The 460,077-nt window shown below is 64.4% G+C and carries 410 protein-coding genes, 5 tRNA genes, 1 pseudogene and 2 riboswitches (2 of these 418 running past the window's edge); of the genes and pseudogenes, 270 read left to right on the plus strand and 146 right to left on the minus strand.

Translation table 11 applies throughout. The features are described 5' to 3' along the window. Positions 1-208, minus strand: the 5' end (the start) of a protein-coding gene (locus LFT47_RS05715; RefSeq protein WP_236816093.1) for an N-acetylglucosamine kinase. It extends 731 nt beyond the left edge of the window; 208 of the gene's 939 nt are visible here — the first part of the coding sequence; the start codon lies at positions 206-208; its stop codon lies beyond the left edge, outside the window. A 120-nt stretch (positions 209-328) separates the two neighbouring features. Here LFT47_RS05715 and purH point away from each other — a divergent pair, with 120 nt between their 5' ends. Next, positions 329-1,999: a bifunctional phosphoribosylaminoimidazolecarboxamide formyltransferase/IMP cyclohydrolase gene (gene purH / locus LFT47_RS05720; RefSeq protein WP_236816094.1), complete on the plus strand. Its 1,671-nt coding sequence runs from the start codon at positions 329-331 to the stop codon at positions 1,997-1,999. 142 nt (positions 2,000-2,141) lie between these two features. On the opposite strand, the gene LFT47_RS05725 is transcribed toward purH, so the two are convergent. Together LFT47_RS05725 and LFT47_RS05730 are read right to left on the minus strand one after the other, a co-directional pair. Beyond that, a complete protein-coding gene (locus LFT47_RS05725; protein ID WP_236816095.1) occupies positions 2,142-3,170 on the minus strand; it encodes a trypsin-like serine peptidase in 1,029 nt (342 codons plus the stop codon). 173 nt (positions 3,171-3,343) lie between these two features. Continuing rightward, entirely contained in the window at positions 3,344-4,336 is a 993-nt protein-coding gene (locus LFT47_RS05730) for a trypsin-like serine peptidase (RefSeq protein ID WP_236816096.1), read from the minus strand. A 210-nt stretch (positions 4,337-4,546) separates the two neighbouring features. Here LFT47_RS05730 and LFT47_RS05735 point away from each other — a divergent pair, with 210 nt between their 5' ends. Then, positions 4,547-6,766 (plus strand): NADP-dependent isocitrate dehydrogenase, encoded by a 2,220-nt coding sequence (locus LFT47_RS05735; RefSeq protein ID WP_236816097.1) that lies wholly within the window; start codon positions 4,547-4,549, stop codon positions 6,764-6,766. An 83-nt stretch (positions 6,767-6,849) separates the two neighbouring features. Here LFT47_RS05735 and LFT47_RS05740 read toward each other — a convergent pair whose 3' ends face one another. Together LFT47_RS05740 and LFT47_RS05745 are read right to left on the minus strand one after the other, a co-directional pair. After that, a complete protein-coding gene (locus LFT47_RS05740; protein ID WP_236816099.1) occupies positions 6,850-7,218 on the minus strand; it encodes a PhnE/PtxC family ABC transporter permease in 369 nt (122 codons plus the stop codon). Positions 7,219-7,255: 37 nt separating this feature from the next. Further along, positions 7,256-8,464 (minus strand): TIGR03364 family FAD-dependent oxidoreductase, encoded by a 1,209-nt coding sequence (locus LFT47_RS05745; RefSeq protein WP_236816101.1) that lies wholly within the window; start codon positions 8,462-8,464, stop codon positions 7,256-7,258. A gap of 163 nt (positions 8,465-8,627) precedes the next feature. Between LFT47_RS05745 and LFT47_RS05750 the strand changes: the two genes are divergently transcribed. The 3 genes from LFT47_RS05750 to LFT47_RS05760 all read left to right on the plus strand — a co-directional run bounded on the left by LFT47_RS05750 (position 8,628) and on the right by LFT47_RS05760 (position 10,603). Continuing rightward, positions 8,628-9,383 (plus strand): GntR family transcriptional regulator, encoded by a 756-nt coding sequence (locus LFT47_RS05750; protein ID WP_236816103.1) that lies wholly within the window; start codon positions 8,628-8,630, stop codon positions 9,381-9,383. 13 nt (positions 9,384-9,396) lie between these two features. Continuing rightward, complete coding sequence (locus tag LFT47_RS05755) at positions 9,397-10,089, plus strand: phosphonatase-like hydrolase (RefSeq protein ID WP_236816105.1); 693 nt, start codon at positions 9,397-9,399, stop codon at positions 10,087-10,089. A 67-nt stretch (positions 10,090-10,156) separates the two neighbouring features. Then, on the plus strand, positions 10,157-10,603 hold the full coding sequence (locus LFT47_RS05760) for a DoxX family protein (protein ID WP_236816107.1): 447 nt from the start codon (positions 10,157-10,159) through the stop codon (positions 10,601-10,603). A 5-nt stretch (positions 10,604-10,608) separates the two neighbouring features. Here LFT47_RS05760 and LFT47_RS05765 read toward each other — a convergent pair whose 3' ends face one another. Next, on the minus strand, positions 10,609-11,106 hold the full coding sequence (locus LFT47_RS05765; protein WP_236818384.1) for a uracil-DNA glycosylase: 498 nt from the start codon (positions 11,104-11,106) through the stop codon (positions 10,609-10,611). Between the two features lie 925 nt (positions 11,107-12,031). Further along, complete coding sequence (locus LFT47_RS05770; protein WP_236816109.1) at positions 12,032-13,441, minus strand: DUF3100 domain-containing protein; 1,410 nt, start codon at positions 13,439-13,441, stop codon at positions 12,032-12,034. A gap of 209 nt (positions 13,442-13,650) precedes the next feature. Between LFT47_RS05770 and LFT47_RS05775 the strand changes: the two genes are divergently transcribed. Next, positions 13,651-15,138, plus strand: coding sequence for a chlorohydrolase family protein (locus tag LFT47_RS05775; protein WP_236816112.1), 1,488 nt, complete (start codon positions 13,651-13,653; stop codon positions 15,136-15,138). A 121-nt stretch (positions 15,139-15,259) separates the two neighbouring features. Here LFT47_RS05775 and LFT47_RS05780 read toward each other — a convergent pair whose 3' ends face one another. From LFT47_RS05780 to LFT47_RS05790, 3 genes are all read right to left on the minus strand, one after another. Further along, positions 15,260-16,717 carry a hypothetical protein gene (locus LFT47_RS05780; protein ID WP_236816113.1) on the minus strand — a complete coding sequence of 486 codons (1,458 nt, stop codon included), beginning with the start codon at positions 16,715-16,717 and terminating at the stop codon, positions 15,260-15,262. A 107-nt stretch (positions 16,718-16,824) separates the two neighbouring features. Further along, the gene (locus tag LFT47_RS05785) at positions 16,825-17,775 is read right to left on the minus strand and encodes a hypothetical protein (RefSeq protein ID WP_236816115.1); all 951 of its coding nucleotides are present in this window, start codon (positions 17,773-17,775) and stop codon (positions 16,825-16,827) included. A 100-nt stretch (positions 17,776-17,875) separates the two neighbouring features. Then, positions 17,876-18,946: a Gfo/Idh/MocA family protein gene (locus LFT47_RS05790; protein ID WP_236816117.1), complete on the minus strand. Its 1,071-nt coding sequence runs from the start codon at positions 18,944-18,946 to the stop codon at positions 17,876-17,878. Positions 18,947-19,322: 376 nt separating this feature from the next. Between LFT47_RS05790 and phnD the strand changes: the two genes are divergently transcribed. The 3 genes from phnD to phnE all read left to right on the plus strand — a co-directional run bounded on the left by phnD (position 19,323) and on the right by phnE (position 22,738). After that, the gene (phnD, locus tag LFT47_RS05795) at positions 19,323-20,276 is read left to right on the plus strand and encodes a phosphate/phosphite/phosphonate ABC transporter substrate-binding protein (protein ID WP_236816118.1); all 954 of its coding nucleotides are present in this window, start codon (positions 19,323-19,325) and stop codon (positions 20,274-20,276) included. A gap of 3 nt (positions 20,277-20,279) precedes the next feature. Beyond that, positions 20,280-21,080, plus strand: coding sequence for a phosphonate ABC transporter ATP-binding protein (phnC, locus tag LFT47_RS05800; RefSeq protein ID WP_236816119.1), 801 nt, complete (start codon positions 20,280-20,282; stop codon positions 21,078-21,080). Positions 21,081-21,214: 134 nt separating this feature from the next. Next, entirely contained in the window at positions 21,215-22,738 is a 1,524-nt protein-coding gene (gene phnE, locus LFT47_RS05805; protein WP_236816120.1) for a phosphonate ABC transporter, permease protein PhnE, read from the plus strand. Between the two features lie 344 nt (positions 22,739-23,082). Here phnE and LFT47_RS05810 read toward each other — a convergent pair whose 3' ends face one another. From LFT47_RS05810 to LFT47_RS05835, 6 genes are all read right to left on the minus strand, one after another. Continuing rightward, a complete protein-coding gene (locus tag LFT47_RS05810; protein ID WP_236816121.1) occupies positions 23,083-23,784 on the minus strand; it encodes an ABC transporter ATP-binding protein in 702 nt (233 codons plus the stop codon). A gap of 2 nt (positions 23,785-23,786) precedes the next feature. Then, positions 23,787-25,223, minus strand: coding sequence for an ABC transporter permease (locus LFT47_RS05815; RefSeq protein WP_236816122.1), 1,437 nt, complete (start codon positions 25,221-25,223; stop codon positions 23,787-23,789). 199 nt (positions 25,224-25,422) lie between these two features. Next, positions 25,423-26,523: a substrate-binding domain-containing protein gene (locus tag LFT47_RS05820; RefSeq protein ID WP_234751227.1), complete on the minus strand. Its 1,101-nt coding sequence runs from the start codon at positions 26,521-26,523 to the stop codon at positions 25,423-25,425. A 51-nt stretch (positions 26,524-26,574) separates the two neighbouring features. After that, positions 26,575-27,843, minus strand: coding sequence for a multiple monosaccharide ABC transporter permease (mmsB, locus tag LFT47_RS05825; RefSeq protein WP_236816123.1), 1,269 nt, complete (start codon positions 27,841-27,843; stop codon positions 26,575-26,577). Positions 27,844-27,887: 44 nt separating this feature from the next. Continuing rightward, on the minus strand, positions 27,888-29,444 hold the full coding sequence (mmsA, locus tag LFT47_RS05830) for a multiple monosaccharide ABC transporter ATP-binding protein (protein ID WP_236816124.1): 1,557 nt from the start codon (positions 29,442-29,444) through the stop codon (positions 27,888-27,890). 138 nt (positions 29,445-29,582) lie between these two features. After that, on the minus strand, positions 29,583-30,773 hold the full coding sequence (locus LFT47_RS05835) for an ROK family transcriptional regulator (RefSeq protein WP_236816125.1): 1,191 nt from the start codon (positions 30,771-30,773) through the stop codon (positions 29,583-29,585). Between the two features lie 240 nt (positions 30,774-31,013). On the opposite strand from LFT47_RS05835, the gene LFT47_RS05840 reads away from it, so the two are divergent. Beyond that, positions 31,014-31,823 (plus strand): carbon-nitrogen hydrolase family protein, encoded by an 810-nt coding sequence (locus LFT47_RS05840; protein ID WP_442863436.1) that lies wholly within the window; start codon positions 31,014-31,016, stop codon positions 31,821-31,823. A gap of 355 nt (positions 31,824-32,178) precedes the next feature. Then, positions 32,179-32,325 (plus strand): hypothetical protein, encoded by a 147-nt coding sequence (locus LFT47_RS05845; RefSeq protein ID WP_236816128.1) that lies wholly within the window; start codon positions 32,179-32,181, stop codon positions 32,323-32,325. A 62-nt stretch (positions 32,326-32,387) separates the two neighbouring features. Here LFT47_RS05845 and LFT47_RS05850 read toward each other — a convergent pair whose 3' ends face one another. The 6 genes from LFT47_RS05850 to alr form a co-directional block, all read right to left on the minus strand. Next, positions 32,388-32,705, minus strand: a complete 318-nt coding sequence (locus LFT47_RS05850) for a hypothetical protein (RefSeq protein ID WP_236816130.1) — start codon at positions 32,703-32,705, stop codon at positions 32,388-32,390. Next, the gene (locus tag LFT47_RS05855) at positions 32,689-34,116 is read right to left on the minus strand and encodes a hypothetical protein (protein ID WP_236816135.1); all 1,428 of its coding nucleotides are present in this window, start codon (positions 34,114-34,116) and stop codon (positions 32,689-32,691) included. The genes LFT47_RS05850 and LFT47_RS05855 overlap by 17 nt, the downstream gene beginning before the upstream one ends. Continuing rightward, positions 34,117-34,833: an ATP-binding cassette domain-containing protein gene (locus LFT47_RS05860; RefSeq protein ID WP_236816136.1), complete on the minus strand. Its 717-nt coding sequence runs from the start codon at positions 34,831-34,833 to the stop codon at positions 34,117-34,119. It lies immediately after the preceding gene. Between the two features lie 72 nt (positions 34,834-34,905). After that, positions 34,906-35,145 carry a hypothetical protein gene (locus tag LFT47_RS05865; protein WP_236816137.1) on the minus strand — a complete coding sequence of 80 codons (240 nt, stop codon included), beginning with the start codon at positions 35,143-35,145 and terminating at the stop codon, positions 34,906-34,908. A gap of 222 nt (positions 35,146-35,367) precedes the next feature. After that, positions 35,368-36,975 (minus strand): PucR family transcriptional regulator, encoded by a 1,608-nt coding sequence (locus LFT47_RS05870; RefSeq protein ID WP_236816138.1) that lies wholly within the window; start codon positions 36,973-36,975, stop codon positions 35,368-35,370. Continuing rightward, the gene (gene alr / locus LFT47_RS05875) at positions 36,965-38,185 is read right to left on the minus strand and encodes an alanine racemase (protein WP_236816139.1); all 1,221 of its coding nucleotides are present in this window, start codon (positions 38,183-38,185) and stop codon (positions 36,965-36,967) included. Before alr ends, LFT47_RS05870 begins: the two co-directional genes overlap by 11 nt. Before the next feature lie 219 nt (positions 38,186-38,404). Here alr and LFT47_RS05880 point away from each other — a divergent pair, with 219 nt between their 5' ends. After that, on the plus strand, positions 38,405-39,835 hold the full coding sequence (locus tag LFT47_RS05880) for an amino acid permease (RefSeq protein WP_236818386.1): 1,431 nt from the start codon (positions 38,405-38,407) through the stop codon (positions 39,833-39,835). Then, positions 39,832-41,556 (plus strand): flavin monoamine oxidase family protein, encoded by a 1,725-nt coding sequence (locus LFT47_RS05885; RefSeq protein ID WP_236816140.1) that lies wholly within the window; start codon positions 39,832-39,834, stop codon positions 41,554-41,556. The genes LFT47_RS05880 and LFT47_RS05885 overlap by 4 nt, the downstream gene beginning before the upstream one ends. Here the strand turns inward: LFT47_RS05885 and LFT47_RS05890 are convergent. The 3 genes from LFT47_RS05890 to purU all read right to left on the minus strand — a co-directional run bounded on the left by LFT47_RS05890 (position 41,553) and on the right by purU (position 43,800). Further along, positions 41,553-42,077: a gamma carbonic anhydrase family protein gene (locus LFT47_RS05890; protein WP_236816142.1), complete on the minus strand. Its 525-nt coding sequence runs from the start codon at positions 42,075-42,077 to the stop codon at positions 41,553-41,555. The two genes, LFT47_RS05885 and LFT47_RS05890, sit on opposite strands and share 4 nt — an antisense overlap. 93 nt (positions 42,078-42,170) lie before the next feature. Further along, a complete protein-coding gene (locus LFT47_RS05895; protein WP_236816144.1) occupies positions 42,171-42,842 on the minus strand; it encodes a class I SAM-dependent methyltransferase in 672 nt (223 codons plus the stop codon). Positions 42,843-42,939: 97 nt separating this feature from the next. Continuing rightward, a complete protein-coding gene (gene purU / locus LFT47_RS05900) occupies positions 42,940-43,800 on the minus strand; it encodes a formyltetrahydrofolate deformylase (protein ID WP_236816146.1) in 861 nt (286 codons plus the stop codon). Positions 43,801-43,836: 36 nt separating this feature from the next. Beyond that, positions 43,837-43,922, plus strand: a riboswitch (ZMP/ZTP riboswitch). A 90-nt stretch (positions 43,923-44,012) separates the two neighbouring features. Here purU and glyA point away from each other — a divergent pair. The 13 genes from glyA (at position 44,013) to LFT47_RS05965 (ending at position 55,693) form a co-directional block, all read left to right on the plus strand. Continuing rightward, a complete protein-coding gene (gene glyA, locus LFT47_RS05905) occupies positions 44,013-45,326 on the plus strand; it encodes a serine hydroxymethyltransferase (protein ID WP_425550536.1) in 1,314 nt (437 codons plus the stop codon). An 8-nt stretch (positions 45,327-45,334) separates the two neighbouring features. Further along, a complete protein-coding gene (locus LFT47_RS05910) occupies positions 45,335-46,246 on the plus strand; it encodes a bifunctional methylenetetrahydrofolate dehydrogenase/methenyltetrahydrofolate cyclohydrolase (RefSeq protein ID WP_236816148.1) in 912 nt (303 codons plus the stop codon). 102 nt (positions 46,247-46,348) lie between these two features. Then, positions 46,349-47,479 carry a sensor histidine kinase gene (locus LFT47_RS05915; RefSeq protein WP_236816150.1) on the plus strand — a complete coding sequence of 377 codons (1,131 nt, stop codon included), beginning with the start codon at positions 46,349-46,351 and terminating at the stop codon, positions 47,477-47,479. After that, positions 47,476-48,141 carry a response regulator transcription factor gene (locus tag LFT47_RS05920; RefSeq protein WP_236816152.1) on the plus strand — a complete coding sequence of 222 codons (666 nt, stop codon included), beginning with the start codon at positions 47,476-47,478 and terminating at the stop codon, positions 48,139-48,141. Before LFT47_RS05915 ends, LFT47_RS05920 begins: the two co-directional genes overlap by 4 nt. A 133-nt stretch (positions 48,142-48,274) precedes the next feature. After that, the gene (locus LFT47_RS05925) at positions 48,275-48,574 is read left to right on the plus strand and encodes an SHOCT domain-containing protein (protein ID WP_236816154.1); all 300 of its coding nucleotides are present in this window, start codon (positions 48,275-48,277) and stop codon (positions 48,572-48,574) included. A gap of 229 nt (positions 48,575-48,803) precedes the next feature. Next, positions 48,804-49,733, plus strand: coding sequence for an ABC transporter ATP-binding protein (locus LFT47_RS05930; RefSeq protein WP_236818394.1), 930 nt, complete (start codon positions 48,804-48,806; stop codon positions 49,731-49,733). Next, positions 49,726-50,547: an ABC transporter permease gene (locus LFT47_RS05935; protein ID WP_236816155.1), complete on the plus strand. Its 822-nt coding sequence runs from the start codon at positions 49,726-49,728 to the stop codon at positions 50,545-50,547. Before LFT47_RS05930 ends, LFT47_RS05935 begins: the two co-directional genes overlap by 8 nt. Beyond that, on the plus strand, positions 50,544-51,377 hold the full coding sequence (locus LFT47_RS05940; RefSeq protein ID WP_234751259.1) for an ABC transporter permease: 834 nt from the start codon (positions 50,544-50,546) through the stop codon (positions 51,375-51,377). Before LFT47_RS05935 ends, LFT47_RS05940 begins: the two co-directional genes overlap by 4 nt. 67 nt (positions 51,378-51,444) lie before the next feature. Further along, positions 51,445-52,017 carry a hypothetical protein gene (locus LFT47_RS05945; RefSeq protein WP_236816156.1) on the plus strand — a complete coding sequence of 191 codons (573 nt, stop codon included), beginning with the start codon at positions 51,445-51,447 and terminating at the stop codon, positions 52,015-52,017. Positions 52,018-52,027: 10 nt separating this feature from the next. Further along, on the plus strand, positions 52,028-52,861 hold the full coding sequence (locus LFT47_RS05950) for an exodeoxyribonuclease III (RefSeq protein ID WP_236816157.1): 834 nt from the start codon (positions 52,028-52,030) through the stop codon (positions 52,859-52,861). A 19-nt stretch (positions 52,862-52,880) separates the two neighbouring features. Next, the gene (gene trpS / locus LFT47_RS05955) at positions 52,881-53,972 is read left to right on the plus strand and encodes a tryptophan--tRNA ligase (RefSeq protein WP_236816158.1); all 1,092 of its coding nucleotides are present in this window, start codon (positions 52,881-52,883) and stop codon (positions 53,970-53,972) included. Positions 53,973-53,976: 4 nt separating this feature from the next. After that, on the plus strand, positions 53,977-54,669 hold the full coding sequence (locus tag LFT47_RS05960) for a 2'-5' RNA ligase family protein (protein WP_236816159.1): 693 nt from the start codon (positions 53,977-53,979) through the stop codon (positions 54,667-54,669). Next, entirely contained in the window at positions 54,557-55,693 is a 1,137-nt protein-coding gene (locus LFT47_RS05965) for a YihY/virulence factor BrkB family protein (RefSeq protein ID WP_442863437.1), read from the plus strand. The genes LFT47_RS05960 and LFT47_RS05965 overlap by 113 nt, the downstream gene beginning before the upstream one ends. Before the next feature lie 91 nt (positions 55,694-55,784). Here LFT47_RS05965 and LFT47_RS05970 read toward each other — a convergent pair whose 3' ends face one another. The 5 genes from LFT47_RS05970 to sdhC form a co-directional block, all read right to left on the minus strand. After that, on the minus strand, positions 55,785-56,549 hold the full coding sequence (locus LFT47_RS05970) for an alpha/beta hydrolase family protein (RefSeq protein ID WP_236816160.1): 765 nt from the start codon (positions 56,547-56,549) through the stop codon (positions 55,785-55,787). Positions 56,550-56,643: 94 nt separating this feature from the next. After that, positions 56,644-57,426: a succinate dehydrogenase iron-sulfur subunit gene (locus LFT47_RS05975; RefSeq protein WP_236816162.1), complete on the minus strand. Its 783-nt coding sequence runs from the start codon at positions 57,424-57,426 to the stop codon at positions 56,644-56,646. A gap of 1 nt (position 57,427) precedes the next feature. Beyond that, positions 57,428-59,227, minus strand: coding sequence for a succinate dehydrogenase flavoprotein subunit (sdhA, locus tag LFT47_RS05980; protein ID WP_236816167.1), 1,800 nt, complete (start codon positions 59,225-59,227; stop codon positions 57,428-57,430). 92 nt (positions 59,228-59,319) lie between these two features. Then, entirely contained in the window at positions 59,320-59,799 is a 480-nt protein-coding gene (locus tag LFT47_RS05985; protein WP_236816169.1) for a succinate dehydrogenase hydrophobic membrane anchor subunit, read from the minus strand. Positions 59,800-59,802: 3 nt separating this feature from the next. Then, on the minus strand, positions 59,803-60,138 hold the full coding sequence (gene sdhC / locus LFT47_RS05990) for a succinate dehydrogenase, cytochrome b556 subunit (RefSeq protein ID WP_319801849.1): 336 nt from the start codon (positions 60,136-60,138) through the stop codon (positions 59,803-59,805). 283 nt (positions 60,139-60,421) lie between these two features. Here sdhC and LFT47_RS05995 point away from each other — a divergent pair, with 283 nt between their 5' ends. The 29 genes from LFT47_RS05995 to LFT47_RS06135 all read left to right on the plus strand — a co-directional run bounded on the left by LFT47_RS05995 (position 60,422) and on the right by LFT47_RS06135 (position 90,733). Continuing rightward, a complete protein-coding gene (locus tag LFT47_RS05995) occupies positions 60,422-61,555 on the plus strand; it encodes a mannose-1-phosphate guanylyltransferase (protein WP_236816171.1) in 1,134 nt (377 codons plus the stop codon). A 76-nt stretch (positions 61,556-61,631) separates the two neighbouring features. Beyond that, the gene (locus tag LFT47_RS06000) at positions 61,632-62,831 is read left to right on the plus strand and encodes an amidohydrolase (protein ID WP_236816172.1); all 1,200 of its coding nucleotides are present in this window, start codon (positions 61,632-61,634) and stop codon (positions 62,829-62,831) included. 291 nt (positions 62,832-63,122) lie between these two features. Beyond that, on the plus strand, positions 63,123-63,557 hold the full coding sequence (locus LFT47_RS06005) for a MarR family winged helix-turn-helix transcriptional regulator (protein ID WP_236816173.1): 435 nt from the start codon (positions 63,123-63,125) through the stop codon (positions 63,555-63,557). 49 nt (positions 63,558-63,606) lie between these two features. Further along, the gene (locus LFT47_RS06010; protein ID WP_236816174.1) at positions 63,607-64,038 is read left to right on the plus strand and encodes an organic hydroperoxide resistance protein; all 432 of its coding nucleotides are present in this window, start codon (positions 63,607-63,609) and stop codon (positions 64,036-64,038) included. After that, on the plus strand, positions 64,035-65,054 hold the full coding sequence (locus LFT47_RS06015) for an NADP-dependent oxidoreductase (protein ID WP_236816175.1): 1,020 nt from the start codon (positions 64,035-64,037) through the stop codon (positions 65,052-65,054). The genes LFT47_RS06010 and LFT47_RS06015 overlap by 4 nt, the downstream gene beginning before the upstream one ends. Before the next feature lie 280 nt (positions 65,055-65,334). After that, the gene (locus LFT47_RS06020) at positions 65,335-66,441 is read left to right on the plus strand and encodes a BMP family lipoprotein (protein ID WP_236816176.1); all 1,107 of its coding nucleotides are present in this window, start codon (positions 65,335-65,337) and stop codon (positions 66,439-66,441) included. 164 nt (positions 66,442-66,605) lie between these two features. Then, positions 66,606-68,156 (plus strand): ABC transporter ATP-binding protein, encoded by a 1,551-nt coding sequence (locus tag LFT47_RS06025; protein ID WP_236816177.1) that lies wholly within the window; start codon positions 66,606-66,608, stop codon positions 68,154-68,156. Next, a complete protein-coding gene (locus LFT47_RS06030) occupies positions 68,149-69,522 on the plus strand; it encodes an ABC transporter permease (protein ID WP_442863438.1) in 1,374 nt (457 codons plus the stop codon). The genes LFT47_RS06025 and LFT47_RS06030 overlap by 8 nt, the downstream gene beginning before the upstream one ends. Beyond that, on the plus strand, positions 69,519-71,048 hold the full coding sequence (locus LFT47_RS06035) for an ABC transporter permease (RefSeq protein WP_236816179.1): 1,530 nt from the start codon (positions 69,519-69,521) through the stop codon (positions 71,046-71,048). The genes LFT47_RS06030 and LFT47_RS06035 overlap by 4 nt, the downstream gene beginning before the upstream one ends. Before the next feature lie 62 nt (positions 71,049-71,110). After that, positions 71,111-71,461: a cytidine deaminase gene (locus tag LFT47_RS06040; protein WP_236818401.1), complete on the plus strand. Its 351-nt coding sequence runs from the start codon at positions 71,111-71,113 to the stop codon at positions 71,459-71,461. After that, positions 71,458-72,768 (plus strand): thymidine phosphorylase, encoded by a 1,311-nt coding sequence (locus tag LFT47_RS06045; protein ID WP_236816181.1) that lies wholly within the window; start codon positions 71,458-71,460, stop codon positions 72,766-72,768. The genes LFT47_RS06040 and LFT47_RS06045 overlap by 4 nt, the downstream gene beginning before the upstream one ends. 66 nt (positions 72,769-72,834) lie before the next feature. Then, entirely contained in the window at positions 72,835-73,485 is a 651-nt protein-coding gene (locus LFT47_RS06050) for a DedA family protein (protein WP_236816182.1), read from the plus strand. 235 nt (positions 73,486-73,720) lie between these two features. Then, complete coding sequence (locus tag LFT47_RS06055) at positions 73,721-74,425, plus strand: DedA family protein (RefSeq protein WP_236818403.1); 705 nt, start codon at positions 73,721-73,723, stop codon at positions 74,423-74,425. 28 nt (positions 74,426-74,453) lie between these two features. Then, positions 74,454-75,608, plus strand: a complete 1,155-nt coding sequence (locus LFT47_RS06060) for an adenosine deaminase (protein WP_236816184.1) — start codon at positions 74,454-74,456, stop codon at positions 75,606-75,608. Next, entirely contained in the window at positions 75,601-76,317 is a 717-nt protein-coding gene (locus LFT47_RS06065) for a MazG nucleotide pyrophosphohydrolase domain-containing protein (protein ID WP_442863439.1), read from the plus strand. The genes LFT47_RS06060 and LFT47_RS06065 overlap by 8 nt, the downstream gene beginning before the upstream one ends. A 93-nt stretch (positions 76,318-76,410) precedes the next feature. Continuing rightward, complete coding sequence (eno, locus tag LFT47_RS06070) at positions 76,411-77,691, plus strand: phosphopyruvate hydratase (RefSeq protein WP_236816186.1); 1,281 nt, start codon at positions 76,411-76,413, stop codon at positions 77,689-77,691. Positions 77,692-77,848: 157 nt separating this feature from the next. Continuing rightward, the gene (locus LFT47_RS06075) at positions 77,849-78,586 is read left to right on the plus strand and encodes an FtsB family cell division protein (RefSeq protein ID WP_236816188.1); all 738 of its coding nucleotides are present in this window, start codon (positions 77,849-77,851) and stop codon (positions 78,584-78,586) included. 56 nt (positions 78,587-78,642) lie between these two features. Further along, entirely contained in the window at positions 78,643-79,359 is a 717-nt protein-coding gene (locus LFT47_RS06080; protein WP_236816190.1) for a DUF501 domain-containing protein, read from the plus strand. Further along, complete coding sequence (locus LFT47_RS06085; RefSeq protein ID WP_236816193.1) at positions 79,356-80,303, plus strand: Ppx/GppA phosphatase family protein; 948 nt, start codon at positions 79,356-79,358, stop codon at positions 80,301-80,303. Before LFT47_RS06080 ends, LFT47_RS06085 begins: the two co-directional genes overlap by 4 nt. Before the next feature lie 16 nt (positions 80,304-80,319). Then, positions 80,320-81,708 (plus strand): S8 family serine peptidase, encoded by a 1,389-nt coding sequence (locus tag LFT47_RS06090; protein WP_236816195.1) that lies wholly within the window; start codon positions 80,320-80,322, stop codon positions 81,706-81,708. A gap of 70 nt (positions 81,709-81,778) precedes the next feature. Then, the gene (locus tag LFT47_RS06095; RefSeq protein WP_236816197.1) at positions 81,779-83,224 is read left to right on the plus strand and encodes an NAD(P)/FAD-dependent oxidoreductase; all 1,446 of its coding nucleotides are present in this window, start codon (positions 81,779-81,781) and stop codon (positions 83,222-83,224) included. Positions 83,225-83,314: 90 nt separating this feature from the next. After that, entirely contained in the window at positions 83,315-84,235 is a 921-nt protein-coding gene (locus tag LFT47_RS06100; RefSeq protein ID WP_236816199.1) for an N-acetyltransferase, read from the plus strand. A 42-nt stretch (positions 84,236-84,277) separates the two neighbouring features. Next, positions 84,278-84,351: transfer RNA gene (locus LFT47_RS06105), tRNA-Leu, on the plus strand. Between the two features lie 241 nt (positions 84,352-84,592). Further along, positions 84,593-85,822 carry a branched-chain amino acid ABC transporter substrate-binding protein gene (locus LFT47_RS06110; RefSeq protein ID WP_236816201.1) on the plus strand — a complete coding sequence of 410 codons (1,230 nt, stop codon included), beginning with the start codon at positions 84,593-84,595 and terminating at the stop codon, positions 85,820-85,822. A gap of 78 nt (positions 85,823-85,900) precedes the next feature. Continuing rightward, on the plus strand, positions 85,901-86,920 hold the full coding sequence (locus LFT47_RS06115; protein WP_236816203.1) for a branched-chain amino acid ABC transporter permease: 1,020 nt from the start codon (positions 85,901-85,903) through the stop codon (positions 86,918-86,920). Further along, entirely contained in the window at positions 86,917-88,119 is a 1,203-nt protein-coding gene (locus LFT47_RS06120; protein ID WP_236816205.1) for a branched-chain amino acid ABC transporter permease, read from the plus strand. Before LFT47_RS06115 ends, LFT47_RS06120 begins: the two co-directional genes overlap by 4 nt. Further along, positions 88,112-88,999: an ABC transporter ATP-binding protein gene (locus LFT47_RS06125; protein ID WP_272909616.1), complete on the plus strand. Its 888-nt coding sequence runs from the start codon at positions 88,112-88,114 to the stop codon at positions 88,997-88,999. The genes LFT47_RS06120 and LFT47_RS06125 overlap by 8 nt, the downstream gene beginning before the upstream one ends. Beyond that, positions 88,986-89,699, plus strand: a complete 714-nt coding sequence (locus LFT47_RS06130) for an ABC transporter ATP-binding protein (RefSeq protein WP_236816206.1) — start codon at positions 88,986-88,988, stop codon at positions 89,697-89,699. The genes LFT47_RS06125 and LFT47_RS06130 overlap by 14 nt, the downstream gene beginning before the upstream one ends. A gap of 131 nt (positions 89,700-89,830) precedes the next feature. Further along, positions 89,831-90,733 carry a Bax inhibitor-1/YccA family protein gene (locus tag LFT47_RS06135; RefSeq protein WP_236816207.1) on the plus strand — a complete coding sequence of 301 codons (903 nt, stop codon included), beginning with the start codon at positions 89,831-89,833 and terminating at the stop codon, positions 90,731-90,733. A gap of 26 nt (positions 90,734-90,759) precedes the next feature. Here LFT47_RS06135 and LFT47_RS06140 read toward each other — a convergent pair whose 3' ends face one another. From LFT47_RS06140 to galT, 3 genes are read right to left on the minus strand one after another with little or no spacing between them, the layout of a single operon-like run. After that, complete coding sequence (locus LFT47_RS06140; RefSeq protein WP_236816209.1) at positions 90,760-91,998, minus strand: acetyl-CoA C-acetyltransferase; 1,239 nt, start codon at positions 91,996-91,998, stop codon at positions 90,760-90,762. Positions 91,999-92,050: 52 nt separating this feature from the next. Beyond that, positions 92,051-93,220 (minus strand): galactokinase, encoded by a 1,170-nt coding sequence (galK, locus tag LFT47_RS06145; protein WP_236816214.1) that lies wholly within the window; start codon positions 93,218-93,220, stop codon positions 92,051-92,053. Continuing rightward, complete coding sequence (galT, locus tag LFT47_RS06150; RefSeq protein ID WP_236816218.1) at positions 93,217-94,350, minus strand: galactose-1-phosphate uridylyltransferase; 1,134 nt, start codon at positions 94,348-94,350, stop codon at positions 93,217-93,219. The genes galK and galT overlap by 4 nt, the downstream gene beginning before the upstream one ends. Positions 94,351-94,434: 84 nt before the next feature. Between galT and LFT47_RS06155 the strand changes: the two genes are divergently transcribed. From LFT47_RS06155 to ilvA, 3 genes are read left to right on the plus strand one after another with little or no spacing between them, the layout of a single operon-like run. Continuing rightward, on the plus strand, positions 94,435-95,403 hold the full coding sequence (locus tag LFT47_RS06155) for an aldose 1-epimerase family protein (protein WP_442863459.1): 969 nt from the start codon (positions 94,435-94,437) through the stop codon (positions 95,401-95,403). Positions 95,404-95,444: 41 nt separating this feature from the next. Then, the gene (locus tag LFT47_RS06160) at positions 95,445-96,770 is read left to right on the plus strand and encodes an AI-2E family transporter (protein WP_236816220.1); all 1,326 of its coding nucleotides are present in this window, start codon (positions 95,445-95,447) and stop codon (positions 96,768-96,770) included. A 3-nt stretch (positions 96,771-96,773) separates the two neighbouring features. Next, positions 96,774-98,012, plus strand: coding sequence for a threonine ammonia-lyase (ilvA, locus tag LFT47_RS06165; protein ID WP_236816223.1), 1,239 nt, complete (start codon positions 96,774-96,776; stop codon positions 98,010-98,012). Positions 98,013-98,157: 145 nt separating this feature from the next. On the opposite strand, the gene greA is transcribed toward ilvA, so the two are convergent. Together greA and LFT47_RS06175 are read right to left on the minus strand one after the other, a co-directional pair. Then, entirely contained in the window at positions 98,158-98,652 is a 495-nt protein-coding gene (greA, locus tag LFT47_RS06170) for a transcription elongation factor GreA (protein WP_236816230.1), read from the minus strand. A 153-nt stretch (positions 98,653-98,805) separates the two neighbouring features. Next, positions 98,806-99,264 (minus strand): DUF4307 domain-containing protein, encoded by a 459-nt coding sequence (locus tag LFT47_RS06175; protein ID WP_236816232.1) that lies wholly within the window; start codon positions 99,262-99,264, stop codon positions 98,806-98,808. A gap of 129 nt (positions 99,265-99,393) precedes the next feature. On the opposite strand from LFT47_RS06175, the gene mca reads away from it, so the two are divergent. From mca to LFT47_RS06190, 3 genes are all read left to right on the plus strand, one after another. Beyond that, positions 99,394-100,299, plus strand: a complete 906-nt coding sequence (mca, locus tag LFT47_RS06180; RefSeq protein ID WP_236816235.1) for a mycothiol conjugate amidase Mca — start codon at positions 99,394-99,396, stop codon at positions 100,297-100,299. A gap of 69 nt (positions 100,300-100,368) precedes the next feature. Beyond that, positions 100,369-100,623 (plus strand): hypothetical protein, encoded by a 255-nt coding sequence (locus tag LFT47_RS06185; protein WP_236816237.1) that lies wholly within the window; start codon positions 100,369-100,371, stop codon positions 100,621-100,623. Next, positions 100,601-102,835 carry a thioredoxin domain-containing protein gene (locus tag LFT47_RS06190; protein WP_236816239.1) on the plus strand — a complete coding sequence of 745 codons (2,235 nt, stop codon included), beginning with the start codon at positions 100,601-100,603 and terminating at the stop codon, positions 102,833-102,835. Before LFT47_RS06185 ends, LFT47_RS06190 begins: the two co-directional genes overlap by 23 nt. On the opposite strand, the gene trhA is transcribed toward LFT47_RS06190, so the two are convergent. Next, a complete protein-coding gene (trhA, locus tag LFT47_RS06195) occupies positions 102,832-103,473 on the minus strand; it encodes a PAQR family membrane homeostasis protein TrhA (protein ID WP_236816241.1) in 642 nt (213 codons plus the stop codon). The genes LFT47_RS06190 and trhA overlap by 4 nt on opposite strands. 242 nt (positions 103,474-103,715) lie before the next feature. On the opposite strand from trhA, the gene LFT47_RS06200 reads away from it, so the two are divergent. Further along, positions 103,716-104,477 (plus strand): isoprenyl transferase, encoded by a 762-nt coding sequence (locus tag LFT47_RS06200; RefSeq protein WP_236818416.1) that lies wholly within the window; start codon positions 103,716-103,718, stop codon positions 104,475-104,477. 250 nt (positions 104,478-104,727) lie between these two features. After that, positions 104,728-106,125 (plus strand): PhoH family protein, encoded by a 1,398-nt coding sequence (locus tag LFT47_RS06205; protein ID WP_236816243.1) that lies wholly within the window; start codon positions 104,728-104,730, stop codon positions 106,123-106,125. Between the two features lie 177 nt (positions 106,126-106,302). Here the strand turns inward: LFT47_RS06205 and LFT47_RS06210 are convergent, their stop codons facing one another. Then, positions 106,303-106,947, minus strand: a complete 645-nt coding sequence (locus tag LFT47_RS06210) for a GNAT family N-acetyltransferase (RefSeq protein WP_236816245.1) — start codon at positions 106,945-106,947, stop codon at positions 106,303-106,305. 157 nt (positions 106,948-107,104) lie between these two features. Next, complete coding sequence (locus tag LFT47_RS06215) at positions 107,105-107,875, minus strand: hypothetical protein (protein WP_236816247.1); 771 nt, start codon at positions 107,873-107,875, stop codon at positions 107,105-107,107. 59 nt (positions 107,876-107,934) lie between these two features. Here LFT47_RS06215 and LFT47_RS06220 point away from each other — a divergent pair, with 59 nt between their 5' ends. Together LFT47_RS06220 and LFT47_RS06225 are read left to right on the plus strand one after the other, a co-directional pair. After that, a complete protein-coding gene (locus LFT47_RS06220; protein WP_236816249.1) occupies positions 107,935-108,516 on the plus strand; it encodes a prepilin peptidase in 582 nt (193 codons plus the stop codon). A 163-nt stretch (positions 108,517-108,679) separates the two neighbouring features. Next, positions 108,680-109,153, plus strand: coding sequence for an NUDIX hydrolase (locus LFT47_RS06225; protein WP_236816251.1), 474 nt, complete (start codon positions 108,680-108,682; stop codon positions 109,151-109,153). Here the strand turns inward: LFT47_RS06225 and LFT47_RS06230 are convergent. The 6 genes from LFT47_RS06230 to LFT47_RS06255 all read right to left on the minus strand — a co-directional run bounded on the left by LFT47_RS06230 (position 109,141) and on the right by LFT47_RS06255 (position 114,972). Continuing rightward, complete coding sequence (locus LFT47_RS06230) at positions 109,141-109,341, minus strand: hypothetical protein (RefSeq protein ID WP_236816254.1); 201 nt, start codon at positions 109,339-109,341, stop codon at positions 109,141-109,143. The genes LFT47_RS06225 and LFT47_RS06230 overlap by 13 nt on opposite strands. A 254-nt stretch (positions 109,342-109,595) precedes the next feature. Beyond that, on the minus strand, positions 109,596-111,296 hold the full coding sequence (locus LFT47_RS06235) for an MDR family MFS transporter (RefSeq protein WP_236816256.1): 1,701 nt from the start codon (positions 111,294-111,296) through the stop codon (positions 109,596-109,598). After that, positions 111,293-111,961 (minus strand): TetR/AcrR family transcriptional regulator, encoded by a 669-nt coding sequence (locus LFT47_RS06240; RefSeq protein ID WP_236816257.1) that lies wholly within the window; start codon positions 111,959-111,961, stop codon positions 111,293-111,295. Before LFT47_RS06240 ends, LFT47_RS06235 begins: the two co-directional genes overlap by 4 nt. 133 nt (positions 111,962-112,094) lie before the next feature. After that, positions 112,095-113,531, minus strand: coding sequence for a class II fumarate hydratase (locus LFT47_RS06245; protein ID WP_236816259.1), 1,437 nt, complete (start codon positions 113,529-113,531; stop codon positions 112,095-112,097). A gap of 97 nt (positions 113,532-113,628) precedes the next feature. Then, positions 113,629-114,243 (minus strand): carbonic anhydrase, encoded by a 615-nt coding sequence (locus LFT47_RS06250; protein ID WP_236816261.1) that lies wholly within the window; start codon positions 114,241-114,243, stop codon positions 113,629-113,631. A gap of 9 nt (positions 114,244-114,252) precedes the next feature. Then, on the minus strand, positions 114,253-114,972 hold the full coding sequence (locus tag LFT47_RS06255; RefSeq protein WP_236816270.1) for a DUF4245 domain-containing protein: 720 nt from the start codon (positions 114,970-114,972) through the stop codon (positions 114,253-114,255). A 204-nt stretch (positions 114,973-115,176) separates the two neighbouring features. On the opposite strand from LFT47_RS06255, the gene glpX reads away from it, so the two are divergent. Together glpX and LFT47_RS06265 are read left to right on the plus strand one after the other, a co-directional pair. Then, positions 115,177-116,196: a class II fructose-bisphosphatase gene (gene glpX, locus LFT47_RS06260; RefSeq protein WP_171983398.1), complete on the plus strand. Its 1,020-nt coding sequence runs from the start codon at positions 115,177-115,179 to the stop codon at positions 116,194-116,196. Between the two features lie 201 nt (positions 116,197-116,397). After that, a complete protein-coding gene (locus LFT47_RS06265) occupies positions 116,398-117,198 on the plus strand; it encodes a hypothetical protein (RefSeq protein WP_236816273.1) in 801 nt (266 codons plus the stop codon). A 35-nt stretch (positions 117,199-117,233) separates the two neighbouring features. Here the strand turns inward: LFT47_RS06265 and LFT47_RS06270 are convergent, their stop codons facing one another. From LFT47_RS06270 to LFT47_RS06285, 4 genes are all read right to left on the minus strand, one after another. Continuing rightward, entirely contained in the window at positions 117,234-118,169 is a 936-nt protein-coding gene (locus LFT47_RS06270; RefSeq protein WP_236816282.1) for a lipid II:glycine glycyltransferase FemX, read from the minus strand. Between the two features lie 3 nt (positions 118,170-118,172). Next, the gene (manA, locus tag LFT47_RS06275) at positions 118,173-119,423 is read right to left on the minus strand and encodes a mannose-6-phosphate isomerase, class I (protein ID WP_236816284.1); all 1,251 of its coding nucleotides are present in this window, start codon (positions 119,421-119,423) and stop codon (positions 118,173-118,175) included. A 75-nt stretch (positions 119,424-119,498) separates the two neighbouring features. Then, positions 119,499-120,092: a 5-(carboxyamino)imidazole ribonucleotide mutase gene (purE, locus tag LFT47_RS06280; RefSeq protein WP_236816286.1), complete on the minus strand. Its 594-nt coding sequence runs from the start codon at positions 120,090-120,092 to the stop codon at positions 119,499-119,501. Further along, complete coding sequence (locus LFT47_RS06285) at positions 120,089-121,228, minus strand: 5-(carboxyamino)imidazole ribonucleotide synthase (protein ID WP_236818424.1); 1,140 nt, start codon at positions 121,226-121,228, stop codon at positions 120,089-120,091. Before LFT47_RS06285 ends, purE begins: the two co-directional genes overlap by 4 nt. Before the next feature lie 219 nt (positions 121,229-121,447). On the opposite strand from LFT47_RS06285, the gene LFT47_RS06290 reads away from it, so the two are divergent. Continuing rightward, the gene (locus LFT47_RS06290) at positions 121,448-122,020 is read left to right on the plus strand and encodes a GtrA family protein (protein ID WP_236816288.1); all 573 of its coding nucleotides are present in this window, start codon (positions 121,448-121,450) and stop codon (positions 122,018-122,020) included. Here LFT47_RS06290 and LFT47_RS06295 read toward each other — a convergent pair. Beyond that, a complete protein-coding gene (locus LFT47_RS06295; RefSeq protein ID WP_236816289.1) occupies positions 122,007-122,705 on the minus strand; it encodes a TIGR03089 family protein in 699 nt (232 codons plus the stop codon). The two genes, LFT47_RS06290 and LFT47_RS06295, sit on opposite strands and share 14 nt — an antisense overlap. Positions 122,706-123,069: 364 nt before the next feature. Between LFT47_RS06295 and LFT47_RS06300 the strand changes: the two genes are divergently transcribed. From LFT47_RS06300 to LFT47_RS06310, 3 genes are read left to right on the plus strand one after another with little or no spacing between them, the layout of a single operon-like run. Then, positions 123,070-123,615 (plus strand): WhiB family transcriptional regulator, encoded by a 546-nt coding sequence (locus LFT47_RS06300; RefSeq protein WP_236818426.1) that lies wholly within the window; start codon positions 123,070-123,072, stop codon positions 123,613-123,615. Continuing rightward, entirely contained in the window at positions 123,615-126,965 is a 3,351-nt protein-coding gene (locus LFT47_RS06305; protein WP_236818428.1) for a glycosyltransferase family 2 protein, read from the plus strand. The genes LFT47_RS06300 and LFT47_RS06305 overlap by 1 nt, the downstream gene beginning before the upstream one ends. Then, positions 126,958-128,601, plus strand: a complete 1,644-nt coding sequence (locus LFT47_RS06310) for a DUF5719 family protein (protein WP_236816290.1) — start codon at positions 126,958-126,960, stop codon at positions 128,599-128,601. Before LFT47_RS06305 ends, LFT47_RS06310 begins: the two co-directional genes overlap by 8 nt. Here LFT47_RS06310 and LFT47_RS06315 read toward each other — a convergent pair. Next, positions 128,595-129,113 (minus strand): metallopeptidase family protein, encoded by a 519-nt coding sequence (locus LFT47_RS06315; RefSeq protein ID WP_236816291.1) that lies wholly within the window; start codon positions 129,111-129,113, stop codon positions 128,595-128,597. The two genes, LFT47_RS06310 and LFT47_RS06315, sit on opposite strands and share 7 nt — an antisense overlap. Positions 129,114-129,210: 97 nt before the next feature. Here LFT47_RS06315 and LFT47_RS06320 point away from each other — a divergent pair, with 97 nt between their 5' ends. From LFT47_RS06320 to LFT47_RS06340, 5 genes are all read left to right on the plus strand, one after another. Beyond that, positions 129,211-129,585 (plus strand): DUF3499 domain-containing protein, encoded by a 375-nt coding sequence (locus tag LFT47_RS06320; protein WP_272909617.1) that lies wholly within the window; start codon positions 129,211-129,213, stop codon positions 129,583-129,585. 174 nt (positions 129,586-129,759) lie between these two features. After that, positions 129,760-129,999, plus strand: coding sequence for a Trm112 family protein (locus tag LFT47_RS06325; RefSeq protein WP_236816295.1), 240 nt, complete (start codon positions 129,760-129,762; stop codon positions 129,997-129,999). A gap of 40 nt (positions 130,000-130,039) precedes the next feature. Then, complete coding sequence (gene ahcY, locus LFT47_RS06330; RefSeq protein WP_236816297.1) at positions 130,040-131,533, plus strand: adenosylhomocysteinase; 1,494 nt, start codon at positions 130,040-130,042, stop codon at positions 131,531-131,533. Positions 131,534-131,649: 116 nt separating this feature from the next. Continuing rightward, the gene (locus LFT47_RS06335; protein ID WP_236816299.1) at positions 131,650-133,011 is read left to right on the plus strand and encodes a L,D-transpeptidase; all 1,362 of its coding nucleotides are present in this window, start codon (positions 131,650-131,652) and stop codon (positions 133,009-133,011) included. Between the two features lie 102 nt (positions 133,012-133,113). Further along, positions 133,114-134,346, plus strand: a complete 1,233-nt coding sequence (locus tag LFT47_RS06340; RefSeq protein ID WP_236816302.1) for a L,D-transpeptidase — start codon at positions 133,114-133,116, stop codon at positions 134,344-134,346. 65 nt (positions 134,347-134,411) lie between these two features. Here the strand turns inward: LFT47_RS06340 and LFT47_RS06345 are convergent, their stop codons facing one another. Beyond that, positions 134,412-135,212 (minus strand): RDD family protein, encoded by an 801-nt coding sequence (locus LFT47_RS06345; RefSeq protein WP_236816304.1) that lies wholly within the window; start codon positions 135,210-135,212, stop codon positions 134,412-134,414. A 140-nt stretch (positions 135,213-135,352) separates the two neighbouring features. On the opposite strand from LFT47_RS06345, the gene LFT47_RS06350 reads away from it, so the two are divergent. Together LFT47_RS06350 and LFT47_RS06355 are read left to right on the plus strand one after the other, a co-directional pair. Continuing rightward, on the plus strand, positions 135,353-136,345 hold the full coding sequence (locus tag LFT47_RS06350) for a stage II sporulation protein M (RefSeq protein ID WP_236816306.1): 993 nt from the start codon (positions 135,353-135,355) through the stop codon (positions 136,343-136,345). 145 nt (positions 136,346-136,490) lie between these two features. After that, positions 136,491-137,660 carry a TIGR01906 family membrane protein gene (locus tag LFT47_RS06355; protein ID WP_236816308.1) on the plus strand — a complete coding sequence of 390 codons (1,170 nt, stop codon included), beginning with the start codon at positions 136,491-136,493 and terminating at the stop codon, positions 137,658-137,660. 99 nt (positions 137,661-137,759) lie between these two features. On the opposite strand, the gene LFT47_RS06360 is transcribed toward LFT47_RS06355, so the two are convergent. Beyond that, entirely contained in the window at positions 137,760-139,421 is a 1,662-nt protein-coding gene (locus LFT47_RS06360; protein WP_236816316.1) for a dolichyl-phosphate-mannose--protein mannosyltransferase, read from the minus strand. Between the two features lie 182 nt (positions 139,422-139,603). Here LFT47_RS06360 and rsmI point away from each other — a divergent pair, with 182 nt between their 5' ends. Further along, positions 139,604-140,434 (plus strand): 16S rRNA (cytidine(1402)-2'-O)-methyltransferase, encoded by an 831-nt coding sequence (gene rsmI / locus LFT47_RS06365; protein WP_442863460.1) that lies wholly within the window; start codon positions 139,604-139,606, stop codon positions 140,432-140,434. Between the two features lie 210 nt (positions 140,435-140,644). Beyond that, positions 140,645-142,126, plus strand: coding sequence for an NAD-dependent succinate-semialdehyde dehydrogenase (locus LFT47_RS06370; RefSeq protein ID WP_236816319.1), 1,482 nt, complete (start codon positions 140,645-140,647; stop codon positions 142,124-142,126). Between the two features lie 166 nt (positions 142,127-142,292). Here the strand turns inward: LFT47_RS06370 and LFT47_RS06375 are convergent, their stop codons facing one another. The 3 genes from LFT47_RS06375 to LFT47_RS06385 form a co-directional block, all read right to left on the minus strand. Continuing rightward, on the minus strand, positions 142,293-144,707 hold the full coding sequence (locus LFT47_RS06375) for a transglutaminase TgpA family protein (protein WP_236816321.1): 2,415 nt from the start codon (positions 144,705-144,707) through the stop codon (positions 142,293-142,295). Positions 144,708-144,880: 173 nt separating this feature from the next. After that, positions 144,881-146,299, minus strand: coding sequence for a DUF58 domain-containing protein (locus LFT47_RS06380; RefSeq protein WP_236816322.1), 1,419 nt, complete (start codon positions 146,297-146,299; stop codon positions 144,881-144,883). Between the two features lie 24 nt (positions 146,300-146,323). Further along, positions 146,324-147,400, minus strand: coding sequence for an AAA family ATPase (locus LFT47_RS06385; protein ID WP_236816323.1), 1,077 nt, complete (start codon positions 147,398-147,400; stop codon positions 146,324-146,326). A gap of 187 nt (positions 147,401-147,587) precedes the next feature. Between LFT47_RS06385 and LFT47_RS06390 the strand changes: the two genes are divergently transcribed. The 5 genes from LFT47_RS06390 (at position 147,588) to LFT47_RS06410 (ending at position 153,727) form a co-directional block, all read left to right on the plus strand. Continuing rightward, positions 147,588-148,472 (plus strand): TatD family hydrolase, encoded by an 885-nt coding sequence (locus LFT47_RS06390; RefSeq protein ID WP_236816324.1) that lies wholly within the window; start codon positions 147,588-147,590, stop codon positions 148,470-148,472. A 266-nt stretch (positions 148,473-148,738) separates the two neighbouring features. Then, positions 148,739-149,890: a resuscitation-promoting factor gene (locus tag LFT47_RS06395; protein ID WP_236816326.1), complete on the plus strand. Its 1,152-nt coding sequence runs from the start codon at positions 148,739-148,741 to the stop codon at positions 149,888-149,890. Positions 149,891-149,996: 106 nt separating this feature from the next. Continuing rightward, positions 149,997-150,878, plus strand: a complete 882-nt coding sequence (gene rsmA / locus LFT47_RS06400) for a 16S rRNA (adenine(1518)-N(6)/adenine(1519)-N(6))-dimethyltransferase RsmA (protein WP_236816331.1) — start codon at positions 149,997-149,999, stop codon at positions 150,876-150,878. Next, on the plus strand, positions 150,875-151,852 hold the full coding sequence (locus LFT47_RS06405) for a 4-(cytidine 5'-diphospho)-2-C-methyl-D-erythritol kinase (protein WP_236816332.1): 978 nt from the start codon (positions 150,875-150,877) through the stop codon (positions 151,850-151,852). The genes rsmA and LFT47_RS06405 overlap by 4 nt, the downstream gene beginning before the upstream one ends. 39 nt (positions 151,853-151,891) lie before the next feature. Next, positions 151,892-153,727, plus strand: a complete 1,836-nt coding sequence (locus tag LFT47_RS06410; protein ID WP_236816333.1) for an ABC-F family ATP-binding cassette domain-containing protein — start codon at positions 151,892-151,894, stop codon at positions 153,725-153,727. Between the two features lie 582 nt (positions 153,728-154,309). On the opposite strand, the gene LFT47_RS06415 is transcribed toward LFT47_RS06410, so the two are convergent. Beyond that, positions 154,310-154,909: a TetR/AcrR family transcriptional regulator gene (locus tag LFT47_RS06415; protein ID WP_236818432.1), complete on the minus strand. Its 600-nt coding sequence runs from the start codon at positions 154,907-154,909 to the stop codon at positions 154,310-154,312. 276 nt (positions 154,910-155,185) lie between these two features. On the opposite strand from LFT47_RS06415, the gene LFT47_RS06420 reads away from it, so the two are divergent. The 7 genes from LFT47_RS06420 (at position 155,186) to LFT47_RS06450 (ending at position 165,180) form a co-directional block, all read left to right on the plus strand. Then, a tRNA-Gln gene (locus tag LFT47_RS06420) sits at positions 155,186-155,257 on the plus strand. A gap of 154 nt (positions 155,258-155,411) precedes the next feature. Further along, positions 155,412-156,920, plus strand: coding sequence for a bifunctional UDP-N-acetylglucosamine diphosphorylase/glucosamine-1-phosphate N-acetyltransferase GlmU (gene glmU / locus LFT47_RS06425; protein WP_236816335.1), 1,509 nt, complete (start codon positions 155,412-155,414; stop codon positions 156,918-156,920). Beyond that, entirely contained in the window at positions 156,917-157,897 is a 981-nt protein-coding gene (locus LFT47_RS06430) for a ribose-phosphate diphosphokinase (RefSeq protein ID WP_028266439.1), read from the plus strand. The genes glmU and LFT47_RS06430 overlap by 4 nt, the downstream gene beginning before the upstream one ends. Positions 157,898-158,270: 373 nt before the next feature. Beyond that, entirely contained in the window at positions 158,271-158,843 is a 573-nt protein-coding gene (locus LFT47_RS06435; RefSeq protein WP_236816336.1) for a 50S ribosomal protein L25/general stress protein Ctc, read from the plus strand. Between the two features lie 104 nt (positions 158,844-158,947). Beyond that, a complete protein-coding gene (gene pth, locus LFT47_RS06440; RefSeq protein WP_236816337.1) occupies positions 158,948-159,532 on the plus strand; it encodes an aminoacyl-tRNA hydrolase in 585 nt (194 codons plus the stop codon). Between the two features lie 277 nt (positions 159,533-159,809). Further along, the gene (locus LFT47_RS06445; protein ID WP_236816338.1) at positions 159,810-162,443 is read left to right on the plus strand and encodes a helix-turn-helix transcriptional regulator; all 2,634 of its coding nucleotides are present in this window, start codon (positions 159,810-159,812) and stop codon (positions 162,441-162,443) included. Next, positions 162,421-165,180: a LuxR C-terminal-related transcriptional regulator gene (locus tag LFT47_RS06450; RefSeq protein WP_236816340.1), complete on the plus strand. Its 2,760-nt coding sequence runs from the start codon at positions 162,421-162,423 to the stop codon at positions 165,178-165,180. The genes LFT47_RS06445 and LFT47_RS06450 overlap by 23 nt, the downstream gene beginning before the upstream one ends. A 250-nt stretch (positions 165,181-165,430) precedes the next feature. Here LFT47_RS06450 and LFT47_RS06455 read toward each other — a convergent pair whose 3' ends face one another. Continuing rightward, positions 165,431-165,589, minus strand: coding sequence for a hypothetical protein (locus tag LFT47_RS06455; RefSeq protein ID WP_236816341.1), 159 nt, complete (start codon positions 165,587-165,589; stop codon positions 165,431-165,433). Positions 165,590-165,635: 46 nt separating this feature from the next. On the opposite strand from LFT47_RS06455, the gene LFT47_RS06460 reads away from it, so the two are divergent. From LFT47_RS06460 to LFT47_RS06480, 5 genes are all read left to right on the plus strand, one after another. Further along, a complete protein-coding gene (locus tag LFT47_RS06460; protein WP_336885431.1) occupies positions 165,636-168,170 on the plus strand; it encodes a helix-turn-helix transcriptional regulator in 2,535 nt (844 codons plus the stop codon). Then, positions 168,167-170,848 carry a helix-turn-helix transcriptional regulator gene (locus LFT47_RS06465; RefSeq protein WP_236816343.1) on the plus strand — a complete coding sequence of 894 codons (2,682 nt, stop codon included), beginning with the start codon at positions 168,167-168,169 and terminating at the stop codon, positions 170,846-170,848. Before LFT47_RS06460 ends, LFT47_RS06465 begins: the two co-directional genes overlap by 4 nt. A 484-nt stretch (positions 170,849-171,332) precedes the next feature. Beyond that, positions 171,333-172,715: a nucleotide sugar dehydrogenase gene (locus LFT47_RS06470; RefSeq protein WP_236816346.1), complete on the plus strand. Its 1,383-nt coding sequence runs from the start codon at positions 171,333-171,335 to the stop codon at positions 172,713-172,715. A gap of 31 nt (positions 172,716-172,746) precedes the next feature. Then, complete coding sequence (locus tag LFT47_RS06475) at positions 172,747-173,751, plus strand: dTDP-glucose 4,6-dehydratase (protein ID WP_236816347.1); 1,005 nt, start codon at positions 172,747-172,749, stop codon at positions 173,749-173,751. 121 nt (positions 173,752-173,872) lie between these two features. Next, a complete protein-coding gene (locus tag LFT47_RS06480) occupies positions 173,873-174,655 on the plus strand; it encodes a hypothetical protein (RefSeq protein WP_236816348.1) in 783 nt (260 codons plus the stop codon). Positions 174,656-174,844: 189 nt separating this feature from the next. On the opposite strand, the gene LFT47_RS06485 is transcribed toward LFT47_RS06480, so the two are convergent. Further along, positions 174,845-176,008, minus strand: a complete 1,164-nt coding sequence (locus LFT47_RS06485) for a chitinase (RefSeq protein WP_236816349.1) — start codon at positions 176,006-176,008, stop codon at positions 174,845-174,847. A 518-nt stretch (positions 176,009-176,526) separates the two neighbouring features. On the opposite strand from LFT47_RS06485, the gene LFT47_RS06490 reads away from it, so the two are divergent. Then, positions 176,527-177,936 (plus strand): polysaccharide deacetylase family protein, encoded by a 1,410-nt coding sequence (locus LFT47_RS06490; RefSeq protein ID WP_236816350.1) that lies wholly within the window; start codon positions 176,527-176,529, stop codon positions 177,934-177,936. Continuing rightward, the gene (locus LFT47_RS06495; RefSeq protein ID WP_236816352.1) at positions 177,933-179,312 is read left to right on the plus strand and encodes a glycosyltransferase family 2 protein; all 1,380 of its coding nucleotides are present in this window, start codon (positions 177,933-177,935) and stop codon (positions 179,310-179,312) included. Before LFT47_RS06490 ends, LFT47_RS06495 begins: the two co-directional genes overlap by 4 nt. Before the next feature lie 128 nt (positions 179,313-179,440). Here the strand turns inward: LFT47_RS06495 and LFT47_RS06500 are convergent, their stop codons facing one another. Then, entirely contained in the window at positions 179,441-180,178 is a 738-nt protein-coding gene (locus tag LFT47_RS06500) for a hypothetical protein (RefSeq protein WP_236816354.1), read from the minus strand. A gap of 28 nt (positions 180,179-180,206) precedes the next feature. Between LFT47_RS06500 and LFT47_RS06505 the strand changes: the two genes are divergently transcribed. The 5 genes from LFT47_RS06505 (at position 180,207) to LFT47_RS06525 (ending at position 185,787) form a co-directional block, all read left to right on the plus strand. Then, entirely contained in the window at positions 180,207-180,422 is a 216-nt protein-coding gene (locus LFT47_RS06505) for a hypothetical protein (RefSeq protein WP_236816355.1), read from the plus strand. A gap of 538 nt (positions 180,423-180,960) precedes the next feature. Then, complete coding sequence (locus LFT47_RS06510) at positions 180,961-183,615, plus strand: helix-turn-helix transcriptional regulator (RefSeq protein WP_236816358.1); 2,655 nt, start codon at positions 180,961-180,963, stop codon at positions 183,613-183,615. A gap of 122 nt (positions 183,616-183,737) precedes the next feature. Beyond that, entirely contained in the window at positions 183,738-185,072 is a 1,335-nt protein-coding gene (locus LFT47_RS06515) for a SufS family cysteine desulfurase (RefSeq protein WP_236816360.1), read from the plus strand. Next, on the plus strand, positions 185,069-185,581 hold the full coding sequence (sufU, locus tag LFT47_RS06520) for a Fe-S cluster assembly sulfur transfer protein SufU (protein ID WP_236816363.1): 513 nt from the start codon (positions 185,069-185,071) through the stop codon (positions 185,579-185,581). Before LFT47_RS06515 ends, sufU begins: the two co-directional genes overlap by 4 nt. Positions 185,582-185,649: 68 nt before the next feature. After that, positions 185,650-185,787: a hypothetical protein gene (locus LFT47_RS06525; RefSeq protein ID WP_236816364.1), complete on the plus strand. Its 138-nt coding sequence runs from the start codon at positions 185,650-185,652 to the stop codon at positions 185,785-185,787. Positions 185,788-186,176: 389 nt separating this feature from the next. Here LFT47_RS06525 and nhaA read toward each other — a convergent pair whose 3' ends face one another. From nhaA to LFT47_RS06540, 3 genes are all read right to left on the minus strand, one after another. Further along, entirely contained in the window at positions 186,177-187,484 is a 1,308-nt protein-coding gene (nhaA, locus tag LFT47_RS06530; protein WP_236816366.1) for a Na+/H+ antiporter NhaA, read from the minus strand. Between the two features lie 184 nt (positions 187,485-187,668). Beyond that, positions 187,669-187,890 (minus strand): SCO4848 family membrane protein, encoded by a 222-nt coding sequence (locus tag LFT47_RS06535; RefSeq protein WP_236816367.1) that lies wholly within the window; start codon positions 187,888-187,890, stop codon positions 187,669-187,671. A gap of 1 nt (position 187,891) precedes the next feature. Next, entirely contained in the window at positions 187,892-188,389 is a 498-nt protein-coding gene (locus LFT47_RS06540; protein ID WP_236816368.1) for a DUF2505 domain-containing protein, read from the minus strand. A gap of 158 nt (positions 188,390-188,547) precedes the next feature. Between LFT47_RS06540 and mfd the strand changes: the two genes are divergently transcribed. Next, on the plus strand, positions 188,548-192,273 hold the full coding sequence (gene mfd, locus LFT47_RS06545; protein WP_236816369.1) for a transcription-repair coupling factor: 3,726 nt from the start codon (positions 188,548-188,550) through the stop codon (positions 192,271-192,273). A 3-nt stretch (positions 192,274-192,276) separates the two neighbouring features. Further along, on the plus strand, positions 192,277-193,083 hold the full coding sequence (locus LFT47_RS06550) for a metal-dependent hydrolase (protein ID WP_236816370.1): 807 nt from the start codon (positions 192,277-192,279) through the stop codon (positions 193,081-193,083). Positions 193,084-193,092: 9 nt separating this feature from the next. Here the strand turns inward: LFT47_RS06550 and LFT47_RS06555 are convergent, their stop codons facing one another. The 8 genes from LFT47_RS06555 to LFT47_RS06590 all read right to left on the minus strand — a co-directional run bounded on the left by LFT47_RS06555 (position 193,093) and on the right by LFT47_RS06590 (position 199,995). After that, complete coding sequence (locus tag LFT47_RS06555; protein ID WP_236816372.1) at positions 193,093-194,592, minus strand: OmpL47-type beta-barrel domain-containing protein; 1,500 nt, start codon at positions 194,590-194,592, stop codon at positions 193,093-193,095. Continuing rightward, entirely contained in the window at positions 194,589-195,098 is a 510-nt protein-coding gene (locus LFT47_RS06560; RefSeq protein ID WP_236816374.1) for a hypothetical protein, read from the minus strand. The genes LFT47_RS06555 and LFT47_RS06560 overlap by 4 nt, the downstream gene beginning before the upstream one ends. A 16-nt stretch (positions 195,099-195,114) precedes the next feature. Continuing rightward, positions 195,115-195,954, minus strand: coding sequence for a COG1470 family protein (locus LFT47_RS06565; protein WP_236816376.1), 840 nt, complete (start codon positions 195,952-195,954; stop codon positions 195,115-195,117). Positions 195,955-196,040: 86 nt separating this feature from the next. Next, the gene (locus tag LFT47_RS06570; protein WP_236816377.1) at positions 196,041-196,520 is read right to left on the minus strand and encodes a hypothetical protein; all 480 of its coding nucleotides are present in this window, start codon (positions 196,518-196,520) and stop codon (positions 196,041-196,043) included. 271 nt (positions 196,521-196,791) lie between these two features. Beyond that, positions 196,792-197,016: a hypothetical protein gene (locus LFT47_RS06575; protein ID WP_236816379.1), complete on the minus strand. Its 225-nt coding sequence runs from the start codon at positions 197,014-197,016 to the stop codon at positions 196,792-196,794. A gap of 53 nt (positions 197,017-197,069) precedes the next feature. Beyond that, positions 197,070-197,774 (minus strand): deoxyribose-phosphate aldolase, encoded by a 705-nt coding sequence (gene deoC / locus LFT47_RS06580; protein WP_236816381.1) that lies wholly within the window; start codon positions 197,772-197,774, stop codon positions 197,070-197,072. A 187-nt stretch (positions 197,775-197,961) separates the two neighbouring features. Continuing rightward, entirely contained in the window at positions 197,962-198,843 is an 882-nt protein-coding gene (locus LFT47_RS06585) for an FAD-dependent oxidoreductase (protein WP_236816384.1), read from the minus strand. A gap of 141 nt (positions 198,844-198,984) precedes the next feature. After that, positions 198,985-199,995, minus strand: a complete 1,011-nt coding sequence (locus LFT47_RS06590) for a LacI family DNA-binding transcriptional regulator (RefSeq protein ID WP_236816386.1) — start codon at positions 199,993-199,995, stop codon at positions 198,985-198,987. A gap of 133 nt (positions 199,996-200,128) precedes the next feature. On the opposite strand from LFT47_RS06590, the gene LFT47_RS06595 reads away from it, so the two are divergent. Beyond that, a complete protein-coding gene (locus tag LFT47_RS06595) occupies positions 200,129-201,586 on the plus strand; it encodes a sugar porter family MFS transporter (protein WP_236816388.1) in 1,458 nt (485 codons plus the stop codon). Here LFT47_RS06595 and LFT47_RS06600 read toward each other — a convergent pair. From LFT47_RS06600 to nirB, 3 genes are read right to left on the minus strand one after another with little or no spacing between them, the layout of a single operon-like run. After that, positions 201,583-202,743 (minus strand): uroporphyrinogen-III synthase, encoded by a 1,161-nt coding sequence (locus tag LFT47_RS06600; protein WP_236816389.1) that lies wholly within the window; start codon positions 202,741-202,743, stop codon positions 201,583-201,585. The two genes, LFT47_RS06595 and LFT47_RS06600, sit on opposite strands and share 4 nt — an antisense overlap. 10 nt (positions 202,744-202,753) lie before the next feature. Then, entirely contained in the window at positions 202,754-203,788 is a 1,035-nt protein-coding gene (gene cobA / locus LFT47_RS06605; RefSeq protein WP_236816390.1) for a uroporphyrinogen-III C-methyltransferase, read from the minus strand. 13 nt (positions 203,789-203,801) lie between these two features. Next, positions 203,802-206,426 carry a nitrite reductase large subunit NirB gene (gene nirB, locus LFT47_RS06610; RefSeq protein ID WP_236816393.1) on the minus strand — a complete coding sequence of 875 codons (2,625 nt, stop codon included), beginning with the start codon at positions 206,424-206,426 and terminating at the stop codon, positions 203,802-203,804. Between the two features lie 280 nt (positions 206,427-206,706). Between nirB and nirD the strand changes: the two genes are divergently transcribed. Continuing rightward, on the plus strand, positions 206,707-207,078 hold the full coding sequence (gene nirD / locus LFT47_RS06615) for a nitrite reductase small subunit NirD (RefSeq protein ID WP_236816395.1): 372 nt from the start codon (positions 206,707-206,709) through the stop codon (positions 207,076-207,078). Here the strand turns inward: nirD and LFT47_RS06620 are convergent, their stop codons facing one another. The 5 genes from LFT47_RS06620 to LFT47_RS06640 form a co-directional block, all read right to left on the minus strand. Next, entirely contained in the window at positions 207,079-208,827 is a 1,749-nt protein-coding gene (locus LFT47_RS06620; RefSeq protein ID WP_236816397.1) for a phospho-sugar mutase, read from the minus strand. A gap of 153 nt (positions 208,828-208,980) precedes the next feature. Further along, positions 208,981-210,645, minus strand: coding sequence for a glycoside hydrolase family 32 protein (locus LFT47_RS06625; RefSeq protein ID WP_236816399.1), 1,665 nt, complete (start codon positions 210,643-210,645; stop codon positions 208,981-208,983). Between the two features lie 106 nt (positions 210,646-210,751). After that, complete coding sequence (locus tag LFT47_RS06630) at positions 210,752-212,356, minus strand: glycoside hydrolase family 68 protein (protein WP_236816402.1); 1,605 nt, start codon at positions 212,354-212,356, stop codon at positions 210,752-210,754. A 506-nt stretch (positions 212,357-212,862) separates the two neighbouring features. After that, a complete protein-coding gene (locus tag LFT47_RS06635) occupies positions 212,863-213,603 on the minus strand; it encodes a YcnI family copper-binding membrane protein (RefSeq protein WP_236816404.1) in 741 nt (246 codons plus the stop codon). A gap of 114 nt (positions 213,604-213,717) precedes the next feature. Next, positions 213,718-214,323: a hypothetical protein gene (locus tag LFT47_RS06640; RefSeq protein WP_236816406.1), complete on the minus strand. Its 606-nt coding sequence runs from the start codon at positions 214,321-214,323 to the stop codon at positions 213,718-213,720. A 176-nt stretch (positions 214,324-214,499) separates the two neighbouring features. On the opposite strand from LFT47_RS06640, the gene LFT47_RS06645 reads away from it, so the two are divergent. The 3 genes from LFT47_RS06645 to LFT47_RS06655 are packed head-to-tail and all read left to right on the plus strand — an operon-like array spanning position 214,500 to position 217,968. Continuing rightward, on the plus strand, positions 214,500-215,027 hold the full coding sequence (locus tag LFT47_RS06645; RefSeq protein ID WP_236816412.1) for a PadR family transcriptional regulator: 528 nt from the start codon (positions 214,500-214,502) through the stop codon (positions 215,025-215,027). After that, positions 215,024-215,740, plus strand: a complete 717-nt coding sequence (locus tag LFT47_RS06650; protein ID WP_236816413.1) for an ABC transporter ATP-binding protein — start codon at positions 215,024-215,026, stop codon at positions 215,738-215,740. The genes LFT47_RS06645 and LFT47_RS06650 overlap by 4 nt, the downstream gene beginning before the upstream one ends. A gap of 56 nt (positions 215,741-215,796) precedes the next feature. Further along, positions 215,797-217,968 carry an FtsX-like permease family protein gene (locus LFT47_RS06655; protein WP_236816415.1) on the plus strand — a complete coding sequence of 724 codons (2,172 nt, stop codon included), beginning with the start codon at positions 215,797-215,799 and terminating at the stop codon, positions 217,966-217,968. 93 nt (positions 217,969-218,061) lie between these two features. Here LFT47_RS06655 and LFT47_RS06660 read toward each other — a convergent pair whose 3' ends face one another. Then, the gene (locus LFT47_RS06660) at positions 218,062-218,862 is read right to left on the minus strand and encodes a purine-nucleoside phosphorylase (protein ID WP_236816417.1); all 801 of its coding nucleotides are present in this window, start codon (positions 218,860-218,862) and stop codon (positions 218,062-218,064) included. A 145-nt stretch (positions 218,863-219,007) separates the two neighbouring features. Between LFT47_RS06660 and LFT47_RS06665 the strand changes: the two genes are divergently transcribed. Beyond that, positions 219,008-220,423, plus strand: a complete 1,416-nt coding sequence (locus tag LFT47_RS06665; protein ID WP_236816419.1) for an NAD(P)H-quinone dehydrogenase — start codon at positions 219,008-219,010, stop codon at positions 220,421-220,423. A 17-nt stretch (positions 220,424-220,440) separates the two neighbouring features. Here LFT47_RS06665 and LFT47_RS06670 read toward each other — a convergent pair whose 3' ends face one another. The 4 genes from LFT47_RS06670 to LFT47_RS06685 form a co-directional block, all read right to left on the minus strand. Further along, positions 220,441-220,650, minus strand: coding sequence for a hypothetical protein (locus tag LFT47_RS06670; protein ID WP_236816421.1), 210 nt, complete (start codon positions 220,648-220,650; stop codon positions 220,441-220,443). A 468-nt stretch (positions 220,651-221,118) separates the two neighbouring features. Beyond that, entirely contained in the window at positions 221,119-221,376 is a 258-nt protein-coding gene (locus LFT47_RS06675; protein ID WP_236816423.1) for a type II toxin-antitoxin system RelE family toxin, read from the minus strand. After that, positions 221,373-221,639: a type II toxin-antitoxin system Phd/YefM family antitoxin gene (locus tag LFT47_RS06680; RefSeq protein WP_236816425.1), complete on the minus strand. Its 267-nt coding sequence runs from the start codon at positions 221,637-221,639 to the stop codon at positions 221,373-221,375. The genes LFT47_RS06675 and LFT47_RS06680 overlap by 4 nt, the downstream gene beginning before the upstream one ends. 93 nt (positions 221,640-221,732) lie before the next feature. Then, positions 221,733-222,941 (minus strand): IS110 family transposase, encoded by a 1,209-nt coding sequence (locus tag LFT47_RS06685; RefSeq protein WP_236810701.1) that lies wholly within the window; start codon positions 222,939-222,941, stop codon positions 221,733-221,735. 268 nt (positions 222,942-223,209) lie between these two features. On the opposite strand from LFT47_RS06685, the gene LFT47_RS06690 reads away from it, so the two are divergent. The 3 genes from LFT47_RS06690 (at position 223,210) to LFT47_RS06700 (ending at position 226,055) form a co-directional block, all read left to right on the plus strand. Beyond that, positions 223,210-224,988, plus strand: a complete 1,779-nt coding sequence (locus tag LFT47_RS06690; RefSeq protein WP_236816427.1) for an HNH endonuclease signature motif containing protein — start codon at positions 223,210-223,212, stop codon at positions 224,986-224,988. Positions 224,989-225,029: 41 nt separating this feature from the next. After that, a complete protein-coding gene (locus LFT47_RS06695; protein WP_236816429.1) occupies positions 225,030-225,422 on the plus strand; it encodes a YybH family protein in 393 nt (130 codons plus the stop codon). Positions 225,423-225,581: 159 nt separating this feature from the next. Beyond that, positions 225,582-226,055, plus strand: coding sequence for a tyrosine-protein phosphatase (locus LFT47_RS06700; RefSeq protein ID WP_236816431.1), 474 nt, complete (start codon positions 225,582-225,584; stop codon positions 226,053-226,055). 711 nt (positions 226,056-226,766) lie between these two features. On the opposite strand, the gene LFT47_RS06705 is transcribed toward LFT47_RS06700, so the two are convergent. From LFT47_RS06705 to LFT47_RS06720, 4 genes are all read right to left on the minus strand, one after another. Next, positions 226,767-227,414 carry a hypothetical protein gene (locus LFT47_RS06705; protein WP_236816433.1) on the minus strand — a complete coding sequence of 216 codons (648 nt, stop codon included), beginning with the start codon at positions 227,412-227,414 and terminating at the stop codon, positions 226,767-226,769. A 143-nt stretch (positions 227,415-227,557) separates the two neighbouring features. Next, positions 227,558-229,120 carry an FAD-dependent oxidoreductase gene (locus tag LFT47_RS06710; RefSeq protein ID WP_236816435.1) on the minus strand — a complete coding sequence of 521 codons (1,563 nt, stop codon included), beginning with the start codon at positions 229,118-229,120 and terminating at the stop codon, positions 227,558-227,560. Then, entirely contained in the window at positions 229,117-231,375 is a 2,259-nt protein-coding gene (locus tag LFT47_RS06715) for a molybdopterin oxidoreductase family protein (protein ID WP_236816436.1), read from the minus strand. The genes LFT47_RS06710 and LFT47_RS06715 overlap by 4 nt, the downstream gene beginning before the upstream one ends. A gap of 1 nt (position 231,376) precedes the next feature. Beyond that, positions 231,377-232,783 carry an MFS transporter gene (locus tag LFT47_RS06720; protein ID WP_442863440.1) on the minus strand — a complete coding sequence of 469 codons (1,407 nt, stop codon included), beginning with the start codon at positions 232,781-232,783 and terminating at the stop codon, positions 231,377-231,379. Positions 232,784-233,074: 291 nt separating this feature from the next. Here LFT47_RS06720 and LFT47_RS06725 point away from each other — a divergent pair, with 291 nt between their 5' ends. Further along, on the plus strand, positions 233,075-234,484 hold the full coding sequence (locus LFT47_RS06725; RefSeq protein WP_236816445.1) for an MFS transporter: 1,410 nt from the start codon (positions 233,075-233,077) through the stop codon (positions 234,482-234,484). A 76-nt stretch (positions 234,485-234,560) separates the two neighbouring features. Here LFT47_RS06725 and LFT47_RS06730 read toward each other — a convergent pair whose 3' ends face one another. From LFT47_RS06730 to LFT47_RS06770, 9 genes are all read right to left on the minus strand, one after another. After that, positions 234,561-236,369: an acetyl/propionyl/methylcrotonyl-CoA carboxylase subunit alpha gene (locus tag LFT47_RS06730; protein WP_236816447.1), complete on the minus strand. Its 1,809-nt coding sequence runs from the start codon at positions 236,367-236,369 to the stop codon at positions 234,561-234,563. A gap of 149 nt (positions 236,370-236,518) precedes the next feature. Beyond that, entirely contained in the window at positions 236,519-237,193 is a 675-nt protein-coding gene (locus tag LFT47_RS06735) for a Maf family protein (RefSeq protein WP_236816449.1), read from the minus strand. Positions 237,194-237,491: 298 nt separating this feature from the next. Beyond that, positions 237,492-240,014, minus strand: a complete 2,523-nt coding sequence (locus LFT47_RS06740; protein WP_236816451.1) for an MMPL family transporter — start codon at positions 240,012-240,014, stop codon at positions 237,492-237,494. Positions 240,015-240,057: 43 nt separating this feature from the next. After that, on the minus strand, positions 240,058-240,726 hold the full coding sequence (locus LFT47_RS06745; protein ID WP_236816453.1) for a TetR/AcrR family transcriptional regulator: 669 nt from the start codon (positions 240,724-240,726) through the stop codon (positions 240,058-240,060). 37 nt (positions 240,727-240,763) lie between these two features. Beyond that, positions 240,764-241,204, minus strand: a complete 441-nt coding sequence (locus tag LFT47_RS06750; RefSeq protein ID WP_236816454.1) for a YbjQ family protein — start codon at positions 241,202-241,204, stop codon at positions 240,764-240,766. 90 nt (positions 241,205-241,294) lie between these two features. Further along, entirely contained in the window at positions 241,295-242,707 is a 1,413-nt protein-coding gene (locus LFT47_RS06755) for a dicarboxylate/amino acid:cation symporter (RefSeq protein WP_236816456.1), read from the minus strand. Between the two features lie 230 nt (positions 242,708-242,937). Beyond that, a complete protein-coding gene (locus tag LFT47_RS06760) occupies positions 242,938-244,623 on the minus strand; it encodes a DUF885 domain-containing protein (RefSeq protein WP_236816458.1) in 1,686 nt (561 codons plus the stop codon). Positions 244,624-244,764: 141 nt separating this feature from the next. Beyond that, a complete protein-coding gene (locus LFT47_RS06765; RefSeq protein ID WP_236816459.1) occupies positions 244,765-245,007 on the minus strand; it encodes an acyl-CoA carboxylase epsilon subunit in 243 nt (80 codons plus the stop codon). After that, on the minus strand, positions 245,004-246,587 hold the full coding sequence (locus LFT47_RS06770) for an acyl-CoA carboxylase subunit beta (RefSeq protein WP_236816460.1): 1,584 nt from the start codon (positions 246,585-246,587) through the stop codon (positions 245,004-245,006). The genes LFT47_RS06765 and LFT47_RS06770 overlap by 4 nt, the downstream gene beginning before the upstream one ends. A 211-nt stretch (positions 246,588-246,798) precedes the next feature. Between LFT47_RS06770 and LFT47_RS06775 the strand changes: the two genes are divergently transcribed. From LFT47_RS06775 to LFT47_RS06810, 8 genes are all read left to right on the plus strand, one after another. After that, positions 246,799-247,695, plus strand: coding sequence for an SDR family oxidoreductase (locus tag LFT47_RS06775; RefSeq protein ID WP_236816461.1), 897 nt, complete (start codon positions 246,799-246,801; stop codon positions 247,693-247,695). 47 nt (positions 247,696-247,742) lie between these two features. Further along, positions 247,743-248,651 (plus strand): biotin--[acetyl-CoA-carboxylase] ligase, encoded by a 909-nt coding sequence (locus LFT47_RS06780; protein ID WP_236816462.1) that lies wholly within the window; start codon positions 247,743-247,745, stop codon positions 248,649-248,651. Next, positions 248,644-249,279, plus strand: coding sequence for a PH domain-containing protein (locus tag LFT47_RS06785; RefSeq protein ID WP_236816463.1), 636 nt, complete (start codon positions 248,644-248,646; stop codon positions 249,277-249,279). The genes LFT47_RS06780 and LFT47_RS06785 overlap by 8 nt, the downstream gene beginning before the upstream one ends. Further along, the gene (locus LFT47_RS06790) at positions 249,269-250,432 is read left to right on the plus strand and encodes an adenylate/guanylate cyclase domain-containing protein (RefSeq protein WP_236816464.1); all 1,164 of its coding nucleotides are present in this window, start codon (positions 249,269-249,271) and stop codon (positions 250,430-250,432) included. The genes LFT47_RS06785 and LFT47_RS06790 overlap by 11 nt, the downstream gene beginning before the upstream one ends. Beyond that, positions 250,432-251,190 (plus strand): PP2C family protein-serine/threonine phosphatase, encoded by a 759-nt coding sequence (locus tag LFT47_RS06795; protein WP_442863441.1) that lies wholly within the window; start codon positions 250,432-250,434, stop codon positions 251,188-251,190. Before LFT47_RS06790 ends, LFT47_RS06795 begins: the two co-directional genes overlap by 1 nt. A 144-nt stretch (positions 251,191-251,334) precedes the next feature. Next, positions 251,335-251,970: a hypothetical protein gene (locus tag LFT47_RS06800; RefSeq protein WP_236816466.1), complete on the plus strand. Its 636-nt coding sequence runs from the start codon at positions 251,335-251,337 to the stop codon at positions 251,968-251,970. Between the two features lie 56 nt (positions 251,971-252,026). After that, positions 252,027-254,285 (plus strand): NAD-dependent DNA ligase LigA, encoded by a 2,259-nt coding sequence (ligA, locus tag LFT47_RS06805; RefSeq protein WP_442863442.1) that lies wholly within the window; start codon positions 252,027-252,029, stop codon positions 254,283-254,285. Beyond that, entirely contained in the window at positions 254,282-255,109 is an 828-nt protein-coding gene (locus LFT47_RS06810) for an inositol monophosphatase family protein (protein ID WP_236816468.1), read from the plus strand. The genes ligA and LFT47_RS06810 overlap by 4 nt, the downstream gene beginning before the upstream one ends. A 91-nt stretch (positions 255,110-255,200) precedes the next feature. On the opposite strand, the gene LFT47_RS06815 is transcribed toward LFT47_RS06810, so the two are convergent. Continuing rightward, a complete protein-coding gene (locus tag LFT47_RS06815) occupies positions 255,201-256,550 on the minus strand; it encodes an LLM class flavin-dependent oxidoreductase (RefSeq protein WP_236816469.1) in 1,350 nt (449 codons plus the stop codon). Positions 256,551-256,847: 297 nt separating this feature from the next. On the opposite strand from LFT47_RS06815, the gene LFT47_RS06820 reads away from it, so the two are divergent. Together LFT47_RS06820 and LFT47_RS06825 are read left to right on the plus strand one after the other, a co-directional pair. Next, positions 256,848-257,360 (plus strand): GNAT family N-acetyltransferase, encoded by a 513-nt coding sequence (locus LFT47_RS06820; RefSeq protein WP_236816470.1) that lies wholly within the window; start codon positions 256,848-256,850, stop codon positions 257,358-257,360. 57 nt (positions 257,361-257,417) lie between these two features. Beyond that, the gene (locus LFT47_RS06825) at positions 257,418-257,798 is read left to right on the plus strand and encodes a RidA family protein (RefSeq protein WP_184736138.1); all 381 of its coding nucleotides are present in this window, start codon (positions 257,418-257,420) and stop codon (positions 257,796-257,798) included. 77 nt (positions 257,799-257,875) lie between these two features. On the opposite strand, the gene LFT47_RS06830 is transcribed toward LFT47_RS06825, so the two are convergent. After that, on the minus strand, positions 257,876-258,550 hold the full coding sequence (locus LFT47_RS06830) for a response regulator (protein WP_236816472.1): 675 nt from the start codon (positions 258,548-258,550) through the stop codon (positions 257,876-257,878). Beyond that, positions 258,550-260,364, minus strand: a complete 1,815-nt coding sequence (locus LFT47_RS06835) for a sensor histidine kinase (RefSeq protein ID WP_236816474.1) — start codon at positions 260,362-260,364, stop codon at positions 258,550-258,552. Before LFT47_RS06835 ends, LFT47_RS06830 begins: the two co-directional genes overlap by 1 nt. A gap of 226 nt (positions 260,365-260,590) precedes the next feature. On the opposite strand from LFT47_RS06835, the gene LFT47_RS06840 reads away from it, so the two are divergent. The 11 genes from LFT47_RS06840 (at position 260,591) to LFT47_RS06890 (ending at position 273,943) form a co-directional block, all read left to right on the plus strand. After that, positions 260,591-262,009 carry a CitMHS family transporter gene (locus tag LFT47_RS06840; RefSeq protein ID WP_236816476.1) on the plus strand — a complete coding sequence of 473 codons (1,419 nt, stop codon included), beginning with the start codon at positions 260,591-260,593 and terminating at the stop codon, positions 262,007-262,009. 137 nt (positions 262,010-262,146) lie between these two features. After that, entirely contained in the window at positions 262,147-262,443 is a 297-nt protein-coding gene (gatC, locus tag LFT47_RS06845) for an Asp-tRNA(Asn)/Glu-tRNA(Gln) amidotransferase subunit GatC (RefSeq protein ID WP_078105822.1), read from the plus strand. A gap of 4 nt (positions 262,444-262,447) precedes the next feature. Continuing rightward, on the plus strand, positions 262,448-264,019 hold the full coding sequence (gatA, locus tag LFT47_RS06850) for an Asp-tRNA(Asn)/Glu-tRNA(Gln) amidotransferase subunit GatA (RefSeq protein ID WP_236816478.1): 1,572 nt from the start codon (positions 262,448-262,450) through the stop codon (positions 264,017-264,019). Continuing rightward, a complete protein-coding gene (gatB, locus tag LFT47_RS06855; protein WP_236816480.1) occupies positions 264,019-265,527 on the plus strand; it encodes an Asp-tRNA(Asn)/Glu-tRNA(Gln) amidotransferase subunit GatB in 1,509 nt (502 codons plus the stop codon). The genes gatA and gatB overlap by 1 nt, the downstream gene beginning before the upstream one ends. Before the next feature lie 246 nt (positions 265,528-265,773). After that, entirely contained in the window at positions 265,774-266,391 is a 618-nt protein-coding gene (locus LFT47_RS06860; protein ID WP_236816482.1) for a hypothetical protein, read from the plus strand. An 82-nt stretch (positions 266,392-266,473) separates the two neighbouring features. Then, on the plus strand, positions 266,474-267,478 hold the full coding sequence (locus LFT47_RS06865) for a LacI family DNA-binding transcriptional regulator (RefSeq protein ID WP_236816484.1): 1,005 nt from the start codon (positions 266,474-266,476) through the stop codon (positions 267,476-267,478). 284 nt (positions 267,479-267,762) lie between these two features. Next, complete coding sequence (locus tag LFT47_RS06870) at positions 267,763-269,085, plus strand: extracellular solute-binding protein (RefSeq protein ID WP_236816486.1); 1,323 nt, start codon at positions 267,763-267,765, stop codon at positions 269,083-269,085. Then, on the plus strand, positions 269,082-270,032 hold the full coding sequence (locus tag LFT47_RS06875; RefSeq protein WP_236816488.1) for a carbohydrate ABC transporter permease: 951 nt from the start codon (positions 269,082-269,084) through the stop codon (positions 270,030-270,032). Before LFT47_RS06870 ends, LFT47_RS06875 begins: the two co-directional genes overlap by 4 nt. Continuing rightward, a complete protein-coding gene (locus LFT47_RS06880) occupies positions 270,025-270,987 on the plus strand; it encodes a carbohydrate ABC transporter permease (protein WP_236816491.1) in 963 nt (320 codons plus the stop codon). Before LFT47_RS06875 ends, LFT47_RS06880 begins: the two co-directional genes overlap by 8 nt. A gap of 39 nt (positions 270,988-271,026) precedes the next feature. Then, positions 271,027-272,748: a DUF4091 domain-containing protein gene (locus LFT47_RS06885; RefSeq protein WP_236816493.1), complete on the plus strand. Its 1,722-nt coding sequence runs from the start codon at positions 271,027-271,029 to the stop codon at positions 272,746-272,748. A 10-nt stretch (positions 272,749-272,758) separates the two neighbouring features. Continuing rightward, complete coding sequence (locus LFT47_RS06890) at positions 272,759-273,943, plus strand: Gfo/Idh/MocA family protein (RefSeq protein ID WP_236816494.1); 1,185 nt, start codon at positions 272,759-272,761, stop codon at positions 273,941-273,943. 65 nt (positions 273,944-274,008) lie between these two features. Here LFT47_RS06890 and LFT47_RS06895 read toward each other — a convergent pair whose 3' ends face one another. After that, positions 274,009-274,965 carry a LysR family transcriptional regulator gene (locus tag LFT47_RS06895; protein ID WP_236816503.1) on the minus strand — a complete coding sequence of 319 codons (957 nt, stop codon included), beginning with the start codon at positions 274,963-274,965 and terminating at the stop codon, positions 274,009-274,011. A gap of 115 nt (positions 274,966-275,080) precedes the next feature. Between LFT47_RS06895 and tdh the strand changes: the two genes are divergently transcribed. The 11 genes from tdh to LFT47_RS06950 all read left to right on the plus strand — a co-directional run bounded on the left by tdh (position 275,081) and on the right by LFT47_RS06950 (position 286,449). Then, positions 275,081-276,127 (plus strand): L-threonine 3-dehydrogenase, encoded by a 1,047-nt coding sequence (gene tdh / locus LFT47_RS06900; protein WP_236816505.1) that lies wholly within the window; start codon positions 275,081-275,083, stop codon positions 276,125-276,127. Between the two features lie 59 nt (positions 276,128-276,186). Beyond that, positions 276,187-277,395, plus strand: coding sequence for a glycine C-acetyltransferase (locus tag LFT47_RS06905; RefSeq protein ID WP_236816507.1), 1,209 nt, complete (start codon positions 276,187-276,189; stop codon positions 277,393-277,395). Between the two features lie 6 nt (positions 277,396-277,401). Continuing rightward, positions 277,402-278,802: a 6-phospho-beta-glucosidase gene (locus tag LFT47_RS06910; protein ID WP_236816509.1), complete on the plus strand. Its 1,401-nt coding sequence runs from the start codon at positions 277,402-277,404 to the stop codon at positions 278,800-278,802. A gap of 55 nt (positions 278,803-278,857) precedes the next feature. Continuing rightward, positions 278,858-279,328, plus strand: coding sequence for a pyridoxamine 5'-phosphate oxidase family protein (locus tag LFT47_RS06915; RefSeq protein WP_236816511.1), 471 nt, complete (start codon positions 278,858-278,860; stop codon positions 279,326-279,328). Between the two features lie 68 nt (positions 279,329-279,396). Beyond that, positions 279,397-280,509 carry an NAD(P)/FAD-dependent oxidoreductase gene (locus tag LFT47_RS06920; protein ID WP_236816513.1) on the plus strand — a complete coding sequence of 371 codons (1,113 nt, stop codon included), beginning with the start codon at positions 279,397-279,399 and terminating at the stop codon, positions 280,507-280,509. A gap of 11 nt (positions 280,510-280,520) precedes the next feature. Continuing rightward, positions 280,521-281,744 (plus strand): imidazolonepropionase, encoded by a 1,224-nt coding sequence (gene hutI / locus LFT47_RS06925; RefSeq protein ID WP_236816515.1) that lies wholly within the window; start codon positions 280,521-280,523, stop codon positions 281,742-281,744. 194 nt (positions 281,745-281,938) lie between these two features. After that, positions 281,939-282,871, plus strand: coding sequence for an SIS domain-containing protein (locus tag LFT47_RS06930; RefSeq protein WP_236816517.1), 933 nt, complete (start codon positions 281,939-281,941; stop codon positions 282,869-282,871). Between the two features lie 8 nt (positions 282,872-282,879). Further along, positions 282,880-283,830: an ROK family protein gene (locus tag LFT47_RS06935; RefSeq protein ID WP_236816519.1), complete on the plus strand. Its 951-nt coding sequence runs from the start codon at positions 282,880-282,882 to the stop codon at positions 283,828-283,830. A gap of 8 nt (positions 283,831-283,838) precedes the next feature. Beyond that, on the plus strand, positions 283,839-284,798 hold the full coding sequence (locus LFT47_RS06940) for a 1-phosphofructokinase family hexose kinase (RefSeq protein WP_442863443.1): 960 nt from the start codon (positions 283,839-283,841) through the stop codon (positions 284,796-284,798). Next, a complete protein-coding gene (locus LFT47_RS06945; RefSeq protein ID WP_236816523.1) occupies positions 284,795-285,634 on the plus strand; it encodes a class II fructose-bisphosphate aldolase in 840 nt (279 codons plus the stop codon). Before LFT47_RS06940 ends, LFT47_RS06945 begins: the two co-directional genes overlap by 4 nt. A 23-nt stretch (positions 285,635-285,657) precedes the next feature. Continuing rightward, positions 285,658-286,449: a DeoR/GlpR family DNA-binding transcription regulator gene (locus LFT47_RS06950; RefSeq protein ID WP_236816525.1), complete on the plus strand. Its 792-nt coding sequence runs from the start codon at positions 285,658-285,660 to the stop codon at positions 286,447-286,449. 12 nt (positions 286,450-286,461) lie between these two features. Here LFT47_RS06950 and LFT47_RS06955 read toward each other — a convergent pair whose 3' ends face one another. Then, entirely contained in the window at positions 286,462-287,142 is a 681-nt protein-coding gene (locus LFT47_RS06955) for a histidine phosphatase family protein (protein WP_236816528.1), read from the minus strand. 101 nt (positions 287,143-287,243) lie between these two features. Between LFT47_RS06955 and LFT47_RS06960 the strand changes: the two genes are divergently transcribed. Continuing rightward, entirely contained in the window at positions 287,244-288,008 is a 765-nt protein-coding gene (locus LFT47_RS06960) for a CPBP family intramembrane glutamic endopeptidase (protein WP_234750766.1), read from the plus strand. Positions 288,009-288,131: 123 nt separating this feature from the next. On the opposite strand, the gene LFT47_RS06965 is transcribed toward LFT47_RS06960, so the two are convergent. After that, on the minus strand, positions 288,132-288,770 hold the full coding sequence (locus LFT47_RS06965) for a VOC family protein (RefSeq protein WP_236816529.1): 639 nt from the start codon (positions 288,768-288,770) through the stop codon (positions 288,132-288,134). Between the two features lie 246 nt (positions 288,771-289,016). Between LFT47_RS06965 and LFT47_RS06970 the strand changes: the two genes are divergently transcribed. Both LFT47_RS06970 and metX read left to right on the plus strand, forming a co-directional pair. Then, complete coding sequence (locus tag LFT47_RS06970; protein WP_236816530.1) at positions 289,017-290,333, plus strand: bifunctional o-acetylhomoserine/o-acetylserine sulfhydrylase; 1,317 nt, start codon at positions 289,017-289,019, stop codon at positions 290,331-290,333. 160 nt (positions 290,334-290,493) lie between these two features. Further along, positions 290,494-290,609, plus strand: a riboswitch (SAM riboswitch). A 13-nt stretch (positions 290,610-290,622) separates the two neighbouring features. Then, complete coding sequence (metX, locus tag LFT47_RS06975; RefSeq protein ID WP_236816531.1) at positions 290,623-291,744, plus strand: homoserine O-acetyltransferase MetX; 1,122 nt, start codon at positions 290,623-290,625, stop codon at positions 291,742-291,744. 21 nt (positions 291,745-291,765) lie between these two features. Here metX and LFT47_RS06980 read toward each other — a convergent pair whose 3' ends face one another. Together LFT47_RS06980 and LFT47_RS06985 are read right to left on the minus strand one after the other, a co-directional pair. Next, complete coding sequence (locus LFT47_RS06980) at positions 291,766-292,128, minus strand: hypothetical protein (protein ID WP_236816532.1); 363 nt, start codon at positions 292,126-292,128, stop codon at positions 291,766-291,768. A gap of 67 nt (positions 292,129-292,195) precedes the next feature. Beyond that, a complete protein-coding gene (locus tag LFT47_RS06985) occupies positions 292,196-293,038 on the minus strand; it encodes an SGNH/GDSL hydrolase family protein (RefSeq protein ID WP_236816535.1) in 843 nt (280 codons plus the stop codon). A gap of 69 nt (positions 293,039-293,107) precedes the next feature. Between LFT47_RS06985 and LFT47_RS06990 the strand changes: the two genes are divergently transcribed. After that, positions 293,108-293,761 (plus strand): alpha/beta hydrolase, encoded by a 654-nt coding sequence (locus LFT47_RS06990; protein WP_236816536.1) that lies wholly within the window; start codon positions 293,108-293,110, stop codon positions 293,759-293,761. Positions 293,762-293,827: 66 nt separating this feature from the next. On the opposite strand, the gene LFT47_RS06995 is transcribed toward LFT47_RS06990, so the two are convergent. Then, a complete protein-coding gene (locus LFT47_RS06995) occupies positions 293,828-294,058 on the minus strand; it encodes an RNA-binding S4 domain-containing protein (RefSeq protein WP_236816537.1) in 231 nt (76 codons plus the stop codon). A 33-nt stretch (positions 294,059-294,091) separates the two neighbouring features. Here LFT47_RS06995 and LFT47_RS07000 point away from each other — a divergent pair, with 33 nt between their 5' ends. The 13 genes from LFT47_RS07000 (at position 294,092) to LFT47_RS07060 (ending at position 309,201) form a co-directional block, all read left to right on the plus strand. Further along, positions 294,092-295,141 carry a DMT family transporter gene (locus LFT47_RS07000; RefSeq protein WP_236816539.1) on the plus strand — a complete coding sequence of 350 codons (1,050 nt, stop codon included), beginning with the start codon at positions 294,092-294,094 and terminating at the stop codon, positions 295,139-295,141. 83 nt (positions 295,142-295,224) lie between these two features. Further along, positions 295,225-296,610 carry a glycine--tRNA ligase gene (locus LFT47_RS07005; RefSeq protein WP_236816540.1) on the plus strand — a complete coding sequence of 462 codons (1,386 nt, stop codon included), beginning with the start codon at positions 295,225-295,227 and terminating at the stop codon, positions 296,608-296,610. Positions 296,611-296,612: 2 nt separating this feature from the next. Then, a complete protein-coding gene (locus LFT47_RS07010) occupies positions 296,613-297,587 on the plus strand; it encodes a GNAT family N-acetyltransferase (protein ID WP_236816541.1) in 975 nt (324 codons plus the stop codon). Between the two features lie 212 nt (positions 297,588-297,799). Continuing rightward, positions 297,800-299,173, plus strand: a complete 1,374-nt coding sequence (locus LFT47_RS07015; RefSeq protein WP_236816542.1) for an FAD-binding oxidoreductase — start codon at positions 297,800-297,802, stop codon at positions 299,171-299,173. Positions 299,174-299,309: 136 nt separating this feature from the next. Next, on the plus strand, positions 299,310-300,758 hold the full coding sequence (locus LFT47_RS07020; protein ID WP_236816543.1) for a YibE/F family protein: 1,449 nt from the start codon (positions 299,310-299,312) through the stop codon (positions 300,756-300,758). Between the two features lie 104 nt (positions 300,759-300,862). After that, positions 300,863-301,801: an ABC transporter ATP-binding protein gene (locus tag LFT47_RS07025; RefSeq protein ID WP_236816544.1), complete on the plus strand. Its 939-nt coding sequence runs from the start codon at positions 300,863-300,865 to the stop codon at positions 301,799-301,801. Beyond that, positions 301,798-302,574, plus strand: a complete 777-nt coding sequence (locus tag LFT47_RS07030; RefSeq protein ID WP_236816545.1) for an ABC transporter permease — start codon at positions 301,798-301,800, stop codon at positions 302,572-302,574. Before LFT47_RS07025 ends, LFT47_RS07030 begins: the two co-directional genes overlap by 4 nt. A gap of 22 nt (positions 302,575-302,596) precedes the next feature. Beyond that, on the plus strand, positions 302,597-303,769 hold the full coding sequence (locus LFT47_RS07035) for a sensor histidine kinase (protein ID WP_236816546.1): 1,173 nt from the start codon (positions 302,597-302,599) through the stop codon (positions 303,767-303,769). Then, a complete protein-coding gene (locus LFT47_RS07040; RefSeq protein WP_236816547.1) occupies positions 303,766-304,377 on the plus strand; it encodes a response regulator transcription factor in 612 nt (203 codons plus the stop codon). The genes LFT47_RS07035 and LFT47_RS07040 overlap by 4 nt, the downstream gene beginning before the upstream one ends. Positions 304,378-304,426: 49 nt before the next feature. Beyond that, positions 304,427-305,608, plus strand: coding sequence for a tRNA dihydrouridine synthase DusB (gene dusB / locus LFT47_RS07045; protein WP_236816550.1), 1,182 nt, complete (start codon positions 304,427-304,429; stop codon positions 305,606-305,608). Between the two features lie 113 nt (positions 305,609-305,721). Next, on the plus strand, positions 305,722-307,032 hold the full coding sequence (locus LFT47_RS07050) for a deoxyguanosinetriphosphate triphosphohydrolase (protein WP_442863444.1): 1,311 nt from the start codon (positions 305,722-305,724) through the stop codon (positions 307,030-307,032). A gap of 69 nt (positions 307,033-307,101) precedes the next feature. Then, positions 307,102-309,066, plus strand: a complete 1,965-nt coding sequence (gene dnaG / locus LFT47_RS07055; protein ID WP_236816552.1) for a DNA primase — start codon at positions 307,102-307,104, stop codon at positions 309,064-309,066. Between the two features lie 62 nt (positions 309,067-309,128). Then, positions 309,129-309,201, plus strand: a tRNA-Asn gene (locus LFT47_RS07060). 58 nt (positions 309,202-309,259) lie between these two features. Here LFT47_RS07060 and LFT47_RS07065 read toward each other — a convergent pair. Further along, positions 309,260-312,235, minus strand: coding sequence for a fibronectin type III domain-containing protein (locus LFT47_RS07065; RefSeq protein ID WP_236816556.1), 2,976 nt, complete (start codon positions 312,233-312,235; stop codon positions 309,260-309,262). Positions 312,236-312,396: 161 nt separating this feature from the next. Further along, entirely contained in the window at positions 312,397-313,167 is a 771-nt protein-coding gene (locus LFT47_RS07070; protein ID WP_236816558.1) for an MBL fold metallo-hydrolase, read from the minus strand. A 219-nt stretch (positions 313,168-313,386) separates the two neighbouring features. On the opposite strand from LFT47_RS07070, the gene LFT47_RS07075 reads away from it, so the two are divergent. Beyond that, positions 313,387-313,459: transfer RNA gene (locus tag LFT47_RS07075), tRNA-Asn, on the plus strand. Between the two features lie 106 nt (positions 313,460-313,565). Here the strand turns inward: LFT47_RS07075 and LFT47_RS07080 are convergent. Genes LFT47_RS07080 through LFT47_RS07090 form a run of 3 tightly spaced genes read right to left on the minus strand, consistent with a single transcriptional unit; the run spans position 313,566 to position 315,501 of the window. Continuing rightward, complete coding sequence (locus LFT47_RS07080) at positions 313,566-313,973, minus strand: hypothetical protein (protein WP_059387862.1); 408 nt, start codon at positions 313,971-313,973, stop codon at positions 313,566-313,568. A 60-nt stretch (positions 313,974-314,033) separates the two neighbouring features. After that, complete coding sequence (locus tag LFT47_RS07085; RefSeq protein ID WP_236816563.1) at positions 314,034-314,213, minus strand: glycine zipper domain-containing protein; 180 nt, start codon at positions 314,211-314,213, stop codon at positions 314,034-314,036. A gap of 58 nt (positions 314,214-314,271) precedes the next feature. Next, complete coding sequence (locus tag LFT47_RS07090; RefSeq protein WP_236818438.1) at positions 314,272-315,501, minus strand: multidrug effflux MFS transporter; 1,230 nt, start codon at positions 315,499-315,501, stop codon at positions 314,272-314,274. A 177-nt stretch (positions 315,502-315,678) separates the two neighbouring features. Here LFT47_RS07090 and LFT47_RS07095 point away from each other — a divergent pair, with 177 nt between their 5' ends. The 5 genes from LFT47_RS07095 (at position 315,679) to LFT47_RS07115 (ending at position 319,584) form a co-directional block, all read left to right on the plus strand. Beyond that, on the plus strand, positions 315,679-316,527 hold the full coding sequence (locus tag LFT47_RS07095; protein WP_236816565.1) for a phage holin family protein: 849 nt from the start codon (positions 315,679-315,681) through the stop codon (positions 316,525-316,527). Positions 316,528-316,575: 48 nt separating this feature from the next. Beyond that, complete coding sequence (locus LFT47_RS07100; RefSeq protein WP_236816566.1) at positions 316,576-317,199, plus strand: CDP-alcohol phosphatidyltransferase family protein; 624 nt, start codon at positions 316,576-316,578, stop codon at positions 317,197-317,199. Continuing rightward, a complete protein-coding gene (locus tag LFT47_RS07105) occupies positions 317,199-318,104 on the plus strand; it encodes a DMT family transporter (RefSeq protein WP_236816568.1) in 906 nt (301 codons plus the stop codon). The genes LFT47_RS07100 and LFT47_RS07105 overlap by 1 nt, the downstream gene beginning before the upstream one ends. Before the next feature lie 109 nt (positions 318,105-318,213). After that, positions 318,214-319,410, plus strand: a complete 1,197-nt coding sequence (locus LFT47_RS07110) for a glycosyltransferase (RefSeq protein ID WP_236816570.1) — start codon at positions 318,214-318,216, stop codon at positions 319,408-319,410. A 100-nt stretch (positions 319,411-319,510) separates the two neighbouring features. After that, a tRNA-Ile gene (locus LFT47_RS07115) sits at positions 319,511-319,584 on the plus strand. A gap of 169 nt (positions 319,585-319,753) precedes the next feature. Here LFT47_RS07115 and LFT47_RS07120 read toward each other — a convergent pair. Both LFT47_RS07120 and LFT47_RS07125 read right to left on the minus strand, forming a co-directional pair. Further along, a complete protein-coding gene (locus LFT47_RS07120) occupies positions 319,754-321,688 on the minus strand; it encodes a polysaccharide deacetylase family protein (RefSeq protein WP_236816571.1) in 1,935 nt (644 codons plus the stop codon). A 232-nt stretch (positions 321,689-321,920) separates the two neighbouring features. Further along, entirely contained in the window at positions 321,921-322,799 is an 879-nt protein-coding gene (locus LFT47_RS07125) for an SGNH/GDSL hydrolase family protein (RefSeq protein WP_236816572.1), read from the minus strand. An 82-nt stretch (positions 322,800-322,881) separates the two neighbouring features. Here LFT47_RS07125 and LFT47_RS07130 point away from each other — a divergent pair, with 82 nt between their 5' ends. From LFT47_RS07130 to LFT47_RS07140, 3 genes are all read left to right on the plus strand, one after another. Then, positions 322,882-323,799: an alpha/beta hydrolase gene (locus LFT47_RS07130; RefSeq protein WP_236816573.1), complete on the plus strand. Its 918-nt coding sequence runs from the start codon at positions 322,882-322,884 to the stop codon at positions 323,797-323,799. A 90-nt stretch (positions 323,800-323,889) separates the two neighbouring features. Next, on the plus strand, positions 323,890-324,456 hold the full coding sequence (locus LFT47_RS07135; RefSeq protein ID WP_236816574.1) for an RNA polymerase sigma factor: 567 nt from the start codon (positions 323,890-323,892) through the stop codon (positions 324,454-324,456). Further along, entirely contained in the window at positions 324,453-325,286 is an 834-nt protein-coding gene (locus LFT47_RS07140) for a hypothetical protein (RefSeq protein WP_236816575.1), read from the plus strand. Before LFT47_RS07135 ends, LFT47_RS07140 begins: the two co-directional genes overlap by 4 nt. A gap of 24 nt (positions 325,287-325,310) precedes the next feature. On the opposite strand, the gene LFT47_RS07145 is transcribed toward LFT47_RS07140, so the two are convergent. After that, positions 325,311-326,375: a hypothetical protein gene (locus LFT47_RS07145; RefSeq protein WP_236816576.1), complete on the minus strand. Its 1,065-nt coding sequence runs from the start codon at positions 326,373-326,375 to the stop codon at positions 325,311-325,313. A 239-nt stretch (positions 326,376-326,614) separates the two neighbouring features. Here LFT47_RS07145 and LFT47_RS07150 point away from each other — a divergent pair, with 239 nt between their 5' ends. Continuing rightward, entirely contained in the window at positions 326,615-327,805 is a 1,191-nt protein-coding gene (locus LFT47_RS07150) for an acyl-CoA dehydrogenase family protein (protein WP_236816578.1), read from the plus strand. Between the two features lie 120 nt (positions 327,806-327,925). Here LFT47_RS07150 and LFT47_RS07155 read toward each other — a convergent pair. Next, positions 327,926-328,333: pseudogene (locus LFT47_RS07155) on the minus strand (peptidoglycan DD-metalloendopeptidase family protein); the annotation flags it as partial. Between the two features lie 435 nt (positions 328,334-328,768). On the opposite strand from LFT47_RS07155, the gene rpsB reads away from it, so the two are divergent. From rpsB to LFT47_RS07185, 6 genes are all read left to right on the plus strand, one after another. Further along, entirely contained in the window at positions 328,769-329,671 is a 903-nt protein-coding gene (gene rpsB / locus LFT47_RS07160) for a 30S ribosomal protein S2 (RefSeq protein ID WP_236816580.1), read from the plus strand. Between the two features lie 120 nt (positions 329,672-329,791). Beyond that, positions 329,792-330,628 carry a translation elongation factor Ts gene (gene tsf / locus LFT47_RS07165; protein WP_234753056.1) on the plus strand — a complete coding sequence of 279 codons (837 nt, stop codon included), beginning with the start codon at positions 329,792-329,794 and terminating at the stop codon, positions 330,626-330,628. A 146-nt stretch (positions 330,629-330,774) separates the two neighbouring features. Further along, positions 330,775-331,512, plus strand: coding sequence for a UMP kinase (pyrH, locus tag LFT47_RS07170; RefSeq protein WP_059387847.1), 738 nt, complete (start codon positions 330,775-330,777; stop codon positions 331,510-331,512). A gap of 102 nt (positions 331,513-331,614) precedes the next feature. Then, a complete protein-coding gene (gene frr, locus LFT47_RS07175) occupies positions 331,615-332,172 on the plus strand; it encodes a ribosome recycling factor (RefSeq protein ID WP_078105729.1) in 558 nt (185 codons plus the stop codon). Then, the gene (locus tag LFT47_RS07180) at positions 332,172-333,095 is read left to right on the plus strand and encodes a phosphatidate cytidylyltransferase (RefSeq protein ID WP_236816583.1); all 924 of its coding nucleotides are present in this window, start codon (positions 332,172-332,174) and stop codon (positions 333,093-333,095) included. The genes frr and LFT47_RS07180 overlap by 1 nt, the downstream gene beginning before the upstream one ends. Before the next feature lie 21 nt (positions 333,096-333,116). Further along, positions 333,117-333,701 carry a DivIVA domain-containing protein gene (locus tag LFT47_RS07185; protein ID WP_236816585.1) on the plus strand — a complete coding sequence of 195 codons (585 nt, stop codon included), beginning with the start codon at positions 333,117-333,119 and terminating at the stop codon, positions 333,699-333,701. Here LFT47_RS07185 and LFT47_RS07190 read toward each other — a convergent pair. From LFT47_RS07190 to LFT47_RS07205, 4 genes are read right to left on the minus strand one after another with little or no spacing between them, the layout of a single operon-like run. Further along, a complete protein-coding gene (locus LFT47_RS07190; RefSeq protein ID WP_236816588.1) occupies positions 333,698-335,170 on the minus strand; it encodes a sodium/solute symporter in 1,473 nt (490 codons plus the stop codon). The genes LFT47_RS07185 and LFT47_RS07190 overlap by 4 nt on opposite strands. Beyond that, the gene (locus LFT47_RS07195) at positions 335,167-335,529 is read right to left on the minus strand and encodes a hypothetical protein (protein WP_234753064.1); all 363 of its coding nucleotides are present in this window, start codon (positions 335,527-335,529) and stop codon (positions 335,167-335,169) included. The genes LFT47_RS07190 and LFT47_RS07195 overlap by 4 nt, the downstream gene beginning before the upstream one ends. Further along, the gene (locus LFT47_RS07200) at positions 335,526-336,245 is read right to left on the minus strand and encodes a LytR/AlgR family response regulator transcription factor (RefSeq protein ID WP_236816590.1); all 720 of its coding nucleotides are present in this window, start codon (positions 336,243-336,245) and stop codon (positions 335,526-335,528) included. Before LFT47_RS07200 ends, LFT47_RS07195 begins: the two co-directional genes overlap by 4 nt. 15 nt (positions 336,246-336,260) lie before the next feature. After that, entirely contained in the window at positions 336,261-337,427 is a 1,167-nt protein-coding gene (locus LFT47_RS07205) for a histidine kinase (protein ID WP_236816591.1), read from the minus strand. Positions 337,428-337,591: 164 nt separating this feature from the next. Here LFT47_RS07205 and LFT47_RS07210 point away from each other — a divergent pair, with 164 nt between their 5' ends. Next, a complete protein-coding gene (locus LFT47_RS07210; RefSeq protein ID WP_236816593.1) occupies positions 337,592-337,969 on the plus strand; it encodes a DUF485 domain-containing protein in 378 nt (125 codons plus the stop codon). Continuing rightward, positions 337,966-339,582, plus strand: a complete 1,617-nt coding sequence (locus tag LFT47_RS07215) for a solute symporter family protein (protein ID WP_236816595.1) — start codon at positions 337,966-337,968, stop codon at positions 339,580-339,582. The genes LFT47_RS07210 and LFT47_RS07215 overlap by 4 nt, the downstream gene beginning before the upstream one ends. A gap of 76 nt (positions 339,583-339,658) precedes the next feature. Here the strand turns inward: LFT47_RS07215 and LFT47_RS07220 are convergent, their stop codons facing one another. From LFT47_RS07220 to LFT47_RS07230, 3 genes are all read right to left on the minus strand, one after another. Next, positions 339,659-340,222, minus strand: a complete 564-nt coding sequence (locus LFT47_RS07220; RefSeq protein WP_236816597.1) for a hypothetical protein — start codon at positions 340,220-340,222, stop codon at positions 339,659-339,661. 29 nt (positions 340,223-340,251) lie between these two features. Continuing rightward, positions 340,252-340,665, minus strand: coding sequence for a DUF4383 domain-containing protein (locus LFT47_RS07225; protein ID WP_236816598.1), 414 nt, complete (start codon positions 340,663-340,665; stop codon positions 340,252-340,254). A gap of 139 nt (positions 340,666-340,804) precedes the next feature. Then, on the minus strand, positions 340,805-341,290 hold the full coding sequence (locus LFT47_RS07230; RefSeq protein ID WP_234753072.1) for an Lrp/AsnC family transcriptional regulator: 486 nt from the start codon (positions 341,288-341,290) through the stop codon (positions 340,805-340,807). 195 nt (positions 341,291-341,485) lie between these two features. Here LFT47_RS07230 and pdhA point away from each other — a divergent pair, with 195 nt between their 5' ends. From pdhA to LFT47_RS07245, 3 genes are read left to right on the plus strand one after another with little or no spacing between them, the layout of a single operon-like run. After that, positions 341,486-342,652: a pyruvate dehydrogenase (acetyl-transferring) E1 component subunit alpha gene (pdhA, locus tag LFT47_RS07235; RefSeq protein WP_442863445.1), complete on the plus strand. Its 1,167-nt coding sequence runs from the start codon at positions 341,486-341,488 to the stop codon at positions 342,650-342,652. Continuing rightward, on the plus strand, positions 342,652-343,662 hold the full coding sequence (locus LFT47_RS07240) for an alpha-ketoacid dehydrogenase subunit beta (RefSeq protein WP_236816599.1): 1,011 nt from the start codon (positions 342,652-342,654) through the stop codon (positions 343,660-343,662). Before pdhA ends, LFT47_RS07240 begins: the two co-directional genes overlap by 1 nt. Further along, entirely contained in the window at positions 343,659-345,065 is a 1,407-nt protein-coding gene (locus LFT47_RS07245; RefSeq protein ID WP_236816600.1) for a dihydrolipoamide acetyltransferase family protein, read from the plus strand. The genes LFT47_RS07240 and LFT47_RS07245 overlap by 4 nt, the downstream gene beginning before the upstream one ends. Positions 345,066-345,292: 227 nt before the next feature. On the opposite strand, the gene LFT47_RS07250 is transcribed toward LFT47_RS07245, so the two are convergent. Next, positions 345,293-345,922, minus strand: a complete 630-nt coding sequence (locus LFT47_RS07250) for an SACE_7040 family transcriptional regulator (protein WP_236816601.1) — start codon at positions 345,920-345,922, stop codon at positions 345,293-345,295. A gap of 151 nt (positions 345,923-346,073) precedes the next feature. On the opposite strand from LFT47_RS07250, the gene LFT47_RS07255 reads away from it, so the two are divergent. Genes LFT47_RS07255 through LFT47_RS07285 form a run of 7 tightly spaced genes read left to right on the plus strand, consistent with a single transcriptional unit; the run spans position 346,074 to position 353,886 of the window. Beyond that, positions 346,074-347,681, plus strand: coding sequence for a carboxyl transferase domain-containing protein (locus LFT47_RS07255; RefSeq protein ID WP_236816603.1), 1,608 nt, complete (start codon positions 346,074-346,076; stop codon positions 347,679-347,681). Between the two features lie 4 nt (positions 347,682-347,685). Further along, positions 347,686-349,788 (plus strand): acetyl/propionyl/methylcrotonyl-CoA carboxylase subunit alpha, encoded by a 2,103-nt coding sequence (locus tag LFT47_RS07260; RefSeq protein WP_236816605.1) that lies wholly within the window; start codon positions 347,686-347,688, stop codon positions 349,786-349,788. A gap of 2 nt (positions 349,789-349,790) precedes the next feature. Further along, positions 349,791-350,966: an acyl-CoA dehydrogenase family protein gene (locus LFT47_RS07265; protein ID WP_236816607.1), complete on the plus strand. Its 1,176-nt coding sequence runs from the start codon at positions 349,791-349,793 to the stop codon at positions 350,964-350,966. Positions 350,967-350,985: 19 nt separating this feature from the next. Then, positions 350,986-351,768 (plus strand): CoA transferase subunit A, encoded by a 783-nt coding sequence (locus LFT47_RS07270; RefSeq protein ID WP_236816609.1) that lies wholly within the window; start codon positions 350,986-350,988, stop codon positions 351,766-351,768. A 2-nt stretch (positions 351,769-351,770) separates the two neighbouring features. Further along, on the plus strand, positions 351,771-352,523 hold the full coding sequence (locus LFT47_RS07275; RefSeq protein WP_236816610.1) for a CoA transferase subunit B: 753 nt from the start codon (positions 351,771-351,773) through the stop codon (positions 352,521-352,523). Beyond that, positions 352,520-353,053 carry a MaoC family dehydratase gene (locus tag LFT47_RS07280; RefSeq protein ID WP_236816611.1) on the plus strand — a complete coding sequence of 178 codons (534 nt, stop codon included), beginning with the start codon at positions 352,520-352,522 and terminating at the stop codon, positions 353,051-353,053. The genes LFT47_RS07275 and LFT47_RS07280 overlap by 4 nt, the downstream gene beginning before the upstream one ends. Beyond that, complete coding sequence (locus LFT47_RS07285; protein ID WP_236816612.1) at positions 353,050-353,886, plus strand: HpcH/HpaI aldolase/citrate lyase family protein; 837 nt, start codon at positions 353,050-353,052, stop codon at positions 353,884-353,886. Before LFT47_RS07280 ends, LFT47_RS07285 begins: the two co-directional genes overlap by 4 nt. 22 nt (positions 353,887-353,908) lie before the next feature. Here the strand turns inward: LFT47_RS07285 and LFT47_RS07290 are convergent, their stop codons facing one another. Continuing rightward, on the minus strand, positions 353,909-355,366 hold the full coding sequence (locus tag LFT47_RS07290; protein ID WP_236816613.1) for a lipase maturation factor family protein: 1,458 nt from the start codon (positions 355,364-355,366) through the stop codon (positions 353,909-353,911). Positions 355,367-355,404: 38 nt separating this feature from the next. Here LFT47_RS07290 and dxr point away from each other — a divergent pair, with 38 nt between their 5' ends. From dxr to LFT47_RS07315, 5 genes are all read left to right on the plus strand, one after another. Beyond that, positions 355,405-356,589 carry a 1-deoxy-D-xylulose-5-phosphate reductoisomerase gene (gene dxr / locus LFT47_RS07295; RefSeq protein ID WP_236816614.1) on the plus strand — a complete coding sequence of 395 codons (1,185 nt, stop codon included), beginning with the start codon at positions 355,405-355,407 and terminating at the stop codon, positions 356,587-356,589. Between the two features lie 17 nt (positions 356,590-356,606). Further along, positions 356,607-357,938, plus strand: coding sequence for a M50 family metallopeptidase (locus tag LFT47_RS07300; protein ID WP_236816615.1), 1,332 nt, complete (start codon positions 356,607-356,609; stop codon positions 357,936-357,938). Between the two features lie 32 nt (positions 357,939-357,970). After that, complete coding sequence (locus LFT47_RS07305) at positions 357,971-358,264, plus strand: YciI family protein (RefSeq protein WP_236816616.1); 294 nt, start codon at positions 357,971-357,973, stop codon at positions 358,262-358,264. A gap of 66 nt (positions 358,265-358,330) precedes the next feature. Next, positions 358,331-359,497 carry a flavodoxin-dependent (E)-4-hydroxy-3-methylbut-2-enyl-diphosphate synthase gene (gene ispG / locus LFT47_RS07310; RefSeq protein WP_236816619.1) on the plus strand — a complete coding sequence of 389 codons (1,167 nt, stop codon included), beginning with the start codon at positions 358,331-358,333 and terminating at the stop codon, positions 359,495-359,497. After that, a complete protein-coding gene (locus LFT47_RS07315) occupies positions 359,460-360,347 on the plus strand; it encodes a GNAT family N-acetyltransferase (RefSeq protein ID WP_236818442.1) in 888 nt (295 codons plus the stop codon). The genes ispG and LFT47_RS07315 overlap by 38 nt, the downstream gene beginning before the upstream one ends. Before the next feature lie 61 nt (positions 360,348-360,408). Here LFT47_RS07315 and LFT47_RS07320 read toward each other — a convergent pair whose 3' ends face one another. From LFT47_RS07320 to LFT47_RS07330, 3 genes are read right to left on the minus strand one after another with little or no spacing between them, the layout of a single operon-like run. Beyond that, on the minus strand, positions 360,409-361,026 hold the full coding sequence (locus LFT47_RS07320) for a TetR/AcrR family transcriptional regulator (protein WP_236816621.1): 618 nt from the start codon (positions 361,024-361,026) through the stop codon (positions 360,409-360,411). Continuing rightward, positions 361,023-361,766, minus strand: a complete 744-nt coding sequence (locus tag LFT47_RS07325; RefSeq protein ID WP_236818444.1) for an ABC transporter permease — start codon at positions 361,764-361,766, stop codon at positions 361,023-361,025. The genes LFT47_RS07320 and LFT47_RS07325 overlap by 4 nt, the downstream gene beginning before the upstream one ends. 8 nt (positions 361,767-361,774) lie before the next feature. Then, positions 361,775-362,539, minus strand: coding sequence for an ABC transporter ATP-binding protein (locus LFT47_RS07330; protein ID WP_236818446.1), 765 nt, complete (start codon positions 362,537-362,539; stop codon positions 361,775-361,777). A 633-nt stretch (positions 362,540-363,172) separates the two neighbouring features. Here LFT47_RS07330 and LFT47_RS07335 point away from each other — a divergent pair. From LFT47_RS07335 to LFT47_RS07345, 3 genes are read left to right on the plus strand one after another with little or no spacing between them, the layout of a single operon-like run. Further along, positions 363,173-364,984, plus strand: a complete 1,812-nt coding sequence (locus LFT47_RS07335; RefSeq protein WP_236816623.1) for a proline--tRNA ligase — start codon at positions 363,173-363,175, stop codon at positions 364,982-364,984. Next, positions 364,981-365,778: a sulfite exporter TauE/SafE family protein gene (locus LFT47_RS07340; protein WP_236816627.1), complete on the plus strand. Its 798-nt coding sequence runs from the start codon at positions 364,981-364,983 to the stop codon at positions 365,776-365,778. Before LFT47_RS07335 ends, LFT47_RS07340 begins: the two co-directional genes overlap by 4 nt. Positions 365,779-365,833: 55 nt before the next feature. Further along, positions 365,834-367,219, plus strand: a complete 1,386-nt coding sequence (locus LFT47_RS07345) for a pyridoxal phosphate-dependent decarboxylase family protein (RefSeq protein ID WP_236816629.1) — start codon at positions 365,834-365,836, stop codon at positions 367,217-367,219. A 30-nt stretch (positions 367,220-367,249) separates the two neighbouring features. Here LFT47_RS07345 and LFT47_RS07350 read toward each other — a convergent pair whose 3' ends face one another. From LFT47_RS07350 to LFT47_RS07360, 3 genes are read right to left on the minus strand one after another with little or no spacing between them, the layout of a single operon-like run. Further along, positions 367,250-368,272, minus strand: a complete 1,023-nt coding sequence (locus LFT47_RS07350) for an aminoglycoside phosphotransferase family protein (RefSeq protein ID WP_236816631.1) — start codon at positions 368,270-368,272, stop codon at positions 367,250-367,252. A 35-nt stretch (positions 368,273-368,307) separates the two neighbouring features. Continuing rightward, positions 368,308-369,036, minus strand: a complete 729-nt coding sequence (locus LFT47_RS07355) for a VIT1/CCC1 transporter family protein (protein ID WP_236816632.1) — start codon at positions 369,034-369,036, stop codon at positions 368,308-368,310. A gap of 51 nt (positions 369,037-369,087) precedes the next feature. Further along, on the minus strand, positions 369,088-370,107 hold the full coding sequence (locus tag LFT47_RS07360; protein ID WP_236816634.1) for a DUF4439 domain-containing protein: 1,020 nt from the start codon (positions 370,105-370,107) through the stop codon (positions 369,088-369,090). A 167-nt stretch (positions 370,108-370,274) separates the two neighbouring features. On the opposite strand from LFT47_RS07360, the gene rimP reads away from it, so the two are divergent. The 6 genes from rimP (at position 370,275) to LFT47_RS07390 (ending at position 376,827) form a co-directional block, all read left to right on the plus strand. After that, positions 370,275-370,898 carry a ribosome maturation factor RimP gene (gene rimP / locus LFT47_RS07365; RefSeq protein WP_078105701.1) on the plus strand — a complete coding sequence of 208 codons (624 nt, stop codon included), beginning with the start codon at positions 370,275-370,277 and terminating at the stop codon, positions 370,896-370,898. Then, positions 370,898-371,878, plus strand: a complete 981-nt coding sequence (gene nusA / locus LFT47_RS07370; RefSeq protein ID WP_236816636.1) for a transcription termination factor NusA — start codon at positions 370,898-370,900, stop codon at positions 371,876-371,878. The genes rimP and nusA overlap by 1 nt, the downstream gene beginning before the upstream one ends. A gap of 221 nt (positions 371,879-372,099) precedes the next feature. Continuing rightward, positions 372,100-372,441 carry a YlxR family protein gene (locus tag LFT47_RS07375; protein WP_236816637.1) on the plus strand — a complete coding sequence of 114 codons (342 nt, stop codon included), beginning with the start codon at positions 372,100-372,102 and terminating at the stop codon, positions 372,439-372,441. A 152-nt stretch (positions 372,442-372,593) separates the two neighbouring features. Continuing rightward, positions 372,594-375,443: a translation initiation factor IF-2 gene (infB, locus tag LFT47_RS07380; RefSeq protein ID WP_236816643.1), complete on the plus strand. Its 2,850-nt coding sequence runs from the start codon at positions 372,594-372,596 to the stop codon at positions 375,441-375,443. A 272-nt stretch (positions 375,444-375,715) separates the two neighbouring features. Beyond that, positions 375,716-376,225 carry a 30S ribosome-binding factor RbfA gene (rbfA, locus tag LFT47_RS07385; RefSeq protein ID WP_236816645.1) on the plus strand — a complete coding sequence of 170 codons (510 nt, stop codon included), beginning with the start codon at positions 375,716-375,718 and terminating at the stop codon, positions 376,223-376,225. Positions 376,226-376,341: 116 nt separating this feature from the next. Continuing rightward, positions 376,342-376,827 carry a nucleoside deaminase gene (locus tag LFT47_RS07390; protein ID WP_236816648.1) on the plus strand — a complete coding sequence of 162 codons (486 nt, stop codon included), beginning with the start codon at positions 376,342-376,344 and terminating at the stop codon, positions 376,825-376,827. Positions 376,828-376,870: 43 nt separating this feature from the next. On the opposite strand, the gene LFT47_RS07395 is transcribed toward LFT47_RS07390, so the two are convergent. Then, positions 376,871-378,025, minus strand: coding sequence for a pyridoxal phosphate-dependent aminotransferase (locus tag LFT47_RS07395; RefSeq protein ID WP_236816650.1), 1,155 nt, complete (start codon positions 378,023-378,025; stop codon positions 376,871-376,873). A gap of 85 nt (positions 378,026-378,110) precedes the next feature. Here LFT47_RS07395 and truB point away from each other — a divergent pair, with 85 nt between their 5' ends. From truB to LFT47_RS07440, 9 genes are all read left to right on the plus strand, one after another. Next, on the plus strand, positions 378,111-379,031 hold the full coding sequence (gene truB / locus LFT47_RS07400) for a tRNA pseudouridine(55) synthase TruB (RefSeq protein WP_236816652.1): 921 nt from the start codon (positions 378,111-378,113) through the stop codon (positions 379,029-379,031). Positions 379,032-379,033: 2 nt separating this feature from the next. Next, positions 379,034-379,387: a hypothetical protein gene (locus tag LFT47_RS07405; RefSeq protein WP_236816654.1), complete on the plus strand. Its 354-nt coding sequence runs from the start codon at positions 379,034-379,036 to the stop codon at positions 379,385-379,387. A gap of 2 nt (positions 379,388-379,389) precedes the next feature. After that, positions 379,390-379,839, plus strand: a complete 450-nt coding sequence (locus LFT47_RS07410) for a hypothetical protein (RefSeq protein ID WP_441414615.1) — start codon at positions 379,390-379,392, stop codon at positions 379,837-379,839. 117 nt (positions 379,840-379,956) lie between these two features. After that, the gene (locus tag LFT47_RS07415; RefSeq protein WP_236816659.1) at positions 379,957-380,940 is read left to right on the plus strand and encodes a bifunctional riboflavin kinase/FAD synthetase; all 984 of its coding nucleotides are present in this window, start codon (positions 379,957-379,959) and stop codon (positions 380,938-380,940) included. 9 nt (positions 380,941-380,949) lie between these two features. Next, positions 380,950-381,804 (plus strand): tryptophan 2,3-dioxygenase, encoded by an 855-nt coding sequence (gene kynA, locus LFT47_RS07420; RefSeq protein WP_236816662.1) that lies wholly within the window; start codon positions 380,950-380,952, stop codon positions 381,802-381,804. Positions 381,805-381,992: 188 nt separating this feature from the next. Continuing rightward, on the plus strand, positions 381,993-382,262 hold the full coding sequence (rpsO, locus tag LFT47_RS07425; protein WP_028266602.1) for a 30S ribosomal protein S15: 270 nt from the start codon (positions 381,993-381,995) through the stop codon (positions 382,260-382,262). Between the two features lie 254 nt (positions 382,263-382,516). Further along, positions 382,517-384,769 (plus strand): polyribonucleotide nucleotidyltransferase, encoded by a 2,253-nt coding sequence (locus tag LFT47_RS07430; RefSeq protein WP_236816664.1) that lies wholly within the window; start codon positions 382,517-382,519, stop codon positions 384,767-384,769. Positions 384,770-384,922: 153 nt separating this feature from the next. Continuing rightward, positions 384,923-386,266 (plus strand): M16 family metallopeptidase, encoded by a 1,344-nt coding sequence (locus tag LFT47_RS07435; protein WP_236816665.1) that lies wholly within the window; start codon positions 384,923-384,925, stop codon positions 386,264-386,266. A gap of 277 nt (positions 386,267-386,543) precedes the next feature. Further along, positions 386,544-387,005, plus strand: a complete 462-nt coding sequence (locus LFT47_RS07440) for a DUF1579 family protein (RefSeq protein ID WP_236816666.1) — start codon at positions 386,544-386,546, stop codon at positions 387,003-387,005. A gap of 25 nt (positions 387,006-387,030) precedes the next feature. On the opposite strand, the gene LFT47_RS07445 is transcribed toward LFT47_RS07440, so the two are convergent. The 3 genes from LFT47_RS07445 to moaA all read right to left on the minus strand — a co-directional run bounded on the left by LFT47_RS07445 (position 387,031) and on the right by moaA (position 388,806). Further along, positions 387,031-387,324, minus strand: a complete 294-nt coding sequence (locus LFT47_RS07445) for a hypothetical protein (protein ID WP_236816669.1) — start codon at positions 387,322-387,324, stop codon at positions 387,031-387,033. A gap of 80 nt (positions 387,325-387,404) precedes the next feature. Then, complete coding sequence (locus LFT47_RS07450; RefSeq protein ID WP_234753108.1) at positions 387,405-387,671, minus strand: MoaD/ThiS family protein; 267 nt, start codon at positions 387,669-387,671, stop codon at positions 387,405-387,407. Positions 387,672-387,675: 4 nt separating this feature from the next. Further along, positions 387,676-388,806: a GTP 3',8-cyclase MoaA gene (gene moaA, locus LFT47_RS07455; protein ID WP_236816671.1), complete on the minus strand. Its 1,131-nt coding sequence runs from the start codon at positions 388,804-388,806 to the stop codon at positions 387,676-387,678. A 151-nt stretch (positions 388,807-388,957) separates the two neighbouring features. On the opposite strand from moaA, the gene LFT47_RS07460 reads away from it, so the two are divergent. The 16 genes from LFT47_RS07460 (at position 388,958) to LFT47_RS07535 (ending at position 404,519) form a co-directional block, all read left to right on the plus strand. Next, positions 388,958-389,716: a response regulator transcription factor gene (locus LFT47_RS07460; RefSeq protein WP_236816673.1), complete on the plus strand. Its 759-nt coding sequence runs from the start codon at positions 388,958-388,960 to the stop codon at positions 389,714-389,716. Further along, positions 389,703-390,971 (plus strand): sensor histidine kinase, encoded by a 1,269-nt coding sequence (locus LFT47_RS07465; protein WP_236816675.1) that lies wholly within the window; start codon positions 389,703-389,705, stop codon positions 390,969-390,971. The genes LFT47_RS07460 and LFT47_RS07465 overlap by 14 nt, the downstream gene beginning before the upstream one ends. Further along, entirely contained in the window at positions 390,968-392,527 is a 1,560-nt protein-coding gene (locus LFT47_RS07470) for a molybdopterin-dependent oxidoreductase (protein WP_236816679.1), read from the plus strand. Before LFT47_RS07465 ends, LFT47_RS07470 begins: the two co-directional genes overlap by 4 nt. Before the next feature lie 46 nt (positions 392,528-392,573). Next, positions 392,574-393,794, plus strand: coding sequence for a molybdopterin molybdotransferase MoeA (locus LFT47_RS07475; protein WP_236816681.1), 1,221 nt, complete (start codon positions 392,574-392,576; stop codon positions 393,792-393,794). Further along, positions 393,782-394,357: a cyclic pyranopterin monophosphate synthase MoaC gene (gene moaC / locus LFT47_RS07480; protein WP_442863446.1), complete on the plus strand. Its 576-nt coding sequence runs from the start codon at positions 393,782-393,784 to the stop codon at positions 394,355-394,357. The genes LFT47_RS07475 and moaC overlap by 13 nt, the downstream gene beginning before the upstream one ends. Continuing rightward, complete coding sequence (locus LFT47_RS07485; protein WP_236816683.1) at positions 394,354-394,854, plus strand: MogA/MoaB family molybdenum cofactor biosynthesis protein; 501 nt, start codon at positions 394,354-394,356, stop codon at positions 394,852-394,854. The genes moaC and LFT47_RS07485 overlap by 4 nt, the downstream gene beginning before the upstream one ends. Further along, positions 394,844-395,299, plus strand: a complete 456-nt coding sequence (locus tag LFT47_RS07490) for a molybdenum cofactor biosynthesis protein MoaE (RefSeq protein ID WP_236816685.1) — start codon at positions 394,844-394,846, stop codon at positions 395,297-395,299. The genes LFT47_RS07485 and LFT47_RS07490 overlap by 11 nt, the downstream gene beginning before the upstream one ends. Before the next feature lie 107 nt (positions 395,300-395,406). Then, a complete protein-coding gene (dapB, locus tag LFT47_RS07495) occupies positions 395,407-396,165 on the plus strand; it encodes a 4-hydroxy-tetrahydrodipicolinate reductase (RefSeq protein ID WP_236816687.1) in 759 nt (252 codons plus the stop codon). Between the two features lie 4 nt (positions 396,166-396,169). Then, positions 396,170-396,658, plus strand: a complete 489-nt coding sequence (locus LFT47_RS07500; RefSeq protein ID WP_236816689.1) for a hypothetical protein — start codon at positions 396,170-396,172, stop codon at positions 396,656-396,658. 60 nt (positions 396,659-396,718) lie between these two features. Next, on the plus strand, positions 396,719-397,081 hold the full coding sequence (locus LFT47_RS07505) for a hypothetical protein (RefSeq protein ID WP_236816690.1): 363 nt from the start codon (positions 396,719-396,721) through the stop codon (positions 397,079-397,081). Positions 397,082-397,167: 86 nt separating this feature from the next. Next, complete coding sequence (gene dapA / locus LFT47_RS07510) at positions 397,168-398,079, plus strand: 4-hydroxy-tetrahydrodipicolinate synthase (RefSeq protein ID WP_236816692.1); 912 nt, start codon at positions 397,168-397,170, stop codon at positions 398,077-398,079. Between the two features lie 27 nt (positions 398,080-398,106). Continuing rightward, positions 398,107-399,798 carry a ribonuclease J gene (locus tag LFT47_RS07515; RefSeq protein ID WP_236816693.1) on the plus strand — a complete coding sequence of 564 codons (1,692 nt, stop codon included), beginning with the start codon at positions 398,107-398,109 and terminating at the stop codon, positions 399,796-399,798. 171 nt (positions 399,799-399,969) lie between these two features. Continuing rightward, positions 399,970-402,822 (plus strand): FtsK/SpoIIIE family DNA translocase, encoded by a 2,853-nt coding sequence (locus LFT47_RS07520; protein ID WP_236816694.1) that lies wholly within the window; start codon positions 399,970-399,972, stop codon positions 402,820-402,822. Between the two features lie 81 nt (positions 402,823-402,903). Beyond that, positions 402,904-403,434, plus strand: coding sequence for a CDP-diacylglycerol--glycerol-3-phosphate 3-phosphatidyltransferase (pgsA, locus tag LFT47_RS07525; RefSeq protein ID WP_442863461.1), 531 nt, complete (start codon positions 402,904-402,906; stop codon positions 403,432-403,434). After that, a complete protein-coding gene (locus tag LFT47_RS07530; protein ID WP_236816696.1) occupies positions 403,431-403,934 on the plus strand; it encodes a CinA family protein in 504 nt (167 codons plus the stop codon). Before pgsA ends, LFT47_RS07530 begins: the two co-directional genes overlap by 4 nt. A 132-nt stretch (positions 403,935-404,066) precedes the next feature. Next, positions 404,067-404,519 carry a helix-turn-helix domain-containing protein gene (locus tag LFT47_RS07535; protein WP_078105673.1) on the plus strand — a complete coding sequence of 151 codons (453 nt, stop codon included), beginning with the start codon at positions 404,067-404,069 and terminating at the stop codon, positions 404,517-404,519. An 85-nt stretch (positions 404,520-404,604) separates the two neighbouring features. On the opposite strand, the gene LFT47_RS07540 is transcribed toward LFT47_RS07535, so the two are convergent. Continuing rightward, positions 404,605-405,102, minus strand: coding sequence for a MarR family winged helix-turn-helix transcriptional regulator (locus tag LFT47_RS07540; protein ID WP_184735788.1), 498 nt, complete (start codon positions 405,100-405,102; stop codon positions 404,605-404,607). A 41-nt stretch (positions 405,103-405,143) separates the two neighbouring features. Here LFT47_RS07540 and LFT47_RS07545 point away from each other — a divergent pair, with 41 nt between their 5' ends. From LFT47_RS07545 to dapF, 7 genes are all read left to right on the plus strand, one after another. Then, a complete protein-coding gene (locus LFT47_RS07545; RefSeq protein ID WP_236816697.1) occupies positions 405,144-405,383 on the plus strand; it encodes a DUF3046 domain-containing protein in 240 nt (79 codons plus the stop codon). Between the two features lie 240 nt (positions 405,384-405,623). Then, positions 405,624-406,673 (plus strand): recombinase RecA, encoded by a 1,050-nt coding sequence (recA, locus tag LFT47_RS07550; RefSeq protein WP_234753124.1) that lies wholly within the window; start codon positions 405,624-405,626, stop codon positions 406,671-406,673. 46 nt (positions 406,674-406,719) lie between these two features. After that, positions 406,720-407,280, plus strand: a complete 561-nt coding sequence (locus LFT47_RS07555; RefSeq protein ID WP_236816698.1) for a regulatory protein RecX — start codon at positions 406,720-406,722, stop codon at positions 407,278-407,280. Between the two features lie 129 nt (positions 407,281-407,409). Continuing rightward, on the plus strand, positions 407,410-408,657 hold the full coding sequence (locus LFT47_RS07560) for a lytic transglycosylase domain-containing protein (RefSeq protein ID WP_236816699.1): 1,248 nt from the start codon (positions 407,410-407,412) through the stop codon (positions 408,655-408,657). Positions 408,658-408,805: 148 nt separating this feature from the next. Beyond that, on the plus strand, positions 408,806-410,266 hold the full coding sequence (gene miaB / locus LFT47_RS07565; protein ID WP_236818450.1) for a tRNA (N6-isopentenyl adenosine(37)-C2)-methylthiotransferase MiaB: 1,461 nt from the start codon (positions 408,806-408,808) through the stop codon (positions 410,264-410,266). 6 nt (positions 410,267-410,272) lie between these two features. Beyond that, positions 410,273-411,214: a tRNA (adenosine(37)-N6)-dimethylallyltransferase MiaA gene (miaA, locus tag LFT47_RS07570; RefSeq protein WP_236816700.1), complete on the plus strand. Its 942-nt coding sequence runs from the start codon at positions 410,273-410,275 to the stop codon at positions 411,212-411,214. Positions 411,215-411,245: 31 nt separating this feature from the next. Continuing rightward, positions 411,246-412,214 (plus strand): diaminopimelate epimerase, encoded by a 969-nt coding sequence (gene dapF, locus LFT47_RS07575; RefSeq protein ID WP_236816701.1) that lies wholly within the window; start codon positions 411,246-411,248, stop codon positions 412,212-412,214. On the opposite strand, the gene LFT47_RS07580 is transcribed toward dapF, so the two are convergent. Further along, positions 412,195-412,809 carry a class I SAM-dependent methyltransferase gene (locus LFT47_RS07580; RefSeq protein ID WP_236816702.1) on the minus strand — a complete coding sequence of 205 codons (615 nt, stop codon included), beginning with the start codon at positions 412,807-412,809 and terminating at the stop codon, positions 412,195-412,197. The genes dapF and LFT47_RS07580 overlap by 20 nt on opposite strands. Before the next feature lie 408 nt (positions 412,810-413,217). Between LFT47_RS07580 and hflX the strand changes: the two genes are divergently transcribed. Both hflX and LFT47_RS07590 read left to right on the plus strand, forming a co-directional pair. Beyond that, positions 413,218-414,780 (plus strand): GTPase HflX, encoded by a 1,563-nt coding sequence (gene hflX / locus LFT47_RS07585; protein WP_236816704.1) that lies wholly within the window; start codon positions 413,218-413,220, stop codon positions 414,778-414,780. After that, positions 414,773-416,836, plus strand: coding sequence for an ATP-dependent DNA helicase (locus LFT47_RS07590; protein WP_236816706.1), 2,064 nt, complete (start codon positions 414,773-414,775; stop codon positions 416,834-416,836). The genes hflX and LFT47_RS07590 overlap by 8 nt, the downstream gene beginning before the upstream one ends. Positions 416,837-416,880: 44 nt before the next feature. On the opposite strand, the gene lexA is transcribed toward LFT47_RS07590, so the two are convergent. Continuing rightward, complete coding sequence (gene lexA, locus LFT47_RS07595; protein WP_236816708.1) at positions 416,881-417,630, minus strand: transcriptional repressor LexA; 750 nt, start codon at positions 417,628-417,630, stop codon at positions 416,881-416,883. A gap of 366 nt (positions 417,631-417,996) precedes the next feature. On the opposite strand from lexA, the gene LFT47_RS07600 reads away from it, so the two are divergent. The 8 genes from LFT47_RS07600 (at position 417,997) to LFT47_RS07635 (ending at position 424,251) form a co-directional block, all read left to right on the plus strand. Then, positions 417,997-418,356 (plus strand): LysM peptidoglycan-binding domain-containing protein, encoded by a 360-nt coding sequence (locus LFT47_RS07600; RefSeq protein ID WP_236816711.1) that lies wholly within the window; start codon positions 417,997-417,999, stop codon positions 418,354-418,356. A 91-nt stretch (positions 418,357-418,447) separates the two neighbouring features. After that, positions 418,448-419,566, plus strand: coding sequence for a histidinol-phosphate transaminase (locus tag LFT47_RS07605; protein ID WP_236816713.1), 1,119 nt, complete (start codon positions 418,448-418,450; stop codon positions 419,564-419,566). 42 nt (positions 419,567-419,608) lie between these two features. Further along, on the plus strand, positions 419,609-420,235 hold the full coding sequence (gene hisB, locus LFT47_RS07610; protein WP_236816714.1) for an imidazoleglycerol-phosphate dehydratase HisB: 627 nt from the start codon (positions 419,609-419,611) through the stop codon (positions 420,233-420,235). Beyond that, positions 420,232-420,987 (plus strand): imidazole glycerol phosphate synthase subunit HisH, encoded by a 756-nt coding sequence (gene hisH, locus LFT47_RS07615; protein WP_236816715.1) that lies wholly within the window; start codon positions 420,232-420,234, stop codon positions 420,985-420,987. The genes hisB and hisH overlap by 4 nt, the downstream gene beginning before the upstream one ends. 1 nt (position 420,988) lies before the next feature. Further along, complete coding sequence (locus tag LFT47_RS07620) at positions 420,989-421,147, plus strand: hypothetical protein (protein ID WP_172465499.1); 159 nt, start codon at positions 420,989-420,991, stop codon at positions 421,145-421,147. A gap of 62 nt (positions 421,148-421,209) precedes the next feature. After that, positions 421,210-421,956 carry a bifunctional 1-(5-phosphoribosyl)-5-((5-phosphoribosylamino)methylideneamino)imidazole-4-carboxamide isomerase/phosphoribosylanthranilate isomerase PriA gene (gene priA, locus LFT47_RS07625; protein WP_236816718.1) on the plus strand — a complete coding sequence of 249 codons (747 nt, stop codon included), beginning with the start codon at positions 421,210-421,212 and terminating at the stop codon, positions 421,954-421,956. Then, positions 421,956-422,858, plus strand: a complete 903-nt coding sequence (locus LFT47_RS07630) for an SseB family protein (protein WP_236816719.1) — start codon at positions 421,956-421,958, stop codon at positions 422,856-422,858. Before priA ends, LFT47_RS07630 begins: the two co-directional genes overlap by 1 nt. A gap of 58 nt (positions 422,859-422,916) precedes the next feature. Further along, positions 422,917-424,251: an MFS transporter gene (locus tag LFT47_RS07635; RefSeq protein WP_236816721.1), complete on the plus strand. Its 1,335-nt coding sequence runs from the start codon at positions 422,917-422,919 to the stop codon at positions 424,249-424,251. 85 nt (positions 424,252-424,336) lie between these two features. On the opposite strand, the gene LFT47_RS07640 is transcribed toward LFT47_RS07635, so the two are convergent. Next, positions 424,337-424,723, minus strand: coding sequence for a DUF1844 domain-containing protein (locus LFT47_RS07640; protein ID WP_236816723.1), 387 nt, complete (start codon positions 424,721-424,723; stop codon positions 424,337-424,339). A gap of 377 nt (positions 424,724-425,100) precedes the next feature. Here LFT47_RS07640 and infC point away from each other — a divergent pair, with 377 nt between their 5' ends. The 5 genes from infC to LFT47_RS07665 all read left to right on the plus strand — a co-directional run bounded on the left by infC (position 425,101) and on the right by LFT47_RS07665 (position 429,032). Beyond that, the gene (infC, locus tag LFT47_RS07645) at positions 425,101-426,087 is read left to right on the plus strand and encodes a translation initiation factor IF-3 (RefSeq protein ID WP_236816731.1); all 987 of its coding nucleotides are present in this window, start codon (positions 425,101-425,103) and stop codon (positions 426,085-426,087) included. A 119-nt stretch (positions 426,088-426,206) separates the two neighbouring features. Then, a complete protein-coding gene (rpmI, locus tag LFT47_RS07650) occupies positions 426,207-426,401 on the plus strand; it encodes a 50S ribosomal protein L35 (protein ID WP_236816733.1) in 195 nt (64 codons plus the stop codon). Between the two features lie 117 nt (positions 426,402-426,518). Beyond that, the gene (gene rplT, locus LFT47_RS07655) at positions 426,519-427,049 is read left to right on the plus strand and encodes a 50S ribosomal protein L20 (RefSeq protein ID WP_234753143.1); all 531 of its coding nucleotides are present in this window, start codon (positions 426,519-426,521) and stop codon (positions 427,047-427,049) included. Positions 427,050-427,100: 51 nt separating this feature from the next. After that, positions 427,101-427,994 carry a TrmH family RNA methyltransferase gene (locus LFT47_RS07660; RefSeq protein ID WP_236816741.1) on the plus strand — a complete coding sequence of 298 codons (894 nt, stop codon included), beginning with the start codon at positions 427,101-427,103 and terminating at the stop codon, positions 427,992-427,994. Positions 427,995-428,096: 102 nt separating this feature from the next. Further along, complete coding sequence (locus LFT47_RS07665) at positions 428,097-429,032, plus strand: cation diffusion facilitator family transporter (RefSeq protein WP_236816743.1); 936 nt, start codon at positions 428,097-428,099, stop codon at positions 429,030-429,032. Between the two features lie 104 nt (positions 429,033-429,136). On the opposite strand, the gene LFT47_RS07670 is transcribed toward LFT47_RS07665, so the two are convergent. Beyond that, positions 429,137-430,345 carry an MFS transporter gene (locus tag LFT47_RS07670; RefSeq protein ID WP_236816745.1) on the minus strand — a complete coding sequence of 403 codons (1,209 nt, stop codon included), beginning with the start codon at positions 430,343-430,345 and terminating at the stop codon, positions 429,137-429,139. A gap of 146 nt (positions 430,346-430,491) precedes the next feature. On the opposite strand from LFT47_RS07670, the gene LFT47_RS07675 reads away from it, so the two are divergent. After that, positions 430,492-430,932 carry a (deoxy)nucleoside triphosphate pyrophosphohydrolase gene (locus LFT47_RS07675; RefSeq protein WP_236816747.1) on the plus strand — a complete coding sequence of 147 codons (441 nt, stop codon included), beginning with the start codon at positions 430,492-430,494 and terminating at the stop codon, positions 430,930-430,932. Here LFT47_RS07675 and LFT47_RS07680 read toward each other — a convergent pair. Continuing rightward, entirely contained in the window at positions 430,929-432,023 is a 1,095-nt protein-coding gene (locus LFT47_RS07680; protein ID WP_236816751.1) for an Rv2578c family radical SAM protein, read from the minus strand. The two genes, LFT47_RS07675 and LFT47_RS07680, sit on opposite strands and share 4 nt — an antisense overlap. A 98-nt stretch (positions 432,024-432,121) precedes the next feature. On the opposite strand from LFT47_RS07680, the gene pcp reads away from it, so the two are divergent. Next, complete coding sequence (gene pcp / locus LFT47_RS07685) at positions 432,122-432,769, plus strand: pyroglutamyl-peptidase I (RefSeq protein ID WP_236816753.1); 648 nt, start codon at positions 432,122-432,124, stop codon at positions 432,767-432,769. Here pcp and LFT47_RS07690 read toward each other — a convergent pair. Continuing rightward, positions 432,766-433,416 carry an SIMPL domain-containing protein gene (locus LFT47_RS07690; RefSeq protein WP_236816755.1) on the minus strand — a complete coding sequence of 217 codons (651 nt, stop codon included), beginning with the start codon at positions 433,414-433,416 and terminating at the stop codon, positions 432,766-432,768. The two genes, pcp and LFT47_RS07690, sit on opposite strands and share 4 nt — an antisense overlap. A 186-nt stretch (positions 433,417-433,602) precedes the next feature. Between LFT47_RS07690 and pheS the strand changes: the two genes are divergently transcribed. The 3 genes from pheS (at position 433,603) to LFT47_RS07705 (ending at position 437,908) form a co-directional block, all read left to right on the plus strand. Further along, entirely contained in the window at positions 433,603-434,664 is a 1,062-nt protein-coding gene (pheS, locus tag LFT47_RS07695; protein ID WP_236816757.1) for a phenylalanine--tRNA ligase subunit alpha, read from the plus strand. 2 nt (positions 434,665-434,666) lie between these two features. Further along, a complete protein-coding gene (gene pheT / locus LFT47_RS07700) occupies positions 434,667-437,216 on the plus strand; it encodes a phenylalanine--tRNA ligase subunit beta (RefSeq protein WP_236816759.1) in 2,550 nt (849 codons plus the stop codon). A 128-nt stretch (positions 437,217-437,344) separates the two neighbouring features. Further along, on the plus strand, positions 437,345-437,908 hold the full coding sequence (locus LFT47_RS07705) for a 4'-phosphopantetheinyl transferase family protein (RefSeq protein WP_236816761.1): 564 nt from the start codon (positions 437,345-437,347) through the stop codon (positions 437,906-437,908). Between the two features lie 26 nt (positions 437,909-437,934). Here LFT47_RS07705 and LFT47_RS07710 read toward each other — a convergent pair whose 3' ends face one another. The 4 genes from LFT47_RS07710 to LFT47_RS07725 all read right to left on the minus strand — a co-directional run bounded on the left by LFT47_RS07710 (position 437,935) and on the right by LFT47_RS07725 (position 445,584). After that, positions 437,935-439,317 carry a M1 family metallopeptidase gene (locus tag LFT47_RS07710; RefSeq protein WP_236816762.1) on the minus strand — a complete coding sequence of 461 codons (1,383 nt, stop codon included), beginning with the start codon at positions 439,315-439,317 and terminating at the stop codon, positions 437,935-437,937. A gap of 81 nt (positions 439,318-439,398) precedes the next feature. Beyond that, the gene (locus tag LFT47_RS07715) at positions 439,399-443,331 is read right to left on the minus strand and encodes a Pls/PosA family non-ribosomal peptide synthetase (protein ID WP_236816763.1); all 3,933 of its coding nucleotides are present in this window, start codon (positions 443,329-443,331) and stop codon (positions 439,399-439,401) included. Between the two features lie 63 nt (positions 443,332-443,394). Then, entirely contained in the window at positions 443,395-444,360 is a 966-nt protein-coding gene (locus tag LFT47_RS07720; RefSeq protein ID WP_236816765.1) for a quinone oxidoreductase family protein, read from the minus strand. Between the two features lie 135 nt (positions 444,361-444,495). Further along, positions 444,496-445,584 carry a fatty acid desaturase family protein gene (locus tag LFT47_RS07725; RefSeq protein WP_236816767.1) on the minus strand — a complete coding sequence of 363 codons (1,089 nt, stop codon included), beginning with the start codon at positions 445,582-445,584 and terminating at the stop codon, positions 444,496-444,498. Positions 445,585-445,769: 185 nt separating this feature from the next. On the opposite strand from LFT47_RS07725, the gene argC reads away from it, so the two are divergent. The 9 genes from argC (at position 445,770) to LFT47_RS07770 (ending at position 455,408) form a co-directional block, all read left to right on the plus strand. Further along, positions 445,770-446,801, plus strand: coding sequence for an N-acetyl-gamma-glutamyl-phosphate reductase (argC, locus tag LFT47_RS07730; protein WP_236816769.1), 1,032 nt, complete (start codon positions 445,770-445,772; stop codon positions 446,799-446,801). Further along, positions 446,798-447,964 carry a bifunctional glutamate N-acetyltransferase/amino-acid acetyltransferase ArgJ gene (gene argJ / locus LFT47_RS07735; protein WP_236816777.1) on the plus strand — a complete coding sequence of 389 codons (1,167 nt, stop codon included), beginning with the start codon at positions 446,798-446,800 and terminating at the stop codon, positions 447,962-447,964. The genes argC and argJ overlap by 4 nt, the downstream gene beginning before the upstream one ends. 12 nt (positions 447,965-447,976) lie before the next feature. Continuing rightward, positions 447,977-448,921, plus strand: a complete 945-nt coding sequence (gene argB / locus LFT47_RS07740) for an acetylglutamate kinase (RefSeq protein ID WP_236816779.1) — start codon at positions 447,977-447,979, stop codon at positions 448,919-448,921. Next, positions 448,918-450,183, plus strand: a complete 1,266-nt coding sequence (locus LFT47_RS07745) for an acetylornithine transaminase (RefSeq protein ID WP_236816781.1) — start codon at positions 448,918-448,920, stop codon at positions 450,181-450,183. Before argB ends, LFT47_RS07745 begins: the two co-directional genes overlap by 4 nt. Next, a complete protein-coding gene (gene argF / locus LFT47_RS07750) occupies positions 450,180-451,178 on the plus strand; it encodes an ornithine carbamoyltransferase (protein WP_236816783.1) in 999 nt (332 codons plus the stop codon). The genes LFT47_RS07745 and argF overlap by 4 nt, the downstream gene beginning before the upstream one ends. Further along, complete coding sequence (locus LFT47_RS07755) at positions 451,178-451,714, plus strand: arginine repressor (RefSeq protein ID WP_078105637.1); 537 nt, start codon at positions 451,178-451,180, stop codon at positions 451,712-451,714. Before argF ends, LFT47_RS07755 begins: the two co-directional genes overlap by 1 nt. Before the next feature lie 104 nt (positions 451,715-451,818). After that, entirely contained in the window at positions 451,819-453,024 is a 1,206-nt protein-coding gene (locus tag LFT47_RS07760; RefSeq protein ID WP_236816785.1) for an argininosuccinate synthase, read from the plus strand. 5 nt (positions 453,025-453,029) lie between these two features. After that, entirely contained in the window at positions 453,030-454,493 is a 1,464-nt protein-coding gene (gene argH / locus LFT47_RS07765) for an argininosuccinate lyase (RefSeq protein ID WP_236816787.1), read from the plus strand. A 177-nt stretch (positions 454,494-454,670) separates the two neighbouring features. Further along, positions 454,671-455,408, plus strand: coding sequence for a maleylpyruvate isomerase family mycothiol-dependent enzyme (locus LFT47_RS07770; protein ID WP_236816789.1), 738 nt, complete (start codon positions 454,671-454,673; stop codon positions 455,406-455,408). Here the strand turns inward: LFT47_RS07770 and LFT47_RS07775 are convergent. Continuing rightward, positions 455,314-456,879: an AlkA N-terminal domain-containing protein gene (locus tag LFT47_RS07775; protein WP_236816791.1), complete on the minus strand. Its 1,566-nt coding sequence runs from the start codon at positions 456,877-456,879 to the stop codon at positions 455,314-455,316. The genes LFT47_RS07770 and LFT47_RS07775 overlap by 95 nt on opposite strands. A 94-nt stretch (positions 456,880-456,973) precedes the next feature. On the opposite strand from LFT47_RS07775, the gene LFT47_RS07780 reads away from it, so the two are divergent. Continuing rightward, positions 456,974-457,624 (plus strand): DNA-3-methyladenine glycosylase, encoded by a 651-nt coding sequence (locus LFT47_RS07780; RefSeq protein ID WP_236816793.1) that lies wholly within the window; start codon positions 456,974-456,976, stop codon positions 457,622-457,624. Positions 457,625-457,653: 29 nt separating this feature from the next. Here the strand turns inward: LFT47_RS07780 and LFT47_RS07785 are convergent, their stop codons facing one another. Next, on the minus strand, positions 457,654-458,289 hold the full coding sequence (locus LFT47_RS07785; protein WP_236816794.1) for a GNAT family N-acetyltransferase: 636 nt from the start codon (positions 458,287-458,289) through the stop codon (positions 457,654-457,656). A 158-nt stretch (positions 458,290-458,447) separates the two neighbouring features. Here LFT47_RS07785 and LFT47_RS07790 point away from each other — a divergent pair, with 158 nt between their 5' ends. Continuing rightward, positions 458,448-460,077, plus strand: partial view of an AAA family ATPase gene (locus LFT47_RS07790; protein WP_236816795.1) — the 5' portion only. It continues 599 nt past the right edge of the window; the window shows 1,630 of its 2,229 coding nt (coding positions 1-1,630); its start codon is at positions 458,448-458,450; its stop codon lies off the right edge, out of view.

The following is a 460,077-nucleotide window of genomic DNA, read 5'->3' on the forward strand; positions in this document are numbered from 1 at the left end:
CTTGCGGGAATGCTGCCGGAAGCCCTTGCGGCAGCATGGATGCAGTGTCCGCGAGGAGCTCGAAGGCGAGCCGGGCGCCGTTGTCCATGCCCAGGCCGGGGAAGCCCTGCTGGTCCGCCGAGCCCAGCACCTCATTGCCCTGCCTGAGTTCGACCCTGCATCGGCTCTTGCCGACATCGGCTACCAAAATCACATCCGCGGAATCCATGGCCCAACCATATGTTGCGTGCGCCGCCACGTCTCGAAAAACGAAGAGGAGCCACAACACGATAAACTCGTCCGTATCCCCAGCAACCGCGGAATCCCGCGATATAAGACGGAGACTTTTGTGAGCTTGACGCAGCTTGACCGTGTTCCCATCCGCCGTGCACTGATCTCGGTTTACGACAAGACGGGGCTGGAGGAGCTCGCGAAGGGCCTGCACGCAGCAGGAGTCGCCATCGTCTCCACCGGCTCCACCGCGAAGAGGATTGCCGCAGCCGGTATTCCGGTCAAGGAAGTCGAAGAAGTCACCGGGTCCCCGGAGATGCTCGATGGCCGGGTCAAGACCCTGCACCCGCGCGTGCACGGCGGCATCCTGGCCGACCGCCGCGTTCCTGCCCACATGGAAACGCTGGCCAAGATGGAGATCGAGCCCTTCGACCTCGTGGTGGTCAACCTCTACCCGTTCGTGGAGACCGTCCGTTCCGGCGCTGAGCAGGACGACGTCGTCGAGCAGATCGACATCGGAGGCCCCGCCATGGTGCGTTCGGCCGCCAAGAACCATGCCGCCGTCGCGATCGTTGTTGATCCGAACTTCTACGGCGCCGTGGTGGAAGCCGCCGCTGCCGGTGGCTTCGACCTGAAGACCCGCCGTCGGCTGGCCGCAAAAGCCTTCGCCCATACTGCGGCGTACGACACTGCCGTTGCCACCTGGACCGCCAGCCAGTTCCTCGACGAAGACGGCGATGGCATCATCGACTGGCCCGCCTACGCCGGTCTCGCGCTGGAGCGCTCCGAGGTCCTGCGCTACGGCGAAAACCCGCACCAGCAGGCCGCACTCTACGTGGACAAGGCTGCGCCCGCCGGAATCGCCCAGGCAGACCAGCTGCACGGCAAGGCCATGAGCTACAACAACTTCGTCGACGCCGACGCCGCCCTCCGCGCAGCATTCGACTTCTCCGAGCCCGCGGTCGCCATCATCAAGCACGCCAACCCCTGCGGTGTGGCGGTTGGCTCCGCCGATGCCGCCGACCCCATCGCCGACGCCCACGCCAAGGCCCACGCTTGCGATCCGGTGTCCGCTTTCGGCGGCGTCATCGCGGCGAACAGCATTGTCACGGCTGGCATGGCCCGGACCGTGGCCGGGATCTTCACCGAGGTTGTCATCGCCCCGGGCTTCGAGCCGGAAGCCGTTGAGATCCTGTCCAAGAAGAAGAACATCCGCCTGCTGGCACTGCCGGACGGTTATGGCCGCTACCCGACGGAGATCCGCCAAGTCTCGGGCGGCGTCCTCGTGCAGCAAGCCGACAAGGTGGACGCCGACGGCGACAACCCCGCCAACTGGACCCTGGCCGCCGGCCAAGCCGCCGACGACGCCACGCTGGCCGACCTCGCGTTCGCTTGGACCGCTTGCCGCGCCGCCAAGTCCAACGCGATCCTCCTCGCCAACAACGGGGCGGCAGTCGGCATCGGCATGGGCCAGGTCAACCGCCTGGATTCGTGCAAACTGGCCGTTGAGCGTGCCAACACCTTGGGCGTCCAGGTGGAGTCCGACGTCGAAGGTGCTGGCGGTGCGTCCAATGTCGGGACGAGCAGCGCTCCTGAGCGTGCCCGGGGTGCCGTGGCCGCTTCCGACGCGTTCTTCCCGTTCGCCGATGGCCTGCAGATCCTGATCGACGCCGGTGTCCGCGCCGTCGTGCAGCCTGGTGGTTCAGTGCGCGACGAGGAAGTCATTGCCGCGGCCAACGCCGCCGGGATCACGATGTACTTCACGGGAGCAAGGCACTTCTTCCACTAGGTCCGCCCGCTCCACCGAATAATGGACATGTCCCCCTTTCCCAGGGGGACATGTCCATTATTTGTACTCAAGACTGGGCATATTACTAATATGTCCAGTCCTTGTGGCGAACAGGGGGCATGTCCTGGGGAGAGAGTGGAGGCTAGGGGGCGGTGGACGCGGTCTGGTACGTGCCTTGGATGACCGTGCCCCAGTACGGGCCGTACATGTTGCTGGAGTTGCTTCCGTAGCCGTAGCTGTTCACCGAGTTCTGGTACCCGCTGGAGCTGGTTCCGATGAACCACGGACCACCCGAGGAACCGCCCGTCATGTTGCAGGGGATCCCCTGGGTGTTGTACTGAGGGTTGTTGGGATCATTGGTGGCCGTACCGGAGCAGCTCCTGAGTGATTCTCCGGTGAACGGCGATGCTGCAGGGTAGCCGAACGATTTGTAAGCCAGTCCTCGTGCGGCGTTGAACTGGACCCCTGAGGCGCCCACTACGTCTGAGAGCTTCTGGCCATTGAGGGTGTTCATCACGGCGAAACCGGTGTCGTACTGGATGTTTCCATTCGAGGACCATTGGCTGGTTGTGTAGAGCGCCTTGGCCGTCCACTTGCCGTAGGGCGCGGCCCCGTCCAGGTAGGCCGGAACGAACGTGAAGTTGCTTGCGAATGCTCCGGGGCCTTCGTTCAGACAATGGCCTGCGGTGGACACCGTGCTCTGGTTGGCCGAGGTGACGGAATTGCCTGAGCAGACATAGTTCACCCCGCCGAGTGTGAAGAACACCTTCCCGATGTGCGAAACGGACGACTCACCTGAGTTTGCTTTGCGGTCAACGGCCGACGGCGCTGTGGTGCCGGTGGCTTTCTGGCTTTCGATAGTCACCGCGCGGCCAAGCGCGGGAAAAAGCTGCTCGGGAGAAACCGGGAGATCGGCAAGGCCCACTGCGGCCTGTGCCCGCGTGAGCGCCTTGGTCGCCAGAACGTCGCCGGAGACGGCGTTCTTCATCCGTTCAGGAGTCCAATAGTCAGCGGTGCTGCCATCCGACGCCGAATCGGTGCTGACGGTCGACGCATCTGTGCCATGGCCTATGGAAGGAGCCGCCGTGGCCCCGCTGCCGGAGCCCAGTGCGAGTAAGGCGGCGGCAGTGAGGCTGAGCAGGCTTGTGGCCAAGGTCTTGGTTCTCGTCACAGTTGTCCTAGAGATCGAGGGGTAGGCGGCCGGTTGGTGGTGGCCGCCGACTGACGGAACCGAAACTACCCAAGACGTGACAAGGATGTAAAGAAATTGTCGAAATTTTGTGAGATTTGACTTTCGTTTTGACAAGATGCGAATTCTGCCATATTTCCGAGAGACCGGAGAACCTAGGAGGTGGACGCCGACTCGTAGGCTTCCCGGATGACGGAGCCCCAATACGGCCCGTAGATCACGGCCGGGCCACCGGGGTAGCCGTAGCTCGTAATGGAGTTTTGGTAGGAATCCCGCCCGGAGTCGACCATCCAGGGTCCGCCCGATGATCCGCCGGTCATATCGCAGGGAATGCCCTGCGCCTTGAACTGTGGATTGATGGGATCATTGGTGGCCTCGCCCGAACAGCTCTTCAGCGATTGTCCGTCGAACGGCGGTGCGGCAGGATAGCCAAAGGCTTGGTAGCTGAGTCCCCGGTCCTGGTTGAACTCTACGCCGGACGCGCCGACGACGTCGGCCAAGTGCTTGCCGTTCACCGTGGCGGTGACTGCGAAGCCCGTGTCATAGCGGATGTCGCCCGCGGTGCGCCACTGGGGTGTGGTGTAGAGGGCTTTGGCAGGCCAGATGCCGTAAGGAGCCTTCCCGTTGAGATAAGCCGGAACGAAGACGAAGTTCTTCACGAACGCCCCAGGACCCTCATTGACACAGTGGCCCGCGGTCGCGACGGTGCTGTCGTTATCCGACACGACGACGTTGCCGGAACAGACGTAGGCGAAGGCGCCCATGGTGAAGAAGACCTTGCCGACGTGGTCAATGGGGTCTTCGTCTTGATGCAGGCTCGCGCTGCCGCCCTTGGCGCTGGCGATTTTCACTGGCGGGCCGGTTTCGACCGTGCCGCCGGCGGTGCTGGAGGCTCCACCTCGTGCGAGGGCAATGCCAGCGAGGACATCGCCGGGGATTGCTGCTTGCATCCGTTCGGGAGTCCAGTACCCCGTGGGGTCGGTGTTTGTTGTCGCCAGGCTGACGAGCTGCTGCGTCCCAGGCGCTGCAAAGCTCGAAACCGCAGTGAAAGGCGTTGCGGCTGCCGCCCCTCCAGCGGCACAGAGGGTCAAAACGGCGGAGGTAAGGAGGCTCAGGAGACCAGTGATGGGGAGTGATTTCTTTGTCATGATTGTCCTGCCAATCGTTTGGCGGCCACGTGTCGTCGGCCACAGTTTGACCCAATGAACCTACTCCGATTTGGGGCGGAGGTACATAAGGTCCGGCGGGCTATGACGTTGCATAGCTCGCTGGGAGCCGTCCCAGTACGCGCCAATCCGGCCCGCTCAGGTAAGTTAGAGATGTTGAAATCTGCAGACTTTCAGGGAGATGCCCCGCCAATGGCAAAGATTATCTATACCCACACTGACGAAGCGCCGATGCTGGCGACGTACTCGTTCCTGCCGATTGTGGAAGCCTTCGCCTCGACGGCGGGCGTGGAGGTCGAGACCCGCGACATTTCGCTGGCCGGCCGAATCATCGCCGTCTTCGGCGACTACCTGACTGAAGAGCAGCGGATCAGCGACGCACTGGCCGAACTGGGTGAACTGGCAAAGAAACCCGAAGCCAACATCATCAAGCTCCCCAACATCAGCGCATCCGTCCCGCAGCTTAAGGCAGCCATTGCCGAACTGCAGGCGCAGGGCTATGCGCTTCCGGACTACCCGGACAACCCCTCCTCTGACGAAGAGACGGACATCAGGTCGCGTTACGACAAGATCAAGGGCTCGGCCGTGAACCCGGTCCTGCGTGAAGGCAACTCCGACCGCCGCGCGCCCCTGTCCGTGAAAAACTACGCCCGCCAGAATCCGCACTCCATGGGTGCCTGGAGCGCCGACTCCAAGACCAACGTTGCGCACATGACGGCGGACGACTTCCGCTCCAACGAGAAGTCCGTGGTCATTCCCGCAGATGACACCATCAAGATCCAGATTGTCCGCGAAGACGGCACCGTCAAGGTCCTCAAGCCGGCCTTCCCCGTCCTCGCTGGTGAAGTAGTGGACGGCACCGTGCTGCGCGCTGCGGCATTGGACGAGTTCCTGGCTGCCCAGGTGGTCCGTGCCAAGGAAGAGGGCGTGCTGTTCTCGGCACACCTGAAGGCCACCATGATGAAGGTCTCCGACCCGATCATCTTCGGCCACGTCGTCAAGGCGTACTTCTCCGAGCTCTTCGACACTTACGGCAAGCAGATCGCTGCCGCCGGCCTGAGCGCAAACAACGGCCTCGCTTCCATCCTCAACGGTCTCGATGAACTCCCGGAGGACGTCCGCGAAGGTATCAAGGCGGCCATCAAGAAGGGTCTGGCCGACGGCCCCGCTCTGGCCATGGTCGATTCTGACAAGGGCATCACCAACCTCCACGTTCCCAGCGACATCATTGTCGACGCTTCGATGCCGGCAATGATCCGCAGCTCCGGCCACATGTGGGGACCGGACGGCAAGGAAGCCGATACCCTCGCGGTCATCCCGGACAGCTGCTACGCAGATGTGTACCAAGTGGTCATCGATGACTGCCGTGCCCACGGCGCCTTCGATCCGACCACCATGGGTACGGTGCCGAACGTCGGCCTGATGGCACAAGCAGCTGAGGAATACGGCAGCCACAACAAGACCTTCGAGGTTGAGTACGCCGGAACCATGCAGCTTGTGGATTCCTCCGGAACCGTGCTGATCGAACACCAGGTCTCCCCGGGTGACATCTGGCGCGCCTGCCAGACCAAGGACGTGCCGATCCGCGACTGGGTCAAGCTGGCCGTCACCCGTGCCCGCGCGTCCAAGATGCCGGCCGTGTTCTGGCTCGACGAAAGCCGCGCCCACGACGCCCAGCTGATCGCCAAGGTCAAGGAATACCTGAAGGACCACGACACCGAGGGCCTGCAGATCGAAATCATGTCCCCGGAGAAGGCCACCGCGTTCACGCTGGAGCGGATCCGCAAGGGCGAAGACACCATCTCGGTGACCGGAAACGTGTTGCGTGACTACCTCACCGACCTGTTCCCGATCCTCGAACTCGGCACCAGCGCCAAGATGCTCTCCGTGGTCCCGCTGATCAATGGCGGCGGCCTCTTCGAGACCGGTGCCGGCGGATCGGCTCCGAAGCACGTCCAGCAGCTCCTGCAGGAAAACCATTTGCGCTGGGACAGCCTGGGCGAATTCCTCGCGCTGGCCGTTAGCTTCGAGCACCTCGCCACCACCACCGGCAACGCCCGGGCCCAGGTCCTTGCCGACACGCTGGACCGCGCAACGGGCACGTTCCTCCTGGACAACAAGTCCCCGAAGCGCAAGGTGGGCGAATTGGACAACCGAGGCAGCCACTACTACCTCGCCAAGTACTGGGCACAGGAACTGGCCCAGCAGACCGACGACGCCGAACTCGCCGCGGCGTTCTCCGCCGTTGCCGGAGCCCTGACGTCCAACGAGGAAACCATCATCGCCGAGCTGCTCGCAGTCCAGGGTTCGCCTGCGGACATCGGCGGCTACTACCGCCCCGACGCCGCAAAGGTGGAGGCCGTGATGCGTCCTTCCGCGAAGCTCAACGAGGTTGTCGCCACGCTGAACTAGGCACCCCGCCGCCCCACCCAACTAGCTCGCAGTTGTTGTCGTTTTGAGGGCTCAGAACGACAACAACTGCGAGCTAGTTGCATTTAAGCGGCCAGCTTCCTGCGGACCCAGGCCGAGAACTGGTCCACCACGATGATCAGAACCAGCACGATGATGATGTGGGTGAGCATGGCGTCAAAGCGGAACGACTTGATGGACTGGTTGATCAGCAGCCCGATGCCGCCGGCTCCCACCAAGCCCAGGACGAGTGAAGAACGCACGTTCACGTCGAAGCGGTAGAGCAGCAGGCCCACGAACTGGGGAACCACCATGGGCAGCGTCGCATTGGCTACCTGCTGGATCCGGTTGGCCAGCGCGTGGAGGACGACGACGGCGGCAACAGCCACCGCCGTCGCGATCCATCGCAGGGGCTGCTTCGGGCGTATTGGAAACGTCCGGGTCTCATCGCTCACGCTGCCACCCCTTTGCGAACTGGAAGGGAGGAACGGGTCAGTAAAGCCGGGAGATGTTGCGGTGCGCGAGCCCAAAGGACAGGGTCATTCCGACGCCGGACGTCACCGAGACGACTGTGACGCCGGGTTGGGTTTCGCGGACCAGGATGGGGGCCACGGAGCTGGAGGCATAGATTCCCTGCCACCGTTCGATGACGTCCAAGGGTGTCCCGATGGCAGCCTCGATGTCCGTGTTCAAGATCGCGGTGACGGCCTCATCCATGAACGGTGACGCCGTGCGGTGGTAGTGGTGCGAGTCCCCGAGAATCAGCGTCCCGTCGGGGCGCTGCGTGAACATCACGTTCGCTCCGATGTCCATGAGCTCGGGCCGGTCCTTCTCCACTTCCGCCCGTAGCGCGGCCGCTGCCGGCATGTCCGTGAAGGCCGGGTAGCGGAGCATGGACGTCGCGGTGAGAACCGCGGGGCCGATCGTCAGCCCTGGTGACTGCGCGGCGCGGGACATTTGCAGGGCGCAGCGTTCGATCCCGTGCTCCTCGGCAAGCGAAGGAAACAGGTAGTCGACGTCGTGGCCAACGCAGACGAACACCTGCTTGCCCTGGAAGTCACCACGGGAAGTGTGGACCGTGGGCTGGCCAGCCACGTTTTCGAAGCCGAGGGCAGCGGTGTTCCAATGGATCTCGACGCCAGGCTGTCGGGCGAGCCAGTCGGCGAGCTTGGCGACGGTAGTCCGAGGGTCCACCCGCAAGTCGTCCCGGAGGAAGGCCCCGCCTACCAAACCGGGCCACGAAGCGACGGCCGCTCCGCCGTCGTCGGGCGCCGTTCCGTCCGCGCCGGAACCCAGCCGCGACCGCACCCCGGCCGGGGAGAGCAGTCCGACTTGGCCCTCCTCGCGGGCTGCGGACAGCTCCCGGAGCACGTTCATTTCGGCTTCCGTCCGGGCGAGCACTACGGCACCGGATTCGATGGCCCAGAAACCGGCCAGGGCTGCGAACTCGAGCCAGTATTTACGGGAGGTCTGGGCCAATTCGTAGAGCTCGCCGGACTGCGCAGTGATGCAGCAGTGGCCGAAGTTCCTGATGGAGGCGCCCACGGCGCAGTGGTCGCGCTCGAGGATCGTCACGCTCAAGCCATTGGCGACGGCGTGGGCGGCGTGTGCGAGCCCGACGATGCCGGCGCCCACGATCACAACATCGGAGCGGGATGCCGCCGCAGTCGGATCGCCGGATGGGGAAGGTTGGATGTTCACGCCATTGACATTGGACTGCCTGAAGGATGGAATCAAGCCAGAATGCTATTTGTATATACAAGTTTACCGAGACTTTACTTTCGCCGCTGATGGTTCATCCATCGTTTGCCTTTAACCTGTGAAATATGGGACATCAATCAGCACCAACTTGTATTATCAACTCGTGAGTATCCGGCAAAACACACCCCTCCATGTCCGCCTCAGCGAGGAGTTCATGCGCCGCATCACGGACGGCACGTGGCCGCCGGGCTCGCAATTGCCGAGCGAAGCTGCGCTTTGCAAGGAGTTCGGGACATCCCGTGGGCCCATCCGCCAGGCATTGGCGTTCGTGCGGGCAGAGGGCGCCGTCACGGGTGGCCGCGGCCGCCCGCCGATGGTGCGTTCGACAGTCCCGTCACAGTCGTTTTCGACTTTCAATTCCTTCACCGAATGGGCCATCGGCATTGGCAAGACCCCCGGGCAGCGAACGTTGGAGGTGGCGCGCCGCGAGGCGAGCGCCGAAGCGGCCGACGCACTTGGACTGGAGCCGGGGGAGAAAGTGGTGGAGCTGCTGCGCGTCCGCTCCTTGGATGGCGTGCCTGCGATGATCGAGCGGACGAGCTTCATCCTCGAGGTGGGCCGCTTGCTCTTCGATTTCGACACGGATGCGGGCTCCATCTTCGCCTTCTTGAAAGCTCAGGGCGTGGACCTCTACAGTGCCCGTCACACCATCGACGCAGTGGCCGCGGGAGAGGAAGATGCGGAACTGCTCGAACAAGCGGAAGGGATTCCCCTTTTGCGGGAACGCCGCGTCACCAGCTCGGCCGACGGCACTGCCATCGAATACTCAGAGGACCGGTATTTGCCGGCACTCACGAACTTCACCATCGACAACACCGCGGAACGCCGCGCCGCCTTGGTGCGCGTCCACGCCGAATAGACCAAGGGAACACATGATCAAGCTCGTCGCCTGCGACATGGCTGGAACCACCATTGACGAACACGGGGACGTCTACCTGGCGTTGGCCCGCTGCGTTGAGGAGACCGGGGCAAGCACCACCCCCGAAGCCGTCCAGGAATGGATGGGAGCCGACAAAGTGGAGGCCATCACGGCGCTCATCACCAAGGGCGGTGGAACTGCCACGCCGGACATCGTCCGGGCAGCCTTTCTCCGCTTCAAGGAGCTTCTCGCTGACTCTTATGGGCAGAACCCGCCGGTAGCGCTCGACGGCGTTGAGGACGCCTTCCGCGAATTGCGCAGCCGGGGAGTCAAGATTGCCCTGACCACGGGATTCTCCCGCGATGTCGCGGAGCCGCTCCTTGCGCGGCTCGGCTGGTCGCTTGCAGGCGCGGGTACAGCGCCCGACGGCGGCGGCTTGCTTGACGCCGTTGTCTGCTCTGACGATGTGGCTGCAGGCCGCCCGGCACCCCATATGATCCATCGCGCCATGGAGTTGACGGGAGTGATCGACGTCCGCGAAGTGCTTGCTGCCGGCGACACCATAAACGACCTCAAGGCGGCCAAGAACGCGGGGGTGGCAGCGGTCGGTGTCCTGACCGGAAAACTGGGACGCGAGGAACTCTCCGCACACCCGCACGATCACATCCTGGCGGGAGTCAAGGACATTCCGGCGCTGTTGGCTTGATTCAGAACGGCCGCGTGGACGGAGCGGCTGTTTTGAACTGTGCGCCGGGCATGGAAGATTGGACCGGGTGAAATTCCTCCTTCCCTCGCAGATCTCGTCCTCGCGTGGCATCGCGTTTCTGAGGATCGTGTTCGGCGGCCTTTTGCTGCTGCATGGAGTCCAGAAGCTGCTCGCGGGACAGCCTGCGTTCGAGGCAACCATCGCTGCGATGGGTGTTCAAAAAGCGGAGCTGATGTCCTGGCTGGTCATCTGGGGCGAAACCGGGCTGGGCGCACTTTTAGTGCTCGGCGCCCTGACCAGGGTGGCTGGCTTCCTGGCCGCCCTCATGTATGCAGGGATCTGGTTTGTCACCGAATCAGGCAAGCCCTTGTTGAGCAATAGTCCTGGAATCAATGCGGAGCTGCTCATTCTGTATATCGCGTTGGCGTTGGCGTTTGCCTTTATCGGTGCCGGGGCGCTTTCGCTGGACCGGAAACTCTTTGCCGGGAAGCCAGCCCGGAAGTCGCGGCGCTAGGCGCCCTAGCGCCGTCCGGCCTGGAGACCCGCGCGGGCCATGGCGTCCGCGTAGGAGCGGCCCATTTCGATCAGCCATTCGGTCTGGCGTTCCTTGGACCCGGCGAAGGCCCGCCCGTGTAGCGAACGGGCCTTGTAGACCTTCAAGCCGCGGCGCCAGATCAGCTGGTTGTCGGTCTTGAGGAGCATTTGCGCCAAGCGGTTGGCTTCCGTTCCGTGGGCGACGATCGCCGAGGCGCGTGGAACGAGTTTGAGGAAAGCGAGGAGCGGCTTGAGGCCGGCCGCGACTTGGTCCGGAGTCAGCTTTCCGTTCGGCTCCCCGGGAGTGAACCACGGGTGGGTGTTCCACGGCATCATCCATTCCGGGCGCAGGCCGAGTTGGAACTGCAGGCCCAGTAGCCGGGTGGCGGCAGCGTCGTCGCCGGCCCAGACAACGCCGCGCGAGGAGGCCTCGCTGGTGTTGGAAAACAGGGTGACAATCCGGCAGTCCTCCACGGAGTGCATCGGATCCACGTAGGGGACCTCGAAGCCCGGGCGGAGCTTGCGGAGGAACTCCACATGCTCGTTGACCGGTGCGATGTGCGGGGCGAAGAAGGGGCTGCCCGGAATCGCGGGAGTCACGGCTTCTTCGGCGGCACCCGCTGCGGCGCTCGCCGGTTCGACGACGGGAGGTTCGACCGCGGCCGGCTCGACGACGGTTACCGTCGGTGTCTCTTCGACGAGGCGAGCTTCGACGGCGGCGACCGGTTCGGCGGTCAGAGCGGCCTCATGCACCACCCTGCGGGTAACGACCGGGCTGGCCTTGGGCATCGAAATTGGGGCAGCCTTCTTCGGCGCGGCCGTCTTAATGACGGCGGCCTTCGGAGCGTCTTTCCGGGCCGGAACCTTCTTTTCGGCCTTGGCCGGTGCGTCCAGGTCATCCTCGTCGTCGAACAGACCATCGAAGAGCTTGTCGAGTTCGTCGTAGCCGCTGCCGTAGTCGTCCTCGAGCTCGGGGCCGCGCCCGAAACCTTCCTCGTACCGCGAGTCCAGTTCGCTGCGGTAATCCTCGTCGTGTATCTCGAAAAAGTCCGGTTCGGCCAATGCGGTCATGAGAGCAGGGGTCTCCTGGGGTCAGGCAGGGGCCGGTATCGGGCGCGTGGGGGCACGTCCGTTCCGGACCAGTTGATGGGGGGCTCTCCCGGTGGCCGGGTTGAGCCTTTAGATCTTAGCAAGCCACAGGTGGTCCGGTGTCCTTCCGCCGTTCACCTGACGCGGTATGTCGCGCAGCTCCGCGGCGTGAAGGAACCGCGATGCGTCGAACATCACCTGGATGCGCCGTCGAGGGCGGGAGCAGAGACACGAGAGGGCGGTGGAATGAACGAAAGAGTCCAATCCACCGCCCTTGTTCGGCGTCAGTTGTTCGGCGTCAGTTGTTCAGTGCCACAGCTCAGACATGGATGACGAATTGCGCAAGTGCCGCAGCTGCTATGAAACTTGCGGAGAACGTGATTGTCGCCACAATCACCGTGCGCCAGTTCAGGGTCTTCAGAGCGTTGATGTCGCGCCCCACGTTCATGCCGAGCAAGGCGATCGAGCCAAGGCCCACGTAGAGCGGGTCGAGGTGGTGGGTGAAGGAGACGATCATGCCACTGATAGGCAGGATGGGGGCTGTCGCCAAAGTGGCGAGTGCAAGGACCCATACGCTCGACGGCACGGCGGGCACGTACTTGGCCAGTAAGAAAGCCAGCGCCGTAAGGAGGCCAAGGATCACCACGCCAATGACGTCGTTGATGCTGATCGACTTGGTGCCCAAGGCGTTGAGGACCACGCCCACGGCGATGCTTGCAACGAAAGCGATGATCCACGTAGACGGCTTCGTGCGCACCTCGGGGTCCTGGAGCACAGCCGAAACGTCCACCTTGTTCCGGGCCTTTGGCCGGCGCAGCTTCGCGGCAACGGCGTTCCCATGGCGGTCAAGACGCTTGCCCTCGTCATCGCGGCGGAAGAGGCGCGCCCAGAACTTGTAGAGCCGCAAGGACATCGGCAACGAAAGGAACGCCCCGGCGTAGAAACCCACAAGGTTCGTCACCAGGTTCGACAGGGCAGCCAGCGCCATGATCTCCGGTGCCTGGCCCGGATAAAGGATGGACAGGGCCGCAACGCCGCCAAGCATCATGGATCCCGAACCGAGGCCCAGGCCCAGCGCCAGTGCAAGGGGGTCGAAGATGCCCATCCCGCCGAGCAGTCCGGCCAGCAGGGAGATGAAGACTGCGCCGAAGACGCTGCCCAGGAGCCACACGGAGAACACGCCGCGGTAGACCGGGGATTTCACGCCAAAGCGTTGCAATGCGTAGGCCAAGTAGGATTCGCGGTCGATTGCCCAGGTGGCACCGATCGCCGTGCGGCCCATGCCCAGCGCGACGCCGACCGGCAGGGCGATGATGACCGTTCCGAAGATGTGGCCTACTTCCTGGAGCAGGATGGCCGGGCCGAGCGAGGTCAGCTTGGCGAAAGAAGGTCCCACTTGGGTGCCGAGGGCCCCCAGGAACATCACGATGCTGACGTTGAGCAATACCGAAGCCACGGCGCGGCTTTGGCCGGACATGGGGCGCACCTTCTGGACGCCGATGATGGCGCCCATCAGCACCGCCCACAAGACAGGCATGAGCACGATAGCGGCGTTTCCCAGGGGAATCTTGTGCGTTCCGGCCAGGATGGCGACGGCACAGACGGCAGTGGACAGCAGGATCATCGATCCCCATTGCCGTGCGGTCGGGGTGAAGAGGCGGGCCGGTCCGTGATCGACATTGACTACGGGCGTATCCACCTCCGGAGTGGTTGTGGATTGGTTCTTCATTGTTGTGCACCCTTCGTGTGCTGCAGAGGCGAAGGACGAAGCCGTCCAAGCCGTTTGGTATACCAAAGATGGTAAGGTGGATCACATCGCAATGCAAGACATGTCACAAAAGCCGCTCGCGATCCTGTAACTGAAGGCGCCCGTACGCTCGGCCAACTTCGAACTTGATCTGCGGCTATTCGACCTGGGATACCAAATTTGGAGGGTTTATGATCACTCAGCTTTCTGCCCGGTACGTCCTTGGCTATGACGGGACCAGGCACGTGATGCACACGGATGGGCACGTCGTGATGCGGGAGGACGAGATCGTCTATGTCGGTACCGACTACACAGGGCCTGTGGACGAACACCGGGACTTTGGACAGAGCCTCATCGCACCTGGCCTCATCGATCTCGATGCCCTGACGGACATTGATCACATGATCTTCGACTCCTGGCCCACAGACGAGACCGCCCCGGGCTTGCAATGGTCCGAAGACTACTTCCACAACCGCCGCCGCGATGTGTTCACTGCGGCGCAGCGCCAGAGCGTGCGCAGGTTCGCCCTGGCGCAGCTGGCCTTGCACGGCGTGACCACCTATATGCCGATCGCCTCGGAGATCCACAGCTCATGGGCTGAATCCTTCGAAGAACTCAAAGGAATGGCACAGTCCAGCATCGAGCTCGGACTGCGCGGCTTCCTGGGCCCCGCGTACCGCTCCGGGATCAATGTCACCGACGACGACGGCCAGCGCGTGATCCTCTTCGACGAGGAAGAAGGACGTAAAGGATTCGCTGACGCCGCGCGGTTCCTCGACTACGCCGACGAGCTAGGACATCCGTTGCTTACCGGTGTCCTGCTGCCGTGCCGCATCGAGACGCTTTCGGACGAACTGATGCGCCGGACTGCTGAGCTGGCCACCGAACGCAACGCATTGGTCCGCCTCCATTGCCTCCAGGGGGCGAATGAAGACGGGTTCCTCGTCAAGCTCACCGGGCGCACCGTCCTGGAACAGCTTGCGGATTCCGGCCTGCTGGACACGCGGCTCCTCATCCCGCATGGGGTTGTCATCGATGGCACCGACCCCTCCTCCAGGGCAGAAGGCGGGCCGTTGGATGTTCTGGCCCGGCATGACGTCAGCATCATCCACTGCCCACTGACGTCGTTCCATTACTCAGGCATGCTTAGGTCCTTTGATGCTTTCGCGGCTGCCGGGGTCAACATGTGCCTGGGAACCGATTCGTTCCCGCCGGACCTGATCAAGGGCATCGATATCGGCACGCACCTGGCGCGCATCGCGGAGGGTCGGCGGGACGCCGGCACGGTGTCGGCGTTCTTCGACGCTGCCACCCTGGGTGGTGCCAAGGCATTGGGCCGCGACGACCTGGGACGCCTGTGTCCAGGCGCCCAAGCGGACATCATGGTCGCCTCTCTGGGGGACTTCCGTGATGGAGTCGTGGAAGATCCGTTGCGCACGCTGATCCTCAACGGTTCGGCACGCAACATCACCGATACGTATGTTGCAGGCCGCCCAGTAGTTGTTGGCGGCTGCCTCCCAGGCGTCGAACTGGATGAACTGCGCGCTGAGGGTCAGCGTCTTTTTGGACAGATGGTGGAAGCCTACGGCGAACGAGACTACCGGCGGCGCGATGCCTCCGAGCTGTTTCCCCCGGTCTACGCCCCGGCGACGGTTCGGATCCATAGCACGACGGCGTAACGCACCGCATGGTGGGATCTCCCCGTGGTTCCACGCATGAGCTCCTCCGCGGGGCTGTTTGCCCTGCGGAGGAGCCGGGAGCGGGCTACATCCAATGCGGTGGAGAAGCCCGAGCCAGTGATTATGCGGGAATTGTTGCCCGGATCTTCCGGCTAACCACCATCACGATGAGCCCAAGCAATAGCAACGCTGCCGCGAACAGCAACCACAGGCCATTGAGGCCAGTGCTTGCAAGAACGGCCGTTCCAGCCCCAACAGCAACCGCTGCATTGGCTTGTGCTGCAGTTCCGGATGCGATTGCCAACGGCGTCTCAACCGAAGGAACGGCTGCAGCCGGATCGACGAAGCCCTGGGAACCGACCGGCGGGTTCACGACGGGCTGGTTCACGACAGGCGGGGTGACTGTCGGCGGGTTCGTGACGCCAGAAGGCAGACCCAAACCTACCGACGCGGTGCCGATCGTCAGCGGAAGACCCAAGCCTGAGATGAGTCCAGTCCCCGAGAGGATGCTGGCGCCTGCAGGCGTCGTGCCGAGCAGGTTGACCGAGGTGTCACCGACGGTGACAGGTGCGGTTACCGGCGCGGTGACGCCGGTGCCTCCGGTGGATCCTGTCGGTGTCGTGCCGAGCAGGTTCAGGGGCGCGATGAGTCCAGTCCCCGAGAGGATGCCGGTACCTGTCGGTGTCGTGCCGAGGACGTTGACCGAGGTGTCACCGACGGTGACAGGAGCGGTTACCGGGGCGGTGACGCCGGTGCCTCCGGTGGATCCTGTCGGCGTCGCGCCAAGCAGGTTCAGGGGCGCGGTGAGTCCCGCACCCGAGAGGATGCCGGTACCTGTCGGTGTGGTGCCGAGCAGGTTGACCGAGGTATCACCGACGGTGACAGGTGCGGTTACCGGCGCGGTGACGCCGGTGCCTCCGGTGGATCCTGTCGGTGTCGTGCCAAGGACGTTGACCGAGGTGTCACCGACGGTGACCGGTGCGGTTACGGGCGCGGTGACGCCGGTGCCTCCGGTGGATCCTGTCGGCGTCGTGCCAAGGAGGTTGACCGAGGTATCACCGACGGTGACCGGTGCGGTTACGGGCGCGGTGACGCCGGTGCCTCCGGTGGTGCCGCCTGCCGGTGCGGTTCCGGTTGGCGTCGTGCTGAGGACATTGACCGAGGTATCACCCGCGGTGACAGTCGCGTTGACGGGAGCCGTCGCCTGGGTGCCAGAGGCTGTTCCAGGGCCGGAATTGCTCAGAACTGCCAGTGAGGTGGCTCCGATATTAACAGGGACCGATATCGGAGCCACCACCTGGGTTCCGGACGGGACGGCTGCTCCGCCGGAATTGATCGCCGGGGCCGGAACCGGGGCGAGTGCAGGGGTGGTGGTCGCGGCGCCCGAATTTCCAAGTATTGAGAGCGACGTCGACCCGAGGTTCACCGGAACCGACGCCGGTGCAACGACTTGAGTGCCCGAGGCGTTGCCTAGCGCACTGGTAGTAGTGTCTGCCGCGTTCGCGGCAGTTGCGCCGAGGGCTATCAACCCACCGGCAAAGAGGGTGCCAAGCAGCCCCTTGCGAATCATGCTGTGCATTATGTTGTTCTCCTGAACGAGTAGTTCCAAAAGGCGCATAGGAGCGCCCGGATCGGCCGTTTGCCGCGGCACGGAATGAACTTCCGGGAAAGCGGCGGGGCTCGGAACTAGTCAGGAGAAGAACCCGGGTCAAAGGACACCGGAGCCGGAACTCTGCCGGCAGCAGCTGTGGACACGAGGGTCCCAGTCGACGGGTAAGAAAGGTTCGTGCCTTGGAGCCAGGCAGCGGCAGCCCCCGAAGGATTGCTGGACAGGAACGCAGATCCACTGACGGTGTCGCTGCCGCCTGGTGTACCTGGCGGGAAGGTGCCGTCGGACGGGGACGCGGAAGAATCGTTGGAACCGCTAGTAGCACGGACTGCCGCCTTCGAAGGAGTCCCATTCAGGCCCGGCAGGCCACTGTAGCCAGCGAGGCTGAGCAGCGGAGCCGCGACATCCTGAGCCACCGTTGAAGGGACTCCGGCAGCGGGCTCACTTACAGCGGGCTGCGCTGCAAGGGCTTCAACTATTCCGGTGACATCGGGGACGTGGATGGAAGGGACAGCTATCTCTTGGACGGTGACCGGAAGGCCGCCGATCAAGGAACCGACACCTGACCCAACCCCGTCAACCGCGCTCGCTGCAGGCGAGACAACGCTTGCAGTCACGGCACCAACGCTCCCCTCAGGGAGGACTGCGCTGACCACGGGCGTGTTGGCCAGAAGTTGGTCGGCGCTTCCGGTCAGCTGGGGAAGTTCGCGCACTACCGCGGGCGGCACTTGGGCCGCTGGTAGCTGGGCCTCGGGGACTGGAACGGATACTCCGGCCGGCGCCGGGACGGATGCGACAACTGCCGCAACGGCATTGCCGGGGTTTCCGGGAAGCCCCTTTGCGGCGTTGTGTACGACGTTTGACACTGCGGAGTCCGCTCCGCCCACAAGGGTGTGGGTGTTGGTGTTCCCGGAATCCGCGTTGGCTGACGTGGAGGAGAGGGCTATCCAAACAACAGCACCGGCGCCAGCGAGCAGGACGGAGCGGAGAACATGAAGAAGGCGCGGCTTGCTTCGCTCTGCTTCCATCTCGACACCCCCCAGCGTCAGCTTCGATAGGCGATCGCTCCCATCGTAGGCCTCACTAGTTAACTAGTCCAGACGTTGGAGGGCGGATTTGTCATTCAGTTCAGCGGGCGTCGTTCGCGTACCGGACTCCGAGCTGGGACCGCACCCCGTCGAAGAGGCGCATCGTGTTCAATGAATCGTCCAAGGGCATCACCGGACTTTCGGTCAGTCCTTGCTGGACACAGCGGGTCACCTCACGCAGCTCGTAGGTGTAGCCGATCCCGACCGCGTCAAAGCGTTCGATCCGCGGTTCGTCCCAGCCGGTTCGAATCAGAAGCTCGCGCGGATTGTTGATGGACCCCTGGGTCTGGAGGAAGCCCTTGGAGCCCGCAACGGACGCCGAGCGAGGCCCATGGGCCAGCAACGAAGAGGTCAGCTGGGCGATGGCACCGCCGTCGTAAGCCAGGGTGAGCGCATTCTGGGAGTCGACGCCGTCGTCCGTCAAAGCGCCCACTGCGCTGACTGACTGCGGGAAACCGAGGGTGCCCAAAGGCCAGAGCAGCGCGTACACCGTGAGGTCCAGCAGGGCTCCGCCGCCGTCCGCCGGAGCCCAGATGCGGGCGGAAGGATCGTAGGGGGCAGGGAATCCAAGGTCGGCGCTGACCCACTTGATGTCGCCCAGCTCGCCGGACGCGGCAATGGCGAACGCCCTCTGCATGCTGGGCAGGAACCGACTCCACACGGCTTCCATGAGGAACAATTTCCGTTCCCGGGCCAAAGCGACGAGCTCTGCCGCTTCACGGCCGTTGATGGTCAAGGATTTCTCGCACAAGACGTGCTTCCCGGCGTTGAGGGCATCTTTGACGATCTCGAAGTGCTGGGCGTGCGGGGTGGCCACGTAGACGACGTCGACGGCGTCATCGGCGAGCAGCCGCTGGTAGCCGGGCACACCGCCGTCGTCGCCGTAGGACTTCGTGACCCCATGCGCGGCAGCAAAGGCGTCCGCCGATCCCTGGCGCCGCGAACTCACTGCGTAGAGGTTTGCGTCCTCGAGCTGGGCAAGGTCGCCGCTCACGGTTTTGGCGATCCCTCCTGTGGCGATAATGCCCCAGTTCAGAGGCTTGCCGGTGGCTGCGCGGGGATCCTGGTTCGGCTGGCTGAACAACCACGGCTTGGCGATATGCAGACTCATGCGCCCTATCCTCTCATTTCACCGTGTGCGTTATACGGCATGGTTCAAAGTCATGAGGGGCAGACTCCGCGGGAGCATCCCTGCTCATGAAGCCAACTTGTCTACATAAGTTAACAGCTGTTGTCCTTCTTGGCCGACAAGATTCATTTGAGGTTCACTGGTTCGCCGCAAATTCCGGAATTTTCGTAATTTTCAACTTGTACGCTCAAGCGGTCACTCAAGTCAGTAGGGCTTGTGGCCTGCGAAGTGGCGGGCGCCAAGGCGGCGCATGCGCCCGCTTCCGCCTCCGTGAACACTGGAACGCTGCCACCTGCGTCGGGGATGTCCGGCGTTGCCCTCTGAGAACCATCCGTTCGTCCTCAATGAAAGGCACACCGTGAAATTCCTCCGTTCCTCCAGCCGCGCCATCCAGCTTGCAGCGCTGGCTTCCGTGGCCGCCGTCGCCATGACTGCATGTGGCTCCGCAGGGGCCTCGGTCCCGTCTTCGGGCGCGGGCACCTTCGCCAAAGACTCAAACACCCTGGTCATTGGCATGGTTCCGGACGAAAGCGCCGCGACTTCGACGTGGCAGCCGATCGCGGACTACGTCGGCAAGATCTCCGGCAAGAAGGTCGAGGTCAAGCAGTCCTCGAACTACGCCGCGCTCATCGAAGCATCGATCGCCGGCCAGGTGGACGTCGTGTCCTTCTCCGGCTTCACCTACCTCCAGGCCAAGGCCAAAGGCGCCAAGTTCACTCCGGTCGGCGCGAGCGTCGACGCAAGCACCCACGAGCCGGGCTACTACTCCGACGCAATCGTCCCCGCGAATTCCTCGGTCACCGATGTGGCCGGGTTCAAGGGCAAGAAGGTTTGCTTCGTGAACGAGAACTCCACCTCGGGCTACCTGTTTCCGCAGTACATGCTCAACAAGGCCGGGGTAAACAAGGGTGACTACACGCCCGTCATGGCGGGCAAGCATGACGTCTCCGCGCAGAAGGTTGCCCAGGGGACCGAGTGCGAGGTTGGCTTCGCCCAGGACATCACCGTCACCGCGACTGGACCGGCAGCTGGCCTGTTCAAGGCCTCGGACCTGAAGACCATCAAGCGCGAATTCGTTCCCGGCCCGCCGTTCGCAATCGCCGACACCCTTCCGGACGACGTCAAGAAGGTACTTAAGGACAAGATGTCCACTGTCACCACGGCAGACATCAAAGCCTCCGGCATCACTACCACTCCCGCGTTCGACAAGTTCTTCGGTGAAGGCAACAAGCCGGTGGACGACAAGTACTACGACGGCCTCCGCGACCTTTGCAAGAAGCTTCCGGACGTCAAGACCTGCGCAGGCATCTAGGGCATGACGAACAATCACGCCGTCATTGAGATTGATGGCCTCGTCAAGGAGTTCGGGGCCAAAAGAGCCCTCGACGGCGTGAGCCTGACTGTCGAGGAGGGCGAAGTCCTCGTCCTCCTCGGCCTGTCCGGTTCCGGCAAGTCGACCCTGCTGCGGCACATCGGCCAGCTGGAGCGGCCTACCGCCGGCAGCATCCGTGTGCTGGGCAAAGACGTTCCCGACTTACGCGGGCGTGAGTTGCGAGCCCTGCGCTCGCAGATCGCCGTTGTCTTCCAACAGTTCGAACTCGTCGGTTCCCTGTCGGTCCTGGAGAACGTCCTGACTGGTGCGCTTGCGCGCCTCACTGGCCCTCGGCTCGGCACGTGGTCCTACCCCAAGGCTTTGCGCACGACGGCGGCGAGGCACCTTGAGCGGGTTGGCCTCCTGGGTCTTGAGCACCAGAGGGCAGACACCCTCTCGGGCGGTCAGCAACAGCGCGTGGCGGTGGCCCGGGCGTTGATGCAGGAACCAAAGATCCTCCTCGCGGACGAGCCGGTTGCCTCTTTGGATCCCGAGTCCTCCAAGCAGGTCATGGAGCTCATCCGTGAAATAGGCCGCGAGAACGCTCTCACAGTGGTGTGCAGTCTTCATCAAGTTGACCTTGCCCTTTCTTGGGGCGACCGCGTGGTCGGCCTCCGCCGGGGCGCAGTGGTCCTGGACACGCCAACTGTCGGCCTAGGACGGGACGAGGTCATGCGCATCTACAGTCGGGTGGCGCCAGCCGAGGCCGAGATCGAAGCCGAAGCCGAGGCTGTGGCCGGATGACCGGGACGCTCACCCCGCAGGGACCAAGGCCCCATGTTCCGGATTCCCAGGGTCCGGCGTCGCCGAGTCCCGCTCCTAGCCGGAATACGCGGACGCGCCGCCACTGGTCCCCCCGCTACTGGACCCGTCTCTCCATGACGGTCATCCTCGCTGCCCTCGTGCTTGCCGCGTTGGGTTCGTTCCAGCTCCTCGACTTCAGCGGTACGCGCCTTTCACGGACGATCCCCGCCGCGGAACGATTCTTCGCCCGGATGGTCCCGCTGGACTTCTCAAGGCCAGAAGAACTCGTGTGGTTGACCGTCCTGACCCTGTCAATCGTCATTTGCGGCACGCTACTCTCAGCCGTGCTTTCTGTGCCAGTCGCTTACTGGGCCGCACGCAACACCAGCCCACACCCCGCCTTTCGCTGGCTGGGCCGCAGCATCACAGTGCTCGCGCGTGCCTTCCCCGAGCTCATCCTCATCATCATCCTGGCCACGATGTTTAGCCTTGGCTCGCTCCCCGGCATCCTTGCACTCGGCCTGCACTCCGTCGGAATGGTCGGTAAGCTCTTCGCCGATGCGATCGAACAGATCGATGAAGGCCCTCGCTTGGCCATTCGGGCCGCCGGTGGAACGAAGGCCCAGGAATTCGTCTCAGGCGTCCTGCCCCAGGTTGCACCCTCGTGGGTCGCAACCGTGCTGCACCGCCAGGACATTAACCTGCGCGCTTCTGCAATCCTCGGCTATGTGGGCATGCCCGGCCTTGGCTATGAACTCTCCGCGAGTATCCAGCGCCTGTACTACCAGCGGGCCATGGCCGTCGCGCTCATCATTTTCCTGCTGTGTGTCGCAATGGAGGTCCTTTCTTCGACCATCCGCCGGATGGTCCTGCGCGGCGGAGCGACACGCGAACAACGGCGGTGGACCGGCCCCGCGCTCGGCTGGACAGTCGCCGCGGTGATTTGCGCCGCCGTCGTCGTCGCGGCTCCCATATGGAGCGACTTCCTCACGGTCTGGACGGTGCTTCCACAGCGCCTCGCGTCCTTCTTCCCACTCTCGATAGGCGAATACACGTGGCCGCAGATTCTTGAGATGCTCGGGCAGACCCTTGCGATCGCGTTTGCCGGAACCTTCATCGGCGTCTTTCTGTCCGTCCTGATCGGGTCCTACGCGGCGCACAATGTGGCCCCGGGGGAGGGGATCCGGCGCGGGGCCAGGCTCGTGCTGCTCGTGGTCCGCGGCATCCCGGAACTCATCCTGGCGATTGTGCTGATCCTTGTTACCGGTCTCGGCGGGGCTGCTGCGGCGCTTGCCCTGGGCATCGGCACAGTGGGCCTGCTCGGCAAGCTCCTGGCGGACTCGATCGAAGAAGTCGACCCCGGGCCCGAGCGCGCGCTGCGCGCCGCGGGTGCCTCCCGGCCGCAGACCTATGCGTCGGCGACGTTCCCACAAGCCGCGCCAGCATTTGCAGGCCACATCTTCTATGCCTTGGACGGGAACATCCGCGCAGCCACGGTGCTGGCCGTAGTCGGAGCGGGCGGCCTGGGCCAAGTGATGTTCGAAGCCGCGCAGCTCAGTCGCTACAACGTGGTCTTCACCATGGCCCTCCTTGTGATCGCCATGGTGCTGCTTGTCGAGGCCCTCGCGATGTGGATCCGCAAAGCCCTGGCCGAATAGTCCCCACGCCCTCCCGAAGGATGCCGCGTAGAGCGCGGAATCCCTCGGGGCCCTCGGGCGTGTGGGCCCACCCACGCCCTCCCGAAGGATGCCGCGTAGAGCGCGGAATCCCTCGGGGCCCTCGGGCGTGTGGGCCCACCCACGCCCTCCCAAAGGATGCCGCGTAGAGCGCGGAATCCCTCGGGGCCCTCGGGCGCGTGGGCCCACCCACGCCCTCCCAAAGGATGCCGCGTAGAGCGCGGAATCCCTCGGGGCCCTCGGGCGCGTGGGCCCACCCACGCAAGCCGGACAAAGGGCTAGGAACCATACGATTCCTAGCCCTTCCGTCAAATTGAGAAACGTGGTCAGGTCCCGGCAGCTACCCGCGGACGCGCCGTTTCCTCGCTCAGTTTGCCCTGCTGCAACCTGAAGCGCCGCTCGGTCTTCTGAGCCAGGCTGCGGTCGTGCGTCACCACCAGAATGGTGGTGTTGTGGTCCCGGCTCAAGGAGCTGAGCAGCTCGATGATGTGTTCACCGGTCTGCTCGTCCAGGTTGCCGGTGGGCTCGTCGGCCAGGATGAGCTTGGGCTCATTGGCCAGCGCCCGGGCAATGGCAACCCGCTGTTGCTCGCCGCCCGAGAGCTTGTTGATGCGACGGGTCTGTTTCTCCGGATCCAGCTGCACCTGTTCGAGGAGGGACCTGGCCCGCTCCAAGCGGGCAGCCTTCCGCATTCCGGCGAATTCCATGGGGAGCATCACGTTGTCCACCGCCGACAGGTTGGGGATGAGGTTGAACTGCTGGAACACGAAGCCGATGTCCCGGCGCCGGTATTCGGTGAGTTTGCCCGCTGGAAGGCCGGCCAGGCTGACCCCATCCACTACGACGTCCCCGCTGGTGGGCTTGTCCAGGGCGCCGAGCAGGGAGAGCAAGGTGCTCTTTCCGCTGCCGCTCTTCCCCACGATCGAGGCGAGGGTGCCTTTTTCGAGCTCGAAGCTCACGCCGTTGACGGGCTTGATGGTGCGGTCGCCGGACTTGAATTGGCGGACAAGGTCTTTGACTTCAATCATGGCTATTCTCCTCGGAGGACTTCGATGGGGCGGATGCGGGCTGTGAGCAGCGCTGGTACCAGGGCGCCCACGACGGCGACGCCGAAGACCGCGGCAACGCCGGCGGCAATGACGCCGGGGGAGGCGCTCGCCGTGACCGAGGTGAGCAGTTGGGAGGCTCCGCCGAACGGGTTTCCACCAGGTCCGCCGAAACCTCCGCCACCGGGGCCGCGCTGGCTCGTGGCCGCCGTCGAGCTGTTGGAACTGATCAGTGCCGACGCGATACCGCCGCTGGCGAAGGAGGCAATGGCAGCCCCAACGACGCTGCCGAGCGCCACGAGGACGAGGGCTTCGAGCACGAACTGCAAGCCGATGGTCCGGTTGCGGGCGCCGATGGCCTTCAGGACTCCGATCTCACGGCGGCGCTCGCGGACCAGCATGACCATGATGAGCAGAATGATCAGGCCGGCGGTCCCAAGGGCTGCGATGAAGGCCACGAGTGAGATGTTCTTGACGCTGTCCAGGGAACTGACGGCGGTTTCGAGGTTCCGCTGGCCCTGTGTCACGTCGGCCTTGCCCGAGCCCAGGGCAGTCTGCAATGCCGTTTTGGCGGCATCCACGTTCGCCATGCTGTTGACCGTCACCACCATGCTGGAGAGCTCGCCCGGTGTTGCTGCGAGTGCCTGGGCCTCGGCGAGTGTCGTGTAAACGGCGTTGTTGCCGAAAGTAGTGCCGGCGTCGAAGATGCCCGCCACCGTGAAGGTCTTGTCGGCGATGGTGAACGTTGAGCCGGCCTTGAGATTGTTCTTTGTCGCGAGCGTGGTTCCGACGAGGGCCTTGGTGCTGGCCACGGTGTAGTCGCCCAGGCCCGTACCGCTGGTGATGTTCAAAGCCTTGCCGGCGGTGTCCACCTCGGCGCCGATACCGGTAGCCGTGATGGGCAGGGAAAACGCCGGCGCGGTTCCGCTGCTGCCCGTGCCGGTGCTGCCGCCAGTGCTGCCGCTAGTGCTGCCGCTAGTGTTGTTGCGGTTGCCGAGCGTGCCGGCGTCGATTGCTGCCTGAAGGTTCGTGGTGACGCTCGTGCCGCCGCCGGGACCGCCACCCGGTCCGGCTTGTTGCGTCGCGGTCCCGGTGGTTGAGGTGGAGGCCGCCGTTGCGGTTTCCAGGCGCAGCGCCTTGGTGCCCACTACGGACACAACGTTCGGTACGGCTGCCGCCGTCGCGGTCTGGGCGGTAGTGAGCGGCTCGCCGCCGCCGTCGAAACCCTGTGCCCCGGCGGGGTTCACGGTCAGGACGGTGCCCACGGAGGCATTGAGCTCCTGGACTTTGCCGCCAACGGCTTGGTTGGCCACGAGCATGGCCAGCGCCAGCCCGATCGCGACGGCCAGCACTGCCACTACAGCCGCGGTTCTTATCTTGTTGCGGAAGGCATTGCCTACACTCCGGGCGAGGACGCTCACGATTCTCCTTCGGGACCTGGCCCGCCCCAGCGGCGCGCCTGCTCACCTAACAGTGCTCACCGCGGCTGTGCGACTGTGCTGCTGAAGCTATGCGGGGCCTGTGAAGAGTTGCGCGACGGCGGATGGAGCCGGACACAGCGACGGCGGCCACCCCCTCGAGTGGGGATGGCCGCCGTCGTTGGTGCCTAGATGAGAACTGCTACTTGGTGATCGGTCCGAGGATCGGATCGTCCACGTAGGCCGTCTTCACGTTGGCGAGGGTCACGATGACCGGAGGCAGCAGGTATGCCGGCACGGTCTTGACGCCGTTGTTGTAGGACTTGGTGTCGTTGATTTCCGGGGTCTTGCCGGACTGGACGTCCTGGACCATGGTGATGGCGTGCTCAACGAGCTTGCGGGTGTCCTTGTTGATGGTGGAGTACTGCTCACCGGCAAGGATGGACTTGACCGACTCAACTTCGGAGTCCTGGCCGGTCACGACCGGAAGCGGCTTGCCGGCCGCCTTGACCGAGGTCAGGATGGCGCGGGCCAGGGTGTCGTTCGGGGACAGCACGCCGTCCAGCGAAGCGCTGGTGTAGGTACCTGCGAGCAGGGTATCCATGCGCTTCTGGGCGTTCTCTGCCTTCCAGCCCTGGGTGACGGCCTGCTCGAAGGACTTCTGGCCGGAAACCACCTTAAGGGTTCCGTCATCGATCTTCGGCTGCAGGATGCTCATGGCGCCGTCGAAGAAGACCTTCGCGTTGGCGTCATCGGGCGAACCGGCAAACAGCTCAATGTTATACGGGCCGCTCGGCTTCTTGGCCTTGAGTCCGTCCAGCAGGGCCTGGCCCTGCAGCACGCCGACCTTGAAGTTGTCGTAGGCCACGTAGTAGTCGACGTTGGAGGTGTTCAGGAGCAGGCGGTCGTATGCAATGACCGTAGCGCCGGCGTCCTTGGCCTGCTTGAGCTGCGTGCCCAGCTGCGCGCCGTCAATGGCACCCACGATGATGAGTTTGTCGCCCTTGGTGATCATCGCGCTGATCTGGTTCTGCTGCTCCGAAACGCCACCGTTGGCGAACTGCACATCCGGCTTGAAACCTGCGCTCGTGAGCCCGTCGTTGAAGAGCTTCTCCGCCAGGACCCAGTTCTCACTGGTCTTCTGGGGGAGCGCGACGCCGATCGAGGAACCCTTGGGGAATGCCTCGCTGCCGCTGGATGAACCACCGGTGCTGCCGCTGTCCGTACGGCCGCAGGCCGTCAGCGCCAGAGCCGCGATCGCAGCTACTGCTGCTGCCTTTCCTGCTTTACCAAACATTCGCATATCTTGGTTCGCTTTCTTTGTTGTGGATGGAACAAGTTGTCTTGAAGCCGGTCAGGCTTCCTTGGAGATGACTTCCTTGGTTGTGGTTGTCTCGTCCGGGGCGTTTTCGCTGCTCCGGCCGAAATTCTTCATCATCATTCCGATGATCGATTTCTTGCCCTGCGTCTTGTTGTAGACGTCGAAGGCAACAGCTGCCAGCAGCACGAGGCCCTTGATGATCTGGGTGAGGTCCGCGCCAACGCCGAGCAGTTGGAGGCCGTTGTTGAGGACAGCCATGACGAGGCCACCAACGATCGAGCCGATCACGGTGCCCACGCCGCCGGTGACCGCTGCGCCACCGATGAATACTGCAGCGATCGCATCCAGTTCCCAGCCGACGCCGTCGAACGGACCCGATGCGGTGGAGCGGCCCACGAAGATCATGCCGGCGAGACCGGCAAGGATGGACATGTTCATCATGACCATGAAATTGACCTTCTTGGACTGAACTCCGGAGAGCTCAGCCGCGTGGCGGTTGCCGCCGACTGCGTAGATGTGGCGGCCGATGACCGTCTTAGCGGAAATGAACCCGTAGATCAGGACCAGTACGGCCAGGATCAGGCCCGGGATGGGGAACGAGGTGCCGGGGCGGCCAGTCGCGAACAGGTAGGTGGCGTAGAGGATGGCTGCATTGATAAGCACAAGCTTGGTGACCAACACCCAGCCTTCTTGTACTTCGGCGCCCAACGCCTGGGCGGTGCGGCGGGAACGAATCGCACTGAAAATCACGAACGCGACGGCGATAAGGCCCAGCAGGATTGTCAGGTTGTTATACCCGGTTTTCGGCCCTATCTCGGGCAGGTACCCGGAGCCCAGGTACTGGAAGTCTTCCGGGACCGGAACGGTGTTGGACTTGCCGACGAACTGGTTGAAACCGCGGAACAGCAGCATGCCCGCAAGGGTCACGATGAAGGCCGGAATACCGACGTATGCCGTCCAGAATCCTTGCCAGGCTCCGATCAGGGCGCCGAGCAGGAGCCCGAATAGGACTGCTACGTACCAGGGCAAGTGCCAGTCCCTGATGGCCAAGGCCACCGAGATACCGACGAAGGCCGCTACCGAACCTACCGAAAGGTCGATGTGGCCGGCGATGATGACCAGGACCATGCCAATGGCCAGGATCAGGATGTACGAGTTGCCGTTGAAGAGGTTGATGACGTTGCCCGGGGTGAGGGTGCGGCCCGAGGTGAAGATCTGGAAGAAGATGACGAGTGCAACCAGGGCGAAGATCATGCCGAATTGGCGGGTGTTGCCACCGAATAGCTTCTTGAGCGCGTTCATTGTTTTGGGTCCTTGTGTCCGTGTGGTTCTGGAGATGACCGGGGTCAGGCAGCTTTGCGGCTGGATGTCATGAGCTTCATGAGGCTTTCCTGGCTGGCTTCGTCCTTATTGAGTACGCCAGTGATGGAACCCTCGAAGATGGTGTAGATACGGTCGGAAAGGCCCAGCAGCTCGGGAAGCTCGGAGGAAATCACAATCACGCCTTTCCCTTGGTTGGCGAGCTCCTGGATGATTCCGTAGATCTCGTACTTGGCACCGACGTCGATTCCGCGGGTGGGTTCATCCAGGATGAGAAGGTCCGGATCGGTGAACATCCATTTGGCGAGAACCACCTTCTGCTGGTTTCCGCCGGAGAGCTTCGATACGCCTTCCTCGACCGACGGCGTCTTGGTGCGCAGCGACTTCCGGTATTGCTCGGCCACCATGAACTCCTTGTTGGTGTCCACAACGATTCCCCGGCTGACCTTCTTCAAGTTGGCAGACACCGTGGTTGTCTTGATGTCATCCAGGAGATTCAGGCCCAGGCTCTTGCGGTCCTCGGTGACGTAGCCGAGACCGGCGTCGATCGCCTGGCGGACGCTGCGCATGGTGATCGGCTTTCCGTCCTTGTACACCTGCCCCGAGATGAACCGGCCGTAGGAGTGGCCGAAGACGGAGCGGGCAAGCTCGGTGCGGCCGGCGCCCATGAGGCCCGCAAATCCGACGATTTCACCGCGGCGTACATGGAAGCTGGAGTTCTTGCAGACCAGGCGGTCCTGGATCTGGGGATGCCCGACGTTCCAGTCCTTGACCTCGAAGAACACCTCGCCGATCTTCGGTGTGTGGTCGGGGAAACGGGACTCGAGCGTCCGCCCGACCATTCCCTTGATGATTCGGTCCTCGTCGACGCCGTCTTCCACGACGTTGAGCGTCTCGATGGACTTGCCATCCCGGATGATGGTGATCTCGTCAGCGATCTGCTCGATCTCATTGAGCTTGTGCGAAATGATGATGGACGTGATACCCCGGCCCTTGAGGCCAAGGATCAGGTCCAGCAAGTGCTGGGAGTCCGATTCGTTGAGGGCCGCTGTGGGCTCGTCGAGGATGAGCAGCTTGACGGACTTGTTCAGGGCCTTGGCGATTTCCACCAATTGCTGCTTGCCGACGCCGATTTCCTTGATAGGGGTATCCGGGTCCTCGCGCAAACCGACCCGTGCGAGCAGTTCGATTGACCGCTTGCGTGCCTCGGCCCAGTCGATGATGCCACGACGGACGGGTTCGTTGCCGAGGAAGATGTTTTCCATGATGGACAGCTCGGGGATCAGTGCCAGTTCCTGGTGGATGATCACGATTCCCGCATGTTCGCTGGCCCGGATGTCCTTGAACTGCTGGACTTCCGCCTGGTACACGATGTCCCCGTCGTAGCTGCCGTAGGGGTAAACCCCGGAGAGCACCTTCATCAACGTGGATTTTCCTGCACCGTTTTCGCCGCAGATCGCGTGGATTTCGCCCACCTTGACCCGCAGGCTAACGTCCGAGAGCGCCTTCACGCCGGGGAATTCCTTGGTGATGGACCGCATCTCGAGGAGAACCGGATCCTGGTGCGTAATGGGGGTCGACATACCCTTGCGCCTCCAATGTTTGACGTCGTTGTCGGCTCGGGGATGGCGAGCCTATCTGATGAGAAAGTAAACTGGATCACACCGCTTGTCGTCAAGACTTTAACGCAAGACGGCGATAACAGCGTGGTAACGAAATGTTTAGCCCTGCTTGATTCCGGCGTGCTGGAACACCAAAGCGGCCGCTCCGAGGGCCTCCGCCCGGGCGCCGAGCGAAGACATCGCCAAGTGCGTTGTCTCGCCGATTACGGGCACTGCGTGGCGGACTAGACCGCGCCTGATCGGGTCCAGGAGGATGTCGCCGAGGCCGGCCAGGGGGCCGCCCACCACGATGACTTCCGGGTTTATGAGATTCGCCACATTGCCCAACGCCCGCCCCACCGCGAGCCCCGCGTCGTCCACCACGCGAAGAGTCGCCGGATCCCTCGCCAGGGCGTTGCGGACAATGTCCTCGGGCTCGAGGTGCAGCCCCGAGCCCTTCCCGAGCAGCTCGATCATGGTGGTGGTGGAAGCCATCGTTTCCAGGCAGCCCCGGTTGCCGCAGCGGCAGATGGCGCCGTATTCGTGGATCGTTGCATGGCCGATTTCTCCCGTGATTCCCACCGCCCCGTAGTAGGGCGCGCCATTGATGATCAGACCCGCTCCGATGCCGGAACCGATCTTGAGGAACATGAGATTGTTGATTCCGCTGTGGGGCCCCCAGGTGACCTCGGAGAGGGCGCCCAGATTGGCGTCGTTGTCAACGTATACGGGAAGATCGAGGGCTTCCTCCAGTCGTTCGAGAATCTGGATCCCCACCCATTCGGGCAGGATGGCACCCTGCGCGACGGTGCCGGAACGGCGGTCGATGGGGCCGGCTATGCCAGCGCCCGCCCCAACTACCGCGCTTCGGTCGACCCCGCTTTCGAGCAGGAGTTTGTCGAGGAGCGCGACGGCGGCGCTGATGCCCTGTTCGGCGTGGTGGCCGAGGGGGAGCGTGACCGTTTCCTCGACGATGATGTGATAGCCCAGCGAGGCCAGGACCACACGCAGGTGGCGCCGGCCAAAATCGATCCCGACGGCGACGGCACCGTTGCTGTTGAGCCTGACGTTCAGTGCCCGGCGTCCGGAGCTTGTGATCGGTTCGGTGGAGACGAGCCCCGCGTCCTGCATGATCTTGACGATGTTGGAGACTGTTGCCGTGGAAAGGCCGGTCTGCCTGGCGAGTTCCGCTTGGGTGGAAGGGCCGCTCAGCAGGCATTCGATGAGCCGCTGCTGGTTCAGATGGCGCAGCGCAGATTGCGAGCCGGGGTTTTTGCGATGGCTCTTCGTCGAGCTGGATGTTGCGGGCATGACAAGAAGCGTGCCTCAAATCACAGTTGCAGTCAAGAAGTTAACGCAATGGAGCAAACTTGCATCGGCGTCATGAACTATGCGGCAGATTTGTACGATCCATCCCCGGCGGCCCGTCCGCAGGTCCATTTGTCCTGTGGGACCGGCCTGTGGCTGGCTAGGCTGGAATCACGAGTAATCCCGGGCGTGTCTCCCATGAACGCCTGACGGGGGATGCAAGGTGCTATTGAGGTGGTAATGATGCTGCTGTCCGTTCTGCAGGCCAACGCTGTTGTCCTGGACATCGACGCCAATCTAAAGACGGTCGATGCGGCGGCACAGCGCGCTGCCACGGCGGGGGCCTCCTTGTTGCTGACGCCCGAGCTCTTCCCGGTAGGCTACGCGCCGCTGAGGCTCCACGCGGAGCTGGATCCTGCAGTTCTTCCGGGCATTCGGGGCCGCCTTGCGGACATCGCCCGCGCGCGCGGAATCGGACTGGTCTACAGCCTTCCCGCACCAGCTGCCGACGGCGGCTGGCATATCTCCGCGACTCTTCTGGACGCGCACGGAACCGTGCTCCTGGACTACGACAAAGTGCACCTCTTCGGCGAGGAGGAGCGAAAGGCGTTCTCAGCCGCCCAAGCAGCTCCCGGCGTCGTGGACTTCAACGGGATCAAAACGTCGCTCCTGATTTGCTACGACGTCGAGTTTCCCGAAAGCGTCCGCGCAGCGGCCATGCGAGGCGCTGAACTTCTGCTGGTTCCCACCGCCCTGTCCGCGGGCTTCGACGCCGTGCCGCAGGTCCTGATCCGTGCCCGGGCAATGGAGAGCCAGCTCCACGTGGCCTACGCGAACCACAGCGGCCACGAGGACGGGTGTGACTTCCTTGGCGGAAGCGTGGTGGCCGGTCCGAACGGTTCGTTGCTCGCTGCCGCCGGGGATGGTGCGGCATTGCTATTCGCCGAGATCTCGACGGAAAGCGTCAAGGCCGCCCGTGAGCAGGTGCCCTACCTGCGCGAACGCCGCCCGGAGCTGTACCGCGAGTGGGAAGGCTCTGCTCCACAGGGTTGAGGATTGGTGATGCATGAGACAGAAGCGCGGCTCAATAGTTGATCCCGGGCGCTCGTAAGCCAACCGGCCGAGCCCACACACGGATTCCGAGAATGAGGCTGCGTCCGTCGCCAAAGAATGGCAGAAGGAACACTGCATGCAACAGGAACCAGTACTGCAGGAATGAGCCGGGTGCGAGCAGGGTGATCAGTGCCCCGACCAAGCAGGATGCACTCGGACCTAGTGTCGCCACGATTGCGATCTGCCACCCGTAGAGACGCCCGACGGGAATGACGGAAAAGCGAAGGACTCCGGCAGATATCACGATGTCTGAAACCCCGCGAAACAGCCTCATGCCCGCAACATGGGACCACTCATGCACCAAAAAGCCGCCCAGCAGGAAAAGTGCATGCACAAGGAGCCACAGGCCGGCCTGGAAAAGGATTGGGTCAGTCGTTACGGCGGCCAGGATGGTGCACGCAATGAAGCTGAGAACGACGGCGGCAAATGGCCATCTGCATGACCATGTGAGTTGCTTGGCTATCAGGCCTGCGGTCGCATCCGGGAGTGTTATCGTGCGAACCGTCAACCTTGGTCTGCTCGTAGGAGTCGCTTCTTGTGGAGCTTCAGTCGTTCCAGGACTGCAGCAACGGCAACATAGAAAACCAAGCATGCCGCGAAGACCAAAGCGATGGGCGCGCTGTTCGACACCCCGATTTCCAATGCGGTCGCTCCGTCGGCCTGTTCATGAGGTTCGAAGAAGAGCGCGCCGAACAGGCCAAACTTCCTGACTCCTATTTCTGACGCCGAGAACATCGTGGTGATGAAACTCGTGACAATGACGATCATGGTGACAACAAAAGAGACTGTCAGCCCTGCGATGAATCTAAGCAGCCACTTCATGGCGCGCAATCCTCTCCATTCTTCGCATACCCAGGATGCTGTAAAAGACGACAAGTAAGTTAAGGGCGGCAAAAATTGCCGAACTGATAATTGGATCAAAGTTAAAAACGTTCAAACCAAGCGTCACAATCATGACGACTATCATCGTTAGCAAGACGCCGATGATTACCGTGAATGGGTTTCCCTTCTCGGGAGGGAAAGCAATGCCAACAAGGGTTGATATGAGAATGTTGCTCAAGCAGAATCCGAGCACTGGCAGGCAGGCTTCAAACGAAACTCCCTGGCCCACGGAAATCGTGATGACTGGAATGCCCACAACCATCAGGAGCACGCCTTGCGACCCCATGAGGCGCAAGTAGTTCGCAACAGTGCGGCCCGGATAGGTGACCATGCGTCGGAGAGGTTCCGAGTTTGAAAATGCATAGACTCCCTGAAACGTTATGAGAGCGAGGGCGTAGGGTGGCAACACCAGATGCTCGAGCCAGGCGAAGACCGAATAGATGATGATAAAAGAGACAGCAACCATTGTTTCGAAACTTCGAAACAAGACCAGAACGTAAACGCCGAACTTACTCCCTGCCAAGCGTGAAGGCAGAAAGACGAAGAAACGACGCATCGGAACGTAATTCCTGGGTGCGATCGCCACTATTGCTGGAATAATTGCTGCTGATGTCGCAAGCAGCACCAAAGTGGAGAACCAGATCCCGACGTCTCCCTGCAACTTCGCGTAGAGCAGCCCCGGCGCATTGTATTCACGCCCGAATACGTAGTTTTCGGCGATTTGGCTACTCTGCTCGTTGGTTTGAGGAAAGGTCACGACAAGCCCGAGAGCCAGCACCATCGGGACTAACAGGCCGCGAAGTCGGGCAATCCTGAGAGCCTGTAGAGCACGTTCAAGGAGGTAGTAGCCGAGGCTCAGGAGCAGGTACGTTGAAATAGCGGGGAACCAGATGGACACCAGAACCTTCGGAATGTAATCAGTTCCCTCGATCAGCACGGTTGAAATGGAAAATGCACCGAAAACGAACACGGTCATCAGGAGAACGATGGACGACTCAAAGAGCGCAAATGCCATTGTCCTTTCCTTATTGGTCACCGGCAGATTAAAGGAGAGCTTCAGAAGCTCATCTGCCTTCATGAACAGCACCCGAATCAGTGTGTAGGCGATAAGTACCCAGAATCCGACCGATGCGTTGGCGACTTGAAGAACAGGCTCAAGCAGGCCGGTTCCACCGAGATACTGGCGGATGACCACGTAGCTCAGCACGTTGAAGCCGGCGAACGCGGCGACGAGCAGCATACCGGCTGAAAGCCGAGCGGCCGGGCTTGCCAACAGACCTCGCCCCAAAACGCGTCTCACGATGAAGAGCCAGAACAATCGAAACAGCAGAACTACGCTCTTGATGTGCATTTAAGATGGCTCCATTGCCTGAATGAACTCGTTGGCAAGGTCAGCTATCGTGCCGTGATCTTGGATAATTTTCCGGACCGGAGCCTGAACCACTAGGACCCCTTGGACGAGGAGTGCCAACTCGTCAGCGACGTGCTCCAACATGGTGAAGTCATGGCTGCACAGCAGAACTGAGCGGCCTTCTTTGGCAAGATTCCGGATATCGCGCTCGAAGAGGTTGATCGCATCGATGTCGACGCCATTGAGGGTCTCATCGATGACGGTAAACCTTCGCCGGAGCATGAACGCGGCGATGAGTTGCAGCTTCTTCCTCATGCCGTGTGAGTAGTCTTCGATCAAGTCGCGGTGCCTGTCGCGCATGGAGTACCTGGCGAATTGCGTCCTCAGTGCCGCGTGATCCATGGGTTCTCCATACAGCCCGTGCATGAAACGCACATATTCCTCCCCTGTAAGGAACTCAGGGAGGTAATCATTGCTCGACAAATAGATCGACGACATCTTGGCGCTGCGGCTCTGACTACTGTCAGTCCCGATGCAGACGCGGCCGCTTTGAAGTTGGAGCAGATCCAGGATGACCTTTATCAGCGTGGACTTTCCAGACCCGTTGGGACCAATGAGGCCCATGACCCGGTCCTCGGCGATCGTGAACGAGACATCGTGAAGCACTTGGGTTCTGGGGTTGTAGGCGTAGTTGACGTTGGCAACACTGAGAGTCATGAGGCTTGATTCCGATGCTCTGGTCGTGGTGGCACGTTGTCAGTGCCACCACGACGGCTGGCTTGTAACGAGCTACCTGCATTCAACGAACACAGAGACACCCCATTGGCTCCAACTCCAGTTGCCGGTGAAGCGGCCTCGGCCCTGCGTCAGGCACCAGATGGCCATCGCTGCGAGCAATGCAAAAGCAAGCACCATCAGGACGGCGAGAACGACTAGAAACCAGCCGTCGTAGCGAACAATCATTTCGTCAATCTTGGTTCGTGCAGATGCAATCGTGCTGCTTGCGTTGAATACGGTCGTAGTGAGCATTTCGTTCCTCCGCTTCGATTTGAGCTACTGGCGGATCCCGTGTAGCCGGCACCCGAATGGTAGGCCGCGAAAACCGCGTCTCAGTGGTCAAACGGCGAAATTAAGTGGTGAAACGGGGCAAAATACGTGCAAAATCGACGTTTCTCAGTGTGCCTGCGGCACCGTCTACGTGTTTTGAGCAGCACGACACGTAGACGGTGCCGCAACAGGAAGTCGCGAAGACTAGGCGTCCCCTCCGCCCACCAGACCGTCCGTGTACTGAAGCGCGATCCAAAGCTCCGCCCGCACTTGGGCCTGGTTCAGGTCAGTGTCGAGGAGTTCGGCGAGCAGTCCGATCTGGCGGCGCACGCTATTGCGGTGCAGCCCCAGCAGCTTGGCGGAGGCGTCCCAGCTGCCGTTTTCGCTGAGCCAGCCCTTGAGCACTGCCAAGAGCGGATCGCGCCGATCAGCTTCCAACGCGAGTACCGGTTCAAGGAGCCTCGCGGCCAGCATGGAGCCGGCCTCGCGTCCCAGGAGCCCGGTAACGGACCAGGTCACCTCGTCGACGCGGGCGCTCCGTCCGCTGGACTGGACCCGTGAACGGAGCGACGTCACGCGCTGGTGCGCTGCGGCGAGGCCGGTCAGTTCGGTCGGGTCTCCGATGACGAGCCTCCAACCGAGCTTTTCGACGTCGGCCAGGAGCGCGTCGTCCACTTTCAAACGAGTGATCGCGGCGAATCCGTAATCGGTGATCTCCACCAGTTTGGTGTCGAAGAGGCGCCGCCACTGCAATAGCTCGCGCACGGGGCTGTCGCCGGCCGGCCATTCAGGTGAGTCCACCTTGATGCCCTGGACCACGCGAAGGGGAGCGGATCGCGTGGAGGACAAGCTCTGGGCGAGGAGGTCCTTGAGCCCGTTGACATGCCGGGTCCCGCCGGTGGCAAGGCTCTCAGGGTGTAGCAACAACGCCGTCGCCAATTGGCTCGGCGCGAGCGAACCGCTGGTCCGTTGGCGGACGAGCAACTCCAGCAACCCCACCACTGACTGCACCACGCTGTTCTGGGCCGGAGTCAGCGCAGCGTCAGAACCCAGGATCAGGGCGCCCAGATTGGCGTCCTTGGTGCTCCGCAACGGGTGGCCGAAAACCATCGACGATCCCGGCTGATCAAAGCCGTCCACCTCAACCCGCGGTCCGCTGCCGGAAAGGAGCCGTTCCAGCATCGGCTCCAGGAGTGAATGCTCGACGCCGGTGCTGCCGCCGGCTGCGTGGGCGCGCGCACGTACCCGCCCGTCCGCTCCGACGAGGAGTGCCCACACGGGAACCTTCTGGACCAAAGCGGCGAGCAGCTCGTGTTCCGGCCGGGGGGAGAGGACTGCCCGCATGAGTTGCCTGTTGGTGTCGGCGAGTTGGCGGAAGACTTTCGCGTTGTCCGATTCCAGGAGTTGGGAGAACTCAAGGCCGATTGCTGCGAACGGGATGGATTCCGGGATCTCAATCAAGGTGAGCCGGTGCCGGCGGCACGCCTTGAGCAGCTCGGCCGGGACGGCGTCGAAATAAGGCCTGATCCCGAACCCCAGCGCCGCCACCTTGGCCCCCACCAGCCGTTTCACATAAGCGTCGACGTTCTCTTGCGAGCCGCCGTCGCCAAGGAAAGGGAGCCCCGCGGTCAGCAGGAACTCCCCGTCCGGCAGGTAGGGGGTGGGATCGTCCAGTTCGCTGGGTTCGACCCAGCGCAGCAGCTCCCCGCCGCTGCCGCCGTCGTGGAGTATTTCCAACTCGGGCGGCAGCTGCTTCAGGAACTGCTCAAGCGTGACGAAACTCAGGCGGCTGGGGCTGGGCTCAGGAGACATCGCTCGCCGCCTCCTGGTAATCGGGGCACTCGTAGGCACTGGACTCATACACACGCGGGAGTCGTGGTGCGATCCGGTTGATGATCTCGTCACCATGGCTTCCGATGGCGGCGCCCCAATCGTCTGCGCTCGCTGCCCCTCCGGCAGGATCGCCGAACAGGACTGCCGTGTCGCCGACCCCGATCCCGGACGCGTCCGGACCGAGGTCCACCATGAACTGGTCCATGCACACCTTGCCGATCACGGGGACTTTCCGCCCGGCGATCTGGACCAGGCTCCGGCCGCTGATGCCCTTGGGGATCCCGTCGGCGTAACCCAGCGGAATGAGTCCGAGATAGCGCGGCTCGTGCGTGATGGCCTGGTGTTCGTAGCTGACGCCAGTCCCTGCCGGAACCTTCTTGACCATGACGAGCGGTGCGGTGACGCTCAAGGCCGGGCGCAGTCCGAAGTCGGCAGGATCCAGATGGTCCGCCGGGGCCAATCCGTAGATCGCCAGTCCGGCGCGGACCATGTCGAAGTGGAATTCGGGCCGGTCCAGGATGTTTGCAGAGCTCGACACGTGCCGCAGCTGCGGGTCCAGGCCGGCAGCGCGCGCTTCGCGAACCGCGTCTTCGAACTCCGCCACGGCTGCCGCGTTTCCGGGGTGGGCGGGAACATCGGCCCAGGCCAAGTGGGTCCAGATGCCGCGGACCAAGACCGTGCCGTCCTGCTCGGCATCGCGAGCCTGGGCTACGAGTTCGGGCCAGTCTTCCTTGCGCGCACCGCCGCGGCTGAGGCCGCTGTCCAGCTCCAGGTGCACGACGGCGGGGCGGCCCAATTGCCTGGCGATCCCGGCCAGGACCTCAAGTTGACCGACGCTCCCAAGCGAAACGTCGACGTCGTACTCGAGTGCCTCGCGGATGGTCGCGCTGGTCTGGGATGCCAGATACAGCCACGAAAGGACCGGCACATTGATGCCCGCCTGGCGCAAGGCGATGGCTTCGCTCAACTGGGCGGTTCCCAGCCAATCGGCTCCTGCCGCCACCGCGGTGCGGGCAACATCCACGAGGCCGTGACCGTAGCCGTTCCCCTTGACGACGGCCATGAAATGCGGCGCGGCGGTGCGCTTTTTGAGTGCCTTGATGTTGTCTGAAATCGCAGACAGATCTACGCTGACCTGCCCGGAAAGCGCCGCTTCCGGCGTCGTTTCTGATTGTGCAATACGTCTCATGGTTGATCACTATAGGTCATTTTGCACCGCCGTGAGAGCTGGCTCACAGGCTTACGGTTGTCAGGGGAAACCGCCAACTACTCTGAAGGGACGTCAACGGTGACTGTGCCTACCTCCACCCAGACCAAGCCAACGCACGCCACGAATACAGATCCCGGCAACGCCACGCGCCGCCCGGGGCTCGGTTCGCAGCTCCTGCGCCGCAAGCCGATCGGGCAGATGGTCAGTGAAGCCGGAAGCAGCCAAAGCGGTACGCCGCTCGTCCGCAGCTTCGGTGTCCTCCAACTGACGATGATCAGTGTCGGCGCGACCTTGGGCACCGGCATCCTGGTGATCCTGGGCGAATCCGTGCCGCTGGCCGGACCCGCAGTCTGGATCTCCTTTGTGGTCGCGGGCCTGGCCGCCCTGTTCTCCGCAGTGTCCTACGCCGAAATGGCGGGCCTCGTGCCCGTTGCCGGGTCCAGCTACTCCTACTCCTACGCCACGATGGGCGAGGGCATGGCCTGGATCTGTGGTTGGTGCCTCGTCCTCGAATATGCGGTCTCCGTGGCTGCCGTTGCCGTCGGCGCCGGGCAATACGTGAACGAAACCCTCGCCGCGTTCGGCCAAGTCCTGCCGGACGCGATGTCCCAGCCGCCGGGGAGCGGCGGCGTCGTCAACATCCCGGCCATGCTGATTGTGGTCCTCGCGATGGTCCTGCTGGTGCGGGGTGCCAAGGAAAGCGCCTGGATCAACACCGTGATCGTGACGATCAAGATCGTCATCCTGCTCTTCTTCTGCGCCGTTGCGTTCACCGCGTTCAACGCCGGCAACTTCGAACCGCTCATGCCCATGGGTGCCGCGGGTGTTTCGGCCGCCGCATCAAGGGTGTTCTTCTCGTACATCGGCTTCGATGCCGCTTCCACTGCCGGCGAAGAGGCCCGCAACCCCAAGCGCGACCTGCCCCGCGCGATCCTGCTCTCCATGGTGATCGTGACCAGCATTTACGTCCTGGTTGCCGTGGCCGCCATCGGTGCCCGCCCCTGGGAATGGTTTGGCGGCACCGAAGCAGCCCTCGTCCAGATCCTCGAGGAAACCACCCACCAGCCCTGGATCGCGCTCGTCTTCTCCATCGGAGCCGTGATGGCAATCGCCAGCATCGTGCTGACGGTCCTCTACGGCCAGACCCGGATCCTGCTCTCCATGTCCCGCGACGGACTGGTCCCCGAGGTCTTCGGCCGGATCTCCCCGCGCACCGGCACCCCGGTGGCCGGAACGCTCATCGTGGGCACCGCCGTCGCACTCACCGCGGGCCTCGTCCCGCTCGGCGCGCTAGCCGACGCCACCAGCATTGGCACCCTCTTCGCGTTCGCGCTGGTGAACGTCGCCGTGATCTACCTGCGGCGCAACCGCCCCGAGCTCAAGCGCAGCTTCCGCGTGCCGCTCTACCCGATCACCCCGGTTCTGGGCACGCTGATGTGCGCCTACCTCATGGCCAACCTGGGCGCCGACACCTGGGTGGTATTCGGTGGCTGGATGCTCGTGGGGATCGCCCTCTACTTCGGCTACGGACGCCGGAACTCCAAGGTAGCGGCCCTGAGCGAAGAGGAATACCGTGAACTATCCGCCAGGGTCGCCGACCCGGAAACTGTGAAGGCAGAACTTTCATGACCATCGCCACCGAATTGCCCACGGAACCCACACCCCGCCCAGGGGATGCCGGAATTTCCCAAGCAACGCCGGCCGACGCTCCCATCACCATGCTGAACCCGGACTTCCCGTTCAGCTACGACCACTACCTGGCCCACCCGGACGGCCTGGCGGCTGTTCCGCCGGAGCTGTACGGCACGGAGGTCGCGGTGATCGGCGCCGGGCTGTCGGGACTTGTCACGGCTTACGAGCTCATGAAGCTCGGGCTGCGCCCCGTGGTCTACGAGGCCGACCAGATCGGCGGGCGGCTGCGCACCGCGAGCTTCCCCTCCGCCCCAGGAGTGGTGGCAGACCTCGGCGGCATGCGCTTCCCCGTGTCAGGTAAGGCGTTCTACCACTACGTGGACCTCCTCGGCCTGGACACCCAGGAATTCCCCAACCCGCTCGCGCCCGCGACGTCAAGCACAGTGATCGAGCTGGCCGGGCAAAAGCACTACGCCGCCACGTCTGCCGAGCTGCCGGAGTTCTTCCACGAGGTTGCCGCAGCGTGGAAGGCCGCTGTGAATGACGGCGCTGCGTTCCAGGAAATGCAGGAGGCGATCCGGGCCCGCGACACCAAGCGCATCAAGGAGCTGTGGAATGAACTGCTCCCGCTCCTGGATGAGCAGACCTTCTACGGCTTCATCGCCGCAAGCAAGTCCTTCAAGGAGGCTGGATTCGCGCACCGCGAGGCCTTCGGGCAGGTAGGTTTCGGCACAGGCGGCTGGGACACCGACTTCCCCAACTCCATCCTCGAAATCCTGCGCGTCGTCTACACCGACGCTGATGACCAGCACCGGCTCATCACCGGGGGAGCGCAACGGCTCCCCGAGGCACTCTGGCACCACGCGCCGTCGGGCATGGCTCACTGGCCCGTGGGCACCTCGCTCGCATCGTTGCATTCCGGTTCCCCGCGCGGAGCCGTGGAGCGCATTGAGCGCGGAGAGAACGGCGACCTCATGGTGCGCGAACGTTGGGGCCGCGAAACCGGCTACCCCGCCGTCGTGACCACGTGCCAGTCATGGCTGCTGTCCACGCGGATCCACACCCAGGAATCGTTGTTCCCCTCGGAACTCTGGACCGCGATCGAGCGCTCGCACTACATGCAGTCGTCCAAGACCTTCGTGATGGTGGACCGGCCGTTCTGGAAGGACATCGACCCAGAAACGGGCCGCGAAGTGTTGTCCATGACCCTGACCGACCGGCTCAACCGGGCAACGTACCTGCTCGACGACGGTCCGGACAAGCCTGCCGTCATACTGCTGTCCTACACGTGGAACGACGACGCCCTGAAGTGGCTCTCGCTCAGCGCCGAGGAACGCGTGAAGCTCATGCTGCACTCACTCGAGCAGATCTACCCGGGCGTGGACATTGCGAGCCACATCGTGGGCCAGCCCATCACCGTTTCCTGGGAGGCCGACCCCAACTTCATGGGTGCCTTCAAGGCCAACCTGCCGGGGCACTACCGCTACCAGCAGCGCTTGTTCACGCACTTCAAGCAGGACAAGCTGCCGGAGGCCCAGCGGGGCATCTTCCTGGCCGGCGACGACGTCTCGTTCACCGCGGGCTGGGCCGAAGGCGCCGTTACCACAGGGCTTAACGCTGTGTGGGGTGTGGTGAACCACCTCGGTGGATCGTCCGTGGCAGGCAACCCCGGCCCCGGTGATTTGTTGGACGAGCTCGGGCCTATCAGCCTGGACTAGCCCTGTGCGTGCATCCCGCGGTGCGCCGCAGCCAGCTCCCGGTAGTGGGCCGCGTTGCGCTTCACGCCGTCGAGCTCTTCTTCGCTCAGTTCGCGGCGCACCTTGGCGGGCACGCCGGCAACCAAGGAACGGGGCGGGATCACAGTTCCCTCAAGCACGACCGCGCCGGCGGCAATGAGCGAACCGGTACCGATGACTGCGCCGTTCAGGATGGTGGCGCTCATGCCGATGAGGCAGTCGTCCTCCACAGTGCATCCGTGGACGACTGCGCTGTGCCCGACGCTGACGCGTTCGCCGACGGTGCAGGGGAAACCGGGGTCGGCGTGCAAGACCACATTGTCCTGCAGGTTCGAGCCGGCGCCGACACTGATTGCGGCGGTGTCGGCACGGACCGACACACCATAGAAGGCGCTGGAGTCCTCGCCGAGGGTGGCCTTGCCGATGATGGAAGCCGTGGGTGCCACGAAGGCCGTGGCATGGATGGCCGGAGTATCCCCGGCAAAGGTGTAAATGGGAGCCATGGGGCAAGCCTAGATGACGGCGTCCGGTCCACCCATCCCAACTAAGTCGCATTTGTTGTCGTTATGAGCCCTGATAACGACAACAAATGCGAGTCAGTTGGGTGGGCCGGAAGGTGTCCGGAGAACCAGGAACTGGTAGTGCTGGGTCCAATGGCCCGCACCGGGTCCGGACTCGACGCCCGTTCCCTCGGGCCAGGTTTCAAAGTGTTCCACCGTGCCGTGGGCACCGAAGATCCTCTGGACGGCGTCGTCGCTCCTCCGGCTGAAGAACCGCCGCGGCTCGTCATGGTCCTCGGGGTTGAGGACTTCTTCATCGTCACCGGACCAGAGCCCGACGGCGATCGGCGCACCAGCCGCGCTGACCCGCACGAGTTCACGGACGACGTCGTGGATTCCCGCGTTGGGGACGTGCAGGAGGGTGCTCATGGTCCACACCGCGGGGAACGTGGCGTCGGCGAACGGCAGGGACCGGCCGCTCGCCACGCTGGCGTCCAAGCCCTTGGCACGGGCGACGTGGATGCTCTCCTCGGAAAGGTCGACGCCCGTGTAGTGCAGTCCCGCCCGGACGAATTCCAATCCTTCGACGCCGGTGCCGCAGCCCAGCTCGAACAGCGAGTGCCTGTGTTCGTCCTTGAGCAGGCGAATGAACCAATCGCGGCATTCCGTCCGATGCGGGGTCATGGCGCGGGTGTGCAGGAGGGGGGCCTGCCGGTCGTAGAACGCGGCGAGGTCCGCTTCGTGGTCGGCGTCCGGGAAGCCCTGCATGGACCCAGCGTAGAACACCCAACTGACTCGCAGTAGGTGTCGTTATGAGGCGTCAAAACGACAACAAATGCGAGCTAGTTGGGAGGGGGGACGGGCGCTAGTTGAACACCACCGTGCGGGTGCCGTCGAGCAAGACGCGGTGCTCGGCGTGCCATTGCACCGCCTGTGCCAGCGTGCGGCCCTCGACGTCGCGGCCCATCTGCACGAATTGCTCGGCCGTGCGGGCGTGGTCCACCCGGATGACTTCCTGCTCGATGATCGGGCCCTCGTCGAGGTCCGCCGTGACGTAGTGGGCAGTGGCTCCGATGATCTTCACGCCCCGGGCATGCGCCTGGTGGTAGGGCTTCGCGCCCTTGAAGGACGGCAGGAAGGAGTGATGGATGTTGATGGCCTTGCCGTTGAGTTCCGTACAGAGTTCGTTGGAGAGCACCTGCATGTAGCGCGCCAGGACGGTCAACTCGATGCCGTGCTCACGGATGAGTTCGAGCAGCTTCGCCTCGGCCTGGGGTTTGGTGTCCGGAGTGACAGGGATGTAGTGGAACGGGATCCCGTAGAACTCCGCCAGGCCTTCGAGGTCCCGGTGGTTGGACACGATGGCCGGCACCTCGATGGGGAGGGTGCCGGTGCGTTGCTGGAAGAGCAGATCGTTGAGGCAGTGTGCGTCCTTGGATCCCAGGATCAGGGTACGGACCTTCTGGCCCACGGGGTTGATCTGCCACTTCATATCGAACGCTTCGGCCACCGGGGCCAGCGCGGAACTCAGTTCAGCCTGGGTCGAGGACGTCGTGGCTTCCACCCGCATGAAGAAGTTTCCGGTGCTGGGGCTGCCGTATTGCTGGGAATCGGCGATGTTGCAGCCAGCCTCCAACAAAGCGCCTGCAACGGCATGCACAATTCCGGGCCGGTCCGGGCAGGACAGGGTTACAACAAAAGACGTAGGCAGGGTGGAGTCAGTCACACGATCAAGCCTACCGTTGCGCACCTGTTGTACTGTTTAAGTCGTCGCGACTGGCGTTGGGTGGTGTACCACCAGGGAGCGGCATTGATGAAGACCACGGATCGTACGCCTGGGCCGAGGGTCACGTTTTACTGTCGCTGTGCCATGCCCCGTAATCAAAGGCATGGAAAAAACCCAGCCGGTAGCCTGACCTGTAGAAATACCCGTTGCCTATCCAGGAGATCTTCGTGACCACCACCACCATCACCTCCGCGACCATCAGCAACCAGCCGCTCTCCGAGCTCGACCCCGAGATCGCCGCGGTACTGGAACAGGAACTCGGCCGCCAGCGCGGCACCCTGGAAATGATCGCTTCCGAGAACTTTGCGCCCCGCGCCGTCATGGAGGCCCAGGGCTCGGTCCTGACCAACAAGTACGCCGAAGGCTACCCGGGCCGCCGCTACTACGGTGGCTGCGAATACGTGGACATCGCCGAGCAACTGGCCATCGACCGTGTGAAGGCGCTCTTCGGCGCCGAGTACGCCAACGTACAGCCGCACTCCGGTGCCCAGGCCAACGCCGCAGCCCTGTCCGCCATGATCACTCCTGGTGACAAGATCCTCGGCCTTTCCCTGGCTCACGGTGGCCACCTGACCCACGGCATGAAGCTCAACTTCTCCGGCAAGCTCTACAACGTAGCTGCCTACCAGGTTGAAGAAGACAACTTCCGCGTGGACATGGACAAGCTCCGCGAACAGGCCATTGCCGAGAAGCCGCAGGTCATCATCGCCGGCTGGTCCGCCTACCCGCGCCACCTCGACTTTGCAGCCTTCCGTTCCATCGCCGACGAGGTCGGCGCGCTCCTCTGGACGGATATGGCCCACTTCGCCGGCCTCGTCGCAGCAGGCCTGCACCCGAGCCCGGTGCCGCACTCCGACGTCGTTACCTCCACCGTGCACAAGACGCTGGCCGGCCCACGTTCCGGCGTGATCCTCGCCAAGCAGGAATGGGCGAAGAAGCTCAACTCCAACGTGTTCCCGGGCCAGCAGGGCGGCCCGCTCATGCACGTGATCGCCGCCAAGGCCGTTGCTTTCAAGATCGCTGCCGGCGAGGAATTCAAGGAGCGCCAGGAGCGCGTCCTCGAAGGCGCCAAGATCATCGCCGATCGCCTCAACCAGGCCGACGTCGCTGAAGCCGGCGTTTCCGTGCTGACAGGCGGCACCGACGTCCACCTGGTCCTCGTGGACCTGCGCAACTCGCAGCTGGACGGCCAGCAGGCCGAGGACCTCCTGCACTCGGTGGGCATCACCGTCAACCGCAACGCCGTTCCGTTCGACCCCCGCCCGCCGATGGTCACCTCCGGCCTGCGCATCGGTACCCCTGCCCTGGCTACCCGCGGCTTCGGTGCCACCGAATTCACCGAGGTTGCCGAAATCATCGCTTCGGCGTTGAAGTCCGGCTCCGCTACCGACGTTGAAGCCTTGCAGGCCCGCGTCGACAAGCTCGCCGCTGACTTCCCGCTGTACCCGCAGCACGAGCAGTGGTGAACCCGTCCATGGCGCAGACCGCGAAGATCCTTGACGGCAAGGCCGCCGCCGCGGCCATCAAGTCTGAGCTCACTGAGCGTGTCGCTGCCCTGAGGGCCCGCGGCGTAACTCCGGGCATTGCCACTGTGCTCGTAGGTGCGGACCCTGCCTCGCAGCTTTACGTGTCCATGAAGCACAAGCAGTCTGTGGAGATCGGGATGAACTCGATCCAGCGTGAGCTTCCGGCGGACGCCACCCAGGCCCAGGTTGAGGCCCTCATTGACGAACTCAATGCGGACCCCGCCTGCCACGGTTACATCGTGCAGTTGCCGCTGCCCAAGCACCTGGACACCGATGCCATCCTCGAGCGGATCGACCCCGCCAAGGATGCCGACGGCCTGCACCCGACCAACCTGGGCCGGCTGGTGCTCAACGTCAACGGAGAGATCACCTCGCCGCTGCCATGCACACCCCGCGGCGTCATCGAGCTCCTGGAGCGCAACGGCTACAGCCTCGCCGGCAAGCACGTCGTGGTGGTCGGCCGCGGCGTCACGATCGGCCGTTCGATCGGCCTGTTGCTCACCCGGCGGGCCGTGAACGCCACCGTCACGCTGACGCACACCGGCACCAAGAACCTCTCGGAGCTGCTGCGGCTGGCGGACGTGATCGTAGGCGCGGCGGGTGCAAAGCACATCGTCAAGCCTGCGGACGTGAAGCCGGGCGCTGCCGTGCTCGATGTCGGTGTCACCCGCGAAACCGACCCCGAGACGGGCAAGAGCAAGGTCCACGGCGACATCGACCCCGCCGTTGCCGATGTAGCCGGCTGGATTTCGCCGAATCCCGGCGGCGTGGGTCCGATGACCGTGGCGCTGCTCATGACCAACGTGGTCGAAGCCGCGGAACGTCAAGTGGCAGCGGGAAGCGTCTCCGGCGCCGCCTGATTTTGCTCCCCAGCGCTGTGTAGGGCGCCTACTCCCGCGGGAGTAGGCGCCCTACATCGTTAACCCGACGACGCCGGCGCCCTCCGCGGCTAGGCTCGGAGCATGCAGCGGCGTTTCCAGGGTCCTCCCACGAGTTTCATCGTGATCGCGGTTGCCCTGATCCAGGTCTTGGGGACCGTCTTTTCGGCGAGCCATCAGGCTGCCCTGCGCCCCTTGGACCCGCTTGCGTTCATGCTGCTTTTGGCCGGTCCCGCGGCCTTGGCTTTCCGGACACGCAGGCCCGCCGTCATGCTGCCGATCACCCTCGCAGCCACGTCCAGCTATTTACTTCTCGGTTACGCGTGGGGTCCCATCGTGCTGTCCCTGGCTTTCTCGATCGTCCTCACCGCCGCCGCGGGGCTGCGCTGGCAGGCCTGGCTTGGGGCGGGAATTTGCGCCGTAGCCGTCGTGCTGATGGCTGTCCTCGCGGGGGATGAGACGGGGTTGGTCCGGGCCTCTGCCGGTGTTGCCTGGGCGGCGATCCTTGTCCTGATCGGTGAAGGCTTCCGACGGCGGGGCGAGCGGATGGCCGAATACCGGCGTCGGCGGGAGGCCGCGAAACAGGCCGAACGCGACGAGTACCGGCTCACGCTCGCCCGGGACATCCACGATGTGGTGGCCCACTCTCTCTCGATGATCAACGTCCAGGCTTCCGTGGCGCTCCATCTGGGAACGAACGATCCCGAGAAACTCCGCCCGGCGCTGGAAGCCATCAAGGCAGCGAGCAAGGAATCCCTGGCCGAAGTCCGTCAGCTCCTCGGGGTGCTGCGCGACGACGCCCCGCTGAGTCCCGCGGCGCCGCCAAGTCTGGGGCGGATCCCGGAACTCGTGGACGACGCGAGGCGGGGCGGCTTGGAAGTGCGGTTCGAAAACTCGGTAGGGGCGGACAGGGCAGGCCCAACCCAGCAGGAAGCCGCCTACCGGATCGTCCAGGAAGCGCTAAGCAACGTCCGCAGGCACTCAGGCGCGGCGTCCGCCGTCGTACTTCTCGAATTGGCGGGGAACGCGCTGCGGGTGAGGATCGACGACGACGGCGGAGGCCTCCGGGTAGCGGCCGCCGGGAACGGGCTGCGGGGCATGCGGGAGCGCGTCGAGGCCCTTGGCGGCACGCTTGGCCTGACGCCGCTGGAGCCGGGGCTGCGCGTGGAAGCGAACCTCCCGCTGAACGCCGGGCAAGAAGGACACCAGCGATGATCCGCTTGCTGCTCGCCGACGACCAGAACCTGATCCGCGCGGGATTCCGTGCCCTCCTGGACGCTGAACCGGACATGGAAGTGGTAGCGGAAGCCGGTACCGGCCGGGACGCCGTGAGGTTGGCCGAGCGTGAGGCGCCCGACGTCGTGCTCATGGACATCCGCATGCCCGATGGCGACGGGCTGGCCGCAACCCGGCAAATCCTGGCCAACCCCCGCCTCGCCCACACCCGGATCATCATCCTCACAACGTTTGAGCTGGACGAATATATCGCCGAGGCCGTGCGTGCGGGCGCGGCCGGCTTCCTCGTCAAGGACACCGAACCGGAGGAACTGATCCGCGCCGTGCGGGTAGTTCACGACGGCGACGCGCTCCTTTCGCCGTCCGTGACCCGCCGCATCATGGCCCAGCTTGCCCTGCACAGCAAGGCGGCGTCGAAGACAGTGCCCCTGGACCAAATCACGGATCGGGAACGGGAAGTCCTCGCGCTGGTAGGCGAAGGCCTGAACAACGCTGAGATCGCCGAGCGGCTGTTCATCACCCCGCTGACGGCGAAGACGCACGTTTCACGAATCATGACCAAACTGCTGGTCCGGGACCGTGCCCAATTGGTGGTGCTGGCATACGAATCCGGCTTGGTCCGGCCGGGCTGGAGCAGCTAGCCCTGTCCCGCAGTCTCCCGGGGGAGTAGGCGGCAGGGCGCAAGTGACTCCCGGTGGCCGACGCGTTTCGATGGGCCAAAAACCAGACTGGAACCAGAGCCGAGATACGGCCTGTTGAGAGTTTGGACTGGACATGTTGACATCACTGAGCACCACCATCGGCGCCGCGGCCGCGCAGCTTCCCGCCGACGTCGTCCATGGACCGGGGGACGGATTCGTCTTCTGGCCGTTTTTCCTCCTGATCCCGCTGTTTTGGTTCCTGGTCATCGGATTCTTCATCTTCTTCGGCCGCCGGATGTGGCGCCGGAACCACTATTGGGCAGCAACCCAAGGCGCCGAAAGCGTGCTGAGGGAGCGCTACGCACGGGGCGAAATCGACGAGACCGAGTACCGCCAGCGCTTGGAAGTGCTGCGGACCCATCCGACGAAGTAGGGAACGGGCGGATTCTGCTGGATCACTCGTCTGGATAAACCGTCAGGCCTTGGAATCGAGAGGTTCCAGGGCCTGAGGTTTGGCGTGATCCAGCAGAATGTCGCTCAGGGTCCAGAGATTTAGTCCAGAAAATTGCGGAATACCTCTTTCACGTATTCCTTGGCTCTACTAGTCTGCTGGGGTGCACAATGAAGCCACCCGTTCTTTCTCCACGTCAGCCAGCTTCGAGATGAACCCAGCCGCAGTCATCACAGCCGAAAACCTCACCAAGAGCTACGGCGAGCTCACGGCCGTCGACGGTATTTCCTTCGAGGTCCCGGCAGGGGAGTCCTTCGGACTGCTTGGCCCCAACGGCGCCGGCAAATCGACCACCATGAAGATGATCGGCGGAGTCTCCCAGCGCACGTCCGGGAAGCTCAGCATCATGGGCCTGGATCCGGAAACCCATGGTCCGGAAGTCCGTGCGCACCTCGGGGTGGTGCCGCAGCAGGACAACCTGGACGAGGAACTGAAGGTCCGCGAAAACCTGATTGTCTACGGCCGCTACTTCGGCCTGCCCTTGAGCTACTTGCGTCCCAAGGCCGATGAGCTGCTCGAGTTCGCCCAGCTGACGGACAAAGCCAAGTCCAGGGTCGATGCTCTCTCGGGCGGCATGAAACGGCGTCTCACGATTGCCCGCTCGCTCATCAACGAGCCCAAGATCCTGCTCCTGGACGAGCCCACTACCGGACTGGACCCGCAGGCCCGGCACATCCTTTGGGACCGGCTGTTCCGGCTCAAGGAACAAGGTGTCACGCTGATCCTCACCACGCACTACATGGACGAGGCCGAACAGCTTTGCGACCGGCTGATCGTGGTGGACAAAGGTAGGATCATGGCCGAAGGCTCGCCGGCGAGCCTGATCCGTGAATATTCCACGCGCGAGGTGCTTGAACTCCGCTTCGGTTCGGAACGAAACGCCACCATCGGAGTCGAACTCGCGGGCATCGGCGAACGCGTCGAGACGCTACCGGACCGGGTGCTCATCTACGCGAACGACGGCGAATCGGCCCTGGAGCAGGTCTCCGCGCGCCGGCTCCGTCCCCTGACTTCGCTCGTGCGGCGTTCTTCGCTGGAGGACGTCTTCCTCCGGCTGACCGGACGGAGCCTCGTTGACTAGCGCGCACTCGCCGGCCGTTTCAGCCAGCCGGGCGAAGCGCTGGGGATCCTTCTTCTACGCCGAACAGGTCCTGCGAGTGATGCGCGGCTACGGCTGGTCCGTCTTCCTGTACAGCGTGGGGCAGCCGGTGGCGTACCTGTTCGCGATGGGAGTCGGGCTGGCGAGCCTCGTGGATGCGAACAGCGCGGCCGTGTTCGGTGGCGTGAACTACCTGACTTTCATCGCACCCGCACTGTTGGTTTCATCCGCCGTCATGACGGCGTCGGGGGACTTTTCCTACCCGATCATGGACGGCTTCAAATGGCGCCGCGTATTCTATGGCCCGCACGCCTCCCCGCTCGTACCCCAGCAGATCGCCGCGGGGCACATCATGGCCAGTGCCTTGAAGTTCCTCGTGCAATCAGTGGTCTACTTCGCGATCGTGGCCATGTTCGGTGCCTCGCCGAGTCCGTGGGGATGGGTGTCGGCGATAGTTGCGACAGTGGCCGGTTTGTCCTTCGGGCTGCCGCTCATGGCTTATGCCTCGACCATCACCAAGGACTCCGGCCAGTTCGCGTTGGTGCAGCGATTCATCGTGGTGCCGCTGTTCCTGTTCTCGGGCACGTTCTTCCCGCTGGATTCGCTGCCGCTCGGGGTGCGATGGATCGGTTGGATCTCCCCGGTGTGGCACGGAACGCAACTGGGCCGCGTCTTCACCTATGGACTCGAGGAGAATCCCTTGTTGACCCTGACCCACGTCGTGTTCCTTGTGGGCGCCGCCGCTGCCGGTTGGACGCTGACTCGCCGCCAGTTCGTCAGGAGGATGGGGACATGAGCGTTCTTACGGGAGGCCATAGCGCCACCGACGCTGCCCGGGAACGCACCTTCGGCCCGCTGTACTCCCGCAACGCGCTGGCTGTTGTGTCCCGGGGCCTCATGGCAGCGAAAAGCAGCACCTGGTTGATCCTCGTCTCCGGGTTCTTCGAGCCGGTACTGTACCTCATTTCGATGGGCGTCGGGCTAGGGCCCATAGTGGGTACCGTGGCGGGGCCCGGCGGCCAGGAGATCAGTTATGCGGCCTACATCGCTCCCGCGCTCCTGGCCGTGTCCGCAATGAACGGCGCCGTCTACGACTCAACCTGGAACGTCTTCTTCAAGATGAACTTCGCCAAGCTGTACCAGGGAATGCTCTATACCTCCCTTGGACCATTGGACGTGGCCATCGGCGAGATCTTCCTGGCCCTGCTGCGCGGACTCCTGTATGCCACGGGGTTCACGGCCGTGATGGCCGTCATGGGACTCATCACCACGCCATGGGCCATTCTCGTCATTCCGGCCTCGGTGCTGATCGCTTTCGGTTTTGCGAGTTTCGGCATGGGCATCACCAGCTTCATGAAGACCTTCCAACAGATGGACTGGATCAACTTCTTCATGCTGCCGATGTTCCTTTTCAGTGCCACGTTCTACCCGCTGAGCGTCTATCCGCAATACATCCAGTGGCTCATCCAAGCGATGCCGCTGTGGCACGGCGTGGAACTCCTGCGGCAGATCAGCATTGGTTCCTTCAGCCCGGCCACGGCAGTCCATATCGCCTACTACCTCGTGATGATCGCCCTCGGGATCACGCTCACCACCGGAAGGTTGCGCAAGCTCTTCCTGAAATAGCCGGCCAGGCTGTTCGCCGGGGGTGGAAGAGAGCGGTTCGCCGCCGGGAGTTTGCGACAATGGGTGCATGCGATCCCTCGGCGACTCCCCGTCATCTGTTCCCTCGTCCGCTTCCGCCAGGAGCCCTTTCAAAGGCTTCCGCATCGGTGGACTGGGCATGACCGTGGTGCTCATCGCTTTCCTCGTGGCCGTGATCTTCGCGGCCAACCACAACGACGTCGTCGGCTGGATCGTCGCCGTTGTCTCCTTCGGCTGGCTCGCCCTCGCCGCCTTCGTGGTCTTCAGCATCCAGAAGGCCGCCAGGCGGGCCGGTGAAAAACTCACCGAAGCCCAGAACGCCTTCAACGCGGCAACCGGCCGCGCGCCGTCGTCGTCGAGCGCCGACCACGGTGGCACCCGGGTGGTCTCGGAACGGAACGAAGCGGATGAAATCCGGGACCTCAAGCTGGACCACTCCTTCAAGATCGTCCAGGTGCAAGTACGAGTGGTCGAGGACGAACGAGCCAAGGGCGACGCAGCCGACCAGGACACCATCAATCGCGCCCTGGAGACCATCGCCATCACGTCGAGCAATGCCCGGGACATGATCAAGTCCTCCGGCGGCGGTGACGAGCCCGTCTCGGGCACCATCATCGACTAGAGTAGGCGGGGTGAGCTCGGCATTGAAGAAGGACTTCCTTCGCATCGCAACGGTCAACGTCAACGGCATTCGCGCCGCCTTCAAGAAGGGCATGGCGGAATGGCTGGAACCGCGCGACGTCGACATCCTGTGTCTCCAGGAAGTCCGCGCGCCTGACGAGGTGGTTCAACAACTCATCGGCGAAGGCTGGTACATCCTGCACGCCGAGGCCGAGGCAAAGGGGCGCGCCGGCGTTGCAATCGCCTCCCGGCAGGAACCGGTTGCCACACGCGTGGGCATCGGCGACGACTACTTCGCCACCGCTGGACGCTGGGTCGAGGCCGACTACGTCGTTCGGGACGGCGGCGGCAAGGACACCACCCTGACGGTCGTTAGCGCTTATGTGCACTCCGGCGAAGCGGACACGCCCAAGCAGGTGGACAAGTACCGCTTCCTGGATGTCATGACCACGAGGCTTCCGGAACTTGCCAAGCACAGTGAGCATGCACTCGTTGTGGGCGACCTCAACGTGGGCCACACCGAGCTCGACATCAAGAATTGGAAGGGCAACACCAAGCGTGCCGGTTTCCTTCCTGAGGAGCGCGCGTACTTCGACCGCTTCTTCGGCGACGAGATCGGATGGAGGGATGTCCACAGGGGCCTGGCAGGAAATGTCGATGGCCCCTACACCTGGTGGTCCCAGCGCGGTAAGGCCTTCGACACTGACACAGGCTGGCGCATCGACTACCACATGGCCACTCCTGGACTCGCGGCAGCCGCACTTTCGGCCGTCGTCGACCGGGCGCCGTCGTGGGACACCCGTTTCTCCGACCACGCACCGCTGGTAGTCGACTACCAGCTCTAGGCTTTCGAAAGTTTTCCTCATGACCAGTTCCACCACGACTGAACCCGCTGCAGCTGCAGCCAAGGCAACATCCACCAAACTGGCCGCCGGAGCAAGGCACCGCGTGCTGTCCGGCATGCAGCCCTCTGCTGACTCCCTCCACCTGGGCAACTACCTGGGTGCCTTGGTCAACTGGGTCCGCATGCAGGACGAATATGACGCCATCTTCTTCATCCCGGACCTGCATGCCATTACGGTGCCGCAGGATCCCGCCGAGCTGGCCCGCCGGACACGCGTCACCGCTGCGCAGTACATCGCCGGCGGCGTAGATGTGGACAAGTGCACGCTGTTCGTCCAGTCCCAGGTTCCTGAGCACGCCCAGCTGGCGTGGGTTCTGGGCTGCATCACTGGCTTCGGCGAGGCCTCGCGCATGATCCAGTTCAAGGACAAGTCGCTGCAACACGGTTCGGACCACGCGAGCGTCGGGCTCTTCACGTACCCGATCCTGCAGGCAGCCGACATCCTGCTGTACCAGCCACACGGGGTACCCGTAGGCGAAGACCAGCGGCAGCACATTGAACTGAGCCGGGACCTCGCCCAGCGCTTCAACAGCCGGTACGGTGAGACGTTCCAGGTGCCGCAGGCCTTCATCCAGAAGGAAACGGCCAAGATCTACGATCTCCAGAACCCGACGGCCAAGATGTCCAAGTCCGCGGAGTCGCCGGCCGGCCTGATCAACCTGCTCGATGATCCGAAGATCACGGCCAAACGCATCAAGTCGGCAGTCACGGACACCGAGACGGAAATCCGTTTCGACCGCGAAGCCAAGCCAGGAGTGTCCAACCTGCTGAGCATCTACTCGTCCATCAGTGGCCAACCGGTGGAGAAGATCGTGGCGGACTACGAAGGCAAGATGTACGGCCACCTGAAGGTCGACCTCGCTGAACTCGTTGCAACCCATCTCGGGCCGATCCGGGACCGCGCCAACGAGCTTCTGGCCGATCCGGCCGAGCTCGACCGGCTCCTCGCCCATGGGGCGGACAAAGCCCGGGAGATCGCCTCGGCCACGCTCGCCGACGTCTACGCCAAGGTGGGCTTCCTGCCTTACGGCGGAGCACAAGGAATCCGCTAAAGCCATGTGCGCAGCTGGCAAGCTCAGCGTCCAGGCCGGCTCCCTTTCAAGGGGAGCCGGCCAGGCGGCTGACGCCCGCCTGGACACGGGCGCACACCAGTCTGCCAGCGCATGCGGGGACAACATGTGCGTAGGGGTCATCCTGGGTTTCCCCCGTGAAGTCGCCCAGGAACTGCAGCAATGGCGTGCATCCTTCGGCGATCCGATGGCGGAAGTCATCCCGGCCCACATCACCCTCGTCACCACGACGCCTGCCCAGGACTGGGAAGCAACCCTCGAACACGTTCGCGATGTCGCCCGGCGCCAGGCACCATTCGAGATCACGATTTCCGGCACGGGCTCCTTCCGTCCGGTGTCCCCGGTGGTGTTCCTGAAGGTCGAAGACGGTTTCGAGGAGTGTGTGGGCCTGCACGAACAACTGCAGACCGGCCCCCTCGAACGCGAACTTCCTTTCCCCTACCACCCGCACGTGACGGTAGCCCACGACGTCGCTCCCGCAAGCTTGGACGAGGCCGAAATGGTGCTCAAGAACTACAGCGCCACCTTCCCTGTGGTTAGCATGGGACTTTACGAGCACGACGACAATGGCATTTGGCAGCTACGGGAAGAGCTCGACTTTGGCGGCGACGCAGACCAAGCACGGAAAAACACAGCACAACGACCGGCAGCAGGCCGAAAGGCCACCACTGCCGACTGAAGGGGCGCAGCTGAAGCTGCAGCTCATTCACCGTCAGGTCGAATGGGGCAAAGCCAGGCGCTCAGGCAATAGGGGCGCCACAATACCGGCGTTCATCAATCTGGCCCTCGCCCGGCTGAGCAACTTCCGGCCCATGCGCGCCTTCAACCTCTACAACCTGCGCCACGGACCGCTGTTGAGCGCCGGCATAGGCTTCACCATGTTCTTCTCCATCACAGGACTGCTGGCCACGGGATTCGCCGTGACCGGCTTGGTCCTCAATGGGCAACCCCAACTGGTTGATTCAATCGTCTCGAGCGTCGCCACGGCTGCCCCGGGACTCCTGAAAACCAACGGCGGCAACGGCCTGGTGGATCCGCATGATCTCCTCAATCCCACAGGACTCGGTTGGACTGCCGCCATAGCCGCCGTCGTCACGGTATTTACCGCGCTCGGCTGGATCGCCGGGATCCGGGAGGGTCTTCGCGGAGTCTCCGGGCTGGAGTCCGTACAAGAGAACCCCCTGCTGATGAAGGCCCGCGACGCCGGTACCCTCCTGCTGCTCGGCGCAGCCTTGGTGGTCAGCGCCGGTGTTTCGCTGGTGTTCGGGACGGCAGCCGGATGGATCATCGAACGGCTCGGGTTGGCCGACGCCGTTGCCGGCCCCGTCACGTGGCTCGTTCGCACGGCCGTTCCACTGGTCCTCAACTGGGCGACGGCGGTGATCATGTTCCGCTTCGCAGGCCGCCTGAAACTTCGCCGCCAAGCGTTCGTGGAAGGAACAGTGCTGGCCGGAATCGGAACCACCATCCTCCAGATCTTCAGCACGGAGTTGCTGGCGAATGCCGGACGGAACCCCATCCTGGCCTCATTCGCCATCATCATCGGGCTTCTGATCTGGTTCAACCTGGTCAGCCAGGTCTACTTGGTCTCCGGGGCGTGGGCGGCCGTCCGGGAAGCGGATACCGGCGCACAAGAGCACCCCAAGCCGGCCCTCGGATCGCGGCACCCTTCGCCGCGCACGTTCCACGCAAGGGACTCCTGAAGTCAGCCAGCGCCCCAACTGACTGGCAGTTGTTGTCGTTTTGGAGCTTCATAACGACAACAACTGCGAGTTAGTTGGGCTGGGTCTCGCGCTAGTCGCCGAGGTATTGCCCGGCCCAGGCGGAGATGATCCCTGCAACCCGGGCTGCTTGTCCTTTGCCCGTCAAAAGGTGGTCGCTGCCTTCGAGCGAAATGAAGCTCCGCGGGTGCCGTGCCGTCTGGAAGATTTCGCTGGCGTTGTCGATGCCCACGGTGTTGTCTGTGGGGGAGTGCAGCACCATGAGGGGCCTGTGCAGGGTACGGATGCAATCCCTGAGATCGGCCTTCTCCACGTCTTCCACAAAGTGTCGGCGAACCTCCATGCGCCTGCCGCCCAAATTGACCTCAGCGCTGCCTTCGCTGAGAATCGTGCTGACTTCGGCGTCGAACATGTGCTCCACATGCCTGGGCTGGAACGGGGCGCCGACAGTCGCCACGGCACGTACCTCCGGGAGGCTGAGGGCGGCGGCCAACACGGCGGCCCCGCCGAAGGAGTGGCCCACGAGCAGGGAGATTTCCTTGCCTTCGGCTCGCATGAACTCTGCGGCGCGGATGGTGTCTGCCACTTTCACGCTGAACGATCCTGCTGACCAATCGCCGGCTGAGTCACCCAGTCCAAGGTTGTCGAAGCGAAGCATGCCGACCCCGAGATCCGCCAAGCCTTTGCAGATGCGCGAGGCTGACGGGCTGTCCTTTCCGAGGGTCAGACCATGGGAAAACACACCCCAGCCCCTGACAGGGCCCTCAGGCACGTCCACGATCCCAGCCAGGAGATCTCCGGTGCTGCCTTCGAAGGTGATCTTCGTGGATTTGGACACCTGTCCGCCTTTCGTTGTGCGAGCGAGTCTTAAACAACGACGACGGCGGACCCCACCAAGGGGACGCCGTCGTCGTCGTATTCTAAATTCCGGACTAGATCTTGCGTGCCAGGATGGCCTGCTTGACCTCGGCGATGGCCTGGGTCACCTGGATGCCACGCGGGCAAGCCTCCGAGCAGTTGAAGGTAGTGCGGCAGCGCCACACGCCTTCCTTGTCGTTGAGGATCTCCAAGCGCATGTCACCGGCATCGTCGCGCGAATCGAAGATGAAGCGGTGCGCGTTCACGATGGCGGCCGGGCCGAAATACTGGCCGTCCGTCCAGAACACGGGGCAGGACGACGTGCAGGCAGCGCACAGGATGCACTTGGTGGTGTCGTCGAACCGTTCACGGTCCTCGACCGACTGCAGGCGTTCCTTGGTGGGCTCGTGGCCCTTGTTGATCAGGAACGGCATGACCTCGCGGAAGGACTGGAAGAACGGCTCCATGTCCACGATCAGGTCCTTCTCCACCGGGAGGCCCTTGATCGGTTCAACTGTGATGGGCTTGGAGGTGTCCAGGTCCTTCAGCAGGGTCTTGCACGCGAGGCGGTTACGGCCGTTGATGCGCATGGCGTCGGAGCCACAAACGCCGTGGGCACAGGAACGGCGGAAGGACAGCGAGCCGTCGATCTCCCACTTGATCTTGTGCAGGGCGTCCAGCACGCGGTCGGTACCGTACATCGTCAGCTGGTGGTCTTCCCATGCGGGCTCTTCCGAGACCTCCGGGTTGTAGCGTCGCACTCGCAGCGTGATATTGAAGGTGGGAATTTCCCCTCCTCCACCAATGTGCGCGGGCAGCTCGATCTTGGATGCTGGCTCAGCAAGTTCAGCAGACATCTTAGTACTTCCTCACCATCGGCTCGTAGCGCGTAAAGACAACAGGCTTGGTGCCGAGTCGGATGCCCGCGATTGCTTCCGCAGATCCGTCCGCCGGGGCGTGCTCATCCTTATACGCCATGGAGTGCTTCATGAATTTCTCGTCGTCGCGCTCCGGGAAGTCCTCCCGGAAGTGGCCTCCACGGGACTCCTCGCGGTGCAGGGCAGCCACTGTCATGACTTTGGCAAGTTCCAGCAGGAAGCCCAGTTCCACCGCTTCGAGCAAGTCAAGGTTGAAGCGCTTTCCCTTGTCCTGGACGCTGATGCGCTGGTAGCGCTCCTCGAGGGACGCGATGTCCGCGAGAACCTGGTTCAGGGTGTCCGCGGTACGGAACACCTGCATGTTGGCATCCATGGTGTCCTGCAGTTCCTTGCGGATCGCGGCAACCCTCTCACCACCATCGGAAGTGCGGACGTGGTTCAGCAGATCCAGCGTGTACGCCTCCGGGTCTTCCGGGAGCTCCACGAAGTCAGCAGTCTTGGCGTATTCGGCTGCCGCAATGCCTGCACGCTTGCCGAAGACGTTGATGTCCAGCAGCGAGTTGGTACCCAAGCGGTTGGAGCCGTGGACCGAGACACAAGCAACTTCGCCGGCCGCGTACAGGCCCGGCACGATGGTGTCGTTGTCCTGGAGGACCTCGGTGGTGATGTTGGTGGGGATGCCGCCCATGGCGTAGTGCGCCGTCGGGAACACCGGAACCGGTTCCGTGTACGGCTCGACGCCGAGGTACGTGCGCGCGAATTCGGTGATGTCCGGAAGCTTCGCGTCGATGTGTGCCGGCTCAAGGTGGGTCAGGTCCAAGAGGACGTAATCCTTGTTCGGGCCGCAGCCGCGTCCTTCGCGGACTTCGTTTGCCATGGATCGGGCCACGATGTCGCGGGGAGCGAGGTCCTTGATGGTGGGTGCGTAGCGTTCCATGAAACGCTCACCCTCGGAGTTGCGAAGGATCGCGCCTTCGCCGCGGGCAGCTTCCGAGAGGAGGATGCCCAAGCCGGCCAGACCGGTCGGGTGGAACTGGAAGAACTCCATGTCCTCCAGCGGGATTCCGCGGCGGAAGGCGATGCCCATGCCGTCACCGGTCAGGGTGTGGGCGTTGGACGTGGTCTTGAAGACCTTGCCTGCGCCGCCGGAGGCGAACACCACGGACTTGGCCTGGAAAACGTGCAACTCGCCGGAGGCGAGGTCGTAGGACACGACGCCGGCTACGCGCTTCTGCTTGTACGGCGTTCCGTCTTCGCGGACGGCGTCTTCCTCGACGGTCAGCAGGTCCAGGACGTAGTACTCGTTGTAGAACTCGACGTTGTGCTTGACGCAGTTTTGGTACAGCGTCTGCAGGATCATGTGACCGGTGCGGTCTGCTGCATAGCAGGCGCGACGGACCGGAGCCTTGCCGTGGTCACGGGTGTGGCCACCGAAACGGCGCTGGTCAATGCGGCCTTCGGGCGTGCGGTTGAACGGCAAGCCCATCTTCTCCAGGTCCAGCACGGCGTCGATGGCTTCCTTCGCCATGACCTCGGCTGCGTCCTGGTCAACCAGGTAGTCGCCACCCTTGATGGTGTCGAACGTGTGCCACTCCCAGTTGTCCTCTTCGACGTTGGCCAGGGCTGCGCACATGCCGCCCTGGGCCGCGCCAGTGTGGGAACGGGTGGGGTAGAGCTTGGTCAGTACTGCGGTGCGTGCGCGCTGACCGGATTCGATCGCGGCGCGCATGCCGGCGCCGCCGGCACCGACAATAACGACGTCGTACTTATGGACCTGCATACCAGATGCTCTTTCTCTCTAAGTCAGATGGTCGGCGGAGCCTGCTCCGCGTGTTGTGCACAGCCGGACTAGCCGGCGGTGCAGCGGAGCCGCTACGGCGCCGGGCAGAACCCGCCCGGCAGCTGAACGCCGTTGACGACGGGGCACGGGTTGAACGTGAAGATCACGAGCGTGCCAAGAACGACGATGACGACGGTAGCCGCGCAAAGGACCACCTTGAGCCAGAGGCGGGTGGCGTCCTTCTCGGCGTAGTCGTTGATGATGGTGCGAACGCCGTTGGTGCCGTGCAGCATGGCGAGCCACAGCATGGCCAGGTCCCAGAACTGCCAGAACGGGTCGGCCCACTTGCCGGCCACGAAGCCGAAGTCGATGCCGTGGATGCCCTCGCCCACCATAAGGTTCACAAAGAGGTGGCCGAAGATCAGGACCACGAGCACGACGCCGGAGAGCCGCATGAACAACCACGCGAACATCTCGAAGTTCCCCTTGGAACCGGTGCCTCGACGGTACTGCGGCGCGATCTTCCCGCTGCCGATTTTTCCGCTGCGCGGGGTTTGAATGTCAGTACTCATGGCTTAGTGGCCTCCCAGTGCGAGGGACAGGTGGCGGATGGCGAATGCCCCGAAAACGACCAGCCACAGTACCAAGACGGTCCACAGCATCTGGCGCTGGTACTTTGCGCCCTTCTTCCAGAAGTCAATGGCGATGACGCGCAGGCCATTGAAGGCGTGGAAAACGATCGCTGCGACGAGGCCCGTTTCGCCCAGGGCCATGAGCGGGTTCTTGTAGGCACCGATAACGGCGGTGTAGGCCTCCGGGGACACGCGCACCAATGAGGTGTCCAGCACATGGACCAACAAGAAGAAAAAGATCACAACACCGGTAATACGGTGTCCAACCCAGGACCACATGCCTTCACGGCCGCGGTACAAGGTGCCAGCTGGTTTTGTCGGCACTGAATAAACCTTCCTGCAACACAGCGGCGCTTGCACGGGATCCATGCGGGGGGAACGCCAGCCGCGAGAGCACTCGTAGCTCAGCCTAAATCTAGGCTTCGCTCACAGCTTATTCAATTTAGGCACCCCTTCTTGTAACGAGAGTGCGGGTGTTCGCCTGAATTCCGGTCTTTTCGCCGCGGGGGTGAGACGAAGACCACAAAGTGGGACTTGCGCGGGTGTCGGATAAGGTGTTGCGGTGAGTAAAGAAAACGCTGCAAGCCCCGAATCGCCATTGCGTCACTTCCATGCGGTTATTCCGGCCGGCGGAGTGGGCACCCGCCTGTGGCCGCTTTCGCGAGCAGCTGCGCCCAAATTCCTGCATGACCTCACGGGTTCGGGAAGCACCCTTCTACGGGCTACTTACGACCGCCTAGAACCGTTGGCCGGCAACCGCGTGTTGGTGGTTACGGGTGTGGCGCACCGGGTTGCTGTCTGCCGACAGCTTCCCGAAGTGGGCGAGGACGAACTGGTCCTCGAAAGCGAACCGAAGGACTCGGGCGCCGCGATCGGCCTCGCCGCCGCCATCCTCTACCGTCGCGACCCGGACACCATCATGGGTTCGTTCGCAGCCGACCATGTCATCAGCCCGGACAACCTCTTCCAGGAAACTGTCCGCGAGGCGATCCACACGGCTGCCGCCGGAAAGATCGTCACCATCGGCATCAAGCCCACGCACCCCTCGACCGGGTTCGGTTACATCCGCACCGGCGACTTGCTCAATATTGACGACGCACCGAACGCCCACGCTGTGGTCGAATTCGTCGAGAAGCCGAGCGAGGACATTGCCAAGAAGTACCTCGAGACGGGCGACTACGTCTGGAATGCCGGCATGTTCGTCGCTCCCGTTGCGCTCATGCTCAAGCACCTGGAGGCAAACCAGCCGGTCTTGTTTGCCGGGCTGCAGGAAATTGCCGACGCCTGGGACACACCGGAACGCGATGAAGTGACCGCCCGGGTGTGGCCCACCCTGCCGAAGATTGCCATTGACTATGCAGTGGCTGAACCCGCCGCAGCGGCGGGGGATGTCGCCGTCGTGCCCGGTACCTTCCGCTGGGACGACGTCGGAGACTTTGCCGCGATCGGTCGGCTCAATAATGCCGGCGACGTCGATGAGGTGACGGTCCTCGGCGAAGGCGCCCGTGTCTTCACCGAAAACGCCAGCGGCGTGGTCGTCTCCGACACCAAGCGCGTGATCGCCCTTATCGGGATCAAGGACGTCGTGATCGTCGATACGCCGGACGCGCTGCTTGTCACCACGAAGGAGCACGCCCAGCGGGTCAAGGGTGCGGTGGACGCACTCAAGGCCAGCGGGGACACCGACGTTCTCTAGCGCCCCCTTTCGGCGCTGTCCGTAACCAAGAGACCCCTTTCGCTATTCGGAGGGCGCGGATGGCTAGAGTTGTGAGGTGCGCAATTTCACTACCGAAACCGAGCCGACCCCTGTGGTGAAGCCATGGCTTGACGATCTCTTGCCGGAACTCATTGAATTCCGGAGGGATCTGCATGCGCACCCCGAACTTTCCTTCAAGGAATTTCGCACTACGGACAAGCTGGTTGAACGGCTCGAAGCGGCGGGGCTTGAACCCCGCCGGCTGGAAGGATCGGGGCTGACGGTCGACGTCGGCGAGGGGCCCATAGCGACGGCCCTCCGCGGCGACATCGACGCCCTCCCCATCATCGAAGAGACCGGGCTTCCGTTCGCATCGAAGAACCACGGTGTCACCCACGCGTGCGGGCATGACGTCCACACCACGAGCATGCTTGGCATTGCCTTGGTGCTGCACGCCATGCACCAGGAATCCCCCTTGGGCGGCACGGTGCGCATCATCTTCCAGCCTGCAGAGGAAACCATGCCCGGCGGCGCGCTGTCCTGCATCGAACAGGGCGTGCTGCAGGGTGTCCCGCGGATTCTTGCGCTGCACTGCGATCCGCGTATCAACGTTGGCAAGATCGGCACGCGCATCGGCGCCATCACCTCGGCCTCGGACACCATCAAAATCGAATTGACCGGACGTGGCGGCCACACTTCCCGTCCGCATTTGACCGAAGACCTGGTCTTCGCGCTGGCCCAAATCGCCGTCAACGTCCCGGCCGTTCTGTCCCGTCGCGTCGATGTGCGCAGCGGCGTTTCGGTGGTGTGGGGCCAGATCGCGGCAGGTTCCGCACCCAACGCCATCCCCGCCAACGGCTACATGGCCGGCACCATGCGTTGCCTCGACAGGGACGCCTGGCACAGCGCAGGGGAGTTGCTCGACGACGTCGTCCAACAAGTTGCCGCGCCGTACGGGGTGGACGTGCACCTTGAGCACACCCGCGGTGTCCCTCCAGTCGTCAACTCGGAACACGAGACTGCCCTCATCGAGGCCGCGGCCCGTGCGGAACTCGGCGAGCACGCCGTCGTCCTGACGCCCCAGTCCATGGGTGGCGAGGACTTTGCCTGGTTCCTGGCCGACCTGCCGGGTGCCATGATGCGGCTCGGGACCCACACGCCGGGCGGCGAGGAATACGATCTCCACCGCGGTGACTTCATTGTCGACGAGCGTGCCCTTGGCTTCGCGATCCAGGTCCTGGCCGCCGCCGCGCTGCGAACCATCCGGGATCTCTGAGACTCCGACGCTCGCTCACCAATATCGTCCGATCGGCGGACGCTCGCTCACCAATATCGTCCGATCGGCGGACGCTCGCTCACCAATATCGTCCGATCGGGCGAAACGACGGGATCCTCTCGCAGATCATCTGCAGGAGGATCCCGTCTTTTCGGCTTGTTTGTGAGCGGGCGTCGGTGGGGCTGGGCTTGTTTGTGAGCGGGCGTCGTTGGGGGTGGGCTTGTTTGTGAGCGGGCGTCGCCGGAGGCAGTTGAGTTGTGCACAATTTAATTGTGAGCTACCGTTATTCCCATGAGTGAAGCCCCCCGCCTCGACCGCCAGGTCTGTTTCGCGCTGTATTCCGCATCGAAGGCCGCTACTGCGGTCTACCGGCCGGTGCTGGATGAGCTTGGGCTGACGTATCCGCAGTACCTCGTGATGTTGGTGCTCTGGGAAAACGAGCCTCGAAGCGTCCGGGAACTGGGTACCGAGCTGGGACTCGACTCAGGCACCCTGTCGCCGCTGCTCAAGAGGCTTGAAGCCTTGGGCCTCGTGGAGCGCCGACGGTCAGCCGAGGACGAGCGACGCGTCGAGATCCACCTGAGCGACGCCGGGCGGGCCCTCAGTTCCCGGGCGGGGGCTGTACCGCAGCGCCTCGCCGACGCCGCGGGCCTGAGCGCCGCCGAACTTGCGCAGCTTCACGACACCCTGGGCAGGCTTACCGCAGCCCTCCATTCAGCCATCTGATCGTCCATCCCAACACGCCCCTCCCGTCCCAACAGGAAAAGGAACCACAGTGAAGACTCTGTACATAGCCGAGGCACTCGCCTCCGGTGAAGGCCGCGAAGGCAACGCACGCACCAATGACGGCAAGCTGGACGTAGCGCTCGCCAGCCCGGTGGAACTGGGCGGAAACGGCCAGGGCACCAACCCTGAGCAACTTTTCGCCGCAGGTTACGCGGCATGCTTCCACTCGGCACTCAGGCTGGTGGGACGCAAGGCCCGGGTGGATCTGACTGATTCCGCCGTCGCCGCCAAGATCCATTTCGGTGCCTTGGAGGGCAGCGAGGGATACGGCCTCGCGGCGGAGCTTGAGATCGCGCTGCCTGCCCTCGACAGGGAAACCGCCGAGCAACTCGTGGCCAAAGCCCACCAGATCTGCCCCTACTCCAACGCGACCCGCGGGAACATCGCCGTCGACATCAGGCTTGTGGAGGTGGCAGCATGAGTTCCGCACTTCCCAAGAGCACCCGCGAAATCCAGCTGGCATCCCGCCCGCAAGGACGCCCCGTCCAGGAGAACTTCCGGCTGGCCGAGAGCGATCTGCCGGAGCTGCAGGACGGCCAGATCCTCGTCCGCAACGAGTTCATGTCGGTCGATCCCTACATGCGCGGCCGCATGAACGACGCGAAGTCGTATTCGGCACCTTTCCGACTCGACGCAGCGCTCGACGGCGGTGCGGTGGGTGAGGTGATCGCGTCCCGTTCCGAGGCACTCAAGGTGGGTGACGTCGTCGTGCACCAGCTCGGCTGGCGCGAATACTCGGTGGTGGATGCGGCAAGCGCGACGCCGGTTCCAGCCGGCCTGGCGCCGACGTCGGCGTTCCTCGGAGCGCTTGGCATGACGGGCCTGACGGCATATGCCGGGCTGCTCAAGGTTGCCGAGTTCAAAGCCGGGGACGTCGTCTTCGTTTCAGGTGCCGCAGGCGCAGTGGGTTCGATCGTCGGTCAGGTCGCCAAGGCAATGGGCGCTTCCAAGGTGATCGGCAGCGCCGGTTCGCCGGAGAAGGTGGCTCGCTTGCTGGAACTCGGCTTCGACGCGGCCTTCGACTACCACGCCGGTCCCGTCGTGAAGCAACTTCGCGAGGCTGCGGGGGAGCGCGGGATCGACGTCTACTTTGACAACGTCGGCGGCGAACACCTCGAGGCTGCCCTCGCCGTCCTCACTGTGGGTGGCCGCGTGGCAATGTGCGGCGCCATTTCGCAGTACAACTCCACAGAGCCCGCATCGGGCCCGCGGAACCTGGCCGTGGCCATCGGAAAGCAACTGACCCTGCGTGGCTTCCTCGTGGGCGGCCAGAGGCAGCACACCGCCGAGTTCGCCCAGAACATGGCCGGATGGCTGGCGGACGGAACGGTCCGCTACGACGAGACGATCGTCGAGGGACTGGAAAACGCGCCCAAGGCCTTCATCGACCTCCTGGATGGAGCCAACACCGGGAAGATGCTGGTCCGTCTGCCCTGAGGATGATTCCGCACTGAGTACCGGCCGCGGCGGGCGCGCATCCTAGGACCGTTCGCTGGGAGTTCCACTACTGCTTGGTAACAAAAGCTCAACAATCTTCGGGTTGTTGGGCTTTTGTGTTACCCGGGTGTGTTCAATCCCACTAAAGTTGTGCCATCAGTGCGCCCCAGGCGCAGTGCTGCGAAGCATCAGTGAAAACAGAATTTCAGACTCGAGTTTTCGAAACGGACACTCATTGACCAACTGTCGTAGCATCAATCACTTTCTTCCTGGAGGAAAATTGAAGCAATCACTGCGTGCCACACTAAAGCGCGGTTCATTTGCAGGCGTCGCAACTGCGGGCGCCGCTGCACTTTTGCTGGCAGGCTGCGGTAGCGCACCGTCGGCGTCGAGCTCGGGCAGCGCCACCAAGTCGGACTACACCGCATGCATGGTGTCCGACTCCGGCGGCTTCGATGACAAGTCGTTCAACCAGTCGGGCTACGAGGGCCTTCAGGCAGCAGCCAAGGACCTGAGCATCCAGGAGAAGCACGTCCAGTCCAAGGCCGACACGGACTACGACCCCAACCTTCGTTCCATGGTCCAGCAAGGCTGCAAGCTGACGGTGACGGTCGGCTTCCTGCTTGGCGACGCCACCAAGAACATCGCGACGGCGAACCCCAACAGCCACTTCGCCATCATCGACTACTCGGACCCCACCTTCCCGAAGAACGTCAAGCCGATTGTCTATAACACTGCCCAGGCCGCGTTCCTGGCCGGGTACCTCGCCGCCGGCACTTCCAAGACCGGCAAGGTTGCGACCTTCGGTGGACTTAACATCCCCACCGTGAGCATCTTCATGGACGGCTTCTCTGACGGCGTGAAGTACTACAACCAGAAGAAGGGCAAGTCCGTCCAGCTGCTCGGCTGGGACAAGGACAAGCAGGACGGAACGTTCGTCGGCGACTTCAAGCAGGTCGACAAGGGCAAGGTCCTCACCCAGGGATTCCTGGACCAAGGGGCCGACGTCGTCCTTCCCGTCGCCGGTCCGGTTGGAGCGGGCGCCGGAAGTGCGATCCTTGACGCCAAGGCAAAGGGCACGGACGCAAAGCTGATCTGGGTCGACTCGGATGGCTACCTGACCGCACCCGCCTACAAGTCGGTCATCCTGACCTCGGTCCAGAAGACCATGGCGACCGCCGTCGAAACGGTCATCAAGGCTGACAAGGACGGCAAGTTCGACCCCAGCCCGTACGTCGGCACACTCGACAACGGGGGCGTGGCGCTTGCCCCGTTCCACGATCTCGATTCCGCTGTTCCGGCAGACATGAAGAGCGATCTTGACCAGTTGAAGAAGGACATCATCTCCGGCGCAGTCAAGGTCGAATCTAAGTCCAGCCCCAAGTAAAAATCCGGGCTAAACCGCATCGCGCTGCCCTTCAGCCGAGTTTTGGCAGAAGGGCAGCGCGTTCTGCGTTGCCTTCAATTTGCTCTTCGACACTCCTAGGCCGAGCACTATGCTGGGAGCACGGTGATGACGAGGAGCCATCCTTTTATAGATGGGTTGGAGTTTTGAAACTCGAACTGAAAGGGATCACGAAGCGCTTCGGATCCCTCGTAGCCAATGACCACATCGATCTCGTGGTTGAACCCGGCCAAGTCCATTGCCTCCTGGGCGAAAACGGTGCCGGCAAATCCACCCTGATGAATGTCCTATACGGGCTCTACGACCCCAGCGACGGCGAAATCCTGGTCGACGGAAAACCTGTTGTTTTCAAGGGTCCCGGCGATGCCATGGCAGCGGGGATCGGAATGGTCCACCAGCACTTCATGCTGATTCCGGTATTCACCGTCGCAGAAAATGTCGCGCTGGGAAACGAAGCCACCAAGGCAGCCGGTTTCCTGAACCTGGATGAAACACGCCGCAGGATCTCCGAGATTTCCAAGCAGTACGGATTCCACGTCGACCCCGATGCCCTCGTGGAAGACCTGCCCGTTGGCGTGCAGCAACGGGTCGAGATCATCAAGGCACTCGTGCGCGACGCCGAAGTCCTGATCCTCGATGAACCGACCGCGGTTCTCACTCCGCAGGAAACCGATGAGCTCCTGGACATCATCCGGCAGCTCAAAGCCGCCGGAAAATCGATTGTCTTCATTTCGCACAAATTGCGCGAGGTCAAGGAAATTTCGGACATCATCACCGTGATCCGGCGGGGCAAAGTCGTGGGCTCGGCCGATCCCTCGGCGTCCCCGACGGAACTCGCCTCGGCGATGGTGGGCCGGGCGGTCAGCTTGACCCTGGAAAAGAAGCCAGCCCAACCGGGTGCGGCGACCTTCAAAGTCCGGGACCTGACCGTTGTGGACCACAACGGCCAGCACGTCGTGGACGGGCTCAGCTTCGACATCGCCAAGGGTGAAGTGCTCGCCATCGCCGGTGTCCAAGGCAACGGCCAGACGGAACTCACCGAAGCCATCCTCGGCGTCCAGCAGCACGTCACCGGGTCCATCGTCCTCGACGATGTCGAACTGCTCGGCAAGAGCGTCAAGCAGGTCCTTTCCGCCGGCGTCGGGTTCGTCCCTGAGGACCGCAAGATCGACGGCCTGGTGGGAACGTTCTCCATTTCCGAGAACATGATCCTGGACCTGTACGACAAGGCACCTTTCGCCCAAGGCATCGGCATGAAACCGGCCTTGATTGCTTCGCACGCGGAGAAGAAGGTCGAGGAGTTCGATGTGCGGACGCCGTCGATCGATGTCGCTGTGGGTACGCTCTCGGGCGGCAACCAGCAAAAGGTGGTCCTGGCCCGGGAGCTGTCCAGGCCATTGAGGCTCTTCATCGCATCGCAGCCCACCCGAGGGCTCGACGTCGGCTCCATCGAATTCGTGCACAAGCGGGTCATCGCGGAACGGGACAACGGAACTCCGGTGATGATCGTGTCCACGGAACTCGATGAAGTCCTCGAGCTCGCTGACAGGATCGCCGTTCTCTACCGGGGAAAGCTGGTCGGGATCGTTCCCGCCGGCACCTCCCGCGATGTGCTGGGCTTGATGATGGCCGGCGTTCCGGAACATGAGGCAGAACTGACTGCGCACAAGACCCTCGAGGGAGGAACCCATGTCTGAGTCCAACACCCCTCGGCAGGAAAACGAGGCCGAGCCGGAGCGCCCGGAAACATTGGACGACGAGGTCGTCCTGGACGTCGCACTGGACACGGCGGACGGTGCAATGGCCCCGTCGGTCATTCCGGCTACCAGCCAAGGCGGACAGATCCCGCACGCCGCCGGCGGCTCGGTCTTCCGGCAGATCGTGACCGGAAACGCCATGGTCTCGGTGTTGTCCGTGCTCCTCGCGATTGTGCTCGGCGGAATCCTGATGGCCGTGACCAACCCCAAAGTCGCCGAAACAGCAGGCTATTTCTTCGCGCAGCCGGGGGACATGCTCACCGAGGTCTTCAGGCCCTACGTGGCGTTGGTCCAGGGCGCGATATTCAACTGGGCCGGGGCCGACGCCGCAGCCCAGCTGTATCCGATCACTGAAACCCTGACGGTGTCCACGCCCCTCATCCTGGCAGGACTCGGCGTGGCCTTGGCCTTCCGTGCGGGCCTGTTCAACATCGGTGCCCAAGGGCAGATCATTTTCGGCGCCCTGTTCGGCGCCTACGTGGGCTTCACCTGGCACTTGCCCTTCCTGGTTCACCTCCTGCTCGTCATCGTTGCCGGATTCGTCGGCGGCGCGGTGTGGGGCGGCGTCGTCGGCCTGCTCAAGGCCCGGACCGGTGCGCATGAGGTCATCGTGACCATCATGCTGAACTACATCGCCAACTTCCTGCTCCTGTTCCTCCTGACCACTCCGGCGTTCCAGCGCAAGGGTTCGACCAACCCGATTTCGCCCTTCCTGGACCAAACGGCACTGTTCCCGGAGTTGCTTGGGCCCCAGTTCAGGCTCCACGCCGGCTTCCTCCTAGCCGTGCTGGCAACGGTCTTCGTCTGGTGGCTTCTGAAGCGCTCCACGCTCGGCTTTGAATTCCGGGCCGTCGGCGCCAACCAGAGCGCGGCACGCACTGCGGGAATCAACGTTCCCCGCGCCGTGATCCTGGTGATGGCGATTGCGGGCGCGCTAGCAGGCCTGGCCGGCATTGCCCAGGTATCCGGAACGGAGAAATACCTCTCCGGAGGCGTCGCGGCTTCCATCGGATTCGATGCCATCACGGTCGCGCTGCTCGGACGTTCGACGCCGTGGGGAACATTCTTCGCCGGGCTCCTGTTCGGCGCCTTCCGTGCGGGAGGCGTAGCGATGCAGGCTGAAACCCAGACCCCCATCGACATCGTCCTGGTCATCCAGTCCTTGATCGTCCTGTTCATTGCGGCACCGCCGCTGGTGCGAGCGATCTTCGGGCTGAACCCGCGGAAAAAGAAGAAGGCCACTGGCGGCCCCGGCTCCGGAACCATCCCCTCCGGAAAAATCGAGAGCGGAGCTGCAACAGCATGAGCACCACAACAATTCAGCCCGGCGGTGGCACGCCCGCCGGAAACGCCCCGGCGAGCCCCGGAAAAACGGGTGCCACCGAGCTGGTGAGCTGGAAGGCCGGCATTGGACTGTCCTTGCTCGCAATCCTGGGAACCGTGCTGTTCGGCTTCATGTCCAATTCGAAGTCGGCAGGCTTCGGCATTGCCGAGGCCGCCAATGAAGCGGCCTCCAGTGTCGCTGCTTTGGTTACGTTCGTCCTGGCCCTTCTGCTTTCCGTCGGTCTCGGATACCTGTGGTTCGTCCGCCGTCGTTCAGGCCTCACCTCCGGTTCAGGCACGGCGTCAGGTTCAGGCACGGTACCGGGTTGGCTGCCCCCATCCACCGTCGCCGCCGTCGTGGTCCTCGGCCTTGCCGCGCTCGGAGTGGCAAAGGTTTCCAAGATCACGCTCCCTTCCGCGGCCATCGGCTGGATCGCCGCGGTGATCCTCCTGGGCCTGGCCGGCTACACGGTGTACCTCACCTTGGCGAAGAGGGCTGCACCCCGTTGGGTGGGCGGCACCTTTGCCGCGGTGTTCCTCATCGGGTTCATGGTCTGGATCGTCGCTGGCGGAAATGGCGATGAGCCGTCGATCTCCCTCGCCGGACTGATCGCAGGATCCGTCACCTTGGCCGTGCCGCTCGTCTTCGGATCCCTTTCGGGTGTCCTGTGCGAACGCGTCGGCGTGGTCAACATCGCCATTGAAGGGCAGCTCCTGCTGGGAGCGTTCTCAGCAGCTGTTGTTGCGACGGTGACGCACAATGTCTACGCCGGGCTCGTCGCGGCAGCCGTAGCCGGAACGCTTGTTTCCTTGGTCCTGGCCGTGGTCAGCATCAAGTACCTCGTCAACCAGATCATCGTCGGCGTGGTGCTCAACGTCCTCATCAGCGGACTGACGAGCTTCCTCTTTTCGACGCTGCTGACGGCTGACCCGGATGGACTCAACAAGCCGGGGCGCTTGCCTCCGGTGGACATTCCCTTCCTGTCCGATATCCCCATCATCGGCCCCATCTTGTTCCACCAGTCCCTCGTGGGCTATTTGATGTACATCGCAGTGATTGTGGTTTACCTCGGCCTTTTCCACACGAAGTGGGGACTGCGGGTGCGGGCCGTCGGCGAGCACCCACAGGCAGCCGACACGGTGGGCATCAACGTCAACCGGACCCGATTCTGGAACGTGCTCATGGGCGGTGCGATCGCGGGCATCGGCGGCTCGTTCTTCACGCTCGTGTCCGTGGACGCGTTCAGCAAGGACATGTCCGGTGGCCGCGGGTATATCGCCCTGGCGGCGCTGATCTTCGGGCGCTGGAACCCGATCGGCGCCTTCCTGGCCGCGTTGCTGTTCGGCTTCGCGGACAACCTCCAGAGCGTCATCACCATCATCGGATCGCCGGTGCCCAGCCAGTTCATGGCAATGCTGCCTTACGCCTTGACGGTCTTCGCCGTCGCCGGATTGGTGGGCAGGTCCCGGCCCCCGGCGGCAAGCGGCATACCGTACGTCAAGGGCTGACCGTGGCGCTCACGGATACCGCAGTGGACTGGGCGGCCCTCGAGGCCGCCGCGGTTACCGCCATGGGGAAGGCCTACGCGCCGTATTCGAACTTCCCGGTGGGGGCCGCCGCCCTCACCGAGGACGGGCGGATCGTCAGCGGCTGCAATGTCGAGAACGCCAGCTACGGACTCACCCTGTGCGCCGAGTGCGCCCTGGTGGGAGACCTCCACATGGGTGGCGGCGGCAGGCTGCGGGCGTTCTATTGCGTCGACTCGAAGGGCAATGTCCTCATGCCGTGCGGCCGGTGCAGGCAATTGCTGTATGAATTCCGGGCACCCGGCATGCAACTCATGACAACGCAGGGCATCAAGACCATGGACCAAGTGCTGCCGGATGCCTTCGGTCCCGACAACCTGGAGGAGAACCGGTGACACAGACTGAAGCGTTCGACGCCGTACAGATCATCAGCATCAAGCGGGACAAGGGCACCCTGAGCCCGGAACAGATCGACTGGACCATCGATGCCTATACCCGCGGCGTCATTGCCGACGAGCAGATGGCGGCCCTGAACATGGCCATCCTGCTCAATGGGATGGACCGTGCCGAAATCTCACGCTGGACCCAGGCGATGATCGCCTCGGGCGAGCGGATGGACTTCTCCAGCCTGCGGCGTCCCGACGGCGGCATGAAGGCCACCACCGACAAACACTCCACCGGGGGCGTCGGGGACAAAATCACCCTTCCGCTGGCGCCGCTTGTGGCGGTCTTCGGGGTGGCGGTTCCCCAGCTTTCCGGCAGGGGACTGGGGCACACGGGTGGCACGCTCGACAAGCTCGAAGCAATCCCCGGTTGGCGGGCGAACCTCAGCAGCGAGGAAATCCTGGCCCAGCTGCAGGACGTGGGCGCTGTCATTTGCGCCGCCGGCACGGGTTTGGCTCCGGCGGACAAGAAGCTCTATGCCCTGCGCGACGTCACGGGCACGGTGGAAGCCATTCCCCTGATTGCCTCGTCCATCATGAGCAAGAAGATCGCCGAAGGCACGGGCTCCCTGGTGCTCGACGTGAAGGTGGGCTCCGGGGCGTTCATGAAGGACGAGGCCCGTGCCCGCGAGCTGGCCGAAACCATGGTGGCCCTGGGCAAGGATGCGGGCGTCAACACGGTGGCCCTGCTGACCAACATGAGTACGCCGCTGGGCTTGACTGCCGGCAATGCCATCGAGGTGGAGGAATCGGTGGAGGTGCTTGCGGGCGGCGGTCCGGAAGACGTCGTCGAGCTGACCGTCAGGCTCGCCGAAGAGATGCTCGCCTGCGCCGGAGTGCACGACGCCGACCCTGCGGCCGCCCTCAAGGACGGCCGTGCGATGGACGTCTGGAACCGCATGATCGAAGCCCAGGGCGGCGATCCGCGTGCTGCCCTGCCGGTGGCCAAGGAATCCGAGGTCATCCCGGCTCCGGCTGACGGCGTCCTCGTGGAACTCGACGCCCTGGCCGTGGGTGTGGCTGCGTGGCGCCTCGGCGCCGGACGTGCCCGGAAGGAAGACATCGTCCAAGCCGGTGCAGGGGTGCGGATGCACGCCAAACCGGGCGCCTTGGTCCGGGCGGGGGAGCCACTCATGACCCTCCTGACTGACACCCCGGAAAAGTTCGACAGGGCCAAGGAAGCCTTGGAAGGCGCGGTGCTCATCGCGCCGGAAGGCTCACGGCCGGCACAACAGCTCATCATCGACCGGATTTCCTAGGCTGATCTCCCGGGCATTTTTGGGATGCCCGGGAGATAATCCCTGCGGCCATTCGTTAGGAAGACCGTGCAAGCCATCAACGACTTCATCCTCGCCGCGGCCGGGCAGCCTTGGGTCTTGCTTCTGGTTTTTGCCTGCTGCGTGATCGACGGTTTCTTCCCGCCGATTCCCAGCGAGTCGATGGTGGTGGGACTCGCTGCAGTCTCCGTGACCGCAGGGATGCCCAACACGTGGCTGCTCATCCTGGTGGGGGCCCTTGGTGCTTTCACGGGCGACAACATCGCCTACTTGATCGGCCGCAAAGTAGGTGTTCGCCGCTGGCGGTGGATGCGTTCCCAAAGGATGCAGGGTGCCTTCCGCTGGGCCGGGAGGGAACTTCGACGCCGGGCCGCGTCGCTCATCATGGTGGCCCGGTTCATCCCGATCGGCCGGGTGGCTGTCAACCTCACGGCCGGAGCAACCAACTTCCCGCACGGCATGTTTGTGGCGCTCACGGCCATGTCCGCCGTTCTGTGGGCCAGCTATTCGGTGGCCATCGGGGTGTTCTTCGGCCAATGGTTCGAGCACAACCACCTGCTCGGAGCGGTCATCGCGATCGGCGCGGCCGTCATCCTGGGAATCATCGTGGACCGGATCATCAACAAAGTCCGCGGGGCCACGCCTTCCGCCGAGGAGGACGAAGAAACCGGGGAGCCCGAAGAGGAATCCGTCGTGTAGCAGGCCTAGCCAAGGCGACGCCGTCTCCTCCCTTGGTATGAGCCCTTGGCGCCGGAAGATCCCTCCACGGGTGGATGCTTCCATTTCGACTTTCGAGCTAGCCTTAAAGTGTGTTCCACCCCGGCCGGGGCGTAGCGAACGACGCCCGGGCCGTGGGACACTGGATAGCGATCTATGTCACGCGACCGTGTGACTTTCCTTGAGGAGCAATGCCTGCGTGGAATTCATGAACCACATGCTCGAGCATGCCGCCGGGCAACCGTGGATCTACCCGGTGCTCCTGGTTTTCTTTTTCATCGACGGCTTTGCCACGATCCTTCCCAGTGAGACCGCGATCGTCGGGCTCTCGGCCCTTGCGATGCACCGGGGTGAGCCCAACCTGTGGCTCCTCGGCGCTACTGCGCTTGTCGGGGCCATGGCCGGCGACAACATGGCCTACATGCTGGGCCGCAAGATCGGCCTGGACCGCTGGAAATGGATGCGCAAGCCGAAGGTCCAGAAGATGTTTGCGTGGGCACACTACGAACTGGACAAGCGCGGAGCGGTGCTTATCTTCACAGCCCGGTACATACCCTGGGGCCGGGTAGCGGTGAACTACGTCGCGGGACAGACCGGCTTCCGCCACAAGACCTTCTTCTTCCTGGATGCCTTCGCGTGCTTCACGTGGGTAGGTTATTCGATCGGCATTGGATCCCTGGCCGGCCATTGGGTGCACAACAACCCGCTCCTCGGCGTGGGGATTGCCGTGGCATTCGCTGTAGTGCTCGGCGTCATTGTGGACCACACCTTGCGTTGGTGGCACAAGCACCTTGAAAAGAGGGACGGGGAAAAGAAGGACGGGGAAAAGAAGGACGGCGCGAAGAAGGAAGCAGCCGCAGCAGACACGGGTACCGCGGTTAACGCGGCGTCCGGCGTCGACCGCTCAAACCCTGCTGGCTAAGCTTCTTCCGTCACCCTAGAGTTGAGGGGTGACTGAGCCTATTGTTGATGCCGCCCCTGCCCTTGACTTCGACCTGAAGAGCCTGCCGAAAGTTTCCCTTCACGACCATCTGGACGGGGGACTGCGCCCGTCCACCATCATCGAGCTGGCGGAGGCCGTCGGCCATACCTTGCCTTCCACCGATCCCGTAGCTCTGGGCCAGTGGTTCCGTGAGTCCGCTGACTCCGGTTCTTTGGTCCGCTACCTCGAAACCTTTGACCACACGATTGCTGTCATGCAGACCAAGGAAGGCCTGGCGCGCGTCGCCAAGGAATTCGTCGAGGACCTGGCTGACGACGGCGTCGTGTACGGCGAGATCCGCTGGGCACCCGAACAGCACCTGCAGAAGGGCCTCACCCTGGACGAGGTTGTGGACGCCGTCCAGGAAGGGCTCGACGCCGGAGTGGACGCCGTTGAGGAGTCCGGGCGCCAAATCCAGGTGGGCCAGCTCATCACGGCGATGCGCCACGCTGACCGCGGCCAGGAAATTGCCGAGCTCGCCGTGCGCCACCGCTACAACGGAGCTGTCGGCTTCGACATCGCCGGAGCCGAAGACGGTTTCCTGCCTTCCCGCTTCAAGGACGCTTTCACCTACCTGGCCGAGCACAACTTCCCGGCTACCGTGCACGCCGGCGAAGCCGCGGGCCTGGAAAGCATCCAGTCCGCCCTTGTGGACGGCCGCGCCTTGCGCTTGGGCCACGGCGTGCGTATCGCGGAGGACATCACCGTTGAGTTCGAAGACGCCGAGGGCGAAGAGGCCGACGACGACGCCGAGGACACCGTGGGCATGGTCACCTTGGGCGAAGTGGCCGGCTGGGTCCGCGACCGCGGAATCGCCCTGGAAATCTGCCCCTCGTCCAACCTGCAGACCGGCGCAATCGCGAACTTCGGCGAAGGCATCGAGAACCACCCGCTGGACATGCTCTACCAGCTGGGCTTCAACGTCACCATCAACACGGACAACCGGCTCATGAGCGGGGTGTCGCTCACGGACGAGTTCGAGCTTCTCGTGGAGACCTTCGATTACGATCTGGACGACCTTCTCGAACTGACGCTCAACGCGGCCGAGTCGTCATTCCTGCCGCTGGACGAAAAAGAGGCGTTGGTGGAGTACATCAACGACGCCTACGCCAACCTTGGCTGAGCAGACTCCTGAAGGGGCGGTCGGGGAGCTGCTGGGGAAGATCGCCTCATTGCGCGAGCACTGTCCGTGGATGGGGGCGCTGACCCACGAATCCCTCGTGGAGTACCTGATCGAGGAAGCGTACGAGGTGGTCGACTCGATCGAGGCCGGCGCGTCCGGTTCCGATACTGCCGACGAACTCCGCGGCGAGCTGGGCGACGTGCTGCTCCAAGTAGTGCTGCACGCCCGGCTTGCCGAGGAGCAAGGACGGTTCACCTTCGACGATGTCGCGCGCGCCATCACGGAGAAGATGGTGCGGCGCAACCCGCACGTCTTCAAGCCGGACGGGTCCTTGCAGGAATCCTTCCCGGCCACGGTGGAGGAGATCGTCGAAAAGTGGGACGCCGTGAAGAAGGCCGAAAAGCCCGCGCGTTCGGATCCCTTCGAGGGATTACCACCCCATCTTCCCGCCCTCGCCTTGGCGCAAAAGTCCCTTGACCGTGCCGAGCGGGCAGAACGCGCGGGCGGCCCGGAACGGAACGGCAGTCCAGTGGCGGCGGTGGAGGTTCCCGACTCCGAAGCTGCGCTCGGGGACTTGCTGCTCGCCGTCGTCGCGGGCTCGAGGGAGAAGGGGTTCGACGCCGAACGGGCTTTGCGCGGTGCCGTCCGGCGCTACCAGGGCCGCGACGGCGAAGCCACAAAACGTGAGGGTTCCGACGCTGTTCCGTAACGTTGGCCGGTCTCGACTAGGCTAGTGGCGACGAGGACGTCGAGAATTTCCCTCAAGATTCCCAGTAAATCGCTTCACCATAAGGAGCAGTCCATGGCGCTTATCGATGCCATCCACGCCCGCGAGATCCTTGATTCCCGCGGAAACCCGACAGTAGAAGTTGAAGTTCTGCTTTCCGATGGCCAGATCGGCCGCGCGGCAGTTCCCTCCGGTGCGTCCACCGGCGAGCACGAAGCCGTTGAACTGCGCGACGGCGACAAAGGCCGTTACCTCGGCAAGGGCGTCCAGAAGGCCGTTGACGCGGTCATCGACGAAATCGCCCCGGCCCTGATCGGCTTCGACGCCACGGACCAGCGCAGCATCGACCAGGCCATGATCGACCTCGACGGCACCCCGAACAAGGGCAAGCTCGGCGCCAACGCCATCCTCGGCGTTTCCCTTGCCGTGGCCAACGCAGCCGCCGCCTCCGCCGACCTGCCCCTGTACAAGTACCTGGGTGGCCCTAACGCCCACGTCCTGCCCGTGCCGCTGATGAACATCCTCAACGGCGGCTCCCACGCCGACTCTGACGTCGACATCCAGGAATTCATGATCGCCCCGATCGGCGCCGATACCTTCTCCGAAGGCCTGCGCTGGGGCGTTGAGGTCTACCACAACCTCAAGTCGGTACTGCAGGCCAAGGGCCTCTCCACCGGCCTCGGCGACGAAGGCGGCTTCGCGCCGAACCTGCCGTCCAACCGCGCTGCTCTGGACCTGATCCAGGAAGCCATCAAGAACGCGGGCTACACGCCGGGCAAGGACATCGCCCTCGCGCTGGACGTCGCCTCCTCCGAGTTCTACAAGGACGGTGCCTACCAGTTCGAAGGCAAGGCACTCACGGCCACCGAGATGAGCGCCTACTACGCCGAACTCGTTGCCGACTACCCGTTGGTCTCCATCGAAGACCCGCTGGACGAAAACGACTGGGAAGGCTGGAAGACCCTTACCGACACCATCGGCGACAAGGTCCAGCTGGTTGGCGACGACCTCTTCGTCACCAACCCGATCCGCCTGCAGCAGGGCATCGACTCTGCCACGGCCAACTCGCTGCTCGTCAAGGTCAACCAGATCGGTTCCTTGACCGAGACCCTGGACGCCGTTTCCCTGGCCCAGCGTTCCGGTTACACCACCATCACCTCGCACCGCTCCGGCGAAACCGAGGACACCACCATTGCTGACATCGCCGTGGCCACCAACGCGGGCCAGATCAAGACCGGTGCCCCGGCGCGCTCCGAGCGCGTCGCCAAGTACAACCAGCTGCTGCGCATCGAAGAAGAACTCGACGACGCCGCTCGCTACGCCGGCCGCAGCGCTTTCCCGCGTTTCAAGGGTTAGTATCCGCTGAAACAGCTGACCGGTGGCTATGGTGGAAAGACCATAGCCACCGGTTCTGTTTAATGAAATGTGCGAGCACTTCGGCAAACCGCAGGCTCCGTGAGGCACGCAACGCGCAGCAACCCGCCAGGCAAGCACCAGGCATTACAGGAGTGTCATGGCCACCCGCCGCCCCAAGGTCCCCCGGGCAGATGCCCTCGGCCGCTCGCCCCAAAAAAATGCCGACGGCGGCCATGTCATCCGTGCCGACTTCGGCGAATCCCGCAAGGCAAGCGCTGCCCAGCGAGAGAACCCGGTTAACGCCGGGTCCAGGACGTCGTCCAACGTCAAAGACGAAGGCGGCTCGCAAAGCAAGGCCCAGCCCGGATCCAAGGCTGGTTCTGCGGCGAAACCGGGACGTTCGCTTCCGGGCAGAACGGAAAGCACCCCGGTTGTCGGCAAGGCATCGAACAAAACGTCCGGTGCCGGCTCCACCCACACCGACAAGGAGCACAGCGCGCGCCCCGTGCCCGCGAAGGCGTTCTCCGGCCGGATGCTTGCCCTCGCCGTGGTGATGATCGCGATCACCATCATGCTCGCGCCCACAGTCAAGATCTGGTTGGAGAAAAAGGCGGAAATCTCCAGCTTGGAAGCCGATATTGCCGCCAAACAAGCCGAGCAGGCGAGCCTCCAGAAGCAGATCACGCGGTGGCAGGATCCCAACTATGTGAAACAACAAGCCCGGGATCGCATTAACATGGTTATGCCGGGTGAAGCAGGCTACTGGGTGTTTGGTGGAGACGTTCCCGCCGGGACGCCGGGCGGAAGCACCAGCTCGGGAGCTTCCGGAAGCCCGTCCAATCTGCCGTGGGTGGATGGCCTGTGGGAATCCATCAGGCGCTCGGCAACAGACTAGACGCGGTGCCCGCCGCCGTCACGCCCTGATGGGCGCGGCCAAACAGGGCAGGAAGGATGGCAGCGCCAGTGGAAGACAACTCGGCACCTGCATCGCAGGAGTCCCGCAAGCCATCAGCACACGATCTTGAAATCCTCAGCCGCCAGCTCGGACGGCCGGTGCGCGACGTGGTCGAAATCCCGGCCCGCTGCGTGTGCGGCAACCCGCTGGTCGCCGCGACGGCTCCGCGCCTGAGCAACGGAACCCCTTTTCCCACGACGTTCTACTTGACGCACCCGGTCATCACCGCCGCCGTGTCGCGGCTCGAAGCCGGCGGACTCATGAATGAGATGAACGAACGTCTCACCGCTGACGAGCCTTTGGCGGCGGCCTACAGGAGCGCCCACGAAGCCTATCTCCAGGCACGTGACGAGATTGCCGGACGTGCCGGCACCGGCGACGTTCCAGAAATCGCCGGCGTCTCGGCCGGCGGCATGCCCACCCGCGTCAAGTGCCTGCACGTGCTGGTCGGACACTCCCTGGCCGCCGGTCCCGGCGTCAATCCGCTCGGCGACGAGGCCATCGGGGCGATCAGCGAATGGTGGACCGTGGACCGCTGCTATTGCGACGGCGCGTGGGACAGTGCGGGCGAGGCTCCGTCCCAGGACCTCAGCCGCCATGGACCGCAGGGCCTGCCGGACATCGTGGGCCGTCCTGCCCCGATCCGCAAATCCAAGTTCTCCCACGCAACAGAGCCATCAGGGGAACCAGCCGCAGGGGAGCTCAACGTATGAACCGGGTAGCTGCCATCGATTGCGGCACCAATTCGATCCGGCTCCTGATCGCGGATGCAAACGGCGCGGACGCAGGCTTTCCGTTGCGGGACGTTGTCCGCGAGATGCGCGTGGTGCGCCTCGGCCAAGGGGTTGACGCCACCGGCGAACTTGCCCCCGAGGCACTCGAACGAACCTTTGCGGCAACAGCCGACTATGCCGAACTGATCCGCCGTCATGGCGCCGGGGGTGTCCGTTTCGTGGCGACCTCTGCCAGCCGGGACGCCCGTAACCGGGACGTCTTTGTTGACGGGATCCGGGAACTGCTGGGCGTCGAACCCGAGGTCATCTCCGGTGACGAAGAAGCGGCCCTGTCCTTCGCCGGCGCGAGCAGCGTGCTGCCTTCGCGCGGCAAGGACCCGGTGCTTGTGGTGGATCTTGGCGGCGGAAGCACCGAGTTCGTCCTCGGAGACTCCGACGGCGTCATTGCCGCCAAATCCGTCGACATCGGCTGCGTACGGCTGACCGAGCGGCACCTCCGCAGCGACCCTCCGACGCCGGAGCAGATCGCCGCCGCGGAAGCCGACGTCGACGCAGCCATGGACCTCGTGGCTCGCACGGTCCCGCTGGGCCGGGCCACCGCCGTCGTGGGTGTTGCCGGTACCGTCACCACCATCACGGCGCACGCCTTGGGCCTAAGCGAGTACGATCCCGCACTCATCCACGGTGCCAGCCTGGACCTCGCGACCATCACCGACGCAGCTACGAGCCTGCTGGAAATGAGCCGCGAGGAACGTGCCCGGCTGCCCTACATGCACCCCGGACGCGTTGACGTCATCGGTGCCGGAGCCCTCGTGTGGCGCCGTATCCTCCAGCGCCTGGCAGAGCTCGGAGAGGGTTCCATCACTGCTGCCATCTCCAGCGAGCACGACATCCTCGACGGCATCGCGCTGAGTGTTCGTTGAGCATGGGTATTCGCTGATGACGTTGCCACACGGCTGGCGCCGCCGGACAGCATCGGCCGCGCTGGCCGCCATGCTGGCCGGTGGAAGCCTCGCAGGTGCCATGCTCACCGCCCCCTCGGCGTTCGCCGACTCTTGGCGGGACAAGGAATACTGGCTCAACGAATACGGCATCTCCGCAGCCTGGCAGGTATCAAAGGGCGCCGGGGTGAAAGTGGCCATCATCGACAGCGGGGTGGACGGGCAACACCCGGACCTCAAGGGCGCTGTGGTCGGCGGAACCGATGCTTCGGGTGCGGGAGATCCGAACGGACAGAAGAGCATCGGGGCCAAACCCGAGCACGGGACCCTCGTCGCTACGCTCCTCGCAGGGCGTGGACACGCTTCGGCCAGCCCATCGGCTTCTCCGTCATCGTCGTCGCCTCCTTCGTCCGGTTCCAGTGTCGGCACGGACGGAATCGTCGGCGTCGCGCCCGAGGCCGAGATCCTCTCCGTTTCCGCCTGGCTCGGGTCGCCGAATCCCGCGGGGAAGACGGACCAGGAACAGATTCCCGAAGCTGTCCGCTGGGCAGTGGACAACGGCGCCAAGGTCATCAATATTTCCCTCGGCAGCACCTCGCCTGATTGGCCCCAGAGCTGGGATGCGGCGTTCCTCTATGCCGAACAAAAGGACGTGGTGATTGTGGCCGCAGCGGGAAACCGGATCGGTGGAAACGTCCAGGTCGGCGCGCCGGCGACGATTCCGGGCGTACTGACCGTGGCAGGACTCGACCGGAACCGCACGGCCAGCGTCGACGCTTCTTCGCAGGGAATCAGCATCGGCGTCTCGGCGCCCGCGGAAAAGCTGGTGGGCGGCGTGCCTGGGGGTAGCTATGAAGACTGGGCCGGCACGTCCGGCTCCGCGCCGATTGTCTCCGGGGTCGCGGCGCTTATCCGCTCGAAATGGCCGGATATGAGCGCCAAGCAGGTCATCAACAGAATTGTGTCGACGGCCGAGGATGCAGGGGCGCCCGGCAAGGACCCCATCTACGGGTACGGCATCCTCAACGCCGAGGCGGCGCTGAAAGCCGATGTTCCCGAGGTGGCGAGCAATCCGGTGGGATCCATTGCGGACTGGATCCGGGTGCATCGGCGCGGAGACCTCAGCACCCCTACGCCTCCGTCAACGTCGAAACCGAGCATCCCCGCAGCCACCTTGGCGGATCCCACGGTTCCTGCGGCAAAGGCGCCCTCGCAATCCGATACTGCGGTTCCGGCCGCTGTGGTCATCGGCTTCGGTTCGCTTTTCGTGGCGATCGTTGCGGGCGCCACGGTCCAGTTGAGGCGCTCCTACCGGGCCTCGCCGGAACTGCCCGAGGAACCCGCGACCGGCGTGGTGGACGTCGTGGATCCGAGCGGCCCGAAATAGCCCTGGCGCTAGCGTGTAGCTTCGCGAAATAGTTAGTGAAGATTTTCACAAGGTGCTGTACTCTATTCTTATGGCAACCACCCCTGAGCTCATTGACCGTCCCCGTGTTCTCGTTGTCGGCGGCGGATACGTCGGCCTGTACGTAGCACTCAAGCTGCAGAAGAAGATCGCGAATGCCGGCGGCATCGTCACTGTCGTTGATCCCCTTCCCTACATGACCTACCAGCCCTTCCTCCCCGAAGTGGCCGGCGGCAACATCGAGGCACGCCACGCCGTCGTCTCGCACCGCCAGCACCTCAAGCAGACGGAACTCATCCAGGGCCGCGTCACCAGCATCGACCACCAGAACCGCACCGCTGTTGTTGCTCCGGCCGACGGCGGAGAGCCTTTCGAGATCCCTTACTTCGACGTCGTGGTTGCCGCCGGTGCCATTACCCGCACCTTCCCCATCAAGGGCCTCGCTGACGAAGGCATTGGCCTTAAGACCATCGAAGAAGCGGTCGCACTCCGAAACAAGGTCCTTGAGCGCATCGAGCTCGCCTCCACCATGACGGACGCCGCCGAGCGCGCCAAGGCCCTGACCTTCGTGGTCGTGGGTGGCGGTTTCGCCGGTATTGAGTGCATCACCGAGATGGAAGACCTCGCCCGCGCTGCAGTCAAGAACAACTCGCGTGTCCGCCAGGAAGAAGTCCGCTTCGTTCTCGTCGAGGCCATGGGCCGCATCATGCCCGAGGTCACCGCGGCCCAGGCCGAGTGGGTTGTTGAACACCTGCGCAGCCGCGGCATCGAGGTCCTGCTCAACACGTCCCTCGACAACGCCGAGGGCAGCCTGAAGCTCATCAACCTGCCGGACAAGACCCCTGCCCAGGAGTTCGAAGCCGACACCCTCGTGTGGACAGCAGGCGTGCAGGCCAACCCGATGATCCGTTCCACCGACTTCCCGCTCGAGCCGCGCGGACGTGTCCGTGTCCTCCCGGACCTGCGCATTGCGGGCGACGAAGGCATCATCGACAACGCCTGGGCGGCCGGCGATATCGCTGCCGTTCCCGACCTCACGGGCAGCGGACTGCCGGACGGCACCTGCGTTCCGAACGCCCAGCACGCCCTGCGCCAGGCCAAGCGCCTCGCGAAGAACCTGTGGGCCTCCCGTTGGGACAAGCCCATGGGCGACTACAAGCACAAGAACCTTGGCGCAGTTGCCGGCTTCGGTGAGTGGAAGGGCGTTGCCAACATCAACATCCTGGGCCGCATCGGCCTCAAGGGTGGACTCGCCTGGCTGGCCCACCGCGGCTACCACGGCCTGGCCATCCCCACCGGTGAGCGCAAGGTCCGCGTGATCTTCAACTGGCTCCTGGGCATGACCATGGGCCGCGACACCACGCAGCTGCTGGACCTCGACAACCCGCGGGGAGCCTTCGTGGCCGCTGCCACCCCGGCTCCCAAGCCGGCCGCCGCACCCGCGCCGGCTGCCGGGCCTGCTGAAGCCAAGGCTCCGGTGACGGCTGACGCCAAGTAGCGAACCCCAAGTAGTACCGACGACGGCGGCCGTCTCCCACGCGGGAGGCGGCCGCCGTCGTCGGTTAACGACGGGTCCTAGACTTGCAGCATGGCTGGCGAAAGCGATCTGACGACCCTCCTGACATCCATGCACCCCGTGCTTCGAGACGGTGACTACGTGTACGCGTTGTGGCCGCACGGTAAACAGCTTGAGGGCCATATCGAGGCCGCCGTCCGCGAAGCGGAGGGCCTCACGGTGGTGCTGCGCCGGGAGGAAGCCGGGCGCCTGGGATTGTCCTACGATTTCGTCGCGGCGTGGATCACCCTTCAAATCCACTCCGCGCTGGAAGCTGTGGGGCTCACCGCGGCCGTCAGCTCTGCCCTCACGGCAGCCGATATCAGCTGCAACGTCCTTGCCGGGTTCCACCACGACCACCTGTTGGTGCCATCCGCCGAACGCGGGCACGCCATGGAAGTGCTCGAACTCCTGGCCAAAGGTGTGGTGCTGCGAACGGAGCGGCAGTCGGACCGCGAGTCCGTGCTTGCGCTCACCGCTGCCGCCTTTTCCACCAGCCCGGTCACCGGGCTGCCCGTCGAAGGAGTCCCGCCCGAAGTGACGCTGTTGCGTGAACTCTTCGACTGCGATGAGTACTTGCCGCAGTTCAGCATCGTGGCCGAGATTGCCGGTGAGATCGTAGGCCACGTCATCAGTACCCGCGGCCGGATCGGGGAGCTCCGGCTTTTGGGGCTGGGCCCGATCAGCGTCCAGCCGCACCTGCAGCGTCGCGGCATCGGATCTGCGCTTTTGCGCGAAACCGTCCGACGGGCCGACGACGCGGCCGAACCGGGCATCGCGCTGCTGGGCAGCACCGGGTACTATCCGCGCTTCGGATTTCTACCCGCCCGCACGCTGGGCGTGATGGCCCCCGACGCCGGGTGGGGAGACCATTTCCAGCTGTTGCCCCTCAAAGCATGGCCCGACGGCGTCAGCGGAACCTTTCGTTATGCCGCGCCATTCCGAGGACTCTAGGAGGCAAAGGAGGGGAGTGCGCTGGGTTACCATTATCCGGGCGCCCCAGTAGCCCAATTGGCAGAGGCAGCGGACTTAAAATCCGCGTGTTGTGGGTTCGAGTCCCACCTGGGGCACGCATGTGAAATGCTAACCGTGCCGCCCCCCGTGTTGCGCCAGGCTGTGCCGTGACAGGAATTTAACCCCGCGTTCATGCAAAGGACCGTCCATGCCGGGCGGTGATCCACCGTTATTAGATCCTGACCTGCATATATGTGTTCCACGACACATATTTGGTAGTACTCTCATGGAACATGTTCGAAGTGAAAGTGACTTCGGGCGAATGACCACGAATCAGACGCACCGCGGAGGCTATTTATGTACAGGAAGAAAGTCATTTCGGCGATTGCAGCAGCAGCCACCCTTGGCATGCTCGTGGCGGGCTGTGCGAATCAGACTGCCCCTAGCGGCACCGAAACCTCGGGTGGCGGCGGCAGGATCAACATCCCTGCGATTTCCAAAGTCGACGTTCCTGCCGGAGCTGTTTTGCCAGCAGGCGATGGCAAAGCAAAATGCCCGTCAACCACCACCCTTGCCTATGCCGGTGCAGAGACAGGACCCAACGCCCAGCTGGGTATCAACATCTTCAACGGCATCCAGCTTGCCATCAACCAGCACAACACCGCGAACCCCGGCTGCCAGGTCCAGTTCAAGAAATTCGATACTGAAGGCGACCCGAACAAGGCCACGGGCCCGGTCACGCAGATCGTGTCCGAGTCGGACATCATCGGAGTGGTGGGCTTGCCCTTCTCGGGAGAATCCAAGGCCACCGGCAACATCTTCGAGCAGAAGGGCTTGGTGCACATCACGCCCTCCGCAACCAACCCGAGCCTGACGAAGAACGGCTGGACCACCTTCTTCCGCGCCCTCGGCAATGACGCCGTCCAGGGTCCGGCTGCGGCGAAGTTCCTCACGGACAAGCTGCAGGCAAAGAAGGTCTACCTCGTCCAGGACGATTCTGACTACGGCATCGGTTTGGGAACCACAACGTCCGCGGCCCTTGGCTCGGCGATGGTGGGGTCCGACAAGGTTGTCACAGGCCAGAAGGACTTCTCGGCCGTGATTTCCAAGATCATGAACGCCAAGGCAGACACCGTCTACTACGCCGGCTACTACGCCGAAGGCGCTCCCTTCGACCAGCAGCTGGTTGGAAAGGGATTCACCGGCTCCTTCGTGGGTCCGGATGGCGTGAAGGATGACCAGTTCATCAAGCAGGCCGGCGACGCGTCGTCGAACTCGTACTTCACCTGCCCGTGCATCCCCGGCGAGCTGATCCCGAGCTTCGAGTCCGAGTACAAGAAGCTTGCCAACGCTGAGCCCGGAACCTACTCCATTGAAGGTTACGACGCAGCCACGGTCCTGCTCTCCGGTATCGACAAGGGCAAGCAGTCCCGCGCGGACCTTCTTTCCTGGGTCAAGTCCTACGATGCGGACGGCCTGTCGAAGCACTACAAGTGGGATGCAACCGGCGAACTGGCAACGCCTGATGTTTACGGCTACAAAGTTGAGAACGGCAAGATCGTTCCCATCGGCGTCATCGGAAAATAACACCGAGCCCAGATGAATGCTGGGGGTTAGCATCCATGCCGACCCCCAGCATTTCTTTTGATTACATCAGGAAGTGCCATGATCAGTGAAGTAATTCCCAACCTGCTCCACTCGGTTCCCGTGGACGACACGTGGATCACGTTCGACGTAAACTCGTTCACCCAAAACTTCTGGAGTTCAACCTTTGACGGGTTGACCTTCGGGGCAATTTACGCATTGGTTGCCCTCGGTTACACCCTCGTCTACGGTGTTCTCAACCTCATCAACTTTGCCCACTCAGAAGTGTTCATCACGGGCTGTTATGGCGTGTTCTTCACCCTCAGCGCCCTTAATTTCGGCCCCTCAGCTCCGAGGCTGGGTTTTTGGGCCATCGTGGGAAACCTTGTCCTCGCCCTCGTCGTCGCCATTATCGCCTCAGCCTTGATGGCCGTGATCGTGGAGCGCGTGGCTTATAAACCTTTGCGGCAGCGCAAGGCGCCCCGCCTGGCATTCTTGATTACCGCCATCGGTGTTTCCTTCGCCATTCAGTACACCATCTACTGGTGGCGCGGACCGAGCCCTGAGGCTGCGCTGACGATGTTCCGGCCGCTCGCAATTTTCGACGTCTTCGGGACCATCATCGATTCGCAGCAGGTGGTTATTGTCGTGGCTGCGATTATCCTCATGATCGCCACTGATCAGTTCATTAGGCGATCCCGCACCGGCCGAGGCATCCGTGCCGTGGCGCAGGACCCGGATACCGCAACCTTGATGGGTGTCAACAAGGAAAAGATCATTGTGACCACCTTCATCATCGGCGGGATCCTGGCCGGAGCAGCTGCCTTGTTCTACGTCATGAAAATCCCGTCCGGCGTGCAATACAACGGCGGATTCATCCTCGGCGTCAAAGCCTTCGCGGCCGCTGTGCTCGGAGGCATCGGCAATGTGCGCGGTGCTTTGCTGGGCGGCCTGCTGATCGGTTTGATTGGCAACTACGGCCAGGTGCTCCTGGGCAGTTCCCAATGGACGGACGTCGTCGCGTTCGTGGTCCTGGTGTTGGTATTGATCGTGCGACCCGAAGGTGTCTTGGGTAGCTCGCTAGGAAAGAGTAAGGCATGAGCACAACAGACGGCCCCACGCTTATTCCCGATGATGCGTCGGCACAGGAGATCGCCGACCGCGAAGCCAAGATGCGGCAGCGCAAGGGCTGGTTCCCGGGACTGAGCGACAAATGGAATGCGCTCCCGCGCCAAACCCAATGGCTGATCCTGATCGTCGTCGTTGTGATTGCGTACCTGCTTCCCATCCTCAACCCGCCGCTGATCACGACGGAACCGGGCAACAATTGGCAAATTGCACTCGCGCAAATGTCCGTCTATGCCCTGGTGGCAGTTGGCTTGAACGTGGTGGTCGGCTATGCGGGCCTCCTCGACCTGGGCTACGTGGCATTCTTTGCCCTGGGTTCCTACACCGCAGCAATGTTTACGAGCCCGGATTCGCCATATGTGCACATTCCCTACTTGTGGACGCTGCCACTGGCGATGGCGGTTGCCATGTTCTTCGGCGTGGTCCTGGGTGTGCCTACTCTGCGACTGCGCGGAGACTACCTGGCTATCGTCACGCTCGGCTTCGGTGAGATCGTGCGCATCCTGGCGACCATCATTCCGGCGATGAAAGGCCAGGTTGGTTTCCAGAATGTCGGCCACCCTCCGGGCACGGATTCAAGTGGCCAACCAATCTTCCTGAACTCAAGCGGAACTCCGTGGTACTGGTTGACGCTGACCATCATCATTGTGGTGCTCCTGGCCGCCGGAAACCTGGAGCGCAGCCGCGTGGGACGCGCGTGGATTGCCATCCGCGAAGATGAAGACGCAGCGGAAATCATGGGCGTCCCCACGTTCAAGTACAAGGTGTGGGCTTTCGCGATTGGTGCTTCCGTGGGCGGACTCTCGGGTGCTTTGTTCGCCGGCCAGGTGGGTTTTGTGAACAACCAGAAATTCGATATCGCCACCTCGATCCTGTTCGTTGCCGCTGTTGTCATGGGCGGCACGGGAAACAAGGTTGGTGCGATTCTTGGCGGTGCCTTGGTGGCATATATTCCGCTGCGCTTTACCGCGATTGCGGAGTTCAAGTATCTGATCTTTGGTGCGGCGCTGGTGGTCATCATGATTTTCCGTCCCGGCGGTCTCCTGCCGGCACGCCAGAGCCTCCTCGCGTACGGACGCTTGGCTTACAACAAGCTCAAGGGCGCCGCAGGCGACATCCCTGCTTCGGGCAAAGTCGTCTTGGAACAGGGAAAGGGGGCTGACAATGAGTGAAGCAATTGAACCGGATATCGATGTGGAAGCACTCAAGGAACAAGGTGTGGACCTCGAGGTCGCCGAGAAGGTGGCACCGGAAAGGGAAATTGCCACCAAGGTGGGCGAAGCCTTGGTCCAGGTCCAGAACCTGACGATCAAGTTCGGTGGCCTGACGGCCTTGGACAATGTAACTTTCGATATCAACCGAGGCGAAATCCTCGGCTTGATCGGTCCCAACGGTGCAGGCAAAACCACGTGTTTCAATGCCATGACAGGCGTGTACAAACCCACTTCGGGAAAGGTCTTGCTCGAAGGCCAGTTGCTCAACGGACTGCCGCAGCACAGGATCACCAGGCGGGGCTTGGCCCGCACCTTCCAGAACATCCGCCTCTTTGGTGAGATGACAGCCTTGGAAAACGTGGTTGTCGGTCTCGATGCACGCCACCGCACGAGTGTGGGCGGTGCGCTCCTGCGCCTGCCCACCCATGTCCGGGAAGAGAAAACCGCCATTGAGCGCGGCATGGCATTGCTTGAATTCGTTGGCATTGCCGATCATGCCCACTTCTTGTCGCGGCACCTTCCTTATGGGTACCAGCGCCGCCTCGAAATCGCGCGGGCACTGGCCACCGATCCTAAGGTCCTGTGCCTGGACGAGCCTGCGGCCGGGTTCAACCCTGCGGAAAAAGAAGAACTCATGGCGTTGATCAGGACCATTCGTGATGATGGCTACACGGTCCTGCTCATTGAGCACGACATGAAGTTGGTCATGGGCGTGACCGACCGGATCGTGGTCCTTGAGTTCGGGAAAAAGATTGCGGATGCGTTGCCCAAGATCATTCGCGATGACCCGAAAGTTATTTCCGCCTATCTCGGGGAGCCTGAAGATGACCTTGCTTGAGCTGAAGAACATATCCGTCCACTACGGCCGGATCCAAGCCATTTCGGACATGTCGTTCAGCGTGGACGAGGGCGAGATCGTCTCGCTCATCGGCGCCAATGGTGCCGGCAAAACCACCACCATGAGGACCATCTCCGGATTGCTGTCTCCCTCGGCCGGCTCCATCACCTTCGAGGGCCAGGACATCACCAGGATGAAAGCGCACATCAGGGTCGTCCAGGGCATTTCGCAAGCGCCTGAGGGCCGCGGAATCTTCCCTGGCATGACGGTGGAGGAGAACCTTGACATGGGCTCCTACGGCCGCAAGGACCGGACCAAGGTGTCAGACGATTTGGAGCGCGTCTTCGACCTGTTTCCGCGGTTGAAGGAGCGCATCAAGCAGTTGGGCGGCACCATGAGCGGCGGTGAACAACAGATGCTCGCGATTGGCCGGGCCCTGATGTCCAACCCTAAGCTGTTGCTCCTGGACGAACCTTCCATGGGGCTTGCTCCGCAGTTCATCCGCCAGATCTTCAAGATTGTCACCGAGATCAACAAGCAAGGCACCACGGTGCTTCTGGTGGAGCAAAACGCCAACCAGGCCCTCGCCCGTGCACACCGTGCCTTTGTCCTGGAAACCGGGTCGATTACGCACAGGGGCACCGGCAAGGAGCTGCTCGCCAACCCGGCGGTCAAGGAAGCGTACCTCGGCGTCGGATAGCCGCATGTGCCGGCACCCTTTCAACAAAAGGGTGCCGGCATCATCGGCGGTGGAACTTTCGGTGCGGACCAAGCGTGGGAATTGGTAGCGTGAACTATCACTTCGCACCCACGGCAAGAAGGACACCCACCATGGCACTCGGCGGCAACCCGATCTTCAACGGAAAGAATTTCCGTGGAGCCACACAGGCTCCGCCTGTACCCAACTACTCCCACGGCCAGAGCCAGTATGGCCAGAACCAGTATGGCCAGAACCAGTACGGCCAGCCCGCTTGGACGGCACCGCCGCAGATGACCAGCGATCAGCTGCAGCAGATGTACAACCAGCCCGCAGCCGGTCCGGCCGAGACCGGCCGTATGACTTTCGACGACGTCATCGTCAAGACTGCTGCCTGCCTTGCGGTGCTGTTGCTTGGCGCAGCCGTGACGTTGTTCGTGGCTCCCGGCACGGCAAGTCTCCTCATGATTGTCGGCGCGTTGGGCGGCTTCGCCCTGGGCATGGTCAACTCCTTCAAGAAGCAGCCGTCCCCGGCCCTGATCCTGACTTACGCCGGCCTTGAGGGCTTGTTCCTCGGAGGCCTGACCCGCTTCTTGGACGGCATGTTCCCGGGAGTCGGCCTGCAGGCAGTCATCGGCACCCTTGCCGTGTTCGGAGTGACGCTGGCTCTCTTCAAGAGCGGCAAGGTGCGCGCCACCCCCAAGGCAGTCCGCTTCTTCATGATCGCCATGCTCGGCTACCTCGTCTTCGCAGTCATCAACATGGTCCTGGTGTGGACCGGCGCCGTCCAGTCGCCGTTCGGCCTGAGCAGCAGTGTGCACATCTTCGGCATCCCGCTGGGCGTTTTCATCGGGATCCTGGCGATCGGCCTGGCCGCGTTCTCCCTGGTCATGGACTTCACGAGCATCGAACAGGGTGTCCGGCAGGGCGTTCCGGAGAAATACTCCTGGACCGCGGCTTTCGGCCTGACTGTGACGCTCGTGTGGCTCTACGTGGAGATCATCCGCCTGCTCGCGATCCTGCGCGGTGACGACTAACCAAGGCAGGGTGGTCTTCGAGCGGCTTACGACAGCCGCTCGAAGACCACTGCCATGCCCTGTCCGCCACCGACGCACAGCGTCGCCAGTCCCAAGGTGCCATCCCGTTCTCGAAGGCCATTGAGCAAGGTGGTGGTCATCCGGGCGCCTGTCATGCCAAAGGGGTGGCCAAGGGCGATGGCGCCGCCATGAACGTTGAGCTTTTCCGGATCGATGCCGAGTTCGCGGGCGCTCGCCACCACCTGGACGGCGAAGGCTTCGTTGAGTTCCACGAGGTCAATGTCCGCCATGCTCAGCCCCGCCAAGTCCAAAGCCCGGCGCGAGGACTCCACGGGGCCCATCCCCATGAGCTCCGGGGAGAGGGCGCTGACGCCGGTCGAGACGATACGCGCCAACGGCTCGAGGCCAAGTTCCCGGGCCCTGACATCGCTCATGACCACCACGGCGGCGGCGCCATCGTTGAGCGGGCATGCGTTGCCGGCTGTCACTGTGCCTTCCTTGCGGAAGACCGGCTCCAAGGCGCTGACGGCTTCAAGGGTGACGCCGGCGCGCGGTGAATCGTCGCGCTCCACGACGGTGCCGTCCTTGCGGGTGTACGGCGTGATCTCGCGGGCGTAGAAGCCTGAGGCAATGGCCGCCTCAGCCCGGTTCTGGCTCTGGACTGCCCACAGATCCTGCTCTTCCCGGCTGATTCCGTGGCTCGTCGCGACGTTCTCCGCGGTCTGCCCCATCGCGATGTAGACGTCCGGCATCCGTCCGCCAAGGCGGGGATCCGTCCATGGAGTGTTGGACGCGGCCCGGGCGGCTGTGCGGGCCCGCGCGGCCGCAAACAGGGGGTTATGCAGGCTGGTGTCCGTTTCCCCGGCCCCGACCCAGTTCTGGTAGCGCGACACGGACTCGACCCCCGCAGAGACGAAGGCATCGCCTTCCCCGGAGCGGATCGCGTGGAAGGCCATCCGCAGGGCCTGAAGGCTCGAGGCGCAAAAGCGGTTGATCGTGGCTGCGGGGACGGTGTCCAGGCCGGCCAGGACGGTCACCACCCGGGCCATGTTCGAACCGGCTTCGCCACTGGGCTCGGCGCAGCCAAGGTAGAGGTCATCGAGGCCGCGGCCATCGAGTGCTCCGGGATCGAATGCCGGAATCTTCGCCAGTGCGGCACTCACCATCGCCGCCGCGAGGTCATCGGGACGTTCGTGCTTGAGGGACCCTTTGAAAGCCCGTCCAATGGGGCTTCTTGCGGTGGAAACGATGACGGCCTCAGTCATGCCCCCAGCTTACGCCGGGGCCCGCTCGCCGACGGCGGCTAATGCACGGGAGTCAGGCGAGGCGTGTGGCCCCCGCTGCCGGGGTGACGGTGAAGATGTCCGGCGTCGTGAAACCGGCCGCCGCGAAGGCGCGTACGACGGCGTCGCGCACCTCTTGCTCATGGGCCGCCGGGGTGAGGGCGATAGCCGAGCCGCCGAAACCGCCTCCGGTCATCCGGGCACCGATGGCGCCGTGGTCGCGGGAAGTTTCCACTGCGAGATCCAGTTCCGGGCACGAGATCTCGAAGTCGTCGCGCATGGAGGCATGGCTCGCATCCAGGAGCCTGCCGATGTGTGCGGGTCCGTCCGTGGTGAGCCGTTCCACGGTCTGAAGCACGCGGTCATTCTCCGTGACGATGTGCCGCACCCGTCGGAAAGTCGTGCTGTCCAGGAGGCCGCTGGCTTCCTCCAGATCCCCGATGCCGACGTCGCGAAGGGCCGGGACCCCCAGTACCTGGGCGCCCAATTCGCAGGAAGCCCGACGCGAGGCATAGCCGCCGTCAGCATGCGAATGGGAAACCTTGGTGTCGATGACCAGCAGCACGAGCCCGGCTTCCTCGGCGTCGAAGGGGACCAGCTGTACGCTCTGGTCGCGGCAGTCCAGGAAGACCGCATGGCCCTTTGACCCGCGAAGTGACGCCGACTGGTCCATGATTCCGGTGGGGGCGCCCACGAAGTCGTTTTCGGCCTTCTGCGTTGCCAGGACCATGTCTTCGGCGCCGAGTCCCGCACCAGTCAGCTCGTTGAGCGCCGAGATGACTGCGCATTCGATGGCGTGCGACGAGGACAGTCCCGCGCCAAGGGGGACATCCGAATCCATGAGGAGATCGAAGCCCGGGACAAGGATGCCGCGCTGTTGCAACGCCCAGGCCACGCCGAGCGGATACTTCGTCCAGCCCTTGGCCGCTTCCGGAACCAACATGTCCACGTCGGCTTCGACCACGCCCTGCCCGCCGAAAGTGGACAGCAGCCGGACACGTGAATCACGGCGGATCCGGACTGCAACCTTCGCCGTCTTGTCGATGGCGAAAGGCAACACGAAACCCTCGTTGTAATCGGTGTGCTCGCCGATCAGGTTCGCGCGTCCCGGTGCCTGCCACACGCCGTCGGGGGCTGAACCGAAAGTCGACTCGAAAAGCCCGGACAGGTCGCTCACGGCCGGGGCGTCGGGAGTGGAGGTCATGCTGGTGCCCCTTCGGGAATAGCGCGCTGCGAATCGCTGGCGACGGCGCGCAGCCGTTCTGCCACGGATTCAGGCGTGGTGTCGTTGATGAAGGCTCCCATGGCCGCCTCCGAACCGGCAAGGTACTTGAGCTTGTCGGCGGCTCGGCGCGGGGAGGTGAGTTGCAGGTGCAGGTGGCCGGACGGCCTCAAGGCAGCATCGAGGGGCGCCTGGTGCCACGCGGAAATGTAGGGCGTGGGAGTCGGATACAGGGCATCCATGCGCTTGAGCAACTCAAGGTAGACGTGCGCTAGTTCGTCGCGTTCTTCGCCGCTCAAGGCGGCGAGGTCCGGAACCTGGCGATGCGGGACGAGATGCACTTCCAGCGGCCAGCGGGCCGCGAAGGGTACATAGGCGCTGAAGTGCCCGCCTTCGAGCACCATGCGGCTCCCGTCCTGCCGTTCGGCCTTGAGGATCGAGGACGTCAGCGATTCCCGGCCGTTTGAGTTGTCGAAGTGCCGGCTGGCGGCGGCGCCAAGGCTTGCCGCCCGCGGCGTGACGTAGGGGTAGGCATAGATCTGTCCGTGCGGGTGGTGGAGCGTTACCCCGATGTCAGCACCCCGGTTTTCGAACGGAAACACCTGCTGGATTCCAGGGAGCGCGCTGAGCGCCTGGGTCCTGTGCGCCCATGCCTCAATGACAGTGCGCGCCCTGGTTTCGCCAAGCCCGGCAAAGGATCCGGTGTGGCTTGGGGTGAACGAGACAACCTCGCAGCGGCCGTAGGCGGGACCCGACGTTCCCCAAGCGGGCGTGCCGGGAATCGTGCCGAGCGTTGGACCCAGCGAAGGGAAGCGGTTCTCGAAGACCACGACGTCGTAGTCCGGCGCGGGAATTTCCGAAGGGTTCGCGGGAGTGGTGGGGCAGATCGGACATTGGTCCGCGGGCGGAAGATGGGTGCGGCTTTGGCGGTGCGCCGCGACCGCGACCCATTCGCCACTCAGCGCGTCGTAGCGCAACTCGCCCGGATCGGCGCGCGGCGGCAGCTCACGGTGATCCGTCAACGAGCCGGGATCGCGCTCCGGCGAGCCGGCGTCGTCGAAATAGATCAGCTCCCGGCCGTCGGCGAGGCGCGTGCTGGTAAGGCGAGTCATGGATTCATGGTGCCACAGAGTGCTCAAAAAGGCAAAATATCTAACAAAAGAGAACATTGAGAGTGGGGTCAAGTCATGCGCGGCATGCAGTACGGTGGTGCCATGCCTCCCACCACGCCGATTTCCACGCCGGGCGAAGAGACCGTATCCCGCCGCTTTGCCAGCGGACGCCAATTCGAGATCCGCCGCGGCGACGCGCTCGCCGTCGTCACCGAGCTCGCCGCGGGCTTGCGGCTGTTCAGCCGCGACGGCGTCCAGCTCACCGAGAGCTACGGCGACGGGCAACTTCCGCCCGGCGCCACCGGAATAACCCTGGCTCCTTGGGCCAACCGGATCGAGGACGGGATCTGGTACCTCGACGGAAAGAAGCAGCAACTGGATATCACGGAGGTGTCCCGCAATAACGCTAGCCATGGGCTCCTCCGCAATTCGTCCTATGCCCTCGTGGCGGAAGACCAATTCTCCGTGACCCTCGAAGCGGTGATCTTCCCGCAGCATGGCTACCCGTTCCTGGCCCGGCACCAGGTCCGCTATGAGATCGACGCCGGGCTCGCATTGCGGGTTTCTCAGAGTTTCATCAATGATTCGGCGGCACCCGCTCCCTTCGTGCTCGGTGCGCACCCGTATTTGCGTGTGGGGGACGTTCCGCCCGAAGAGATGGTCCTGACTGTCCACGCCGGCACACGGCTCGTGGCTGACGAGCGGCTGATCCCGCGTAGCTCGGTGCGTGTCAGCGGTGATTTTGATTTTGGCGGCGGCCGGAGTGTCGGCGGCCTGGATGTCGATGTGGCGTTCACGGATCTGGAGTTCGACGGCGGACTCGCCCGCCAAACGCTGTCCGCGCCGGACGGCCGGAGCGTCTCTTTGGTGCAGGACGAGAACTGCGCCTACGTCCACGTTTTCGTCACGGATACTTTTCCGGGCCGCTCGAAGGCCGTTGCGATCGAGCCCATGACTGGTCCGGCGAACGCCTTCAACTCGGGGGAGGGCCTCCGGTGGCTTGAACCAGGCGGGACCTTCACCATGAGATGGGGAATTGTGGGCGCGCTGTAGATGGGTTTCCCATCCGGCACTCCCTGCGGAATTATGGGTGAATGACGCCAGCACAGGACGCCACGCCATCAAGTGACCCCGTTTCGGCCGCGCCCGGGCCGGTGCCAGAGCATCACATTGCGCAGGACATCCCTTATGGAGTGCGGATCGCTGCCGCCTGGGCCTGGCGGGTGGGCCTCATCTTGGTGGTAGTTGGAGCCCTTATTTGGCTGTTGGGGAAGGTCAGCTTCCTGATCATCCCGCTCATGGTCGCCTCCCTCCTTGCCGGCTTGCTCTATCCGGTCACGCGGTGGCTCGGGAAGCTCAAGATGCCGCGAGGAGCGGCCGTTGCCATCACCGTGGTGGGTTTCCTCGGCCTCATTGCGGGAGCTCTGGCGTTGGTGGGCCGGCAGCTCGCCGTGGGATTCGGCGAGTTGTGGCAGGAAGCGCTCGCGGGCATCCAGCAGGTCCAGGCGTGGCTCGCTGACGGGCCGCTGCATCTGACCGCGGACCAGATCGACACCTACATCCAGAGCGCCACCTCGGCGCTCCAGAACAACAGCAGCAGTATCCTCAGCGGTGCCCTGTCGTTCGGCAGTACGGCCGGCCATTTTGCGGCGGGCACGGTCCTTGCCCTCTTCATCTTGATCTTCTTTCTTCTCGAAGGATCCAGGATCTGGCGGTTCATCGTCGGGCTCCTGCCCAGGACTGCGCGCGCAGCGGCCGACGGCGCCGGCCGGCGCGGTTGGTCGTCCATGGTCAGCTACGTGCGCATCCAGATGTTCGTGGCGTTCGTGGACGCCGTGGGGATCGGCGTCGGCGCAGCGATTATCCAGGTTCCCCTCGCCCTGCCGCTGGGTGTCCTGGTGTTCATCGGTTCATTTATCCCGGTTGTCGGTGCCCTCGTGACGGGCGCCATTGCCGTGCTCCTGGCTTTGGTGGCCAACGGTCCCGTCAACGCGCTCGTCATGTTGGCCATCGTGCTGTTCGTGCAACAGCTCGAAAGCCATATCCTCCAGCCGCTCATCATGGGCAAGGCAGTATCCTTGCACCCCGTCGCCGTGATCTTGTCCGTGGCGGCCGGTTCCTACCTGGCCGGAATCCCGGGAGCGCTCTTCGCCGTTCCGCTCCTCGCCGTAGCAAATACGGCGGTTCGCTATATTGCCGCGCGGACGTGGGAACATGATGAAGGACTGATGACCGCGTACGCCGGCGCAGGGATTGCACCACCGGACTCCGATGAGGAACCCACCATCAAGGAAATCCACCGTCCCGGCGCCAACGCGGGCGCACGGTCCAATAGCGGCGAAGGCGCCGCAGGTCAGCACGCGGCTGCGGAACGGACATTCCCCAAGGATGCCGCAGAGCACACCAACAAAGGAGACTAACCCGTGAATACCCTCGATACCCTGCCCGTCACCCTGGACGATGTCCTTAAGGCGCGGGAGCTGCTCGAGGGCATTATTACCAAGACCCCTATCGAGTCCTCACGGGCCCTGGGAGCCATGGTAGGCGGAGAGGTCTTCTTCAAGTGCGAGAACCTCCAGCGGGCGGGTTCCTTCAAGGTCCGTGGCGCCTACGTGCGCATGGCGCGCCTGTCTCCCGAGGAAAAGAAGCGCGGCGTGGTCGCGGCTTCGGCGGGCAACCACGCACAAGGCGTTGCAGTGGCGGCGAAAAGCCTGGGAATCAAGGCACGCATCTACATGCCGCTCGGTGTGGCGCTTCCGAAGCTTGCTGCCACCCGCAGCCACGGAGCCGAAGTTGTCCTGCACGGACACAACGTCGATGAGGCCCTGGCCGAGGCCCAGCGTTACGCGGACGAAACAGGCGCCGTCTTCGTCCACCCCTTCGACAACGTCGACGTCGTGGCGGGCCAGGGCACCGTCGGGCTCGAAATCCTGGATCAAGTTCCCAATGTCGACACTGTCCTGATGGGCGTCGGTGGCGGTGGACTGCTGGCTGGAGTCGCCGTCGCGATCAAAGCGAGGGCAAGGGAGCTGGGACGCGAGATCCGGATCATCGGCGTGCAGGCCGAGAACGCGGCCGCCTACCCGCCGTCGCTCGCCGCTGATGCCCTGGTGCCGCTCAAGAAGGTTTCCACGATGGCGGACGGCATCGCCGTCGGTCGCCCCGGCCAGCTGCCGTTCAGCATCATCCGCGAACTCGTAGACGACGTCGTGACCGTGAGCGAAGACTCCTTGGCCCGGGCGCTCATCTTCCTGCTCGAGCGGGCCAAGATGGTGGTGGAGCCCGCCGGCGCTGTCGGCGTCGCTGCCCTCATGGACGGCAAGATCGAAAATCCGGGGACCACGGCCGTCATCCTGTCCGGCGGCAACATTGACCCCATGCTGATGCTCAAGGTGATCCAGCGCGGCCTCTCAGCGGCCGGACGCTACATGACCGTGCGCATGATGCTGGATGACCGGCCCGGTTCCCTGGCCACGATCGCCCGCATCATCGCCGAAAACGACGCCAACGTGACCGGCCTGGACCACACCCGGGTGGGCGGCGCGATCAGCATGGGCGACGTCTCCATCACCGTCAACCTCGAAACCAAAGGCCACGAGCACAGCGAGCAGGTCCTGGCAGCCCTTCGCGCCGAGGGCTTCCACCCGATCGTGGTGCACTGACGCCGTAGCCCAGCCCAACTGACTCGCAGTTGTTGTCGTTATGAGCCTTCATAACGACAACAACTGCGAGCTAGTTGGGGGGACAAAGCAAAACGCCGGCCCTCCCCGCGAAGGGGTGGGCCGGCGTCGTTGTTTCGCGGAACTATCAGCCGGCGAACGGCTTGGCGGAAACAATCTCCACCGGAATTTCCTTGCCGTTGGGGGCGACGTAGCTGATTTTGTCGCCTTCCTTGTGGCCCATGATCGCCACGCCGAGCGGGGACTTCTCACTGAAGACGTTGAGATCGGAATCGCCGGCGATCTCACGGGATCCGAGCAGGAAGGTCTCTTCGTCACCGGCGATGCGGGCGACGACAACCATGCCCTGCTCGACGATTCCGTCGTCGGCCGGAGCTTCGCCCACCTGGGCGTCGCGCAGGAGCACGGTCAGCTGGCGGATGCGGGCCTCGATCTTGCCCTGCTCTTCCTTGGCGGCGTGGTATCCACCGTTTTCCTTGAGGTCACCCTCCTGACGGGCGGCTTCGATCTTCTGTACGATCTCCGCACGGCCAGGGCCGGAAAGGTGGTCCAGCTCTGCCTTCAGGCGGTCAAATGCGTCCTGGGTAAGCCAAGCTGCAGGCGCGCTGTTGGTGGTCGACACGGACTTCTCCTTATGGATCTGACAAGCAAAGACCCCGCCGGTGCAGGCCACTCGTGGAACTCAGCAACCAACTCAGCGGGGTTAAGGTATTGATCCAGTGTAGTCAATCCTGTGGACAAACCCAAGCTCACTGAGTCGCGGGTCACACCTTTGCTATTTGCTGCCGTCGACAATCCAGCAGTTGTCCACGACGGCGGACACGGCTTCGGACTCGGTTCGCAGGATGGTCCTTTGGGCTGTTGTCTGGCCGCCGTCGGCCCCTGCCTTGGGGGCGTTCGGGCCGATCTCGACGACCTTCCAGCCGACCACCGCGAACTTGGAATCCATGGCCTTGACCGCGCATTTCGCGGTGGCTTCGGGGTTCTTGGTGACCTGGAAATCGACGGACAGCTGGGTGGCGTCGGTGGCGCTGTAGCCGATGTCCTTGAAAGACACCGATGACTGCGAGGAAGACGTGGTGACCCAAAAGAGGAGCCCGATGGCCACAAGGAGGACGGCAATGACGATGTTCCGCTTGGTTTTCCCTCCGAAGGCGCGCTTTTGGCTGCCGTAGCGATTGGCTAGGCTGGTAGTTGCCGGTAGCACCGTGCCCGATGGGTCTTCCGAAGTCACCCACCTAGTTTAGTGGGCTTCCGGCGCCTTCCCGCACACAGCGGAGCGGCACGCTTGAGAAATGCCTGAACAGTCCACAGCCAACAGCAAGCCCAGAACAGCATGACCCGGAAAGAGGAACCGTACCGGATGAGCACATCCACCAGCCCCGACACGCAGCTCCGGCTGCTCACCGTCCACGCACACCCGGACGACGAGTCAAGCAAGGGCGCGGCAACCATGGCGATGTATGCGGCTTCCGGCGTGGAGGTCATGGTGGCCACGTGCACCGACGGTTCCCGCGGGGACATCCAGAACCCGGCCATGGAGTCCGCTCCGCACCCGAAGCGCGACATGGCCGGCGCGCGCCGCTTGGAAATGAAGCAAGCTGCCGCGGTCCTGGGAATCAAGCAGCGGTGGTTGGGTTTCGTGGATTCCGGACTGCCCGACGGCGATCCGTTGCCACCCCTGCCTAGCGGCTGCTTTGCGCTTCAGCCCCTTGAGCGGGCGGCGGCACCGCTGGTCCGCTTGGTCCGCGACTTCAAGCCGCACGTCATCGTGAGCTACGACGAAAACGGCGGCTACCCGCACCCGGACCACATCATGGCCCACAAGGTTGCCGTCGAAGCTTTCCACGCGGCCGGCGACCCGGAGCGCTACCCGGGGACGGGCGAAAGCTGGGCGCCGAGCAAGCTGTACTACGACCGGGCCTTCAGCCCCGACCGTTTCCGTGCCTTGCATTTCGCACTCGAAGAAGCAGGACTGCAATCGCCGTATGCCGAACGCCTGGCTTCCTGGCTTGAAGCCGATGCTGAAGGCCATACTCCGCCGAGGCCGATGCACCAGACCACCACACAGGTGGATTGCGGCGACTACTTCGAGGCGCGTGACGACGCGCTCAGGGCGCATCGGACCCAGATTGATCCCCTTGGATTCTTCTTCGCGGTATCCCCGGAGATGCAGCGCAGGGCCTGGCCGTGGGAGGACTACACGCTGATCGACTCCCGTATCCCGACCGAACTGCCGGAAAAGGACCTGTTTGCAGGGCTAAGATAGGATCGCCGGCGATTTCTATCAAGCGTAGAAGTCGCCACCGGCTGGAAACTCCCATAGAAGGTTTGAACCGTGCACCACTTTCTCATCGCCCTGGCCACGACCCCGTCGCCTACCCCGACCCCGTCGCTGCGCCCCGGCTTGTCGGAAGACCAGGTGACCCCGGGCACCTGGGGTTTCGTCCTGACTGCCTTCATCGTGGTGCTCACGACCTTCCTGATCGTTGACATGGTGCGCCGGATCCGGCGGGTACGCTACCGCGCCCAGGTTGAGGAAGCCCTGACCGCGGAAGACTCCGACGGCGATGCAGGCTCCGGAGCCCGCTGACCCGGGCACCACCCGGGAATGGCCGGGGGCGTCCAACGCCCTCGGTTCGGAACCGTCTGCCTATCTCCGCCAGCATGCGGACAATCCGGTGCACTGGCGGCCGTTCGGCGATGAGGCCTTCGCGTTCGCGGCGGCCCGCGATGTTCCGGTTTTTCTCTCCATCGGCTATGCCGCGTGCCACTGGTGCCACGTCATGGCCCACGAGTCCTTCGAAGACCGGGACACGGCCGACTACCTGAACGCCCATTTCGTTGCCGTCAAGGTAGACCGCGAAGAACGCCCCGACGTGGACTCGATCTACATGGCAGCCACCCAGGCGATCAGCGGCGAGGGCGGCTGGCCGATGTCCGTCTTCCTGACCCCGGATGGTTTGGCCTTCCATGCAGGCACCTATTTCCCGCCGACCCCACAGCCCGGGAGGCCGTCCTTCCGCCAGGTGCTCGAAGCGGTGCGCGAGGCGTGGCTGGAGCGCCGCGACGCCGTCGAGCAGAACGCGCGGGGGCTTGCCGCCGGCATGGCCAATGCCCAGCTCGCCTCGGCGGTGTTCCTCGACAGACCGTCCGAAAACCTGGACAGAAGCCTGCTGTCGGAAGCCGTGCGTCTTCTCGCCCGCTCGGAAGACCCCGACGGCGGCGGCTTCGGCGGCGCTCCCAAGTTCCCGCCGTCGGCCGTTCTTGAGTTCCTGATTCGGCATGCTGCCGTGCCGTCGGACACCTCGGACGCAGCCCGCGACATGGCGGGCCGCACTCTCGCCGCGATGGCCCGTTCCGCACTGTGCGACCAGCTCGACGGCGGATTCGCCCGGTATTCCGTGACCGCGGATTGGTCCGTGCCGCATTTCGAGAAGATGCTTTATGACAATGCCCAGCTTCTTCGCGTCTACGTCCACTGGGTCCGGCTCCAGGGTGATTGGGTCCTGGCGGCCGGCGAGGCCGCGAGTGTGGCGTCGCGGGTGGCGGACTGGATGCTGGATTCGCTCGGCGTGGACGATCCCGCAATCCCGGGCGGACTCGCTTCCTCGCTTGACGCCGACGCCATGGTGGACGGAGTTCATCATGAAGGTGCGTCCTACCTGTGGACTCCCGCAAGCCTCGAAGCCGTGCTTGGTCCGGGGGACGGCGTGGGCGTGGCCCGGATGATGAACGTGGGGCCGTCCGGGACGGTTTCGGAGCTCGGGTCTCCGCTCCATCCCGGGCGCCGGCTGTCCGGCGCGGAATCGCGGTTGTGGAACCGTGTCAGGCCCGCCCTGCGCACCGCACGCTCGGCCCGCCCCCAGCCTGCCCGGGACGACAAGGTCGTGGCGGGTTGGAACGGCCTGGCCGTCGCGGCCCTTGCCGAAGCCGGCGCAGTCCTGGACAGGCCGGAACTGGTGACTGCGGCGGAAAGCGTGGCCGAGTACCTGATGCGCGTGCATTGGCGCCCGGCGGCCGGCCCCGAAACATCCACGCCCGGCGCGGGGGTGCTGATCAGGGTCTCGCACGACGGGGTTGCGCGGGGGATCAGCGGCCTGTTGGAAGACTACGCGTTTTGTGCCGAAGGCTTCCTGGCTCTCTACGCCGTGACTGGCCAGCGGCGCTGGTACGTATTTGCGGAGGAGCTGATCAGCGGAGCCTGCGCGCGCTTCGTGGCGGACGGCAGGTTGTCGGACTCCGTGGGGGAGTCGGCCCAGGTATTCAACGCGCAGGGCCAGCACGCGGGCCTGGACCCCTTCGACAACGCGGCGCCGAGCGGCGCGGCGGCCTTTGCCGGAGTGTTGCTGAGCTATGCGGCGTATTCCGGTTCGCATGAGCACAGGGCCATGGCAAGCAGCATCCTGTCGCTCCTGCCGCCGATGGCCGGGCGGGCGCCCAGAGTAGCTGGATGGCTGCTCGCGACCGCCCAGGCGGCCGTCGCCGGCCCCATAGAGGCCGCTGTCTCCGGCCCTCCAAGCCGGAAACAGCGGGAACTCCATCGTGCTCTGCTGGCTTCGCCGAGCCCCGGGCTGGTGGTGGCGGTCCAGACCGGTGTGGCTGGCGAAAAAGCGGCCGACGACGGCGCGCCGCCCGGGTCCCGCGCTAAAGAACCGGAGGTGCCACTGCTTGAGTCCCGCACGGCTGCCGCGGACGGCTCGCCACAGGTGTATTTGTGCCGGGGGATGGTGTGTGACCTGCCGCTTGGCTCTATCGAGGAAGTCGTGCAGCGCCTTGACGCGATGACGGAGGCCGCAGGCTAGCTCAGCACGGCAATCATGATCGCGGCGAAATGTGCGGCGAAGGCCAGCACTGTGAAGGCGTGGAAGAGTTCATGGAAGCCGAAGTTCAACGGACTGAAGTTGGGCCTCTTGATCCCGTAGAAAACGGCGCCAGCGATGTAGAGGGCCCCGCCCACACAGATCAGGATCGCGGCCGGAACGTTCGCCGCGAAGAACTCCGGCAAATAGAACAACGCCCCGCAGCCCAGTGCGACGTAGATGGGCACGTAGAGCCAACGTGGAGCGCCGGTCCAAAGAACCCGGAAGAGCACGCCCAGCAGTGCTCCGGACCAGATCACCCACAACAGGAGCACGGCCTTGGGGCGCTCCAGGAGCGACCATGCGAGAGGTGTGTAGCTGCCCGCGATCACGAGCATGATGTTGGTGTGGTCCAGGCGTTTGAGGAGCATCCTGGTCTTCGGATCCCAATTTCCGCGGTGGTAGACCGCGGACACGCCGAAGAGCAGCACACCCGTCAATGCGTAGACGGCGGAGGCGATCTTGCGATCCGTCGTAGGGGCCATCGTCACCAGGACGATCCCTGCCGCGACGGCGAAAGGCGTGGCCACAGCATGTATCCAGCCGCGCCACCTTGGTTTGGTTGTGAGCAGCTCCGACATCGTTAAAGCGTAACCCGCGGGTCGATAAGTTACTGCCGAGTAGCACGTTTTGCGATCGTTCTCCGCTGCTCAGGTGTGCCGACTGCCCGCCTTGGGAAGGTAGCCTTGGTGGTGCGCCTACGGCAGCAGTCCGGAGGTGCCGATAGTTGTTTGGCTGAAGGGTTGGCTACCAACCCGGCTGGCCGCCGTCGTCGTTTGTTTGCTTTTCGCGTGCTGTCAAAGGAAGTCAGGTGAGTGTCCGGATGGAGTGGCCCGGCTTCCTCTACGGCTTCTACGAGCGCAAACTGCTCCGTTCGCTCGAACGGGAGAAGATTCCCCGGCACATCGGCGTCATGGTTGATGGCAACCGCCGCTGGGCGCGGCAGTTCAACGCTCCCACCAGCGAAGGCCATCAAGCGGGTGCGGACAAGATCCACGAATTCCTCGGCTGGTGCCAGGAACTCGGAGTCAAAGTTGTCACGCTCTACATGCTCTCCACCGACAACATGAACCGCTCGGGCGAAGAGCTCGAACTGCTCATGGGAATCATCGCCAACACCCTCGATCGCTTGGATGACGACGCCGATATCTCGGTCCACGCCATGGGCGCGCCGGAGCTCCTTCCGGACTATCTCGCCGAGCGGCTCACCAAGCTCACGGCCCGCACCCCGATCCGCGAGCGGCTCCATGTGAACGTGGCCGTCGGCTACGGCGGACGGCGCGAGATCGTCGACGCCGTGCGGGAACTTCTGCACGACGCCGTTGCGCACGGCCGCGACATCACCGAGCTGGCCGATGAACTTTCAGTGGACGACATCTCGCGGTTCCTCTACACGCGCGGCCAGCCGGACCCCGATCTGGTGATCCGCACATCGGGTGAGCAGCGATTGTCCGGTTTCCTCATGTGGCAAAGCGCCTACAGCGAGTTCTATTTTTGCGAGGCACTCTGGCCCGCGTTCCGCAAGGTTGACTTCCTGCGGGCCCTGCGGGACTACGCCGGCCGCCAGCGTCGCTTCGGTTCCTGAGGCGGTGAACTTCCCGGTGCGCACCCGTTTACGGGAAGTTCACATTTTGTCTACACGAATCGCCGTTTGGGCTAACCGGAAATGTAATCGCACGGGAATACGTTAATCCCATCAGTAGGCAAACCGCCTGCTGATCGGGGAGGCCAGTAGATGGAGCGAATCATCGCACCAGTTACGTGGGGGGCCGCGCCCGGCCTTCCGGCCGAGCCGCCTCACGAATAAGCCGGGTTCGCCCGGGGCTGGAGTCGATGTGGCTATTTCTGAGCAACTGCCCGTAGTCGTTTCCGACGGGGAAAGTTCAGCTACCTCTCGCACCAAGCGGGCCAACGATGGGCGGACTGCAAAGTCCGGAACCCCGACAGGCCGAAGCTATGTGATTGACACTTCCGTATTGCTTTCCGATCCGCACGCCCTGTTGCGCTTCGCGGAGCACGAAGTCATTGTCCCGATCGTGGTCATCACCGAATTGGAGGGCAAACGCCACGATCCCGAATTGGGCTACTTCGCCCGCAAGGCCCTCAGGCTCCTGGATGACTTGCGCATTGAGCATGGCGGGTTGAATCAACCCATCCCGATCGGATCCGACGGCGGCACGCTGCGTGTCGAGATGAACCATGTGTCCACCGAAGTGCTGCCGGCAGGATTCCGCGGCGCGGACAACGACAGCCGCATCCTGGCAGTCGCCAAGAACCTCGCCAACGAAGGCCACAACGTCACGGTCGTCTCCAAGGACCTCCCCATGCGCGTCAAAGCCTCCGCAATGGGGCTGTTCGCGGACGAATACCGCAATGAACTCGTCAAGGACTCCGGCTGGACCGGCATGGCAGAGATCGAAGCCAGCGAGGACGAAATCACCACCCTGTACGGGCACGAACCGGTTTTCATTCCGGCAGCGGCCGAGCTTCCTGTCAACACGGGCCTGGTGCTGCTCTCCAACCGGGGCTCCGCCCTGGGCCGGGTGGGCGCGGACAAGCAAGTGCGGCTGGTCAAGGGCGACCGTGATGTCTTCGGACTGCACGGCCGCTCAGCGGAGCAACGGCTTGCGATCGACCTGCTCATGGATCCCAGCGTCGGTATCGTCTCGATCGGCGGCCGGGCGGGCACTGGTAAGTCGGCCCTGGCCTTGTGTGCGGGACTCGAGGCAGTCTTGGAGCGCCGGGAGCACCGCAAGGTGATTGTCTTCCGGCCGTTGTACGCCGTGGGTGGACAGGAACTCGGGTACCTGCCCGGTTCCGAGGCAGAGAAGATGAACCCCTGGGCGCAGGCGGTCTTCGACACCCTCGGTGCACTCGTCAGCCAGGAAGTCGTCGAAGAAGTCATGGACCGGGGCATGCTCGAAGTGATGCCGCTGACCCACATCCGCGGGCGTTCGCTCCATGACGCCTTCGTGATCGTAGACGAGGCACAGTCGCTCGAAAAGAACGTGCTCCTCACGGTCATGAGCCGCATCGGCCAGAACTCCAAGATCGTCCTGACCCACGACGTCGCCCAGCGCGACAACCTCCGCGTCGGCCGGCACGACGGCGTTGCCGCGGTCGTCGAGACCCTCAAGGGGCACCCGCTGTTCGGCCACATCACCCTGACGCGCTCCGAACGCTCGCCGATCGCGGCCCTCGTGACGGAACTGCTTGAAGGGGCGGAAATCTAAGGCTGCATTTGCGCGGAGGCCGTGGCCGGTTTCGTCGGCCACGGCCTCCGCCGATTCTTGTACTTTCCTGCTGACGCTCGCTCACGTATGGCGGGCTTTTCGCTGACGCTCGCTCACGTATGGCGGGCTTTTCGCTGACGCTCGCTCACGTATGGCGGGTTTTTCGCTGATGCTCGCTCATAAGCCCAGGAACCTTGCTGCGGCCTCGTGGCCTTCGACCTTTAGCTTCCAACCGGGCCTGATGAAGGAGCCCGCGGAGAGGCGAACGCGTTGGACTTCCACGACGTCGGTGCCCCATTGGTCGCGGTAACTGCCGTTGGGTTCATAGCCAAGGCTGGCGGAAACGCCCAGCGATTGTTTGTTCCACATGGCAGCTTCGGATGTCGCCAATTCTGCGTTCAGGTAGTCGAAGGCGTAGCTGAGGGCGGCCGCGCGCATCTCCTTGCCGAGACCTCGGCCTTGCGCGCCTCCCTTGAGCCAGGAGCCGGTGGAGACAGTCTTCAACGATGCGAAGTCCTTCGCCTCCACATCCTGGCAGCCAATAAAATCGCCGTTGTGCCAGATGCCGAGGAGGAGCGTCCATGATTCCGGGGTCATTCCTGCCCGGCAGCGCCAATACCATCGGGCCATATTGGCACCCAACTCATCTTTGGGCAGTTCCGTCCATGGGTTGCTGAAGGGCGACTTCCCAGGCTCGTGAATTCCGCTGAGGGCGGCCTCAACCGCTGCGGGGATGTCAGCGTCCCGGATAGGGCGCAACTCCAAGCGGGGTGTTGTCAGGGTGAGACCGAAGAAGGGCCAGATGGCGCTTAGCTCGTTCATCCGGGAAGCCTAGCGGACAGTCCGGGAAAGCTTGCCATGCGTCGGCCCGGCGGGTCGTATATGTGAGCGGGGGTTGGGTGGGAGGGGTGTATATGTGAGCGGGCGTCGGCCGAAGGGGGCGTATATGTGAGCGGGGGTTTGCCGGAGGGGGGCGGTCTTACGAACGGGGGCCGATGTCCCAGCTAATGTGCTTCCGGACGTCGGTGAGGTTCATCGATTCGGCGAGGAACAGATCGTCCAGCATGTATTCGTCCACGCCCAGAATCCGCATCCAATGCCCCTGGCCTGCGGTATCGCCGTCGAGCGATTGGCTGGAAACGCACACGCCCGTTCCCGAGTCCACGCGCAAGAGAGTGCGTCCGGGGAAGCAGAGCGGCGTCGCCGCACCAGACGCGACGTAGCTGGATCCGGGGGTCGCGATGGTTTCGAGCGCCGGGCGCCCTTCGTGATCCACTTCCCGGATGGGGCCGAACGACACCCGGTTGGACTCGGGAAACTCCATCGGCACGGGAGCGTTCCCGGCGAGCTCGACAGGATCGAGGGCTGCGGCGAGCCGGCCGTTCCCGAACGACGGTTCGCCGTAGGCCGCCTCGGGACGCCGGCGGACCAACCCCGCGGAGTCGTATACGGGGGTCACCAAGTGGGCCGGCAACAGCCAGGACTTGCGCTTGGAACCAAGGTAAAGCCCGTCGCGCGAGTCGTTGATGCCCGTGGTGCTATGCAGCAACGCGCCGTCGACGGTTTCGAGCCGAAGCGCTCCCGGCCGGCGTAGCCAGGCGCGCACTGTTGCTTCTGTCTCGCCCGGCCGGTCCAGGTATTCGAACCTCAGGCTGGTCCATTTCCACGGGGAGGAACGGCAGAGGTTTCGGAAGGTGGAGGACATGTCGGCGTCGGAATTGCCTTGGATTTCTGCACTGTAGCGCCCCATATCCACAGTCTAAGGGTGCGTGACCGGCGCAGCTTTGAGAAAACCGATAGCATCCGAGGGTGATCCGACGACTCGGCGAATTGTGGGGGACCAGTGTCCCGGCCTTCTGGCTGCTACTCGCGGCTTGCGTGTACTTTGCCGTCATGGCTGCCCGCCTCACGGTCATCGACGTCCGCCACCACCTGCTGCCCAACCGGATCGTGTTCCCGTCCTATGCCATCGCCGGTGTATTGCTGCTCGGCGCAGCGGTAGCTATCACCCTGTCCAGCGGAGCGGCAGGGAGCCCGGGCACCGGAGCGGCAGGGTCCGCGCCCGACGGCGGTGCCTCCTTCCTGGGCGTGCCCGCCTTGGGAATCGTGGCCGGGGGAGCAGTGCTTTGGGTGTTCTACTTCATCCTGCGCTTGGCGTACCCGCCAGGGATGGGCTTCGGCGACGTCAAATTGGCCGGTGTCCTCGGCCTATACCTTGGCTATCTGGGTTGGGCGCATGTTTTCGCAGGAACGTTTGCGGCGTTCCTCTTCGGCGGGCTGTGGAGCCTGGGAGTCCTGGCTGCCCGGCGGGGAACCCTGAAATCATCAATACCCTTCGGGCCATTCATGCTGGCCGGCGCCGCCGCGGCGATGTTTGCCCTGCCGGCGTGAGGAGCCGTGAGCAAAGCGGAGCAGGAGGCGACCGTTTTAGCAGCCTTGCCCGCTGTCATTCGGGCATCGCCGGTGGGATACTCGCCCTACTAGCGGATCCGAGCCGGAAGCGGAGGCAGTGCTCTTGTTGGTAATAACTGTTTCACCGGAAGCGGGCTAGGCCGTGGCGATCCCGGAATTCATCCGGGAAATCCGCGAGAAGATCGGAAACGACCCGCTGTGGCTACCCGGCGTTCGGGGCGTAGTCCTGGATGACGAGAACCGGGTCCTGCTGTGCCAACGGGCCGACAATGGCCGCTGGACGTTGATCACCGGAATGCTGGAACCGGGGGAGCACCCGGCGCCCGGTTTGCTCCGCGAGATCTTCGAGGAGACTGCCGTTGTGGCCGAAACGGAGCGCATCCTCGCGGTGGGCGTGATCGGCCCGGTCACGTATCCCAATGGAGACGTGTGCGACTTCCTGGATATTGCCTTCAAGTGCCGTTATGTCTCTGGAGAGGCCCGCGTCAACGACGACGAGTCAATCGCCGTCGGCTGGTTTGCCGTCGACGAGTTGCCCGAGATCAGCGCCGGCCACCGCGAAACCATCCGACTGGCGTTGGAGCCGGCCTCCGCCGTCGCGTATCAGCGCGATTGACGGGCGGCCAGGATCGCGCGGGCAGCGAAGAGGCACGCCGCGGCACCGCAAGCAATTGCGCCGACGAGGGTCCACCATTCGCCCTTGGCAGAGGCCATGGAGACGGCCAGAAGCCCGAAAAGGACCGCCCCTAATCCCCATCGAACGGCCGGGCTGATGTTCGCGGATTCTTCGGGCTCTGAACTCATGGGTTCCAGCCTAAGCCAGAGCCCGTATGCGGGGCGCCACGGGGCGTTGCAACCCCCATAAGATTGCGGCGCCCCTTTGGCCGGGCCAACCGACGCGAAGTCCGACGTTCGGCCCGGTGGACATGCCCTGTTTTACATTTGGGCATTGGACATATTCCTCATATGTCCACTGGTCCGAGCCAAGGCGGGGCATGTCGCGGGCACAGCGCCGAGCATGTCCACTCGTCCGAGCCAAGGCCGGGCATGTCCTGGCGTTAGCGCCGGGCGAGCTCACCGTCATTGTCGCCCACCGTGGCGGACGCCGGCTCAGCGGCTGGGTCGACGGACGCACCGACGGCCCCCTCGGCGGTTCCTCCGAGGCGTTCGGCTTCAAGGCGTTCCGCCTCTTCACCCCCGACTGCCTCGCCCCGGGCCACCATTCCGGCCGTGTCGGAGAGCGGGATCTGCTTGAGGGTGATCGCGAGCAGGAGGGCGATGGCGATGAACGGGATCAGGTACCAGAACACGGGTGCCAGTGAATCGGCGTAGGCGTTGACGATGGCGTCCTTGACCTGAACCGGCAGCTGGGCCAGCGTCTGAGGATCAAGCTTGCTGGTGGACTGTGCAGCCTGTGCAGCAGAAGCCCCGGCGCCTGTGAATGCCTTGGTGAGGGATTCGGCCAGCCGCGTGGTGAAGATCGAGCCGAAAACGGCCACGCCCAACGAAGCCCCGACCTCTCGGAAGTAGTTGTTGGTGCTCGTTGCCGTGCCGATCTGCTCGGCCGGAACCGCGTTCTGGACCACCAGGACGATGACCTGCATGATCAAGCCCAGGCCCGCGCCGAAGATGAAGAGCTGGATGCAGATGACCCAGATCGGAGTTGCCGCCGTGAGGGTGGTGAGCCACAACATCGCACCGATCGTGAGGCTCGCGCCGAGGATCGGGAACATCTTGTACTTGCCGGTCTTGGAAATGCGGATACCGGAGTAGATGGACGTGCCCATGAGTCCAACCATCATCGGCAGCATGAGCAGGCCGGAGACGGCGGCTGAGGTACCGGAGGACATCTGCAGGAATGTCGGCACGAAGGCGATTGCGGCGAACATGCCCAGGCCCAGGGTGAAGCCGATAGCCGTTGCGTTGATGAAGATCCGGTTCTTGAACAGGCTCAGCGGAATGATGGGGTCTTCGGCCTTGCGCTCCACGAGGACGAAGAGGAAGGCTGCGAGCACCATGCCGGCGCCGAAGGCCCAGGTGAGGGGGGAGTCCCAGCCTTGGTCCTTCTTGCCGCCGAAGTCGGTGAAGAAGATCAGGCAGGCCGTCGCAGCGGACAGGAGCAGGACTCCAAGGATGTCGATGCGCTTTTCGGCCTTCTTGTTCGGCAGGGTGAGTGTGAACCAAGCGATCGTGAATGCCGCAATGCCGACGGGAATGTTGATGTAGAAGGCCCATTCCCAGGTGAGGTGATCGACGAAGAAGCCGCCCAGGAGCGGGCCGGCCACGGCGGAGAGGCCGAAGATGGCGCCGAGGGGGCCCATGTACTTGCCGCGTTCCTTGGCGGGCACGATGTCCGCGATGATGGCCTGCGACAGGATCATCAGTCCGCCGCCGCCCAGGCCCTGGATGGCGCGGAAGATCACGAAGCCCCAGAAGTCAGTGGCGAAGGCGCATCCGATGGAAGCCACGGTGAACAAACCGATGGCAATCAGGAAGAGATTCCGCCGGCCCAGGATGTCACCGAACTTGCCGTAGATCGGCATGACGATGGTGGTGGCCAGCAAGTAGGCAGTGGTGATCCAGGCCTGGTTCTCCACGCCGCCGAGCTTGCCGACGATCGTGGGCATCGCCGTGGACACGATGGTCTGGTCCAGGCTCGAAAGCAGCATTCCGGCGATCAACGCCGAGAAAATGATCCAGATCCTTCTCTGGGTCAAGAGCAGCGGCGCGGCTGCTTTGGTCTTGAGAGTGGTACTCACGGTTGGTCCTTCTGGGGTTCGACGGGGTTGGTGTCCAGCGGTTGGGCGAAGAGCGCGCGTGCTGCCTTGAGGTTTTGGTCCAGCAGTTCGCGGTAGGGCTCGGTGTTGTCTTCGGAAAAGAACTGTTGGCTTGTCTTCTTCGTGACTGCGCCGAAAACCGCGGCGGCCATGATGATCTCGGGGTGGTCCGCGGCGAGGCCTTCACGGGAGGCGATGAGCTCGGCGAATTGGCGCTCCCGGACTTCTCCTTCGCGGGTCAACCGGCCCAGGAGCTGGGGCTCGGCTTTGACTGCGGCGATGAGCTGGCGGATCTCCGAAGGGCTGACGGTGGACCGCTCGAGGACGGCCAAGGTGAAGTGCCGCAGCGCGGACAGCAGCGAGTCGGAGATCGTGCCGGCGGCCCGATCGGGATTGCGGCGGAAGGCCTCCAGGGCGTCCTCGGGAAGCTCGTCGGAGAACGAGCCGATCACAGCGTCTTCCTTGGTATGGAAGTAGTTGAAGAAGGTTCGCCGTGAAATCCCGGCCTGCTCGCAGGCTTCCTCGACAGTGAAGCCGTTGAGTCCGCGCTGGGAGGTCAAGGACCGGGCGACGGCGGAGATCGCCGCGCGGGTCTGAGCACGCTTGCGTTCCCGGAGTCCGCCGTCGATAGTTGCACTATTTTCCACAAAGTAAAGTTTTGCACTCTTCTATTAAAAGTGCAAGAAAGGCACCTGTCAGCGGAAACGACGACGGCGGCCGGCACCTTCCGTGGGGAAGGTGCCGGCCGCCGTCGGGCTGGCCAGTCGGGCTGGCGGGAAGCTAGGCCTTGTGGGCCGGGCGGGTCATGGTGGTGACGTCGAGGGCCTTGTCGAGCTGCTCTTCGCTCAGTTCGCCGCGCTCAAGGTAACCGAGGGATATCACGGCTTCGCGGATGGTCAATCCCTCGGCGACGGCCTTCTTGGCGATCTTTGCCGCCGCTTCGTAACCGATGAACTTGTTCAGCGGGGTCACGATGGACGGGGAAGCCTCGGCCAGGAAGCGCGCGCGTTCCACGTTGGCCGTGATGCCGTCGATCATCTTGTCGGCCATGACGCGGCTGGTGTTGGCCAGGAGCCGGATGGATTCGAGCAGGTTGGCAGCCATGACGGGGATGCCGACATTGAGCTCGAAGGCGCCGTTGGTGCCGGACCAGGCGATGGCGGTGTCGTTGCCGATGACCTGGGCGCAAACCATGATCGATGCTTCGCAGATGACCGGGTTGACCTTCCCCGGCATGATCGACGAGCCGGGCTGGAGGTCCGGGATGGAGATTTCGCCGAGTCCCGTGTTGGGGCCCGAACCCATCCAGCGGAGGTCGTTGTTGATCTTCATGAAGGAGATCGCGATGTTGCGCAGCTGGCTGGAACCCTCGATGAGGCCGTCGCGGTTGGCCTGTGCCTCGAAGTGGTCGCGCGCCTCGGTTAGCGGCAGGCCAGTGTCGGCTGCAAGGAGCTCGATGACGCGCTCCGGGAAGCCTTCAGGGGTATTGATCCCGGTGCCGACCGCGGTTCCGCCCAGGGGGACCTCGGCCACGCGGGGGAGGGCTGCATTGATGCGCTCGATGCCGTAGCGGACCTGGGCGGCGTAGCCGCCGAACTCCTGGCCCAAGGTCACCGGAGTGGCGTCCATGAGGTGGGTGCGGCCGGACTTGACGACGTCCTTGAACTCGACGGCCTTGCGGTCCAGGGAAGCAGCCAGGTAGTCGAGTGCCGGGATCAGGTCGTTGATCAGGGCCGACGTCGCGGCGACGTGGACCGACGTCGGGAAGACATCGTTGGAGGACTGGGAAGCGTTGACGTGGTCGTTCGGGTGGACAACTTTGTCGCTCCCGGCGGCCGCGAGGGCACGCGTCGCCAGCTCGGCGATGACCTCGTTGGTGTTCATGTTGGACGACGTACCCGAACCGGTCTGGAAGACGTCGATGGGGAAATCGCCGTCGTACTTTCCGGCGGCAACCTCGTCGGCAGCGCCGGCAATCGCCTCGGCGAGCTCGCCGTCGAGCACCCCCAGTTCAGCGTTCGCGAGGGCCGCGGCCTTCTTGACGCGGGCCAGCGCCTCGATGTGTGCGCGCTCAAGGGTCTTGCCGGAGATCGGGAAGTTCTCCACGGCGCGCTGCGTCTGGGCGCGGTACAGGGCGTTCACGGGAACGCGAACTTCGCCCATCGTGTCATGTTCAATACGGAACTCGGCCGTGTTGGATTCTTGAGTGGAAGTCATGGGGCTAGCTTATGGCGAGCAGCCGCTTGACCGAAAACCCGTCGAGCAAAGCTACGGCCGTTGCGTGCCACCCCTTCGGGGCGGCCCGGCATCCGGCCTAGAGCTTGCCGATCCCGGAAACCAGCGCCGCGCGGCCTTCGTCCAGTTTGTAGGAAAGCCCGACGACGGCGGCCCGGCCGTCGTCGATCGCGTCGGAAATCACACGGGAACTGTCGGCCAGGCGCCGGGCTGTTTGCTTGACGTGCTCCACCACCATCTCGTTGACGTCCGTCTGCTCGTTGCGCATTGCGGTGAGAACGGAAGGCGTGATGCGCTCGACGAGGGAGCGGATGAAACCTGCGGGCATGTCACCGGTTTCGACGGCAGTCTTGGTCGCGGTCACGGCGCCGCAGCTGTCGTGGCCAAGAATCACGATGAGCGGAACATGCAGCTGGGAGATGCTGTATTCGAGCGAACCTAGGACGGCGTCGTCGATCACTTGCCCGGCAGTGCGGACCACGAAGGCATCGCCCAGGCCGAGGTCAAAGATGATCTCGGCAGCCAGGCGGGAATCCGAGCAACCGAAGATCACGGCGAAGGGATGCTGGTCCTCGACAAGCGAATGCCTGCGGGAAGCATCCTGGTTGGGATGCAGGGACTCCCCGGCGACAAAGCGTTCGTTTCCTTCGCGCAGACGGCGCCAGGCAAGGGCAGGAGTCAGATAAGTAGCCACGGCGCTACTTTACGGCTTTGAGGTAGCAGGCTGCGAAACTGTGTCGCCCGGCTTCGTGCTCGCGTCCGCGGAGGCGACAGGAGCTGCGTCCATTGCCTTGACCACGGCCGCGGCCAGCGTGGAGAACTCGTCCAGTCCCGCGCCGCCGCTCAGGATGATCGTGGTGCCGCGGTAGTTCAGGACCATGCTGCGGTTGCCCTTGGCTGTGTCATGGAGCTCCCAGTCGTGGCCGCCGGCGCTGCGTGTGCCGGTCACCGGAGCGCTGCCGGCCTGCTGGAAAATCCAGGTCGGATTGGCCTTGCGTGTCTGGACAATTCCGATGAAGGCCTGCTTGGGAGTCACGTAACCGACTTCCCAGGTGGGTACGCCATCGCCGGTTCCGGATACCCAGCGGGCGTAGTTCGGACTGAATGTGTCGCCGGTATCCGGCGCCACGGGTGTGAAACCCGCCACATCTTTCGCGTTCGCAGCCGTTGCGGCCACATCGACGTTGGGCTTGTAACCATTGCTCTTTGGCGCCGGATTCATGAGCACGATCGGCAGGAACGCCACCACGCAGAGGAGCAGCGCGATGAGCATGCCAATGACCGACGCGTTGGCCCTTTTGGCTGCTTTGGCCGCGATTACGGGCTTGACCGCAGGCTGACCGGCGTCGCCGGCACCAGCTCCGCCCGTTCCTTCGCTGCCGGAGGGGGCGGCGGCAATTGCTTTGTCTTGCGTTTCACTCACGCTTCAATAGTCTCCTATCCAAGCGGCTAATACACATCGGCCGGTCCGCGCAAGGGGCGTTCCGGGACTTGGTCATCCCATGACCGTGGCGCCCCGCCCCGACTATGATCACTTCTAGAGGAATCATTCAGGCCGACAAGCCCAGCCATTCCTGGTCCCACGAATCGCGTCATCGAAGAAGAGGTTCACGTGTCTCCAGCGCCAATGTCCCAGAAGTATTCCACGATTTCGCCGGCGCTCGCCGTCGGGACCGATGAGCCGGACCGCAACCTGGCTCTCGAACTTGTCCGGGTTACCGAAGCCGCCGCGATTGCCGGCGGTCACTGGGTTGGATTCGGCGACAAGAACAAGGCGGACGGGGCCGCCGTCGACGCCATGCGTTCCTTCCTCCACACCGTCCATTTCAACGGCGTCGTTGTCATCGGCGAAGGTGAAAAGGACGAAGCACCCATGCTGTTCAATGGCGAGCACGTCGGTGACGGCACCGGTCCGGAGTGCGACGTCGCCGTCGACCCGATCGACGGAACCCGACTGACTGCCTTGGGCATCAACAACGCCCTCGCCGTGCTGGCAGTGGCCGAACGCGGCACCATGTTCGATCCCTCCGCCGTGTTCTACATGGAGAAGCTCGTCACGGGTCCTGAAGCCGCCGACATGGTGGACCTGCGCCTGCCGGTGAAGCAGAACCTCCACCTGATCGCCAAGGCCAAGGGCGTCAAGGTCAACCAGCTTAACGTCATGATCCTGGACCGCGACCGCCACCGCCCGCTGGTGGAGGAAATCCGCGAAGCCGGTGCCCGCACCAAGTTCATCATGGATGGCGACGTTGCCGGCGCCATTGCCGCAGCACGTTCCGGCACGGGCGTCGACGCCTTGATGGGCATCGGCGGCACCCCGGAAGGTATCGTTGCCGCGTGTGCCATCAAGTCCCTCGGCGGTGTCATCCAGGGCCGTCTGTGGCCCACGAGCGACGACGAGAAGCAGAAGGCCATCGACGCCGGACACGACCTCGAGCGCGTCCTCTCGACGAACGACCTCGTCACGAGCGATAACTGCTACTTCGCAGCCACCGGCATCACCGACGGCGACCTCCTCAAGGGGGTGCGCTACTCCAAGGACAAGGTCCTGACCCAGTCCATCGTGATGCGCTCCAAGTCCGGCACCATCCGCTTCGTGGACGGCGAGCACCAGGCGAGCAAGTGGGAAGGCTACGCCCGCAAGTAGCTCCTGGCTTAGTGCAAAAGGGCGGCACGATCACTCGGCGGCTATCTCCTCGTTCCTCGTCGATTCTGACGCCGCTGTCACGATCCCACCGCCCTTTTGCGTGCCCGCAGACTTCCGTCGGGCTAACTGGGAGAAAAGGTCCGCGACGGCATTGTCACGTTGTCGCGGGGACTGCGCCTGCCGCTGAACAGCACGGGGACGGTGTCGGAACACTTGCGCGGTTACACCGAGCTTGATTCAGAGTGCTGCCTCAGCCATGGCTCCGCGGCGCGGATCCATGGCATCAGTTTGTCCAAAGCCCTCGAAGAGGACTGGCGGATCCACCTGGCACGCCCGGGCGAGAGGTGGAAACCGCGGCGGCGGAATGTTGTAGGGCACCAACTCACGTTCAAACCGGGTGAAGTGATGATCCTCGACGGCGTCCGGCTCACCTCGCCTTCCCGGACGTTGCTGGACCTGGCCCAATCGATGAACATCGACGACATTGTCGCGGCGGGCGACTCGATCGTCGTCGAGCACGGCGAAAACCATCCAAGGCCGCGCGAGGCCTTGGCAACCATTGACGATTTGAAGGCGATGGCGGCAGCTCATCCCGGCATGCGAGGGGTCCGCAAAGCCCGGCTGGCCCTTGATCTGGTCCGGGTCGGCGCGGATTCGCCGCAGGAAACGCAAATGCGCCTCATATTGCTGCATGCAGGTTTGCGTGAGCCTACGCTGAACCACGTCATCTTCAACGAGTGGGGCGCTCCCGCTGTATGGCCCGATGCCGCTTACGTCAAGGAGCGGGTCGCCCTCCAATACGACGGGAAGCATCATGGGGAAGCTGAGCAGTACCAGAGGGACATCAGGCGCCAGTCGCTAACGGAACGGCTGGGTTGGCGCGAAGTCCGGGTCCACCATGAGGATTTGCTCGGGCCCCGCCCGGAAGTGGTGGACAAAGTTCGGCGGGCGCTACGCGCTGGCCGCGAGTTGGCAGCAGATGCCCGCAGAATCGGATTTTGAGGGCATCTGCTGCCAGTTCGCGCGGAGAAAGAGGGCTAGCGGAGCTTTTCGCGCAGCTTCCGGGCCATTTGGTAGGCGCCGTAGCGGAACTTGTTGACGGGGAGGTCCCACGTGCCCGGGTAGGCGATTTCACGGCCTCCGAAGGACTTCTTGAAGGCAGTGAATCCGGCCCACTTGTGGTCAGGCTCGTCCTCCGGAGCCACGCCCCACAGGTCGACGTGCTTGAGCCCCTTGTCCTTCGCATCCGCCATGATCGTCACGAGCAACGGAATGCCCGCGCTGAGCTTGCGGTGCGTGTCATCGAGCGCCGCGTGGGCGTAGGTGCGCGTGTCGGCGGAATCGTACGCCAGGGCAGCGGCAATGGGCTCGCCCTCGAGCTCGGCGATGAACAGGGTGGCGGCGCCGGCGGGCATGAGGGAGCGGGCCACCGAGCTGAGGTATTCGTCGCTCTGGGGCTTGAAGCCGTTGCGTGCGGCAGTCATATGCAGGAAGTCGAGAAGCACTGAGATCTCTTCAGGATCCTGCGAAGACCGGAAGGAGACACCCTTCTTGTGGATGTTGCGGTACAGGTTCCGGTTGGTGGGTTTCATGCCCGCCAGGACGTCCTTGAAGTCGCCGTCCAGATCCACGATCCAGCTCAGTTCCGGCTGCTGGTTGGACGGCGCCGGCTGGAGGCCGCGTGCCCGCAGTATTGCCGCGGCGTCGGCGGCTTCGAACCCGGCGGTGACCGGTTCCATCCGGACAAACACCGCCTTGCTGCGGCGCGCGATCGCCACCAGTGCGGCTACGGCTTCGTCGAAGGCCTCCAACGAGCCGGCCACGGGTCCGTAAGGCGTGTAGATGACCTTGCCTGCGGGGTTCGTTTCCTCCATGGCGAGGAAACGCCAGCCCGGGCCGGACTCCTCATGCACGGTACGGCCGAGGGAACGCTGGAAGGACGCCCATGCGGGCGACTGCAGGAAGTACTCCACGCTCTAGTTCCCCAAGCCTGTTGTGACGGCAAAGGCAACGCTCGTTCCCGTTGCGCCGGCAACCGGGTGCACCATGACGGGTTCTTCGGAAGCCGGGATGAATGCGCTCCCGCCTCGCTCCACGGCGAGTTCGCTCTTGGGGGAGTCCAGTACGACGGAACCCGAAACCACGACGACGACGGCAGGACCGGCCTGGGCCATCGGTACGGGTTCCGCTCCGGGAGCCAACTCGATGCGCTGGAGTTGGAATTCCCGGAACGGCGGCACGTACAGGTCCTGGCCGAAGCCGGAGGTCCTGGGCTCGATGCGCGGTACGCCGAGGGAAGCGAATTCGATGGTTTTCAGGAGCTCGGCGACATCTATGTGCTTGGGGGTGAGGCCGCCACGGAGCACGTTGTCCGAAGCCGCCATCACCTCCACACCGAGGCCTTTCAGGTAGGCGTGGACGTTTCCGCCCGGTAGGTACACCGATTCGCCCGGGGACAGGAAGACAAGATTCAAGAGCAGGGATATCAGGACACCGGGATCGCCCGGGAACTCACTGTTGATGTCCACCAATGTGGAGAGTTCCGCAGCGTGCTGACCCATCGGCGCGCCCGATTTCAGGATGGAAACCACCTGATCCGTCGCGGCGGAGACGGCATCCCCGCCGGTGATCAGCCGGGTGAACGCTGCTTTGAGTGCCGAGGGCTCATCGGACCCGGAAAGGTCCGCGATGACTCCGGTGATGACCTCAGGAACGTCGACGGCGGCAAGGTCCAGGAGGGTCGCGAGGTGCTCGAAGACACGCTGCGAATCGGCCGCCGGACGGAAACCGCAGAGGGCGTGGAACGGGGTCAGCGCGAAGATCATCTCCGGCTTGTGGTTGTCGTCGCGATAGTTGCGCTCGGGTGCGTTCGCCGCCATGCCTGCGGCATTTTCCCGCGCGAACCCGTCCCTGGCCTGCTGCAGGCGGGGGTGCACCTGCAAGGACAGCGGCTTGTCGGCTGCGAGGAGCTTGGTGAGGAACGGCAAGCGGGGACCGAATTCAGCCACGCTCGTTTCACCAAGGAAGTGCACGGGATCCACGTTGATCAGGGCGTCCAAGGCGACGGAAGACCCATCCGGACGGGTGGCCACGGACGGCGAGTCCGGGTGAGCTCCGATCCACAACTCCGCCTCCGGACCACCCGAGGCGGGCCTTCCCAGCAGAGCGGCGATCGCCGTCGTCGATCCCCATGCATAGGGGCGGAGAACATTCTCAAGCTGGTACACGGCAGGGGATCCTTGTCATTGCGGAGGGTTCATTCGGGATTGCCGGGGATGACCTTCTAGCGGCTGCCCAGACGCTTAGCGGCTGCTGCGGGCGGAGACGTTCGCACTGGAGAAGACTTCGGCGACCTTGTCGCGGAGCCTGGCCCCTTTTTCGGTAGCGGTGTTGTTCAGCTCCCGGGCGAATTCGAGCAGCTCGCCACGAAGCCGGACGGCCAGCTCGTCGGTTCCGGACGCCAGCATGCGCACGGCCAGGAGGCCGGCGTTGCGCGCGCCGCCGATGGAAACCGTGGCCACGGGAACGCCGGCGGGCATCTGCACGATGGACAGCAAGGAATCCATGCCGTCCAGGGTTTTCAGCGGGACCGGGACGCCGATGACGGGCAGCGGTGTGACAGAGGCGAGCATGCCCGGCAAGTGGGCGGCGCCGCCTGCTCCGGCGATGATGACGCGGATGCCGCGCTCATGGGCGTTCTGGCCGTAGCGGATCATTTCCGTGGGCATGCGGTGGGCGGACACGACGTCGGCTTCGAAGGGGATGCCGAATTCGGCCAGGGCGTCTGCCGCGGCTTCCATGACAGGCCAGTCGGAGTCGGAGCCCATGACGAGGCCTACGATCGGAGCGGCGTTCGCCGCGCCCGCGTTTCCGGCTTCCATGTTTCCTGCGCTCATGCGGTCTCCTCTGAGGTGGTCCCGGCCGGCATGCGGCCGTTGCGGATGATGTCGGCCACTACCGTGGCCCGGCGTCGGATGGAGTCGACGTCCGCTATCGAGTTGCCGACGAGGTTCACGTGCCCGATCTTGCGGCCGGCCCGCACGGACTTGCCGTAGCAGTGGACCTTTGCGGCAGGTTCGTAGGCGAGGGCCTTGGGGTAGGCGCTGTAGAGATCCTGGTTGTCGCCGCCCAGGAAGTTCTTCATGACCACCACCGCGCCCAGGGCGTCGGTGGCGCCCAGCGGGAGGTTGAGGACTGCGCGCAAATGCTGTTCGAACTGGCTTGTGACGGAGCCGTCCTGCGTCCAGTGGCCGGTGTTGTGCGGCCGCATGGCGAGTTCGTTGACCAGGAACCCGACTCCGACGCCGGGCGTTTCGAAGAGTTCCGCAGCCATGACGCCCGTGACTCCGAGTTCATGGGCGATTCGCAGCGCCGCCTCTTCGGCTGCCGCAGCGACTTCCACAGGAATGTCCTGGGCCGGCGCAATCACTTCGTCGCAGACGCCGTCCACCTGGACGGTGTGGACTACCGGCCAGGCGCGGGATTCGCCGTCGGGGGTCCTGGCGACGAGCGCGGAAAGCTCGCGGCTGAAGTCGACCTTCTCTTCGGCCAATAGCGGGCTCATGGCTTCGAACCAGTCCGTGGTGGTGCGTGCGTCCTCGGCGGAATGGACGATGCGCACACCCTTGCCGTCATAGCCCCCGCGGGGGGTCTTCAAGACAATCGGCCAACCGGTCTGCTCGCCGAAAGCGATCAGGTCTTCGACGCCGCGGACCGCGGCCCACGCCGGATTGGGGAGGCCCAAGCGGTCGATCGCGGCGCGCATCACGAGTTTGTCCTGCGCATGCACCAAGGCATCGGGGCCTGGCTGGACGTTGACTCCGGCCTCGATCAGCGCCCTCAGGTGTTCGGTGGGGACGTGCTCGTGGTCGAATGTCATGACGTCCAAGCCCTCAGAGAACTCAAGAAGGGCGGCGAGGTCCTTATAGTCGCCAATGGGAGCCGTTGCCACGGCCTGGACCGCGGAAACGTCCTCACCTTCGGCAAGGACCCGGAGTTCAAAGCCGAGAGCAGTTGCGGCCGGGGCCATCATTCGTGCGAGCTGTCCGCCGCCCACCACGCCAATTACAGGAAAAGTCACAAGGTTCAGCCTACCGAACCTGCAGCTGGTTCCCAGATTCTGCCCGCCGCCGGGTCCTGGGAACCCGGCTCAAGGCCGCCGGCGCGGAATAATTCGGCAAGCTCCAAGGAATCGGAGCTAAAATGGAGCCTTCGGCCCATCGGCCCCCTAGAACAACGGCCATGGAGGGTCATGATCAACACACTTGCAGATCGCATCCGCGGGCTCGCCTCGCTCTTTTGGCGCGAAGTAGCCAAGTTCGGCGCTGTAGGCGGTGTTGCGTTCGTCATAGATAACGGCTTGACCTACTATCTCATGCACGGCCCGATGACGGACAGTGAGGCCAAAGCCCGGTTCGTCGGCGCCACCGTGGCCACCGTGTTCTCCTGGATCGCCAACCGATTCTGGACATTCCGCCACCGCCGCCAGGCGAACGTGGTGCGCGAGTTCGTCATGTTCATCATCATCAACGGCATTGGCATCGGAATCTCCACGGGCCTGACCGCCATCGCCAAATACGGCATGAACATCCAGGACAAGAACGTCCTGTTCGCTGCCGGAATCGTCGGCATCCTCGTCGCCACGGTAGTGCGCTTCTTCGCTTACCGCTTCCTGGTGTTCAACAAGGAACTCGACGAAGAGCCAGCCTTCTCGCATGACCACGAGATCATCGAAGCCCACCACAAGGCCAAGGCCAAGGCCATGCATGCCGCTAGCACCGCGGCTGACTCCGATGAAGGCGAAGACGCGGTCAAGCGCCGCTGACGCGCTCGTTGTCCAGTAGGTGCTGGGTGACGTCAACGTCCGGGTGCACGAGGACAACTGAACCGTCTTTGTTCCACGCACCCAGTGCGTCGGCGAGGGCCGACTCCAAACCGTCGGCCGCGCGCACCAGCAGGCGCACGCCCGCGTCGTGTTCCTTGGCGAATCCGTCCAGCAATTCCCCGTGCGAGTGTCCGGTTTCAGGGCGGCGCAGGGCCGGCATTGCCGCGTCCGGTTCGGAGTGCGCCATGAACACGTCGCCGTGGGAGCGGACTTCAGCCGCGTAGTCCACGACGCCGACCGGCAGCTCTCCGGGCCAGCGCATCGCGAGTGCCGCGAGCGGCACGGCGACGACGGCGTCAAAGCCGGCTCCGGCTCCGACGTCGGGGGTGTCCGTGACAAGCAGGTCGGCGCTACCGCCGTCGAGCACCAGCTCCATCCCCAGCTGCCACCCGGCCAGCGCCCACACGAGGGACTTCCAATGGGCCGGTAGATCCAAGCGAAGGCTCATGCCCGGTTCGGCGTCGAACTCGTCCTGAAGCAGGTTGCTGGTCTTGGCCACCCAATTGTCCAGGACCCGGCCTGACAGCTCCACCCGTTCGGCGTCCGGCCCGTACCAGGTCAGCCGGGGGGATGTGGAGTGTCCGGAGCGCAGGGCTGCCATCAGGTTCATCGCGGGGGTGGTCATGGCTACATCTTGCCACGAGGCGCGCGGCCCGTCGCTGGAGCATGTGAATCGCACCACTTAAGGCTGGGCGGCGGCGATGGCCCGGCATTGCAGGGGGCAATCAATTTGCCTGAAATTCAATGAAAATACATCTTAAGTGAGTCAATGCTTCCGTTTTCCGCGGAGGCGCGCGGCTGAGGCGAAAAAATCGCGGGCGTGGCGTGACCGCAGTTAGTACGGAAAGTTGATTATTATCCCGGCGTGGCTTGACGGCGCGGTAGTTACACGCGTGTAATTAGATATCGAACGCCGCTGCGGGAGTATCGGGTACATAACCGAGTACCGAATGAGCACGGCAGCAGCTGCACACATCAGGAGGGACGCCATGGGGCAAGCGTTGCGTATCCAGGAAGATGCAGTCGTCGCGGAATATGCGTCGGTGAAGTACCGGTCGCGCGAAGTTCCGGGGGATTGGTATGTTGACCCGGCAGATCCGCAGGCGGCGGATCGCTATATAGAGACCACTCGGGAGTCGCTGGAAGACGAGGCAACAGCCTTTCTTGCTGCCCACGAGGCGCTTGTGGGAGGCGCGCCGGCAGATCCGGAGGACGATCTCGACGATCCTCCCATGGAGCTGCGCCGTCCGCTCGACAACCCGGCACAGCCGGTATGGATCGGGCTTCCGCGCCAGGGGGACTTCGACGACGAAGGCGAACTTGGCTGGCAGACGGACGCCTTGTGCGCCCAGACGGACCCGGAGGCGTTCTTCCCCGAGAAGGGCGGCTCCACCCGGGATGCCAAAAAGGTGTGCGGTGCGTGCAATGTCCGTTCGCAGTGCCTTGAATACGCACTCGCCAACGATGAACGTTTTGGTATCTGGGGCGGGCTCTCCGAGCGTGAACGCCGCAGGCTGAGGAAGCGAGCGGTCTGATTCTCAAGGCAGTACACGTTACCGCCGTCGTCGTCTCGCATGACGGCGGTAACTATCTCCCCAGAACCCTGGCGGCTCTGCTGGACCAGACGCGTCCGGCAGATGCCGCCATTGGCATTGATACGGGCTCCCGCGACAAGTCCGCCGCACTGCTGCAGCGGGCCCTCGGCAAAGCCAATGTCACCAGCACGGGCGAACACAAAGTAGGTTTCGGCGCGGCCGTCATGGCCGGCCTGGCCCGCTCGGCGCCACCTTCGCAGGAGCCAGGAGCCGTGGAGTGGATCTGGTTGTTGCACGACGACGCCGCTCCCGCTCCGGATGCTCTCGCCGAGCTGCTTCAGGCAGTCGAGCGCGCCCCCTCGGTCACTGTCGCCGGTTGCAAGCAGTTGGCCTGGAATGCGGAACGCAGGCTCATCGACGCCGGCCTGTCCACGAGCCGCTGGGCCGAACGGCTGACGCTCATTGAAGCCGACGAACTCGACCAGGGCCAGTACGACGGGCGCACAGACACTTTCGCGGTGAATTCCGCAGGCATGCTGATCCGCCGCGATGCCTGGGAGCAGCTGGGCGGCTTCGACCCCGCGCTTCCGGGCGTGGGAGACGACATCGACTTCTGTTGGCGCAACTGGCTTGCGGGCAACAGGGTTGTGGTGGTTCCGGCGGCGCGCATGTTCCATGTGGAGCACCGTCCCCACAGCCTGGCGACACCTGCGGCCGCACGCAAGAGCCAAGTCCATTTGAGGCTCACCCATGCTTCGCCGTGGAAAGTTCCGCTGCACGCTTTCGGCGCATTGCTCGGGAGCATGGTCAGGCTCATCCTGAGCGTCCTGGTCAAAGAGCCCGGTCACGGCATCTCCCAGCTCGGCGCCACCGTTGCCGCGCTCGGCCGTCCCGGGGCGATTTGGCGCTCCAGGCTGAACGCGGCCCGGACGCGACGCGTGCCACGGTCAATGGTCAAGGGTCTGCAGACTCCGCGGCGCGAGGTTTGGGCCCACCGCCGGTCCCTCGTCGAGGCGATTGGCGCAGACGAATTCCAGGAGACGGATTCGCTGGCCCCGGAACCGAGCGGCGACGCCGGCGACGATTTCGTGGCCCTAGCGACCAATGAGCGGGGTTGGATCGGCACGGGCGCCGTGGCCGCCGGGTTTGTTGCGCTGGCTGCTTCCATCGTGGGGCTGTTAGGGCTCCTGGGGGCAGGCGGGGTGACGGGCGGAGGCCTCCTGCCGTTGTCCGCCGCAGGCGACATCTGGCGGGCCGCGTCCACGTGGTGGATCGGCCTGGGTGCAGGCTTGCCCGGACACGGGGATCCCTTCGCCTACATCCTGTGGCTCGTGTCATTGCTCGGAGGAGGCGCCTCCGGCACAGCCATCGTGTGGCTGTTGTTGCTGGCCATGCCGCTGTCCGGCCTGGGCGCCTGGTTCGCCGCGGGCGCGATGACCACGCTGCGCCGCTACCGTTTCATTGCCGCGCTGATCTGGGCCGGAGCGCCGGCCCTTCAAGTCGCCTTGAATCAAGGAAGAGCCGGCGCCCTCCTTGCCCACGTGGCGATGCCGCTGCTGGTACTTGCCCTCTTCCGGGCCACTGGATCGGCGCTGGGGCGGGACACTGCGTTGGACCGACAACCGAATCACGATCGGATCCAGCCATCAGGCTACGCCGCAGCCAAGCTGGTGACGGGAAAGCCGGGCGTCAACGGCACTCCGTCATGGACTGCTGCTGCCGCGGCGGGCCTGATGCTCGCTGTCGTGACGGCTTCTGCGCCGTCCCTGCTGCCCCCCTTTGCAGTACTCATTGTTTTTTGCGGCATCGCCTTGGGGCGGCGCGGCCGGACCATTTGGTGGTCACTCCTTCCGAGCGCCGCGCTCTTTGCGCCGTACGTCCTCTCGGTCCTTGAACGGCCCCGCACCCTGCTGGCCGATCCAGGCCTCCCGCTGGGGTTCGAAGCCGCACCTTTGTGGCAGCAATTGCTCGGCCAACCCTTGAAATTCGACGTCAACGGCGGATTGGCCGGCTTGGCACTATTCGGCCCGTCGGGTATTCCGTGGGCGCTGGCGTTTGCCCTGCTGCTCGGTGCCCCGGTCCTGCTCTTGTCCATTGCCGCGCTCTTTGTGCCCGGAAGGCGGTCCCGCGTCACGCGTTTCCTCTGGGCAGGGGCCCTTTTGCTCCTTGCCTGGGCGTGGCTCGCTGGACATGTGGCAACGGGCGTCGACGGCAACCTGCTCGTGGCACCTTTCACGGGGCCGGCAGTTTCGGCCGCCGGGTTCGCGTTCCTGGGAGCGGCGCTGATCGGCGCCGATAACCTCCTCCGGCTCACAGCCAAGGCAGAAGACGGCCGCACGGTCCAACGCGCGGCAGTGCGAACCGTTTCCGCTGTGGCAACGCTTCTCCTCCTGGCCGGACCCCTGGCCAGCATGGGCCTGTGGGCAACCCAGAATGTCCTGGCCAGCGCGGACACTTCCCCTTCCGCCAGTGGCGCGCTTGGCACGCCGCGCCTGGTCCAGCCCTCAGGGCAAGGCACCCTGCCGGCCACCGCCGTCGACCACGGCCAAGGGCCGGAACAGACCCGTACCCTGGTCATCACCGCCGGTGAGAACGGTGGCTATACGTCATCCCTCATGCGCGGCGCCGGGACGACATTGGACTCGCTCTCCACTGTCGCCGCGGGCCGTTCCATCGTGGGTTCACCCGGACAGGAACGCCTCGCGGCCGACGACGACGCTACCGCGTCCATCCGGAACGCCGTAGCGACGATTGTCGCGGGAACAGGCGTAGATCCCCGGCCAGGCCTTGAGCAGCTCGGTGCCGGATTCGTGGTTCTCAAATCAGCCGACACCGCAGCCCAGCTGACGGCCAACAAGATCGATTCCGTCCCCGGCCTGGTGGCTGTGGGAAAAACCGATTCCGGGTGGCTCTGGAGGGTCACGCCGCTCAACCAGGCCGCCGCGGCCGACGCCGAGACGGCACACCGCGTCAGGCTGGTGGATGCCAAGGGTGCCGTAGTTGCACTCTTGCCCTCCCTCGGAACCTCTGCCGCCGGCGACATCCCGGCGGGCGGGGACGGACGCCTGGTAGTGCTCGCTGAGCGGGCAGACGCCGGTTGGAGCGCGTGGTTGGATGGCCGCCAACTGAGCCCGACGACGTCCGGATGGGCCCAAGCTTTCACCTTGCCGTCTACAGGCGGCCAGATCGAGATCCGCTACACCACAGTCTGGGAGCCTTGGCTCAGCATTATGCAGGCCGTAGTGATCGGCTTGACCGTCCTGCTGGCCATCCCCATGCCTGCCCGCAGGCCGAAAGCCGGCCTCCTGAAGGAACAAAACTCCCTCCGTAAGGAGTACAGCAGTGTCTGACAACCAAGGCCCGGCACCCGAGCTCAGAGCGGGGTCAGGGAAGCGCGGCCAGCGCAAAGCCGGGAACAAGAACAAGGCCGTTGTGTTGGGAGCGCTTTCCGCGACGTTGCTCCTCGCCGCAGGGGCCGGAATGGTGTCGGCAGCATCCATCCTGCCGTCCCCGTCGGGAAGCAAAACGCTGGACATGTCCCTTGCGGATGTCCCGGCGGGCAGGACAACCGCAGTGTGTCCGGCATCTCCCCGTCTTGCAGAAGGAACCGCCGCGGGCACCGACAGCCAGTTCAGCCCCGTTTCACGTTCGGCAAAGAGCTTCCTGGATGCGGTGGTGCTCAGCGACGCCGCCGGATCCGTTCCGGGGAGCAACCTCGCCTCGCTCGGCGGATCCGCGATCGCCGACATTGCCAAGCCTCCGGCTGCCGCCCAAGTCCCGGCGTCGGGCCCTCCCGTGCTGAACGCCGGCGTCGTGGCCCAGAGGCCCGCGGGCGACGTCACCGTGGTGGGCGCCGATCCCATCAGTGGCCAGAAGGCCGCGGTGGCGGGCTTGATGAGCTACACCGCGAGCGACGGCGACCTCCGCGGGCTGGCGGCGGCACCCTGCCAGCAGCCGATCAACGATGCATGGCTCCTGGGAGCAAACACCGCGCTGGGGAGAACTGCGGTTTTGAACATCAGCAATGCCTCGGGCACACCCGCTACCGTGAATCTCGAGCTGTTCGGTGCCCATGGACAGATCCAAGCCCCGGACAGCCGTGGCTTGCTGGTTTCGCCTGGAGCCACCCGATCCATCAACTTGGCCGGACTGGCCCCGAACGAGGGTCAGCTCTCGGTGCATCTGCGCAGCAGCGGCGGCCCCGTCGCGGCAACCATCCAGCAGAGCGTCCTCCGGGGCCTCACCGCCGGTGGTGTCGAGCTCATTACTCCCGGTGCCGGCGCCGCCGATGCCCAGGTCATGACCGGGGTGGACGTCCAGGACCCGGCAGCCGTGAAGTCGCTCGCGGACAAGCCCGGTTTTGCCGACGTCGTTCCGGCCTTGCAGATTACCGTTCCCGGTCCGGTGGACGCCGTCGTGGACGTGCGTTTGTTCGGGCCGAACGGCCAGCGCGCCTTGCCCGGTGGGGGAGCGGTGACCGCCAAAGCGGGTTCGGTTACCGAAGTGCCCCTCACGGGTGTCCCGGCCGGCATGTATACCGTCAGCGCCACATCGGATGTTTCCTTCGCAGCGTCCTCCCGCGTAACGCGGGGGCTCAAGGCCGAGGACCCCGTTGATTTCGCCTGGTCTCCGGCAGCAGTCCGCTTGGGTAGCCAGCATGTGATGTCGGTGCCCCAAGGCGGAACCCGCTTCCTCAGCTTCGGCGTGCCGGCGGGCAGGGCCACGGTCAGCTACACGCCGGTCACCTCTGACGGCAAGGTACACAAGACCCAAACGGTCGACATCGCCGGGGGGACCACATCGGTCATCGGCGTTCCGGATAAGTCCGACGGCGCCGCGGTCTCGGGCTACATCGTGTCGGCGTCAGGGGACGCTGCCTACGGCGCGCTCGTCCTCGGCCAAGGCGATCAACCAGGCGTTTCGGTCCTGACCATCCAGGATGGCGCTGCGGGCCACGAAAAAGTACAGGTCACGCTCGGTTACTGATAACGACGGCGGTAAACGGGGTCCAGGGTCTCCGGCGGCACTCCGAGCATCTCGGCGGTGTACTCGACGACCACGTCGTGCACCAGGTCCTGAAGGTCCTCGCGGCCACCGGTGGTGTGCTCGACGACGCGCCGATAGATGGTGATGACGGGTCCTGCGCCGTGGGCTGCCGGGGTGTATGAGCCCAGCGGCGCCGCAGTTCCCTCGGCCACCAGTTGCTCAAGGTTCGGCGGGATCTCGTCGACGGCGAATGCCACGCCGTCGAGCCGTTTGCCCCACATATCCTGCAGCCGCTCCGCGGAATCGAGCACGAGGTCGTCGAACCTCTCGGCACGCGTCCGGTAGCCGGGAAGGTTGGGAAGGATGATTTCCCCGCGCAACCCCCGCCCGTGGCGGTTCCTGCGGCGCTCCCTGAAGCCGCGTGCGGACGTGGCCGCCGCCGTCGTTTCCTGGCTGTCCCCGGTGTCGGACAATTGGACTGTGAAGCCCGGAACGTGGTGCTGTGACTGCATATATCGACTTTAGACCCGTGGTTCCACCAACGCGACATAATGCGCGCGAAGGGGCAATGCACCGCGCCGCGGGGAAGTGCGGCTAATCTGGGATGTTGTGGGTGCAATCCGTCAGTGTTCCAGATCAGCCTGCCGCCAATCCGCGGTGGCTACTTTGACGTACGTTTACGCCGAGTCCACGGCGGTGCTGGGTCCGCTGGCCACATATGCCGAGCCGCATTCCTACGATCTGTGCGCGCAGCATGCCGAATCGCTGACTGTGCCGCGGGGCTGGGAAGTCATGAGGCTCGCCATGCCATCCTCACCGCCTCAGCCCGGGCCGGACGATCTCCTTGCCCTGGCGAACGCCGTGCGTGAAGCCGCGTCGGCCCCGGCCGCGCCGGAACAACGCACAGTCCGCACACCCTTCGACGGACCGGCCCCTGCAGAGGGAACCAGGCGCCACCTGCGCATCCTGCGCGATCCTTCCTGACCCCCGGACAACAGGAACTGCGCGTCCCCTGACGCTGTGTGTCGCCTTATGTGTCGCCGCTCCCCGCATGACAAGCTTTGTGACACCGTGCGCTGCGCCGCCGGGTTGTACTCTGGAAGCTGCCATATCTGTCCACAGCGGCGTCCGCGGGATGCCATCCAGGGAGCTTCAACCATGCCAAAGGTCAGTCCTGAATTGTTGTCCATCCTGCGGTGCCCTGTCACCGGGTCCCCGCTGGAGCAGGACGGCGAGGAACTTGTCACGACGGCCGCTGCCGCGTCGGGTGAGAAGCTCCGCTATGCCATCCAGGACGGAATCCCCTTGCTGCTTCCCCCGGAGCTGCTGGCGGCCGCCAACGCCGCGGCCTCGGACCAACACGACGCAGGCCAACACGACGGCCCCGGCCACGCCTGAGCCCCCTGACTCGACCATTCGGTACTTCCAAAGGACTTCCATGACTTTCGACTACAAGGTTGCAGACATCTCCCTGGCTGAAGCCGGGCGTCACCAGATTCGCCTGGCCGAGCACGAAATGCCGGGCCTCATGTCGTTGCGCGCCGAGTTCGGTCCGAGCCAGCCGCTCAAGGGCGCGCGCATTGCGGGATCCCTGCACATGACCGTGCAGACCGCGGTGCTCATCGAGACGCTGACAGCCCTGGGCGCCGAGGTCCGCTGGGCCTCGTGCAACATCTTCTCCACGCAGGACGAGGCCGCTGCCGCCGTCGTGGTCGGCAGGGGAACCGTGGAGGATCCCCAGGGTGTTCCCGTGTTCGCCTGGAAGGGCGAGACTCTCGAAGAATACTGGTGGACCGCTGAGCAGATCCTCAGCTGGCCGGGCGCGGACGCCAACCCGGAGCTGGGCCCCAACATGATCCTCGACGACGGCGGCGACGCCACGCTGCTGGTCCACAACGGCGTCGAATTCGAAGCCGCAGGCGCTGTGCCCACGGCCACGGAAAGCGATCCCGAAGAGTATGCGCTCGTCCTTGATGTGCTGCGGAAGAGCCTTGCCGCCGACCCGAAAAAGTGGACCCGCATCGCGGCCGGCATCCGTGGCGTGAGTGAAGAAACCACCACGGGCGTGCACCGCCTCTACCAGCTCGCCGAACAGGGCAAGCTCCTGTTCCCGGCCATCAACGTCAACGACTCGGTGACCAAGAGCAAGTTCGACAACAAATACGGCATCCGCCACTCCCTGCCTGACGGGCTCAACCGCGCCACCGATGTGCTCATGGGCGGCAAGGTCGCCGTCGTCTGCGGTTATGGCGACGTCGGCAAGGGCGCCGCTGAGGCGCTTCGGGGCCAGGGTTCGCGCGTGATCGTGACGGAGATCGACCCCATCTGCGCACTCCAGGCAGCCATGGACGGCTATCAGGTAGCCAAGTTGGATTCGGTCGTGGAGCAGGGGGACATCTTCATCACAACCACCGGCAACAAGGACGTCATCATGGCCTCGGACATGCTCCGCATGAAGAACAAGGCGATTGTTGGCAACATCGGCCACTTCGACAACGAGATCGACATGGCCGGGCTGTCCAAGGTCCCCGGCGTCCAGAAAGTGGAAATCAAGCCGCAGGTGCACGAGTGGGTGTTCCCCCCGGCCGACGGCCGCGAAGAGCGATCGATCATCGTGCTGTCCGAGGGCCGCCTCCTGAACCTGGGCAACGCGACCGGCCACCCGTCGTTCGTCATGAGCAACTCCTTCGCGAACCAGACGATCGCCCAGATCGAGCTGTGGACCAAGAAGGACCAGACTGGCTCTGGCCCAGGGGCCGGGCGCGAATACTCGAACCAGGTCTACGTGCTGCCCAAGATCCTCGACGAGAAGGTCGCCCGCCTGCACCTGGACGCTTTGGGCGTGGAACTAACCGAGCTCAGCAAGGAACAGGCGGAATACCTGGACCTTGACGTCGCCGGGCCGTACAAGCCGGAACACTACAGGTACTGAGTACACCCGCTGGGGGCGCGCCGAGGCGGGCTCCCAGCCAATATCAAGCCGCGCCCTTTAGGATGCGGCTGTGGGGCGTGAGTTTTTTGGGGGCGTGAGTTTTGGAGAAAACAGGAATGGGCCTTAATCCCGACGGCGAGCAAGCGGACACTTTCGAGCATGTGGACGCTGCGCGGCTCTTCGACGTTGAGCAGGAAAGCACCAGTGCCCGGCACTTGGACGCTGGGCACTTGGACGCTGGGCACTCGGACACGACGCCGACGAAGCGAAGCCGGTTCCGCAAGGTCGCCTGGATCGTGGTTGTCTGCCTCATTGCCGCGCTCAGCGGCACGTTCGCCGCAGTGGCCCCGCATGCGGCCAGCGCGGCAATCGAGTCCGAGGGATCATCAGGTGAACGCAGCGAGGCGGCAGCAGTGCTGCCTGTCGTGAAGCCTGCCACGGTTGTTGCCTCGCCTGCGAGCGGGGCCAAACAGGTGAACCCGGCTGCGCCCGTCACGATCAGCGTCAAGGACGGAACCCTGGACAGGGTCTCCCTGACGAGCGCCCGAGGGAAGACCGTCGATGGTGCGTTGACCCCGGATGGACTGAGCTGGACCGCGTCCACGCCCCTCGAGTTCAACTCCTCCTACACCTTCAATTACACCGTTGCGGATGCGGCCGGACGCCCGACGTCGAAGACTGGATCCTTCACAACGGTTTCCACGCAGAACGAGGCCGACGCCGCCATGTACCCCCTGGACGGGGCGAAGGTGGGCGTGGCGCAGCCGCTCCAGCTCACGTTCAGTGAACCCGTGGTCAACAAAGCCGCCGTCGAGAAGGCCATCAAGGTTACCTCCACGTCGGGCCAGGCCGGGGCCTTCCACTGGTTCAGCGACACCATGGTGCGTTACCGTCCGGAGAACTTCTGGGCAGCGAACAGCACCGTCACCGTGGACCTCAAGCTGTTCGGGGTGGACTTCGGCAACGGACAGATCGGCAACTTCAACAAGTCGAACACCTTCAAGATCGGCGATAAGAAGGTGGCGGTGGCCGATGCGGTTGCCCACACATTCACGGTCAGTGTCAACGACCAGCAAGTGGGCCAGTGGCCGGACACCATGGGAGACACCAGGTTCCCTTCCGCGCGCGGCTACTTGGTGCTCATGGAAAAGTACCGGGTAGAGCACATGGACGCCTCGACCATCGGCCTCAAGCCGGGGGATCCGGCCTACTATGGACAGCTTGACGTCAACTACGCCACGCGCCTGACACCCAGCGGCGAGTTCATCCACCAGGCCACCGACTCGGCCCTGCCGTACATAGGTGTCACGAACCTCTCCCACGGCTGCATCGGACTGGGACCCGACGGTGCGAAATGGGTGTTCGACAACATGACAACTGGAGACGTCGTCCAGGTGGTCAATACCCAGGGTGACTACGCCAATTTCGACGACGGCTTTGGCGACTGGAACATCCCCTGGGCCCAATACGCCAACTAACACGGCGCGCCTTTCGGCACTGTCGGGGACGCATCAGTACCCCCGGTAGACTTGGCGGGTCAGTCTTGGGGGCTGGCTTCTGCCGGGGGATGTGGAGTTGCTGTGGCGTCGCAAAGGAAGCGCAAAGCCGGGAAGATTCTCGGAATCATGGGGATGTGTGCCGCGGTTGCGGCCGGAGGAATCGGTGCTGCGACCGCCCCGAATTGGCTGCAAACGGGGGTCGAATCAGAAGCGGGATCGCCGCAACGCACGGATGTCGGACTGGGGTCCGCCGTCGTCAAGGCAGTAGAACTGGGAATTACGCCCCTTGACGGTGCCCGCGAAGTGAATCCCGCCGTCGGGCCATCCGTGAAGGCCGTGCACGGCACGCTGAAGGACATTGAACTTGTGCCGGCCACGGGCGGCAAGGCCGTCAAGGGAGCCATCAGCGCCGACGGCAGCACCTGGTCCACGCTGGATCCTTTGGGGTTCAACACTGAGTACCGTTTTGGCTTCACCGTTGTTGATGGCGCGGGCCGGGAAATCCGGAAGACCCAATCGTTCACCACGGTTTCCACGCCCAACGAGGCCAACGCCATGGTGTTCCCCAACGACGGTGCCGTCATGGGTTCTGGCCAGCCCATCGAAATCAACTTCAGCGAGCCCGTGGCGGACAAAGCCGCCATGGAACAGGCCGTGAAGATCAGTGTTTCCTCGGGCCAGAAGGTGGCCTGGCGCTGGTACTCGGACCGTAAAGTTCGTATCCGCCCGGAGACCTTCTGGGGAGCCAACACGAGCGTCACCGTGGACATGCCTCTGTTCGGCAGGGATTTCGGCAACGGAATGATCGGCAACTCAGACGTCAAGGCCACGTTCACGACCGGTCCACAGCGGATAGCGGTGGTGGACGACGCCACCAAGACCATGAAGGTGTATTTCGACGGCGCGCTCGTCAAGACCGCTCCGGTGACCCTCGGCAGTCCGGATTGGCTCTCGCCCACGGGCTACGCCGTGATCATGGAGCAGGAGCGCCACTCCAGATTCAACGCCGGCAGCATCGGCCTCAAATCCGGTGACAAGGGCTACTACGCACCGCTCGTCGTCGAGCACGCCAACCGGCTCACGAACTCAGGGGTCTACGTTCACCAGGCACTTCCATCGGCTTACGGGGCCGTCGGCGCGTACAACGTCTCGCACGGCTGTGTTGGATTGCTCCCGGCCGACGCCGCGTGGTTCTTCAACAACATGCGTACGGGGGACGTGGTGCAGGTGCTGAACACCGGTGCCCCCGTCGTGGAACCGCTGGAAGGCTTCGGCGACTGGAACATCGCCTGGGCCGGCTACGCGAAGCGCTGAGCGCTGCCGGGACTTGCCGCAGCTATGCCCGACGGCGTTGCTCACCCTGCGTGCCGCGGGCTTGGCTAGCGCGTGAACGGAAGCCTGCTGAGTCGATCGCCGACAACGGCGCTGCGTTGTTCTGCGCGGCGCAGCCGTTCCAGGTCCCGGTTTCTGCGCTCGCCCAACACAGCGTGCAGGTAGCCTTCCGGTGTGGTTCCGGGCGGCGGCGACGGGGCGACGTAAGCCGCCAATTCGCTCGCAAGGGCCGCGGCCATGTGGGCGCGCGAGTCCGGCGCCATCCGCCAGGCCTGCTGGACGAACTGTGATGCCCGCCGCGCCATGCCGTCCGGAACCCTGCCGATATCCGCGAGTCCCACCCATGCCTGCAGGTACGGAGGGGCATAGGGGAGGATTTTAGGTTCAGCGGGAACGCGCTGCCTGAGCGAATAGGTTCCGGCCACAACGTCTCCGAGCCTCTTCGATTTGTCGTTGAACAGTGCCACCGCAATGGCCAATCCGCCGAAGGTCGCGTAGATCTCCAGGAAGCCGATCAACCCGCGGATCACCGCGTGCCGGAAGCGGATGGATCCGCCGTCGTCGCGCACAATCCGGAGCCCGGTAGCCAGCTTGCCCAGCGAACGCCCGCGGCTCAGCGTCTCCACCGCTACGGGGACGACCACGAGGCACAGCACCACGCTGGACAAGGCCATCGCCCGGCCCGCGGCCGCGTCCACATGGGGTGCCGCCATACCGAGCAGGAACAACACACCCAGCAGCAACGCAATGTGAGCCACGACGTCGAGCATGAGCCCGAGTGCCCTCGCCCCGAACGACGCCGGCCGCAGTTCAAGGACCACGGCCTCGCCGGTAATGATCGAACTCAAGCCCGCCCCCAAGCATTGCCACGACGTCCGCAGGACCGGACGGCTCCCGCTGGATCGAGTCTAACCGCGGCCACGGATGCGGAGGAGGGGTTTGCTTGGATGTGGGACTGTTTGGGGAGGGTTGGGATTAGGGTGGAGCCGTGGACATGGATGCCTTCTCTGTCGTGAACGGGACGAAATGGTCCCGCTTGAACGAGCTCGCGCACAAACGGCGCCTTGACGGTGGTGAAGCCGACGAGCTTCTGCGTTTGTACCAAGTGGTGTCGTCACACCTGTCCCTCATCAGGTCCGTGGCCCCGGAGAGCGCGCTCTCCGCCTCTTTGTCGGCGGCCCTCGCCCAGGCCCGTACCCGCTTCACCGGGGCGCGGTCGAATTTCATCGAAGACCTCGCCCGCTTTTTCGTGGTGTCCCTGCCCGCAGCGTTCTACCGCTTGCGCTGGCTCACGGTCTGGTGCGGGGTTTTCTTCTGCGTTGTGGCAGGCGCCTACACCCTCTGGATCGGAACGTCCGCGGACGCCTTGAGGGCCCTCGGAAGCAGCACTGCCGTGAAGCAATACGTCGACCATGACTTCGTCGGCTACTACTCCGAGAACCCCGCTGCGTCTTTTGCCGGCGCCGTCTGGACCAACAATGCCTGGATAGGGGCGCAGGCCGTGGCCTTGGGCATCACCGGTTTCTGGGTGCCATACGCGCTTTTCGCGAATGCACAGGGCCTGGGAGTCGCAGCGGGCGTGTTTGCCGCCACCGGCAAGATGGACGTGTTCTTCAGCTACATCCTCCCGCACGGCCTCATGGAGTTGACGGCCGTCTTCATCGCCTCCGCGGGCGGCCTCCGCATTTTCTGGGCCATGGTTTCCCCGGGACCGCGGCGTAGGATGCAGGCAGTCGCGGACGAAGGGCGTTCCCTGATCACGGTGGCCCTCGGCCTGGTGCTTGTCCTGTTCGTTTCCGGACTTGTCGAGGCATTTGTGACGCCGAGCCCGCTTCCTGTGTGGGCCAAGATCCTGATCGGTTCGCTCGTTCTCGCGGCATACTGGGTCTATGCCTTGGTGCTGGGCGGGCGGGCATTCCGTGCAGGCGCCACCGGCGACCTGGACGCAAACGATGCCGGCTACCGGGAGATAGCCGCCTGACGGCACCCGGGTCCGGCCGCAATCCGACGTTCGCCGGGGTGGCTCATCGTCTCTCCGCGAGGGCTGGCGGTAGGCTCGAAGGCAGAGAAGATTGCCAGCGGACCGTTCCTGCTCCGGCATGTGAATCCTACGGAAGTGAATCCAAGTGACCGAGAAGAGCCCGATCCCCAAAGACCCGGACGCGGATATCCACGACGACGGCGACGAGCCGGCCTTCGAATGGATGAAGCCCGCCCCCAAGTCCGCGGCCGCTGACGTACGCCCGGCAGGGGCCGCTGACGGAGCGCGGGACTCTTCGGCGAAGCGCGTGCCAGAAGAAGGCAAACAGGGAGCTGGGGCCGTGTCAGGCGCAGTTGGAGGCGAAGCTGCACGGCCTCTCGCCGAACGGCCCGTCGCAGCACAACAGCCGGAGAGCCGGGCAGACCGCAAAGCCGCTGAGGCTGCGGAGGCCGGGCCGGAACCGGCCCTCTTCGCAGAGCCTCTGCCGACGTCGGCCCTTCAGGTCCGCCCGCCGGAAGCCGAGGTGGAACGCCGCAACCACGAGCGGGAGCAGGCCGCCAAAGCCAAGCCGCTGGCGCCCCGCATTTTCCAGGTCCTGCTCGCCGCCTTCTACCCGGTGGTCCTCCTGGTGCTGGCAATCCGCGCCGTCGCGAGCCCGCTGTTCCTGTGGGTGGAGTATTACCGGCCGGGCTTCCCCGGAGACGGCTATGGCTTCAATGCCGATGACCGGATGACGTATGGTTCCTATGCCCTGGACTATCTCAGCAACTGGTCCGGGCCACGCTACTTGGGCGAGCTTGTCAACCACAACGGCGAGAAGTTGTTCAAGGAGGGCGAAGTTTCCCACATGGCCGATGTCAAGACCGTGATGCTCTCGGCATTCGGGGCCGGCGCCCTCATGATCATCATTGGGATCATCGCGATGATCTATCTGCGCAAACGAAGCACGGGAGGGATCCGCCGCGGACTCTTTGCCGGTTCGATCGTCACCTTGGTCCTCATCCTGGGACTGGGCACGCTTGCGGCACTGGGCTGGCAGCAGTTCTTCACGGACTTCCACCACATCTTCTTCGCCAACGGCACCTGGACCTTCGCACTCGACGACACGTTGATCCGCTTGTTCCCGGGACAGTACTGGATGGATTCCGGAATTGCGATCGGCGCCTTGGTCTTCATCACGGCGCTGCTGACCCTCATCTTCACTTGGCCTACCCGCCGTCGTCGCGGACTCTCTCCCAAGAACGAAGCCGCCGCGGACGACAGTGTGGATACCGACCCGGAGGTCCGCGCGGAGGCCGGCACGCCGGAGAAGTAGCGCCGCCGCAAGAACGAAGAAGCGGTCCGCCTTGGAATATTCAATCCCAGGCGGGCCGCTTCTTTGCGCGCGTGCCGTCCTGACCTTCCGGGCAGACCCTTAGATCCAGGACGGCATCCACATACGCACGCGCCAGTCCTGGTAGCTGATCACTTCTGCCGTCCACACCGGATAGAAGAACGCCGACAACAGCACGGCAAGGGCGACCACAAGGCCAACCACGTACAGGCCGGAGCGGCGGCGCCACGGAGGAGCCCCGCTCTTGCCGAGCACCAGTCCCAATCCATAGACGAGAGCCAGCACGAGGAAGGGTTCGAAGGAAAGCGCGTAGAAGTAGAACATGGTGCGCTCCGGATACATGAACCACGGCAAATACCCTGCGGCGACGCCGGCCAGGATGGCCCCGGCCCGCCAGTCGCGCCGGCCCGCCCACCAGAACAACACTACGAAGAGCGCAATAGTGGCACCCCACCAGATCACCGGGTTACCGACGGACAGGATCGCCGAGGTGCAGTTGGGCAGGTCGCAGCCGGGGGTTCCCTGTTTGGGGGACTCGTAGTAGAACGAGGTGGGCCGCCCCATGACAAGCCAGGTCCACGGGCTCGCCGAATACGGGTGCGGCGAGCTGAGGCCTTGATGGAAGTTGTAAGCCTCCATGTGGTAGTACGCCAGGGACCGCAGCGGCCCGGGAATCCATCCCCATGTATCGGAGGGGTTCGCATCCGCCCAGTGCCGGTAGTAGGCGTCCTTGGAAAGGAACCAGCCGGTCCACGTCGACAGGTACACGGCTCCGGCCACCGGGATCATGGTGAAGAACGCCGGAATGCCGTCCTTGATGATTCCGGCGCTGGGCCAGCTCCGGATGCCCGCGATGCGCCGCGCGCTCATGTCCCAGAAAACGGTCAACAGGCCGAAAGCAACCACGAAGAACAGTGCCGACCACTTGGTGCCGACCGCCAGGCCGAGGCAGACGCCGGCCGCCAGCCGCCACCAGCGGAATCCGAGCCACGGCCCCGAGGCGAGGTGCAACGCCGTCGGCCGGCCGTCCTTGGAGGCGCCTGCCAGCGCGGCGAGCCGTGCAGCCAGCCGGCGCCGTCCGTCGTCGCGATCCATCAGCAGGGCGCCAAAGGCAGCGAGCAGCCAAAACATCAGGAAGATGTCCAGCAGGGACGTCCGCGACATGACCAAGTGGTGGCCGTCCACGGCGAGCAGCAGCCCAGCAGCCGCGCCGAGGATGTGGGACCGGAACAACTTCAGGGCGATCAGGGCGATCAGGGCGATGGAGAGGGTGCCCGTCAGGGCCGCGGAAAACCTCCAGCCGAAGGAATTGTCCGAGCCAAAGAACCACATTCCGAAGGCGATCATCCATTTCCCTACGGGGGGATGTACCACGTACTCAGGAGAGTTGAGCAGGACGTTCGGGTTGCCTGCATTGAAGGCATCGTTGGCCTTGTCCGGCCAGCTCCTCTCGTATCCGCTGACCAGGAACGAGTAGGCGTCCTTGACGTAGTAGGTCTCGTCGAAGACGAGGCTGTGCGGTGCGTCGAGGCGGACGAAACGCAGGATCCCGCCGATCACGGCAGTGATAGTTGGGATCAGCCAGAACCACAGCCTCAAGGACGGCGGATAATCCCGCCAGCTTTGGATGCTGCCAATGAGCCGCGTCCGCAGGGCCTCGGCCGTGAAGGCGTCCTCTGGCCGGGTCAACCAGCGCCGTATCAACCAGGTTTGCGGGGCGGGGCGCACGGAGGTATCGGTCACTCAGCCCATGCTACCTTTTGCCTCCGGTAGCTCCCTGAAAGCGGCGGCGGGGGCATTAGGCTTGTTGGGTGACTGAACAGCTGAGCTCCCCGGATGAAACCACCGTTCCCGACTCGGCGGAGTCCCTTGAGTCGGGGGCGGAGCCTTTTGAAGCACAGGCGCTTCCCGCCTTGCCCGACGGCGTGGGCCGGATCGTGCTGGCTGCCACTCCCATCGGCAACGTCGGCGATGCCTCCAGCCGGCTCATCGAGTTGTTGCAGACGGCTGACATCGTGGCCGCAGAGGACACCCGGCGCCTGCACCGGCTCGTCCAGTCGCTTGGCATCACCGTTTCCGGCCGGGTTATCAGCTACCACGAGCACAACGAGGCCGCCAAGACCGAGGAACTCCTGGACCACGTCCGCGCGGGCAAGACCATCATCATGGTGAGCGACGCCGGCATGCCCGCAGTGTCCGACCCCGGCTTCCGCCTCGTGGAGGGAGCCGTGGCAGCAGGACTCTTCGTCACCGCCTTCCCCGGCCCGTCCGCAGTGTTGACCGCCCTGGCGCTATCAGGGCTGCCCACGGACCGGTTCTGCTTCGAGGGATTCCTTCCCCGCAAAGCCGGCGAACGCAGCTCCCGGCTTGCGGACCTCGGCAACGAACGCCGGACCATGGTGTTCTTCGAGGCACCGCACCGGCTCGAGCCAATGCTCCGTGCCCTTCACGAGCGGTTCGGTTCGGACCGCCGCATCGCCGTGTGCCGCGATTTGACGAAGACCTACGAGGAAGTCATCCGGGGAACGGTCCGGGAACTGCTCGAGTGGGCTGAAAACAACGAGGTCCGCGGCGAGATTGCCGTCGTCGTGGCCGGCGCCCCTGAACAGGCGCCGGGCAAACCCGAGGACCATGTTGCCGCGGTCAATGAGCTCATTGCCAAGGGAATCAGGCTCAAGGAAGCAGTAGCCGCGGTGGCCGAGGAGGCCCGCATCAGCAAGCGCGAGCTGTACTCTGCGGTGCTCGCGGCGCGGTAGGGCGGTGCTCGCGGCGCGGTAAGGCGGTGCTCGCGGGCCGTGGCTTCCGCCTCAACCCGGGGGCTGTGCAACTGCACAAACTCTTGCTCCCGCGGCAGTGCGTGAAGGCGTAGACACTGCTTCGCGGCGGGCAGTACCGTGACAGTAATTCCACAAAAATCAAGTGTTGGTGCATCTCTACAACGTGCACCGACTGACGAAGGAGTCACTGTGACTGTTACCGCCGATCGCGAAAGCGAACTTCTCGCCTCCGTTCCCACGGGGCTGCTCATCAACGGCCAGTGGCTGCCTGCGGCGTCCGGCAAGACGTTCGACGTCGAGGATCCCTCCACGGGCAAGGTGCTCACGAGCATCTCCGACGCCGGAGTAGAGGACGGCGCCGCGGCGCTGGACGCTGCTGTTGCCGCCCAGACCTCCTGGGCTCGAACCGCTCCCCGCGAGCGTGGCGAAATCCTGCGCCGCGCGTTCGAACTGGTCACGGCACGCGCCGAAGACTTCGCACTGCTCATGACCTTGGAAATGGGCAAGCCGTTGGCCGAAGCCCGCGGCGAAGTAGCTTATGGCGCGGAGTTCCTGCGCTGGTTCTCCGAGGAGGCCGTCCGCGTCAGCGGCCGCTACTCCGCGGCCCCGGACGGCAAGAACCGCATCCTGGTCCAGAAGAAGCCTGTTGGTCCCTGCCTGCTGATCACCCCGTGGAACTTCCCGCTGGCCATGGCTACCCGCAAGATTGCCCCCGCGGTTGCCGCCGGCTGCACCATGGTGCTCAAGCCAGCCAACCTGACCCCGCTGACCAGCCTGCTCTTCGCCCAGGTCATGCAGGAAGCCGGCCTCCCGGCAGGCGTGCTCAACGTCATCCAGACCTCCACGGCAGGCGCGGTCACCGGGCCGCTCATCAAGGACGACCGCCTGCGCAAGATCTCCTTCACCGGTTCCACCGCCGTCGGGCAGGCCCTCATGCGCGAAGCCGCCGACAAGGTCCTGCGCAGCTCCATGGAACTCGGCGGCAACGCACCGTTCGTGGTCTTCGAGGACGCCGACCTGGACAAGGCCGTCGAAGGCGCCGTCGCAGCCAAGATGCGCAACATGGGCGAGGCCTGCACCGCAGCCAACCGCTTCATTGTGCACGACTCCATCGCTGATGCTTTTGCCGACAAGTTCGCTGCCAAGATCTCGGCACTTAACACTGCTCGCGGTACCGAGCCGGACTCCACGGTCGGCCCGTTGATCGATGGCAAGGCCCGCAACGGCGTACATGCCCTCGTGTCCGACGCCGTTGCCAACGGCGCGATCGCCGTCACCGGCGGTGCCCCGGTGGACGGACCGGGCTACTTCTACCAGCCCACGGTGCTCAAGAACGTGTCCGCGGACGCCCGCATCCTGAAGGAAGAAATCTTCGGACCGGTGGCCCCGATCATCACGTTCAAGAGCGAAGACGAAGCCATCAAGCTGGCCAACAACACCGAATACGGTCTCGTCGCCTACGTCTACACCAAGGACCTGAATCGCGGACTGCGCGTCAGCGAAAGAATCGAGACCGGCATGCTCGGCCTGAACGCCGGCGTCATCTCCAACGCCGCGGCACCGTTCGGCGGCGTGAAGCAGTCCGGGCTGGGCCGTGAAGGCGGATTCGAAGGCATCGAGGAATACCTCACCACGCAGTACGTCGGCATCGCGGATCCGTACGCCGACTAGTAGAACTTCGGCGGACCTCTCGCAACGGGGAACTGCCGTTGAGTGAAGGGCAGGGCACTGGAACATTTGGGTTCCGGTGCCCTGCCTTTGCCGTTCCAAGCCCAACTGACTCGCATTTGTTGTCGTTTTCGAGGCCCATAACGACATCTAATGCGAGCTAGTTGGGTCAGCGCCGCCAGCGGATGGAGCCGAACAGTCTCTGCACGGATGCTGCCGCGCGGCGTGCCGCCGCGGCGGAAATGCCACCCAGCCAGCGGAAAGGCGACGACAGGAGCTGGAACCACCTGGACATCAAGGACGGCGGGAACCAATCCGCGCGGAAGACCGCGAACCAGGAGGCATTGCGCCGGAACGCGGCACGGACTGCCGCAATCCGGACCGCCGCTGCGTTCGCTTGGTCCGCCGCGGCCGCCGGGGGACCATAACGCTGCCGTTCGAAGTCGCCGGTGAGCGATGCAAGCGCGTGCTGGCCGGCGTCGTCGGCGGCTCCCGACGGCGAAGCTGCCGCGGCCGGCCCTCCGAGCGCAACCGAGCTGCTCAATCGGGCCGCGAAATGCCGCGGCGTTTCGCTGGGCACTGGCGGTACACCGTAATCCGTGGCGAGGTCCTCGAGCTCCGCCCATGCCAGGACCGGGCCATCCCGGGGCGGGGCCGGGCCGGCTGTGCCTCCCGAACCGGGCTGCTTGGCCCGTGCCGGCCTCAGGCGCCGAGCCCGGATCCCGGAGCGGACCAGCCGCGGGGAGGCTGCCAATACAGCCAGAAGAAGCACGGCCGCGGTGACGTACAGGATGGTTGCGGAGCCGCCGGCCGTGCCTGATCCGACTCCCGGACCCGCAACGGGCGGTACAGCAGCGGTGCTCGGCGCAGGAGTGGAGGAACCCGGGGTCAGGTTTTCGTCATGGAGGTTGGTGCTCGGGCCGCCCGCTGCGGCAGCCTCGCTCGCGTAGGGCGGAACGACGCCGCGGGAAGGGGTTGGTTCGAAGGCGACCCAACCGACTCCCTCGAAATAGAGCTCGGGCCAGGCGTGGGCGTCGCGGGCATCCACCTGGTACTCCGGCAGGGGCTCCTGTCCGGCCACCGCAACTGTGGCCCCTGTGGCATGGCCCGGCGCGTAACCGACGGCGATGCGGCTCGGGATTCCGTCCAGCCGCGCCATGACGGCCATCGCAGAGGCAAAGTGCACGCAATAGCCGCTCTTCTGCTGCAGGAAATCGGCCAGCACGGACATGCCGTTGCCGTCATAACCGCCCTGGACCGGAGCCTGCAGGGAATAGCTGAACTGGGAGGAGCGCAGATAGTCCTGGATCGCCATCGCCTTCGCATAGTTGCCGTTGGCCCCGGCCGTCACTGACTTGGCGGTGTTCTTCACAATGTCCGGAACATTGCTTGGCAACTGGATGAAATCCTGTGAGATGGACGTGGGCTTGGCGTTGTCCTGGCTTAACGTTGCGGAGGTCACGGACGGCAGCGCCGAATATACCGTGTACTGCTGGTTCCTTGTGGTTCCGTCCTCGCCTCGGATGCTGAGCGTCGCCGGATCCCACGACCAGCGTCCGCTCAGACCGTTGACGGCTGTCGGGGCATAGGGGACCGGCAGATACGGACTGGTGAACTGCCCGGTGTCGACCACCGTCACTTGGCGCACCAGCTCGGACGGGAGCGGGTAGTCCGGCGCCATCCGGCCCGGCCCTACGCGCCGTGAGGCTTCGCGGTCGTCCGGCGCCCAGGTATCGCCGTCGAACTTGTCAATGGTGACCGAGCGCAAGTAGACCGGGGCCGTGGAACTCGTGGCATAGGTAATGCTGCCGTCGCCGGTGGGATTCCGCAGGCTGTTGCCGAGGGTGATCATGGGGTTCAGGCCGTTGGAGACGCCCCAGGGATTCAGCCGCGAACCGACCGGAAACGTCCCGCGCTCGAAGCCCGGAACCGCCAGCGGCAACAGGAGCCCCAGCGCCAGGGCCACGCCACCGATCACCATGGATCGTTTGAGCTGCCCCGTGCCATGGGCGTTGTCGGTCTGCAACCGCGAGTCCGGCGCGAACCACTGGCTGCAACCCAGGATCAGGATGAAGCCGACGGCGGCAGCGAGGAATCCGGGCAGCCCGCCACCTTGCGGTTTGATGGTCGCCGGGAACACGAGGACAACCAGCAGGCCCAAGCCGCTCGTCGCAGGCATCCCGAGCGGGACCGCCAGGGTGTCGACGAGGACAGCAACCACGCCCAGGGCCGCGCAGGCGACGAACACGATTCCTGCGTTCGGCGAGACGGGTGCCGTCTCCGAGACCACGGTTTCGCCGGCCCGTTTGAGGAACTGACCCAGCGTGTCAAGGGTCGCGCCGGAGGGAATGAAGCCCGCGATGCTTTCCGGCCGGAAGAACGTGAAGTCGAGGATAAACACCAAGGCGAGCAGGCCGCCCAAAGTGGTGAGCACAGGGTGGACCCTCAAGGCGCGAAGGACGGCCAGGGTCAGCCCGACGACAAACACCGTGGTGATGGCGGGAACCAGCCAGGCCCAGCCCCTGAAAACCCCGTTGAGCGAGAGCGAGGCTCCGAGTACGGCGACGGCGATGGCCGCCGACATTGCCCAGGGGTAGGCTCCCGGCCCTGGCTTTCGCGGGCCTCGGGGCGCCCTTCCCGGCCCATTGGACCCTTTTGCCCCATCGGACCCTTTTGCCCCATCGGACCAGGGGTCACTTGTCCCTGCCGGTTCCGGACCCGGGGAACGCCCCGGAGGGCCGTTCCTGGAGGTAGTGGTCATCGTGGCACCGCCGCGCCACGCCGGACGTCCATCGCTGCGGCTGCGGCAGCGAGAATCTCTCCCTGGTCGAATCCGGCCCACGCGGCGATAAGGTCCGTTCTCGAATTCACCGCGACGGCACGCCACCCGCCCAGCTTCAGGGCTTCGATGACGGGTTGGACATGGCGCGGGTGGTCGGTAACCACGAGCGCAAAAGCGTTGGCCCCGTAGCCGGCGGCCGGCGCCATCGCGCGGGCCTCGGAGAGCGGCATGTTGCCGAGCAGCGCGAGGACGGGGCCACGCAGGCGGTGTGCGGCCAGCTTGTCCATGAGATGGTCGTCGAAGGGCGCATCGGCACCCTCGACGACGGCAGCTTCTTTGCGGCCGCGCTCGCCGTGGACATGCCGTGGGCCGCTGAGCTGGATGGCGGCGAGGCTTTCGGCAATGGATTGCAGGCCTCCCGCACCGCTGAATTCCTCGGTTTCGGGATACGGCGCGGAGCGGGATGCGCGAAATGCGGGGTGTCCCGCGGCGTCGAGGAAACGCAGCGAATAGTTGCGATCGGCGAGGTGGGCGCTGATCGACATCGCTGCCGTCACGACCCATTCGAAGTTCTCGCTGCTCACGAGTTCAAAGGCGTCTTCGTGCGCGGGACCGAAGACCGCGGCGGAGCCCGACACGAAAGCGGAATAGCGCTGGTCCAGGATGATGGTCGCCTCGGGCGTGGTGACGGATTCCTCCTGCCGCACCATGAGTTCGCCGTGCCGCGCCGTCGCGGCCCAATGGACGCGCCGCATGGGGTCGCCATGCCGGTATTCGCGGGTCATCACATCGTCGTCGCTGGGATTGGCGCGGATCCGCGTGGCCGTCACGCCGTCGTTTCCGCGTGCGCCGGCCAGGCCTGTGGCGGGAAGTTCGACGGCGGCGGGCGTCACGGTGAGGATGTCGCCGTCGTCGATCTCGTGCCGGTGCAGCGACAATCCGAAGGGATCGCAGAACTCGGCCGTGACCGGACCGATCCTGAACTGGCCGCGCTTGCCGGAGCGCAGGTGGTACTCATAGCGGCTGGTGCCGCCGGATGCGGCACGGGCGGGAAAGCGAAAGGCCGGAGGTTCGCCGAAGCGCGCCGGCAACTGCTCCTCCATGATCACCGGCCCGGCCGCTGCGCCGGTCCGTGCCACCGCCAAGCGCACCGTGGCCGTGGAGGAGGTCTCCACGGACGAGGGATGGAATTCGCGGAACACCTGGAAACGCGGCTTGAGGATACGGACGCCGGCAAGCGATACCAGCGGCAGCACCAGCAGCAGGATCCCGAGGGCCAACAGATCCCGCCTGCCCATGATCTGGGCAAGCAGCAAGGAACCCACACCGCTGGCAAGCAAGCCCCAGCCACGGGTAGTGAACAGATGCTTCGGAAGTAGATCGATCAGCGCCATGCCTGCCCCCCTCCTTCGCTCTCCCTAGCTGCCGCGGCGTTCCGCGGCAGCGTCTTGGCTTACCGGGAGGGAAGCCAGGATGGCCCGGATGATGCTCTGTGGTGTATCACCGGAACTCGCGGCCTTGCGGTCAAGGATGATGCGGTGTGCCAGGACGGACTCGGCGACGGAAATGACGTCGTCGGGCAGCACGAAATCCCTTGCGTCAAGGGCTGCGGTCGCTTTGGCTGCGCGCAGTAGTTGCAGAAGGGAGCGCGGGCTGGCTCCGAGGCGCAGCCGGGCACTGTCCCGGGTGGCCCGGCCCAAGGCAACCGTATATTCCTTGACGGACTGCGAAACGTAAACCTGCTGCACGGTGGCGATCATCGCTGCGACGTCCGCGGAGGTGACCACCGGCGTGACTTTGGCGAGGGGTGAAACTGCCTGATGCGTCTCGAGCATCTCGATCTCGGAGAGCTTGTCCGGGTAGCCCATCGAGATGCGCGCCATGAAACGGTCCCGCTGCGCTTCCGGCAGCGGGTACGTTCCTTCCATTTCGATGGGATTCTGCGTCGCGACAACCATGAACGGCTCGCCCAGCTGGTACGAATGGCCGTCCACCGTGACCTGGTGTTCCTCCATGCATTCGAGGAGGGCGGACTGCGTCTTGGCCGAGGCGCGATTGATTTCGTCTCCGATCACGATGTTGGCGAACACCGCACCCATCCGGAACTCGAACTGCCGCGAGGACTGGTTGTAGATGGAGACGCCCGTGACGTCGGAAGGAAGAAGGTCCGGGGTGAACTGGATCCGGCTGACCTTGCAATCGATGGTGCGGGCGAGGGTCTTGGCAAGCAACGTCTTGCCTACACCCGGCACGTCCTCCACCAGCAGGTGGCCTTGGGCGAGGAGCACGGTGAGGGCAAGCTTGGCGGCCTCGGCTTTGCCGTCGATGACCTTGTTGATGGCCGCCAGGATCTTCTCGCTGGCAGCGTGGAATTGCTCAGGATCCATGACCGTCGGCTTGTGCCCGTTGAGGGACTCGCGGTCAGGCGGCAAGGCAAGCACGGCCTCGTCCGGCAGCAATTGTTCATCAACGGTGCCGTGTCGCTTTGAGTCCATGGACAATCCCCTCAGCCATGACAGAACCTCAGCCGGGCAGCGGTGCCCTGGCCGGGATATACCGCCTTTTGTACCAGACTACCCAGCCTAGGCCCGCCGCAGACAGAGGCAGCCTCCCGAGGGAGGGACGGCGAAGGGATACAGGGGTCATCAGGAAGGCATCAGGAGGGAAGGATAGGGTGGATCCATGTGCAATTCCCTCCCGCCGGCTTCCTACCGCGCGCCAGAAACCGGCGATTCCCGCAAAGAATACCCGCCTGCTCCCGAACCGCTGCCGGTCCCCGTGATGGACAACCACACGCACCTCGACTTCCGGCACGGCCTGCTCGAAGTCGCGGTGGGGGATGCCCTGGACGCGGCCGAAGCCGTGGGTGTCCAGGGCGCGGTGCAGGTGGGTTGCGACCTCGAGTCATCGCGGTTCACGGTCCAGGCGCTTGACGCGGACAGGCGGCTCCTGGGAGCTGTCGCCATCCACCCCAACGATGCCCCCGTTTACGCGGGCCGCGGAGAGCTGGAATCGGCTCTCGCGGAAATCGAGGAGCTGGCGGCCCATCCGAGGGTCCGTGCGATCGGTGAAACCGGGCTTGATTTCTTCCGCACCCATGGCGACGGACTGGTGCACCAGCGCCATTCGTTCCGCCGCCACATCGATATCGCGAAGAGGCTGGACCTCACCCTCCAGATCCACGACCGTGACGCCCACGACGACGTCGTCCAGGTTCTCCGGGAGGAGGGGGCCCCGGAGCGGGTGGTCTTCCATTGCTTCTCCGGCGACGAAGAACTGGCACGGATCTGTAATTTGAACGGATGGTACATGTCCTTTGCGGGCACCATGACGTTCAAGAACGCCGCAAATCTGAGGGCCGCGCTGGCCATCGCGGATCCGGAGCTGGTGCTCGTCGAGACGGACTCCCCGTTCCTCACCCCGCACCCTTACCGGGGCCGCCCGAACGCGAGCTACATGGTGCCGTACACCGTCCGTTCCATGTCCGAAGTGACCGGAACAGAGCTATCCACGCTGTGCTCGCAACTGGCTCAAAACACCATCGCCACCTACGGATCCTGGGACTAAGCAGCATTCACGCTGCATACCCAGTATGTAAAAATCTTGGTCACTTTATAACGCTTCGGTTACAGTGGGTAACCAGTAGCCGGGGTCGGGGAAGGCCTTCGGACAACTAACTCCGTTCGCAATTGGTGTTTTCAGTTGAATTGAGTGTGGCGGCGCACAACTCCGCTGCAGTCCTCATGCATGCTTCGGCCTGCATCCGGGACCGCGGCAGGAGGCCCCTGTGTGCTTTTCCCCGTGCCCGGATGGTCCAAAAGTTACGGGCAAACATGGTCAAGTTCTTCACCACGGGCGGTAAGTTCAGTTTCGTCAAAGTCGGTGCACAGCTGCTGGTGCTTTTGGCACTCGTGCTGGGAGTCGTTGCTTTTACCGGCAACAACAAATCAGTCACCCTCAACGTCGACGGCAAAGTGAGTTCCGTCCAGACCTTCGGCAACACCGTTGACCAAGTGGTCAAGGCAGCCAAGGTTGATCTGAAGGCTGAAGACCGGGTCTCCCCGGCCTTGGACGCCTCGGTGCAGAACGGCTCCATCATCAACGTCAATCTGGCCAAGGCCGTAACGGTCAGCCTTGATGGCGCCCAGCGGACGGTCAACACCACGGCCCCGAACGTCGAAGGCCTCGTCTCCGAGCTCGGCGTCGCGAGCGCATCGGCCGTCTCCCAGCCCAAAGACGCGCAGCTGGCCGTCTCCGGATCCTACGTTTCGATCCTTACCCCCAAGACGATCAGCCTGATTGTGGACGGGCAGAGCTCTTCAAAGACCACGACGGCGGCCGACGTGGGAACCGTCCTCAGCGATGCCGGCGTCTCGCTCGGCGCGAACGACCGGGTTTCGCAGCCCAACTCGGCTCCCGTTGTCCAGAACATGGTGATCAAGGTTTCCCGGGTGGACACCAGCAAGACCGCCACCGAGACGGAGAACGTCCCCTTTGACACGGTCACCACGGAAGACGCCACCCAGTTCAGCGACCAGAAGACCGTAACCCAGGAAGGGGTCCTCGGACTGCTCAGCAAGACGTTCAAGCTCGTCCTGGTAGATGGTCGCGAAGCTTCCCGGTCTTTGGTCTCCTCTGATGTCACCGTCAAGCCGGTCCCCGCGAAGGTAACGGTCGGAACCAAGGAGCGCCCCAAGCCCGCCCCGGCCGCGGCTGTGGCCTCGGGACCTACCGGCGCGCCGAACGAGGCAATGTGGGACAAGATTGCACAGTGTGAGTCCGGCGGGAACTGGGCCATCAACACCGGCAACGGTTACTACGGTGGCCTTCAGTTCGACATCCAGACCTGGATCGGTTCCGGCGGTGGCGCTTACGCTCCCAACGCAGCCGCCGCCAGCAAGGCCCAACAGATTGACATCGCCAACCGCGTCTACGCGCAGCGCGGCCTCGGACCTTGGGGCTGTGGCTGGGCAGCTTCCAGGTAAACGAAATGAAATTGGCCGGGTCCGGAATCTTCGGGCCCGGCCTTTTCGCGTGCTGAAGATGGGGAGCGGGCGCTCCCGCTCGTCGCTCAGACGATACGATACCTAGGTGACTGAACCGAATTCCGAACCCGCCGCCGTCGCACCCCTTCTGGGAGCTGCGGACATCCGACGGCTCGCCGAGGAAATCGGTGTCCGCCCGACAAAGACCCTGGGCCAGAACTTCGTCATCGACGGCAACACGATCCGGAGGATCGTCTCTGCCGCCGGAATCGATCCCGGGGAAACCGTGCTGGAGGTCGGCCCGGGGCTTGGTTCCTTGACGCTCGGCCTGCTCGACGCCGCCAAAACAGTTGTCGCCGTCGAAATCGATCCCGTACTGGCCGGCAAGTTGCCGGACACGGTGCGCTCGTGGCGCCCGGAGTCCGTGGACGATTTCCATCTCGTCCTCTCCGACGCCATGAAGGTCACCGAGCTTCCGGTGCAGCCCACGGCCCTCGTGGCCAACCTGCCGTACAACGTGGCGGTCCCCGTGGTCCTGCACCTGCTCCAGTATTTCCCGAGCCTGCAACACGGGCTGGTCATGGTCCAGGACGAAGTGGCGGACCGGCTGGCCGCCGGGCCCGGCTCCAAAATCTACGGAGTTCCCTCGGTCAAGGCCGCTTGGTACGGCCACATGCGCAAAGCCGGCGTGATCGGCATGAATGTCTTCTGGCCGGCGCCGAAGATCCACTCCGGACTCGTGTCCTTCACCCGCGGTGCGCCGCCGGCAACGCACGCCACGCGCGAGCAGGTCTTCGCGGTCATCGACGCCGCATTCGCCCAGCGCCGCAAGACCCTCCGCGCGGCCCTCGCGACCTGGGCAGGGAGCGCGGCCGAGGCCGAACGTTTCATCGTGGCTGCAGGCGTTGATCCGACGGCACGCGGAGAGGTGCTCGATATCAACGCGTTTGTCCGGATCGCCGAGGCACGCCACCCCCTGGACGCATGAATCCGGCAATCAGCGGTGCGAACCGCGGGCGCTTCGTCGCACGGACCGTACGCGTCCGGGCACCCGGCAAGGTGAACGTGTCCCTCAATGTCGGCCCCTTGCGGCCCGACGGCTACCACTCGGTCGCCAGCGTGTATCTCGCGGTGTCCCTGTACGAGGAAGTAGCCGCCACAAGCACTGAGGGGCCCGGGATCACGGTCAGCGTCGGTCCCTCAAGCACGTTGGACCTCGACGGCGTGGACATCCCCCTGGACGAGCGGAACCTGGCCTACAAGGCCGCCGCCATCATGAGGGATGTCTCGGAGAACGCCACGGGCGTGCACTTGGAAATCACCAAGCGCGTGCCTGTTGCCGGAGGCATGGGCGGCGGTTCGGCCGATGCCGCGGCGACGCTCCTGGCCTGCGATGCGCTCTGGAACAGTGGCTTGTCCCGCGAAGAACTGGCCCACCTTGCCGCCGAGTTGGGCGCGGACGTGCCGTTCTCGCTGCTCGGAGGTACCGCCGTCGGGCTTGGCGTCGGCGACGAACTCTCACCCGCCCTCGCGAAGGCGCAGATGGACTGGGTCCTGGTCTGCGCCGACTACGGACTCTCCACCCCCGAGGTTTTCCACACCTTGGACAGGCTTCGGAACACCGAGGGACTCGACATCCCTGAACCACTCGAGGTCGACGCCAAGATCCTGCAGGCCCTGCGCGACGGGAATCCCGACGCCCTGAGCAAAGTCCTTATCAACGACCTCCAGCGCGCCTCGATCGAGCTGGCCCCGCAATTGCGGGACACCATCGGGATAGGGGAGTCGAACGGAGCCCTCGCCGGGATTGTTTCCGGTTCCGGCCCCACCGTGGCTTTGCTCGCCCACAACCCCCGGGCGGCCGAAGGGCTCGCCGAGGACCTTCGGCACCTGGGACACAACGCCCTTGCTGTGCACGGCCCGGTTCCCGGTGCCCGGATCATCTCCGATACCCTCCTTTGACAAGTCGCCCTGACTGTTCACATCAGAAAGTAGTACCCAGTGGCTCACCTGCTCGGCGGTGAAAACCTCACCGTTTCGTTCGCAACCCGCACCATCCTCGACGGCGTAACCCTTGGTTTGGAGGACGGCGACAGGATCGGCATGGTCGGGCGCAACGGCGACGGCAAGTCCACGCTGATGCGCTTGCTGGCATTGCGATCGACGCCGGATTCCGGCCGCGTCACCAAACGCGGCGACGTCAATGTCGGCTACCTCGACCAGTCCGACGTGCTCGACGGCGACCTCACCGTAGGGGCCGCGATCGTCGGCGACCAAGCCGACCACGAATGGGCCGCGAACCCCAAAATCCGCGAGATCATGGGCGGCCTCGTGGCCGACGTCGATTGGCACGCCAACGTCCACGCCCTCTCCGGCGGACAAAAGCGCAGGGTCGCCTTGGCCAAGCTGCTCATCGAGGACCACGACGTGATCATGCTGGACGAGCCCACCAACCACCTCGACGTCGAAGGCGTCGCCTGGCTCTCCCGGCACTTGAAGACCCGCTGGCGGGCCAACCAGGGCGCGTTCCTTGTGGTGACGCACGACCGTTGGTTCCTGGACGAAGTCTGCAACCGGACGTGGGAAGTGCACGACGCCATGGTGGACCCGTTCGACGGCGGCTACGCGGCCTACGTGTTGGCCCGCGCCGAGCGCGACCGGAGCGCATCCGTCGTCGAGAGCAAACGGCAACAGCTGGTCAAGAAGGAGCTGGCATGGCTGCGCCGGGGCGCACCGGCGCGAACCTCGAAGCCGAAGTTCCGCATCGAAGCCGCCAACGAGCTGATCGCCGATGTTCCTGATCCGCGCGACTCCGTGGCCCTGAGCAAGATGGCAACCGCGCGCCTCGGCAAGGATGTGCTGGACCTTGAAGGAGTCTCCCTCGATTTCCTGGGCGGTGTCGCCAGCCAAAAGCTCTTCGACGACGTTACCTTGCGCTTGGCGCCTGGGCAGCGGCTCGGGCTGGTGGGCGTCAACGGTGCCGGAAAGTCCACACTGCTGCGGCTGCTCAACGGCGAGATCACGCCGAGTTCCGGAAAGGTCAAGCGAGGCAAGACCGTTGTCACGGCGGTGCTCAGCCAGGACGTGAAGGAGCTCGACGACGTGTCCGACCTTCGTGTGATCGAGGTCATCGAACGCGAGAAACGCTCCTTCAGCGTTGGCGGCAAGGAATTCACGGCCGGCCAGCTCGTGGAGCAGCTCGGGTTCACGAAGGAAAAGCAGTGGACGCCCGTCACGGACCTTTCAGGTGGCGAACGGCGCCGCCTGCAACTCCTGCGCCTCTTGGTGGGCGAGCCCAACGTCCTGATGCTCGACGAACCCACGAACGACCTCGATACCGACACCCTGGCCGCCGTCGAAGACGTCCTGGACGGCTGGCCCGGCACGCTGGTCGTTGTCAGCCACGATCGCTACCTGCTGGAACGCGTCACGGATTCCCAGATGGCACTCCTGGGCGATGGCAAGCTGCGCGGACTTCCGGGCGGCGTGGACCAGTACCTGGAATTGCGCGAAGCCGCGTTGGCGAGCGGCACGGTGACGGGCGGCGCGTCGAGCGGGAGCGCCAGGCCGACGGCGGCAAGCGGCTCGAGTGCCGCCGCTTCCGGTCCGAGCGAAGCGGAGAAGCGTGAAGCCCGGAAGGACCTGAACCGGATCGACCGGCAACTGGGCAAGATCGCGCAACAAGAAGAGAAGCTCCACGTCCAAATGGCGGCCAAGTCCCAATCCGGCGATTTCGACGGCCTCGGGGAACTGAACACCAAGCTCCAGGAGCTCCTCGAAGAAAAAGAAGGCCTGGAGCTCGAATGGCTCGAGGCGGCCGAGATCCTGGGGGAGTAGGCGGGCTGGGACGGGCGCCTACTCCCCTCACCCTAGGCGCCGAGTGCCTTGGGTGCCGGAAGCGGCCCTTCCGCGTCGCTTAGACACGGCCCATGTGGGCTTGCGGTCGCTGAGCGACCTCCGGCCCACTATGTGCCGCGATGCGCTCCTTTCGGAAGAACCGCCTCCGGCGGGGGAAGTCGCCTCGCGCGGGTGGACTGCCGGCGTCGTCCGCTGCGGTGAAATGGGGGACTGTGCGCTTCGCGACACCCAAATGTTCTGGCGACTCGGATCTAGGAAACCGATGCGCGGATACGGGTGTCGACAGGAATTTTCCGTGTCGACGTGACGGATCGGCGTCGTGAAGGGCCGAGTCGCGGACGGAAGATTGGCAAGAGCGGCGCTGCGGGCCTTCGGGTAGGAGCGCATCGCGGCGCATCGGGGTTTGGAGGTCGCTCAGCGACCGGAAGACCCCTTATGCGCTGTGTCTAAGCGACGGCGAAGGGCCGTTGCGCCGCGGAGGTGACCACGGAAACGCGCGGAGGCGACCGCGGAAACGTTCGAAGGGGCCGTTGGACCGCAAAGGCGACGCACCCAGCCGCCCTAGCCCTCGCTCCGCAGTTCCGGCTCTTTTTGTAGGCCCGTCAGGCCGTTCCATGCCAGGTTGACCAGGTGGGCGGCTACTGCGCGTTTGTCGGGCTCGCGGTGGTCCAACCACCATTGGCCGGTCATGGCCACCATGCCTACGAGCATCTGGGCGTACATGGCTCCATCGGCTGCGCTGAATCCGCGCCGGGAGAATTCGTCGGCGAGCAGGTTTTCCACGCGATCCGCCACGTGGGAGAGCAGGGTGGAGAAGGCCCCTTCGGGCTGGGAGGGCGGGGCGTCGCGCATCAGGATCCGGAAGCCGTCGCTCCGCTCTTCGATGTAGCCAAGCAACGCAAGGGCCGCCTGTTCAACGAGGACGCGCGGTTTGGCTTCCGCGGCGAGGGACTCGTTGATGGCGTCGAGGAGGATCCGGAATTCGAACTCCACAACCTGCGTGTAGAGGCCTTCCTTCGAGCCGAAGTGCTCGTAAATCACGGGCTTGGACACGCCTGCGGCCGCTGCGATTTCGTCGATGGTCGTAGCGTCCAGGCCGCGGGCGGCGAAGAGGCCCCGGCCAATTTCGATGAGCTGGGAGCGGCGCTGGGAGCCTGTCATCCGGGCACGGACAACCTGGGCCACGGGTGGGTGGTTGATCACCCTGGTACCCGTCGATTGCCGGGGAAGTCCTGTGCTGTTGCTCACGCATCCATCATGCCTCATGTCAAGCGTGCAGCGGCCTCGGGAGGGCATGCCAGTACCGATGAAATGGACTCAGGAATGCACCAAGTCGCGAACACCGCAATGGTCATGGCAAACTAGATTCTTGTGTGTGCGACCCGGTCAATCGGGAAGCCCGAGGACCCTGCGTCCGCAAGGGCCGCGTGCGCACGGTCCGCTCTGGTGTAATGGCAGCACCCCGGCCTTTGGAGCCGTGGAGTATAGGTTCGAATCCTATGGGCGGAACTTGTCGGTGGTCTGCCGGCACCGCCTCTGAAGGCACCGTCTCTCCCGAAGCTGTCCTCTGGCTGCGCGGAAGGCCGTGAATCGGCAAGAGTAGGATAGAGCAGATGCCGCAGCCGGGTTCGCCCGGACGTAACCGAGCAAGGAGAGCGACTTCGTGAGCCCCGATACTACTGGCCCCGCCGCTGTAATTGTCCTAGCTGCCGGAGCCGGTACGCGGATGAAGTCGCGGACTCCCAAAATCCTTCACGAGATCGGCGGACGCTCGATGGTGGCGCACGCCATCCTCGCGGCGCGATCCATCGATCCCCAGCAGCTGGCCTTGGTGGTCCGCCACGAACGCGACCTCGTCGCGGCGCACATTGGACTGATCGATCCCGACGCCGTCATCGTGGACCAGGACGATGTTCCTGGAACCGGACGCGCCGTCGAAGTAGCCCTTGACGCCTTGGACGCGAAGGCCGAACTCACTGGCACGGTAGTGGTCACGTATGGCGATGTGCCTTTGCTGACCGGTTCCCTTCTGTCCGAGCTTGTCGCCACGCATGAATCCGAGGGCAACGCGGTGACGGTCCTGACTGCGGTTCTCGACGACGCCAATGGCTATGGCCGCATCCTTCGTGCCGAGGACGGCACCGTGCTGGGCATCCGCGAACACAAAGATGCCAGCGACGCCGAGCGCTCCATCCGCGAGGTCAACTCCGGCATCTACGCTTTTGACGCGAAAGTGCTTCGCGAGCAGCTGCGCAAAGTGACCACTGAGAACATCCAGCAAGAAAAGTACCTCACTGACGTTCTCGAATTGGCGCGCGACGCCGGAGGCCGGGTTTCCGCCGTCGTCACCGCCGACCGCTGGCAGGTCGAGGGCGCCAACGACCGTATCCAGCTCGCCGCGCTCGGTGCCGAGCACAACCGCCGCATCATCGAGGCCTGGATGCGTGCCGGCGTCACGGTGGTTGACCCGGCCACCACGTGGATCGATTCCACCGTCACCTTGGACGAGGACGTCCGCCTCCTGCCCAACACACAGCTCCACGGGACCACAACCGTGGCGCGCGACGCCGTCGTCGGGCCCGACACGACCCTCACCGACGTTTCGGTGGGCGAAGGCGCCAAGGTGACCCGCACCCACGGTTCGGGATCCGCCATTGGCGCCAGGGCAACCGTGGGCCCGTTCACCTACCTGCGCCCCGGCACTGTCCTCGGGGAGACCGGCAAGATCGGCGCTTTCTACGAAACGAAGAACGTGACGATCGGCCGCGGTTCGAAGCTGTCCCACCTCGGATATGCGGGCGACGCCGAGATCGGCGAGGACACCAACATCGGGTGCGGCAATATCACGGCCAACTACGACGGCGAGAAGAAGCACCGCACGGTGATCGGCTCCGGCGTACGGACCGGTTCCAACACCGTCTTCGTTGCCCCGGTAACAATTGGTGACGGCGCGTACAGCGGTGCCGGTGCAATCATCCGCAAAGACGTTCCCGCCGGAGCCCTCACCTTGAGTGTCGCTCCCCAGCGCAATGCAGAAGGCTGGGTCATCGCCAACCGGCAGGGCAGCAACTCGGCCCAGCTGGCGCAGGCTGCGCAAGCCGCGCATGGCTCCACTGCCACCCCCGATTCCTCAAGTACTCCGGCAACCACAGAAGAGGGCACACAGGCATGAGCGAAATTACCGCACACGGCGAGAAGAAACTAGTTCTCGCCGCCGGACGGGCGCACCCCGAGCTGGCGCAGGAAATCGCCAAGGAGTTGGAAACCGAACTCCTGCCTATCGACGCCTACGACTTCGCGAACGGAGAGATCTATGTGCGCTCAGCGGAGAGCGTCCGTGGCACGGACGCGTTCGTCATCCAGGCGCACCCGGCCCCGCTCAACAACTGGCTCATGGAGCAGTTGATCATGATCGATTCCCTGAAGCGCGCCTCGGCGAAGCGGATCACGGTTGTATCGCCGTTCTACCCGTACGCCCGGCAGGACAAGAAGGGCCGCGGCCGCGAGCCGATCTCCGCCCGTTTGGTGGCAGACCTCTACAAGACTGCCGGCGCGGACCGCATCATGTCCGTGGACCTGCACACGTCCCAGATCCAGGGGTTCTTTGACGGCCCCGTGGATCACCTCATGGCCATCCCGCTGCTTGCCGACTACATCCGCACCAGGGTCGAAGCAGACAACATCACTGTCGTCTCGCCGGACACCGGCCGTGTCCGAGTCGCGGAACAGTGGGCCGAGCGCCTGGGCGGCGCGCCGTTGGCGTTCGTCCACAAGAGCCGCGACCTCACGGTCCCGAACCAGGCTGTCTCGAAGACCGTCGTCGGGCAGATCGAAGGCCGCACCTGCGTCCTGATCGACGACATGATCGACACCGGTGGAACGATCTCCGGTGCTGTCCAGGTCCTCAAGAACGCCGGGGCAAAGGACGTCATCATCGCGTGCACCCACGCCGTGTTCTCCGAGCCGGCGGCACAACGCCTGGCCGATTCCGGTGCCCGCGAGGTGGTCGTCACCAACACCTTGCCGATTCCGGCCGACAAGCGCTTCCCGCAACTCACCGTGCTGTCGATCGCACCTTTGATTGCGCGCGCGATCCGCGAAGTGTTCGACGACGGTTCCGTCACCAGCCTCTTCGACGGCAACGCCTAATCCCCACCAGCTGGGCAGTCCCACCAGAACATCTGGTCCCCACCCAACTGACTGGCAGTTGTTGTCGTTTTCGGGCCTCATAACGACAACAACTGCGAGTGAGTTGGGCTGGGGGGGCATGCGCCGTTTTCCCTTTGGCGGGACGCGGCTGCTAAACTCTTGGGGATACCTTGGCGAGGGAGAGCACATCCGGGTTAAAACCGGATTGCGGGTCTCCGTTATCGACTGGGTCTGAATCTCCTTCAACGAAGGCGGACTGAAGCTGCTGTCAGCGGCTGGCATTCTGCCGGGCGTGGAAGGTCACCACAGACCTCCGCCCTTGCTGATCGACTTGCCGGCACTTCGCCGGCGCCACAGTAATCAAGGAGTACACATGTCTGAGCAGAAGCTCGCAGCAGAACTGCGCACCGAATTCGGCAAGGGTTTCGCCCGCCGCGCCCGCGCAGCCGGCCAGATCCCGGCCGTCATCTACGGCCACGGCGCTGAGCCCATCCACATCAACCTCCCGGGCCGCGCCACCACCCTGGCCGTCCGCGTTTCCAACGCCCTGCTGGCCCTCGACGTCAACGGCGAAGAGCACCTGGCCCTCGTGAAGGACATCCAGCGCGACCCGATCAAGCAGATCATCGAGCACATCGACCTCCTGACCGTCCGCAAGGGCGAGAAGGTCACCGTTGACGTGGCCGTCCACGTTATCGGCGAAGCTGCCATTGGCGCAGTCGCAAACCAGGAAGCCACGACGGTTTCCCTCGAAGCCGAGGCCACGCACCTGCCGACCTTCGTCGAAATCAGCATCGAAGGCCGCAAGGCCGGCGAGCACGTCCACGCTTCGGACATCGTCCTGCCGAGCGGCTCGGAACTGCTTACCGATCCCGAGACCCTCATCATCAACATCTCGGAGGCCACCTCGGAAGCCGAGGAAGAGGCAACTCCTGCTGCTGAGTAGTCTTTCGGACTAATCCAGGCATTAGCCTTTGTGAGTGGCCGGGTCCCTGAGGGGCCCGGCCACTTCTTTTTCATTCCACCCTCTTGATTCCCTAGGATGACTCCATGACAGACACTTGGCTGATCGTAGGCCTTGGCAATCCCGGCGCCGAATACAGTCACAACCGCCACAACGTCGGCCAAATGGTCCTGGACGAACTTGCCTCGCGGATGGGCGGGAGCTTCAAAGCCCACAAGGCCCGGGCCCAGGTGGTCGAGGGCAGGTTAGGAATCGGGGGGCCCCGCGTAGTTCTTGCGAAACCGATGAGCTATATGAATGTTTCCGGAGGACCCGTTTCCGGCCTCGCCAGGTTCTTCGACATCGCTCCGGATCACGTTATTGCTGTCCACGACGAAATTGATATTCCCTTCAATACGGTTAAATTGAAGATCGGCGGTGGGGAAGGCGGGCACAACGGCCTGCGTGATATTTCCAAGGCTTTGGCTACAAAGGACTACTTGCGGGTTCGCGTGGGGGTCGGCAGGCCACCCGGGAGGATGGACACTGCGGATTATGTCCTCAGGGATTTTGCAGCCTCCGAGAGGAAAGAACTGCCGTTCCTCCTGGATGAAGCAGCGGATGCTGTTGAGGTATTGATGACTGAAGGATTGCTTGCTGCCCAGCAGAAGTTCCACCCCGTCAAGGCCTAGCGGCGGAGGCCCCGGGCGCACTCACTTCAATGGTTAACAAGTACTCTGATGGTTCGTCGGATGACTAATTGATTCGCGCCGATCGCTATGATACTTTGCAAATCACTGCTGGGGGTGAAGAGGAAATACAAAAGCAAACGACCCGCTGAACGTCACGTCCGCCAGAGCTGCGAAGGTAGCGTGATCTAAATTGCGAGCAACACCGGAATCTGAAACAGAGCGACCCGCAACGGAGCGGCAAGCACTAGGCGCTGCGGAGCGTCGAAAATGGTCGTCATTGGTCCGGCAGGATCTTCAGAACACGGTTATTGAAGCGCTCGGCGATCCGTCGTTGTATGGAGTGGTGGTGGTTGGCGCGCCGGGCGTGGGCAAAGCGACTTTTGCCCGTTCGGTAGAGGCCCGCCTCGCTCCAAAGACCCACGTACTGCACCTGCACGGCTCCACGGACGTCGCCACTCCGTTCGGGGCCCTTGCCCATCTGCTCGCGAGGCTGCCAATCGATGCCGCAGATTCCCCTGGCGCGATTATCCACGGCATCTCGCATTTGATAAGTTCGGACGCCGCGGGACGCGAAGTGCTGTTGGTCCTTTCGGAACTTCCGGCTTTGGACACCATGAGCACTGCACTTCTCGTGCACTTGTTAATCAGTGGGACAGCAAAAGTCCTCGTCACTGTCCGCCAAGCCACGGACATGCCGGAAGACCTGGTCAGGCTGTTGAAAGACGGCCTCCTGGACGAGGTTGAACTTCAGGTTTTTTCTCGCGCGGAAGTTGCCAAATTGCTCAGCGGCGTCCTTGGGAAACGGGTGACCGCTACGGCTGCAAGTGCTTTGCACGCCTCCAGCGGTGGAAATCCCCTGGTGCTCCAAGCCATCGTCACTGAACAGCTCCGCTCAGGCAACCTGCACCTGGCCGGGCAGGTTTGGGCGATGAAGGGCGAAATCCACCTTTCATCCGCCGAAGTCCTGACCGATCTGGTCCGCTCGCGCCTGGCCAGGGAGAGTCCTGCGGTCCGGGAAGCGCTCGAGCTACTTGCCCTCATCCGAACGGCCCCACTCGCTGTGTTGTTGGACGTCCTGGAACCTGAAGTGGTTGCGGAGATGGAGTGGTCCGGTTACCTTCGCATCGAAGCGTCAGGGGCCCGCCGGGTGGCGCTGCGCGACGAGTACATGGGGGAGGTCATTCGGGGGTGGATGGACCTGCCCCGGAGGAATGAACTGCGGCGGCTCGCCGCCGGGGTGATCGGCAGCATTACCCGGGACCTGGATGCCGAGGCGCTCCTGGGCTTTGCCTCTTCGACGCTGAACGTCCGCGAAACCCTTGAACCCGGGGTGGCCCTCGCTGCTGCGACGGCAGCGAACAGGCAATTCGATCCTTGGTTCGCCTTGGAATGCGCCCGGCAGATCGGACGCGAGGACAAGGAGTGGGTGGCTGCCGCCCAGCAACGCTGCGTTTCCCATGTCATTCTGGCCGAGCACGAGGCTGCGGTGGCCGCATTGAAGGATGTGGCGCCCGAGCAGCTTCGGCGCCTCCCGGCGTATGACTATGCGGACTATGTGCAGGAGCTCTGCAGTGCGCTGCTGTGGATTCCAGGCGGTCACCTCCAGATCCCGGGTCTCATCGCTGAGGCGGGGGAGGATCTTTCCCGCCGATCGCAGGAAGCCGGAGCGGATGTCACTGAAATCGAACGGGCGCGCGGGATGCTCAGGCTCGCGAGTTTCGAGCTCCACGTCCATCAGGGCGAGTATGCCGAAGTTGCCGAAGCCTTGGAGCAGGAGTACCGGGATGGCGTTGATCTGCAACAAAGGCTGAGCTGCGGGAGCCTGCTGACCATGGCCTGGGCGGTGCTAGGCAGGGAAATGGAGGCGATCGAGCTGGCGCGCGAGCTGAGGCACAAGATTCAGCGCGCAAAGGCCCGGCCGCGCTTGCATAACTGGTTGTCCGAAGGCTTGTTTGCCGCACTCCTGTGCAGCGGACAGTGGGAAGAACTTGCCCGGATGCTGACGGCGACCCTCGATCAGCAACCGAAGAACATCCACTACCTTGGCGGTGCCGCAGAACTTGCCCTGGGCGTTTCCTACACCTACGCCGGACGGGCTTCAGTCGCGATCGACACCCTGCTGGGGGCCCAGGCGCAGTTGGAGATCAGGCGCAACTACTACGGACCAGTATTGGCCTACTCCGCGCTCGCTTTTGCGTACGCCCAGGCCGGAGACGTGAAGGAATCCCGGACTTTTCTCGAATTGGCGGAAAAAGGACAAGGGGAAACAGCCTGGTTCCCGGCCTGGATGGCCGAATTCTGCGTCAAGATGGCAAGACGCTGGCTGAAGGATCCCGGGGCGAAGCAAAGTCTCATCGAGTCGGCCAACCGGGATTTGGCGAAGGGACGGATCACCACGGCATCAATCAGCCTCTTCGGCGCCACCGTCCACGGCACGGAGGAAGAGCTGCTGCTCCTGGAGCAGGTTTCATCCCGCCGCCAGGGCAAGATGGCCGCAGTGAACCGGATGGTGGCGGAGGGAACCCGCAAGAAGGACCCGAAGACGCTGCTTCTTGCTGCTTCGGTTGCCCAGGAACTGAAATTGGATGCGGTAGAGTCCCGCTGTGCCGTCCTGGCCTTGGACATCGCCCGGGAAGCCGGCGATTCAGCGTCCGCAAGACTGGCCCAACAGCGGCTGGACCGCTTGGTCGGGACCGTGCCGGTACTACCCCTGACACCACACACTTTCGGACCCGAACTGACGGAAAGGGAGCGTCAGGTTGCAAAGATGGCCAGTCAAGGGTTGAGTAACAAAGAGGTAGCCAACCAGTTGCAAGTTTCCGTACGCACAGTCGAAGGCCACCTCTACCAAATCTTCACGAAAATGGGAATCTCATCGAGGAGCGAGCTTGAAGGAACCGCGCAGTCATGACAACGCTGCGGCGGTGCATGGTCCTGTCGGAGAACGCGGTACAAGGCCGCCGGAACCGTGGCTCGACTATGGGCACTTGCTTCCTGGAATTACAGCTGCCATCCGTGCGGATGATTGTTCGGCCGTCTTCATCGTGGGCGATTCCGGTCTCGGCGCGTCATCTCTCCTGGCCCAACTGGGAACCGCCTTTGGCGGGGAACTTGCGGTAGTCCCGATTCACGGAAGTCCGTCACTGGCCGCCGTCCCGTACGGGGTACTGGCTCCTTTTCTTGCCCATCTTTCGCTTGACGACATATCCTCCCGGGTCGCCGTACTTCGCTCACTCTGGGATCACCTTGAGGGCATCCGCGTAGGTACCGGACCAGCTTTGCTGCTCGTCGATGACGCGCACTACGTTGACGATGCCACCTGCGCGATGCTGACCGAGCTTGTCCAGGCAGGATGGGCCAAGATCGTGGCCGCCTGCATTCCACGGCCAGGAGTTCCAGGGCCGCTCTTGCGCTTGTGGCACGAGGGGACTGCCGAGTGGTTTGACCTGGAGCCTTTGACCGCCGAGCAAGGCCACGAACTGTGCGAGGCATTGCTGGGGGGAATCGTCCTGAACAGCACGAGCCATGGGTTCTGGACCGAGGCGGGCGGCAACACCCTTCTTTTGAAGACCCTTGTCCGGGAAGCCGAGAGCTCGGGTACCCTCGTCCAGAGGCACGGCGTTTGGCTCAAGACAGCCGCGACACCGGTCCACACGGTAAAGCTGGAAGCTGTCGTCAAACTTCAGCTGATGCGCATTTCCCCGGCGGGCAGGGAAGCGTTGAGCTTGATCGCATTGGCAGAACCGGTGGACGAGACGTTGATTAACGTTGTGGCCGGAGAAGCGGCCGTCCAAGAGCTCCTGGACCAGCATCTAATCAAGCCCGGGGGCAATGGGTTGCCAAACCTTAGACTCGTCAATCCGGTGTACGGAGAGGTGCTCAGAAGCATCGTTCCGGCCGCGCAGAGCCTCCAACTGCATCGGCAGTTGATCTCCCGGATGGATGTTTTGGAGGACAACCCGGATTCCTTGTTGCGGATGGTGACGTGGTCACTGGACTGCGGAGCGGACGTACCGGATCGTCTTTTGATCCGGGCCGCGGTGCTTTCGGCGAGGTTACTGCAGAGCGAGACGGCACTGCGCATGGCGGCCGCGGTACGGGAGGCGCAATGGCAATCGGTTGCAAAAGCGGTTATCGCCCGCTCGTACTTCAATCTCGGCCGCCGGGACGAGGCTGCGGCAGCCTTGGCCCAAGAAACAGTGGATGGCGCAGCCGGACCCTCCCACGTCGTATCCAGCAGCGTTCTTCGCGCGGTCACGCTTGCCGCCGTCGGGCAGTCCGCGTCCGTGATACGGGCAGAAGCCGATGTCCTCCGCGAATGGGGCGAACAGCAGCCAGGCATCGAGGGCCAGCGGACGCCGGACGCGAAAGCCTCGGTGAAGCTCGCTGTCACCGTGATCGGGCTGCTTGCCGGCTCCGTGGACGGCGACTACGAGAGAATGGGCCCCGAACTGGAGTACGTGCTCCTTCAGGCGGGAACCGTGGAAGGCTCTTTGGCCCCCCTATTCAGGGCCCTGGCGCTGGCCCTGAAGGCAGAAATGCTGTGCGCCCTCGGTCGCGGGCGGCAGGCAAGGCAGTTGGTTCTCGAGGCTGCCGGCTTGGCGCAGCCCCAGGAGAACGATGTCTTCTTCATCCCCGAATTCATTTCTGCCCGCCTCGTTATTTGCGCACTGGCTGTAGGTGACTGGGCCGAGGCACAAACGCTCCTCGACAAGTACTACGAATCGTCGGGTGTCTCGATGGCGACCTTCGGCGGCGCGGCCTACGTGGTGGCCGGGTACGTTGCCATCAGGCAGGGAAAGGCCGGCGACGCGTTGCCGTTGTTGACTGCGGGACTCGAAGCCTTGAGGGACAGCGATCCGCAGAATCTCTTCGGACTGTGTGCCGCCATGGCTTTCTACGCCGCAGCCAGCGCCGGGCTGACTGAGGCCGAACGGTTCCGGGCGGACTACAAGGATTGGGGACAACACAGCACCCACCTTCTCGCGGCACAGGCAAACAGTTTTTTCGACGCCGCGCTTGAACTCCTCAACGCCGACGGTTCCGGCGTGGAAGGGTTGCACCGCAACGCTGACAACGCGGCGAAGGAAAACGCCACGTACCTTGAACTTCATGCCCTGGAGCTTGCGCTTGGCCTGGGCGATCTCAGCCGGCTGGACCGGTTTTGTGAAACCGCGGCTGCGACGGAGGGCGAGTGGGCGCAAGCGCTCGCCGAATATGGGCGGGCACTTAAGTTCGGTGGGGCTGCCCGGTATTTATCCGCAGGGGAGAAGCTACAGGCGGCCACCGTCTACCATTTGGCCGCGAAGGCTTATGGTTTGGCGTTGGCAGAACCGGATCGCGGCCGCACCAAAGAGCTCAGTGCCGCTGCGCGTGCGGGGCTGGCGCGTTGCAACGAAGAACTGGGCCAGGGCAGCGAGGAGACACAGAACGAGTCGGTAGTTCCGAAGCTGACCAAGAGGGAATGGGACATTGTCAATCTGGCGGTTCAGGGCCTCAGCGACCGGCAGATTGCGGACACGTTGCTTATCTCAGTCCGGACCGTCGAAGGTCATCTGTACCGCTGTTATTCGAAATTGGGGATCACCGGCAGGGACGAACTTGCAGGGGCCGCCGCCGTCGCGCAGGGAGCGTCGAGTACAAGCTGAAGCCGGGAATGACCGCAGGGATTAGTAGTGCACTCTCGATTTCGAACGGACGCCACTGCCAGTGACGAGTACCCGCCACCCGGGGAAAAGGTACTCACACCCGCATACGAGTATCCGGCAGTATGAAAGTCGAGTACTCACTACTGGTGTGGGCCTGACGGCTAGCTGGTTAATTGGGGGGTGTCACCACTCGATCACTGGGGGTCTCGCTCATGTTGACAGCAGGCAGTGCATCTACGGTCCGTGCCGTTCAGTCCGGGAGCGGGTCCCGGTACCAGGCATTCGACGCATCTTCGGCTCCGTCCTCGCCTGATGGAACCGGAGGCAAATCGGCAATTTCGACGGCCTGGCCGCCGATTGGACCTAGGGCCGCCGTTGAAGACATCGCCGTCGCACTGGCAGCTTCCAAGGGTGGTGTCCTTGTTACGGGGCCGTCGGGGAGCGGCAAGAGCTACTTGACTACTCGCGCGGTGAACGAACTACGCGGGCGCTCTTTCGTCGTCGTCATCCGGGGCAGCGCCGCGTTGGCGAGATCACCGTACGGCGCCCTCAATATCCTTTTGAGCGACCTTGACCCGGGATACCTGGCGCATCCCGTCCTGGTGCTGTCGGCGCTCACCAATTTGCTCCGTGAGCGCTCCGAGGGAAAGCCGGTATACCTGGTCATAGAAAACGCGGCCGAGCTTGATGAGTTGGCGGCGATGACAGTGGCCCAACTCGCGCGGAACGGCACTGCGCAGCTTGTCCTCACCTGTACGGACCCGCAGCGCCTCTGCGGCGAGATCACGCGGCTTTGCGGTGATGGGTTCCTGCACCGGATAGACCTCAAACCACTGACATTCCAGGAATCGCACGCTTGGCTCGAGGCAGGACTGGGAGCACAGGTCTCTGCGTCCGGCGCCCATGCCCTGTGGACGGCAAGCGGAGGCAACCCCCACTACCTCAAGATGCTCGCGGCGGAGCTCGCCGAATCCGGTTCGCTCCTGAAAAGCGACGGCGTCTGGGTCCTGACTTCCCGCAGCGAACAGCACGGCAGGGCGATCACCGACCTCATCACCACGCGGCTTGGGCGAATGGGCGACGGTGAGCGCAAAGTCCTGGAGATCCTTTCCCTGGCAAGGGCCGTGCCCCTGGAATCCCTGCTGGCGCTGGCTCCGGCGGACGATGTGGACTCCTTGGAAAAAAGGAGCATCCTCGTCGTCGACGATTCGCTGCCCAGGATGGCCCGGCTCCAAAGCCAGCTGGTGGGTGACGTGGTCCGGGCGAATGTTCCCCCTGGCCGCAGCAACGAACTCCGGGGCCTGCTCCTTAGGTCGATGGATCCGGCCCTTGGCCAACGCCCGATGCTGCTATCCATGGCCGCGTGGGCATTGGACTGCGGCGCCCAGCTGGGAAGGGAAGAGGCGCTTGAAGCTGCCGCGACCGCGAACCGGCAACTTGATGCGCGGCTGGCCCTGCGCCTGGTCCGGTCCATTCCAGGCCACGCAACCGTGCCGGGGGCAATAGCCGAGGAAGCCCGGGCGATGATGACCCTGGGTGACGTCGCCGGTGCCAGGGACCTGCTGAGTCTTCATTTGGAGGAACCCGGGGATGAATCCACCCTTGCCGAATGGGTCCGGCTCAAGCTGGCCGAGGCCGCGGTCCTTCTGGCCCTTCCCGAAACTACGGCGCAAGCGTGCGAAACGCTGGCCCACGTCCGCCAGCGGCTCGACGACGAAATCGGCGAAGGACAGGACATCGCCGCCTTGCGGGAGGAACTTGTCCTGGCCGAATCGCAGGCAGCCAGCTATTCGGGTTCCTACGGCGAGATGGCAGCAAGACTGGAAGAGGTCCTTCAAGACTTTGAATCGCACGGCACCGAATTCCGCCTCCTTGCGGGAAGCTGGCTGTGCGAGGCGTGGGCCCTGACGGGACGGCAATCCGAGGCGGCGGACATGGCGGAACAGCTGATGGCTGACTGCCATGATCCCGCAGTGTCGGTCGCCGCAGCCCGGCGCGCCACATCGCGGCTCCGGTTCGCCTTCGTCCTTGCAGGACGGTGGGATAAAGAGGCGGAAATGGTCCAACCAGGCGATGACCTCCTGGTTTCCGCGGCCGAGGCACTGCCCACGGCGATCGATCTTCCCAAAGCGATCTTCCGGTGCCTGCAAGGGCGGGGCCAGGACGGTTTGGACGCTCTCATTCCGGTGATAAGCCAGTTGCGGGTCCAGGACAACGAGGGCATGCTGGATGTCGCCTGCACGGCGGCGGCCTACGCCTCGGCCTTGCAAGGTATGCAGGAGCAGGCCATGCGCTTTCTGAAGGAAGCTTCCACCCAGCCGCGCCGGCCGACGTGGCGCAAGGAGCGGACGAAGAGGTACCTCGCGGCGTTGGCCCGGGACCGGGTCGACGGCCCGGAGGCCGCCGTCGAGGAACTCCTGCGCTTGGCCGACGCCGACCGGGACGAAGGCGCCCCCGGGCACGAGATCTTTTGCCTCAGTTCAGCGGTTCGGCTTGGCGCAGTTGCAGCCGCCCCACGGCTGTTGGACTCGGCCCTCCGGTGCCAGGGACGATTCGCCGAACTGTGCGTTGCGTATGCGCGGGCGACGATGTCCGGAAGCGCAGAGCTTCTTCTTGAGGCGGCACGGTTGGCCGAAGGCATGCAGAACGACAGGTTCGCCTTCGACATCGCTGAGACAGTGTTGCACTTGGACCAGGTTCAGCTGGACAAGACGGCCCTCAGGAAGGCGCGGCAACTCGCGGAGACGTGCCGGCAGCGCTTGCGCACCCCGCAAAGCGGCAACCAAGAGGGGTTGAAGCTGACTGCCCGCGAGATGGAGATCGCCAAGCTGGCGGCGAACCGGGAGAGCAATAAGGGTATCGCTGCGAAGCTCCATGTTTCAGTTCGCACGGTGGAGGGGCACCTCTACCAGATCTTCGGCAAGCTGAAAATCGTTGAACGCTCCGAGCTGAGCTTCGCGCTTGGCAACGTCGAAGGTGGTGCGAAATGACTGAAGTGGTTGCGGCCGATGCGCTCGTCGGACGATACAACGTGATGGCAGCCGTCGTCGACTGCCTTCTTGACGCCAATGGTCCCGGGGTCCTGCTTTTCGGTGACGCGGGCATCGGCAAGACGGCACTGATTAACGAAGTGGTCCATGAATTGGGGCAACGCGTCCGCCCGTTCAGGGTCTTTGCCGGCCCCACTCTGGCCTCTGTGCCGTTTGCTGCCTTGGCACCCTTGCTGACGGCTTTGACCCCAAGCCAGATCAACGAACCATTGTCGGTCCTGAGGGCCGTAGTTGCGGCGTTGAACCCGGCAGGACAGCCGCATCCGGCCCCGGCCGTGCTGATCGTGGAAGACGCACATCACATCGATGACAGCAGCGTGGCTGTCCTGGCACAGCTGGCGGCAGCGGAAGCCGCAAAAGTCGTGTTCTTGTGCCGTCCGTATCCCGCGCCGCCGGCGGAGGTTTTCTCGATGTGGTCCGAAGGGCTCGTGGACCGATTCGACCTGCAGCCGCTCAACGAGCAGGAAGTCAACCAACTTTGCGCCCAGGCCTTGGATGCGCCCGTCGTCCAGGGCACCAGCGCCGTCCTTTGCAAGTACTCCGGCGGAAACCCGATGTTCCTGCTGGAACTCGTCGAGCACGCAAAATCGTTGGGCCAATTGGTCTGCCGCAACGACGCCTGGATGCTTTCGGGCGAGCTCCGGGGGACCAGCGTGCGTTTGATGGACCTTGTCCGGAACCAGATCCTGATGCTGGGAGCCGCGCAGCGTGAGACCCTGGAGACCGTGGCACTGGCGGAGCCCGTCCCGCTGAATGTAGTGCAACAGGCCAGCGACTCCAGCGCCGTGGATGAACTGCAGGAACTGCATTTCATCGAGATCGCGTCCGACCCCGAGCGGCATGTCCGGCTGGCCCAGCCGCTGGTTGGCGAAGTGATTCGCCAACTGGTCCCGACCGCCCACAGCATGACCATCCGGCGGCGCATCGTGAACCTCATGGAGTCCAAGCCCCAGACCATGGACGGACTGCTGCGCTACGTCTCCTGGGGATTGGAATCCGGCACCGAGATTCCGGACTCCGACATCCTGGAAGCGGCCCAGCTGGCCAACCGGTTGTTCATCCCCAGCTACGTGGAACGGGTAGCCGGGGCAATCAAGGATCCTTCCCTGAGGCTGTCCGCCCAAGTGGAGGTGGCGCGGGCCAAATGGTACCGGGGCGACATCCGGGGCGCGGTGTCGTCGCTTGCAGGGGTCGTGGATCGGACAAATGATCCGCGGACGGTCCGGCAGGCATCGATGTTGGCGGCCCAGCTTGCCGGGCGACAAGGCGTCGGGCCGAACGCCATCAAACAGGCAGCGTACGAATGGGAAGCAGCCCTGGCCAGGCTCGCCGAATCCCGTCAGGGCATCGACCCGGACGAGCTGGAACGCGGGAAGCTGGGAAGCAGGCTCCTTTCGCTGGAAGGCCGCCAAACCGAAGGCCACCACATCGAGACGGAGCGTGAGCTCCGCCAGATCTGGAAAGAAACGGACGACGACGAGTCCCGCCTCGTCGCGGGCACCCTCCTCGCAGAGGCCATGGCCGTCACTGGACGGCCGGTTTCCGCCATCCAGATTCTGATGGAGATACAGGAGATGGTCGCCACGAGCGGCGACTGGAGCCTCCAGTACGCCGGGATGGTGATGCGTCGCTACATCCTTGCCTTGCAACAGGCAGGCGAGTTCGGCGTCCTCGAAGCGTTCCTCAAGAACCATGTTTCCCAGGCACCGAACTCCCTGATCTATTCAGGCGGGATGTTCCACCTGGCTGCGGGAATGGTGGACCTGCGCCGCGGAGACCTGGGGGTGGCGCTGCCAAGGCTTCGCCAAGCGGTCAGCATGCTTCGTGTCTCCGACATGGGAAGCGACCTGCCCGACGCCGTTGCTGCCGCCGCGTACGCGGCGTCGATCCTGAAACGCCGGGATACTGCGATGACGTACTCAAACGAATACGACGCATTGATGCGGGAAGGCGTGCATCCGTCGCTGCTGGCACAGGGTCACGCGGCAGTAGCGCGAGCCGAGCATACCGGAACGCAAACAGCGATCGCGAGACTCATGTCCCTTGCGGATTCCGCGGCCGCGGACGGAGCCATCGGCGCCGAGATAGAAATCCTGATGTTGGTCCTGAGGCTGGGAGACCCCAGTGTGGCGCGTCGGCTGATAGCAGTAGCCGAGGGCAGCGAAGGCCGCACTGCGGAGTTCGCCTTGAGCGTCGGGATTGCCCTCGCGCACAAGGACGCGGATCGCCTCATTGAGCTGAGTGATTCGGCAGCCAGGGACGGGCTCGAGCTTGCCGCCGCTGACTGCGCCAGCCACGCCCTGCGGATCCTGGAAAGCAGGGGAGACAAGGCGCGCCAGCTCGAGGGACAGCGGCTCCTCAAGCGCCGCACCGCTGCCCTCGACAAGGCCGGCCCGGCGGTTGAAGGAGTCTCCCCGGATCTCCAGAAGCTGACCCGGCGCGAACAGGAAATCGCAACGCTCGTGCAGTCGGGATCGAGCAACAAGGACATTGCGCTCAGCTTGGGCCTGTCGTTGCGCACCGTTGAAGGCCACTTGTACCGAATGTTTGCCAAGCTTGGCATCAGCCACCGGGAAGACTTGATGAACGGTGCCCACGGCACGCAGGGCGTGGGCTAGCCGCCCGCGCGACTCGCTTGCCCCCTGCGATCGGGTGACCGCTCCCCGGAAGCCGCCTTCCGCCGTCGTGCTCTCCAACAAAAGGGCGCGAGGAGTAAAAGCGAGTACTGAATCGAGTGGTTAAAAGTGCTCGGACGGGTAGTCAATGGCCTCGGAAGGGACCGCGCATCCAAAGACGGGTAGAGCCCACTCGCGCCCGCCCTAGGGGTTCGTTAATACGCTTTTCCTGATGGCAACCGCCACTCATTTGGGGATAAGTGGGTCTCAAGATGAAACGCAGGAAGAATTCTTTGCTTCAGGAAAACCACCCGGGGATCCGGCGAGAAGTCAACTCCAATGCAAACGGTCTCCCGCATTCGGCGGGTACCCCCACAATCGAGCCGGCGGCGGGCGGTCATGTGCCCTCTGAGACCAGGGCACGTCCCGTTTCGCCGCCGGCTTTCTTTCACACTGGAGACAACAGGCACCGGGAGGTCGACTGACCATGGCACCGAACACGAAGGTAAAGACCCTCAAGGCAGAGCCCAGCGGGAGCTCGCAGTCCTTGCACACGCAGGCACCAGCTTGGCCGGAGGGCGCGGGAACACGGACAACCACACAGGACCAGGCTTTTACTTTCGACGTGGCGATCGTAGGCATGGGCTATGTCGGCCTGCCCACGGCCCTGGCCATCAACGCCTCGGGTCGGCGTGTTCTCGGCCTTGACGTGTCCGACGCCCGCCTGGCCGTGATCCGGGAGCAACGGGCAGATCTTCTGGACTCCGACAGGGAACGGCTCAGCAACGCGCTGCTGGACCCGACCTTCATGCTGAGCAGCGATTTGTCGTTGCTTGCCCACGCGGCGGCAGTGGTTGTGTGCGTTCCCACCCCCGTAGACGAGTACCTGGTTCCGGACCTCGGTATTCTTCGGGCGGCCTGCGCCTCGGTGGTCGATTTCGCCACCACCGGCCAGTTGCTGATGCTGACCTCTACAACCTACGTCGGATCCACGCGTGACCTTCTGGCTCTGCCCTTGGCTGCGAGGGGACTCATTCCGGGACGTGACGTGTTCGTGGCCTTCTCGCCCGAGCGCATCAATCCTGGCGTGGATTCGTTCTCCCACGAAGACGTGCCCCGGGTAGTTGGCGGCGTGACCCCGGCCTGCGGCGAAGTTGCCGAACGGCTCCTGAGCGCCAGCACGAAGCTGGTCCACGTTGTGCCGTCTGCGGACGTCGCCGAAATGACCAAGCTCGTGGAGAACACCTTCAGGGCCGTCAATATCGCTTTGGCCAACGAATTCGCTGATATCTGCCACGAACTCAACATGGAAGTCATGGACGTCATCGATGCGGCCTCCACGAAGCCGTATGGCTTCATGGCGTTCACCCCCGGTCCCGGAGTCGGCGGACACTGCATACCGTGCGACCCGCACTACCTGCTGTGGCAATTACGCAAAGCCAGATTGACGGCCCCGGTGATCGAGCAAGCGATGGCTGGGATTGCAGGCAGGCCGCACCAGGTGGTGGAGAAGGCCCGCCGAATCCTGTCGGACCGCAACCACGGTATTGCCGGTGCCCGCGTCATGGTGCTCGGGGTCGCGTACAAGCCCGACGTCGAAGATCTCCGGGAATCCCCGGCGTTGGAAATCATTGCCGCCTTGATCGCCGACGGGGCGGAAGTGGCATTCTCCGATCCTTGGTGCCAGACGGCGCCCGACGGTCACGGCGGGACACTCCAATCCGAGCAATCGCCTGCTGACTGGGGTGCGGACCTGGTGATCCTGCACACGAGGCACAGCCAGATGGAACTTGGCTGGCTGGCCGGAGCACCAGCAGTCCTGGACACGACGTACCGCTTGCCCAAGGCCGATAACGTAACCCGGCTCTAGATCCACCAGGTTTTCGACGGAAGCAGGAGTAATGAAAACAGCAATAACCGGCGGTGCCGGGTTCATAGGAAGCCACCTTGTTGAGTACTTGTTGGCGGCCGGGGACGAAGTCGCCGTGCTGGACAACTTGTCGACCGGACGCTTGGAGAATCTCAAAGGCGTCATCGGCCACAGGAACTTCCACTTCATCGAGGGTACGATCCTCGACCGTGACGCTGTGGACAAGGTGGTTGCGGGTGCCGACAGGGTCTTCCACCTGGCCGCCGCGGTTGGCGTGAATCTTATTGTCGACCACCCGTTGGAGAGCCTCCGCACGAATATCCACGGCACCGAAGTGGTCCTGGACTCGGTCCTGGAATCAGGTGCCTCGCTGTTGCTGGCATCCACGAGCGAGATCTACGGCAAAAACACCTCGGACAGCCTCTCGGAGGAAGCGGACCGCATCCTGGGATCCGCGCTCAAATCCCGGTGGACGTACGCTGCGGCCAAGGGTATTGACGAAGCATTTGCGCACGCATACTGGCGCCAATTCGGGCTGCCGGTTGCCATCGTGCGGCTCTTCAACACGGTAGGCCCGCGGCAGACGGGCCGGTACGGAATGGTTGTTCCGCGACTGGTGCGGCAGGCGCTCGTCGGGGAGCCCCTGACCGTATTCGGAGACGGCCACCAGACCAGGTGCTTTTCCTACGTCGGCGACATCGTTCCCGCCATCGTCCGTATTTCCGAGGAACCGCTTGCCTACGGAAATGCGTACAACCTCGGTGGTAGCTACGAGATCTCCATCCTGACGTTGGCCGAGAGGATTGTCGAACTCCTTGGGAGCGGCAGCACCATCACCTTGGTGCCTTATGAACAGGCGTACTCGGAAGGCTACGAAGACATGCGCCGGCGGGTCCCGGACAACAGCAAGTCCTTCGGGCTTGTTGGCTTCGAGCCGAAGACCACCTTGGATGAAATCATCCTCAACGTCGCGGCCGACTACAAACCGGCAAAAGTCCTGGATCCCGCGGGTTGGAAGATCACCCTCGCATCTTGAACCGAGTGACAGGAAAGCCTACATCGTTTGGACAGGCGGCTGGGTGCGCGGAGTGTGCGCTGACCGGTCGCCTGACCCTGTCCAAGGAAAGATCCGACGAACCCTTTTCCAGGAGCATGATGTGAATCGCCCAGCATCCGGACCGAGGCGCCACAACCGGGGCGGAGTGTCTGTCCTTGCGGTCCTGGCCCTGCTGACGGCGGCCTGCACCGGTCCAGGTCCGTCCCCGGGTCCGACACAATCAGCCGCGACAGCCGGCCGGTATCCCTGGCACACCGGGATCGTGTCCACGACTTTCTGGGTTGGCGAGATCTTTGATCCCAAGGCGGCAGATGGGAGCCAAGTGATGTCGACATACGATTCCCAATGGATGCAGAGCTACGGAGGTTGTGACGGCGTCGTGACGAACGGCTGCAAGACCGAGGCGAGAACGCAGGCCAAAGGATACGCGCCCACCAGCATGACTCCGAAGGAGAACCCGTTCTACCTCGATCTTCCCTACGATGACGTCAACGATCCCACCGCGTTCGCCGAACGGGCCAGCGTCATTCCGTGGGCCAACGATCCAGGTTTCGCGGGCAACGCCCAGAACCGTTCCTTCAGCTACATGAAGAACCAGTGGGTCAGGATCCGGATGGGCAATCGCGAATGCTACGGACAGATTGAAGATGCCGGTCCGGGGCAATATCACGACAAAAATTATGTTTTCGGCTCCAATGATGCACGTCCAGTCAACAAGAACTTCAACGGAGCCGGAATGGATGTCTCGCCTGCGCTTAACGGGTGCCTTGGCTTCTCCGAGCTTGACGGCGAGTCGGACAAAGTCGACTGGCAGTTCGTGCCGCGGGACCAGGTTCCCGCGGGACCGTGGCTGAAAATCGTCACGTCCAGCCAAGTGAAGTAGCACCGGCCGCCGGGGCCGTCCAAGCAATCCGGTATGGGCAGTCCCTCGAAAACTGGAGGTAGTCATGCAGTGGCTTAAGAAGCTGTTTCGACACGGCAACGGGAAGCACCTTGCCCGCCCGGCCGAAGCCAAGGACCAGAACAGGGCGGAACGTCCAAGCCAGGCATGACCGCCTGTTAATCGGCGGGGTCAAGGCAGTTTGGCGTGGAATCCCGCACTCAACAAGTCGGAGAAGCGTTGGGTTCCTTGATCGATCCCGCTACACACGTGGCTGGCCGGATCCTCAGGGGTGTCCTGCGGGCACGACACGTCCCGGTTCAAGGACCACATGGACACTCGTTGAACTCCCTTGCTGATGGCGAAGGAGTCCAATCCGCGAGCCGCATCGAGGTCGAATATCTCGCCTGGGAGATCGTTCCGGCCGATCATGGGGGTCAATCCCATCTTTCCCCAGATCTGTTCGCTGTTAAGGGTCGTTCCTGCGCGCTGATAGATGATGCTGAGCTGATCGTGGGTGGACTGGGCCGCCGAGGTTCCGGCATCGAGCATGCTCTGCGATTGACTCCGGCTTGAACCGTAGTTCATGGTCATGATGTTGACCCCGGAGAGCTGGACGCCGGCGGCGAGCATCTGGTCAACAGCTGATGTTCCGGCGTCGGTCAGCCCTTGCGGGGTGACCGGAAGGGTCAGCCAGATTGAAAGGGCGTGCCCTTCCTTGATCCGCTCCTTCTGGAGGGCAGCGATGGCTGCGGCTCGGCGCTGCCAGGCTGCGCTGTCCGCCAGGTTGTCGCCCTCGATGTCAAAGTCGATAGTTGCGGGGTTGTAGCGCTCCAACACGGCCCGGTAGGCCCTTTCCAGATCTGTTGCATTCTGGCAGGAGTTGGCGAGCTCACTGTTCACCGAGCCGCCGAAAGACACAGCGAAGGCACCGCCGTTCGACCTCAGCTTGGCGATACGCTCTTCGAGCTTGAGCGAAGTCTTCGCAGCATCGAGACTGTACGTGCTGCCCCAACTCGGTGTGCAGGCTTGTCCAGCCATTGCCACCACGAACGCCAGCGTGACATTCTTGGTGCCCTCGCCCACGGGTGACTCGAAAGCGTACTGAGGGACCACGGTGACGTCGACATAGCCGGAAAACCACGGGGGCTCGAGGGAACCGTTTGCGTCCGTAGTAAACCGCCACACGAGGATTCCTCCCATCCCCAGCACCACAAGGACTGCGGCAATGCAGGCCCGGGCGAAACCTGACAGCCGGCGGAGAGGTCCATCGGCCGGCGGTGGCGGGCGGCGGGTATCGCGCACGCCGCCCGCCTCAGCCGAAACGGACGTGCCGCCTCCCTGCTTCCTGGACACGCTCTTCCGCCATCCTTAAACTCCGACTGCCCTGATTGCACCATTTGACCACGAACAGATCGGATTCGCCCCTGCCCCGCCCGGGGTTTTGATCCCGGTGTTTTTCGCGCGAAGCGCACGAGTAGTGGCGCTGTCCGGACGTCAAGGTTGAGTGTAAAGACGGGTAGAGCCTACTCGTGTCCGTCGCCGCCGCAATTCATACGCTGATGGTGTCAGTTGGTGGAGGGCAACGGGGGAAAGACAGGTCTCACAATGGAAACGGACGCTCTGGTCCGAGCGGCAACAGGACGCGGCGGATTTATCCGAGAAGGCGTTTACCTGGAGTTCGAGCCTGCTCTTGGGGGATTCAGCACGGTCCCTCCCATCGATCCTGCGCCGAGTGACGGCGCTGCCGGACGGCAGCGCGCCCTCATAGAGAGGGCCCCTGAGCGGGGGCCGGTGGTGAATAAGCCTTTGAGACCGAGGCTTCCCCCAGTCGCCACCGGCCCCTTCAGGAACCGCGGCAGCGCGGGTTGGCGATGAGTCCCCGGGGGAAGGGCATCGCATCCGGCCCGCTCCGCACGTCGAGGAAGCGGGTAGGCCTATGGGCTGCCTCTTGGGTGTCGGTGCTGCTCTTGTTGACGGGCGCCACATCGCTGATCAACGGAAGCCAGGCTCCCTCCGCATCCGGGACCGCCAACCCCACACCTTCTGCCGCCCCGCTCTCATCCGTCAGCCTGACGTTTGATGCGGGCCGGTCAAGCCAGATGGAGGCGGCCCGCATCTTGAAGGACCACGGCCTCCGGGGCACCTTTTTCATCGACTCCGGCTTTGTTGGCGCGCCTGACTACATGACAACGGACAATCTCCACAGCTTGGCCGCTGATCAGAATGAAATCGGTGGCCATACGGTCACCCTTGCCGATGTGACCTCGATAGAGCCGGACGAAGCCTCGAGGCAGATCTGCAACGATCGGGTGAACCTCACGGATTGGGGCTTCAAGGTCACCTCTTTTGCCTATCCATTTGCGGCTTCAACGCCGAAGTCGGAAGAACAGGTCGCCGGATGCGGCTACAACAGCGCGCGTGGACTCGGTGAGATAACCACCCCGATCGACTGCACGGGCTGCGCGGCCGCGGAAACTGTCCGCCCAGCCGACCTGTTCCGGACAAAGGCAACATCGGAGGTCGGCAGCAAGTGGACATTGGCCGACCTTGAGGCGACAGTAACGCAGGCCGAAAAGGCCGGGGGCTGGCTGCAGTTGACCTTCTACGACATCGACAGCAGCGGCAGTCTCCGCTCTATCAGCCCCGCGTTGTTCGAACAATTCGCCACTTGGCTGGCGGCCAGGACCCAACAAGGGACCATGGCTGTGCGGACGGTACATGACGTGATCGGCGGCGTGGCGAAACCCGTGGTGGACGGTCCTGCGGCGGCGCCGGCAGCACCTGGGAAGAACGCACTTCGGAATCCGGGGCTGGAAACCGCTGGAAAGTATGGCTTGCCGCAATGCTGGCAGGTATCGTCCTATGGCAAGAATGCCGTGGTCCTGAGCACCTTGACTCCGGGACACAGTGGTGCGGTGGCCCGTCGCCTGGACGTGAGCGAATATTCGTCCGGTGACGCGAAACTGCTTCCCGTCCTCGATCTGGGAGCGTGCGCTCCGAGCGTGAGCGCCGGCCACAGCTATTCGCTCAGGGCGTGGTACCAGTCCACTGCAAAGACCCAGTTCGAACTGTATTACCGCAACAAGCTGGGCACGTGGACCTACTGGACGGCCAGTCCGTGGTTCGCGGCCAACACCAGTTATGAGCAGGCGATCTGGGATACGCCGCCCGTTCCGGCAGGAGCCGAGGCCATCAGCTTTGGAATGAACCTCTTCAGCGATGGCCAGCTTGCTACCGATGATTACGAAATGTACGACACAGTGGGAGCTCCGTCGCCGTGATAGTTCTTTCGATCTTTTTGGTTCTGGGGGTAAGCACGATCTTTTGGTCGATTGCCGGGCTGGTCCGCCTGACCGGTGAGGAGTGGTGGCGGGTCCAGGGGTTGTCCTCCCGGATCCGCAGGTGGATCGCCCTGCTGCGCGGCGGCAAGGTGCCGATCCCTCGACGTCAACGGGCCCGCCATCGTTCGAAGGGGGTGCGGATCTACGCGGCGAACGTCGCGGTCCTCGTGGCCGCACACAACGAGGCTTTGGTCATCAGGGAGACAATCCTCGCTGCGTCCGCTTTGGTCCCGCGACGCAACATCCACGTCGTTTCGGACATGTCCACTGATGACACGGCCGCCATTGCGCGGGCCGCAGGTGTGAAGGTCCTTGACCTCGAACCGAACCGTGGCAAGGCAGGCGCACTCGCCGCGGGCATCGCCCATTTCGATCTGTGTAGGCGGTTCAAGGTCGTCATGCTCCTGGACGCAGACACCCGCCCGACGCCGGACTACCTCGAAACCGGGCTGCCGTTGTTTGACGATCCCACCGTGGTCGCCGTCGCGGGACGCGCCAAGTCGATCATGAGCCCGGCGCCTCCGACGGCGATCGGCCGCTTCCTGGTGGCGTACCGGGAGCGTTTGTACATTGTGGTCCAACTGCTGCTCAAGTATGGCCAGGCAGCGCAGGGCGCCAATGTCGTCTCCATTGTGCCTGGATTTGCCAGCATGTACAGAACCAGCGCGCTCGCAAAGATAGAGGTCCTGGCGCCCGGACTGGTGATCGAAGACTTCAATATGACGTTTGAAATCCATGCGAAGAAACTGGGACGGATCGCGTTCCATCCCTCCGCGGCTGTTGCGTACACCCAGGATCCGGACAACCTGAAGGACTACATCAAGCAGGTGCGGCGGTGGATACTTGGTTTCTGGCAGACCGTCAGGCGGCACGGCCTGCAGTTCAGCAGATTCTGGTTTGTCCTGGGACTGTACATTGTTGAGCTCGTAGCCAGCTGCCTCTTCTTCGTGCTTCTGGTGCCGGCATTCCTGCTATCTTCCCTCGCTGCGGTCGAAGTGTGGATTTTTGGCAATCGATCGGAAGTTTTTATCTTCCTGTCGGGCGTTCTTCGGCCTCAGGACGTTCTCATCGGAGTCTTCCTGCCGGACCTCTTCCTGACAGTCCTTGCCGCTGTTTCGATGCGCAACCCGCGCTTTCTGTTGATGGCGCCCTTCTTTCCGCTGATGCGGATCCTGGACGCGGTCATCTGCCTCCAGGTCTTGCCCAGGGCGTACTCGTCGAATTCCTCGGGAGTCTGGGTCAGTCCCGTCCGGCGGATCCAACGCCAACCCCAGGAAATCGCGACGCCGGGGCCTTCCGTAGTGCGGACAGGCTAGGGCACAGTCGTTGGCCTCGTAAGCGGACATGCGGACGCCCATGCCAGGCAGCCATTGCGGCTGTGTGGCATGGGCGTCCGACGCTCCCGGAGGGCGTAGCGTCCTGCGGACCCGCAGGTCCCGCGATATTAGTTGGCAACTCCCGAAGTGGTGACAACGTTGAGCCACGGACCGGCGGGCACGCTGGCGCGATCAACGAAACGCCACGATACATGGTCATTGTCGCCATTTAGCTCGGCGAAACCGAGGCAACCGTTCAGGGCAGGGGAAACGTCCATGCCTGCACCCTGGCTCGGGTCGCCCGAGAAGGACTTGTTGGCGGGACGGGCGTTGTTCGCACCGAACACGTAGGCGGAATCGTGGTAGAGCGAACCGCTGGAGGGGCCGGCATCTTCAACTTGTCCGTAGCAAACGCCGCCGTTCGGGCCGGTGATCTGGACCCATGCGTTCTTCATGTAGCTGTAGCTCGAATCCGCGCAGTGGTTGACGCCTGTTTTGGCGTTGTCCGCTGCTGCCCACGGAATCACTTTGCAACGCTCGGCGAAAGCGACGCTGTCATTGACGTCGTCGTAAGGCAGATCCAAGTAGAACGGGTTCTGCAAAGGCTTGGCCTGGTGCAGCGGGAAGTACCCGTTGCTGGCTACGCGCTGTTCCGTGGCGCACTGGAAGCTCGTGCCGGTGCCGGAACTGACTCCGTCACAACCGCCGTAGGTGCTGCCTGGGCAACCGCTCGCGCTGGACGGAGTGGTTCCCATGTTGACGCCGGTGTGCTGCAAAGCCCACTGGCCGTTGTAAGTGGAGCAGACCTGGGAGCCGTCCGAGAGGCTGGCGTTGAAGATCTCGCCGACCCAGAAGGTGGTGCTCACGATGTTGGTGTGCAGGGGATAAGTTCCCGTGACGGGCAGGGGCGCTGCCGTTGGTGCGGGCGCGCCGGCGGCTGTTGCGGCTGGAGCCGGTGCGGCTGGAGCGGGAGTGCTCGACGGCGCCGCGGCCGGAACATTGCTGGGCGTCGGCGTCGGCGTCGGTGCCGGCGTGGCGGTCCGCGTTGGCGCGGATGAAGCGGAAGGCGATGAGCTCGGCCGCGAATATGAACTGCGGTCGCCGGCCTGATAGGAGGATTTGTGTGATGACTGGACAGCTGAGATGGTGGCGAACCCGCCGAAGGCAAGGAGCGCCACGGCGACGAGTGCTGTGAACAGGTGTTTCATATTTTGGGTGACATATCTGTTGGGGACATAGACATACGAGACCTGGGCAATGGATAGGGCGAACTGCAGCTGAACACGCCGCAGTGCCGTACACGGCCAAATGGCGTGCACGACAGAGTTGTCGGGAAAATCGGCTGCGCTTCAACTCCCCAGAAGTAGCCAGCCGGAACTTACTCTTGCGGCACCAGCTTACACAGTCAGATCACGGAGCGGTAACAGAGGAGGTAAATCCGGCGGGAATGCCGGGCTGGAAACGGGCCCTTGGTACCTCGCGGGGAGGCTCCGTGGAGCCGGGATGGTTCGTGCAAGTAGCCCCGGAAAACCAAGTAGTTACCACTCAATCCAGGACTGAAACCCGAAGGTAACGTGTGGAAATGACACCGGTCCGTGCCACTGCCGTCAGGAACGTGTGTCCGGCGGCCCGATGATGAGACAGGACCATGGACGATACCGAAGGGACCCACACCCCGCCCCCGATCATTCGGGCAGCGGAGCTCCAGGAGATTGTCATTGCCTTGTCAGGGCCGGAACCGGGCGGGATAGTCATCTCGGGGCCGGGGGGCTCCGGAATGACCACCCTCTTGGACGCAGCGGCTTCAGTGCTGAGCGGTTCATTCAGCGTGATCGCCCACAACGTCTCGGAGTCATTCGCGGACATTCCGTTTGGAATCGCCATGGCACTTGTTCCGGATCTGCCGGCCAGGGCCAAGGTGCGGCCGGGTTCCATCGTGGCGGCTTGCCGCAAGGCAGTGCGTGGCGCAGCGACACCCGGATCCGCTGCCTTGCTGGTCCTGGACAACATAGATTTCCTGGATGACATGTCTCTTTGGCTCCTGAGCCAGTTGCTTGTTGAACCGGACATCCGCCTGATTGCCACCCACCGCTCGGACCGTCCCTTGCGGATGGAACTCATGGAATCCGTGGTTTCGCGGCAGCTGTCCGTGGTGACGCTGGACGATCTCACGCAGGAGCAGCTCCGCGAATTCCTTGATGATCGCCTCGGCGGACGCGCTGCCCGCAGCCTGGTCCGGGACATCCATGCCCTCACCGGAGGAAACCTGCAGACCGCGAAGTTGCTGCTGGACGAAGCCGCTGCGCGTGGCGAGATCGTGGAGCAGGCCGATTCGTGGATGTTGTCCGGACCGATCCGCCTGGACGGCTCGCAAGCGCTCGAGCTGACCCGCCACCGGCTTGAGGGCTATTCCGTACCACAGCGGCAAGTCGTGGACATCCTGGCAGTGGGGGAGCCAGTACCGCTGGCCGTCCTTGAACAACTTGGCCAAAAGCGGGCGATCGAAGCGCTGCGGGCCGACGGAACGATCCGAGTCCCGAACGACGGCCAGGAGACGGCAACCCTCAGCCACGCCATCGAAGCGCGGCTGGCCCGGCAGCAGCTGGGACCTGAACGGATCCTCGAACTTCGACGGAGCATCTACGCGACGAGCTCACCCGTTGCTGATGACTCGCTCTGGACGCTGTTCCGTCGAGTGGACCTTGAACAGGCAAGCGGTCTGCCGGTGCCCGACGCTGATCTTTTGACCGTGGCCATTACCGCAAACGATATCCACGACAATCGGAGGGCCCGGCGGGCCGCGGAAGCGGTGCGGGCACCGGAGCTCGAACTGGTTGCCGGCGTGGAACTGGCACGGGCGCTTTACCAGACAAGGGATTTCCCCGGGGCGGTGACGGTCCTGAAGGGTTTGGTGGCAAACACCCCGGACGTCCTGACCGTGGACTTCGCCCACGCGGTATGGCTTCTGCTGCATGCCCTTTTGCCGACATCGCCCGGGGCGAGTGTCCTGCAGGCGGTCCTCCAGGATGCCCGACGGCGGCTGGAGGCTGCCGCCGTCGGCATCCAACCGGGCGAGCCAGCCCATCTTGGCGAGTCTGCAGTCCGGGACGAACTGGACGTTCTCCAGCTGTATCTGGACGCCCAGAACGGTAGCTGGCCTTCAGCCAACGGTGAGCTGTTCCAAAGGCTTGCCCATAGCCAATTGGTTGATCCTGGAATGCGTACTGAGGGCCATCCACCACCGCCCACCCAGGCTAGCGTGCTGTTGATGGCGCTTGTCTCCCAAGGGCTGGCCGTCAGCGGACGGTTCGCGGACGCCGTCGCTCTTTCCACGCTGGCCCTTGAAGCCGTGGGGCGGCTGCCACGGTGCCCCGTGGACTTCCACTCCACTGTGCTGACGATCCACGGGTCCAATCTGATCTGGCGCGGGCAATGGGGTGGCCCGGAAATGTTCTGCGCCGGCAGTTCAAGCTTCAGCAACCGGATGAGCTATTTCGGCGGGTCTGCGCATCTCTACAGGGCACTCGTACTTGCCAGGCAGGGGAGCCTGGAACTGGCATGTGAACAGTTCCGGCAAGCCAAGGCCCGGCTGGATGAAGCCGACCCTGAAGGGCTCCTCCCCCCGGCCCTCGGCGGACTTGCCGCGGCTTCGTGGTTGCTGGGCGACGTCAATCAGGTACGCCGAGCACTGGCGGCCTACGATTCGAGGTCCACCGGAGGGAACTATCTTGCCTCGCAGCTAGCCGAAAGCTATTCGTCCGCCGCCCGGTCGGTGCTGATTGGCGCTGAGCACTCGCACCGGAAACTGCTCCAACTTGCCGGGTCTGCCGCCAAGAAGGGGCACCGGGCGCTTGAAATGTTGAATCTCGGCCTGGCGGCCCGTACCGGCAGCCGGGGAGACCGACAGCTGGGGGCCGGAGTGTCCGAGCTGGTGTGGAGCGTCGAGTCCGGCATGCCGTCGGGACAGGAAGCAGGACAGGAAATGGGAACAGGACAGCTCAGCATAGGTGAACCTCAGCAAGGGTCAGACGAGGAGGAGGCTTTCGTTTTCGACGAGCCCCGCCCGGCCAGTCCGGAGGCCGGGTCCTCGGTCCTTCCCGGCGTCGTCAAACTTTCCCAGCGCGAACGCGAAGTGACTGCCTTAGTGGCCTCAGGCCTAAGCAGCGCGGAGGTGGCTGCCCGATTGGGTATCGCCGTGAACACGGTCAACGCCCACCTGCAGCGGGTTTACGGCAAGCTCGGAGTGTCACGTAGGCAGAAGCTTTCCGAACTGTGGGATGAGTTGGCGAAGCCGGAGGAGTAGGGCCAACGCTCCGCGGATGAAGGCAGAGAAGCCGATTAGTGGGACAATTACTAGGTGACGCCGCCACTTCTGGCGGTCAGCCGCTGGCGATTGCCACGTAGTCCTAACGAGGAGCACCGGTTTTGACAATGGTTTCCACCCCCGCGTGGGGAGATGCCCAGGTTTCCGCACTCGACGACGATGAAGTCCGTCGCATCCGCAACGACTTCCCCGTTCTTGGGCAGGAAATCAATGGCAAACCGCTGGTCTACCTGGATTCGGGCGCGACCTCGCAGAACCCCCGGAGCGTGCTTGAGGCTGAACAGGAATTCTATGAACAGCGGAACTCAGCCGTCCATCGCGGCGCGCACCACCTTGCGGTAGAGGCCACGGACGCCTTCGAAGACGCGCGTGCCACCGTGGCCCGTTTTGTGGGCGTGCAGGACGATGAATTGATCTGGACCGCCAACGCCACCGCAGGGCTGAACCTCCTGGCCTATTCGTTTTCGAACGCCAGCGTGGGCCCGGTGGGCGGGGAAGCCGGGCGCTTCGCCCTCAAGCCGGGCGACGAAGTGCTTGTCACCGAAATGGAACACCACGCCAACCTGATCCCGTGGCAGGAACTGTGCCGGCGGACCGGAGCGAGCCTAAAGTACATTCCCCTCGACGGAACCGGTGCGCTGCGTCTCGAGGAAGCAGCACGCCTCATGACCTCGCGCACCCGGATCCTGGCCTTCACCCACACTTCCAACGTGCTCGGGAACATCAACCCCGTTGACGTGTTGGTCGGAATGGCGCGGCAAGTAGGCGCGTTGGTGGTCCTTGACGCCTGCCAGTCCGCTCCGCACCTCCCTTTGGACTTCAAGGCCATGGACGTGGACTTCGCCGTGTTCTCCGGCCACAAAATGCTGGGTCCCACGGGAATCGGCGCGGTTTATGGCCGCAGCGAACTGCTCAATGCCATGCCCCCGTTCTTGACCGGCGGTTCCATGATCACCACCGTGACCATGGAGGAAGCCCAATACCTGCCTGCCCCGCAGCGTTTCGAGGCCGGAACCCAGCCTATTTCGCAGGCTGTCGCCCTCGCCGCCGCAGCGAACTACCTTAGCGAAACGGGAATGCAGCGGATCGCCCTTCGTGAGGCGGAGCTCGGCCAACGGCTTGTTACGGGCCTCAGCGCCATCGAGGGGGTCCGTGTGCTGGGCCCCCGGCCGGGGGAAGAACGGACCGGTCTTGCCGCGTTCGATGTCGGAGGAGTGCACGCTCACGACGTCGGGCAGTACCTCGACGACCTGGGCATCGCTGTCCGCGTGGGCCACCATTGTGCCCAGCCCTTGCACCGCAGGCTGGGTCTGAGCGCCTCCACGCGGGCCAGTACCTACCTCTACACCACATTCGAGGAAGTCGACCTTCTGGTGGAGGCCGTTGCCCAGGTCAGGCCTTACTTCGGGGTAACCGCTGCCGGAGCCGCATCATGAGCGGCCTGGATTCCCTGTATCAGCAGCTGATCCTCGAGCATTCCAAGGCCCGCAGCGGCGGAGACCTTGCCAAGCTTCCGGCCGACGGAACGGGCGACCCCGCCACAGGTCAGAGCCACACAGGTCAGAGCCACCAGCTCAATCCCATTTGCGGTGACGAAATCACCCTCCGGCTGAGTCTCGGCACCGCCGGAGACGGGCAAGCTGTCACGGGAATCCATTGGGACGGTGACGGCTGCGCAATTTCGATGGCGTCGGCGTCCATACTCAGTGAATTGGCACCGGGCATGTCCCCGGGGACCCTTCGCCACACGATCGATCATTTCCGGGAATTGATGCGTTCGCGCGGCAAGCTGGAAGCGGATGAGGAACTGCTCCAGGACGCTGCCGCGCTGGCCGGCGTTGCCAAATATCCTGCCCGGGTAAAGTGCGCCATGCTCGCTTGGGTTGCTGCGGAGGACGCGCTGCGCCAGGCTGAGGCGAGCCAAGGGGTGTCCCAGGCTCTCTAATGCGGGTGGTTCGAGGTCGAGTACCGTCCACTCTATTTCGGGCAGTCATCCGGACTTAGCCTCGAAGCATGATTACCTTGGAGAGCCGGCGCGAATGGCGCCAGAGCCAGCACCGGGTCCGCCGGGCGGAATTCGTGGTTGTGGGAATGTTGCTGGCCCTCGTAGCCGCGACAATTCTTGCCGCCGTCGCGGGATTCGTGCAGTAAGGGCCGAATTCTTCAACGCGGCCATGCTGCGGCGTTCACGGCCGCCTATATATACGTTGGGAAATGTACGAGGCAAAGAAAAGCTCGGACCCGAAAAACCGGTCCGAGCTTTTTTGTACCGTTGGCCTAGTCATCGCATCATTTGGGTACCGCTGCGATGAGCACCGAAATCGACATGATACCGAGAATTGCCCAAACATAGATCAATGACCAGTTCTTCTTCTCTTGGGCTTTCCTGTGGGCCCCATGCCACACTCGTTCCATACTATTCGCGTCCATAGCAGCAAGGTATTCCTGCCGATACCGCCCAAACAGCGTGCCAACCACCCCACTTGAAAGCGGCATTACTCCAATTAAAATGGGGGCTACTCGTATGCCGCCCCGGCACGTCACGCGCGGATAAAAACGTCAGGCACGCCATCGCCGTCGTCGTCTCTTTGTTCCTCCCACGCCACGTTGCGGTAGTGCCGGTTGCGGGCTTTGAGCACGACGGCGGCGAGCACCGCCGCGGCGAGGGAACCGGCGAGGATGGCCACTTTCGCGTGGTCATCGTGCGGGGACCCGCTGCCGAAGCCCAGCTCGGCGATCAGGAGGGACACGGTGAACCCGACGCCCGCCAGCATGGCGAGCCCAGCGATGTCGATCCAGGCCAGGCCGTCATCCAGCCGCGCCCGGGTGGTCTTGGTGATGAGGAATGTGGTGCCGAAGACTCCTGCCGTCTTGCCTGCCACGAGGGCCAAGATAATCCCTATGGCTACCGGGTCGCGCAGGGCAGCTCCCAGTCCCTCGGCGCCGCCCAAGGCCACGCCGGCGGAGAAGAACGCGAAAACGGGTACGGCAAAGCCGGCGGAGAAGGGACGTAAGCGGTGTTCGAAGCTTTCGGCGAGGCCGGCCGCAGGCTCGCCCTTCTTGCCTGAGGCCACGACGGGCACGGCGAATCCGAGCAGGACCCCGGCGACGGTGGCGTGGATTCCCGAGGCATGGACGAAGGCCCACGTGGCTGCTGCCAGGGGGAGGAGGAGGTACCAGCTGCGGACACGCTTCTGGACCAGAAACGCAAAGAGGGCAAGCGGCACGGCGGCCGCCAGGAGCATGAGGGGCTCGAGGCCGCTTGAGTAGAAGAACGCGATGATGCCGATGGCAATCAAGTCATCCACCACTGCAAGTGTCAGCAGGAAGGTCCGCAACGCCGCAGGCAAATGTGTGTTGATGACCGCCAGGACGGCCAAAGCGAAGGCGATGTCAGTGGCTGTCGGAATGGCCCAACCCTTGAGTGTTTCCGCGCCCGAGCCGAAGTTGATGACCACGTAGAGGAGCGCGGGAAGGACCACGCCGCCCACCGCTGCCGCCACCGGGACGATCGCTTTTGCTGGCTTCCGCAGTTCCCCTGCCACGAATTCACGCTTGAGCTCCAGCCCCGCGATGAAGAAGAAAACGGCCAAGAGCCCGTCCGAGGCCCAGTGGCCCAAGCTCAATTCCAGATGCCAGGGAGCGTAGCCGATCTTGACATCGCGCAGTGCGAAGTAGCCATTGGCAAGGGGTGAATTTGCCCAGACTAGCGCGGCCACCGTGGCGGCGAGCAAAAGTGCGCCACCAACTGTTTCAGTGCGGAGAATAGCCAGGATCCGTTGGTACTCGGGAAAGCTGGAGCGGCTGAAAACCTTCGAAGGGGCAGCGGGGTGCGGGCGGTTCGCCATGTGGCTCCTTGGGGAGTGTGGGGTCGACAAAACTGTTGCCGACCAGACTTCCCGGCGCACCTGTATTCCATTTTAGCGGAAGGCGCACCCACCCCGCCGGACCGCCCCAACTAACTCGCATTTGTTGTCGTTATGAGGCGTCAAAACGACAACAAATGCGAGTTAGTTGGGCCCGGAAGGAGCGTTAGGTGAGGAGCGCCGTGATCCCTATGACCGCGGTCGCGAGTCCGAGCACCATCGAGATGGCGACCAACACAACGTGGACAGTGAGGAACTTCGTGGCTTTCCCGTTGGCGTCGCGGGCGCGCGAGTCTGCCATGACGCGGCGCAGGAACTGCGGCCAAACGATCAAGGACCACGCACCCGCGATGATCAGCACAATCGACAGCCCGGCTGCCAGCTGCACGCTAGTGGCTTTCGAGCCAGGCCTGGGCCTGCTGGGACTGTATGTTCAAGGCCTTGCCCACCATCGGTTCGGCTGCGTCGGCGATTTTGCCGCCGAGGAACGGAACCGACGACGTGACGGCACCTTCGAGCTCGACGCGGGTGTTGCCGCCGTCGGCCACCAGGCTCTGCACCGCGGTGACATCCAGCGGGGCGCCGGAGATCTTCAGGGAGATGTTGCTCGTCCGGGAACCATCGGCCGTCGGGGCGTCCCACTTCTCGGTCTGGGTGACGGTGAGCTTCTCGCCCACGAACTTGCGGGCGATCTCCGGGAGGCGCGTGGTGGGCAGGGTGCGCACCGTTATGGTGGTGAAGGCGCCGGCGACGTCGCCGTCGATCTTGAATGATTCCAACGTGCCGCCGACATACTCGCTCGTGTGGCGCAGGAAGTCTTCGTCGATGAAAGTGGCGGCTACGCGGTCGACGCTGTAGGCCAGGGTGGTGGATGCGTTCAGGGCCATGGGGGTCCTCCGTGAATATCTCGGTTGAAAGCTCTTGCGGCTCCCAAACATCCTACGGTGTGGGCGGGGTAGGCTAGGAACGCCCCGGGATTCGAGAGAATTTCGGGTTTTCGTGCTGCCTTCCCTATCCGACTTCCCTCTTCCGAGGAGTGCCAACCATGAGCCCCAAAGGCCAACCGTCAGCGGTCAACTCCGGAATCAGCCCCGCCGGCACTGTCGCATCCCTTGATGGATTGCGGCGTGCCCTGGGTGAGGACCGGACGTTCGCGCGGGTCAGGCCCGAGGCCTCGCGGGCCTTCGGCGAACGCAGCGCTGACTACCAGATCAGCGCCCCCGCCGGCTTGAGGGCCGCGCTGCTCGCGGAAATGGCCGACGGCCTCGCCTCCCAGGATCTTGAAGCCAGCGCTGTGGTGTTGGCCGTGACGGCCACGGGTCGAGAAGCCGAGGACCTCACAGCGGCCTTGGCTGCCTATCTCCCCGCGGACTCGGTGGCCGCCTTCCCCAGCTGGGAAACCCTGCCGCACGAACGGCTCTCCCCGCGCTCGGATACGGTGGGCCGCAGGCTCGCGGTTTTGCGCCGCCTGGCCCACCCGGAGAGCTCGACGGCGGGGCCCCTGCGGGTGGTCGTGGCGCCGGTTCGCGCAGTGGTCCAGCCAGTGGTCGAGGGCCTGGGAGAACTGGTCCCGGTGACATTGAAGGTGGGGCAGGAAATGCCCTTCAGCGACGTGGTACGCAGCCTTGCCGACGCTGCCTATTCGAGGGTGGACATGGTTACCCACCGTGGTGAATTCGCCGTCAGGGGCGGAATTTTGGACGTTTTTCCACCCACCGAGGACCACCCGATCAGGGTGGAATTCTTCGGCGACGAGGTGGACCAGATGCGCTGGTTCGCCGTGGCAGACCAGCGTTCGCTCTCCGGACCGAGCGTGCGCCACCCGAGCGAATTGCACGCCCCGCCTTGCCGGGAAATCCTCATCACGCCGTCGGTCATGTCCCGGGCCGCGAAGCTCAAGACCGAGATGCCCGCCGCAGCGGACATGCTGGAAAAGATCGCGGGCGGCATCGCCGTCGAGGGCATGGAGTCCCTGGCTCCCGTTTTGGTGGACGCGATGGTGCCTTTCGTGGACCAGCTGCCGGCAGGTTCCATCGGTGTGGTCATCGAACCGGAGAAGGTCCGCACCCGCGCGCATGACCTCGCTGCCACCAACGAAGAGTTCCTCGAAGCGGCGTGGTCCACAGCGTCCGACGGCGGGTCGGCGCCCCTCGATCTCGACTCGGTCCTGGGCTCCCAAGCCGCTTCAGCGCTGCAAACGGCCAGCTTCCAATCCTTGACGGACACCCGGAGCGCGGCGCTGGCCCACGGGGTTTCCTGGTGGTCCATCACGTCCTTGGCCACGGACGAAGAACTGGTCCTCGACATCGACGTCCTCAACCTGCACGCCCGTGAACCGCGCGGCTACCAAGGCGACGTCGCGGAGATGCTCGAATTCATCGGCTCCCACGTGCGGGACCAATGGCGCATCGTGGTGGCGACGGACGGGCCCGGGCCCGCCCAGCGTCTCGCCGAGTTGTTCCACGATGCCGATATCCCATGCTCCCGCGTCGACTCCCTGGCCCACGAACCCCAGGCCGGAATCATCGAGGTGACCACTGCCGCCGTCGGACGCGGCTTTGTCCTCGACGGCCTCAAACTGGGGCTGCTGACGGAAGCGGACCTCTTGGGCCGCACCTCGGCCGGGTCCACGAAGGACATGCGGCGTATGCCCTCGAAGAGGCGCAACGCGGTCGATCCCCTCCAGCTGCACGCCGGTGACTTCGTGGTCCATGAACAACATGGAATCGGGAAGTTCGTGGAGCTGATCCAGCGCAAGGTGGCGGGCTCCTCTGCCGGTCCCTCCGGGGGAGACACCGGTCTTCGCGAGTACCTCGTACTCGAGTACGCGGCGTCCAAGCGCGGTGCCCCCGGCGACCGGCTATTCGTGCCGACGGACCAGCTGGACCAGGTGACCCGCTACGTCGGGGGCGACACGCCGTCGTTGAGCAAGATGGGCGGAGCGGACTGGGCGAGCACCAAGTCCAAGGCCCGTAAGGCAGTCAAGGAAATCGCGGGTGAGCTCATCAGGCTGTACTCCGCCCGGATGGCCTCGCGCGGGCATGCCTTCGCTCCGGACACGCCGTGGCAGCGGGAGCTTGAGGAGGCCTTCCCGTATGTGGAGACGCCGGACCAGCTCACCACCATCAACGAGGTCAAGGCCGACATGGAACGCGAGATCCCCATGGACCGCCTCGTCTCGGGCGACGTCGGCTATGGAAAGACCGAGATCGCGGTCCGGGCCGCGTTCAAGGCGGTACAGGACGGCAAACAGGTCGCAGTGCTGGTTCCCACCACACTGCTCGCCCAGCAGCACTACGAAACGTTCACCGAGCGCTTCTCCGGATTCCCCCTGCGTGTCAAGCCGCTGTCACGGTTCCAAGGTGCGAAGGAAGCCAAAGAGACCATTGAGGGAGTCAAGAACGGCTCCGTGGATGTGGTCATTGGCACCCACCGCCTGCTGTCCAAAGACTTCGAGTTCAAGGATCTCGGCCTGGTGATCGTCGATGAGGAGCAGCGCTTCGGGGTGGAGCACAAGGAAGCCCTCAAGAAGATGCGCACCAACGTGGATGTCCTCGCCATGAGCGCCACTCCCATCCCGCGCACCTTGGAAATGTCCCTCACCGGTATCCGCGAAACGTCGACGCTGGCCACACCGCCAGAGGAGCGGCACCCGGTGCTGACCTACGTCGGGCCGTTCACGAACAAGCAGACCTCCGCCGCGATCCGGCGCGAACTCATGCGCGAAGGCCAAGTGTTCTTCGTCCACAACCGTGTGTCCTCGATTGAGCGCATCGCCGCCCAGATACGGGAACTTGTCCCCGAGGCCCGCGTCGAAGTGGCCCACGGACAGATGTCCGAGAGCCGCCTGGAAAAGATCATCGTGGACTTCTGGGAGAAGCGCTTTGACGTCCTGGTCTGCACCACCATCATTGAGACCGGACTGGATATTTCCAACGCCAACACCCTCATTGTGGACGGCGCGGACAAGTACGGCCTCTCCCAGCTTCACCAGCTGCGTGGCCGAGTGGGCCGTGGCCGCGAACGCGCCTACGCCTACTTCCTGTACCCCTCCGAGAAGCCCCTGGGCGAAGTGGCCCTCGAACGGCTCAAGGCCGTCGCGGCCCACAACGAGCTCGGGGCAGGCATGCAGCTGGCCATGAAGGACCTCGAAATCCGCGGTGCCGGCAACCTGCTGGGCGGGGAACAGTCCGGGCACATCCAAGGGGTCGGCTTCGATCTGTATATCCGGCTGGTGGGTGAAGCCGTGGCCGAGTACCGCGGCGAGGCCGAAGAAAAGGCCGCAGACATGAAGATCGAGCTGCCCGTCAACGCCCATTTGCCGCACGACTACGTGCCCGGCGAACGACTGCGCCTCGAGGCCTACAGGAAACTGGCCGCGGCCATCACCAACGAGGCCATCGACGAAGTGCTGGCTGAACTCGTGGACCGTTACGGCGAGCCGCCGCTGCCCGCGAAGAACCTGATCGCCGTCGCCCGCTTCAGGGTGGGTGCCCGCGAGGCAGGGCTGTCCGACGTCGCGCTCCAAGGCAACTTCATCCGTTTCTCGCCCGCCCAACTGCCCGAATCGAAAGTCATGCGGCTCAACCGCATGTACCCCGGCTCCCAGATCAAGCCGGCCCTCGACGCCGTGCTGCTCCCCAAGCCCAAGACGGCGAGGATCGGCGGCCGCGACCTCCAGGACGCGGAGATCCTCGAGTGGGCAAACACGGTAATCGAAGCTATCTTCGCGGCCGCGCCGATCGCGCCCGCTTCGCAGACCGCAGGCTAAGCGATGATGGGAGGACACCACGCCGCGTCCGGGGCCGCGGCGTGGATAGCTATCGCTTCAACGGGCCCGTACGCCTTGGGCTGGTACCCGCTGGACGCCACCGGGATCCTCATCGGAGCGATGACGACGGCGGGGACTGCTTTGGTGTGCGATTGGGACCACCGCGCAAGCACCATCGCCCACTCGCTGCCGCCGCTGTCCAACGTGATCGCCGTCGGGATCGAGAAAGCCAGCGGGGGACACCGGCAGGGAACCCATTCACTGCTGGGCGCCTCGGCCTTCGTGGTGCTCGCCGCGATGGCTGCCCAGTTCCAGCTGGATACTCCTGTGGGCCGTTTGTCGGTAGGGGCCGGGCTGTTGTGCATGTTCATGATCAACCTGGCCGCCAAGGCCCTCAAGCTGTTCCCGAAATCCGGGTGGATCACCAACTGGGTCTTTGCCCTTGCCATGGCCGGCCTGGTCACGTGGTTCGCCCCGCATCAGTGGAGCTGGCTTCCCTTGGCCATGCTCACCGGCGTCGTAGTCCACATAGTCGGCGACATGATCACCACCGGTGGAGTGCCGCTGCTGTGGCCCATCGTCATCAAGCCGCCGAAGTTCTGGCGCAAGCTGCCCCTGGTCAGCGGGATCTGGCGGTCCAACGGCGCGTTCTCCATCCCCTTGCTCGGCAGAGCCGGTTCGCGGCGGGAATGGCTGGTCCTGATTCCCGTGAGCGGCTATGCCATGGTTGGACTCGGCCTGGCTGCGTGGGCATTGCTCCGGAACAAGTGGCCAGCCCTCCTGGCACTCATGTTGGGGCTGGGTGGATGACGATGGATTTTAGAACTTCGATTGGCCACCGGCCGTGATGGTTCCGACAGGGTTGCCTGCCTTGTCCGCGGCGCCCGGTGCTGGAGTGTAAACCGGAGTAGCCGGGGAGAGGCCGGTTCCCGCGGTACCACCCGAACCGTTGGCGGTGAGGGTGATGACCAGGTTTCCGGTGGACTGGGTCCAGGCCATGGTTGCCGTGAAGGTGCGGGCCGAGCTGCCAGTGTTGTAGGCGGCGCCAAGGGAAACGCTCCCAAATGATGGGGCCGGGCAGCCGGAGCTGACGAAGGTCAGCACGTTCCCTGTACTGATGCTGGCGGTGCCCGTGGTGGTCTGCGTGGCGGACGTGGAGTCCCAGCCGTTGCACAAGGTGTGGGCGTCCATGTCGGTCGAAAAGACGATGGTGAGCGTATCTCCGGAATCGGCTGTCTTTCCTGTGCCGCCGTTGTTCATCGTGACGGAGCTGACTGTCGGGGCTGTCGTGTCGATCTTGACCGTTTGAGTCTGGGATGTGACGTTCCCCGCGACATCCGTGGCGGAGTAGGACACCGTGTGGGTGCCGTCGCCGCCGCTGACGTTCACCGCGGCTGTGGCCGCGTTGACGGTGACTGGGGTGAGGCTGTCCACATGGTAGGTGATGGAAGCGATGCCCGAGCCGCCGACGTCCGTCGCGCTGAGGTTTACTGTCACTGTGCTGGTCCTGTTGTAGCCCAGGGAGTTTGGCGTTGGCGAGATTGAGGCAACTCCCACCACCGGGGCAGTGGTATCGATCTTGACCGGTTGGGTCTGGAGCGTGCTGGCGTTCCCTGCGACGTCCGTGGCGGAGTACGACACCGAGTGGGTGCCGTCGCCGCTGACGTTGACCGCTGCCGTGGCGGCATTGACCGTCACCGTACTGCCGCCGTCGACCGCGTATTTGATGTTCGCAACGCCGGAACCGCCTGTATTGTCCACGGCGGCCAGGTTCACAGTGACCGTACCGCTGCGGTTGAAACCCGCGCCGTTCGGTGTCGGGGAAATTGAAGTGACGCTGATGGTGGGCGGCGTCGAATCACTGTTGACGCCACCGCTCCGTGCGCTCTCCGGGCCTATCCACAAGGAGATGACGGGTGTGACTGTGTAGTACCAGGTCCCAGCCGGCAGGTTTTGTTCAACGCAGCTGAGGCCGGTTACCGTTCCAGCGCAGCTTCCTCCAGCGGCAACAGTGGTACCGCCGGAGGGAGTCGAGTAGCGGGCCACGGTGTAGCCCGCTACGGCGTGTCCGCCCGGTGTGGCGACGGCCGCCCAGGTGACCGTGGCATTTGTACCGTTCAGCGCGGCCGTCGGAGCGCCGCCCTGTGGCATGCTGTCTGCTTTGGCCGCGCCGAAATTGCTGCTGCTCAGCGATTGCCAGAATGCGTTGGCAGCCGGGCCGCCCCACGAGATGAAGAGCACAGCAAGGAGAGTCCAAGCCACCCGACGGCGGACCGCCGGCTTTTGTCCGCGGCCTGCAGAGTGCTTGGGCTTGTTCATTTGCGGACCGCCATCGTCACTGGAAGGTGGAATACGGCGCCTTGGCAGCTGGATTGTGAGGCCGTCGACATCGACGCCGCTGCGGGCAGGGTGATCAGAACGGAGGAGTTTGCCGGGATGGACACCGATGGAGTGAGTGGCGCGGCCGGGGCATTGAATGTCACGCCCGTGGTGGTGCACAGCGGGTGGGCTGAATCCGCGGTAGCGGCTCCGTTGGCGATGAAGCTGTACACCTGCACAGTGAACGCATTTGGATTGTTCGCCCGCACGATGACCTCCGCGCTACCTCCAGGGACGAGCGTGGTTGCGGGACTGTCACCGGCCACCAAAGCGTCCACGGTGACGGTTTGCATGTCGCCGGCGGCAGCGGAGCCGCTGCCGATCCCGATGGTGGACCAATAGGCGTAGGCCGATCCGACTCCCAGCACGAGGCTCAGCAGGGCAGCCGTCACAGCCGCTTTGGCCGCGGCCAAGGAGCCGGTCTTCATCCACCTTTTCGCTTTCATGTCAGTTGTCCGCATTTCAATTGCCCTGTCCCGTTCCGGAGTAGGAAAGCTGGAGGGTTGCGCCTTTGCAACCGTCTTGGTTCAGCGAAGTGTCCAGCATTCTTATCTGCGGCCACCGAGCTGCCGGAATTCCGCTCCCGGAAAGCGAGGAATTGCCGGGCGGTGCAGCTATCGGATAACTGCCGCTGAATTGGATGACGACGTAGTCCGAAGGATTGCACGGCCGGTTGTTGGCGACGGCCTGGGCGGTGCGCGTGACTCCGGCGATGGAAACGGTCAGGCCGGTGACGTTGAGGCTGGAATTGCCCGGGTTCGTCAATTGAAGATTAATCGGTACTGCATTGCCCGGTGCCAGAAGCCCTGTGGGGTCGCCTGAGATGGTGAACGGCTGGTGCTGTCCGGCGGTCACCGTCAAAGATACGACGACGACGGCGGATTGTAGCGTCCCGCTGGTGCCCTTGACGCTCAGGGAGTAGGTACCAAGAGGTGTGGCCGACGTAGTGGAAACGTCGAGGTTTGATGACCCGGATCCTGGACCGGCGGCGACGACGGCGGGCGAAAACGATGCGGTGGCACCCGCCGGCAGCCCCGAGATTGTCAGTGCGACGTTGCCGGCAAACCCGCCCGAGGGCTGGACGACGACGTTGTAGCTCGCCGAGGTTCCCTGCGTAACGGATCTGCTGGTGGGGGCAAGCTGCAGCGTGATCGCTTTTGGCGTGGTTTGGTTGCCATTGCTATTTGCGGCGAGCACTACACCTGAAGTCAGGGTTACCAAAAGGAGGCCTGCCAGGAGCACTTTGGCTCCCGCACGGATGATGCGAAGCGGTGAGTGGAATGACTCCTGAATGCTCGGCACCTGGGCCTCCTCTAGGGTTCTGCGTGGTTTCTACTGATCGGACAGCACAAGCTGGTGGGCCCGCGATGGGCCCACCAGCTGGATGGCTAGTGGCTGGCGTAGGCGAAGTTGACGGTGACGTTTTTGCAGGCGTCCTGGTTGGTGGCCTTGTCGTTGAATGCGATCGTCGCACCGTGCCAGCTGTCCACGTTCGTGCCGCTGGCTACTTCGTGGCCGACGGTCATTGTCGCGTTCGCGAGGGTGAAGTCGGTCGAGTCGCAGCCGACGGCAGTCACTCCGCCTTTGGTCACGCTCGCGATGCTCGCCGTCACATCTGCAACGAAAACCGGGCTCGTATTGAGGTTGGTGAAATTGCCGCTAAGGGTCTGAGCGGCGCCGCCCGGCTCGAGACCGGTGACAACGCCAGTCTGGTTTACGGTGATGGTGGTGTTTGTTCCTGATGCTCCGGAACCGACACCGCTACCGGTGTTGGTCCAGTAGGCGTAGGCGACGCCGCCGCTTGCTGCCACGAGGGCAACTGTTGCTGTTGCCGCGTAGATCTTTCCCTTTTTGCTCAATTTACGCATGATGAGACTCCTTGTTAATTGTTATTCCCCGGAACAGGCGAACAGCGGCAAGGAATTCGCAAATTACCACTCCTGCTTTGACTGCCCATTCAATCGATGACCAAATGCTTCCATGGGCGGTCTTTAACTAACAACGAGTGGTGTTACCTGTCTTTCGTAGTCAAAAGCGAGTGGTACTACTTGGTTTCGATCACCATCTCTGGTGGAGTCGCATTTAAACCACTGTGGCCCCGGACAAAAAGTCCGGGGCCACAGTTTTTGGATTGAGGTCTTAGCTTTCGCCAGCCGAGTTGGAGCGGCCGAGAATGGTCTGCGGGATCCAGAACGCGAGGCCAAAGAGGACCAGGCAGATGGCCATCGGCCACGTGTTCTCCAGCGTCAGGAAAGTCAAGGAGTAGATGGCGCCGAGGAACAGGACCATGCTGAATACAAACAGCAGAATGCTCTGGCCCATAGGGTTTTCTTTTTCGATGGGCTGGCTGGCGTTCTGGGACATGCTTTCCTCCTCGGCCCCGGGGGGCTCAAAAACTATGGCGGCTGCCGGGAAACTCAGTACTCGGATGAACCTTGTTCACCTTTGACGATGGCAATTCCGGAGCTCGCACCGATACGTGTTGCACCAGCAGCAATCATAGCCTGTGCATCGGCCAGGGAACGTACTCCACCGGAGGCCTTGACGCCGAGACCCGGGCCTACTGTCTTGCGCATGAGGGCCACGTCTTCCACCGTGGCGCCGCCACCGTTGAAACCGGTTGAGGTCTTCACGAAGTCCGCCCCGGCCTCCACCGATGCCTCGCAAGCCAGGACCTTCTGCTCGTCATTCAGCAGGGCAGTCTCGATGATGACCTTCAGGATGGCGCCACCGGCGTGGACAGCCTCCGCTACGGTCGTGATGTCATCCACCAATGCGCCTTTGTCGCCGGCACGGGCCGCGGCGATGTTGATCACCATGTCGATTTCATCCGCACCGTCCAACACGGCGCCACGTGCTTCGAACGCCTTGACGTCGCTGGGAGTGGCGCCGAGCGGAAAGCCGACAACCGAGCAAGTGAGCACTCCGGAACCCTTGAGTGCCTTCGTCACGGTCTTGACCCAAATCGGATTGACGCACACCGACTTGAACTTGTACTCGGCCGCCTCGGCACAGACTTGGCGCACTTCGGCTTCGCTGGCTTCCGGCTTGAGAAGAGTGTGGTCGATGTATGAAGCGATGCTTGCACTGTTGTCCAGTGCGCTGGAGGCTTCGTTGCTCATGGAGGTCCTTCCGTGGCGGGCCCGGTGTGCCGCAAGGGTCGCGGCTCGTCAAATGACCATCTTGCCACACTGCCCCGCCGCCGTGGAGGCTCCCTCAGCGGGGCTGGCGGGCCGGTATCGGGCTCCCTGAGACTCCCTCCCCATCTCACCCTCAGGCCCTCCGCCTCGCCTTGGACCCGCTAGCCCCTCAGGCCGCGACGCCGGAGCGCGCGCAACGGAGCCTGGCGTCTTCCTCAAGCCGGGCAGCGCAGTGTGCTGCGGCGGCATTCGAGGAGAACACGAGCCCAAGGCGCATGCCGTCCCGCGAGGCGGCGTCCCCGATCGCCCAGATGCCCGGCACCGATGTGGAGAAATCGCGCCCCACCCTGATGCCGCCGTCGGGAGCTGTCTGCAGGCCCGCGCTTTCGGCGAGCCCATTGCGGGGGAGCCGTTCCTCGGCGAGCACCACAAGATCGCCGTTCATGCTGCTCCCGTCCTCGAAGACGATCCCGGTAGCCGGCAGGACCGAACCGGCGACGGAAGGCATGACGGCAGCTGGACGCAAGGTGGTGCGGATGGGCCGGACTCCGCGGGCGCGCAGCACGGCCTCGGCCTGGCCGGCCGCCGGACCGGTGCCAACCAGAATCCCCAGCGGGCGACGGCCGAGGACCCTGGTGATGTCCTGGACCGCGGTGCCGATCTGCTCGGCGTCGTCGATGGTGGAGTAGTTGAGGCTGCGTGCCGCGCCTTGGACCGGCGGGTACAGGGGGGACGAGCCGGTCGCAATCACCAGCTGATCGTAGGGGAACTCAAGGCCTTCTGTGGTGGTGACCGTGCGGGCCTGGACATCGATGAAGCTCGCGGCCTGGCCGAAACGCACCGAGACCTGGGGGAGGGCGGCCAGCTCCAGGAGGGCATCGGGGCACTCGTCGCGGTTGCTCAGGACGGTGATTGTTCCATGGAACGTTGCCGGTCCCGGCTGTCGCGAAGTAGTGCTGCTTCCTGTCAGCCGACGGACCAGGGCCTGGGCTGCCGGCCCGGCTCCTGCGATGACCAGATGGATGGATCCTGCGGACGGGGGGATGGACATGGTGGGTCCCTTCGCTGAACTGAGCTGTGGTTGATGTGCCTGTGCCCAGCCTAGGCGGGGGGTTTTTCGGTGGTGTTTCCCCGTTGTTGCCATTTGGCGGTGGCCCGTTCCCTGATGGTTACCAGCCGGTAATGAGCTGGGTCACACAGGGGGAGGCGCCGTTGAGTTGCGGATTACCAGCTCGGGGGTGAGGCGCTCGTCCGCGATGGGAGCCTCGGGATTGTTGAGTCGGTCCATGGCCACGGCTCCGGCGACGCTTCCCAGTTCCATCGCATGGAGGTCGACCGACGTCAGGTCGATGCCGTGGAGCCGGCCGGTCCGTGAATTGTCATAGCCCACCAGCGACAGGTCCCCGGGAATGGCCAGGCCCCTCGCGTAGGCGGCTTCGCGTGCCGTCAAGGCGAACTGGTCATTGTGGGCGAAGATGGCTGTCGGGCGGTCCGCGGAGTCAAGGATTTCAACTGCGGCACGCTGCCCGGCATCTTGCGTGAAGTCATCCGCCGCTACCGTCCAGGGGACCATGCCGGCGTCGCGCATCGTCTGTTCGTAGCTTTTCCGCCGGACCGTGTGGCCGTGATAATCCGGTCCAGCCAGATGGGCGATCCGGGTGTGTCCAAGGGTGAGGAGGTGTTCGGTGGCGGCGCGGGCGCCGGCGTCGTCGTCCGAATACACGCTGTCGACGCCGGGTACCGGCCGCGCGACGCTGACGATCGGGACTATTTGTGCAAGTTCCTGCACCCGTTCGTCCGGGTCGAGAAGCGTTGCGGCGATGATGATCCCCACCCGCGCCTCAATCAGCGAGTCCACGGCCCCCGGATCCACGCCGTCGATAGAATGGGAGACGCTCAGGATGAGCCGGTTGCGGGCCTGTGGGAGTGCCATCCTCACGCCGCTGAGAATGTCGGCGTAAACCTCGTTGTGGATGTCCATCAAATAGAGCCCGACGGCGGAGCGATGCTTGCGTGCAAGGTCGGCAGCGGCCGCATTGGGCCGGTAACCGAGACGTTTTGCAGCGTCGAAGATGGCCTGTTTGGTTTCTTCGCTGACACCGGGAGCGTCGCGGAAGGCGAAAGACACGAGCGTGCGGGAGACACCTACTTCACGAGCCACATCGCTCTGTGTCGCGGGACGGAGCTGCCGGTCAAGACCCATGGGTTCATCATCCCACGGCGCAGAAGTCTCAATTAAGTCATTTGTTAGATTGACCTTACATTTAAGTCTTTCGCGCGTTAGTCTGTTATTCAGGGCGGGTGTATGACCCGCATCACAAGACAAAGGAGTCCTGATGTCTGCAACGCAAAGCCATGGGGGAGTCGGCAGCGCAGTCGCGCTTCCTCCACTGAGCAACGGCCCGCATCGTAAGCGCCTTGGCCTGGTCGCACTGATTGCCACCTTCGGTGGCCTGCTGTTCGGTTATGACACGGGTGTCATCAACGGGGCGCTCCGGCCAATGACGGCCGAACTCGGCCTCACTCCGTTCACCGAGGGCGTCGTGGCCAGCTCACTCGTCTTCGCGGCGGCGATCGGCGCCCTTTCGGGTGGACGCATCTCCGACGGGTGGGGGCGCCGCAAGACGATCATCCTGCTGGCGGTGCTGTTCTTCGCCGGCACCTTGGTGTGCGTGTTCACGCCGAGTTTCGGGGTGCTCGTGGTCGGCCGCGTCCTGCTCGGTCTCGCCGTCGGTGGCGCTTCGGCGGTGGTCCCGGTGTTCCTGGCGGAGATGGCCCCTTATGAGATCCGCGGCTCCCTGGCGGGCCGGAACGAGCTCATGATCGTCGTCGGGCAGCTGGCGGCCTTCGTCGTCAACGCCATCATCGGCATCGTGTGGGGCGACGTCCCTGGCGTGTGGCGCATCATGCTTGCGGTCTGTGCGTTGCCGGCGATCGCGCTGTTCTTCGGCATGCTCCGCGTGCCTGAGTCCCCGCGCTGGCTCGTCGAGAAGGGCCGGCACGATGAGGCCCTCGCCGTGTTGCGGTCTGTCCGCTCCGAGGACCGTGCGCTCGCGGAGCTCGGCGACGTCGAGAACGTCGCCAGGGAGGAGCGGGAAAGCCAGCAGATCGGCTGGCGTGCGGTCTTCAGCAACAAGAACCTGTTCCGCATTCTGCTCGTCGGCATCGGCCTGGGCGTCGCCCAACAGCTGACCGGCATCAACTCGATCATGTATTACGGCCAGACGGTACTTGTCGAGTCGGGCTTCAACGAGAGCGGCGCGCTCATCGCGAACATCGCGCCCGGCGTGATCGCGGTGGTCGGAGGCGTCATCGCCTTGTCGCTGATGGACCGGATCGACCGTCGCAAGACTTTCATCCTCGGCCTCACGCTGACTACCAGCTGCCACCTGCTCATCGGGTTCGCCTCAATGATGTTGCCCGTGGGCAACCCGATCCGCCCGTATGTGATCCTCTTCCTGGTGGTTGCCTTCGTCGGGTCCATGCAGACGTTCCTGAACGTCGCGGTGTGGGTGTACTTGTCGGAGGTCTTCCCGCTGCACATGCGCGGCTTCGGTACCGGCGTCTCGATCTTCTTCCTCTGGGTGGTGAACGGTTTCCTATCGCTGTTTTTCCCGTCGCTGGTCGCGGGGGTCGGCATCACCGGCACTTTCTTCCTCTTCGCCGCCGTCGGGGCGTTGGCCCTGGTCTTCGTCGTCAAGCAGGTCCCCGAAACCCGTGGCCGTACCCTGGAAGCACTCGAGGAAGACGTCACCACCGGTGCCATCTACCTCGTTCATAAGAACCAGGGCTAGACGCGGAGCCGGTAACCCCGTTTGACCACGGTTTCCACGAGCTTTCCGTCCGGGAGCGAGGACCGCAAACGGCTCACCGTCATGTCCAGGGCATGGACCGAGCCACGCAATTCCAGAAGGTCGGAAAGCGCTTCGCGGGACAGCACTGCGCCCCCGGCTCCCAAAAGCGCTCGCAGCAGGAGCAGCGGAGCCGGGGCCAGCTCCACCACGGAACCATCGATCTTCAAACAGCGGCCGCGCAGCTCGATGTTCCCTGCGGGAGTGTCGAGCCGGCGCACATGGTTCAGGGCCAGGTGTTCGGTGACGAGCCGGATGAGCGCACCCATGCGGTAGCGGTCCGGGATGAGGGGGGCGAGCCCGGCGTCGATCAGCGGCTGTGCAGTGACGGGTCCGACGGCGGCGACAGTCACCTGGGTCTTGAGGGCCTCGACCAGCTGGCGGTACAGGCCCATTTCGTGGGCCGTGCTCCACATGGCGTCTACCGCGGGCGCGCTCGTGAAGGTGAGCACATCCAAGTCTCCACTGCAGGCGGCTTCGATCAGGCGCGGCAGCTTGTCTTCGCCGTCGGGCTTGACCCAACGGTAGGGGGTGACGGTGAGGACCGTCGCGCCGGACATCCGGAGCCGCTCCAGTTGACGGACGTCGGTGTAGCCGTGCAATTGCACGGCGACGGTCTTCCCCCGGACGCCTTCGTGAAGGAGCATGTCCACGAGTGTGGCTGTGGTTTCGTCACTGCTGATCCCGACGTCGGCAAGGCCTGCCGCGCGCACCGCACCGCGGGCTTTTGGTCCCCGCACGAACATGCGGCAGGCCCCCAGGACGTCGAGCAGTTGCTCGCCGATGCCGAACGAGTCCGCGGCCTCGCACCAGCGCCGCATGCCGTAGGCGGTGGTGGCGATGCAGATATCGGGCTTGGCCGCGATGATCGTCTTCGTGTCCTCGATGAGCGTGATGTCTTCCTTGACCGGCGCGATCTTCAATGCCGGGGAGTGCAGCACGGAAGCACCGCGCCGTTCGAGCGCCTCGATCAAGTCACGTGAACGCCTGTGTGAAGTCACTCCGATGCGGAAGCCGTCCAGCGGCGCATCGTCGCTTGGTCCTGGGGTGGCCAACGGCGAGCCTGCATCGATGGAATCAAGGGCATTCAACGTAGTCATGTGTGTTCTTTCAGGCTTCAAGGAGGGAAGCTGCGAGGAGGTTGAGGTCTGCGGTGGCTTCGGTGTGATCGCGGTGGGCTTCGGCCACCCGGACCACCTCGCCGATGACCAGGACGGCCGGGTTGGTGCAGCCCGCCGCCGCCGTTTCGATGGTGCCGAGTTCGGCGATGGTAGTGCGTTGTCCGGGGCGGTAACCGCGTTCGACGACGGCCACGGGCATTGCGGGGTCCATCCCGGCCCGGCGGAGCCCGGCGGCGAGTTGGGGGAGGGTTCCGATGCCCATGAGGACCACGATGGTCCCGCCGAGGCCGGCTAAATGGGTGTGCTCCTTCTCGGTCAGCGGTGCGTGGCCCGAGACAACCGTGAACATGTGACTGACCTCGCGGTGCGTGACCGGAATGCCGGCGGCGGCCGGGACCGAGATGGCGCTCGTGACGCCGGAGATGACGCGGACCCGGATGCCCGCCTGCACGCACGCGCTGACTTCTTCGCCGCCGCGGCCGAACACGTAAGGGTCACCGCCCTTGAGTCGGACCACATTCTTCCCGGTCAGGGCGGCGTCGACCATGAGTCTTTCGATGTCGCATTGGGCTACTTTGTGGTGCCCGGGGCTCTTGCCGACGTCCACCATTTCCGCGGACGTCAATTGCGCCAGTTCCGCGTAGGGGGCGAGCCGGTCGTAGAAGACGACGTCGGCGTCCCGCAGCGCGTTGACCGCGCCTGTGGTCAGCAGATCGAGGGCGCCTGGGCCGCCGCCCACCAGTGTGACGTGTCCGGACTCGCCTGCGGCCGGTTCGCTCGCGACGGGGATCCCCGCTTTCCGGCAGCGTTCGAGTAGGGGTTCCCAGCCGGGCTGACCATCGTCGACGGCCGCCACCAGGAACGGGCGTTCGGGCAGCGGGCCGTCAGCGTCGGCTCCGTCGGGGGCGCTGAGCTGATGGACGACGGCGCCGGCGGCTTCGTAGCGCCGGACGGCCTGGCGCGCGGCGTGAGCGGAGCCTATGACCAGAACGTCGCGGCCTGTGAGGTCGATGGTGAGCTGCATGGCTTCTTGCTCCTTAGTCCTGGCCGCGAACGGGAATCGTGCTGGCGATGAGGACGCCTTTTTCCTCGTTGGTGGCGGGGCGGATCTGGCCGCGTTCGGGGACGAAGGCGATGGCTTCGTCTTTCTGGTCGGGGGCGTTGACGAAGGAGCGGAAGCGGCGAAGGCGTTCCGGGTCTTTGAGTGTTTCGGCCCATTCGTCCTGGTAAGTGTCTATGTGGCGGGCCATCGAGGCTTCGAGCTCGTTGGCGATGCCGAGGGAGTCGTGGATGATGACGTCCTCGATGTGCTTGAGGCCGCCGTCGAGCTCCTCCTGCCAGCGGGCGGTGCGCTGGAGCCGGTCCGCGGTGCGGATGTAGTACATGAGGTAGCGGTCGATGTATTTGATGAGGGTTTCGTCGTCCAGGTCCTGGGCGAGGAGTTGCGCGTGGGCGGGCAGGAAACCGCCGTTGCCGCCGACGTAGAGGTTCCAGCCTTTGTCGGTGGCGATGACGCCGACGTCCTTGCCGCGCGCTTCGGCGCATTCGCGGGCGCAACCGGAGACGCCCATTTTGAGTTTGTGCGGGCTGCGCAGGCCGCGGTAGCGCATTTCCAGGTTGATGGCCATGGCGACCGAGTCTTGGACGCCGAAGCGGCACCAGGTGGAGCCCACGCAGGACTTCACGGTGCGCAGGCTCTTGCCGTACGCCTGCCCGGATTCGAAGCCGGCCTCGACGAGTTCCTTCCAGATCTCCGGGAGTTGTTCGAGGCGGGCGCCGAACATGTCGATGCGCTGCCCCCCGGTGATCTTCGTGTACAGGCCGTACTTCTCCGCGACGCGGGCGATCACGCCGAGGCCCTGCGGGGTGATTTCGCCGCCGGCGATGCGCGGGACCACGGAGTAGGTGCCGTCCTTTTGCATGTTGGCCAGGGCGCGGTCGTTGGTGTCCTGCAGGGTCCCGCGGCCGGCGCCCAGGACGTATTCGCTGTTCTGGCTGGCAAGGATGGAGGCGATGGTGGGTTTGCAGATGTCGCAGCCGGCGCCGGTGCCGTATTTGGCCAGGATGTCCTCGAAGGAGTCCAGTTCCAGGACGCGGATGGCGTCGAAGAGTTCCTGGCGGGAGAGGCTGAAGTGCTCGCACAACGCCTTGGAGACTTCGATGCCGGACTTCTTCAGTTCGCCTTCGAGGAGTTTCTTGAGCATCGGCACGCAGGAGCCGCACTGGGTGCCGGCGCGCGTGCAGGTCTTCAGTTCGCCCAGTTCCCGGATGGGCTCCTTGCCTTCGCACGTCCCGCAGCCGTTGACGGCGTCGCGGATGTTCCCGGCGGGGACGTTGTTGCAGGAGCACAGGATCGCGTCATCGGGCAGTTCGGTGTCGGGGGCCTCCCCGCCGCCGGCGGCGGTGAGGTAGGCGCCGGGTTCGGCGGGGAGCTCCCGGCCGAGCAGGGGGCGCAGGCTCATGTACGGGGTGGCGTCGCCGACGAAGATGCCGCCGAGCAGGGTCTTGGCGTCGTCGGTGGTGACGATCTTCTGGTACACGCCCCGGGCGGGGTCCGCGTAGACGATTTCCAGGGAGTGCTCGGTCCTGGCGAACGCGTCGCCGAAGCTGGCGACGTCCACGCCGGAGAGCTTGAGCTTGGTGGCGGTGTCAAAACCGGGGAAGGTCGCTTGCCCGCCGTGCAGGCGGTCCGCGACGATCTCGGCCATGGTGTTCGCCGGTGCCACGAGGCCCAGGCACATGCCCTCGAAGTTCGCCACCTCACCGATGGCCCAGATGCCGGGGACCGGGGTGGCGCAATGGTCGTTGATGACCACGCCACCCTTCTTTCCCAGTTCGAACAGCTGTTCCTTGCCCTCCGTAGGGTCCTGGGCGGCGCGGAACAGTTCATCGCGGGGGCGGATGCCGATGGAGGCGATGACCATGTCGGCGAGGACGATGCGGCCGTCCTTCATGAGGACGCCGGTGACCTGGCCGTCGTCGTCGGACAATACTTCGGCGGGGTAGGTTCCCGTAAGAACTTCGAGTCCCTTGGCAGTGACCAGCCGGCCCAGTGCCTGGCCGGCGCCCTCATCCAGCTGGGCGTTCATGAGCCAGCGCGAACCGTTGATGACGGTGGCCTGCGCGCCCAACTCCATGGTGCCCGCCGCTGCTTCCAGACCGAGGAGGCCACCGCCGATCGTCACGGTCTTGACGGTCCGGCCGAGCTTATCCGTGAGTTCGGCAATGGCTTTGTTGATGGCCCAGACGTCGTCGAGGGTGCGGTAGACATGGGCGAGCTCGCCGCCGGGGAAGGGGAGCTCTGCCGCGTCCGAGCCGGTGGCCACCACCAGGTGGTCGTAGTCGTACGTGTTGCCCGCCGCGGTTTCCACGGACTTCGCATCGGGGTTGATCTTGACCACCCGCTCGCCGGTCCGCAGGTCCAGGGCATCGTGCTCCCACATTGACGCGTGTCCGAGGGTGAGGTCATAGTCCACATCGGTCAGCGCTTTGCTCAACGTGACCCGGTCATACGGGACGTGATCTTCCTCGGTCAGGACCGTGACGTGCCAGCCCTCGAGACCGCGGGTATGCATGGCATCGGCAAAACGGTGGGCCGCAGGGCCTCCGCCGGCGACGACAATACGGCGCAGGTTTTCTGGGGTGGAAGTGTGTCCGGTCACTGGTGGCCTTTCGCATACGCCGCAGAACGTGCTCCGCAACTTGTCACCTCAGACTACGGACGGGCAGTTTCTCTTCAGTTTCCCTTTTGTTTCGTGGTCTTAACTTCTGGGTCACGATTGCATGTCGGCTTGGGTGAGGTCTCTTTTACGCACCGGACACATTGACTGCGTTCCGGTGAAACACTCCCCGCCTACCTTGAAGGTATGGCCGCTCGGTGGCCAACGCCTGAAAGGAACGGGCAGCATTTGTCCGGCCGCAGGCATAGCGAGAGGGGCTGACATGACCGTCATTCTGGAACGGGAAGAACAACTGATGGGCGCTCCGACCGCGTCCGGCTGGCACCGCGTATGCCCGTTGGACGAGCTGGAACCGGCTTGGGGCGAGGCAGCGTTGATTGACGGCGTGCAGGTGGCGCTCTTCCGCGTCGACGCCGAAAACGTCTACGCGGTCGCCCAGCGGGACCCCGCAACCTTGGCCAACGTCATGGCCCGCGGCATCACCGGTTCCCGGGGATCACGCCCCACCATCGCCTCGCCGTTGCACAAAGAGGTCTACGACTTGCAGACCGGTGAGTGCTATTCCAACCCCGGGCTGCGGCTTCCTGCATTCAGGACCCGCATGGTTGACGGCTTCATCGAAGTCGAACTCTAACTAGAGCCCCAGCGCTTCGCGGACGTCCGCGAGTATGTGGTCCAAAGTGGTCCGCGCGGCGTGGCGGGTTTCTGCGAGTTCCGCCGCGGAACCGACCGATTTGATGACCTCCAGATAGCACTTGAGCTTTGGCTCGGTGCCGCTCGGCCGGATGATGACGCGGCTTAGGTCCTTGGTCAGGTAGAGGAGGCCGTCCGTTGGCGGAAGTTGTTCGCTTCCCTCGGCCAGATCCACCAAGGTCTCGATGGCGGAACCGCCAAAGGACTCCGGCGGATCGGCCCGGAGCCGGTTCATCATGGCGTCCAGCAAACCAAGGTCCGCCACCCGGATGCTGAGCTGGTCACTCGCATGCAGGCCGTGCACCAGGTAGATCTCGTCCAAGGTGTCGAAGATCGTCTTTCCTTCGGCCTTGGCAGCCGCCGCCAGTTCTGCGATGAGCAATGATGCGGAAATGCCATCCTTATCCCTGACAAGTTCGGGCGCCACGCAGTAGCCCAAGGCTTCCTCGTAGCCGTACACAAGTCCCGGCACCCGGGAAATCCATTTGAATCCCGTGAGCGTTTCCTCATGGGCGAAGCCGGCGGCCGCCGCGATGCGGGAGAGCAGCCGGGACGAGACGATTGAATTGGCGAAAACGCCCCGTGTCGCGTCGCCTTGCCGGGCGTCCGCGGCGTGCCGGGCCACCACATGTGCCCCGAGGAGGGCGCCTACTTCGTCGCCCCGCAACATCCGCCAAGCACCGGTATCCGGGTCCTTTGCCGCTACAGCCGCGCGGTCGGCGTCGGGGTCGTTGGCCAGCACGATGTCGGCGCCCGAGCGCGCCGCTGCCGCCAAAGCCAGATCCAGCGCGCCGGGTTCTTCCGGGTTGGGGAAATTGACCGTGGGAAAGTCCGGATCCGGTGCTGCCTGCTCTTCTACGAGCGAGACGTCCGTGAAGCCGGCCGCGTTGAGAACCGAGACGGCGGTTTCACCGCCCACGCCATGCATGGGGGTCAGGACGATCTTCAGATCGCGGGCCGGGAAATTTTCGACGTCGGCCAGGCCTGCCATTGCGGCCTCGTACTCGCCGGTGATGGAACCGGGTAGCTCAGTCCAGCCGGATTCAGCCAGTTCAATGGAATCCAAAGGGCCCACGGCTTCGATGCTTGCGGCGATCTGCGAATCGTAGGGAGCCACGATCTGGGATCCCCGCCCGCTTTCCTCCACGGCCCGGCCGCCCAGGTACACTTTGTAGCCGTTGTCCTGCGGAGGGTTATGGCTCGCTGTGACCATGACTCCGCCGTCGCAATCAAGGGAACGGACGGCGTAAGCAAGCAGCGGTGTTGGAAGCGCCGAGGGCATCAGGTAAGTGTCGATTCCGGCGGCCGCGAAGATGGCGGCAGACTCTAATGCGAAGACATCCGAGTTGTGCCTCGCGTCATAGCCGACGACGGCGCGCGGCCGCGTTCCGGGGGAAGCGGCCTCAACGGCATCCTTGAGGAAAGCCGCCAAACCTGCCGCTGCCCGCCGCACGACCACGCGGTTCATCCTGTTTGGACCGGGACCGAGGGCTGCCCGGAGTCCCGCGGTACCGAACTGCAGCGTTCCACTGAAGCTGTCTTCAAGCTGTTGACGGGCTGCAGCGACGCCGCTGGAGGCGAGTCCGGTCAGTTCGGACAGGGCTGCCGCAGTGATCGGGTCCGGGTCCTGGGCAGCCCATTCGCCGGCGTCGGATATCAGCTTTTCAAATTCGGCATCGCTCGATGTCATAGGGATAAAGCTATCGTCAAAGAGAATGAATGCCGAGGTCACGGGCTATGTCAGCCGTCACAGTCCGGTCGCCCCACCCCAACTGACTCGCATTTGTTGTCGTTATGAGGCGTTTTAACGACAACAAATGCGAGCTAGTTGGGGTGCACGGCGTCAGGGTTGCATCCGCGTGCTGGTCAGCACGAAGCCCGCGGTGCCTCCCGAGCTGAAGGCCGCCGCACCCGTGTTGCCCCACTGCGGGAAGAAAATGTCCGAGATGACTACCGATCCGTCTTGTGTGAAGACCTCCACGGATGAGGAATCCAGGAGGATGCGGAGCCGGACCTTGCCGTCCTTCGTGGGCACGGAGGCTTGGTGGTAGGGGCTGAATTTCGGCGAGAAGTTGGAGGTTCCGGCCGTGGAACGGTCCACTTTCAGGGTTTGGCTTGCGCGGTTGTACGAGATGCGGAGGCCTGCCCTCCCGTCCGAGGAGGCCCGCAACACCATGCCGGCGTCCGCTGAGCCCGCAACGTCCATTTCGGCGTCGATCAGCTGGGTTCGCGACCCGAAGTCGCTGCCGAGGGACTCCGTGGAGTCGGTGACGGTGAGGTTTTCGCGATGTACTTCACTGGTCTTGGCGTTCGTGAGCGCATCCGCGGCGGCCGGCGCGATGGCGGATCGGAGCTCGAAGCGGCTTCCCGTAGCTGCGAGGGTGAGCTGGCGGGGGATGGCCATGGATCCGCGCCACGGGGTGCTCGGTACGGACTGCGCATAGTCCCAGTTCCCCATCCAGCCGAGCAGTACCGGCTTTCCACCGGGAGCCGCGGAGATGGTGTTCGCGGCGTAAAAGTCCGCTCCATGGTCCAGCCATTGCGAGTCCGTCAGTGGGTCACCCGGCTTCGCCGCGTGCTCTGCCGTGAACCGGGTGCCGTCGAAGTCGCCCACGAAGTACTGCATGCCGGAGCCTCCCGCGATGCCTCCAGGGTTGATGCTCACGATCATGACCCACTTCTTCAGTCCGTTGCCGCCGTCGACGTCCATCTGGAGAAGTTCGGGAACTTCCCAGAGGCCGCCCTGGGCGCCCACCCCGGAGAAATCGCTGAGGAAGCTCCAGTGCAGCAGATCCGTGGATTTGAACAGTTTCACCACTTGGGCGTCCGCTACCACCGTGGTCATGACCCAGTATTTGCCGGGCTCATACCAGGTGATCTTGGGATCGCGGAAGTTGTTCGACGCCGGCTGCAGGCTGAGCACCGGATTGCCTTTGTACTTGGTCCAGGACGTCCCACGGTCGAGGCTGTAGGCCACGGACTGGGCCTGGCTACCCTTGGGCAGGGCCCCGCCTTCGCCGTATGAGCTGGTGTAGAGGGCTACCAGCGGCGGGTTTTCAGCGGTGCCCAGGCCGGAAGCGTTCTTGGTGTCCGAAACGATGGCGCCGGAAAAGACTTCCTCGCTGGCCGAGCCTTCCATGGCTACAGGCTGTTGGGTCCAGTGCACCAGATCGGTGCTGGTGGAGTGGCCCCACGACATATCTCCCCAGAAGTTGCCGTGTGGATTGTGCTGGTAGAACGCGTGATAGGTGCCGTTTTCGTAGACAAGTCCATTGGGATCGTTGATCCAGTTTTGCGACGCTGTGAGGTGCGCGGCGGGCCGCCACGGGTCCGATTCGGACGGCGCCGGGGCAGCTACGGTGCCGGCGGCGGACGGCGGGTTCGCCGCAGACGGCGAGGAGTCCGGCGTCGGGGTGCAGGAGCTCGCGACCATTGCCACGACAACGGCGACGACGGCGAGTACCGCCTTGCGGGCGGAGCGGAAAGGGTGTTGGGGAGAGTGGAGCATGGGACTTCCTGGGTTGTGGAGCGGGGCGCCCGGGGTGAACCGGGCGCCCCATAATCGCCGGGCAGGCAGCAAATCCCCTGCCTGCCCAGCTGGTATTGACGGTGGCCTACTTGTAGAGGCCTTCCCCTCCAACGCGGACGTTGGTGGGGAGGTAGCCGAACGGGCCGAGGCCGTTCTTGCCGAAGCTGCGGTCAACCTGGGTGACGCCATCGGCGAAGTTGATCTTTACCGTAGGGGAGAGGGACCCTCCACGGACTCCGTCGACATTGTCGATGAATGACTGCACCAGGCCACCCGGTTGCACGTAGTGCGAGTAGGCCTGGAACTGACGGCCGTTCTGTTGTGCCGACTGGTTGCCGCTCGGGTTGTTAGCAGGCAGGTTCAAGTCGGTCGGCGAGCCGAGCGCGAGTCCCGAGTTGTTCACCGGCTGGAAGTCCGAACGGACACCGTTGCCAACAAAGCCGTAGACGCCGTCGGGACCGCGCATGCCATCGGCGTAGGTGAACTGGTGGCTGATGGTGAACAGGTAGTACTTGTTCTTGCCGTTTTCGTTCTGGATGAAGATCTGCGGGCGCTCGGTCTGGTCGTTGACGCAGTTGGCGGACAGGATCGGCGGCAGGAAGTGCCACTGGGTCAGGTCATTGTTGTCTGCGACTGCCAGGCCGACGCTCGCGGTCTGGAACCACGCTCCGGTGGTGGTGTTGACCGTGTTGGTGTTCTCGGCGTGGGGATCGCCTTGCTGGTAACCAAGATCGGCATCGGTGCACTTGTAGGAGCCCCGGTTTCCGGCGGTGTTGCCCTCAAAGACCATGAAAGTCTGGCCCGGGTGGGCCGGGTCTTCGAAGGTGTACGGGTCACGGAAGGCGAAGCCGGCGTTCTGGGCCTTGGTCTGGTAGAGCTTGCCGTCCGGCTCGAGCAGCTTGGTGTGCTGGAACCCGTCGAAGGTCACACCGTTCTTGTCGGCGTGGATGTTGCCGAGGGCCTTGGCGATGACCGCGTCCGGAGCGATCCCGCCGCCTCCCGCGTTGCGCTCTGCACGGTCGTAGAACGTGGTGGCCGTGTAGAACACGTTGACGTGGTCACCTTGCATGAGGCGCGTGGAACCCGACCACTCGGTGTTGCCGATGGAGGTGTTGTCCAGGAACAAGTGTCCGCCGTAGTTCCATTTGTCCTTCGCCGGGTCAGCGTTGGTCTTGCGGAAGAAGTAGCCGATGCGGGCGTTCCAGTGGCGCTGGTCGAAGCCGTAGCCCGCGTGGCGGTCGGCGACGAGGGAGAAGATGACGTCCCAGCCCTTGTAGCTGATCTGGTTGGCGTTCTGGTCGGTCAGGGACCAGGTGTCCCAGACCCACACGTCGTCGTTCATGGCCGGGAAGTCCTTGGGGATCTCCGGCATGGTGACGTTGGGGCTCATGGAGTTCTGGCCGGCGGTCACGTTCGGGTTGCTTTGGGCCATGATTTGCTTGGCATCCGCTCGCGTCCACTTGGACGTGAAGTTTGCTGCGGGATCAAAGGCTTCTTGCGTGTGGACCGTCGGCAGCGGGAATCCCGGCGTGGGAGCCGGCATTGTGGTGGCTGGCTTGTCGGCAGGCAGGTTTGCCTGGGCTGCCGGGGATGCCATGAGCACCGTGGCGGCCACGCCGGCAGCGGCCGCAAAAGCGGCTACCGACCGCAGGCGTCGGCGTGGCCTGTTCGGGTTTGAGTGAGATTTCATGCGTGCTCTTCTCGCGGAGGTTGGACTACGTGGAATGGGCGCAAGCCCTGGTCCGAACTCCGGCGCTCCCGGTAACACCAATGGCGTCGTCAGGAACGCCATCGTGTCGGGTGGGATGGGGATCCTTAGGAAGCCCCATCCTGCGGTTCCGGCACGTCGACTTGCCGGGACCGATCAAAGCTTGACGTGCGCTGGATGCGGTTGCAACCCGTGTTTCGTCCGGCATTCGGGGCCAAAAACCACATGTCGGACATATGTGCGCAAGCGCTTACATTTTTACACCGCGCGCGTGCCACGGAAAGCGCGGCGGGTCAAATATTTCTGAATAAATCTGATTTATTCAGAAAGTTCACACGCCATTAACACTTGGGTGAATTGACTTGACAGGAGTCGGAAAATTGCCGTGACGACGCCTGTCGTTGGTGGGTTTCGTGGTCGGCTGGACGGGGACGCAAAACTGCCCGCGCCGGGATCCGACGCGGGCAGTTCGGTGGTTGGTGCTGGCGCTATTTGGCCTTCGTCGAGCGGGTTCGCACCAGGGCGGTGACGCCCGCGACCAGGCCAATGAGGCCTGCCGCGAGCCCGAACCAACCGGCCGTGGATCCGGCGTCGCTGGATGTCGAAGCCGCAGCTGACGGGGCCGACGGACCTGAAGGAGCCGGGGTCCCAGACGGGGAAGCAGTCGATGCGGCCGAGTCACTGGCGGTGGTGACGAACGAGGGAGCCGGGCGCCCGGGCTCTGGCTGACCCTCAACGGTCTTCTCGTCCCACTTCACTACAGTGCCGTCGGTGTAGCTCTGGGTCGCGGGCAGGGCGATGGTGGTCCCGGCGTCGGGCAGTACACCGACGGAGATCGAGAACGCCTGATATTCGTTCTGCCCGATCTGGTGTGCTGCGTCCGCGGTCCAGACGACCGAACTGACAGCCTTGGTCACCGTTGCTCCTGCGACCGTGACGGGTTTTGGCAGGGTGGTGGTGACGAGTTCTGCCGTCCAGCCCTCGACCGGCTTCACGGACACCGAGTTGAAGGGCGTGTCGGTGGGGAGTGAGACTTCGAGCTTGTTGGTCTTGGCCGTGGGGGACTCGTTGGGGACGTTGAAGGTCAGGTGGGTGTAGCCGCCCGCTGCCGGGTCGTCGGGATTGACGTTGACGTGTGCGGAGGCGGCCGAGACGCCGAAGGCAAGCAGTCCGGCGACCAGGGTGGCTGCGCAGGCGGTCTTGAGGGTACGGCGGTGGGAGGTCTTCATGGCAATGGTGCCCTTTCACAAAGAAAAGCGGTTGGGGCCGGGGCGGACGGAGGTCCGGACCAGTGAAGGCAAGGAGCTGCCGCCCGTCCCTGCCCGTGTGTGAAGGGGAGAGTCTTAGGCGGCGGAAGCCAGGGTTGGTGGACCACGCCGGGAAGGAAGCCGGAGGCCGGGAAGGCCCTGAGGACGAACATCGGGGCTCGAAAGGGGGCTAGGGGCGCGAAGTGGCTGCACCACTGTGGCGGCGGGTAGTTGGACCAGCGGGCGCAGCCACGCCGCCAGCGCCCATAGTGCTCGTTCGCCGCGAGCGAGCACCAGGGCCGTGCCCAAGGTTGCCACGGTGTGCGCTGCGAGCATCTGCCAGTCGCTTGCCGCGGCGTGGGTCGAGGCGATGGCGCTTACGGTTTCCGGAGCGGGCGCCAAGTAAACATGTCCTGTGTGCCCGGGCTGAAGCTGCGCCGCAGTGGAAGCCCCTGACAGAGCGCAGAACGCCCAGTGAAGGCAGAGTTGCCCGGCCCCCAAGAGCCCGGCTAGGGCGGGCAGCGAAAGTCGGACCCGCGTCAGGATGGCGACGGGGAGGATTGTCAGGGCACAGAGCGCCGCCAAAATGGCTGGAGCCGGAAGTTCTCCGCCACCAGCCAAGTGTCCGCCCGCAGCCAAGCTCAGAATGATTGAGCCGAGCAGGCTGGTTCTCAAGAAGCGGAAAGGCGCGGATGTCGTCATCGGCGGTCCTTTCCGGTTCGAGCGCTACGGCGGAGAATCACTCAAATTCTACTGGCCCGCGACGCCGGATTTCCCAAGCAGTCCAGGTAGCGATGCCAAGCACATCCCTAGAGTTCGAAGGGGGAGTCGCCGGGCTCGATCTGGACCAGACTATAAACTCAGTGTATAGATGGAGTGTGAACAACTCCCTCACCCTGTTGGGTCTGCTCAGCCGTCAGCCGAGCTATGGCTACGACCTCAAGCATTCCTATGACCGCTACTTCGGGACCGGGAAGCCCTTGGCTTTCGGGCAGGTGTATTCGACTTTGGCCCGGATGATCCGTGACGAGCTGATCCGCGCCTTGGGCGAAGAGACCGGCGGCGGTCCGGATCGTAAGAAGTACGAGATCACGGTTGCCGGCCAAGACAAGGTGCGCGAGTGGCTGTTCACTCCCGACGTGCCATCAGAGTCCCTGCAAAGCAACCTCTTCGCGAAGACCGTGATTGCCTTGCTGATCGACGACGACGCCGACCGGCTGCTCGACGTCCAGCGCCGCGAGCACATGGCGCGTATGCGTGAGCTCACCAAGCTGAAGCACGATGCCGAGCCGCTCCAAGTGTTGATGTGCGACCACGGGCTGTTCCACATTGAAGCCGATTTGCGGTGGATCGAGCTCACCAGTGCTCGCCTAGCCCGCCTGAAAAAGGAGCTTCAGAACGCATGAATGCTTTGTCCAGCCACCCAGTGGTCCTGAGCGCACGCTCGCTTCATCAGTCCTTCGGCCAGACCCAAGCCCTTCGCGGAATCGACCTCGAGGTCCGCTCGGGTGAGGTATTGGCAGTCATGGGTCCATCCGGTTCCGGCAAGTCCACGCTGCTGCATTGCCTCGCGGGGGTCATGGTCCCGGACTCCGGATCAGTGGTTTACAGTTCACCCGGCGCGCAATTGCCCGTGGAGATTAGTGCCCTGAATGAACCGATGCGGTCGAGACTGCGGCTGACAGACTTCGGCTTCGTCTTTCAATTCGGCCAATTGCTTCCGGAGCTCACAGCGGTGGATAACGTCAGCATTCCGCTGCTTCTCGGTGGAACCAAACGCCCGGAGGCCATGCGCCGTTCGGCAGAATGGCTGGACCGCTTGGGACTGGACGGGATGGGGGAGAAACTGCCCGGTGAACTCTCAGGAGGCCAAGCCCAACGGGTTGCCGTCGCACGTGCCATGGTCACGTCCCCTGCCGTGTTATTCGCCGACGAACCTACCGGGTCTCTCGACTCGCTTGCCTCTGAGAACGTGCTGACGCTCATGCTTGAACTTGTCAGGGAGATCGGCACCACGGTGGTCATGATCACCCACGATGCGCGCACGGCTGCATATGCGGACAGGGAGGTCGTTGTGCGCGACGGCATGCTCGGCGCAGGCTACCGGGGGGCTTCGTGAATCAGGGCTTGCTGAAACTAGCTGTGGTTGGCAGTAGGTCCTCCTACGGTCGGCTGATGGGAATCATGGGTGGGGTGGCCGTCGGAGTGTGCCTGCTGCTGTTGCTCTGGGGTGGTGCCAACGGACTGAACCACCGTGACGAGCGTGGTGCCTGGCTGCGTGAAACGGGCGGCTCCTCCATGGCCACCCCCGTGGCTGCGGAAGGGGGCGGCGCTACAGAACCGGTAACGCCTGCACCGTTGACGTCGAATACGGCGCTCATGAGGGCAAATCCGGTGGAAGTTTTCCGGGACCAACTGATCAACCGCCGCGACTTCGCTGTCTCGCCAACGACAACCGTGAAGCTTCCAGGCGTTGAACACGCTCCGGGTCCAGGTGAGTACTATGCGTCGCCTGCACTACAGCGCCTGATCGAGGCCACCCCCAGGAATCAGTTGGGGGACAGGTTCGGGCAGTTCGTCGGTTTCATCGACGATTCTGCGCTACCGGGGCCAGATTCCCTGATTGTCATCACAGGTGCCACGGAAACCGAGCTTCGACAGAGCGGAGCAGCGACTCTGGTTTCCGGGTTCACGTCCAACCCGTATGGCGAGAACGCCAGCGCATACATGACCGTGCTGCTCATCGGGGCAATTGCGGTGTTCTTTCCCGTGCTGTTGTTGATCCGTATCGCTACCGCCTTGGGCGCGGCTGAGCGCCGGGAACGCTTCGCCACCCTGCGACTGATCGGAGCTTCCCCTCAGGTGGTTTCCTGGATCGCCGCCATCGAAACCGCTATCCCAAGCCTGGCGGGGGCAATGCTAGGCATCGTGCTCGCTGTCTTCCTGACGCCGGCCGCGGCCCAGGTCTCGGTCAATGGGACCAGGATGTTCGAAGGTGACCTTGCCACCAAGGATGCCATGGCCGCCGTCGTCGTTATCCTGGTGGTTGTGGCCGCAACCCTGGTGGCGGGATACAGCACTGCCCGGGCAGGAATTGGCCCCTTGGGAGCGGCCCGGATGGTGCATGAGAAGGCGCCTGGGAAACGGCGGCTTGTGCCACTGTTGGCCGGACTGCTTGCCATGATCATGGAAGTTGTCATCACCCGAACCGGGAAAATTCGCACTCCATGGCTTGAAATGCCGCTGCTCGTAGGAGGCTTCGCGCTCATCCTGATTGGCATTGTGATCGTCGGACCATGGCTGACCCTGCATGCGAGCCGGCTAGGACTGCACTTCGCGCGCAGCGCGTCCGCGGTCATTGCCGCCAGCCGGATCCGCGGGACTCCCGTGGCGACGTTCCGGTCCATCGCCGGGTTGGTCGTTGCCGTGTTCGTGGTCTCAGTCTTCGCCGGTGCATCCAGCATCATCCACACAGAAGCCGGGGCCGCCGCCCGTCCAGGCCTCATTCAGCCCACAAGCCTTCATGCGACCATTGGCGCTGGACAGGCCCGTGCCGAGGTGGCACAAGTCGCCGACCGAGCCAAGGAGCTCCCCGGGATCCACAGTGCCACCGTCGCCTACGCCCACTCTGCCATCGCCAAGGGAGGCGGCCCCGACTTGTACATTCAAGCTGGTGACGCTCCCGCCCTGGGATTTGAAAACATTCCTCAGGCCGACGTCCTGTCCCTGGACCTGTCATTCCTTTACCCATGGACAGCGCAACCGCTGACGCTGACTCCTGCGCCGGTCGATCGGCTTTCCGCACTCGTGCCTGCGGTGATGGTGGTAGGGACCGATGGGACGCCTGAGGCCATGGACCGAGCCAGGACTCTTCTGAACGGTTCGGGCATCACGGCGCAGCCCGCTTCTTCCGTCATGGACACCCAACTGCAGAGTCACACGCGTCTGATCCAGGGCCTCGCGGTACTCGCTTACCTCGGCATGTTTGTGGCCATCGCGATTGCCGGGATGTCCTTGGCAGTCGCCACCGCATCAGCGGTCTTGGACAGGAAAAGGGTCCTCGGCCTCATGCGATTGATGGGGATGCCGGTGTCAGTCCTGCGCCGGATCATCGTCCGTGAGGCTGCAGTGCCGCTCGTGACCGTGTTGTTCCTCTCAATCGGGCTCGGATTTTTCGTCGCTTGGTTAATGGTCACCGGCATCAACGATACGTACAGGGTGACCTGGCCCGCGCCCGACTACTTCGCCGCCCTGGGCCTGAGCCTGCTGCTGGCCCTCGTCGCAGTGACAGCAACGTTCAGGGTCATCCGGGCACATACCGCGATAACCGCAACGCGCTTCGAATGAGGCAATCAACGAACGAACGCCGTCGAGCAGAATTTCTGCCCGACGGCGTTCGGCGTTAGTCGCGCTGTCCTGGCCCTACCCGCGGTTCGTACATCAAAGCTTGGCGATGATGTCCGCCAGGAGGCGCGAAATGCGTGCGCCCGCTGTCTGGCCCGCCTCGATGACTTCCTGGTGGCTCAGCGGTACCGGGCTGATGCCCGCGGCCAGGTTGGTCACGAGGGAGATGCCGAAGACCTCCATGCCTGCGTGCCGGGCGGCGATGGCTTCCAAAGCGGTGGACATGCCCACCAGGTCCGCGCCGATTCGCTTGGCGTACTGAACCTCGGCCGGAGTTTCGTAGTGCGGGCCGGTGAACTGGGCGTAGACACCTTCGTCAAGCGTGGGATCCACTTCGCGTGCTAGGCCGCGGATGCGGGAGGAGTACAGGTCCGTGAGGTCCACGAACGTGGCACCTTCAAGGGGAGAAGCCGCGGTCAGGTTGATGTGATCACTGATCAGCACCGGAGTGCCGGGGGTCCAGGCTTCGTTCAGGCCGCCGCAGCCGTTGGTCACCACCAGGGTCTTGCATCCGGCTGCCGCGGCAGTGCGCACGCCGTGGACTACTGCGCGGACGCCCTTGCCTTCGTAGTAGTGGGTACGCGCGCCGAGGACAAGGGCCCGCTTGCCTTCCTTCGTCAGGACCGAACGGATGGTGCCCACATGCCCTTCAACGGCAGGCGCATGGAAGCCGGGAACCTCCGACGCCGTGAGGGTCGCCGTCGTTTCGCCTATGAGATCCGCGGCCGCGCCCCAGCCTGAGCCGAGCACGAGCGCGACGTCGTGGGATTCGACGCCGGTCTCCGCCGCGATATAGTCGGCCGCAGCTTTGGCGGCCTCGAATGGGTCTGTGTTCATCAGCTCTGTGTTACTCACTGGTACAAACTACAGTGCCGCGCGCGCTGTTGAACAGGGCGCAGTTGGGCAGGTAAACGGCCTCTGGGGGCGTTCTCAGGTGGGGCTTAGTGGCAGGTCCGCCGGCATTAAGTGAGAATTGAACATTGTGACCATGCATCCTGACTTCAGCTCACCACGAATCGCGATCCTGGGCGGAGGTCCAGGCGGATATGAAGCGGCCATGGTCGCGGCGCACTTGGGAGCGCGGGTAACCCTCATCGAGCGCGCCGGCCTCGGCGGCTCAGCCGTCCTCACCGACGTCGTACCTTCCAAAACCCTGATCGCGACGGCGGATCTCATGACCCGCGTGGGCGAGGCGGGGGAGCTGGGAGTCAAGTTCGCCGTCGACGGCAGCGATGTGGCACCGGGGATGCGGGCGGACCTCGGCCACATCAATGACCGCGTCCTGCACCTAGCGCGGGAGCAATCGGACGACATCCGGGTGGGCCTTGAGAACCTCGGCGTCGAGATCCTGATGGGCTCCGGGAAGCTCCTGGACAACCACACCATCGAGGTCATCACCTCGGACGGCATCAAGACGATTACGGCCGACGCCATCCTTCTCGCCGTCGGCGCGCACCCCCGCGAGCTGCCCACGGCAAAGCCCGACGGTGAGCGCATCCTGAACTGGGCACAGATCTACAACCTCGAAGAACTTCCGGAAGACCTGATCGTCGTCGGTTCCGGCGTCACCGGCGCAGAATTCGCTTCGGCCTACAACGGCCTTGGCTCGAACGTCACCCTCATTTCGAGCCGCGACCAGGTGCTGCCCGGCTCGGACACCGACGCAGCCCAGGTCCTTGAAGGTGTCTTCAAGCGGCGCGGCGTGCGCGTCCTGTCCCGCTCACGCGCCGAGGCCGTCGAAAGGACCGATGCCGGCGTGAAGGTGACGCTCGGCGACGGTTCGGTGGTGACCGGCAGCCACTGCCTGGTATGCGTGGGATCTATTCCCAACACGGCCGGAATCGGGCTGGAAGAGGCGGGCGTGGCTGTCACGGAGTCCGGCCACATCAAGGTGGATGGCGTCTCCCGCACCACCGCGCCGAACATTTACGCCGCTGGCGATTGCACGGGAATCCTGGCTCTCGCCTCGGTCGCTGCCATGCAGGGCCGCATTGCTGTTGCGCACTTCCTGGGCGACGCCGTCATGCCGATCAAGCTCCACCAGGTTGCTTCCAACATCTTCACTTCACCGGAAATCGCCTCCGTGGGCGTCTCCGAGGCCGACCTCGAATCAGGTAAATACCAGGGCGACGTGGTCATGCTGTCCCTGCTGAGCAACGCCCGCGCCAAGATGCGCAACACCAAAGACGGCTTCGTCAAGATCATTGCGCGCAAGGGTTCCGGAACGGTGATCGGTGGCGTCGTCATCGGCCCCAATGCCTCCGAGCTCATCTTCCCGATCGCTGTTGCGGTGAAGCAGAAACTGCACGTCGACGACCTCGCGAGCACCTTTACCGTGTACCCCTCGCTGACCGGTTCCATCTCGGAAGCGGCGCGACGGTTGCACGTGCATATGTAGGGCATGGCTCTGGTTGCCTAACGCCCTAGAACCTCGCTCACCCTCTCGAGCGATTCCGGATGCGCGGCGATCTCCACCGCGCCTTCGTCCGTCAACACGGTCATTGCCTCGATTCCATAGACCTGGATGTACTTACGGTCCTTGCGGCTGACTTTTCGGCGCCCCGGTAGTAGATCCTGGACCTTGATCGTCGTCGCCCGTCCGGACGGCTCCAGGGTGTCGTACACCGCGGGCTGGAATGGATAGACCCGGCGCTGGGCGTCGCGATCCCTTGGTTCCAGAGGCTGCTGAGAGAACCTGTCCGGGAGTCCGGATAGCGGATGTAGGCCATGATTTGGCCGTCTTCTTTGAGGCGGGCTCTGGCCTTACGTCTTTGCCGGATTCCGAACACTGCAAGAAGCCAGTAGCCCAATGTCCACACAATGGCGGTGATAACCGAGTCCGCTAGGCCGCGCCGTCCAACCGCCATCCAGACAGCTGTGGCAAACACAAAGAAGAGAATATAGCCGACGGCCATGGCGAGATGGGGGTGCTGCCGGACCCATTTTTTCATGGGGCAATACTAGGTAAGCGCGCCACCATGCGACAGGGCCACGATGACTCGTGGTCAAGGTCCGCGGGACTGGATACCTTGCCTCAGGTGAAAACCTCCGCCTACCGCGCTCCACTAACGACAGCGAAATTTGTAACTGGACTTACTCCCGGTAGATTTCCCGGCGATGACCGGCCTGAACGACGACTATCACGAGTCGGCCGTCGTCGATCCGGTAGAGCACTCGATAATCTCTCGTTCGAACTCGCCACTCAAGCCGCCCTGCCAGCTTCTTGGCGCCAGGCGGACGCGGTGTCTCAGCCAGCAACTCGATGGCCGCCTGGACCCGGCGGCGGCCCTCGGGAGGAAGCTTGCGCAGCTGCCGCAATGCAGCCGGCAGGACCGTGATGTTGTAGTTCACGTCAGTCCCAGGTCGCGCTTGACGTCCTCCCAAGGGATCGGCGTCTGACCGGTCTGTTCCATCTCTTCCCATGCCAGGTCGACTGCTCGGATGTCTTCGAGTTCTTCCGCAGCCTCGCGAAGGCGCTCCAGCTCGGCGGAATCAATTACTGCCGCGACCCGAATTCCGCGGCGCGTGAGGAATACCGGTTCGCGCTCGCGGTGTGCCGTGTCCACAATAGTTGCGAGGTGGTTCCGGGCCTCGGTGATGGCTATGTCGGTCATGCATTAGATGTTACGGCAAATACGGCAAAATGTACGTTGCGTACAGAACTGCCGATAACGTTGGTTCGGGCTATTTTGATGCTCCTATAGCTGTCAATGGTCGTTGAGCCAGCTTTCGTAGCGTTGGTGGAAGTGGTCGTCACGGGTGAGTCCGCGTTCGAGTCTGGATAGTGCGGTGGGCCAGACGCGGAGGTCATCGGCGGCGGCCTGGAGCGTGATGTTCTTGGTTTTGCGCAGGGCGCGGAGTGCTGCAGCGTCCGGTGCCGGTTGCGGGTGTAGGAGCTGGTCGTAGAGTTCGCGTGCGACGTAGCGTTTGAGGCAGCGCATGATTTCCTTGGTGCTCTTGCCTTCTGCCCGGCGCCGGGCGACATAGGTTCTCGTGCGAGTGTCACTCATCATTCGGACGAGAACGACATGGTGGATCGCCTTGTTCGCTTGCCGGTCGCCGCCGCGGCTGAGCCGGTGCCGTATGGTCTTACCGGAGGATGCGGGGATCGGTGCGACGCCGACGAGGGCTGCGAATTGCGCTTCGGTGCAGATCCTTTCGGGGTTGTCGCCCACGGTGACCAGCAGCTGGCTTGCCACGTCGGTGCCGACCCCGTGCAGGTCGCGGAGCAAGGGCGCGTGAGTGGTGATGATCGCGTCGAGTTCAGCATCGATCAACGCTATTTCCTGGTGCAACGCGCGGTACCGGGTAGCGAGGCGTTTGAGCGCGGTAGCGGTAGCGTTCAGGGGTTCTGAGATGGTCCCTGCCGGACGGGTCTTTTCCAGTGCGGACATCTGCGCTGTTCTGGTCAGGCCCCGGTATTTGGCGCGGAGCGGCTCCGGAGCGGAGACAAGGAAGCTCTGGATCTGGTTCATGACCGCAACCCGTGCCCGCATCGCCGTGGATCTCTCAGACCGCAGGACACGCAGTGACTCCACAGCCCCGTCGCGCGCTTTCGGCGTGGCGGTGCCACGGCCAGCCAACGCGGACTCCGCAGCCTGATAAGCATCCAATGGGTCCGATTTGCCCTTTAGGCGGCGCCCCTGCCGGTTCGGGCGCATGACCTCCAGGACTTGGATGCCCTCACGGCTCAGGACGCGGGAGAGCTCGGCTCCGTAACTGCCGGTGCCCTCCACGCCTACGGCCACGACCGGACCGAAGCCGATGATGAACTCCACAATCTTCCGGTAACCGGAACCCACGGCCAGGAACTCCCTGTCTGCCAGATGTTGTCCGGTTTCGCTGATGACGGCGACGTGATGGGTATCGGCATGCGTATCGATCCCGGCGATGACTTTCGGATGCTGTTTTGCCATGATGAAACTGCCCTGACCTTCCGTTGCGTGCGATGGAACACGAGGGGGGCGTGGCGGCCGGGTGGGCAGACAAGACAGTAACGGGATTCTTTGAGCAGGCTCCTATGAGGTCATGTCCACCTGGGCCGCCGCGCATACTGCAGCCTGTGTCGCGGCGGACAGATCAAAATCAAGACAAACCCCAAAGGGCGTCAGTCGGAGGCAGAGCCACACCGCAACACAAGCCAATTCCATCATTACTGTCGGTGCCTGCTGGCAGAGTAGTGCCATGGAAGCGATCGGACATCTCACCACCCGCCAGGGCGCCGCGCCCGGTGGCCGGTTTGTGGTGTCCCCTGGGGTGCGGGCGCCTTGGAGGGTGCCTGCGGCTGGTCAGTCGCTGATGCCGCGCCGGTTCGCTCTGCTGGATCCGGGTGAAGCTCACGGCGGCAGTCACGGTGGTCCGCAGCGGGTTCTGGAGGGTGCTCTTGCAGCGTTACGCTCGCTGGCGCGGACGGCGGTCGACGACGTCGGGCCGTTGGGGTTGCCGGATTCCGCGGCGTTTGCCTCCGGCGTGGAGGAACTCTCCCGCACCCTGGACTACTTGCAGCTCGTCGCCGCGGGGCAGTTGCATCGGGTGCGGCAGCAGGAGCCGGCCGCCGGAACTGGCTGGACGACCGGCTGGGGAGCCGAAACGCGGGCGGACGGCTCCAGCGATGGTCCCGGCAGCCCCGAAATTGAAGGCGGAGCAGCCGAGGCGAGTGCCGACGTCGGGAACGGCAGTCTCGCCGCGACGTCCGCCGTCGCCGGGTTCCGGGAGTTCCGGAACACAGGCGAGCACCTGCGCTCGCTTCTGCGGATCAGCGCGGCCGAGGCGCGCCGCCGTCTTGCTTTGGCGGAGGATCTGCTGCCGGGACGCTCCCTGACGGGGCAGCGGATCCAGCCGCGGTATGGGGAAGTGGCCGCGGCCCTGGCCTGCGGGAGCATCGCGTCCCGGCCGGCCACCACCATCACCATGGCTCTGGATCGCGTCCGGCCCCTGTGCAGCCGCGAGACAGCAGCGGACATGGAACACGCATTGACCCTGACGGCGACCGAGAACGACGCCGATTTCCTGGCCAGGATTGCCCGGCGCTGGACCGACGCGATCGACCAGGACGGTGCCGAGCCCAGCGAAGAAACCCTGCGCCACCTCCAAGGCGCTTTCCTGCGGCGGCCCAAACACGGGCTGCAACATGTGGAAATCTTCGCCACACAGGACCAATACGAGCACCTGCTCACCGTCATGAACACCGCCACCAACCCCCGGACCCGCACGTCGGGGGAGCCCGGACCGGAGGACGATGCCGTGGAAGCCGGCGGCGGGAGCGCGCCGGCAAATGCTCCGGCCGACGGGCTGCCGGGTGGTTCAGGTGATGATGCCGCGTCCCTGGACCGCCGCACGAGGGCGCAGAAACTCCTGGACGGGTTGCTGGGCGCCTGCAAGATTGCCCTCGCCACCGGGGCGCTGCCTGCGGCCGGGGGCCAGCGCCCCCAGATCATGGCCACCATCGACCACCGGGATCTCCTCGCATCGGTGAAGGAAGCCGGGCAGCTCACGTTCCTGGGCCAATCCGGACAAGCCGGGCGCGCCGACGGGTCGCAACAGGACACGGGGAGCTTTGCATTCACTGGTCCGGTCCCGGCGGCCACGTTGCGGAAGATCGCCTGCGATGCGGACATCATTCCCGTCGTCCTGGGCGGGGAAGGCCAGGTCCTGGACATCGGCCGGGCATCCCGGATCTTCCCCGCCCACATCCGTAAAGCCATCACCGCCCGGGACAAAGGCTGCGCGTTCCCTTCGTGCACGATGCCGGCCCCGTGGTGCGAAGCCCACCACATCACGTACTGGTCCCGGGGTGGACCAAGCAGCGCCGACAATGGTGTCCTGCTCTGCAGCCATCACCACCACCTGATCCACAAGGAAGAGTGGCACATCCAGGTCCAAACAGGCGTGCCCTGGTTCATCCCGCCACCCCACATCGACCCAAGGCAACAGCCACGCAGAAACCACTACTTCCAGGTGTGACCACGTGCTCCGGTGTGACGTGCCTGTGCAAGAGTATGTGAATGGAAATTCTTGACCGTGAGATCCTCGTCGATGAACTCACGGCTGTCATGCGCGGGTATGAGGCGGCCAACAACACTCATGACATCGAGCGGGTCCTGCCGTACATCGCCGAGGACGCTTCCTATTGGTTTTCAGACGGATCTCACGAGGGCCACGAGCAGGTCCGGTCAGCTATCGAGGCGACCTTCCGCGCAATTCAGGACGAACGGTACCTCGTCGACGAACTGACGTGGGTGTTGGTGCAGGCGAATGGCGCCGTTTGCCGCTACCGATTCTCTTGGACGGGAATCGTCGATGGTCAGCCACGCTCCGGGGCAGGACGCGGCACCAACGTATTCGTGCGCAGACACGAAGGCTGGCAGATTGTCCACGAACAACTGACGGCCGATTAGTGATGGCGCACCGGGAGGCGCCGTTGCCTGAGGGGAACGGGTAGCCGGATCCCGCGCTTGTGTCGCGAATTGGTGATTCCGAACAACCCAACGGGTAAGTACGCTCTGGTTTACTAGGGCCATGGGGGACTTGGCAGAAACGAAGATCGCACACTCAAAGTGGACGGGCTGGTCAGCGGACGCGACCTTGGTGGTCGACAGCGAGCGTATGGCGCCCTTACGCCGCGAGGTGTCTTCGTCCGGAGCGAGAACGTCGATTGGATCACCGGGAACCGATGGCAGCAGATACACGTTGCCGGGATCCGCACCGTGGTCGACCTTCCGGTAACCGCAACAACGCCGAACCTTGGCTCAAGGAGCTGTGGCGGCAACACGGCACAACAACCGAAGGCGCGTTCCGGGATGCGTTGGCAAATTTCGATCCCGAAACCTTGCTCGACACCGCAGCGCTCACAGACGGGGACCGGGAGGCCTGTTCACCTGGCGTGGCGCGGCAACCAGACCCTCAAACCCGGCGGGATAGCGTGGGCGTGCAGTTTTGGCGGTCAAGATTTGCAGCTATCAGGCGACCCTTCAAGAAGGGCAATCGGCTTCCAGCGCGCAGCTCTTGTAAGCACCTCGGAGGCCGCCTAAGTGGCATGGCTCCGATACGTGCGACTCGAAGCCATGATCTGGGTGCGAGATGTTGTTGAAGAGTCACGGCGGTGAGGGACCCCTGGGATTCAGCGAAAGCAGGGAATGGGGCGGATTGGGACGCCACGGTTCAAACCGCAGGAACAGCAATGGCTGCAGAAACGCGCCGCTCGCCTCGTCTTCGGACTTCATCTCGATCTCCGGAAGCACTGCGCCGAGATTGCGGAGCACGGGACAAGATGTCTCGCGTTCCGCTGCTGCCTTGGAATGTCTGTCAGAAGGGGGATAACTGGGACCAGATCCTGACAGGCCACTCCATCGGGCGAGCTGAGTTTAGTAAGAATTACGCCATGATCTGGACCAACATACGATTGCTCACTACGCCACTACCAAGACCGAATAGAACGAAGCGGGGGGCGGATTTCCGAACACAGCGGAGCATCACCGGAGAACTAAGGAACTCGAGATCGGACGCGCATCCGGAGGGCCGTCCAGCCAATTGGAGAAGGACCAATTTGCGCTTGTGATCGGCGGAACGGATATGGTTCGACGCGTCCCACTTCACGCCATGGAACCCGCAACCCTGATTATTCGGATTTGCGGCAGGTCGCAGCCTTGAATGGCGTGGCCACTACGACGTAGCGCCGGGTCCGAGAAATGAGCGGCGGTTAAATGATGAACGCGTGCCGAGTAGTGCAATGTTCGGCAAGGTCAAGCTCCGCCGTACCGGACTCTCGCTTGCTCAAGCAAGACGTTGGGGACACGGCCTACAGAGTCCCCCTCCCTTCCTAGGACTTTCTTCCAGTTCTCTTCGTTCTCCAGCGTCAACTCTTCATCTTCAGTTGTCGCAGTGCCGAGGTCTATTCGCACTGACTGAACGTACTGGTCGAGAACGTATTGATACTTCACCAACAGCTTGTGCTTTTCCGTGCTAACCCCCGTGGAAGGTGCACTTGCCAACTGGGTCAGATTGTTCATCAAAGTGTTAGCTGTCCGACGCACCGGGATTGCACCGATCAATTTCAACTGCGTCTTGGCTGCAAGGAGTTTGGACATGTCTGGCATACCAGTCTGAAGCTCACGGGCCATCATGAATGGGCGGCAGTTCTCGACCTCCAACAGGAAGTTTTCGTAGGCACTCTGTTTGCGATTGCGGTGCCACTGATCATGTTCCAATTGCTGCTCTCGCCGCCAGCGTGCGGCGTCCGAAAGGTTCGAGGCTTCTAGAGTCATTCGAGTTGTTCTACGAGTGAATAGCCCCCCGATGAGCGCCCCGCCGAGTCCGGCAATAACCGCCCCTGATGCTGTGGCAACGAGACGCACGGTCTCACCGTCGATTGGAACAGCCGCAATATCCATTGCAACAGCCTACGAAACTTGGCGTAATATCTAGGCATTTCGTCAATTCCAAAACGTAGATCAGGAAGTTTGTTCGGCTCATCCTTATGGATTTCAGAGCTGAACCGGGATCGGACCCGTGAGTACCTGAGCCCCTCAACCCCCTACGCCGCAACCCCCTGAAAGTGCTTTTCAATAATCCCCTTGATGTCCCCGTGGCACCCTCCACACCCGGTCCCCGCGCGGGTCGCTTTGGAAACCGCCGGCACGGAGGAGCAGCCATCCAGCACGGCTTCCTCGATGCTCGCACCGCTGACGCCTGCGCAGCGGCACACGGTCCGCTGAGGATCATCACTCGAAGCAGAAGAATCCAGTTGGTCCGGCCCATCCAAGCGCAGCAGGAGTGAACGGTCTGCCGGAAGTTCGGAGCCGCGTTCGAAGAGCATCACGAGTTCCGCGGCGGTGCGCGGCATGCCTACAGTCACGAGTCCCTCGAGTGCGCCGCCGCGCGTCGTCATTTTGACATAGCGGCCGTGTTCCGGATCGGCCCATTGGGCAACCTGGCGCCGCGGCATTCCCTCGGAGGCCCCGACGGACAACAGCTCGTCATCCCACGGTTCGGCGCTGTTGTCGCCGGCGACCGCCAGGTTGATGCCGCGCGCCTTCAACACCACGACGCCGGGCTTCTCCTGCGGGAGCGGTGCCAGGGTGTCGGCAGCGCCCTGGCCGCCCTCTGCAAGGAGGATCAGGTACTCGGCAAGCCACTCGGCCTGGCGCCAGCCCGGACCCACCAGGCCGGAAGGACCCAGTGCGGTACGGCATTCGGCACACTCGGTATCGGCGCAGCGGACTTCGGCGCAGTCGCCGATCGCGAACATGTGCGGCTCGTGGTAGGTCCGCAGGTGGTGATCCACCAGGATGCCGGTGGCCGCGGGGAGCCCACAACCTTCGGCCAGTTCGATCCGTGGGCGAACGCCACAGGAAAGGACAAGTAGGTCGCCTTCGATCCGTGACCCGTCGTCGAGCACCAGGGCCGAAAACTTGCCGTCGGGACCATTGTGTTCCACCGCTGTAGAGCGGGCGTTGCCCACCATGGTGATCCCGCTGTTGCGCAAGCTCGCCGCGAGAACGGCTCCACCGCCGCGGTCGATATTGCGGCCCAGAGGGAAGGAACCGTTGTGCACCACTGTCGTCAGGGAGCCTTCTTCCGCCGCGGCCAAGGCCGTTTCGAGGCCAAGCACGCCACCCCCGAGGACGATCACGCGCTTGCCGGCAGTCACGGCGTCGCGCAGTTGCGCGGCGTCGCGCAGGTCACGGAGGGCCGTCACCCCTAAAGGGAGCACGGGATGCGAAGGATCAGGGTTGATACCGGTGAGGTTCGGAATGACGGGCCTCGAGCCGGTGGCGAACACCAAACGGTCGTAGGGCGGCGTGGTCCCGTCCGACAGGACAAGCTGCTGGCGCGCGCGGTCGATGCGTTTGACGGTGACGCCCAGCCGCACCTCGACGCCGTCGGCCGCCAAATCGCCAGCGTCCGCCATCGCAAGTGCCTCCGCGGTGGTCCGCCCCACGCCGAGTTCCGCCACCATGACGCGGTTGTACGCGGCGTCGGCCTCCTGCCCGACGACGAGCAACTGTACAAGGCCGCCGCGCACGGCGGGCACCAACTCGTCCACCAGCCGGGCCGCGACCGGTCCGAACCCGACCACCACAATTCGCTCGCTCACGATGCCTCCTTGACCTGCATTGACAAGCTGTCCCGCATTGACGAGCCGACCGCCGCCGGCACAGCCAACTGGGCACCCAACTGGGCAGCCAACGCCGATTCGGCATTTGCTCGTGCCGCCTTCCGGACCCAGACCGTGCTTGTCTTGAATTCCGGCATTCCGGAAATAGGATCCGTGACCGCCGCAGTGAGCCGGTTGGCGCTTCCCAGCCCGGGGAAATGGAAAGGCAGGAAGACGGTGTCCGTCCGGATGCTGTTGCTGAGTTCCACCTTGCACAGGACCTCACCGCGCTCGTTGGAGACCCGGACAAAGTCGCCGCTGGAGATGTCCCTGACGGCCGCCGTCGCGGGGTGGATCTGCAGGAGCGGCTCGGGCTGCGCGGCCACGAGTTCGGCCACGCGGCGGGTCTGGGCGCCCGATTGGTAATGTTCCAGCAATCGCCCGGTGACGAGCGTCAGCGGATCGGGATCAGAGCCGACGACGGCGGAGCGCCGGGACCGCGTCCGCGGTGCCACCGGGACCATCACCGCGCGTCCGCCGGCGTGCGCGAAGCTATCGAGGAAGAGTCTAGGCGTTCCCGAACTGCCGGTGGGATAGGGCCAATAGGCGGCTTCTCCGCGATCCAACATGGCGTAGTCGATTCCGGAGTAGTCGGCCAGGCCCCCTGCCGAGGCGAGCCGGAGCTCCTCGAAGACGGTCTCGGGATCGTCGCTGAACGTTGAAGGAGAGTCGAGGGATTCGGCAAGCCGGGCCATGAGCCACAATTCGCTGCGGACGCCCGGGGGAGGAGTGAGAGCCTTCCGACGGCGGAGCACGCGGCCCTCGAGGTTGGTCAGGGTTCCTTCTTCCTCGGCCCATTGGGTGACCGGGAGGACGAGGTCGGCTTCAAGGGCAGTCTCGGACATGAAGAAATCGCAAACAACCAGGAAGTCCAGGCTGCGCAGGCCCTCGATCACCGCACCGGCGTCGGGGGCTGACACCGCCACGTTGGCGCCGTGCACGAAAAGGCAACGGACGCCGTCGGGCTGTCCCAAAGACTTCAACAGCTCCACTGCCGGCAGCCCGGGGCCGGGAATGAGGCTTTCGTCCACGCCCCACACCTTGGCGACGTGGGCGCGGGCCGCCGGATCGGTGATCTTGCGGTAGCCGGGGAGCTGGTCGGCCTTCTGGCCATGCTCGCGGCCGCCCTGGCCGTTGCCTTGGCCCGTCAGTGTGCCGTAGCCGCTGCGGGAGGAACCCGGCAGGCCCAAGAGGAGGCTGAGGTTGATCGCCGCTGTGGCGGTGTCCGTGCCATCGACGTGCTGCTCCACTCCGCGCCCGGTGAGGATGTAGCTGCCGCCGCGCCGGGCGCCGTCGGCGAGGCGCCGGGCGGTGTCCCGGATGAGCGTGGCGGGCACGCCGGTAATCGACTGGACGCGCTCGGGCCAGAAGCCGGCGAGGCTACGAACGATCGCGGGGTAACCCGTGGTGCGGCCCTGGAGGTAGTCGGTGTCGGCGAGGCCTTCGTGCACCACCACGTGGGAGATACCCAACAGCAGGGCGAGGTCCGTTCCCGGGGTCGGCTGCAAGTGGATGCCGCCGCCGTCACCGGTGAATGCTGCTGTCGCGGAACGGCGGGGATCGGCCACAATCAACCCGCCGGAATCGCGGGCGCCCTGCAGGTGCTGGACGAACGGCGGCATGGTCTCGGCGACATTGGAGCCGAGAAGGAAAATAACGCTCGCTGAATCAAGGTCCTCCGCGGGGAACGGGAGGCCGCGGTCCACGCCGAACGCGCGGTTTCCGGCTGCCGCGGCGGAGGACATGCAGAAACGTCCGTTGTAGTCGATGCGCGAGGTTCCCAACGCCAGGCGGGCGAACTTTCCTAACTGGTAGGCCTTCTCATTGGTGAGTCCGCCGCCGCCGAACACGCCGACGGCGTCGGGCCCGTATTGCTCGCGGGTCTGCTTGACGGCTCCGGTGACCAGCATGAGTGCCTGGTCCCACGTGACCGGCCGGTGGACGCCGTCGGACCCTTTGAGCATGGGTTCGGTGACGCGTCCGGTGTGGTTCAACAACGACGGCGATGTCCAGCCCTTGCGGCACAGCCCGCCCCGGTTGGTGGGGAAGTCGCGGCCGGTTACTTCCAGCGGGGGAAGTGCCTTTGCTGCGGGAGCGGGGTCTGACCCCGGCTGCGCTGTGGGCGCTGCCGGGGTCAGGGTCATGGCGCACTGCAGCGCACAATACGGGCAGTGGGTGTTGGCGCCATTGGGCATATTAGATGTGTCCCATCGCGTTACGGTTGGCCTTCCGGAGGTAGCAGGCCCAGCAGACGATGAGCATCAGCACATAAGCGCCGACGAAGCCATAGAACGCGGGAGTGTAGGAGCCGGTAGCGCTGGATGCGTTGAGCACCTGGGGGATGACGAATCCGCCGTAGGCGCCGATCGCGGAGATCAGGCCGAGGGAGGAAGACGCGAGGCGTGCAGTGCTGGCGGCGCCGGCCCCCGAGCGTGCGGCCCGGCTGGACGTGGCGAAGATGACCGGAATCATGCGGTAGGTGGCGCCGTTTCCAAAGCCGCTTGCCGTGAACAGGAAGAGGAACAGGACCAGGAAGAGCCAGAAGTTCTTGAGCGGAAGGGTCCAGATCATGGTCAAGGTGATGATGGCCATCGCCGCGAACGCCGTGACGGTCATCCGCGCTCCGCCCATGCGGTCGGCCATGCGTCCACCGTAAGGCCGGGCAAGCGAGCCGACCAGCGGGCCAAGGAAGGCGAGCGAGAGGACAACTGCGCCGAGGTGCATGGAGGAGAAGGCCGGGAAGTAGTCCTTGATGAGCTTGGGGAAGACTCCCGAGAAGCCGATGAACGAGCCGAAGGTGCCGATGTACAGGAAGGCCATGACCCACAGGTGCGGTTCCTTGAGCGCGGCGATCGAGCCTGCGACGTCACCCTTGGCGCTTGTGAGGTTGTTCATGTACTTCCACGCGCCGAACGCGGCGACAAGGATGAGGGGAATCCAGATGAGGCCGGCCATGGGCAGGTTGACGGTGCCGGCGGCCAGGAGGGTAACGGCGATCGGGACGACGAGCTGCGCGACGGCGGCACCGAGGTTTCCGCCCGCGGCGTTCAGGCCCAGCGCCCAGCCCTTTTCGCGGGCAGGGTAGAAGAAGGTGATGTTTGCCATCGAGCTGGCGAAGTTGCCGCCGCCGAAGCCTGCAAGGCCGGCGACCAGCAGCATGACGCCGAAGGGCGTGCCGGGGTTCGAGACACACAGGGCGAGGCCCGCCGTCGGGATCAGCAGCAGGAGGGCCGAGACGATCGTCCAGTTGCGGCCACCGAACCTTGGAACCATGAAGGTGTAGGGGATGCGCAGCGTGGCACCGACCAGGCTGGGGATCGAGATGAGCCAGAAGATCTGGTTGGTGTCGAACTTGAAGCCTGCCGCCGGGAGCTGGACGACAACGATCGACCAGAGCTGCCAGACGACGAAGCCGAGGAACTCGGCGAAGATGGACCAGTACAGGTTGCGCTTGGCGATGGAACGGCCGGCAGCTTCCCACTGGTCTTTGTTCTCTGCATCCCAGTTGGCAATCCAGCGGCCAGGGCGGTGGTCAAGCTCGGGGACGAGGGCGGCGGGCGCCTGCTCGTTGGTGAGGATTTCGGTGCTTCGGTCAACTGTCACGGAGTGCCTCCTTTGTGGGGACGTTGTACTTCCACGTTAGGGATGGCGCGTTTCGCGGACCGTCGCGGTTTGTAAACGTGCTGTGACATTCACCTATCGGAGGGCATCACCGGTGCGTGAGGCTTTGGTGAGGTTGTGTGGCGCGGACCACAGAGTGAGACTTTCCAGAGCGTCCGCATACTGGACTTGATTGTCCATTTGTTGGATGCCGGGAACTATTATTGAACTCTCAAATAATCAGCCGGCAGGCTCAGGAACGCCGGGCCGGCGTGAACGGAAAGCAACCACTACATGTCTTCCATCGCTGAATCCAAGGAAAGCGAGTCAGTCAAGCCGGTCAACTCGCGGGGACGGGTGATCTTCGCCAGCCTCATCGGGACGTCCATCGAGTTCTACGATTTCTACGTTTATGCCACCGCAGCAGTGCTTGTCTTTCCCAAACTCTTCTTCCCGACGGCCGACGAGACCACCCAGCTGCTGAGTTCCTTCGCGGTGTTCGGCGTCGCCTTCGTTGCCCGGCCGCTCGGCTCCATCATTTTCGGCCACTTCGGTGACAAGTTCGGTCGCAAGGGAACCCTGGTTGCGTCCCTCCTGACCATGGGCATTGCCACGTTCCTGATCGGTTGCCTGCCCACGGCACAGGTTCCCGGATGGACCTTCCTGGCCCCCACGCTGCTGGTAGTCCTGCGTTTCGCCCAAGGCCTGGCCCTCGGTGGTGAGTGGAGCGGCGCCGCGCTGCTGGCAACCGAGAACGCGCCGGCGAACAAGCGCGCCATCTATGGGACATTCCCTCAGATGGGTGCGCCGATCGGTTTCATCCTGGCCAACATCATCTTCCTAGTCTTCAGCTACACCCTGACTCCCGAAGCCTTCGCCGCCTGGGGCTGGCGCGTGCCGTTCCTGCTCAGCGCCGTCATGGTGATCCTCGGCCTCTATGTGCGCCTCAAGCTCATCGAGACTCCCGCCTTCACCAAGGTGCTGGAGTCGAACGAAGTAGCCAAGCTGCCCATCGGACGCGTGTTTAAGAAAAGCTGGCGCCCGCTGATCCTCGGTACCTTCATCATGCTGGCCACGTACGTGCTGTTCTACCTGATGACCACGTTCACGCTGAAGTACGGAACCCAACCCACTCTGGCGGGCGCTCAAGCTGCAGCGGTGAAGGCCGGAAAGCCCATGACCGACGCGGCCGTCGCAGCGTTCGTCCCGGGCTTGGGCTTCAGCAACAGCGATTTCCTCTGGATGCTGATTGCCGGCGTCGTCTTCTTCGGCATTTTCACCCTTGTGGCGGGCCCGCTGGCCGAAAAGTACGGCCGCCGCAAGATGCTGCTCGCCGTGACGGCCGGCATCCTGGTGTTCGGCTTGTTGTTCGTTCCCCTGTTCAGTGGCGGCTTCGTGGGGACCATGGCGTTGCTGATCCTCGGATTCTCGCTCATGGGCCTCACCTTCGGCCCCATGGGTGCGCTGCTTCCGGAACTGTTCCCCACCAACGTCCGCTACACCGGATCCGCAGTCAGCTACAACATGTCCAGCATCCTCGGCGCGGCTGTGGCTCCGTTCATCGCGGTCTGGCTCTGGGAATCGGCCAAGGGAAGCACGGTCCTGGTGGGCGTCTACCTGAGCGCCATGGCAGTCCTGACGCTCGTGGCCCTGTTCCTGTCCAAGGAAACCAAGGACACGGACTACGAGAACAACGTCGCTTGATCCTGTATTAACAGACTCGCGTTAAATGGCTCCGGCCCCGCACCCATGGTGCGGGGCCGGAGCCGTTTGAGTCTGTTTAGTCTTCGATCGTCGCGATGACGGCGCCTGCGGAGACGGTTTCGCCTGCCTTGGCCACCAGCCCGTGGATGGTGCCGGCCTTGTGGGCGGTGAGGGGCTGTTCCATCTTCATGGCTTCGAGGACCACGATGAGATCGCCCTCCGCAACCACATCGCCGGCGGCGACGGCCACCTTGACGATGGTGCCCTGCATCGGCGAAGTAAGGGCGTTTCCGCCTGCTACAGCTGCCGTGGCGCCCGCCGAGCGGGAACGCTTCTTGACCTTCGCGCCCTTGGTGCCCGTGCTGGCAACCGAGGAAACCGAGCCGAGAGTCGCGGGAAGGACAACTTCCAGCCGCTTGCCGCCAACCTCGACGACGACGCGCTGGCGCTCACCGGCGTCGGCGGCTTCCGTTCCGGTTCCGGTAGGCGTCCACGCGGGGATGTTGTTGACGAACTCGGTCTCGATCCAGCGCGTGTGCACCTTGAACGGGCCTTCGGTCGGAGCGAATGCGGGATCGGTCACCACTGCGAGGTCGAAAGGAATGACGGTGGGGATTCCTTCAACCACCATTTCCTCAAGGGCCCGGCGGGAACGCTGGAGGGCCTGTTCGCGGCTGGCGCCGGTGACGATCAGCTTGGACAGCATGGAATCGAAGTTCCCGCTGATGACGTCGCCCTGTTCGACGCCCGAATCGATGCGGATGCCCGGACCTGTCGGGTTCTTCAGGGTGCTGATGGTTCCCGGTGCGGGCATGAAGTTGCGGCCCGGGTCTTCGCCGGTGATGCGGAATTCGAAGGAGTGGCCGCGGACCTCGGGATCGCCATAGCCGAGCTTTTCGCCGCGGGCGATGCGGAATTGCTCACGGACGAGGTCGAGGCCCGTGACTTCCTCTGAGACACAGTGCTCCACCTGAAGTCGCGTGTTGACCTCAAGGAAGGAGATGATGCCGTCCTGGCCCACCAGGAATTCGCACGTTCCCGCGCCCAGGTAGCCCGCTTCTTTCAGGATGGCCTTCGAGGACTCGTACAGTCGCTCGTTCTGCTCGGGGCTCAGGAACGGCGCCGGGGCTTCTTCAACAAGTTTCTGGTTGCGGCGCTGGAGGGAACAGTCGCGGGTAGAGACCACCACAACGTTTCCGTAGGCATCGGCGAGGCACTGGGTCTCGACGTGGCGCGGGGAATCCAGGAAGCGCTCGATGAAGCACTCGCCGCGGCCGAAGGCGGCAATGGCCTCCCGCACTGCGGACTCGAAAAGCTCGGGGATTTCCTCGATGGTGCGGGCCACTTTGATGCCGCGGCCGCCACCACCGTAGGCGGCCTTGATGGCGATCGGGAGCCCGAATTCCTGGGCGAAGGCCAGGATTTCGTCGGCGGACTCCACGGGGTCGGCCGTGCCGGGAACCAGGGGAGCGCCGACCTTTTCGGCGATGTGGCGGGCCTGAACCTTGTCGCCCAGCGCGGAGATGGCGTCCGGGGACGGGCCGATCCAGGTGAGGCCGGCGTCGATGACTTTGGCGGCAAACTCGGCGTTCTCGGCGAGGAAGCCATAGCCGGGGTGGATGGCGTCGGCACCCGACTGCTTGGCGACTTCGATCAACTTGTCCATCACGAGGTACGACTCAGCAGCGGTGTTGCCGCCCAGCGCGTAGGCCTCATCTGCCAGCCGGACGTGCAGGGCGTCGCGGTCGGGGTCTGCGTAGACGGCCACGGAAGCGATGCCTTCGTCCCGGGCTGCGCGGATAATGCGGACCGCGATTTCGCCTCGGTTGGCGATCAAGACCTTGGTGAGAGGGCTGGAAATGGGCTGCGCCGGATTAGCTGACAAGTTGACTCCTTCTGTCCTTCAGGGAGCCTAGCGTGATTTTGAGGGTTCCGCCCATATTGATGGGGGATTCCGTGTGTGAGACGGCCTGTCTTTGTAGGTTTGCTACAAAGTCCGGAAACCGGCTGGCGGACGGGCGCCTCGGACCGCCCCTATTCGTTGCTCGCTTCGGAGCCGTTGTGGGTCCAGAGTTCGGTGATTCCAACGTTCGCCTGCCCGAGCAGGTCGCGGAGGGTCGAGATGGAGAGCCCGACGACGGCGTGCGGGTCGCCGTCGACCTTGCGGATGAAGGCCCCGCCCAAGCCGTCGATCGTGAACGAACCGGCGCAGTGCAGGGGCTCGCCGGTTGCGATGTATGCGTCGATGTCGTTCTCGCTCATCTCGGCAAAGTGGACTTCTGCGCTGGATACGGCACCGACTGTTGCCCCGGTGCCGACGGCCGTCTCGCCGTCGTTCATGTCCGCTGCGGTTTCGCGGCAGTCCACGAGCCAGTGCCCGGTGTGGAGTACGCCCTTGGAGCCGCTCATGCGCAGCATCCGTTCCTTGGCCACGTCCACCGTGTACGGCTTTCCGTGCGATTCGCCGTCGAACTCGAACACGGAGTCGCAGCCGATCACGAGGGCCCCCTCGGCGTCCGGAAGGGAGGCGACGGCCTCGGCCTTGGCACGGGCCAGGAGGAGAGCGGTGTCATGCGCGTCGGTCACACCATACCGGGCTTGCACGGCATCCTCGTCCACGTCCGAGACGAGCACCTCGTGGTGGATGCCGGCCTCCGTGAGGAGCTTGGTGCGGGCGGGGGACTGGGAAGCCAGGATCAATCGGGTCACGGCTCAAGCGTAGTACGTCCGCCTTCCCCCGACGCGCGCTCACGTATGTGGGTGTTTGGCCGGACGCTCGCTCACGTATGTGGGTGTTTGGTCCGACGCCCGCTCACGTATGCCGCCCAGGTGCACATGCTCTTTGAACATTGGTGAGCGGGCGTTTGGGGAAAGCGCGGTATTGGTGAGCGGGCGTTTGGGGAAAGCGCGGTATTGGTGAGCGGGCGTTTGGGAAAAGTGCGGTATAGGTGAGCGGGCGTCGGTTCTGGACCCGGATCCGACGCCCGCCGCTAAGACGACCAGGCGCTTAGTGGACCAGCTCTTTGGCCCCGCCTGCCGCCGTCGTGCGCTGCAATTTGGCGCCCTCGACGTCGACGTCGGGCAGGATCCGGGACAGCCACCGCGGCAGCCACCAGGCCTTCGCCCCCAACAGGTACATCACGGCCGGAACGATGGTCATCCGCACCACGAACGCATCCACGAGTACGCCGAACGCCATCGCGAAACCGAGCGGCCGGACCATCGTCAGGTGGCTGAAGATGAAGCCGGCAAACACGCTGACCATGATGATGGCGGCGGCCGCGACCACAGCTGCGGCATGGCTGAAGCCGCTTCGGACCGCCTGCTTCGCGTTCTCCCCGTGCATGAACGATTCGCGCATGCCGGAGGTGATGAACACCTGGTAGTCCATGGCCAGGCCGAAAAGCACACCAATCAGGATGATCGGCAGGAAGCTCAGCACGGCTCCCGGATTGGGCACGTCGAACACGGTACCCAGCCAGCCCCACTGGTACACGGCCACCACGGCGCCGAACGCTGCCGCGAGCGAGAGCAGGAAGCCGCCGGTGGCGAGCAGCGGGACGACGATCGAGCGGAATACCAGCAGGAGCAGGACCAGCGAGAGCCCGACGACGATCGCCAAGTAAGGCGGCAACGCGGCACCGAGCTTCGCGGAGACGTCGATATTGCCGGCTGTCTGCCCCGTCAACCCAATGGTGGCGCCTGTGGCCTGCTGGATTTCGGAACCCTTCGCGCGCAATTCCGAGACCACCTGGACGGTGCTTGCACTGGCGGGGCCGTCCTTGGGGATGACCTGGAAAACGGCCGTGCGGTGATCCGGGCTGAGGGCTACGGGAACGGCCGCCACGACGTTGTCCACGCTGCGCAGCTTGTCCGCGACGTCGAACTGCTTGGTCTTGGCCTGGTCGTCGCTGAGCCCGGAGGGGAACGTACCGACAACCACGATGGGGCCGGTCATGCCCTCGCCGAAGCTCTTACGGGTGAGGTCATAGGCCTTGAACGCTTGCGAATCGACCGGTTCCGAACCGCCGTCGGGCAAAGCGAGGCGCAGCTGGGAGGCCGGGAGGGCCAGCACCCCGAGCAGCACGACGCCGGCAAGGAGCGAGACCACCGGGTGCCGGGTCACGAGCCCGCCCCACCCACGGCTGCTCCGGCGCTGGTCCTCGGCGCGGTCCGCAGAGGCGTGCTCCGGCTCCGCGTTGTGGCGCTCCGCCTTGGCCCACGCCCGCTTTGAGATCAGTTTGCGGCCCACCAACGAAAGCACCGCCGGGGTCAAGGTCAAGGAGACGACGACGGCGACTGCCACCGTCGCGGCGGCCGACAGGCCCATGACGGCCAGGAACGGGAGCCCCGGAACCACGAGCGCGGCAAGCGCGATCACGACAGTGAGGCCAGCGAAGAGGACGGCGTTGCCCGAGGTTCCGGTGGCGAGGGCCACGGATTCCTCCGCATCCATCCCCGCAAGCAATTGCCCGCGGTGGCGGTTGACGATGAAGAGCGAGTAATCGATACCGACGGCGAGGCCCAGCATGAGCGCGAGCATCGGGGAGATGGAACTCATGTCAATGACGCCGGTGAGGGCAAACGTTCCGCCGACGCCCACGGCCACGCCGATGATCGCCATCAGGAGGGGCAGGCCGGCGGCGACGAGCGTTCCCAACATCACGATGAGGGCGATGGCCGCCACCGCGATGCCGATGATTTCGGAGACACCGAACAGCTGCGAGACGTCCTCGGTGATTTCCTTGCTGGCCAGGGCTGTGACACCTGCCGAGGAGACTCCGTGGACAATGTCCTGGACTTGCTGCCGGACGGCGGGGGTCAGTCCGTTGATGGAGGTCTTGAACTGAACCTGCGCGATCGCCGCTTTACCGTCCTGGGAGACGAAACGCATGCCCTGGGAAGCTGTCACCTGGCGCTTGGCCAGCGCGAGAGCGGCGGCACCGTCAGTGGCTTGCTTCTGGCCTGCATCGAGCTTTTGGCGCCCGGCAAGGAGTTCGGCCTTCTGCGGGGCAAGTTGGGCCTCGATCTGCGCGGCGGGCATGCCCGCCGCGGTCATTTGCTGCTCGGCGCCCTTGAGTTGGGCATCACCTGCATCGAGCGTGGCCCGCGCCTTGTCCAGTTCGGCCTGCCCGGCTGCCGCTTTCTGTTCCCCGGCAGCAAGATCGGACGGCGCCTTGTCCAAGGTGGCTTGGGTCGTGAAGGGATTGACGGTGGACTGCACGTCCGGCAGTCTTTCCAGCTGGGCGAGGGCCGACGCAATGGCGTCCTTGCCGGCTTGGTTGAATCCGGCGTCGCCGGCTTCGAAGACGATCCCCGCGGAACCGCCCGAAGAAGCCGGAAGGTCCTTCTTGAGCTTGTCCAGCATCTGCTGGGTCTCGGTACCCGGGATCTGGAAATTGTTGGACATGGTGCCGTGGAAGGCGGCTGCGGAGCCGCCGACGGCCACAAGCACGGCCAGCCAGAGGGAGATCACCAGCCAGCGGTGACGGTAGGAGAACTTGCCAAGGCGGTAGAGCAGGAGAGCCATATCGGAACCGATCTGTCGGTGTGGTGATGCCGAGTGTTGTGGGTCAGTCGCGGGCGGAGTGCCGCGCGACGCCGGGACTTCGAGGGGCGGGTGCCGTGAAGCCTGAACCGAGCAGGCCAATTGCGTCGATCAAGTGCTGCCGCAGGCTCGCGAGCGATTCAGGGGAAAGATCCGGGCCGTGTTGTTCGAACCAGACGCTCATGGCTGCCTTGCCGCAGGAAATGATCGACCCGGCCAAGGCCCGCAAATAGAGCTCATCGACATCCGGGCCGAGGCGAAGGCGGGCGGCGTCGATGATCTGCGTGGTGCAGTGGTCCCAGGCTTCCAGTTCGGAACGCACCAGGGCGCGGTTGTCGTGGGTCAGGCTGAAGAGCTCGGCCATGGGGGAAACCGTCATGGGGTCAGCCAGCGCCGCGAGGGCGGCGCGGGCGGAATCAAGGATGGGTTCGTCCGAAGGGCGCAGGCGGAATTGTTCGAGGGCATGGTCCAGGAATCCCTCGGTCACTGAGGCCAGGGCCGCTTCGAGGCTCGGGAAGTAATTGAAGAAGGTGCGCCGGGATACGCCTGCCGCTTCCGCGATATCTTCCACGGTGAAATTGCCGGCGCCCCTGCTGCGCAACATGGCGAGGGCTGCATCCGTGATCGCTTGGCGGGTGGCCAGCTTGTTCTGTTCCCGACGCGAGGGGACAGCGGCGGTGTCGGAAGTTGTCACCTACTTACACTAAGTGCAACTTTGCACTCAGGGCAAGTTAAATCTCCGGCGGTGCCGCGTGTTCCTGGGGCGCGGCCGACGTCGTGGGCTGCTCGGACTGCTGGGCAGTGACGCTGGTGAGGTAGATCGACTGGCCGGTGGCGCCGGGCTCGCCTTCGGCCAGCGGGATGGCGAATACCGCGGTGCCGTAGGCGCACACTTCGGTCCAGTTGCCGCCCATCTCGGACGTGTCAAAGCGCATGGCGACAATAGCGTTGGCGCCGCGCTGCTGTGCCTCGTTGACCATTCGGGCCATGACCTCCTGGCGGCTTTCATAAAGTGCCTTGGTCATTTCGGGGAGCTCGCCGCCGCCGAGGGAGCGGAAACCGGCAATCATTTGGGAGCCGAGATCACGCGAGCGGACCGTGAGGCCCATGACTTCGCCGAAGACGGCGTCGATCCTGTGGCCCGGAATCTTGTTTGAGGTGACGATCAACATGGACAGAGCCTATCCAGAATCCACCTCTGTTAATACGACAAATCCCCGGGGCATTCCCCGGGGATTTGTCCGCGCGACGGTGCGTGGCCGCTAGGCCTTGGCGTCAGCGAGTTCGCGGGTGTCCTCGGATGCCTCCGGAGACTCGGTCTCGGCCGCGAACGCCGTTCCCTTGCGTGGCGCGTTGTAGAGCGATTCGTCGAGGATTCCCTGCCGTTTGGCCACGATGGCCGGAACCAGCGACTGTCCTGCGACGTTGACGGCCGTGCGGCCCATGTCCAGGATGGGGTCGATCGCGAGGAGGAGCCCGACGCCGGCAAGCGGCAGCCCCAGCGTGGACAGGGTCAGCGTGAGCATGACGACGGCGCCCGTGGTGCCTGCCGTTGCCGCCGAACCAAGGACCGAAACCACCACGATCAACAGATACTGGCTGAAGTCCAGGTTGATGCCGAAGAACTGGGCAACGAAAATCGCAGCAACGGCCGGGTAGATGGCGGCGCAACCGTCCATCTTGGTGGTGGCGCCGAGCGGCACGGCGAAGGATGCGTAACCCTGGGGAACTCCGAGGTTGCGTTCGGTGACGCGCTGCGTGAGCGGCAGCGTGCCGATCGAGGACCGGGAGACAAATGCCAGCTGCACGGCGGGCCACACGCCCGAGAAGTACTGCTTGACGGACAGCCCATGGGTCTTGACCAGGATAGGGTAGACGACGAAGAGCACCAGGGCCAGGCCCGCGTAGATGGCCACGGTGAACTTGCCGAGCGAACCGATCGTGTCCCAACCGTAGACGGCCACTGCGTTGCCGATCAGGCCGATGGTGCCCAGCGGGGCGATGCGGATGATCCACCAGAGGACCTTCTGAATGACCGCCAGGGCGGAAGCATTGAGGTTGAGGAACGGTTCGGCCTGCTTGCCGACCTTCAGGGCGGCGACGCCGACAGCGATGGCGATGACCAGGATCTGGAGCACATTGAAGCTGACCGACGTGCTGGCGACGCCGTCCGTGACGCTTGTGCTCGCGCCAATGCCGAGGAAGTTCTTGGGGAAGAGGCCGGTGAGGAATGCCCACCAGTCGCCGGTCTTTCCGGCGTACTCGGCCTTCTTGGTGATGCCGGTGCCGGAGCCCGGCTGCAGGAGCACGCCAAGTCCGATGCCGATCATCACGGCGATGAGCGAGGTGATGGCGAACCAGAGCAAGGTGTTCCACGCCAATTTCGCCGCATTGGACACTTGGCGGAGGTTCGCGATCGAACTCACCACTGCGGTGAAGATCAAGGGCACGACGGCGGTCTGCAGCAGCGAGACGTAGCTCGAGCCGATCGTCTGAAGCGTGGCGCCGAGTCCGTTGGGAGCCTTCGTGGTGCTACCGGTGGCCTTGGCCAGGAGACCGAGTGCCAGGCCGATCACCAGGGCCGCGATGATCTGGACACCGAAGGACGTTGCCCACTTGGGAAGCCGGGACCCAGTCTTTCCGGCGGAAGTCAAAGTGTTGGATGAATTGCTCACCGGAACAAACTAGGCCCCGAAAAATACCACCGCGACCCGACGTTGAGAAATGTTACATTCCCAAATTCGAGCCGCCACCGTACAAGCCCGCGAATTCGCCGCCAATCCACCCATTTATGAAGTTATTCCCGGACGGAATGTGGGGAATGTCTCGTACGTCTCAGCCCATCTGACTCGCATTTGTTGTCGTTCTGAGCCTCCAAAACGACAACAAATGCGAGTCAGTTGGGTCACCCCAGCAGCGCCCGGCGAAGCGTATCCAGGCCAACAGAGCCAATGTTCAGTGCATCCGTGTGGAAGGATTTCAGGTCGAATCCCTCGCGGCGTTCGAGCTCAGCCCGGATTTCTTCCCAAAGCCGCTGCCCCACCTTGTACGACGGAGCCTGGCCCGGCCAGCCGAGGTACCGGGTGAATTCGAACTGGAGCTGGCCCGCGCTGATGGGAAGGTTGGCCTTGAGGAATTCGAAGCCCTTGTCCGAGGTCCACGTCCCGCTGCCCCAACGTTCTGGAACTTCCAGCTCGAGGTGGACGCCGATATCGAACACCACGCGGGCGGCGCGCATGCGCTGCATGTCCAGCATGCCCATGTGGTCGCCCGGGTCCTTGAGGTAGCCGAGTTCCAGCATGAGCTTTTCGGCATAGAGGGCCCAGCCTTCGCCGTGCCCGGAGACCCAGCAGACGTTCCGGCGCCAGTTGTTGAGGAGCTCGCGGCGGTAGACGGCGGTGGCCACCTGGAGGTGGTGGCCGGGGACGCCTTCGTGGAACACCGTGGTGGTTTCGGCCCAGGTGGTGAAGGTGTCTTCGCCGGCGGGAACGGACCACCACATGCGGCCGGGCCGGGAGAAGTCGTCGGAGGGACCTGTGTAGTAGATGCCGCCTTCGTCCGTGGGCGCAATGCGGCATTCGAGCGTCTTCATGATGTCCGGGATCTCGAAGTGCACGTCGGCCAGTTCGGCGACTGCGCGGTCCGAGAGTTCCTGCATCCAGGCCTTGAGGGCATCGGTGCCCTTGATTTGCCGCTCGGGATCGTTGTCGAGGATGGCTTTGGCTTCCTCGATCGACGCGCCGGGCTTGATTTGCCCGGCTACGCGCTCCTGTTCGGCAATGAGCCTGTCGAGTTCCTGCACGCCCCAGGCGTACGTTTCCTCCAGGTCCACGGTTGCTCCGAGGAACAAACGTGAGGCCAATGCGTAGCGCTCGCGGCCCACGGCGTCCTTTTCCGGAGCAAAGGGCAGAAGCTCCGCTTCGAGGAAGGCGGCGAGGCGCAAGTAAGCGGAACGCGCGACGGCGGCACCGGCGTCGAGCTTTTCCTGCAGTTCCGCAGGCAGCGGCTGGCCGTCGATGGTCGCTCCGGCGGCGAGCTTGGCGAAAAAGCCGTCCTCGGCCGCGTATTTGCTGGTCTGTTCGATGACGATCTTGACTTGGCGGGCCGCGGAGACTTTCCCTGCGTCCCTGGCCGAACGAAGGGAAACGATGTACCCGTCGATCGCTTCAGCGATGTTGGCCGCGCGGCCGGCGATGTGCTCCCAGTGTTCGGCAGTGTCGGTGGGCATGAGGTCGAAGATCGCGCGGATGATTTGGGCCGGAGACTCGATGTTGTTCAGGTCCGCGGCGTCCCAACCGGACTCGTGGATTTCGAGGGCCAGGCCAAGCCGTTCCCGCATCGCGTCAAGGGTGACGACATCGGAGGCGTCCGTCGGTTCGAGCGCGGCCAGCTCGTCCAGGGTGCGGCGCGCTGCCTTGGCGAATGACTCCGCGCCGGCAGGCGAGAAGTCCTGGTACTCGGTTTCGTGTCCGGGCAGGCCGAGGGTGGTGGCGAGGGTCGGGTTGAGGGCAAGAAGGGTGTCCGTGTAGGCGTCGGCGACCGCATCGATGGCAGTCTGGAGGCGTGCCGGAGCTGTGTTAGGAGTAGTCACCCCACGAGCCTAACCGCGACAACTCTCTTGTGAAAGGGTTGTTGCAGATATCCCGGAGGCCAACCCAACTGGCTGGCATTTAATGTCGTTCTGAGCCTTCAGAACGACATTAAATGCGAGCTAGTTGGGTCACCATGGAACTTAGCCCCGGCTTCGCTTCCAGGCGCCTGGCCCCGGCGTGGGGTCCATGCGCAATTGCTGCCGTCGCAGCCAGTGCCGCGTGCTCGGTTTGGGAGCTTCGGCTTCCTCCGGCGATCCAAGGGAAGCGACGACGGCGGCAAGGGCCGCGAGCTCTTCCGGCGTCGGGTTTCCCTTGACGACTGAAAGCAAGGGCTCGGCCGGCGCCGCGTCCGTCGGGCTGGGAACGTTCTCTTCGACGCTCACAGGGGGATGTTTCCGTGCTTCTTGGTGGGCAGGCTGGCGCGCTTGTCGCGAAGGGCACGGAGGCCCTTGATGATCTGGATGCGGGTCTCCGACGGCACGATGACGGCGTCGACGTAGCCAAGCTCGGCTGCCTGGTAGGGGTTGAGGAGTTCTTCCTCGTACTGGCGGATGATCTCGGCACGCTTGCCTTCGACGTCGCCACCCGCCTCGGCGACGGCCGCAAGGTCGCGGCGGTACAGGATGTTGACGGCACCTTGGGCGCCCATGACGCCGATCTGGGCCGTCGGCCACGCGAGGTTGAGGTCGGCTCCAAGCTTCTTTGAACCCATCACGATGTACGCTCCGCCGTAGGCCTTGCGGGTGATGACCGTCAGCTTGGGCACGGTGGCCTCGGCATACGCGTAAAGCAGCTTGGCTCCGCGGCGGATGATGCCCTGGAATTCCTGGTCCTTGCCGGGCAGGAAGCCGGGGACGTCCACCAAGGTGATGATGGGAACGTTGAAGGCATCACAGTGGCGGACAAAGCGGGCTGCCTTTTCCGAAGCGGAGATATCCAGGGTGCCGGCGAACTGCATCGGCTGGTTGGCCACGATCCCGACCGTGTGGCCTTCAACCCGGCCATAGCCGATGATCACGTTGGGGGCGTAGAGGGACTGCATTTCGAGGAAATGGGCGTCATCCACGATCTGCTCGATGACCTTGCGCATGTCGTACGGCTGATTGGCGGAGTCCGGAATGAGCGTGTCCAGGGCGAGGTCGTCGTCGTCGAGCTCCAGTTCTTGCTCGTGCTCCAGGACGGGGGCCTCGGAGAGGTTGTTGGACGGCAGGAAGTCAAGGAGTTCGCGGACGAACTCGATCGCGTCGGCTTCGTCGCTGGCGAGGTACGTCGCGGTGCCGGTGGTGGCGTTGTGCTGGCGCGCGCCGCCGAGGGTTTCCATGTCCACGTCTTCGCCGGTGACGGTCTTGATGACGTCAGGGCCGGTGATGAACATGTGGGAGGTCTTGTCCACCATCACGACGTAGTCGGTGAGGGCGGGGGAGTAGGCGGCGCCGCCGGCGCACGGGCCCATGATGAGGGAAATCTGGGGGACGACGCCGGAAGCATGGACGTTGTTGCGGAAGATGTCGGCGAACATCGCGAGTGAGGCGACGCCTTCCTGGATGCGAGCACCGCCGCCGTCGTTGATGCCCACCATCGGGCAGCCGTTGCGGAGGGCGAACTCCTGGACTTTGACGATCTTTTCGCCGTTGACCTGGCTCAGGGAGCCGCCGTAGACGCTGAATTCCTGGCTGTAGATGGCGACGAGGCGGCCGTCGACGGTGCCGTAGCCTGAGACGACGCCATCGCCGAGGGGTTTCTTCTTCTCCATGCCGAACGCGGTGGAGCGGTGGACGGCCAAGGCGTCGAACTCCACGAACGAATCTTCGTCGAGGAGCATGTCGATGCGTTCGCGCGCGGTGTTCTTGCCGCGGGCATGCTGCTTCTCGATGGCTTCGGGGCCGGAGGGTTGCTCTGCACGGGCCTGGCGGTCGCGGAAGTCGGCAATCTTTCCCGCTGTCGTTGTCAGATCGTGGCTCATCAAATGTCTCCGGCTCTGTAGCTGATTTACGCTGGCACTGCTTCGTTAGGCATGCGCTCTTAAGTAGCATCCGTACAAAGTGCGGGCCCTGTTGGCTAGTCTAATGACGCAAAAGCCACAGACCGCTGTAGAAACCCTACAATTTTCCGACTTCAAGTCGAGCATCAAGCAATGTTACTCGCCAGTAACATAGTTGCGTTACAGTGTCCTCATGACCTCAAGCAACGATGCTTCTGCAAACCGTGCCCTTCCCTACCAGGCGCATGCATCACTGAAGGGCCGCACCATCCTCATGTCCGGCGGCAGCCGCGGCATCGGCTTGGCAATCGCCACCCGCGCGGCCCGCGACGGCGCCAATATCGTCATCATGGCCAAGACCGGAGAACCCCACCCCAAGCTGGAAGGAACGGTCTTCACGGCCGCCGAGCAACTGGAAGCAGCCGGCGGCCAGGCGCTGCCGCTCGTGGGAGACGTCCGCAACGACGGCGACGTTGCCGCGGCGGTTGCCGCCGCCGTCGAACGCTTTGGCGGAATCGACGTCGTCATCAACAACGCCTCGGCGATAGATCTCTCCCGCACTGACGCGATTGACATGAAACGCTATGACCTCATGCAGGACATCAACGTCCGGGGGACGTTCCTGCTGTCCAAGCTCGCGCTTCCGGCCCTGCGGAGATCGGGCAACGGCCACATCTTGACTCTTTCCCCTCCGTTGAACCTTGACCCGAAATGGGCCGGCATGCATTTGGCCTACACCATGGCCAAGTACGGTATGAGCCTCACCACTCTGGGACTGGCCGAAGAACTCAAGAACGACGGCGTGTCGGTCAACTCGCTGTGGCCCTGCACCCTGATCGACACTGCCGCCATCCGGAATATGCCTGGCGGGGAACAGATCGTCCAAGCCGCCCGAGGCTCGGACATCATGGCCGACGCGGCCCACGCTGTCCTGACCGGGGCGCATCTGACCGCAGACTCAGCCGGTTCGGCAAGTTCGGGCAACTTCTACACGGACGAACAGGTGTTGCGGGCTGCGGGTGTTTCGGACTTCAGGCCCTACAGTCTGGGGGCCCCGGAGGAGAAGCTGGTGCCGGATATCTTCCTCTAAGCGGACAACTTCTTCCGGGACCAGCCTGGCTGGATAGGATTCTGTCTATGGATGCCGAACAGCCTGCCAGCACCGAACCACGTGCCCCGCGCCCGGGCCTGGACCGTGATGCCCTGCTTCATCCCGACTTCCTCGCGGCCACCGGTATTTCGCAATTGAAGATCGTGGAGACCACCGGCTCCACGAACGCCGATCTGCTGCGCGCCGTCACCACCGAGCCCAAGGAATGGTCCGACCTCGCAGTCCTCACCGCCGAGCACCAGACGGCGGCGCGGGGCCGGCTCGACCGTCATTGGGAATCTCCCGCACGTTCGGCGATTTCCGTTTCGATCGTCCTGCGCCCCGTGAATTCCGAAGGCCTGCCCGTCCCGACCCAGAGCTACTCCTGGCTCTCCCTCCTGGGTGCGCTGGCCTTGCGTGAGACGCTCCTGGAAACCGCCGGCCTGCCTGCCGAGATCAAGTGGCCCAACGACGTCCTCGTCCGGGGCAGGAAGATCGCCGGCATCCTGGCCCAGATGGGGCCGATGGGCGACGGCTCGGTTCCGGCGGTGATCCTGGGTACCGGCCTCAACGTCACGCTCGGCGAGGATGAATTGCCTGTCCCCACGGCAACCTCCCTTCTGCTTGAAGGTGCCACCACCACGGACCGCACCGTGCTTCTTCGGAACTATCTCTCCCGCTTCGCGTCGCTGTACCGCAGTTTCTGCAACGCCGACGGCGACCCTACAGCGGGATTGGCCGGCGGCTCCTCCCTGCACAAGCGGGTAGAAGCTGTCATGGTCACCTTGGGACGCGAAGTTAAAGCTCATCTGCCCGGCGACCACGAATTGGTGGGGCATGCGTCCAGGTTGGATGAATATGGTTCCCTTTTAGTGGTGGACCATGGTGGCCGCGAGCACGTCGTGACCGCCGGCGACGTTGTCCACCTGAGGGCTACCGAAAGCGGTTATGCGTAAAGAGCTCCTGCGTGGGGAGCAAGTCATCGTGATCACGCGGCAGCAGCCCAGGATGCTTTTTGGTCCCGTCCTGGCGTTCATCCTGGTCCCCGCTGCGGCCGCCTTCGCCTGTGCCTGGATAGTCAAGGGCGGACCGGGCAAGTTGCTTCCGGTCATCACGAGCGACTGGACCCAATGGTTGGTCACCGCGTGCCTGGCCATCGTGGCGATCGTGCTGCTCGGCTACAGCCTCCCGCGATTCATCCGCTGGCGTGGCATACGGTACATCCTGACAAGCGGCCGGATAGTTGCCCGTTTCGGAATGCTTCGCCGGGGCGACTGGCAGGTTCCGCTGGCCGCGGTGCGAAGCGTGGGTATCAAACAATCGCTGCTCCAACGGATATTGCGCTCCGGGAATATATCCTTGGATACCGGGCACCCCGGCGAGGCCGTCCTCGCGGACGTCCCGGAGGTCGGCAAGTTTCGAAGTTTCATCCTGGATGCCATGGCCGAGCTTCCGACGAATGTCAGGTTTGGCCCCGGCGCCGTGCCGGAGGCCGGCCATTTTGACAGTTTTGCTGGACCAGTTGACTACCCGGATGCCGCGTTGCCCTGGGATATGAGAGAAGGTGGAAGAGATGAGCGTTGACGAGCAGGAGCCTGAGTACATGGACCACGAGCCCGACGCCGTGCCCGAACCTTCCGTGGACCAAGCACCAACGGGGGTCCTCCCCGTCGTGTCCCCGCCGACCGGGGCCCTGTCTTCAGAACGGCTTGCCATCAAGGCCCTGGAAACCAGGCTCCTGGGCGGCGAACGCAAACTCCGGCGACGCGAAGTTGCGGCCGGAGCAGGTGTCTCGCTGTTGTCTGCCCGCAAGCTGTGGCGAGCCCTGGGTTTTCCCAACTTCGGCGACCAGGACGTCGCGTTCACTGAGCGCGACCTCGCTGCGCTTTCCACCATCCTCGACCTTGTCCGCGCAGGAAAGCTCACCGAGGAAGCCGCCATTTCCGTGACGCGCGCGATCGGCCAGATGACCGACCGGATGGTGGTGTGGCAAGTCGAGGCCCTCATCGAAGACATGGTCATGCAGCAAGGCATTCCCGACGCCGTTGCCCGCAAACAGTTGGTCAATGAACTGCCCAACCTCGTCGATGCCATGGAAGAGATCCTCCTGTACTCGTGGCGGCGCCAGATGAACGCCGGTGTGCAGCGCCTGGCCGTCCGTGCAGAGGCAGGTCTTCAGGCCAGCGAAGCCGGCCGCGAAGGGGACGAAGACGATGCCCCTTTGCCCTTGGCGCGCGCCGTGGGCTTTGCCGACCTCGTCTCCTACACGAGCCTGTCACGCCGAATGAACGAGAAAACCCTGGCCCAGTTGGTCCAGCGCTTCGAGAACAAGTGCGCGGAAATTATCTCCATCGGCGGCGGACGCCTCGTCAAGACCGTCGGCGACGAAGTTCTCTACATCGCCGAGACGCCGGCCGCCGGCGCTGAGATTTCCTTGGCCCTCGCCCAGGCCTTCACGGAAGACGAAATCCTGCCGGAAGCCCGCGTCGCCATGGTCTGGGGACGGATCCTTTCCCGTCTCGGCGATATTTACGGCCCCACTGTCAACCTCGCGGCCCGCCTCACGGCCTTGGCTGAACCCGGCACGGTCCTCGTGGATGAGATGACCGCGGCAGCGCTGGTCCAGGACGAACGCTTCGTCCTGGTTCCGCAGACGGCCGAGAACGTTCGCGGTTTCGGGGAAATCCTTCCCGTCCGGCTTGCCCGCGGACTCGGCAGGGGACTGGTTCTCGACTGATGAATTCACCCTCCGCAGTGACCTCCCCTGAGCACGGATTCACGTTGAGCTATGGCTACGGGACGGACCGCGGACTCAGCCGGGAACTCAACGAAGATTCGCTCCTCGCGGAGGATCCGGTCTTCGCGGTGGCCGACGGCATGGGTGGGCATGAGGCGGGCGAGATTGCCAGCGCGCTGTGTGTGCGGACCCTCGGCAGCATGCCGCAATTGGCGCCGGGAGTCCGCTCGGCGACCGCTGTTGCCCTGCAAGAGTGCATCCTTGCCGCCGACTCCCAGATCCGGAATGCTACGGGTGGCCGCGCCGGAACTACGCTCACCGGCGTCGTTGTCGCCGAGCACATGGGCGTCCCGTATTGGCTGGTCATGAACATCGGCGATTCGCGCACGTATCGCTTGAGCGGGGGCGATTTCAGGCAGATCAGCGTGGACCATTCGGAAGTCCAGGAACTCGTCGAGGCCGGAAGCATCACCCGTGATGAAGCCACGGTGCATCCTCGCCGCCATGTCGTGACCCGTGCCCTCGGCACAGGCGGCGAAAACGAAGCGGACTTCTGGTTGCTGCCCGTCCAGGACGGGGACCGGATGCTGATCTGCTCGGACGGACTCACCGGGGAGCTGAGCGACGAGCACATGTTCCGGATCCTGAGCACCGTGGAGAAGCCCCAGGACGCGGTGGATGCCCTCATCCACGAGGCGTTGCTGAGTGGCGGACGGGACAATGTCAGCGCGATTGTGGTGGATGCCCGGATCGAGTAGAACGACGCCGAAGGGCACCGGCACGGGGTCCTGCCGTCGACGATCTTAGGGAACGCGATTTGCGACACGCCCGGACTTTGTAGGAAGATTCCGGTCAATACCACCCCAACTCCGGGCGGCCTGTGCCGTCCTGCAGAGGTAAACATGACCCAACGCTCCTCCGCGCGCTCCGGCGGCGCGACCCGTACCGCCGTGCGACGCCCGTTCTCCGTTGCCCTTGCGGGCATTGCCATGGCTGTGGTGATGTGCGCTTTCCCATTGCTTTCGGCCCACGCCGAGACCGTCGTCGCTCCCGGGCAAGGACAAGTTTCGCCCACCTCGCCCGCCCCGGCCCCGGACCCGTCACCGGTACAGCCTGAACCGACCCAGCCGAAAGTGGTGGATCCCGCACCCACCAAGCCACCCGTCGTCGTGCCGGTTCAACCCGCCCCGGTGGCCCCCGCCCCGACGGTGCCTGCACCTGCCGCGCCTGAACCGGCACCCATGACACAGGTGACTGTGGAACCGGAACCCGGCGTGGCGCCGTCGGAGGCTCCGGTGGCCTCGAGCCCGGCGACTCCGTCGGGCAGCCCGACGGCGAGCGCCTCGCCGTCGGCGTCGTCCAATTGGAATACCCCCATCCAAGACGGGCTCAAGGCCACCCACGCTGCCTCAGTGAGCAATGCCAAAGGGCCGGGTTCGGACATGTTCGCCGTGATCGCCATCATGGGCGGCGTGCTTTTGGTCGCGGCCGGCGGCATTGCCTTCGCTTTGTGGAGCCGCCACCGCTTTACGCACTGATTCCTGCTTCCCGTCCGGGGCCCTATTTTGTCGCTGCTTTGCGGCAAGATAGGTACGTGAGCACAGCAGAGAGCGAAACCGCAGTTCCAACGGAAGCCGTACGGGAAGAGTACGAAAACCTCGCGGACCTCGTCCGAAAGTACCGCTATGCGTACTACCAGGAAGATGCGCCGACTGTTTCGGACGCCGAGTTCGACTCCCTCTATCGGCGCCTGGAGGAGCTCGAGGCGCTGCATCCCGAGCTGGTGTCCAACGATTCGCCCACTCAGGAAGTGGGCGGAGAGGTTTCGGCCGCTTTCGCCGCCGTCGAGCACCTCCAGCGGATGTACAGCCTGGAGGATGTCTTCTCGTTGGACGAGTTGGAAGCGTGGGTCCGCAAGGCTGAGGCTTCGGTCGAAAAGCTGGGCACGGCGGCTTCCCGCATTGCATGGCTGACGGAGCTGAAGATCGACGGCCTGGCCGTGAACCTGCTCTACCGCGACGGCAAGCTGGTACGTGCCGCCACGCGCGGAGACGGCACCACGGGCGAGGACATCACCCACAACGTGCTCACCATCAAGGAGATCCCGCGCCAGCTTAGCGGCAGCGGATTTCCGTCCGAGGTGGAAATCCGGGGCGAAGTCTTCATTCCGTCCAAGGCATTCGCTCAATTCAACGAAGCATTGATCGAGGCCGGCAAGGCGCCGTTGGCCAATCCCCGCAACGCCGCGGCGGGTTCCCTGCGCCAGAAGGACCCCGCGGAAACCGCCAAGCGCCCCTTGCGGATGTTCGTTCACGGCATCGGGGCCCGCGAAGGCCTTGACTCCACGAGCCAGTCGGAAACGTACAAGCTGTTGGAAGAGTGGGGCCTGCCGGTCAGCCCCTATTTGAAGGTCCTGGACTCCTTCGAGCAGGTCCTCGACTTCATCAAGCACTTCGGTGAACACCGGCACGACCTCCTGCACGAGATCGACGGCATCGTGGTCAAAATCGACGACTTCGCCACTCAGCGCGCCCTCGGTTACACCTCGCGGGTTCCCCGTTGGGCCGTTGCCTACAAGTACCCGCCGGAAGAAGTCCACACCAAGCTGCTGGACATCCAGGTCAACGTCGGCCGCACCGGCCGCGTCACTCCCTACGGGGTGATGGAACCGGTCAAGGTGGCCGGATCAACCGTGGAGATGGCCACCCTGCACAACCAGGACGTGGTCAAGGCCAAGGGCGTCATGATCGGCGACATCGTGATTCTGCGGAAGGCCGGAGATGTCATTCCTGAGATCGTCGGGCCGGTACTGGCCCTGCGCGATCAGCAGGATCCTCCCGTGCGTGAGTTCGTGATGCCTACGGAATGCCCGTCCTGCCACACGCCCCTGGCTCCGGCGAAGGAAGGCGACGTCGATATCCGCTGCCCCAACGCGAAGTCCTGCCCGTCCCAGCTGCGCGAGCGTGTCTTCCATGTGGCGAGCAGGGGCGCCTTCGACATTGAGGCTCTCGGGTGGGAAGCAGCCATAGCCCTCACCCAGCCCGCCGAACCGGAAACTCCACCCCTGCGCAGCGAGGCGGCGTTGTTCAGCCTCAAGCCGGAGGACCTCGCCGAGGTCCGCATCCGGCGCGAGAAGCGCTCCAAAGGCGTGGGCACGGGAACGTTCGAACTGGTGCCCTACTTCTATTCGAAGGCCACCGCCAAGACACCCTCCAAACCCACAGCCACCACCGACAAACTGTTCAAGGAACTTGAGAAAGCCAAGACGCAACCCCTCTGGCGCGTCCTGGTTGCCCTGTCCATCCGCCACGTCGGCCCCACTGCGTCCCGCGCCCTGGCCACGGCCCTGGGGAGCATGGAAGCCATCCGGGCCGCCACCGAGGAGGAACTGGCCAACGTCGACGGGGTGGGACCGACCATTGCCGCGGCACTCAAGGAATGGTTTGCCGTTGACTGGCACCAGGAAATCGTTGATAGCTGGGCAGCCGCCGGTGTGCGCATGGTTGACGAACGCGACGCCGGTATCCAGCGGAACCTGGAAGGACTCACCATCGTGGTGACCGGCTCCCTCCCCACGCTGAGCCGGGACGAAGCCAAGGAAGCCATCATCATCAGGGGCGGCAAGGCAGCCGGCTCGGTTTCCAAGAACACCAGTTACGTCGTGGCCGGGGAGAACGCAGGCTCCAAGCTGGACAAAGCAGAGCAGCTTGGCATCCGGGTGTTGGACGAGGACGGCTTCAAGGCATTGCTCGACGGCGTCCTGGAACCTGTCGGCGGAACGGCTCCGGATGATGAAGACGCAGCCGTTTCCCTGGCTGGCGCTGCCGCGGCGGAAGCGGACCCCGCCGAATGACGGCCGATGTCTTGGACCTTCTCGCTGTCGCCCACGCGGCTGCCGCGGCAGGCGCAGAGGTGCTCGCGGCCAGGCCTGCGGGCCCCGACTCGGCGGGGAACCTCGGCGTCGTGAACAAAGGTGACGCCGGCGATTGGGTGACGGCCTTCGACGTCGCGGCGGAGAACGCTGTGCGGGGCGCAATTACCGCGGCCCGCCCGCACGACACCATCACGGGCGAAGAGCACGGCACCACGCGGCCCGAGGAGCCCAGTGGCTACCGATGGTCCATCGATCCGCTGGACGGCACCACCAACTTCATCCGGAATATCGTCTACTACGCCACGTCCGTGGCCGTTGCCGATGCCGACGGCGTCTGGCTGGCCGGCGTCGTCAACGCCCCGGCGCTTGGACGCATCTACTCGGCGGCACGCGGCCACGGAGCGTGGCTTGAAGAGAACGGGCAACGCACCCAACTGAGCGGACCGCTGCTCGGCCGTACGGGGCTGATTGTGGCCTCGGGGTTCAGCTACGATCCCGCCACGAGGGCCGAGCAGTTCGCCGGGCTCGGGAACCTCATGGAAGGCTTCGCCGATCTCCGCCGGCTCGGCTCCGCCGCATTGGATCTCTGCCTCGTGGCCGATGGAACCCACGACGCCTTCGGGGAGCGCGGGCTCAACGAACACGACTATGCGGCGGGTGCGTTGATCGCCGAGGAAGCCGGCTGCTGGGTCCGCCGCCCACGGCTGACCAGCCCGTTGGACGGCGGACCCACAGACGCGGACCGTTTGGAAGCGTGGACGTGCGCGGGAACCCTTGAGCTCTCGGGCAAGTTCCCGCTCTAGGGTCGCGCGACGCTCGCTCACTTATGTTGGGTTTTCGGCGGACGCTCGCTCGCTTGTGTTGGCTTTTTGGGCGACGGGGGTCCGAGTCCCGTCAGGCGCCGGCGAGCGGCCCCACCGCTGAGAACCGGTTGGCAGGGCGTTCCAAACCGTAGTGTTCCCGCAGCGTTCTGCCGGTGTATTCAGTGCGGAACAGACCTCGTTGGCGCAGCACCGGCACCACCTGGTCAACAAACGTCTCGAGACCTGACGGTAGAACAGCCGGCATGATGTTGAAGCCGTCGGCCGCGCCGTTTTCGAACCACAGCTGGATCGCGTCGGCAACTTGCTCCGGGGTTCCCGCGAAGGTCAGGTGGCCGCGGCCGCCTCCCAGCCTGCCGATCAGCTGGCGCACCGTAAGTTTCTCGCGGCGGGCCAGCTCCACAATGAGGGTATAGCGGCTCTTGGCTCCTTGGATCGAGTCCTCGTCCGGGAGATCCGCGGGAAGCTGACGGTCCAGGGGAAGGTCTTCAGGCTTCACGCGGAGCGTCTTGGCCAGCTCGGCCCTCGCATATTCGGGGCGGATCAGCTCATCCAGTTCACGTTCCAGGCGCAGCGCTTCGGCTTGCGTGGAAGCGATCACCGGGACAATTCCCGGCAGGATCTTGATGCTCTCAGCCGCCCGGCCGAGTGCGACGGTCCGAGCCTTGAGGTCGGCGTAGAACGCCTGGGCATCTTCCAGGGTTTGTTGGGCGGTGAACACGGCCTCGGCATACCTCGCCGCCAGGCCCTTGCCGTTCTCGGAGGAGCCTGCCTGGACGATCAGGGGATGGCCCTGGGGCGAGCGCGGCACATTGAGCGGCCCTTGGACGCGGAAGTGCTTGCCTGCGTGGTTGATGGGCCGGACCTTGGCGGAGTCTGCCCAGACGCCTGCCTCCTTGTCCGCAAGCACGGCGTCATCCTCCCAGCTGTCCCAGAGCTTCGCGGCCACTTCCAGGAACTCGGCTGCCCGTTCATAGCGGGTCGCATGGGCAGGCTGATCGTCTATGCCGAAGTTCCGCGCAGCTTCCGGTCCGGCTGTGGTCACCACGTTCCAGCCGGCCCTCCCGCCGCTCACGAAGTCAACCGAAGCGAAGCGACGGGCCAAGTTGAAAGGGTCGTTGTACGTGGTGGACGCCGTGGCGATGAGGCCGATCTTTTCGGTGGCGGCCGCAATCGCGGTGAGCAGCACCGTCGGTTCCAGCTTCCCCGCGGGACGGCGTCCGACGTCGCCGAAGATCACGGGGGAGTCGGCGAAGAAGATGGAGTCGAATGTGCCGCGCTCGGCGATTTGTGCGAGGTTTTGATAGTGCCGGATGTCGGTGCTGGCGCGCGGGTTGCTTTCCGGCAGCCGCCACGACGCCTCGTGGTGGCCGGTGCTCATGAGGAATGCGTTGAGGTGGAGTGTGCGTTGCTGCGGGCTCATGGGAAGTCCTTTCGTTGTGTCCTGGCTGCCAATCAACCACGCGGCACCGGCCCTGCGCCAGCATCGCGAAACCTTCCCGCAACAACCCGAAACCGGGCTTCACAACCCGAAACCGGACTCAATCCGGCGCCACGCGAAGCAATGTTGAGGCGCCCCGATGCTCGCTCACCAATGTGGGGTGTTCCTCCGACGCTCGCTCACTGATATCTGAGCGAGCGCCGGGTCCCGGGTGATAGTTCGGTCACGGAAACGCCGCTTTTGCACCCCGGCCCCTGCGGACCCGACTACCATGGATCAGTGCATTCGCAGATTACCGTCCGTCCCGCCCTGCCCGAAGACTACGACGCCGTCGCCCGAGTCACGATGGCGTCTTACGTGACCGCTGGCTACTACGGCAGCCCGGATCACCCGTACTTGGAGAAGCTGCGCGATGTGGCCGGCCGCGCCCGGTATGCCGACGTTTTCGTCGCTGAGCGCGATGGCCGGGTTATCGGCTCCGTCACGTCGGCCAGGGCCGGGGGCGACTTTTCGGACATTGGCCTTCCTGACGAACTCGAAATGCGCACCTTGGTGGTTGATCCGGAGGTTCAGCGCTCGGGCGCAGGCCGCGCCCTCGTCCAGGCAGTAGTCGACCAAGCCCGTTCCATGGATGGCATCAACGCCGTTTCCCTCACCACAGGCGCCACGTGGGAAAGCGCCAATGCCCTCTACGCCAAGACCGGATTCGAGCGGGAGCCCGAGCGCGACTGGTTCGTACCCGGGACCGACATAAAGCTGTTCGTTTACCGGCAGGATGTCCGCCAGCCATAAAGTTTCCTCGTAAACCCCGGCTATCGGGCCGGGTGCGGAAACTGAGAAAGGCGCGGCATGCGCAAGACATTCGGCACGGGTTCGGTCTGGGAACAGACACTTGGATACTCCCGGGCGGTCCAGGTGGACAACACGCTCTTCATTTCGGCCACGGCGGCCAGCGGCCCCGATGGCATCGTCGGCGATGACTTCTACTCGCAGACCAAATACATCCTCGAAAAGCTCGAAGCGGTCCTGGCTGACGCCGGGTTCTCTTACGAGGACGTCGTGCAGTCCAAGCTCTACCTGACCGACATCAGCAAGTGGGAAGACGCCGGCCGCGCACACGGCGAGGTCTTCGGCGAGATCCGTCCCACCCTTTCCCTGGTCCACGTCCTGCCGTTCCTCGACCCGGAAATGCTGGTCGAAATCGAACTGGTAGCCCAGAAGAGCGCCTAAGCAGCCCAACTGACTCGCAGTAGATGTCGTTTTGACGCCTCATAACGACATCTACTGCGAGTCAGTTGGGTGGGCTGCTACTTGGGGGAGAGCCGCGCGGGGACGCCGTAGCGGTGCTCGGGGCGGCCGGTGCTGCCGTAACGCAGCTGGATCTCGACGGCGCCATCATCGGCGAGCGAGGACAGGTACCGTTGCGCCGTGGCGCGCGAGACGCCCACCCGTTCGGCCACTTCCGTGGCCGAGTATTGTTCCCCCGGTGCCAAGGAATCCAGTACGGACGCTTCGGTCGCCGAACGGGGCTTTCCCGACGGCGCCACGTCACCGGCGACGAGCGCCCGCTTGGCCCGTTCGATCGTGTCCTGGTCCACGGCATGTTGGCGGCCAAGGATCCGCCGGTATCTGGCATATGAACGCAGTTGCTGCGACAGAGATTCAGCTGTGAACGGTTTCAGCAGATACGCCAAAGCCCCGCGGCGCAGGGCTGTCCTGATGGACACGGCGTCGGACGCTGCCGTCAGCATCATGGCATCCACATCGAGTTGGCCCAGAAGATCCAGGCCCGAACCGTCCGGCAGATAAACGTCCAGCAACACGAGGTCCGGCCGAAGGCTATGCACGGACTGTAGCGCCTGCGCCGTGGATCCCACCGGCGCCAAGGCAAGGAAACCGGCCACAGATTCCACGTAGGCGGCATGGAGCTTGGCGACGTGGAAATCGTCATCCACGATCAACACCCTGAAGTCTTCGCTCACTAGTGTCCTTCCTTGCGTTCGGCTGCGGGTGGTTTGGCCTGTGGGGACGGTTCTGCCAGTGCGGCATCGCCCGGCGTGCCCGTCACGCCCGGCATCGTGGCCATGAAGACGGCGCCAGGGCCGCCGGGCGAGCCCGGTTCCAGGACACGCACGTCGCCACCGCGACGCCGGGCGAGTTGCCGGACCAGCGCGAGGCCGAGCCCCTGCCCGCCGGCCCTGGCGATCCCGCCGTCGGCGGCCTCCGCCGTCGTGAATCCTTCCACGAAAACCCTTTCGGGCTCGATGCCGCCGAGGCCGTCGCCGGAGTCCGCGACGACGATGTGCAGCGTGCCGCCGTCGGGCCCCGGTTCATCGAGCAGCTCAAGTTCCACCCAGCGTTGCGTCGAAGAGCCGGCGACGGCGGCGTTGACGGCGTTGTCGATCAGGTTGCCGAGCACCGTGGTGACGTCCTGCGGCTCGGTGACGTGCTCCCGCACCAAGGTCTCGGGGCCGATCCGCAACGCCACCCCCCGTTCGTCCGCTTCCACGCTCTTCGCGCCGACGAAGGCCTGCAAATACGGATCCTGGAGGAGCTCGGCTTGCTGGACGGGAAACTTCAGGGGGCCCGTGGCGGAGATCCTGGCGAGGTAGTCCTTGGCCTGGCCGTGCTGGCCGATGCTCATGAAGCCGGCGATCGTATGGAGCTGGTTCGCGAATTCGTGGCGTTGGGCCCGGAGCGCGGCGGACATGGTGCCTACGGCGTCGAGCTGGCGCGTCAGCTCCTGGAGCTCGGTGCGGTCCCTGAGCATGACCACCCAGCCGAGATCCTCCTTGCGGTGCAGCGCCTTGCGGGCGTTGGCAACCAAGACCCGGCCACCTGCCACGATTTCCACGGCCTCGGCGTCGTGCGCGGAGGGTTGAGTGAGGGCCTTGAGCTGCGCTGGGACGGCAGCGTCGGCCCAGTCGGTGCCGGTCAGGACATGTCCATCGGTGGAGCCGGAGGTGGCGGGGGAGCCAGGAGTTCCTGAGCCTTCCGGCATGCCGAGCAGCCGCCTCGCCGCGGCATTGAAGACGGTGATGCGGCCATCGGCGGAAATGCCGATCACGCCGTCGTCCACGCCTTGAAGCACGGCTACCTGGTCATGCACCAGGGTACTGATTTCTTCGGGTTCGAGGCCCAAGGTCAGGCGTTGCAATCGACGACGCAGGAGGAACGACGCCAGGACGCCTGCAATCAGGGAGCCCGCCGCGGTCAGGGCAATCGGGACGATGTCCTCGGCAAGGCTTTGGCCGAGCGACTCCATGGAGTAGCCGACGCTGATTTCGCCCACCACCGTCGCTGCGGTACCTGGAGTCGCTGCGGAACCTGGTGCGTACACCGGAACTTTGGCACCCGCGGACGGCCCCAAGGTTCCGGTGTTCCGGGTGGTGACTTCCTTCCCGGAGAGGGCATCCGAGGGGTCGGTGCTGACCCGTTCGCCGAGCCGGGCCTGGTCCGGGTGCGCCAGCCGCAGGCCGGTCTCGTCCGTGACCACCACGAACAAAGCACCAGTGCGGCTCCGGGCAGACTCGGCGGCGGCTTGGATGGGGCCGCCCGCGAGAACGGCAGCGGGCGGGGTTCCCGATTCTTTGCTGATGGCTTCGACCTGGGAACGGATCACCGGATCCGAGGCCACCGTTCGAGCCAAAGTCAGCGCCTGGTTCTCCGCCTCTGTGCCGATCCGCCCATAGACGAGCCACGCATGGACGGTACCGCTGAGCAGCACCACCAGGAGGACGACGCCGAGCTGGAGGAGCAGGGTCTGGGTCGAGAACCGCAGGGCAAGCCTGGGCATCCTGCCTCCTTCCGGCTGGGATTGGCCGGCTGGAGCGGGGCAGCAGCGGCGCTGTGTTTCTACTTCTACCTCTCCATTGAAGCATTGAGCACAATGAGCAAAATGCTCTCAATCAGCACTATGTCCATCAAATCCCACAAACGCCCCGCCGGGAGCGTCGCCACTATACGTTCTGTATCGCGCATCACATCGACGTGATGCCGTTCACTGTAGTAAGGAGCCGGCTGTGCTGGTATTGCTTGGATTCGCAATGATTGCGGTGTTCATGGTCCTGATCATGACAAAGAAGTTGACGCCCGTTCTGGCGCTGATCATCGTTCCCACCATCTTCGGCCTGTTTGCCGGCGCCGGCCTCGGCATCGGAAGCATGGTGATGGACTCGATGAAGTCCATGACGTCCACGGCCGCCCTCCTGATGTTCGCGATCGTGTACTTCGGACTCATGATCGACGTCGGCCTATTCGACCCACTGGTGAAGTTCATCCTCCGCAAGCTGGGCAACGACCCCGCCAAAGTCGTCCTGGGCACCGCCATCCTCGCTGCTGCGGTATCGCTCGACGGCGACGGCTCCACCACCTTCATCCTCACCACCGCGGCGATGCTGCCCGTGTACCTCCGTTTGAAGATGAGCCCCGTGGTCCTGACCTGCGTGGCCGGCCTGGCCAACGGCACCATGAACATCCTGCCGTGGGGTGGCCCCACAGCCCGCGCCGCCACCGCCCTCAAGGTCGATGTCAACGACGTGTTTGTTCCCATGGTGCCGTCCCTCATTGCGGGCCTCGTCGTCGTGTTCGTGTTCTCCTGGCTCTTGGGCCTGCAGGAACGCAACCGCCTCCGCGCGACGGCTCCCGAGATCTGGGGCGACGTCGCCGACGCCGGTGACGTGTTCGACGGCGGGACGCACCGCGGCGGTACTGGCACCCGCGGAGGCTCCGGCGTCGTGGTCCTGGAACGCACTGAAACCCTTGTTGACCTCGCCGACACCGGCTTGACCGCCACCGCGCTCGATCCCCACCGCAAGACCCTGCGCCCGAAGCTCTTCTGGTTCAACCTCGGATTGACGGTCGCTGTCATGGTGATGCTCGTGGCCAACCTGGTGCCGCTGCCGTACGTCTTCATGGTGGGTTCCGCGATTGCCCTGTTGGTGAACTTCCCCAAGGTCAGGGAACAGGGCGCGCAGCTGGTGGCCCACGCACCGTCCATCGTGGCCGTGGTCAGCATGGTCATGGCTGCAGCTGTCCTCACGGGTGTCCTCAACGGCACCGGCATGGTCAAAGAGATGTCGGCGTGGCTGGTCCACATCATCCCCGCCGAGATGGGTCCGTTCATGGCCGTCATCACCGGCCTGCTCAGCATCCCGATGACGTTCTTCATGAGCAACGACGCCTTCTACTTCGGCGTCCTGCCGGTCCTGAGCGAAACCGCCGCGCACTACGGCATCAGCGGCGCGGAAATGGCGCGCGCTTCCATCACCGGCCAGCCCTTCCACCTCCAGAGCCCCCTGGTCCCGGCGATCCTGCTGCTGGTGTCCCTGGCGAAGGTTGAACTGGGAGACCACCACAAGAAGGTCCTGTGGCGCACGGCGGTCATCTCCGTCGTCATGCTCGCAGTCGGCATGCTGACAGGAGCCATCGGCATCGGGTGACAAACCAATCAAGCAACGCGGGGTCACTTACGGCCCATTCCGGACCTCCGGATGGGCCGTAAGTGACCCCGCGTTGTTCGTCGTCCAAGCCACGTAGACTAGTCCGGAAAACCATTTGAACTTTGCAGGGGAGATCCATGGCTGCGATCAACCGTGACGACGTCGCGCATCTTGCGCGTCTGGCTCACATTGAAATGAGTGCCGAAGAGCTGGACAGGATGGCCGGCGAGCTTGCCGTCATCGTGGACTCGGTGAAGTCCGTCAGCGAAGCTGCCGGGGACGATGTCCCGGCTACGTCCCACCCGATTCCTTTGAGCAACGTGTTCCGTGAGGACGTCGTGGGCCACACCTTCACGGCCGAGCAGGCGTTGTCCGGGGCTCCGGATTCCTTCGAGGGCCGCTTCAAGGTTCCGGCAATCCTGGATGAGGACTAAGCGAATGACTGAATTGAACAACTCCGAACTCATCCGCCTGTCTGCCGCACAGTTGGCCGCCAAGCTGGCCGCGCGCGAGGTCACGTCCGTCGAGGTCACCCAGGCGTACTTGGACCGGATTGCCGACGTTGACGGGCAAGTCAACGCGTTCCTGCACGTCAACGCCGAAGAGGCGCTCGCCGTCGCCGCCGAGGTGGACGCGATCCGCGCCGCCGGCGGTGCCGAAGCCGAAGCGCTGCACGAACTGGCCGGCGTGCCCATCGCCGTCAAGGACCTCATCGTCACGATTGGCCAGCCCACTACGGCCGGCTCCAAGATCCTCGAGGGCTGGCACAGCCCCTATGACGCCACCGTCATCAAGAAGCTACGCGCAGCGAAGATGCCCATCCTTGGCAAGACCAACCTGGACGAATTCGCCATGGGGTCCTCCACGGAACACTCGGCGTACGGCCCCACCCGCAACCCGTGGGACCTGGACCGCATTCCTGGCGGCTCGGGCGGTGGCTCCGCGGCCGCCGTCGCAGCTTTCGAAGCTCCGCTGGCCCTCGGCACGGACACCGGCGGATCCATCCGCCAGCCCGGCGCCGTCACTGGAACTGTCGGCATGAAGCCCACCTACGGTGCGGTTTCCCGCTACGGCGCCATCGCCATGGCGTCTTCGCTGGACCAGATCGGCCCGGTTTCGCGGACCGTGCTGGACTCGGCCCTGCTGCAGGAAGTCATCGGCGGACACGACCCCTTCGACTCCACCTCGCTGACGGACCCCTTCGACACCCTCGTTGCCGCAGCCAAGACGGGCAACGTCACGGGCATGAAGATCGGCATCATCAAGGAACTCCACGGCGAGGGCTACCAGGCCGGCGTCGAGAACCGTTTCAACGAGTCCCTTGAGCTGCTCAAGGAGGCCGGCGCGGAAATCGTCGAGGTTTCCTGCCCCAACTTCAAGTACGCGCTAGGCGCCTACTACCTGATCATGCCGTCCGAGGTTTCCAGCAACCTGGCCAAGTTCGACGGCGTGCGCTACGGTTTGCGGGTCCTGCCCGAGGACGGCCCCATGACGATCGAACGCGTCATGGCAGCTACCCGCGCCGCCGGTTTCGGCGATGAGGTCAAGCGCCGCATCATCCTGGGCACCTACGCCCTGAGCGCCGGCTACTACGACGCCTACTACGGTTCGGCGCAGAAGGTCCGCACGCTCATCCAGCGTGACTTCGAGGCCGCGTTCGCGCAGGCCGATGTCCTGATCTCGCCGACGGCTCCCACCACGGCCTTCAAGCTGGGGGAGAAGCTCGACGACCCGCTGGCCATGTACCTCAATGACGTCGCCACCATCCCGGCGAACATGGCCGGTATCCCGGGCTTGTCCCTGCCTGGCGGCCTGGCCGACGAAGACGGCTTGCCCGTCGGTATCCAGCTGCTGGCGCCTGCCCGCGAGGACGCCCGACTGTACCGCGTGGGCGCTGTCCTTGAATCCTTGCTCGAAGAGAAATGGGGCGGCCCCTTGCTGGACCGTGCGCCTGTACTGAAGGCCCCTGTTCTCCGTTCCAGCTCCACCATCGCCGGAGGTTCCAACTGATGTCTACCGACGCCATCCTCAGCTTCGAAGAGGCCATGGAGAAGTACGATCCGGTCCTTGGCTTCGAGGTCCACGTGGAGCTCAACACCAAGACCAAGATGTTCTCCTCCGCCCCGAACGTCTTCGGCGACGAGCCGAACACCAACGTCAACGAGGTGGACCTCGGCATGCCCGGCGTCCTGCCCGTGGTGAACAAGACGGCGGTGGAGTCCTCCATCAAGATCGGCCTTGCACTGAACTGCAAGATCGCCGAGTACTGCCGCTTCGCCCGGAAGAACTACTTCTACCCGGACACCCCGAAGAACTTCCAGACGTCCCAGTACGACGAACCCATCGCGTACGACGGATACCTGGACATCGAACTCTCGGACGGCACCGTGTTCCGCGTCGAGATCGAACGTGCACACATGGAAGAAGACGCTGGCAAGCTGACCCACATGGGTGGCGCTACGGGCCGCATCCAGGGTGCCGACTACTCGTTGGTGGACTACAACCGTTCCGGTGTTCCGCTCGTGGAAATCGTCACCAAGCCGATCGAGGGCGCAGGCAGCCGGGCACCCGAGCTCGCCAAGGCCTACGTTGCCGCGGTGCGCGAAATCGTCAAGAACCTCGGCGTTTCCGACGCCAAGATGGAACGCGGCAACGTCCGCTGCGATGCCAACGTCTCCCTGCGCCCGCACGGTCGCGAACGTTTCGGCATTCGATCCGAGACGAAGAACGTGAACTCGCTGCGCGCCGTCGAGCACGCCGTCCGTTACGAAATCCAGCGCCACGCCGCCGTTTTGGATTCCGGCGAGCCGGTCATCCAGGAAACGCGCCACTGGCACGAGGACACGCGCACGACGACGTCGGGCCGGGCCAAGTCGGACGCCGACGACTACCGCTACTTCCCGGAGCCGGACCTCGTTCCGGTCCTGGCGTCCCGTGAATGGGTTGAAGAGCTCCGCGCGACGCTGCCCGAACCGCCCGCGGCCCGCCGCAAGCGGCTCCAGGCCGACTGGGGCTATTCGGACCTCGAGTTCCGCGACGTCGTGAACGCCGGCGTCATGGACTCCATCGAGGAAACCATCGCCGCCGGTGCAAGCGCCTCCGTGGCCCGCAAGTGGTGGATGGGCGAGATCGTTGGACGCGCCAAGACGGCCGACGTCGATCCTTCCGAACTCGGCGTCACGCCGGCAACCATCGTGGAGCTCAACAAGCTCGTCGAGGGCGGCAAGATCAACAACAAGATGGCTTCCCAGGTGCTCGACGGCGTCCTCGCCGGCGAGGGCACCCCGGCGGAGATCGTCGAGAAGCGCGGCCTCGCCGTTGTGTCCGACGACGGCCCCCTGCTGGAAGCGATCGACGCCGCACTTGCGGCCCAGCCCGACGTTGCGGAGAAGATCCGCAGCGGCAAGCTTCAGGCCATCGGAGCGATCGTCGGCGGAGTCATGAAGGCCACCCGTGGGCAGGCCGACGCCGGCCGCGTCAAGGAGCTGATCCTGGAGAGGCTCGGCGTCGAAGGCTAGTCCCCACCGACTCCAAACCCAACTAGGTCGCAGTTGTTGTCGTTATGAGCCGTCAAAACGACAACAACTGCGGGGCCCACGCCGCCCGGGTTCCCTGGCCGAGCGAAGCGAGGTTAGGGAGGCGGTGGGGACTAGTTGGGTCTGGATCCACAGCCGTCACACAGCTTCGACGATCATTATGGAGTCATCAGTTCTTTGCTGCCCGCCCCTTACCGGACCGGGGAGGAGCGGAGAGAGGATTCGGCCATGTCCACGATGACTCCGGGGCTTCGCAAGGCCCTCATCGCCGGCGGTATCGCCGTCGTATTGACCGGCGGTGGTGTGGCCGCAGTCTGGGCCGCCGGCCAGATCGTCCCCGCGTACGTAGTGAGCGCGACGCCGACGAGTACAACTTCGCCTGCCTCGCCGTCGCCCGGGGCTACTTCGCCCGCTACCCCGTCGCCCGGCAAGGGCCGGCCGTTCCCGGTACTTCCCCGCGGCCTCGGAGGCCCGGGGATCCACGGTGAGTTCACGGTCAAGAACAACGACGGCAGCTACACGACCCTGGTGACGCAGCGGGGCACCGTGCAGTCCGTCAGCGATTCGAGCATTTCGGTGAAGAGCGATGACGGTTTCACGCAGAGCTACGCGATCACATCGTCTACCACCATCGTCAAGCTCCCCGCCTCCGGAACTGGTACGCAAGGCCGGCGGCCATCGCCACAAACCATCAAGGCCACCGACCTGAAGGCGGGCGACACCGTCGCAGTCTCCGGTACGAAGAGCGGCACCACGGTCACGGCCACACGCATTGTCGGCGGTACGTTGCCCGCAGCGTCCAATGATGGCGGACGACGGCTTGGCTACGGGAGCGTCTCTTCCTGACCCTGCGCCCGCTCGTCTGGCTATGATGCTACTACCGCCGAACCACGCCCGTGGTTCCGCGGCTTAGCCAAGAAGGAGACGAATGCGCCCCACGATCAAGTCCGTGGCGGCGGCAGCCGGAGTTTCGACGGCGACTGTGTCTTACGTGCTGTCTGGCAGGAGTGGCAAAGACGGCAGCAGGAGCGGGTCCGGGGTGGCCCCCGCTACCGTGCTGCGGGTTCAAGAGGCGGCCCTGGCCCTCGGGTATCGCCCCAACCAGTCGGCAAGGGCCATCCGCACTGGCCGAACGAACCTGCTCATGTTGTCGCTCACCATGATCTCTGATCCGTGGGCATTGGATGTCAGCCGCGCTGTTGGTACGGCCGCCGCCCAACGGGGCATTACGCCCATGATCCTGGCCGATACCGACTGGCGGGTGGCACTCAAACGCCAAAACGCGGACGTGACATTCATCGACGGCGCCGAAGAGCCCGGGGATGCCGAACTGCTGGCGCAGGCGGCGAGGCTGCAGCGCTTGGTGGTCTTCAGCGACACCATGGAACCCGAAGGGTTCGACGTCGTGCGGCCCATGGCCGGTTCGTCGTGCGATCAGGCAGTGGATCACCTCGCCGGACGGCACCGCCGGGTGGGTTGCCTGATCTCCTCGACGCATTCGACGAGCACCCTCGACATCCGCTTGGGCGCATACACGCGTGGACTCGCGAAGGCTGGTTTGGAATACCGGGAGGACTACGTCGAGGCGTACGACCGCGACGGACTCAGTGCGTTCGATGCGGCATTGCGGCTCCTGCAGCGTCCGGACCGTCCGACGGCGATCTACGCGACGACGGACTTCGCGGCGATAGCCGCCATCCACGCGGCCCAGCGGCTGCAACTCCGGATTCCCGAGGACGTTGAAGTGCTCGGTATCGGAAACACCACCGAAGGCGAGCGCATGACGCCGTCGTTGACCACCGTTGGTCCTGAGGGCTTTTTCGACGGCCTGGCCGCGTTCCTGCTCGACCGGGCAGAGAATCCCGATGGACCCGCCGGCATTCTGGAATTCCCCTGGAAGCTCATCGTGAGGGACTCAGCGCCCTCGGTGTGAACCACGTCGCCCCGCCGGTGTGAACCCTGAGCCCGCGGGCTGGGCCCGAGAATATCCCCGCAGCGTGTCGAGGGATGTGCCCGATGATCGCGCAACCGCCCTTCGTGCACTTTGATGACGTTTTCTAGCCATAAAAGTTAAGAAAAGATCACTCAGAATCTTGCCTTTAAACGATTAACATGATGTGATCAACTGCACAACACCAGTTGGGTTGGCTGTTCGCCGAATGCGGGCCCGCCCCCGAAGGACCGTCGGTCTTCTGTCCAAGACATCGGAGAATTCTTATGAACCACAACGTGACCCGCAGGTCATTCCTTTCCTTTGCGGCTGCCGGTGCCGCCGTCGTTTCGCTCGCCGCCTGCGGCGGGAACAGTGCCGCCGGGGGTAGCGCAGCCAAGGCCGCCTACGCTGCTCCCGCCAAGGACCTGAGCGCCGAGCTGAGTTACGCCATCTGGGACGCGGCGCAAAAGCCCGCGATGCAGAAGATCGTGACCGAATTCAACAAGCAATACCCGAACATCAAAGTCACCATCGACGTCACGCCGTCGAAGGGTTCGGCCTACTGGACGAAGATCCAGACCCAGGCAAGCAGCAACACCCTGCCGGACGTTTTCTGGATGAATGGCCCGCATATCAAGCTTTATGCGCAAAACAACCAGCTGATGCCCTTGGACGGCCTGGTGTCCGGCAAGGCGGTGGATACAGCCAATTACCCCAAGGCGTTGGTCGATCTATACACCGTCAACGGTGCGTTCTACGGGGTTCCCAAGGACTTCGATACCAGCGCACTCTTCTACAACAAGGCCCTCTTCAAGGAAGCCGGGGTGTCCGAGCCGACGTCCTACTGGACGTGGGACGACGTGAAATCCGCCGGTGCCAAGCTGTCCAAGTTCTATCAGGGCAAGGGCGTCTACGGGTATGCCGGTGACCTCACAGGCGGCCAGACCAGCTACTACAACACCATGATCGAAGCCGGCGGGACCATCATCTCGACTGACGGCAAGAAGTCCGGATACGACTCCGCCGGCTCAATCGCCGGCCTCCAGTTCTGGCGGGACCTCATCGAATCCGGCGTATCTCCCTCGATGCAGCAGTTGACGGATACCTCTTCGAGCGACATGTTTACGTCCAGGAAATTGGCTATGACCATGGACGGCTCCTGGACCGTCGGGCCCGCCCAAAAGGCCCTCGGTGACGATCTGGGCATTGCCAACCTCCCGAAGGGGCCGAAGAGCAACCAGAGCGTGATCCACGGACTCGCCAACGTGATTCCCGCCAATGCGAAGAACCCGGCCGCTGCGCAGGCCTTCGTGGCCTTCCTGGGAACCCAGGATGCCGCCAGGATCCAGGCAGAAACCGGAACCGTCATTCCGGCCTTCAACGGCACGCAGGATGCCTGGGTCAAGTCTGTTCCCTCTGTTGACCTCAGCGTTTTCCTTGAGCTGGCCAAGGATGCTTCGCCCTACCCGGCGTCGGCAAACACGGCCGCCTGGAACGAACTCGAGAACACCTTGCTGCCGCAGGCGTTCGCCGGGACCAAGCCGGTTGCGGATGTTGCCAAGGACCTTGCCAGCCAGATGAATGCCGCGCTGGCCAAAGAATCATGAAAGCCCGGACCCTGACGCCGGCTTCCAAGAGCGGCCGTGCCGCCGAAGCAACAGGGGATCGCCGCAAAGGAAAATCCAAGTCGGATGGCTGGTGGCCATGGTTGTTCGTGGTGCCTACCGTTGCGGGCATCGGCGTTTTCTACCTTTGGCCGATCGTCCAGACGTTCTACTACAGCTTCACAAAGTGGGGAGTCTTCGGCGGAACCAAGTTCATCGGCCTGGACAACTACGTTCGGATGTTCGCGGATTCCACTATTCCGCAGTCGATCTTCAACACGCTGATCTATACGGTCGTCGTGCTGCTGGGGATTCCCATCGCGGTCGTTCTCGCGTCCTTGATCGAGCGTCCCGGCCTGCGCTTCGCAGCCCTGTACCGGACGCTGTACTTCATTCCCTACATCACCATGCCGGCCGCCGTCGGGATCGTGTGGAGGCTGATCTACAACGGTGACTTCGGACCCATCAACTGGTTCCTGGGCTTGTTCGGGATCCAGGGGCCTTACTGGACATCGACTCCGGGGTTTGCACTCCTTGCCGTGGCTACCGTGGGGCTTTGGATGTCGCTGGGATTCAACCTCATCATCATCAGCGCGGGACTGCGCGAGATCCCCAGGGAGCTCTTCGAAGCCGCGGAAATGGACGGGGCCAGCCGGGTCCGCCAATTCTTCAGTATTACCGTTCCGCTGCTGACTCCCAGCATCTTCTTTGTCACGATCGTCACCGTGATCAGCGGCTTCCAGCTGTTCGATTTGCTGTACGTGATGATGGGGAAAGCGAACCTGGCCATGCCGCAGACGCAAAGCCTCGTGTACATCTTCTACAACCAGGCCTTCCTGCAGAACGACAAGGGCTATGCGGCAGCCATCGGCATCCTGATCCTGGTCATCATCGCTCTTCTGACCGCTTTCCAATTCCGTATCCAGAAGAGGTGGGTCAACTATGTCTGAATCGATGCTCTCCACAAAAAGCGGTGTCGAATCGCGACGGATCGGAGCGGCTGAAACCAGCCCATCTCACGCTGGAGGCAAACCCTCGGGACCCTCGGTCCGGGAGGGCACAGGCCGCGGCACCAAAGGCACCAAAGGAGGCAAGCAAGGCTCGAACGTCCTGGCACATTGTGTGCTGAGCATTGGCGGGTTGGCCATGATCTCGCCCCTCCTGTACCAGATCGTCATGTCGCTTTCGACGAACGCCGAAGTCCAGAGCACGCCACCCACCCTGTGGCCCGGCATTGTCCAGTGGCATAACTTCGCGGATGTCTTCACGTCCATGAACTTCGGTTCACAGCTTTGGGTGACGGTCGCGATCACCGTCATCAGGGTGATCGGCCAGGTGCTCCTCTGCTCCATGGCGGGCTATGCCTTCGCGCGGATGCAGTTCCGGTTCAAAGGGCCAATACTGGCCATTGTCTTGTCGATCATCATGGTGCCGTCGCAGTTGTTCCTGATCCCGCAGTACCAGATCATCCAGAACCTGGGTTGGCTGAACAGCATCGCCGGCATCGTGGCTCCGGGCATCTTCAGCGCCTTCGGCCTGTTCCTGATGCGCCAGTTCTTCATGGGGCTCCCGGACGAACTCGAAGACGCGGCACGGCTCGATGGTGCCAATCCGTTCCAGATCTTCTTCCGGGTCATGCTGCCCCTCGCGGCAAACGGCTTGTGGGCACTGGTCATCATTACCGTGCTGTGGTCCTGGAATGACCTCTTGTGGCCTTTGGTGGTGACGTCGACGGCGAACGCCGCACCGTTGAGCGTCGGGCTTTCGAACCTCCAGGGTGAACACGCCAACAATTACCCGATCCTCATGGCGGCATCGCTCATGGCCATGGCGCCAATCCTGATCATGTTCCTGCTCATGCAGAAGCGTGTCATGGCAGGCATCGGCCGCTCCGGACTCAAGTAAGAACCAAGTGGACACCCACGTAGGAAAGGATCGCAGCCCTTGACGGAACAGAACCCGGTCCAGCAGGACGGCTGGTCGTTCGTGCTGGCGGACTCCCTGGAAAAGGTCTACCCGGACGCTCCACCAAGGCCGTTCGACAGGACCATCCCGATGTCCGTTTTCCCCGGTGAGACCGCGTCGATCCAGGTGGCTCTCCGGCCGCCCATGAAACACGACTTTCGGCTGTCGGGGCCGTTGGAAGTTGCAATCGATGGTCCGGCGGCAGCGTTTGCCTCCATTTCACAGGTTGAGCTGGTGCCTTGTTCCTTGGCGGCATTCCCGCAGCATGACGATGGCTATGACCGGGACGCTCCCGGTTTGTATCCCGACCTTCTGCGGCCTGCCCCGGATGGTCTGATCCAGCCCCTCTACGGGCAATGGACGGCTGCATGGATCGACCTCGTGGTGCCATCCGCCGAGAATGCGGGCGATCACGAATTCGGGATCTCGGTACGGGACGCGGAGGGCCGCGTGATCTTCGGCACCACTATCGACGTCACGGTCCTCGCGGCTCAAGCCCCGGAACTGGACATCGTGAACGCCCACTGGTTCCACTGCGACGGCTTGGCGAGCCATTACGGCGTCGGCGTGTTCAGCGAGGAGCATTGGTCGATCATCGACGCCTTCATGGGGTCTGCGGCAAGGATGGGAGCCAACTCGCTCCTGACACCGACGTGGACGCCTCCGTTGGACACAGCCGTCGGGGGAACGCGGCTGCCCACCCAACTGATCGGGATCCGCGAAGACTCCGGCTACCGCTTTGATTTCAGCAAGCTGCGGCGCTGGGTGGGACTTTGTGTCAAACACGGCATCCAGTACGTGGAAATCGCCCACTTGTTTACGCAATGGGGTGCCAAGGCGACGCCGGCGATCTATGTCGAAACCGCGGAAGGCCTGGAACGGCGCTTTGGCTGGGACGTGCCGTCGACGTCGCCGTCTTACCGGGAGCTGATGGCCGAACTGCTGCCCGCACTGCGTTCCTTCCTGGCAGAGCACTGGTCTCTTGACCGGGTCATTTTCCATATTTCCGATGAACCCGAGGGTGCCGAAGCCCTGGCGGGGTACCAGCAGGCAAAGGACGTCGTCGCGGATCTCCTGCACGGGCTGACGGTGGTTGACGCCCTGAGCGACTTTGAGTTCTACCGCAGCGGAGCAGTGCCGACACCGGTGGTGGCAAGCGATGCCCTGGCGCCGTTCCTGGCGGCGGGCGTGAAGGATCTGTGGGTCTATTACTGCGTCGCGCAGGACACCGGCGTCGCCAACAGGTTCATTTCCATGCCTTCAGTGCGGAACCGGGTGTTGGGCCACCAGCTCTTCGCCCTGGCATGTGCGGGCTTCCTGCATTGGGGATTCAACTTCTACAACACAGCCCACTCGCTGGCGCCCGTCGACCCGTTCAAGGACACCTGTGCCGGAGGGGCTTTTCCGGGCGGCGACGCCTTCATGGTCTACCCGGGACCGGATGGGGTGCCGTGGGAGTCGATCCGTTACAAGGTGTTCGCCCAGGCCATGTGGGACCATCGGGCACTCTCGCTCCTGGCCACGCTGGCCGGTCGCGAGGAGGTACTGGCCCTCATCGATTCGAACGGCTCGGGCGGGAGCCTCGCCATGGATAGCTTCAGCTACGACCCCCTTCATTACCGAAGGGTCCGCGAGCTGGTCAACCAGGGAATCGCGCAGCGCGTGGGTCAAACGCGCCAGCGCATCAACGTATCAAGTTAGGAAAGTACTCATGGACCTCAAAGTAGGCATCGTCGGATTCGGCTTGCGGTCGTCGCTGTGGCGCCACGCGCACAAGCCCGGCCACGGTTCGGAAGTCACGGTCGTGTGCGACCTGGGCGAGCGCGGCAGGGCGGATGCGGCCGAGAAGATCCCGACGGCGGTCATCACCGACGATCTGGACGTCCTGTTGGACTCCGGCCTGGACGCGGTCCTGGTCCTGACTCCCGACAGCCAGCACGCCGCCGTCGCCGTCCGGACTCTGAAAGCGGGCATCCCGACTTTCTGCGAGAAACCGCTTGACGTCACGCTGGAGGCGGCCGACCTTATCCTCCAGACGGCCTTCGACACCGGAACGCGCCTCTACGTGGGCCACAACATGCGGCATATGCCGGTGGTGGTGCAGATGCGCGAGATCATCCAGGCCGGGACCATCGGAGACGTCAAGGCAGTCTGGTGCAGGCACTTCGTGGGGAACGGCGGCGACTACTATTTCAAGGACTGGCACGCCCAGCGTGCCAACACCACGGGGCTGCTGCTGCAAAAGGGCGCGCACGATATCGACGTCATCCACTGGCTCGCCGGCGGGTACAGCGCCAAGGTGCAGGCGATCGGCGAGTTGGCCGTTTATGGGGGCGTCGCTTCCCGCCGGGACAACACGGCGCGCCGGATGGGTGATTGGTTCTCCGTGGACAATTGGCCCCCCACCGAACAGACGGACCTCGCCGAGACGATCGACGTCGAGGACATCTCGATGATGAACATGGTCCTGGACAACGGGGTGCTCGCCTCGTACCAGCAGTGCCATTTCACCCCGGACTATTGGCGGAACTACACGGTGATCGGCACCAAGGGCAGGATCGAGAACTTCGGTGACGGGGCCGGCGACCAGATCTATGTATGGACCACCCGGACAACCTCCGGCTTCGCCGAGCCCGACCAGAAGGTGGAGATCCGCGACGGAGAAGGCGGCCATGGCGGTGCGGACCCCTTGCTCATAGCTGAGTTCCTGCGCTTCGCCAAGGACGGGGGAACCACGGCGACTTCGCCGATCGCGGCCCGGGAGGCCGTGGCCGCCGGAGTGCTTGCCACCGAGTCCCTCCGCGGCGACGGTTGCGCCCGCGAAGTTCCGGCGTTGCCAGAAGACCTCGTGGAGTACTTCAACGCAGGCCAGCCGGCCCGGGTCCGGGAACTCTAGAGGCCGCGCCCAACTGACTCGCATTTGTTGTCGTTTTGAGGCCCCATAACGACAACAAATGCGAGTCAGTTGGGTTGGGAGGCGCCAGGTGAGGTGCCCCCGGCGAGTTCGGTCATGACGGTCTGCAGCGCTTCGCAGACCGTCATGACCGATTTCCGTTTCAGGGTTTCCGGCCGCGCCAGGATGTCGATCTTGCGCACGGAATTCACCCCTGCCAGCGGTCGCAGCACCACGCCCGCGTCCAGTACCCGCTGGGCGGTGAAACGTGGGAGCAGGCCGATCGCGCCGCCGTCGGCCACGAGGGAGGCCACGGTGGAGTAGTCGTTGATGCGGTGCAGGACATCCGCCGGGCGCCCGCTGACGGCGACGACGGCGGCCAGCACGTCCGCGGGGGAGTAGCCGGCGCGGCTGGTCACCCAGGGCTGCCCGACGACGTCGGCCGGCCTGAGTTCGCGTCGCGCCGCGAGCGGGTGCCCGGCGGGCAACGCAACGTCGAGCGGTTCGTCGGCGAGCGGGATCACGGCGACCTTGTCGGTGGGCCAGCCGGGGCTGTGCTCCATCCGGTGCGCCAGCACAAGGTCATAGCGCGCGGCCAGGCCCGGAAAGTCTTCCTGGGCAACGTCTTCGTCGGCGAGCTTCACGCGGGGAACGCTGTTTTCCGGACCCGCGTTGCGCGCGGAGGTCAGCAAGGCCGCGAGCGGAGCGAACAAAGCCTGACCCGCGCTGTGGAAGGCGCTCACGGTCACGGTGGAGCCCGGTGAGTCGTGGTACGCGCCGATGGCGGCCCGGGCGTCGGCGAGCGCATTCACGACGGCGGCTCCGGCGTCGGCGAGGACCCGGCCCGCGTCGGTGAGCACCAGGGCGCGGCCTTCCTTGCGGGTCAACGGCACGTCCACCGACTTCTGGAGGAGGGCGAGCTGCTGGGAGACAGCCGAGGGAGTGACCATGAGGGTCTCGGCCACGGCCTTGACACTGCCGAGATCTCCTAGTTCCCTGAGCATTTGGAGCTGATGTACTTCCATTTAGCAAATGCTAAATCGTTGATTGAGAAAAACCTAGTTGTGCTAAACCGTCCGTGGGGTTTCAATGAAGTGAAACGGCACACAAACGGCCCAGTCCCTTGAGTTAGGAAGACCCATGAAGGCTCTCTACAAGTCCGGTCCCCACGCTGGTTTTGAACTCGTCGAACGGCCCGAGCCGGAGGCAGGTCCCAGCGACGTCAAGATCCGCGTCATGACCACCGGTATCTGCGGAACGGACCTGCACATCCAGTCCTGGGACGCGTGGGCGCAGGGCATCATCGAGACTCCGTTGATCGCGGGGCACGAGTTCTACGGGGAAGTTGTCTCCGTCGGCGAGGATGTCCGGGACGTCAAGGTCGGCGACCGTGTCTCCGGCGAGGGCCACGTGGTCTGCGGAATCTGCCGCAATTGCCGTGCAGGCCGCCGCCAGATGTGCATCCACACGGTATCCGTGGGCGTGCAGCGCGATGGTGCTTTCGCGGAATATGTTGTCATCCCGGAGACCAACGTCTGGGTCCACCAGGATCCTTCCATCACTCCTGAGCTCGGCGCCATCTTCGACCCCTTCGGCAACGCCGTCCACACCGCACTGAGCTTCCCCCTCGTCGGTGAGGATGTGCTCATCACAGGTGCCGGCCCCATCGGACTCATGGCAATCGCCGTCGCGCGCCATGCCGGTGCCCGCAAGATCGCCATCACGGACGTCTCCGCGCCCCGCCTTGAACTCGCCCGGAAGATGGGCGTGGACCTCGCCGTTGATGTCTCGAAGATGCGCGTCAAGGATGCCCAGCTCGAGCTCGGCATGCGCGAAGGATTCGACATCGGCCTGGAAATGTCCGGGCATCCCACGGCACTGCCTGAGATGATCAACAACATGAACCACGGCGGACGCATCGCCATGCTTGGCTTGCCCAGCCAGTCCATTGACATCGACTGGGGCAAAGTGGTCACACACATGCTGACCCTCAAGGGCATCTACGGCCGCGAGATGTACGAAACCTGGTACGCCATGAGCGCCATGCTGTCCTCAAACCCCGTACTGCACGGCCACATTTCCGCCGTCGTCACGGATAAGCTGTCCGCCACCGACTGGGAAAAGGGCTTCGAAATCGCCCGCGCCGGCACCGGCGGCAAGGTTGTCCTCGACTGGACCGAAATCTAAGACACCGTAAAGTCCTCCCCAAGACCCCAGTACCAGAGACCCCAGCACCAGGAGCCACCATGTACTCAAGCATCAAAGACCAGCTGCAGGGCGAACTTGAAGAGATCCGAACCGCGGGCCTCTTCAAAACCGAACGCCACATTGACTCGCCGCAGGCCAGCCACATCGCCGCGGGCCAGCTCGGCCAGCCGGCGAACACCGTCCTGAACTTCTGCGCCAACAACTACCTTGGCCTGGCAGACCACCCGGACATCATCGCCGCAGCCAAGTCCGCCATGGACGAGCGCGGCTTCGGCATGGCATCCGTCCGCTTCATCTGCGGCACCCAGGACCTGCACCTCGAACTCGAGGCGCGTGTCTCACAGTTCCTCGGAACCGAAGACACCATCCTCTTCTCCAGCTGCTTCGACGCCAACGGCGGTGTCTTCGAGTCCCTGTTCGGGGCCGAGGACGCCATCATCTCCGATTCCCTGAACCACGCCTCCATCATCGATGGCATCCGGCTCAGCAAGGCCAAGCGCTTCCGCTACGCCAACCAGGACATGGCTGACCTCGAAGCCAAGCTGATCGAGGCCTCGACCGGCGAGGCGCCGGCCCGGCGCAAGATCATCGTGACGGACGGCGTCTTCTCCATGGACGGCTACCTTGCTCCGCTCGAGGCGATCTGCGATCTCGCGGAAAAGCACGACGCGCTGGTCATGGTGGACGATTCCCACGCCGTCGGCTTCATGGGAGCCACCGGCGCCGGAACCCCGGAACACGCGGGTGTTTCCGACAGGATCGACATCTACACGGGTACGTTCGGCAAGGCCCTTGGAGGCGCCTCCGGCGGCTACGTCTCCGGCCGCAGCGAAATCGTCGCCATGCTGCGTCAGAAGGCGCGCCCGTACCTGTTCTCCAACTCCCTGGCTCCGGCAATAGTCGCAGCCACCATCAAGGCCATTGAGCTGGTCCAGGGTTCGGGCGAGCTCCGTTCCAGGCTCTTCGAGAACGCCGCCTTGTTCCGCCGCCGCATGAGTGAGGAAGGCTTCGAACTGCTCGACGGCGAGCACGCCATCATTCCAGTGATGTTCGGCGACGCCGTGGCGGCCGCGAAGGTCGCCGACGAAATGCTCCACCACGGAGTGTTCGTCACGGCATTCAGCTACCCCGTGGTGCCCAAGGGAGCTGCCCGGATCCGCGTGCAGCTCTCGGCCGCACACAGCTCCGAGGACGTCGAGGCGTGTGTCGAGGCCTTCGTGAAGAGCCGCGCCGCCGCGGGGCTCTGAGTTCCCATGATCCTCACCATCCTGGGCGGCGGGGGATTCCGGGTACCCCTGGTCTATTCAGCACTGCTGTCTGACCACGGGCCCGGCCGGGTCACCGAACTCAGGCTGTTCGACGCCGACCCCGCGCGCCTGGGCGTGGTGGCGAGGGTCCTCGCCGACATGGCCGAAGGGGTGCCCGGCGCACCCTCAGTGGGGATGTTCACGGAGCTCTCCGAGGCCTTGCCCGGCACCGACTTCATCTTCTCTGCGATCAGGGTGGGCGGACTCGACGGGCGCGCCGCCGATGAACGCATTGCCCTGGAGCATGGGGTTATCGGGCAGGAGACCGTTGGCGCCGGCGGGATTTCCTATGCCCTGCGGACCATTCCCGTGGTCCTAGACATCGCCGAAGCCGTGAAGAAACATGCTCCGCACGCCTGGTTCATCAACTTCACCAACCCGGCCGGGGTCATCACCGAGGTCATGACGCGGGTCCTCGGCAACAAGGTGGTGGGGATCTGCGATTCGCCGGTGGGACTGGCCAGGAGATGCCTGCTCGCAGCCGGAATCCACCGCGGAGCGGCAGCCTTTCGGGACGGTACCGTGCAGATCGACTACATCGGCCTGAACCACCTGGGCTGGCTACGCGGGCTGGTCGTCGACGGTGAAGACGTCCTGCCGCGGCTCCTCGCCGACGACGGCGCCATCGAATCGTTTGAAGAGGGCCGGCTGTTCGGCGCTTCGTGGATCAAAGCCCTCGCCGCGGTTCCCAACGAGTATCTGCATTACTACTACTTCAGGCGGGAAGCGCTCGACGCCGACCGGCGCGCCGAAACCACCCGCGGCGCCTATTTGGCGAGGCAGCAGTCGTCCTTCTACAGCGGGCTGGCGGAAGCGAACGACGGCGGTGCGTGGCCCGCCCAGGGTGTCCCGTCGTCGAAATCGGCCCTCAGGCTCTGGGAAAAGACCAAGCTCGATCGCGAAGAGACGTACATGCAAAGCAACAGGGACGCAGCCGGTACGTTCGAACGCCAAGCCGAGGATCTGGTATCCGGCGGCTACGAGGCCGTAGCCTTGGCGATCATGCGTGCCATCAGCCAGGGCGAAACGGCCGGACTCATCCTGAACCTCCCCAATAACGGCACCCTGGCAGAACTCGACGCCGACGCCGTCATCGAGGCGCCCTGCCTCGTGGACGCAGGCGGAGCCCGCTTGCTCCCGGCCAAGGCCCTTCCGGACTACGCGCGCGGGCTCGTCGTCAACGCCAAAGCGGTGGAACGCGCCACGATTGACGCTGCGCTCACGGGTTCCCGGCGCTCTGCCTACAAGGCGATGGCCATGAACCCGCTCGTGGACTCGGTCAGGGTGGCAGAAGCGCTCCTGGATGACTACATCGGCCATTTCAAGGAGCTCCAGTACCTGCGCTAGGTCCCCTTCACGGGAGCCCTGTCCCAAGGGGGATCGGAGGCCTAGTATCTGCAGCATGGACAAAGATGCAGCACAACGTGTAACCGAGGTGTTGGATTCGCAGCAATGCTGGAATCTCCTGAGGGGCGTGTCCGTCGGAAGGCTGGCCGTGTGGCTTGGAGACCACCCTGACATTTTTCCGATCAACTACACCGTCGACCAGGGGACAGTTGTCTTCAGGACGGGAGCGGGCACAAAGCTCGCCGCGGCTCTGGGCGAGTTCCCGGTGGCCATGGAGGTGGACGGCGTCGACCCGGACACCGGCGTCGCATGGAGCGTCGTGCTCCATGGCAAAGCGGCGCCCATCAAACAGCTCGACGACGTCATCACCTCGTTCTCGCTGCCCCTGTTTCCTTGGGAATCCGGCAAGAAGGACCATTTCGTGCGGGTTCCCGCGGATTCGATCTCCGGGCGGCGCTTCACCGTCACGGAACCGCTCACATGGTGGACCCCCTACAGCGGCATCAAGCCGTCCGCGTCGGAATAGGCGGCGCCGGCCCCGGTCGGCGCCGAGCGCCACTCGCATCTGGGCGTATGCGCTGACAGGATGGGGGCATGGCTGCGAATTATGATGTGGTAATTGTCGGTGGAGGCATCGCCGGGTTGTCCCTGGCGTCAGCGCTGGCAGGCCAGTGTGCGGTAGCCCTTGTGGAAGCCGAACAGACACTCGCCTACCACACGTCCTCCCGCTCAGCCCGGCAGCTTATCCCAAGCTACGGACCCGCCGTCGTACAGGAACTCACCGTCCGCACGCTGGAGCTGATGGCAGCCCGCGATGCAGCGTTGCCGGTACCGGTGCTGGAACCGCGCTCGTTCATGTTGGTGGGCGACGAAGCCACGGTCAAAGCAGAAGCCAGCGGGCACATGCACCCCATCACGCACGCCGAAGCCCTTGAGCTGTGCCCGGCGCTGAATCCCGGATCCTTCACGGCCGCAGGCCTGGACACGGGCTCGTTCGCCTGTAATGCGCCCGTGCTGTTGGAAGACCACCGCCGACGCGCCGAGGCCGGGGGAGTGGATATCATCACCGGAGCCCGGGTCCATTCTGCCCAACGGCTCGGTTCCGGCTGGCAATTGGGCGCCGGGCTGGAAGGTTTCCAGTCCGCCGTCGTCGTCAACGCAGCAGGTGCCTGGGCGGACGAACTCGCGGTCCTCAGCGGCGTGGAAAAGCTGGGCTTGCAGCCGTTCCGGCGCACGGCGGCAATCGTCGACGTCGAACGCCCGCTTGCGCCAGGCACCCCGATGGTCGCGGCAGCGGATGATTCCTTCTACTTCAGGCGCGAGGGGGAGCAAGTGCTCATTTCGCCTTCGGAGACGGTGCCGAGCGGACCTGAAGACTCACAGCCGCGGCCCGGCGACGTGGAAGAGCTTGTGGCCCGGCTGAATTCAATAACGTCCCTGGGCATCCGTTCCGTGGCCAAAGCCTGGACCGGGCTGCGCACTGAAGCTGCCGACGGGGTTCCGGTGGTGGGTTTCGACGCCGAGGCTCCCGGCTTCTTCTGGCTTGCGGGCCAGGGCGGTTACGGTTTCCAGACCTCGTCCGCCATCGCCGAACTTGCGGCCGCGGAGATCCTGGGTTCGGGGATCGCAGCCTCCGCACCGGGCATCAGTCCGGCATCCCGGACACCGAGGGAGCTGGCAGCGGCCCGTTGGTCGATCCGCCGATGAACAATAGGTTCATGAGCGGGCAGACGAGCACACTGATCAGCAACATCGGCGAACTGATGACCCAGGACGCGGAGCATCGCGTTCTCACGGACGCCGCCGTGGTGATCGAAGGTGAGCGGATTTCCTGGATCGGTCCGGCGTCGGAGGCTCCCGCGGCTGACGAGCACGTGGACGCGGAAGGCCGCGCGGTGCTCCCGGGATGGGTGGACTCGCACTCGCACCTGATTTTCGCCGGTGACCGCACCGCCGAATTCGAGGCCAGGATGGCCGGCCAGAGCTACAGCGCCGGCGGGATCGCTGTCACCACGGGCGCCACCCGGGCCGCGAGCGACGAGGAACTGACCCGGCTTGCTGCCGGGCGCGTGGCCGAAGCCGTCTCCCAGGGCACCACCTATCTCGAGAGCAAGACAGGCTACGGACTGGACCTCGAGAACGAAGCGCGCAGTGCACGCATCGCGGCAGCGACCGTGGATGAAGTCACATACCTCGGCGCGCACTTGGTTCCGGCCGGAGCAGACGCCGAGGCATACACGGACCTTGTCTGCGGTCCGATGCTCGACGCCGTCCGCCCGTTCGTCAAGTGGGCCGATGTTTTCTGCGAGCGCGGCGCTTTCACCGAAGAACAGTCGCGCCGCGTCCTGACCGCGTGCCGCGATGCGGGCCTGGGCCTGCGTGTCCACGGCAACCAATTGGGCGAGGGGCCTGGTGTGCGGCTGGCCGTGGAGTTCGGCGCGGCCAGCGTCGACCACGTCAACTACCTTTCAGCGGCTGACATCGAAGCGCTCGCCGGAACCTGGAGCGGTTGGGATGCCTCTACCGGAACGGGCACGCGCGGCACGGTTGCCACCTGCCTGCCCGCTTGCGATCTTTCCACCCGCCAGCCGCTCGCCCCGGGCCGTGCATTGATCGACGCCGGGGTGCAGGTCGCCTTGGCCGCGAACTGCAATCCCGGCACCTCCTACACGAGCTCCATCGCCTTCTGCGTCACCACGGCAGTGCTGCAGATGCGCCTGAGCGTCCACGAGGCCGTCCGGGCAGCCACGTATGGCGGTGCACTGGCGCTGGGCAGGGAGTCAGGCGACGACGTCGACGGCGAGCGGGCGGTGGGTTCGATCGCCGTCGGGCACCGCGCCGACCTGCACATGCTCAAGGCGCCGTCGGCGACGCACCTCGCGTACCGGCCGGGTATCCCGCTGACTTTCGCGGTGTGGCGGGCGGGCGTCCGCGCGGTCTAGCGGCACTCTCGAGTCAACAAGGCAGGGCCTCTCCAGATGGAGGGGCCCTGCTTTTTCTTTGGGCGCGTCGAGGCGCCGCCGCGATCCTTGTGCGATTGAATATGATCGTTTAGTGTTTATATGGATCATAAAACGTCAAATGGTTGAGCGTTGAAGAGTGCGTCGAAGAAGCGCGGACAGGAATGGTAAGTGCGATGAGTAACAACACCCTCGGGGCCTTCATGGAAGAAGAGCTTGTTTCGCAGCCCGAGGTCTGGAAGCGGGCCATCGGGCAATGCGAACTTGAGCAAGCCAAGGAATGGCACCTGCTTCCCGCCGACGGTGAGCGGATCGCCGTCGTCGGCTGCGGTACCTCGTGGTTCATGGCGCAGAGCTATGCAGCTGCCCGCGAAGCCGCGGGCAAGGGCGTCACCGATGCATTCGCGGCGTCAGAAGCCTTCCTCAATCACAACAGCGCGGGCCGCGATTACGACGCCGTCATCGCCATCACCCGTTCCGGCACCACCACCGAGGTACTTGAGCTCCTCGAAGCGCTTCGTGGAAAAGTCCGCACTATCGCCGTGATCGGCGACGTGAATTCACCCATCACCACCCTGGCCGACGCCGTGATCGGCCTTCCCTACGCCGATGAGAAATCGGTGGTCCAGACCCGCTTCGCCACGACGGCCCTGGTGTACCTCCTGACGAGCCTCGGCATCGAACTCGGCTCGGCGATCGAGGATGCCCGTACGGCCGTGACCGAAGCTGTTTCCCAGGAGTTGCTCGACGCCGAACAGTTCACCTTCCTCGGTACCGGCTGGACCGTCGGCCTGGCCCACGAAGCCGGACTCAAGATGCGCGAAGCAGTGCAGGGCTGGACCGAATCCTATCCGGCGATGGAGTACCGGCACGGTCCCATTTCCATTGCCGCCCCGGGCCGGGTGACGTGGATCTTTGGCCCGCAGCCCGAAGGCCTCGACGCCGACATGGGCCGCACAGGCGCCCTCTACGTCAACACCGGCAAGCATCCGCTCGCCGAGCTGGCCCGGGTCCATAAGGTCACCCTGGAGCGGGCGCGCGTGCGCGGCCTCAACCCCGATCTGCCGCGCAATCTCACGCGCTCTGTTGTCCTGAACGCCACGGCCTAGGCAATCCCATGGTTCTCGGAGCCGCTGAATCCGCAGTCCTGGCCTTCGATGTCGGGGGGACGGATCTGAAGGCAGGCCTTGTCGACACGGCCGGGAATGTCCTGGGCCTGCGCCGCACGGCTACGCCGCATGATCCCTTGCGGCCGGGCGAGGCGATCCTTGACGCCGTTGAAGCGTTGGCCGCTGAGTTTGCCGCTGAATTCCCGGGCCACCCGGCGAAGGCCGCGTGCATTGTGGTTCCGGGAATCGTTGATTCCGACAGCGGAGTGGGGATCTATTCGGCGAACCTGGGCTGGCGGAACTTTCCCTTTGGGGAAAAGGCCGCGCGACGCCTCGGGCTGCCGGTCTCCTTCGGCCACGATGTCAGCACGGCCGCCGAAGCCGAATTCCGGTTCGGAGCGGCCCGCGATTTTCGCAACGTCGTGGTGATGGTGGTGGGCACCGGGATCGCCGCAGCCGTCATCTCCGACGGGTACCCGGTGCGCGCAGGCGGCTTCGCGGGAGAACTGGGCCACGCCCTCGTTCCGGACCCCGACGGTCCGGGCCACACGATCCTCGAGGCCGTCGGCTCCGCCGGAGCGATCGCCCGGCGTTACAGCGACAAGGCCGGAACACCGCGCGCCGGTGCCCGTGAAGTCCTCGAACGGGCCACAGCGGGCGATGCACTTGCGGCCAGGATCTGGGCCGACGCGGTGGACGCCCTCGCTTTCAGCCTCAGCCAATGCGTCAGCATCATCGGCACCGAAGCAGTGGTGGTGGGCGGCGGGCTTGCCGAAGCGGGTGAAGGACTCCTGCAGCCACTGCGTTCGCGCCTCGATGAGCTGCTCGATTTCCAGCGCCGGCCCATCATCATGCGCGCCCAGCTCGGCCAGGATGCAGGTTTGCTCGGCGCCGCCATGAGGGCACGGGCCCTGCTCCCGGCCGCGAAGGCCGCCTCCGGCACGGGGGCGGGGAGGTGAACCAGGCCATGAAACAGGTCATCACCGTCACGCCTAATCCGGCCATCGACCTCAGTTACCACGTCGCAGGGATCACCCCCGGAGCAAGCCATCGCGTTACCGCACCCCTCAGCCGGGCAGGCGGAAAGGGCCTCAACGTGGCTCGCGTGGCCCACCAGCTGGGCCATCCCGTGCTGGCGCTCGCGCCCTCGGGCGGCACGTCCGGTGCCGAATTCGCGGCCGAACTGCTCAGCAGCGGCGTACCGCATCGCTTGATTCCTGTCGCCGCGGAAACCCGGCGCAGCATTGCGCTCGTGGATACGGTGGGCGGCGAAACGTCCATCTTCAATGAGGAGGGGAGCGCCCTCCAACCGCGCGAATGGCAGGCGCTGGCCGCCGCCGTCGTCGACGCCCTGCACATCGACAACCCGGACGGGCAAAGCGCGGGAGTGCTTGTCGGTTCCGGCAGCCTGCCACCCGGGGCGCCGGCCGACTTCTACCCGGCGCTGGTGCGCCTGGCGCACGACGCCGGGATTCCCGCCGTCGTCGATACTTCCGGTCCCGGGATCATCGCCGCCGCGCGGGCCGGGGCGGACCTCCTCAAGCCCAACAACCACGAACTCCTTGAAGCAACAGGGGAAAGCAGCCTTGACGTGGCCGCAGAGCGATTGATCGCCCTCGGGGCCAAGACGGTCCTGGTCAGTGCCGGTGCTGAAGGCATGCTCGCGTTCCACCATGCGTCCCCCGGAGGCTACTGGAGCGCCCGGCTCCCGGAACCGCTCAGCGGCAACCCCACGGGAGCCGGCGACGCCGGAGTGGCGGCGGCCGCCGTCGCGCTCGCCGACGGGATCACCGACATCCCCACGATCCTCCGCCGGGCAACCGCCTGGTCCGCCGCCGCGGTGCTCATGCCAGCCGCCGGTGAGATCTCACCGCTCTACGCGGACCTCGAAGACCAACTCATTCTCAGCTGGAAGGAGACCCTGTGACGCTCGTCAGTACACGGGAACTCATGGATACCGCCGCCGCCAACGGAATCGGACAGGGTGCCTTCAACGTCATCCACCTCGAAACCGCGGAAGGCCTTGTGGCCGGGGCGGAGACAGCGGGTGTCCCGTTGATTTTGCAAATCTCGGAGAACTGCGTCCGGTTCCACGGCGGACTCGTCCCGATTGCCCGGGGTGCCATGTCCATCGCCCGGGACTCTTCGGTGCCTGTGGCCCTGCACCTGGACCACGCCGAATCCGAAGAGCTGGCCTTGCAGGCCGTCGACCTCGGGTTCGGGTCTGTCATGTACGACGGCGCACACTTGCCCTATGACTCGAACGTTGAAGTCACGCGTCGGGTTGCCACATACGCCCAGGACCACGGCGTCTACGTCGAAGCCGAACTCGGGAAAGTGGGAGGCAAGGACGGTGCCCATGCCCCGGGAGTCCGGACGGATCCGGCCGAAGCCCGAGCCTTCGTGGAAGCCACCGGCGTCGACGCCCTCGCCGTCGCCGTCGGTTCCTCGCACGCGATGACCGAACGCAGCGCAGCCTTGGACCTGGCCCTCATCACCCGGCTCAAAGAGGCCGTCCAGCTGCCGCTTGTCCTTCACGGGTCCTCCGGCGTGGCGGACGAAAGGCTGGTGGCGGCAATCCGGGCCGGTATGACTAAGATCAACGTATCCACACACTTGAACGGGTTTTTCACCCGCGCCGTCCGTGAGTACCTGGATGCCAACCCTTCCGTGGTGGACTCCCGCAAGTACATCAAGGCCGGACGGGACGCCTTGGTGTTGGAAACCGCACGTCTGCTGACGCTGTTCGCGAAAGTGAACTAGTCCTAATTTCCGGAAGGTTCGTGATGACCCGCAACGATCGACTGACAGCCATCCTTGATCTCCTCGCCGAGTCAGGGCATGTTGAGGTCGAGGATATCGTGTCCCGGCTGGCCGTCTCGCCGGCTACTGCGCGCCGTGACCTGGACAGCCTCGCCAAGCAGCGGCTCCTGAGCCGTACCCGCGGCGGTGCAACCACGGGATCAGTGGCCTACGAACTTCCGGGGCGCTACAACAGGGATGATCACGCCGAGGCCAAGCAGCAGATAGCCTTGGCAGCGTCGGAGCTCATCATGCCCGGGGCCGTGATAGGACTCAGCGGCGGCACCACCAACACGGCCCTGGCCCAGGTGCTGTCCACCCGCGAAGACCTCAACGCGCCCTCCAACCGGCCCATGCTGACCGTGGTCACCAACGCCATCAACATCGCCGCCCAGCTTGCCGTGCGCCCCAACATCAAGATCATGGTCACCGGCGGCATCCTGAACCCGCGTTCCTACGAACTTGTCGGGCCCTACACCGATGTCATCATGCAGAAGGTTGCCTTGGACATCGCCTTCATCGGCGTCAACGGAGTGGATCCGAAGATCGGCCCCACCATCACCGACGAGGGAGAAGCCATGGTGAATACCGTCATGGCCCGGCGCGCCACCGATTCCTATGTCCTCGCCGACTCCACGAAGATCGGCAAGCGTGCCTTCGCGGCGATGGCCGGGTACGATTTCCGCCGGCTCATCACGGATTCGGGCATCACGGCAGAGGACAAGGCTGCATTTGAAGCCGGCGGCACCGAAGTAATCGTGGCCAAGGACGCCTAGCCGCGTTGCGCGTCAGAAGACCATCGGGGGAGCGTTCAGCACGGTTTCGTCCGTGCTGCGCTGCACCCACTGGCTGAACGGCGTGTCGAGATCGTATTTGTCCTGGTCGTTGCGGATAAGCGTCCGCAGCTCCGCGTTGCCCGGGTTGTTGAGGGACTCGAAGTACTCCACCGACCAGTGGAACCACCGCATGCAGAAGAGCCGCATGGTGAGGCCATGCGTTACCAGCAAGGTGTTGGGCGCGTAGTCGGGTTTCTCCCAATGCCGGTACAGGGTTTCCATGAAGGACGAAATCCGGTCGTAGACATCAGAGCCTGATTCGCCCTCGCGGAACCGGTAGAAGAAATGCCCGTAGAGGTTGCGCAGCTCCTTTTGGTCCCCGATGTCTCCCGCAATCTGGAAGTTGGCCCAGTCCTGTTCACGCAGCCGGGGCTCCTCGATGACCCTCTCCGTGAGGCTGCCCAGATTCAGTGCCTCGAGGGTCTGGTATGCCCGAAGGTAAGGCGAGACATAAACGCACACAGGTTCGCCGTCGAGCTTCCTGCGCAGCGCCTCACCCGCGGCCCGTGCCTGCTCGATGCCGAGCTCCGTCAACGGGATACGGTAATCGGGCACACGGTTGTAGATGGAAGTGTCGGCGTTGGCGGCGGACTGGCCGTGCCGGATCATGAAGATTCGTGCTGGCGCGCTCATCCCACCAAGCATAGGGTCAGGAGCCGCCCGGCCCATGCAAGCGGACAACCGTGGACCCAGCTCGGAGGGAAACATCAGGCAAATGCAGGCAAGATAGGAGCATGCTCCTAGCCTCAACGCGCCGGTTGCGCGCCGAAGTGCTGATTGTCCTTGGCCTGTCCCTCGGCCAATCGGCCGTGTACTCCGTGGTGCAGTTGCTGGACAAGATGACCCAGGGGCCCTTGGCCCATGCGACGTCCACCCTCAACCGCTCGCAGAGCACGCGCGAGTACTTCGACCTCACCTACCAGCTGCTGGACATCGCGTTCGCGTTGGTCCCGGTGGTGTTGGTGTTCTACTTCCTGTCTTTGCACCGCCAAACGGCGGAGAGTCCCTCGGGCTTCACCCGGCTGGGCTTCAACTTCGCCCGTCCGGGCCGCGACGCGTTGCAAGGACTTGGCCTCGCCGCGCTGATCGGGATCCCGTCGCTCGGCCTTTACGCAGCCGGCCGTGCCCTCGGGATCACGACGGCGATCATCCCCAGCGGCCTGGACTCCTACTGGTGGACCGTGCCGGTGCTGGTCCTCTCCGCGGTGCGGCACGCCGTCGTCGAAGAAGTCATCGTGGTGGGCTACCTCCTGGACCGGTTCGGGAAGTTCGGGTGGAGCACCCCGCTGGCGATCGTGCTCAGCGCGCTCCTTCGCGGCAGCTACCACCTGTACCAAGGCTTCGGACCTTTCATCGGCAACGCCGTCATGGGCCTCGTTTTCGGCTGGATTTACACGAAGACCAAACGGGTCATGCCGCTCGTCGTGGCCCATGCGCTCCTGGACATCGTGGCGTTCGTCGGCTTCAGTGTCTTCGGCAAGGCCATCGGGCTGGGCTAGGGTTCGAGTTAAAAGGTTTCGGCCGCCATTGCGGGGTGACGTCATTGGCACCCGCATATGGCGGCCGAAGTTTTCCGGGCCTTCCCGGCCCGTTGGTCCGTCAGATCGTGACGGGATGGTCCGTCAGATGGTGACGGCTCCGTTGGCGGTTTCGAACGTTACCGACATGATTCCCGGGGTTCCGTGCGGAGCCATCCATTGGACTGCAACGTCCTCAAGCGGCTTCTCCACTGGTTCCCCGAGCCACTGGGTGACGCGCTCGGCGGAGCCGGCAATGGTGAGGCTGGACATCTTGACGTCGCTTGGGTACACGAGGGATGGGTGAAGCGCAGGATCGCCCTCCCAACGGAGCAAGTAGGGAACCTGGGGATCGGCGATGAGTCCCAGGATGCCGATCTGCGACCAGACGAGTTCGCGGCCGTCCGGAAACTTGCGGTTGCCGGGGACAGCGGCGCGTCCGAGCCGCTGTTCGAACGGGCTCAGGTCGTCAACAGCGACGCACCAGCCCATCCACCCACCTCCTGCGGCGGAGCGTGCACGGACGGCTTGTCCAAAAGGTGCCTTGTCGGATGCCGGGTGGTCTAGGACCTCGACGACTTCCAGGTATTTGTGGTCAGCAAGGGGGATGATCATGTTCCGGGTACCGAAGCGCGGATGCACTCCGCCCCGGACTGCGTCCACTCCCAATGCTGCGGAAATTCGCTCGGTGGTGGCCAAGAGGCCATCTCGTTCACAAGCGTAAGAGACGTGATCCATGCGCATGGCTTCATCTTGGCACTTTGTGATGGAGCTCTCAGCTAAGTCAAGCCTAACCAAGGTGGGATGTATCGAAAAGGCAGCTCGGAGTCACTTCAGGACGCGCCGCGACCGAAAACTACCGTGTTCGTCACAAAGCTTCCGGAGCCCGCAATACCGTCCCTAGACTGGCGGCAACCGAACGCCGGCTGGCGGAATACTTCAGCCCGGCAGGCTGAAGCACGGCGAGAGCCCAGACAACCAGGAGTCCGCATGTCCCAAGGATGGTCATTCGAAACGCGCCAGATCCACGCCGGCCAGGAGCCGGACGCTGCCACCGGCGCCCGGGCACTTCCCATCTACCAGACCACTTCGTTCGTCTTTCCCAGCGCGGAAAGCGCGGCCAACCGCTTTGCGCTGGCCGAGCTGGCACCCATCTACACCCGGATCGGCAACCCCACGCAGAATGCGGTGGAACAGCGCATAGCGAGCCTGGAGGGTGGACTCGCGGCACTCCTGCTGAGCTCCGGCCAGGCCGCGGAAACGTTCGCCATCCTCAACGTCGCCGAGGCGGGCGACCACCTGGTCGCCAGCCCAAGCCTCTACGGCGGCACGTACAACCTGCTGGCGCACACACTGAAGAAATTCGGAATCTCGGTCACCTTTGTCGAAGACCCTGACAACCTCGACCACTGGCGCGACGCCGTGCAGCCAAATACCAAGCTTTTCTTCGCCGAAGTGGTCTCCAACCCCCGCCAGGACGTTTTGGACATCGAGGGCGTCTCCCGCATCGCGCACGAAGCCGGAGTCCCGCTCGTTGTGGACAACACCCTCGCCACGCCGTACCTGATCCGGCCCATCGAGTGGGGCGCGGACATCGTGGTGCATTCGGCCACCAAATACCTGGGCGGGCACGGATCTGCCATAGCCGGCGTCATCGTGGACTCCGGCAACTTCGATTTCGGCAAGGACCCTGAGCGCTTCCCCAACTTCAACACTCCGGACCCCAGCTACAACGGACTGGTCTATGCCCGCGACCTCGGCAAGGACGGTGCCCTCGGCGCGAACCTCTCCTACATCCTCAAGGCCCGGGTCCAGCTCCTGCGCGACCTCGGCTCGGCAGTTTCACCGTTCAACGCTTTCCTGATCTCCCAAGGAATCGAAACCCTCAGCCTGCGGGTGGAACGTCACGTGGACAATGCCACCAAAGTGGCGCAATGGCTCGAAGGGCGCGACGACGTCGAATCGGTCGCCTACGCGGGGCTGCCTTCCAGTCCGTGGTTCGAACGCGGGCGGAAATACGGACCCCGGGGCACGGGCGCCGTAGTGTCCTTCACCATCCGCGGCGGGATCGACGCCGGCAGACGCTTCGTGGACGCCCTGGAACTACATTCGCACGTGGCAAACATCGGGGACGTCCGTTCCTTGGTCATCCACCCCGCGTCCACGACACACAGCCAGCTGACCCCCGAACAGCAGGCCGTGGCCGGAGTGACCCCGGGCCTGGTGCGGCTGTCCGTGGGGATCGAGCACATCGACGACATCATCGCGGACCTTGAGTCAGGATTCCGGGCGGCGAAGGGCAGCTAGTGCCGCTCCGGATGGTGCAGGAGGCCGGCGGGCGACGCAGCATGAATCTTCGCCGGCTGGCCTCCTCAGTCCCTGCTTCGTGAACAAAACACGGTCAAGTGTCACAAAGATGTCATAATCTTCGTCAGAAGGGGTCCGTTTTTCCTAGACTCTTCCTATAGGTCATGAGTGCCAGCGACAGCCCCGGCTTGCTGGCCGGCAACCCTCCATTCGCGGCGGGGTGCCCCGGGTGAAGACCTGGCCCTTCGCTGTGTTGGCGGCGGGCAAGCGCGATGTGAGGTGTCAACGAATGACAATTGCTGCAACAGCCATACCCCTTTCCGGTACCCAGGACGGAACCCTCAAATATGTTTCCGTTGGCGGCCTCGAGCTGGAGGCCGGAGGTTTCCTGCCGGACGTCGTCCTTGCGTACGAGACGTGGGGCCGGCTCAACGCAGACGCTTCCAACGCTGTCCTGGTGGAACACGCCCTGACCGGCAGCACCCATGTGGCCCGTGGCGAGAGCGACGAAGAAGGCTGGTGGGAACAACTCGTTGGCCCGGGCGCCACCATCGACACGGATCGCTACTTCGTGGTCTCCGTCAACATCGTGGGAGGCTGCTACGGCAGCACCGGGCCGTCGTCGAGCGCTCCTGACGGCAGGCCGTGGGGCTCCCGTTTCCCGCTCGTGACCCTGCGGGACAGCACCATAGCCGAAGCCCGGCTGGCCGACGCTTTGGGGATCCGTAGCTGGCACACCGTCGTGGGCGGATCCATGGGCGGTGCCCGTGCACTCGAATGGGCCGTCGGCTATCCGGACCGCGTTGGACAATGTGCCGTGATTTCGATCGGGGCGTACAGCACTGCCGAGCAGATCGCGTTCGCGCAGGCCCAGACGCTCGCCATCCGGCAGGACGCCGACTTCAATGGCGGCGACTACTATGGCCAGGCCGCGCCCGAGGCGGGGTTGGCCCTTGCCCGGCGGATCGCCCACATCACCTATCGTTCGGCGGATGAACTGGACTTCCGCTTCGGCCGGAACGCCCAAGGCGGTGAGGCGCCCCTTCAGGCTGCCGCGTTGGGGGACAGGGGCCGTTACCAGGTGGAGAGCTACCTCGACCACCAGGGACGCAAGCTGGTCCAGCGCTTCGACGCCAACAGCTACATCGCCATCACCGAGGCCCTCATGAGCCACGACATCACCCGCGGCCGCGGCTCATTGGAGGAGGCGCTGTCCGGGGCAACGGCGAAGTTCTTCATTGCCTCGGTTGACTCGGACCGGCTCTACTTCCCGGAACAATCCCACGAGTTGGCAAAGGCCTTGCCCGGTGAGGTCCCGGTTCACGTCATCGAGGCGCCGATCGGGCACGACGGTTTCCTCACCGAGATCGGCCAGCTCGGTCCCCAGCTGCGGGAATCTTTCTTCGGCTGACGCAGGCCTTCTTCGGCTGAATCAGCCGTTCATGATCTCCTGGCGGAGCTTCATGTAATCCTCCATGGCGATTTTCCCGTCGCTGTACTCCTGGTCCAGTTCGGCCAGTTTCCGTGCCCGGTAGCCTTGGGGCGCGCTGCCCGGCTGGGGCGCGCTGTTCGTTTGCGGAGCAGCCGACGACGGCGGAGCGGCCTGCGGCAGGGGCGTCGCCACCGGGGGTTGCGGCTCAGCCGGGAAGATTACCGGGGGTTGCTCCGGGTATCCGACGGGGTAATTCTGCGGAGGCAAGTCCCGGAGCCTGCGTTGGCGCGATCGGTTGTACATGCGGATCCCCATTGGAATCAGCCAAGAGCAGACGATGATCCAGAAGATCAAATTGTTCACGGTGGAGGCCTCCTAGGTCTTTCACCAGCTTAGCCCCGCTCCCTGTGACCCGCCCTGTGGTTCCCGCTCAACTCCGGGGCAGGAAGGTGTCGGCAGGACCGAAGACGGGTCCCGGCGTCGGGCGCTTCGGCAGGATTCCGTCACCGGAGGACCGGTGCCGGATCCGCCGGATGACCCAGGGGACAAAATACTCGCGTGCCCATACGAGGTCGCCCGAGCGGGCTTCGCGCCAACTGCGCTGGGGGAGCGGCTTGGGGAACAGCGGCTCGAGGTTGTGCGGCACATTGAGTGAGTCGAGGACCATCGCGGCGATGGTGTGGTGGCCGAGCGGCGAGAAATGCAGGCGGTCTTCGTCCCACATCTGGGAGTTTGAGAGTTGGCGCAGGGACCACATATCAGCGATCACGGCATCGTGGCGGGCGGCCACCGTGCGGAGGTTTTCGTTGTAGATGGCCACCTTGCCGCGGATCCGGCCGAGTACCGACGACACGGTGTCCGGGCCGTTGAAGAGAACCACGGTGGCGCCTTCGGAGCTCAGGGTCTGTACGGCGGCATCGAGTTTCTCGGCCAAGGCGTCGGGGTCGCCGCCGGGACGGATGAGGTCGTTGCCACCTGCGGAGATGCTCACGAGGTCCGGCTTGAGGTCCGTGCACGGGCCAAGTTGTTCATCGAGGATCTGCTGAAGCAGCCGACCGCGGATGGCGAGGTTGGCGTACGCGAAATCCCGGTGTCCGCGGCTCAGTTCCTCGGCTACGCGGTCGGCCCAGCCGCGATGTCCCCCTGGATTGTTGGGTTCCGGGTCGCCGATGCCTTCGGTAAAGGAATCACCCAATGCCACGTAGCGCGTCCACGGATGAATCCGCTCATCCGGTTTTGCCTCCACCGTGGAATCAGTGTCACTCACGTTCATATCCTGCCTCTTGCTGCAACGCTACGCGCCCGTAGCTTGTTACTCATGGGTAACTGCAAGAATAGTCCCATGAGTCAAGCTTCTGCCTTTCCCGCCCCGGTCGTTTTGTGGTCCCACGAAGAGGAAGAACGGGCTGGAAAGCCGTTGTTGGTCCTGTTGCACGGTTACGGATCCAACGAGCAAGACCTTTTTAGCCTTGCCGGGCTGTTGCCCCAGGACTTCGTCGTCGCTTCGCTCCGGGCGCCGATCGCCACGGGCCCGGGCTTCACGTGGTTCCCGCTCACGGCGTCCATCGACTACTCCCTCGACGCCGTCAAGGACGCCGCGGAGTACGTGTTTTCCTGGCTGGATTCGTTCAAGTCGAACCACAGCTCGGTGACCCTCCTCGGTTTTTCCATGGGCATGGCCATGGCCACCTCGCTGCTCCGTCAGCGCCCGGCGGACTTTGCCGCCGTCGTCGGTCTTTCGGGCTTCGCCGTCGACGCCGATGCCGACCCCGCATTCCGCGACGCCGAACTGGACGGTTCCGTGCCGCTCTTCTGGGGGCGGGACCAGCAGGACCCCGTCATCACCCCGGACAAGATCGAATACACCATGGAGTGGGTGCGAAAGCACACGGACCTCACCAAGGTGCTCTACACAGGCATGTGGCACGGCATCAACCAGCAGGAAATCGGACACGTGGCCGAATTCCTGGAGCACAAGGTCCTCGCGTCCGTCTGAAAGCAACGCGGGGTCACTTACGGCCCATTCAGAGGCACCTTATGGGCCGTAAGTGACCCCGCGTTGCTAGGACTCTGTAGTGATCCGCACCGTCTGTCCGTTGACGGTCACGGTGTCGCCTGGATGGAGCTGGCGGCCGCGTCGATCGTCGATCTCGCCGTTCACTTTGACCAGGCCGTTCTTGATGAGTTCCGTGGCTTCCACGCCGTCCTCCACCAGGTTGGCGAGCTTCAGGAGCTGACCGAGTCGGATCATGTCGTCACGGATGGGGATTTCTTCGATTTCCGGGTTGCTCATACAAGCAATGATGCCTGAAGTAAGGTGGTGAAAATGCCGCAGTCGTCCCGCCCCGCGTCCCCGACATCCCGTCCCTTGCTCACCGGACTGCTCCTTGCCGTGGCAACCGGACTCGTGATTCCCCTTCAGGGCCGGATCAATGGCGCCCTGGGAGCAAGGCTCGACGACGGCATCGCGGCCGCCGTCGTGAGTTTCACCACCGGGTTGGTACTGATCGCCGCGATCGGACTGGCGCTGCCGAAAGGCCGCGCCGCGCTGCGAAGGATCCTGCCTGCCCTCAAGGAGCGCAGTTTTCCGCGGTTCTATGTCCTGGCCGGCGGTATCGGCGCCCTGTTCGTGTTTGCCCAATCGTTCACGGTCGGCTTGCTTGGCGTGGCCTTGTTCACGGTCGCCGCGGTCACGGGCCAGACCCTGAGCGGACTGCTCGTGGACCGGCTCGGCATCGGTCCCGGGGGCAAACGCTCGATCACCGGGGTCCGCATCCTCGGCAGCGTCCTGACGATCGCCGCCGTCGTCTGGGCCGTCTCGCCGCGCCTCGGGGCAGCCGCCGACGTCGGGTCCTTGCTGCTGCCGATCCTGTTGCCGGTCGTGGCGGGTTGCCTCATGAGTTTCCAGCAGGCGATGAACGGCACAGCGACCGTGCACTATGGCAGCCCCATCGCCGCGACGCTGGTGAATTTCGTGGCCGGAACAGTCATTCTCTGGATCGCCTGGCTCATCAAGTTGTCGCTGCTTGGTCCAGGACACGCCCTGCCCGCCGAATGGTGGTATTACTTGGGCGGGCCGATGGGCTGCGTCTTCATCGGCCTGGCTGCCTTGTTGGTCCGCAGCCTCGGTGTCCTGGTCACGGGCCTGGGAATGATTGCCGGCCAGCTCCTCGGATCGCTCGCGCTTGACCTGGTCCTGCCGGCTCCCGGAACCGTGGTGGCTTTGCCCACGATTCTTGGCACCTTGCTGACCCTGTTCGCCATCATCGTCGCCACCTTGCCGTGGCCGAAGGGCGCGCTCTCTTCCCGCCGCCCCGGCAAGGGCCGGCCGGGCCAGTCCCGGAAGCAGGACAGCAACCAAAGGCCGGTAGGCTAGGACTCGCAGCTTCCTGCACAGCATTACCTTCGCGCACAAGCACGGACCGCACCCAGCGGCCCTGTAGAACATTGGAGTTACCCATGGCAGCAAAATCCGTCCTCGACCAGGTCATTTCCCTCTCCAAGCGGAGGGGCTTCGTGTTCCAGGCCGGTGAAATCTATGGTGGCTCCCGGTCCGCGTGGGACTACGGCCCCCTCGGTGCCGAGCTCAAGGAGAACATCAAGCGCCAGTGGTGGCAGAGCGTCGTCCGCGGCCGCGAGGATGTTGTGGGCTTGGACTCCTCCGTGATCCTGCCCCGCCAGGTATGGGAGGCCTCCGGCCACGTCGAGGTGTTCTCCGACCCCCTGGTCGAGTGCCTTTCCTGCCACAAGCGCTACCGCGCCGACCACCTCGAGGAAGAGTACGAGGAAAAGAAGGGCCGTCCCGCCGAAAACGGCCTCAAGGACATTGCCTGCGCCAACTGCGGCACCCGCGGCCAATGGACCGAACCGCAGGAGTTCTCCGGCCTGCTCAAGACCTTCCTGGGCCCCGTGGCCAGTGAAGAAGGCCTGCACTACCTGCGCCCGGAAACCGCTCAGGGCATCTTCGTCAACTTCAGCAACGTGCTCACCACGTCCCGCAAGAAGCCGCCGTTCGGCATCGGCCAGATCGGCAAGTCCTTCCGCAACGAGATCACGCCGGGCAACTTCATCTTCCGCACCCGCGAGTTCGAACAAATGGAGATGGAATTCTTCGTCGAGCCGGGCACCGACGAAGAATGGCACCAGTACTGGATGAAGGAACGCATGTCCTGGTACACCGATCTGGGCATCCGGCCGGAGAACCTGCGTTTCTACGAGCACCCGTTGGACAAGCTCAGCCACTACTCGAAGGGCACCACGGACATCGAATACCGCTTCGGTTTCCAGGGCTCCGAGTGGGGCGAGCTCGAGGGCATCGCCAACCGCACCGACTTCGACCTCTCGACTCACTCGAAGGCATCCGGCCAGGACCTCAGCTACTTCAACCAGGCCACCAACGAGCGCTACACGCCGTACGTCATTGAACCGGCCGCCGGCCTGACGCGTTCCTTCATGGCCTTCCTCGTGGACGCCTACACCGAGGACGAGGCACCCAACGCCAAGGGCGGCGTCGACGTCCGCACCGTCCTGAAGCTGGATCCGCGCCTCGCGCCGGTCAAGGCAGCCGTGCTGCCCCTGAGCCGCAACGAGGACCTGTCCCCGAAGGCAAAGGACTTGGGCGCCCAGCTGCGCAAGAACTGGAACATCGACTTCGACGACGCCGGCGCCATCGGCCGCCGCTACCGTCGCCAGGACGAGATCGGTACCCCGTTCTGCATCACGGTGGACTTCGACACGCTTGACGACCAGGCCGTCACCATCCGTGAGCGCGACACCATGAGCCAGGAACGTGTGTCCCTGGACAAGGTGGAGGGTTACCTGGCCGCACGACTGATCGGCGCCTAAGCGTGTCCATCGAATACCGCGAATGGCGTGAGGGCGACGACCTCGCGCTCCTGGAAATGTGGGGCGGGCCCGAGACCCTCCCGGCACAGCAATTCCGTGCGGCCCTGGCTCCGTCGAGCAACGGCGGCCAAGGCCAGCCTTGGCGCCGGTGCATCGTTGCCGAAGACGTCGTGGACGGCATCGGCATCCCGGTGGCTGCAGGTGTGGTCCACGAGGCCTCCCTGCACCCGGAACGGCTCTGGGCCTACGTCGAGGTTGCCAAGGACCACCGCCGGAGCGGGATAGGGGCCACGCTCCTGACCATGCTGCGGCGCGAAGCCGGGCAGTCGCCGTCGGGGGTCACCAAGCTGCGCAGCAAGGTGGAGCCCGGCACGGCCGGCGCATCCTTCGCCGAGTGGGCGGGACTTGCACCTATCCAGCGTTCCCGGCTTGTGGTGGTGGATCCCGAGCCGCTCAGGTTGCCGGTGTTTGGCGACGGCTCCGAAGCAGCGGCCTCCGAGCAAGTGGAAGACCTCGCCACGGGATCCGTGGAATTGAGCGACGTCGTAGGCCGGTACTACACCGCCGTGCACCATTGGGACAACCCCGGAGTGCTCGGCATCCCCACTGTGCAGCGGCTGTTCCTCGATGACCTCACCGGGGCGCACGGTGCGGTCGTGCTGCGAGCGCCTAAGGCGAGCGCTTTTGGCTCTGGCGTTCCGGCCACCCGCAAGGGCAAGCTGCAGGCTTTCGCCATCAGCTACGCCCAGGGCGGCTCGGATGAGCCCTCGGAGGTATTCCTCGGGCACGATCCGCTTTTGCAGGATGACGAGGCCCGCGGCGCGATCCGTGACCTGCTGGCGCTCATTGCCTATCAGCACCCCGTGCTCCTCGAGGTGGACGATTCCATGACGGCAGTGCGCGCCGTCGTCGATCCCTTGCTGGAGCTGGGCAAGGCGAAGCTCCGCGGCGCGGACACCCTGGTGGTCAGCGAATAGCAGTCAGCTGGCCGGTTACCGGCCCAACTGGCTCGCATTAGTTGTCGTTTTGAGCCCTCATAACGACAACAACTGCGAGCCAGTTGGGTGAACTCTTGACGAGGCCGTGGCATGGGTGTAGTCATGACGACGTAAGCCCCGGCCGTTGGTCTGGTGGGGTAGCGGCGGGTGGAACTAATCCGGTCTCATGAAGAGAATCGGCGGTAACACCCATGAATGGAACAGCCCTCGACGGACTGCGCGAACAGCTCCGTGGGCAACTCGTCACTCCACGTGATCCTGACTATGATTCCGCCCGTGCTGTCTATAACGGGATGATCGACAAACGCCCGGCCGGCGTCGTGCGTGTGGCACAGGTAGCGGACGTCATTGCCAGCGTGAACTTTGCCCGGGACAATTCCCTGCCCTTGGCCATCCGCGGCGGCGGCCACAGCGCTCCCGGCTTCGGTACCTGGGACGATGCCCTTGTCATCGATTTCGTCAACCGCACCGGAGTCCGTGTTGACCCCGAGGCCGGTACAGCCCGTGCCGAGGCGGGAACGACTTGGGCAGATTTCAACCATGCGACCCATGCCTTCGGGTTGGCTACCACGGGCGGGATCGTGGGGTCCACCGGCATCGCAGGTCTGACCCTGGGTGGCGGCATCGGCTATCTTGCCCGCAAACACGGCCTGTCCTGTGACAACTTGATCTCCGCTGACGTGGTGACCGCCGACGGCAAATTCCTGACCGCGAGCGAAACCCGGAACGAGGATCTCTTCTGGGCCTTGCGGGGCGGCGGAGGCAACTTCGGTGTGGTGACGTCGCTGGAATACAAGCTGCACCCGGTGGACATGGTCCACGCTGCGATCATCATCTACGGCATGGAGCATGCTGAGACCGTTGCGAAGTTCTACCGCGACTACATAGACACTGCCCCGGAGGAATTCGGGGCGTTCGTGGGCTTCCACCAGGGGCCGCCCGTACCGTTCCTGCCCGAGGAGTGGCACGGCAAACCGGTCTGCGTGGTCATTGGCATGTGGACAGGTGATCCTGCCGAAGGAGCCGCCCGCTGGCAGCCGTTCCTGGATGTTGCCCCCGTGGCGGGTTCGCTCGTGGGGCCCATGCCGTACCCGGCACTCAACTCGGCCTTTGATCCTCTGCTTCCGAAAGGTATGCAGGCCTACTGGAAAGCGGATTTCCTCTCCGAGCTCAACGACGGCGCCATTGCGGCCCATCTTGAGTACGGAAGCAAAGTTCCGAGCGTGCAGACGTCCGTCCATGTCTACCCGATCGACGGTGCCGTGCAACGCGTGGGTCAGAAGGACACCGCCTTCGTCAACCGCGGCGTCAAGTTCTCTCCGGTGATCGCCTGCATGTGGAACGACCCCGCAGACAACGAGGCGAACATCGACTGGGTCCGCAGTTACGCCGCGGCATTGCGCCCGCACTCCTCGCCGGGCGGCTATATCGGCTTCATGGACGGTGATGATCAGGGCAGGATCAGGGAGAACTACGGGGTCAACTACGAGCGGCTCCAAGCCATCAAGGGCAAGTACGATCCAGGAAACCTCTTCCACGTGAACCAAAACATCAAACCCGCCTGAACCCGGGTGCGAACCCGGCCCAACTGGCTCGCATTAGTTGTCGTTTTGAGCCCTCATAACGACAACTAATGCGAGTTAGTTGGGAGTGCCACTGGGCTGCCCCACGTAGGCTTGTGGGCATGAGGTTTTGCAGCTAATGGGTCACGGCCATTCACACGGACACACAGAGCATTTCGAGCCAAGCCCGCAGGCACTCGCGGCACGCAAGCGGGCCAACTGGCTCCTCGTGGCCGTGCTGGCCCCGATTGCCGTGCTCACGATCGTTGCCATGCTCGTCATGTGGCCGTCAGGGAGCAAGGAAGGCATCACGTTCGCGAGCCCTTACGCGGCGGCTCCCGGGGTGACGTTTGATACCGGCAAGATCCAAGCCGTCACCCAGGAAAACTGCACGCAGGGGACCCAGGCTCCGAGTACGAACGGTACAAACGGCACGAGCGGCACGAACCAAAGCAGCGGCACACAGCCGCAGGGGTCCCAATGCACGTTCGCGTCCACGCAACCGGATAACGGCGGCAGCCCCGTCAAAGTGGTCATCAACCCGGACGTCGCCAAGTCCCACGGCGTCAAGGTGGGGGACAGCATCCGCTATCTGAACCTGTCCAGGGTTCAGGGCGCAGCGGCGGGCAACGGCTCGCCGTCGTACGTTTTCCTGGACTTCGTGCGGACCGTTCCCATGGCGCTCTTGGCGATCCTCTACGCCGTGGTGGTCATTGCGGTCGCGCGTTGGCGCGGCTTCCGGGCGCTCCTTGGACTGGCCGGAGCCTACGTGGTGATGGTCAGCTTCATGCTTCCGGGGTTGGTGGAAGGCAAGCCGCCGCTCCTCGTGGCATTGGTCGGCTCCACGGCGATCATGATGGGCGTGCTCTATTTCGCCCACGGATTCTCGGCCAAGACCTCCACCGCGTTGCTGGGCACGATCTTCGGCCTCGGCATTACGGCGCTGCTAGCGGCCTGGGCCACGGACGCCGCCAACCTGACCGGTATCGCCACCAGCGAGGGCGCCACGCTCGTGAACATGTCGGACAAGATCTCCCTGTCCGGCATCATCCTGTGTGGGCTGATTATCTCCGGGCTCGGAGTCCTCAACGACGTGACCATCACCCAGTCCGCGGCCGTGTGGGAACTCTACGAGCTCGCACCCGAGACCGGCGCGCGCAAGCTGTTCACCTCGGCCATGAGGATCGGCCGGGACCACATCGCCTCAACCGTCTACACGATCGCCTTCGCCTACGCCGGTGCCGCCCTCCCCATCCTGATCATTGTCATGCTGTACGACCGCCCTCTGGTCGATGCCCTCACGAGTGCCGAATTGTCCGAGGAAGTCATCCGCACACTGGTAGGGTCCATCGGCCTGGTGCTTGCCATCCCGGTGACCACTTTGATCGCAGTGCTGGTGGTCAAAGCGACCGGTCCGAGGCGGCTCGCGGCCGCCGGCACGGCGGATTCGGAAGCAGCCGACGACGACGGGAAGGTCCGTGAGCTTGAAGCCGCCGGGTCCGCCGACGCCTTCGAATCGTTCGACACCGGCGAGCTTGCCGCCGTCGTCATGACCAGGCGGGCACGCAGGGAAGCCGAGCGCCGCTAGCCGTCGATGACATTTGTCATCCCCCATCGGTGACACACGCCCGGGCTCCGGAGGCGGATCTCGGCTTTGATGGGTAGTGGAGTAAACCAAAGCCAAGGAGAGCCATGACAACAGCGAGTGTGCCGGCCGTCCACGCAGCCGGACTGCACAAGAGCTTCGGGAAGGTCCACGCCGTCCGCGGCCTGGACCTCACCGTGCAGCCGGGAGAGGTGGTGGCGTTCCTCGGTCCCAACGGGGCCGGCAAGACCACCACCATCGACATGATCCTCGGATTGAGCGCACCGGACCAGGGAAGCGTCTCCATCTTCGGCCATACTCCCCGCGGAGCCATCGCCCGCGGCCAGGTCGCAGCGGTGATGCAGACCGGCGGCTTGCTGCGGGACATCACCGTGCGCGAGACCGTGCAGCTCAACGCTGCCATGTTCGACTCCTCCCGGCCAGTGGACGAAGTCCTGGCGCGTGCGGGCATCCTGGAGATCGCCGACCGCAAGGTCGAAAAGTGCTCAGGCGGCCAGCAGCAACGGCTGCGCTTCGCGATGGCACTCGTCTCCGATCCCGGATTGCTGATCCTGGACGAGCCCACCACGGGCATGGATGTCGCGGGACGACGCGACTTCTGGACCGCTATCAGGGCCGACGCCCAGCGCGGACGGACCGTCATCTTCGCCACCCATTACCTCGAAGAAGCCGACGCCTACGCGGACAGGATTGTCCTGGTCCGGCAAGGCAGCATCGTCGCGGACGGCACCGCCGCCCAGATCAAGAACCTCGCCTCCGGCCGCACCGTCAAGGCTTCATTTCCGGCAACAGAGCGCGGGCTGCTCGCCGGGATGCCGCCCGTCGAAAGCATGGATTACGACGGCGGACGCCTCACCGTCCGCACGGGCGACTCGGACGCCGTCGTGCGGTACCTGCTCAATAACACGGGCGCCCACGACGTCGAAGTGGCGGCCAACAACCTTGAGGAGGCGTTCGTCGCCCTCACCGGAGACGACGCCGCGCCTGAATCCACGAGCATCACTCTTGAAGGAGACTTCGTATGAGCACGGCAACAGTCGTCCAGGAACGGAAGCCGTCCACCGGCGGGGTCAACCGCACCTTCCTCTGGATCGAGATCAAGCGCATGCTCCGGAACCGCCGGACCATCATGTTCACGGTGTTCATGCCGGCCATCTTCTTCTTCATTTTCGGCTTGTCCAATAAGGACAAGCTCCTGCCCAACGGGCACAGCTACGGCCAGTACATCCTCATCAGCCTCACGGTCTATGCCGCGATGACCGCTGCTACGGGCGCCGGTAGCCAAGTGGCGGTGGAACGTGCCCAAGGCTGGAGCCGCCAGCTTCGCCTCACGCCTCTCCTGCCCGGGGCGTACATCGCGGTGAAAGCCATGGCTGCGCTGACGCTGTCCCTCATTGCCGTCGTGGCCCAGTTCGTCATCGGTGCCCTGGCGGGCGTCACGATGGATGCCCAGACCTGGTTGACAGCGGGGTTGGTGGCCTGGCTGGGCTCCCTGGTCTTCGCGGCCCTTGGCCTGTTCGTCGGATACCTCATGCCGAGCCAGAACGTCATGCAGATCCTCGGCCCGGCCCTGGCCATCCTTGCCATGCTCGGTGGACTGTTCATGCCGATCGAGATCATGGGGGAGACCTTCGGGAACATCGCCAAGTTCACGCCCGCATACGGGATCGGGCAATTGGCCCGGAGCCCCATCACCGGCCAGTTCGACTGGGCGTGGATCCTCAACGTGCTCATCTGGCTCGCGATCTTCGTGGCCGGGGCTGCCATGGCGTTCCGCCGCGACACGAAACGTGTCTGAACAGGCCGCTAGGGTGGGCACCATGACCACCAACGGACGCGGAACGTCCTTCAGGGATGTGTTCGCCGGAAACGTGTTCACCGGCACGATGTTCCGCGGTCGCATGTTCCGCGGTCCAGGGCCACGGGGCTGGTTCATCGGTGCGGGACTTTCCATCCTGCTCTGGGCCTGGCCGACGTGGAACATCGTGTGGTCCGTGGACGAGCCCTTGGCCTGGAAGGTGGCGGCATCGGCCTCCCTGATCGTGTTCTTCGCCGCCTACGTCTTCCTGCCGCAGATCAGTTGGCGCCTGGGCGTCCGGGCGGGCATCGTGTCCGTCTGCATCCTGCTGGCGCTGAACGGGCTAATGATCCTCATCATTGGAAGGGAGGCCTTGTGGACCTGGACGTTCCTCGCCTGCGCCATCGCCATGACCTCCCTTCCGCGGCGCACCGATTTCTTCCTCATCGTCGCCTTGGCCCTCGTCTCCTTCACCACCCAGCTGGTGACGGGCAACGGGGAGCAGGCCTTGCTCCAGGCCGGGATCATCTTGTCCCTCGGCCTCATGATGTCCGCCTTCGCGCGGCTGATCCGGCAGACCGCACGGCTCCGCGAAGCGCAAACTGAGCTCGCCGACGCAGCCGTTGCAGCCGAGCGCAGCCGCGTCGCGCGGGATATGCACGACATCCTGGGGCATTCCCTGACGGTGATCGCCGTGAAGGCCGAGTTGGCAGGGAGGATGCTGGACACCGTGCCCGGCGACTACCCTGCCCGGGACCGGGCAGCCGCCGAGATCTCCGCGGTGCAGGATCTGGCCCGCGGTGCGCTCGCCGACGTCCGGGCCACGGTGGCCGGCTACCGCGGCGTCAACGTACTGGCGGAGCTCGCCGTCGCCCGGACGGCCTTGGAATCGGCCGGGATCGACGCCGAATTGCCGGGAACCGTGGAGCAGGTTCCGGCGCGGCACCGGGAGCTCTTCGGCTGGGTCCTGCGCGAAGGCGTCACCAACGTGGTGCGGCACTCCGGTGCCGCGCGCTGCCGCGTCCGGTTGACGGCGTCGAGCGTGTTGGTGGAGGACGACGGCGTCGGCCCGGCTCCCGAAGGCCGCTCCGGGAACGGACTGGCCGGGGTCCGCGAACGCGTGGGTGCCGCCGGAGGAACGGTCAGCATTGGCCCGAGTGACCTGGGAGGGTTCAGATTGGCGGTGGAGGTATGAGCATCCGATTGGTGATCGCGGACGACCAGGCTCTCGTGCGCGGGGCATTGGCGGCTTTGCTGGGACTGGAGCAGGACATCGAGGTGGTCGCTGAACTGGGTGACGGGACAGGGGTGGCGGCCGCCGTCGTCGAGCATTCCGCCGATGTGGCGATGCTCGACGTCGAGATGCCCGGCCTGGACGGTATCAGCGCGGCGGCGGCCGTGCGGCGGGCCGCGCCGTCATGCCGGGTCCTCATGGTGACCACGTTCGGTCGGCCCGGCTACCTCAAGCGTGCCATGCAGGCCGGTGCCTCCGGATTCGTCGTCAAGGACACGCCCGCGCGGCAATTGGCCGAAGCGGTGCGCCGCGTCCATCAAGGGCTCAGGGTGGTGGACCCCGGGCTCGCCGCCGAATCTTTGACCGCGGGAGACAGCCCGCTGACCGAGCGGGAGGGGGAGGTGCTCAAGGCAGCGTCCGACGGCGGAACGGTGGCCGATATCGCGAAGTCGGCGATGCTTTCCGAAGGGACCGTGCGGAACTACCTCTCCGCCGCGATGGCCAAGACCGGTGGCCGGACCCGTGCCGAGGCTGTGCGGATCGCCGAAGACAACGGCTGGCTGCTCTAGCGGCCCGCACCCACGTATTCGGCAAGCTCGAGTCTGAGACAATGGACGGGTGACTGTAGTAGCAACGCCCCCCTCGCCCAAGCTCGAACTGCCCCCACTGCAGCTCGGCCGGATCACCGTGGACACCCCCGTGATCCTTGCCCCGATGGCCGGGATCACGAACTCGGCCTTCCGCCGACTGTGCCGTGAATACGGCGGCGGTCTGTACGTCGCGGAGATGGTGACCTCCCGTGCCCTGGTGGAGCGCACGCCGGAATCGTTGCGCATCATCTCCCACGACGATGACGAAAAAGTCCGTTCCGTGCAGTTGTACGGCGTGGACCCCGTCACCGTGGGCCAGGCCGTTCGCATGCTCGTCGAGGAAGACCGGGCGGACCACATCGACCTCAACTTCGGCTGCCCCGTGCCCAAGGTCACCCGGCGCGGCGGCGGATCCGCCCTCCCTTGGAAGATCGACCTCTTCACCTCCATCGTCCAGACAGCCGTCAAGGAGGCCTCCAAGGGCGATATCCCGCTAACCATCAAGATGCGCAAGGGCATTGACGAGGACCACCTCACGTACCTCGACGCCGGCCGCATCGCCCGCGATTCCGGCGTTGCCGCCGTCGCGCTCCACGGCCGCACCGCCGCGCAGTTCTACTCAGGCCAGGCCGACTGGTCCGCCATCGCACGCCTGCGCGAGGCCCTCCCGGACATTCCCGTCCTGGGCAATGGCGATATCTGGTCCGCAGAAGACGCAGTCCGCATGGTCCGTGAAACCGGGATTGACGGCGTCGTGGTGGGCCGGGGCTGCCAGGGTCGCCCGTGGCTCTTCGGCGACCTCCAGGCCGCGTTCGAGGGAAGCGACGAGCGCCACCGTCCGGGCCTGCGCGAAGTTGCCGACGGCGTCTACCGGCACGCCGAGCTCATGATCGAAACCTTCGGCAACGACGAGTACAAGGCGCTGCGCGAGATCCGCAAGCACATGGCCTGGTACTTCAAGGGCTATGTCGTAGGCGGGGAGCTGCGCGCCAAACTGGCCACCGTGCCGACCCTTGAGGTCCTCCGCGAGCTCCTGGACCAACTGGACATGGACCTGCCGTACCCGGGCGTCGACTCGGAGGGTCCGCGCGGACGCGCAGGTTCCCCGAAGAAGCCGGCCTTGCCCAAGGACTGGCTGCTCAGCAGGCAGATGGATGCGGATCAGACGCGCGATATCGCCGCAGCCGAACTCGACGTCTCGGGCGGCTGAAGCGCGGCCCGGGCCGCCGCGTGCACGCGCACTGCCAGAGTCGTGGAAAACTGGCTGCATAGGGACTGGCTGAAGAGACGCCGGTGCACGGCAAGCGGAGGAGGCAGATACCCATGGGAACTGAAGCGATGTCTGCAGCACGCCCGGCCGAAAACGCAACGGGCATTCCGGGCTATGTGGAAGCCGACTCGGCACGCTGGGTCCAGGAAGCCCGGAAGAACACCTACCGCTCGGACTTCGAGAGGGACCGGGCACGGGTGTTGCATTCGTCAGCGCTCCGGCGGCTCGGGGCGAAGACCCAAGTGGTGGCCCCGGACACTGACGACTTCGTCCGTACCCGGCTGACGCACAGCCTTGAAGTGGCCCAGGTGGGGCGCGAGTTGGGCCGCGCGCTCGGTTGCGATCCGGATGTTGTGGACACGGCGTGCCTGAGCCACGACCTTGGCCACCCGCCTTTCGGCCACAACGGGGAATCCGCGCTCAACGAGGTAGCCCACGGAATCGGTGGCTTCGAAGGCAACGCCCAGACCCTGCGCCTGCTGACTCGCCTTGAACCCAAGGTCCTTGCTGCCGACGGCCGGCCGGCCGGCCTGAACCTGACCCGCGCCAGTCTTGACGCCGCGTCCAAATACCCGTGGTCCGCCGTCGACGCCCCTGTCATCCACGGACAGCGGAGCAGTAAATTCGGTGCCTATGAGGACGATCTGCCCGTGTTTGCCTGGCTTCGTGACGGCGCGCCCGGCAACCGCTCCTGCATAGAGGCCCAGGTGATGGACCTGGCCGACGATATCTCGTACTCCGTCCACGACGTCGAGGACGCCATCGTTGCCGGTCACTTCCAGCTCAAGTGGCTGGACAACCCCGACCACCGGGCCCGCGTGGTGGGGTACACGAAGCAGTGGTACTTGCCCCACAACGATCCCGCCGAAATCGATGCTGCCCTGGCCCGCCTCGAAGCCACGAGCGTGTGGGTCCGCGAGGCCGATGGCAGCCGCAAGTCGATGGCGGCGCTGAAGGACATGACCAGCCAGCTCATCGGCCGGTTCTGCCAGAGTGCCCTGGAGACCACGAGGGCGCACTTCGGCCCGGACCACCTCACCCGGTACTCTGCGGATCTCATGGTCCCCGAGGGAACCACCACCGAGATTGCCGCCATGAAGGGCCTCGCCACGACGTTCGTGATCTCCACCGACCATCGGCAGCCCGTCTATGAGCGGCAGCGCGAAGTGCTGCACGCTTTGGTGGGCGTACTCAACGCGAGCGGAGACCGGCACCTGGAACCGATGTTCGCCGCGGACTGGCGGGACGCCCCCGACGACGGCGCCCGGCTTCGCGTCGTCATCGACCAAGTGGCGTCCCTGACGGACGCATCGGCGCTGGGGATGTACGAACGTCTGGTGGGCAGTCTGCCGTCGCTCTGGTAGCTCCCGTCTAGTTGTCCTGGTTGCCGGCCCACTCAAGGACCTCCCGTGCGGAGCGACTAGGATGGTGACGTGGCTGGCCTGATCAAACGTGAAGATATCGACGAAGTACGCCAGCGCACCGATATCAAGGAAGTGGTGGACGGCTACGTCACCCTCAAGGGCGCCGGACTGGGCACTTTCAAAGGCCTCTGTCCCTTCCACGACGAGCGCTCGCCGTCGTTCACTGTCCGTCCCCAGGTGGGCCGGTACCATTGCTTCGGCTGCGGTGAAGACGGCGATGCCATCTCCTTCGTCCAGAAGATGGACCACAGCTCCTTCCACGAAGCCGTGGAAAAGCTCGCAGCCCGGATCGGCTACGAGCTGCGCTATGAGGACGGCGGCACCGGTCCCAACCGCGAAGAGGTCGGCAAGCGCCAACGGCTGCTGGATGCCCACAAGATCGCCGACGAGTTTTTCCGCGCGCAACTGCTCACGGCAGGTGCCGCCGAGGGGCGCAACTTCCTCCACGGCCGCGGTTTCGACCGGACCGCCGCCGAACAGTTCGGCGTCGGCTACGCGCCGCAGGGTTGGGATTCACTCCTGAAACACCTGCGCGGACGCGGATTCACGGACGCTGAATTGAAGCTGACGGGGATGTTCTCCGCCGGGGGACCCGGTAACCAGCAGAGAATCTACGACCGCTTCCGCGGCAGGCTCATCTGGCCCATCCGGGACATTGCCGGCGACACCATCGGCTTCGGAGCCCGCAAGCTCTACGAGGACGACCATGGCCCGAAATACCTGAACACTCCGGAGACCGTGCTCTACAAGAAGTCCCAGGTCCTCTACGGCATCGACCTCGCCAAACGGAACATCGCCAAGGACCGGCAACTGGTGGTGGTGGAGGGGTACACGGACGTCATGGCCTGCCACCTTGCCGGAGTCGGTACCGCCGTGGCCACGTGTGGCACGGCTTTCGGTACTGACCACATCAAGATCGCCCGCCGCTTGCTGTCCGACGACGGCACCGGGGGAGAGGTCATCTTCACTTTCGACGGCGACGCCGCCGGGCAAAAGGCGGCATTGCGCGCCTTCGAGGAGGACCAGCGTTTCGTCGCGCAGACTTACGTGGCCGTGGAACCGAGCGGAGCAGACCCCTGTGACTTGCGCCAGCTCAAGGGCGATGCAGCTGTCCGGGACTTGATCGCCACCCGCCGGCCGCTCTTCGAATTCGCGATCCGGGCGTCCCTCAAACGCCACAACCTGGACACCGTGGAAGGCCGCGTCTCAGCCCTGCGGGAGTCGGCGCCTGTGGTTGCGCAGATCCGTGATTCGGGCATCCGCCCGGCGTATGTCCGCGAGCTGGCAGGCTGGCTCGGGATGCCCATTGAGGAAGTCAGCCGGGCAGTGGGCCTGGCTGCCAAGCGCGCTGCTTCCGGCGCGCCGGGTACCGCGGGGGCTGCAAGCACCGCAGGAGCCATGGGTGCCGGGCAGGGCACAACGCCGGGCCAGCCCGGCCAGCCGGCGGCAGCACCGCCGTCGGACGCCCCTATCGCCTTCATGCGCCCGGATCCGCGCGATCCCGTTGCCGCCATGGAGCGGCAGGCCCTCGAAGTGGTCATCCAGAACCCCGCCGTTCTGGGTGGCGAAGCTGCGCTCATCGGTGGCGCATGGGAACGGTTTGAAGCCTGCCACTTCGTCACTCCTGCCTACTCAGCTGTGCACACTGCCGTACGGGCCGCCGGGCTGGCCAATATTGGTGACCCTGTGGCCTGGGTGGAAGGGATTCGCCGGGAAGTCCCGGAACCACTCCAAGGCCTGGTCTCCGAGCTTGCAGTCGTTCCGCTTCCGGCCAGCACTCCCGAAGCGCTGCAGCGTTATTGCCGCGACATCCTGGCCCGACTTTTCGAACTGCAGATCACCAGGGTCAAGGCGGACAAGATGGGCCAATTGCAGCGCCTGGATGCCTCGGCCCAACCGGAAGAGTTCCAACGGCTCAACCGGGAACTCATGCAGCTGGAAATGCAGCGCCGCGCCCTCCGCATGGATAGCTGACGGCTTTCCCGGCGCCGATTTCGTTTCCCGGCAGCCCTTTGTTAGGCTTGTACACGCTTCATTCCTCCGTAGCTCAATTGGCAGAGCATTCGACTGTTAATCGAAGGGTTACTGGTTCAAGTCCAGTCGGAGGAGCTTTACTCAAAAATCCCCGTCCTCAGTAGAGGGCGGGGATTTTTGGCGTCTGGTGTATTTACCTGGTGGTGAGGGTGATGTCGTCGAGGTACATCCAGGTGTCGTCGGCGGGGCTGGAGCCGTCGAGGTGGACGTTGAACCAGAGGGTGACGGTCTGGCCTTTGTAGGCGGTGAGGTCGGCGGTGAGCTGGGTCCAGGTGCCGTTGTTGTTGCAGAGTTTGAACAGGCTTCCCAGGACCGTGCCGGTGGTGGTGCGGACTTGTGCTTCCATCCAGTCGTAGGGGCAGGCGTTGCCGGTGCAGGGGTCTTCCTGGCTGTGGGGCTGGTACCAGAAGGACAGCGTGGAGGTCCCGGTGGCGGGGACGGTGATGGTCTGGGACAGGCTGCTGTCGCCGAAGGGTTCTGCCCCGGATGCCAGGCCCAGGAGCGCGGAGCCGGTGCCGGTGTGGGCGGTGGTGGAGGCCACGGGTGCCTTGACGCCGCCGGTGGTCCAGGCGCTGAGCCCGGATTCGAAGCCGCCGTTGGTGATGGCCGAGGTGGTGGTTCCGGTGGGGGTGACCGGTGCCGAGGCCGTGGACGCCGGGGAGGTGCCGACGGCATTCGTAGCGGTGACCGTGAAAGTGTAGGCGGTGCCGTTGCTCAGCCCGGAGACGGTTGCCGTCGTCGCCGGCGGGTTCCCGGTGACGGTGACCGGGGCCAGGGTGGTGGCGCCGGCGTGCGGGGTGACCGCGTAGGAGCTGATCGGGGAGCCGCCGTTGGCCGGGGCGGTCCAGGACACGGTTGCCGAGGCGTTCCCGGCGGTCGCGGTGACCGCGGTGGGGGCGGCGGGTGCCGTGGCCCCCGCCGTCGGGGTGACCGGTGCCGAGGCAGCGGAGGCCGGGGAGGTGCCGACGGCATTCGTGGCGGTGACGGTGAAGGTGTAGGCGGTGCCGTTGCTCAGCCCGGTGACGGTGGTGCTGGTGGCGGGCGGGTTCCCGGTGACGGTGACCGGGGCCAGGGTGGTGGCGCCGGCGTGCGGGGTGACCGCGTAGGAGGTGATCGCGGAGCCGCCGTTGGCCGGGGCGGTCCAGGACACGGTGGCCGAGGCGTTCCCCGCGGTCCCCGTCACGCCGGTGGGTGCGGCGGGTGCCGTGGGCGTTGTCTGGGTGTTGGTGAGGGTGACGTCGTCGAGGTACATCCAGGTGTCATCCGCGGGGCTGGAGCCGTCCAGGTGGACGTTGAACCAGAGCACGATGCTCTGGCCGTTGTAGGCGGAGAGGTTCGCGCTGAGCTGGGTCCAGGTGCCGTTGTTGTTGCAGAGTTTGAACAGGCTTGCCAGGACCGTGCCGCCGGTGGTGCGGACCTGTGCTTCCATCCAGTCGTACCTGCAGGCGGTCCCGGTGCAGCTCTCGTCGGCGGTGTGCGGCTGGTACCAGAAGGACAGCGTGGACGTCCCGGAGGCGGGCATGGTGATGGTCTGGGACAGGCTGCTGTCCCCCAGCGGCTCGGCCCCCGATGCCAGGCCCAACAACGCAGAACCCGTGCCGGTGTGCGCAACGGTGGAGGCCACGGGTGCCTTGCCGCCGCCGGTCGTCCAGGAGGCCAGCCCGGACTCGAAACCGCCGTTGGTGACCCCAGGAACCGGGGCCGAAGGCGTGACCGGGGCCGAGGCGGCCGACGCCGGAGACGTTCCGACGGCGTTCGTCGCCGTGACCGTGAACGTGTACGCGGTGCCGTTAGTCAGTCCGGTGACGGTCGCCGTCGTCGAGGGCGGATTTCCGGAGACCGTCACCGGAGCCAGGGCCGTGCCACCGGTGGAAGGCGTCACCGTATAGGAAGTGATCGGGGAGCCGCCGTTGGCCGGAGCCGTCCACGACACCACCGCGGAAGCGTTCCCCGCCGTCGCGGTCACACCGGTCGGTGCCGCGGGCGCCGTCGGGGCCGTCGGGGTGACGGGCGCGGACGCGGCGGACGGAGCAGACGTCCCGACGGCGTTCGTCGCCGTCACGGTGAACGTGTACGCGGTGCCGTTGCTCAGTCCGGTGACGGTCGCCGTCGTCGAGGGCGGATTACCGGAAACCGTCACCGGAGCCAATGCCGTGCCACCGGACGAAGGCGTCACCGTATAGGAAGTGATCGGGGACCCGCCGTTGGCCGGCGCCGTCCACGACACCACCGCGGACCCGTTCCCCGCCGTCGCAGCCACGCCTGAAGGTGCGGCGGGCGCGGTCGGCGCCGTTGATGCGTTGCCCAAGGCCTGGGCGACCGTTTGAACCGACGTGGTTCCGTTGGCCGTTCTCGCAGCCAGCCACGTGACAAACGTCTTGAAGAGATTGGGATCGATAGTCAACGTCGGATCTGTTCCGACGGCGATGTGGTGGAAGGTCAGCTGGACCCAGCCCCCTCCCGGTTCCGCGTTGGTCACGAGGTCCTCGAGGTTCTGCAGCGTCCACGTGCTGTCCACTTCATCCGGCGCGGCCGTGTTGTACGGGTTGGCCGGGGGGAGGGTTTCCGCGAAAGGGCAGCTCGAGCAACTCGCAGGCGAACGGATATCACCCAAATTGCGCGCACTCGCAAAACCGCAATTCTTCACGATTTGCTCGACGGAAGAGTTTTCAGCCGCGAAGGGATAGGCGAAATCGGTGGCGTTGAATCCCCAGCTGGCAAGCGTGGTCCGGCCGCCGCAAACCTCGTTGGTTGCTGCCGAGGTGGATAGCGTGGTGAGGTCCGGGTGGGTGATGGTGTGGCCACCGATCTCGTTGCCGTCCGCAGCGATGCTGTTCAGGTTGGCTCGGGTGAGCCATGACGGATTATCGATCCAGCTGGTGGTAATGAAGAAGGTGCCGTGCAATCCGAGTGACTTCAGTAACTGTTCGGCCGGGAGCTGATCGGCATTGCCGTCGTCGAAGGTCAGGCTGACGATGGTCTTCGGGAGCGCCGCACGCGCAGGAGGCGCCAAGTACACAGCGGAGTAGCCCAGCAAAAGCAGCACGGACGCGGCCGCGGCCCAGCGGAACCATGCGGGCCGCCGGAACAGTATGGTCAGGAGCCGCATCGGCTTCCCCTTTTTCTGAACAGACCGGGTCAGAATCCCCAGATCCGGAGCCTATTGGCTATGCACGGCACGGGTTAAGAGTGGGTGGTACCCGTTTTCGGCCCGGTCTCCCGCTCTTCCACTCGAGCTCCGATGCGGGTACCAGCCCCAAGGCCGCCGACTCAAGCGAAAGGGGAGTACCTTCCCTCAGAGACGAGCTCGATTGTCCCGTCGAGCACCCTCACCACCGGTCCATGTCCCGGCAGGATGGTCTCAGCGCCCAATTGCCTGAGAGCCTCAACGCTGGCCAAGGTCTCCGACGGGTGGTGATGGAAGATGGCGGGCAACAACTGCGGACCGCGGACCGGACTGACTGCGTGGCCAGTGACGAGTGCGTCCCCGGTGACCACGGCTTTCGCCGGAGGCACGAAGAAGGACACGTGGCCGCTGGTGTGCCCGCCGGTGGCGACGATCCGGGGAGATCCCGGGAGCGCGTCCAGAATGACCTGGGTCATCGAAGCGACACCCGGGACCGCGACGTCGGACAAGCCCCCGGAGCGGATGGCGTGAACGGCCCACGCGCCGACCCTGGGACGGAGGATCCGCAAACCAAGATCTTTGACGGTGACTTGTTCGAGGACCTCCCGGCGGATGTTCGGCAACTCCGCATGCGACGCGAATACCGGAATGCCCGTTGCTGATATTCTCGCGGCATTCCCGATGTGATCCGAGTGACCATGCGTCAGGAGAACTCCGGCAGCATTTTCCATGGACAGTCCGAGGAAATTCATGCTCGACTGGAGCAAGGGCCAGTTCCCGGGATAGCCCGTGTCAATGAGGGTGAATTCCTTGCCCCGCTTGAGGATCGTCCAGTTGACGGCAGGCCCTTGGACGAAGAAGACGTTATCGGCAACTTCCGTCACGTTGTCCTCGGCTGACCAGTTGTTCGACATGCTTCCTTCTGTTCCTCTGTGTCACGGATGCGCTCCGTATGCGCTTCGTGTGAGCCACGTGCGTGCCACACGCGCGCCGGACCATACTATCCTCGGTGAGAGCGTCGGCTCCGCGGCACTTGGCGATACCCGGGAGGGGTATCCTGCTGCCCTTCCCGTAGGGTCCGAGGCTCGATTTCACTTGAGGCAAAACCTTTGCTAAAGTCATAACCGCTTCATTCCTCCGTAGCTCAATTGGCAGAGCATTCGACTGTTAATCGAAGGGTTACTGGTTCAAGTCCAGTCGGAGGAGCGCAAAGGTCCCGCACCGATTTTATTGGTGCGGGACCCGTTTTTTTGCCTCGGTTTGTCTGATTTTGCGCAATTGCTCGAATGGGCAGAATCTCAGCGCCAAGTCGTCAAACGAAGTCCATTTCCACTTGGAGGAATCTCGCTGCCTCGGCCACGGCGGACTGGAAGGCGTCATCTTCGGTGGGCGGCGTCCTCGGCTCCCGCGGGTGCCATTCGTGGGCGGCGGAGTGGACGCGGGTGAATCCGCCGCCAGGTGGGGCGTAGAAGATTCCGAAGCGTTGGACGGGCCATTCGGGGGAGGTCTCCGGAGCCACGAGCAGGGCCGCGCCGTTTGTCGGATTGAACCACTGCGCAATCGGCCGGCGGCGGTCCTCGGTGAAGAGTCCAGCCGCGTAAAGGGCCGCGGATTGCGGGCTTGTCACGGTGCACAGACGATCCCACCACAGCGGCAGGATGCCATCATCCTTGCGCTGCCATGGGGCTGGAATAGGCTGGAGTTCCTGCCAACGGGGCACATCTCAACTTTATCTCCGGGCCATGACCGGCAACAGGCCTCGAAGCAACGGAAGGCCTGCTTAGTCCCGTTTCCATGGCCCGGGATTGATCCGGTAGAGGATTGCCGAACCGACGACAGCGCCCAGCAGCGCTCCGAACACAGGGTTTCCGGCCCCACGGCCCAGCAAGAAGCCGACGACGGCGCCGAGCATCGCTCCGAGGAAAAGGCCCCTGCCGTTGCGGTGCGGTTTGCGCGTCATGGTTTGAGCCTACTTCTCCGTGCCGACGTCCGGGCTTCTCGAATCAGTGGACAGCTGCTCAGTGGATGGAGGGGACGGACCGGGGCCGCACGACGAGCCAGAGGGCCGACACGGCGCCTGCGAGGCACGCGGCCTGGACGGCCCCCATGGGAACGGCAGAACCGACGCCCAGCCAGCCAACCACGGGCGGGATGATGCCGGCCATCAGGAAGTTCGAGGCACCCAGCAGGGAGGCCGCGGTTCCGGCCTGTGCGCCATGGTTGGCCAGTGCAATCACCTGGACGCAGGGGAACATGAACCCGGTGGCAAGGATGTAGAACCACAACGGGACCATGACACCCCATAGGCCGAAGCCGAGCAGATCGAAAACGACAATCAAAAGCGCCATGAGCAGCATCCAGGCCGTAGCGAACGCCATGATCCATTGGGGTGCCACCCGCCGGATGACCCTGGAGCTGATCTGGACGCCGGCGACGATGCCCAAGGAATTGACGCCGAACAGCAAGCCGTATTCCTGCGGAGAAAAGTCGTAGACCTGTTGGAACAGGAAAGTGGACGCGGAGAGGTAAGCAAACAGTCCGCCGAAGTTGAACCCTCCCACGAGCAGCATCCCGACGAAAATCCGGTCGGCGAACACGGCCTTGTAGCGTTGGCCCGCCGTCGACGTCGTCTGCCGGCGGAGTTCGGCAGGATACGTTTCCCGGATAAGGAAAACCGCCGCAATGAACACGAGAATTCCGTAGCCCGCCAGGAAATAGAAGATCCCGGGCCATGGCATCACCAACAGCAGTTGTGATCCGATGATCGGAGCCAGAATGGGTGCAAGGCCATTCACCAGCGACATGCGCGAGAACATCCGCACCATGGCGTAGCCCGCGAAGAGGTCCCGGACCATCGCCATGGCAACCACACCACCGCCGGCTGCGCCGACGCCCATCAGGACGCGGAAAAGGGCAAGTGTGCTGATGTCAGTGGACAGCGCTGCGCCGAGGGAGGACCCGATGTGCAGGGCCGTTGCCAGAATCAAGGGCATGCGGCGCCCGAACTTGTCGCTGAACGGACCCACCACCAATTGGCCAATGGCGAAGCCCACCGTTGTGCCGGTCAGTGTGAGTTGGATCGCAGCCGCTGACACATCGAAATGATGCTCCAGCGCGGGAAACGCCGGCAAATAGAGATCCACTGTGAATGGACCCAAAGCGGTCAATGCGCCAAGTAGCAGGATATAGAGGAGTTTTTCGCGTCGACTAAGGGAATCGCCCGGTACAGGGGGAGTGTTCACGATTATCAATCCTATGTGCGACAGATCATATTTATCAGCGATGGCTGGGCGCGCCGCAGGACCGCCCCGGAAGTTGAGGCTGAAGCTGAATGGTAGTTTTGTGGACAGGTGCGCGTGGGCGGCTGTATTCGTCTCCGTGCCGGAGCCGGGTAGGAGCAAGATGGAAGCAGTGAGGCGGAACCTATGAGTGGACGTCACAGCGGCCGGGCTGGCCAACGCCCGGGAATTTCGGCGTTGCCGAACACCCTGAAACTTGCCGCCCGGCTCGCGCCGCGGCAGCTCAACGACGAAATCAGCCTGGCCAAGCTTGAACTTAAGGGCAAAGGCAAACAGCTGGGTGTTGCCGGCGCCTTCGCTGGCGTTGCGCTGATCTTCCTCTCTTTGCTCGTCATCGCCTTGGTTGTGGCGGCCATCTTGGGGCTGGCCACGGTCATGCCCCCGTGGCTGGCTGCGCTTGTGGTTGCGGCGGCGTTCCTTTTGATCATTCTTATCGGGGCACTCGTCGCCTTCCGGGCGTTCAAGGGTGCCATGCCGCTTGTTCCTGAGAAGACCATCCGCGGCATCAAGCACGATCTCGGCATAGTCAAGGAGGGCACTTCCTTCGACGCCAGCATTCTCGACCCCTCGTCGGAAGCATACAAGGCAGCGGAAGCCGCGAAAGCCGCCGCAGCTGAGAAAGCCAAGGCTGAAAAAGCCGCCAAGGCAGAAGCACACAAAGCCGAGCAACCCCCCGCCCCAAGCGAAGCTGAGCTGCTCCGCCGTCTGGAGCAGCGCCGCGAGCACCTGGCCGACGTCCGCGATCAGCTCGGCGTCGAACTCGACGTCAAGACCCAGGGGAAGGTCCTCCGCGACGTTGCCGGGCAAAAGCTCGACGACGGCCGCCGGTTCGCGGCCGACAAGCTCGCCGATTTCAGTGGGAAAGTTCCTGCCGGGCTGCCGGAGCGTCTCGCCGCGCGCTGGAAAGAGCTATTTCTCTTCGCCGCTTCCGCCACCGTGGCCGCAGTAGGACTGCGGAAGCTGTTCAAGAAGTAATCGGGACGGCAAGCAGCAGCGTCACCGCGGACACAGAAAGGGGGACAGGTGAAGTTCATCGGTGCAGGCGCACGCCCGGGCCAGCCACAGATCGACCACGATCTCATCTTCACCGTCCCCAATTTCCTGACAGTGTTGCGCTTCATGGGCGTCCCGCTGTTCGTGTGGCTGGTGCTATGGCAAAGGGAATACGGTTTCGCCGTGCTGGTTCTCGCCATCATGGGCGGTACTGACTGGGTGGATGGCTACGTCGCGCGGCGTTTCAACCAAACCTCCAAACTGGGCCGCATCCTCGATCCCGTCGCGGACCGCCTGGCACTCATCACCGTCGCTGTCACGCTCGCCATCGCCGGTGTGGTGGATTGGTGGTACCTGGCCGCCCTCGTCGTGCCCGACGTCGTCCTTGCCACGGCGTCATTGTTCTATTTCCATAGCCACCCCGACCTCCCCGTGAGCCGGATCGGCAAGATCAGGACCGCGTTCCTGCTCCTGGGCACGCCCCTCCTGGTCCTCTCAAAGCTCGCGATTCCCTACACCGGTGTGTACTTCGTGATCGCATGGATCTGCCTGGGCTTGGGTCTGGCAGGGCACTGGGTGGCGGCCTACAACTACTTCTGGGCAATCCTCCGTAAGGGCAAAGAACTCAAAGCCAACGACGGCGGTCGCAGCTGATGGCCTGGTTCGCAGTCCTTCTTGCGGTGCTTGGCGCCTTCTGCCTTGCCATTGGCGCCCAGCGCCAGGGCAGCGCGGTTAAGGCCGATACCGGCGGCCTCGCGCTCAGTTCAAAGGGATTCCTGAGGCTTCTGCGAAATCCGCGGTGGATGCTTGGCCTGCTGTTGCTAGCCCTCGGCATGGGCATGAACGCCATTGCCTTGGTGTCGGCACCGCTGACGGTGGTCCAGCCCATCGGAGCGATCGCCTTGGTCATCACCACCGTGGTCAACGCCAAGGACCAGGGACTCAAAATCAATCGCGGCACGGTAGTGGCGATCTCGGCTTGCGTGACCGGCTCGGCGATGTTCGTCCTGTTGGCCGTCAACGCCACCCAGGAGAACCATCACGTCAGCGGCGAGGACGAAATCACCATCGTGCTCCTGTTGACCCTCGCCGTCGGGCTCTTTGGAACGTTGGCCGTGATGTTCCGGCACCGCTTGAGTGCTTTCGTGTACATCCTGGGAGCCGGTGTGTTGTTCGGATTCGTCGCGGTGCTGACGCGCATCATCGGCCGGCACCTGCTGGACCCGAACGGGCACTTTTTGCTTAACGTTCAGTGGTACACGTTGGTGGCAATCGCCGCCGCCGGCGGGCTCGGTTCATGGTTCGTGCAGAGCGCCTACTCCGGTGGGCCACCGGATTTAGTGATCGCAGGGCTGACTGTGGTGGACCCCATTGTCGGAATTGCCATCGGGATCGCAATTTTGGGTGAGCTTCGTCCCGATGTCCACGCCGTGCTTGCAATCGGCATGGCCGTGGCTGCTTCCCTTGCTATCGTGGGGGTTATTGCCTTGAGCCGGCACCATCCCGAGGTCACCAAGCGAAAACGTGACGCGAAGGCGGCTGCAAGCCGGAAGGCCTAGGGCAAAGTTCGACAACCGTGCCCCGCACACCCGCGGCAGGCAACCGGCGAAGACACCGCAGGGCAAACGTTTTGCGATGTTCGCACCGTGACCATCAGGAGTTCTCCACGTGACTGTTCCCGAAACCAACAAACCCCTCACCATTCTGATCGCGGCGGAGACCTACCGCCCGCAGGTCAACGGTGCTGCTCAGTTCGGGTACCGGCTTGCCAAAGGCATGAAGGCACGGGGGCACGATGTCCACGTCCTGGCCTGCCGGGCGGACAACGGCAAGAGCTTCACCGAGTTCGGGGATGAAGGCACCGTGCACCGCTTGAAGTCCCACGGAGTCTTTACGCACGAGTACTTTCGCATCTGCTACCCCTGGGAAATCAAGAACGACATTCGGATGCTCTTCGACAAGGTGCAGCCCGACGTCGTTCACATCCAAAGCCACTACATGATCGGCGAACACGTTCTCTACGAGGCGAAGAAGCGGGGCATCCGGATCATCGCCACCAACCACTTCATGCCCGAAAACCTGAACCCGTTCTTGCCGTTCCCGCAGTGGTTCAAGGACATCATCGGGAGGGTCTCGTGGAAAGACATGGGCAAGGTCATGGGCCAGGCCGATGTCGTCACGACTCCCACGCCGCTGGCCGCGAAGGCCATGCACCAGCACGCTTTCCTCCGCAAGGTCCTGCCTCTGTCCAATGGTATTGACGCAGCCGCTTATGAACTTGGGCCGGGCGAAGAGATCGAGCGGAATCCCGACCCCACCGTTCTCTTCGTCGGCCGCCTTGCCGAAGAAAAGCATGTGGACGTCCTGATCGACGCGGTCGCCAAAACACCCGCTGAACTCAATGTGCATCTTGAGATCGTCGGCGGCGGCGAGGTCCGTCCCGCATTGGAGGCACAAGCCAAGCGCCTGGGCCTGGGCGGGCGGGTCAGGTTCCTGGGGCTCGCAAGCGATGAGGAACTCAGGAAGGCGTACCTTCGCGCTGACCTGTTCTGCATGCCCGGAACCGCCGAACTGCAGTCCCTCGTAACACTTGAGGCGATGTCGGCGTCGACGCCGGTTCTGCTCGCCAACGCGATGGCCCTGCCGCACCTTGTGCGTGAAGGCGAGAACGGGCATCTGTTCACGCCAGGGGACAGCAATGAGCTGGCAGCCCGGATCACCGAGCTCTTCCGTCTGCCGGCCGGCGAACTCGAAGCCATGGGCAAGGCCAGTCGCACCATGGTGGAGCCGCACAGCATCCAAGGCACACTGCAGACGTTCGAGGACCTCTATCGCGGGGCGGGCTATGAGGACAAGGTCATCTAGCCATCTGGATCCGGTGCGGTCTCCCCGTTGGCATCGGGAGCCTAATTGTTTTGCTAGAGTGTTTTGGCCGGGGACGCTGACAAAGCGTCCCCGGTGACTCGGGGCTATAGCTCAGCTGGTTAGAGCGCGGGACTCATAATCCTAAGGTCCTCGGTTCAAGTCCGAGTAGCCCTACCCGAAAAGAGCCCCTGACCTGCGGAAACGCAAGTCAGGGGCTCTTTCAGCTGACGTACGTGCGCCTGCTGGACGCCATGCCCGAATCACAGCTCGGCGTTCACGCAGGATCTGTCACGCCATCGGCCTGCGTCGCTCGGCAGTTTCCCAGGTCTGTGGAAGGCTGCTATCAGAGGGGCGGAGCTCCTACCGTGTCGTACATGGCGTAGTCGTCGGTGGTGACGGTGCCGTTGCTGAACAGGCTCAACCCGAAACTGATGGCAGTGGCCCCGGCAGGGAGCGCCGGCGTCGTGAAGCTTGCCTGTGTATAGGTAGTGGCGGTATTCAGCCACGGTCCGGAGGTCCAGTACACCCAGTTGTTCGAGGCGTCACGGTAATACAAAGCGAACTGTGTGACGGCTGTGGAGGTGTACCAAACACGCACCGAGTAGGTGTGTCCTGCGACGGCCGCAGGTGGGCACGTACTGGTGTCCATGGTGGGCAGCAGTTTCGCGTCACCGTTGGAGTATCCCGTGATGGTGAGCTTCTCCGCCTTTGTACCTGTGTGAGCCGTGGCTACGGTGCTGAACACGGCCGTGTTGGTGCCGTATCCGCCGGCCTGCCAGCACAGCGGGAACGAGCCCGAGCCGGCCGTTTCAAGGCCTGGGTTCTGGACCAAATTGCCTCCCGCCGGCGGGGGCGGCGGGGGCGGCACGACGGCGACGTCGTACATCTCGTAGTCGTCGGTGGTGATGGTGCCGTTGGTTTGGATGTTCAGGCCCCAACTGATACCTGAGGCACCGGCCGGCAGGGGAGGGGTGGTCCAGGTGGTTTGGGTCCAGTTCGTCGCGGCGCCGATCAGGGGGCTTGCGGTCCAGTATTTCCAGAATCCGTTACCAATTCGGTAATAGAGTTCGAATTGGGTTGCTGCAGTGGATTTGAACCAGGCTTTCAGCTGATACGTATGTCCGGTTGTGCCGGTCGGTGAGCAGCCGCCCAGGTCCAGGGCGGGTAGGAGTTTCGCGTCCCCGGACGCCCAGCCGGTCAGGGTGAGCTGTTCGGCGTTCTTACCGGTGTGGCCGGGGGAGACAACGGCGAAGGCAGGGGTGTTGGTGCCGTATCCGCCGGCTGCCCAGCACTGCGGGATCGTGTTGACCAGGGTTTCCAGGCCGGGGTTTTGGATCATGTTCGTCCCGGGAGGGGGCGGTGGGGGTACGGCAGGGCCTTGGACGGCGGGCTTCTGGGTGCCGCCGACGGTCTGGTCCACGGTCTTCACGGCAACGGTACCGGCCGTCTTTTGTTGGGCCAGCCAGGTGGCGAACTGGTTGAACAGGGTGGGGGTGATGGTCAGCGTGGGGTCCGTGCCGACGGCGATGTGGTGGAAGGTCAGTTGGACCCATCCGCCGCCGGTTGTTTGGGCGTGGGTCACCTGGTTCTCCAGATTCTGCAGGGTCCAGGTGCTGTCCACCTCGTCCGGTGCCGCAGTTACGTAGGGATTGGCCGGGGGGATGGTGTCTGCCGCGGGAAGCGTCGCCGAGGCGGGGTCCTTGCTGGCGGCGTCGCCCAGGCCGCGGGCGCTGTTGAACCCGCATTGTTTCACCAGGGCCTCGGTGGCCGGGTCTTCGGAGGCGAAGGGGTAGGCGAAGCTGGTGACTTTGAAGCCCATGTTCATCAGTGCCACCCGGCCGTTACAGATCTGCCGGGTCGATTCGGCGGGGGTCAGGGACACAAGATCCGGGTGGGTGACGGTGTGTCCGCCGATCTCATTGCCGTCGGCGGCGATTTGCTGGAGGTTGGCGCTTGTCAGGTAGGTGGGCTGGTCGATCCACCCGGTGGTGATGAAAAACGTGCCGACCAGGCCCAGGCTCTTCATGGTGCTCTCGGCCGTCAATTGGTCCGCGTTGCCGTCATCGAACGTCAGCGACACCACAGTGTTCGGAGCGGCATGCGCCGGTGCGGCGAATCCCACTCCGGCCAGCAGGCCGGCAACAATCAGCGCCGTGCTGCCGAAAGCGGTCCAGCGTTTGCGAAAGTGCCTAGCGAGCCGAATTCCGGAGACGTCGGGCGCTGCACGGCCCTCGAGCCGCGATACGGTTGCCGCCAGTTGCTCATCCGTGGTCCTCATGGTCAACTCCTCCCCAGCCTGGAAAATGCACCAGAAGCTGAGTGATCCTTCGTTGATTTCCAGGAAGGTGCCGCTCGAAAAGGGAGTCCGCTTTGGGTTCCGGCCGGTGGCACCCGGTTGTGATTACTTCACACACGCGTACTTTAGAGGCTACGACCGACCGGTCGGCGCAAAAACGAGTGGTCAACACTCGTTCTTTCTGAGCCTCCGTTAGGTAGCCGTCCTGATGTAGCTAGTTACTTGCCGTTGGATCGTTTCCCACGAACGTCCCGGGCGGCATCCAGGCGCCGAACACCGGGCCCGGATCCGGCCGCTTCGCGTGCCGTCCGTCGTCGGAGATTCGTTGCTTGAGACGTTGCAGGACCCAGGGAAACAAGTGCTCACGTGCCCAGATAATGTCATCGGTCCTTGCTTCGCGCCAAGTGCGCCCGGGTAGGTCTTTCGGTGTCATCGGTTCCAAGGTGTGGGGGACGTTGAGGGTATTGAGCACCATGATCGCGATGGTGTGTTGCCCTAGGGGCGAGAAGTGCAGCCGGTCCGGATCCCACATCTGGGGGTGGGTGAGTTGACGCAGGGCCCAGAGGTCGGCGATTACCGCATCGTGGCGCGCAGCGATGGTGCGCAGGTTCTCGTTGAAGATGGCCACCTTGGCGCGGGTCCGTCCCAGGACCGGCGTAGCGCCCCAGTCCGGGCCGGCGAAAAGTACAACCGTTGCGCCGGTGGAGGCCAGGCGTTGCACGCCGGCGTCCATCCGCGCGGCGAGTTTGTCGGGATCGCTCCTACGGAAGATCAGGTCATTGCCCCCCGCATTGAGAGTGATCAAATTCGGTTTCAGGGCCAGCGCGGGGCCCACCTGCTCATCCAGGATCTGATGGAGCAACCGTCCGCGAACTGCCAGGTTTGCGTACGCGAAATCTTCGTGTCCGGCGCTCAGTTCTTCCGCGACCCGGTCCGCCCAGCCCCGCAGGCCTCCCGGGCTGCGCGGCTCCGGATCTCCTACCCCTTCGGTAAACGAATCACCGAGCGCCACATAACGGCTCCACGGGTGCAGGCGGGCCCCGGGACCAACAGGGCCACCCTGCGCCCGACCATCGGCGCTGGGAGCGTTCATCCCTCCATACTGCTCCTGCCGGGGCCCAAGGCGCCACGGCCTCCCTTCTTCGCTCGCCGGATGCGCATCCTAGAGTTATCGTGTGAGCCTCGAATTGCCCCCGCTGATCGATCCTGAACTGTGGTCATTCGTCGATGAATCCCGCGCGTTCTACGCCCGGCGGCCGGCCGGCCGTGGTCCGGGAAATCGGGGAGAGCTGCTCGCATTCCGAGCGGGCGCGGCGGCACCCGCGGAATGTGATCCACCACCAATCACAGTGCTGGCAAGCGCACTTGGCCGAAGTGTCCCGGTGCGGATCCACATGCCGGTCAGCACACCGGTGGTGGGCGTGTTCCTGGAAATCCACGGCGGTGGCTTCTACATGGGCTCCGCCGCCGGAAGCGACGTCCGCAACAGGCGGCTTTCGGAGTCGCTGGGTATTGCAGTGGTCAGCGTGGATTACCGGCTCGCTCCCGAACACCCGTGGCCATCCGCACCCGACGACTGCGAGACGGCGGCGCTGTGGCTGGTAGAGCACGCCGAAGGTCGTTTTGGTACCACGAACCTCGCTATGGGTGGATTCTCTGCCGGTGCGACCCTGGCGGTGTCTACGCTTGTGCGGTTGCGCGACCGCCGGGTCACGGCATTCAGTGGCGGTGTGCTGCAGTTCGGCACCTATGACCTCGCCGCGAAGACTCCAGCCGGACGCCTGATCGCCGAGGAGTATTTTCTTGACGCCTATGCGGGGACCGCTCCGGATCGCACCCACCCCGACATTTCACCGCTCTTCGCCGAGCTCGCGGGGCTACCGCCGATCCTGATCGTGATCGGCAGCGAGGACATCCTTCTGGAAGACAATCTCGCCATGGCCGCACGGCTGTCGGACGCCGGTGTCGACGTCGACCTGCGTATCTATCCCGCCTCCCCTCACGGCTTCACCGGGCACGCGACGCCGATGGCACGAGCCGCCCTCGATCACATCGACGCATGGCTTCGGGTTCGGCTGGGCACAGGAGACTGAATCGCTCGGCCGTGGCGATCACGCGGGTCGATTCCGGCACCAATGCGCAAGGTGCGACACACTTGGGCGGGTGGCAGACAGGTATAGAGCATGAGGCCCCCTTCCAATGCTCCCGACCGGGAGCGCACCTTCAGATTGCTGTATGAACTGGTCTACCCAGAACTCATGAGATTTGTTCAACGCCGCGCCCACCCTGACCAGGCCGAAGACGTTGTCGCCGACGCATTCCTTGTCGTGTGGCGCCGCCTCGATGAGTTGCCAAGCAGCCGTGGTGACGCGAGGGCATGGATCTTCGGCATTACGCGAAACATCCTGCTGAACACTCACCGGGGCGAACGGCGTCGTTTAGCCCTTGGCGTTCGTCTCGCGGACGCCGCAGCTCTGGCCTCCCTCGACGACGACGCCGACCCGATCGTGAATCGCGTGGACCTGGCCAGCGCGTGGCATGCGCTATCGGAGGTCCATCAGGAGGCCTTGGGTCTTGTTGTCTTTGAAGACCTCAAAGCACCGGAGGCGGCCGCAGTACTCGGCATCTCACCGGTCGCCTTCCGTCTGCGAGTGAGCCGTGCCCGCCGAGCCCTTCGCCTCCTCCTCGAACACCTACCCCGGCAGTCCCGCACACCTGCGGCTTCTTTCGAAAGGACAACCACGCCATGACGCGCAATCAAGAGATCGATGCTCTGCTTCGATCACTGGACGCCGCGGACCACAGCGGCCCCGTCGACAGTGAAAGGGCCGACGCCGATCTTTGCCGCATCTTGTCCACCGACCCGGCGCGGACCCCATCCGAGCGCCCCTCGATGAAAACCGCTGCCCGCAATCGTACGCCTGGAGGTAACAGGTGGACCTCCCGCAGGGCCGCGGTAGTGGGAGGAATGGTGGCGGTAGTCACGGCAGGCCTGGTTGTCTTGCCGTCCTTGTCAGGCGGGGATCCTGCGTTTGCCAGCTGGACGCGCGTTCCTGCCGGCATGACTGAAACTGAACGTGCCAGTGCCGCATCGGAGTGCCGCGAATCCAAGAAGAATGTAGGGGGTGGAATGTACGCTGACGACGTCGACTCGGCTGCGGTGACGATTGCCGAACGGCGCGGCGTCTGGACCACAGTGGTGCTCACGGGTGAGGACGGGTTCTCGGCACTGTGCATTACCGACGACGCCGTCAGTCTTTTCGGTAAGGGCATGATCGGATCGGTTGGAAAGCCCATCCCTCACACGGTTCCCGGCCCGCGTGAGATAACCGCCACGGCTCTAGGAACGGGAACCATGAGCGCAGGCGACATTTCCTTGGCGGCCGGCATCGCGGGCTCTGACATTCTCTCAGTCGTCTATAGAAGCCGGACCCACGGGGACGTGACAGCGACCGTGTCCCGGGGACACTTCGCCTTGTGGCTGCCAGGAGACGAACTGCGGAACGCGTCGAGCGATGGCGCCAAGGTCGAAGTGACCTACCAAGACGGCACCACGGGAACGAGTCGTCTGACCCTTTAGGACAACCAGACAAGTGAGGGCCCTTTAGCCGGTGAACATCAAGCCCTTGGGCTGGATGGAGGCGAGTTCCTTGATCGGGGCGAGAGCGCCCGTTCCCAAGTCCAGGTTTGCCAGGTAGGCGGGTCCGGCGTCGGGCACCACCGTGGAGACGGCTTCGCCGGCCTTGAACGGGCCAGTGATGGAGAAGACCTTGTTGTCCTTCGGATCCGTGACCAGGAGGGTCTGGTTGGAGTGGGCTGCGAACACGGTGTCATCCAAGGGCTGGGCAACCGAAAGCATCTGGAGGGCTTGCTTGCTGCTGCCCGGGTTGGAAGCGAAGATCAACTGCTGGTCCGCCTGCGCGTCAAGCATGAAGGAGTTCTTGAACCGCGGAGCGGCCGCCGGAACCTGGGTGTTGGAGTCCGGGTCCGTGAGGCCGAGCGTGGTTGCCTTTCCAGCCTGGGGGCCATTGGCTGCGGTAGCCGTGGCGCTGTCACCGAAGAGAGGCGTCAGTTTGGCGGTGGTGCCTTCCAATGCGACGGAATAGGCGGCGGGACCCGAGGTATCAACCGGCGCTGAGGCACTGACGAGGATCTTGCCGTTCACGACAGATACGGCATCGGTTCCCCCACCGTGGGTGAGGCCCGAATATGTGTACGTGGTCAGCGGCTTCGCCTGCTCAGGGCTGATCGTGGAGAAGCTCGAGTTGCCGTCCTCGTTGGCGGTGAGGAGGAGACGGTGGTGTTCCGGATCGGCCGTAAGCCCGTCAACCTTGCCCGTGACTTGCCAGGACTTGCCGGGCTTTCCGTCGAGGCTGAACTGCTGAACGGTGCTGGCTGTGGTGCCGTTTGCAGAGGCCTCGCCCAAGGGGCCTACGCCATTCTGGAACGAGACGTACACGGAGTCGCCCATCCGCGTGATGTCGTCGGGTGCTGACTCGGTGCCGACCGGGGAGAAGGTCTTCACGGTGAATCCGGCGGCCGGGGCGTGTGCTTCGCCCTCGTCAGCGGCGGATGCCGGCAGGGCAACCGAGGCAAGAGCGGAGGCGGCGACTGCGGCGCCAACCAACACCATCGAGGTCCGCTTGAGGTTGTTGCGTGAGACAGGCATTGAAAATCGTCCTTAGATTGGGGAAATGATGTCCCTGCCAAGCTATGGAGGCGGGCTGGGAGGGAACCGTGCAAAGGGCAAACACCGGGAGACCCGGAGGTTAACGGCAACCATTTCGGCTTCGGACGATGACGCTACGCAAGACAGCAGTCCGCCAAGAGGTCGGTGCACCTGCTTGCTTGTGTGGAGCACTGTCATTGCTGTAAGTTACTCACCAGTAACTTACGCGAAGGAGTGCCATGTCCAAGGCAGCAATCGACCTCGAGAATCTCCCGTATCCCGACGGTGACTTCTATGGCTTTGAGCAATTGCTCACGGGCAAGGAGCGGGACCGGCTGGCTGAGATCCGGGGCTTCCTTTCCCGTGAGGTCAAGCCGATTGCCGTCGATTGCTGGAACCGCGGGGAATTCCCCATGGACCTGATTCCCAAACTGGCTGAGATTGACCTCGTCAGTCCGGTCAGGCGGCAAGGCTATTCCAACGTGTTCGCTGGCCTTGTCCACGCAGAGGCAACCCGCGCTGATGCCTCAATCGCCACCTTCATGGGCGTTCACGATGGCTTGTTCACTGGTTCAATCGAGGCGTTGGCATCCCAAGAGCAGCAGGATGCCTGGCTGCCCGACATATACTCCCTCAAGAAGATCGGCGCCTTTGGGCTGACCGAGCCATTGGGTGGCTCGGACGTCGCAGGCGGCACCCGGACCACCGCGCGCCGCGACGGAGACAACTGGATCCTCAATGGGGCCAAGCGCTGGATCGGCAATGCCACCTTCTCGGACTGGGTTGTGGTCTTCGCCCGCGACATCGGCGACAATCAGGTCAAGGGTTTCCTGGTGGACACGAGCCTCCCTGGATTCAAGGCAAGCAAGATCGAGAACAAGATCTCGCTGCGGACCGTCCAGAATGCCGACATCACCCTCGAGAACGTGGTTGTCCCGGACTTCTTCAAGCTGGCCCACGCAAACAGCTTCAAGGACACCAACAAGGTGCTCAAAGTCACGCGGCTTTCGGTCGCGTGGCAAGCAGTGGGCCAGCAGCTTGCCGCGTTCGACGTTGCCCGCCGCTACGCGGTTGAACGGATGCAATTCGGGAGGCCCCTGGCATCGTTCCAATTGGTGCAGCAACAACTCGTCCAGATCCTGGGCAACACAGTGAGTTCCATGGGCATGATGGTCCGTCTCGCCCAGCTTGAGGATGCCGGCGTGGCCAAGGACGAGCAGTCCGCGCTGGCGAAAGCCTTCACGACGGCCCGCATGCGCGAAAGCGTTGCGCTGGGCCGCGGCATCCTGGGCGGCAACGGCATTGTCACGGACTACGAGATGGCCAAGATCTTCGCCGACGCCGAGGCGATCTACTCCTACGAAGGCACCCACGAAATCAACACCCTTGTGACGGGGCGGGCCATCACGGGGATTTCGGCCATCGTCTAGAGGCAGCAAATCGTCGAGAGGCAGCAACACGGACGGCCGGAGATCCGTGACGAAGGCGAGCGGGTTGACGTAGTCCTCCCCATGCCGCACTCCCCAATGAAGGCACGGTGATCCCGCGCAGTGGCCGGTTTCCACAACCCCGATGGCTTGGCCCTTGTTCACCGTGGCCCCCTCTGCGAGTTCGCTGTCCACGGGCTCTAAGCTGCTACGTAGCCCGCCCCCGTGGTCGATGGTGATCACTGGACGGTCCACCACGACGCCCACGAAGCTCACGGTGCCGTCGGCGGGCGAGGCGACCGTGACGCCGTCGTCCGCTGCCCGTAAATCCACGCCGCGGTGCCCGCTCAACCACGGCTTGTCCGGAGGGTCGAAGCCGCGCAGGACCGCGGGCTTTGGCGAGAGCGGCCACGCCCAGCCCGGGCGGGCTTCGGAGGGGCTGCTCGCGCCCGGCTGCGGCGATAAAGGGGCAGGCGCAGCGCCCAAGGCAAGGAGCAAAAGAACGTAGGCCGGAAGATCTGCAGTTCTCATGGAACAAGCCTTCGTTGGCGCCGCGGGGTCCGGAAGCCGCCAGTCCGGCTATGTGGAAAACGGTGCGGGAAACCTGCCGAAAGGCGGAGGCTGAATCCGGGGCTTTTGCGGTCATGAGGCTGGAGTCGCTGTAGTACACTTGGTGGAGCAGTTTGCTGTGCCCTCAAGCTTGTTCAGAAGCGCTTCTCATTCAGTTGCGCGGGGGTCCCAGGCTGACTACGCGTATCCAACCCTCCAATTGCGAATCCTCGCGGATTCAGTGCTGCGGAGGATTGTGCCTCTTGCGGTCCGGCGAGTCATTGGCCGGATGAGAAGTGCAATGGATGCCAGGAGCCAAGGCCCGTTCGGGTCCGGCTAATTAACCGTCAACTATTGGCAGGGTAAGAGCGGCCCGTGTGGCTCTCTCATGAATGACCTGCCGGAAGGAGCGTCGGCATGCCCGTCGTAACTATGCGCCAGCTGCTTGACAGCGGCGTCCACTTTGGACACCAGACCCGTCGTTGGAACCCGAAGATGAAGCGATTCATCTTTACGGAGCGCAACGGCATCTACATCATTGACCTTCAGCAGTCGCTGTCCTACATCGACCGCGCTTTCGAGTTCGTCAAGGCTACTGTCGCCCACGGCGGCACCGTCCTGTTCGTCGGCACCAAGAAGCAGGCTCAGGAAGCAATTTCCGAGCAGGCTACCCGTGTTGGCCAGCCGTACGTCAACCAGCGTTGGTTGGGCGGTATGCTCACCAACTTCCAGACCGTTGCCAAGCGCATCCAGCGTATGAAGGAACTCGAAGAGATCAACTTCGAGGACGTCGCAGGCTCGGGTTACACCAAGAAGGAGCTCCTGCTCCTCAAGCGTGAACTCACCAAGCTGGAAACCAACCTCGGTGGTATCCGCAACTTGACCAAGGCTCCTTCCGTTCTGTGGGTTGTTGACACGAAGAAGGAACACCTGGCTGTTGACGAAGCCAAGAAGCTGAACATCCCGGTTGTTGCCATCCTGGACACCAACTGCGATCCCGACGAAGTTGACTTCCCGATCCCGGGTAACGACGACGCCATCCGCTCCGTAAACCTGCTGACCCGCGTGGTTGCCGACGCCGTTGCTGAGGGCCTCATCGCCCGTAACCAGCGCGCAACCGGTGCTGCAGAGGCTCCGGAAGAGCCGCTGGCTGAGTGGGAGCGCGAGCTCCTCGAAGGCAGCAAGGCCGAAGCTGCTGAAGCTCCGGCTGCTGAGGCTCCGGCCGCCGAGGCTGTCGAAGCTCCGGCTGCGGAAGCTGTCGAAGCCCCGGCCGCCGAGGCCACCGAAGCTGCTGCTGGCGAAGCCGAAGCAGACAAGTAAATCCGGACCTTTCCCGCACCAATTTCGGTGCGGGGAGCTACTGACAGGATGGCGGCCCACCAGGTGGGCTGCCGTCCTGTCAGTCCGTAAACACATAAATTTCTAGACAGAGGGGTTCACATGGCGAACTACACTGCTGCTGACATCAAGGCCCTGCGCGAGCGCACCGGCGCCGGCATGATGGACGTCAAGAAGGCTCTTGACGAGGCTAACGGCGACGCCGAGAAGGCCATCGAGATCATCCGCATCAAGGGCCTCAAGGGCGCTACCAAGCGTGAAGGCCGCTCCACTGCTGAAGGCCTGGTTGCAGCCAAGGTCACCGGCGGCGTTGGCGTAATGATCGAGGTCAACTGCGAGACCGACTTCGTCGCCAAGGCTGACAAGTTCATCCAGCTGGCCGACAAGGTCCTGGCCGTCGCCGTCGAGTCCGGCGCTGCCGACCTCGAGACCCTGCTGGCCATCGACGTCGACGGCAAGCCCCTTTCCGAGGTTGTCGTCGAAGAAGGCGCCGTTCTCGGCGAAAAGGTTGTTGTCCGCCGCATTGCCCGCATTGAAGGCGGCACGGTTGACGCTTACCTGCACAAGACCTCCAAGGACCTCCCGGCCCAGGTCGGCGTCCTGTTCGCCGTTGAGGGCGAGGGCGACGCCGCTGCCACCGCAGCCCACGACGTTGCCGTCCACGTTGCAGCAATGGCCCCGAACTACCTGAGCCGCGAAGACGTCCCGGCCGAACTGGTCGAGTCCGAGCGCCGCATCGCCGAAGAGACCGCCAAGGCCGAAGGCAAGCCGGAAGCCGCTCTCACCAAGATCGTAGAAGGCCGCGTGACGGGCTTCTACAAGGGTGAAGTTCTCCTGGACCAGGCATTCGCCAAGGACTCCAAGAAGACCGTTGCACAGGTCCTCGAAGAGGCCGGCGTCAAGGCAACTGCCGTTGCCCGTTTCCGCGTCGGAAACTAGTTAGACGTACAAAAGGGGTGGTCACTTCGGTGGCCGCCCCTTTTGCATGCAACGACTGGCCCGCACCGAGCGCGTCCACAGCCGGCAGCTTTCTGCCCGGCCCCCAGCAAGATAATCTAGCCAGAGTCCACAAACGGGAAGGCACCATGGAAACCGAGAACACTGCAATCCATCCGGAGAAGACCCGTCGTCGTGTACTGCTGAAGCTGTCCGGCGAGGTCATCGGCGGCGGGAAGCTTGGTGTGGACCCGGAAACCGTCCGCGCCATTGCCAAGCAAATCGCCGCAGCTGTTTCCGAGGTCGAGGTGGCAATCGTCGTAGGCGGCGGTAACTTCTTCCGCGGCGCCGAACTGTCACAGAGCGGCATGGACCGTTCCCGCGCCGACTACATGGGAATGCTCGGCACTGTCATGAACTGCCTGGCGCTGCAGGATTTCCTGGAGCAGGCGGGCGTCGAGACCCGCGTTCAGAGCGCCATCACCATGGGACAGGTAGCGGAGGCCTACATTCCGCGCCGTGCCATCCGCCACATGGAGAAGGGCCGCGTCGTGATCTTCGGTGCAGGCGCAGGTCTTCCGTACTTCTCCACCGACACTGTGGCGGCCCAGCGTGCACTCGAAGTGCATGCCGACGTCGTCCTCATGGCGAAGAGCGGCGTGGACGGCGTGTACACCGCGGATCCCAAGAAGGATCCCACGGCCGAGAAGCTGGAAAAGCTCAGCTACGACGAGGCCCTGCGCCGTGATATCCGCGTCATGGACCAGACCGCCATGACCATGTGCAAAGACAACAATTTGTCCATGGTTGTCTTTGGAATGGAAGGCGAAGGGAACGTCACCCGCGCCATTCTCGGCGAAAAGCTGGGCACCTTGGTCACCCCCTAGCAAGGGCTAGGATATTTCTAGGACTCTTCCGCCCGCAGGGGCGGAAATTTATTGTGCATGGCGGCCCGTGGACCGGGGCGCGACTATTTCTGAGGAGAAACCGTGATCGAAGAAACCTTGCTCGAAGCCGGGGAAAAGATGGACAAGGCGGTCGAGGTAGCCAAGGAGGATTTCGCGTCGATCCGTACCGGTCGTGCGAACCCCGGGCTCTACAACAAGGTGATCGTGGAATACTACGGCACCCCCACGCCTCTGCAGCAGCTGGCTTCCTTCGCTATTCCGGACGCCAGGACCATTCTGATCACGCCCTTTGACAAGACCTCAATGCGCGACATCGAAAGGGCCTTGAGCGACTCCGAGGTAGGCGCCAATCCGTCCAACGACGGCAACGTCATCCGGATCACCATCCCGGAGCTCACCCAGGAACGCCGCAAGGAATACGTCAAGATCGTCAAGGGCAAGGGTGAGGACGCAAAGGTTTCCATCCGAAGCATCCGGCGCAAGGCCAAGGATGCCCTGGACAAGCTCGTCAAGGACGGCGAAGCCGGCGAAGACGAGGGCGCCCGTGGCGAGAAGGAACTCGACGCCATCACCAAGGCACACGTCGACGGTATCGACGAGCTCCTCAAGCGCAAGGAAGCCGAGCTGCTCGAGGTCTGATGAGCGAGGCTGAGCCGGCGCCCGCGCGGGGAATTCCCACACGCGCCAGACGCCAACGAGGCAACCCGACGCCGAAGGCCGGCCGGAATCTTCCGGCCGCCATCGGCGTCGGGCTCGCCATGCTCTTTGCCGTTCTCTGCGGGCTGCTCTTCCTGCCGCTGGGGTTCGTTCTCCTGACCACCGCGTTTGCGGTCCTCGGCGTGTGGGAAATTTTCCGTGCCCTCGAAGCCCAGGGCACCAGGATGCCGATCATCCCCGTGTTGACCGGTACCGTGGCGATGCCATTGGCTGCTTACTTCGGTGGCACCGAAAGCCTGCTCTTCGCGATGGTGCTGAGCAGCACGGCCGTCCTGCTCTGGCGTTCCCTTGAGAGCGCTGCCGGAGCTCCGCGCAGCGTCTTCTCCGGAATCTTCACGCTTGCCTGGGTGCCTTTCCTGATCAGCTTTGCCATCCTGCCTCTCCATACAGGCGGGGGAGCGACGACGGCGGGTCCCTGGCCCGCCGGGCAGGTTCCTGCGGGTGCCTGGCAGATTGCCGTGATGTTGCTGCTGGTAGTGTCCAACGATACTTTCGGGTACCTCGTCGGGGCGCTGTTCGGCAAGCATCCGATGGCTCCCAAGATCAGCCCCAAAAAGACCTGGGAAGGGTTCGCTGGCTCGGTGGCAGGTGCCATGGTCATCGGGATACTCGCCAGCATCTTCGTCCTGGGCAGGCCCTGGTGGGTCGGCGTGGTGCTTGCCGTAGGCATGGTGGCCGCGGCTACCGCAGGTGACCTCGCGGAGTCCATGGTCAAACGGGAACTTGGCGTCAAGGACATGAGCAGCATCCTGCCTGGACACGGCGGGGTCATGGACCGCCTCGACTCGATCGTCTTCGCGGCTCCGGCAGCATATATTCTTTTCGCGCTGTTGAGCGGCGCCTGACAACCACCCAGAAGGAAAGCAGTGGCAGTGGACATTCGTCGCCAGATCCCCGCAGCATTTGAGCGCGTGGCGCACAGCAAGTACGGCTACAACGCAAAGCAAGTGGACCAGTTTTTCCAGCGCGCCCGGAAGTCGTTTGAAAACAGGGCCGAAGCCTCGGAGAAAATCGGCAGCAGCGATGTCCGCGCGGTTTCGTTTGATCCTGTCAAGGGCGGTTACGACGCCACCGCTGTGGACGCTGCACTGGACCGCCTCGAAGATGCCTTCGCCCGGCGTGAACGCGACGAGCTGATAGCTGCCGAAGGCGAGGAAGCCTGGTTGCTGAAAATCGGCAAACTCTCCGGAGTGTTGCGCGGCCGTCTGCACCGGCCCGATGGTGAACGTTTCCGCCGGCCGGACAAGAAGCGTGCGCGCAGTTACAACATCGCCGAGGTCGATGCCTTGTGCGTCTCCCTGATCGGTTACCTGGAGAACGACAAACCGCTGAGCGTGGACAACGTCCGCCGAGCCGCTTTCTCCGAGGCCCGCGGGCGCGACGGCTACGAAGAGGCGCAGGTTGATGCCTTCCTCGACCGGGTCGTCGAGCTCATGGCGGCGATCGACTAGCTCAGCCGGCGCTCCGTTGCCACCGGTCGTTCCGGGACATGGAGCCTGGTCATCAGCCGGGTCACGGTGCCGGGGATCCGGTGTTTCGTGGCCCGGGAGACCATCACCATCACGGCAAACGCGGCCGGCACCGTCCACGCCGCGGGCTGGGCGATCCATCCGGGGGCGGCGGAACCGATAATGGTGCTCGATACGAGCGCACCCCCGCACAGGACGGCTCCCGTCAGCATGCCGGCAATCGCGCCTGCGTCGCTCAGGCCCCGCCACCAAATGCCCAGGACCAGGACCGGACAAATGGTGGACGCCGTGAAAGCGAACACCAGCCCTACACTGCCGGCCAGGGCCATCGAATCCGTGGTGAACGCAAAAGCCAAGGGGACAGCGACCGCCAGGAGGGTGGCCACCCGGAATCCGTGCACGCTCCCGCCAAGAAGGTCCTGGCTGATAACGCCGGCCAGCGAAACGACCAATCCCGACGTCGTCGAGAGGAATGCCGCAAACGCGCCGGCAACCACCAATGCCGACAGGAGATCGCCGGGCACCCCACCCAGCAGCTTTCCAGGCAGCAGGAGGACCATGGCGTCGGGCCGTCCGTTGCGTGCAAGCTCAGGTGCGAAGACCCGCCCGAGCAGGCCGGACGCCGTCGGGAACAAATAGAAGACCGACAACAGGCCCAGCACGATAAGGGTGGTCCGGCGGGCCGATTGGCCGTCCGGGTTGGTGTAGAAGCGGACAAGGACGTGGGGGAGTCCCAGTGTCCCGAAAAGGAGCGCCACCAAGAGTGAGACAGTCTGGTAGAGCCCGGCCGCGGGGAGGCCCGTGGGATTGCTGGATGCCTCCGCAAGGACCGGTGAGCCGCCTCCGGTCTGGTTCAGCAGCAGGAACACGACCGGAACGGCCAACGCCGTTAACTTGAGCCAGTATTGGAAAGCCTGGACGAAGGTGATGGAACGCATGCCACCAGCCACCACCGTCACGCAGACCACGGCGACGACGGCGATGGAGCCCACCCATGAAGGCAATCCCGTGCTGATCCGGATGGTGAGCCCGGCGCCTTGAAGCTGCGGCACGATGTAGAGCCATCCGACAGCGACGACGATAAGGCTCGTCACGCGTCGGACGGCTTTCGACTCGAGCCTGGCCTCTGTGAAATCCGGAATCGTGTAGGCGCCCGATCGGCGCAACGGGGCGGCCACGAACAGCAGCAGCATCAGGTAGCCGGCCGTGTAGCCGACGGGGAACCACAGAGCGTCCGTTCCGGTCATCAGGATCAGTCCTGCGACGCCCAGGAAACTCGCGGCCGACAGGTATTCGCCGCCGATCGCCGAGGCATTCCACCATGGCCGGACAGTGCGGGATGCCACGTAAAAGTCGCCGGTGGTGCGCGAAATGCGCAGGCCGTAGAAGCCGATCGCCGCCGTCGCGAGCGCCACACCCAAAAAAGCGGCGAGCCCGACGGCGGGATTCACTTCTCCTCCACAAGATCGCGGTAGCGGGCTTCGTTCCTTGCCGCGGAGCGGTTGTACAACCAGGCGCTCAGGCCGATCACCGGATAGAGTGCCGCTCCAAGAATGATCCAATTGACCGGGATGCCGAGAATCCGCATTTGCGCGAGCTGGGGGACCAGCGCCACCATGGAGCCGTAGGCGGCCAGGACCAGCAGGAATCCGGAAGCCACAACCACAGCCAGGCGCAACTGCGAACGGATGAGTGATCGGACGAAGACCTGCCCGACGTCCGAGTCCTCGGCGGCCTCGCGCGAATGGTATGGACGCTTCGGGGCTATCCGGGCAGCTGACTGCGGAGCCGTGACCCTGACGCGGGTCATCCTTGTGGCCGGATCCGGGTGGCCTCGAGTTTGTCCCGCACGGCCGGAAGGTGCCTGCGGCTGATCGGCAGTTCGGCTCCGGCCACGGTGACACTTGGCCGTGCCGCCGCGAGTTTCATATGCCCCACGTGGTTGAGGGACATCAGATAGGAGCGGTGGATGCGAATGAATCCGGCTTCCGCCCACTGCTGTTCGAGGTCGCTCAGGGGTACCCGGATCAGGTAGCTCGCCTCCGCTGTGTGCAGCCGGGCGTAGTCTCCCTGGGCCTGGACGTAGCTGACGTCGTCCCTCCGGATCATCCGGGTCGTCCCGCCTTGGTCAACCGTGATCATCTCGGGCACCTTGCTCCCGTCCTTGATGAGCTCGCTGATGCGGCTGATGGAACGCGCCAGGCGCTCGGCGCGCACCGGTTTGAGCAGATAGTCGACGGCGGCCAGTTCGAACGCCTCAAGCGCACAGTCCTCGTCCGCGGTGACGAAGACGACGGCGGGAGGGCGGGGGCTGCGCGAGATGGCGCGGGCGATGTCCAAGCCGGAAAGCGCGGGCATGTGGATGTCCAGGAAGACAGCGTCCACGGATTCCGTTTCGAGGGCGCTAAGGGCTTCGGCGCCTGAGACTGCGCGGTGGATGGCACCGATGCGCTCGTCCCGACCCAACAGGTAGGCGAGCTCTTCAACGGCGGGGAGCTCGTCGTCGGCGACGAGTACGTTGATCATGGTTATAGATTAGCCTCAGGCATCATGGCTCGGCTGGGACTTTGGTACGCGGATGGTGATCAAGGTGCCTTCGCCCGGCGCGGTCTCGATGACGAGGCCGTGTTCGTCGCCGTAAACCTGCCGAAGACGGGCATCGACGTTTCGCAGTCCGACGTGGTCGCCGTCGGCGTGCCCCGCCAGGACCGAGCGCAGGTGTTCCGGATCAATGCCCACGCCGTCGTCCTCGATGGTGACCTCCGCGAACGCCCCGGAGTCGTTGGCGCAGATGGTGATGTGCCCGGGTCCTTCCTTCGCTTCAAGCCCATGGCGCACGGCGTTTTCCACGAGCGGTTGCAGGCTCAGGAAGGGAATCACAGTGCTCAGGACTTCGGGCGCGATCCTGAGGCTCACTTGCACCCGGTCTCCGAAGCGTGCCTTCTCCAACAGTAAGTAGCGGTCGATGCTCCGAAGTTCCTCCGCCAGGGTGGTGAAATCGCCGTGGCGGCGGAAGGAATACCGGGTGAAATCCGCGAACTCGACCACCAACTCCCTTGCCCTGGCGGGGTCAGTGTTGATGAACGAGGCTATGGCGTTGAGCGAGTTGTAAATGAAGTGGGGGCTGATTTGGGCGCGCAGGGCCCTGACTTCGGCCTCCATGAGCAAGGTGCGTGAAGCATCGAGCTCGGCCAATTCGACTTGCACGGCCACCCAGTCGGCCAGCTCGCTTGTCGCGCGGACCAACCCGGCACCGGTTTGCGGGGCGAAGGCCGCCACGGCTCCCACCACGCGGTTTCCGGCCCTGATCGGCGCGACGACGGCGTTCAGTGCGTGCGAAGCCGGGACAACCACGGTCCGCCCGTCGGAGAGCACTCCCGAGGCGAGCTCCATCAGTACCGCTTTGAGTTCTTCCGCCGCGCCATCCCACGCCAGGACTGACTCGGTGTCGGTGATCGCCAGGGCGTCGCAGCCAAGCAGGGAACGCAGCTGCTTGCTCGCCTTGGCCGCTCCCGCCGCGTGGAGCCCGGTGCGCAGGTGCTGTCCCGCGCGCGACGCCGCGTGCAGGGTCTGGTAGGTGGCCCTCTCGGCGTCGGTTCCCAGCTCACGGAAGGAACGGATCACCTTGAGACCGACCCCGACGACGATCGCCACGGCGAGCACGATGACCGCGATGGCGGCGGCGGTGACGAGCGGGGAATCCGGCATGGAGCAAGACTAGCGAACACACCGTTCGGCGCAGCAACGTGCCCGCTGGGCGACGTTTGTGCCGGTGAATCTGGAAGTGGCGCAGCCGCCGGGCGGATAGTGATTCCAGTCACATCGGCCAGGAGTGCGCGGTCGATGGAGACGTCCACAACCAGGAGGAAGCCATGGGTAACGAGGCCCAGACACCGGACGCAGCAGCGTCCGTTGATTTCCAGGAAGTCCAGCAAACGGGGCAGTTTCAGGAGCTTCGCAAGCGCCACCGCAGTTTTGTCTTTCCAATGGCCATCGCATTCCTGCTTTGGTACTTCGCTTACGTCCTGCTGGCTGACTACGCGGTGGGCTTCATGTCCACCAAGCTGTGGGGCAACATCAACGTCGGCCTGGTTTTGGGCCTGCTGCAGTTCGTCTCAACTTTCGGAATTACGGGCTGGTACGTTCACTACTCCAACAGGAAACTGGACCCGATAGCCACGGAAATCCGGAATGAGATCGAGGGCCATGAGTTCGACAAGGGCAACACCGTGAGGGGGGCAGCGAAATGAGTGCCATGGTCCCGATGGTCAACGTTGCCGCTCTGAAGGACACCACGCTGTTGAACATGGGCATCTTCGCCCTGTTCGTCCTGGTCACCATGGTGATCGTCTTCCGGGCCAGCCGGAACAACAAAACGGCTGCCGACTACTATGCCGCCGGGCGCTCGTTTACCGGTTCGCAGAACGGCACCGCCATCGCCGGGGACTACCTCTCCGCGGCCTCCTTCCTCGGGATCACCGGGGCGATCGCGGTCAACGGCTATGACGGCTTCCTGTATTCGATCGGGTTCCTCGTCGCATGGCTTGTCGCGTTGCTGCTTGTCGCCGAACTCATGCGAAACACGGGTAAGTTCACCATGGCCGATGTGCTTTCCTTCCGGCTGCGCCAGCGCCCGGTGCGGATCGCCGCTGCCCTCACGACTTTGGTCGTCTGCTTTTTCTACCTGCTGGCGCAGATGGCCGGCGCCGGAAGCCTCATTTCCTTGCTCCTGGGCATCAGCGACTGGGGCGGACAAGCCCTGGTGATTATCGTCGTCGGCGCCCTCATGATCATGTACGTGCTGATCGGAGGAATGAAGGGCACCACGTGGGTCCAGATCATCAAAGCCGTGCTGCTCATCTGCGGAGCGGCAGTCATGACGCTCTGGGTGCTGTCCATCTACGGCTTCAACCTGTCCAACCTGTTGGGTGCCGCAACGGATACCGCCAAGAACCCCAACGTGCTGAACCCCGGCTTGCAGTACGGCAAGACCGAGACCTCCAAGCTCGACTTCCTGTCCCTCGGGATGGCGCTCGTCCTCGGCACAGCCGCACTGCCCCACGTGCTGATGCGCTTCTACACCGTGCCCACGGCGAAGGAAGCCCGCAAATCGGTGGTCTGGTCCATCTGGCTGATCGGGTTGTTCTACCTGTTTACCCTGGTCCTCGGCTATGGCGCGGCTGCACTCGTCGGAGCCGACACCATCAAATCGGCTCCCGGCGGAGTGAACTCCGCTGCACCGCTCCTGGCGTTCCACCTGGGCGGGCCGTTGCTGCTCGGCTTCATCTCGGCCGTCGCGTTCGCTACGATCCTTGCGGTGGTGGCCGGTTTGACCATCACGGCGGCGGCGTCGTTCGCCCACGATATCTATGCGAACGTCATTTCCAAGGGCAAGGCCGGCCCCGGAACCGAGGTCAAAGTGGCCCGGCGGACTGTGGTGGTCATCGGGGTCCTTGCCATCATTGGCGGTATTTTCGCCAATGGCCAGAACGTAGCGTTCCTCGTCGCCCTCGCCTTCGCAGTGGCGGCGTCAGCGAATTTGCCGACCATCCTCTACTCCCTGTTCTGGAAGAAGTTCACCACCCAGGGCGCCACCTGGAGCATGTACGGTGGACTGTCGGCGGCCATCATCCTGATTGCCCTATCGCCGGTGGTTTCCGGTGCCAAGACGTCAATGATCCCGGGTGCCAACTTCGCCGTCTTCCCGTTGAGCAACCCGGGAATCGTGTCCATTCCGCTCGCGTTCCTGCTTGGCTGGCTCGGAACCGTTGTGGACAAGCGGCGCGAAGACACGGCAAAGCAGGCCGAAATGGAAGTCCGTTCCCTGACGGGCGTCGGAGCCGAGAAAGCGGTGAACCACTAGGCATACCGGTCCAACGCAGCGATCCCTCCCACACTCAGTGTGGGAGGGATTTCTGCTGCGGATTGGCAGGGACGCCCTAGTGGTTATGGCCGCCCGGCAGCGAGTGCTCTCCGTGCGGGACGGCGTGGGCTCCCGCCACCGAGGCGGCGAGGCCCGGCGTCGTAATTGCTGCGACGACGACGGCGGCGGCGAAGGCAGCCCCCAAGAGCGCGCCTGCCCTCGGGGCACCCGCTGCGGCTCCGCCGTCGTCGTCACGGAACCTGCGGGTGAGCCAGGCAGATGATCCCAGGGCCATCAGGACCAGGAAAAGAGCCGCCAGATGCCCGCCGTCGAGCACTCTTTGGGCCATGCCGCCAATCAGGAATCCGACGTGGACAAGCACGGCCGCAAGGAGGCCTATGGTTGTTGGCTTACGGAACCGGAGCCGTCCCCGCTGGAGGCTGGCAATCGAGCTGGCGAGCAGCGCCAGGCCCCAGGCCGCGAAGACGCCGCCCGCCCACACAAGGGGTCCCCGGCCCGAAATGTAGCTCGATGCGATGGAAAGTTCCACGAGGCCGGCCCCCATTCCCGCGAAGCACGAAAACAGGGTGAGGGATGCCCCGGTGGTGGGTCCAACGGACGTCGCTGCTTGAGCTGACACGGACGGCTCCTTACGGGTTTAGAGGTTTTCTAGACGTGGGCCCTGGCGGTGGTGGCCGTAACCTTGTCCTGCGAGAGGCCAATGCCGAGAAGCACCACCGCGCTGGCAAGGTGCAGGACGTTGTCTGCGCCGTTGAGGGCAATGATGTTCAGGGCGGAGCCCACGAGGAACAGTCCGAGGATGCCGACAAGCAAGTAGACCGCGCCGACCGTGGTGTTGATGGTCTTGGACAGCACCGTGCTGTTCATGCCCGCGTAGAGCAGGGCGGCGCCGATGGCGAGGTGGATGATGTTGTGCAGGGGGTTTACCGCAAAGATGATCAGATTGGCACCCTCGGTGGCGAAGAATCCAATTCCCGAGGTGACGAAGAATCCAACGACACCCACGAGCAGGTAGACGGCTCCAAAGATGGTGGCGATCAGGCGGTTGGGCGAAGTGCGCATGGTCCAAACCTTCCGGTATGGCCGGTTTTGTCTCCGGCCTTGTGTTTGAAACCCCGGACGGGGCTCTCAACCAGATATTCGGACCACCCGGGGCTATGGATGGGTGGGATGGGAAGAATTTTTTCGACGTTGTCCGGGATCAACCGGTGCGGAGTGCCGTCTTGGTATTCCGGTTCAACAACGGCTGCACCCGGAAGGGAATCAATTCGCCCATGGACATGGCGGTGTCCGTTCGTTCCACTCCGTCACACGCAAGGATCTTGCCGTTGATCCGGAACAAATCCTCGGCGTCGAGCGCCACCACCCGCAGCAGCAGGTCGGCCGAACCGGTCAGGCCGTAGCCCTCCAGGATTTCCGGGATTTCCGCGAGGTCCAAGGCAAGCTGTCCAAGCTTTTGCTGCTGTACATGCACCGAGATGAACGCCATGAGGGGATAGCCCAGGGCAGCCGGGTTGATGCGCCGCTCGAACGAGAGAAACGCGTGCTTCTTTTCCAACTGCGCCATCCGTGCCTGGACCGTATTCCGCGACAGTCCCAGCTTCTGTGCCAAGGCGACAACCGTGCCGCGAGGGTCCTTCGCCATGGCCGAAAGCAGGCGTGTGTCGGTGCCATCTAAAGCTTGCATAATGCGCAACGTTAGCACGGTGCGCGACCGCCTGATAGTGCAAAATGCGCAGAATTTTCAGCGGTGGTTGTACCCAATGAGCATTGTGAGTAGGGTCACAATTAATCCAGGCGACGACGCCCGGATGCTGGCCCGCGGCTGGATCACAAGTCCCTCCAAAGGCCTGCGAGCACGAGCTGAAAGGTGCGATCAACTGTGTTGACGGACGAACCCGGCCAGGACGCCTACAAGGCTTCGAATCCCGGAATCAGTGCAGCAAGCCCGCGTCGGACCGGCGGGGATCTGGTCCAACTGATTTCCCCGGAGGGGGAACGCATCAGCCACCCGGAGTTCGATCTCTGGGTCAGCGATGTCACGGACGAGCAACTGTGCTCTCTGTATGAGGACATGATGGTCATCCGCCGGATCGACGCCGAGGCCACCGCCTTGCAGCGTCAGGGCGAGCTGGCCTTGTGGCCGCCGCTGCTGGGCCAGGAAGCATCACAGATCGGTTCGGGGAGGGCCCTCAGGGACGACGACTTCGTCTTTCCCAGCTACCGCGACAACGGCGTAGCCTACTGCCGGGGCGTGGAGCCAACCGACTTGGTCCGCGCCTGGCGCGGCAACGCTTCGGCCGGATGGGACCCGTACCGTCACAACATTGCCACCCAGCAGATCATCATCGGCTCGCAATCGCTGCACGCCACCGGCTACGCGATGGGCATCCAGTACGACGGAGCAGACTCCGTCGCGGTTGCCTACTTCGGCGACGGCGCCACGAGCGAAGGCGACGTCAACGAGGCAATGGTCTTCGCGGCGAGCTTCCAAGTGCCCGTGGTCTTCATCTGCCAGAACAACCACTGGGCTATTTCCGAGCCTGTCCGGATCCAGTCACACATCCAGATCGCCGACCGTGCCTCGGGCTTCGGAATCCCGAGCATGCGGGTCGACGGGAACGACGTCCTGGCGGTTCTGGCCGTTACGCGCATTGCGCTGGACCGGGCCCGCAACGGCGGCGGACCGACGTTCATCGAAGCGGTGACGTATCGCATGGGCCCGCACACGACGGCGGATGATCCCACCCGTTACCGGGACGCCAACGAGCTTGAGGACTGGGCAGCCAAGGACCCGATCAGCCGGCTCAAGGCGCTGCTTCGCACCAAGGGCCTCCTGACCGAAGAGCTCGAAGCCAAGACCCAGGCCAAGGCGGACGAGGTCGCAAAGAGCTTGAGGGCAGGAGTCATCAACATGCCCGATCCTGAGCCGCTCGACCTCTTCAAGCACGTGTACAGCACCCCCAACTCCTGGATCGAACGCCAGAAGGACCACTACTCCCGCTATCTGGAAAGCTTCAGCGGATCAACCCAGGAAGGTGCACTCTGATGAGCAAGCTGACCTTCGCCCGAGCCATCAACGCCGGCCTGCGCAAGTCCCTCGAAAACGACCCCAAAGTTGTCCTCATGGGCGAGGACATCGGTGCGCTCGGCGGCGTTTTCCGGGTCACCGACGGCCTCCAGAAGGACTTCGGAAAACACCGCGTCGTTGACACCCCCTTGGCCGAATCCGCGATTATCGGCACCGCCGTCGGGTTGGCCTACCGCGGCTATCGGCCGGTCTGCGAAATCCAATTCGATGGTTTCATCTACCCGGCATTCGACCAGATCGTCAGCCAGGTAGCCAAGATGCACTATCGGACACAGGGCCGCGTCAAGATGCCCATCACCATCCGGGTTCCGTTCGGCGGCGGGATCGGCTCACCCGAGCACCACTCCGAGTCCCCGGAAGCGTACTTCACCCACACGTCGGGCCTCCGCGTCATCAGTGTGTCCAATCCGCAGGATGCCTACACCATGATCCAGCAGGCCATCGCCTCGGACGATCCGGTGCTGTACTTCGAGCCCAAGCGCCGCTACCACGACAAGGGCGAAGTGGATGAGACCGCGGATCTTTCCACGGCGCTGTCCATGGAGAAGGCCAGGGTGGTCACACCAGGCAGCGACGTCACCTTGGTGACGTACGGCCCACTCGTGAAGACCGCGAACGACGCGGCCATGGCCGCCGCCGACGAAGGAGTCTCCGTGGAGGTCATCGACCTGCGCTCGCTGGCCCCGATCGACTTCCAGGCAGTGGAGGCGTCCGTCCGCAAGACCGGCAGGCTCGTCATCACCCACGAGGCCGCGCAGTCCGGCGGGCTCGGCGCCGAAATCGCCGCCAGCATCACCGAGCGGTGCTTCAACTACCTTGAATCCGCGCCGGTCCGGATCACTGGATTCGACATCCCGTATCCGTACTCAAAGCTCGAGATGCACCACCTGCCCGATCTGGACAGGATTCTTGACGGCGTGGACCGGGCACTCGGCCGCGGCAACTCCCTGAGCGGGCTGGAAGGATGAGCGCCACCATGATCAAGGAATTCAGGCTGCCCGACCTCGGCGAAGGACTCACTGAGTCGGAAATCCTCAGTTGGAAGGTCTCGGTGGGGGACACCGTGACCCTGAACCAGGTCATCGCCGAGGTCGAGACGGCCAAGGCCGTGGTTGAGTTGCCCTCGCCCTTCGCCGGAACCGTGGCCGCCTTGCACGAACAGGCCGGTTCCGTTGTGGAGGTCGGCAAGCCGATCGTTTCCTTCGAAGTCGACGACGACGGAACGGCGCCTTCCGCTGCCGGTCCCGGCGAGGCCACCTCCACAGCAAGCCCGGCGGAGGCCGTGGCGAAGCGTGAGCCGAACCTTGTAGGCTACGGCGCCGTCGTCGAAAAGTCCGGACGCCCGGCGCGACGCCAGCGGTCCGTTGACGGGGGCGCCCCCGAACGTGAGGTTGTCCGGGAACCCGTTTCCGCCGTCGAGCCCGCTCCCGTCGTTGAACAGCCCGCGGTTCCAAATGAGCCTGTGGTGGAGCAGGACCGTCCGCGGTCCACCCCGCCGGTCCGCAAATTGGCGAGGGACCTTGGAATTGACCTCGCGCTGGTCAGGGGAACCGGGCCGGCAGGCTTGATCACCCGTTCCGACGTCCAGGACTTCGCGGCCTGGTCCCAGGCACAGGTCTCCGTCCCCGGGGTCGCTCCGGCCTCCGCGCCCGCCGTCGGGGTTTCCGCTGAACGCGAGACTCGGACCCCTATCAAGGGAGTCCGCAAGTTCACCGCCGCCGCCATGGTGCAAAGTGCCTTCACGGCGCCGCACGTGACGGAGTTTCTGACCGTTGACGTCACGCCCACGATGGAACTGCTGACGCGGCTCAAAGCCAGCCGCGAGTTTGCCGGGTACAAACTCACGCCGTTGACCATCGCGGCGAAGGCAGTCTTGATTGCCCTGCGCAGGAACCCGACGCTGAACTCCCGCTGGGACGATGGCGCACAGGAGATCGTGCAGTTCAACTATGTGAACCTGGGTATCGCCGCCGCCACGCCGCGGGGACTGACTGTTCCCAATATCAAAGACGCGGACAAGATGACGCTGCTGGATTTGTCCACGGCTTTGTCCGCACTCACGGACACGGCACGTTCAGGCAAGACCTCCCCGGCAGACCTGACGGGCGGGACCATCTCGATTACGAACATCGGCGTGTTCGGGATCGACGCCGGAACCCCCATCTTGAACCCGGGCGAGGCCGCCATCGTGGCCCTGGGATCAGTGCGCAAAGCTCCTTGGGTGCACAATGACGAACTCGCGGTGCGCCAGGTGATGTCCCTGAGCCTGTCCTTCGACCACCGGCTGGTGGATGGCGAACAAGGCTCGAAATTCCTGGCAGACCTGGGCGCGATCCTGTCCGACCCTGCAACAGTCATGACGATGATCTAGCGGGGGCTTTCCGACGACGCTCGCTCACGTATGTCGTGTTTCTGGGGGGGCGCTCGCTCACGTATGTCGTGTTTCTGGGGGACGCTCGCTCACATGTACAAAGGACATTCCCGGGGGGTTGGCCGTGGAGCGTGCATAGGTGAGCGGGCGTTGGCTGGGAGGGCGTTATAGGTGAGCGGGCGTTGGCCGTGGAGCGCGTATAGGTGAGCGGGCGTTGAACTGGCCAGCTAGCGCACCGTCAAGGCCGCCAGTGCCATGCGTTCGAGGATGGGCCGGGCGCTTTTGACCGCCATGCGTCGTCCGTGGTGCCGGACCGAGTGGGGCGTCGAGTTGATGAGGCCGAAGGCTGCATGGGCGCGGACGCGTAGGTCGGCAGGATCCGTGTCGGGATGCAGTTCCCCGAGCACTCCCACCCACAGCTCCACGTAGTTGCGCTGCAGGGTGCGGACTTCGGCCTGGTCGGAGTCGCTGAGGTTGCTGAAGTCGCGGTCCTGGACCCGGATGACATCGGGATTGCTGAGGGCGAAGTCCACGTGGAACTCGACCAATCCGCGCAACGCAGCTTCGGCGTCGAGGGCCTCGGACGCCACGGTGCGGCCGCCGTCGAGCAGATTCCGGCTCACACTCAACAGCAGCTCCGCCAACACGGCCTGTTTTCCCGGGAAATGCCGGTATACCGCAGGGCCGCTGACTCCTGCCGCGGCCCCCAGGTCCTCAAGGGACACGCGGTTGAAACCGTCGGCGGCGAACAACCCGGCTGCGGCGGTCAGGAGGGCCTTGCGTCGTGTTTCCTTGGCTTGGCTTCGCTGGGTCGGTGCCTGACCGTCCTGCTGGGAGCTCCGCTGGAAGGTGACCACAATTCCTCCTTTTTGCACGCGTCCAGTTCAGCGCCGATACCGGGCAGGCCCGGTATCGGGGTGATGGACAACACAGTTAATAGAGACTAACCTAAATTCCAGTTATGCGGTACTAACTGAGATGGCCCTGGGCCGGGATGGGACACAGTCGATGGAGACACTCGCCAGCCAGCTGGATACCAGCAGCGATCAGTTCGCGGCCAACGCGGAAGCGCAGCTGTCCCTGGTGCACCAGCTGAAGAAGCGGCTTGCCGTGGCTGCCCTCGGTGGCCCGGAGAAGTCGCGTGAGCGGCATATCTCCCGGGGCAAGTTGTTGCCGCGCGAGCGCATCAACTATTTGCTGGACGAGGGAAGCCCGTTCCTGGAGGTCGCCCCGTTGGCGGCCAACGGGATGTACAACGATGACTCGCCGGGCGCCGGCGTGATTGCGGGGATCGGCTTGGTCCATGGCCGCCAGGTGATGGTGGTTTCCAACGACGCGACGGTCAAGGGCGGAACGTACTACCCGATGACGGTGAAGAAGCACCTCCGGGCCCAGGAAATCGCGCTCGAAAACAAACTGCCGTGCGTCTACCTCGTCGATTCCGGGGGAGCGTTCCTGCCCAAGCAGGACGAGGTATTCCCGGACAAGGAACACTTTGGCCGGATCTTCTTCAACCAAGCGAAGATGTCCGCGGCGAAGATCCCGCAGATCGCCTCGGTCATGGGGTCCTGTACGGCCGGTGGTGCTTACGTTCCCGCCATGAGCGACGAAACCGTCATCGTCCGCAACCAGGGCACCATTTTCCTGGGTGGCCCGCCCCTCGTGAAGGCCGCCATCGGTGAAATCGTTACGGCGGAGGAACTCGGCGGCGGCGACGTCCACTCAAGGATTTCCGGTGTGACCGATCACCTCGCCGAAAACGATGAGCATGCCCTGCAAATTGTCCGCGACATCGTCGCCACCCTCCCCAAGCCGGCCGCCCCGGCGTGGGACGTGGACACCGCCGTCGAGCCCGTGGTGGACCCGGGCGAAATCTATGGTGCAGTTCCCACGGACGTCAACGCCCAATACGACGTTCACGAAGTCATCGCCCGGCTCGTGGACGGCTCGAGGTTCCACGAGTTCAAGAAGAACTACGGCACCACCCTGGTGACGGGGTTCGCGAAGCTCCATGGCCATCCCGTGGGCATCGTGGCGAACAACGGCGTGTTGTTCAGCGAGTCCTCCCTCAAGGGCGCGCACTTCATTGAGCTCTGTGACCAGCGCGGCATTCCCTTGGTTTTCCTCCAGAACCTTTCCGGCTTCATGGTCGGCAAGGATGTCGAGCACGGCGGTATCGCCAAGAACGGCGCCAAGATGGTCACCGCCGTCGCCACTGCCCGCGTGCCTAAGCTGACTGTGGTGATCGGGGGGTCCTTCGGTGCCGGAAACTACTCGATGTGCGGCCGGGCCTACTCGCCCCGCTTCCTCTGGATGTGGCCCGCGTCCCGGATTTCGGTCATGGGCGGGAATCAGGCCTCCAGCGTGCTGGCCACCGTCAAACGGGAGCAATACGAGGCCCGCGGCGAGGAATGGTCCGCTGAGGACGAGGAAGCCTTCAAGGCCCCCATCAAGCAGCAGTATGAGGACCAAGGCAGCCCCTACTACTCCACCGCCCGGCTCTGGGACGACGGCATCATCGACCCCGCAGATACCCGGCGCGTCCTGGGCATGGCCCTCGACGTCGTCTCCCGCCAACCCCTGCCGGAAACCTCCTTCGGCCTCTTCCGGATGTGACCCCATGACAATCAACTCCTTCGACACCGTCCTTGTCGCCAACCGCGGCGAGATCGCCTGCCGCGTCATCCGCACCCTCAAGGCCATGGGCATCCGTTCGGTGGCGGTCTATTCAGACGCCGACGCCGGTGCCCGCCACGTGCGCGAAGCAGACGCCGCCGTCCGGATCGGTACAGCCGCTGCGGCGGACAGCTACCTGCGGATAGACGCCATCATCGAGGCTTGCCTGCAAAGCGGTGCCCAGGCGGTTCATCCGGGCTACGGGTTCCTGGCCGAAAACGTGGAGTTCGCCAAAGCCCTGGACGCGGCAGGCATCGCGTTCATCGGCCCCGGCATTGACGCCATCGAGATCATGGGCGACAAGATCCGTTCCAAGAACCACGTCATGTCCTACGGCGTCCCGTGCGTTCCGGGGATCGCCGAACCCGGCCTGAGCGACGAGGCCCTGATCGAGGCGGCGCCTGGCGTCGGCTTCCCATTGCTTATCAAGCCCTCGGCCGGGGGCGGCGGCAAAGGCATGCACATCGTGGAGCGTCTCGAGGACATGGCGGCCACCCTGCTGACGGCTCGCCGCGTGGCGGCGAGCGCCTTCGGCGATGACACCCTCTTCCTCGAGCGGCTTATCCAAACGCCCCGGCACATCGAAGTCCAGGTCCTCGCCGACAACCACGGCAACGTCATCCACCTCGGCGAGCGCGAGTGTTCGCTCCAGCGCCGCCACCAGAAAGTCATCGAGGAAGCCCCATCCCCGTTGCTGGAATCCCTCGCGAACGGGGCAGAAGTCCGGGCAAGGATCGGCGAGGCCGCCTGCCAGGCTGCCCGAAGCGTCAACTACAGCGGTGCGGGCACGGTGGAGTTCCTGGTCTCGGACGAGGATCCGGAGCACTTCTTCTTCATGGAGATGAACACCCGCCTCCAGGTGGAGCACCCTGTCACGGAAATGGTGACGGGCGTCGATCTTGTCGAATGGCAGGTGCGCATCGCCGCAGGTGAGGTCCTCACGGTGGCGCAGTCCGACGTCGTGCTTGACGGCCACGCGGTGGAGGCGCGCGTCTACGCGGAGGTGCCCGAACGCGGTTTCATGCCGTCCATCGGCGAGATCTTAACGCTCCGGGAACGGGCAGGCAGCGATCCACGCGTGCGCGTCGACTCCGCCATGCTTCCCGGACTGTCCGTCACCGGCGACTACGATCCCATGCTCGCAAAGGTCATTGCCTGGGGCCCGGACCGCAAAGCGGCGCTGGACACCCTTGACCACGCACTGGGGGACTACACGCTGCTGGGTGTGCACACGAACGTCGACTACCTGAGGCTCCTGGTCAACGACGACGACGTCCGCGCCGGCCGCCTCGACACCGGCCTCATCGAGCGCAAACTCGACAGGATGGAATTCCGGCAAGTGACCGACGTCGAGTTGGTCGCGGCAGCGTTGCTGAACCGCCGGGCCATGGCGCCTCTCGAGGGGACATCACCTTGGAACACCGCCGATGGCTGGCGGGTCGGAGCCCCGGCTCCGTGGAAGACCACCATCGGACGTCCCGACGGCGGCCTGGCCACTGTGGGGCTGACGGTGAGCGGGCCGGGCTTCACGGCCCGCGTGGATAACGGCGTCGAACACTCTGCCGCCCTGCGGCCGGGATCCGCCGGGCCTGCTGTGCTGGTGCTCGACGGCGTTGAGCACCATTTCGCGCACGGCTCACCATCTCCGGGGCGTGAGGCGCGCGAACTTTGGCTCGGCAGCGACGGCTGGTCCTGCCGGCTCGAGATCCTGGACCGCGAGGCCCGGCTCCAACGCATCCTCCCGGGCATCCAGCGCGAAGAAGGCGCCGCGGATCCCGAAGTCCGGTCTCCGATGCCGGGAACCGTCGTCTCCGTTTCGGTGCACAACGGCGACCGTGTGGAAGCGGGCGACGTCCTCCTCGCCGTGGAGGCAATGAAGATGGAACACCAGCTGGTGGCCTCGGTGTCCGGCACCGTCCACCTCAGCAGCAAGACCGGGGACCTCGTCAAGGCTGACCAAGTCCTCGCCACTATCCATGTGGCGGCAGAACCCACCCCTGAAGTCACAGCAGAACCGACTGAAAACCAGAAAGACGAGGAAGTCTAGCCATGGCAAGTTTTGAACTCACCGAGGAATACCAGGACCTGAGCAACTCCGTCCGGGAATTCGCCGACGAGGTAGTGGCCCCTGTGTCCGCCAAGCACGACGAAGAGCACAGCTTCCCGTACGAGGTGGTCAAGCAGATGGGTGAGATGGGTTTGTTCGGCCTGCCCTTCCCTGAAGAGTTCGGCGGCATGGGTGGAGACTATTTCGCGCTCGCGCTAGCACTCGAACAGCTCGGCCGGGTGGACCAGTCGGTTGCCATCACCCTCGAAGCGGGCGTCTCGCTCGGCGCCATGCCGGTGTACCGCTTCGGCACCCAGGAGCAGAAGGAACACTGGCTGCCGCAGCTGACCTCGGCCGAAGCGCTCGCAGGCTTCGGCCTGACTGAGCCGGAAGCGGGTTCGGACGCCGGAGGCACCAAGACGCACGCGCGCCTCGAGGGCGTCGGAGACGCAAAAAACTGGGTCATCAACGGCAACAAGGAGTTCATCACCAACTCCGGGACCGACATCACCCGGCTCGTCACCGTCACCGCCGTCACCGGGCAGCACGAACGCAAGGACGGGAGCATCAAGAAGGAAATCTCCACCATCCTGGTTCCCACCGATACGCCCGGTTTCACCGCGGAAAAGGCCTACAACAAGGTGGGCTGGAACGCTTCCGACACGCACCCGCTGACACTGAACAACGTCCGCGTGCCGGAAGAGAACCTGCTCGGCGTCCAGGGACGGGGTTACGCCAACTTCCTGTCGATCCTGGACGAAGGCCGCATCGCCATCGCCGCGCTCGCCACAGGCGCGGCCCAGGGCTGCGTCGACTTGTCCGTGAAATACGCCAAGGAACGCGTCGCGTTCGGGCAGAACATCGGCAAGTACCAGGCCATCCAGTTCAAGATCGCCCGCATGCAGGCACGGGCCCACACGGCACGCCTTGCCTACTACGATGCGGCCGCGCGGATGCTCGCAGGCAAGCCGTTCAAGACCGAAGCGGCCATCGCTAAGATGGTCGCAGGCGAGGCAGCCATGGACAACGCACGGGACGCCACCCAGGTGTTCGGTGGCTATGGCTTCATCAACGAATTCACGGTGGCACGGCACTACCGCGACTCCAAGATCCTGGAAGTCGGGGAAGGGACCACTGAGGTCCAGTTGATGCTCATCGCCCGCGAGCTGGGCCTTTGACCGTCAGGGAAGGTAAACGATGATTGACAAAGTTGTTGCCAGCGCCGCGGAAGCGGTGAAGGACATCCACGACGGCGCCTCTCTCGCCGTCGGCGGGTTCGGCTTGTGCGGTATCCCGGTGGCGCTGATCGATGCGCTCCACGATCAAGGCACCAAGGACCTTGAAACCGTCAGCAACAACTGCGGCGTGGACGACTGGGGCCTGGGCATCCTGCTGAGGGACGGGCGTATCCGCCGGACCATCAGCTCCTACGTCGGTGAGAACAAGGAGTTCGCGCGGCAGTACCTCGCCGGAGAACTTGAGGTGGTCCTCACCCCGCAAGGCACCCTGGCCGAGAAACTGCGCGCCGGCGGGGCCGGCATCCCCGCGTTCTTCACGGCGGCCGGCGTCGGGACACAGGTCTCGGAAGGCGGCCTTCCGCAGAAGTACGACGGCGACGGGAACGTGGCGATCGCGTCCTCACCCAAGGAAGTGCGCACCTTCAACGGCGCGGACTATGTCCTGGAGGAATCCCTGACACCCGATTTCGGGCTGGTCCACGCCTGGAAGGGCGACCGCCACGGGAACCTCGTCTTCCATGCGACGGCCATGAATTTCAACCCGCTGTGCGCCATGGCGGCCCGGATCACCATCGCCGAGGTCGAAGAGCTTGTGGAACCCGGCGAGCTCGATCCGCAACATATCCACACTCCGGGCATCTTCGTCCAGAGGGTCGTGGTGGCACCGGACACGGAGAAACGCATCGAAAAGCGGACCGTCGCGTTGACCCCGGCGTCTCCCACCGAGCAGGCAGGAGCGTAGCCATGGAACCGAACATCACCCAGGATGTGCCGCCGCGTCCCGAGGCCGTCAGGCACGAATACCGCCGCGCCGGCGCCGACCACCACGAGGGCAAAGGCTGGACGCGGAACGAACTCGCTGCCCGCGTGGCCCGTGAACTCACCAATGGGCAATACGTCAACCTCGGGATCGGCATGCCCACCCTGATCCCGAACTACATCCCCGAGGGGGTCGAGGTGATCCTGCATTCGGAGAACGGGATCCTGGGCGTCGGCCCCTACCCGGCCGAGGACGCCGTGGACCCCGATCTGATCAACGCCGGCAAGGAAACGGTCACCGTCAATGCGGGCGCCGCGTTCTTCGACTCGGCAACGTCGTTCGGCATGATCCGCGGCGGACATGTGGACGTAGCAGTGCTTGGCGCGATGGAGGTCGCGGCCAATGGGGACCTGGCCAATTGGATGATCCCCGGCAAAATGGTCAAGGGCATGGGCGGCGCCATGGACCTGGTCTTCGGCGCCAAGCGAGTGATCGTCATGATGGAGCACGTGGACCGCAACGGCAAGCCCAAGATCGTCAAGGAATGCTCGTTGCCCGTCACGGGGAAGGGCTGCGTGGACCGGATTATCACCGACCTTGCCGTGATCGACGTCGTCTCCGAAGGCGGGGCCTCCAGGCTCGTCCTGCGCGAGCTGGCACCGAATGTCTCCGCCGAGGACGTGGCGGCCGCGACCGGCGTCGAGCTCTTCGAAGAGGACCAGGAGCTGACTGTATGACCGCGGACGCCGAGTCCCGGGTCCCCGAGCCGCGCATTGTCGAACAGCGGGGGCTGTACTTCGAGGAACTCGAGGAAGACGTTGTCTACGCCCACCGGCCCGGGCGGACAGTCACCGAAACGGACAACGTCCTGTTCACCACGCTGACGATGAACACCCAAGCCCTTCACTTGGACGCGGCCTGGAGTGCCACGCAGCCCTTCGGGCAGCGGCTCATGAACTCGATGTTCACCCTGTCCACCATGGTGGGACAGTCCGTCACGCAACTGACGCAGGGCACCATCATCGCCCAGCTGGGCCTCACGGACGTCTCTTTCCCCCACCCGCTCTACCACGGCGACACCCTCTACACGGAGACTGTCGTCACCGGGAAACGGGAGTCGTCGTCGCGCCCAGGGCAGGGCGTGGTGACCATGCAGCACACGGGCCGCAACCAGGATGGGAAAGTTGTGGCGCTCGCCACGCGGGCCTGCCTCATGTGGACCCGGACCGCGCATCTGGAGGCGCAACAGGGGACAATCAATACATGACCTTCACCATGGGCCCCGCTTTGCTTTTCTGCCCCGCCGACCGTCCGGAACGGTTCCAAAAGGCCGCCGAGCGTTCCGACGCCGTCATCGTAGACCTCGAGGACGCCGTCGCGCCCGCAGACAAGAAGCGGGCCCGGGGCGCCATCCTCGCCCAGCTCGGCTCCGGCGGGGAGACCGCCGAGCTCGACCCCAGCCGCACGATCGTGCGCGTCAATCCAGTGGGCACTCCGGACTTCGAAAAGGACCTGCACTGCCTCGCGCACACCCCTTACCGCACCGTCATGCTGGCCAAGGCCGAGACCGGTGAACAGCTGAAGGCCCTCGAGGGTTACCACGTCATCGCGCTGTGCGAGACGGCCAAAGGAATCGTCAACGCGGCTGAGATCGCCCAGGCTCCCAACGTCGTCGGGCTCATGTGGGGCGCCGAGGACCTGATCGCCTCCATGGGCGGCACCTCGAGCCGCAAGGACGACGGCGGCTACCGCTCCGTCGCAACGCACTCACGCTCTAGCGTGCTGCTGGCCGCCAAAGCCGCAGGCAAGGAAGCCATCGACTCGGTCTACGTCGACATTCCCGACCTCGCCGGCCTGGCCGCGGAATCCGCCGACGCCGTGGCTAGCGGATTCGGTGCCAAGGCCTGCATCCACCCGAACCAGGTTGCCGTTGTCCGCGAAGCCTACGCACCGTCGCCGGATGCCGTCGCAGGGGCCCGGGAACTGCTTGACGCCGCGGCCGCGGCCGGAACCGGCGTGTTCCAGTACAAAGGAAAAATGGTGGACGGCCCCATCCTGAAACACGCCGAATCCACGCTGCGCAGGGCCCGGCTTTCCTGAAAAGTCGTTCCAGCCGGGTCTATTAGCTGCGCCGTCGTTGCTTCGGCAGCGACAACGGGGCGATGACCTCGTACAGCTCCATCCGGATCCAGCGCTGGCCCGTTTCGCGGAACTCGGCCCGCGTGGCGAATCGGTAAAGGAAGCTGCGCGCCCGCACCCAACGCGGCCGAGCGCCGTCGAACGGGTCCTGGCGCAACAAGCGCAAAGTGGGCCGGTCGGCGTCGAGCAGTTTGCCCAAGAACGCGTAGAACCACTCCTCGTGCACCGTGCGCAAGGGCAGGAACCACATCAACCAGTCGAGACGCAGGTGGTAAGGCGCCCACTGCCGGGGCAGCCGGCGGACATCGCCCGGCTTGCCCTTGAATCCGTATTCGCGCCAATCGGCCTCATCGACGGGAACGTCGGACTGGGTGCCCTCCACCACGATCTCCACCCGGTGCCGCGTCACCGTGCCGAACGCCCCGTAGGTGTTGACCAACTGCCATCGGTTGAAGCTGGCGTTCATGAGCTGTTCCCGCGAGAGCAGGTTGCGGACGGGCCAATAGCTGAGCACCAGGAGGAGCGCCGTCACTGCGAGTACGACGGCGAGCCACCACACCGGGGTCTGGGCCGTGGCCGGGTGCCGCTGTAGCGGTATGAAAGGCAGCACGGCATGGGCCACAGGGTCACTCACCGCGGCGAAGGCAAGCACGATCGCAGACCAATTGAGCCACGCGAAGTTCCCGCTGCCCACAAGCCAGAGTTGCGTGAAGACCACGATTCCGGCGGCCATGGTGGCCAATGGCTGCGGAGCGAACAGGAAGAACGGCACCACCAGCTGGGCGAAGTGGTTGCCGAGCACTTCCAGGCGGTGCAGTGGCTTAGGCAGGAGGTGCGCCTGGCGGCTCAACGGCCCGGGCATGGGCTGCGTCTCGTGGTGGTAGTACAGGGCGGTTAAATCACGCCACTCGCTTCCGCCATGGATCTTGATCATGCCCGCGCCGAATTCCAGCCTAAACAGGAGCCATACGAGCAGGATCAGGATGGTCCTGGGCGGGGGAGTCTGTTCCGAACCGAGGAAGGCCACAGTGAAGCCCATTTCCAGCAGCAGCATCTCCCAACCGAAGCCGTAGAAGGTCTGGCCGACGTTGACGATGGACATGTAGAGCAACCACAAAACCAGGAACGCGGCCAAGGGAAGCCACGGCGGACCCAGCTGCGGCAGCCCGCCCACGAGCGCCAGGGAAACGGCAAGCCCGGCGGCACAAACGGTACGGAGCAAACTGTCCGAATACTTCCAGCGGAACAGGCTGGGCCTGCGCAAAAGCCTGTGTCCGTCCACGAACCTCGCGACAGGCAGGAGCCCATGTTCACCAAGGAGCGCGGGAAACTGGTTGAGGCTGGACAGGAACGCGATGAAATAGAGCGCGGCCGTGCCACGCTGGAGCACCTGCCGGGCGAATTCATAGTCCGGCGCCTCGAACCACGAGACCCAGTCCACAAACCAACGCTACGCCTGGGGTGCGGGATACTTAAGCAATGCAGCCGCGCAAGATCATCCTCCTCGGGTCCACTGGTTCCATCGGCACACAAGCGATTGACGTCGTCGACGCCGCCCCCCATCTCTTCGAGGTCGTGGCCCTGAGCGCCGGCGGCGGGAACTTGGAACTCATCGCGCAACAGGCCGTGCACACCAAGGCCCAGGCAGTCGGCATCGCCTACGGCGATCCCCATGAACTCCAGAAACTCATCGGCGCTGCCGCCTCCGCTGCCGGGCTCCGGAACTACGATCCGGCGATCATCGCGGGAGCGGACGCCTCCACCAAGATTGCCGCGATCGAAGCGGACGTCGTGCTCAACGGCATCACGGGGTCCATCGGGCTGGCACCGACGCTGGCAGCCCTCAAATCCGGCGCCGTCCTGGCCTTAGCGAACAAGGAATCCCTGATCGTGGGCGGTGCACTCGTGAAGGCCGCGGCAGCCGTTGACCAGATCGTGCCTGTGGATTCCGAGCACTCGGCCATCGCCCAATGCCTCCGCGCGGGAACCGACAAAGAGGTCGAGAAACTCATCCTGACTGCTTCCGGCGGACCGTTCCGGGGCCGCAGCCGCGAGCAACTCCGGGACGTCACCCCGGCGGAGGCCCTAGCCCACCCCACGTGGGACATGGGCCCCATGGTCACCACCAACTCGGCCAGCTTGGTCAACAAAGGCCTGGAGGTCATCGAAGCGCACTTGCTGTTCGACGTCCCCCTGGACAGGATCGACGTCGTGGTGCACCCGCAATCCGTGGTGCACTCCATGGTGGAATTCGTGGACGGCTCCATCATTGCCCAAGCCTCTCCGCCGGACATGCGGCTCCCTATCGCCCTGGGACTCGGGTGGCCGGACCGCGTGCCCGGCGCCGCCAAGGCCTGCGACTGGAGCCAGGCGACCAGTTGGACGTTCGAACCCCTTGACTCGGTGGCCTTCCCGGCCGTGGAGCTGGCCAAGGACGCCGCGAAGCAGGGGAGCACTTTTCCGGCAGTCTTCAACGCGGCCAACGAGGAGGCGGTGGAAGCATTCCACGCCGGGAGGATCCGCTTCACCGACATCGTGGACACGGTGGAGTCCGTCCTCAGCGAACATTCAGGATCCTTGGAGCTGACGGTGGACTCTGTGTTGGATGCTGAGAGGTGGGCACGCACGCGCACCCACGATCGTTTAGCCAACAGCACCCTTTAGGAAGCAGTACTCAAGGCATGAATCCCGTCATTCTGTTCATTCTCGGAGTCGTCTTCGTCGCGATCGGCGTGGCCGTCTCCATTGCGCTGCACGAGGTGGGGCACTTGCTTCCCGCCAAGCTGTTCAAGGTGCGCGTCACGAAATACATGATCGGTTTCGGCCCTACCCTGTGGTCCACGCGGAAAGGCGAGACCGAGTACGGCGTCAAGGCCATCCCGCTGGGCGGCTACGTGGCCATGATCGGCATGTACCCGCCCAACAAGCAAGATGGCAGCGTCAGGCCGTCGAGCACCGGCATGTTCCAGACCCTTGCCACCGAGGCCCGGTCCGCGGCGCACGAGGAAGTGGGCCCCGGGGACGAGAACCGGGTCTTCTACAGGCTGCCGGTCTGGAAAAAGGTCATCATCATGCTGGGTGGCCCGGCGATGAACCTGCTCATCGGCCTGGTGCTGACCGCGGTGCTGCTGATGGGCTTCGGCGTGTCCACGGCAACCACCACCATTGCCGAAGTGTCAAAGTGCCAAGTGAAGGCCGGCGAGACCGTCGATCCGAATTCCCCGAACTGCCAATTGACGCCGGCAGCAGTGGCAAAGCTCCAGCCCAACGACGTCGTCACCAGCTTCGACGGGAAGCCCGTGACGAGCTGGGCTGAAATGAGCGGGTGGATCCGCGCATCCGCCGGCAAGGCCGTGCAGATCACCGTGGACCGTGGCGGCAAGAGCGTCACCACCCAAGTCACTCCCGTGCTGTCCGCGCGGCCCGTCATCGGCGACAACGGCCAGCAGGCCAAGGGCGCGGACGGCAAGCCGCTGTACGAGGAAGTCGGCTTCCTCGGCATCGGTGCGCAGACCGCCATGGTTCCTCAACCGGCGTCGACCGTTCTTCCGATGGCCGGCGAGAACATCAAGCAAATCGCGGGAGTCATCCTCAACCTCCCCGCCAGGGTGGTCGGCGTGGCGCAAGCGGCTTTCGGCTCCGAACCGCGCGATCCCAACGGCCCCATCAGCGTGGTGGGAGTCGGCCGGGTGGCCGGCGAAGTGGCTGCCATGGATCAGGTTCCGCTGCAATCCCGCATCAGCGCCCTCGTGGGCCTCCTCGCCGGGCTGAACTTCGCCCTCGCCGTGTTCAACCTGGTTCCGCTCTTGCCGCTCGACGGCGGACACGTGGCGGGCGCGCTCTACGAAGGAGCCAGGCGTCGAATCGCGAAGCTGTTCGGCAAACCGGATCCAGGCGCCTTCGACATCGCCAAGCTCCTGCCGCTTACCTACGTCGTGGCGAGTGTCCTCATGGCCATGAGCGCTTTGCTGATCTACGCGGACATCGTCAAGCCCGTCAACCTCTTCGGCTGATCTCGATTGGGCTTGGGGGATAGGCTATCCATATGACTGTTTTCGCTGTTGAGTATGTGTACGACGCCGAGTCCGCCGAGGTGCGCGACGCGAACCGCCCTGCCCACCGCGCCTGGCTCGCCAGCCTCGCCGAGCAGGGAACCCTGCTGGCGAGCGGCCCATACACCGATGGCGCGGGTGCGCTGCTGCTGCTTGAGGCCGCCGACGAGTCCGAGCTGAACGCCACGCTGAAGGAGGATCCGTTCGCCGCCGTCCGGGGGATCGCAGGCATCCGGACCTCGGAGTGGAACCCCATTATCGGAATGCTTGCCGCTCACGCTTCCTAGCAGCATGACCGGCCGGGGTCCTGTCCCCGGCCTTACGATCCACCCATTTCAACCCAAGGAGTCCACGTGACCTCGGTCAGCCTGGGAATGCCGTCAGCCCCGCCCCCCGTTCTCGCGCCCCGCCGCAAGACCCGCCAGATCAAGGTGGGTTCGGTCGGCGTCGGCTCCGATTCGCCCATCAGCGTGCAATCGATGACCACCACGCCCACCACGGACATCAACGCCACGCTGCAGCAGATCGCGGAGCTGACGGCATCCGGCTGTGACATCGTGCGTGTCGCTTGCCCTTCCGCGGACGACGCCGAGGCACTGCCGATCATCGCCCGCAAGTCCCAGATTCCCGTCATCGCGGACATCCACTTCCAGCCGAAGTACGTCTTCGCCGCGATCGAAGCCGGTTGCGCCGCTGTGCGCGTCAATCCGGGCAACATCCGCAAGTTCGACGACCAGGTGAAGGAAATCGCCAAGGCCGCCAAGGACCACGGAACGTCCATCCGGATCGGCATCAACGCCGGTTCCCTGGAGCCGGGCATCCTGAAGAAGTACGGCAAGGCCACCCCGGAAGCCCTCGTGGAGTCAGCCGTGTGGGAAGCTTCGTTGTTCGAGGAACACGGCTTCAACGATTTCAAGATCTCCGTCAAGCACAACGACCCCGTCATCATGGTGGCGGCCTACGAGATGCTTGCCGAAAAGGGCGACTGGCCCCTGCACCTTGGCGTGACCGAGGCCGGACCGGCCTTCCAGGGCACCATCAAGTCCGCGACGGCCTTCGGAGCGCTTCTGTCCCGGGGCATCGGCGACACCATCCGGGTGTCCCTTTCCGCGCCGCCTGTTGAGGAGATCAAGGTCGGCAACCAGATCCTGCAGTCGCTCAACCTGCGCCCCCGCAAGCTCGAAATCGTCTCCTGCCCTTCATGCGGACGCGCCCAGGTCGACGTCTACACGCTGGCTGAGCAGGTCACGGCCGGGCTTGAAGGAATGGAGATTCCGTTGCGCGTCGCCGTCATGGGTTGCGTCGTGAACGGTCCGGGCGAGGCACGTGAAGCCGATCTCGGTGTGGCCTCCGGAAACGGCAAGGGACAGATCTTCGTGAAGGGCGAAGTCATTAAGACTGTCCCCGAGAGCCAGATTGTTGAGACACTGATCGAAGAGGCCATGCGTATCGCCGAAGAGATGGGGGAGGCCGATGGCGAAGATGCTGTCAAGGGTAGCCCCGTGGTTAGCGTCTCGTAACGAGACAGCCGCCGATGGGCTTTCCGTCCGGGTACTCGGCGCGGCCGACACCCGGGCCCTTCGCGTGCTCGCGATGGAAGACCCGGTAGCGAACGTCTTCATTCTGGCGCACCTCGATTCGTCGGGGAGCGCCGCACCCACTTCCGGTGGCGCGAGCGTCTTTGGAGTGTTCGACGGCGACGCACTGGTAGGTGCCTGCTGGGCCGGCGCCAACCTGGTTCCGGTGCAACTGGACCCCGGACTGGCTTCCCGCGTTGCGGCGGTTGCACACCGGGCCGGACGTCGCTACGCCTCGATCTTCGGGCCCGCGGAGACCGTGCTCGCGCTCCATTCCCGTTTGGAGCAATTGGGGCATTTCGCCCACGAAGTACGGGCCGACCAGCCGCTGCTGGCGATCTCGGGGCCACCCGCCGTCGAACCCAATCCGCGGCTCGGCTTCGGAAACATCGCGGATTTCGACCGGATCCTGCCCGCCTGCGCAGCCATGTTCGAAGAGGAAGTGGGTTATTCGCCCTTTCTCGGGAGCGAGGACTTCTACAGCCGCAGGGTGGCTGGACTGATCCGGCAGGGCCATTCCTTGGTGCACATCGACGCCGGCGGGACCGTGAAGTTCAAAGCCGAACTCGGGGCGGTCACGGCGCAGGCCACCCAGGTGCAGGGCGTCTGGATGAACCCCGAGTTCCGCGGCCAGGGACTCAGCGCCGGGTACATGGCGGGAGTGGTTGTCCTGGCGCAGCAGTTCGCGCCGATCACGAGCCTCTACGTCAACGAATACAACACCAGGGCGCGCGCCACGTACGAGCGGGTCGGCTTCCAACGCCTCGGAACGTTCGCCACGGTTCTCTACTGACTGGCCCAACTGACTCGCATTTGTTGTCGTTTTGACGCCTCATAACGACAACAACTGCGAGCTAGTTGGGAGGGGCGAGCTCGCCGGTGAGGTAGTGCTGGACGTTCGGGGCCACGAGCCGGACCACTTCCTCCTGGGAGGCCGAAGCCAGCGGTTCCAGCCGGACCACGTAGCGCATCAGCATGAGCCCCACCATTTGCGTGGCGACGAGGTTGCCGCGCATTTTCGCTTCTGCGGGGGAACCGGGAAGCCCTGCCGTGATGCGGGAGAGGATGGTCCTCGCCACCATCTCGCGCAGCAAGGCGGTCTTGGCCTTGGAACCGATCGTTCCCCTGACGAACGCGACAAGCCCGTGTTGCGCCGGGCTTTCCCACAGACGCACCACGGCGCGGACTATCGCTTCCGAGCGTTGGGCCGGATCCAACGACTCGACGCCGGCAAGGACCTCGTCGGGATCCGCCGGGAGTTCGATGCTCTGGGCGAAAAGTTCGTCCTTGCCCTTGAAGAAATGGTGGACCATGGCCGGATCCACCTCGGCTTCCCGGGCCACTTGCCGCAGGCTCGTGCCGTCGAAACCGTGCTCGGCGAAGAGCCGGCGCGCTGTGGCCAGGATCAGTTCGCGGGAGTCGCTTCCGCCGCTGCGGCGTCCCCGTCGCACGGGAGGCAAGGCGCCGCTCATGAGGTCCGCCGTCGGAGGGTGAATGAGGCCAGGACCAAAACTCCCACAACGATCGCCGCCATGACCCCGGCATCCTGCCACATGGCCTGCGTCGCCTCGGCGTTGTCGGCGATCTGCTGGAGCGCATCGACCGAAAACGTCAGCGGCAGCACATTGGAAATACCCTCCAGGAGGCTGTTCATGTGGTCCCTGGCCACGAAGAGTCCGCACAACAGGATCTGCGGTATCACCACCACCGGCATGAACTGCACCGCTTGGAACTCGGTCCGCGCAAAGGCTGAGCACAAGAGGCCAAGCGCGACACCCAGCACCGCATTGATGACGGCGATCATCACGACGTAACCAGGACCGCCCTTGATGTCCAGATTGAAGATCCAGTAGGCCACGGCCGTGGCGACAAGCGATTGCAGGGCGGCCATGATGGAGAACGCCAACGCGTAGCCGAACAGGAGATCGGCTTTGTGGATGGGCGTCGTCAGGAGCCGCTCCAGCGTCCCGGACGTCCTTTCGCGCAACATCGTGATCGACGTGACCAGGAACATCACCACAAACGGGAAAATGGCCAGCATCATGAGTCCCACACGGTCAAAGGTCCGGGGGAATCCGGGTGGCAAGGTCTCGTTCTCGAAGAGATAGTAGACGCCCGTGAGCAGCAGGGCGGGAACCACCATGATGAGCGCGACGCTGCGGTGGTCGTGCCGCAGCTGCTCCAAGACCCTTCTGGTGGTGGCAAACATCATCCGTGGATTCATGACGCCACCTGGCTTTCATCTGCACCCCGGCGGTTCGAAGTGGCGCTCGTTTCCTGGATGATGTGCAGGAAGGCCTGTTCCAGATCGTTGCTGTGTCCCCGTTCGCTGAGTTCCGCCGGACTGAGCTGCGCCAGCAGCAGGCCGTCGCGGAGCAGGAGCAACGAGGAACAGTGCGAGGCCTCTTCCATGACGTGGCTGGACACCAGCAAGGTGGTGCCCGATTCGGCCATCGCGGCGAACCGTTCCCACAGCTCGGCACGCAGTACCGGATCCAAGCCAACCGTCGGTTCGTCGAGGACCAGCAGCTTCGGATGCGAAACGAGCGCGCAGGCCAGCGAAACCCGGCTGAATTCACCACCGGAAAGGTCTTCTGTCTTCCGCCGTGCCAGTGATTCGAGCCCGACGGCGGCAATCGCCTTCGCGGTGTCGGTCGCCGACACGCCGTGCATGGCTCCGAAATACCTGACGTTCGCCTCGACGCTCAGGTCCGTGTAGACGCTCGGCGCCTGGGTGACGTATCCGACGTCGTGCCTCAATGACGGCGCACCCGCTGGACGGCCCAATACTTCCACCCTGCCGGCTGTCAGTCGCTGGACTCCTACGATGCAGCGCATGAGGGTTGTCTTGCCGCTCCCGGACGGTCCAAGCAGGCCCGTGATGCGCCCAGGCTGCATGGCGAAGTCCAAACCGCGCAGGATCTTCTTGCGGCCGCGCGTGACGTGCAGGCCCTCCACTGTGACCGCCGGGGGCGCCGGGGGCATGCCCTGGGTGATACTTCCTGACGCGCTGTGGGACATCGCGGCCTCCGATTTATTCATCAGGCGATGAATAAAAGGTAAGTCCGATACAAAGGCTCGTCAACTGTGAGCCTCGGGGACGGATCTGGCCCTTCGTTCTGCAACGCGGGGTCACTTACGGCCCATGTCGGACCTCCGGATGGGCGCTAAGTGACCCCGCGTTGTTCGTTGCTAGCGCTATGGCCCGCACACCGACAAATATTGATAAGTCCAAGCCCTTGAAAAAAGTGTCCGCCATCACATAAATTCAGAACCAGCCGTGTCGCTGGGGCGCGGGCGGTTTCAGAGAGGAAACACAAACCAAATGGCTGTAAGCGTTGATCCTTCGAAGGCATTCGACAGGTCTGACTAAGCCTCCAGGACAGCGCCCGCGGCCGACCGGCCGCTGAGCCACGCCATGGCAGGATGACCAGCCGCCCAGCGGCCAGGGGCTTCCTCGCACCATGGCGTGGCTCATCTTCGTTTGGGGAGGCTTTGCTTTCCGGGGAACCGGGGAGGAATGCGGGGGACGGGCCCGGCAGGTTCCTCAGCCACAAGCCGGTAGATTGGTACACAGTAGTTTTTGCCAGCTCTTGCCATAGAAACGGATTCTGACCCGTGGTCCTTCGCCTCTCCCAGCTGTTCCTGCGCACCTTGCGTGAAGATCCCGTCGACGCCGAAGTCGCAAGCCACAGACTCCTGGTCCGCGCCGGCTACATCCGCCGTGCCGCACCGGGCATCTACACGTGGCTTCCTTTGGGATTGAGCGTCCTGCGCAAGGTGGAGCAGATCATCCGCGAGGAAATGGCCGCCATCGGCGCCCAGGAAGTCCATTTCCCGGCGCTGCTGCCCCGGGAACCCTACGAGGCCACCAACCGCTGGACCGAATACGGCGAGGGGCTGTTCCGCCTCCAGGACCGCAAGGGTGCCGATTACCTTCTCGCCCCCACGCACGAGGAAATGTTCACCCTCCTGGTCAAGGACCTGTACTCCTCGTACAAGGACCTGCCGCTGAGCCTGTACCAAATCCAGAACAAGTACCGCGACGAAGCACGCCCCCGGGCAGGCCTCCTCCGCGGCCGCGAATTCATCATGAAGGATTCCTACTCGTTCGACGTCGACGACGCCGGCCTGGACGCGAGCTACGCGGCCCACCGCGCCGCGTACCTGAAAATCTTCGAGCGCCTTGGCCTTGAGGTCATCCCCGTTGCCGCCACGGCAGGCGCCATGGGCGGATCCAAGAGCGAGGAATTCCTGCATCCTACCGAGATCGGCGAGGACACCTTCGTGCGCTCGGCGGGCGGCTACGCCGCCAACGTCGAAGCCGTGACCACCGTGGCCCCGGCCGAGATCGACTTCAGCAACGCGCCTCCCGCGCGGGTCCTGGACACCCCGGACACGCCCACGATCGACACCCTCGTGACGGCTGCCAACCAGCTCGCCCCGCGCAGCGATTCCGACGGCGGCGCCTGGACTGCCGCCGACACCCTCAAGAATGTGGTCCTCGCCGTCACGCTGCCCACCGGCGAGCGCCAGATCGTGGTCATCGGCGTTCCCGGTGACCGCGCGGTGGACCTCAAGCGCGTCGAAGCCAACATCGGTTCGTTCCTGCCCATTGCCGGGGAGATCGGGCTCGAAGCGGCCAACGAGGAAGACCTCAAGAAGATCCCGGAACTCGTCAAGGGCTACATCGGCCCCGGACTGGTCCTCGGCGAGGCCGTTCTCGGGCTCGAAGGCACGTCCAAGTTGCTCTTCCTTGTTGACCCCCGGGTTGTCTCGGGCACCAGCTGGGTCACCGGAGCGAACGAGGACGGCAAGCACGTCTTCGGCCTCGTAGCCGGACGCGATTTCGCCTGGGATGGCGTCATTGAATGCACCGAAGTCCGCGCCGGAGACGAAGCCCCGGACGGCTCCGGTCCCCTGGAGACTGCCCGCGGCATCGAAATGGGCCACATCTTCCAACTCGGCCGCAAGTACGCCGAGGCCCTCGACCTGAAGGTCCTTGACCAGAACGGCAAGCAGGTTGTGGTCACCATGGGCTCGTACGGTGTCGGCGTGACCCGTGCCGTGGCCGCCCTCGCCGAGGCCAACAACGACGACCGTGGCTTGATCTGGCCGCGCTCCGTGGCCCCCGCGGACGTCCACGTGGTCGCCGTCGGACGTGGCGAGGAAATCTTCGCGGCGGCCGAGAAGCTCTCCGCCGAACTCGAGGCCGCAGGCCTCGACGTGATTTACGACGACCGCCCCAAGGTTTCCCCGGGCGTGAAGTTCGGTGACGCCGAGCTCGTCGGCGTCCCCACCATCGTGGCGGTAGGCCGTGGCTTGGTGGACGGTGTTGTGGAGATCAAGGACCGTCGCACAGGTGAGGCCGAAAACGTGGCAGTCGAGAAGGCTGCCGACTACGTGGTCAACGCCGTACGCCAGAAGTGATCTCCGGCTTCGAGTCGGTCCAGCTCACCACGCTCATCATGATCGTGGTGGCTGGATTCGCAGCCGGCTGGATAGACGCTGTGGTTGGCGGCGGGGGACTGATCCAGCTCCCCGCCTTGCTCCTGGTTCCGGGGATCACCCCGGTCCAGGCGCTGGCCACCAACAAAATGGGCTCCATCTTCGGGACGACAACCAGCGCTGTCACTTACTACCGCCGGGTTGGTCCTGACCTCAAGACGGCCATACCGATGGCGGTGATTGCCCTCGCGGGCAGTTTCGGCGGAGCCGTCCTGGCCGCCAACCTTCCCGCCAGCGTGTTCAAACCCATCATCGTGGTGGCGCTGATCGCCGTCGCGCTCTTCACCGCCCTGCGGCCCGATGCAGGCGAGTTGACCGCCCTGCGTCACGACGGCCACACGCACTACGTGGTGGCCTGCGCCATTGGTGGGGTGATCGGGTTCTACGACGGCCTGATTGGTCCCGGAACAGGCTCGTTCCTGGTGATCGCCCTCGTCTCCGCCATGGGCTATGCCTTCCTGGAGGCCAGCGCCAAGGCGAAGATCGTCAACATGGCCACGAACGCCGGTGCCCTGTTCTTCTTCCTGCCGCACGGATCGCTGCTGTGGGGCGTCGGCGCGGTGCTCGGCCTGTCCAACATGGCCGGCGGCTACCTGGGCGCGCGGACCGCCGTGAAACAAGGCAGTGGCTTTGTACGGATTGTGTTCCTGATCGTGGTCGGCGCGTTGATCATCAAACTCGGCGTGGACGTCTGGAACGACTACTTCGCCAAGTAGCGTTTGGTTGCCGCCAGCGATGGCCGGAGCGATCCCCCGGGCGTAGCATGCACTCATGTGGGTCGATTCCGGCGACTATGAACGGGCACTCGAACGAGCTTGGGAACACACCCGGGAGTGGTTGAGGGCCTTGCCCGGGCGGCAGGTACGGCCAAGCAAGACCGCCGATGGCATCACGGCGGTCTTCGGCGGACCCTTGCCGGCCAGCGGACTGGACCCGGCTTCGGTCATAGATTTCCTCGCCGAACACGCCGAGCCCGGGCTGATGGCCATGCAATCGGGACGCTTCTTCGGTTGGGTCATCGGCGGTACGGTGCCGGCAGGCATGGCCGCGGACTGGATGGTTTCCGCGTGGGACCAGAACTCGGGTCTGCGCTTCGCGACGCCCGCAACTGCCGGGATCGAAGAGGCTGCCGGTCGATGGCTCCTTGAGCTTCTCGGCCTACCTGATGGCTCCGACGTCGGATTCGCGACCGGCGCCAGCATGGCCAACTTCACGGCCCTCGCGGCGGCCCGATGGCGCCAGCTGGCCAGCGTCGGCTGGGACGTCAACGCCGGGGGACTCCAAGGCGCCCCGAAACTGCGTGTCCTCGTCGGAGCCGAGCGGCACGAGAGCCTGGACATGGCACTGCGCTTCCTGGGCTTCGGCGCACCCGAAGTTGTCGCAGCGGACCATCAAGGCAGGATCGATCCAGCCGCGCTGCGGGCCGCGTTGGAATCCGGTTCCGGTCCGGCAATCGTGTGTCTCCAGGCCGGGAACCTGCATTCCGGAGCCTTCGATCCTTTCCTCGAGGCGATTCCGGCCGCGAAGGATCACGGAGCTTGGGTCCACGTTGACGGGGCTTTCGGCCTATGGGCGGCAGCCGTGCCGGGACTGCGGCATCTGGTCGAGGGCGTCGAGTTGGCCGATTCGTGGGGAACCGATGCCCACAAGACCCTCAACGTGCCGTACGACGCCGGAATCGTTGCGGTACGTGACGTCGTTGCCCTGCGGTCCGCCATCGGTATGCACGCCGAATACTTGATGCAGGATGACCACGGCCCATGCGACCCCATGGAGAAGGTGCCCGAGTTGTCCCGCCGTGCCAGGGGAGTACCCGTGTGGGCTGCCTTGCGCTCCTTGGGTGGCGACGGCGTGCGGGAGCTTGTCGCAGGACGCGCGGAGTGTGCCGCGGAGCTGGCCCGGCGGCTCGCCGAAGTACCCGGCGTCGAGGTCCTCAACGAAGTGGTGTTCACGCAGTTGTCCCTGGCCTTCGGTTCAGACGAGAGGACCCGCGCGGTAGCGGACTTCATCATGGCCGACGGAAGGGTCTGGATGTCCGGTTCGCGCTGGCAGGGCAGGGATATCCTGCGTGTTTCGGTGACCAACTGGTCAACGGATTCGGCAGACCTGGATATCGCGGTGCAGGCCGTCAAAGACGCGCTGGAAGCCACCGGCTGAGCCGGACGTCCGGACGACCCGGCGCCGAAGCTAATTCGATGCTGCCAGTCCCGGTTCGGGCAGATCGTGCGCGGCGGGCAGCCCGTCCAGGGGCCGTCCTGCGAGGGTGCTGGCCACCCACAACGAGCGTGCCAGATCGCCCTCGTGCCGCGGTTTTCCGGCGTACCACAGGGCGTTTTCGACCTCGCGGACCAGGCTCCATTCCCGGGCCGCTTCGCCGTCCAGGCCGGCCGCGCTGCTGAAATCCGCGCACCGCTCCAGGAGGGCAACTTCCGGAGCCGTCGTGGAGAGATCGCGGATGCGGTTCCACAAGATCGGGGCGACGGCGAATTCCGCCTCTCCGATCTTCGGTTGCGGATCGATCGCCACGTATGCGCGTTCTCCGATGGACGCAGCGCCATTGAGATGGGGCAGGATGTTCATGAAATGCAGGTCGCAATGCACCAGGACGTCCCTGCCCGCCCGGCGCCCAACGGCGCCCCGGGTCTGGCACACCTCCAACGCGGCTTCGAGGAGCCAGCGGGGGAAAGGTCGCCCAAGTTGCTCCCAGTCTGCAGGCAACTCATCGCTCCAGCGCTCGGCACGGGCCGCTATGTGCTCGAACTCTTTCCATTCGGGCCGCTCGTCCGGTTCGATGCTGAGTTCCTTCACGAGCGATCCCCAGACGTCGCGGGCTTCATCCATCGGGGCGCCCTGCAGCCAGCTGACGGCGTCGAGCCGCTCCAGGAGCATTGCGCAGGAGGCGGCATCGGCGTCGAGCAGCTTGACGGCCCCGGTACCGCCCCAGAGGGCCAGTGCATGTCGTTCAACGAGGGCCTCCTCGTGCGGGAACGCTATCTTGAGCACCGAACGGCTGCCGTTGTAGAGCACCGGAATGACGATCCCGCCGTGCCCGTTCCACGGTTCCGCGCCGGGTCCCAGGTCAACCGACAGCTGCCATCGTTCCAGGCTGGCGTCGATCAGCCCGGGCAGCCCTGAGAGCCACGCCCGCCCCTCCGCTGTGCGGGAGTAGCGTGCCTGGAGGTCGCCAGGGATGGAAACGAAGGTAGTCATCACCGTCAGCCTACCCAAGCCGGTCCGGGAGCGGTTCAGACCACTCCGGAGGAGCCCAGAAGGCTTCCGATGAAGAACGTTGCGGCAAGCGCAAGGGCTCCGCCGATGACGACGCGCACGGCGGCGCGGGTCTTCGAGCTGCCGCCGATCCATGCTCCTATTGCTCCGGTGATTGCCAGCGCGAGCAGCACGGAAATGAAGGTCAGCGGTACACGCAGCCCCGGGGGCGGGAGCAGAATCGCGAGCATGGGCAGCACCGCGCCGAGGGTGAAGGCAATGGCGGACGCGAAGGCCGCATGCCAGGGGCTGACGATGTCATCCTCGTCGATGTTCAATTCGGCGGAAAGGTGGGCGGCCAAGGCGTCGTGCTCCGTCAACTCCGCAGCGACTTTGCGCGCGGTTTCAGGCCGCAGGCCCTTGGCCTCGTAGATCGCAGTCAACTCGGCCAGCTCTTCTTCGGGTTCCTCGGCGAGCTCCCGCCGTTCCTTCTCGATGAGCGCCTTTTGGCTGTCGCTTTGGCTGCTGACGGATACGTACTCGCCGAGCGCCATGGACACCGCGCCACCCACGAGTCCGGCCGCTCCAGCGGTGAGGATGGCGCCGGTGTCCGTCGTGGCGCCGGCGACGCCCACCACGATGGCGGCAACGGAGACGATTCCGTCATTGGCGCCAAGGACGCCTGCCCGAAGCCAGTTGAGCCGGTGGGCGAGGTCGTTGGCGTGCGGTTCGTTCTCATGCAGGGCTGCTGTTTCGATGGAAGCCATGGTACAAGCCAAGCACCCGAAGACTGCAGCCGCTAGCAAAGAAAGGCTTTCCTATGGAGTCGGAGTGCCGGTCGGCAGCGACCGCAACGGGGGCAGCGCCGTGTTGTCGATCGACAGTCCGGCGAACGGGCCAACCGGAGTTCCCCAGGCCTGGCTGCGTTTGGCGGCGTCGACAAGACCGTCGATAGCCCATTGGCGTGTCTCGCCCTCTGACAATGCCACGAGGTCGGCATACGCGGTCAGCGAGCTGGCCTCCATGCTTCCCAGCGCGAGTCCGGGATTGGCGGCGAAAGTGCCAGGCAGGCGATAGCCGGCTTCCCGCGGAGGCGTGGCGATGCAGTGCAGCCGGCCCTGGGCCTCCGCTCCCCGGAGCAGCTCTTGATGGCGCGCCAACCAGGTGGCCGCCGTCGCCGACGCCTTCGCGTCCAGCTTGGTCAGGGCCACTTGGTAGGCATAGATCGCCTCCTGTTCGGAGCTGACCACGCCTGCAAGGGCCGCAGGAAGATCGGCCTTGGTGGGCGCCGTTCCGTGTGTCGGTGCCGTCGACGTGGCCGGCGAGGCAGTGCAGCTGGGTGGCGGGGTCGGGGCGGTACTCGCCCCGGCCAGGGTCGCCGGTACAGGCAAGCCCCAGGTCGCGGCCAGGCGCGATGACTCAAGCAGCTGGGCGGTCCCGACGGCGGCCAGCAGGCGTGCCATGCCGCCGTCGGCGTCCGCGGCGTCCGCGGCGTCCGCCAAGCGACGCGAAGCGCTCGAGGCGAGCGCGGAGACAAAGCCGGCCCGCGTCGGGCGCTCCTGGGTGGCACCGGGGCTTGGGGAAGCCGTGGAGGTATGCGATGCCGAAGAGCCGGAAGGTTGCAGCAGCGCTTGCGCCTGGCTTGTCAGCAACATCACAGTGTCCGTGCTTTCCAGGAGCGATGCGCTGCCCAGGAGCGTCTCGGTCGAAGAGAGCGCGTCCGAACGGGCAGTTTCGGAAAACGGCACCGCTTGGGGCTTTCCGGCGTCCCGCGGGACAAGCACGGCGCCGACTCCGAGGACGAGGACTGCGAGGAATGCCAGCAGGAGGGCCCTCATCCAGCCATGGCTCCGTGGTTTCTCAACAGTCTCGTGGTTCACAACAGACTATGGTGTCACGCTCGCGGAGAAGTTGCGTCTCCCACAGGGAGTCCCCGTGCACCACGCCGCCGTAAATGTCGTTAAGCTAGTAGTCACAACATCATCTATCGGGAGGCGGCTGGCCAGTGAGTCATTCGGAAGCCACGACTTCAACAGACCAGGCTGGAACGGATCCGACGAGTCCAGCACAACACGAGGTCCGCAACCCCGAGGAGAGCAGGCTGAAGGCGCTTCTGGAGCCTGCAGTCCTGGCGAGCCGGCTCTATCTTGAGGATGTCGCCATCCAGGTTGCCGGTTCGCACCGGGTAGTCCACGTGGTCATCGACCTGCCCCAGGAGGAAACCGGCGGCGTCAGCCTGGACGTCATCGCGGAAATCTCCAGGGCCCTTTCGGACATCCTCGACAACGATCCCCGCACCGACGGCCGCCCCTACGACCTCGAGGTCTCCTCGCCCGGCGTCGGCCGGCCCCTGACGGAGCCCCGCCACTGGCACCGGGCCCGCGGACGCATGGTCAAGGTCAACGTGATCCAGGGAGAGAACCTGACCGGGCGTATCCAGTCCGTCGACGACGACGGCGTCACCCTGGTTCCCGAGCAAGAGGTCAAGAAGGGCATGAAGCCCAAGCAAGGCGAACCCGTGAAAATTCCTTTCGACAGGATCCGCCAAGGAAAAGTCGAGATAGAGTTCAGCCACCTCAACGAGGCCGTGCTGGAAGACGAGTACAACGGACCTTCCGAGGAGGCCTAATGGATATTGACATGAGTGCGCTGAGACTCCTGGAGCGTGAGCGTGAAATCCCGCTGGACCTCCTGATTCCCACCATCGAGCAGGCGCTCCTGGTGGCTTACCACAAGACGCCGGGCGCTTTCGAAAAGGCCCGTGCAGAGCTGGACCGCAAGAGCGGACATGTGACCATTTGGGCCACGGAAATCGACGACGACGGCGAAGCCATCGGCGAGTTCGAGGACACACCTGCGGGATTCGGCCGCATTGCGGCGAGCACCGCACGGCAGATCATCCTGCAGCGGCTGCGCGACGTCGAGGACGACAACGTCCTCGGCGAATTCAAGGGCCGTGAAGGCGAGCTTGTCGCCGGCCTGATCCAGCAGGGCAACAACCCGCACATGATCCAGGTGAACCTCGGTTCCGTGGAAGCCCTGCTGCCGCCGCCCGAGCAGGTGCCGGGGGAGAAGTACACCCACGGCAACCGCCTGCGTGCGTTCGTGGTGGACGTCCACCGCGGCGCCAAGGGACCCTCCATCACGCTGTCGCGGTCCCACCCGGGCCTCGTCCGGAAGCTTTTCGAACTGGAGGTCCCGGAGATCGCGGACCGTTCCGTCGAGATCGTGGCACTGGCGCGCGAAGCCGGACACCGGACCAAGATGGCCGTCAAAGCCAACACTCCCGGCATCAACGCCAAGGGTGCTTGCATTGGTGAAATGGGCTCCCGCGTCCGCGCGGTCATGACTGAACTCAACGACGAAAAGATCGACATCGTCGACTTCAGCGAAGACCCGGCGACCTTCATCGCCAACTCCCTGTCGCCGTCGCGCGTGAATTCCGTCACTATCACGGACGAAGCCACGCGCTCCGCCCGGGTGGTTGTTCCGGACTACCAGCTGTCCCTCGCCATCGGCAAGGAAGGCCAGAACGCCCGGCTCGCAGCCAAGCTGACCGGCTGGCGGATCGACATCGTCTCTGACGCCGCTCCGGCCAAGGGCAACTAAACAGACCACATGGCGCCCAGCCCCGGATCCGCGCGCCTCGTGGATTCGGTGGCCGGGCCCTCGGGGGCTTAGAATAGATGGAACCGGGCCTATGCCCGGTATCCGTGCGCTTTGGCGTGCTCGCGACTTGCGGGGCATCAACCCCGGCAAGGCAAGGGCGCGCCGAGCAAAGCAGAACCGCAGAAGACAGGTAAAGACACTGAGGCAGGTTGATACACCCAGTGACTGAACTGCTTCACACCAGGCACCAGCCTGTGCGCACCTGCATCGGATGCCGGAAACAAGGCCAGCGGAGCGAGTTGATCCGGCTTGTCGCCGAAGGCGGCGGGTCACCCGTCGTCCTGGTGGATGAACGACGCCGGATGGCTGGCCGGGGTGCGTGGCTGCACCCCAGCACCACATGCCTGACGCTGGCAAGCAAACGGCGTGCTTTCGCAAGGGCCCTCGCGGGCGCAAGTGAAGTCACCGCCGTCGAAAGCTACCTGGCGGCAGTCATACTCCCTGCGGACACTGAAGTGAAAGCAGGAAAACCGTCCAAACCTGAAAGCGGGTCAGAAAACTGATGGAAACCCGATGAGTTCCCAGCGATGAGTGCGCAACGATGACAACTTTGTTGCGCTCTGCACAGGGCCTATCCGCCGCGTTCGCGGCAGGGGCCCGCAGTAAGAATTAGACGGTTCGTGCCTGGCTCGGTGCGGACCGAGACAGGAGAAATGTGGCCAAGGTCCGCGTACATGAGCTCGCCAAAGAGCTCGGTATTACTTCCAAAGATGCAGTGACGAAACTGCAGGAATTGGGCGAATTCGTTCGCTCCGCCTCTTCAACAATTGAGGCACCGGTCGTGAAGAAGCTTCGCGACGCCTACCCGGGTGCCGGCGCTGCAAAGGCCGCTGCCCCGGCAGCACCTCGCGTTGCAGCCCCCGTGGCACCTGCCGCACCTGCCGCACCCGCGGCATCCCGCCCGGCTCCGGGCCCCGCTGCGCCCAAGGCTCCGGTTCCGGCCCCCAAGGCTGAGACCCCAGCCCCGGCGGCGCCTGCGGCTCCCGCAGCTGCGGCAAGTCCTATTTCCGCCAAGCCGGGTGCCCGTCCGGCACCCAAGGCCGAAGCCCCTGCCCCGGCACGTCCGGGCAGCCAGGCACCGCGGCCCGGCGGTCCCCGTCCGGGCAACAACCCGTTCGCGACCTCGCAGGGCATGCCCCGCGGCCGTGGCGACGGCGAGCGTCCTCCCCGTCCGGGCAACAACCCCTTCGCAACATCGCAGGGCATGCCCCGTTCCGGCGGCCGCACTGACGGCGAACGTCCCGGCGGTCCGCGTCCCGCGGCCGGCGCAGGCGGTCCCCGCCCCGCAGCCGGTTCCGGTGGTCCGCGTCCGGGCGCTCCGCGCCCCGGTGCTCCCCGTCCGGGCGCTCCGCGTCCCGCAGGTGGCCCCGCAGGAAACCGTCCTACCCCGGGCATGATGCCCAACCGCACCGAGCGTCCGGCTCCCGGTGGCGCAGGCCGTCCGGGTGGCGCTGGCCGTCCCGGCGGTGGCGGCCCCGGCCGTCCGGGTGGCGCTCCTGGCGCAGGCACCGGTGGCGGAGCTCCCGCCGGCGGTGGCTTCGGCAAGGGTGGCCGCGGACGCGGCGGTACCCAAGGTGCCTTCGGCAAGGGTGGCGCAGGACGCGGCAAGCAGCGCAAGTCGAAGCGTGCAAAGCGTCAGGAACTGGAGCAGATGAGTGCTCCGTCGCTGGGCGGCGTCTCCGTACCCCGCGGCGACGGCAACACCGTGGTCCGGCTCCGTCGTGGCTCGTCCATCACGGACTTCGCCGACAAGATCGAGGCGAACCCCGCCGCGCTGGTGACCGTACTGTTCCACCTCGGTGAAATGGCAACGGCCACGCAGTCCCTGGACGAAGACACCTTCGGCCTGCTGGGTGTTGAACTCGGCTACAAGATCCAGGTTGTTTCGCCGGAAGACGAAGAGCGCGAGCTCCTCGACTCCTTCGACATCGACCTCGATGCCGAACTGGAAGCCGAAGGCGACGACGTCCTCGAACCTCGTCCCCCGGTTGTCACCGTCATGGGTCACGTTGACCACGGTAAGACCCGTCTGCTCGACGCCATCCGGAAGACCAACGTGGTTGCCGGCGAACACGGCGGCATCACGCAGCACATCGGTGCCTACCAGATCAGCCATATCCACGAGGGCACTCCGCGCGACATCACCTTCATTGACACCCCCGGTCACGAGGCGTTCACCGCCATGCGTGCACGTGGTGCCAAGGTCACCGACATCGCCATCCTGGTTGTCGCAGCCGACGACGGCGTCATGCCGCAGACGGTGGAAGCACTCAACCACGCACAAGCGGCCAACGTGCCGATCGTCGTCGCGGTCAACAAGATCGACAAGGAAGGTGCGAACCCGGACAAGGTCAAGGGCCAGCTCACCGAGTACGGTCTGGTTCCCGAAGAATACGGTGGCGACACCATGTTCGTTGAGGTTTCTGCCCGCCAGAACATCAACATCGACGAACTGATCGACGCCGTCCTGCTGACCGCAGACGCCGCTCTGGACCTGCGCGCCAACCCGGACAAGGACGCTCGAGGCATTGCCATCGAAGCGAACCTGGACAAGGGCCGCGGTTCCGTGGCCACCGTCCTGGTCCAGTCCGGTACCCTGGCCGTTGGCGACACGATCGTGGCCGGTACGGCCCACGGCCGCGTCCGTGCCATGTTCGACGAAGACGGCAACGCCCTCGACGTCGCGCTTCCGTCCCGTCCGGTCCAGGTCCTGGGTCTGTCCAACGTTCCGCGTGCAGGCGACACCTTCCTGGTGACCTCTGACGAGCGTACGGCCCGCCAGATCGCTGAAAAGCGTGAAGCAGCCGACCGCAACGCGGCACTGGCCAAGCGTCGCAAGCGCATCAGCCTGGAAGACTTCGACCAGGCAGTTGCCGCGGGCAAGATCGACACCCTCAACCTCATCCTCAAGGGTGACGTTTCCGGTGCCGTCGAAGCCCTCGAAGACGCACTGCTCAAGATCGATGTCGGCGACGAAGACGTTCAACTGCGCGTCATCCACCGCGGTGTGGGTGCCATCACGCAGAACGACGTCAACCTCGCCACGGTGGACAACGCCATCATCATCGGCTTCAACGTCAAGCCCGCCGAGCGCGTGGCCGACCTTGCCGATCGCGAAGGCGTGGACATGCGCTTCTACTCCGTCATCTACTCGGCAATCGATGACATCGAGCTGGCCCTCAAGGGCATGCTCAAGCCGGAGTACGAGGAAGTCCAGCTCGGTACCGCCGAGGTCCGCGAAGTCTTCCGCTCTTCCAAGTTCGGAAACATCGCTGGTTCCATCGTGCGCTCGGGCATCATCCGCCGTAACACGAAGGCACGCGTCAGCCGCGATGGCAAGGTCATCGGCGACAACCTCACCGTTGAGACGCTCAAGCGCTTCAAGGACGACGCCACCGAGGTCCGCACGGACTTCGAGTGTGGTATCGGTCTTGGCTCGTACAACGACATCAACGAAGGTGACATCATCGAGACCTTCGAGATGCGCGAAAAGCCGCGCGTCTAAGGTGTCCTCAGGCCGGTGCTGCTTTCGGGCGGCTCCGGCCCGTTCCGCCGATATGGGGGCCCCGCCCCTTCACTGGGTGGCAAAGGATCTGCGATCCTTTGCCACCCAGCTTCGGCAGGCCCGATGCCACTCCCGGGCCCCCATATCGGCTCCACGGGCCTCCGTGGGGACCTCACGGTCCGTCGGTGACTTGCCTTGGGCGCGTCGCACCATACCGAACTTAAGTACGCAAGTTGCTAACGCGCCGTCGTACGCGAAATTTAGGAGTTGAAATGGCTGATCCGGCACGCGCTGCCAAGTTGGCGCAGCGGATTAAGGTTGTTGTTGCTGAAGCACTGGGCCGGCGGATCAAGGATCCTCGGGTTGAGGGCATCACTATTACCGATGCCCGCGTCACCAACGATCTTCAGCACGCCACCGTGTACTACACCGTCTTCGGTGACGAAGCCGCTCATTCGGATGCTGTTCGGGCGTTGGAGAAGGCCAAGGGTGTTTTGCGCCAGGAAGTGGGCCGCAACATCACGGTGCGGCTGACTCCTACCTTGGAATTCGTTGCGGACCTTATTCCGGTCAACGCCTCGAACCTTGAGGAGCTGTTGCGCACCGCCAAGCAGCGCGACGCCGAGGTGGCCGCCCTGGCCGCCGGCGCCAAGCACGCGGGCGACGCAGACCCTTACAAGAGCGATGCCCCGCAAGATGCGGACATCGACGAAGACGATTTTGATGAAGAAGACATCGACCTCCGTGCCGATGAGGACATCGACGAAGACGGCGGCAAGTAGTCCGGCGCTTCCCCGGTGGGACCGGATCCGCAGCCCGTAGGGCTGCCGGATCCGGTCCTCCTTTTTTAACCGTGAAAAGCCGGGCCAAAATGATGGCCCGTGGCTAAGATCGGAGCATGTCGGCCCACGATGCAGCTCCGAGTCCCGAAGACTACCTCGAACACGCCCTGCGGCTCGCGGTTCAGAACGTGGCCGACGGCGGCGGCCCTTTCGGCGCCGTCGTGGTCACCCCGGACGGACGGCTCCATGACGGCGTCAACCGGGTCACCCGCGACAACGACCCCACGGCGCACGCCGAAGTGGTGGCTATCCGGCGGGCGGCGTCGGAACTGGGAAGCTTCGATCTCAGCGGCTCGGTGCTCTACTCAAGCTGCGAACCGTGCCCTTTGTGCCTCTCGGCGGCCCTGTGGAGCAGGGTCAGCCGCGTCTACTTTGCCGCGGATCGGCACGGGGCCGCGGCCGCGGGCTTCGACGATGCAGTGTTCTACGAATATTTCGACGGCAGCAGGCCTGAACTACTGCCCGTCCAACATACCGAGGTCGCGGCATCGGAGGCTCCCTTCGATGCCTGGCGCGGGCACAAGAACCGGACCAAATACTGAGGCTGAACGTCAAGCAAGGCGCCGGGCGCTAGAACGCGTTGCCTCACACGCGCTCCGGAAGCCGCCCGACGCCGTCGAGCAGCTGCTGGTGATCACCGCACAACGCGATCCTGATCCACCCCTCGCCGATGGAACCGAACGCGGTGCCAGGTGCCACGGCCACTCCGGAGTCCGCCAGGAAGGTGCGCACCCAGGTACGCACGTCCCCGCCGCTCACATGCGAGACGTCCGCCCAGAGATAGAAAGCTCCCTGCGCGCCCAGGAAGGGAATGCCCTTCTCCGCGAGCACTGCCGAGGCGGCGTCGCGGTTTGAACGGTAATGCTCGCGTGCGGTGTCCACATAGTCCTGCGGGCCGGTCAGCGCAGCGACCGCAGCGTATTGGGAAGGCGAAGCCACGCAGGAAACGATCGCTTCCATGACGTTGTTCATCTTCCGTTCCAGGCCCGGCGGGCAAATGAGCGCGCCGATCCGCAGGCCGGTCAGCCCGTACGTTTTGGACAAGGTCAGGGACGTGAAGACCCGGGCCTCCCCGGGAACGGTGCTGTCGAAACGGGCGGGACTCGTGTGCGGAACATCGAAGGTGAAGGCTTCGTAGCATTCGTCGGAAATGATCCACAGATCGTGTTTGACGGCCAATTCCACGAGCTGGCGCGTTGTTTCCTCGCAGATCACCGCGCCCAGGGGATTCGACGGCGAATTCAGGACCAACACCTTGGTGCGGGGAGTGATCAGTGCCTCGATGTCCTCGATGCGGGGTTGGAATTCGTGCTCGGGATAAAGCGGGTACCGCACCGGGACGGCGTGCAGCAAATGGCTCGTCATGGCAAAAGTGGGGTAGCCCGGATTGGGAATCAGGATCTCGTCGCCCGGGGAGAGGAGCAGGCTCATCGCGAAGTGCAGCCCCTGCTGGGCCCCGTCCACGACGTACACGCGCTCGGCCCCGAGGTCCACCTTGTTGTGGGCACGGAACCGATCGGCGAAGGCCTCACGCAGCGCCGGGATCCCGGCATTGGGGGTGTAGTTGGTCTCGTCCCTGTCCAGGCACGCGATCCCCGCGTCCAGGATGTGCCGGGGGAGCGCGAAGCCGGGCTCGCCGATGCTCAGGACAATTGCCCCGGGGGTGCTCCAGGCGGCCTCGGTAATTTCGCGGATCTGGTTCACGGGCACTTCGCGGACGTGTGCGGCAAGCTCAGGCATGGGAGCCATCTTAGCCGCGCTCCAGGACCGTTAGGGAAGCCGCAGGCCGCAGGATGCATGCCTCGGCGCGGATATACTGGGAGGCGTGCTTTCTGGACTGGTAATCGTTGACAAGCCGCAAGGATGGACCAGCCACGATGTGGTTGGACGGATGCGGCGACTGGCCGGTACCCGGAAAGTGGGCCATGCAGGGACCCTGGATCCCATGGCCACCGGGGTCCTTGTGCTTGGCATCAACAAGGCGACTCGACTGTTGACGTACATCGTCGGCACCTCCAAGACGTACTCCGCCACCATCCGGCTCGGCGAATCAACCATCACGGACGATGCCGAAGGCGACATCACCGAAAGCCGCAGCGCCGCCGGAGTCACCGAGGAAGCCATCCGCGCCGGCGTCGCGCAGCTCAGCGGCGAGATCCAGCAGGTTCCCAGCAGCGTCAGCGCCATCAAGGTCAACGGCGAACGGTCCTACGCGCGCGTCCGTTCGGGGCAAGAGGTCAAGCTCGCCGCCCGGCCAGTGACCATCCACCGTTTCGAGATCCACGCCATCCGGAAGGTCGACGACGGCAGGGTGGTAGACATCGATGTGACCGTCGAGTGCTCCTCGGGCACCTACATCCGTGCGCTGGCGCGCGACCTCGGCGAGGCCCTCGGCGTCGGCGGCCATCTCACGGTGCTGCGCCGCACCCAAGTGGGGCCGTACTCCCTGGAGCAGGCCCGCACCCTTGAACAGCTTGCCGAGGAACTCGAAGTCCTCGACATGTCCGCCGCCGCCCGCGCGCTCATGCCCAACCGGGAGTTGAGCGACGCCGAAACCACCGAGATCTCCTTTGGCCGCAGGATCGCCGCGGGACCCGCAGCCGGCACGGCCGACGCGGCCACCGCCGAGAACCCCGCGGCCGCGTTCTCACCGTCAGGGGAGCTCGTGGCGCTGTTGGCCGATGCGGGGAGTTTCGCCAAGCCCGTCCTCGTGTTCGCGCCTGACAACGAAAAGCAGGCACACTAGCCATGGACGGATACTTTTACGCAGTCCTTGTAGTGGGCCTGCTTTCCACCACCATTTGCGTCGTGGCGGGCATCATGAAGAAGGCCCCCAACGACGTCACCATACTGTCCGTTGCCGCCGTCGAACTCGTCCTGCTGGTCTACCTGGTCGGATCGATCATCCGCGTCGCGATGGGTGAAAAGATCGCGGGGGAGCCCTGGGAATTCTGGGGCTACATCATCACGGCCCTCATCCTCCCCGTCGTCGCGGTGTACTGGTCCATCCTGGAACGGACCCGCTGGAGCAATTTCGTCATGGGCGCCGTGGGCGTCACCGCATTGGTCATGGCGGCCCGCATGAACCAGATCTGGTACTGACATTGGAAGAAGCACACGAAGTGACTGTTGAAACCACGGGGAAGAAGAACCGGGACACCCGCAATACCGGGCCCGGGAGGCTGTTGATTGCGGTCTACGCAGTCTTCGCAATCTCGGCAACGGCCCGTGCCGGCTACCAGATCCTGACCAAGTTCTCGGATGCTCCCTTGGCCCACATCCTCTCGGCCTTCGCCGCCGTGGTGTACATCGTCGCCACGGTCTCCCTCGCGAAGCCGGGCCGGACGTGGTTCAAGGTATCGCTGGCGGCCGTCCTTGTTGAGATGGTCGGAGTGGTGGTGGTTGGCGCCATCAGCCTTTTCGATCCTGTGGCATTCCCGCACGACACCGTGTGGTCCTTGTTCGGACGCGGATACGGCTTTGTGCCGTTGATCCTGCCGGTCCTGGGCCTGTTGTGGCTCTACCGTCGGCGCCCGGCACGGCTCCCGCACTAGAAATCGGGGCTCCGCCACCCGGGCATGCCAGCCTTGGGATAGCGGGTAACCTTAGAGAATTCCGGCGCCGGAACAGGCGCCGGGCATAGCGAATACCAGCAGTAAAAGGCGAGGTTGATGGTCCACATCTGGAACGATCCCACCGAGGTCCCCGAGGATTTCGGTCCCAGCGTCGTTACCATCGGCAACTTTGACGGCGTCCATCGCGGACACCAGCAGGTGCTGACGCAACTTCTGCGCACCGCGGGGCAGCACGGCGTGCGGTCCGTCGTCGTGACGTTCGATCCCCACCCGGCCCTGGTCCACCGGCCCGACTCCGCACCGGAGCTCCTCATGGGGTTGCAGGACAAGCTCGATGCCCTGGCCGACACGGGCGTGGATGCCGTCCTCGTCATGAAGTACAACCTCACGCTGGCGGCCATGACGCCCGAGGAATTCGTCGTCAACGTCCTGCTCGACGGGCTCCACGCGGCACACGTTGTGGTGGGCCACGATCTCCGTTTCGGCGTGGGAAATTCCGGCGACGTCGGCACCATGCAGGAATTGGGCAGGAAACTCGGATTCGGCGTCCACGTGGTCAACGAATTCGGCGCGGAAGGCTTTCCCGTACATGACGACGGCGGCACGGACCGCCGCTGTTCCTCCACTTGGGTGCGCGAGGCCCTCGCCGAGGGCGACGTCGAGACCGCGGCCGCCGTCCTCGGCCGCCCGCACAGGATGCGCGGCGAAGTGGTCCACGGCGCCGCGCGCGGACGCGCCCTGGGCTTTCCCACGGCGAACCTGGACCACGGCGCCACGGGCTACGTCCCCGCGGACGGGATCTACGCCGGCTGGCTCGTGGACGAATCCGGAACGCGCTGGCCCGCCGCGATTTCGGTCGGTTCCAACCCTACGTTCGACGGCGTGAGCCGCCAGGTGGAAGCCCACGTGATCGACCGCCCGGAGGAGGAAGTGGAGGACTTCAACCTCTACGGCCAGACCGTCGTGGTGGAATTCACTTCGAGGCTGCGGGGCATGGTGGCCTACCGCGGACCCGAGGCCCTCGTAGAGCAGATGCGCCTGGACGTCGCCCAGGCCCACGATCTCCTGCTGGACAAGTAGCCCCGCGCCGTGAGCGTTGAGAAGAACACCCGGCCACTCGACGAAGGCATCGTCAAGGACTTCAGCTCACGCATGAGCTACGGCTCCTACCTGCAACTGCCCTTGCTGCTCAGCGCCCAGCAACCTGTCAGCCAGCCGGAGCACCATGACGAACTCCTGTTCATCATCCAGCACCAAACCACCGAGCTCTGGCTGAAGCTGGTCCTGCACGAGCTCCGGAGCGCAGCCGCATGGCTGCGCCAGGACGACCTTGGCTCCGCGCTCAAGGCCATCGCACGCGTCAAGCACATCCAGAAAACGCTCACAGAACAGTGGTCGGTGCTCGCCACGCTCACCCCTACCGAGTACTCCCAGTTCCGTAGCTTCCTGGGCAATGCCTCCGGGTTCCAGTCGAGCCAGTACCGCGCCGTAGAGTTCATCCTCGGCAACAAGAACGCGAAGATGTTGCCGGTGTTCGACTCGGATCCGGAGTCCAGGACCATGCTGGAGGAGCTCTTGAACGCCCCGAGCATCTACGACGAATTCCTGGCCTACCTGGACCGGCACGGCTACGACGTTCCACGGTCCGTCCTGGACCGGGACGTGACCCGTGCCCACGAGTTTGACCCCGGGCTCCTGCCCCTTTTCAAGCACATCTACGAACATGCCGCAGACAACTGGCCGGCCTACGAAGCCTGCGAGGAATTGGTGGACCTGGAAGACAACTTCCAATTGTGGCGCTTCCGGCACCTCCGTACGGTGCAGCGGACCATCGGCATGAAGACGGGAACCGGAGGTTCAAGCGGCGTTTCCTTCTTGAAGAAGGCGCTCGATTTGACGTTCTTCCCTGAGCTTTTCGCAGTCCGGACCGAGATCGGGCAGTGAGTGGCGCTCCTCTTTGAGGAGGGTCACACGGCAGCTTTCGACAAGATTGCCGGGCTGCCGGTAAACTGAGGGATGGATCCGGCTGCAGTCCGTGGCGGCTGGACCTGTTTTGTGTGCGGTCATTGGCACATCACAACCCGGCAGCGAGGCGCTGAATCGGGACGCACGGCACAACTCTAGGAGTTCACGTGGCACTTGAAGCCGCTGTTAAGCAGTCCATCATCGAGGCATACGCAACGTCCAAGGGCGACACTGGTTCGCCGGAGGTCCAGATTGCAGTCCTGACTCAGCGGATCAAGGATCTGACTGAGCACATGAAGGAGCACAAGCACGACTTCCACACCCAGCGCGGTCTGCTGGCTATGGTTGGTCGTCGCAAGCGCATGCTGGGCTACCTCAAGAAGACTGACATTGCCCGCTACCGTGCGCTCATCGAGCGCCTCGGCCTGCGCCGCTAGTTTGACTTCGGGCGGCCCGATCCTCCGCGGACCGGGCCGCCTTTTCTCCATAACTAAATCCAACACTTAACAGGAGCTCAACCGCATCGCGCATTCGCGGTCTTCGGTAGTGATCCCCGGGAACAGCCTTCCGTGATGAAGGCGCAGCCCGTGGGTCTCGATCGATGACCGGGTGTCGTACAGGCCAGGAACAGACGCTGGCCTGGGTCGATGCGGGAGGACTTCCGCTAAACAAGAAACGGAGGTGACTCTCAATGGAGGGTCCCGAAATCCAGTTCTCAGAAGCCATCATCGACAACGGCCGCTTCGGCAAGCGTGTTATCCGCTTCGAAACCGGCCGCCTCGCCAAGCAGGCAGCCGGCGCCGCGATGGTCTACATCGACGAAGACACCGCGCTGCTGTCCGCAACCACCGCAGGCAAGTCCCCGCGTGAAGGCTTCGACTTCTTCCCGCTGACCGTCGACGTCGAAGAGCGCATGTACGCCGCCGGCCGCATCCCGGGCTCGTTCTTCCGCCGTGAGGGCCGCCCGTCCACCGAAGCCATCCTGGCTTGCCGCCTCATGGACCGCCCCCTGCGCCCCGCGTTCGTCAAGGGCCTGCGCAACGAGGTCCAGATCGTCGTCACCGTCCTGGCGATCAACCCGGACGAGCTTTACGACGTGGTGGCCATCAACGCCTCGTCCATGTCCACCCAGCTCTCCGGACTCCCGTTCTCCGGCCCGATCGGTGGCGTCCGCGTCGCCCTCGTCGCCGACGAACAGGGCACCGAGTGGGTTGCTTTCCCGAAGCACTCCCAGCTTGAGAACGCCGTCTTCAACATGGTTGTTGCCGGCCGCATCGCCGGTGACGACGTCGCCATCATGATGGTTGAAGCCGAAGCCACGGATAACTCCTGGAACCTCATCAAGGAACAGGGCGCCACCGCTCCCACCGAAGAGGTCGTTTCCGAGGGTCTCGAGGCCGCCAAGCCGTTCATCAAGGCCCTGTGCGAGGCCCAGGCTGACCTGGCCTCCCGCGCTGCCAAGCCGACCGTTGAATTCCCGGTCTTCCTGGACTACCAGGACGACGCCTACGCCGCTGTTGAAGCTGCCGCTGCCGAGAAGCTTGCCGCTGTCTTCCAGATCGCCGACAAGCAGGACCGCGACAACGCCTCCGACGAGCTCAAGGACGAAGTCCTTGGTGCCCTCGCCGGCGAGTTCGAGGGCCGCGAGAAGGAACTCTCCGCAGCCTTCCGCTCCCTGACCAAGCAGGTTGTCCGCCAGCGCATCCTCAAGGACCAGATCCGCATCGACGGCCGTGGCCTGACGGACATCCGCCAGCTGACCGCCGAGGTAGAAGTCCTGCCGCGCGTTCACGGCTCCGCCATCTTCGAACGTGGCGAAACCCAGATCATGGGTGTCACCACGCTGAACATGCTCAAGATGGAACAGCAGATCGACTCGCTGTCTCCCGTCACGCGCAAGCGCTACATGCACAACTACAACTTCCCGCCGTACTCCACCGGTGAGACCGGCCGCGTCGGTTCCCCGAAGCGCCGCGAAATCGGCCACGGTGCACTCGCCGAGCGCGCCCTGGTTCCGGTTCTGCCGTCCCGCGAGGAATTCCCGTACGCCATTCGCCAGGTGTCCGAGGCCCTCAGCTCCAACGGTTCGACGTCGATGGGTTCCGTTTGTGCCTCCACACTGTCCCTGCTCAACGCAGGTGTGCCGTTGAAGGCAGCTGTTGCCGGTATCGCCATGGGCCTGGTTTCCGACCAGGTTGACGGTCAGACCCGCTACGCGGCCCTGACCGACATCCTCGGCGCCGAAGACGCTTTCGGCGACATGGACTTCAAGGTTGCCGGTACGTCCGAGTTCGTCACCGCCATCCAGCTCGACACCAAGCTCGACGGCATCCCGGCATCGGTCCTGGCTGCAGCCCTGAAGCAGGCCCGCGAAGCCCGCCTGCACATCCTGGACGTCATCAACGCCGCGATCGACACTCCGGACGAGCTCTCCGAGTTCGCACCGCGCGTGATCGCCGTCAACATCCCCGTTGACAAGATCGGTGAGGTCATTGGCCCCAAGGGCAAGATGATCAACCAGATCCAGGAAGACACCGGCGCCGACATCTCCATCGAGGACGACGGCACCGTCTACATCGGCGCTACCAACGGTCCGTCCGCAGAAGCAGCCCGCGCCGCGATCAACGCCATCGCCAACCCGCAGATCCCGGAAATCGGTGAGCGTTACCTGGGCACGGTCGTCAAGACCACCACCTTCGGTGCGTTCGTTTCCCTGACCCCGGGCAAGGACGGCCTGCTGCACATCTCCGAGCTGCGCAAGCTGGCCAGCGGCAAGCGCGTGGACAACGTCGACGACGTCGTCTCCGTGGGCCAGAAGATCCAGGTCGAGATCACCAAGATCGACGACCGCGGCAAGCTCTCCCTCTCCCCGGTTGTGGCCGAGGAAGAAGGCGCCGCCTCTGAAGAAACTCCCGCCGAAGAGGCTGAAGTTTCCGCCGAGTAGCCTGAACCGGCAAACCCGCGGCAGGACCGGTGGACATGTCCACCGGTCCTGCCCGGTTTAACAATGAATTCCCGTCCCGGGGGCCATGCGCCCGCTGGTACGATTGCAGCCAGATTTGGCACCCGTGATTTCCCGCAGAACTGAAAGGTCTTGATGACTGTCGTACCCCTCCCATTGGCGCAGACCGTGCCCGGCGGCGAATTGATCCATGGCGCCGAAGGCGGCTCCGTTGTCCGGCGCTCAGTGCTTCCGGGAGGCGTCCGGGTGCTCACCGAGGCCATGCCCGGGCAGCGTTCGGCAACCATCGGGTTCTGGGTGGGAGTCGGCTCCCGGGACGAGGCAGACGGCCAGCACGGCTCCACCCACTTCCTGGAGCATCTCCTGTTCAAAGGCACCAAGAAGCGCACCGCCCTTGAGATCGCGTCCGCTTTCGACGAGGTCGGCGGTGAATCGAATGCGGCTACGGCAAAGGAAAGCACATGCTACTTTGCCCGGGTACTGGACACAGACCTCCCCATGGCCATCGACGTCATTGCCGACATGATCACCGGCGCCGTCCTGGATCCTGCCGAACTCGAACAGGAACGCGACGTGATCCTTGAGGAAATCGCCATGGACAGCGATGACCCCACCGACGTCGCACATGAAAATTTCGTGGCCGCCGTACTCGGCGTGCATCCGCTGGGACGCCCGATCGGCGGCACCCCTGCCGCTATCAAGGCTGTGTCCCGCGATTCCGTGTGGGCACATTACCAGCGCTACTACCGGCCGGACGAAATCGTCATCACCGCAGCCGGCGGCCTGGACCACGACGTCGTTTGCCGCCTCGTGGTCGATGCCTTGCGGACGGCCGGGTGGGAGCTGAAGGACACCGCTGCCCCCGTCGAGCGCCGCCCCACCGAGCGGGCGGATATCAGGGGCACCGCAGGGCTGCATGTGATCAAGCGTCCCGTGGAGCAGGCCAATATCATCATGGGCTGCCCTTCGATCGTGGCGACAGACGATCGGCGCTTCGTGATGAGCGTCCTGAACGCAGTCCTTGGCGGTGGCATGTCTTCGCGTCTCTTCCAGGAGATCCGCGAAAAGCGGGGCCTTGTCTATTCGACCTATTCCTTTGCCTCCGCCTACGCGGACGCAGGCTACTTCGGCATGTACGCAGGCTGCACGCCGTCGAAGGTCAAGCAGGTTCTGGAACTCCTTGGCGCCGAACTGGATAAGCTCGCTGCCGACGGAATCACGGACGAGGAACTACGCAAAGCCGTGGGCCAATTGTGCGGCGGCATCGTGCTGGCCCTTGAAGACACCGGATCCCGGATGTCCCGCCTTGGCCGCGCCGAACTCGTTTCCGGCGAATTCCAGGACATCGATGAAACGCTGGCCCGGATCAAGGCCGTCACAGGTGACCAGGTCCAGGAACTCGCCCGGGTGCTCGCCGAAGCCCCCCGCACGGTGACCGTCGTCGGGCCCTTCGAGGAAACAGAGACGTTCGGTCTCTGAACCCCGCACTCTCACAGGGACATGCCCCGCGCTGGAGCCTGTGAGTGGACATAACCCTGATATGTCCACTCCTGGTTTGGAAGAGGGGGCATGTCCGGGGGTGCACCTTGGACGCTCCCAAGGGACATGCCCCCCGCTGGAGCCAGGGAGTGGACATAACCCTGATATGTCCACTCCTGGTCTGGAAGAGGGGGCATGTCCGGTGGGGGAGGCTGGACGCGCCCGCTCGATCGGGAACATGATGGTGACGTATCCACCGTCTCGCGCAGGAGTCGCCATGAACGAGCCATTTAAGAGTCATGCACATACTGCGCTGGAGGCATTCCTGGGGCATTGGCGGGGGAGTACCGAGCTCTCGGCGTCGCCGTGGGGACCCGCCCGGACCGCCGACGCGGAAGTGACATTCTCGCGCGCGGCAGGAGGATACGCCCTGGTCCAGAGCTACCGGCACATTGAACCCGACGGCACGCATTTCGAGGGGCATGGTGTCTTCACTGTGGACCCGGATCACGGAGACACCTTGTGGTACTACGTGGACAGCATGGGCAGGCCCCCGGAAGCTCCGGCCCGGGGGCATTGGGAAGACGGCACACTGAGGCTGGAGCGGCGCAGCCCCCGCGGTACCGCTCGGCACACCTTCAGGGTGGACGGCGGCGTACTGACCCACACGGCGGAGCTGAGGCTCGGGGATGCCCCGACGTTCAGCCCGTTCATGGTCTCTGTCTGCAGGCGCGTCTAAGGCCTACGTCCAGCAGTCACATCACTCAGAGGACTCTTGCCTCCATCGACTCGACTATCCGCGCATCTGGCATGCCATCGAGCGAGGCAGGCCTTCCTGGTCCACTCCACACCTTTATCCGCAAGGTGTTCAGCATTGATTCAGCTTGCTCCCGTTCGGCGAAATCAAGCTCAATCAGGACCCGCTGCGAATCGTCCACAAGCCTGGAGACCCGGTATGAGACAACGCCGGAGCCGGCGCGATCTGCCGGATCCGAGTCGAACGATCGCTTCCATGCGTCGAAGTCGTTCACGGCGTGTTCGATCAGGAGGGTGTACATGGCTTTTCCTTTGCTGTTGCGCGGATAGGCACAGCGTAGGCTCCTTGGACCCGGGGAACCACCCTTCGGCCTTGTTCGGCTCAGCCTCCGGCAAACGGCGGGAGGACGTCGACGACGTCGTCCGCACCGAGCGCGGCCGATCGGTCGCGAACCGCTACCTCATTACGCAGGAAGCTGCTGCGCGAAATGATCCGGGCCAGGGGAGGTGTTCCAGCCGGTGGTTCCGGACGTTCGACGGCGAGCACGGCCGCGATCAGTCCGTCCAGGCCTGTTCCTTCCGGAAGATCGTGGTGTTCCTCTTCGACGCCCGCCGCGGCGCGCGCGGCAGCGAAGTATCGTACGAGCAAAGCCTCAGCCTCCGATCGCGCTCATGCTGCGGTCCGGCTGGACGAAGTCGGGTGCCCCGAGGCCTGTGTGGTCCATACCGTGTGCCTTGGGTTTGATCCACATGGCGTCCTGCCAGCGTTGGGCGAGTTCCTCGTCGTCCGCTCCGGAGCGAAGTAGTCCCAACAGGTCGAATTCCTCGCGGGAAAACAAGCAGCTCATGATCTTGCCCTCCGCGGTAATCCTTGTGCGCCGGCAATCGGAACAGAACGGTTCGGTGACGGAGGCGATGATGCCGACAGTGCCCAGAAGCGGACCCGTGGCTTCGGCAGATCCCGGGTCCCGCCGTCGTACTTCGAATCGTTCAGCCGGTGCACCGTCGCGTTCGCGCGAGTCCGGGGCCAGGGCGAAGTCGCGGGAGAGCAGTTCGCGGATCTCGGCCGCCGTGATCATGTCCCGCCGGGTCCAACCGTGATCGGCGTCCAGCGGCATTTGCTCGATGAAGCGCAATTCATAGCCGCGGTCCACGGCCCAGGCCAGGAGGTCGGGGGACTCGGCGTCGTTGATTCCACGCATGAGGACGGCATTGATCTTGACCGGACCCAGCCCTGCATCCCAGGCGGCATCGACGCCGGCCAAAACCTTGTCCAGGAAGGGTCGCCTGGTGAGCTTCGTGAACGTTTCTTCGTGAAGGGAGTCGAGGGACACGTTGATGCGGGTGAGGCCGGCTTCCTTGAGCGCCGCCGCCTTCTTGTCAAGTCCGACGCCGTTCGTGGTCATGGAGATCGGCAGGTCGGGATGCGCCGCGCGGAGGGCCGAGATGATGTCCATGAGGTCGGCACGCACCAGGGGCTCGCCTCCTGTGAGGCGAAGTTCGCGGACCCCGAGTTGTTCGACGCCGATCCGCACCAGCCGGACAATCTCGGCGGCGGTCATGACTGCCTGCTTGGACAACCATTCGAGGCCCTCGGCCGGCATGCAGTACGTGCAGCGCAGGTTGCATTTGTCAGTCAGGGACAAACGCATATCGGTGGCCCGGCGTCCGTAACGGTCGAACAAGCCCGGGGGAGTTCCGGCAGGCCGCGGCGGGGGCGCAGAAACGCTGGCTCCCGTCCCGTCGCCCGTGGGGGGCAACGGCATGCCTAGCTGAACACTCATGGGTTCAGGCTACGCCAGGGAGGGCCCGCGCGTGATATCGCCCACCGGTCACGTTCGTCGTCCGCTCCCGTGGAAGGCAATGCAAGGCGTGACTTCTTACGGAATGCATACGGTTGGCCCGGGGTCGCCCGGAACACATACCGCGGGCACCATGCGAATCTATGCTGAAGGTGTGAACACGCAGTCCGCCCCGCACGCTGCAGACGTCGGCAATCGCCGCATTCTGCTGGTCGAAGACGAACAGACCATTGCCGACGTCGTCCGGGACTACCTGGTGCAGGCGGGCTTCCAGGTCGATCTCGCGGGCGACGGCTTTACGGCGCTGAGCCTCGCGGACGCCAGGCGGCCCGACCTTGTCATCCTGGACCGGATGCTGCCAGGACTCGACGGCGTGGAAGTGTGCCGCAGGCTACGCCTGGCCATGCGCGTCCCCATCATCATGGTCACCGCCCTCGGCACGGAAGACGACCGGATCCTGGGCCTGGAAACCGGAGCGGACGATTACGTCACCAAACCCTTCTCACCCCGCGAGCTGGTCCTCCGGGTGAAGTCCGTGTTGCGCCGGAGCATCCGGGAATTCAGCCCGGAACCTCCCGTCGAGCTCGCCGGCTTCGAATTGGATCCGGCTTCGCGCACAGTCCTCCAGGACGGCAAGCCCCTGACGCTAACGGTGCGCGAGTTCGATCTGCTGGCCTTCCTGCTCCGTCGGCCCAACCAAGTGTTCAGTCGCGAGGATCTCATCAAGGCGGTGTGGGGCTGGGACTTCGGGGATTTGTCCACCGTGACAGTCCACGTCCGGCGCTTGCGCGAAAAGATCGAGGACAACCCCACCACCCCGGTGCTGCTTAAAACCGTCTGGGGAGTCGGCTACCGCTTTGACGCGAAGGAAGGTGGACATGCAGCCGGCTGAAATGTTCACGATCCTGGGCTGGATGCTGCTGTGGGCTGTCCTCATCGGCGCCTTGACACTTGCCTTGCTGCGTTTCCTGCGCGGCGCGTCGATCCTGGTGCAGATCTGCCTCGTGGTGGTGGCCACTGTTGCCGTTCTCGTGGCAGGGATGGTGAGCGCCTTCAATGCGATGTTCATTTCCGCTGTGGACCTCGAAGTCATGTGGTACATCCTTGGGGTGGCCTCGGCCGTGGCAATAGCGATTTCCCTCGTCCTCGGGGCCGGGGTGTCCCGCAACGCCATCCGGCTCGTGGCAGCAACGCGGCGCCTCGGCAGCGGAGAAGCCCTCGATGGCTCCTTCCTGCCGCAACCAGGATCGCGGCGGGCCGGACCGGCGATGAACTCCGAGCTTGCCCAGCTCGCCCAGGAACTCGAAGCGAGCAGCATCAAACTCGAGGAATCCCGGCGGCGGGAGGCCGCAGTCGAAACCGCCCGCCGCGAACTGGTTTCCTGGATCTCGCACGACCTCCGGACCCCCTTGGCGAGCATGCGGGCCATGGCCGAAGCGCTGGAAGACGGCATGGCCCCCGACGTCCCAACGTACTACCGCAAGATCATCGCCCAGACGGACCAGATGGCCGTCATGGTCAACGACCTTCTGGAATTGTCCAAAATCCAGGCCGGAACGCTCCGGCTGAGCGCAGAATCCCTGGATCTCTACGACCTCGTGAGCGACGCGATTGCCGATCTCGCCCCGCTCGCCGCCCAGCGCGGCATCCGGCTCGACGGCGGCGGCGACCGCGAGTGCATGGCCGTCGCGGACGGCCCCAGCCTGGGAAGGGCCGTCCGGAACGTGCTGCTCAACGCGATCATCTACAGCCGGCCCGACGGCGGGGTCGTGGTGCGCGTCGGACGCGACGGAAGCGACGCCGTCGTCGACGTCGTGGACAGCTGCGGCGGCATCGACGACGAGGACCTCGCCCACGTTTTCGAGACCGGTTGGCAAAAGGACCGTTCCCGGGGAACGGGAATGCCCGTCGAAGGGGGTCCACCGCGGTATAGCGGGGCAGGCGTAGGGCTCAGCATGGTGGCCGGCATCGTGAAGGCGCATGGCGGCATGGTCATGGTGGCGAACACGGGCGAGGGCTGCCGTTTCACACTCCGCCTTCCATCGGGTGCGCAGGCAACCCCGTCCCGTACCGAGGTATTTCCGACACAGACAGTTCCCGCGGACACCATTCCGGCAGAGAGCCCCAAACAGGCAGGCACAGCATGAGCAGGACCACTTCGAAGAAAGCCAGTACCAGGACGGCAGCCCGATGGGCGGCGGTGTGCGGCGTGGTGGCCATCGGACTCGGGGTGTCGGCCGGCGAGTTGCTGGCCGGGTTCCTGAGCCCGTCCGTCTCGCCGGTCACCGCGCTGGGCGGCGCGGTCATCGACGCCGTTCCGGGTTGGGCCAAGGAACTGGCCGTCAACCTTTTCGGCACAGCCGACAAACTTGCCTTGATCGTCAGTATCGCCCTCGTGACCCTCGTCCTCGCCGCGGTCGCCGGCCTCCTGGAGTATCGGCGAAAGGGAGCGGGGCTGGCGCTTGCCTTGCTCGCTGGAGCGGCGGGGCTGGCTGCCGTGCTCACCCGTGCCCAAGCCGCGCCCACTGCGGCAATCGCCCCCGTCGTGGCCACCATCGTCACCATGCTTTTCATCCGGCTCCTGATCCAGCGGCTCGAAACCTGGCGACCCGTGCCCGATGCAGCCGACTTGCCCTTGGCCCGCCGAAGCTTCATGCAGTTGCTGGCTGGAAGCGCGATCGCAGCGGCGGCGGCAGGCATCGTCACCACCCTGGTGCGGAGGGCGGGAACGGTGGCATCCGATTTCCGCCGCGGGGTGGCGCTGCCTGCTCCGGTGACTCCTCCGCAGAAGGTTCCCGACGGCGCTGCACTCACCTTGGCGGGCCTGCAGCCGCTCGTCACGCCGAACCCCGACTTCTACCGGATCGACACTGCGCTGACACCGCCGGCCGTGAATCCGCCGGACTGGACCCTCAAGGTGACTGGCCTGGTGGAACGCGAAATCCAGTTGGACTTCGCCACGCTGCTCACCAAACCGATGATCGAGCGCTACGTGACCATCGCCTGCGTATCCAACGAAGTCGGCGGAGACCTGATCGGCAACGCCCTCTGGCTGGGCTGGCCGGTCCGCGAACTCCTCGCCATGGCCGGGCCCAAGCCCGGGGCGGACATGGTGCTGTCCCGCAGCACGGATGGCTGGACGGCCGGAACCCCCCTCGAAGCGCTCACCGACAACCGCGACGCGATCCTCGCCGTCGGAATGAACGGCGAACCGTTGCCGCTGGAGCACGGATTCCCTGTCCGGATGGTCGTCCCGGGCCTCTATGGATATGTTTCGGCCACCAAATGGCTGACAGAACTGAAGGTCACCCGTTTCGCTGATGACCAGGGCTACTGGGTTCCGCGCGGTTGGAGCGACCACGGCCCCATCAAGACGCAGTCCCGCATCGATGTGCCCCGGGACGGCCGCTCGGTCAAGGCCGGAACGGTCCAGTTCGGCGGTGTCGCCTGGGCTCAACACCGCGGCGTTTCCCGGGTGGAGTTGCGCGTCGACCGCGGCAAATGGCAGGAAGCCAAGCTCGCCCCGGGGATATCGTCGGACACGTGGTACCAATGGCAGCTGGGCCTTGAGTTGGGCTCCGGGAACCATGAAATCCAGGTCCGTGCCACCGACGCCACGGGCACCCCGCAGCCCGAAGCCCAAACCCCGGTAGCACCGGACGGCGCCACGGGGTTCCACACCATCCACGTCTCCGCCAACTGACATTAGGCTGTGAAGGTCTGAGCGAAACAACCCGGGAGGAACCCTCGTGGCACGATCCGTCGCAGCCCACCGTCAAGCCGTCCAGGAGCTGCTTTCCGGCCTTGCACACAAAGAGGGCACCGAAAAGCTGCCGTTGATGGGGGCACTCGGCCGGGTACTTGCCGCCGACGTCTTGGCCCCGCTCAGCCTGCCGCCCTTCGCCAACTCCCAGATGGACGGTTTTGCCGTCCGCTCAGCGGACCTCGTCCCCCATGCGGCGAGCGACGCCGGTGCGGAGCTGACGGTCGTGGACCCCGTCCCGGCCGGCGCGGCACCGGTGCGGCTCATGCCCGGCACAGCAGCCCCGATCATGACCGGCGCCATGATGCCCGAGGGTGCCGACGCCGTCGTGCCTATCGAACAGGCAGTGCCTGATGTCTTTCCGGCCCCCGGTGTCCCAGCAACCGTCCGCCTTCCCACCACCGAGCCGGGCACGTTCGTCCGCGACGCCGGGAGCGACATCGCCGCGGGAACCGTTGCCTTGCGCGCGGGAACGACGCTCGGTCCCGGGCAGTTGGGGCTGCTCGCCGCCCTGGGGATGATCGCCGTCGAGGTCCGCACTCCGGTGCGCGTGCTCCTGGTCACCACCGGCGATGAAGTCGTGGAACCCGGTACATCCCTGCCGGAAGGCAAGATCTACGATTCCAACGGAACCCTGCTCGAAGCCGCCATGTTGCAGTCCGGACTCCACGTCACGCGGACGGGAATCAGCGGCGACAATCCTACCGAGCTGGTGGCGCTCCTCCGCAGCCTGGGCGGCACCGTCGATCTCATCGTCAGCACCGGGGGCGTCAGCAAGGGCGCCTACGAAGTGGTCCGGCAGGCAATGATGGACCAGCCGGTCGAATTCGTGTCGGTGGCCATGCAACCCGGCGGCCCCCAAGGGATCGGAACGTTCGACGGCCTGCCGTTCCTGGGATTCCCGGGCAATCCCGTGAGCTGTCTCGTTTCCTTCGAAATGTTCCTTCGCCCGGCGCTCGCCGCCGTTGTGGGCAGCCCTGCCTTGCGGCCGAGCCTGCGGGCGCGCCTTGCGGAGTCGTTGACCTCGCCCGCCGGTAAGCACCAGGTCCGCCGGGGCACTCTGCTTCCGGGCGGAACGGTCAGGCTTGAAGGGGGTCCCGGATCCCATCTCATTCATGCGCTCGCCAACTCGAACGCGCTGGTCCAGGTGCCTGCAGCCGTCACGGAACTCGGCGCCGGGGCGGAAGTGGAAGTATGGATGTTGTGAATGACACTCCAGATCCCGCGACCATCGGCGGCGCCCTTACGCAATTGCGCCAGGACGGCGGCGCCCTTACGCATTTGCGCCAAGATGGCACAGCCCAAATGGTCGATGTCTCCGAAAAGGCCGTGACCACGCGGGAGGCCACCGCCACCGCCACCGTCCACAGCACGTCCGAGGTGCTCACCCTGCTCGGCGCCGGTGACCTCCCGAAAGGCGACGCCCTTGCGGTGGCGCGGGTTGCCGGCATCATGGCAGCCAAGAAGACGCCCGAACTCATCCCGCTGTGCCACCCGCTGCCTATTTCCAAGGTCACTGTGGACTTCGAACTCGGCCCGGACACGGTGGTTGTCCTGGCAACGGTGAAGACCAGGGGCGTCACGGGAGTGGAGATGGAAGCTTTGACTGCGGCCTCGGTGGCTGCCTTGAGCGTCTACGACATGATCAAGGCAGTGGATAAGCACGCCGTCATCAGCGGCATCCAGGTGTTGGCCAAGAGCGGCGGAAAGAGCGGCGACTGGGCCCTTCCAGCCTCGACCGGTGCATCCGGCGAAGGAGAAAGGGCATGAACGCCTGCGAACCCGGCCGAGGCCCGCGGAAGGCCGGCGTCGTCATCGCGTCCAACCGTGCCGCGGCAGGAATCTACGAGGACAAGAGCGGCCCGGTGATCCTGGACTGGCTGGTCGAACACGGCTACGAGACGTTCCCCGTCATGGTGGTTCCGGACGGTGAGCCGGTCGGCGCCGCCATCCGTGCGCTGCTGACCCTGGAACCCGCCGTCGTCATTACCAGCGGCGGTACCGGGCTGAGCCCCGATGACCGCACTCCGGAAGTCACCTTGCCTTTGTTGGACCGCGAAATACCGGGGCTCATGGAGGGCATCCGCCGCGCCGGAGCCGCCAAGACCCCTATGGCGATGCTGAGCCGGGGCCACGCCGGTACGGCCGGCAAGACGTTCATCGTGAACCTCCCCGGCTCGCCGAAGGGCGTGATGGACGGCCTAGCTGTGCTTGACCCCGTCATCGCTCACCTATGCGACCAGTTGGAGGGAAGTCATGACCACTGAAACCGATTTCGAAGTCATCAGCGCGATCCTCAGCGCTGAGCCGATTTCCGTGGACCAGGCCATAGCAGCCGTGGAATCGGACACCGCAGGAGCGGTAGTGAGCTTCAGCGGTGTGGTCCGGAACCACGACGGCGGCAAGCCTGTCGACAGGCTCAGCTACAGCGCCCACCCCACGGCGCACCAGGTCATGGCCGACGTCGTCGCGAAGCTCGTGGCGGAGCACTCGGGGGAGGCTGCCCAGCCGGTCCGTATCTGGGCAGCACACCGGATCGGCTTGCTGGAGATTGGCGAACCTGCGCTCGTCTGCGCCGTAGCCGCCGCGCACCGCGGACAAGCCTTCGCAGTGTGCTCGGAGCTCGTGGATAGGATTAAAGCCCAAGTGCCCATCTGGAAGGAACAGTTCTTCAGTGACGGCACCGTCGAGTGGGTCGGGGCCGGGGAGTAGCCCATTGCTTCCCGCCGAAATCGCCGGAACGGTGCCGGTTCGCCGGAGCGTTCGGGCGAACCGGCACCGTTCCGGCGACCCCACGTTGGGGCAGTAGGGTTAAGGGCATGACCGAACAACTTGCTGTCGCCGTGCTGGGCGCCCAGGGCCGCATGGGTATCGAAGCCGTCAAGGCGGTGGAGGCGGCGGCCGACATGAAGCTCGTCGCGGCGCTCGGCCGCGGCGATTCCCTTGACACCCTGCTCGACGCCGGCGCCAAGTATGTCGTCGACCTGACCGTTCCGGACAGCACCGAAGCGAACGTCCGCTTCGCCGTCGAACACGGCATGCACGCTGTTGTGGGCACCACGGGTTGGGATGCCATGCGGCTCGCGGCGTTGCGCGGATTGCTTGCGGCGAACCCGGAGGCAGGCGTCCTTATCGCCCCCAACTTCGCCCTCGGCTCCGTCCTCGCCTCGGCCTTCGCCGCCAAGGCCTCCAAGTATTTCGAATCGGTGGAAATCATCGAACTGCACCATCCGAACAAGGTGGACGCGCCGTCGGGCACGGCCGTCCGCACGGCCCAGCTCATTGCCGCCGCCCGGGAAGAAGCCGGAGTCCCGGCAAGCCCGGATGCCACGAACAGCGCCCTTGACGGTGCCCGAGGTTGCGATGTCGATGGTGTCCGCGTCCATAGCGTCCGTTTGCGTGGACTCGTGGCACATCAGGAAGTGCTCCTCGGCGGGCCGGGAGAGCAACTAACCATCCGCCACGATTCCTTCGACCGGGCGTCCTTCATGCCCGGTGTGTTGCTGGGGCTGCGCAACGTGGCGTCCCACCCTGGGCTGACGGTCGGCCTGGACGGCTATCTGGATCTGGGGCTGTAGGCGCATGGGCTCGCTCTGGAACGCATTCAAGCAGAACCGCACCAAGATCTGGGTGGGTGCCGTCACCTTGTTGTTGGTTCTTTACCTCGTGGTCACCTTCGAGCGCTCGATACTGCTGCTCAGTGACGCGAACCTGGTAGCCAAGGGAATTGGCGCTGCCTACCTGGTGCTTCCCATCATCGGAGCGTGGGCGCTGATCCGCGAGCTTGTGTTCGGTGCGCGCACGGAGAAGATGGCCAAGGTGCTCGAAGCCGAAGGCGGGCTGCCCGTGGACAACTTGCCCCGCACACCGGGAGGCCGCATCGTGCGCGCCGCCGCGGACGCCGAGTTTGAGAAGTATCGCGTGGAGGCCGAGGCCGCCCCCGAGGACTGGCGTTCCTGGTTCCGGCTCAGCTGCGCCTACGATGCCGCGGGCGACCGCAAGCGCGCGAGGGAATCCATGCGCGACGCCGTGCGCCTCTTCCGCACTGAGCCCACCGCAGCGGAGCGGTAGCGGCTGCCGCTCAGAAGGAAACACCTTGTATTCGAATATATGTTCGAATACCATGGCTGCATGAACGATCCTTCGAAGCGGCCGAACGGCTATCCCCAAGGCCTGGATGGGCCCATGAAGGCGATGAGCCCGGGCGTCGTCGATTTCCTCTTCCGGCAGCTTGTGGCGGGGGAGCCGCCTGAAGATGTGCAGTGGCGGCGCGAGGGGACCGTTCTGGGCGAACAGCAGCCGGGCGGCGAACTCGCCAGGCGGCTCGAGGAGACTGACCTCGAATCGTTGACCCCCGTTGAACTGTTCGACTACGTGCGGGCAGCCCAGCGGCTGGCAGCGTGGGCAGACCGCTTGCGGGAGTCAGCGGTTGCCCTGTATTGCTCGCCGGAGGCCCCAGCCAAGCCCGGGCACCATAGCGACGCTTCAGCCTGAGGCCTTGCTCCCATTTCGCTGAATTTGACGACAATCACGCGGACCCCATTCTCCTAACCCGCAGCTGACAGGGTAACGTTTTTCATATGTCTGACTCTCGTGCGAACGTTCCTGCTCTCGGTACCCTTCTGACCGCCATGGTCACCCCGTTCACCAAGGATGGCGAAGTTGACTACGAGCAGGCAGCGGAACTGGCAGTCAAACTTGTTGACGACGGCTGCGATGGCTTGGTCGTCACCGGAACAACCGGCGAGACGTCCACCCTCACCGATGAGGAAAACCTCGGCATGTTCCGCGCCGTCAAGGATGCCGTAGGCGGTCGCGCGGCGATCATCGCTGGAACGGGAACCAACGACACCGCGCACTCGGTGCACCTCTCCCAGGAAGCCGCGAAGCTCGGCGTCGACGGACTCTTGATCGTCACTCCGTACTACAACAAGCCGAGCCAGGCCGGCGTCCGGGCCCACTTCGAGGCCATTGCGTCGGCCACTGAGCTCCCTGTCATGCTCTATGACATTCCCGGACGCTCCTCCATTCAGATCACCCCGGAGACCATGATCGGCCTGGCCGCCCATCCCAACATCGTTGCGGTCAAGGATGCCAAAGCCGACTTCGCCGCGGCCACCCGGGTCATGGCGGAAACCGACCTTCTCTTCTACTCGGGGGACGACGGCCTGACCCTTCAGTGGATGGCCATGGGTGCGGTAGGCCTGATTGGCGTCACCACCCACGTCGTTACCCGCCGTTTCCGTGAGCTCATCGATGCCATCAACTCGAACGACCTGGGCACGGCACGCAAGATCAACTTCGAACTCGAACCCGTGATCCGGGCAACCATGACCCGGGTCCAAGGCGCCGTCGCCGCCAAACAAATTCTTAAATGGCAGGGAGTCCTGCCCAACTCGGTTGTCCGTTTGCCCCTCGTGGAGCCGGACACCGCCGAGATCGCAATCATCCGCGAGGACTTGGCGGAAGCTGGAATGGACTTCACTGTCTAGAAGGATTCCGCCGGAAAGTAGCGCATTATGACCCAAACCGCCCTTCCCGGACTTGTCACCCCGCCCAAACTTCCGCAGGGAACACTCCGGATTGTGCCCCTTGGCGGGCTGGGGGAAATCGGCCGCAACATGGCCGTTTTCGAAATCAACGGCAAGCTGCTGGTAGTTGACTGCGGCGTGCTCTTCCCCGAAGAGACCCAGCCTGGTGTTGACCTGATCCTGCCCGATTTCTCCTACATCGAGGACAGGCTGGACGACGTCGTTGCCATCGTCCTGACGCACGGCCACGAAGACCACATCGGCGCTGTGCCGTACCTTCTTCGCCTGCGTCCGGACCTGCCGTTGGTCGGCTCCCAGCTGACGCTTGCCCTCGTCGAGGCCAAGCTCCAGGAACACCGGATCAAGCCGTACACGCTCACGGTCGCCGAAGGACAGGTGGAGCAGTTCGGTCCCTTCGAATGCGAATTCGTTGCCGTCAACCACTCCATTCCGGACGCCTTGGCCGTCTTCATCCGCACCGCCGGTGGCAACGTGCTGCACACGGGCGACTTCAAGATGGACCAGTTGCCGCTCGACGGCCGCATCACGGACCTGCGCCACTTCGCCCGACTGGGCGAAGAAGGGGTGGACCTGTTCATGGCCGACTCCACCAATGCGGACGTTCCCGGCTTCACCACGGCGGAAAAGGAAATCGGTCCCACCTTGGACCGCTTGTTCGGCCAGGCCAAGAAGCGCATCATCGTTGCGTCCTTCTCCTCGCACGTGCACCGGGTCCAGCAAGTGCTCGATGCCGCCGCCAAGCATGGCCGCAATGTCGCCTTCGTGGGCCGTTCCATGGTGCGCAACATGGCTATCGCCGCGAAACTGGGCTACCTTGACGTCCCGCCTGGAATCCTCGTGGATATCAAGAACATCGACAACCTTCCAGACCACCGCGTGGTCCTCATGTCCACGGGCTCCCAGGGTGAACCCATGGCGGCCTTGTCCCGGATGGCCAACGGTGACCACCGCGTGGTGGTCGGTCAGGGCGATACCGTCATTCTGGCCTCGAGCCTCATCCCCGGCAACGAGAACGCGGTCTACCGGATCATCAACGGGCTGCTCAAGCTTGGCGCCGACGTCGTGCACAAGGGCAACGCCAAAGTGCACGTCTCCGGCCACGCCGCTGCGGGCGAACTGCTCTACTGCTACAACATCCTCAAGCCCCTCAACGCGATGCCCGTGCACGGCGAAATGCGGCACCTCATCGCCAATGGCAACCTGGCGGAAGACTCCGGCGTCCCTTCGGACCGGGTCATCCTCAGCGACAACGGCACGGTCATTGACGTCAGGGACCACAAAGCCAATGTGGTCGGCCAGGTGGAAGTGGGCTTCGTCTATGTGGACGGCTCCAGCGTGGGTGAAATCACCGACGCCGACCTCAAGGACCGCAGGATCCTCGGCGACGAGGGCTTCATCTCCGTCATCACCGTGATCAACCGCACCACCGGCAAGATCGTCTCGGGCCCGGAAATCCACGCCCGCGGCGTGGCCGAGGACGATTCAGTCTTTGACGAGATCATCCCCAAGATCAATGCGGCCCTCGAAGACGCGGTGCTCCACCACGCGGACCACACCACCCACCAGCTCCAGCAAGTGGTGCGTCGTGTGATCGGAACGTGGGTCAACCGCAAGCTTCGCCGGCGCCCCATGATCATCCCGTTGGTCTTGGAGGCCTAGCCCGGACGGTGAAGGCTCCGAACGGCCCGGTTCTAGCGAACCGGGCCGTTCGTGTTACAGGCCGGGCTCGCCTCAATGCCGGGTCCGCCGATTGTCCGACAGGGGCAACATGGTTCCTCCGCGCCCCTGAAATCCGCGGGTTTCCGGACGGGTTGGGGTAGCGTGGCCGATATGGCGACTCGTACTACCTCCGCGCCTAGAGGCAGCTCCAATAGCAAATCCGGCGGCTCGGGCAGCGGCCGGACCCCGGCTAAGACCGGCCGGAGCGGCACAGGCACGGCCCGCGGCAAGCAGGCCGCCGTCGTCGAACCCCAACAGCCGTGGATCCTGCGCGCGCTTGCCGGCGTCTGGCTGGGAATCGGGCACATGGTGGGCGCGGGCGTCCGTCGGATCGGCTACGACGTCAGTGACCTTGATCCCGCAGACCGCCGGGATGGCGCCGCCCTTTTCAACCTGGCGCTCGGTGTCTTCATAGCAACCTTCGCCTGGTGGGGCTTCAAAGGCTGGTTCCCGGACGTTGTCTACAGCATCGTGAACGGGACCTTCGGCTGGGTTTCCCTGCTCCTTCCGCTCATGCTTTTCGTCTGCGCGTTCCGGCTCTTCCGGCAGCCGTTGGACAGCCGTGGCAACAACCGCGTGGGCATCGGCTTCCTGATCATGACCTTCGCGGGCACCGGGCTGGCCCACATCATCGCGGGCCAGCCGACTGTCGCCGATGGCTTCGAAGGACTCCGGCGCGCGGGCGGGATGCTCGGCTTCCTCGCAGCCTCGCCTCTTGCCGCCATCCACCCCGCAGTGCCGGTCATCGTTTACGGCGCCCTGGCGTTCGTGTCCCTCCTGATTGTCACGGCCACGCCGTTCGGTGCCATACCCCGGCGTATCCACGGCGCCTACGAGCACCTCATGGGCGTTGACTTGGTGGATACCGACGCGCACCGCGGCGATTCCCACGACCGCAGCTACCTCTACGAAAACGAGGCGGCCGTTGAACCAAAGAAGAAGCGCCGCAAGCGCTTCTTCGGCAAGGATCACGACGACGACCCCACGCTTGAGGGCTATGTAGGCGACGAGGCCTTCGAACACGCAATCGTCGACGACGATGCCCCTCCCGCAAAGGGCGGGGCGGCAGTTCCGCCTGGGGTCCGCAGGCCGACGCAGGCCGAAATCGCCGTCGAGAAGATCAAGGCCGCACAGGGGCTCGGAAGCCCGAAGGCGGCTGTGGACAACGCCACCGAAGCGATCCCGCTGGTCGCGCCGGCCGCAGCCGTGCCGCCGGTCATCGTGCCTTCGGCGCCTGTCAGTCCGCCGCCGCCCCCGACGCCGATCCCGCAGCGCACCGAGCAACTTTCGCTTGCCGGGGACGTCACCTACACCCTGCCGTCCTCGGACAACCTGACGCCCGGTTCCATCCCGAAGGAACGCACGGAAGCGAACGACGCCGTCGTGGCCGCCCTGACGGACACCTTGCAACAGTTCAACGTGGACGCCACTGTCACCGGCTTCAGCCGGGGGCCAACCGTGACCCGTTACGAGATCGAACTCGCCTCCGGCACCAAGGTGGAGCGCGTCACGGCGTTGTCCAAGAACATCTCCTACGCAGTGGCATCGAGCGACGTGCGTATCCTTAGCCCCATCCCGGGCAAGTCGGCCATCGGCATCGAGATCCCCAACACGGACCGCGAAACTGTGTCCCTCGGCGATGTCCTGCGCAGCCAGAACGCGCGGCGGACCGACCACCCCATGGTGATGGGCGTCGGCAAGGACGTCGAGGGCGGCTACGTCGTCGCGAACCTCGCCAAGATGCCCCACTTGCTCGTGGCGGGTGCTACGGGTGCCGGCAAGTCGTCGTTCGTGAACTCCATGATCACGTCGATCCTGATGCGCGCGACGCCCGACGAGGTCCGTATGGTCATGGTGGACCCCAAACGCGTGGAACTGACCGCGTACGAGGGTGTTCCGCACCTCATCACGCCCATCATCACCAACCCCAAGAAAGCTGCCGAGGCACTTCAGTGGGTAGTGCGCGAAATGGACGCCCGCTACGACGACCTCGCCAACTACGGCTTCAAGCACATCGACGACTTCAACAAGGCTGTCCGCGCCGGCAAGGTTGTTCCGCCGGTCGACTCCAAGCGCATCATCAAGCCCTACCCTTACTTGCTGGTGATCGTGGACGAGCTCGCCGACCTCATGATGGTGGCCCCGCGCGACGTCGAAGACTCGATTGTCCGCATCACCCAGCTCGCCCGTGCTGCCGGCATCCACTTGGTCCTGGCCACCCAGCGTCCTTCCGTCGACGTCGTCACCGGCCTGATCAAGGCGAACGTCCCCTCGCGTATGGCGTTCGCCACGTCCTCTGTCACCGACTCCCGTGTGGTCCTGGACCAACCGGGCGCGGAAAAACTCATTGGCCAAGGTGACGCGCTCTTCCTGCCCATGGGCGCCTCCAAAGCGATGCGCGTGCAGGGCGCCTGGGTCACGGAGTCCGAAATCCACCGCGTGGTGGAACACGTCAAGGGACAACTGAAGGCCGTCTACCGTGACGACGTCGCGCCCGAGGCGCAGAAGAAGCAGATCGACGACGACATCGGAGACGATCTTGAGGTCTTGCTCCAAGCCACCGAACTTGTGGTCACCACCCAGTTCGGCTCCACGTCGATGCTGCAGCGCAAGCTCCGCGTCGGCTTCGCCAAGGCCGGCCGCCTCATGGACCTGCTGGAGTCGCGGGGCGTCGTGGGTCCATCCGAGGGTTCCAAGGCCCGCGATGTCCTGGTCAAGCCGGACGACCTCGCGCCTGTGCTGGCGGCCATGAAGGGCCAGGAGGCTCCGGCCACGCCCGACGCCCATACGGCCGCCTTGAGCGAGAACGCGAACGCGAACATTGCCGTGGGAGGCTACGCAGAGGACCTTGTGGCCGCCGATCTCGAGCGCCGTAAGCAGGTCACGGAATACCACGACGGAGCAGATGGCATCGATGACGAGGACGAGGGCGGCGAAGACGCCTGGTCATTGACCGGACGGTAGCCTAGAGGGGTGACTACATCCGACGGCAGCAAAGCCGGTTCCAGCAGCTCCGATATCTGGAACCTGCCCAACATCCTGACGATGCTCCGAATTGTCCTGGTTCCGTTCTTCGTTTGGTTCCTTCTGGAGGACAACAGCCAGCACGGGCTCTGGCGCTGGGCCGCCGTAGTGGCCTTCGCCGTGGCGATCTATACAGACAAGCTCGACGGCGACATCGCCCGGAGCCGCAACCTCGTGACCAACTTCGGCAAGATCGCGGACCCGATTGCCGACAAGTTGCTGATCGGATCGGCACTTGTTCTCCTCTCGGCGCTGGGAGAGCTGCCGTGGTGGATCACCATCCTCATCCTCGTGCGCGAATGGGGCATCACGGCATTGCGTTTCTTCGTCATCCGCTATGGGGTGATGCCGGCCTCGCGTGGCGGCAAGCTGAAGACCGTCGTCCAGACTGTCGCCATCTTCCTTTACATCCTGCCGCTGAATTCTTTCGCCCCGTGGCTCGTCAGCGTGGCCTTCTGGGTCATGCTCGTCGCCCTCGTCATCACGGTGTGGACCGGCGTCGAATACGTCATGGAAGCCGCAAAACTTCGCGCGGCCGGCAAGCGCGCATGAGCCCCGCCGCTGATGAGGTGGCAGCGTCCGCCGTCGCCCTCGCCATCGAGCGGAGCATCACTGTGGCTACCGCGGAGTCCCTGACCGCCGGGCTGGTTGCCGCCACCCTCGCTGATACTCCGGGGGCGTCAGGCATGCTCCAGGGCGGGGTGGTCGCCTATCAGAACGCGGTCAAGGCCGGAATCCTGGGGGTGTCCGCAGAGCTGCTTTCCGCCGTCGGATCCGTCGACGCCGAGGTGGCGGTGGCCATGGCCGAGGGCGCCAGGCGCGCGTGCGGGGCCGACGTCGGGGTCTCCACTACGGGGGTTGCGGGGCCTTTGCCGCACGACGGGAAGCCGGTTGGCACGGTCTTCATTGGCGTCGCCACGCAGGGCGGAGCCACAGCGCATGCCTACTCTTTTCCGGGAGACCGGCCAAGTATCCGTGCGCAGGCAACGGCAGCCGCATTGGAGCGCTTGCTGGAGTGCCTTGTCCATGCCGACCTACCGCACGTAAAGTAGCCGGGAACAAAAACAGCGGCCCAATAGTTGTTACATTGTGTCGCCCCGGAATGGCCGGGGCGCCTAGGATGTAGAAAACAACCGGTGCACCGGCAAGGTGAACCGGACTCACGAGGGAGCAAGGCGATACAGATGGTTAAGCAGCCCGTATCCGTAAACGGCGTTGTCCGCTGGAAGGATGTGGGCTTGGCCGAGAAGGCACCGAGCGAACAGAAGGAGCGCAAAATGGTTGTTCTGCGTCACGAAATTGGTGATGTCCTGCGCGATGTCCGTCAGCGCCAGGGCCGTACGCTCCGCGAAGTCTCACACAGCGCCCGCGTTTCCCTTGGCTACCTGAGCGAAGTTGAGCGCGGCCAGAAGGAAGCATCCTCAGAGCTGCTGTCCTCGATTTGCTCGGCCCTGGACGTTCCGCTGTCCGGCATGCTCCGCGAGGTCAGTGACCGGGTTGCGGTCGCCGAAGGCGTCGCTGTTCCGGACACCGTCCCGCAGGAATTCGCGCAGCGCTACGGCCGCGATCTTGACCGCGAGCTCAGCGCCGAACTGAACGACGATTTCACCCAGGGCATGCTCTCCGGAGCCCGCTAGGCGGACCCGGCTCCGGTACGCAGTTGGAAAGGAGGGCCTCCATACGGAGGCCCTCCTTCTTTGGTCTTTTGCGGGGTTGGCGCGGTCAGTCCTTGCCGATTCCTTCGCCGTACGCAGCGTTGAGCCGTTCTATGTAGTCCGCGAGCGTCTGGATTTCTTCCAGGGGCCACTCACCCAGGCGCTCCCGGAATACTTGCCGGCGTGCGTCCTGGACCTGGTGCATCTTTTCTTCGCCTTTCGGGGTGAGCCGGATCGATTGTGCGCGGCCATCCTGGGGGTCGGCTTCCTTGTAGACCATGCCGATGCTTTCGAGGAACGCGATCTGGCGGCTCACTGAAGGCTTCCCGACGCCGATGCACGAGGCGAGCTCCGTCAGGCGGATCGGACCCTCCTTCCGGATGATCGACAGCAGTCCGTATGCGGCTGGTTCCATGTCGGGATGGACCTGCCGGGATAACTGGTGGGACAGCGATCGTGCGCGTCGCCAGAACATGCTCAGCTGGTGTTCCACCTGCTGGAGGGCGGCGTCGACGTTGTCGCCTGCCTCCACCATCTCTGGCGCGTCGTCGGGAGTGTTGCTCATGACAACCATTCTAGAGTCCGCTCCCATGAGAGACTCTATTGGTGCGGATCAGTGACTTCTGGCGGCTGATGGACGATGAATTCGGGGCTGGCTACTCCCGGGTCCTCAGCAGCTCCCTTGTATTGGCCGGCGTCGGCGGCCGTACGGCAAACGACGCCTTGGCAGCGGGCTACAGCCCCCGCGACGTCTGGCTTGCCCTGTGCGACGTCCAGGACGTTCCTCAGGAGCGACGGCTCGGCAGGGATATCAAACCCGCCGACAAGGGTTCCGGAACGTTCTGAGTTCCGTTTCCTGGCGGACACGCCCACAAATTTGTTCGAATATCTGTTCGGATGAGGCTATGCTCCTTTCAGAGGAAAATTGACCCTAGCGGACCGTTTTTCGCATCATTCGGATCCTGTGGTTTTCCACATAGACGAAGTCGCACACAAGATTGTCAGCGGGTCGTACTAGCGTCGGATGAGACAGGAAAGCGGCCGTTCAGGCCAGTCCACAGCGAGAAAGCATCAGAGGTGTGAACCATGGCGGCAAACCAGGATCGTGAGAAGGCGCTCGAGGCAGCGCTTGCCCAGATCGACAAGCAATTCGGCAAGGGCTCGGTCATGCGCCTTGGGGACGAAGTCCGGGCGCCGATCGAGGTCATTCCGACCGGCTCCATCGCCTTGGACGTCGCTCTTGGCATTGGCGGGTTGCCTCGTGGCCGGGTCGTCGAGATCTACGGTCCGGAATCCTCCGGTAAGACCACCGTCGCGCTTCACGCGGTGGCGAACGCCCAGCGCCAGGGTGGCATCGCAGCCTTCATCGACGCAGAGCACGCCCTCGATCCCGAGTACGCGGCAAAACTGGGCGTCGATACCGACGCGCTATTGGTTTCGCAGCCGGACACCGGTGAGCAGGCGCTTGAGATCATGGACATGCTGATCGGCTCAGGTTCCTTGGACGTCATCGTGATCGACTCCGTCGCCGCCTTGGTTCCCCGCGCTGAAATCGAAGGCGAAATGGGCGACTCCCACGTCGGCCTCCAGGCACGTCTCATGAGCCAGGCCCTTCGTAAGATCACCGGCCGCCTGAGCCAGACGAAGACGACCGCTATCTTCATCAACCAGCTCCGTGAGAAGATCGGCGTCTTCTTCGGGTCCCCGGAAACAACTACCGGTGGTAAGGCCCTGAAGTTCTATGCCTCCATCCGCATCGACGTCCGACGCATCCAGACGCTGAAGGAAGGCGCGGATTCCGTAGGTAACCGCACCAAGGCCAAGATCGTCAAAAACAAGATGGCTCCGCCCTTCAAAATCGCGGAGTTCGACATCATCTATGGCCAGGGCATTTCCCGTGAGGGCGGCATCATCGACATGGGCGTCGAGCACGGCATCATCAAGAAGTCCGGTTCATGGTTCACCTACGACGGTGACCAGCTGGGGCAGGGCATGGAGAACTCCCGCCGCTTCCTGCGCGACAACCCGGAGTTGGCCGCGGACCTCGAGCGGCTCATCAAGGAAAAGCTTGGCGTCGGAGTGGTCAAGCCTGCCGAAGCCGAGAAATCTCCGAAGCTGAAGGCCGTTGACGGCTAAGCGCCAGGGCCATTCCCGGTCCTGGGGTCCGTCTGCGGATTCGTCCGTGGCAGCAGACCCTGAAGCCAATCCGGAAGCAGTTGCCCGGGCCATTGTGCTTCGCCAACTCACCAATTCGCCCAAGAGCAGGCTCCAGCTTGCGCGCAAACTGGCTGAGCGGAATGTGCCGGACGATGTGGCCGAAGCCGTATTGGACCGCTTCGAGGAAGTCCGGCTCATTGATGACGCCGACTTCGCGGAGATGTGGGTCCGCAGCCGTGCGCAGTCGAGGAAACTCGCCCGGGGTGCCTTGAGACGCGAATTGGCGGACAAGGGCATCGACGGCGAAACGGCCGAGAAGGCCCTTGCACAGGTGAGCGATGACGACGAGCGGAACGCTGCCAGGGACCTGGTCGCCCGACGTTTGAGGGCCGGAACAGACCTTTCCGACAGGACCGAGCGGGACAAGCAAACCCGGCGGCTCGCGTCGATGCTTGCCCGTAAGGGCTACCAACCATCGGCGGCGTTCCGGATCGTCGGCGAGGTCCTGGACGAAGCCTTGTCGGGGGAGCCGGAGTCGCACGGTGCGGGGGTGCGCGGTGGCGGTGAAGCAGAGGACATCGGTTAGGCGGCCTCGCCGGCGTAACTGAGAGCTGCCTGTGAGTATTGTGCCGTCCGGCGGGGATGGGTGGCTTCTTGGCGGTCTTCGGCTAGGGTTCTGGACTAGTGTTCCGAGTCGGGAAGCAGGTCAGATCCAATGAATCCGTTGTCGTTACGGCTTTCGGCAATCATTGTGCCCCTGCTTGTGGCGTCGCTTCTCCAAGCGGGCCCGGCTTCCGCGGACGACGATGCCCCGCCGTCGGGGTACCCCAGTTGGGCAGAGGTGCAGCAGGCCCAAGGGAACGAAGCTGCCGCAAGCGCCGAAGTGGACCGCATCAACCAGTTATTGGCCGGTCTTCAACAGAAGTCGGGCGAGCTCGGTGCGGCAGCCATCAAGGCGGGAACTGAGTACGCGAAGGCCCATGACGCCCTGCAGCATCAGCAGGCAGTCACGCAGAAACTGGCTGAGGCGTCCCAGCAGGCCAAGGCAAAAGCGGATTCACTGAAGAAGGCGACTTCCTCCCTGGTGGTCAAGGCATACGAGTCGGGCGGCTTCGATCCCGGGCCCTGGTCCCTTGCGAATGCTGCGATCGCACCGGACAATATTCAAAATTTCGCCTTGCTGAACAAGGTCCTCGATCGTACGGCGAAGCTGCACGATGATGCGCTGAGCGCTTCGCAGGCATCCGCCGCGGCAACCGCGCAGGAACAAGCTGCCCGCGATGTCTTGGCCCAGTTGGACAGTGACGCTGCGGCAAAGGCCCAGGCCGCGGAGTCTGCGAGGCGCGCCGCCGAAGACAGTGTTGCCGCCACGGACGGCCAGCGAAAGACCATGGTCGCCCAGCTCGCGTCCCTGACGTCCACTTCTGCTGCAGTCGCGCAGAAATACCAGGACGGCCAGGTGGCGCTTGCCGCTTATCAGGCTGCCCAGGAGGCCAAAAGGGAGGCGGCACAGCGCAAGGCTGAGGCCGACGCCCTGGTGGCAGCCAACCAGCGGGCGGCGCAGCAGCAAGCCGTCCAGCCGCCCATTAGCAGCGGAGGCGGCAGCAGCGGGGGGCTCGTGGGCGGGGGAGGCGGTGGCGGGGGAAACGTCGTCAACGACCCCGCAGGTGCACGGCAATACGCGTCCTCCCGGCTCGCCGCCTACGGGTGGGGCCAGGACCAAATGCAGTGCCTGTCCCAGCTGTGGACCCAGGAATCAAGCTGGATGACAGATGCCACCAATCCCAGCAGCGGCGCCTACGGTGTTGCGCAGGCGCTGCCACCGGATAAGTACTATTCGGCAGGCAGCGATTGGCTCAGCAACTACCGGACACAGATCGATTGGGGCCTCGGCTATATCCGCGACCGCTACGGTTCGCCCTGCAACGCCTGGCAGCATGAGATGGGCTTCAACTGGTACTAGTCCGAGGGGCTACCCTAGATTGGTGAGTTCCCCTTCCGCAGCACCAGCACCAGCCCCCGTTCAGCAGCCCGCACAGGTCCCTGTCAGCGACCCGGCACCCGAGCACGGCGCGAAGCGCACCTACCAGGTCCGCACCTTCGGTTGCCAAATGAATGTCCATGACTCCGAGCGCATGGCCGGACTCCTGGAGGATGCAGGATACGTACCTTTCGATGGCGGCGTCGCCGACGTCGTGGTCTTCAACACCTGCGCAGTCCGCGAGAACGCCGACAACAAGCTTTACGGCAACCTCGGGGAACTCAAGCAGGTCAAGGCTGCCCATCCGGGCATGCAGATCGCCGTGGGCGGATGCCTGGCGCAAAAGGACCGCGAAACCATCGTGCGCAAGGCTCCGTGGGTGGATGCGGTGTTCGGAACCCACAATGTGGGGGCGCTCCCGGCGTTGCTGGACAGGGCCCGCCACAACAACGAGGCACAGCTCGAAATCCTGGAATCGCTCGACGTCTTTCCCTCCACCTTGCCGACCAAGCGTGACTCCGTGTACTCGGGATGGGTTTCCATCTCCGTCGGGTGCAACAACACCTGCACGTTCTGCATCGTCCCGTCGCTCCGCGGCAAGGAAAAGGACCGCCGTCCCGGCGAGATCCTGGCGGAAATCCAGGCCTTGGTGGACGACGGCGCCGTCGAGGTCACCCTGCTCGGCCAAAACGTGAACTCCTACGGCGTGGAATTCGGGGACCGCCTGGCTTTCTCCAAACTGTTGCGCGCCTGCGGTGACATCGAAGGCCTTGAGCGTGTCCGCTTCACGAGCCCGCACCCGGCTGCCTTCACTGACGACGTCATCGACGCGATGGCCGAGACCCCCAACGTCATGCCGCAATTGCACATGCCACTCCAGTCCGGCTCGGACAAGGTCCTCAAGGACATGCGCCGCTCCTACCGCTCCACCAAGTTCCTGGGGATCCTGGACAAGGTCCGTGACAGGATTCCCCACGCCGCGATTACCACCGACATCATCGTGGGCTTCCCCGGGGAGACCGAAGCGGACTTCCAAGACACGCTCGACGTCGTCGAGAAGTCGCGCTTCGCCTCAGCCTTCACGTTCCAGTACTCCAAGCGGCCAGGCACCCCCGCCGCGGAGCTTCCGGAACAGCTCCCCAAGGCCGTTGTCCAGGAACGCTACGAGCGGCTGACCGCCCTCCAGGACCGCATCGCGGCCGAGGAGAACGCGAAACAGCTCGGACGCCGGGTTGAACTCCTGGTCACGGCCCAGTCCGGACGCAAGGCAGAAGAAACGCATCGCTTGTCCGGCCGCTCCCAGGACCAGCGGCTGGTCCACTTCTCCGTGCCCGAAGGCGCAGAGACCCCGCGGCCCGGCGACTTCGTCACCGTGACGATCACCGGGGCTGCTGCCTTCCACCTCGTCTCCGATCCGGCAACGACGGCGGACTACAGCTTGCGGCGCTCCCGTGCGGGCGACGCGTGGGACCGTTCGCAGGCCGATTCCTGCGGCGTTCCGGCACCGGGTGCTGCGGGCGCCGGCATCGGGTCCGCAGGGTCGAAGGGCGTCTCCCTCGGCATGCCGTCGCTTCCCGTGCGGCGCGGCTAGCCCGGCATGGCAGCAGTACCGGCCGGATCAGCGGATCCGAATCCGCCGGTGATCGCCGTCGTCGGACCCACCGGTTCCGGTAAGTCCGATCTCGCCGTCCACCTGGCCCTCGCGATCGACGGCGAGGTCATCAACGCCGATGCCATGCAGTTCTACCGCGGAATGGATATCGGCACGGCCAAGATCAGCGTCCCCGAACGCAGGGGAGTGCCCCACCACCTCCTGGACACGATGGATGTCACCGAGGAAGCCAGCGTCTCCGCTTTCCAGGCCGACTGCCGGGCCGCGATCCGTGATATCCATCACCGCGGCAAGCGTGCCATCCTGGTGGGCGGCTCCGGGCTTTATGTCCGGGCAGCGTTGGATGTCCTGGAATTTCCCGGCACGGACCCCGGTGTACGGCAACGGCTGGAGCAGGAGCACGAGGCATCCGGCCTCCCAGGCCTCCAGGAGCGCCTGCAACGCGTCGACCCCGTGTCCGCCGGAAGGCTCGGTGACGCACGCCGCGTCATCCGCGCGCTGGAAGTCTTCGAGCTCACGGGGCGCCCGTTCAGCTCGTTCATGCCGAAGCGAGAGTATTTCCAGCCGGCCGTGCAGATAGGGCTCGACGTCGACCGCGGAGTACTGCGCGAGCGTTTGGCCGAGCGCGTCCTGGGGATGGTCGACGCGGGACTTCTTGGAGAGGTCGCCCGGCTGGACGCCGCCGGACTGCGACAAGGCAAGACGGCGTCGCGGGCGCTCGGATATGCCCAGTTCCTGAGGGTCCTCGACGGCGAGTCCGACCCGGCTACCGCGGCTGAAGAAACCACCGTGGCGACCCGCCAATTCGCCCGCCGCCAGCTCACCTGGTTCCGGGCCGACCCCCGGATCCATTGGCTTGGCTGGCAGGATCCGGATTTGGTGGCCAAAGCGGCAGAAATCTGCGCGAGTCCGGCGTCGGTGATTTAGGCGCAACCCTTAGTGCAGGTAGCCTTGAGCCATGGATGAAACCCTCGCATTTTCCGCCCCGCAGCCTGCCGCTGCCGGCGGTGCCGTACCCGCCTCCGGTCTTCACGGCCTGGCGTTCTCCAAGGGGCACGGTACGGGCAACGACTTCGTCCTCATAGCGGACCCCGAAGACGCGCACCAGATTTCCCCGGAGCAGGTCGCGGCACTTTGTGACCGCCACGTGGGCATCGGCGGGGACGGGCTCATCCGGGCGGTCCCGTCACGGTTCCTGTCCGAAGGACTTCAGCTGCTCGAAGCAGACTCCGATGCCGAGTGGTTCATGGACTACCGCAACGGCGACGGGTCCCTGTCCGAGATGTGCGGCAACGGCGTCCGCGTCTTCGTCCAATTCCTGATCGAGCAGGGCCTTGTCACGCTCAACGCCGGTGAATCCCTGACTATCGGGACGCGCGGCGGCATCAAGAAGATTGTCCGGACCGCTGAGGGCTTTGCGGTGGACATGGGTCCTTGGGAGTTCATTTTCCCCAAGGATGCCACCAGCAAGGCCATGGACTCCCTCGTCAGCGCCGACGGACTGGAGGTCGCCCGGCCTGCCCTTTCCGTCAGCATGGGCAACCCGCACACCGTAGTTGCATTGGCCGAACTGTCCGAACTCAAATCCACGCAGCTCTTCAAGGCGCCCGTCGTTGATCCCAAGCCGGCCAACGGCACCAACGTCGAGTTCGTGGTTCCCGCGGAGCCCCTCGTTCACGACGGCACAGGCAACATCACCATGCGGGTCCACGAACGCGGCGTCGGCGAGACCCAGTCGTGCGGCACCGGGGCCTGCGCGGCCGCCGTCGCCATCCGCCACTGGGCCGGGGAAGGCGCTCCCGACACTTGGCGCGTCAAGGTGCCGGGCGGCGTCGTCGGCGTGCGGTTCTTCCCGGGAGAAAGCGGCCGTGAACACGTGGAGCTCAGCGGCCCCGCCGTGATCGTCGCTAGCGGGACGCTTTCCTGATCCGCAGCACGCGGAAGGATTTCGACGTACTTTCCCGGGATATCGAGAAGGAACCGTCGAGGGTATCGGCCAGCCAACGCTGAAGCGAGTCCGCTCCAAGGTTTTTCTGCACCACAAGCCAGGCATTTCCACCCGGAGCGAGCCGCGGCAGCCACCTGAGCAGCAGATTGTGGAGTTCATCCTTGCCGATCCGGATGGGCGGGTTTGACCAGATGGTGTCGAACATCACGGCAGGGTCGACGTCGTCGGGCAGGCTCGCAGTGACATTCCCGAGCTCCAGCAGGGCGGCATTCTCGTTGGTCAAGGTGACGCAGCGCTCGTTGACATCAACGGCATGGACGCGCGCGTGCGGAGCCATGAGCCCCATCGTCAACGCAATGGGACCCCAGCCGCAGCCGATGTCCAGCAGATTTCCCTGCGGTGCCGGCGGTGGAACCTCGGAAAGCAGGATCGCTGTTCCCTTGTCGATCCCGTCGGGGCTGAAGATGCCGCCCGATGTCTGGAGCCGGCGGGTCGCGCCGGCCAGTTCCACCGTGAGGGGCTTGCGGGTGAACGGCCCCGCGGGCTGTGCGCTGAAATAGTGAGCTGACTCCATAGCTTGCCAGATTAGTGGCCAGCAGCGGGCAAGGGAAACCGCCCACCGCGACAAACCGGCCCAACCCGGGCTTGACGGGGTCTGATAGTCTGATGCGCATGTTCCTGATCTTTGAGTAGCCGGCCATTTGTAAGTAGCCGGCAGTGCCCGCGACGCAGGCCTGCTTCATTTGCAGCGCCATTCCGCCTTGGCATGTCCGTTCCAGAAGTTGCATTTTGACGACTGGACACTCAGCAGATCGTCCCCTTCCCCTCCTGCGAGCTGTGCACGCAATCCGCGCAGACCGTTCCGGATGGAGATCCCAGACCATCGGCCGAGCCTTGCCAGGCATCAGCCCTGCGCGAATTCCGCGCCACAAGAGACGAATCGGCACTATTCTGGAAATGCCGAACCCCCCTAAAGGAGACCATGACCACGCAGAAGAACACCGGACCCGATTCCGACGCCCAGGACATGAGTCCTGAAGAAATCCAGGCTGTCATCGACCGGATTCTCTCCAAGGACGCACCTGCCATAGTCCAGGACCGCGACGAACCCCGGGGCGTGTTTGGCAAGGCCCAGGCGATTTCCCGACTGGACGAAGAACACAGCATCTACGACGGCGATCAAGAGGATCTGGCCGAGCGCCGGGCCCTGGGCCGTACTGCGGGCCTGTCCACGGAACTTGAAGATGTCACAGAGGTCGAATACCGGCAGCTGCGCCTTGAGCGCGTCGTGCTGGCAGGCCTTTGGACCGAAGGCACCCTGGCCGACGCCGAGAATTCCCTGAGGGAACTTGCCGCCCTGGCCGAAACGGCAGGCTCGGAAGTCCTGGACGGGATCGTCCAGCGCCGCATGAAGCCGGACCCAGGCACGTTCCTTGGCTCAGGCAAGGCCATGGAGCTCAAGGAAATTGTCATGTCCACCGGCGCGGACACCGTGGTGGTCGACGCCGAACTGGCACCGTCCCAAAGGCGCGGCCTTGAGGACATCGTCAAGGTCAAGGTGGTGGACCGCACCACGTTGATCCTCGACATCTTCGCGCAGCATGCCAAGAGCCGCGAGGGCAAGGCCCAGGTTGAGCTTGCACAGCTGGAATACCTGTTGCCGCGCCTGCGTGGCTGGGGCGATTCCATGTCGCGCCAAGCCGGTGGCCAGGTGGGTGGTGCAGGCGCCGGCATGGGTTCCCGTGGTCCTGGTGAAACCAAGATCGAACTGGACCGCCGTCGAATCCGCACACGCATGGCCAAGCTGCGGCGTGAAATTGCCGCGATGAAGCCATCGCGCGAGACCAAGCGGGCCAACCGCCGTCGTAACGCCGTTCCTTCGGTCGCCATCGCCGGCTACACGAACGCCGGAAAGTCGTCCCTGCTCAACCGCTTGACGGATGCCGGTGTCCTCGTGGAGAACGCGTTGTTCGCCACCCTGGATCCGACGGTCCGGAAGGCCCAGACGCCTGACGGGATCGGCTACACGCTCTCGGACACCGTCGGCTTCGTGCGTTCGATGCCCACCCAGCTCGTGGAGGCTTTCCGCTCGACGCTGGAAGAGGTGGCTGACGCCGATCTGATTCTCCACGTGGTGGACGTTTCGCATCCCGATCCGGAAGGCCAGATCGCGGCTGTCCGCAAGGTATTCAGCGAAGTGGATGCCCGGAAGATCCCGGAAATCATCGTCCTGAACAAGACGGACGTCGCGGATCCGTTCGTCGTGGAGCGGCTCAAGCAAAAAGAGCCACGCCACGTCGTCGTGTCCACCCGCACAGGACAGGGCATTGCCGAACTCCTCGGAGCCATCAGCGAAGCCATCCCGCGCCCTGGCGTGCGCCTTGAGGTTCTGATTCCCTACAACCGGGGCGAGCTCATCAACAAGCTGCACAACACCGACGCCGAAATCCTCAGCCTTGAGCATGAGGAGGAAGGTACCCGCGTGGTGGCCATGGTCCATGAGAACCTGGCAGCCGAGTTGGAGTCGTTCGTCAACAATGGTTGATCCAGAGGCGGGGGAGCGCGGCGAAACCGTGGGGGAACGGACCGCCCTCGCACTCCTGGACAAAGCCGTCGCCGGTATGGGCGGCCAAAACCGCACGGGCCAACACCAGATGGCCAGGCAGGTGGCGCGGGCGATCGAGACCGGTGAACACCTCCTGGTCCAGGCGGGCACGGGCACGGGCAAGTCCCTCGCGTACTTGATTCCGCTGATTGCGCACGCGATGGAGAGCAACAAGCCTGCGCTCGTGTCCACGGCCACCCTCGCCCTGCAGACGCAGATCGTGGGCCGGGATTTGCCCCGGCTCCTGGAGACGATCAATCCGGAGTTGGAGCGCCCGGTCAGCATCGCGCTGGTCAAGGGCCGGGCCAATTATGTCTGCCGGCACAAGCTGGAGGGCGGGTTCCCCAGCGAGGAGCCGGCGGAGGGGCAGTTGTTCTCCCTCGGCGAGGACACGAGCGTTCCGCATCTCGCCGCAGCCATGGGCGGCCCGGCCTCACAGCTTGGCAAGGAAGTCCTGAGGCTGCGTGAGTGGGCCGGGAAGACCGCCACGGGGGACCGGGACGAACTCATGCCGGGCGTGACAGACCGGGCCTGGCGCCAAGTATCCGTCACGTCGATGGAATGCCTCGGGGCGCAGAAGTGTCCCATGGCGGAGGAGTGCTTCAGCGAGCTGGCGCGCCACCGTGCTGCGGAGTCCGACGTCGTGGTCACCAATCACGCGATGCTCGCAGTCAGCGCCTTCGAAGGCCTCGCCGTGCTGCCCGAATACGACGTCGTCGTGGTGGACGAGGCCCACGAGCTCCAGGACCGCGTGACCGGTGCCGTGTCCGGGCAACTGTCCGTGGCGATGATCCATGCCGCGGCCTCGAGCGCCCGCAAACACACTGCCATCACCGTGGACGCGCTGAACGCCGCAGCCGACCGTTTGGAACTCGCGATCATCGGTGCGCCGTCGGGCCTTCTGCCCAACGGGCTCAATGACGAACAACTTGATTGCGTGGACCAGCTCCGGGAAGCCTGCCGTGCAGCGCTTTCCGACTCGAAGGGGGATTCGTCCAATTCGGTCGACGGCGGACGCCAGCTCGCGCGCTCCCGGCTGATGTTGATCCTCGAGCTGTGCGAACGGCTGCTCTCGGCCCGGGAAAACCGGGAAGTCGTGTGGCTCTCCAGGAACAGTACCTTCGATCCGCAGCAGGGCTACACGGCGCCGGACGAGGATTCGCCTGCGCTCGTCAACATCGCGCCGCTCAGCGTTGCCGGACGCCTGAGGGAAGGTCTCTTCGCCGGCCATACCGTGGTGTTGACCTCTGCCACCTTGGCTATCGGCTCTGCATTCGAGGCCACAGCCGGAGGACTGGGCCTGACTGGCCAAGGCGCCCCCAGCTGGACCGGCGTGGATGTAGGCTCGCCCTTCGACTACCCGAAGCAAGGCATGCTGTACGTCGCCAAGCACCTGCCCAAGCCAGGGCGCGGCACCTCGCCCGAAGCGCTTGACGAGCTTGAAGAGCTCATCAAGGCCTCGCACGGCGGGGCCTTGTGCCTCTTTTCATCCCGACGTGCGGCGGAGGACGCGGCGGAAGCGATGCGGTCACGCCTGGATGTGGACATCCTGTGCCAAGGCGAATCGACCATGGCCGCGCTGGTGAGGCAGTTTGCCGAGGAGGAAGACACGTGCCTGTTCGGCACCATGTCCCTTTGGCAGGGTGTTGACGTTCCGGGCGGTTCATGCCGGCTGGTCGTGATTGACCGGATACCGTTCCCTCGTCCGGACGATCCGCTGATGACGGCACGGTCCCGCGCGGTGGCGCAGGCCGGCGGCAACGGTTTCATGGCGGTTTCGGCGACGCACGCCGCCATCCGGCTGGCACAGGGCGCCGGCCGTCTCATCCGCTCAACAGGGGACAAGGGCGTCGTGGCAGTCCTGGATTCTCGGCTTTCGACGGAGCGCTACGGCAATTTCCTCCGGGCAGCGTTGCCGCCCTTCTGGCCCACCACGGACCGTTCAGTAGTGCGCGGTGCGCTCGAACGGCTTTACGCCGAGTCGGCCAAGGCCTAAGGCGCGCGCTTGCTCAAGCGGACCCGTCCTGGAGCCACCGCGAACTAAAGGGAGCGCAGGACCGAAACAACCTTGCCCATGATCGTGGCATGGTCCCCGAGGATGGGCTCGTACTGGGTGTTCTGGGGGAGCAGCCACGTGTGGCCGTCGCGCTGGCGGAAGGTCTTGACAGTGGCTTCGTCGTCCAGGAGCGCGGCCACGATGTCGCCGTTGAGTGCGTCGTTCTGACGCCGAACCACCACCCAGTCTCCATCGCAGATAGCGGCGTCGATCATGGAATCACCAGCGACTCTCAGCATGAAGAGCTCGCCATGGCCTACCAATTGGCGGGGCAGAGGCAATACGTCTTCAACGGTCTGGTCAGCCAGGATGGGTCCACCGGCAGCAATGCGTCCGACGAGGGGGACCATGGCCGTGTCACTCGCACTCGCGAGTTCCGTGACGGCCAGGCCGCCCGCGCTGCGGAGTTTCGCCGGCGATTCAACACCGGGTATGACAGAGCCGCCGTCGAGGGTCAACGGCATGAGTACTTCCATTGCCCGCGGGCGCTTGGGATCGCGACGAAGATAGCCGAGCTTCTCGAGCTGTGACAGCTGGTGCGTGACGCTGGACAGGCTCGCCAAGCCGACGGTGTCCCCGATTTCACGCATCGACGGCGGATAACCATGATCGTTCACCGAACGTTGGATGGTCTCCAGGATTTTCTTCTGGCGGACGGTCAGGCTCTTGGGGGCCTTCTGCGGCTGCTGGCTCCGCGCTGAGGCCGGCCCGCTGCCAGTGGCTTTCGCTGCCATGTTCGCCAACGCCCTTCCGTTCCGCCCGTTCGGCGCTGAGGCGCCTGCGGGACTGTCGGCCTGAAATGTCAGACCCTCCTGTTGCACTGGTTCAGTGCTCTTTCCTTCACTCAAACGTAGGGCAGGCACTGGCGTTTTTCAAACATTTGTTCTAGCGAGTCTCGACATCGTTCGTTGATAGGTGCTAAAAATGTCATAGCAAGGTTCGAATATGTGTTCTATAAAAGTGATGCAGGATCCGGGTGTTCGTTCGAATCGTTCGAACAGATCAACTAATAGCCGTCCTGCAAGCACTGACTGAAGGCAAGAATTGGCAGCCGCAACCAGGGATTCCGGAACGCGGCAATGTTCAGAAGGGCTCAGCTCATGTCCGCAATCACCATCACCCACCGGTCCGGCCGCAGTACGGCACCGGGCCGGCTTCGCCTGACCCGCCGGGGCCGCATGGTCTTCTTCGGCGTCCCGGCAATGCTCTTGGTCGCAGTGCTGCTCAGCCTGGCGGGATTCCTGAATTCGCCGGCCAAGGCTGCAGATTCCGCCGCCGAGCTGCAGCCCACCTCGAGTACGAGCGTCACGGTACAAGTGGGCCAGTCGTTGTGGGGGATTGCGGGAATCGCCGCACCGTCCCGGGATCCACGTGACGTAGTTGCCGAGATTATCCAGCTGAACAACCTTCAGGACGGCCGCATCGTGCCGGGCCAGCAACTGTTCATTCCGGCCACTTAACAGCAACGCTGACCGGGCTGGCAGCTCGCCTGAAAGGGCGCAGCGCCGTCACAGTTTCAGGGCATCGGCCGCGGCACCTTAAACTGTCATGGTGAGTGACCAGCTTGAGCGACTTGACCGACTTCCCCTCCGGACCAACCTCCGCGGCCTGAGCCCGTATGGCGCACCGCAGCTTGATGTTCCGATTCTGCTCAACGTCAACGAAAACACGCATGGCGTGCCTGCCGATGTCCAGGCAGCCATCACCGAGGCGGTAGCGGCAGCCGCCGTCGGACTGAACCGCTATCCCGACCGCGAATTCACCGAACTACGCGAGGCCCTTGCTGAATACCTCGGCCATGACCTCGCGGCCGAGAACATCTGGGCAGCCAACGGCTCCAATGAAGTGCTGCAGCAGATCCTCCAGGTCTTCGGTGGTCCGGGCCGGACCGCGCTCGGTTTCCCGCCCACGTACTCGATGTACCCATTGCTGGCCAGCGGAACCGACACGGGATACATCGCGGGAGTCCGCGCTGAAGACTATGGACTCGATGCGGCCTCGGCCGCCGCGCAGGTTCGCGAACTCAAACCGAATGTCGTGTTCCTCTGCTCCCCGAACAACCCCACCGGCACGGGGCTCGGGCTGGACGTCGTCGAAGCCGTGTACGAGGCGGGCGAGGCGAGCCAGACCGTGGTGATCGTGGACGAGGCATACCACGAGTTCGCCCACGACAACACGCCGAGCGCGTTGACGCTCCTCCCTGGACGGGCGCGCCTTATCGTCTCCCGGACCATGAGCAAGGCCTTCGCCCTCGCCGGTGCACGCATCGGCTACATGGCGGCTGCCCCCGAGGTCGCCGACGCGATCCGCTTGGTCCGCCTTCCGTATCACCTTTCCGCCATCACCCAGGCAACCGCGCTGGCCGCACTCCGGCACCGTGAAGCCCTCATGGCCGACGTCGAGGACATCAAGGTCCAGCGCGATCGCATTGTCAGCGAGTTGAGCCGCATGGGCTTCAAGCCGGCCGCCTCGGATTCGAACTATGTGTTCTTCGGCGGAATCGAAGACCCCCATGCCCTGTGGCAAGGCCTCTTGGAGCGCGGGGTCCTGATCCGCGACGTCGGCATACCGGGCCACCTCCGCGTCACAGCCGGTACGGAGCCTGAGACCACCGCGTTCCTCGAGGCGCTCGAAGCCTTGCTGGACGGCCAGGTCTCCGCACCGGCCTAGACTTGAACAAGTCCCACCACTCCTTCCTCCTAAGGATCATCAATGAGCGAAAACGGCGCCAGCACGGCGGCCGCCCGGACAGCACGAATGGAACGCACCACGAGCGAATCCTCCGTCCTGGTTGAAATCAACCTCGACGGCACGGGAGTCTCGGATATCAGTACCTCGGTGCCGTTCTATGACCACATGCTGACGGCGCTCTGCAAGCATTCGCTCATCGACATGACCGTCAAGGCGACCGGAGACACCCACATAGACGCCCACCACACCGTGGAGGACGTTGCTATCACCTTCGGTGAGGTCCTCCGCACCGCCTTGGGTGACAAAGCGGGTATCCGGCGCTTCGGCGAGGCCACGGTGCCTTTGGATGAAGCGCTGGCCCACGCCGTCGTCGACGTCTCCGGACGCCCTTACCTCGTTCATGGCGGTGAGCCCGCCGGCCAGGAATACCACCTGATCGGTGGACACTTCACTGGTTCGCTGACCCGCCACGTGTTCGAGGCCATCACCCTGCACGCCGGCATCTGCCTTCACATGAATGTCCTGGCCGGCCGGGATCCGCACCACATCGTGGAGGCCCAGTTCAAGGCGTTCGCCCGCGCGCTCCGCTCCGCCGTTGAGTCCGACCCCCGCGTCGAAGGCATTCCGTCCACCAAGGGCGCCTTGTGAGTAGGCACATCCTCAAGGATGGCGCCGTCGTGGATCCGAAGGCCGCCAGCCGCATTGTCTCGCCTGAAGGAAAACCGACCGTAACGGTCCTTGACTATGGCTCGGGCAATGTCCGCTCTGCGGTCCGGGCGCTTGAGCGTGCCGGAGCGGCAGTCACGTTGAGCGCCCAGCCCGAAGATGTCCTGAATGCTGACGGGCTCCTGGTCCCGGGCGTCGGCGCGTTCGAAACGGTGATGCGCGAACTCAAGGCAGTTGACGCCCTCCGGATGATCGGCCGTCGTGTTGCCGGGGGCAGGCCCGTCCTGGGCATCTGCGTCGGGCTCCAGGTCTTGTTCGAGGCCGGAGTGGAGCACGGAACCGAGGCGGAAGGCATGGGCGAGTGGCCCGGCAAAGTGGAACTCCTGCCAGCGCCCGTTGTCCCGCACATGGGCTGGAACACCGTAGACGTGCCCGAAGGCTCAAAGCTGTTCGCCGGCGTCGAGCACGAACGCTTCTATTTCGTGCACTCGTACGGCGTGCAGAAGTGGGAATTCGACGTCGTCCAACCCCGCATGGCTCCGCCGAAGGTGACCTGGTCAGAGCACGGTGCCCGTTTCATCGCCGCCGTGGAAAACGGTCCGTTGTGCGCTACGCAATTCCACCCAGAGAAGTCGGGCGACGCCGGAGCCCGGCTCCTGCGTAACTGGGTCGATGGCTTGCGACCGCAAGCAAAAACCCAGCCGCAGGCGACCGGGGCCGGAGGCGCTGCATAAGATGTGGTCCGTTATCTTCATGGGCGCGGCAGGGCTGCTGGTAGGCGGCGGAATCTCCTTCCACCAGCAGAAACGCCCCGCCTGGGTCTCCATTTCGTTCTACGTACTCGCCGGCCTGGCACTGCTGGCGGCCTACCTCTTCACTCTGCCTGCCAAATGATCGTGCCTGCCAAATAACTTGCCGGGCAACTGACGCCCGTCCCCACGACACCGAGGACATCAATGACCACCCCCTCTGAACTGCCCGTCCTGGAACTCCTGCCCGCCGTCGACATCGTGGACGGCCAGGCAGTCCGCCTCCTTCAGGGAGAAGCCGGCTCCGAGACCAGCTACGGCACCCCGCTCGAAGCCGCACTGAACTGGCAGAACGCCGGAGCCGAGTGGGTGCACATGGTGGACCTGGACGCAGCCTTCGGACGCGGCAACAATGCCGACCTCATCAGCGCGGTCGTCTCGCAGCTGAACGTCAAGGTTGAGCTGTCCGGCGGACTGCGCGACGACGAATCCCTCGAGCGCGCGCTCGAGCTCGGCGTCGCCCGCGTGAACCTCGGAACGGCCGCGCTGGAGAATCCCGAATGGACCCGTCGGGCCATCGACCGCTTCGGTGACAAGATCGCCGTCGGGCTCGATGTCCGCGGCACGACGCTCGCGGGCCGGGGCTGGACCAAGGAGGGCGGCGATCTCTGGGAGGTGCTGGCCCGCCTTGAGGAGGCCGGTTGCGCCCGCTATGTGGTCACGGACGTCACGAAGGACGGAACCTTGCAGGGTCCCAACGTCGAGCTATTGCGCCGGATGGTGGAAAAGACCGGCAAGCCTGTCGTTGCGTCGGGCGGCATCTCCAGCCTCGAGGACCTGCGCGTCCTGCGGGAGCTCGTGCCTCTAGGGGTCGAAGGAGCGATCGTCGGCAAGGCGCTGTACGCCGGTGCCTTCACGCTTCCGGAAGCCCTGGACGTCGCCGGCCGCCGCTGATGTCGCAGGATCCACAGTCCCCGGCTGCTGACAAGGCCTCGACTCCGGCACCCCGGCAGTTGCCCGGGCACATCGCCGCTGCCCTGGCGGGCGCCGGGGGAGCAGGCGATTCTGCCGGCCAGCCCTGGGCGGGCCGCGACCTGAGCGGAGACGCCGCCAAGATCCATAATTTCGAAGACGACGACGGAACAGCCGACGCCGGGTACCTCGCCGCCGTCGCGGCCCTGCTCGCCGGTACCGGTAGCGAGGCCGGCGTGGTGGCTTCGTTGGCGACGGCCAGGGTCTTTGTCCCGGTGGTGGCCCAGCTCGCTGAGGAAGCCGAGGGCGTGGACGGTCTTCATGCCGACAAGCAGGCCGACATGGCGCTCGTGACATTGAACGCGCCGGACGGCCGCACGGCCATGCCCGTGTTCACCTCGGCTGCCGCCCTTGAAGCGTGGCACCCGCAGGCCCGACCCGTCGCCGTTTATGCGGCCCGGGCGGCGTTGTCTGCCGTGTCCGAGGGAGCCCAGCTGCTCGTTCTGGATCCGGGTTCGGATGTCACCTTCGTGGTGCGCAGGCCTGCCATGTGGTCATTGGCGCAGCAGCGCGACTGGACGCCGTCGTACCTTGATGATGAACTGGAGGCTGCTCTCAATTCCTTGGCAGGGATATACCCCGCCGTCCGGCGCCTGGAGATGCGGCCAGGATCGGGGATGGCTTCGCGCACGGCCGACGGATCGGCCATGGCCGGCGGGGGACCCGGGCCTGAATTGCGTGTGGTGCTGTACCTCGAAGACGGCTTGGATGCCGCCGCGGTGCAGGATCTCGTCTCCGGGCTGAACGGACGTTGGGCGCAGAACGAATTGTTCGCCGAGCGGGTTGACTCGATCGAAGTCAGCTTGCAGCGGGCGGCACAGTAGCCGAAGGCACAGGGGGAACGTCCTTGTCCTGCCCTCGGCAGAACAGGGGATGTATCTCGTGAATTTCTCTCTCTACCGGGAGATGCTGTCCATCACGTCCGTGCGGCGTCTCCTGCTGGTGGGCATGGTGGCCCGCATACCGCACTCGGCGGCGGGGGTTCTGCTCACCCTGCACATCGTGCTGACCTTGGGCAAGGGATATGCCGCCGCGGGTGCTGCCGCCGCCGTATTCACCATCGGCATCGCGATTGGCGCTCCGTGGCGAGGGCGGCGCGTGGACACTGTCGGCCTGCGCAAGGCGCTTGTTCCTTCGGTTGTATCTGAGCTGGTGATTTGGTCCGTGGTGCCGCACGTCAGCTACGAATGGATCCTTCCGCTCGTCTTCGTCGGGGGACTGTTGACGCTGCCGATCTTCAGCGTCATCCGGCAGTCCCTCGGTGTGCTGGTTGATGGCGAGCAACGGCGTTCGGCCTATGCCCTGGACTCCATCGGCACCGAAGTGGTCTTCATGATCGGTCCCGCGGTGGGCGCAGTCGTGGCTACCAGCGGGTTCACGGTCCTCGGCCTGACGATCGTGGGCGTGTGCACTTCGGCCGCCGGGCTCTTCCTGCTGTGGTTCAACCCGCCCACCCGGAGCGAGGGCGTCCTGGATGCCGGCCAGGCGGCCGACCGGGATGCCGATGAGCTCCATGCGGCCGAAGCCGCGGTGGTGGCCTCGGCGCCGGCCCATCTCCAGGAAGCCGCTTCGGAGATGGCCCCGACGGTTTCGCAAGCTTCCGGGCTGCGGGGAAAGATGGCCCGGAACTTTACGTGGTTCACCGCGGCGGTAGCCGCCGTGTTCGCCGTCGCCGCAGGATCCGGCATGGTCCTGAGCGGCACCGACGTCGGAATTGTCGCGGTGCTGCAGCGCGGGGGCCACGAGAGCGAGATCGGAATTGTTTTCTTCTTCTGGTGCGCCTCTTCGGTAGTCGGCGGGCTCATCTACGGCGCAATGCACCGGCCCGTCTCACCCATCCTGCTCCTGCTTGGCATGGCGGCCCTGACCATCCCGATGGGATTCGCCGGGGACACCTGGACCCTTGCCTTGTTGTCCCTGCTTCCCGGTCTGCTCTGCGCACCGGTGTTGTCCGCGGCGTCGGAAAAGGTCGCCGACATCGTGGATGAGGAGCGGCGCGGCGAGGCAATGGGCTGGTATGGCTCGGCTCTCACGGCGGGCGTGGCTTTCGGTTCGCCGGTCGCGGGACTCTTTATCGACGGCGTGGGACCGTGGGCCGGCTTCGTCGCCATCGGTACGGCAGGAGTGCTGCTGTGCCTTGCCGGGCTGTTCCTCCAGCTTCGTCGACGCCGGATCATGACCATCACCCAGGCCGGCGCCGGGGATCCCGCCAACTGAGTCGCGCCCAAGCCGCCAGGATACGACGACGGCGGGCCGGCCAAACAGGCCGGCCCGCCGTCGTGGTCCTACGGGTTAGTCCGTGTCAGTTGACCGGGCCGGTGAACTTTTCGCCCGGGCCCTTGCCCGGTTCGTCCGGGATCAGGGAAGCTTCGCGGAACGCAAGTTGCAGGGAGCGGAGGCCATCGCGCAAGGGGCCCGCGTGCTGCGAACCGATTTCCGGTGCTGCGGCGGTGACCAGGCCGGCCAAAGCGGTGATCAGTTTGCGCGCTTCGTCCAGGTCCTTGAGCTCCTCGGCTTGGGGGTCGTCGGCCAAGCCCACCTTGACGGCCGCTGCGCTCATGAGGTGAACGGCGCCGGTGGTGATGACCTCAACAGCCGGAACTTCCGAAATGTCGCGGATCTGCTGGCCTACTCCGGCGTCGGTGCCGGCCGGCTCGTGGTCGAGGGAATTGCTGTCTGAAGTGCTCATGCTGGTAAGCTTGTCACAGACCGACTGGAAGTTGCCATTTCCCATGGCACACGCAGCGCTCGGCCACCCATCGTTAATGTGCGGTTGGTTGCCGATTTCTGTAGAATTGATTTTCAGTTTGCAAGCGGAGTTCTCTCCCACCCGCGTCAGCCGTTTCCCTTCGGGGATGTAAGTTGCCGGGTACATGGTCGGACACCGTTCAAGGTCAGCTTTGGATGGTGCGAACGCCCCGTTGAGGGGCCGTCTCCGATCTTCGAGGCCTTCGATTGCGCCAGCAATTGGGGGCCTTCTCTATTTGCCGGTGGAATACTCATCACAACAACAGGAGCTTTGACATTAGCGAGCCAAGAATCAATGAGCGTATCCGCGTCCCCGAGGTGCGTTTGGTCGGCCCTGCCGGCGAACAGGTTGGAATCGTCCGTATTGAGGACGCCCTGCGTCTGGCTGCCGAGGCTGACCTGGATCTCGTTGAAGTTGCACCGCAGGCGAAGCCTCCGGTGTGCAAGCTGATGGACTTCGGCAAGTACAAGTACGAAGCCGCTGTCAAAGCCCGTGAGGCCCGCAAGAACCAGACCAACACGGTTCTCAAGGAAATCCGCTTCCGCCTGAAGATCGACACCCACGACTACGAGACCAAGCGCGGCCACGCGCTTCGCTTCCTGGGCGCCGGTGACAAGGTGAAGGCCATGATCCAGTTCCGTGGGCGTGAGCAGCAGCGTCCTGAAATGGGCATCCGCCTGTTGCAGCGCTTCGCTGAGGACGTCGCCGAAGTTGGCGTGATTGAGTCCAGCCCGCGCATCGATGGCCGGAACATGGTCATGGTGATTGGTCCGTTGAAGAACAAGGCTGAGGCCAAGGCCGAGGCCCGCCGCGCGGCGCAGCGTGCAGAAGCCAAAGCCCAGAATGAAGCCAAGGCTGCAGGCCGGATTGACGTCTCTGGCGAGGATGCCCCCTTGACCCAGTCACTCGCCGACTTGCTCCCGGCGGAACTCTTGACTCAGGCTGAGGAAACCGCGCCGGAATCCGTTGAGGCGGAGGCTGCTGAAGTCGAAGAGACTCCGGCGGCTGAGGAAACGGTTGTCGAAGAAGCCCCTGTGGTGGAAGCGGCTCCGGTAGTCGAAGAAGCTCCCGTAGTTGAAGCGGCTCCGGTTGCCGCACCGGCGCCGGCGAAGGCAGCAGCAAAGGCTCCGGCACCAGTGAAGGCTCCTGAGCAGGCAGCTCCTAAGTCTGTCGTACCGGCTGCCCCCAAGCCTGCTGCTACACCAGTACCGAAACCGATGGCGAAGCCCGCGGTTCCGAAGCCTGCAGCTCGGCCGGCAGCCCCCAAGGCAGCTCCGAAGCCAGCGGCACGCAAGACCAACTAGTCACGCCGCAGGAGGGGCATCCCCTCTGCCCGGCACTAAAGCAGCAGCCGCCCCTCATCGGGTGGCTGCACGAAAGAACTGCAGACCCAGTCTGCGGACACGTAAGGAGATCGGTTCCCATGCCGAAGATGAAGACCCACAGTGGTGCTAAGAAGCGCTTCAAGCTGACCGGTACCGGCAAGCTGAAGCGTCAGCAGGCAAACCGCCGCCACTACCTGGAGCACAAGTCCTCCACCCTGACCCGTCGCCTTGCCGGCGACAAGATCGTCTTCAAGGGCGATGCCAAGGTCATCAAGAGGATGCTCGGCATCTAAGTTCCAAGTTTTCTGGTTGCTGCCATCCGGTAGCTGCCGACTACACCAAAGCCTTCTCAGGCCGGCCGGGTTTCCGGCAGTAGCAGCTTGGGATAAGAATTTTGAAGGAGTACGCACGTGGCACGTGTGAAGCGGGCGGTAAACGCCCACAAGAAGCGTCGGGTTGTCCTTGAACGGGCCAAGGGTTACCGCGGTCAGCGGTCTCGCCTGTACCGCAAGGCAAAAGAGCAGCTGCTGCACTCGTTTGTGTACAGCTACGGCGACCGCCGCAAGAAGAAGGGCGACTTCCGTCGCCTCTGGATCCAGCGCATCAACGCTGCATCCCGCGCCAACGGCCTGACCTACAACCGTCTGATCCAGGGCCTGAAGGCCGCTGAGGTCGAGGTTGACCGCCGCATGCTGGCAGAGCTGGCCGTTTCCGACGCCAACGCTTTTGCCGCGCTGGTCAAGGTTGCCAAGGATTCCCTGCCTGCCGACACCTCCGCTCCGGCCGTCAAGGCCGAAGCCGCTCCGAAGGCTGCCGCCAAGACTTCTGCGGCTACCAAGGCTGCTCCGGCAGTCAAGGCCTCCGTTTCCGAGGAAGAGCCCGCTGCCAAGGCCCCCAAGGCCAAGGCTGCGAAGAAGCCTGCCGCTGAAGCTGCTGAGTAGCACCTAGCCTCAGTTCATGGGACGGTGGCAACTGCCACTAAAGTTCTGTATATGAACGAAACCGGGCGCCCGCAAGAACTTCCGATGTCCAACCCCCGAGCCGATCGGGTCAGGGATGTTGCAAGGCTTGCAGGGCGCCCGGCGCGTTTAAAGCGTGGCCGGTTCCTCGCCGAAGGCCCTCAGGCCGTGCGCGAGGCGCTGCTCCTGCACCGGGAGCGGACTGCGGCAGGGGAGCCAGGCGTCGTACACGAAGTCTTCGCGAGCGAAAGCTGCCTGGACCGGCTTCCCGAACTTGCCGAGCTCGCCGACGGCGTTGCCTTGCGGCTTGCGAACGATGATGTCCTGGCCGCCATGGCGGATACCGTCAATCCCCAAGGGATTGTGGCCGTCTGCAGCTTTGTGGACGTCAGCCTTGAATCAGTGCTCGACGCCGGGCCGCGGCTGATCGCTGTCATGTGCCAAGTGCGCGATCCTGGCAATGCCGGGACGGTGCTTCGGGCCGCTGATGCCGCCGGTGCGGATGCCGTGGTTTTGACGGCCTCCAGCGTGGATATTTACAATCCGAAGGCCGTGCGGTCCACGGCCGGTTCGCTCTTCCACCTGCCGGTCGTCCTGGGTGCGGACGTCGAAGAGCTCGCGTCCCTCTGCAAGGAGCGCGGCATCGGGATCCTCGCAGCGGACGGTTACGGAACCCTCAATCTGGACAAACTTCAGGACGAGAACGCGGCACGCCGCCTGGGCGCGTCGGTAGCGCCCTCCGCCTACGCGCTCGAAGCCCCGACGGCCTGGCTGTTCGGTAACGAGGCGCAAGGACTTTCGGACTCCGAGCTTGCGCTTGCTGACCATCGTGTCGCAGTGCCCGTCTACGGTTCGGCGGAAAGCCTGAACCTCGGCACAGCCGCCACCGTATGCCTTTACGCCAGCGCGCGCTCCCAGCACTCCTGACAGTTTCTCAACCGGTACGGTATTGCTTGCAGGACGCGACCCCGCGGTCCGTTACTGCCGATTCACTCACATCCCCTGAACCGAAGAAGAGGTGGAGCTTTCGTGGCTGCAAATGGCGGTACCAAGGCAATCGTGGCGGCATTGAGTGCCAACCTGGCGATTGCTGTGCTCAAGTTCGTCGCATTCGTGCTGACGATGTCGTCGTCGATGTTGGCGGAGGCAATCCACTCCGTCGCCGACTCCGGCAACCAGTTGCTCCTGCTGCTTGGCGGGAAGCGGGCGCAACGGGCCGCAAGTCCCGAACACCCCTTTGGATATGGCCGTGAGCGCTACATCTACGCCTTCATCGTCTCGATTGTGCTGTTCAGTGTTGGAGGCCTCTTCGCGCTCTACGAATCCTGGGAGAAATTCCAGCACCCCCACGCCATCGAAGGCGGTTTCTGGTGGGTGCCGCTGGCCGTGCTGCTCGGGGCCATTGTGGCGGAATCCTTCTCGTTCCGCACCGCCATCCACGAATCCAATCCCCAGCGCGGAAAACAGAGCTGGATCAAGTTCATCCGCAACGCCAAACAACCGGAACTTCCCGTGATTCTCCTGGAGGATTTCGGAGCCCTCCTGGGCCTCGTATTCGCGCTGTTCGGCGTGAGCCTGACCCTCATCACGGGCAACGGCTTGTGGGACGCGGCGGGCACAGGGATGATCGGGTTGCTTCTTGTGGGAATCGCCGTGGTGCTCGCGGTGGAAACCAAGTCCTTGCTGCTGGGCGAATCAGCCACCAAAGAGGACAACGCCCGCATCACGGAAGCCATTGAGTCCGACGGCACGCGCATCATCCACCTCAAGACCATGCACCTGGGCCCGGAAGAGCTGCTTGTCGCGGCGAAGATCAGCATCGGCGCGGCAGATACCGGTCAGGCCATTGCCAAAGCGATCGACGCCGCCGAACTCAGGATCCGCACTGCAGTACCGATCGCCCGGGTCATCTACCTGGAGCCCGACGTCGAGCGGGTCCAGGTCCAAGCAGCCCCGGGGCAGTAAAGCGGCGGGAGCGCGTTGTCAGGCAGCATGCGTCTAAGCGACGAAGGAGCGAGCATGCAGAGGATGATGCGCTTTCGTCGCGTAGCCAAGCTTGCGGGGCAGCACTATGCCGCCAGTGGCCGCTTGCGTTCCAACCAGCCGCTGATTCCCGCGACGCCGAGCCCCAGGATTGCCAGGACAGCCCCGACGAGGGCAGGGGCAACGTATCCCCAGCCCCAAGCGATGACCACGCCGCCGAGGAACGCGCCAAGGGCGTTGGCGATGTTGAGGGCCGAGTGGTTGAGTGAAGAGGCCAAGGACGGGGCGTCCGGCGATGCGTCGAGGAGGCGCGTCTGCAGCGGGGGGATAAGCATGGAGCCGATACCGCCGACGATGAAGACCATGATGAATGCGGACCACGCCCAGTGGGCCGCGAAGGCGTAGGCCACCAGCGCCAAGGCGATGAGGGGAAGGACCCGGTAGATGGTTCCCATGACCGACTTGTCGGCGATACGGCCGCCCAGGATATTGCCTGCCACCATGCCGAGTCCGTAGAGGGCAACTACCACGGGTATCAGCGCCTGCGGAATCCCTGCCACCGAAGTCATGGTGTGGGAGATATACGTGTACGTGGCGAAGAAGCCGCCAAAACCGATGATTCCGATCAGCAACGCCAGCCACACCTGAATGCGCTTGAGGGCGCCAAGTTCCCGCCGGATGCTTGCCTCGGGGTGGGCAGGCTCAAAGGGGACAAACTTCCACAACAACACGCTGGTGGCCAGGCCGATGACGCCCACCACCACGAAGAGCAGGCGCCACCCGAACGTCTGGCCGAGCCAAGTAGCCGCAGGAACACCGATGACGTTCGCGATGGTCAGTCCGCCCATGACCATCGAAATCGCCCAACCGCGCTTGGTGGGAGCAACCAGGCTCGCTGCGATGACCGCGGCGATCCCGAAGAAGGCGCCATGCGGCAGTCCCGAGGCAAACCTCGTGATCAACATGGTTCCGTAGTCCGGTGCAATGAAGGACGTCAGGTTCGCTATGGAGAGGAACAGCATGAGTCCCAAGGCAAGTTGCTTGCGGGGGAGCCGGGCGCCCAGCGCCGCGAAGATCGGCGCACCCACTACGACACCCAAGGCGTAGGCGGAAATCAGGTTCCCGGCCTCGGGAGTGCTGATGTTGAGTCCCTGCTCGATCTCCTTGAGCAAGCCCATCATCGTGAACTCCGTGGTTCCGATGGCGAATCCACCCATGGCAAGGGCGAAGATCGCCAGCGACACGTGACGGCTTCCGGACTTTTGGGAGGTCTTGCTGACAGCGGTAGTGGTCATCGTCCTGTTTCTTGGGGGCGAGCGGGATGTCACTCGAAGGGAATAAAGCCGACTTTCAAGCTTAGTGCGAGTCTCCGGCGAATGCCCCTGAATGTGACAACTTCCATAGGCAAGGGCGATGACCCGACGGCCAATAGACTGTTGCGGTGACTGGACTGATAAGCGTGGCGGGCGCCGCCGTCGTCGATTCCCTTGAAAATCCGAAAAGGCTGCTCGTTGCGAGGCGTAGCGCCCCGCCGCAATTCGCCGGAATGTGGGAGTTCCCGGGCGGCAAGCTGGAGGTAGGGGAGTCCTTCGAAGACGCGCTGCACCGCGAACTGCTCGAGGAACTCGGGATCACCGTCCGGCTCGGGGCCGAGGTTGAGCCGGACGCCGGAGCCGCGTGGCCCCTGAACGAGCGCGCCGTCATGAGGGTATGGTTCGCCGAACTGCTTGACGGCGAACCGCGTCCGCTCCAGGACCACGATGAACTCCGGTGGGTTCCGCTTGGCAATGGAGACGAGGCGTCCACCTTGCCGTGGATTCCTGCTGACCTGCCGATTGTCCGGGCACTGCTGGAGCGGGTGGCCTCCGGGCTGCTTGGCTAGAAAAGAGTGGATTGACCAGTTGTTGGAACGGAAGTCGGTGGGAGGGAAGCCGAGCTTTCCTTGCCCGCCGTGGCGTTCCTGTGGCTGAAACCGCTGCTGGCGGAGAAACCGTGACAGGCCTTGAAGTAGTTGATGCGGCCGCTGAGCCAGGTCCTGTATTCCTTCGAAGCGTACGAGCCTTGACCGTAGAGATGCCGATACTTGCCGACGAGGCCGGGGTGGTGCGCCGCCAGCCATTGCATGAACCATTCCCGCGTGCCCGGCTTCAGGTACAACGCCCCGGCCGTCACGCCAGTGGCGCCGGCGTCGGACAGGGCCGTAAAGAGCGACTCCAGAGCGTCATCGCTGTCCGTCAGCCACGGCAGGATAGGCATGGCCATGACGCCACACCGCAGCCCGGCCTCGCGCAGCCGGCGGATGAGTTTGAGCCTGGCGCGCGGTGCGGGTGTGCCCGGTTCCACCGCCGAGGCCAGGGCTTCGTCGGTCATAGCCAGCGAGATGCCCAGGTCCACGGGCACTTGGCTGGAGGCGTGCTTGAGGAGCGGGATGTCGCGGCCCAGGAGGGTTCCCTTGGTGAGGATGGAGAACGGGGTACCGGAATCGGCCAGGGCCCGGATGATCCCCGGCATCAGCTGGTAGCGGCCTTCTGCCCGCTGGTAGGGATCCGTATTGGTGCCAAGGGCCACATGATGGTGGCCCCACGACGGTTTGGACAATTCCCTGCGCAGGACCTCTGCCGCGTTGATCTTCACTATCACCTGGGAATCAAAATCGTGTCCGGCGTCGAACTCCAGATAGGTGTGGCTCTTGCGCGCAAAGCAGTAGACACAGGCGTGGCTGCATCCGCGGTAGGGGTTGACCGTCCATTCAAAAGGCATCTGGGAACCGGACGCCACCTTGTTGAGCACCGATTTGGCGGTGACCTCGTGGAAGGTGACTCCGGAGAATTCGGGGGTTGAGACGGAACGCACAAGCCCGGCCAGCGGCAGCAGTGCGTCCGTTGCCGGGGCGGCTCCGGACAGAAGGCTGTTGCTGTTGTCTCCGGGTGCCGGACCACGTTGTGGCGAAAGTGCTTGTGCGTCCCATCTCATGGACTCCATTCGAATATATGTTCGAACGCTTGTCAAGGCCTGCCGAATGTTCTCAACCGGCACGTGGAAGCCGGGCAGGCTGTTGCTAGGGTGGGTTCATGATTCTGCTGACAGGTTTCGAGCCTTTTGGCGGCGATTCCAACAACCCCTCGTGGGCTGCCGTCCTCGAAGCGCAGGAAATTTTGCGCGCCGAAGGGCATGAGGTGGATGCGCTCGAGCTGCCGTGTGTTTTCGGCGAATCCGCTGCGGCATTGCGCGAGGCCGTGGCGCGGGTAGGCCCGGAGCTGGTCATTTGCGTCGGGCTCGCCGGAGGCCGGGACCGGCTCTCCTTGGAGCGTGTGGCCATCAACTGCGACGACGCCAGAATCCCGGACAACGCCGGAAACAGGCCCATCGACGAGCCGGTGGTGCCGGAAGGGCCCGCGGCGTACTTCAGCACGCTGCCGTTGAAGTCCGCGCTGCGAGCACTTCAGATCGCTGGAATCCGCGCCGAAGTCTCGCAGACCGCCGGGACGTACGTCTGCAACCACGTGTTCTATGCCCTCATGCACGAGCTCGCCGGGGCTGTTGCGCCGCGCCCCCGGGGCGGCTTCATTCACGTCCCCTATGACGCAGCGCAACTACGGCCGGGCAGCGCCGCGCCCGGCATGGCTACGCCGGACATGGGCCGGGGGATCGCCGTCGTCGTTCGCGCCGCGCTTGGGAATCCGGTGGACGCGAAACTGTCCGCGGGCGCCGTTCACTAGCCTCGCGTGGGCGAATCCAGCTCCCACTGCACCACAACGCTCGCGGAAACCGCCACTGAGCCCGCTTCGATGGGCACGCCTTCGCTCGCCGAGGCGCGCTGCATACCGGCCATCATGGGCACCGGCGATCCATGCTCCGGCCGCTGATCGATGGATAGCACCTGCCCCAGCCGGCCGCCGGCAAGTGCGGCAAACCGGGCAGCCTTCGCTTCGGCTTCCCGCCATGCAGCCTCTTGTGCCCGCGCCGCAACGGCCGAGGCATCCATGAAGCCTTGTTCGATCCCGTTGATGCGAAGGCTGTCACCGCCCGCGGCCACCGCGGCGGAGATGGCCTCGGGGGCCGCCGACGGCGGCCCGACCCGGGCAACGAGCGTGGTTGATGCAACATAGCCGCTGACTTTTTGCCCCTGGTTTTCGGCCCAGACGAGTTCGGCGCGCAGATTGAGGCCGCTGGTCCGCAGGTCAAGGCCGGCCACACCGCGCCCGCGCAAGGCCTCCGTCACGGCCGAGGCGATCGCGCCGGCGTCGCCATAGGCAGCTTCGGCCGCGTCGCGCCTGACCTCAACGGCGAGCGTGAACGTGAGCAGGTCGGGAACGGCTTCGGCGGTTCCTTCTCCGGTGACAGTGATGGTGCGGGCCGGTGTCATGAGGCCATGCTAGCCCCGGGCGCTCGCGAACGCCGTCCGGAGGGTGTCACGGGTTAAAGCCCCGCCGAACCCTTCTACTAGACTGGGTGTTAGTGCCCGCCGGACGTGTCCAGCGAGCATCGCTCCTGCTTTTGCCATGGCCCCGCCTGGTGAAGACCATTTCCGACTCGTAGCTAAGAACAGTAGATGACTGACACTTTGCCGGGCGCTGCCATCCCGAACCCTCTGGATGAAGCCGCCATCACCGCTGCCGTTGAGGAAGCCGTCGCCGCGATTGCCGCTGCATCCTCCCTCGAAGAACTCAAAGCCGTCCGCTTGGCGCACACCGGCGAGAAGTCGCCCTTGAGCCTCGCCAACCGTGAAATCGGTGGCCTGCCCAAGGAGCAGAAGGCCGCCGCAGGCAAGCTCATGGGTTCCTCCCGTGGGCGGGTCAACCAGGCGCTCGCAGCTCGGACCGCCGTGCTCGAAGCCGAAAACGACGCCCGCATCCTTGTCGAGGAAACCGTCGACGTCACGGCAGGGCCGCGGCGGCGCCGTGCCGGCGCCCGCCACCCGCTGTCCACGCTGCAGGACCGCGTGGCTGACATCTTCGTCGGCATGGGTTGGGAAATCGCCGAAGGACCCGAGGTCGAGTCCGAGTGGTTCAACTTCGACGCCCTCAACTTCAAGCCCGACCACCCCGCCCGCGAAATGCAGGACACCTTCTTCGTGGAGCCTCCCGAGGCTCACTTGCTCATGCGCACGCACACTTCCCCGGTGCAGGTCCGTTCCATGCTGGAGCGCGAAGTGCCCATCTATGTGCTGTGCCCGGGCAAGGTTTTCCGCACCGATGAACTCGATGCCACCCACACGCCCGTGTTCCACCAGTTCGAGGGCCTTGCCATCGACAAGAAGCTGAGCATGGCCGACCTGCGCGGCACCTTGGAGCACTTCGCCCGGCAGATGTTCGGTGACGAGGCGCAAATCCGGCTGCGTCCCAACTACTTCCCGTTCACCGAGCCGTCCGCGGAGCTGGACATTTGGCACCCCGGTGCCAAGGGCGGCCCTCGCTGGATCGAATGGGGCGGCTGCGGCATGGTCAATCCCAACGTCCTGCGAGCTGCCGGCATCGACCCGGACGAGTATTCAGGATTTGCCTTCGGCATGGGCATCGAGCGCACGCTCATGTTCCGCAACGAGGTCGGCGACATGCGCGACATGATCGAAGGCGATGTACGTTTCAGCGAGCACTTCGGGATGGAGATCTAACAGTGCGTATCCCACTTTCATGGCTGCGTGAATTCGCGCAGGTTCCGGCCGACGCAACGGCCGAAGACGTCATGGCGGAACTCGTCAAGGTCGGCTTTGAAGAAGAAGCGGTCCACCGCCCCACGGACGAACTCAAGGGTCCCATCGTGGTGGGCCAGGTCCTGAGCCTCGTCAAGGAACCGCAGAGCAACGGCAAGACCATCAACTGGTGCCAGGTCCGCGTGGTCCCTGAAGGCCAGGAGCAGACCCTGACCGGCAAGGGCATCGACCCCTCCGGCGTGCAGGGCATCATTTGCGGTGCCCACAACTTCGTCGAGGGAGACAAGGTTGTGGTGACCCTCCCGGGCGCCGTGCTCCCGGGTGACTTCCACATTTCCGCGCGCAAGACCTACGGGCACCTGTCCGCAGGCATGATCGCCTCCGTCCGCGAACTCGGCATCGGCGAGGACCACGACGGCATCCTGGTGCTTTCCCGCATTGGCCTGGATCCCGAAATCGGCACCGACGCCATGTCCCTCCTTGGCCTCTACGACGAAGCCGCGGAAATCAACGTCACTCCGGACCGCGGCTATGCGTTCTCGATCCGTGGCGTCGCCCGCGAATATGCCCATGCCACCGGAACCGTCTTCACGGACCCCGCCGCCAAGGTCAACGCTCCGGCTTCCCTGCAGGGCGGCTACGGCGTCAAGCTCAACGACGACGCTCCCATCTACGGCAAGCCCGGTTGTGACCGCTTCGTGGCCCGCACCGTCCGCGGCGTGGACGCCACCCGCCCCACCCCGCCATGGATGGTCTCCCGGCTGCGCCTGGCCGGCGTCCGCTCCATTTCGCTGCCCGTTGACGTTTCCAACTACGTGATGCTCGAACTCGGGCAGCCGAACCACTGCTACGACCTCGACAAGCTCTCGGGCGATATCGTGGTCCGCCGCGCGGTCGCGGGGGAGAAGATCACCACCCTCGACGACAAAGTGCGTGCGCTCGACGTCGAAGACCTCCTGATTACCGACGACTCCGGCGCGATCGGCATCGCCGGCGTCATGGGCGGAGCCAACACCGAAGTTTCGGACTCGACCACCAACATCCTGGTCGAGGCTGCGCACTTCGACGAGGTCTCGATCGGGCGGTCCCGCCGCAGGCACAAGCTGCCGTCAGAGGCGTCCAAGCGCTTCGAACGCGGAGTGGATTGGCAGGTTGCCAACGTTGCTGCCCAACGCGTCGTTGACCTCCTGGTTGAACTGGCCGGTGGAACGGCAGACGAAGCCGGCACCGACGTCGGGACAGCACCGGACGCCGTGACCATCGAACTGCCGGCCGGTTACGCCGCCTCCAGGATCGGCATCGACTTCACTGAAGAGCAGATCACGGGTTCCCTTAAGGACCTCGGCGCCATCGTCCTGAAGGACGAGGTGGGCGGCTCCTATGTGGTCACGGCACCGAGCTGGCGCAATGACCTGGAAACCAAGGAAGACCTCTCCGAGGAAATCGCAAGGCTGGTTGGCTACGAGAACATCCCGGCCACCCTTCCCGTCGCCCCTCCGGGCCGCGGCCTGACCCGGACCCAGCAGCAGAAACGCCGCGTGGTCCAGGCGCTGGCCGACGCAGGGCTCACCGAGGTCCTCTCCTATCCGTTCGTCTCCAAGTCGGCCAATGACACCTTCGGAGTCGCGGAGGAAGGCGCGGCGCGCACCGCCCTCAAACTGGCCAACCCGATCAGCGAGGAACACGGTTACCTGCGTACCTCCGTGCTTCCCGGCCTGATCGAGGTAGCCCGCCGCAACCACTCCCGCGGGTTCCGGGACCTCGCGCTCTTCGAGGCAGGCTCGGTGTTCCTTCCCGACGGCCAGCTGGGCACGGCGTCCATCCCGCCGCTGGGCGTCAAGCCTTCCGACGAGGTCCTTGACGGACTGTACGACGGCGTCCCGGACCAGCCGCTGCACATCGCCGCTGTTTTGACGGGCCATGATTCCCCGGCAGCCGCGGCCCACACTCCGCGTGCCTGGGACTGGGCCGACGCCCTGGATGTTGCCCGCCTCGTCGGCGATGTCCTCGGAGTGGAGCTCGTGGTAAGCCAAGGCAGCCACCAGGCGTTCCACCCTGGCCGTGCCGCCCAGTTGGCACTCCGCTCCGGCGACGTCGTGGGCTACGCCGGCGAATTGCACCCCAAGCTGCTCGCCGCACATGACATGCCGGCACGCTCCGTGGCGCTCGAGCTCAACGCGGATGCACTGTTCGACGCCGCTCCGGACGTCATTGTTGCCAAGCACATCTCCGGTTTCCCGGTGGCCACGCAGGACGTTGCCCTCGTGGTGCCGCAGGACGTTCCGGCGGACGCCGTACTGGCTGCACTCCGGGAAGGCGCCGGGGAACTCCTCGAAGACGTCGCCTTGTTCGATGTCTACGCGGGCCAGGGAATCGAAGCCGGCAAGAAGTCGCTCGCGTTCGGGTTGCGATTCCGTGCCACGGACCGCACTCTGACCGCCGACGAGGCATCGGAGGCACGCGAGGCCGCCGTCGCCGTCGCCGCAGAGCGATTCGGGGCAGTCCAGCGCTGACGAGTATCAACCCGGGGATCCAGGGGCTGGCTGTTCACATCCAGTCCCTGGATCCTGCTGATTCCGCCGCCATCGGGAAGACGGCGGCGGAATTGCTGTCTCCGGCCGAGATCCTTCGGGCGGACGCCATGGCTACGGTCCTCCGGTTGGAGTTCCTCGCGTCCAGGCTGGCGCAGCAGAACTTTGCCGCGGCCGTCCTGGGTGTTCCAGCCTCGAAGCTTCAGGCGTCCTATGAGTGCCCGGAATGCGGTGCTGGTCCGGACATCGCGCATGGCCGGCCCGGATACCTGCTCGACGGCGGCCCTGCACCCTTGGCGCTTAGCGCATCACGGTCGTCGGGCTGGGTGTTGTTTGCCGCCGTCGTGCATCCGGAACCAGGGCTCCGGGTGGGCGTCGATCTGGAGAATGCCGCGGGCACGGAGTTCGCCGGCTTTGACGACGTCGCCCTGACTTCGCCCGAGCGCCGCCATCTCAACGCGCTCGAACCCAGACGCCGGGCGCAAGAGCGCGCACGCTTGTGGGCGCGCAAGGAAGCCTGGTTGAAGATGACGGGGGAAGGGCTCAGGGCGGCCCCGGATTCCCTCGAGGTGCTTGATAGGCCGGGACTGTGGGACCTGGAGCTTCCGGCCAGCGCCGACGGCCGTGATCTTCCTGCCGGACTGGCTGCTGCCCTCGCGGTAACGTCCCGCTGAATCCTTGGATCAGCTGAATTTCAGGATCAGCCGAAAGCGGGCAGCCTTGCTTGGTACAGCCACGGTTCCAGGACACAGGCCGCGTCGAGCCCCGGGACGAAAGCATTGGCCGCGGCGATGAATTCCGCCGTGGACACCGAGCTGTGGCGCTTGGCCTCGGTCCAGTGCCGCAACAATCCGAAGAACGCCGCGTCTCCGCATGCGAGGCGGACGGCGTGGAGGGCAAGGGCCCCGCGCTTGTAGACGCGGTCATCGAACATGTGCTCGGGTCCGGGGTCGCCGATCACCAGGTCCTGGGCACCGGCGTCGAGCTTGCGCCACGCGGCCCTTGCACGGTTGGCGAGGGACATGACGCCGGCCTCCTCGGACCAGATCCACTCGGCGTAGCAGGCGAAGCCCTCATGCAACCAGATGTCCCGCCAACTGCTCACAGTGAGCGAATTGCCGAACCACTGGTGGGACAGCTCGTGGGCGATGAGGCGCTGCGCATCCCATGATTGCTCCATGTGGTTCCGGCCGAAGATTGAGAGGGTCTGGGCCTCAAGGGGGATTTCCAGTTCGTCCTCGGTCACCACGGCAGTGTATTCGGCAAAGGGATACGGACCGAAACACTCCACAAAGGTGCGCATCATGTCGGCCTGCCGAGCCAAGCCTTCGCGGGCCTCGGTCAACAAACCGGGGGAGACCGCAACGAACTGGGGCACCGGAGCCTGCCGCAGGGCTTCTGCATGATGGGCCGTCGTCCCCGTGCGGACCCCACTGAGGGCGGGGCTGAGCTGATGGAGCCGGTAGCGTCCGATTTGCACAGTGGCGAGATAGCTTGCCATCGGCTCGCCCTGTTCGTAGACCCAGGTTTCGCGGCTTGATTTCCTGCTGTGGGAGACGAGGCGGCCGTTGCAGATGGCACGGTAGTTGTCGTCGGTGGTGATACTGATCAAGTAGCTGGACTTGTGCCGCGGATGGTCGTTGCACGGGAACCAGGACGCGGCGCCGTTCGGCTGCCCGGCAACCAGCACGCCGTCGTCGAGTTCTTCCCAACCCACTTCGCCCCACAGGCCCCGGCGCGGCTTCGGGTTGCCGTCGTAGCGGAGTTCAACCGTGAAGTGCTGGCCCGCCCGCAAGCGGTCCTTGGTGGTGATCACGAGGTGCTCGCCGCGGGTACTGAACTTCGGCACTTTCTTGCCGTCGACGAGGATTTTGGAAGCCTTCAGGCCCACCAGATCGAGCACCACCGAGTCCGCGTTTTCGAAGGCTATGCAGCGAAGCACGGCGCGGCCGTTGAGCCGGTTGCTGCCCAGGCTGTAGTCCAGGTCCAATTCATACCTCAGCACCTGGAATGCCGTGCTCCCGTGGTGCAGAGTGTAGGGATCGGCGGCAGTTGTGGTTAGTCCTGGTTCGCTAGGGCTCATGTGCGCTGGCTGCCTCCGTGTAGCTTGTCGTGCTGATGTTGTCTTGGGCTCGTATTTCATAAGCCCTCTTGCCAATTTACGCTACGGTCCGGACCAGGGGCTGACGGGGTTGCCTATCCAGTAGGTGCCCGCGGGAACAGTCTCACCGCGCATGACCAGCGACGCCGGTCCCACCGTTCCGCCCGCCCCGATGCTAGCGCGCGGCAGGATGACGCCGTGCGGGCCCATCGTGGCGCCGTCCCCGAGGACCACCGTGTCTATGCTCATGATGCGGTCGTGGAAGAGGTGTGTCTGGACCACGCAGCCACGGTTGACCGTGGAGCTTTCGCCGAGAGTGACGAGGTCGGCTTCCGGCAGCCAGTAGCTTTCGCACCAGGTACCCCGGCCGATTTTCGCTCCGAGGGCCCGGAGCCACCACACCAACGCCGGCGTGCCGGATGCCGAACGCGCAAACCAGGGAGCGCTGACCATCTCGATGAACGTGTCCACCACTTCGTTGCGCCAGATGAACGAGCTCCACAGGGGATGCTCGCCCGCTTTGATGCGTCCCACCAATATCCACTTCGCGGCGACCGAACTGGCCGCGGCCACGGCACCCGCGGCGAGGACTACGACGCCACCAAGGACGGCCGCGAGCCAGTAGGAGCTCTCTGTGGCGATCCAGTCGAGCACCAGCATGATGCCGACGGCGATCCCCACCGTCAGGATGACCGGAACCAAGCGGCACAGCTCCCAAAGGGCCCGTTTGGCCTTGAGGGCCAGCGGCGGGTTGAAGGTGAGGCTCTGATCCGCATTGACGGCGGTCCGGCGCAGCCTGACGGGCGGACTGCCCAGCCAGGACGTGCCCGATTTTGCCTTCGCCGGCGTGGCCGACAGGACCGCTACGAGGGAGTTCTTGGGAACGCTGCGGCCTGCGGCAGTCATGCCGGAGTTGCCGAGGAACGAGCGTTTGCCGATCTTGGCCGGCCCGATTTTCATCCAGCCGCCGCCGAGCTCGTAGGAAGCCACCATGGTGTCGTCGGCGAGGAAGGCGCCTTCGCCGATGGTGGTCATGCGTGGCAGCAGCAACACCGTGGAGGCCTCCACGTTTCGGCCTACTTTGGCACCCAGCATGCGCAGCCACACCGGGGTGAAGAGGCTGGCGTAGATGGGGAAGAGCAGGTCCCGCGCCATGTCCAGCACGCGTTCGGTGGCCCAAACCTGCCAGCCGACGCGGCTGCGGACCCGGTAGTACCCCTCCTTGAGGCCGACGCCGAGCATCCGGGTGGTCGCGAGGATCAGCAGGAGATTGCACAGGAACCAGGCCAGTGCCGCCAAGGGAATGGCAAGCAGGAGTTCCGGGAAGGCGTCCTGCAGGGAACTCCTGCCTTGGATGAAGGCCAGGATGACGATCGCGGCCACGAATGCCGAAATGTAGGGGATCAAGGCGAGCAGCGCCGAGGCCGCAGCGAATGCCGCAAACCAGAGCCTGCCGATCAGGTGGTGTGACGAGGGGGTCTCGGGCCAGCCGTTCTTGGCCTTGCCGCGGCGTTCGGCGGGGGAGCCGGCAACAAGATGCCCGGCCTTGACCTTGCCCAACACTGCGGAACCGGGCTCCACGCGCGCACCTGCGCCGATGCTGGTTCCCGGCATGAGCGTGCTGCGGGAGCCCACAGTAGCGCCTGCACCTACATGGATGGCACCGATGTGGACGTAGTCACCGTCGATCCACCAGGCGGAAAGATCCACTTCGGGTTCGATGTTGCAGCCGCTGCCCAGTGACAGGAGTCCTGTGACGGGAGGCAAGGAGTGCAAATGGACGTTGTTCCCGATCTTCGCACCCAGCGCCCGGGCGTAGTAAGGAACCCATGGAGCGCTGGCGAGGCTGATGGCCCCCGAAAGGTCCTGGATTTGTTCGGCCAGCCACAGCTTCAAATGGACTTTGCCTGAGCGCGGGTAGGTTCCGGGACTGACTCCACGCAAGAGGGTCCGCGCGGCGAGGATCGAGATGCCCATGCGTCCCGGCGGGCTCACGAACAACAGCCAAGATGCCAGGATCCACCACCAGGACACCATGGGAGCGGCTGTGAATCCGGCGAAGTCGGCCAGCAAATGGTTCGCGGCCATGAGGTACGTGAGCCAACGCATGCCCACCAGGATGTTGAGGAAGATCCCCATCAGGGTCTGGAAGATCTGCGATTTACGGGAGGTGGGGCGAACCGTGCGTTCGGCCGCCGGTCCCTGGATGCCGCCTTCGGGCAAAGACTGCCGAGCGACGTCGATCAGGGCGCCGACCCGGGGTGTCGCGTAGATTTCGGCCACCGTAATGGTGGGGTACCGCACGCGCAGCGCCGAGACGAGCTGGGCAGCGGCGAGCGAGCCGCCGCCATAGGCGAAGAAGTCGGCGTCGAGCGAGGTGACGCCGGAGCCGAGGACGCTTTCCCATTGCCCAACCACCCACTGGGCGTCCTCGGGCAGGTTGCGTGGCGCCTTGTCCGCATCCGCGGCGCCTGCGCCCGCCAACGGCCAGGGGAGGGAATGCCTGTCCACTTTGCCGCTGGTCTTCGTCGGAAGAGAATCCACGACCGTCAGCAGGGGAATCAGCGCGGCGGGCAGGCTTTCTGAAAGCAGCTCGCGGGAAGCTGAGAGATCGATGTCCTCGGGTCCGGCCGGAGCCAGGTAACCGACCAGTATCTGGTTCCCTGCCGCCGTCGTGCGGACTGCAGCCGCGGCACCAGCGACTCCGGGGAGGGCCTGCAGTGCGGCGTCGATTTCGCCGAGTTCGATGCGCCGGCCACCCAGCTTGACCTGTTCGTCGGCGCGGCCTTGGAAGATGAGGCCGGCTTCCTCGTAGCGGACGAGGTCGCCGGAGCGGTACGCGCGTTCCCACCCCAAGGACGGCATGGGGGCGTACTTTTCGGCGTCTTTGGCCGGATCGAGGTAGCGGGCCAGCCCGACGCCGCCGATGATCAGTTCGCCCGTCCCGCCTTCCGCGACGGGAACCCCGGCAGCATCGACGACGGCGAGGTCCCAGCCGTCCAGCGGCAGTCCGATCCGGACGGGTCCATCCCCGCCCAGGGGAGCCGCGCAGGCCACGACGGTCGCTTCGGTGGGGCCATACGTGTTCCATACCTCGCGGCCGTCCACCGCGAGGCGCTCAGCGAGTTCGGGAGGGCAGGCCTCGCCGCCGAAAATGAGCAGGCGCACGTTCTCGAGGGCTTCCGCGGGCCACAGGGCCGCGAGCGTGGGAACGGTGGACACCACTGTGATGCCGTGGTTGATGAGCCATGGGCCAAGGTCCATGCCGGAACGCACGAGGGCGCGCGGAGCCGGGACAAGGCAGGCACCGTGCCGCCAGGCCAGCCACATCTCCTCGCAGGAAGCATCGAAGGCGACTGAGAGGCCGGCGAGGACTCGGTCCTGGGGACCGATGGGATCTTGCTGGAGGAAGATCCGGGCTTCGGCGTCAACAAAGGCAGCGGACGAACGGTGCTGCACCGCCACGCCCTTGGGCGTGCCGGTGGACCCAGAGGTGAAGATGACCCAGGAGTCGTCATCCAGCTTTGGTGCACGCGGAGCCGGGTGCGGTGTTGGGCGCTCCCCGGACACTTCGATCCTGCGGCCCTTGGTGACGACGGCAGACACTTTGGCTTCTCCGAAAACCAGCCGAGCCCGTTCCTCGGGATCGTCCGCGTCCACGGGCACATAGGCGGCCGCAATCGAGATGATCCCGAGAATGGCAATGTAGAGATCGTTCGAGCCGGAGGGGACCCGCACTCCGATCTTGTCTCCGGGGCCCAGTCCGGCCGCGTGGAGCGTGGCGGCAAAACTTCGTACCTGCGCCATGAGCTCGGAGTAGCTCAGCGACTTTTGCCCGTCGTCGAGGGCCGAGGCCTCCGGGAATGTCCGGGCCGTGTCCTGGAGGATCTCAAGGAGCGTGCGTGCTGGCGGTGCGGCTGCCGAGCCTTGCAGCTGAGGCAGATGCACTACTTGCAGTTCCAGGCTGTCCGCCGGGATTTCATGTTCCTGGGTCACGTTCGAAGCTTCTCGGATTGAGGTGAACAAAAAGTGTCAGCGGTCGCGTTGCCGTTGCTTCGATTATGGGACCAACAGTACCTTGCCCGTGGTCTTACGGGCTTCCAGATCGCGATGTGCCTGGGCGGCTTCGGCCAGCGGATACGTTCCGCCAATCCGGACCTTGAGCGCGCCGCTGGCTGCAGCGCCGAAGACTTCGGCCGAACGCCAGCGCCGCTCCTGCGGGTTCTGCAGGAAGTGGCCCAGCGTGGGGCGTGTCAGGGACAACGATCCGCCCGCGTTCAGTCGCTGCGGGTCAAAGGGAGGCACCGGTCCGGACGCCGCCCCGAACAGGACGAGCGAGCCGCGGATGCGCAGGCTCGCGAGGGAACCGTCAAAGGTATCCTTGCCGACGCCGTCGTACACCACATTGACTCCTGCGCCGTCGGTGAGCTCGCGGACCTTGTCCGCAAATCCTGCGTAGCGCAGGACCTCGTCCGAGCCGGCTTCCCGGGCAAGGGCTTCCTTCTCGTCCGAGGAGACCGTGGTGATGACGCGGGCGCCCCGGGCCTTGAGCAACTGCGTCAGGATGAGTCCGACGCCGCCGGCGCCGGCATGGGTCAGGACCGTCTGGCCCGGTTCCACGCGGAAGGATGAGTTGATCAGGTAGTGCGCGGTCATTCCCTGCAGCGGCAGGGCAGCCGCTGTGTGGTCGTCGACGCCGTCGGGCACCGGAAGCGCTTTGTCGGCGTCGACCAATGTGTACTCCGCGTAGCTGCGGGATCCTTCAGCGGTAGCGACCCGGTCCCCGACGGTGAAGTCCACCACGTCCGCACCGATGGCCGCGACGGTGCCGGCCGACTCGGAGCCGGGGGTGAACGGATACTCAACCTGGTAGATGCCGCTGCGCTGATAAGTGTCAATGAAGTTCACCCCTGCGGCTGCAACTTTGACGAGGAGCTGGCGCGGGCCCGGAACCGGGACCTCTGCCTCGGTGAGTTCGAGGACTTCGGGTCCTCCGGCTTGCCGGGCAATGATTGCGTGCGTCATGGGTCTCCTTCTCCGTCGAGGCACTTTCGTGCCCGCCTTCACGCAACCATCCTAGGGAGCGGAGTCCGTCGAGTGTCCAGTCAACGGCCCGGGGCCGTGGTTCGCCGTAATGTGTCCAGCGGCTTTCCGGGCGTGTCAGCCCCTGCCGTGCGCGGATGCCACGGGGCAATCAAAGCCGCGGCCCGCGGCGAGTCCTACCTCGTTGAGGTAGCGCACGACGATGGCGTAAGACTGCATCAACGTCGTTTCGGTGTAGGCAATGGAGTGCTTCTCGCAGTAGCTTCGAACGATTTCCGAGGCGCGGCGCAAGTGGGGGCGGGCCATGTCGGGGAACAAGTGGTGTTCGGCTTGGTGGTTGAGGCCGCCAAGAAGGATGTTCATGAAGGGTCCGCCGGAGATGTTCCTGGCCGTCAGAATCTGGCGACGCAGGAAATCGACGCGGGAGTCGGTTGGCAGGACCGGCATGCCCTTGTGGTTCGGTGCGAAGGAAGCACCCATGTAGAAGCCGAACACCATGATCTGGACGCCGAGGAAGGCAAATGCCATGCCAAGCGGCAGGAAAGTGAAGGCGAGGACGGGCAGGGCGAGAAGCCGCGCCAAAAGGATGGGCGTCTCCACCCAGCGGTGCTTGATGGCTCCGGGCCGGCAGATGTACATCAAGGACTCCCACTGCAGGCTGATGCCCAGCAGCAGGAGGAGCGGGAAGAAGAACCAGCCTTGCCTGCGGGTGAGGAACGCGAAGCGACCCTGCCTGCCGGCAGCGGCTTCAACGTGGAAGGCCAGGGCTCCGGTCTTGATGTCCGGGTCCTTGGAAATCACGTTTGGATTGTTGTGGTGTGCGCCGTGCTTCTGTTCCCACCAGGAGTAACTGATGCCGGCAACCGAAGTGGCCAGGATCCGGGCGGACCAGTCATTGGCCCTGCGGGAGGCAAAAATCTGGCGGTGGCCGGCCTCATGGGCCAGGAAGCTCAACTGGGTGCAAAGGATCCCCAGGGCTGCGGCGATGAGTAGCTGATACCAGCTGGGACCGATCAGCGCGAAGCCGAACCAAGTGCCGGTCAGCAGGAGGACCAGGGCAGCAAAAACGCTGATATAAAATCCGACGCGGCGCTTCAAAAGCCCTTCCGCGCGGACCGTCTTGAGGAGCTCGGAATAGCTGAGCACGACGGCGTTGGGTGGCCGGACGCCCTTGGCAGGACGTTCCGTGGTGGAGGTCTGTGACATATGCAGTTGCCCCGTAATACATAACGGGCAACGCTGCAACCGACGATCGGCTGCACGGTCTAGATCACCCTCTATCCAGCATACGCTCCCAAAGCGACGCCCGGGACGAGCCGCTCAAGACGGCTCCGAAAAAGGTCGTGCATAAATATCGGCAACTATGAATAGTTTTGCTGTATAGTCGAGCCATGACTATTTCTGTTGCCGTCTCCGGTGCCAGCGGCTATGCCGGGGGAGAGGTTCTGCGCCTGCTGGCAGGCCATCCGGACGTCACCATCGGTGCCATTACTGCGCACAGCAATGCCGGTTCCAGACTAGGGGAGTTGCAGCCGCATCTCCATGGTTTGGCCAGCCGGATTCTCGAGGACACCAGCGTGGAAAACCTCGCTGGCCACGATGTGGTCTTCCTCGCTCTCCCGCATGGAGCGTCCGCCGGGATCGCTGCACAGTTGCCGGAAGGCACGCTGGTGATCGACGCCGGCGCGGACCACCGGCTCGAAGACGCCGCGGCGTGGGAAAAGTTCTATGGCTCCGCCCATGCGGGGACCTGGCCTTACGGGCTGCCGGAACTCCCCGGCCAGCGCGACGCCCTGAAGGGCGCGAAACGGATTGCGGTGCCCGGCTGCTACCCGACGTCGGCCCTCCTCGCCCTCGCGCCCGGCTTTGCCAACAAGCTTCTTCAGCCGGACGACGTCGTGATTGTTTCCGCCTCCGGCACCTCGGGCGCCGGCAAAGCGGCCAAGGTCAACCTCATCGGCTCTGAAGTCATGGGGTCCATGAGTCCCTACGGCGTGGGCGGCGGCCACCGCCACACCCCAGAGATCGAACAGGGACTTTCGAACGCCGCCGGTGAACAGGTCACGGTGTCCTTCACCCCCACCCTCGCGCCCATGAGCCGCGGCATCCTGAGCACTGCAACAGCCAAGGTCAAGTCCGGCGTCACGGCCGCCGAACTCCGCAGTGCCTGGGCTGAAGCGTACGACGACGAACCGTTCGTCCACCTGTTGCCCGAAGGCCAGTGGCCCGCCACCAAATCCGTGCAGGGTTCCAACCACGCCGTCATGCAGTTGGCTTTCGACGAGCACTCCGGCCGGGTGGTTGTCACGTGCGCCATCGATAACCTGACCAAAGGGACCGCCGGCGGCGCTGTGCAGTCCATGAATATTGCCCTCGGCCTGGATGAAGCCGCCGGCCTCAACGTCCAAGGAGTTGCCCCGTGACCATCACCGCCCCCCAGGGATTCCGGGCCTCCGGCGTCAAAGCCGGCATCAAGGCATCGGGCAATGCCGACCTCGCCCTGGTCGTCAACGACGGCCCCCTGAAAGCCGCAGCCGCCGTTTTCACCTCCAACCGCGTCGCCGCGGCGCCGGTCCACTGGTCCCGCCAGGTTCTCTCGGACGGTCGCGTTGACGCAGTGGTGTTGAATTCCGGCGGCGCCAACGCATGCACCGGTCCGCAGGGATTCCAAAATACGCACGCAACCGCCGAGAAAGTGGCGGCCGTCCTCGGGATCTCCGCCTCCGACGTCGTCGTCTGTTCCACGGGCCTCATCGGAGAGCAACTGCCGATGGACAAGATCATCCCGGGCATCGACGCCGCGTTCGCGGAGCTGGCCGAGAACGGCGGTTCCGCTGCCGCCACGGCGATCATGACGACGGACAGCGTGGCGAAGGAAGCAGTCTTCACCGGCACCGATGCCGAAGGCAACACGTTCACGGTCGGAGGCATCGCGAAGGGCGCCGGCATGCTGGCGCCCGGCCTCGCAACCATGCTCGTGGTGCTCACCACTGATGCCCAGGTCCCGGCGGAAGAGCTCGACGTCGTTCTCCGCGACGCCACGCGCGTCACCTTCGACCGCACGGACTCGGACGGTTGCATGTCCACCAACGACACGGTTGTCCTGCTGGCCTCAGGGGCCTCCGATGCCATGCCGTCGGCCGAGCAGCTCGGTGCCGGAGTCACCCAAGTGTGCGCAGAGCTCGCCCGCAAGCTGATCGGCGACGCCGAAGGCGCGAGCCACGACATCGCCATCCGTACGTTCAACGCGGCGAGCGAGCGCGACGCCGAAATCGTCAGCCGCTCTGTAGCCCGCTCCAACCTCTTCAAGACGGCCATTTTCGGCAAGGACCCGAACTGGGGCCGCGTCCTGTCGTCGGTGGGCACCACGGACGCCGTCTTCGAACCGGACCAGCTCAACGTCTCCATGAACGGCATCCAGATCTGCCGCAACGGCAGCATCGGCGACGACCGCAACCTGGTTGATCTCGAGCCCCGCGAGGTGCTTGTCGACATCGACTTGCAGGCCGGCGACGCCGAGGCCACCATCTGGACCAATGACCTCACGCACGAGTACGTGCATGAGAACAGTGCCTACTCGAGCTAGACGGGGATGACCATGACTGCGCACACCCGGGAAAACACGTCGATGAGCGATGCCCAGGACAAGGCCGCGACCCTGATCGAGGCGCTGCCGTGGATCCAGCGCTTCGCCGGCACCACCATGGTGGTCAAATACGGCGGCAACGCCATGGTCAACGAGGAACTCCGACGCGCCTTCGCCGAGGACATCGTCTTCCTGCACCACGTGGGCATCCACCCTGTTGTCGTGCATGGAGGTGGGCCACAGATCAACTCGATGCTGGGCCGGCTGGGCATCGAATCCGAATTCAAGGGCGGCCTCCGCGTCACCACCCCCGAGGCCATGGATGTGGTCCGTATGGTGCTCACCGGGCAAGTCGGACGCGAGCTCGTGGGCCTCATCAACTCGCACGGGCCCTATGCGGTGGGCATGTCCGGTGAAGACGGCGGACTCCTGCGTGCCGTGCGCACCGGCACCGTGGTGGACGGGGAAGAAGTGGACCTGGGCCTGGTGGGCGAAGTGGTGGGTGTTGATCCGACGGGTATAGAGGACATCCTCGACGCCGGCCGTATCCCGGTGATTTCCACGGTGGCCCCCGAGATCCTTGACGAAGGGGGCGGCACGGGCTCCACCACGGGGCAGGTCCTCAACGTCAACGCGGACACCGCCGCAGCGGCGGTCGCCTCGGCACTTGGCGCATCCAAGCTCGTTATCCTGACCGACGTCGAGGGCCTCTACGCCAATTGGCCGGACAAGTCCTCGCTCATCTCCTCGCTGACGGCAACGGAGTTGCGCGAGATGCTGCCGCGCCTGGAGTCCGGAATGATCCCGAAAATGGCCGCCTGCCTGAAGGCCATCGATGAAGGAGTAGAGCGGGCGCACATCGTTGATGGCCGCCTGCCGCACTCCATGCTCCTGGAAACCTTTACGACCGCGGGCATTGGAACCCAGGTTGTCCCCGACGAGGAAGTGAACGCATGACCGCCAATGAAGCAGAACTGGTCGAAACGCCCGCAAACGCTATAGCTGGGCACAGCACGGGAGCCGACTGGCTGGCCCGTTATTCTTCATCGCTCATGGGCGTCTTCGGCACGCCGCAGCGTGTCCTGGTCCGCGGGGCAGGGGCCCTCGTGTGGGATGCCGACGGCAAGGAATACCTGGACCTTCTGGGCGGTATCGCTGTCAATGCCCTTGGCCATGCCCACCCGTTCGTCACATCGGTCATCGCCAGCCAGCTGGCCACGCTGGGCCATGTCTCCAATTTCTTCACGAGCCCCACGCAGATCGCGCTCGCCGAAAAGCTGCTGGCTCTCACCAAGGCTCCTGCCGGCTCCAAGGTGTTCTTCGCCAACTCGGGCACCGAAGCCAATGAGGCCGCGTTCAAGCTGGCGCGGCGCAATAGTTCTGACAAACGCACCAAAATCATCGCGCTGGAAGGTGCCTTCCACGGCCGCACGATGGGCGCGCTCGCCTTGACTGCCAAAGAAGCGTACCGGGCGCCTTTCGAGCCGCTGCCCGGCGGCGTCGTGCACATCCCGTTCGGCGACATCGAGGCCCTTCGTGCCGCCGTCGACGAAAGCACGGCCGCAGTGTTCCTCGAGCCCATCCAAGGCGAAGCCGGCGTCCGCCCGCTCGGTGTCGAATACTTGCGGGCGGCCCGCGAAGCCACCACCGCTGCCGGCGCGCTGCTTGTCCTGGACGAGGTGCAGACCGGCATCGGCCGGACCGGCAAATGGTTGGCCAGCGAAGACGCCGGCATCGTCCCCGACGCCGTGACCCTCGCGAAGGGCCTGGGCGGCGGCTTCCCGGTCGGCGCGCTCATCACCTTCGGCGAGCCGACGTCGTCGCTCCTTACCGCGGGCCAGCACGGAACCACTTTCGGCGGAAATCCGGTAGCCACGGCCGCCGCGCTCGCTACCCTGCATGCCATCGAAAACCAAGGCGTGCTGGAAAATGTGCTCAGCGTCGGCGCCCACCTCCGGGCTGGACTGTCCGACGTCGACGCAGTCACTGAAGTGCGCGGCGAAGGCCTCCTGATCGGCTTCGACCTTGACGCCGATATCGCGCCCGCCATGGTGACGGCCGCGCTCGATGCAGGCTTCATCATCAACAGCCCCGGCCCGCGCACCATCCGGCTGGCTCCGCCGCTCATCCTTACCACGGAGCAAGCGGAGCGTTTCCTCGAGGCGCTGCCGGGCATCATCAAAGCCGCGGCAGCCCAGAAAGCTAAGGACGCACAGTGAACACCACCCGTCACTTCCTCAAGGACACGGACCTCACCCCGGCCGAGCAAGCCGAGGTGCTCGAACTCGCCGTTCGGATGAAGGCCGCACCGTACAGCGTCCAACCGTTCGCAGCTGCCGGCAACGGGCGCAAGACGGTCGCCGTCATCTTCGACAAGACCTCCACACGTACCCGTGTGTCCTTCGCCACCGGCATCGCCGACATGGGCGGCAACGCACTCATCATCAATCCGGGCGAGGCGCAGATCGGCCACAAGGAATCCGTGGAGGACACCGCCAAGGTCCTCGAACGCATGGTCTCCACCATCGTGTGGCGGACCTCGGCGCACTCCGGCCTCGTAGCCATGGCCGAAAACTCCAAGGTTCCCGTCATCAATGCCCTGTGCGATGACTACCACCCCTGCCAGTTGCTGGCAGACCTCCTGGCCGTCAAGGAGCACAAGGGCGAACTCAAGGGCCTCACCATGGCCTACCTGGGCGATGCCGCTAACAACATGGCCAACTCGTATCTCCTCGCAGGGGTCACTGCGGGCATGCACGTCAGGATCTCGGGTCCGGAAGGCTACCTGCCGGCCGCCGACATCGTTGCGGCTGCGGAGGAGCGCGCCGCCGAAACAGGCGGTTCGGTGTTGATCACCACGGACGCGGCCGAGGCACTCAAGGGGGCCGACGTTGTCGCTACGGACACCTGGGTGTCCATGGGCCAGGAAGCCGAAAAAGAAGCCCGCATGCAGCTCTTCCGCGAGTACTCCGTGGACGAGGCCGCCATGGCACACGCCGCACCGGACGCCGTCGTGCTCCATTGCCTGCCCGCCTACCGCGGTTACGAAATCTCCGCGGGTGTCATCGACGGACCCCAGTCCATCGTCTGGGACGAAGCGGAGAACCGCTTGCACGCGCAGAAGGCGCTCATGGCCTGGCTGATGCACAAGTCGGGACTCGCATTCGTCGACGGGCTTTCCCCCGTTGAGGGCACCGGAGAGAGCACGTTCTAGTGTCCACCCATCCTGCATCGCAAGGTGCCAGCCCTGCCACCAAGACCGCCCGACAGGCGCGGATCACCGCGATCCTGACGGGTCAATCGGTGCGCTCGCAGGCAGAGCTCGCAGCCTTGCTGGCGGACGACGGCGTGCAGGTCACCCAAGCGACCCTCTCCCGGGACCTGGTGGAACTGGGGGCGGTCCGCGTGCGCGGCAAGGACGGTGCACTGGTCTACGCGGTGCCCGGCGAGGGCGGCGACCGCAATGCAAAGAGCGGCGTCACCCAGGAAATCCTGGACGCGCGCCTGTCGCGCCTTTGCGGCGAGCTACTGGTCACCGCCGAGGCTTCGGGCAATATCGTGGTGTTGCGGACGCCGCCGGGTGCCGCCAACTTCCTCGCCTTGGCCATCGACCACTCGGTGATGCCGTCTGTATTGGGTACGATCGCAGGCGACGACACCTTGCTTTTGGTTGCCCGGGATCCCGACGGTGGCGCCGAGCTGGCAGCCCGATTCCTCCAGCTGGCCCAGGAAGCCGGACCAGGGAACTAGTGCAGGCCGGCAACTGAAACTTTCCTGCATCGTTCCACCCGGGCCTTCGGCCCGACCCAAGCATTTGACTCAAAAGAACCAAGCAACAACAAAGGAGCACTCTCGTGACTGAGCGCATTGTTCTGGCCTACTCCGGTGGCCTTGATACTTCCGTAGCCATCGGCTGGATCGGTGAAGCCACCGGGGCCGAGGTCATCGCCGTGGCGGTCGACGTCGGACAGGGCGGCGAGTCGCTGGAGACCATCCGCCAGCGCGCACTCGGCTGCGGCGCCGTCGAAGCCTACGTGGCCGACGCCCGCGACGAATTCGCCAACGAATACGCCATGCCCACGTTGAAGGCCAACGCCCTCTACCAGGGCCACTACCCGCTGGTTTCGGCGATTTCACGTCCCGTGATCGTCAAGCACCTCGTCAAGGCCGCCCGCGAATTCGGCGCCACCACAGTTGCGCACGGCTGCACGGGCAAGGGCAACGACCAAGTCCGCTTCGAGGTCGGCATCCAGACCCTGGGCCCGGACTTGAAATGCATCGCACCCGTCCGCGACCTCGCCCTGACCCGCGACAAGGCCATTGCCTTTGCCGAGGAGAAGGGACTGCCGATCGAGACCACCAAGAAGAACCCGTATTCGATCGACCAGAACGTCTGGGGACGCGCCGTCGAAACCGGCTACCTCGAGGACATCTGGAATGCTCCCACCAAGGACATCTACGACTACACGGCCACCCCGGAATTCCCGCCGGCACCGGACGAAGTCACCATCACCTTCGAAGCCGGCGTCCCGGTGGCAATTGACGGCGTCAAGCACACTCCGCTCCAGGTCATCCAGGAACTGAACCGCCGCGCCGGTGCCCAGGGCGTCGGCCGCATCGACGTCGTCGAGGATCGCCTGGTGGGCATCAAGTCCCGCGAGATCTACGAAGCTCCGGGCGCCATGGCCCTCATCACCGCCCACAAGCACCTCGAGGACGTCACCATCGAGCGCGAGCAGGCCCGCTTCAAGGCCACCGTCGGCCAGCGGTGGTCCGAGCTGGTCTACGACGGCCAGTGGTTCTCCCCGCTCAAGCGCTCCCTCGACGCCTTCATCGAGGACACCCAGAAGTACGTGTCCGGCGACATCCGCATGGTCCTCCACGGCGGCCAGGCCATCGTCAACGGCCGCCGCTCCGACACCTCGCTCTACGACTTCGACCTCGCCACCTACGACACCGGCGACACCTTCGACCAGTCGCAGGCCAAGGGCTTCATCGAGCTCTGGGGAATGTCCTCCAAAGTCGCCGCAGGCCGCGACCTGCGGGTTTCGGGCAAATGACGTCAATGGGCCCACGGACGCCGGGGTCCCCGGCCGAGCGCAGCGAGGTTGGGGAGCGTTCGGGGACAAATGAAGGCGCACTGTGGGGCGGCCGGTTCGCCGGCGGCCCCGCGGACGCCCTTGCCGCACTGAGCAAGTCCACGCACTTTGACTGGCGGCTGGCCCGCTACGACATCGCCGGATCCAAGGCGCATGCCCGCGTGCTGCACAAAGCGGGGCTGCTGGACGACGGCGAACTCGAAGGCATGCTCGCGGCGCTCACCCTGCTGGATGACGACGTCGCGAGCGGCGCCTACCAGCCCGCCGAGAGCGATGAGGACGTCCACGGTTCCCTCGAACGCGGGCTCATTGAGCGTGCGGGAACCCACCTGGGCGGCAAGCTCCGGGCAGGGCGTTCGCGCAACGACCAGGTGGCCACATTGGGCCGCATGTTCCTGCGCGACCACGCCCGCATCATCGCCCGCGGCGTGCTCGCCACGATCGATGCCCTCGTTGAGCAGGCCAAGGCCCACCAGGGCGTTGCCATGCCCGGCCGGACGCACTTGCAGCATGCCCAGCCTGTCCTGCTGAGCCACCACCTTCTGGCCCACGCCTGGGCACTGTTGCGCGATGTGCAGCGGTTCCAGGACTGGGACAAGCGCGCCGGTGTCTCGCCGTACGGTTCCGGCGCTTTGGCCGGTTCCTCACTCGGACTGGATCCCGAGGCCGTCGCCGCGGATCTTGGGTTCTTCTCGGCTGTCCACAATTCGATCGACGGCACAGCCTCGCGCGATGTCTTCGCCGAGTTCGCATGGATCTGCTCGATGATCGGCATCGACCTGTCGCGGGTCTCCGAGGAAGTCATTCTGTGGGCCACCAAGGAGTTCTCCTTCGTGACGCTCCATGATTCGTACTCCACGGGGTCTTCGATCATGCCGCAGAAGAAGAACCCGGACGTCGCCGAACTTGCCCGGGGCAAGGCAGGGCGCCTCATCGGCAACCTGGCCGGCCTGTTGGCAACCCTCAAGGGCCTGCCGCTTGCGTACAACCGCGACCTGCAGGAAGACAAGGAACCGGTTTTCGACGCCGCGGACACCTTGGAAGTGCTGCTCCCGGCAGTGTCAGGCATGATCGCCACGCTCACCTTCAACACCGAGCGCATGGCATCCCTGGCGCCGCAGGGCTTCGCGCTTGCCACGGACATCGCCGAGTGGCTTGTCCGGCAGGGAGTGCCGTTCCGGGAGGCACACGAACTCTCCGGTGCGGCGGTGAAGCTGGCTGAAGGGCGCAGCGTTGAGCTGTGGGACCTGACGGACGAAGAGTACGCAGGCATTTCGGAGCACCTCACCCCCGAGGTGCGTACCGTGCTCAGCACCGAAGGTTCGCTCAACAGCCGGAACTCCCAGGGCGGAACGGCCCCGGCCGCCGTCGAGCGCCAACTGCTTGCCCTCGAAGCTGAACTCGCAACGGTACGGGGCTACGCCGGGTAGCAACACCGGATAGCAACAAGGGGCCCACGCCCGCAGGGTTCCCTGGCCGAGCTTGCGAGGTTAGGGGGCGGGTGGGGATTTCGTGGCAGTGTTTTACGCAAAAGCTGCCACGAAATGCCCGCCGTTGTCAGTTAATCCTCGTTAATAGCTATTAACTCTGTCGGATACTATGGCGCTATGACCGAGATCACTACCTCAGCGCTTCTTGCCGAGCTCCACAAAGCAGCCGGCATTGTCACCGTCGTCGTCTCCAAACTCGACGACGCCGATGTTACCGCTCCTTCCGAGCTGCCCGGGTGGACCCGCGGCCACGTGCTGGCGCACCTTGCCGGCATCTCCAATGCCATGGCCCGCCAGCTGGAATACGCGGCGCGCGGCGAGACCATCGACATCTACGACGGCGGCTACGAGGGCCGTACGAAGGCCATTGAGCTGGCTGCGAGCCACAGCCTCGCTCAACACCGTGCGGCCACGGAAGCCGCCCTCGCCCGGGCTCTGAGGGCCTTCGACGGTCTCGTGGAGTCCGGCTGGAACACCCGGATCAGCTTCCGGAATGGAACAGTGCTCGACGGCGGCCTGGCGCTCTGGCGCGAACTGGTCATCCACGTCTCGGATCTGGGAGTCGGTCGCGGGCCGGAAGCCTGGAGCCGGCAATTCTGCGAGCATCTCTTCGATTTCCTCTCGGCCCGTGTCCCGGCCGACCAGAAGTTCGTGCTTCAGCCTTTGGGCCTCCCGCAGCTGGTCATCGGCTCGGGCCGGCAGTCCGTCGCCATCAACGGAATGATCACGGATATCGCCGCCTGGCTCGCCGGCCGGACGCCTACCCTGGGGAGCCTGCGGGCCTCGGCCGACGCGGACGGCGTTGATTTGCCGGAACTTCTCCCGTGGCCGTCGAGCGTTCCCGCGGTTCACTAGCGCTGCCGCGCTTGCTTGCCGCTGCCCGCCACAGGTGCATCGTGGCGTAGGAACGCCACGGGCTCACGTTGCGGAAATCGGCAGGCAAGCCTTCCGCGGCCGCGAGATTCTTGAGGCCGTTCCGAACCGCTGCATCGTTTGCGAGGAAAACATCCGGGTCGCCGATGACCCTCATCGCCACATAGCCGACGGTCCATGGTCCGACGCCGGGAAGCGGCAACAGCTTGTCGGCCAGCGTTTGGGGGTCGTCGCCGTAGTCGAAGTCGAGCTCTCCGCCGGCCATCGCTGCTGCCGCTGCCAGCACGGAATCTATGCGGCGCTGCGGACCCTTGAGCAGCTCCCGGCCCGAGCGGGCGATCTCCTCTGCCGTGGGAAACAGGCGATCCAGGCCCAGTGCGTGGCCTGCGTGGCCTTCCGGAAGACGGGTTCCGGCAACGGAAAGTTGGGTCAACGCAGTGCGGGCGGCGGCCACAGTGATTTGCTGGCCGATCATTGCGCGGACGAGGAGTTCTTGGGGGTCCACGGCGCCCGGGACCCTGATCCCGGGTATATCGCGAACTGGCTGGCCGAGCCTGGAATCGGAGGCCAACGCCTCGTCCACGGCGACGGGATCGGCGTCGAGATCGAACAATCGCCGCACCCGGCTAAGGAGCACGGGAAGATCGTGGAGATCCAAGGTGCTGACTGCGAGGGTCAGCGCGCCGCCGCGCGCCCCGGCGTCGTACTCCACCGTGAACGCCGCATTGCCCCGCGGCAAGCGAAGCGTCCGCGTGTAGCTGCTGGAGTTCGCGACCTCGACGCCGGGAACGGCGCGGGCCGCAAGGAAGTCGAAAATCCCCGTGTCGAACGGCTCCCGGTACGGGAGGTTGAGGGTCAAGGAGGTAGCCTCGCCTCGCGTGCCGTGATGGTCCAAGGGCTTCGCCGTGGCCCGGAGCGCAGTGGGAGTCAGGGCGAAGACTTCGTTGATGGTGTCGTTGAACTGGCGGACGCTGTTGAATCCGGCGGCGAACGCCACGTCCGAGAGTTTCATCGAGGTGGAGACCAAGAGCGTCCTGGCCGTCTGCGCGCGGCTGGCCCGTGCCAAGGACAGCGGCCCGGCGCCGAGTTCATGGCTGAGGATCCTGTTGAGCTGGCGGGAAGAGTAGCCCAGCCTGGTGGCGATTCCTTCGACACCGACCCGGGAGATCGCGCCGTCGTTGATGAGCCGCATTGCCCTCCCGGCGATGTCCGAGCGAAGGTTCCACGCCGGTGTGCCTGGAACTGCCTCCGGGAGGCAGCGTTTGCAGGCACGGTACCCGGCCTCGTGAGCCGCGGCCGAGGTTTCGTAGAACGTCACGTTTTCGGCCTTGGGTGTCCTTGCCGGGCACGACGGCCGGCAGTAGATGCCCGTCGAGCGGACGGCGGTGAAGAACTGGCCGTCGAACCGGGGATCCCGCGCGTCGATGGCACGGTAGCGCTGCCAAAAGTCCATGGCTTCATCCTTTCAGCATCGGGAGGCTTGTTCTAGCGGAAATCGGACATTGCCGGCGGCGGATCCAGTTCGTGGATTTTGCTAGGGTCTGGGCATGACAACGCAGAGCCAATCCACGGAGGCCATCCGGGCCATCCTTTCCGGGGATCCGCGGGACGTTGCGCCTTTGCTCCTCGGCGCCGTGCTGAGCCACCGGACTCCCGAGGGCACGGTGTCAGTACGGCTCAGCGAGGTGGAAGCATATCTGGGCCCGCGGGGCTCGGCCCATCCCGATCCTGGCTCCCATACCTTTGGCGGCCCGACGGCCCGGAACGCTCCCATGTTCGGTCCGGCGGGCCACCTCTACGTCTACTTCACGTATGGCATGCACTATTGCGCCAACATTGTCTGCGGCCCCGACGGCGTTGCGTCCGCGCTGCTGTTGCGGGCAGGGGAGGTCGTGGCAGGGCAAGCCGTGGCACAGTCCCGCCGTCCGGCGTCGAAGTCGCTGACCGACCTCGCCAGCGGGCCGGCGCGGCTTGCATCCGCTATGGGCCTGACCACCGCGGACAGCGGCCGCGATGCCCTGGCCGAGCCGTTCGGCCTCGAACTTCCGGTCGCTCCGGCTGCGCCATCAGCCGTCGCGCGTGGTCTCCGCGTCGGAGTATCCGGCGACGGTGGTTCCGCCGACTACCCATGGCGCTTCTGGCTCGACGGGGACCCCACGGTGTCCCGCTACAAGCCGGGCCGCAGGCGGGCCGTGTAGCGGCCTTCTGAGGCGCTCAGGGGGGATCCTCAAGCAGCGTGTTCGGTCCGGGTCGGTTCGGCGACATACGCGCAGTGGTTGTCGGGCACTTCGAAGGGCGCCAGGCGTCCAAGCAACGACTCGCGCACCTGGGGCCATTCGTCGCGCAGGATCGAGAAAACGGCGGTATCGCAACGGCTTCCGTCGGGAGCGAAGCGGTGCCCGCGCAGCGTGCCCTCGTAGCTGGCCCCGAGCCGCTGAATGGCCGAGGCGCTGCGCGTGTTACGGGCATCGCAGCGGAAGGCAACCCGGTGGACGTCCAGTACTTCGAAGGAGTAGGCCAGCAGCAGTTGCTTCGCTGCCGGATTGACATGGCTACCCCAGAACGGTCGCCCGTAAAAAGTACCGCCGATTTCCAGGCGCTGCTGGCGGGGACTGTACTCGCACAGCGAGGTAGTACCGAGCAGCGCGCCGGTCCGCTGCTCGACTACGGCGAACGGAATGGTTGACGGATCTTCGAGGCGGGCTGCGAAGAGTTCGGCCAGTTCCGCGGCGCTCAAGGGCTGCTCGGCGGCCATGCCGGACCACATCCCGGAGTCCACGAAATCGAAGAGCGGACCGGCATGTGCAGGGGAGAGCGGGACCAGGCTGATGCCATGTCGCGTGAGGGCAACGTCGTGCTGCATTGCAGCATTTAAGCACCACTGGGTGCGGATGGAAAAGCTCAGGGGGTTAGCGGCGGGTGAACATTGTATGACGCACCGGCGTGCGGGCAGTTTCACGCACGTCAAGCAAAACCGCTGTAGAATGGACGGTCCGTCTTTTTCGATAGGGGAACGTTTCGATGCACGACGCTGATTTGATCCACGAGCGGGAGTACGTGGCCGGTCTCTACTCGCGCCTGGATGAGCTGCGGGAGGAAAAGCGCCAACAGCTGGCGCAGGTCCGGCGCGCCGGAGCGGTGGGCACCATGCAGAACGTTTCCGAAAGGGACGCCTTTGCGGCACTGTACGAGGACCGCCTCGCGCAGCTCGACGCTGTCGATGACCGTCTCGTGTTCGGGCGCCTTGACCTGGACACCGGGGAGGCGCAGTACATCGGCCGCATCGGACTGTCCACCGCAGACCTCCAGAGGCTTATGGTCGACTGGCGCGCCCCGGAAGCCGGCCACTTCTACCAGGCGACCGCCTTCGACCGGCAGGGCGTCCGCCGTCGTCGTCACCTGATCCTGCAAGGCCGCGAGGTCAAAGCGATCGAAGACGATGTCCTGGATGCCAGCATGCTGGCGGACAACGCTTCGCTCCAAGGTGAAGGCGCACTCCTTGCCGCCCTGAATTCCAAGCGCACCGGCCGCATGTCGGACATCGTCGGCACCATCCAGTCCGAGCAGGACCGGATCATCCGTTCGTCCATGTCGGGTGCGTTGGTTGTCCAAGGCGGTCCCGGTACCGGAAAGACGGCCGTCGCGCTCCACCGCGCCGCCTACCTGCTGTACACCCACCGTGACCGCCTGAAGTCCGCGGGCGTGCTGCTCGTCGGACCTTCCTCGTCGTTCATGCACTACATCGAGCGGGTCCTGCCTTCCCTCGGCGAGACCGGCGTCGTCATGGCGAGCCTGGGCCGCCTCATGCCCGGGATCCATGCCGTCCCGGAACAGGATCCCGACGTCGCGGCGCTCAAGGGCAAGCTGAACATGGCCGACGTGATTGCCAACGCCGTGGCCAACCGCCAGCGGACTCCCGCCGAGGACCGCATCCTCGAGGTCGATTCCCGCAAGCTCACGCTGTCCGTGCGGCAAGTCCGCCGCGCCCGGGACAGGGCACGCGCCACCGGCAAGCCGCACAACGAAGCGCGCGTGACGTTCGTGAAGATCCTGCTGCGCGAACTCACGGAACAGCTGACGGAAATTGTCGAGGAATCGAATATCGGCAACAACGCCGACCGTTCCTACCTCGCCGAAGACGTCCGTTCGGCACGCGACGTCAGGATCGTCCTGAACCTGTGCTGGATGCCGATGACGCCCGAGAAGCTCGTGTCCGAGCTCTTCAGCAAGCCAGCCATCCTGGAAGCCTGCACCCCGCATCTCACACCGGCACAGCGTGCGCTGCTTCTTCGCCCCGCGGATGCCCCGTGGACCGAAGCCGATGTTCCGCTGCTCGACGAGGCCGCTGAGCTCCTGGGCGAGCTGGATCCTGCCGCCGGCAGGGGATTGGCACAGCAAGAACACGACCGTGCCCGCGACATCGCCAACGCCAAGCAGACGCTTGTGAACATGGAGGCCATGGGCGTCGACGTGTTGATGACGGCCGAGGAACTGGCGGACCAGAACCAGGAACGCGAAACGCGACTGACAGCGGCAGAACGAGCCACGAGCGACCGTTCGTGGGCGTTCGGGCACATCGTGGTGGACGAAGCCCAGGAACTCTCGCCCATGCAGTGGCGGCTCTTGGTCCGCCGCTGCCCGCTGAAATCCT

The organism is Arthrobacter sp. FW306-2-2C-D06B (genome assembly GCF_021789175.1).
Lineage (GTDB): Bacteria > Actinomycetota > Actinomycetes > Actinomycetales > Micrococcaceae > Arthrobacter.

What these genes read in the sequence shown, in the direction of transcription:
- LFT47_RS05730 (WP_236816096.1), bottom strand. Translation starts at nt 4,336, where the DNA reads ATGACAAAGAAATCACTCCCCATCACTGGTCTCCTGAGCCTCCTTACC.
- LFT47_RS05735 (WP_236816097.1), top strand. Translation starts at nt 4,547, where the DNA reads ATGGCAAAGATTATCTATACCCACACTGACGAAGCGCCGATGCTGGCG.
- LFT47_RS05755 (WP_236816105.1), top strand. Translation starts at nt 9,397, where the DNA reads ATGATCAAGCTCGTCGCCTGCGACATGGCTGGAACCACCATTGACGAA.
- LFT47_RS05765 (WP_236818384.1), bottom strand. Translation starts at nt 11,106, where the DNA reads ATGCACTCCGTGGAGGACTGCCGGATTGTCACCCTGTTTTCCAACACC.
- LFT47_RS05770 (WP_236816109.1), bottom strand. Translation starts at nt 13,441, where the DNA reads ATGAAGAACCAATCCACAACCACTCCGGAGGTGGATACGCCCGTAGTC.
- LFT47_RS05775 (WP_236816112.1), top strand. Translation starts at nt 13,651, where the DNA reads ATGATCACTCAGCTTTCTGCCCGGTACGTCCTTGGCTATGACGGGACC.
- LFT47_RS05780 (WP_236816113.1), bottom strand. Translation starts at nt 16,717, where the DNA reads ATGCACAGCATGATTCGCAAGGGGCTGCTTGGCACCCTCTTTGCCGGT.
- LFT47_RS05785 (WP_236816115.1), bottom strand. Translation starts at nt 17,775, where the DNA reads ATGGAAGCAGAGCGAAGCAAGCCGCGCCTTCTTCATGTTCTCCGCTCC.
- LFT47_RS05790 (WP_236816117.1), bottom strand. Translation starts at nt 18,946, where the DNA reads ATGAGTCTGCATATCGCCAAGCCGTGGTTGTTCAGCCAGCCGAACCAG.
- phnC (WP_236816119.1), top strand. Translation starts at nt 20,280, where the DNA reads ATGACGAACAATCACGCCGTCATTGAGATTGATGGCCTCGTCAAGGAG.
- phnE (WP_236816120.1), top strand. Translation starts at nt 21,215, where the DNA reads ATGACGGTCATCCTCGCTGCCCTCGTGCTTGCCGCGTTGGGTTCGTTC.
- LFT47_RS05810 (WP_236816121.1), bottom strand. Translation starts at nt 23,784, where the DNA reads ATGATTGAAGTCAAAGACCTTGTCCGCCAATTCAAGTCCGGCGACCGC.
- LFT47_RS05820 (WP_234751227.1), bottom strand. Translation starts at nt 26,523, where the DNA reads ATGCGAATGTTTGGTAAAGCAGGAAAGGCAGCAGCAGTAGCTGCGATC.
- mmsB (WP_236816123.1), bottom strand. Translation starts at nt 27,843, where the DNA reads ATGAACGCGCTCAAGAAGCTATTCGGTGGCAACACCCGCCAATTCGGC.
- mmsA (WP_236816124.1), bottom strand. Translation starts at nt 29,444, where the DNA reads ATGTCGACCCCCATTACGCACCAGGATCCGGTTCTCCTCGAGATGCGG.
- LFT47_RS05835 (WP_236816125.1), bottom strand. Translation starts at nt 30,773, where the DNA reads ATGCCCGCAACATCCAGCTCGACGAAGAGCCATCGCAAAAACCCCGGC.
- LFT47_RS05840 (WP_442863436.1), top strand. Translation starts at nt 31,014, where the DNA reads ATGCTGCTGTCCGTTCTGCAGGCCAACGCTGTTGTCCTGGACATCGAC.
- LFT47_RS05845 (WP_236816128.1), top strand. Translation starts at nt 32,179, where the DNA reads ATGCACCAAAAAGCCGCCCAGCAGGAAAAGTGCATGCACAAGGAGCCA.
- LFT47_RS05850 (WP_236816130.1), bottom strand. Translation starts at nt 32,705, where the DNA reads ATGAAGTGGCTGCTTAGATTCATCGCAGGGCTGACAGTCTCTTTTGTT.
- LFT47_RS05855 (WP_236816135.1), bottom strand. Translation starts at nt 34,116, where the DNA reads ATGCACATCAAGAGCGTAGTTCTGCTGTTTCGATTGTTCTGGCTCTTC.
- LFT47_RS05860 (WP_236816136.1), bottom strand. Translation starts at nt 34,833, where the DNA reads ATGACTCTCAGTGTTGCCAACGTCAACTACGCCTACAACCCCAGAACC.
- LFT47_RS05865 (WP_236816137.1), bottom strand. Translation starts at nt 35,145, where the DNA reads ATGCTCACTACGACCGTATTCAACGCAAGCAGCACGATTGCATCTGCA.
- LFT47_RS05870 (WP_236816138.1), bottom strand. Translation starts at nt 36,975, where the DNA reads ATGTCTCCTGAGCCCAGCCCCAGCCGCCTGAGTTTCGTCACGCTTGAG.
- alr (WP_236816139.1), bottom strand. Translation starts at nt 38,185, where the DNA reads ATGAGACGTATTGCACAATCAGAAACGACGCCGGAAGCGGCGCTTTCC.
- LFT47_RS05880 (WP_236818386.1), top strand. Translation starts at nt 38,405, where the DNA reads ATGGTCAGTGAAGCCGGAAGCAGCCAAAGCGGTACGCCGCTCGTCCGC.
- LFT47_RS05885 (WP_236816140.1), top strand. Translation starts at nt 39,832, where the DNA reads ATGACCATCGCCACCGAATTGCCCACGGAACCCACACCCCGCCCAGGG.
- LFT47_RS05890 (WP_236816142.1), bottom strand. Translation starts at nt 42,077, where the DNA reads ATGGCTCCCATTTACACCTTTGCCGGGGATACTCCGGCCATCCATGCC.
- LFT47_RS05895 (WP_236816144.1), bottom strand. Translation starts at nt 42,842, where the DNA reads ATGCAGGGCTTCCCGGACGCCGACCACGAAGCGGACCTCGCCGCGTTC.
- LFT47_RS05910 (WP_236816148.1), top strand. Translation starts at nt 45,335, where the DNA reads ATGGCGCAGACCGCGAAGATCCTTGACGGCAAGGCCGCCGCCGCGGCC.
- LFT47_RS05915 (WP_236816150.1), top strand. Translation starts at nt 46,349, where the DNA reads ATGCAGCGGCGTTTCCAGGGTCCTCCCACGAGTTTCATCGTGATCGCG.
- LFT47_RS05920 (WP_236816152.1), top strand. Translation starts at nt 47,476, where the DNA reads ATGATCCGCTTGCTGCTCGCCGACGACCAGAACCTGATCCGCGCGGGA.
- LFT47_RS05925 (WP_236816154.1), top strand. Translation starts at nt 48,275, where the DNA reads ATGTTGACATCACTGAGCACCACCATCGGCGCCGCGGCCGCGCAGCTT.
- LFT47_RS05930 (WP_236818394.1), top strand. Translation starts at nt 48,804, where the DNA reads ATGAACCCAGCCGCAGTCATCACAGCCGAAAACCTCACCAAGAGCTAC.
- LFT47_RS05940 (WP_234751259.1), top strand. Translation starts at nt 50,544, where the DNA reads ATGAGCGTTCTTACGGGAGGCCATAGCGCCACCGACGCTGCCCGGGAA.
- LFT47_RS05945 (WP_236816156.1), top strand. Translation starts at nt 51,445, where the DNA reads ATGCGATCCCTCGGCGACTCCCCGTCATCTGTTCCCTCGTCCGCTTCC.
- trpS (WP_236816158.1), top strand. Translation starts at nt 52,881, where the DNA reads ATGACCAGTTCCACCACGACTGAACCCGCTGCAGCTGCAGCCAAGGCA.
- LFT47_RS05960 (WP_236816159.1), top strand. Translation starts at nt 53,977, where the DNA reads ATGTGCGCAGCTGGCAAGCTCAGCGTCCAGGCCGGCTCCCTTTCAAGG.
- LFT47_RS05965 (WP_442863437.1), top strand. Translation starts at nt 54,557, where the DNA reads ATGGCATTTGGCAGCTACGGGAAGAGCTCGACTTTGGCGGCGACGCAG.
- LFT47_RS05975 (WP_236816162.1), bottom strand. Translation starts at nt 57,426, where the DNA reads ATGTCTGCTGAACTTGCTGAGCCAGCATCCAAGATCGAGCTGCCCGCG.
- sdhA (WP_236816167.1), bottom strand. Translation starts at nt 59,227, where the DNA reads ATGCAGGTCCATAAGTACGACGTCGTTATTGTCGGTGCCGGCGGCGCC.
- LFT47_RS05985 (WP_236816169.1), bottom strand. Translation starts at nt 59,799, where the DNA reads ATGAGTACTGACATTCAAACCCCGCGCAGCGGAAAAATCGGCAGCGGG.
- sdhC (WP_319801849.1), bottom strand. Translation starts at nt 60,138, where the DNA reads ATGTGGTCCTGGGTTGGACACCGTATTACCGGTGTTGTGATCTTTTTC.
- LFT47_RS06005 (WP_236816173.1), top strand. Translation starts at nt 63,123, where the DNA reads ATGAGTGAAGCCCCCCGCCTCGACCGCCAGGTCTGTTTCGCGCTGTAT.
- LFT47_RS06015 (WP_236816175.1), top strand. Translation starts at nt 64,035, where the DNA reads ATGAGTTCCGCACTTCCCAAGAGCACCCGCGAAATCCAGCTGGCATCC.
- LFT47_RS06030 (WP_442863438.1), top strand. Translation starts at nt 68,149, where the DNA reads ATGTCTGAGTCCAACACCCCTCGGCAGGAAAACGAGGCCGAGCCGGAG.
- LFT47_RS06035 (WP_236816179.1), top strand. Translation starts at nt 69,519, where the DNA reads ATGAGCACCACAACAATTCAGCCCGGCGGTGGCACGCCCGCCGGAAAC.
- LFT47_RS06040 (WP_236818401.1), top strand. Translation starts at nt 71,111, where the DNA reads ATGGGGAAGGCCTACGCGCCGTATTCGAACTTCCCGGTGGGGGCCGCC.
- LFT47_RS06055 (WP_236818403.1), top strand. Translation starts at nt 73,721, where the DNA reads ATGCTCGAGCATGCCGCCGGGCAACCGTGGATCTACCCGGTGCTCCTG.
- eno (WP_236816186.1), top strand. Translation starts at nt 76,411, where the DNA reads ATGGCGCTTATCGATGCCATCCACGCCCGCGAGATCCTTGATTCCCGC.
- LFT47_RS06075 (WP_236816188.1), top strand. Translation starts at nt 77,849, where the DNA reads ATGGCCACCCGCCGCCCCAAGGTCCCCCGGGCAGATGCCCTCGGCCGC.
- LFT47_RS06080 (WP_236816190.1), top strand. Translation starts at nt 78,643, where the DNA reads ATGGCAGCGCCAGTGGAAGACAACTCGGCACCTGCATCGCAGGAGTCC.
- LFT47_RS06085 (WP_236816193.1), top strand. Translation starts at nt 79,356, where the DNA reads ATGAACCGGGTAGCTGCCATCGATTGCGGCACCAATTCGATCCGGCTC.
- LFT47_RS06090 (WP_236816195.1), top strand. Translation starts at nt 80,320, where the DNA reads ATGACGTTGCCACACGGCTGGCGCCGCCGGACAGCATCGGCCGCGCTG.
- LFT47_RS06095 (WP_236816197.1), top strand. Translation starts at nt 81,779, where the DNA reads ATGGCAACCACCCCTGAGCTCATTGACCGTCCCCGTGTTCTCGTTGTC.
- LFT47_RS06100 (WP_236816199.1), top strand. Translation starts at nt 83,315, where the DNA reads ATGGCTGGCGAAAGCGATCTGACGACCCTCCTGACATCCATGCACCCC.
- LFT47_RS06110 (WP_236816201.1), top strand. Translation starts at nt 84,593, where the DNA reads ATGTACAGGAAGAAAGTCATTTCGGCGATTGCAGCAGCAGCCACCCTT.
- LFT47_RS06115 (WP_236816203.1), top strand. Translation starts at nt 85,901, where the DNA reads ATGATCAGTGAAGTAATTCCCAACCTGCTCCACTCGGTTCCCGTGGAC.
- LFT47_RS06120 (WP_236816205.1), top strand. Translation starts at nt 86,917, where the DNA reads ATGAGCACAACAGACGGCCCCACGCTTATTCCCGATGATGCGTCGGCA.
- LFT47_RS06125 (WP_272909616.1), top strand. Translation starts at nt 88,112, where the DNA reads ATGAGTGAAGCAATTGAACCGGATATCGATGTGGAAGCACTCAAGGAA.
- LFT47_RS06130 (WP_236816206.1), top strand. Translation starts at nt 88,986, where the DNA reads ATGACCTTGCTTGAGCTGAAGAACATATCCGTCCACTACGGCCGGATC.
- LFT47_RS06135 (WP_236816207.1), top strand. Translation starts at nt 89,831, where the DNA reads ATGGCACTCGGCGGCAACCCGATCTTCAACGGAAAGAATTTCCGTGGA.
- LFT47_RS06140 (WP_236816209.1), bottom strand. Translation starts at nt 91,998, where the DNA reads ATGACTGAGGCCGTCATCGTTTCCACCGCAAGAAGCCCCATTGGACGG.
- galK (WP_236816214.1), bottom strand. Translation starts at nt 93,220, where the DNA reads ATGACCTCCACTCCCGACGCCCCGGCCGTGAGCGACCTGTCCGGGCTT.
- galT (WP_236816218.1), bottom strand. Translation starts at nt 94,350, where the DNA reads ATGACTCGCCTTACCAGCACGCGCCTCGCCGACGGCCGGGAGCTGATC.
- LFT47_RS06155 (WP_442863459.1), top strand. Translation starts at nt 94,435, where the DNA reads ATGCAGTACGGTGGTGCCATGCCTCCCACCACGCCGATTTCCACGCCG.
- LFT47_RS06160 (WP_236816220.1), top strand. Translation starts at nt 95,445, where the DNA reads ATGACGCCAGCACAGGACGCCACGCCATCAAGTGACCCCGTTTCGGCC.
- mca (WP_236816235.1), top strand. Translation starts at nt 99,394, where the DNA reads ATGAGCACATCCACCAGCCCCGACACGCAGCTCCGGCTGCTCACCGTC.
- LFT47_RS06190 (WP_236816239.1), top strand. Translation starts at nt 100,601, where the DNA reads ATGCAGGCTCCGGAGCCCGCTGACCCGGGCACCACCCGGGAATGGCCG.
- trhA (WP_236816241.1), bottom strand. Translation starts at nt 103,473, where the DNA reads ATGTCGGAGCTGCTCACAACCAAACCAAGGTGGCGCGGCTGGATACAT.
- LFT47_RS06200 (WP_236818416.1), top strand. Translation starts at nt 103,716, where the DNA reads ATGGAGTGGCCCGGCTTCCTCTACGGCTTCTACGAGCGCAAACTGCTC.
- LFT47_RS06210 (WP_236816245.1), bottom strand. Translation starts at nt 106,947, where the DNA reads ATGAACGAGCTAAGCGCCATCTGGCCCTTCTTCGGTCTCACCCTGACA.
- LFT47_RS06215 (WP_236816247.1), bottom strand. Translation starts at nt 107,875, where the DNA reads ATGGGGCGCTACAGTGCAGAAATCCAAGGCAATTCCGACGCCGACATG.
- LFT47_RS06230 (WP_236816254.1), bottom strand. Translation starts at nt 109,341, where the DNA reads ATGAGTTCAGAGCCCGAAGAATCCGCGAACATCAGCCCGGCCGTTCGA.
- LFT47_RS06245 (WP_236816259.1), bottom strand. Translation starts at nt 113,531, where the DNA reads ATGACTTCCACTCAAGAATCCAACACGGCCGAGTTCCGTATTGAACAT.
- glpX (WP_171983398.1), top strand. Translation starts at nt 115,177, where the DNA reads ATGTCCCAGAAGTATTCCACGATTTCGCCGGCGCTCGCCGTCGGGACC.
- purE (WP_236816286.1), bottom strand. Translation starts at nt 120,092, where the DNA reads ATGAGCGCAGGAAACATGGAAGCCGGAAACGCGGGCGCGGCGAACGCC.
- LFT47_RS06285 (WP_236818424.1), bottom strand. Translation starts at nt 121,228, where the DNA reads ATGATGGCCCCGGCCGCAACTGCTCTCGGCTTTGAACTCCGGGTCCTT.
- LFT47_RS06290 (WP_236816288.1), top strand. Translation starts at nt 121,448, where the DNA reads ATGATCAACACACTTGCAGATCGCATCCGCGGGCTCGCCTCGCTCTTT.
- LFT47_RS06295 (WP_236816289.1), bottom strand. Translation starts at nt 122,705, where the DNA reads ATGACCACCCCCGCGATGAACCTGATGGCAGCCCTGCGCTCCGGACAC.
- LFT47_RS06300 (WP_236818426.1), top strand. Translation starts at nt 123,070, where the DNA reads ATGGGGCAAGCGTTGCGTATCCAGGAAGATGCAGTCGTCGCGGAATAT.
- LFT47_RS06315 (WP_236816291.1), bottom strand. Translation starts at nt 129,113, where the DNA reads ATGCAGTCACAGCACCACGTTCCGGGCTTCACAGTCCAATTGTCCGAC.
- LFT47_RS06325 (WP_236816295.1), top strand. Translation starts at nt 129,760, where the DNA reads ATGCCAAAGGTCAGTCCTGAATTGTTGTCCATCCTGCGGTGCCCTGTC.
- ahcY (WP_236816297.1), top strand. Translation starts at nt 130,040, where the DNA reads ATGACTTTCGACTACAAGGTTGCAGACATCTCCCTGGCTGAAGCCGGG.
- LFT47_RS06335 (WP_236816299.1), top strand. Translation starts at nt 131,650, where the DNA reads ATGGGCCTTAATCCCGACGGCGAGCAAGCGGACACTTTCGAGCATGTG.
- LFT47_RS06375 (WP_236816321.1), bottom strand. Translation starts at nt 144,707, where the DNA reads ATGTCGGCGGCCATCGCCGTCGCCGTACTCGGAGCCTCGCTCTCGCTC.
- LFT47_RS06380 (WP_236816322.1), bottom strand. Translation starts at nt 146,299, where the DNA reads ATGGCGCTGATCGATCTACTTCCGAAGCATCTGTTCACTACCCGTGGC.
- LFT47_RS06385 (WP_236816323.1), bottom strand. Translation starts at nt 147,400, where the DNA reads ATGGACTCAAAGCGACACGGCACCGTTGATGAACAATTGCTGCCGGAC.
- LFT47_RS06390 (WP_236816324.1), top strand. Translation starts at nt 147,588, where the DNA reads ATGTGCAATTCCCTCCCGCCGGCTTCCTACCGCGCGCCAGAAACCGGC.
- LFT47_RS06395 (WP_236816326.1), top strand. Translation starts at nt 148,739, where the DNA reads ATGGTCAAGTTCTTCACCACGGGCGGTAAGTTCAGTTTCGTCAAAGTC.
- LFT47_RS06405 (WP_236816332.1), top strand. Translation starts at nt 150,875, where the DNA reads ATGAATCCGGCAATCAGCGGTGCGAACCGCGGGCGCTTCGTCGCACGG.
- LFT47_RS06415 (WP_236818432.1), bottom strand. Translation starts at nt 154,909, where the DNA reads ATGACAGGCTCCCAGCGCCGCTCCCAGCTCATCGAAATTGGCCGGGGC.
- LFT47_RS06430 (WP_028266439.1), top strand. Translation starts at nt 156,917, where the DNA reads ATGAGCGAAATTACCGCACACGGCGAGAAGAAACTAGTTCTCGCCGCC.
- LFT47_RS06435 (WP_236816336.1), top strand. Translation starts at nt 158,271, where the DNA reads ATGTCTGAGCAGAAGCTCGCAGCAGAACTGCGCACCGAATTCGGCAAG.
- pth (WP_236816337.1), top strand. Translation starts at nt 158,948, where the DNA reads ATGACAGACACTTGGCTGATCGTAGGCCTTGGCAATCCCGGCGCCGAA.
- LFT47_RS06465 (WP_236816343.1), top strand. Translation starts at nt 168,167, where the DNA reads ATGACTGAAGTGGTTGCGGCCGATGCGCTCGTCGGACGATACAACGTG.
- LFT47_RS06470 (WP_236816346.1), top strand. Translation starts at nt 171,333, where the DNA reads ATGGCACCGAACACGAAGGTAAAGACCCTCAAGGCAGAGCCCAGCGGG.
- LFT47_RS06475 (WP_236816347.1), top strand. Translation starts at nt 172,747, where the DNA reads ATGAAAACAGCAATAACCGGCGGTGCCGGGTTCATAGGAAGCCACCTT.
- LFT47_RS06490 (WP_236816350.1), top strand. Translation starts at nt 176,527, where the DNA reads ATGAGTCCCCGGGGGAAGGGCATCGCATCCGGCCCGCTCCGCACGTCG.
- LFT47_RS06510 (WP_236816358.1), top strand. Translation starts at nt 180,961, where the DNA reads ATGGACGATACCGAAGGGACCCACACCCCGCCCCCGATCATTCGGGCA.
- sufU (WP_236816363.1), top strand. Translation starts at nt 185,069, where the DNA reads ATGAGCGGCCTGGATTCCCTGTATCAGCAGCTGATCCTCGAGCATTCC.
- LFT47_RS06525 (WP_236816364.1), top strand. Translation starts at nt 185,650, where the DNA reads ATGATTACCTTGGAGAGCCGGCGCGAATGGCGCCAGAGCCAGCACCGG.
- nhaA (WP_236816366.1), bottom strand. Translation starts at nt 187,484, where the DNA reads ATGGCGAACCGCCCGCACCCCGCTGCCCCTTCGAAGGTTTTCAGCCGC.
- LFT47_RS06540 (WP_236816368.1), bottom strand. Translation starts at nt 188,389, where the DNA reads ATGGCCCTGAACGCATCCACCACCCTGGCCTACAGCGTCGACCGCGTA.
- mfd (WP_236816369.1), top strand. Translation starts at nt 188,548, where the DNA reads ATGAGCCCCAAAGGCCAACCGTCAGCGGTCAACTCCGGAATCAGCCCC.
- LFT47_RS06550 (WP_236816370.1), top strand. Translation starts at nt 192,277, where the DNA reads ATGATGGGAGGACACCACGCCGCGTCCGGGGCCGCGGCGTGGATAGCT.
- LFT47_RS06555 (WP_236816372.1), bottom strand. Translation starts at nt 194,592, where the DNA reads ATGAACAAGCCCAAGCACTCTGCAGGCCGCGGACAAAAGCCGGCGGTC.
- LFT47_RS06560 (WP_236816374.1), bottom strand. Translation starts at nt 195,098, where the DNA reads ATGAAAGCGAAAAGGTGGATGAAGACCGGCTCCTTGGCCGCGGCCAAA.
- LFT47_RS06570 (WP_236816377.1), bottom strand. Translation starts at nt 196,520, where the DNA reads ATGCGTAAATTGAGCAAAAAGGGAAAGATCTACGCGGCAACAGCAACA.
- LFT47_RS06575 (WP_236816379.1), bottom strand. Translation starts at nt 197,016, where the DNA reads ATGTCCCAGAACGCCAGCCAGCCCATCGAAAAAGAAAACCCTATGGGC.
- deoC (WP_236816381.1), bottom strand. Translation starts at nt 197,774, where the DNA reads ATGAGCAACGAAGCCTCCAGCGCACTGGACAACAGTGCAAGCATCGCT.
- LFT47_RS06585 (WP_236816384.1), bottom strand. Translation starts at nt 198,843, where the DNA reads ATGTCCATCCCCCCGTCCGCAGGATCCATCCATCTGGTCATCGCAGGA.
- LFT47_RS06590 (WP_236816386.1), bottom strand. Translation starts at nt 199,995, where the DNA reads ATGGGTCTTGACCGGCAGCTCCGTCCCGCGACACAGAGCGATGTGGCT.
- LFT47_RS06595 (WP_236816388.1), top strand. Translation starts at nt 200,129, where the DNA reads ATGTCTGCAACGCAAAGCCATGGGGGAGTCGGCAGCGCAGTCGCGCTT.
- LFT47_RS06600 (WP_236816389.1), bottom strand. Translation starts at nt 202,743, where the DNA reads ATGACTACGTTGAATGCCCTTGATTCCATCGATGCAGGCTCGCCGTTG.
- cobA (WP_236816390.1), bottom strand. Translation starts at nt 203,788, where the DNA reads ATGCAGCTCACCATCGACCTCACAGGCCGCGACGTTCTGGTCATAGGC.
- nirD (WP_236816395.1), top strand. Translation starts at nt 206,707, where the DNA reads ATGACCGTCATTCTGGAACGGGAAGAACAACTGATGGGCGCTCCGACC.
- LFT47_RS06620 (WP_236816397.1), bottom strand. Translation starts at nt 208,827, where the DNA reads ATGACATCGAGCGATGCCGAATTTGAAAAGCTGATATCCGACGCCGGC.
- LFT47_RS06625 (WP_236816399.1), bottom strand. Translation starts at nt 210,645, where the DNA reads ATGCTCCACTCTCCCCAACACCCTTTCCGCTCCGCCCGCAAGGCGGTA.
- LFT47_RS06630 (WP_236816402.1), bottom strand. Translation starts at nt 212,356, where the DNA reads ATGAAATCTCACTCAAACCCGAACAGGCCACGCCGACGCCTGCGGTCG.
- LFT47_RS06635 (WP_236816404.1), bottom strand. Translation starts at nt 213,603, where the DNA reads ATGAAGACCTCCCACCGCCGTACCCTCAAGACCGCCTGCGCAGCCACC.
- LFT47_RS06640 (WP_236816406.1), bottom strand. Translation starts at nt 214,323, where the DNA reads ATGACGACATCCGCGCCTTTCCGCTTCTTGAGAACCAGCCTGCTCGGC.
- LFT47_RS06650 (WP_236816413.1), top strand. Translation starts at nt 215,024, where the DNA reads ATGAATGCTTTGTCCAGCCACCCAGTGGTCCTGAGCGCACGCTCGCTT.
- LFT47_RS06655 (WP_236816415.1), top strand. Translation starts at nt 215,797, where the DNA reads ATGGGAATCATGGGTGGGGTGGCCGTCGGAGTGTGCCTGCTGCTGTTG.
- LFT47_RS06660 (WP_236816417.1), bottom strand. Translation starts at nt 218,862, where the DNA reads ATGAACACAGACCCATTCGAGGCCGCCAAAGCTGCGGCCGACTATATC.
- LFT47_RS06680 (WP_236816425.1), bottom strand. Translation starts at nt 221,639, where the DNA reads ATGACCGACATAGCCATCACCGAGGCCCGGAACCACCTCGCAACTATT.
- LFT47_RS06685 (WP_236810701.1), bottom strand. Translation starts at nt 222,941, where the DNA reads ATGGCAAAACAGCATCCGAAAGTCATCGCCGGGATCGATACGCATGCC.
- LFT47_RS06690 (WP_236816427.1), top strand. Translation starts at nt 223,210, where the DNA reads ATGGAAGCGATCGGACATCTCACCACCCGCCAGGGCGCCGCGCCCGGT.
- LFT47_RS06695 (WP_236816429.1), top strand. Translation starts at nt 225,030, where the DNA reads ATGGAAATTCTTGACCGTGAGATCCTCGTCGATGAACTCACGGCTGTC.
- LFT47_RS06705 (WP_236816433.1), bottom strand. Translation starts at nt 227,414, where the DNA reads ATGGATATTGCGGCTGTTCCAATCGACGGTGAGACCGTGCGTCTCGTT.
- LFT47_RS06715 (WP_236816436.1), bottom strand. Translation starts at nt 231,375, where the DNA reads ATGCCCAATGGCGCCAACACCCACTGCCCGTATTGTGCGCTGCAGTGC.
- LFT47_RS06725 (WP_236816445.1), top strand. Translation starts at nt 233,075, where the DNA reads ATGTCTTCCATCGCTGAATCCAAGGAAAGCGAGTCAGTCAAGCCGGTC.
- LFT47_RS06740 (WP_236816451.1), bottom strand. Translation starts at nt 240,014, where the DNA reads ATGGCTCTCCTGCTCTACCGCCTTGGCAAGTTCTCCTACCGTCACCGC.
- LFT47_RS06750 (WP_236816454.1), bottom strand. Translation starts at nt 241,204, where the DNA reads ATGTTGATCGTCACCTCAAACAAGATTCCGGGCCACAGGATCGACGCC.
- LFT47_RS06770 (WP_236816460.1), bottom strand. Translation starts at nt 246,587, where the DNA reads ATGAGCCACGATCTGACAACGACAGCGGGAAAGATTGCCGACTTCCGC.
- LFT47_RS06775 (WP_236816461.1), top strand. Translation starts at nt 246,799, where the DNA reads ATGACCTCAAGCAACGATGCTTCTGCAAACCGTGCCCTTCCCTACCAG.
- LFT47_RS06780 (WP_236816462.1), top strand. Translation starts at nt 247,743, where the DNA reads ATGGATGCCGAACAGCCTGCCAGCACCGAACCACGTGCCCCGCGCCCG.
- LFT47_RS06785 (WP_236816463.1), top strand. Translation starts at nt 248,644, where the DNA reads ATGCGTAAAGAGCTCCTGCGTGGGGAGCAAGTCATCGTGATCACGCGG.
- LFT47_RS06790 (WP_236816464.1), top strand. Translation starts at nt 249,269, where the DNA reads ATGAGCGTTGACGAGCAGGAGCCTGAGTACATGGACCACGAGCCCGAC.
- LFT47_RS06795 (WP_442863441.1), top strand. Translation starts at nt 250,432, where the DNA reads ATGAATTCACCCTCCGCAGTGACCTCCCCTGAGCACGGATTCACGTTG.
- LFT47_RS06800 (WP_236816466.1), top strand. Translation starts at nt 251,335, where the DNA reads ATGACCCAACGCTCCTCCGCGCGCTCCGGCGGCGCGACCCGTACCGCC.
- LFT47_RS06810 (WP_236816468.1), top strand. Translation starts at nt 254,282, where the DNA reads ATGACGGCCGATGTCTTGGACCTTCTCGCTGTCGCCCACGCGGCTGCC.
- LFT47_RS06815 (WP_236816469.1), bottom strand. Translation starts at nt 256,550, where the DNA reads ATGAGCCCGCAGCAACGCACACTCCACCTCAACGCATTCCTCATGAGC.
- LFT47_RS06825 (WP_184736138.1), top strand. Translation starts at nt 257,418, where the DNA reads ATGCGCAAGACATTCGGCACGGGTTCGGTCTGGGAACAGACACTTGGA.
- LFT47_RS06835 (WP_236816474.1), bottom strand. Translation starts at nt 260,364, where the DNA reads ATGCCCAGGCTTGCCCTGCGGTTCTCGACCCAGACCCTGCTCCTCCAG.
- gatC (WP_078105822.1), top strand. Translation starts at nt 262,147, where the DNA reads ATGGCTGCGATCAACCGTGACGACGTCGCGCATCTTGCGCGTCTGGCT.
- gatA (WP_236816478.1), top strand. Translation starts at nt 262,448, where the DNA reads ATGACTGAATTGAACAACTCCGAACTCATCCGCCTGTCTGCCGCACAG.
- gatB (WP_236816480.1), top strand. Translation starts at nt 264,019, where the DNA reads ATGTCTACCGACGCCATCCTCAGCTTCGAAGAGGCCATGGAGAAGTAC.
- LFT47_RS06860 (WP_236816482.1), top strand. Translation starts at nt 265,774, where the DNA reads ATGTCCACGATGACTCCGGGGCTTCGCAAGGCCCTCATCGCCGGCGGT.
- LFT47_RS06865 (WP_236816484.1), top strand. Translation starts at nt 266,474, where the DNA reads ATGCGCCCCACGATCAAGTCCGTGGCGGCGGCAGCCGGAGTTTCGACG.
- LFT47_RS06870 (WP_236816486.1), top strand. Translation starts at nt 267,763, where the DNA reads ATGAACCACAACGTGACCCGCAGGTCATTCCTTTCCTTTGCGGCTGCC.
- LFT47_RS06875 (WP_236816488.1), top strand. Translation starts at nt 269,082, where the DNA reads ATGAAAGCCCGGACCCTGACGCCGGCTTCCAAGAGCGGCCGTGCCGCC.
- LFT47_RS06880 (WP_236816491.1), top strand. Translation starts at nt 270,025, where the DNA reads ATGTCTGAATCGATGCTCTCCACAAAAAGCGGTGTCGAATCGCGACGG.
- LFT47_RS06890 (WP_236816494.1), top strand. Translation starts at nt 272,759, where the DNA reads ATGGACCTCAAAGTAGGCATCGTCGGATTCGGCTTGCGGTCGTCGCTG.
- LFT47_RS06895 (WP_236816503.1), bottom strand. Translation starts at nt 274,965, where the DNA reads ATGGAAGTACATCAGCTCCAAATGCTCAGGGAACTAGGAGATCTCGGC.
- tdh (WP_236816505.1), top strand. Translation starts at nt 275,081, where the DNA reads ATGAAGGCTCTCTACAAGTCCGGTCCCCACGCTGGTTTTGAACTCGTC.
- LFT47_RS06905 (WP_236816507.1), top strand. Translation starts at nt 276,187, where the DNA reads ATGTACTCAAGCATCAAAGACCAGCTGCAGGGCGAACTTGAAGAGATC.
- LFT47_RS06910 (WP_236816509.1), top strand. Translation starts at nt 277,402, where the DNA reads ATGATCCTCACCATCCTGGGCGGCGGGGGATTCCGGGTACCCCTGGTC.
- LFT47_RS06915 (WP_236816511.1), top strand. Translation starts at nt 278,858, where the DNA reads ATGGACAAAGATGCAGCACAACGTGTAACCGAGGTGTTGGATTCGCAG.
- LFT47_RS06920 (WP_236816513.1), top strand. Translation starts at nt 279,397, where the DNA reads ATGGCTGCGAATTATGATGTGGTAATTGTCGGTGGAGGCATCGCCGGG.
- hutI (WP_236816515.1), top strand. Translation starts at nt 280,521, where the DNA reads ATGAGCGGGCAGACGAGCACACTGATCAGCAACATCGGCGAACTGATG.
- LFT47_RS06930 (WP_236816517.1), top strand. Translation starts at nt 281,939, where the DNA reads ATGAGTAACAACACCCTCGGGGCCTTCATGGAAGAAGAGCTTGTTTCG.
- LFT47_RS06935 (WP_236816519.1), top strand. Translation starts at nt 282,880, where the DNA reads ATGGTTCTCGGAGCCGCTGAATCCGCAGTCCTGGCCTTCGATGTCGGG.
- LFT47_RS06940 (WP_442863443.1), top strand. Translation starts at nt 283,839, where the DNA reads ATGAAACAGGTCATCACCGTCACGCCTAATCCGGCCATCGACCTCAGT.
- LFT47_RS06950 (WP_236816525.1), top strand. Translation starts at nt 285,658, where the DNA reads ATGACCCGCAACGATCGACTGACAGCCATCCTTGATCTCCTCGCCGAG.
- LFT47_RS06955 (WP_236816528.1), bottom strand. Translation starts at nt 287,142, where the DNA reads ATGAGCGCGCCAGCACGAATCTTCATGATCCGGCACGGCCAGTCCGCC.
- LFT47_RS06960 (WP_234750766.1), top strand. Translation starts at nt 287,244, where the DNA reads ATGCTCCTAGCCTCAACGCGCCGGTTGCGCGCCGAAGTGCTGATTGTC.
- LFT47_RS06965 (WP_236816529.1), bottom strand. Translation starts at nt 288,770, where the DNA reads ATGCGCATGGATCACGTCTCTTACGCTTGTGAACGAGATGGCCTCTTG.
- LFT47_RS06970 (WP_236816530.1), top strand. Translation starts at nt 289,017, where the DNA reads ATGTCCCAAGGATGGTCATTCGAAACGCGCCAGATCCACGCCGGCCAG.
- metX (WP_236816531.1), top strand. Translation starts at nt 290,623, where the DNA reads ATGACAATTGCTGCAACAGCCATACCCCTTTCCGGTACCCAGGACGGA.
- LFT47_RS06985 (WP_236816535.1), bottom strand. Translation starts at nt 293,038, where the DNA reads ATGAACGTGAGTGACACTGATTCCACGGTGGAGGCAAAACCGGATGAG.
- LFT47_RS06990 (WP_236816536.1), top strand. Translation starts at nt 293,108, where the DNA reads ATGAGTCAAGCTTCTGCCTTTCCCGCCCCGGTCGTTTTGTGGTCCCAC.
- LFT47_RS06995 (WP_236816537.1), bottom strand. Translation starts at nt 294,058, where the DNA reads ATGAGCAACCCGGAAATCGAAGAAATCCCCATCCGTGACGACATGATC.
- LFT47_RS07000 (WP_236816539.1), top strand. Translation starts at nt 294,092, where the DNA reads ATGCCGCAGTCGTCCCGCCCCGCGTCCCCGACATCCCGTCCCTTGCTC.
- LFT47_RS07005 (WP_236816540.1), top strand. Translation starts at nt 295,225, where the DNA reads ATGGCAGCAAAATCCGTCCTCGACCAGGTCATTTCCCTCTCCAAGCGG.
- LFT47_RS07015 (WP_236816542.1), top strand. Translation starts at nt 297,800, where the DNA reads ATGAATGGAACAGCCCTCGACGGACTGCGCGAACAGCTCCGTGGGCAA.
- LFT47_RS07020 (WP_236816543.1), top strand. Translation starts at nt 299,310, where the DNA reads ATGGGTCACGGCCATTCACACGGACACACAGAGCATTTCGAGCCAAGC.
- LFT47_RS07025 (WP_236816544.1), top strand. Translation starts at nt 300,863, where the DNA reads ATGACAACAGCGAGTGTGCCGGCCGTCCACGCAGCCGGACTGCACAAG.
- LFT47_RS07030 (WP_236816545.1), top strand. Translation starts at nt 301,798, where the DNA reads ATGAGCACGGCAACAGTCGTCCAGGAACGGAAGCCGTCCACCGGCGGG.
- LFT47_RS07035 (WP_236816546.1), top strand. Translation starts at nt 302,597, where the DNA reads ATGACCACCAACGGACGCGGAACGTCCTTCAGGGATGTGTTCGCCGGA.
- LFT47_RS07040 (WP_236816547.1), top strand. Translation starts at nt 303,766, where the DNA reads ATGAGCATCCGATTGGTGATCGCGGACGACCAGGCTCTCGTGCGCGGG.
- LFT47_RS07050 (WP_442863444.1), top strand. Translation starts at nt 305,722, where the DNA reads ATGGGAACTGAAGCGATGTCTGCAGCACGCCCGGCCGAAAACGCAACG.
- LFT47_RS07065 (WP_236816556.1), bottom strand. Translation starts at nt 312,235, where the DNA reads ATGCGGCTCCTGACCATACTGTTCCGGCGGCCCGCATGGTTCCGCTGG.
- LFT47_RS07070 (WP_236816558.1), bottom strand. Translation starts at nt 313,167, where the DNA reads ATGTCGAACAACTGGTCAGCCGAGGACAACGTGACGGAAGTTGCCGAT.
- LFT47_RS07085 (WP_236816563.1), bottom strand. Translation starts at nt 314,213, where the DNA reads ATGACGCGCAAACCGCACCGCAACGGCAGGGGCCTTTTCCTCGGAGCG.
- LFT47_RS07095 (WP_236816565.1), top strand. Translation starts at nt 315,679, where the DNA reads ATGAGTGGACGTCACAGCGGCCGGGCTGGCCAACGCCCGGGAATTTCG.
- LFT47_RS07105 (WP_236816568.1), top strand. Translation starts at nt 317,199, where the DNA reads ATGGCCTGGTTCGCAGTCCTTCTTGCGGTGCTTGGCGCCTTCTGCCTT.
- LFT47_RS07120 (WP_236816571.1), bottom strand. Translation starts at nt 321,688, where the DNA reads ATGAGGACCACGGATGAGCAACTGGCGGCAACCGTATCGCGGCTCGAG.
- LFT47_RS07125 (WP_236816572.1), bottom strand. Translation starts at nt 322,799, where the DNA reads ATGAACGCTCCCAGCGCCGATGGTCGGGCGCAGGGTGGCCCTGTTGGT.
- LFT47_RS07135 (WP_236816574.1), top strand. Translation starts at nt 323,890, where the DNA reads ATGAGGCCCCCTTCCAATGCTCCCGACCGGGAGCGCACCTTCAGATTG.
- LFT47_RS07140 (WP_236816575.1), top strand. Translation starts at nt 324,453, where the DNA reads ATGACGCGCAATCAAGAGATCGATGCTCTGCTTCGATCACTGGACGCC.
- LFT47_RS07145 (WP_236816576.1), bottom strand. Translation starts at nt 326,375, where the DNA reads ATGCCTGTCTCACGCAACAACCTCAAGCGGACCTCGATGGTGTTGGTT.
- LFT47_RS07150 (WP_236816578.1), top strand. Translation starts at nt 326,615, where the DNA reads ATGTCCAAGGCAGCAATCGACCTCGAGAATCTCCCGTATCCCGACGGT.
- rpsB (WP_236816580.1), top strand. Translation starts at nt 328,769, where the DNA reads ATGCCCGTCGTAACTATGCGCCAGCTGCTTGACAGCGGCGTCCACTTT.
- tsf (WP_234753056.1), top strand. Translation starts at nt 329,792, where the DNA reads ATGGCGAACTACACTGCTGCTGACATCAAGGCCCTGCGCGAGCGCACC.
- pyrH (WP_059387847.1), top strand. Translation starts at nt 330,775, where the DNA reads ATGGAAACCGAGAACACTGCAATCCATCCGGAGAAGACCCGTCGTCGT.
- LFT47_RS07180 (WP_236816583.1), top strand. Translation starts at nt 332,172, where the DNA reads ATGAGCGAGGCTGAGCCGGCGCCCGCGCGGGGAATTCCCACACGCGCC.
- LFT47_RS07195 (WP_234753064.1), bottom strand. Translation starts at nt 335,529, where the DNA reads ATGACCCGCGTCAGGGTCACGGCTCCGCAGTCAGCTGCCCGGATAGCC.
- LFT47_RS07200 (WP_236816590.1), bottom strand. Translation starts at nt 336,245, where the DNA reads ATGATCAACGTACTCGTCGCCGACGACGAGCTCCCCGCCGTTGAAGAG.
- LFT47_RS07205 (WP_236816591.1), bottom strand. Translation starts at nt 337,427, where the DNA reads ATGCCGGATTCCCCGCTCGTCACCGCCGCCGCCATCGCGGTCATCGTG.
- LFT47_RS07210 (WP_236816593.1), top strand. Translation starts at nt 337,592, where the DNA reads ATGGGTAACGAGGCCCAGACACCGGACGCAGCAGCGTCCGTTGATTTC.
- LFT47_RS07215 (WP_236816595.1), top strand. Translation starts at nt 337,966, where the DNA reads ATGAGTGCCATGGTCCCGATGGTCAACGTTGCCGCTCTGAAGGACACC.
- LFT47_RS07225 (WP_236816598.1), bottom strand. Translation starts at nt 340,665, where the DNA reads ATGCGCACTTCGCCCAACCGCCTGATCGCCACCATCTTTGGAGCCGTC.
- LFT47_RS07230 (WP_234753072.1), bottom strand. Translation starts at nt 341,290, where the DNA reads ATGCAAGCTTTAGATGGCACCGACACACGCCTGCTTTCGGCCATGGCG.
- LFT47_RS07240 (WP_236816599.1), top strand. Translation starts at nt 342,652, where the DNA reads ATGAGCAAGCTGACCTTCGCCCGAGCCATCAACGCCGGCCTGCGCAAG.
- LFT47_RS07245 (WP_236816600.1), top strand. Translation starts at nt 343,659, where the DNA reads ATGAGCGCCACCATGATCAAGGAATTCAGGCTGCCCGACCTCGGCGAA.
- LFT47_RS07255 (WP_236816603.1), top strand. Translation starts at nt 346,074, where the DNA reads ATGGAGACACTCGCCAGCCAGCTGGATACCAGCAGCGATCAGTTCGCG.
- LFT47_RS07260 (WP_236816605.1), top strand. Translation starts at nt 347,686, where the DNA reads ATGACAATCAACTCCTTCGACACCGTCCTTGTCGCCAACCGCGGCGAG.
- LFT47_RS07265 (WP_236816607.1), top strand. Translation starts at nt 349,791, where the DNA reads ATGGCAAGTTTTGAACTCACCGAGGAATACCAGGACCTGAGCAACTCC.
- LFT47_RS07270 (WP_236816609.1), top strand. Translation starts at nt 350,986, where the DNA reads ATGATTGACAAAGTTGTTGCCAGCGCCGCGGAAGCGGTGAAGGACATC.
- LFT47_RS07275 (WP_236816610.1), top strand. Translation starts at nt 351,771, where the DNA reads ATGGAACCGAACATCACCCAGGATGTGCCGCCGCGTCCCGAGGCCGTC.
- LFT47_RS07280 (WP_236816611.1), top strand. Translation starts at nt 352,520, where the DNA reads ATGACCGCGGACGCCGAGTCCCGGGTCCCCGAGCCGCGCATTGTCGAA.
- LFT47_RS07285 (WP_236816612.1), top strand. Translation starts at nt 353,050, where the DNA reads ATGACCTTCACCATGGGCCCCGCTTTGCTTTTCTGCCCCGCCGACCGT.
- dxr (WP_236816614.1), top strand. Translation starts at nt 355,405, where the DNA reads ATGCAGCCGCGCAAGATCATCCTCCTCGGGTCCACTGGTTCCATCGGC.
- LFT47_RS07300 (WP_236816615.1), top strand. Translation starts at nt 356,607, where the DNA reads ATGAATCCCGTCATTCTGTTCATTCTCGGAGTCGTCTTCGTCGCGATC.
- LFT47_RS07305 (WP_236816616.1), top strand. Translation starts at nt 357,971, where the DNA reads ATGACTGTTTTCGCTGTTGAGTATGTGTACGACGCCGAGTCCGCCGAG.
- LFT47_RS07315 (WP_236818442.1), top strand. Translation starts at nt 359,460, where the DNA reads ATGCTGTCAAGGGTAGCCCCGTGGTTAGCGTCTCGTAACGAGACAGCC.
- LFT47_RS07320 (WP_236816621.1), bottom strand. Translation starts at nt 361,026, where the DNA reads ATGAGCGGCGCCTTGCCTCCCGTGCGACGGGGACGCCGCAGCGGCGGA.
- LFT47_RS07325 (WP_236818444.1), bottom strand. Translation starts at nt 361,766, where the DNA reads ATGATGTTTGCCACCACCAGAAGGGTCTTGGAGCAGCTGCGGCACGAC.
- LFT47_RS07330 (WP_236818446.1), bottom strand. Translation starts at nt 362,539, where the DNA reads ATGCCCCCGGCGCCCCCGGCGGTCACAGTGGAGGGCCTGCACGTCACG.
- LFT47_RS07345 (WP_236816629.1), top strand. Translation starts at nt 365,834, where the DNA reads ATGTGGGTCGATTCCGGCGACTATGAACGGGCACTCGAACGAGCTTGG.
- LFT47_RS07350 (WP_236816631.1), bottom strand. Translation starts at nt 368,272, where the DNA reads ATGACTACCTTCGTTTCCATCCCTGGCGACCTCCAGGCACGCTACTCC.
- LFT47_RS07355 (WP_236816632.1), bottom strand. Translation starts at nt 369,036, where the DNA reads ATGGCTTCCATCGAAACAGCAGCCCTGCATGAGAACGAACCGCACGCC.
- LFT47_RS07360 (WP_236816634.1), bottom strand. Translation starts at nt 370,107, where the DNA reads ATGAGGGCCCTCCTGCTGGCATTCCTCGCAGTCCTCGTCCTCGGAGTC.
- nusA (WP_236816636.1), top strand. Translation starts at nt 370,898, where the DNA reads ATGGATATTGACATGAGTGCGCTGAGACTCCTGGAGCGTGAGCGTGAA.
- rbfA (WP_236816645.1), top strand. Translation starts at nt 375,716, where the DNA reads ATGGCTGATCCGGCACGCGCTGCCAAGTTGGCGCAGCGGATTAAGGTT.
- LFT47_RS07390 (WP_236816648.1), top strand. Translation starts at nt 376,342, where the DNA reads ATGTCGGCCCACGATGCAGCTCCGAGTCCCGAAGACTACCTCGAACAC.
- LFT47_RS07395 (WP_236816650.1), bottom strand. Translation starts at nt 378,025, where the DNA reads ATGCCTGAGCTTGCCGCACACGTCCGCGAAGTGCCCGTGAACCAGATC.
- LFT47_RS07405 (WP_236816654.1), top strand. Translation starts at nt 379,034, where the DNA reads ATGGACGGATACTTTTACGCAGTCCTTGTAGTGGGCCTGCTTTCCACC.
- LFT47_RS07415 (WP_236816659.1), top strand. Translation starts at nt 379,957, where the DNA reads ATGGTCCACATCTGGAACGATCCCACCGAGGTCCCCGAGGATTTCGGT.
- LFT47_RS07430 (WP_236816664.1), top strand. Translation starts at nt 382,517, where the DNA reads ATGGAGGGTCCCGAAATCCAGTTCTCAGAAGCCATCATCGACAACGGC.
- LFT47_RS07435 (WP_236816665.1), top strand. Translation starts at nt 384,923, where the DNA reads ATGACTGTCGTACCCCTCCCATTGGCGCAGACCGTGCCCGGCGGCGAA.
- LFT47_RS07440 (WP_236816666.1), top strand. Translation starts at nt 386,544, where the DNA reads ATGAACGAGCCATTTAAGAGTCATGCACATACTGCGCTGGAGGCATTC.
- LFT47_RS07445 (WP_236816669.1), bottom strand. Translation starts at nt 387,324, where the DNA reads ATGTACACCCTCCTGATCGAACACGCCGTGAACGACTTCGACGCATGG.
- moaA (WP_236816671.1), bottom strand. Translation starts at nt 388,806, where the DNA reads ATGAGTGTTCAGCTAGGCATGCCGTTGCCCCCCACGGGCGACGGGACG.
- LFT47_RS07460 (WP_236816673.1), top strand. Translation starts at nt 388,958, where the DNA reads ATGCGAATCTATGCTGAAGGTGTGAACACGCAGTCCGCCCCGCACGCT.
- LFT47_RS07465 (WP_236816675.1), top strand. Translation starts at nt 389,703, where the DNA reads ATGCAGCCGGCTGAAATGTTCACGATCCTGGGCTGGATGCTGCTGTGG.
- LFT47_RS07470 (WP_236816679.1), top strand. Translation starts at nt 390,968, where the DNA reads ATGAGCAGGACCACTTCGAAGAAAGCCAGTACCAGGACGGCAGCCCGA.
- moaC (WP_442863446.1), top strand. Translation starts at nt 393,782, where the DNA reads ATGGATGTTGTGAATGACACTCCAGATCCCGCGACCATCGGCGGCGCC.
- LFT47_RS07485 (WP_236816683.1), top strand. Translation starts at nt 394,354, where the DNA reads ATGAACGCCTGCGAACCCGGCCGAGGCCCGCGGAAGGCCGGCGTCGTC.
- LFT47_RS07490 (WP_236816685.1), top strand. Translation starts at nt 394,844, where the DNA reads ATGACCACTGAAACCGATTTCGAAGTCATCAGCGCGATCCTCAGCGCT.
- dapB (WP_236816687.1), top strand. Translation starts at nt 395,407, where the DNA reads ATGACCGAACAACTTGCTGTCGCCGTGCTGGGCGCCCAGGGCCGCATG.
- LFT47_RS07500 (WP_236816689.1), top strand. Translation starts at nt 396,170, where the DNA reads ATGGGCTCGCTCTGGAACGCATTCAAGCAGAACCGCACCAAGATCTGG.
- LFT47_RS07505 (WP_236816690.1), top strand. Translation starts at nt 396,719, where the DNA reads ATGAACGATCCTTCGAAGCGGCCGAACGGCTATCCCCAAGGCCTGGAT.
- dapA (WP_236816692.1), top strand. Translation starts at nt 397,168, where the DNA reads ATGTCTGACTCTCGTGCGAACGTTCCTGCTCTCGGTACCCTTCTGACC.
- LFT47_RS07515 (WP_236816693.1), top strand. Translation starts at nt 398,107, where the DNA reads ATGACCCAAACCGCCCTTCCCGGACTTGTCACCCCGCCCAAACTTCCG.
- LFT47_RS07520 (WP_236816694.1), top strand. Translation starts at nt 399,970, where the DNA reads ATGGCGACTCGTACTACCTCCGCGCCTAGAGGCAGCTCCAATAGCAAA.
- pgsA (WP_442863461.1), top strand. Translation starts at nt 402,904, where the DNA reads ATGCTCCGAATTGTCCTGGTTCCGTTCTTCGTTTGGTTCCTTCTGGAG.
- LFT47_RS07530 (WP_236816696.1), top strand. Translation starts at nt 403,431, where the DNA reads ATGAGCCCCGCCGCTGATGAGGTGGCAGCGTCCGCCGTCGCCCTCGCC.
- LFT47_RS07535 (WP_078105673.1), top strand. Translation starts at nt 404,067, where the DNA reads ATGGTTAAGCAGCCCGTATCCGTAAACGGCGTTGTCCGCTGGAAGGAT.
- LFT47_RS07540 (WP_184735788.1), bottom strand. Translation starts at nt 405,102, where the DNA reads ATGAGCAACACTCCCGACGACGCGCCAGAGATGGTGGAGGCAGGCGAC.
- recA (WP_234753124.1), top strand. Translation starts at nt 405,624, where the DNA reads ATGGCGGCAAACCAGGATCGTGAGAAGGCGCTCGAGGCAGCGCTTGCC.
- LFT47_RS07560 (WP_236816699.1), top strand. Translation starts at nt 407,410, where the DNA reads ATGAATCCGTTGTCGTTACGGCTTTCGGCAATCATTGTGCCCCTGCTT.
- miaB (WP_236818450.1), top strand. Translation starts at nt 408,806, where the DNA reads ATGAATGTCCATGACTCCGAGCGCATGGCCGGACTCCTGGAGGATGCA.
- miaA (WP_236816700.1), top strand. Translation starts at nt 410,273, where the DNA reads ATGGCAGCAGTACCGGCCGGATCAGCGGATCCGAATCCGCCGGTGATC.
- dapF (WP_236816701.1), top strand. Translation starts at nt 411,246, where the DNA reads ATGGATGAAACCCTCGCATTTTCCGCCCCGCAGCCTGCCGCTGCCGGC.
- LFT47_RS07580 (WP_236816702.1), bottom strand. Translation starts at nt 412,809, where the DNA reads ATGGAGTCAGCTCACTATTTCAGCGCACAGCCCGCGGGGCCGTTCACC.
- hflX (WP_236816704.1), top strand. Translation starts at nt 413,218, where the DNA reads ATGACCACGCAGAAGAACACCGGACCCGATTCCGACGCCCAGGACATG.
- LFT47_RS07590 (WP_236816706.1), top strand. Translation starts at nt 414,773, where the DNA reads ATGGTTGATCCAGAGGCGGGGGAGCGCGGCGAAACCGTGGGGGAACGG.
- lexA (WP_236816708.1), bottom strand. Translation starts at nt 417,630, where the DNA reads ATGGCAGCGAAAGCCACTGGCAGCGGGCCGGCCTCAGCGCGGAGCCAG.
- LFT47_RS07600 (WP_236816711.1), top strand. Translation starts at nt 417,997, where the DNA reads ATGTCCGCAATCACCATCACCCACCGGTCCGGCCGCAGTACGGCACCG.
- hisB (WP_236816714.1), top strand. Translation starts at nt 419,609, where the DNA reads ATGAGCGAAAACGGCGCCAGCACGGCGGCCGCCCGGACAGCACGAATG.
- LFT47_RS07620 (WP_172465499.1), top strand. Translation starts at nt 420,989, where the DNA reads ATGTGGTCCGTTATCTTCATGGGCGCGGCAGGGCTGCTGGTAGGCGGC.
- priA (WP_236816718.1), top strand. Translation starts at nt 421,210, where the DNA reads ATGACCACCCCCTCTGAACTGCCCGTCCTGGAACTCCTGCCCGCCGTC.
- LFT47_RS07630 (WP_236816719.1), top strand. Translation starts at nt 421,956, where the DNA reads ATGTCGCAGGATCCACAGTCCCCGGCTGCTGACAAGGCCTCGACTCCG.
- LFT47_RS07640 (WP_236816723.1), bottom strand. Translation starts at nt 424,723, where the DNA reads ATGAGCACTTCAGACAGCAATTCCCTCGACCACGAGCCGGCCGGCACC.
- rpmI (WP_236816733.1), top strand. Translation starts at nt 426,207, where the DNA reads ATGCCGAAGATGAAGACCCACAGTGGTGCTAAGAAGCGCTTCAAGCTG.
- LFT47_RS07660 (WP_236816741.1), top strand. Translation starts at nt 427,101, where the DNA reads ATGAACGAAACCGGGCGCCCGCAAGAACTTCCGATGTCCAACCCCCGA.
- LFT47_RS07670 (WP_236816745.1), bottom strand. Translation starts at nt 430,345, where the DNA reads ATGACCACTACCGCTGTCAGCAAGACCTCCCAAAAGTCCGGAAGCCGT.
- LFT47_RS07680 (WP_236816751.1), bottom strand. Translation starts at nt 432,023, where the DNA reads ATGAGATGGGACGCACAAGCACTTTCGCCACAACGTGGTCCGGCACCC.
- pcp (WP_236816753.1), top strand. Translation starts at nt 432,122, where the DNA reads ATGATTCTGCTGACAGGTTTCGAGCCTTTTGGCGGCGATTCCAACAAC.
- LFT47_RS07690 (WP_236816755.1), bottom strand. Translation starts at nt 433,416, where the DNA reads ATGACACCGGCCCGCACCATCACTGTCACCGGAGAAGGAACCGCCGAA.
- pheS (WP_236816757.1), top strand. Translation starts at nt 433,603, where the DNA reads ATGACTGACACTTTGCCGGGCGCTGCCATCCCGAACCCTCTGGATGAA.
- LFT47_RS07705 (WP_236816761.1), top strand. Translation starts at nt 437,345, where the DNA reads ATGGCTACGGTCCTCCGGTTGGAGTTCCTCGCGTCCAGGCTGGCGCAG.
- LFT47_RS07710 (WP_236816762.1), bottom strand. Translation starts at nt 439,317, where the DNA reads ATGAGCCCTAGCGAACCAGGACTAACCACAACTGCCGCCGATCCCTAC.
- LFT47_RS07720 (WP_236816765.1), bottom strand. Translation starts at nt 444,360, where the DNA reads ATGACGCACGCAATCATTGCCCGGCAAGCCGGAGGACCCGAAGTCCTC.
- LFT47_RS07725 (WP_236816767.1), bottom strand. Translation starts at nt 445,584, where the DNA reads ATGTCACAGACCTCCACCACGGAACGTCCTGCCAAGGGCGTCCGGCCA.
- argC (WP_236816769.1), top strand. Translation starts at nt 445,770, where the DNA reads ATGACTATTTCTGTTGCCGTCTCCGGTGCCAGCGGCTATGCCGGGGGA.
- argB (WP_236816779.1), top strand. Translation starts at nt 447,977, where the DNA reads ATGACTGCGCACACCCGGGAAAACACGTCGATGAGCGATGCCCAGGAC.
- LFT47_RS07745 (WP_236816781.1), top strand. Translation starts at nt 448,918, where the DNA reads ATGACCGCCAATGAAGCAGAACTGGTCGAAACGCCCGCAAACGCTATA.
- argH (WP_236816787.1), top strand. Translation starts at nt 453,030, where the DNA reads ATGGGCCCACGGACGCCGGGGTCCCCGGCCGAGCGCAGCGAGGTTGGG.
- LFT47_RS07770 (WP_236816789.1), top strand. Translation starts at nt 454,671, where the DNA reads ATGACCGAGATCACTACCTCAGCGCTTCTTGCCGAGCTCCACAAAGCA.
- LFT47_RS07775 (WP_236816791.1), bottom strand. Translation starts at nt 456,879, where the DNA reads ATGGACTTTTGGCAGCGCTACCGTGCCATCGACGCGCGGGATCCCCGG.
- LFT47_RS07780 (WP_236816793.1), top strand. Translation starts at nt 456,974, where the DNA reads ATGACAACGCAGAGCCAATCCACGGAGGCCATCCGGGCCATCCTTTCC.
- LFT47_RS07785 (WP_236816794.1), bottom strand. Translation starts at nt 458,289, where the DNA reads ATGCAGCACGACGTTGCCCTCACGCGACATGGCATCAGCCTGGTCCCG.